The following is a 457,394-nucleotide window of genomic DNA, read 5'->3' as shown; positions in this document are numbered from 1 at the left end:
CAGCAGGCGGCGCGCGGGGTGCTGGCGCTCGGGGCGGTGGATCACGATCGCTTCGGCTTTCATCGTATGCCTCGGTCGGGGCTGACCCATACCGCGCGCGTGCCCTTGCGCTTGAGCAGCGCCTTCGGCAGGGCCGCCACAGTGGTGGCGGTGCTCAGCAGCCAGTAGGTCAGCGGATACCAGATCATCCAGTAGTAATTGCGGCCCACGCGTGTTTCGTAGCGGCGGTCGATCAGCGTGCTGATGCCGAACTGCAGCAGGCACACAATGCCCAGCACCACGCCATGCCATTGCGGCAGCAGGCTGGCGATATGCAGGGCCGGCGGCAGCGCGGCGAACTTGCCCAGCAGCCACAGCGTCACGATGGCCAGCATCACGTAGGCCCACACCAGGCTCAGCAGGTATTCCAGCGCCACCGGCCACATGCGGCGGCGGCGCCAGCGCAGCAGTTCCGGCAGGTAGCGCAGGGTCACTTCCACGCCGCCCTGCGCCCAGCGCAGGCGCTGCTTCCAAAGGCCGCGCAGGGTTTCCGGCATCAGGATCCAGCACAGCGCATTCGGCTCGTAGCGGATGTCCCAGTGGCGCATCTGCAGGCGCCAGCTGATGTCGATGTCCTCGGTCACCATGTCGGTGTTCCAGTAGCCGACGTCGTGCAGCGCGCTGCGGCGGAAACAGGCGATCACGCCGGACACGGTGAACACGCGGCCATACACGCGCTGCGCGCGCTTGATCAGCCCGATGATCGAAGAGAACTCGCCCACCTGCAGCTTGCCCAGCAAGGTGGAGCGGTTGCGGATGCGCGGATTGCCGGTGACCGCGCCCACCCGCGGGCTGCTCACCATATGGCTGACCAGCCAGTGCGTGGCGTAGTCGTCCAGCAGTGCATCGCCATCCACGCAGACCAGGAAATCGCCGCGTGCCGCCATCGCCGCCATGCGCAGGCCCATCGCCTTGCCCTGGTTGCTGGCGAAATGGATCACCCGCAGCCGCGGATACTGCTTCTGCAGTTCGTCGAGCTGGGCGCCGGTGTCGTCGGTGGAGCCGTCGTTGACCGCGATGATCTCGAAGTGCGGATAACGCTGCGCATCGAGGTGGGCGATGGTCTCGCGCACCTGTTCGCCTTCGTTATGGCAGGGCACGATCAGGGTGACGAAGGGTGCGTGCGGCAGCGCGGGCGGTTCCACGCGCAGCGGTTCGCCGCGTTCCCAGCGCAGGTAATAGATCAGCCCGCCGCTCATCCACACGAAGGACATCAGCAGCGGGTAGTAGAAGGCGTAGTCCAGCAGGACGTCCATGATCTCGCGCATGCGGCCTCACGGTTCCCGGTAGGGATGTTCGGCGGCGGAGATATACGGTCGGATCGCTTCCAGCGCGGGCCGGCCGGCGACGAAGTCGTCCGGGTAGTAGCCGAGGTGGCGCGCGCCCTGCGCCTGCAGCAGGCGCAGCCGCGCACCCAGCACGTCGGCAGGCACCGGCTTGCCGCCGGTGCGCCAGTCGGCGGTGGCCAGCTCGAATACGGTGCGGTCCATGCCGCGCGGCTGCGCGGCGACGGCGGCGGCCAGGCGCTTGAACCAGGCGTCGGTGGCCGGCTCCTGGTCGAGCTGCGGCATGGCCATCAGCGCGGTGTAGTCGTAGGCGGCGTTGAAGGCGGCCAGGCTTTGCGCGAACCAGGCTTCGGAGGTCGGTTGCAGCACGGGGCGCGCGTAGAGATTGCGCGCGGTCTTCAGCTGCGCGCGCCATTGCCGCGCGCGGTCGGCCAGTTCGCGGGTGAAGCCGATCAGGTATTGCGTGCGCTGCGCCGGCGTGTCCGATGCGAGCGGGCCGAGCGCATCGGTGTCGCGCAGGTAGGCGTCGTCGGAGAACAGCAGGCCGGTCATGCCGCCGTGCATGGCGAGGTCTTCGTAGACGTCGCCGATCAATGCGCGCACGCGCGGATCCCACGGCGCCAGGCGATAGTGATCGCCATCCTTGCCGCGGCCCAGCGCCGGCAAGTCTTTCGCCTGCGGAAAACGGAACGCCAGCACCGGCATCCATGCATACACCTCCACCTCGCAGCGCGTACGCAGCTGCCAGGCCACGCGGGCGAACAGGTCGGCGCGCATGGGCAGGTGGCGGTTGGGGAAGTACACGGCGTCGGCCACGCCATCGCCATCCGGATCGGCGTACGCCTGCAGCCACACCTGGGAAGGCTTGAGCCGGCGGATACGGTCGAGCAGGGCGGAGAGGTTCTTTTCCTGCTGCGCGGGATCGGCGTCGTAGACGTAGTCCAGGTCCACCTGCACCACGCGCTGCGCATCGATCGCACGCTGGCGGTAGATCAGCGCAGCCAGGCCCTGCACGCCAGTGTCGTCGGAGATCAGCAGGCGCGGGATATTGAGCCCTTCCGCCAGCTGCACCGGCTCATCGTCCAGGCTGAGCGAGACATCCATGCCCAGCGCGGCCGCTTCGCCCTGCGCGATGCGGTTGTATGCGCCATACGGCCACACGATGGCCCGCGGGCGCCGGCCGGTGTGCTGGGCGATCTCGTCGGCGCTGTGCGCCAGGTCGGCGCGGATGCGTGCGCGGTAAGCCTCGGGGCTTTCGTAGCCGCTCTTCGGGTCGTAGGCCAGGCTGATCGCCGCCGGCATCAGGTTGCCCTGCGGATTGGCGAGCACGCCCTGGTGCAGGTCGTCGGTATGCGAGGCGATTTCCACCAGGCCGGAGGCGCGCATTTCCCGCACCTGCGTCCAGCTGACGAAGCATTCGCGCCCGCAGCTCTCGCCGTTGTAGTCGAAGCGCTTGCCTTCCGGCAGATCCATCCAGGAGTTCTCCACGGCAAACAGCGCGGGGTAGCCATAGGCGCGCAGCAGCGGGAAAACGCGGGTGTAGAAGCTGATCAGGCCGTCGTCGAAGGTGAGCAGCACGGCCTTCGGCGGCAGCGCGCGTTCGCCGCGGCGCGCGGCGATCACGTCGTCCAGGCTCACCATGCGGAAACCGTTGGCGCGCAGCCATTCGAAGTGGGCGATCAAGTGGTCGGTGCTGATCGCGGTGCTGTCGCGGCGGCCGGCGTCGCGGATATCGTCGCGCACGTCGTGGTAGTTCAAGACGATGAGCGGCGGCAACGGCGCGCGCGCGGGCACGGGGCCGGACACCGCGGCAAGGCGGTCCACAGCGCCGGCCGCAGGTGCGGCCAGGGCGAGCAGCAGAAGCAGGGCGTGGCGCCAGCGCGGCATGGTCATTCGCCCCAATGCACGGTGAGGTCGAGCATCACGCGGTTGTCGCGCTTGCCGTCATAAGGCTGGCTGTTCCAGCCGATGCCCCAGCCGAAGGCGAGGCCGCCGCGCGGCGCCCAGCGCTGGCCGTAGTGCGCGCTCGCCATCCAGCCGCTGCCGTAGCGGCATTCGTCGTAGCTGCCGAAGGACAGCTCCAGCCGATGGCTCCAGCTGCGCTCGTAGCGCTGGTAAAGCAGGTTTTCCAGGCGTCCGGTGAACGCGGCCCAGCGCGCGCACGAGGGGCTGTAATAGGGCACGTCGCTGCGCGAGTTGCGCGTGGCGCCGGCCTGCAGTCCGCCGTCCACGGTGAACCACGCCGCGGTGTAGGCGCGCTGCGTCCACGCCGCTTCCCAGCCGTAGCGCCGGTTGCCGTCGCTGTAGCGGTCGGCGCTGGCGCTGAGCTTGATCGCGCTCAGCTCGCTGGCGCGCCATTGCGCCGACGCGTCGAGCGCATGCGCGGCGATGCCGTAGTAGTGCGCGCGCAGCGGCACGTCGGCGTCGCCGGTGTTGCTCCAGTCCAGCGCATAGGTCCAGTGATCGTCCGGCAGCCAGCGCAGGCCGGCTTCCACCGCGGTGCGGCGGGTGGCGCCGCCCACGGCGGGCAGCAGCTGCACATAGGCTTCCAGCCCGCGCGCATAGCCGCGCAGGCCGACACCGAGGCGTTCGCGCTGCGCGTGGCCTTCCGGCAGGTTGGCAAAGGCCAGGCGGGTGATGCCGTAGAGGCGCCAGCGGTCGTCGAGCAGCGGGCTTTGCAGGGTGGCCTGGGTCTCGTGGTCGGCATCGCCGAAGTTGGGCGAGCCGCCGCGGCCGCGATCGTGTTCCAGGTCGAACTGCCAGCCGCGCTGGCGATCCCAGGCCTTGCGGGCCACTTGCACCTGCGGCTCGCGCGGCACCACGGCTTCCAGTTCGCGCATGGCCGGTTCCACGTGCGGGAAGTCGTTCAAATCGCGCCAGCCTTCGATGGCGCCGAGGCGGATCGAGGTGTCGTCCGGGTCCAGGCCCGCCGCGCCCATCAGCGTGTTTTCCGCGCGGCGCGGCCAGCCGCGCGCGCGTTCCACGTCGGCCAGCTGGTTCCACACCGGCGCGTTGGCCGGGCCTTCCGCGCGCAGCGTGTGCAGGCGCTGCCAGGCTTCGCGATAGAGCCAGGTTTCCTGGCGCACCAGGGCGGCGGCCAGATCGGCCTCGGTCTTGTGCGGATTGGCGCGCGGTCGCAGGGAACCGGGCGAAGGCAGCCACGCCGGTTCCCTGGCGGCGACGCCGTCGATCCACTGCCGCGCCTGGCGATGGCGGCCGGCTTCGAGATAAGCATGGGCGAGGCCGATACGCGGATCGGCTTCATCTTCGGAATACGGGCCGGAGTGCGCCTGCGCCGCCGCTTCGTAGAGCGGAATGGCCTGCTCCGGCTGGCGCTGCAGCAGCAGGGCATCGGCGACCGGCGTGTCGGCATAGGCCGGCAGCGCGCTGCCGCGGCGGCTCAGCGTGCGATAGGCGTCGACGGCTTCGGCACTGCGCGAGGCGCGTGCCAGGGCGATCATGCGGTCGGCCGCGGCGATCGCATCGTCGGCGGACGACTCGCCGCGCACGCTCAGCGCGCGGTCGGCTTCCACATAGGGATGGCGCGTGTCGGCAGGCAGTGCCTGCGCCCAGCGCGCCTGGTGCGCGGCAGCGTCGGCTTGGAGCCGGGCCAGTTCGGCGGCGGGCAGCGGGGTGGACAACTGCTGCGCCAGTTCCAGCGCGCGGCCGGCGGCGCCGAGTTCGGCCAGCAGCGCGATGCGCAGGCGCTGCGCGTCCGCATCGGCGGGCCAGCGCAGCAGCAGGTCTTCGCAGGCGGCCAGCGCCTCGAGGCGATGGCCGGCTTCGTGCTGCGAGCGTGCGCGCGACAGCAGCTCGTCGCGCGCATTCGCCGGGCTTGCATGCAGGGAGGCGCCGCCGAGCGCGAAAGCCAGCGTAGCCAGCGCCGCGCACCCCGCGCCGCGGCCGGTCCTGGCTGGCGCGGAACGGTCGCGTTGTCGGGGCGGTACTGGATACATGGCTGCGCTGCTGCTGTGGCGCTCGTCGGACGGCGCCGGCCGGTGGCCTTGGGGACGCATTCGCGTCGTGCGCGGGTCGAGCGGCATCGAAAAGTTTCCAGACAGGCCGCGCCGGGGTAGAGCGCGGCCTGCCTCCGACACAGGGTCGACGCATGACGTCCGTGGCATGCGGGAAGGCATCTGGCGAGCCGTGTCGTCTGCCCTGGACCACCGTAGCGGTCGTGGGCCGGTCGCCGGTGAGGAAGAGTTTTCCCGGATCGGTACCCCGGCGGAATCAGAAAAGTCCTAGGCAACGAACATCGCAAAGAGCAGGCATTTCAGAGAAATCCCATGGATGCCGCGCTTGCGTGCGTGCTGCAATTTTCATGCAGCCGCGGATTGCGCCGCGCCTGGTCCGCATGGTCCTCAACAAGGTGCCCGTCATGAACTTTCCCAACACGTACCAAGCCCCTGCATTGACCCGCAAGAACCAGCGCAACCTGATCCGCGTCGCCCTGCTCGACGACCACGAATTCATCCTCAAGGGCCTGGTCTCGCACCTGCGCCAGGTCAGCGCGGTCACCGTGGTGGGCAGCCACCAGTGCAGCCGCACCTTGCGCACCATGCTGGCCGAGATTCCGGTGGACGTGGTGCTGCTGGACTACGCGCTGGGCCAGGACGACCTCGACGGCATGGCCCTGGTCAAGGCGCTGCGCTCGCGCTATCCGGAGCTGCGCATCCTGGTGGTGTCGGGGCACTGCCAGCGGGTCACCGTGAACATGCTGCTGCGCGAAGGCGCCAACGGCTTCTTCGCCAAGCACCAGCCGGCCGCGGAGATGGCCGACGCCATCGCCCGCGTGGTGGCCGGCGAAACCTATCTGCCGCCGTTCCTGGCCAAGGCGCTGCCGACGCGCCGGCAATCGCCGCTGTCGCCGCGCGAGTGGGAGGTGGTGCGCTGTTTCCTGGACGGCATGTCGGTGAGCCAGATCGCCATCAAGTTCAATCGCAGCCTGAAGACCATCAGCACGCAGAAGTCCACCGCCTACAAGAAGCTGGGCATTTTGAGCGATGCGGAGCTGTTCAAGATGCGCGAACACGTGCTGCAGGCGCGCAATGCGGCGTAGAGCGTCGTCCGCCGCCACCTACGCGATGGGGCGCTGCGATGCGCTGGCCGTGGCGCGCGCCTGCGTGCAGGCGCAGGCACGCCGGCTGCGCAAGATGGGTATCGATGCCGGCATCGAGCTGCCCTGCGGCGCCTTGCCCTGGCTGAGCCTCGACGAGCCCCGCCTGCGCCAGCTGCTGGATCTGGCGCTGGAAGGCGTCGCCCTGCGCGCGGGCGCGGGCAGCGTCCAGCTCGCGCTGTGGCGCGGGACGTCGCACGAGGGGGCGTTCCGGCTGCGCGTGGAGGCCTATGCGGACGATCCGGCGGCGGGTTCTTCATTCGAGCTCGATGTCGCCGGCAGCGAGGCGACCGAGGCGCCCGTACCGCCCGTGGGGCGGGAGCGCGCGCTGCTGGTCGAGGATCATCCCGCGCGCCGCCGCATCCTGGCCGCGCAGTTCGCCCGGCTGGGCGTGGCGTGCGATACGGCGGCGGACGCATCGGTCGCCGGCGCCTCCATCGCCGGGCACTACGGGCTGGTGTGGCTGGGCGGCGCGGCCGCGGTCGACCGCGTGGCGCTGGTCACCTCGCTGCGCCTGCTGGAGCGCAAGGACGGCCATGCGCCGGCGCGCATCGCCGGCTTGCGCAACGTCGCCGTATCGCCCGCACCGGCGCCGGCGGATATCGATGCCTGGGTCGAGTGGCCCTGGTCGCTGGACGAACTGCAGCGGTTCTGCACGGGCACGCCGCCGCAGGAGAACGAAGCTGTCGCCGTGTTCTTCCGCGAAGGCCTGCGCGATGCGGCGGCGATCCGCGCCGCGCTGGCGGCGGCGGACTGGCCGGCGGTGGTGCGCCATGCGCATCGCATCAAGGGCGGCACCGTGGTGCTGGGCGAGCACGACGTCTGCGCGCTGGCCGCGCGGATCGAGTCCGCCGCGCGCCGCACCGTGCCGGACCCCATACGGCTGCAGCGCCTGCTGTCGGTGCTGGAAGACGCGCTGCGCTGCGCGTCGATCTGACGGTTTCCCGGCCTAGCCGTTCCTGCCGGCGGCGACCATGGCCGGCAGGCGCCGGCGCGCCACCGCGCCGATGCCGGCGATCAGCAGGCGCGACAGCAGGGCCATGTCCGGCGGCAGCTGGCGGCGGCGCACGTCCAGCAGCAGGGCGATGCGCCACTGGTCGCTGTCGTTCCATACCTCGTGCGGGAAGGTGTCGTCCCACAGCATGGCGTCGCCCTCGCCGATGCGGTAATCGCGGTCGGCCAGCCGCAGCACCGCGGCCGGCTGGCCGTCTTCGCGCACCGGCACCGACAGGCCCAGCTGGTAGCGCAGCACGCCCTTGAATGGTCCGCGGTGCCGCGGGATGTGCTTGTGCGGGGCCAGGAACGAAAGCGTCGCCGAGAGCACGTCCGGCGAGGTGCGTACCAGTTCGCCCAGGAGGGGGCAGGCGGCCATGTGTTCGTCCACGTCGTTGCCGTAGACCTTGAGCAGGTACATGCGCCAGTCGTGGCCGTCGTTGTCGGAGATGGCGCGCTGCTCGGCCATCAGCTCGTGGAAGCGCGGCACCGCCTGCAGGTGCGTGGTGAGCGCCAGCGCCTCGTCGCGCAGCGCCGTCCAGGCGTCGGCGAAGCGCTGGCCGTCGGGAAAGCGTTCGGCCAGGTCGAGTACCGGCGGGGTGCCGACGCGGGCGTCGTAGAGTGCGCGCAGCGCTTGCGACGAGAGGTCGTACAGGCGGCTCATGGCGGCGATGGTTTCCGTGCCCTTGGAACGTGCAGCAATACTCGTCCAAAGGTGACTGCATCGTAACGCCGTGGCGCAGCAGGAAAGCAGCAGGAAAGTGCGGAGCGGCCGGCCTGGCCGCCCCGCACACCCGGGCTCAGCGACCCAGGTCGGACAGGAAACGCTTGGTGTACTGCAGCGGCGACGTGCTCGGCACCGAATTACAGGTGGGCGAGGCATAGCCGGCATTGGCGCAGGGCGTGTCGCGGTCCAGCGACCAGAAATGCAGGCCGGCCAGGCCGTTGCTCACCGCATAGCTCACCACCGTGTCGGTATTGGCCAGGGTGAAGGTCTCGGCGGTGTTGTCGTTCAAGCCGATCATCGGGGTCAGCTCGATCTTGCTCAGTGGAATGCCATAGGTGTGCTGCAGGTTCCTGGCAGCCTGGATCGCCGACTGCCCCATGTCGCACACGCCATTGCTCACCACGCAGATCGACGGGCCGGCGGCGCCGTAGTCCATCACCATCAGGTTGATGGTGTAGTTGGTCAACGACGGATTCGCCTTGACCGCGCGCACCACCATGTCGCCCAGGCTGTTGACGCCGCCATAGCTGCCGTCGGACGCGGCCAGGGTGGCCAGGGTGAAGGAGAAGCGCAGGCTCGGATGCAGCGACTGGCCATAGGCCGCCGCGGCTACCAGCGCATTGATCTGCGCCTGCGACTGTCCGCCTTCGATGTCGAAATCCACGCCCAGCATCTGCGGCGTGTAGTAGCGCGCCAGGAAGTTGGCCATGCCGGAGGTGCTGCCGCAGGTGAAGCTGCCCGCCGCGCCGCCGGTGGAAACCACGTACGGCAGGCCCGCATTGGAGAGCGCCGCGACGTTGACGCTGGCGAAGGTGGCGCCGGGAATGCCGCCCCAGCTTTCGCTGCCGCATTCGCCGGTGGCGAAGGCCAGGGTGATCGCGCTGAGGTTATGCACGTAGTTGGAATACAGGCTGCCGCTGCCGACCACGGGGATCGCCGTTCCGGTCGCCGCGGCGGTCTGCATGGTGTTGGTGTTCCAGTTGAGATTGATGGTGACGTCCTTGTACGGGCTGTACAGCAGGTTGGCGCCGGTGCCCGGGGGCGGGGGAGGCGTGCCGCCACCACCACCGCCGCCTCCACCGCCACCGCCACCGCCACCGCCACCACCCGAGCCGCCGCAGGCGCCCTGCGACGTCCACGGCTGGCCGCTGCCGGCGCCGCCGTTGTTGGTGGCCGGGTCGTTGCCCTGCGTCCACCAGTTGGCCTTGTAGTTCACGCCGTTCTCGCTGGCGACGTCGCCGCCGACGTAGACGGTACCGGCGCTCCACGCCGCCGCGCAGGCCGGCAGCGATTGCGCGATGGCATTCGATACCGGCGCGGCGCTGAGCAGGCAGGCATAGGCGAGGGCGCTGGCGGTGCTTCCGAGGACCGCCGACAACGTGCGCGATCCCACGTGTTGCTTGGCATGCATAAGACGTTCTCCTCTCTTTGATGGCGCGGCGTAGTGATTGGCCAGGGCGCCGCCGGGCCGGTGTCCCCGAGGGAAGGACGCCGGCCTTGTCCCGTCGCTTGCGGGCCGCTGCGCGTGCTTGGGCAGTCGGCATGCGCCCTGGTACTGACAACGTTGTCTTCTGTTGTCCCGGCAAACTGTGAACCTGGGCGGGAAATGCGCTTCTGCGGCGCAGCACGCGAAATCCTGCGCATGGCCGCGAACGCGGGCGGGACGCGCATGGCGTGACGATCAGGTGAAATTTGACAACGTTATCAGCCGGCGTGCCAGGCGGCCGCAAGAACCGGCGGAGGGATGTACTACCATCGCGGTCCTCCCCACGACGCGAGCGGACGACCATGAAGTTCCTGGTGATGATCTATTGCGACGACAGCATGCTGGCCGAGCTGCCGGACGGGCAGTTCGACACGATGATGCGCGGTTGCCTGGACAAGGCCGACGACTTGAAGCGCAAGGGCATCCTGCTCGACAGCCAGAAGCTGGAAGCGCCCAGGCAGTCGCGCACCATGCGCATCCGCCAGGGCAACACCACCATCGTGGATGGCCCGTTCGCGGAGACCAAGGAATACCTCGGCGGCTTCAACCTGATCGAAGCGAGGGACATGGACGAAGCGATCGAGATCGCCAAGTCTTTCCCCTGGGCCAGCATCGGCAGCATCGAAGTGCGCCCGGTGGCCAGCCTGGAAGCGGAGCGCGAGCGCGTCAGCGTCGCGGCTTGAGCGCGGATGCGAAAACGCCCACCCGCCGGTGCACGGCGGGTGGGCGTTTTGTTTTGGCGCGTCGGCTTATTTTTTCTTCGAGGCGATTTCCGACTCCACCACCATGTCCAGCACATAAGCGGTGGAAGGCGCATCGGCCGGTGGATTCTTGAGGGTGAAGCGCTTGACGCGCAGCACGTTGCGGATGCCCGGCTCGTGCGTATAGCCCTCGATGTCCTGGTACAGCGGCTGCCATTCGCCGGTGCTCTGCACCACGCCGTTCTGGCCGTACTTGCGCTCGCGCACCTGCAGGCACTGCTTGTTGGGAATCAGCGGATGGCTGCAGGGCTTGGCTTCGGCGGCCACTTCGAGGAACACCGTTTCGCCTGCGCTGCCGTAGCGTGTCTCCGCGGTGGGTTCGCCGGTGAAGACCAGGGTGTCGCCGTTGTCCGCGGCCAGGCTCAGCTTCGGCGCGTCGCCTTCGCTCTGCACGCTCACCCGCGGCTGCTGCTGCAGGCGCTGCGAGATGGCGCCGTCGAGAGCGGCCAGCGCCTTGTCCCTGCACGCCATCATGGTCTGCGCCATGGCGCCGAGCTTCAGCCGGCCGCTTTCCACTTCGAAATGGCCGCCCAGGCGGTTGCAGGCGTTGCTGACGCTGAGCCGGTCGCGCACGAAATCCAGCTGCAGCGGCCGGTCGGGGCGCGCGAACAGCGCGTCGATGCGCTTGCCGTCGGCCGCGCTGGCGGCGCTGAGGCGCCAGTGATAGCGGGCGAGGATGCCGGCATCGAAGGTCGATGCCGTGGTGGCGATGGCAGGTGCGGGTGTGGCAGCGGATGCCGACGCGGCGGGGTTGGCGTGATTGGACGGCGTCTGCGAGCAGGCGGCCAGGGCCAGCGGGAGCAGGGCGAGCAGCAGGGGACGGTGGTTCATGGCTTCTCCTTATCGACCGTCGTTCAACGCGGGCAGCGGCACCATGGGGTTGGCGCACGGCGGCGCACGCGTCCGCGTGTCCGGCGCATATGCCATAGCCGGCGTTGCGCTTTCGTCATGACGGAGGCTTCACGCCGCCTGCGCTCCCTTGGCGCGTCAGGCCGACCGGCCATCCCTCCGACCGCAGAGGAATTCGCATGAGCAAGAAACCGAGCATCGTGCTGGTGCATGGCGCCTGGGGCGACGGTTCGCACTGGAGCAAGCTGATTCCGGTGCTGCATGCGAAGGGTTATCGCGTGAGCGCGGTGCAGAACCCGCTCACCTCGCTGGCCGACGATATCGAGCGCACCCGCCGCCTGGTCCAGATGCAGGAAGGGCCGGTGCTGCTGGTCGGCCATTCCTACGGCGGCGCGGTGATTTCAGGCGCGGGCAGCGCGCCGCAGGTGGTGGGATTGGTATATGTGGCGGCCTTTGCGCCCGACGAAGGCGAAGCGGTCGGCGCCCTGCTCGGCCGCGACGAACAGCCCGCCGGCGCCAAGGCGATCCGTCCCGACCCGCACGGCTTCCTGTGGCTGGATCGCAAGCTGTTCAAGGAAAGCTTCTGCCAGGATCTCGGCGACGACGCGGCCCTGATCATGGCCGCCGCGCAGAAGCCCACCGCCGTGCGCTGCTTCGAGGAGACGGCCGGCGCACCCGCCTGGAAGCAGCTGCCCAGCTGGTACCAGGTGTCGCTGGAAGACCACATGATTCCGCCGCAGACGCAGCAATGGATGGCGCAGCGCATCGGCGCGAAGAAGACCGTGGAACTGGCCTCCAGCCATGCCTCGCTGGCGGCGTATCCGCACGAGCTGGCGGCGCTGATCGAAGAGGCGGTCGAACAGCTCTAGCGCGGATCAGGCGCCGCTGGAGCCCAGCGCCACCACGTTGCGCGGCACCGCGTGCGGTTCATGCGCGCCGCGCGCCTGCAGCCATTGCGCGCGCAGCTCGTCGTAGGAGGCGAGCTTGGCCTGCAGCCAGCGCTGCACCTTGGGGCCGAACAGGCTGTCCACCTTGCTTTGCGGCGCGTGCAGGCGGCCGTTGAGCGCGCGGCGCTTCCACGGTTCCTGATCGAGGTCGGCGATCACCTGGGTGCAGTTGTCGTCCAGCGACTGCGCGGGGTCGAGTTCGAGGAAGCGGCACAGCCGCTTCCATTCCTGCTGCGGCTGGGCGATCAGGTCTTCCAGGAACAGCAGGTAATGCCGCGGATGGCTCATATAGCTGCGGTGGATCTGCACCGCGCGATTCCAGCGCCGCGCCCAATGCACCGCGCCGCCGCCGAAGGCGTCGTCGCTGCCGTCGAACAGCAGGCTGGCGTCGATCAGCGAGGCGATCACTTCCGCGCCGGGGCGGATCACGTGCACGAAGCGCGCATCCGGCACCAGGCTTTCGATCTCCGGCAGATAGAGCAAGTGGTTCGGCGTCTTCTCCAGCCACATGCCGCGTTCCGCGGCGAGCGCGAGTTCGTCGAGCAGGCGGACAAAGCGGCGCTGCAAGGTATGCATGCGCAGCGACGGCCGCGGCAGCGCGTCGGGCGCCGCGGTGGTGATGCGCTGCAGGGAGAGAAACAGCTCGCGCTCGTGCTTGCGGGTGAAGCCCAGCCGCTGGCGCAGCCGCGGCGCGCGGTGCCTGGCATGTGCATCGCCCCAGCGCCAAGCCAGGTTGCCGTGCAGGTGCGCGAAGAAACCGGTCTCCGGCAGCGAGAACACGGCGGGGTGCCGGGCCAGCATGGCCTGGACGACGGTGGTGCCGGAGCGGGGGCAGCCGACCACAAAGGTTCGTTTCATCGCGAAGGCTTCCCCGGGGAACGCGTGGCCACGGACGTCATGGCCATGAGTAGCGACCAACGCAGGATTCCACGATGCGTTGACAGATGCCAGGTTCAAAAACCTGCGCCGCGCGGTTCGACAGCACGCACGATCCCCGCTACCGTGCCGGCGTTCTCCGGCCGGCCACGTTCATGTCCGTTTCTGCGCCCGGTGCGCGCGGCGCCATGCACCGCGTGGTGCTGGACACCAATGTCTGCCTCGACCTGTTCGTGTTCCGCGATCCCGCGGTGGCGCGCCTGGCGCGCGCGCTGGCGGAAGGTGCGGTGGAAGCGGTGACCGATGCCGCCTGCCGCGAGGAATGGCGCCGCGTGCTGGCCTATCCGCGGCTGGCGCTGGATGAGGCGGCTCAGCAGGCGGCGCTGGACGAGCACGACCGCTGGATTCGTCTGGCCGCTGAAGCATCGAACGCAGCGCCAGGCATCCGCCTGCCGCGCTGCGCCGATCCGGACGATCAGAAATTCCTGGAGCTCGCGCTCGCCGCCGGCGCGGCCTGGCTGCTGAGCAAGGACAAGGAGGTGCTGCGCCTGGGCCGGCGCACCTTGCGCGACGGCCTGTTTGCGATCGCGACGCCGGCGGACTGGCTGCGCGCGCAGCCGGGCGAGGCTTGAGCTAAGGTCGCCGCCATGGAACCGGTACTGATCTATTGCCCTTACTGCGGCGAAGCGATCGAGATCTATGTCGACGACTCGGTCGAGGGGCAGACCTATGTGGAGGACTGCCAGGTCTGCTGCCGCCCGATCGTGCTCAGCGTGGCGCTGGACGAAGACGGCGCGCCGAGCGTGCGCGCGGCGCGCGAGGACGACGCTTAAGCCGCGATCGGCAGCGTCTCGATCACGCCCACGCCCATGTGGTCGAACTTGGCGCGCGTGGCCAGGTCGCTCTCCGGCGTGACCGGGCGGGTGAGATCCCACAGCACGTGGGATGTGAAACCGAGCGCGGCCGCGTCCTGCGCCGTCCACAGCACGCACACGTCGCGCGCCAGGCCGCATACGTAGACCTCGTCCACGCCGCGCCCGCGCAGCCAGTCGGCCAGCTCGGTGCTGGGGCGGGTGCCGTTGGGGCCGTAGTTCTCGCGGAAGCCGCTGTAGGAATCGACCCGGGGGTCGCAGCCCTTGCGCACCACCAGATCCAGCCTGGACCAATCGATGGCCGGATGCAGCGCGGCGCCGGGCGTGTCCTGCACGCAGTGCTCGGGCCACAAGGTCTGCGCGTGGCCGTACAGCGGGATGCGTTCGAACGGTGCGCGGCCGGGATGGCTGCTGGCGAAGGACACGTGCCCGCGCGGATGCCAGTCCTGCGTGGCGACCACATGGCGGAAGGCGCGGCTGTCCAGCAGGCGGCGGATGCCCGGCACGATGGCGTCGCCTTCGTGGCAGGCCAGGCTGCCGCCGGGCATGAAGTCCGGCTGCACGTCCACAACGATAAGGGCGGCGCGTTGGCTGATGGGGTATCGCATGGAGGTGTCGCGGGCAGGGTGTCTCGGTGGCTGAGTCTAGCCCTACCACCGCGGCTTGAGGTGTGACGCGGTGGGCGTCGGGCCGACCGCTGAGGGCCGCCGACCGGCACTGCGTCACATCCGGAGGAAATCCCCGCCTTGCAGGCATAATGCGCAAACGGTTACGCGGGACAGCGGGATACAGATGCATTACGACCAATCGTGGATGGGCTACGGGATCGTCGGTGGCCTGGAGGCCGGCGCCATCTCGGCGGTGGTGGCTTTCCTGCTGTATGCGCTGTTCAACTGGATCGGCAACCGCAACGACTGGGCCCACGGCATGCGTACCGGCTGGTCCAGCATGCTGGCCCTGCTGCTGACCGCCAGCGGCGACCTGTGGGACATGGTGTATTTCAATTACGGCCGCGTGGAATCGATCCAGTTCCTCAAGGTGAAGCTGGCCGAAGTGCACGATTTCGACGGCGTCGGCACCCGCGTGTTCTTCGAATTCCTCGGCGTGGCGGCGGGCGTGTTCCTGTCGCGCCTGCTGTTCCGGCGCAGGCACGACGACAAGGACGCCTAAGCCCGCCGCTGGATCAGCCCCAGCACCTCGTTTTCCTGCGCCTGCATGGCGCCCTGCAGATGGTCGACGAACAGGCGGATGCGCGCCGGCAGGTAGTCGCGGCTGGGATAGATCGCATAGATATGCGCTTCCTGGATGGCGCAGTCGGTCAGCACCGGCACCAGCCGCCCGGCGCGCACGTCGGCGGCGATATCCCAGATCGATTTAAACGCCAGCCCATGGCCGGCGATGGCCAGCTCGCGCATCAGGTCGCCGCTGTCGGTGGTGAGCGCGGCGTCCAGCCGCAGCGGGCGCGGCCCCTCGGGCGTCTGCAGCATCCACGGCAGGATGCCGCGGCCGGGGCGGTGCAGCATCAGGCAGGCGTGGTGGGCCAGGTCGCCGGTGTCCGTGGGACGGCCGTGTTTCTCCAGGTAGGCCGGCGCCGCGCACACCACCCGGTAGTTGAGCGCGACGCGGCGCGAGATCAGCCGCGAATCGGCCATGGCGCCGCTGCGCACGGCCACGTCCACGCCGTGCTCGAACAGGTCGAGCATGGCGTCGGAGGCGCTGATGCGCATGCGCAGCTCAGGATGCAGCGCGGCGAACTGCGCCGCCAGCGGGCCGACGTATTGCCGGCCCAGGTCCAGCGCGGTGGACACGTGCAGCGCGCCGCGCACTTCCAGCTGGCCCAGCCGCACGGCGGCGTTGGCGTCGTCCAGGTCGGCCAGGATGCCGACGCAGCGCTCGTAGTAGCAGTTGCCCTCGCCGGTAAGGGCCAGCCGGCGCGAGCTGCGCTGGAGCAGCCGCACGCCCAGCGCCTGTTCCAGCCGGGACAGCCGCTTGCTGGCCACGGCCGGCGACAGGTTCAGCTCGCGCCCGGCGGCGGACAGGCTGCCGGAGCCGACCGCGCGCACGAACAGGCGCATGTCCTCGAGTTCGACCATCTTCAATTTTCCGGAAAAGATGATTGCGCAGTTTCGGCAATTCCCGTCCGATCCGGCAAGCAGCACAGTGCTGCTTCCCTTTTCCCCAAGGCAGGCAGATGACTTCGCACGACCATTCCAGGGCCGCCCTGCTGGCTCTGTCGGTGGCGGCCTTCGCCATCGGCACCACCGAGTTCGTGATCATGGGCCTGCTGCCGGAGGTGGCGGCGGACCTCAGGGTGAGCATTCCTTCCGCCGGCCTGCTGGTGTCCGGCTATGCGCTGGGCGTGGCGGCCGGCGCGCCGCTGCTGGCCGCGCTGACCGCCCGCATGGAGCGCCGCAATGCCTTGCTGGCGCTGCTGGGCCTGTTCATCGCCGGCAATGCGCTGTGCGCGGTCGCGCCCAACTATGCGGTGCTGATGCTGGCGCGGGTGGTGGCGGCGTTCTGCCATGGCTCGTTCTTCGGCATCGGCGCGGTGGTGGCCTCGCACGTGGTGCCGCGCGGGCAGGGCGCCCGCGCCATCGCGCTGATGTTCGCCGGGCTGACCCTGGCCAATGTGCTGGGCGTGCCGTTCGGCACCTTCCTGGGGCAGTGGGCGGGCTGGCGTTCCACTTTCGGCGCGGTGACGGTGCTGGGCGTGGTCGCGGCGCTCGGCGTGTGGCGCCTGGTGCCGGCGCTGCCGGACCTGCATGCGCCGGACATGCGCCGCGAGATGGCCGTGCTGCGCCAGCCGCAGGTGCTGCTGGCGCTGGCCATGACGGTGCTGGGCTTCGGCGGCGTGTTCACCGTGTTCACCTATATCGCGCCGATCCTGCAGAGCCAGTCGCATATCGGCGTGGGCGCCACCGGCTGGGTGCTGGTGCTGTTCGGCGCGGGCACCACGCTGGGCAACCTGCTCGGCGGACGCCTGGCCGACTGGCGCCTGATGCCGTCGCTGGTGGCGATCCTGATCGCGCTGACGCTGATCCTGGTCGCGTTCACCTGGACCATGCACAGCTCCATGGCCGCCATCGCCACCGTGTTCGTATGGGGCGTGGCCGCGTTCGCCACGGTGCCGCCGCTGCAGATGCGCGTGGTGCAGCAGGCGGTGGATGGGCCGCATCTGGCGTCCACCTTGAACATCGCGGCGTTCAACCTGGGCAATGCGATCGGTGCGTTTATCGGCGGCGCGGTGATCGACCGCGGCCCCGGTCTGCCGGCGCTTGGGTTTGCCGGCGCGGCCGTTACCGCGCTGGGCCTGCTGGTCACCGTGTGGAGCATGGCGCTGGAACGGCGCCGCGCCGCGTCGGCCGCCTGCGCGGTCCATGCCTGATTCTTTCGAAGGAACTCTCGTGAGCACACAGATCAAGACCGCCCTGGTGGTCGGGGCGCAAGGTGTCATCGGCCGCAATCTGATCGACCATCTGCGCACGCTGGACGACTGGCGCGTGATCGGCCTTTCGCGCCGCGGCGGCAGCTCGGACGAACGCGTGCGCCATATCGCGGTGGACCTGCTCGATGCCGCCGACACGCAGGCCAAGCTCGCGCCGCTGGGCGACGTGACCCACGTGTTCTACGCCGCCTACCAGGACCGCCCCAGCTGGGCCGAACTGGTGCCGCCGAATGTGGCCATGCTGCGCCACGTGCTCGACGCGATCGAGCCGGTGGCGAACGGCCTGCAGCACGTGAGCCTGATGCAGGGCTACAAGGTCTACGGCGGCCACCTCGGCCCGTTCAAGACGCCGGCGCGCGAAACCGACGCGCACTTCATGCCGCCGGAATTCATGCACGACCAGCAGCGTTTGCTGGAAGCGCGCCAGCAGGGCAAGGCCTGGAGCTGGACGGCGATCCGTCCGTCGGTGGTCGGCGGCTTTGCGCTGGGCAATCCGATGAATCTGGCGCTGGCCATCGCGGTGTATGCGTCGATGTCGAAGGAGCTGGGCATTCCGCTGCGTTTTCCGGGCAAGCCCGGCGCCTACGACCGCCTGCTGGAAATGACCGATGCCGGCCTGCTTGCGCGCGCCACCGTGTGGGCCGCCACCGATGCGCGCTGCGCCAACCAGGCCTTCAACATCAACAACGGCGACCTGTTCCGCTGGAACGAGATGTGGCCGTTCATCGCCAGGTATTTCGAACTGGAAACCGCACCGCCGCTGCCCCTGTCGCTGGACAGCGTGATGGCCGACAAGGAGCCGCTGTGGCGGCAGATGCAGGCGCGGCATGCACTGGAGCCGCATGCGTATGCCGACGTATCGTCGTGGCGTTTCGCCGACTTCGTGTTCTCCTGGGACTACGACATGTTCGGCGACGGCTCCAAGGCGCGCCGCTTCGGTTTCCACGAGTACGTGGATACGCGCGCCATGTTCGCCGCCTTGTTCGACGATTTCCGCCGGCGCAGGATCATCCCTTGAACCGGCCATCCCCTTACTTGATTCCGGAGTCGCCATGAAAGCCGTCGCCTACCGCCGTTCGCTGCCCATCACCGATGCCGAAAGCCTGCTCGACGTCACCCTGCCGGAACCCCGGCCCGGCGGCCGCGACCTGCTGGTGCGGGTGGAGGCGGTGTCGGTGAATCCGGTGGATACCAAGATCCGCCAGCGCGTCGATCCGCAGGGCGCCGACAAGGTGCTGGGCTGGGATGCGGCCGGCACGGTGGTGGCGGTGGGCGGCGAGGTCACGCTGTTCAAGCCCGGCGACCAGGTCTATTACGCCGGCGCCATCGACCGCCCCGGCAGCAATGCCGAGCTGCAGGTGGTGGACGAACGCATCGCCGGCCGCAAGCCCGGCACGCTGGACATGCTGCAGGCCGCGGCGCTGCCGCTCACCACCATCACCGCGTGGGAGCTGCTGTTCGACCGCTTCGCCATCGCGCGCGGCAACGCGGCGCATACCGGCGCGGTGCTGATCGTGGGCGCGGCTGGCGGCGTGGGTTCGATGGCGGTGCAGCTGGCGCGGCGTCTGACCAACCTCACGGTGATCGGCACCGCGTCGCGCCCGGAAACGCAGGAGTGGGTGCGCGAGCTCGGCGCGCATCACGTGGTCGACCATCGCGGCGACCTCAAGGCGCAGGTACTGGCGGTGGTGCCGCAGGGCGTCGACTACGTGCTGAGCCTGACGCATACCGAGCAGCACTATCCGGTGCTGGTGGAGCTGCTCAAGCCGCAGGGCAAGTTCGGCCTGATCGACGATCCTGACGGCGTGCTCGACATCGGCCTGCTCAAGCGCCGCAGCCTGTCGCTGGAGTTCATGTTCACCCGGCCGCTGTTCCAGACCGAGGACATGAAGGCGCAGCATCAGCTGCTCAATGAAGTGGCGGATCTGGTCGACGCGGGGGTGTTGCGCACGACTTTGCGCGAGCACGTCGGTTCGATCGATGCGGCGAATCTGCGGCGCGCGCACGAGCGGCTGGAGAGTGGCAGCGCGATCGGCAAATTGGTGTTGGGCGGTTGGGGTTCGTAAACCTCACGCTCGACCGTCATTCCGGCCTGCGCCGGAATGACGGGCTTTCTACTTGCCCAGCAACCGATCCGCCATCTGCCTTGCCTGCTGCCGGATCTCCGGCATCGCCGTCGATTCCCAGAACGTGCCGCGCAGCAGGCTGCCCATTGCATAAAGATGCGGCCAGGCCTCGCCGTCGTGGCACAGGCGGCCTTCCGTGGTGGCGGCGCAGCCCAGGCCCAGCGGGTCGGGCGTGATGTGGCCGTTGGTCGCCAGCTGGCTTACCAGCGGGTGGCCGGTGCGGCGCACGTCGGTGTTGAGGCCGATGGTCTGGATCACCAGGTCGGTATCCAGCGCCTGCGGCGTGCTGCTGCCGGTGGGCGTGATGCTCAGGTGCAGATGGTCGCCTTCCACGTCCGCCGCATGCAGGCGCGCGCGTTCGCGGCGGAAGCGGCCGGCCTGTTCCAGCGCCTGCATCTGCGCCATCACCTGCGGCGCCATGCGATGGCGCGCGCGTTCCCAGGCCCAGCGCGCGTGGCGCAGGAAGCGGGCGCGCTCCTCCTGCGGCAGGGCTTGCCACAGCGCAGGGGTGTGCGGACGCATGCTGTCGATCACCACGCGCCAGTCCTCGCTGTGCGCGATGGCGTCGCGCAGCAGGCGCATCCACGAGCGCAGATCCGGCGCGGCCTGCATCGCTTCGATCAGGTCGGCGCCGTCGTCGCTGGGCGCGCTGGCCGAGGCCAGGTGCGCTTCCGGCAGCAGGCCGTGGCGCGAGATCGCGGTGAAGCTCGCATTCGGCCACAGCGCGGCCAGCTCCAGCACCACGTCGACGGCGGTGAGGCCCAGGCCGACCAGCACCACCTTGCGCGGCGCCGGATCCGGCTGCGCCTGGGCGAGAAAGGACCACGGATTGACCACATAGCGCCCGCTGGCGATGGCCGCGTCGCTCACGCCGCTCAGCGGCTGCGGCGGCAGGCCGCCCAGCGCAAGCACCGCCGCGTCGACATGCGTGGTTTCCTCGCCCTGCAGGATGGTGACGCCGTCGTGTTCCGGCACCAGGCCGTCGACCTTGAACGGAATCACGCGCACGTCATGGCCGAGCGCCTTGGCGCGTTCCAGCGCGTGTTCGACTTCGGCTTCGAGATAATCGCCATAGAGCCGGCGCGGCAGGAAATCGGTGCCGGCGATGCTGTGGTCGCCGCGCTGGGCGAAATCCAGAAAGCCGCGCGGCTTGCTGGCGAACATGCTCATGGAAGCCGCGCGCACGTTGAGCAGATGCCGCTCCGAGCGCGTGCCGTAGGCCACGCCGCGTCCGGGCGCATCGCCGCCGGTGAACCAGTCCAGGTGCAGGGACTGCGCCGGCTGGCGGTCCAGCAGCTCGCTCAGCAGCGTCGCCGCCGCCGCGCCGCCGCCGATGATGGCGACCCGTCGATACATGCCACTCCTTTGTTGGTGGATACCGGCTGCGGAAAGGCCGAAGCGCTCAGGCGCTCAGCCGGCCGGTGATCGCGGCGCGTTGCGGCCGGGCGAGCCACTGGTCGCCCTCGGCGCTGCGCTCATACGCGAGGTACTTTGCCAGATCGCCGCCGTAGACGTGAAGCGTGAGCGCCGTGTCGTGCCGCGAAAGATTGCGGCAGCGGTGCGCATAGCCGGCATCGGCGTCGAACCAGGTGGCGTCGCCGGGGCCGAGCCAGTCCTGGCCCTTGAGGCTCAGCTCGCCGCTGGCCGCGTCGCGCGACCAGGCCTGTACTTCCAGTGCGCCGTGCACGGCCATTTCCAGGCCCCACAGGCCATCGTGGTCGTGCACGGGCGTGGCGTGATTGGCCGGCCACGCCATCACCAGGATGCTGACGCCCGGCTTGCCGCGCGTGGCCAGCAGCCAGCGCTCGAAACCGCGCTCGCGCGTGCGCAGTTCCTTCAATCCTTCGTTGAGTGCCGCACCGTCGCGATGGACCACGCGGCCCAGTTCGCGCGCCATGGCGGCGAGGTCGGGATGCTTGCCGACGCCGAGGTCGAAAGCGATATCACGCAACGCCTTGAGGGTGTGCATGGAATGCTTCATGCGATGGAGCTCGGTTGGAACCGGGCGGCAGTGGACCATGCGCACCGTTAAGGACCTGTAACACGCACGCCCCGGTTGCCCTGTGACTTCCGGGGCACATGACTTCCGTGCCATGCATCGCAGGAAGCCGCGGGCGCATGCTGTCTGCGTGGCCGGATGGATGAGCGCCACCAGGAGGAAACCTCATGTTCGTGCTAAGCGTGATCGTGATGGCGGTGCTGGCGCTGTGGCTGGTCGGCGCGCTGGTCGGCGTGGTGTTCAAGTTCACCTTCGCCATCGTGGGCGGCGTGTTCAGTGCGCTGGGCGCCTTGCTCGGGGTGGTGATCGCCGGCGTGGTGCTGGTGGCGATGGCGCCGATCGTCTTGCTGGCGCTGCTGCCGGCCTTGCTGCCGGCGCTGATGATCGCCGGGCTGGTGTGGCTGGTGGTGCGCGCGACGCGCCCCGCGCCTGCCGCTCCCGCCATCGACAAACCGGTGCAGCCATAAAGTTGCCGTGAGGGGCCGGCCGGTCGCCTTTGCGAACGGAACGGCCGGCCCCTTGTTTCACGCCGGGCTTTTGCCGCGACTCACAGCTCGCGCAGTTCGAAGCTCACCGGCACCCGCGCCCATGCGGGCACCGCATGCCCTTGCGCCGTGGCCGGCTGGAAGCGCCAGTTGGCCAGCACCTGTTCGCGCGCGCTCTTGTCGAGCAGGTCGGAGCCGCTGGATTTCTCGATCGTCACCTGCGTGGGCTTGCCTTCGGCGTCGACCAGCACGCGCAGCATCACGGTGCCGTGCAGCTTGCGGCGGATCGCCACCGACGGGAAGGTGAGCGGCGCGCTGCGGTAGGCGAGCGTCGCTTCGATCGGCGCGGGATCCGCGACCGGCGCGGTGTTGACGGCCGGCTCGATGGTCGGCACCACCGGCGGCGCGGCGATATTGCCGTCGACGGTGGGCGTGACGGCCGGTGGCTGCGGTGCCTTGGGCAAGGTGCGCGGCACGGCCGGCGGCGTCTTCGGCAATGCCTTCAGTTCGATCTGCGGCGGAGCGGGTGGCTCCGGTTGGGGCGTGATCCAGGTCACCACGATCTCGGGCGTCTTCTTGACCGCCTCGACGATCTGCGGCGCCATCGGCCGCATCACGGCCAGCAGGGCGGCGAGATTGAGCGCGATCGCCGCGCTGAGAGCGGCAATGCGGACCTTGTCGGGATGAGCGTGCGACGGACGATAAGCGACAGCCAGGCTTGCGGACGGCATGAGCGACCTCCTGACGAATGCGATGTGTTGGACGCGCCAGTCGCACGCTGCGTGGGGACGCAGAGGGATCGTGCCTGAACGCGCGTTCAGACTATGCCGGTCAGAAGCGGATGTGCAAGTAGTGTGTAGAGAGGCCGGACGGGAGTACGCTCCGGGCGATTCCTCCCGCTGAACCCCTTCCCGGATTTTTTCAGTGCGCCACCAGCATGGGCAGGTCGCCATGCATGAACAGGTGGCGGGTGGTGCCGCCCAGCACCATCTGGGCCAGGCGCGAGCGGCTCCAGGCGCCCATCACCAGTAGATCCGCCCGGTGCGCGTGGGCGGCGTCCAGGATCAGCGTGCCGGCGGCGTGGGTGGGGCCGGCGTCCAGGGTCTGGATGCGGGCGCGGATGCCATGGCGTTCCAGCCAGTCGGCCAGGCCCGGCGGGGGCAGCACCGCGATCGAATCGGCATACATCTCGCTGCCGTCCAGCAGCAGCACTTCGTCGGCCTTCTGCAGCAGCGGCGCCGCCGCGGCCAGGGCCAGGGCGGATTCGCGGCTGCCGTTCCAGGCCACCAGGGCGCGCGCGCCGAGGGTGTCGCCGATCTGGGCGATGTCCGGCACCACCAGCACCGGGCGGTCGCTGCCGAACACGCAGCGCGAGACGGTGCCGAAGCCCACCGGCGCGTCGCTGCGCTGCTGGCTGCGTTCCATCACCAGGAAGTCGTAGCCGGCGGCGGCCTGGCAGACGGTCTGCACCGTGTCGCCCTGGGCCACGCGCCACTGGCCGCTCAGGCCGCGGGAGGCGAGCAGCTGCTGCCACTGCGTGCCGTGTTCTTCCGCCTCGACGCAGCGGCGGCGGGTTTCCTCCAGCTGGACCGGCACGGCCTCCGGCAGGCTGAAGGCGGCGGCCGGCAGGTCGGCCACGTAGAGCCCGTCCAGCCGCGCGCCCAATCTGGCCGCCAGGGCCACGGCCGCGCGCGGGCCGGGAGTGTGCAGATCGGTTTCCTGGAGGTACAGCAGCAGATCGGTGCTAGGCATGAAGCCACTCCTTCGCCAGTCCGTCCCCAGCTTACCCCGCGGGTGCCGGCGCGGATGGACGCCGGACAAAAAAAGGCCCCGCACAGTGGGCGGGGCTCAATGAGCCGGGCATCGGGGGAGAGAGGGGGAGATGCCCGGACGACGAAGAGTGCGCCCGGGCGGCTTTGCATCCTGTTCAATAGGCGTGAATATGCCATTCACGGCCGTTCATGCACGGGGCCACACAATCGCGTGTCCCGGACAGGCGCCGGGTGGGGCAAATAAGAAAAAGCTTCGAGGAGAAGGTCATGGGGAAAACCTGGCTGGGCTGTGCCGTGCTGTCGGCCGCCCTCTTTGCGGCGCTGCCGGCGCCTGCCCATGCGGCCGACGTGTCCTGCCGGATGGACTTCCAGGTCTCCGGCTGGTCGGTCTTCTACCAGACGGCTTCCGGCAGCGGCACGGTCCATTGCGACAACGGCCAGAGCATGGCGGTGCGCATCCGGGTCAAGGGCGGCGGCCTTACCTTCGGCAAGACCAAGATCACCCACGGCGTGGGCAAGTTCACCGGCGTCGACGGCATCGGCCAGATCAAGGGGCATTACGCCAATGCCCAGGTCCATGCCGGCGCGGAAAAATCCGCCGCGGCCCAGGTGCTGACCAAGGGCAATGTCTCGCTGGCGCTCAGCGGCACCGGCGAGGGCTGGAACATCGGCGTCGCCTTCGGCGCCTTCATCATCGAATAGCGCCCGTTTCCCTTCGCCGCGCCCACCGTGCGCGGCAGTATGCAAGCCCCGGCCGCGCGGGTAAGGTGGGCGGGAGCGCCAGCCGGCGCATCCCCGCTTTCGAGGAAGTCCCCATGTCGGTTTCGTCCAGCGCCGCCCCGCGCTATGCCTTCGGCGACGAACTTGCCAGCAGCGTGCTGCATGGCATCGGCATCCTGCTCAGCATCGCCGGACTCGCCACCCTGGTCGCCTATGCCGCCATGCTGGGCGATGCCCGCGCGGTGGTGGCCAGCGCGGTGTTCGGCAGCACGCTGATCCTGTGCTACACGGCCTCCACGCTGTACCACGCCATTCCCGGCGAACTGCCCAAGCGCGTGCTGCGCACGCTCGACCATATCGCCATCTTCCTGCTGATCGCCGGCACCTATACGCCGTTCACCCTGATCGCCCTGCCGGGCGCGTGGGGCTGGAGCCTGTTCGGTGCGATCTGGGCGCTGGCCATCGCCGGCAGCGCGCTGGAGCTGGGCCTGCTCAAGCGCTCGCGCAAGCTCGCCGTGCTGCTGTACGTGGCCATGGGCTGGGTCGGCATGATCGCGTTCAAGCCGCTGAGCGCGCACCTGGAAAGCGGCGGCATGGCGCTGCTGATCGCCGGCGGCGTGGCGTATACCGCCGGCGTGCCGTTCTACCTGGCGCGGCGCATGCCGTATCACCACACGGTGTGGCATTTCTTCGTGCTTGCCGGCAGCGTGCTGCATTACCTGGCGGTGCTGCTGTACGTGATTCCCGACCAGGCCGCGTGAGCGCCGCCCGCCAGGAGCTGGAAGACGCCGCCACGCATCTGGGCCTGGCCCACGAACTGCGCTTCAAGCCGATGTTCGGCGGCCTGTTCGCCTACTTCGCCGAGCGGCCCTGCGCGTGGATCGACGCCGCGGGGCTGGCGCTGAAAGTCGCGCCGGAACAGCAGGCCGAACTGCTGAAGATCGAAGGCGTCACCCGCTTCGTCCACGCCGAAGGCGCCCAGCCGAGCCGGCACTACCTGCGGCTTCCGCCCGCGCTTACCCGCGACACGCCCGTGTTCGCCGCCTGGCTGGAACGCAGCCTGCGCGCGCCGCAAAAAAAGCCGGCGCGCAAGCGCCGGCCTTGAGGCGAAGCGTACCGCCCATGCGGGCGGCCGGCTTCAACGCTTCTTGTTGTACTGCGGAATGAACTGCGCACGCACCGCTTCGGCCAGCTGTTCCGGCGGCAGCAGGCCCTGGCCGATCACGAAGTCGTTGAAGGCCTTGCGGTCGAAGCGCGAACCCAGCGCCAGTTCGGTTTCCAGGCGCAGCTGCTGCAGGCGCATGTAGCCGTAGAAATACGCCGTGGCCTGGCCGGGGCTGTTGAAGGTGTAGCGGTCCAGCTCCTGCCGCGCCATGGCTTCCGACAGGCCCACCTCGTGGGTGAGCACGTCGTGCGCGCGCTCGCGCGTGATCAGTCCCAGGTTGAGCATCGGGTCCAGGTAGGCGCGCGCCGCACGCAGCATGCGCGCCTGCAGCGCGGCGAGCTGGCCGGCCGGCGGCTCGTACGGCAGCGTTTCGGCTTCCGCATACAGCGCCCAGCCTTCCACGTTCACGCTGTTGAAGGCGAACAGGCTGCGCGCCAGCGACACGCCGCGCTCCACCATCGCGGCGAACTGCAGCTCGTGTCCGGGACGGCCTTCGTGCGCGGTCAGCGTCCAGGCGGCGGCCTTGTAGGTGAAGTCGTCGTAGGAGTCGGAACTGCCCGACTTCGACGAAGGATTACCCATGGTCAGCACGAAGGTGCCCTGTTCGCCCTTGTTGTTGATGAAGGGCGGCGGATCCATATGCGGCGCCGGCACCGCCGCGGCTTCCGCCTCGGACGCCATGCGGATGGCCATCTTGCGGTCGGGCAGGGTGACGATGCGCTCGCGGCGGATGATCTCCTCGATCTTGCCGATCACCTCGTGGTACCAGGGCATCACCTGGTCCTTGGTCAGCTGCTGCTTCTTAAGCGCCTTCATCACGTCGCGGTAGTCGGTGGCCTGGATGTTCTCGGCCTTGGCCACCACCGGCGCCATCATCTGCATGGCCTGGCGCAGCTCGACGAATTCCAGCTCGGCCTGCTTGATCAGTTCCTGCGGCGGGATATCGATGCCGACCTGCTTGAGGTTGTAGGCGTACAGCGGTTCCGGCAGGCGGAAGTCGGCGCGCGTGCGCGGCAGCACGGTGCTGCGGATCCAGGCGTCGTAGTCCTTCAGCTGGCTGTCCAGCGCATCGAGCGCCGCCTTGCCATCGGGCGTATCCAGCTTGTACTTGGCGAACAGCTGGCGGATGCCGTCGGCGTAGCGCTGGGTATTGGCCAGCTTCTGTTCGATCTCGCCCTTGTACGGGCCGAGCAGCGACTTGTTGTCCAGCCGCTCGGTGGTGCGCGCCTTGGCCAGCGTGGCGATCGGCTCGCAGCCCGGCGCCTTGCCGACGTAGCACTGCAGGCGGTTGAGCGCGAGCGCGCGGCGCTTGGGATCGACGTCGTCCTTCAGCAGCACGAACTCGCCGTTGAAAATGAGCTGCGCCACGTCCTGCACCGGCAGCATGTACTGGCGGTTGAGGTCGATGCCCTCGATCTGCTCGTCCACCGACTTGAGCATGATCTGCAGGTCCTGCCGCACATTGGCGTCCTTCTCGGCCACCAGCAGCTTTTGCAGCTTGCCCTTCACCTCGACCATGGCCGCGCGCGTGCGCTCGTCGATGCCGGGCTTGAGGTCGGTGACTTTGTCGTCGTAGCCCGGGATGCCGATCTGCGAGGCGGACTCGGGCGAGAAGCGCGCGGTCGCGTCGAGCAGCACCTTGGCGTCGGCATTGCTGCGCTCGATCCATTCGGGCGACTTGGCTTGCGCGTGGGCGGCACCGGCCGCCGCCAGCGCGGCGGCGATCACGAAGGCGAGAGGTCTGGACATGGAAGGATTCCCTGTAAGGTCTGGCCAGCCTAGGCGGCCGGCGGGTTGCGCGCCTGTGCCGAACGGCGGGGCGCCAGGCCGATCAGCCGATCAGCATGGCGAAGCCGAACAGCCCGATCATCAACAGCGAAATCACCAGCTTCACCAGGGTGCCGAACAACAGACCCAGCCAGGTGCCCACGCCCACATGGGCCGAGCGCAGCACGCTGTTGCCCGAGGCCAGCTCCCCCGCCAGCGCGCCGAGGAACGGCCCCAGCAGCAGCCCGGGGATGCCGAAGAACATGCCGACCACCGTGCCCAGCGAAGCCCCCCACAGCGCCGTCTTGCTCGCCCCGACCCGCTTGGCTCCCAGCACGCCGGCCATGAAATCCACCAGTACGCCGAACGCGCCGAGCGCGCCGATCACCAGCAGCCAGCCGGTGCCCACGCGCTGGTATTCGTTCACCGCCGCAGCCAGCCAGATACCGCCGAAGATCATGGGGATGCCCGGCAGCGCCGGCAGGATGTTGCCGACGACGCCGCCGATCATGAGCAGGGCGGCCAGCACGTAGAGGGCGATATCCATACAGCTCCCGGCGCGTGACGGTGGAGGATCGGCCACAATAGGCCGCATTGCGCATGGCGGGCGAGTGTACCCCGCCGCCGCTCGCGGGAAGCCACGTGGACAGCACCGACGACACCCATCTGCTCAAGGCCGACGAACTGGGCCGCATCGAACTCACGCGCCGCGATGGCGTGCGGGTGATCCGCCGCGATATCGGCGCGGCCCGCTGGTGGGCGCGCGCGTTCGCGCGCCGTGCCGCGGCCCGCGAAGCGCGCGCGCTGGCCAAGCTCGCCGGCGTGGACGGCGTGCCGGCACTGCTGGGCTGGAACGGCAGGGAATTGCTGCGCGGCTATATCGCCGGCGCGCCGATGCAGCAGGCGCAACCGCGCGACCGCGCTTACTACCGCGATGCGCTGCGCCTGCTGGCGCTCCTGCACCGCCGCGGCATCGTGCACAACGACCTGGCCAAGGAACCGAACTGGCTGGTGCGCGAGGACGGCAGCCCGGCGCTGGTGGATTTCCAGATCGCCTGGACCCGCGGCCGCCGCGGCGCGCTGTTCCGCCTGCTGGCGCGCGAGGACCTGCGCCATCTGCTCAAGCACAAGCGCACCTACTGCGCTGACGCGCTGAGCGCGCGCCAGCGCGCCATCCTGGCCACGCCGGCGCCGCATGCTCGGCTGTGGCGCGCCACCTTCAAGCGGCTGTACAAGCTGGTGGCGCGGCGGATCTTCGGCTACTGGGACAACGAGGGGCAGGGGCGCATCCGCCAGTGACGGCGCACCCGCCGCATCACTTCTCGACGAAGGCGCGTTCCACCACGTAGTCGCCCGGCTCGCGCGTGCGCGGCGAGGCGTGGAAGCCGCGGCCGTCGAGCAGGGCGCAGGCGTCTTCCAGCATCGACGGGCTGCCGCACAGCATGACGCGGTCGGTGTCGGGGTTGAGCGGCGGCAGGCCGATGGTCTGGCTCATCAGGCCGTCGGCGATGGCGTCGGTGATGCGGCCGCGGTTGCGGAACGGTTCGCGCGTGACGCTGGGGTAATAGATCAGCTTCTCGCGCACCAGTTCGCCCAGGTATTCGTGCGCGGGCAGCTCGCGTTCGAGGTAGTCCGAATAGGCCAGGTCGTTGACGTGGCGCACGCCGTGGGCGAGCACGATCTTGTCGAAGCGCTCGTAGGTGTCCGGATCGCGGATGACGCTGAGGAACGGCGCCAGGCCCGTGCCGGTGCCCAGCAGATAAAGATGCCGGCCCGGCTTCAGGTCGTTCAGCACCAGGGTACCGGTGGGCTTGCGGCTCACCGTCACCGGGTCGCCGGGCTTCAGGTGCTGCAGGCGCGAGGTCAGCGGCCCGTTCGGCACCTTGATGCTGAAGAACTCCAGGTGTTCTTCCCAGTGCGCGCTGGCGATCGAATACGCGCGCATCAGCGGACGGCCCTCCGTTTCCAGGCCGATCATCACGAATTGTCCGCTGTCGAAGCGGAAGCCGGGATCGCGCGTCGTGCGGAAGCTGAAGAGGGTGTCGTTCCAGTGGTGCACGTCGATCACGTGCTCGGTTGCCAATGCGACCATGGGGTTACCGTTGATCTTAAGAAGATTCGTATAAGAACTGCGCGGCGGGCGCGCCACGCGCCGCCGGAGCATGAACTCGTCAGCGTGAACTCGTCAGCGTGGACTCGTTGGGGTGGCGAGGGCTGCCTGACGAGCACTGCCGGACGGCAGTCGATGCCGCTCATTATGCCATCTGGCGGCTGAAAGCGCCGAAGCCGCGTCCGGAGCGGAGATCCGGCGCCCCCCGCAAGCCCGGCCGCGACAGACCAGGAAAATTCTAAATCTCGGCGTAATCGGAGAAATCCGAGGCGGATTCGATACATTTTCGGACAAATGGGCCTCAGTCGCGGATGCCCATACACGTTCCGTTGGGGTTGAATGAAGACTTCGCATAGCCGCTCGCGGCAGTCCGCGAAAAGCAGGGGACGGCCACGCTCGTTCCACCCCGGCAGTACCGTCCGGCGCGATTCGTTTTCTCTTACGGAAAACACCGCGGGTATCGCGGTTCGAGGCCGCTCTGGACGCGCTCCCGGAGGCACCGACGCATGGCTTGGGGATCGGCGTACAGACGAGGACAGCGTGATGATTCGAGTCATCGTGGCGGACGACCACCCGGTGGTGGTGATCGGCGTCAAGACGGTGCTGGAGCGGCATGGCGACATCAAGGTGGTCGGCGAAGCCTGCAACGGCAGCGAATTGATCGACCGGCTCGACCGGCTGCCCTGCGATGTGATCATCACGGACTTCTCCATGCCCGGCGACGCCCCCGACGAACTCTCCGGCGAGGGCGGCAGCGAACCGCGCCATGCCGACGGCCTGCCGCTGATCACCTTGCTGGCCACGCGCTACCCGCAGATCCCGGTGATCGTGCTGACCATGCTCAACAACGTGGCCGTGCTGCGCGCGATCCGCGAGAAGGGCATGAAGGGCCTGGCCTACAAGAAATCGTTCGCCACCGACTTGCCGAATGCGGTGCGCGCGGTGAAGCGGGGCGATACCTATGTCAGTCCCAGCCTGCGCGAGCGCTTCCATCAGCGGGAACATTCTCCGGAAACCATCGCAAAGGAACTTTCTCCCTGCGAGATGGAAGTGCTGCGCCTGTACGGCCTGGCCCAGCTCACCGTGACGCAGATCGCCGAACGCCTGCATCGCAGCATCAAGACGGTGAGCGCGCAGAAGCGCAGCGGCATGAAGAAGCTGGGGATTCTTCACGACAGCGCGATCGGCGAGTACCTGGAGAAGCTCGGCTTTCGCTGATGCGTCATCGGGCTCGGATTTTTCCGTGCCGTTTTCAGAACACGCTGATTTATTCGCTGCGAAAGGCCTGATTACGGCAACCGTTCCGGCCGTGCATGCTGCCCGGCCCATCCGTGCGGAACGTTGCACGGTGGCGATTCGGCGGCAGATGCCGGGACAAGCGCCCCGCCATCGTTATTCATAGGAAGGTCTTTGCATGGCTTGGCTGCGCTGGTGGCTGTTCGCGATGATGCTGTGCGCCGTACGTTGCGCCGCGGCCGAAGGCGTGGTGCTGACGACGGAAGAGGAGCGCTGGCTCACCGAGCACCCGGTGATCGTGGTGGGCAGCTACCAGGAGGGCTTCGCGCCGTTCGAGAGCGTGGTCGAGGGCCGCGTGCAGGGCATGGCTCCGGACTACCTGGCCCGGCTGGCCGACATGCTCGGCGTGCGCGTCGCCTATCGCGTGTATCCGGACTGGCCGTCCCTGCTGAAAGCGGCGCAGGCCGGCTCGGTCGATCTGCTGATGAATATCTCGCCGACCGCCGAACGCGCCGCGCACCTGCAGTTCAGCCAGCCGTACTTCGAGGACTTTCCCGCCCTGGTCACGCGCATCGGCAACGAGCGCGTGAAGGACATGGCCGGCCTGCGCGACGCCACCCTGGTCAGCCTGGCCCAGGACGCCACCGCCGACACCGCGCGCGCCTATATCCCCGGGGTGAAGCTGGTGCACGCGGACAGCACGCGCGATGCGCTGCGCATGGTGGCGGACGGGCGCGCCGAGGGCTATATCGAGAACCCCTACGCCGAACGGCTGGCGATCGATGCGGCCGGCCTGCACCACCAGCTGCGCGTCGGCCCGCTGGTGGCGCTGCCGATCTCCGCGCTGTGCCTGGCCGCGCCGCACGACCGCGCGGCGCTGATCGGCGCGCTGGACAAGGCGCTGGCCCTGCTCACCAACGAGGACCACGCGCGCCTGCGCGCGCCGTGGCTCAACGGCGACATGCGCCACCCGCGCAGCGACGATGCCGCGGTGCCGCTCAGCGAGGACGAGCGCGCCTGGCTGCGCCAGCTGCCGCCGCTGCGCGTGACCATGGACCCGACCTCGCCGCCGTTCACCCTGCTGGACCGCAACGGCCAGCCCGCCGGCATCTCCAGCGACTACCTGCGCGAGATCGCGCGGGCGCTGGATCTGCGGCTCACCTACGTGCCGGCGCGCAACTGGGGCGAGGTGATCCGCGGCATGGCCGAGAGCAAGGTGGACCTGATCCCCGCGGTGTCGCCGGTCAGTCCGGAGCAGTCCCAGCTGATGGACTTCTCGGTGGGCTATCTGGACTACCCGGTGATGATCATCACCCGCACCGAGGCCAACCCCATCACCGGCCCCTACGACATGGCCGGCTGGACCGTCGCCGCCAACCTGTCGCGGCAGGACATCAAGGCCATGACCGGGCGGATGCGCGGGGTGAAGGTGATCGGCGTGGCCAGCACCGAGGAAGGCCTGGCCAAGGTGATCGACGGTTCCGCCAACGCCTTCGTGGGCGATATCGCCAATGCCGACTTCGTGATCCGCGAGCGCTTTCCCGGACGGCTGAAGATCAATGCGCCCACCGAGGACCACGTGGTGCTGGCGATGGGCGTGGCCAAGCGCTACGCGCCGCTGGTGCCGCTGATCAACCGCGTGCTGATGAATATCCCGGAGCGCAGGCAGCAGTCCATCCGCAATACCTGGCTGGCCGCGCATTACACCTTCGGCGGCAGCTGGAAGGAGATCGCGCACAAGACCCTGCCGGTGATCGCGATCGTGCTGCTGTTCCTGCTGACGGTGTCCTACGCCTATTTCCGGCTGCGCCGCGAGACCAGCAAGCGCCGGCGCACGGAGGAGCAGCTCACCGACGTCACCCGCCATCTGCCGGCGGTGGTCTACAAGTTCCGCTACACGCGCGAGGAAGGCGTGCGCTTCCTGTTCGTGGGCGGCAATCCGGAGCCGATGTTCGGCATCGGCGCGCAGGTGTTCATCGACGGCAAGCGCGGCGCGCTGTCGGCCATCGTCGAGGAGGACCGCGCGCCGCTGCTGGCCGAGGTGGAACGCGCCGCCAGCAGCATGATGCCGTTCCAGGCGGTGGTGCGCGTGCGGGCCTGGGGCGGCCTGCGCTGGGTATCCACCAGCGCGACGCCGCGGCTGGTCGAGGGCGTGGTGCATTTCAGCGGCTGCTGGGTCGACACCACCGAGCAGCACCTGCAGGCCGAGCAGCTGGCCCGCGCCAAGGAGCAGGCCGAGACCGCGACCCAGGCCAAGACCGAATTCCTCGCCACCATGAGCCATGAGATCCGCACGCCGATGAGCGGGGTGATCGGCATGCTGGAACTGCTCGGCCACACGCCGCTCAACGAGGAGCAGCGCCGCATGCTGGGCACGGTGGAGGCGTCGGCGGCGGCGCTGCTGCAGATCCTCGACGACGTGCTCGACTTCTCCAAGATGGAAGCCGGCCGCCTCAGCATCGAATACGTGCCGGTGGACGTGCGCGACCTGATCGACAGCACCGTGAGCGTGCTGTCGGCGCAGGCCCATCGCAAGGGGCTGGCGCTGGCGGTGGATATCGACGAGCGCCTGGCCGGCGAGGTCAGCGCGGAGAACGTGCGGCTGCGCCAGATCGTGCTCAACCTGGTCAGCAACGCCATCAAGTTCACCATGCTCGGCGCGGTGCGCGTCTACGTGAAGGTGCTGGAGGACAACGGCAGCAGCCAGCAGGTGCGCGTCAGCGTGGTCGATACCGGCATAGGCATGTCGCCCGACCAGGTGTACCGCCTGTTCCAGCCGTTCACGCAGGCGGAGTCGTCGACCACGCGCCGCTATGGCGGTACCGGCCTGGGTCTGTACATCTGCCGCCGGCTGGTGGAGCTGATGGGCGGCACCATCGCGGTGGAGAGCGAAGTGAACCTGGGCACCGGCATGCACGTGGAGCTGAACATGCCGATCCACCGGCGCGAACTCTCGCATCACGCGCTGCGCGGACGCACGGTGCGCATCGAGGTGGCGGATCCGGCCGTGTGGATCGCCCTGCGGCGCTATGTGCTGGCGCTGGGCATGACGGTCGAGCAGGACGGCGATGCGGCGCGCGGCCGGCACGGCCGCGACCACCCGGACCTGCTCTTCGTCGACGAACAGTTCGGCGCCAGCCGCCCCGCCGCGGCCGGCGCCTGCATCGCGGTCACCGCCATTCCCGATCCGCATGGCTATACCAGCAGCGCCGCGGGCGTCACCGTGACCAGCAATCCGCTGAAGTGGTCCACCTTCGCCATCGCCTGCCAGCGCGCGCTGGGCCTGAGCGTGGGCGAGAGCGAGCGCGAGGCGCTGCGCGGCGCCTCCGCCGGCACCGAGGGCCGCGTGCTGGTGGCCGAGGACAACCCCATCAACCAGGCGCTGATCGCCGCCCAGCTGGACAAGCTCGGCTACGCCTGCGACGTGGTGGCCAACGGCAAGCAGGCGCTCGACGCCCTGGAAGAGCGCAGCTACGACCTGCTCATTACCGACTGCCACATGCCGCTGATGGACGGCTACGAGCTGGCCCGCGCCGTGCGCCGCCGCGAGAACCACAGCGGCCGCCACCTGCTGGTGCTGGCGATGACCGCGAACGCCATGCCTGGCGAACTGGAACGCTGCACCAGCGCCGGCATGGACGACTTCCTGCCCAAGCCCGTACGCATGCCCGAACTGCGCGCGAAGCTGGAGCGCCTGTTCGGCGCGGACACGGCGGCGGTACGGCCGGTGTTCGAGGTGGACCTGGGCATGCTGCGCGAGAGCTTCGGCGACGACCACGTGATCCAGTCCCTGGTGACCGACTTCGTACGCACGACGCGCGTGGACCTGCTGACGCTGGATGTGCTGGTGGACCAGCGCCGGCCGCTGGATGTGGCGCATTGGGTGCACCGCTTGCTGGGTGGGTTGCAGTTGTTCGGGAGTAATCCGTTGACGGAGGAGGGGCAGGCCCTGGAGCAGGCGCTGAAGTCGCAGGACCGCTATGAGGTGATGGCGGATGCGTTGGCGTTTCGGAGGAGGGTGGAGGGGTACCTCGACAGGTTGGAGGTGGTTGCGCGGGCGCTGTGAGCCTTGCTCGTCATTCCGGCGTGGGCCGGGGTCCAGTTTCTGTATCGCTCGGTTGTCGCGTGGCCGCGATTTGGCCGCTTATGCAGCGGGCATTCCGGACGCCTGCCGGCGCCCGGGTCACTTTCTCTTTGCTGGCCCAAAGAGAAAGTAACCAAAGAGAAATGGCCTGAAGTCAAAGGCTCGCGACGCGACTAGAAGGAGCAGTGGGCGGCTGCGGTAAACGGATTAACCTGGGTCTACACGAAACCACAGTGCGTTTACGTAACGGCTTCTTCAACGTGCCGTTGCCGAGAGGATGTTCAGTGACTGAGGCCAGCTTTTAGGCTTAGCCCTGTTCGTCGCGTAAGCGCACGGCGTAGGTTGGGGTGAGCCATAGGCGAACCCCAACATGGCGAGGCGCGTGAAGGTGCGGGTGTTGGGGTTCGCCTGCGGCTCACCCCAACCTACGCCGGCGTCGCGGGGTGTAACGCCACGCTCCGCCCGAACCCTCATCCGCCTGCCGGCACCTTCTCCCGGAGGGAGAAGGATTCACCCAGAGAAGCTGAGGTAGAACGCACCTTTCAAGCGGGCCTCAGTCCTTGAACATCCTCTCGGCCACGGCACGTTGAAGCACGCGTTACGTAAACGCACTGATGTTTCGTGTAGACCCAGGTTAATCAGACTACCGCAGCCGCCCACCGCTCCTTCTAGTCGCGTCGCGAGCCTTGGCTCTCAGGCCATTCTCTCTTTGGTTACTTTCTCTTTGGGCCAGCAAAGAGAAAGTGACCCGGGCGCCGGCAGGCGTCCGGAATGCCCGCTGCATAAGCGGCCAGTCCGCGGTAACGCAAAAACCAGGCGACACAGAAACCGGACCCCGGCCTACACCGGGATGACGAGCAAAGAGCGGGCGTCGGCAGCGCCCTCCGCATAAGCGGCCCAATCGCGATACCGCGACAACTAATGAAAATCCCTGGAGCGGGCATCCAGCTCCCCGAGCAACGGACTCAAGTCCACCAGCCTCCTGGCGATCAAGTGGCAAACGCCATCCACCGTCTCCCAATGCCCCTCCACGCCAAGCAGCCGCGCCTCCAGATACGCCCGGTGCTGCCGCTCGGCAACCTGCCGCCACACCACCACATTCACCGGACCATGCTCATCCTCCAGCGTGATGAAAGTGACCCCGCTAGCCGTCTGCGGCTGCTGCCGCTGAGTAACCAGCCCGGCGATACGGGCTGGCATCTTGTGCTGCAGCCCGGTGAGCTGCTTCGAATCCAGAAAGCGCTGCGCGCGCAACCGCGTCCGCAGAAGGCGCAGCGGATGCGGGCCGAGGCTGAGCCCGGTGTGGGCGTAATCCGCCAGCAGGTTCTCCGCCGCCGTCGGTGGCGGCAAGGCAACCGCTTCCTCCGCGGGGCTGCTGCGCCCGAACAGCGGCAGCTGCGCTTCCACGCCGCTGACGGCCCACTTCGCGCGATGGCGATGGCCGGCCAGTCCGCGCAAGGCGCCGGCATCGGCGAACAGGTCCTGGTGGCGGCGGTCCAGGCCGGCGCGCGTGCACAGGTCGACGATGTCGGCGAACGGTGATTGCGTGCGCGATTGCTCGACGCGCCGCGCCATGGCTTCGGAACAGCCGCGCACCTGGCGCAGGCCCAGGCGCAGGGCGAAGCCGCCCTTGCTGCGCGGGTCGCGTTCCAGCGTGCAGTCCCAGTCGCTGTAGCGCACGTCCACCGGCAGCACGGCGACTTTGTGGTGTTTTACGTCCTGCACGATCTGGCTGGCGCTGTAGAAGCCCATCGGTTGTGCGTTGAGCAGGGCGCAGGCGAACGCGGCGGGGTAGTGGCATTTCAGCCAGGCGCTGGCGTAGGCCAGCTTGGCGAAGCCGGCGGCGTGGCTTTCGGGGAAGCCGTAGCTGCCGAAGCCTTTGATCTGTTCGAAGATCTGCGCGGCGAAGGCTTCGCTGTAGCCGCGCTCCTTCATGCCGCTGAACAACTGGTCGCGATGCTTCTCCATGCCGCCGTGGCGTTTCCATGCGGCCATGGCGCGGCGCAGTTCGTCCGCCTGGGGACCGCTATAGCCGGCGGCCACCATGGCGATGCGCATCACCTGTTCCTGGAACAGCGGCACGCCCAGCGTGCGCTCGAGCACTTCCTGCAGCGCGTCCGAAGGATAGGAGACCTTTTCTTCGCCACGCCGCCGGCGCAGATACGGATGCACCATGTCGCCCTGGATCGGGCCGGGCCGGACGATCGCTACCTGGATCACCAGGTCGTAGTAATTCGCCGGTTTCAGCCGCGGCAGCATCGACATCTGCGCGCGGCTCTCGATCTGGAACACGCCGATGGTGTCGGCCTTCTGCACCATGGCGTAGGTCGGCTCGTCATCGATCGGGATCGACGCCAGCGTGTGCGACACCCCCTCATGCTGCTTCATCAGATCGAAGCACTTGCGCACGCAGGTGAGCATGCCCAGCGCCAGGCAATCCACCTTGAGCAGGTTCATCCGGTCCAGGTCGTCCTTGTCCCACTGGATGATCGTGCGATCCTGCATCGCCGCGTTTTCCACCGGCACCAGCTCCGACAGCGGGGCATCGGAGATCACGAAGCCGCCCACGTGCTGCGACAGGTGCCGCGGAAAGCCGCGCAGTTCTTCGGTCAACAAGAGCACCCGTTGCAGCAGCGGACTATCCGGATCCAGCCCCGCTTCCCGCAGATGCTCGTCCAGCGAGCCGCCGTTGCGCCACGCAAACACATCGCTCAGCGATGCCACCTGGTCGGTCGACAAGCCCAGCGCCTTGCCCACGTCGCGCGCCGCGCTGCGGCCGCGATAGCTGATCACCGTGGCGGCCAGCGCGGTGCGTTCGCGGCCGTACTTGCGATAGATGTACTGGATCACCTCCTCGCGCCGCTCGTGCTCGAAATCGATATCGATATCGGGTGGCTCGGGGCGGTTGTATTTGTGGTCCTTGCGGCTGGCCGACATGAAGCGTTCGGTCAGCAGCTGCGCCTCGTCCGGGCTGACGCTGGTCACGCCCAGCGCGTAGCACACCACCGAATTGGCGGCCGAGCCGCGGCCCTGGCACAGGATGCCGATGCTGCGCGCGTAGCGGACGATATCTTCCACCGTAAGGAAGTAATGCTCGTAGTCCAGCTCGCGGATCAGCGCCAGTTCGATTTCGATCTGCTTGCGGTTCTTCTCGCTGACGCCATCGGGCCAGCGCCGCTGGATCCCTTCCTCGGTCAGCTTGCGCAGCCACGATGCCGCCGTATGCCCCTCCGGCACCAGCTCCGCCGGATAGCGGTACTGCAGCTGGTCCATGTTGAAGCTGCAGCGCTCCGCGATGCGCACCGTCTCGGCCAGCAGATGCGCCGGATAGATATCGGCCAGCGCATCGCGGGTGCGCAGATGCCGCTCTCCGTTCTTGAACAGCACCGCCCCGGCCTGCGCCACGGTAAGCCCGTGGCGGATCGCGGTAAGCGTGTCCTGCAGCGCCCGCCGCCCGCGCACATGCATATGCACGTCGCCCGCGGCGACCGCTGGAATGCCCAGTTCACCGGCCAGCGCTTCGAGCTGGCGCAAGCGCGCCGCGTCATCCGGGCCGCGATGCAGTTCCACTGCCAACCACAAGCGGCCGGCGAAGCGTTCGGCCAGCCAGCGGCCATCGGCGGCATCCGGTTCGGCGCCCGGCAGCCATAGCGCCAGCGTGCCGGGCAGGCCGTCGGCGAGATCGGCGCGGGTCAGGTGGTAGGTGCCCTTGGCCGAGGCACGGCGGCCGCGCGTGATCAGGCGGCACAGCGAGGTATAGCCTTCGCGCGTTTCGCACAGCAGCACGAAACGTAATTCATCATTCAATTTGAATTGAGAACCGACAATCAATGGCAGTTCGAATTCCAGCGATGCCTCGTACGCACGCACGATGCCGGCCAGCGAGCATTCGTCGGTGATCGCCAGGGCGCGGTAGCCGCAGGCTTTGGCGCGTTCGAATAATTCGCCGGCACTGGACGCGCCATGCTGGAACGTGAAGTTCGACAGGCAGTGCAGTTCCGCGTAGTCCGTCATGCGAACCACCCGTGCAGCATCCACGGCCCGTGTTCGCCGATCGGACAGAACACCCAGGCGCGCTGCCCTTGCGCGGTTTCCACCACGTAGTAATCGCGGCGCAGGCCGCCGCCGTCCCACCAGCCGGTCTCCAGCCGCTCGGGGCCGGCCAGGATGCGCGGCGGCGGGCCGCGCAGCGGGATCGGCGTGTCCAGCAGCCAGGTCGGGCGCGGCAGCGGCGTGGGCGTGCCGATGAACTCGGCCTGCATGTCGGCGGTCTGCGCGCGTTCCGGGCGCGGGTCGGTGCTGGCGCGCAGCTTGCCCACGGCCTGGTCGCCGAGCCGCGCGCGCAGGCGTTCGCGCAATTGCTCCGCCGGCAGCGCATGCAGCGGGCGGGTGTCGAACAGATCGCGCCCGGCCGGCACGAACGGCGGCAGCTCGTGCGCCACCAGCCGCATCGCCACCACCGGTTGCGGCAGGGTGATGCGGTCCAGGCGGCCGCGCGCGTGTTCGAACAGCATGGCCGGTTCGCGTTCGGGCGCGAGCAGGCCGATCGAGACGTCGGTGGAACTGCCGTCGCGATGGATCAGCCGCAGCATGAAGCGCTGCACGCCGCCGTCGCGTCCGGCCAGATACGCGCCGAGATCGCCGATCAGCCGGCGCAGCGGAAACACCAGCGCTTCCACGTGCTCGATCTCGTGCGTCCATTCCATGCCCAAGTCCAGCCGGTCCGGCGGGCGATAGAACGGCAGCACTTCCTGTGTGGCGCCGGTGAGGTAATCCAGGTGTGCGGTCAGCTCGTCGCCGAAGCGCCGGCGCAGGCCGTCGCGCGGCGCGCGCAGCAGCTGGCCCAGCGTGCGCAGGCCCATGCCGGCCAGACTGTCGGCCGCCTGCCCGGGCAGGCGCGCCTTGCCCACCGGCACGGACAGCAGCGCGCTGTGCAGCGCATCCGGCGTGGTCACCGCCAGGCCGTCGTGCATGCCGGCCAGCACGTGGGCGCCGCGCGCGGTGGGCGCGAGGGCGATGTGGTGGCGGAAGCCCAGCTCGGTCAGGTCGTTGCGCAGCTGGCGTTCGAACTTCGGCCAGGGCCCGAACAGGCCCAGGCTCTTGCTGACTTCCAGCACGATCGCGCGCGGCCACAGCGCCACCTCGGCGCTGTAGCGGTAGGCCCAGGCGGCGAGCAGGCGGTGCCAGCGTTCGGTGGCCGCGGGGTCGTATTCCACCGCGTCGAAATGCGCCAGCAGCGCCTGCGCCGTGGCGAGCTTCTGCCCGGGGCGCAAGCCCGCCGCGCGTGCCGATGCATTGGCAGCGTAGACGCTGCGTGCCTGCGCCGGGCCGGTGACCAGCACCAGCGGCTCGTCCGACGGCGGACGGCGGCGCAGCACGCCGTCCAGTGCAAGGTGCGGCAGCAGGATGCAGGCCCAGAGCATGGCGTCAGCGCCCGCTTTCGGCGGGGAAGGGAATCGCCATGGCCGGCGGTTGCCCGCCGCGGCATTTGCGGATGCGCAGCTGCCGTACCGGCGCGGTTTCCACTTCCAGCCGCAGTGCCGCGGGCGAAGCCTGCGGTGCGTGGCGGCGGTCGCGAAACAGGAAACCGAGCGCGCGGCCGTGATCGGCGGCGACCTGCAGGCGGCGCAGCGCGCGGTCGTCAGCCTGATGCGGCCAGGCCAGCACGGCGGCGCAGCTGCCGGAGCGCAGGCATTGCTCGGCGGCCCACAGCGCATCGCGCGGCGTATCGGTGCGCACGATGTCCACGCGCGACATCGCCACGCCGCGGTTTTCCCAGCCGGCGACGCAAGGCGTGTAAGGCGGAGCGATCACCGCGATCACGCCATCGGCCTGCGTCAGCCGCGCCAAGGTAGGCAACACCAGTTGCAGCTCGCCCACGCCATCGGCGGGCAGCAGGATTTCGCTCAGCGCGTGCTCCGGCCAGCCGCCGGCGGGCAGCGCGGCGTCCAGCTGCGCCCAGCCGGTGGGCTGGCTGCCGGGTTCCGCGGCGGGTGCGGCGCGGCCGTGCCAGACCTGGCGGCCGGCGAACAGCGCATCGAGGGCGACGACCTGGCCCATCGCCCGCTCAACGCAACTGGCGCAGGCAGCGGGTGACCACGCCCCACAGTTCCAGCGTTTCGCCTTCCTTGAACACGATGGGCTTGAAGTGCGCGTTTTCCGGCAGCAGGGCGATCTTGCCGTCGACCTGGCCCAGCCGCTTGATCGACAGCTCGCCGTTGACGATGGCCACCACGATGTCGCCCTGGCGCGGCTTGAGCGCGCGGTCCACCAGCACTTCGTCGCCGTCGAAGATGCCTGCGCCGATCATCGACCAGCCGGACACGCGCACGATGAAGGTGCTCGGTTCGTGTCCCGCGATGATCAGGTGCTGGTTGAGATCGACGACATCCGCGACGTCGTCGTCCGCCGCGCTGGGCAGTCCCGCCGGCACGCGGCTGCTGAAGGCGGTGAGCGCCACCGTGGAAGGCAGCAGCGACAGCGGCCGCGGCGTATCCAGCGAGTTGCCCTGGCGGTAGGCATCCAGGTAGGCCAGCACGGTCGGCACCTGGCTTTCGGGAACGCGCAGGCGCTGGGTCGGTTCGCTGGAGGGGCGGCCGGCGCCGGGGCGGGAGCCACCGTGGGAGGGAGGAGACATGGCTGCGGCAGCTTGAATAGCGGGTCGGTAATCAAGATAGCACCAGCATCATCTCAGCGCTTGAGATACCTCGGGTTCGGCGATAAGAAATTTCTTTAAGTAAAAAATATTTGACATCAAGTTATCTTTGGCGGACATTGCGGCCACACCAAGAGGGGACACGCCCATGCTGCCGAGAGAACGCTTTGCCTGGATCTGGACCGCCGCGCTCATCGTGGTCGGCGCCGCCTATTTCATCGCGGTGGGAGTGCAGCAGCAGGCGCACGCCGAACTGAGCTTCCTGACCCGCATCGCCACCCTGGCGGCCGCCCTGGGTTCGCTCGGCGTGATCGCCGGCGGCGAACGGCTGTACGCCCGCCTGGGCGGCGGCGGCCACCGCTACGAGGCGCCGGACGAGCGCGAGCGCTTCATGGATGCCCGCTCGTCCACCTTCGCCTACTACGTGCTGATGGCCGGGATGCTGGTGGTCGGTTTCGTCATGCCGTTCAAGCACAGCGGCTGGGACATCGTGCACGGCGCCCTGCTGGCCGTGATCGCCGCCGAGGTCGTCCACCACGGTTCGCTGGCCCTGGCCTACCGCCGAGGCTGGCGTGTCTGAGAAGCGCCTGACCAACAACATCCGCACGCTGCGCTTCATGGCTGGCGAGATGACCCAGGCGGATCTGGGGCAGCGCGTCGGTTTGACCCGGCAGACCATTGCCGCGGTGGAGGCGGGGAAGTATTCGCCGACGCTGGAGACGGCGTTTCGGATTGCCGAGGTGTTTGGCAAGCCGTTGGATGAGGTGTTCCGGTGGGAAAGCTGACGGGGCAGGGGTGACGAACGGGGCAGGCTGTCGTTCGACGGCTTCGTTACGCTCGCCGGAATGTCGTCAACGTTTGGGATGAATTCCTTCTCCCTCCGGCGACCCGAAGGTAGTCCCGTGGGAGAGAAGGTGGCGGCAGCCGGATGAGGGTACGGGCGAAGCGCAACGCACCGTTCCGCCCGTACCCCAACCCTCACCCCTCTCCCGGTGTAAGAGGGGCTCCACGTCAGCCTTCGATATGAGGGGCGCCTTCGGGTTTCGTCGTGGCCTGAAAGCGCTGCGGCTGGATGACTTCGATGGCGGCGACGGACCGGCGCAGCCGACGCCGCGCATGGCGGAAGCGGTTGCGCCGACACCTTAGATTCGATGAGGAGTCGTGTCATGTTCAAGCATCTGCCATGGTCGTTTGCGTTTGCCGGCATGCTGTCGATCGCCGGTGCCTTGGCCGCGGAGGCCGGCCCGCAACCGCCGCCCGAGATGGCGGCGCTTTATCCCCGCGTCGGCACCTGGAAAGTGCTCATGCGCACCGGGCCGAGCGAAAGCCTGCCCAAGGGCGGCGTCGACAACGGCGTGATGGTGATGAAGAAAGGGCCAGGCGGTTTCTCCATCGTGCAGGAGTTCACTTCGCATGGCACCAGCGGCGACGTCGTGGGCCAGAGCTATGCGTGGTGGGATGCCAAGGCCAAGGCCTACAAGAGCGTGTGGTGCGACAACATGCAGGGTTGCGTCGACTTCGTCACCGTCGTCAAAGGCAACTCGTGGACGGTGGAACTCGATGGCGAGTCCAACGGCAAGAAAGTGCACACCACCATCCGCGCCACCATGAGCGCGGACCGCAACCGCATCGAAGAGGAAGTGGCCAATGCCTATGACGGCGGCCCGATGCATGTGGAAACCGTCAGCTACTACACGCGAATCCCCGATTCCGGCGCGGCCGGGGAAACCCACGCGCAATAGGCTTGTGCTACGAAGTCGCGCAGTGGAATAAGGATGGCGGTTCGATGGGCTGGTCGGCTTGCGCATGAACAAGGCTGCGAAAATCTCGCCCCCCGGCACTGCCTGGGAGGTCGGCGCGATCTTTCTTCGCCTGGGGCTGACGTCGTTCGGCGGGCCGATCGCCCATCTGGGGTATTTCCGTCGCGAGTTCGTGCAGCGCCGCCGCTGGCTCGATGAGGAGCATTTCGCGCAGCTCTTGGCGCTGTGCCAGTTCCTGCCGGGGCCGGCGAGCAGCCAGCTTGGATTCTCCATCGGCCTGCTGCGCGCAGGCTGGGCGGGAGCGCTGGCGGCGTTCGTCGGGTTCACCTTGCCCTCGGCGCTGCTGCTGTTTGCGTTCGCTGAGTTCAGCGGGCAACTGGCGGGGCCGTGGGGACAGGCCGTGGTGCATGGCTTGAAGCTGGTGGCGGTGGCGGTCGTTGCGCAGGGCGTGCTCGGTATGGCGCGCAGCCTGTGTCCCGATCCGCCGCGCGCCTTGCTGGCGGTGCTTGCCGCGGCACTGATGCTCTTCAGCGCGCTGCCGGCGATGCAATGGCTGGTGGTGGCGGGCGGAGCAGCGCTTGGGCCGCTGATCTGCCGGCAGGTGGTTGCCCGGCAGGGCGAAACGTTTGCGTTGACGTACGGATCGCGCAGCGGCGCGGTGCTTCTGCTCGCGTACGGAGTGTTGCTGGTGGCGGCCTTGGTGTTGCCGCCCTTGCTGCCGCCGTTGGGACAGATGGCCGGCGCTTTCTATCGGACCGGTGCACTGGTGTTCGGCGGCGGCCACGTGGTGCTGCCGCTGCTCAAGCACGCCATCGTCGATCCCGGCTGGGTCAGCCCGGACACCTTCCTTACCGGCTATGGCGCCGCGCAGGCGGTGCCGGGGCCGATGTTCACGCTGTCGTCCTTCCTCGGTAAGCAGATGTATGGCGGGCAGGGTGGGGCGGCCGGCGCGCTGGTCGGCGTGCTGTCGATCTTCCTGCCGGGTTTGCTGGCGGTGTCCGGGACGCTGCCGTTCTGGCGGGCACTGGCCGCGCGCGACCGGGCGGCGCGCATGCTGGCCGGCGTCAATGCGGCGGTCGTCGGCCTGCTGGCGGCGGCGTTCTACGATCCCGTATGGGTCAGTGCGGTGGCTGATGCGGGAGATTTTGCGATCGCCGCCGTAGGTTTCGTGGGCCTGGTAGCGGTGCAGTGGCCCGCGTGGGCCGTGGTGATCTGGTGCGTGGGCGCTTCGCTCGCGCGCCATGCGCTTGCCTGAGATGCCGGATCGCAGGGAGTCCGTTCCCCTGCATCGCGATCAGTCAATTCAAATGACTTGATCGGTGATGCGCACGTGCGCATCCGTGATGTGGAATCCGTACCTGGCGATATCGTCCAGGCATTCGCCCGAATCGATGCCTGGCATCGCGCGCTCGCGCTCCAGTTCCGCGGATTTCAAGGCATTCCATGGGGCGAATTTCGCGGGCAGGTTGGCGCCCGTCGCATCCGCCGTTACGCCGAACACGCGGCCAGGGCCGCGGAAAACATGGACTAGCATGAGGCTTGCTCCTGGCCTTGGTCATTCAATTTGATTTGATTTATCGATGCGCAGGCGAATCGGGCATGGCTACCATGGGTGCCGATATCGCGCCGTTCCTGCGGTTGGTGATATTGAATATACACGTGTATATGTAATTTACAAGCGACCACCCATGACCACGCGTTCCTACTCCAGCCCCGTCCGTGCCGCCGCCGCCGCCGAAAAGCGCGAGCGCGTGCTGCAGGCCGCCATGCAATTTCTGCGTGAGTCGGACAGTGCCGCCAACTTTTCGCTGGAGATGGTGGCCAAGCTCGCGGGCGTGACGCGCCTGACCGTCTACAACCAGTTCGGCTCGCGCCGCGGGCTGATGGAAGCGGTCTTCGACGAAATCGCGCTGCGCGGGCAGATGGGCCGGCTGCGGCATGTGCGGGAACAGGCCGATCCGCGCGAAGGGCTCGACCAGCTGGTGCAGATCTGCTGCGAGTTCTGGAGCAGCGACCCCGCGCTGCGGCATATCTACGACGCCATGGCGCCGGACCAGGAATTCGCCCAGGCCTTGACCGCGCGCAACGAACGGCGCCGGCAGCTGATCGCAAGCCTGGTGGAAAAAGTGGCCGGCAAAGGCACGCGTGTGCAGCCGCGCCGCGATGCCGTCGATCTGATCTTCGCCCTTACCGGCTTTGCGATGTTCCGGCAGCTGGCGGAGGGCCGTTCGGCGAGCGAGGTCAGTGTTCTGATCCGAGTGGCCGCACATGCGGCGCTCGATCGGCTTGCCAAGTGATATCAGAAAACGGGATGGTGGAATTTCGCGTCGATCCGTTTCCGTCCGCCGATGAACTCGACGCGCTCTGGCTGCAAGCCTGGGGCAGCCACGCGTCCGGAGAATTTCCACGCATTCTCTCGCGCAGCCTCGCGCATATCGGGGCTTATGAAAGCGGGGAGCTGGTCGGCTTCGTCAATGTGGCATGGGATGGCGGCATTCATGCCTTCATCCTGGATACTTGCGTGCATCCGCGATTGCGCAGGCAAGGCGTCGCCACGCGGCTGGTAAACGAAGCCACCGTGCTTGCCAGGGATCGAGGCGCCCATTGGCTGCACGTCGATTTCGAACCGCATCTTTTTTCGTTCTACCGAAGCTGCGGATTCAGGCCGACCGAGGCGGGTTTGATCAAGCTCCGGTAATCGTGGGATCGTGTGATCGTGGGATCGTGGGATCGTTGGGCGGTTGGCTGGCGCTTGTGTCACAGGGGGAAGCATGCGGACTTGGTTTGTCGCTGCCATGTTGGCGGCTGCGGGAAGTGTTGGCGTTGCGGGTGAACTGCCAAGGGCTGGCGTTTCTGCGCCCTCTGCGGTGGCGTCCCCGTCGAACGCATCGGGCTTCGATGTCGCCGATATGGATCTTAAGGTCCGTCCGCAGGACGACTTCTACCGTTACGTCAACGGCGGCTGGCTCGATGCGGCGCAAATCCCGGCGGATGCGGAGCGCATTACGCCTTCTTCCGAACTCGATAAGGTCATCCGGCAGAGGCTGCGCCAGCTGGTCGAGGCCGTGCCGGCTGACGCGAAAGGCGATCGGCAGAAAATAGCCTGGCTTTATCGGAGTTTCCTGGACGAGGCCGCGCTGGAAAAGCTGGGCGTGCGCCCCTTGGCTCAGGATCTGGAGCGCATCCGGCACGCGCGCACCGTCGGCGATATCTGCGCACTGATGGGGCAGCTCGGAAGCATCGGCGTCGATAGTCCATTCAGCAATTCCGTACTCAACGACGCGGACGATCCCGGCCAATATGCCTTGACGCTTTACCAGAGCGGCTTGGGCATGCCGAACCGCGACTATTACCTGGACGATACCGATCATTTTCGCGAAGTGCGCGCGGCCTACCGCAAGCACGTCGCCACCCTGCTGCGTATGGCGGGCGACGTCGACGCCGAAGCGGAAGCCACGCAGGTCGTTGCCCTGGAAACGCAGCTTGCCAAAGCCCAATGGCCTGCTTCGGAGCTTGGCGATCCGAGCAAGACCCACAACAAGGTGCGGCTGAAGGATCTCCCGCGCACGGCCCCTGGCATTGACTGGCCGGCCTATCTCAAAGCATCGCAAGCCACCGGCGGCATCGATTCGCTCATTCTCGCGCAGCCGGATTTCTTCGCCGCATTAGGCCGGATGCTGCAAGACACTCCGGCGCCGGTATGGCAAGCCTATCTGCGCTACCGCCTGCTGAGCGCCTATGCGCCTTTCCTCAGCCGCGCCTGGGTCGATGAAGGCTTTGCTTTCGAAAGCACCATGCTGCGGGGTATTCCGCAGAACACGTCGCGCTGGGAACGGGGCCTGGACCTGGTTGAAACATCGATGGGCGAAGGCCTGGGCCGGCTCTACGTCGAACGGTACTTTCCGCCGTCGTCCAAGCAGAAGTTGCAGGACATGGTGAAACACCTGGTGGAAGCCTTTCGCCAGGAGATCGATACGCAGGATTGGATGGCGCCATCCACCAAGCTGAAGGCGAAGGAAAAGCTCGCCAGGCTGCATGTCAAAATAGGTTATCCCGACCGCTGGCGCGACTACGGCAAGCTCGCCATCGAGCCTGGCGACCTGGTCGGCAACGTACGCCGGGCCAGGGCCTTCGAATATGCGCGCAATATGCACAAGCTCGGCCATCCGGTAGACAAGGGCGAGTGGTTTATTACGCCGCAGACGGTAGATGCGTATGAATTTCCGCCGCAGAACGAAGTGGTGTTCCCGGCCGGCCTGATGCAGCCGCCGTTCTTCGATCCCGAAGCAGACGATGCCGCCAACTACGGCGCCATCGGCGGAACCCTCGGGCATGAAATCAGCCATGGCTTCGATGACGGCGGCAGCCAATACGATGCCGATGGCCGGCTGCTCGGCAAGCCGGGCTGGTTTACCGAGAAGGACCGCGAAGCATTCGACCGGCGTGCACAGGCATTCGTCGCGCAATACGACGGTGTCGAGGCTGTGCCGGGCCATCGGGTCAATGGCGCCCTTACGCTGAGCGAAAACGTTGCGGATAACACCGGCATCGCCATGGCCTACCAGGCTTATCGACTTTCACTGGATGGCAAGCCGGCTCCCGTGATCGATGGCCTGACCGGCGACCAGCGGTTCTTTATGGCATGGACCAGGAAATGGCGGGCCAAGGTGCGCGACAGCGAAACGCTGCGCCTGCTGAAAAGCAACGAGCATGCGCCGCGCACGGTGCGCGGCATCGTGCCGGTAAGGAACCAGGACGCATTCTACCGGGCCTTCGACATCAAGCCCGGGGACGCGATGTACCTGGCCCCGGCGGACCGGGTCAGGATCTGGTAATGGCGGGTGATTATCCCGCCGCTTAAGGCCGCCCCGGTGCAAGGCCGGGGTGGCCCGCCGCAGCGGACAGTGCGCTAAGGTACGCGAGTGGACACCAAGCCAAGGCGCCCTGGGGGCATTTGGACTGGACGTCGCGTTCAACATATCGATGCGCCTTTGGGGGGAGTTCGAATGATTCGCAGGTCTGCGGTGGCGATGCTGGTCGCCTTGTCTTGTGGCGTGCCGGGGATTCATGCGGAAAAGGCGCTTGCTCCGGTGGAGGCGCGGGTGCCGTTTGCGCCAGAAGGGTTTACCGGGACGGATGGCGCGGTCCATCTGGCTTACGAACTGCATATCACCAATTTCTATGGCGATACCGGTGCGCTGAAACCGAAAGGCTTGCAGGTCTTCGGCGATGACGCGAAGACGCCGTTGCTGGTGCTCGATAAAAACCAGTTGTCCCAGTTTGTCCGGCCTTCGCCCGCGGAGCATACGCCGGTATCGATTGCGCCCGGAAAGCGTGCCGTCGTCTTCGTATGGATCACGCTGCCCGCCGGCGCGGCTCTACCGCACACGCTGCGCCACCATATCGAATTCGATACCGAGAAAAAGACCGTCGCCACGCTCGATGGCGCGACGGTGAAGGTCGACAGCCAGAAGCCGATGACGCTGGGGCCGCCTCTGCGTGGCGGACGGTGGCTGGCGCACGAAGGGCCCGGCAATGCGCATTCGCATCACTGGGGCAGTCTGGTGGCGGTGAATGGCGACCTGACGATTCCGCAGCGCTATGCACTGGACCTGGTTGGCGTCGACGACGCGGGCCACGCGATGCGGCCGGGCGTCAAGGACATGCAGAAGACCACGTATGCGGATTGGATCGGTTATGGCGCGGAGGTGATCGCTGTGGCCGATGGCGTGGTGCGCGATACCCGCGACGGCGAGCAGGAACACAAACCGCTGAGCCCGCAGCCCGAGCCGTCGTCGCTGACCGCGGATGGCCTGTTCGGCAATTACGTGGTGCTGGAACTTCAGCCTGGCGTATTCGCCACTTATGCCCATTTGAAGAAGGGCAGCGTCAAGGTCAAGCCGGGCGACCGCGTCCATCGCGGACAGTCGCTCGGGCAGCTTGGCCAGTCCGGCAATTCGGCCGCGCCGCATCTGCATTTCCAGTTGTCGACGGCGGTGGCCTTCGAAGGATCGGAAGGGCTGCCTTACGTATTCGAGAGCTTCGATTATCTCGGGCCGGAATCGGAGGCGCAGTTGTTCGGGCAGGGCGAGGCGTGGAAGGAGTCGGCGGTGGGGCAGCGCAAGTTGCAGATGCCGTTGAATGATGTGGTGGTGCGGTTTGCGAATCCGTAGCCATTCGTTCGCCTTCAGTCCGGGCGGGCACAACCTGATCACAAGGAAGGGAGGTGGCTTATGCGCTGGGCAAAAATCATCGGCCTGCTGGTTGCAGGAGCGATTGTCGGCGGCCTGCTGACGGGCTTCGCGGTATTTGAATACATGAAGCAAATAGGCGTGGATTGGAATCAATGGGCAGCTTCGGAGCGTGACGAATCGAAAGTTGCCGATGCCATGATGACTTTGGGTTCGCTCAAAAGTCTTCGCGCCGAAGATGTGGACGGTGCTGAAAAAGGCCTGGAGTCGCGGCTGAACAGCCATATTTATGAGCTGGCCTTGATGAAGAGGACAGGCCACGATCCGAAGGGCGATACATCCAAGGCGCTATCAGCGATCGCGAAGTACCGGGAAACGTATCGCTGGACCAGCGGCAATCCGGAAGTGGACAAATTGACCACGAATGCTCTGAGCGAAGCGATCAGCGGCTCGCCGAAGGATCACTGACCTCAATGCCATCGGATATGTCTGTAAATTGCTCCTTGTGCGCACAACACGAGCGTGCGCCTACAGACAACCCAAAATCCATTTGATAGCGTGGCAGGCGTTGCTCGCGGTGTGTTTTAGGGCGCGTCGCGAGCAACCATGGCAGCAATGCTGTGAGAAGCGCGGGCCAAGGGTGCAGCAACACCCCTGACCCGCTGACCATCACCAACTAAACAGGAGTTGATCATGGCTGTGCCAGATCATACGTCACTTGTCCGCTCGCCGATCCCCAGGGCGACACATCCGCCGGCTAACCGGGCTGTCCGCCGTCTTTGCGGACACGGTTGAAGAACCGCGGTCTAAGAGTTTTCGCAGGTAATAATTCCTAGCCGTGAAACCCGGCGAGTTGCCTCGTGCAACGGCGAAAGCGACTGAAGCCGCAACCCACTTCATCAATCAAGCCGCCCGGCGCCTGTGTTCCAGGTGGTCGGTAAACCTCGAGTCCGTGTGGTCGCGGCACGTCGTGCTGTCTGGCGGCGTGCCGTTCTCGGGACGAGGGCGGCGTAGAGCAAGGAGTTGCTTATGGACGTTTATGGCGAGGCGTGGCTGAGCCGCCACGTGGACTATTTTTCGGATCCGGAGGCGGGGCCGGATGCGTTGTTGAACGATGCGACGGAGTGGCTGCATTTCGCGCATAACGCGATTCGATTGCTGGCGGAACTGGCTGACGAACACGGCAGCGTGAATGCGCAGCGCTTGCCGGTGATGCTGGAAAGCATCGCAACGTTTATCGAAATGGGCACGCGCTGCGCGACGCAGGCGCATTTGCGGATGCAGTGGCTGCAAGTGAAGGAGGTGGTGTCGGAGCGTCCAAGCCCGGCATCCTGATCAACCCCACCTACACCCTTACCGTCATCCCGGCGCAGGCCGGGATCCAGTAACGTCACGGTTCGATGGTCGCGAAGGACTCCAAGAGCAAAGTCTTTGGATGCATTCGCCCGACTGCGGCGCCTCGCTACTGGATCCCGGCCTGCGCCGGGATGACGAGCAGGGGGTGCATCGCTGTGCCCTGCCTCGCGTGCTCTGGGAGGGGCGATGAGTGCAGTCCCATTTGCTGGGTTCTCATGGTAGAAGGCTATCGGCTCAAGGGCTTTCGCTGACGGCGTAGCCCTTTCAAGGAAAGGCTCTGGCGATAGGGAATCTATGGAGTACCGTCATTCAAAATGGCTCTCCCGGGAAATTCTGGGTTTCGCCGCGCTGCCTGCCGGTTTCCTTATCGCAGCGTTCGAGCCGTCTCTATGTTCAAGCGCCAGTGCGCAAATCTCATTGGGTGTAGTTGGGGCGTCCCTGCTCGTACTGCTGATCTGCGGCTATCTATACGTCAGCCGCTATCGCATCAAACTCGCCCCGGACGGCATATCCATTACCGGCCTGTCCCGTACTCGATCCATACCATTCAGCACGATCGTTCATGTGGTCACCATAAAGGCTCCAAGAAGCGGAACGGATTCATGGCTGCTGGACAATGACGACACCATCATCGCGAAGATCGATGGAGGCCTGCTCGGATTCGACGAGCTGATGGCAAGTCTCGGTGAGCGACTGAGTCCATATCAGGTCATCCTGTATCGCCGCACATATGGGATGTGGGAGATGCAGGTGGCCGGTGACAAGAAGTGGGTGCCGAGCGAATGTCCGCGCTCGGTGGCCAAGGCAGTCGCTAGGCAATCCGTGATCTTGATCGTCGGACTGATTTTGCTGACCGCATCGGCGCTACTTGCGCATTGGGTGTCGGCACCGCACTAGTCAAACATCGGGACGGGCGTCCGCATTCGATCCGGCGCGGACGCCCGCCGCAGCTTCTTACTTCACCGGCTTGCCGTCGATAAAGTTATGAACCGCCGAAACCGTGGTCTGCGTAGCTTCTTCCATTAACCAATGCCCCGCACCGGGAACCACCAGCTCAGTGACATTAGTCGCGGCATTACGCATCACCACCGCCTCATTCGACCCAAACGACTTCTCGCCGCCCACCGCCAGCACCGGCATGGTGAGCTTGGTTGCCATCGCGGCCTTGTTGTCCTCGGCATCCTTGCGAATGGCGCGGAACTGCAGAAAGGCGTCGTGCATGGCGCCAGGTCTGGCATAGAGCTCCGCGTAATGCTGCCGCGTCGCCTCGTCGATCTTCGACGGCGTGCCGGCAAACTCATTCCAGAATCGGTCCAGGTAAATGCGTTCACGGCCGGCCACCAGGCGCTCCATATCCGGTCCGCCAAAATCGAAATGCCACAGGGCCGGCCAGCGCACGATCTGGTCCCACGGCGGGATGCCGGGAACGGGGGCATCCATCACCACCAGCCGGTCCGTCTTGTCCGGATAACGGGCGGCGTAGGCATACGCCACCATGGTGCCGATGTCATGGCCTACCACGGCGGCATGGTCGATACCCAGCTTGGCCAGCACGCCGCGGACGTCGGCGGCCTGCGATCGTTTGTCATAACCCTCTTCCGGGTGCGACGACAGACCCATGCCGCGCAGATCCGGCACAACGACGGTGTGGTTGCGCATCAGGTCCGTCGCCAGCGGCACCCACATATCGCCGGTGTCGCCAAAACCGTGCAGCAACACGACAGCAGGGCCTTTGCCGCCGACGCGCACATGGATGGTGGCGCCGTTGGTCTCGATATCCTGCACACAAAACGACGAGGGAAATGGTTGAACGCTGGCGGCGGCTGGAACACTCGATGCGGCCAGCAGGCACGCGATCAGGAAGCGGCGAATCATGGCTGGACTCCCAAGGCAGTGAATGACTGATGGATGGTTTCCCGGCACTGGACGCTGCGGCTTGCCTGCCTCGTCCAGCAGCTAGTTCAGGGTGGGCCGACACGTACATATGATCGCTGGCGCCACCGTCCCGCTCCCGGCCGCAGATCGCTATGTCGTGGCTTCGGTAGTGTGGCAGGTAGTGTCCGCGACTGCCCTTGGGAACAGCTTGCGCCGGGTCAGGTCCTGAGACGTGCTACGGGCACGGCGGACTCGTTCGATCAGGTCGAACGAGTCGCCCGGCCTTTAAAGGAGCAAGCCACGCCCGCTGGTGACTTCCAGCATGTGTGGAGCGGCCGGATCGAGCCTAGCCTACGAAGCTTGCCGTTCCGCGGATCCGCTATGAAGACATGGAGTCGGTGGTGCCTTTCGCTGGCCGGAATGCTTTGCGCCATGCCCCTGCTGGCGCAATCGGCGTCCTTCCAGTTTCTTGGAAAGCCGGGCGCATATCTGGTGGGATTGAAAGTGGTCGAGCAGTACGACCGCTCGCGCAGCTTTCCTGCGACCCTTTTGCTCAGCGACCAACTCGATGCTGGAGTGCCTTGGAATGAATGACCGTGGCGCACGGCTGTCGGCCGCGACCTCACCCGTGGGGTGGTACGTGGGATCGTATCTCCTGCGTTTTATCGAACTCGAAGCGGCAGGCAACGACGATCCCGATGCCGATTTTCTGGTCTGGGAAAATACGGTCATCGTTGAAGCCGGAGATCTCGATGAGGCTTTCCGAAAGATAGAGGCCATCGGGCTGCAACATACCGAACCCTATAAAGGTGGCCATGACGGCGTTCCCGTGCGATGGGTCTTCGAAGGCATTACCGAACTCCTGCCTGTTTACGAGCGGCTTCAGGACGGCGCGGAGATCATGTGGGCGGAGAGGGAGTCGGTCAAACTCAGCGCGCTTCGTGCTCAGTCGATGTCGCTGGAGGAAATTCGGGCGCGGTTCCGGCGCGGAGAAGCCCAGGAATAGCGGTGGGCCTGGGCCGCGGAAGCCCCATCGATAACCTGCTTTGCCACGCGAGGATGCCATGGCTTCTTGGGAACTGCTTCTGTGGGTCATCTTCGCCATCGTAATGGCGGGCGTCACTGTCTTTGGTGTAGGCGTCATCGCCTATATCCGTCGCGAAAACAGTTCCTACCTGGCCGAGCAGAAACTCTGGCTTTCGCTCGTCCATACGGGCCAGCCGGCGGATGGCGTGATCCGCAGCCTCCGCCTTCACTCCGATAACCTCAGTCGTGGCGGATCGCACGGGCAGTCCATGTGCGCCGTGGTTCTTGAGGTTGATTACACGGATGCCTCCGGTGCCCGGCGGACCGCGGCCATCCGCACCTATATCGAAGAAACCCTTCTGGCGGTATTCCAGGAGCCGCTCAAGGTCATTCACCTGCTTTATGACCCTGCCCATCCAGCTTCGGTCGTGATCGACCGCGGGCGCTCGCCGCTGGAGCTTGCCCGGGGCTCCTGAAAGCCGGCGCCGGTTGTCGGCGCTCAAGTTCCAGCGAGAAAGCGTTTGCTGGGAGATTTTCTAACCGAACCAGCAGGCTGGCATGTCTTCAAGACATCAAAACCGATCGGTGCTGGCCAGATAACGCCACTGTCCCGGTTGCAGCCGGGACATGGGTATACGGCCGATGCGGATGCGCTTCATCGCCAATACTTTCAAACCGACGGCCTGGCACATGCGCTCGATCCTGTCGGGCGCAATCCGCTTCAAGGCAAAGCGCAGATGGGTTTCGTTCTGCCAGCTCACCTTGATGGGCGGCAGCGCGTAATGGTCGAAGCTGAGTCCGTGGTTGAGCAGGGCAAGGCCGTTCGTCGCCAGCTTGCCTGACACTTCGACCACGATTTCCTGTTCGATGCGGTCGAAGTCTTCCTCCAGGCGACGCTTCACCCGCCAGTCCTGCGTGAATACCAGCAGGCCGCTGGCCTGGTCCGGCAAGGAGAGCGGGCATTCCAGGCGCGTGAAATGGCGCTTCAGCATGCGGACGCCGGAAGCGTCGTCGGGCGAGTGGCTTTCCTCGCGAATCAGCGCACGGGCTTCGTCTATCGTTGCACCAGCGGGTTTATGGAGAGCCACGGTAATGGGTTCGGCAGGTTCGAGCTGAGCGTTGGGATCGATCTCGATGTGCTGTTCCAGCACCTTGAACTGCGGCTCTTCCACCGTCACGCCATCCACGCGCACCCAGCCGCCCTCGATATACATTTCCGCCTCGCGCCGCGAGCATTGGGCCAGGGCGGCGACACGTTTGGCGAGGCGTACGGGTTCGGTCATCGGATTTGCCTGTGGGTAATGGGGGCCATTATAGGCAGGCCCCGGCCTTAGCCTCGGCGCGCTACGGGCGCATGTTGCGCCATGAGTTCAACCATCCAATCGATAAAGACGCGCAGCTTCGCGCTTACACGCTTATTGGGCGGGAAAGCCAGGTAGAGCGGCATGGCATCCATTCGCCAGGCTTCGAACAGCGGCACCAGCTGGCCTTGGGCTACGTGCTTCCTGGCCATGTACTCCGGCAGCCAGAGTGCGCCGAGGCCGGCGAGTCCGGCCTCCAGATAGGCATTGCCATCGTCCACCGAAAGCACATAGCGCCCCTGTATCCGCACGATTTCACTGCCGCTGCGCATGGCGTAGGGCATGGGCTTGCCAGTGCGCGACCATACGTAGCCGACGATACGGTGGTGCGGGCCTTCCAGTTCGCGCGGGTGCGAAGGCGTTCCGTTTCGCTCCAGATAGCCCGGTGCCGCATACACGCCAAGTCGAAGATCGCCGATATGCCGAGCCTTTAATGAAAGCGAAGTGAGCTCGCCACCGCGCACCACGCAATCGACATTTTCGCCAATGACGTCGACGATGCGATCGCTGACGCCCATATCCAGCTGGATATCCGGATAACGCGCGTGGAATGCGGGCAGGGCCGGTATCAGGATGATGCGGGCCAGCGGACTTGGCACATCCACCCGCAATTTGCCTTTGGGCGATGCGGTGGCGGCGGAGAGACCGTTCTCGGCATCGTCCAGATCGGCGAGCAGCCTGATGGCGCTCTCGTAATACGCCATTCCGTCCGCGGTCGCGTTGACTTTGCGCGTGGTGCGATGGAGCAGCAGGACGCGCAGTCTCGCTTCCAGCTGCTGTATGAGCTGGGTCACGGCGGTCTTGCTTATGCCGAGTGTTTCCGCGGCCTTGGTAAAGCTGCCGGTCTCCACGACCCGGACGAAGGCCTGCATCGCATCGAACCGGTCCATTGTTGCTTCCGTGGGAGCTGGGATTGTTTGGATTCTACAAACAGTGTGAGCCGGGAATGGCTGTTTATCGGCGCACTGCTGCTGCCTAGAGTGTGCCTCTCTCGTTCCTGATGCTGATGGAGGTGGATTTATGGCAACGCGCGATGTCGTTTTTCCCGCTGGCCGCCGCGCGCTTTACGAGCGCAATCGTTATTCGCCGGCCATCCGCTCGAATGGCTTCCTGTTCGTTTCCGGACAGGTCGGCAGCCGCGACGACGGCTCGCCCGAGCCGGATCTGGAGCGGCAGGTGTCGCTCGCGTTCGAACATTTGAACGAGGTATTGGCCGCGGCCGGATGTGCCTTTGAGGACGTGGTCGATGTGACTGTCTTCATGGTCGATCCCGAGTCCGTATTCGAGAAGGTCTGGAGCGTGGTGCCGAAGTATTGGGGCGAGGCTCCCCATCCGACGCTGACTGCCGTGGGCGTGACGTGGCTTTATGGGTTCCAGTTCGAGATCAAGGTGGTGGCCAAGCTGCCGGCGGAATAATTCGAAGCACCTTTGCCGTTGGAGCGCTCAGTCGTCGATTGACAGGTACCCGGAACGCATTCAAGGTTCGTCGCTGGCCATGAGTGCATGGCCGCATCCTGGTCCGCTCGACGGAGGGTTTATGACCAAGCTGGTGGTAAGAAGCCTCGCTGTATCCCTCGACGGCTATGCCGCCGGCCCCGACCAAAGCCTTGAGAATCCGCTGGGCGTGCGCGGCCCGGAACTGATGCAATGGTTTTTCCCGACGCGCACGTGGCGGGCAATGCAAGGTGGCGAGGGTGGCGAGACCGGTGTCGATGACGAGATCGCACAGCAAGGTTTTGCGGAAGTCGGCGCATGGATCCTCGGCCGAAACATGTTCGGCCCGGTGCGCGGCCCGTGGCCGGACGACAGCTGGAAAGGCTGGTGGGGCGACGAGCCGCCGTATCACGTGCCGGTGTTCGTGCTGACGCATTACGCACGGGAGCCTTTAGTGATGGAGGGCGGCACCGTATTTCATTTCGTCACCGACGGCATCGAGTCCGCCGTGAAGCAGGCCATTGCGGCGGCTGAAGGCAAGGATGTGCGTATAGGCGGCGGCGCATCGACCATCCGGCAGCTGCTGAGTGCGTCGCTGATCGATGAAATGCATCTCGCGGTGGGGCCGGTGCTGCTGGGCAGGGGAGAGCCTCTGTTTCATGGACTCGATATGCATGCACTTGGCTATCGCTGCGACAAAGTGGTCCCCGGTGAGCGCGCTACGCATATGTTTTTGCGTAAGGGTCCATAGCGAGATACGGACGAAATAGCGCTCCGCGATACGCACTGTTCTCTCATGCCGATCTTCCCAGCGCAGCAAGGATCACTTTGCGTGCATGGAGCAAGTCGGATTTGAGATCGCTCGGGGAGACTTCTACGAACCCGAGCCCCTTGAGCAAAAAAATGCCTTCAACTGCCAATAACGCGTGACGGATTTCCGCGTTTTTGCCACGCGGTCGAAGTGGATCGAGCAGTGCGTGATAAAAGCTCCGTATCGACTCGAGCATGTCGGGGGCGTGCACCAGTGCCGTGACGAGAAAAGCCGCCTTTTGCGTCGAGGTGTCGTCCTCGCTCAATGCTTCTTCGATATGGGCGAGGGCCAGTTCGGCGGGCCCGGTGGGGCCATTGCCGAGCCGCCGACGGACGGCGTCCTGGAAGCGAGCCAGTTCTCGCTCCAGTACCGCATGCATCAGGCCGTCCTTGGTTGCGAAGGTGTAGACCAGGCCGCCTTTGCTGATGCCTGCACGTTCGGCGACGGCATCGAGCGTGAAATTCCGCCCGCCGGATTCCACGATGACCGCCTCGGCGGCATCCAGAACGCTGTCTTTGTCGATTTCTTTTTTTCGAGCCACGCTGACCTCTTGCTTTTCCGACTGGCTGGTCGCATATTATTTCCGACTGAGCAGTCATATTAATGCGATGGGGCGGGCGCCACAAGGCAGCGCCGCGAACTCACCTGAAGGAAAACCTATGAAAGAATTTGAAGCGGAAAGTCCCTTGCCGGCCGCGGCGCTTGGGCACTTTGTCATGAAAGTCCGGAAAGTCGAGGTCAGCTACCCGTTCTATGCGGGCCTGGGTCTGCGTGAGGCCGGCACGTTCCCTGGAATGGCGATCATCGAGCTGCGGGGCGGCACGCATCTGCTGCTGTTTCAAAAGGGCGAGGAGCAGAGCGATGCGCTGCTGGACGGCCGTAATGGCCAGAGGCCCGAATTCCTTAGCGAAAGAATCGATCTGATGATTGCGGGCCACGCAAAAGAAGATCTGGAGCGCTATAGAGCCGATCTGGTTGGCAAAGGATATTCGCCCGCCGAGATCGCCGACGAAACGCTATACGGCCACCATTATTTTTCGATGCAAGACCCCGATGGCAACGGCATCACTTTCTATACCAGCCACTGCGGCGACAAGCCTGTGTGACGTGTGCGGCCCGTTAAGTGGCCGCTGATGGCGGTCCACTGGACGGCCAGCGATGAAATGGCCAGTGCAAGGGGCAGCTAGAATATTCCCCATGCAAACCCCCGCTCCCGCCGCTTTCCGCCTCTCGGTCGCCCCCATGATGGATCGGATGCATTGATCTTGTTATCTTAGTAAAATCAGTTGCTTGGAATCAATTCCGCGTCGCATGTTGCACCACTGTCACCCGCGGCTCTGACTGTGATGGGATCAGCGTGACGTCTGAGCGGACTTTTTTGGGGCATGCTTGTGCGACGGACCATCAAAGGAATGGATATGAGGGCGGTCGACATTTTCACACCCGGAAAAACACCGACGGTGACATTCGTTGATGAGCATCTGAAGAAAAACGAAAGTTTGCTCCGTGATGCACTGGAGCAAGGTGGGATGCTGATCTCATTGTCTGGTCCATCGAAATCAGGCAAGACGGTGTTCGTGAAGACCGTTTTAGGCGCCGACTGCGTGATCGCTGTGACCGGGGCCGGCGTCCAATCACCCGACGAACTCTGGGATCGTGTGTTTCACGCGATCGGTACGCCGATTCCAAAGACACTATCTCAGTCGCAGCAGGAGAGTTCCAAGGTTGGCGGCACGGGTAAGGTCGAAGGTAGCGTCATCGTCGCGAAGGGAGAGGTATCTGCCTCCGTTGAACGAAGCACCGCTACAGGGGCGGATGTATCCGCGGATCTCGCTACTAGCAGGCTTGGTCTTCTCATCAAAGAGCTTGCGAATACCGGAATGTTTCTCTTCATCGACGACTTCCATTACATGAACCGCGAGGTGCAAGAGGAGGTTGCGAGGCAGATCAAAGACGCCATCGCGAGTGGCGTCCAAATAATAAGTGCATCGGTACCGTATCGTTCCGAAGACGTGCTTAGAGCAAATCCCGATCTTCGCGGAAGAGTAGTTGGAATTGATTTTGATTACTGGGATGCAGACACATTGCAGAGAATTGGTGAGCTTGGCTGTCGGGCGTTGAACATCTCCGCCGATCCGCAGTTCTTGCGTAGCCTAGCCAGTGAGGCCGCGGGTTCGCCTCAACTCATGCAGGCCCTTTGTCTGAATACCTGCTTTGAAAGTGACCATCGTGAGCGTACCGATTTCACCGTGACGATTGAGAACTCGGATGCCCTGTTTAAATCGGTATGCAATCGCACAGCGCATTCGACTGACTACTCGGGAACGATGGAACGTCTTCGTGAAGGGCCGAAGACTCGTGGCACCGATCGAATTCAGTATCGCCTTTCAGACGGCTCGGTTGGGGACGTTTACACGATCCTGCTCAGGGCGCTGGCCATGGATCCGCCCAATTTGCATTTCAGGTATGCGGAGCTGGGAAGTCGCATCGAGCGAGTTTGTGAAACACAGACGCCAGTAGGATCCAGCGTCACAGGGTCGTGTGTTCACGTTGCACACATAGCCAACGACGGGCAAGAGCGTGACATCATGGAATGGGATGCAGAGGAAGACGTTCTGCACATTCGCGATCCTTACCTTCTGTTCTTTATGCGGTGGGGTGAGTGATCGTTACTAGTTGGCAAAAGTGCCGCAAAGGTTGGAAGCCGCCGCGTTAGTTTCAATCCATTAAACGGAGGATCACATGGAGGCAATCAAGGAGAGGAGCATCAGATGAGCAGGTGCTGGGCGAGTTCTCTAGGGGGGTGTGATGCGATCTCCGGGGAACATGTGTTCAGTAATGCAATCTTCACTCCAGGCTGCTCGTGCCCCAGGGTAATAGAGGGTGTCGCACGTATCCGAGGCGGCGCGCCTACGCACAACGCGGAGAAGGCAAACATTCTCTGCCGGCGACATAACTCGCTGCTAAGTCCGCTGGATTCTGTAGCTGGAAAGGTTGCTTCTTTCCAGGCGAGAGCTAACGACGAAGCCTTTGAAGGCAGGCTATATGTTGAAGGGGAGTTGCTTGAGCGTTGGCTACTAAAAACTGCGATAAACATCGCTGCCGCAGGTTGGGCTGGGCCGAGAAAATGGCTGCCATCGTCAGAAATAGTCGCCGCTATATTTGGTCGCGCGCCGATTCCCTCCGGGCTAGGCCTTTATAGTGTAGACGGAGTGGCCCCTAATCACCGCCCATCAGGTGGTGTTAGTTTTCTGCCAATTTTTGTTAGCCGACTTGCCAACCCCGAGCTAACTGGTGCGTACATAACAATGCATGGCATGCCTCTCTTCTTATCGCTTAGCGAAGGGTTGGTCCAGCGGCTTGAGGCCGGTGAATCTCCCTCTCTATTGAATCGCTTTTCAGAGAAGGGGTTGAGACACCTTTATCATCCGGGTGCGTTAGTTATGTCTCGTCAGCGGGGACGCCCAGTAGTGATAGGTTTGAGTTGGAATGGGCTTCTGCGTTTTGCAGACGGCACAACCGCTCCATTCCCAGCGGCGACTTAGGGCGCTTCTGTTCGCGGACGCATTGAGCGATAACGGCGGCTTCATTGACGCATTGCATCTGTTGTTTGCCTAGGGTGTAAGCAATCGAGTTGATCGCTATCAACCTTGATTGAACTTCTTGCGGAACGGTAAAAGGGGGCGGTAGTGGACGATGTATCCCGAAGTGATGGAGGGCTTGTGCGCATACGGACGGCGATTAAGGAGAGTTTTCGAAAGAATCCCCAGCTATCTATGACGATACTGGTATTCGTTCTGGGATTCTTCGCTGTGCTGATCAAGTTTCCAACCGCGGAGGGGAGCACGACGTTGGCGGGCGCGCTATTCGGTTCGGGTGCCGCCTTCATTGGTACTTGGGTTGCAGAAAGGAAGAAGGCCGACGAGGATGCCTCCTTAAAGAATCGTCGCGCCGACGAGGCTAAAGCTTTTCTTTCGCCTGAGTTGGCGACGATCGTAGCGCGTCAAACGCAAATACTTGACCGTATATCAGCCAATTTTGTCACGACGTCAGTCGGAAGCCCGCCGCTAGAAGAGCCGCTATGTACGTTTCGTCCCCGACGGCCAACACTTTTTCCTGCAACTGCTGATCGCCGCGATTTGAATAGCGAGGATGCTGAAATTCTTGTTGAGTTCTACAACGCAATTCAAGATATCGACGAGACAATTGCACTTTGGGAGCGTTCTGACACGCGTCTAGATTTCAATGCTTTCAATGTTCTTCTGCAGGAAGTTGCACACAGTCTCACATTGGCTAGGTTGGCTGTACTTCGGTTTTGTCCTGATCAGCGCTACAGCGCGGTCATGCTGGCGTCTGGGACACTTTTGAATGTGGTGGATCGGTCGATGGAGATGGCAGCTAGTGCGCTTAGCGCCCACATGAAGCGAGCGGATCCGAGGCAGCCCTGGTTGGCGAGCCGTCAAGGAAGAGACGCCAGCTAGCTTGATCTTCCAGCGAGTCATCGTCATTGCTAATGCATGCTAGCCATGGCCTTTGATCTTGCTCCATTCGACCCTGGCTTCGTCGCGAAATCTGTCCAGATGATCAGCCAATGTTTTTGCATCAACTAGCCAAGGTGATTTTTGGGTTCCGATTCGGAATGCCGGTATGGGTAGTGCGTGCCGTCCGGCGCGTTTTGCTGCTTCGTCAGGCTTGAGGCCGAAGAGATGGCAGCAACGGTCTAGTGGTATCTGTGCGGTCTCATACTGAGCTAGAAGCGAGAACAATGTGTTCATTCAGTGCTGGCCCCGCGCTGGAAGACCCAGCACTTGACGGTGCGGCCGCGGGCCTTGTCGGTCTGATCGTGCAGCCAGATGGCGCTGTTCACCGCCTTCTGGTCAATGAACTTGCGCGAGCGAGATGTGCGCAGATACTTCTTGAGGTCCGCAAGCGCAGGCACGTCGAGGCGGTGTTCGCGCGCGCGTTCCTCGAAGTGGTTAAGGTTGACGGCGATTTCGCGTGGATTGCGGCTGTGATTGAGGCTGGATGTTGCGCCGTTCCACTCATCCAGATAGTCGAATCGCTCCCAAAAGGTCTGTACCACCTTGTGGTCAGCACTGATCGAGGACTGCCGCTCGATGGCCATGGCCAGCACCTCGCTTGCCACTGCGGTCTTCTGTTCATCGGTGAAAGGAATCAGCGCGCTCAGCGCCGCAAACAGCGCCAGTAGCTGCCCATGATTCTTGGCGATACGCGTGGTTTTCACGGCTTCGTGGGCGAGTAGTTCCAGCTCATAGATGGGCGCCTTCTCTGCCACTGTCTTGAGCACCTGTTCTTCCTGGCGCGCGACCATCACGAAGAAATAGCTCACCGCATCCACCGGCATGCGTTCCAGTTCGAGCGCCGCAGCACGGGTCTCGGTCGTGTGCGCCGAGCGGTCCACGGTGATGTGGCAGATGCGCTGCATGATGGGCTCGCTGGCATCCACCTTGGCGTTCTGCGAAATGACGACGGTCGCGCGGAACGGCGGCTCGCGCGTTTCGTTGCCCGAGTTCTTGACGCCAAGTGCGCGCACGCTGCGACCGTTGTAAGCGGTCTTCAGTTCGTCCCAGTCAAACGATTTCTTCTTGGCATCCTCGCCGTTGTCGCGGTCGCTCTCGATCAGCACAACCGGCAGATTGGCCACCTGGGCAAAGTTACGGGCGCGCGCGGCGAGCGTGGCCTTGGAAGGATCGAAGCCTTCGTAATCGCGGCGGCCGACCAGCTTCCACAGAAATTCGATCAGCGTGGACTTGCCGGCGCCGGCTTCGCCCACCAACTCAAGGAACGGGTAGCTTTTCTGCTCGGCGCGAATTTGCTCGGCAAACAGACTGCCAAACCAGAAGGTGAGCGCCACCAGCCCTTTGGCGCCGAAACACTTCCATACCAGCTGCAGCCATTCCTCGCGGTAGGACTTGCGGTCGCGGCTGATCGTCAACGCTGGTGAGTGCGTCAACGTCTTGATGTTGAGGCGGCCGATCTCGAAGTAGTCCTCATCGTTGAGGTCAAAAACGGCGCCTTCGCGGATGGCCAGTTCGCCCATCACGTACGTGCCGTGCTCTTTGGTGTAGCCCACATAATCGATCGTTTCCACTGTTTTGATTCCGTAGAGTTGTTGCTTGATGATTCGATCCAGCTGCTGGCTCGTGCCGGTGAACACCGCGCCGGGCGCCATGCTCAGAAGGCGCTTCTTGAATTCGCTTGCGCTGGCGAGGCTGCTGCCGGCAAAGGTGTTTTTCACAGCGCGGCCGCCGTGCGGAAAGGTGACGCGGTAGTAGTACCAAGACTCGTCGGTGACTTCGTTCGCCTGGTAGTACAGGGGCAGCGGATTGCAGTTAGCGATTTCGACGTTGTCACAGGATTCGGCCAGCGCCAGTTCGCGGCGCTCGTCTTCCGCCACATCCGCGTCCTTTTCCAGAAGCTGTTGCATGGCCTTGTCGTAGGCCTTGATGTCGAGGTCGAACCAGTAGAGGCGGTCGTCGTGGTCGTAGAAGAACGTGGCCACACCGGTGCGCCCGTACATAAGGCGCGCCTTGTCCGCGGCGGAGCGGGCGATCAGCAGCGAACCCTGGTAGCGGTACTCGTCCATGTCCTTCGGGCTGAGCCGGTCGGCGAGGTGCAGATCGCTCCAATCGTCTTTCTTGCGCGAGGCCTGCGGGATCGTGGCGGCTTCGCAGGTCCACCCTTCTTTGCGCGCGCGCTGTACCCAGCGGCGCGTGTAGTCACGGCCCGCGGCATCGCCATCCAAGGCCCACACCAGCCGGGGACGAGTGTTGGGGCGCAGTTCGGCTAACCGGCGCAGGAAGGTCGCCGGGTAGTTGTTGCAGCTCATGGTGGACGCCGCGGCCAAGCCGTGGTGATCGAGTGCGCTGGAATCAAAGACGCCTTCGACGAACCACAGCTCGTCCAGGGTGAGCAGGCGTTCGTTCGTCAGGGTTGGGGGCAACCACACCTGGCCCGCGTAGCTCGCGCCAGGCGCAAAGCGCGCTTTCATCTTGCCGAAGCGGTGCGGTCGATCGATCAGGCGCTCCCAATAGCTGCCGCCGGGCAGGGGGAACCGGATGGTGGCCGAGGTCGCTTTCGTCTCGGGGTCGCGGTACCACTCTTGCGTGTAGCTGCCGCGCACGCGCGCCAGGTTGAAGCCGCGCGAGCTGGTCAGGTACGCATCGGCCGCCGCATTCGGATGGTCGTCAGACTTCTTGTAGCGCTCCGACCAGTTGTCGAACAGGTCAGGGTAGAGTTCTTTGACACGTGCCTCGAAGCCGCAGTTTTTCAGGCGGCCGCAACGCACCACCCAAGGCGCGTCGGCGTTGATGTACAGCTCTCGCTTGCTGCAGGTCGGGCACTTGCCCTCGCGCAGGTAGCCCTTCTTCGCCGGCTTGAAATCGTAGTCCCGGTTCAGCTGGTCGAGCACATCTCGCTGCAGGTCGAAGCTCATGTCAACGACGGCCATTGGCGGGGCTCCACAGGTGGCCGTGCGGACCGCACAGGGCGCCCATGCGGCGCATCACCTCGCAGGCTGTGCCGACATAGAGAGACAGGCATGCTTCGCTGTTGCGCCACCCCTCCGAGTCGAAGACATCGTTAGGTATGGGCGGGGCGCAATTCGGGGGTAGCGTGCATATGTGAATGTCGCCGCCGAGCAGCCGGTGGGACCGGCAGGCGGTGCAGTGCTTAAGGTCGGGGGTCATGCGTGGCCATTCATGGGGCAAGCCGCATCCGTCCCGGCAGCCCGTGGGCCGCCGGTGGTGGGTCAAGCAAGGGGGAGAAGCGGAAGTTTAGCGGTCGGCGCGGCGGCCGCAGCGCGACGTGGTGTACTCGGCGTCCTGGGCAGTGGCGCGGCGCTCGTCAGCTAAGGCGATCAGTTCGCTGGCGGTGAACGCGACCAGGCGACCGGTGCGAGGGCTGGTGACATACACCACGTGGCTGGTGGAGTGGTTGATGTCCACGTAGGCCGGTTCGTTGCGGGCTTGCGTGGCGGCCAGCGCGTGCAGTGCATCGTGATTGGCGGTGCGCTGACTTACGCCGAACCGCTCCATCACGGCCGCGGTGCAGCGCGTGATCAGCTGCGTTTCATCCAAATGCTGCGCGGCGTGCGCATCAAGGAACGCCACGGCCACCGAAAGGCGAGCTTCCGGCGTGTTCTTCTGGTCGCTTTCGAGAAGGAAAGACACGGTAGTCCCCTGTTAGTTGAGTGCGGGTGGTGCAGGTGGAAGCGGGGCCGGTGTCGGCGATGCTGGCGACGTGTAATCACGCGCCGGTGTGGCGTCGCTAGGAGTTCTGGCGACGATGATGTCGTTGGCTCGTCGCTCTACGATGGGCAGGGCCACGTCGTCGCGCGGCGTCATGCTGGGCACCAGTGTGCGGACGATGCCCAGGTGAGCGACGAAGCGGTGCCCGCATTCGATGCCCATGCACTGGAAATAGATTTCCCGTACCAGCGTGCTCAGCTCGCGCGATGTCATCGTGACCGCACGTTCGCGGCAGTGCGGGCAGCGAATCGTGCATCGATTTGAGTGCATCCGTTTAGTCCTTGTACACCGATTGTGGGCTTACGTATGCGCGGGGTCGGTGACGCCGACCGGGTGGGTAAGGCGCATTTCGAGACCTTCGAGGTACACCGTCAGCACGTAAGCGGCGTCGGTTTTCTGTTCGGCTCGCGCCAATCGCTGGCATTGCGCCAACTGGCAAGGATCAAGGCCGACGCCGATCCGCTTTCGTTTCGTGGCGGCACGGGGCGCATAGGCCCGGCACGGCTTAACCAGGGAGTTCTTCATGGCGATGGGTTACGATGCTGAAGTGCTACACAATCTGAAAGATACTCCACACAGTGGGTCTATGCAACACAATATGAACGGAAAAAAGCCGATTCGTGTAATTAGCCCGATCGAACTCAGTGCCGACGAAATCATCGTGCGGATGCGTCAGGTGGTAGGCGTGAAGACCGATGCCGGCTTGTCTACCGCGCTGGGGCTCGGTGGCGCGAGTACGCCGAGTAACTGGCGTAATCGCAATAGCCCCCCGTTCGCTTACTGCGCCAACATTGCCGCAGCGTTAGGCGTCTCCATGGATTGGTTGGTCCTGGGGCGCCATCGTCATGCGGAATCGGCGAGCACCGGGACGCCCGATAGAGGTGGGTCGGCATCGGTGCCGATGGCATCCACGCCCTCTGCTGAAAGGATTACACGATTCGTGAATGAGTGGGAGGCCACTCGGTCGCCTGAAGAGGTGATCTGGCTGGAACAGCACCTCAAGCGTACGGTGCCAGAATATTCAGAGTGGCTGGCTAATCAGCAGGCTGGGTGACTTCGACGGAGGCGGCCATGTCGTTGCATGAGCGGCTCAACTCGTTTTTGACTGACGCGACATGGGCGTCGCTCATCAGTTTGCTTGGTGGCGCAATGCTGGGAGCGTTCATCACGTGGTTGTTTGCCCGTGCGAGTAGCAAGGAGTTACGCAGTCAGATAGCGGAGCTAAAACAGCAGGCGCTACTCGCCCCTCGTATGCTGGAGCTGAAAGAACAGGGCGCGAAGGTGGGGCTCAACCGAGATCAGGCCGGCCAGGTCATCGGGCTTAAGATCACGGAAACCCTGAAAGAATCAATCACCGGGTCGGCTAGTCTTGTCAGCGGAACTTTGGAGACAGTCAAGCCATCGGATTCCATGCCACCGGCTCAATAGGTGCCGCTCGCACTGCGGTGGCTATCGAAGTGGCCGCCACAAGCAAAGAGATTTAGGCTTATTTGGTGCCAGAGCCGAGGCGCACCAACCGCTTGTACTGTACTGCTGACTCGCCCGAGTATGCGTCCGTACAATCCGTGGCTGAACCACCGAGCACGCGTTCGGCGATCCGGCGCGACGGCAGATTCTCTTTGGCAATGACGGCCTCCACGTAAATGGACGGAGCCAGGTTGCGAAATCCATTCTGCATTTCGTCAATACCTTTTTGAAGCAGCTCAGCGCCTAAACCACGCCCGCGAAATTCTTCGCGGACGGCATATCCGGTTTGCCAGCAGATGACGTTGTCAATCGGATCGGCCAATACAAACTCAACCAGTCCTGCGACCAAGGCCCCGTCAAACTGGGCATACGTCATGCGCGGCGCACCGCCGGATTGATCAGCATGGACGATAAGGTCACGGTGAACTCGGCCGGATTCTGTGCGTAGTTCGCGGTTGTCGTATGCCTCCTGAAAGCTGCGCAGCGCTTCCATAGGATTGATCATGCTAGGCATCATCGTCTCCCCGTCCTGCTCCATTTGGATGCCTACACTCTAGTATATAGACTTAGTTTTCGCATTGGGTGGCATGCCCTCACACCTTGTCGATGGTGTGGGTATCCTCGGTTACGCGATTGCCACTTCAAGGTCATCATCGCTGCTTTCGTCAGCCGCTGCGGTATCACTGGCGGTCGCCTTGCTTTCCAGTTCCACGTGGGTGGAATAACCGTCATTCGGTGTGAGGCTGTGCGTGGTCGTCACTACGATCCACTCGATAGCATCGATCTCGGGCTTCCAGCCGCGCGTGCGTGCCGGCATCTCGGGGTACAGGTCCGGGCGCCCGATGGCGATATCCAGCGCGAAGGTGGATGCGCCGCGGCGTACGCGGGCCAGCTCTGCCTCTGCAGCACGCTCCGCGTCTTCCTTGCTGGCGAAATCCCCCCGCAGGAACTTCACGTGTCCGTTTTTCCCGGCCAACACGGTGCGGCCACGCCCAGCGCCTACGTCATGCCAGCGGGCCCGAATACCTGTGTACGCGTCGTGGTCGGCTTCGTGGAAGCGGTGCCGGTCGCCGTCCGCACGCTGCAGGGTGAGCGTTTCGAGCGGTTTCCCACTTGCCGTCCTCGCACTGCCGATGGGCATGAACAGGAGGTTCCCTGCCTTCACCGTGGCCACGGCGTCCCACAACTTGCCTAGGCGACGTAGCAGCGCGATATCCGATTCGGTTTGCGCCAGGTGCCCGACGGGCAGGGCATCTAGCCCCACGCCTATGCGTGGCGTCAGCTGATGTTCGCCGGCGATCACGCGCACGATGTGACCCACCGTGGTGCTGTTCCAGCTGCGCTCCTTGCGGGCGCGCAGCTCACGTGTGAGCTTGGCGCTGCGGGCGATGATGCTCAGCGTATCGGGCGTGCCGCTGTGCTCGATTTCGTCCACGTGGTAGGTGCCCTGTAGTGACACGCCGAGCCCTTCAAAGCCGAGCATCACCTGCAGCTCCACGCCACGACGGGGCAGGGCGATCCGGCCGAGCGAATCGTCCATCGAGAGATTCACGGTATCGGCATGGTCCTGGCGGTTGGACTCCACGCTGAGCTGGATCAGGTGCGGCATGATCTGGCGGGTGTAGTCCTTGCCCCCAATGACGATCTGACAGGTGGGGCGTAGCAACGGATTCGTGGGCTGCACGATCATGCCGTAGCCCCGGCGCGCCGCTGCTCGGCCTGCGACGGGCCGCCGGCCAGGTGGTCGCCTGGCGCCTCGTCCGCCGGTTCGTCGTCACTGCGACACAGCGTCAGCGAGAACGCGACTTTGCGTGGCGTACCGTCCGCGTGGATCGCGCTCTGCGTGGTCTGCAGGCTGTCGATGAAATAGACGCCGTAGACATGGCCGGCACCGTCCACTAGCACATAAGCGCGCCCCTCCTTGCCCATGGTTTCCAGTTGCGTGATGGAAGCCAGCGTGCCGGATACCTCGGGCGCCACGGTGCCGGACAGCGTGAGCAGTTCCGAGCCCGGTCCCACAATCTGGAAGGCATCGCGCTTGCCCACGCGCGCCGAGGCTGCGTGCTTGAACTGCATCTGCCGTTGCAGTTCTTCGTAGGCGGCCGTGCGCATGCCAAACACGAACGGCCCGAACGCCATCAATACCGTGCCTTCCATCACGACTCTCCGTCACTGAATGCCGAGCGCGCGCGGATCTGCTTGTTGCGCTCGTGCCTGGCCAGGGCGTGGCCGACCTGGCGCTCAATCGCCGCCGGATCGTGGCCGCGCGCGTCCACGTGCATAGTCACCTGGTCGCCCTGCATGACCACGGTCCTTGGGGCACGCACGCCCACAGGTGCGGCGCTGTTGATAACGCTTGGCCCGGTGCCCGAGCCTTCGCCGCCGGCCAGCGGCGTGCGCCCGATGGCGTCGGCGATCGTGCGCGCCTTCTCCTGATCGTCGCCGGTGATCCAGTCGATCGGTGTCCCGCCAGGTTGCGCCGCCGGACCGCTCTGCCCGAGATGACGAATGCGGTCGATCAGGTCACGCACCGCGCCGAGCTTCGCGCTGATCCAGTCGAGCGTACTGCGCGCCGCGTTCTCCACGCTCTGCCACATGTCGGCGAACCAGGCCTTCACCGGCTCCCAATGCACGGCGACCCAGCCCGCCGCGGTGCCGATGGCTTCCCCCAGCGCGACGAACATGCGCACGCCGAAGGTGACGGCCTGAGCGATGCCGCGCAGCGCGGTGCCCACCAGTTCACCGAAGGACACGCCAGCCGCGCGCGCGCTGTCCATCTGCTCTTTCGTGGCCTGGAAGGGCTCCCATAGCTGCGACACCCAACGCCACACGCTGACCAAGCAGCCGACGATGAGGTCAAACGCTGGCTTGAGCGGCGCGAGGGCGCGGCCGATGTCGTCGAACACCGGGCCGAGCGTGCGGCCGATGCCCTCCCACACGCCCGAGAACCAGGCCGAGAGGGGTTGCCAGTAGCGGCGTATCGTCAGCGCCGCGACGATCACCAGCGCGATCAGGGCGGCCACCGGCAGGCTCACGCCGGTGACGGCGAGCATGGCGGCGCGGGCACCGGTAGCGACGGCCGGGAACAGTCGGCCCAGCAGCGGCAGGCGCGACAGCAGCCCGCCCTCGGCACCGCCGGCCATCGCACCGAAGCGAATGCCCCCGAGGCGCAGGGCGTAGCGCAACAGCGCGAATTGCCCGAGCAGTCCGCCTAGGCCGATCATCAAGCTGCCGACCGTGGCCAGTAGTACACCGGCACTGCCGGCGACCAGCAGCATGCCCTTGGCCAGTGCGGGGTGTCGCTGCGACCAGCCGCTGACGGCACGCAGGATGCTCACCAGCTTGCCCAGGCCGGCGACATAGACGGGTAGCAGCTGTTCGCCCAGCTCGCGGTACAGGTCCGACTTGCGCGCCAGTAGTTCGGCTTCCTGGCCGGTGGCGTTCTGCCGAGCTTCGTTGTAGAGCGCATCCACGCCGAAGGCCTTAGGCGCCGCGGCCAGGTGCTTGGCGATGTTCGCACGCTCCATGAACAGCGATGCGAATAGGTCGCCGCCCTTGCGGCCGGAGAACAGCGCGTTGATCTTGCTCACCACCTGCTGGTCGTTGAGCTTCCCGTCCGGGTTGAGCTTCGGGATGACGCGCGTCATCAGGTACTCGAACGGGTTGGCGCGGTACAGGTCCCCTTCCTTGAGCGCATCGGGAAGCAGCTTCTTGAGGTGGCCGGTCTTCTCGTGCACCTCAATGGCACCGGGCTTGAGCAGGCCGAGCTGGTACAGCTCGTCCGCGGACTGGCGCGTGGAGCGGCCGGCTGCCCAGTTCTGATAGGCGGTGGCCAGGCCGGTACCGGCACGGTGGCCGCCCATTTCCTGCACGGTGTGCAGCAGCCCGAAGAAGAACGATTGATCGTCCAATTGCTTGGCCGCGACGCCGCCGGTCTTGATCATGTTGAGCAGGTCTTCGGACCTCACCAGGCCGCCAGAGGCCACGTAAGCCTGCGTCGCGAAGTCCAACACGCGCTTCAAGCTTTCCGGGCTCTTGGCGGCGCCGCGTAGCTCCGCGACTTTCAGCAGGTCCATGAACATGGTCTCGGCCGTCGCGCCATGGCCCTCGCCGTGGCCGCCCTGGGCCATGACGGTTTCGATGCCGAACTTCATCCGCGCGAGGTAGGGTGTGACCGCCTCCGCTTCGTGCATGTCGCGCAGGACGCTGTAGGACTCTTTCAGCAGCTTGAGCGTGTCGGTGGCGCTCGTGCCCATGATGTCCTGCGCGCGGGCGAACTTCACCGCATCGGTCACCATGGCATCGCCGACGCCCATGGCGCGCAGCTGGGCCACCTGCATCGACCACGCCTTGGCCTCATCAATGGTGGGGCTGATCGCGCCTAGCACGTGCTTGCCGGTCTCGCGTGCGGCGTAGCCGCCCACCGTGAGGTGCGCCGCCGTGGCCGAGCTGCGCTCGAAGCTCTGGCGAGCCGCGGCCATCTTCTGCTGCTGCCGGGTGATGGCGCCGAGCCTGCGCTGCTGCGCATCCATCTGTGTGTTGGTCGCGGCGATATCGTCGCGCAGGCGTCGCTCATCACGCGCCAGGTGGCGGGTGTGGATGCCCGCGGCACCTAGGCTTTCGCGCATGGTTTGCAGGCGGCGTACGTTGGCCTGGTATTGCACACCCAGCGCCTCGGCTTGGCGCTTGGCTGCGGTGAACTCGCGCGTCTGCTGCCGCGTCGGGCTCGTGGCGCTGGCGATGGCTCGGCCCAGCTCGGTGGCGCGCTTCTGCGCGGTGGACAGCTGGCCGGCCAGCGCCTGCGTGCCGGCCTTGAGCTGCCGGAAGCCCTTCAAGTCATCCTGCGCCTTCTGCAGTTCCTTGAGGCGCTGGCGGGTGTCGCGCAGCGCCTTGGACGTGGCGGCGGAGCTGCCGGCGATGCCGCGCAGCGGCGCGGTCGCCTTGTCGATCATGTTCAGCAGCACGCTGAGTTTAAGGTCCACGCTAGTCCTCGCCGCCGTTTCGAAGCCGGGCGCGTTCGCGCCATTGCACCAATTCGCTCACGGCCATGGCGTCCATCGTCGACGGTGACCAGTGGAACACCACCGCGATGTCGGCCATGGCGTCGTCCACTGTTACGGGAAGGCCTCCCGCTTCTCCTTCGTCAACAAAAAACCGGACAGCTCCACGCCGAACTGCGTGATGTCCGCCGGGTCCAGGTTGCCCACATCGTGCTTGGTCAGCGTCGGGATGGTGATGCGCGGCAGGACGATTTCGAGGGCGGCGATGTCCATGTGCAGCACGTTGACCAGCTGCGTGCCGCGCAGTTCGCCGGCTTTCGGCTTGCGCAGGCGGACCTCGGTGATGGTCTGCTCGCCACGCTGGATGGGCTCTTCGAGCTTGATGACGGGCATGGTGGTGATATCGCTCATGAGGGATTCCTTAGGGGATGGCAGAGAGAGAGGGGTTACCAATGGCCGATAGCGGCGCGCTGGGCGGCGGTGAGATCCACGCCGTCCACCACCAGCTTGTTGGCGAGCATGTCGATTTCGATCACCGGCACGCCGTCGATGCTGAGGCGGTAGTACGCACAGGACACGGAGAACTTGTGTTCGGTGTCGCTCTGCGACTTCGCGTCGCCCGGATCGAATTCCTTGTAGCGACCGCGCACGGCCACCTCGACGGCGTTATAGGCGCCGTTGCTTTCGGACTGGTAGGCGCCGGCGAAACGCAGCTGCACCGCATCGACGGCCGTGGCGCCGTACTTGGCCAGTGCGCTGCGGATCAGGCCGCCGGCGGTGAAGGCCAGCTCGATCTTCTCCTGCCCGAGATCGATTTCCACCGGGCCGGCCATGCCGCCGGCCGCGTAGTCCTCCATTTTCCGGGTCAGCTTGGGCAGGGTGACGCTCGGCACCAGGCCCAGCCACGATTCACCGTTCTGGAACAGGTCGAAGTTTTTCAGTTTGCTCGGGAGCTTCATGGGGGGTGTTCCTTGCAGCAAAGGGAAAGCGCCGCCGACCGGGTCGGCGGCGGGGCATCAAGCGTTGGTGGCGGTGACGGCAGCCTTGAGCTTGCCGATATAGACGTCGGTGAACGTCTGGGTAAGCTGCAGGTCTTCGAGCGGCGGCACGGGCGAGTAGTCGTAGCTGATCGCCAGCTTGCCGGCCTTCAAGTCCGCGGTGTCGTTGAGCGAGGCGTCGAACCAGGCCTTGCCGCCCAGGATATAGCCGAAGCGCGCGAGACTCCCCAGCTTGGCATTGATCGTGTCGATGATGTCGATGATCAGGCTGGCGTGCATGGGCTTGTCCGAGTACTCGAACACGCCTTGGCCGATGGTGTCGGCGATCACCTGCGCCGTGCGGGTATAGACCTCGAAGAGGAAGTCGGTCTTGTCACAGGTGCGCGAACCCCAGAAGCGGAACCCGTTGTGCTTGACCAGCGTGGTGATGCCGGCTTCGTTGAGAATGTCCGCGTCGGTACCTTCGGTGAGGTAGTCGAAGTACACGTCGGCGGTGATGCCCATGGGGCCGTCGAACGGGATATTGGACAGCGAGCGGTGCCAGCCCACGTCCTGGTCGAGCTTCGCGCGCAGGCCCAGCGCCATGGCGACGGTGTTGGCCTGCACTTCGGCGTTGGCCACGGTGTCCCAGGTGGTGAAGTGCGGCCAGATAAGCATGAGTTCCCGCGCGCCGAAGCCATCGCGGTAGGTCTTGGCGTCGCTGAGCGTCTTGGCCTTGTCGCAGCTGGCATAGGCAAAGGCCTTGAGCTTCTTGGCGACGTTGGACAGCGCCGCGGCCACCGGCTGGGTATCCAGGCCCGGGGCGCCGAGGATGCGCGGCCGCACGCCCGTGCGGGCTTCCGCCGTCAGCAGCGCCTGCAGGCCGGTGTAACGGCCGTCCTCGGTGGTCGTGCCCACCGCGTTGGACGTGGTGGCATCGGCGTCCACACCTTCTTCGATGCGCACGACGATGGTGGGGCAGGTCACGCGGTCAGAGATCGCACGCAGGCAGCTGGCCAGCGTGCCGGTGATGCCGGCTTTACCGATGGCGGCCTTGGGGTTCGTCAGCAGGACCGGCGTGTTGAGCGGAAAGGTCTTCGCATCGGCGTCCTTGGCCGTCGCGATCAGGCCAATGGTTGCCGTGGATACGGTCTGCATGGTGTAGGTGGCGCCCGAGACTTCGTTGACGCGCGCGCCGTGGTGATAGGCGGTAGACATGGGTTAGCCCTCGGTGGTGATGGAGTCGGTGGTGGTCGGCGCGTCCGAGGGAGGCGCGGTGAGGTAGCCGGTCGGAGGCTGCTCGCCGAGCTGGGCGATGACATGCCGCATGCCATCGGCGGTCCAGTAGGTGAAGCCGCGGTAGTCGGCGACGAACACCCAGGTGGCGTGCTCGTCGTTCCACTGCACCGACTGGTGCAGGCCGGGCGTCGGCGGGCAGAGCGTGGTGAGTGTGTCGGGCAGCTCGCGGCCAGACGGCATGCGCGGAGCCAGCTCGCCGGTGGCCTTCCACCACACCGGGAAGCGGCTGTAGTCCGGCTCCTGCTGCCAGGCGCGCGCCGTGGGGTTCCAGACATTGCGCAGCGGCTGTGCATCGCTGAACACCGGCGGCGGTTCGGCGGTCACCCCGTCGGGCGGCGTCTCGCCGAGTTTCAGGGTGTTCGGGATCGGGCGGCCCGTCGCGATGTCCCACAGCATTACGCCGCGGTAGTTGGGCACGATGTCCCAGGCATCGCCGATGGCGTTGAGGCGCGCCGCCTGGTGCGGACCCATCTCCGTGGGCGGCTTCGCCTCCACCACGTTCGGAGGGAGGTGGTACGTGCCTTCCGTGGGCGAGAGATAGACCAGCACGGCGCATAGGTACTCGCGCGTGGTGGTGTCGAAGCTGTAGGCGTACGTCGACGCCGGCAGATGGTCGGACATGGGATGGCCTCAGTAGGCGATGAAATGGAACAGATGCCAGCCGGCCGCGAGGTTGGCGCCGTCGCCTGCTGCGGACACGGTGATGGTGTGGACGTGACCACCCGCACCACCGGCCGAGGCGCTGTGGTTGTGGTCGCCGACGGCGGCGATGTAGATCTCATGGGCGTGGCCGCCCGCGCCGTTCATGCCGATGTTGTGACCGTGGGTGCCGTTGCCGTCGATGCTGAGGCCGTGCTGGTGGTCGCCTGCGGCGGCGGTGTTGGCGCCCGCGCTTTGCAAGCGAGGGCTGCCGGCGCCCTGGTAACCCACGTCACCCCACGCATTGGTGATGATGGATGCGCCATTGGCCGCGGTGTGCGTGTGGCCCCCGGCTACATTCGTCGCGCCGGTATGGCCGTGCCAGCCCTGGCCATCAGTCCAGGCGCCGTGCGCGTGGTCACCCACGCCGCTGGAACTGGCACCGTGCGCGTGTCCGCCGGCGGCGACGATGGACACCGTGTGGCTGTGATCGCCGACGGCCGCTGCGGTGGCGCCGTGGGTATGGCTCAGCACGGAGCCTGCGCTATAGGTGCCGACCTTCTGCGGGTCCACCGTGGCCTTGATCACTGCACCTTCGCCGAAGGCGGGCACGTTGAAGGTGGTCTTGCCGTCGCCCGCGCCAAAGCGCGTGCCGATGGCCGCGAACAGGTCGGCATAGTCGCCGCGGGAGATCGCCGCGCCGTTGCACAGCAGCGTGCCGGCGGGCGCCGACAGCGCGGCCGAGACGATGATCTGACCCGGCACGTAACGCGAGCGTGCATCGAGCTTGGCGGACAGCGCCGTGATCAGGCCAATGATGTCGGCCATCGGGTGCTGATGCGGTGCAGCCTTGAATTCTGGCCCGATGGCGTCGCGGAACTGCGCCGCATTGGCGAGGGCCAGTAACGGCTTGACGAAGGGGGAGGGCGCCGAGGCGCCCAAGCGGTCGTCCAACGTGTCGCGCAACCCGCGTGCGGTGATGGCGCGCTGCGTGTCCCGGCCGTCCTTGGCTTCCGCCGAGGTGGCCAGCTCCACCACGCCGAGCAGGTCGGTGGTCGCTGCCGGGTTGTGGAAGGTGGTATCGCCGAACGTGATCTGCGTGGTGTCCAGTGCCTTGAACTGGATATCGACGGCCAGCTGCATCGTGGACGCTGCGGATTTTTCCACGATCACGTCAGCCTGGCCGTACGAGCCCAGCAGTGTGCCGTCATCCAGATAGAAGCCGTAGCCGCGCACGGAATACATGGCCCCGGGTGTCGCGTCGGTGACAGTGACGTGGATCGTGTCCGCCGCGGTGGCGCCCCCAGCGAGTGTGGAGACGCGCTTGATTTCGTTGGGTACGGGTTGGCCTGGGGCGAAGGCAGTCGCCGTGAGGCCGACGGTAGCGACGCGCACTGCGCGCGTACCGTCACCGTCCGGATTGCGCATCGCCGCAAGGCCTTCGGGGGTAAGCGTGAAGCCGAGAGCCATATCAGGCGACATCCTCAAATTTCATGTGGGCATAGGACTGCGCGCGCACCGCGCGTACGACACCGACGCCGCCGAGGACATGCAGGCCTTGGGTGACAACGAAATGGGAGCGCGCGGGCTTGGTGCGGGTGATTTCCGCGATGATGTCTTCCACGTACGCGGCGCTGGCTTCGGTGCCACCTTGGCCGGACACGGTGACGATCACGTCGAAGGTGTGGGGAATGCCCCGGGGCGTCTTCTGCCACCATTCGACGATAGTGACGAAGGCGCCGAAGGCAGCCGCCACATCACGGACGGCTTTCGCGGTGCCTTTGCGACGGGCGATGTCGATGGCCTGCGCGGTGCGCGCGCGCTTCACAGAGTCGGGCCAATAGGTCTTCCAGCTATCCAGGCCGACTGACCAGGCCAGCCACGGCAGCAGCTCGGCGCTGATCGCATAGGCATTCCACAGCGTGCGCAGTGGCACACGAACATCCGTCAGGCGCAGCGTGACCGCTTCGAGGGTGCGTTCCAGCGGCGTACTGTTGGGCGGCAACAGGCTACGCACCGATGCCACCGTAGGTCATGTCGATGTCGGCCGGGTCGCAGTACGCGGCCTGGGTGGCGGAGATGACGATGTCCTCCACGGGCTCCAGAAGGTCCACCTTCTGGATACCCGCCGCGTGCAGGGCGGCGTAGAGGCCCGAGACCGCAATCGAGCGACGCAGGCGGCGCGCATCGGCCAGGTAGATATCCAGCTGGCGACGTGCAGCGGCCATGGCAATCATGGGATCGGGGCCAGCGTAGGACCAGAGCTTGGCGCGCAGCTTGAAGCGCACGATGTCGGCCGACTTCACGGTGACGGCATCGGTCAGGGGGCGGACGCCGTCCGCGTTGACGCGCTCCAGCACGGCGGCCAGGAGTGCGCTATCCGCGTGCCCGTCCCCCTTGCGTGACAGCACCGACACGATCACCTCCCCCGGCCAAACGGCGGTGTCGAGCGTCTGCGTCATGGCGGCGATCAGCTCCGGCGTGGCGCTGTGAGCAGCCAGCACGGCGAACACCAAGGTGCGGATATCGTCGGGTTGGGGACTGACGGCGCTAGCGTCCAGCACGTCGCCGGATGCGCTGCGCGCATGGAAGACATAAGCCGCCTCCGGGCCGGCGACGGAAAACGAGGCCGGCGCCAGGGTGATGCGTTCGCGGTAATCGTCGTCCGACTCGTAGACCGCCTCGATGCCCAGCTCCGGCTTGGCTTCGCGGAGCACCAGGCGCTTTACGTTGTAGAACGCACCCAGGTTGTCGAGATCGGCCCCTTTGGCGCTGGCCAGGAAGTTGGCGCGGGCCGCATCGTTCACGCGCTGGCGTAGGCCTAGCGCCACATAGGCGACCAGCTGCAATTGCTTCACTACCGGCTCCGACTCGCGGTCGAGGTCGAGCGCGGGGAGGGTGGGGTCGGCCTTGCGTTGTTCGTCCCACAGGGCGCGGAACATCGCTTTGCCCTGCGATAACAGGGTCTCGAAGTTGAGCGGTTCCACCACATCCGGTGGCGGCAAGCGGTCGAGCTGGATGGCGCCGGTCATACGGCGCCCCCCAGGGTGAGGGGGACGCTTAGCGCGACGGCGTCGCCGGTCGCCAGCGAACCCGTGATATCGAGCGCGAAGCGGCCGCGCAGGCCGTCGATGGCGGTCAGCGCGACGCGCTGCACGGTGATGCGCTTCTCCCAGCGCATGAGGGCGGTGGCCGTGGCAGCGAACAGGCGTACGCGGGTGGTGGCGTTCACCGGCGCATCCAGGAGGTCAAAGAGACGGCTGCCGTAGGTGCGGCGCGCGAGGCGACTGCCCAGCGGCGTGCTGAGAATGTCTGCGACAGATTGGGCGATGTGCTCGATCTCGGGCAGCATGGCGCCGGTGGTGCGCGACATGCCCGTCATGGTTGCGGCTTGCCTGACATGCTGCCGCCGGGCTGCACCTTGTCATGGGGGTGGTTGCGCAGGCTGATGCCGCCGGCCTTCACGTCGGCATCGCTGGTGATGTCCTGCGCGGTGTGCAGGGTCGCGTCGAAGGTGACCGCCTGAGTGGCGTGGAGGGCGCCGTCGACATCCACATCGCCGACCAGGTGAAAGCCGCCGGGGGCGGTCAGCTCCATACGGCCGCCTGCCGGTAGCGCACCCTTGAGTACATGGGCGGCCTGGTCGTATAGCAGCACCGCGCCATCACCAAAGGCGATCACCACGTTGTCGGCGGTGGCGCCGTCAGGCTTGGCGAAGGCGTCGTAGAAGATGCCCGTCAGGGCGACGGCAGCACCGAGGTTGCCGCCGGGAGAAAGCACGAGCACCTGCTCGCCGGGGGAGGGCGGCGACCAGGTGCGCGTGGCGCCGGCACGCGGCGCAAGCCAGGGAATGGGCTTGGTAATGAGACCGCCCACCGACACCACGACACGCGCGTTCGCCACATCCACCGTGGCGACGGTGCCGTAGCGAATCAGATTGGTGAGTTGCATGGGGTCTTCGTGCATGCGGTGCATGCTGCGGAAGACCTAGGCGCGATGCACTTAGGGGCTGTTCTGCCGTGCGCGTTCTAGAACGGATGGCGGATGCCGAGCAGTCTAATGATTGCCTCCGCCAAGTGCTCATCGCTCCTAGCCCCTGGTCGCGAAGAGATGACTGCTGTGACCGCGTTTGACCCGTTACACTTTAAGGGAGGTAGTTATACCTAGGCATACGGTTGCAGATGCCATTTGTGGCGCGTATCGCACTCGAAATGGTTGATGTAAGTCGATCCTTAGCGAGGAAGAGGGGGGGTTCCGGATGAGCGATGCACCACTTGACCATTGGGATGGCGATGCTTTCAGTCGAAAGCCAGTTGCTGACTATTTGACTAAGTCCCTTACTTCCCAATCTCGAAAACGAAGTGATCAAGGAAGAGGCCTAACTGTCGCTCTGGACGCGCCGTGGGGAGCAGGTAAAACGTTCTTCGTCCAGAAATGGAGTTGCGATCTGGGGCTCCTAGGTCACCCTGTGGTGTATTTCGACGCCTGGGAAAATGATATTGGTGACGAAGCATCTGTTGCGCTTATGGCTGCCGTCGTCGATGTCATGCACGCTTGGCAGAAAGCCAACCTTCCGAAGAATGCGAAATTGCGCAAGCAGGCGTCAGAGTTGCTCGCAGATTCGAAGAGAAACCTGCGGCGGGCGTTAGTGCCGGCCAGCAAAGTGCTGCTGAGTGGTGTTCTTCAAAAGGCTATCGGTGTTGGCTTTGATGAGCTCGGTGACGCTATATCGAAGAGTGGCTCGACTGAAGACTCTTGGGGGCGTGCAACTAAGGCGGCAGACGAGGTTCTAGATAAGTTGTTCCAGGAAAATCTGGTTAGCCATCAGTCGCGAAAGGATGATCTTGCCGCATTTCGGACGGCTGTCCATGATCATCTTCTGCTGGTCAAGGAGCACTCATCGAAAGAGTCTACGCTTCCAATGTTTATCTTTATCGATGAGCTGGATCGTTGCCGTCCATCCTATGCAGTGAAACTTCTGGAGGAGGTTAAGCATATCTTTGGGGTGGTTGATGTGGTCTACGTTATATCGACAAATTTGCATCAGCTTCAGAATTCAGTTCGCTCGCTCTATGGGGCTGATTTTGACGGTGCGGGCTATCTTCGGCGTCTTTTTGACCGTGAGTATCTTCTGCCGGCAACCGATTACCAGCGGTTCGCCTCTACTTTGTTTGACCAGGAGGGACCTATCACCCTTGCATCGACATATTCTGGGCTTCCTAAGAATAGTGGGTATGACGGTGGTTACACACACAGTTGGGACATGATCGTCTCGGCGTTCGGTCTCGATCTTCGCTCTCAGCACCAGTTGGTTCCCCTTGTAGAGGAGGTGGCGATGGCGTTAGATGGTGGCGGCCAGATTCATGCGCTGTGGTTGTTTTTCTTGTGTGCTGCCTTTCAGAAGAGTCGGACTTTATTTGACGCTTGTGTTGGACGGGAGTTCGAGCAGCCCGAGTTCGTGGATAGATGCGGGAGGGCGTTCGTCGCGAATCCAAAGATTGGCGCTTTTGCGCGATTTAATCGAGGCTATGGATCGGGAGGTAGAAGTTTTTTCCTATCGGAGGTGCTGGGTCACTATTACGAGTTCTCGGCTTATAATGAGAAGGAGGCGTACGATCTTCTTGATGGAGTGAATCGTAACGAGTACCCGTATTCTATCCTTGCCTACATCATGCAGCCGCTTGGCCAGCAGTGGAATATTTCCCGGCCTCGACCTATGCCTATCATGAACTATGCATCACTCGTAAGGAGTGCTGGCTTCGTGCTTAGAGGTGAGGATGATTCAGAGTGATGCGAGCTGGTGAAGCTGTTGACCTAGGCCGGTACTAATCGGTTGCCGATAAGATCGAGTGATGTCAGCGCGATAGATGAATCCATAGTAGATCGCGGATGCGTTCGCGATCGATATCGCTGAATCCGAGCATCGCTCGGCGTGGGTAACGCACCTCGTGAGCATTCGGTACGGGACGGTCGCGTAGGCCTTCTTGATGGACTCGTGCAATGCGTGCGACTCGGCCAGCGAAGCCGACATGGGCCGCATCCGCGGTGCCAGATGCGCGTAGCCATCGCGCCGTGCGTAGCTTGGAGAACATTGCCGCGCGTCGACGAATGGCACCACTTCTTTCTCGTAGCCGCGGCTTGCGCGGTACGAAGGGCGCCCCCTCGGCGTCGCGCTGTGCCGCGATGCGCTGCTGCTGCGACCGGCGCAGTTCGCGGGCGATAGTGACTGCCAGCTTGCGACGCGCCGGCGGCTCCAGCTTGGCCAGGAGCACGCCGGCCCAGCTTTCCAACTGGCTCAGTGGATCTGCGCTCACCACAGGGCCGTTGGGTCGGAGGGCGGCGGTGCTGGCTGCTCGAAGGCGTCGCCGCGACCGATCACGGTCTCTGTTACATCCAGCTGGAACTGCACGTCCGCCAGTTCGTTGGTCATCAATTCCGCTTCGAACCGTACGGCATTGCGCATGGCCTCAGGGCTGAGCAGCAGGTCCGGCTGGGTCTCGGCGAGCCAGCGCACCACCGTCGCGGTGAGCGCATTCATATCGCCGGCATAGTCCTGCACGATCACGGTGAGCTGGTAGGCGTATTCCCAGCTGTTGCCCGCGGCGCCGGTGGTGATGACTCTCCCGCGCTCGGCAAAGATCAGCAGCTTCTGCGGATCGTTGGCGATGTCGGGAAGGTGCTGCAGTAAGGCAGTGCGCAGGCTCCCCGGCTTAATCATGGGCCGGCACTTCGCTGTAGGGCGGCGCCTGCAGGCGATCGATCAGCGCGTTGAGCTGGACGATGGCGTCGTGGCAGGTGCCGTAGTTGTCGGCGATGACGACGGCGGCGTCAGAGGCTTTAACGCCGGAGGCCTGCGCATCAGCAGGTCCGGGAGGGCCGGGCAGTAGGGCCGCGGCGGCGGCGTCGTGCAGGCGCAAAAAGCCGACAGGGAGAGGGTAAGCATCATCAGTGCTGGGCGTGACATAGCGGGGTGCCTCGCGTTGGATGTCGTGGATGACCTGGCGGACCTCACGTACGCGGTCCACATAGCGGGTGACGGTCTGGATGTCCGCCCTGGCGGCGCTGGCCTCGAAGCTGGCCACCACCATCTGCGTTTGCGCGTTGGCCAAGTCGTGGCCGAGCGTGGCCAGCCGGTCGTGCTGCCAGATGAGCGCGGCGGCGGCCAGGGCCAGCAGCGCGAGCAGGGCGGTGGCGGCGTATCTCATGGTCACATCCCCACGCGGTTGAGCACCCAGCCGAAGGCGAACCGCCGCTGCGTGCGATTCGCCTCGCTCAGTTCGAGGTACCGGGCGCCCTGGGAGCTGTTGATGCCTTTGAGCAGGGCGGTGGTGCCCATGGGGCCACGCCAGCGTAGGAAGGTGCGGAGTGCGTCGAGCGTCTTGTTGCCCACCTGGCCATCGACCACCAGTTCCGCGTAACGCGTGCCAGTGTCGTTGAAGGCGTTGAGCCAGCGCTGCAGGAATGCCGCCGCGGTCGCGGTCCCCATGTTGACGCCGGTGTCCACCAGCTTGGCGCCGATGTCCGGGGCGATGGCCACGATATCGCCGAAGCGCGGCGCGTCCACATACATCGCTCGATAGATCGCGCGCGCCGTCGCTTCGGAAAGCGTCGTCATGGGGCGGATGTAGCCATAGGCGCGCGCCGTCGCCGCGGTGATGCCCCAACGGGTTTCGCCTCCGCGGTCGGCTGCGTCGTTGACGTAGCCACCTTCGGCCTTGATCACGTCGGAAAGGATGCGTTCGATGCGCTGCTCGGCCAGCTCGATCATCGGCGCACCTTCCGGCGGAGGGCGCGCAGGGCGTCCCACGCGGTGCGCAGAGCATGCGCCAGGTCGCCTCGGTGCCAGATGAGCAGGGCGGCCAGGGCGGTGCTGGCGAGCGCTTCCAGCGGCCCCGGCGGCGGGCGGACGCCGCACAGCAGTTTGATCACCGTCATCAGGCAGGCAACCACCAGCAGCCAGGCCAGCCAGGCGATACCGCGGCGATGTGGGGACGGGCCGCGACGGTACATGGCCAGCTGCCAGGCGATGACCAGACAGGCGATCAGTTGCACCAGGGGCCAGACGTTGGACGGGGTGAGCAGGGGCATGGGTCAGGCTCCGCGCTTGGTAAAGAGGGATGCGACATCCAGCGCTTTGACGCGCTCGATGACTTGCATGGCGACGGTGACGGCCACGGCGCCACCGAGGAATCCGGCCAGGCCTTTGCTCTGCAGAGGCACCAGGTTCAGTACCTCGGGCGCGGCGAAGTAGCCGGCGGCGGTGCTGACCAGCAGGTACACCGCGCGCCGCAACGGCGGGAGGTCGCGTGCGCTGGTGACGTACAGCGTTCCGCCGGCGAGGGCGCCCACGAGGGCGTCCCCATCGATACCGGGAAGGAGGGCGGTGGTCGCGGCCGTAGCGGTGATCGCCGCGGACGTCAGGAAGGCGCTTGCGGGCTCGGTCATCGTCAGTCCCATAGCTGTTGGGTGGGGATTACGGGGGTAGCAGTGGTGGCCGAGCGCTCGGGCAGCTGCACCAGGGTGCCCGTGGGGAGGATCGGGCCGAGGTCCGCGAGGTCGCGATTGAGTTCGTACACGGCTTCCACCACGCCCGCGGTGGCGCCCAGCTCACGCCAGCACAGCGCGTCCAGCGTGTCGCCTTGGACGGAGCGCACGGCGGCCACTAGATCAGCTCCACGACGGTGCGCGAGCGGCCGAGGATGTCGGCCAGTGCCCATTGCGCATTACGCCGAAACTCATCTGCCGCGGCGACTTCGGACTCGGCGCGGTGATCGCCGGCACGCGTGTTGTCCCAATCGCGATAGTGCTCCGCGAGGTCGGCCTGCACGGTGCAGGCGACGGCGCGCAGATAGCGCTGGACCAGCACCGACTTGCCGTCGAGGGTGTCGTCCATGTCGGCCGCAGACTCCCAGCCCTCGGCTTTCTTCGAGGCGCGAAAGGCCATGAGCTGGGCGTTGATGAATAACGCAGCGGTGATCGTGGCCGCGCGCAGGCGCGCCGCCGTGACGTTGCCGGTGAGTCGTGTGGAGGCGCGCAGCGCGCCGAGGTCGATGTCCGGCCAGAAGCCATCGTTGGTGATCGGCGGGCCATCGTCGGTCAGAGGGGTGGCGGCTGCGCCGCCGTTGCCAGTCAAGGTGCCCATGGTGGTCTCGATAGATGCGGCGGTGGACGGGTGGGTCAGGTGTCGTCCTGAGGCGACCCTCGCCACCCGTGCCGCCGCGGCGCCGGGGGTGGCTCAGGTGCCGCCTTGCGGCGGCGGTTCGGGGGCGGCGTGATCGCCGGGGAGATGGCGCAGCCGGCGTTCCAGCTGCTCGATGTCTTTTTTGGCGCCCACCTTGTCGTGCAGCTCCACCGCACGGCGCAGGTACACCAGCGCTCCGCCGGGCTCGGTTTCCGCGAGCAGGCGTCCGAGTGCGAAGTGCAACTTGGCGCGCACCTGGTCGGGCATGTCGTAGGGTCCGGTGACGTCCATCACCTCGCGCAGGACCGCCACGTCGAAAGGCTTGCCAGCCGTGTAGGCCTTGAGCGCCTGTTCGGCCGGTTCCTCGGCCACCAGCGTGGCCGTGGTGCGCTGGAAGCGATCGGGCATCGACAGGTTGTGTGTCAGCACGTAGCGGGCGATCGGTAGCGCACCGGCGAAGTCGCCCACGTCGATACGCCAACACAGCACGTAGCCGAGCACGTCATCCTGCACGCCCTGGCCGCCGGCGATCACGCCGGACACATAGGCCTCGTAGTCGGGCAGCAGCTCGCGCTTGGCGTCGATCTTCCGCTCCACCGATTGCAGGAGCTTGAGGCGGCGGCGGTCGGTATCGAGCTTGGCGCGGATCAGGGCGTGCGCCTGCGAGGTGGAGCGATCCACCGCCGCACCAGGCGCCGCGTTCGCGGTCGCCTGGGCAGCCTGCACGCGCATCAGATGTTCCAAGGCGGGTGAGGGCATCGTGGCGATCCTCAGGGAGCCTTGGACCAGTCGCCGAGCACGATGTTTTCGAGCAACACCGCACCGCGCAGTCGCTCGATGACATACGCGTCGTTGCTCGACTGGTAGTCGGCGATGCGGTCGTACTCCGGCTCATCCCGGAGCATGCGGCGACGGCCGCCGGTCTGGTAATAGATCGACAGGTTGTCCGGGCGGGTGATCAGCAAGGACGTGCTCGGGAAGTAGGGCAGACCCAGCGCGGTCAGGCCGCCCATGAGCTTCTGGCTCACCAGCACCTGGGTCGCCAGCTCGTCGGTGGCGCGCTGGTCCTGGTTGATCTTGGGGAAATACTTGTCGTGCAGCAGCTTGCGGTTCACGTGCACGCGCAGGCCGGTGTCTTCCTGAAACCACGGCGCCAGAATCTGGATGGCGTCGTACACCAGCGCGTCCAGGTTGGCGTAGTGACCGCCGGGACCGACCCGGATTTCACCGGTGCCGGCCTTGCCTTCCTTCATCACCTGCGCCGGCGCCTGCTCGCGCAGCATCTGCAGCCAGCCCTTGTTGACGTCCTGCAGCAGCGGGTTGTTGGTGAGGTCGGTATCGGCGGCCACACTGGTGCCGTTCCAGCCGATCATGAGGCGATCCAGCGCCTGCTGCTGGACCAGCTCGCCGCTCACGCGCGGCTGAAAGTCGGGGAAGTGTGCCCAGGCGTCCAGCGTGGCGTACTTGATGGCCGTGTCGAAATTGGTCTGGAAGCACTCGTACGGCTTGGCGTCCAGGTCGTGCATTTCGCGCGGGTTGCGGCGCTTGCCGCCGCTGGTGTTCGTGCGGCTGGCCGACGGCCCCTTGATGCCCAGGCCCAGCTTCTCGCCGGTCTTCTCGGTCACCGGCTGGATGTTGACCAGGCGCAAGTACTCGCTCGATTCCTGGATGCGGTTCTCCATGGTCTGCTGCACGGAGGGCTGCACGTCGAACTTTTCGGTGGCGCTGGGTACGCCGTTGAGCGTCGCGATCTGCGCAGCCAGGGCGTTGAACGCGATGCGGGTCGGATTCTTCATGGGTGTCCTTGTGGGTCGGTAGAAGGGCGCGCGGCGCGATCAGAAGTCGGTCAGCACCTGGCCGGAGCCATTGGCCTGCGGGCGGTTGGCCGCCGGCGCGGGGGTGGTGTTGAACTTCAGTTCGACGGCTTCCAGGCGCTGAGCGAAGGCGTCCAGCTGCTGCCTGTGCTGCTGCACGGTGGCATCCACGGTCTGGAACTTCTGCGCGGTCTGCGTGCTCTGCACCTCCCCGTGCTCGGCCACCTCTTCGATGGCCGCGGCCAGGTCGGTGAAGCGGGCGTCGTCGGAGGCATCCTTGCGGCGGAACATCTCGCGCACCTTGGTCAGCACGCTGGGCTTGGTCGGTTCGTCGGTGGTGAACTCGATCACCGCTTCGGTGGCTTCGCCGAACACGTTGTCGGGATGCTGCTTGCGTGCGGTAAGCGGGCTCGCCTCCGGATGCTGGGCGGTGAACTTGAGCATTTCTGTGCCCAGGCTGGCCGGCGTATCGGTGACGGCCAGGCCGACCAGGTAGGCGCGGCCGGTATCGGCGAACTTCGGGGACACCTCGGCGCTGGTGAAGACCTTTTGCATGGAGCCCACCAGCTTCACCAGGTCATCGCTCGGCGTGATGGTGGCGAACAGTTCCAGCTTGCCGGTGCCGTTCTCGGTGGCTTCCAGCGCGTCCACAAAACCGTAGTTCTTGAACGGGCTATCGGGCAGGGCGCTACGGATGTGCTCGATGTTGATGCCGGCGCGGTACTTGGCCGGGTCGTAGGTGGCGGCCATATCCCTGATCCAACCGCGTTCGACCACGCGGCCGTCGACGGTGGCGCCTTCGGTGAAAATGCGGAACTTCTTCGATTTCTTGGCGGGTGCCGGCATGGATCGGCCTCGATGTGGGTGAGTGGTTGTAAGTAGGGAGCCAGCATCGGGACGAGGGCAGGACGCAGCAACGCGCGGCTGTTCTGCGCAGCCCGTGTCAGAACGAGCGCAGGGCGACGTGATCGCGGGTCGTGCCTACGTTGTCGCGCATGCCGATGCCGACCATGGATCCCCGACGACACGCACGCAGCCTGTTCTTCCAGGGCTGGGGCGTCACCGAGATTGCCCAGCACCTATCGCTCTCGCGCTCCACGGTGGAAGCGTGGAAGCAACGCGACGAGTGGGCCGCCGCGCGTTCGATCGATCGCGTCGAAATGCAGCTGGATGTGCGCCTGTGCCAGCTCATCATGAAAGAGCCCAAGAGCGGCGGCGACTACAAGGAAATCGATCTACTCACGCGGCAGATTGAGCGCCTGGCGCGCGTGCGCCGCTATGAAGCGCCAGGCGGGCACGAAGGCGACCTCAACCCCGCGGTGGCCAATCGCAACGCGAAGGCGCGGCGCAAGCCGGTGCGCAACGAGTACAGCCCGGAGCAGGGCGCGCGGCTACGTGAGGCCTTTCTCGATTCGCTATTTGCCTATCAGCGCACGTGGCACGAGCAAGGCCTGGCACGCCGTATCCGTAACATCCTCAAGTCGCGCCAGATTGGTGCCACCTGGTACTTCGCCCGCGAAGCGCTGGCCGATGCGATGGACACCGGTAGGAATCAGATTTTCCTGTCGGCCAGTCGTGCGCAGGCGGATGTGTTTCGGCAGTACCTGACGCAGTTCGCCAAGGATGCGGCCGATATCGAGTTGAAGGGCGATCCGCTGATCCTGCCCAACGATGCCACGCTGTACTTTCTGGGTACCAACTCGCGCACGGCCCAGAGCTACCACGGCAACCTGTACTTTGACGAGTATTTTTGGGTTCACAGTTTCCAGACGCTACGCAAGGTGGCGTCGGGCATGTCCAGCCACAAGAAGTGGCGGCAGACCTACTTCTCCACACCGTCATCGCTGAGCCACGACGCCTATCCCTTCTGGTCGGGTGCGCAGTTCAACAAGGGCCGCGCCAAAGCCGACCGCGTCGATATCGATACCTCGCACGCCGCGCTCGCGGCCGGGCTGTACTGCGCGGACGGGCAGTGGCGCCAAATCGTCTCGGTGATGGATGCGCTGGCCGGCGGCTGCGACCTGTTCGACATCGACCAGCTGCGGCTGGAGTACGGTGACGACGAGTTCCTGCAGCTCTTCATGTGCGCGTTCATTGACGACAGCGCGTCCGTGTTCCCGTTCAACCTTGTGAAGCGCTGCCTAGTGGATAGCTGGGACACGTGGGATGACTTCCGTGTCTACGCACCGAGGCCGGTGGGTGATGCCGAGGTGTCCATCGGCTTTGACCCGTCCAAGGGCGCGAGCGGTGGCGATCCGTCCGGCTGCACCGTCAACGCGTTGCCCACCCGGCAGCGCGACCTATTCCGCGTGCTGGAGAAATTCCAGTGGCCGGGGCAGGACTTCGACGCCCAGGCCGGCAACATCAAGGCACTGTGCGACCGCTACCGCGTGGCGGACATCGCTATCGACACAACGGGCATGGGTACGGGCGTGTACCAATTGGTGAAGCAGTTCTTCCCGATGGCGCGGGCGATCCAGTACTCGCCCGAGACCAAGGGCCAGATGGTCATGAAGACCCAGGACGTCATGAACAAGGGGCGCCTGGAGTTCGATGCCGGCTGGACCGATCTGGCTGCCGCCTTCATGGCCATCCGCAAGACGATGACGCCCAGCGGCCGCCACGTGACCTATGACGCCAGCCGCTCGGCGGACGTCGGCCATGCGGACCTCGCCTGGTCCGTCATGCATTCCCTCATCTACGAACCGCTGGAAGGCCGTGCGGCCCACAGCCAGAACGTCATGGAGATTTTCTAATGAGCAAGCGCAAGCGCCGGGCAGAGACGGCTGTGGTCCTGAAAGATACGTCGGCCGGTGGTCGCTTCGAGGCCTTCACCTTTGGCGATCCGGAGCCGATCGATCGGGCCAACCTGCTGGACTACGTGCAGGTGTGGCACAACAGCCGATGGTATGAGCCGCCGGTTAGCCTGACCGGCCTGGCCAACATGTTGCAGATTGCACCGCATCACTCGTCGGCCATCTATGTGAAGCGGAATCTGCTGGTTTCCTCGTTCCAGCCGTCGCGCTACCTGTCGGTGGCCGAGTTCGAAGCATTCGCGATGGACTATCTGACGTTCGGTCAGGCCTATTTGGAGTGTGAGGAGGCCATGTCCGGCAAGCTGCTGCGGACCAAGCACACGCCGTCGCTGTTCACCCGCCGCGGGGTCGAAGAGGGTAAGTTCTGGTTCGCGCCGCTGAATGCCCAGGCCTTCCAGTTCGAGCGCCCGGTGGTGCAGATGAAGGCGCCAGATGTGCGGCAAGAGGTGTATGGCATCCCCGAGTACTTGAGTGCGCTGCATGCGGCTCAGCTCAATCGTTCGGCCACCTTGTTCCGACGCAAGTATTACGACAACGGGTCGCACGCCGGCTTCATCCTCTACATGACGGACCCGGCGCAGAACCCCGATGACGTCGACAATTTGCGCAAGGCGCTCAAGGGTGCGAAGGGGCCGGGTAACTTCCGCAACCTCTTTATGTACGCGCCGAGCGGAAAGAAAGACGGCTTGCAGCTGATCCCAATCAGCGAGGTGGCGGCCAAGGATGACTTCGCGTCGATCAAGAATGCGAGCCGCGATGACATCCTTGCTGCGCATCGCGTGCCGCCGCAGTTGTTGGGGATGATTCCGACCAATGCCGGTGGCTTTGGCGATGTGGAGAAGGCGACGCAGGTGTTTCTGGCCAATGAGGTGGCACCAATCCAGGTCCGCATGCTCGGATTGAATGATGCGATGGGCGCCGAGGTCTTTCGATTCAGTTCGGGCCAGTCATCGACTTCGACTAAGGCTTAGTGGTGTGTCACTAGGGGGGGCACAGCCACATGGGTGCAAGAGGGCACGGCTTACTTTCGTTTCCGACGAAGGGAGCAGAGCATCAAGCATTCGAGCGCGTACTCGAATTCAAGGACTGAAGGACTGTCTCCGGGAAAGCTTTCGAGACGCATGCTATCGGGATCGGGGTTCTTGTCGGTGATTCGCAAGCCCGCGAAGTATGACTCAACGTCCTGGAAATAGATGGTGTTTACTTCGTCATCGCCCAAGTTCCTTCCTATGTAGACCAATGAGCTAACTGTTGGGATCATCATGTCTTGATCAACGTACGTGACATGGAAGTACGTCTCGCCAATGGCTAGTTCGTTGCTGCTAACGTACTGCGCGTACGGTGGAATCTCCCGCTGATCGAATGTGAACATGGCAATGTTTCCGGGTGCGTGGTGAGTTCGAAGGTGAGGGTCCTTATGAGCGAAGATGGCGGCCAAGGCCGCCTTCTTCGTCTTGCGGAACTGGTAGGGCAGTCAACGCACATACATCCCATGCGCCCTTTCAAGTTACGCGAGAAGGTTTCCTTCAGCTATGCGCTTAAGATGCGTGAGCATGGCGCGCTGGCCAACAGGGAAGCCTTTGATGCTAAGAAAGATTTGCCGCTGCCCTCCATCTAGTTTCATCTGCAGAACGCGTTCAATGGCGCTGAAGTGATTGCCGTATTTCTCAGTGAGTTCTATGGAAGGTAGGTTTTGTACAAATCGCCTTCCGTCCTCCGCGTAAATATAGTCGTCCCCTTTTGGTAGCTGTTGAAGGTGGAGATCAATTCCGGTCCGGAAGCTGACATCAAGCAATTTCGCGCTGGAGAAGTCATTGCCTCGGAACTCGTTGTACTCCCGCGATGGTGGCCTAGTGGGGCGATCTTGTAGGGGCGTTCCATTAAAGAAGCCCTTCTTGATGACGCCAGAAAAGAGGCAGTCGATAAATTCTGCGTCGATGCCTCTGAACACTTGAATCTTCGCATTGCGAAATGTGCACCGTTCGAACCGTGCATTCCCTGGGGCACTGGCGTAGATTTCCGCGCCATCAAAACAGCAGTCCACATAGCGAGACTGATCTATCCCGCCGCCAAAGCAAGCCTGTTCAAATCGCGTGTTGGAGAAGTCGCAGTGGTTGAAAGTAGAGCCGATGGCTACGAAGTCGGGCCATCTTTCGCCCCGAAAGCTTTCGCCGTCAAGGGTCTGTTGATCAACTACCTTTCTTTCTCGTAGTAGTCGCTCAAGCTGCTTAGGTGGAATCGTCTTTGGCATTTTCTCATTCAACTGTCGCGATGGATTGCTCATGTGCAAAGAAGGCGGCCGGAGGCCGCCTTCTTTGTTGTTGCTCAAATATATAAAGTCTCATGCGGCCCGGCGTGCCCATTCCTCGTAGACCTCACGGAGGCGAGTTGACGGCCGCTGCTTGCGAGCGAGGCCATGCGCAACGTTGATGGCGATTCTGATCGGATTGAGTTGTAAGGGACCAAATGGTGTTAGGAGAGGTTGTCCGAAATCCATGTCCTTCCTGCTCCTAAAATCCTGAGTCCACTTAAGATTTGGATGATGTGCGATTAGCGTCTGAGCCAAATATAGACCGACATCAAACCCAATAGAGTAGCTCTCTTCTGTTAGCACATCCTTAGGAGGATCGATCGAGTACTGAGACTTGCCCTTTAGGGCTCCCAACTCATCTTCTGTCCGTTCGCGGACAGATACGTGAGCGGACATCCATTCGCCAAGGATATCAATCGATGATTCGCTATTGTTGGGATCCCAGTCACTAAAGGCCGGATCGCTCCTAATGAAAGCGGTCAACTGATGAATGCGATCAGGGATAGACGCCATCACCCAAGCGAAGTATGCCTTCAGCTCTTCCTTAGTCATTTCCCAGAAGTCTAGGCTGAAAGGGGGGTGGATTGCCTGATAGTTCATATTGCCTCTTAATGGTAGACGACGCCGATGCCGGCATCTTTTAGCATGTCCAGCACGGACGGTGCTGCTCCGATACGGCCAGTCACCGGGCTGGTAAAGAAATGCCACTCAGCTGAAATAATTTCACCAGTTTGAAGGAGCTCAGCATCCTTGGCGATTTGGGCGCGCGTTGTGCCAGACATTGACAAGTAACCTACTTTCGACTCATAGGCGATGCCTTCGGCAAATTGATCTACATAACGCGCCCCAAGCGAAGTTCGGAAGAACTTCTGCGAGGTTCCTCCCAGGGAGTTTAGGAAGGTTTCACCCACCTTGCCGGTTGATCCAATGCCTGCGTAGGTCTCTTTGACGGCAACGTTAGCTACTACCTTCTCAGTGCACATGGCTCCGGCGCGCCATGCCTGCCATTCACCTGCAGTAAGGACAGTGAGTACCTGCTCCGCAACCGTTGTGCTGGCATAAAGCGCCGACATTCCGTAATGCTCATCGTGCCACGCATTGACCGACGCGTCCCAGGCCGCCTGTCCGGGAACAAGCATGAGCTGCCAATTGTCGCTTTTCTGCTGTGTGCCGAGGAGGTCGAACGCGATCAGTGGATTGCTGCTCACATAACCGTAGGTACTTAACCCGCCATCGAGACCGGTCGGGTCGCTCTGGATGTATCGACCGCAGGCTGGGCAGTAGTCTCGGAAACCGTTATGCACTAAGCCGGACTCGGCATCGAAATACTGCCCAGCGAAGCGCAGATTGAAAACGTAGCCGGTAGGAGCTATGGGCGATTGCTCGCCAAACGGATTGCCTTGCAAGCTCCATTGCCAGAGGGTAGCGCCAGTCGCGTCGGTGATAGCGCGGGGCGTGTTGAGCCCATCGGCGTGAACGTAACTCACGGTGCTGGCGGTACCAACGATATCCACCACGGCAACCGGCATATCGCCCAGCCAGAGGTAGTCCCTGTTCGTGGTTCCGTACTCGCCCACGAGCTGGCTGCTTTCGTCATAAGCAAAGCGTTCGTTGATGGCTTGCGGAAGCGAAGCCGTCTTTGCAATGCGCTGGCCTGCAGCGTTGTAAGTGTAGTTACCAACGGTCTGGCCATTCCGTTGCACTACGATGAGCCGATTCCGCCCGTTGTACCCATAACCAAATGTCTCGCCACCGGTAGCGTTGCCGGTGACGTTGCCGTTGGCGTCGTAGGTGAAGGCGCTGCTGCCGATACTGGTGAGCCAATGGCTATTGGTCTGGTAGCCGTAGGCGCCTGTCGCCAATCCAGCACTGGCCTTGCTGAGGCGGTCGCCGGTCTTGCTGTAGGTGTAGGCCTCGATGGCGATTCCGGACGGGCCGCTGACGCTCGTTAGCCGATATAGGGGGTCGTAGCTGTAGGTCTCGGTGGCGGGATTGGCACCGGGACTGTTACCTAGGGCGATGATGTTGTTCATGACATCGCGAGCAAAGTGCAGGTTCAGCACTGGGCTGACCACGTCAGTGACGGCGTAGTTGGCGTCATAGGTGCGGGTCACTGTCTGTCCGTTACCCAGGATGTAGCTGGTGACGGGGCCAAACGGTAGGTATGTGATACTGGTGACGACGTTTCCTGCACCCGCACCTGTCACGCCGGGCAGAAGAACGGTCATGCTACTGATTCGGCCGGCCGCATCGCGGACATGCTGAACGGATGTGCCGCTGGGGGTCAGTATGCTCGCCACGCGGCCAGCCAGCGTGTAGCTATAACCTATCGCGTCCGTCTGCGTGCCCTGCGTTTGACGCTTCTGCACCATGTTGCCGCGGGCGTCGTAGCAGTACGTAGTAGTAACCGTGTTCTCCACGATCCGGGTCAGCTTGCCAATCGGATACGAGGCAGTGCAGCCGGTCGTAGTATTGGACTCGTCGTAGAAGTACGCGATATTGAGCGAGCTGTCGGTGTATGTCCTGGCCGTCTGACGATTCAGGGCGTCATAGGTGCTTGTGCTCGTCACGCCCTTCGCATCGGTGCGTTGGATGGCATTGCCCGCGGCGTCGTAGACATAGGTGGTCGTGCCGGTATCCGGGCTCTGTACTGATTTGAGGTCATCGAGGCCGTTGTAGCTATAGATCGTATTCAGGCCATCGGGATCGCCCACACCTTCCAAGTGGTCGCTGGCATCGTAGGATGAGACGCTTTGCGTATCCTTCGTTGCCGCGTCAGTGCCGTTGTAGTTGCCAATGGTGCTGACAAGGCGATGCAGCGCATCGTAGCCAAGCTTCCGTTGAACGCCCACTCCGTCGGAACTGTGAGTTGGTTGGCCTGACGCGCTGTAACCATCGGAATAGTTATAGCTCAGGATGGTTCGATTGAGGGCATCGACCACCGTCAGCAATTGACTGAGCGTGTTGTACGTTCGCGAGACCGTTCGTTTTAACGTGTTGGAGCTGTCGAACGTCTCTTCCTTGAGGCGATTGCCGGAGGCGTCCAAGGTGTAGTGGATGCGGTTACCAATGGCGTCCGTAATGTCGGTGACGCGGCCGGCATCATCGTAGGTGTAGTTCGTGGTGACGCCGTCGGCATCTTTGGACTGCGTGACGTTACCGATGGCATCGTAGGTAAGCGTCGTGGTGGCCGGGGTGCCAGCGCTATCGAGCGTCACCGTGAGGGGCCAGCCCTCAGGGGTGTACGTCATGACCGATACGATGCCATTCGGATCGATCGAACGCCCCGGGTTGCCGTACATGTCGTAGGTGTCGTAGCTCGTGACGTGACCCAGCGGATCGGTCACCGTCGCGACACGTCCCTGCGCGTCATAGGTGAAACTGGTGACGTCGCTGACGTCCGTTCGGGGGCCATCCACGGTGGCTACCCAACCCTGGGTGTTATAGGTCTTGGCCGTCGTGCGATCCGGCGTTGTGGCGTGCGCCATGGCCATCAGAAGGCCAAGGCTGACCAGGCTCCATCGAAATCCCTTTTTCATGGTCGTCATTCCTTGGTGGCGTGCACGCTAGTGCTCAGCGGACGGCCCTGGGTGTCATAGGTATAGGTGATGACTCGATCCGCGGTGGTCATCGTCAGGGGAAGGAAGCGCGTAGCGTCCCAGGTGGTGGTGATCGTCCGTTCCTGTGGCGTGCCCTTGGCTTCGATCCGGGTGACTTCGCGCCCCAACGTGTCGTAGGTGTATGTTGTGATGGTGCCAATCGCATCCGTCTTGGTATCGACCTGGCCATTGGCGGTATAGGTGTAGCTGGAGTTGCTGGCCGGGCAGCCGATCGCGGGCTCACCCTGCACCGCCGTTACTCGCTTGACGCCTTGGATGATCTGGTAGTGGTAAATCGTACTGTTACCCAGAGCGTTGGTAACCGTGGTCGTGCCATCCGAGTTGTAGGCGATGGTGACTTTGTCGGCGCCAATAGCGCGCTGGTTGGAGATGGCTCGCCCTTGGGCGTCATAGGCCCAGGTCGCGGACCGGATGCCACGTTCATCCGTGATTCCGGTCAGCAGGCGCGGATTGTTGGGATCGTCATAGATGTAGGTGCGCGAGGTCGTATGGCCTGGCCAGGTCCGGGTGACGGCCTTCATGCGGAACGTCGAGTCGAGCGTATAGGTCATGGTCAATCCGCCGACGATGAGGCTCTGTAGGTAGCCCTGCTTCTTGGCGAACTGGAGGGTATGCCCGCGCGAGTCGGCAACGGTGGCGGTCACCGTCAGGCCGTCCGAAGACGTGACATACGTCAGCGACTGGCTGAGGCTGTCGGCAAACTTCCAACGCGTCAGTTTGCCTTGCGCATTGAAGGTGAACTGCTCATTGGTGGGCGAGGTGTACACCCACAGCCCGCTGACTTTCGTCATGGAACCAAGCTCAGTCGGCTCAGGTGTCGCGACGCCATTGGTCAGCTTGAAGAGCGCTTGACGACCGTCGCTGAAAGTGATGACCAGGCCTTTGGTATTGATGTAGAGCGATGTCTCATAAGTGGATATCCAGCGACCGGAGGCACTGTTGTAGCTACGCTGGAAGCGGAGTTCTCCATCAGCATCGGCGTAGTCCATTTCGGATTCATAGACATTGCCTGTGCCAACGTTGACAGGGTCGCCGCACGAAACGATGCCCGCCACGGCAACGCTGGTGGGATCACCCATTTCCTTACGTGCTTGATCTTGATCCGCCGACTCGCACTGCCCCGATTGGGGGTTGTAGGTCTGATCGGCTGTACAGCCATCGCCGCCGCGCGTGATGGTGTGTGCGAAAGTAGCTGTCGAATTGATGGTGGGGCTGTAGGCGACGGTCGGGCAGTCGTAATAGACGAACTTCGGCGGGTTCGAGTTTGGCGATAGTGTCGGCGCTTTGTACGGCTGCGGTTGCGTGTACGACAGTGCGGCCAGTTTAGGCACGTCCGCCGCATATGCCACCTGACAAGCCTGATCGGGCGTGGTGTAGTGCGTAGCAGAAGCATTAGCCGGATCATCATCCAGCACGAAGTAGAAGTCCTCCGCTAGCACTGTAGTGCTGGCAAAAGTCAGGAGGAGAAGTAAGACAATGCGCATGGTCGGTCCTTCCGTAGACTTGGCAAAAAGGAGCTTTTCTGGAGCATCGGGTGCGCGAAAGAAAGCAGCGTTCGAGACGCTGTCACGCTGCGTTGCGTTGCGTTGCGTTGCGTTAGGAATGAAGCGGCGCGATCCTGGCTGGATCGTTGCGCTGGGGAATTCGAAGAACGCCGGCCTTACGGTGTGAAGAGAGCAATTCGATCATCCTGATCTCCAGATACTTAGCCTTCCTGGTTGCCACGGTGGTCCATGCACCATGGGTAATCTCCCTATGGGCGCTACGCCGCTCATAGGGTGAGTGAAATCCGCGACAAGATGACGATAGGGAGCGTCAAAGAAACGTGAATTGTCTGCTCATTTGCAGCGGTTGGCCCCAAATGACAGGCCCCGCGATGGCGGGGCCTGTCTTGACTCAATCGGGTGCGCCTACGCTCGGCGCTGTCTGCTTGGTTCCGTCGGCGAAGACAATAGTATCCGGTTCAAATTCGAACTTGATCTTCTCGGTGGGAGTGCTTCGCAGTGTCTTATCCGATTGCTCGAACTGGTTGTAATGTTTGGACGCTTGCCAGAGATACTTTGCTCCGGGCTGTATGTCATGGGTGATTGCGACATTTGAGCGAGTGATGATGTCACCGAACATGTCCCGAAATACAGCAGTGCCTTTGACGCCGGCTATGGCTTTGTCAGTTTTGTTCTCTATCGCTATTTCCAACTGAATCGTGTCTTCGTAGGTCCCTTCGCGAAAATTCGATGCTTCATAAGCTTTGGATACCAGAGCTACGGCGACGCTGTTATTCATGCGAGAAATTGCATCGTCGTGTTCTTTTTGCATGGAGGCTTTCAGCGCAGCGGCTTCGGCTTCACGCTGTGCTCTGGCTGCTTCGAACTCCTTCTGCTCTTGAATGGCCTGACCGATAGTCACGCCAATGCCGCTGGGCTTGTCGCCACCAAACGTGTGGCGGAGCGCATACTTGGCGACGAGTTCGCGTTCCTCGTTGGGGAGTTTCTTGATCGCGTCACGCGTTCCTTCATCAATCTTGCTGATATCTGAAGGCAGTTCGTGGTCATGCGGGTTCTGACAGCCGGCTAATGCCAAGAGAGTAGCCAGTGCTATAAATTGCAGCGGTCTTTTCATATCCATATCCCCTGTTCCAGCGCGCCGCTAGGCCAGCGGGCGGGCCTATCTTGTATCAGCGAAACATGAGCGCCAAGGGTCCTTCCAGGCGACCTGGTGGAGCCGCTCGCCGCGCGCGCGGTCGTCCCCCCTCCTCGCCTGCGCACTTCCCCCGTCTCTTTTGATGCAGCGGACGCAGCGCCTCGAACTGAGGAGTGGTGCTGGCTCATCGACGGGGTATGGCGGCGGATCGGCGATGCGAATTGATGCGTCTGGGGGCGTGCTGACCTATTCAGGAGTCTGTGCGCGAGCAGGACACGCGATGAGAGTGACTAGTGGGTAGGGCGCGGGAAAAGGTGATGAAGGTAACCAGGAGCCTCAGTCACGCCCTAACCAATTGATGTTAAAAGATAATGCGAGTCACCTGAAAAGGTAATTTAAGGGTAATCGAAGTTGCCTGAGATCGTTAAGTAACTGAATCTAAAAGACTATGTGTGAGTGAAAAATTACCATCAGTAAAGGTAATCAAATTACTCAGAAATTACCTTTTGGTTACCCTGGCCCAAATCTCGCAACCGTCTGTTATATCGACAAAAACGGGGTTTGTGCGGAGCATGATTACCAAAATTACCCGTTTCCGACGAAGCCACCTATTGGGGACTATATAAGGTGGTGGTGCTCGCTATCGCTTCCCTGCTGCCTATTCGTTTGCCTCCTGCAGCAATGCTGCCAGCTCGACCAACTGCTCCCGTATGTGTGTGGCCATCACGGCCGTGAGCGTTTGCACATGGTCGGGAACTACCACGCCGGCGTGCATCCCCGCGGCCAGGCTCGCGCCCAGGGTCTCGATGGCGTCTACCTGTTCGATCGCGCGATCCAGCGCTGTGAGGATGGTTATGCTGTATTTCACGGCGGTACTCCTTGCCACTAAAAATCCCCCCGGCGTCTATATCGGCCGAGGGAGTGGCAGCCATACGCATCTACTGTGCTGGCGTGTGCGCTGTGTGGCGTGTTTGGCTCAACGGTCGACCAGGTGCTCCGGACGTAGGTGCGTATAGCGTTTGAGCGTTTGCCAGGATTCGTGCAGCGAGAACTGCGCTACTTCATGGATGGCGTAGCCTCGCTCGAAAAGACGTGACGTGGCCTCGTGGCGTAAGTCGTGGAACGTCAGATTTTCAATGTTGAGCACCTTGCATGCACGCGCGAAAGCGGCTCCGATTGACTTCGGGTTGTACGGAAATATGCGGTCTTCGCCATCAACCTCAGGTTGCCTATCGATGATGTTCCAGGCTTCGGGGAGCATGCGAAATTTTTTCCGGTTGCCCTCTTTCATCGTGGGGTGTTTCACGTCATCCAACCAGGCGCAGGGTCGCTCAAAGTTCGAGCGCCGGATCTCCGTTATCTCCTCCTGCCGGCGCGTTGTCAGCACGGCATAGGCGTAGATATCTAACATGGGTATCTGCGCGCGCTTATCGCGTCGCATGAAGTAGTCGCGCAGCGCAATGTCCTCGACGGCCGTAACGCGTCGATCTCGCCACCGAGATTTGCGGATCACCTTCCGTTGCCGCAATTCGTGCCGAGCGTCCGCCAGCAGATCGAGGCGAAGCGGGAGGTTGAGTCCAGCACGTGCCGAGCGGAGCACCTGGCCGATCCATACGAGGTCGTTACCCACTGTGGCGGCGCCTGCGCCGCTTTCGCGTCTGGCCATCACATGGGCGATGTAGTCGGCGGTGGCAAGTTCTGTGGCCACCTTGCTGGCGATATTGCAGCCTTCAATGCGAAGGAGGTCGAAAGCTTTGGTGCGCCCCCATTTGGCAGTGGGGCCAACAGTCTCGCGGTACCATTTAATTAAGCTGGCTAGGGTGGTCTTGGCGCCCTGCAGCGTGCCGCGGGCGCGGTGCTGGTCAAGTTCGGCCTCGCGTCGTCGCATCCATTCCTGGGCGAGCGCTTTGCGGCCGAAGGTCTCCGTCTCGCTATGGATTACCTTGCCGGATTTCTTAAGGCGAATGACCGCCGTGTAGCGCGATTGGCCGTCCTTGCGGCGGCGAGTAAGGATGGTTCCCACGGTGCAACATTTCTCCCTGTGTTGCACTAAATGTTACACCGACACCGGAAAAATGGGTTGAAATTACACAAAATGAGTAGAAGTGCGATGATTTCTTTGGCTCAAGAAAACCGGAATCAGCAAGGCTTGGGCGGCGATGATCACTCGTTTCGTGTATGTGTTGCGCCGATGATGGATTGGACCGACCGCCACTGCCGCTATTTCCACCGCCTGATCTCCCCCCACGCCCGCCTCTACACCGAGATGGTGACCAGCGCCGCCCTGGTGCGCGGCAAGCAGTTGCGCCTGCTCGAACATAGCCAGCAGGAGCACCCGGTGGCGTTGCAGCTTGGCGGCAGCGATCCGGCGGAGCTGGCGGAGGCGGCGCGGCATGGCGCTGCGGCGGGCTATGACGAAATCAATCTCAACGTCGGCTGCCCCTCCGATCGCGTGCAGTCCGGCAAATTCGGCGCCTGCCTGATGCGCGAGCCCGCGCTGGTGGGCGACTGCGTGAAAGCCATGCGCGATGCGGTCGATATCCCGGTTACTGTGAAATGCCGTATCGGCGTCGACGATCAGGACGAATACGCCGACCTGCAGCATTTCACCGAAACCATGATCGCGGCCGGCGTGGAAATCCTGGTGGTGCATGCGCGCAAGGCCTGGCTGCAGGGTCTTAGCCCGAAGGAGAATCGCGAGATCCCGCCGCTGGATTACGAGCGCGTCTATCGCCTCAAGCGCGAATTCCCGCAGCTGGTCATCGTCATCAATGGCGGCATCACCACGGCCGAGCAGGTGCAGGCGCATCTGGGGCAGGTGGATGGGGTGATGCTCGGCCGCGCGGCCTACCACGACCCCTACGTCCTGGCCCGGGTCGAAGCCGCCCTCTACGGCCAGCCGCTGCCGGACCGGGACGACATCCTGCGCCACATGCGCCCCTATATCGAAGCCGAGCTGGCACGGGGCACCGCCCTCAAGCACATCACCCGCCATCTGCTCGGGCTGTACCAGGGCGAGCCGGGTGCGCGCGGGTTCCGCCGGCTGCTCAGCGAGCAGGCCCATCTGCCCGATGCGGGCTGGGAGCTGCTGGAGCGGGCCATGCTGCCCAAGCGGGCTGTAGCGGCGTGACAGCGGGGGGCGATCGGGTCAGTATTCAGGCCCGGTTCCATAGTCTGAACGAGGATAGCCTCCGTTCCCCGGGCTTTTGTTGGCGATATGAAGACAATCCTGCGCATTTCGGCTCTTTTGTTGCTCCTGGTGACCGCTACGGCGGCCGCGCAGGCGCAGGAGCCGTCCATGACGCTCGAGCAGGCCGTGAACCAGGTGCAGCAGGAGACCGGCGGCAAGGTGCTGTCGGCCAGCACCGTGCGGCGCGGCCGCAATGCGTTCGAGCACCGGATCAAGGTGCTCACGCCCTCCGGCCACGTGCGCGTGGTCACCGTGAACACGGAAGCGGGCAAGGCCCCGGCTTCCCCGGAATCCACCAAGAACCCGGCCGGCGACGGCGAGGGCAATAAGGAGAAACACTGATGCGCATCCTTCTGGTAGAGGACGAGGCGCCGCTGCGCGAAACGCTCGCCGCACGCCTGAAGCGCGACGGTTTTGCCGTCGACGCGGCACAGGACGGCGAAGAGGGCCTCTATCTCGGCCGCGAAGTACCGTTCGACCTGGCCATCATCGACCTGGGCCTGCCGAAGATGTCGGGCATGGACCTGGTCAAGGCGCTGCGCGAAGTCGGCCAGCGCTATCCGATCCTGATCCTCACCGCCCGCGGCAGCTGGCAGGACAAGGTCGAGGGCCTCAAGCACGGCGCCGACGACTACCTGGTCAAGCCGTTCCACGTGGAAGAACTGCTGGCGCGCATCAACGCGCTGGTGCGCCGCGCCAGCGGCTGGTCCAAGCCGGTGCTGGCCTGCGGCCCGATCAAGCTGGACACCACCGCGCAGACGGTGTCGGTGGAAGGCAAGCTGGTGGACCTCACCAGCTATGAGTACAAGGTGCTGGAATACCTGATGCTGCACGCGGGCGAGCTGGTCTCCAAGGCCGACCTCACCGAGCACATCTACCAGCAGGACTTCGACCGCGACTCCAATGTGCTGGAGGTCTTCATCGGCCGTCTGCGCAGGAAGCTCGACCCGGAAGGCACCCTCAAGCCCATCGAGACGGTACGTGGACGCGGATACCGCTTTGCCATCCCCCGCAGCGAAAACGAAGGCGAATGATCCCGACCAGCCGCGCCGCCCGTTCTCACTGGCGGCGCGCGCTGCGTTGGCCACCGGCTTCGTGCTGGCGGCCTTTCTTGGCGTCGTCGGCCTTACCCTCTCGCGTTCCAGCGCCGAGACCTCGCTGAAGGAATTGCAGGACCGCCTGCAGAACTACGTGGTTGCCTACCTGGCCGGCACCGAAGTGGGCCGCTCCGGCAAGGTGCTGCTGCCCGATACGCCGCCCGATCCGCGTTTTTCCCAGCCGGGTTCCGGCTTGTATGCGCTGGCCTTGGGCGAGAACGGGGCCAAGCTGGAATCGCCCTCGGCGATCGGGCGCGACTTCGCGTTTCTGAAGCGGCTGGAGCCGGGGCAGAGCCAGTTCGTCGGCCCGATCGATACGCGCATGGGGCGGCTGTACTACTACGCCTACGGTGTGGCGCTGGACACCTCCGAGAAGAAGTCGGTGAAGCTGACCTTCATGGTGGCGCAGGCGGAGGACCAGCTTGAAGGGCAGAACGCTGTAATTCGGCGCAGTCTGATCTTCTGGCTCGCCACGCTGGGCGTGATGCTGATCCTGCTGCAGCTGTTGCTGCTGCGCTGGAGCCTCACGCCATTGCGCAAGGTGGCCAGCGACATGAGCCGGGTCGAACGCGGCGAGGCGGAGCAGCTCGACAGCCGCTATCCGCTGGAACTCACCGGCCTCACCGAACGCATCAACGCCTTTATCGATAGCGAGCGCGAACAGCGCACGCGCTACCGCAACACGCTGGCCGACCTGGCGCACAGCCTGAAGACGCCGCTGGCGGTGATCCGCTCGCGGCTCGAAGCCAGCGACGGCAACATGTCGCGAGTGCGCACCGACGTGGTCGACCAGGTGCGCCGCATGGACGAACTGGTCGCCTACCAGCTCGCCCGCGCCGCCACCACCGGCCGGCAGACCTTCGCTTCGGCCATCCCTATCGCGGGCCACGCGGAAGACCTGGTGCAGAGCCTGGAAAAGGTCTACGCCGCGAAGAACGTGCTGTGCGAATTCGACATCGACGAAGGCGCCGCCTTCTACGGCGAGCAGGGCGACCTGCTCGAACTGATGGGCAACCTGCTGGAAAACGCCTTCAAGTGGGCCGGCCACCGCGTACTGCTGGTGGTGAAAGTGGAGCCGGCCGCCGGCCGCCAGCGCCCGGGCCTGTGGCTGAGCGTGGAGGACGACGGCCCCGGCATCGACGACGACAAGATCGAGAAGGTGCTCCAGCGCGGGGTGCGCGGCGACGAGCGCGTGCAGGGCCACGGCATTGGCCTGTCGATCGTGCAGGACATCATCAAGGCCTACCGCGGCGAGCTGACCGTGGACCGCTCGCCGGAATTCGGCGGCGCGCGCTTCAGCGTGAGATTGCCGCCGAGCTGAGGCTCAATACGGTGCCGGCGACGGGCCGTAGTAAGCGTCGAGCAACGCAGCGACCATCGGGTCGGCGCGCTTGAGCACGCCCGGCTGCGACCAGTGCAGCTCGCTCACCACGGCGAAGAATTCGTCCGGGCCTTCGGCGGCATACGGGTCGATCAGCGTATCGCGGCCGCGCGCCACGTCGTTGGAGAGGTGGTCGTAGGCGCGCTGGAAGGCCACGATCCAGTCGCGCCGGCTGATCTCTTCCGGCAGCGGCGGCACGCCGTCCGGGGCGCCGTCGAGCATGTCGAACTTGTGCGCCATCTCGTGCACGACCACGTTGTAGCCGTCCCAGGGTTGCTCCAGGTCCAGCTGCACGTCGGCCAGGGAAAGAATCAGCGGGCCGCGTTCCCAGGCTTCGCCGATCAGCACGTCGTCCGCCTCGCTCACCACGCCGCTGTGCTCGTCGTGATGGCTGCGGCGCACCTTGAACTCGCCGGGGTAGACCAGGATCTCGCGCCAGCCGCGCAGGCCGGTGCTGCCCTGGCGCAGGGCCGGCAGGCAGGCCTGCAGGGCGATCAGCAGGCGCAGGCGGTCGTCCAGCTCGGCGCCGGCCAGCGGGTGGAAGCGCTTGCGGGCAAGAAAATGGGCGGCGATGCGGCGTAGTTCGTTCTGGCGGTCGTCATCGAGCCGGCGCGCGAGAGGGCACGCGGACAGCGTGCGGCGCCATAGAACGTCGGGAATGGCCGGCGGGTCGAAGCGCGACAGCCACTGTCGCCACCAGGCCCCCGCCACAGGAACGGCTTACTGGATGGAGCCCGGCAGCAGCGACTGCCAGCCCAGGCTGATGCGGCGGCTGCGCTGCGAGCCGGACGAGCCGCTGCCGCCAACGGGGCAGTTCTCGCTGGAAGAGCCGGAAGCCGGGGTGTTCTGCGTATTGCTGTCGCGCGGCACGCCGAGGGCGTCGCCGCCGTTGCCGCTGACTTCGTGGGGGACGGCGCTGTCCACGCCGGAACGCTGCAGGCCGCCCAATTCCTGGGTATCGGCGTCCATGGCCGAAGCGGCACCGATGCCGCTGGCGCCCAAAACACACGCGAACAGGAACTGTCTGATGCCCATGGCGGCTCAACCCCTTGATCCGCAAGCCAAGGAACGGATCGTCGCAGAATCGTCACTAGGATGCCAGTGCCGGGCCTGCGCCGTGCCGGGGCGCGCCAGTCCCACAAGTACTAGGCGCGGCGGATGGCCGGCGGCTACTCGGCGTCCGGCCCACGCTCTAAGATGCCGCCCCATGCACGCGATTGACCCTTCCCTGGCCGGGCCTGCCCCGCGCCGGGCTCACCACGACGGCGGGCGCCCCTGATGCAGGCGCGCGAACTGCTGGCGCTGCTCGCACCGGGCGAGGCCTTGTCGGGCGAGCGCCTGGCCGAGCAGGGCGGGGTGACCCGCGCCGCCATCTGGAAGCAGATCCAGGCCCTGCGCTCGCGCGGCGTGCCGATCGAGGCGCGCGGCGCCGCCGGCTACCGGCTGCCCTGGCCGCTGCAGATGCTGGACGCCGCACGCATCCGCGCGGCCGTGCCGGCGCCGTGGCGCAAGCGGCTGGGCGAGCTGGAGGTGCACTGGGAGCTGGATTCCACCTCCAGCGAACTGCAGCGCCGCGGCGCCGAGCTGCCGGACCTGAGCGTGATGATCGCCGAGACCCAGAGCGCCGGCCGCGGCCGGCGCGGGCGCGCCTGGCTGTCGCCGCCGGGATTGAATCTGTATCTGTCCTGCCTGAAGCGCTTCGACGGCGGCTTCGCCGCGCTGTCCGGCTTGTCGCTGGCAGTGGGGGTGATCCTGCTGCGCGCACTGGAATCGCTGGGCATCGCCGAGGCCGGCCTGAAGTGGCCGAACGACGCGCTGGCCCGCGGCGGCAAGCTGGCCGGCATCCTGGTCGAGCTCAGCGGGGAATATCAGGGGCCGTGCGCGGCGGTGATCGGCATCGGCCTCAACCTGCGCCTCACCGACGCGCTGCGCGAACAGGCCGGCCAGCCGGCCTGCGACCTGGCCACCCTGGCCGGCGGCGAGCCGCCGGAACGCAATGACGTGGCCGCCGCGCTGATCACCGCGCTGGCCGAAGGCCTGACCCGGTTCGAGCGCGAAGGCTTCGCCGGTTTCGTCGCCGACTACGCCGCACGCGACCTGCTGCGCGACGCCCCCCTGCGCGTACAAGGCGCGCAGGGCGTGCTCGAAGGCATCGGCGCGGGCGTGGACGAGCGCGGCGCGCTGCTGGTGAACGCGGCGGACGGCCTGCACCGCGTCGACAGCGCCGACGTGTCGGTGCGCCGCGCATGAAGCTGTTGCTGGATCTGGGCAATACCCGCCTGAAATGGGCCGTACGCGATGGCGCCGCATGGCATTCGCGTGGCGCGGTGAGCTGGGACAGCGACATCGCCGCCGTTTTGAGCGAAGCCTGGCGCGAGCTGCCCGCGCTGGACGACGTGGTGGGCGCCTCGGTGGTCGACGCCGCGCGCGAAGCCGCCGTGGCCGATGCCGTGCGCGCGGCCGGTTCGCTCGCTCCGTTCTGGCTGCGCACCCCGGCCGAAGCCTGCGGCGTGCGCAATGCCTACGACGAACCGCAGCGCCTGGGCGTGGACCGCTTCCTTGCCATGGTCGCCGCCTACGACGCCGGCCATGCGCCGTGCATCCTGGCCGGCGTCGGCACCGCGCTCACGCTGGATGCGCTGGCGGCGGACGGCCGCCATCTCGGCGGCCTGATCGCCCCCGGCCCGCAGCTGATGCAGCAGTCGCTGGTCGGTGCCACCGCGCGGGTGCGCCCGGAACGCCCCGGCGAGGTGCTGGACGCCGCCGCCAATACCGCCGACGCCGTGGCTTCCGGCTGCTGGCAGGCCGCGGCGGCGCTGATCGAACGCTTTGCGCGGCGCATGAGCCACTCCCTGGGTGGCAAGCCTTCGCTGCACCTGGGCGGCGGCGATGCCGCGGCCCTGCTGCCCCTGCTGGAATGTCCTGCCGCGCTGGCGGAGGACGGCGTGCTCCACGGTCTGGCCGTGTGGGCGAATGCGCATCCGGCTGCCTTGCGCGCTCTCTAGAATGGCGCGTTGCCGTTTCCTCACCTGGGTCGTTGCATGGTTCTGCGTCTGCTGTTCGTTCTGCTGATCGCGCTGAATATCGCCGTGGGCGCGTGGCTGTGGCTGGGCCAGGACGACACGCACGGCCGCAGCGCCGCCGACCCGGACGTGCCCACCCTGCACCTGCTGGCCGAGCGCCCCGCGCCGCCGGCCAGCGCGCCCGAGGCCGCCGCCACCGTGCAGGCGCCCGCCACTCCCGCCGCGCCGCCCGCCGCACCGGCCAGCAGCGCCGCCAAGGCACCGGCCCAGGCGCAGGCCGCGCTGGCGCCGACGTCGTCGCGCTCCAACACCTACACCTGCATCTCGATCGGCCCGTTCGCCACGCCGGTGGACCTGCACAACGCCCGCAACGCGCTCACCGCGCAGGCCGCGCGCATGCGCTCGCGCCAGGAGCAGACCACGCAGACGCGCGGCTGGTGGGTCTACCTGCCGGCCAGCGCCAGCCGCGACCAGGCGCTGGCGCAGGCGCGCCGGCTGAGCGCGGCGAATATCGGCGACTACTTCGTGGTCGGCTCCGGCGGCCAGCCCAACACCATCTCGCTGGGCCTGTTCAAGGACCCGGCCAACGCACGCAAGCGCCGCGACGAAGTGGCCGCCGCCGGCTTCCCCGCGCAGATGACCGAGCGCACCGAGACCGTGCCCGAATACTGGCTGGACCTGGCCGTCGCCGAAGCCGCGCACTTCGACTGGCGCAGCCACCTGCGCAACGCCGCGGGCGTCGGTTCGCACAGCACTGGATGTTTCTGAGCGCGTCCGCCGGGAGCGACCTGCTAGACTGCGCCTCCCTCGCCGGCATAGCTCAGTTGGTAGAGCAACCGCCTTGTAAGCGGTAGGTCGTCTGTTCGAGTCAGACTGTCGGCACCACTCCGCGTGATTTTCCCCTCGGATTCTGACTGTGAATCCTTCTCCCGCTGGCGACCCGAAGGTAGTCCCCGTGGGAGAGAAGGTGGCGGCAGCCGGATGAGGGTTCGGGCGCAGCGGCGCACCTCACGCTTGCGCTCCGGCCGTACCCTCACCCCAACCCCTCTCCCGACGGGAGAGGGGCTTTATGTCGCGGCATTTCGGAGTTTGACTCCCTGCCGCGATTCAAAGCGCAGTCCACATTTTTTTCAGCGCCCGCTCGCTATATAAACAACCGCACGGACCCGGCACGCCTCCCCTCAAGGAATTGCGATGCAGTTGCGGACAGACCCGAACCTGCGCTGGACGCGCTGGGCCGAAGCCTCGGCGCTGTTCGTCGCGGTGCTCGCGGCCACGGCGTACTCGCTGCTGCTGACGCGCCATACCGGCAGCAACGTCACCATGTGGATTGCGGACGGCGTCGTGGTCGGCGCACTGCTGCGCGTGTCCGACGAGCGCTGGCCGCGTTATCTGGGCGCCGCGTTCGCGGGTTACTTCACCGGCAAGATGCTGCTGGGCGACCCGCTGATCTCCAGCACCCTGCTGGGCCTGGTCAATGGCGTCGAAGTGATGATCGTGGCGCGCGGCGTGCGCCGCGGCTTCCCGCGCATCCAGGACGACACGCCATTCCTGCGCCTGGGCCAGACGGCGATGCTGTCGACCCTGGCTGCTTCGCTGGTGTCGGCGCTGCTCGCCGCGTTCGTGCTCTACGCCACCGCCGACACCGATTTCTGGACCACCTTCGACTGGTGGTTCCGTTCCCATCTGCTGGGCATGGTGATCGTGGCCACGCTCACCCTGGTGGTGCTCGTGCAGGGCTGGCGCATGCTCGGCCGGCGCGGGCATCGCCTGGTGCTGCTGCGCGACCTGCTGTTGCTGGGCGCGACGACGGTCTTCGTGTTCGCGCAGTCGCGCTATCCGCTGCTGTTCGTGGTGTTCGCGCCGCTGCTCTACGTGGTGATCCGCCACCGCTTTCCGGGGCTGGTGATCGGCGTGGCGGTGGTGACGCTTACCGCCAATATCGCCATCGCCATGGGCGGCGGCCCGCTTGGCCTGATTCCCAACGCCAGCGCAGTGGAGCGTTCGCTGCTGGGGCAGTTCTTTCTCGGCATGGTGTGCCTGGTGGCGGTGCCGATCGCGCTGGCCCAGGCCGATCGCCGCCGCCTGGCGCGGCGCGTGCGCGACAGCGAGGTGCGCTACCGCCTGCTGGCCGACTACGCCAGCGACCTGGTGATGCGCATCGCGCGCGACGGCTCGCGGCGCTACGTATCGCCTTCGATCAAGGACCTGCTCGGCTGGGAGGTCGGCGAGTTCATGCTGCCGCGCCCGGACCTGATCCACCCCGACGACCGCGAACGCGTGGACGAAGCGATGGAGCAGCTCTGGGCCACCGAGCGCATGTCGCTCACCCGTTACCGCTTGCGCCACAAGAAGGGTTATTACGTGTGGATCGAGGCGCTGGTGCGCGTGATGCCCAGCCCGGAACACGCCGGCGAGATGGAGCTGATCTATACCGGCCGCGACATCACCGAAAGCATTGTCGCCGAACAGGCGCTGGCCGACAGCGAGACCCGCCTGCGCCGCATCACCGACAAGGTGCCCGCGCTGATCACCCACATCGGCATCGACGAGCGCTACATCTTCGTCAGCGGCTATGCGCGCGAGATCACCGGGCTGGAGCCGGAGGCGATGGTCGGGCGCAGCGTGCGCGAAACGCGTGGCGCGGCGCTGTACAGCCTGATGAAGCCGCATATCGCGGCGGTGCTGCAGGGCCGCGAAACCACCTTCGAATACGAATTCGAGCGCGACGGCCGCTATTTCTACCTGCAGGCCACCTACCTGCCGGCCACCTCGGTCACCGGCGAGAACATCGGCTTCTATGCGCTGACCACCGACGTCACGCGCATCAAGCTGGCCGAGCAGAAGCTCTCCTTCCTCGCCCATTACGACACGCTGACCAACCTGGCCAACCGCCGCTACTTCACCGAGTGCGCGCATGCGGCGCTGGAACGCGCGGCGGTGACGCGCGCACCGATGCTGCTGATGCTGATCGACGTGGACTACTTCAAGCAGATCAACGACGGCCACGGCCACGCCTCCGGCGACGCGGTGCTGCGCGAGGTGGCGCGGCGCCTGAAGGCCTCCGTGCGCAAGTCGGACCTGGTGGCCCGGCTGGGTGGCGACGAGTTCGTCATCCTGTGCGACGACGTGGACGCCACTTACGCGGCGGAGAGCCTGGCCGGCAAGGTGATCGCCTCGATGGCCGCGCCGATATCGCTCGATGCCGCGCGGCTGAAGGTGACGCTCAGCGTGGGCGCGGCGCTGTGCCGCGACATTGCCTCGCTGGACGAACTGGTGCAGCGGGCCGACGAGGCGCTGTACGAGGCGAAGGAAGCGGGACGCGCGTGTTATCGCCTGGTGGTCGAGCGGCTGTAGCAGCGGCCTGTAAGCAAGACTTCACTTGACCCCGGCGCAAGTCGCCGGGAAGATCGCATGATGCAACGCAGCAATGCTCCCGCGCCATGCTCACGCTGAAACTCGCCCTGCAAGGCGGCGGCGCGCACGGTGCGTTCACCTGGGGCGCGCTGACCCGCCTGCTGGAACTGCCCGGCCTGGCGGTGCAAGCGATCAGCGGCACCAGCAGCGGCGCGATGAATGCCGCCGCCTTCGCCCAGGGCTGGGCGCGCCGCGGCGCCGCGGGTGCGCGCGCTTCGCTCGATGCTTTCTGGCTGGGCCTGGCCGGGCGCAACGCGGTGGCGGACTGGTGGCAGGCGCAGTCGCGCCTGTTCGGCGACGCCATGCCGTGGCCGCAGCCACCGGTGTCCGCGGCTGGCGGCGGCATCAATCCGCTGCGCTCGATGGTGGAGGAATTCTTCGACCAGGACGTGCTGCGCCACGGTCCGGTGGCGCTGTATATCGCCGCCACGCGCATGCGCGATGGCGCGCTCGAAGTGTTTTCCGGCGCGCGCCTCAGCCACGATGCGCTGCTCGCCTCGGCCAGCCTGCCGCCGTGGTTTCCGCCCACCGAGATCGACGGCGAGGCGTACTGGGACGGCGGTTTCGCCGGCAATCCCGCGCTGGAGCCGCTGCTCGGCATCGGCGGCGACGACCTGCTGTGCGTGCTGCTGCAGCCGCAGCTGCGCCAGGCCATGCCGCGCAATCCGCGCGAGGCGCTGATGCTGTCGGCGGAGCTTTCCTTCGGCGCCGCGTTCGCGCGCGAGCTGCGCGATCTGGCGGTGGCGCGCGCGCAGGCCGCGCGCCACCTGTGGCCGAATGCCGCGGAGCGCAAGCTGCGCGAGCTGCGCCTGCACGTGATCGCGCCGGACGAAGGCCTGGCCGCGCTCGGCCATTCCGCGGCCGACACGCGCACCGCCCAGCTGCGCGCCCTGCACGACCTGGGTCGCGACACCGCCGGGCGCTGGCTGGCGCGCCATGCGGCGGACCTGGGACGGCGCGGCAGTTTCAGCCTGGACCTCGGCGCCGGCGCCTGAAGCGGTTTTTGCCCCGGGGTGCCCGCACAGGCGTTCTTGTAGACTTGGGCGATGCCGCCGCCAGCGCGCGGGCGTGCATCCCTTAAGACTTTGAACGACCGAGGAAGCATGGGTAATCAGGCTGTATCGCTGATCGGTGCGCCCACCGATATCGGAGCGGGGCATCGCGGTGCCTCGATGGGCCCCGAGGCCCTGCGCGTGGCCAATCTGCAGGCGCGGCTGAGAGCGCGCGGCATCGACGTGGTCGACCGCGGCAATCTGCAGGGGCCGCTGAATCCGTGGGAACCGCCGCGCGATGGCTATCGCCATCTGTCCGCCGTGGTGGAGTGGAACCGCGCGGTGTACGAGTCGATCTATGCGGAACTGGGCCTGGGCCGCCTGCCCGTGATGCTCGGCGGCGACCACTGCCTGGCGATCGGTTCGATCACCGCCGTGGCCCGCCACTGCCGCGAGCAGAACAAGAAGCTGCGCGTGCTGTGGCTGGATGCGCATGCCGATTTCAATACCGCCCAGATCACGCCTTCCGGCAATATCCACGGCATGCCGGTGGCCTGCCTGTGCGGCATGGGTCCGGACGAGCTCACCGGCCTCGGCGGCAGCAAGCCGGCGACCACGCCGGACGTGTTCCGCCAGATCGGCATCCGCTCGGTCGACGAGGGCGAGAAGCGCCTGGTGCGCGAGGCGCACGTGAGCATCTTCGACATGCGCCAGATCGACGAATCCGGCATGAAGCGCGTGATGGAAGAAGCGCTGGAAGGCGTCGACGCCGACACCCATCTGCACGTGAGCTTCGACGTGGACTTCCTCGACCCGGCCATCGCGCCGGGCGTGGGCACCACCGTGCGCGGCGGCCCGAACTACCGCGAAGCGCAGCTGTGCATGGAGATGATCGCCGACACCGGCCGCCTCGCCTCGCTGGACATCGTGGAATTGAACCCGGCCTTCGACAAGCGCAACCAGACCGCCAAGCTGGCGGTGGACCTGGTCGAATCGCTGTTCGGCAAATCCACGCTGATCCGCTGAGCCCGATTCCGCCGAGCCCGATAACGACAAGAAGAAGATATACATGCGAACCCGTGTACTGACCGGCATCACCACCACCGGCACGCCGCACCTGGGCAACTACGTCGGCGCGATCCGCCCCGCCGTGGCCGCCAGCCTCCGTCCGGAAGTGGATGCGTTCTATTTCATGGCCGACTACCACGCGCTGATCAAGAGCGACGACCCGGCGCGCATCGAGCGCTCGCGCCTGGAGATCGCCGCCACGTGGCTGGCCGCAGGGCTCGATCCGGATCGCGTCACCTTCTACCGCCAGTCGGACATCCCGGAGATTCCGGAACTCACCTGGTTCCTCACCTGCGTCACCGCCAAGGGCCTGCTCAACCGCGCGCATGCGTACAAGGCGGCGGTGGACAAGAACACCGACGCGGGCGAGGACGCCGATGCGGGCGTCACCGCCGGCCTGTACATGTATCCGGTGCTGATGGCGGCGGACATCCTCGCCTTCAACGCGCACAAGGTGCCGGTGGGGCGCGACCAGATCCAGCACATCGAGATGGCGCGCGATATCGCGCAGCGCTTCAACCATATCTACGCCGGCGATTATTTCGTGCTGCCGGAAGTGGTGATCGAGGAACAGGTGGCCACGCTGCCCGGGCTCGACGGCCGCAAGATGTCCAAGAGCTACGACAACACCATTCCGCTGTTCGCCGGCGGCCGGAAGCATCTGCGCGACAGCATCATGCGCATCGTCACCGACTCGCGTCTGCCGGGCGAGCCGAAGGACCCGGACAGCTCCTCGCTGTTCACCATCTTCCGCGCCTTCGCCACCGAGGCCGAAGCCGGCGCCTTTCATCAGGCGCTGCTCGACGGCATCGGCTGGGGCGAGGCCAAGCAGGTGCTGTTCGAACGCATCGAGGCGGACGTGGCGCCGATGCGCGAGCGCTACGACGAGCTGATGTCGAAGCCCGAGCGCATCGAAGCGATTCTGCGCGAGGGTGCGCTGAAGGCACGCGCCATTGCGGGGCCGAAGATCGCGGAACTGCGCGATGCGATCGGCCTGCGTTCGGGCATCGCGGTGGCGGCGGCTCCCGCGCCGGCGGCCGGCAAGGCCGAAGGCCGGGCGGGCAAATTGCCGCGCTTCGCCAGTTTCCGCGAGGCCGATGGTAGCTTCCGTTTCCGCCTGTTCTCCGCCGAGGGCGAGGAGCTGCTGCTGTCGAAGTCGTTCGCCGATCCGAAGGCGGCGGGTGCCTGCCAGAAGAAGCTGAAGGGTCCTGGCGCTACCGCGGCCGTGCTGCAGGTGCAGCCGCGTGCGCTGCATCTGGAACTGGATGGCGAGTTTGTCGGCAGCACGCCGGAGTATGGCGATGAGGCGGCCCGCGATGGGGCGCTGGAGCGGTTGCGCGAGGCGCTGGATCAGCTGTCCGTGCAGGAGTGAGCGCGTGGTGGGTCACGCGGGGCGATGAAACGATTCCTGGGGTGATCTGACTGATGCGTTATCTCGCGATTTTGTTGCTGGCGCCTTGGTTGTTGATTTTGGGGTGGGCTTATTGGGCCTACCCGAAGAGTCTGCCGCGCACTAAGGCGCGGCGGGCGTTCGATCTTCTGGCGGTGATCGCTGCCGCGGTGGCGGCTGGGTGGTCGGCGGTTGCCGGGTTTGAGGCGGCGGTGGTGCCCTCGGTTGGGCAGTTTGGGCCGCCTAGCGGGGCGATTTGGCAGCAGGTGTTGCCGGCGTTGTATGGGTATGGTGCCTGTGTCGCTGTGCTGGTCGTGGCGCTGTTGTTGCGTGCGCTGATTTGGGGACGCGGGCGCGTCGACTGATTTTTGCTCGTCATCCCGGCGTAGGCCGGGATCCAGTAACGGTATCGTTTGATTTTCGCGTGGCGGCGAATGGGCCGCTTATGCAGCGGGCATTTCGGACGCCTGCCGGCGCCCGAGTCACTTTCTCTTTGCTGGCCCAAAGAGAAAGTAACCAAAGAGAGAATGGCCTAAGAGCCACGGCTCGCGACGCGACTAGAAGGAGCAGTGGGCGTCTGCGGTAACCTGATTAACCTGGGTCTACACGAAACCACAGTGCGTTTACGTGGCGGGTGCTTCAACGTGCCGTGGCCGAGAGGATGTTCAAGGAACGAGGCCAGCTTTTGCTCTTCGTTCCTGCCTGCCTCACGACTTCACCCCTCTCCCCTCCGGGGAGAGGGCAGGGTGAGGGGCCGGGCGGAGCGAGAAGTTGAAGCTGAGGACAGCGGTCCAGCTCACTCCCACTTGTTCAAATGCGGCCCGAATTGCTCCCGCTGCTTCTTCACCACGCAGAAGCGGTGGCCGCTCGGTGCCTGCATCACCCACCAGCGGCCGCGCACGCATTCCAGACGCTTGGCGCCGAGCTGTTCCAGGCGCGTGGCTTCGGCTTCGATGTCGTCCGTTTCGATATCCAGGTGCACGCGGCTCTCATGTTCCACGCGCTGCAGCAGGATGATCGGTTCGTCGGCCAGGGTGGCCAGTTCGGCGTATTGGCCGTCGCCTTCCGAATCGTAGGTGACGATGGGCTTGCCCAGGGCCTTGCTCCAGAAATCGGTGGCTTGCTTGAGGTCGACGGACTGGCAGTCGATGACGAGGGTGCTGAGGCGGCTGTGGTGCATGGCGTGGTCTCCGCATGAGGCTCGCCGCACTATAGGCGCGGCGATGTGGAGCTTCCCTCAAGCAAAAAGAAAGGCGCCTCGCGGCGCCTTTCTTTCCATCCATCGCAAAGCCTCAGTTCGGCAGCGACAGATCGTCCAGCAGCGCCTTGAGGAAGCGTGCGGCTTCGCCGCCGGTGGCGGCGCGGTGGTCGAAGGTGAGGCTGATCGGCATGCGGCGGTGCACTTCGATGCCGCCCATCACGGCCACCACGTCGTGGCACAGCTTGCCGGCGCCGATGATGGCGACGGTCGGCGGCACCACCACGGGGGTGGCATAGCGGCCGGCGAACATGCCGAAGTTGGACAGGCTGATGGTGTAGCCGCTCAGTTCCGAGGCGGGAATCGAGCGGTCTTCCACCTGCGAGCGCAGGCGCTTGATCGCCGCGCGCACGCCGGCGCCGTCCAGCACGTCGGCATTGCGCAGGGCCGGCACGAACAAGCCGTCGTCGGTGTCCACGGCGATGCCGATATCCACGTGCGGATGCAGGGTGCGGGTGAGGTTCTTGCCGTCGAACCAGGCATTGAGCGCCGGCACCGCCTTGCATGCGGCGACGATGGAGCGGATCAGGCGGGCGGTGATGTCCTGCTTGCCGATCCAGGCGTGCAGGTCGGCGTCGTCCACCAGGGTGGTCGGCACCACGTTGGCGTGGGCCTCGGCCATCACGCGCGCCATATTGCGGCGCACGCCCTTGAGCTGTTCCGGCTGGCCGCTGGCCTGCACGCTCGGCGGCGCGGTGCGCACCGGCTTGCCGGCGAGCGACACGGCCGTGCGCGACGGCGCGGGACCGGGCTCCGGCAGTTCCGGCGCCAGGTGGCGGCCGGCCGAAGCCGGCACGGCGCGCGCCGGCGCGGCGCCCAGCGGGGCGGAGCCATTGGCCGCGGCGGTCTTCACGTCCTGCAGGGTGACCACGCCGTCGGCGCCGGTGGCGCGCACGCGGGTGAGGTCGACCTTGAGCTTCTTGGCCAGTGCGCGCACCGCCGGCACGGCCTTCACGCCGCCGGCGCTGCTGACCTGCTCCACGTGCACGGTGTTGCCGCTGACCATGGCGCCGACCACGGTGCCTTCGTCCTCGCGCTCGCCCTTGGCTTCCACTTCGCCGCCTTCGTCGGAGGCGACCACCTTGGCAGCGTTGTCCGGCGCGGGGCTGCCCACGCTCTTCTTCGGGCCGTGGTGGTGGCCGGTGGCTTCGGCCTCGGCGCGCTGCTTGGCGTTCGGATCGGGTTCGAAGTCGGCCAGCGCGGCGCCGGTCTCGATGATGTCGCCCGGCGCGCCATACAGCTTCTTCACCGTGCCGGTGTAGGGCGAGGGCACGTCGACCACCGCCTTGGCGGTTTCCATCGAGCACAGCGGTGCGTCGAGCTTGATGTAGTCGCCTTCCTTCACGTGCCACTCGACGATGGTGGCGTCGGGCAGGCCTTCGCCGAGGTCGGGCAGGTGGAATGTCTTGATGTCGGCCATGAGTCGGTTCCGGTAATCAGGCTTGTTTTCTGCTCGTCATCCCGGCGCAGGCCGGGATCCAGTAGCGATGATGCGTGGTTGTCGCGAAAGGCTTTGCGTGCTTCGCACCACGTATTTCACTGGATTCCGGCCTTCGCCGGAATGACGTTCCGTAGGTGATTCTTCAGCTCGCGGCCAGCGAGCGCTTGGCCGCCTCGACCACGCGCTCGGTGCTGGGCATGTACTTCATTTCCAGGCGGAACAGCGGAATGTGCGTGTCGTAGCCGGTGACGCGCTCGACCGGCGCCAGCAGCTCGTACAGGCATTCCTCGGCCACGCGCGCGGCGATCTCGGCGCCGAAGCCGGCGGTCTTGGGGGCTTCGTGCACGATCACGCAGCGGCCGGTCTTCTGCACCGATTCGGCGATGGTGTCGAAATCCAGCGGGGTGAGCGTGGCCACGTCGATCACTTCGGCGCTGATGCCTTCGGCGGCCAGTTCGTCGGCGGCTTCGAGAGCCTCCTTCACCTGCGCGCCCCACGTGACGATGGTAACGTCGGTGCCGTCGCGCAGCACGAAGCACACGTCCAGCGGCAGCGCCTCGCCGTCGTCCGGCACTTCTTCCTTGTACTGGCGGTAGATGCGCTTGGGCTCGAAGAACATCACCGGATCCGGATCGCGGATCGCCGCCAGCAGCAGGCCGTAGGCGCGCGCCGGCGAGGAGGGCATCACCACGCGCAGGCCGGGGATATTGGTGAACAGGTGCTCGTTCGCCTCGGAGTGATGCTCCGGCGCGCGGATGCCGCCGCCCCACGGGGCGCGCCACACGGCCGGCACGGTGATGCGGCCGCGGGTGCGGTTGCGCAGGCGCGCGGCGTGGCAGGCGATCTGCTCCATCATCGGATAGATGAAGCCTTCGAACTGCGCCTCGGCCACCGGCTTCATGCCCTGCGCGGCCATGCCGACGGTGACGCCGGCGATGGTGGTTTCGTCCAGCGGGGTGTCCAGCACGCGCAGCTCGCCGAACTTCTCCTGCAGGCCCTGGGTGGCGCGGAACACGCCGCCGTTGACGCCGACGTCCTCGCCCAGCACTACGACGCTCGGGTCGTGGGCCATTTCGTAGGCGAGCGCCTGGGTGACGGCTTCGATAAGAGTGATCTGTGCCATGGCTTAGTGGGCCTTCTTGTCGAGCGAAAGGGCGAGGTCGCGCTGCTTGGCGAGGTCCGCCGGTACTTCGGCGAAGGTGTAGTCGAACATCGCGGTAACGGGCTGGGTCTTGGTCTCGAGGTAGGCGTTGACCTCGTTGTCCATCCACTCGTCGCACTCGGCCTTCCAGGCTTCTTCCTTGGCGTCGTCCCATACCTTCCTGGCCACCAGCCACGCGCGCAGGCGCTTCATCGGCTCCTTGGCCCAGGCGTCCTTCACTTCCTGCTCGCCGCGGTAGCGGCGGGCGTCGTCGGCGGTGGTGTGGTCCGACAGGCGGTAGGTGACCAGTTCCAGCACGCTGCCGCCCTCGCCGTTGCGGGCGCGGTCGAGCGCGTCTTCCATGGCCTTGCGCACGGCGATGATGTCGTTGCCGTCCACCTGGATCGAGAACAGGCCCGCGGCGATGCCCTTCTGCGCCAGCGTGGGCGCGCCGGACTGGATCTTGCGCGGCACCGAGATGGCCCACTGGTTGTTCACGATCACCGCCACCATCGGCAGGTTCTGCGCGCCGGCGATGTTGATGGCGCCGTAGAAGTCGCCCTTGGACGAGCCGCCGTCGCCGATGGTGCACACGGCCACGCGCTTCTCGTTGCGGATCTTGAAGGCCAGCGCGGAACCGGCCGCATGCAGGCACTGCGTGGCGATCGGCACCGACCAGGCGAAGTCGTGGCGCGCCGGTTCCTTCTGGTAGTCGTTGCCGCGCTCGTCGCCGCCCCAGTACATGTACACCTCGCGCGGCTGCACGCCGCGGTACAGCTGCGCGCCGTATTCGCGGTAGCTGGGGGCGAACACGTCCTCGGGCTTCATCGCGCTGCCGATGCCCACGTGCGCGGCCTCGTGGCCCAGGCAGCTGGCATAGGTGCCGAGCTTGCCGGTGCGCTGCAGCGCCACCGACTTGGCGTCGAACACGCGGGTGGACAGCATCAGCTTGTACAGCTCGACCATGTGGTCGAGGTCCTTGGCGAAGGCGGGCAGGTCGTCACGGACCTGGTTGCCCTCGGCATCGAGATACTGCAGGTATTCGATTTCGAACTTGGCGGCGATGGACACGACTCGCTCCGGGAGTGAGTAAAGACGAAAACGGGTGAGGGAGTTGCGAGCCGGCGGCGACCCATCCAGTGGGGTCAAGCGCGCCTGTAGGGCCCTGACAAGACGGCAATTGAAGCAGGCGGGCATGTTGCGCCGCAAGGCACGGTGCAGCATGTAGCGAGGGTTGGGGGGCTTGCGTTAAACCCAGGTAACATGCGTGCTTTACCTGTGATCGGAACGTCATGACCGACAATCGGCGCGACCTGGAAGCCGGGATCGAGACCGACCTGCAGGGCCGGCTCACCTACGGCGGCTACCTGCGGCTGGACGCGCTGCTGTCCGCCCAGCAGCCCCTGAGCCAGCCGCCGCATCACGACGAGATGCTCTTCATCGTGCAGCACCAGGTGGCGGAGCTGTGGATGAAGCTGATCATTCACGAGTTGAAGTCGGCCATCGATCATCTGCACAAGGACGACATCGATCCGTGCCTGAAGATCCTGGCGCGGGTCAAGCAGGTGCAGCGCCAGCTGTACGAACAGTGGGGCGTGCTGGAGACGCTCACCCCGTCGGAATACCTGGAATTCCGCGACATCCTGGGTTCTTCCTCGGGGTTCCAGTCGCTGCAGTACCGGCAGATCGAATTCCTGCTCGGCAACAAGAACGCGCAGATGCTGGCGGTGTTCGCCTACGACCCGGCCGCGCAGGCCGCGCTGCGCGAGGTGCTGGAAGCGCCCAGCCTGTACGACGAATTCCTGGCCTATCTCGCACGCCGCGGCCATGCCGTGCCGGCCGAGCTGCTGGCGCGCGACCTTACCCAGCCGCACCAGCGCAACGACGGCCTGCTGCCGGTGTTCAAGCGCATCTACGAAAACCGCGCGGAATTCTGGCCCGAGTACCACATGTGCGAGCAGCTGGTGGACGTGGAAGGGCAGTTCCAGCAGTGGCGCTTCCGCCATATGAAGACGGTGGAGCGGATCATCGGCCACCGGCGCGGCACCGGCGGTTCGTCGGGCGTGGCCTTCCTCAAGAAAGCGCTGGAACTGGAGTTTTTCCCCGAATTGCTGGACGTGCGGACGGTGCTGGGCACCTGAGCCGAGGCGGCGTGGTCTGAAAAAGCGGCAAAGCCGCTTTTTTTGCGATCCGCACTTTCGGATCATGGCTTGCCGGGCTTTCCGCAAGATGTTGCGCCGCATTTGACGGCGCGGCGCCGGGCCGGTTACATGTCGCGGGTTTTGAATTTCCGGTCTGTACGCGATGTGCGGATCAGTACATTTTTTCCAGCTCGACATGCCTGCACAACAGGGGATCGCATGACCGATACCACCACGGCTTCTCATACGTCGGCGGCGCCGACGGTGCCCGACTACCCCCAGACCATGGGTCACCCGCGTCCGCTGTGGATGCTGTTCATGACCGAGTTCTGGGAGCGCTTCGCCTTCTACGGCATGCGCTGGGCGCTCACGCTGTACATCGTGGCGGAGTTCTTCGGCGGCAGCCCCACCGGCCAGGCCTTCGCCAGCCGCACCTACGGCGCCTACCTGGCGCTGGTGTATGCGGCGGCGGTGTTCGGCGGCTACGTGGCGGACAAGGTCATCGGCTACCAGCGCTCGATCCTGGTCGGCGCGGTGGTGATGTCGGCCGGCCTGTTCATGATCATGCTGCCCAACCAGGACATCTTCCTGCTGGGCCTGTCCACGGTCATCGTCGGCAACGGCCTGTTCAAGCCGAACATCTCCTCGATGGTGGGCCAGCTCTACGGCGTGGGCGACCCGCGCCGCGACCGCGGCTTCACCCTGTTCTACATGGGCATCAACGCCGGCGCGCTGGCCTCGCCGCTGCTCACCGGCTGGCTGGCCAGCTACTTCACCGACACCCCGATGCAGCAGAACTACAAGCTGGTGTTCCTGGCCTCGGGCATCGGCATGCTGTTCAGCCTGTTCTGGTTCTGGTTCGGCCGCCGCCAGCTCAAGGGCGTGGGCCGCCCGCTGCCGGACCAGGCCAGCCGCATGCGCGTGGTCTACGTGCTGATCGGCTGCCTGGTGGCGGTGCCGCTGGTCTACCTGGTGATGGCCAAGGCCGGCGCCGTGGTGCTGCAGTGGCTGCTCAGCGCGCTGTTCGTGGGCCTGTGCGTGCTGCTGATGATCGACGGCGTGCGCGAGGGCAAGGTGCAGCGCGACCGCGTGATCGCGATGCTGGTGATCTTCGTGTTCAACGTGCTGTTCTGGATGTTCTACGAACAGGCCGGCAGCTCGTTCAACTTCCTGGCCGAGAACATCGTCGACCGCAAGATGTTCGGCGGCTGGGAGTTCCCGGTGGGCTGGTTCCAGTCCGTCGCGCCGCTGGCCCTGGTGCTGCTGGCGCCGCCGATGTCGATGCTGTGGGGCTGGCTGGACAAGCGCAAGCTGGAACCCTCCATCCCGCGCAAGTTCGGCTTCGGCCTGCTCGGCAATGCGGTGGCCTTCGTGGCGCTGATGTACGCGCTGTCCAGCCTGGTGGACGACAAGGGCCTGATCCCGTTCTGGCCGCTGGTGGTGGTCTACGTGCTGCAGACCGTGGGCGAGCTGTGCCTGTCGCCGATCGGCCTGTCGATGGTGACCAAGCTGGCGCCCAGCCGCCTGGTCGGCCTGGCCATGGGCGGCTGGTTCCTGTCCACCGGCATCGGCAACAACCTGTCGGGCATCTTCGCCGGCCATGTCAGCGGCACCACCGGCATGACGGTGGCCTCGGCGCTGAGCGGCTTCACCTTCAGCTTCTGGCTGCTGGGCATCGCGGCGGCGATCCTGCTGGCGGTGGCGCCGCTGATCAACCGGCTGATGCATGGGGTGAAGTAAGGCGGGGAACGGGGAACAAAAAAAGAGGCGGCGCATGCCGCCTCTTTCTTTTCCGAATTCCAGACCTTCAAGCTGGCGCTGCGCTTTCCCGTTCCCTGTTCCCCGTTCCCTGTTCCCCGCTTCGAGGCGGCACCGGCGGGCCCAGCAGCTTGTCCAGGATGCGCGACAGCCAGGCCTGCTCGTCCGCGTCCAGCTTGGCCAGCAGCTCGCGCTCGCGCGCCCGCGCCATCGGCGCCACCACGTCGTGCACCTCCCAGCCGGCTTCGCTCAGGGCGAGTACGGAGCGGCGCTTGTCGCCCTCGTGGGTGCCGCGGTTGACCCGGCCGGCCTCGACCAGCCGGGCCAGGGCGCGGCTGACCGCCACCTTGTCCATGGCCGTGCGCTCGGCCACCTCGCGGGCGGAAAGCCCTTCGAAGCGAGCCAGCACGGCCATCACCCGCCACTCGGTGACGCTGAGGTCGAAGCGCGCCTGGTAGTCGTCGGCGATGCCCTGGCTGACCGTGTTGGACAGGATCGACAGGCGGTAGGGCAGGAAGCGTTCGAGCTCCAGCGGGGCGTGGTCCGACGGGTGGACGTGTTGTTGATCGGCGGGCACTGCTGCACCACTCCTTGCAAATGGTTTCACATGTAACTATAACGCTCGGGTCATACCGGCGGTCGCATCCTTTTCAGGTGCCGCGACCGGCGGAGCGAACCACCTCGCCCCCAGGCATTCCGACCAGGAGATACCCCATGAGCGCGCAGCCCAATCTTGGCATGCAGGTGACCACTTTCGAGAACCCGATGGGCATCGACGGCTTCGAATTCGTCGAATTCGCCGCCCCGGCCGGCCGCGGCGCCGAGCTGCACGACCTGTTCACCCGCATGGGCTTCACCGCGGTGCTCAAGCACAAGCGCCGCCCGATCACGGTGTACCGCCAGGGCGGGGTGAACTTCCTGGTCAACGAAGACCCCGATTCCTTCGCCGCCGCCTTCGCCGCCCAGCACGGCCCCTGCGCCGCCGGCTTCGCCATCCGCTTCAAGCAGCCGGCCGCCGAGGTCTACGCCAAGGTGCTGGCCAATGGCGGCGAGGCGGTGGGCGAGAAGGAAGCGAGCAAGGCGGTGAACGCCCCGGTGGTGAAGGGCATCGGCGACTGCATGCTGTATCTGGTCGACCGCTACGGCGACAAGGGCGGCATCTACGACGGCGACTACGCGCCGATCCCGGGCGTGGAGCAGAACCCCGCCGGCTTCGGCCTCACCTTCATCGACCACCTCACGCACAACCTCTACTTCGGCAACATGCAGAAGTGGTCCGACTACTACGAGCGCCTGTTCAACTTCCGCGAGATCCGCTACTTCGACATCAAGGGCGCCAAGACCGGCCTGGTGTCCAAGGCGATGACCGCGCCGGACGGCATCGTGCGCATTCCGCTGAATGAGTCGAGCGATCCGAAGTCGCAGATCAACGAATACCTCGATGCGTACCATGGCGAAGGCATCCAGCACATCGCCTGCTTCACCGACAATATCTACGAGACCGTCGAAGCGATGCGCGCCAAGGGCGTGGCCTTCCTCGACACGCCGGACACCTACTTCGACGTGATCGACCTGCGCATTCCCAACCACGGCGAAGACGTGCCGCGCCTGGCCAGGAACAAGATCCTGATCGATGCCGACCCGGAGACCAAGCAGCGCAAGCTGCTGCAGATCTTCACCCAGAACAACATCGGCCCGATCTTCTTCGAGATCATCCAGCGCAAGGGCAACGAGGGCTTCGGCGAAGGCAACTTCCAGGCCCTGTTCGAATCGATCGAGCGCGATCAGATGCGCCGGGGCGTGCTGTAAAAAGTAGCCAATCCCTCCCCCGGCGGGGGAGGGGCATACTCGGACAAGCAACGGGTGCGATCGATGGAAACGAAGGGCTACCAATCCGGCTTCGGCAACGAGTTCGCCACCGAAGCCGTCGCCGGCGTGCTGCCGCATGGGCAGAACTCGCCGCAGCGCGTGGCGCATGGGCTGTATGCCGAGCAGCTGTCCGGCAGTGCGTTCACCGCGCCGCGGCACAGTAACCGGCGCAGCTGGCTGTACCGGATCCGGCCGGCGTCGATGCACCGGCCGTTCGAGCCGCTGGCGCACGAGCGTTTCCATAACCGTTTCGACGAAGCCCCGGCCACGCCCAACCAGCTGCGCTGGGACCCGTGGCCGATGCCGGCGCAGCCTGCCGACTTCGTCGACGGCCTGGTCACCCTGGCCGGCAACGGCGGCGCGGGCGAGCAGGCCGGTTGCGGCATACATATATATGCGGCGAACCGCTCCATGCAGGGGCGCTTCTTCTACGACGCCGACGGCGAGCTGCTGCTGGTGCCCCAGCAGGGGCGCCTGCGCCTGTGCACCGAGCTGGGCGTGCTCGAAGTGGCGCCGCTGGAGATCGCGGTGATCCCGCGCGGCGTGCGCTTCCGCGTGGAGCTGCCGGACGGCGAGGCGCGCGGCTACGTATGCGAGAACTTCGGCGCGCTGCTGCGCCTGCCGGACCTCGGCCCCATCGGCGCCAACTCGATGGCCCTGCCGCGCGACTTCCTCACGCCGCATGCTTCGTACGAGGACGTCGAAGGCGACTTCGAGCTGATCGCGAAATTCCAGGGTTCGCTGTGGTCCGCGAAGATCGACCACTCGCCGCTCGACGTGGTGGCCTGGCATGGCAACTACGCGCCCTACAAGTACGACCTCACCACCTACAACACGGTGGGCTCGATCAGCGTCGACCATCCGGACCCGTCGATCTTCACCGTGCTGACCGCGCCCAGCGACACGCCCGGCACGGCCAATGTCGACTTCGTGATCTTCCCGCCGCGCTGGCTGGTGGCCGAGCACACCTTCCGCCCGCCGTATTTCCACCGCAACGTGGCGAGCGAATTCATGGGCCTGATCCAGGGCGCCTACGACGCCAAGGCGGGCGGCTTCGTGCCGGGCGGCGCCAGCCTGCACAACTGCATGAGCGGCCATGGCCCGGATGCGGCGAGCTTCGAGAAGGCCTCGGCCGCGGACGTGAGCAAGCCCGATCACCTCACCGGCACCATGGCTTTCATGTTCGAGACGCGCAAGGTGATCCGGCCGACCCGGCAGGCGCTGGAAGCGCCGCAGCTGCAAGGCAACTACTACGAGTGCTGGCAGGGCATCCGCAAGCACTTCAAGCCCGGCTGATCCGCGTGCATTGACCCCACGCGCGCGCAGGCGCGCATGGGCAGCCATCCCCACATCGATTAATGTTGAACGCTGCCGCTGAAGGCGCGGCGATCGGAGTGAAGCTATGAAACTGGGCAGTCTCAAGGAAGGCGGGCGCGACGGCACCCTGGTCGTGGTGAGCCGCGACCTGTCGCGCGCGGTCAAGGCCAGCGGCATCGCCGCGACGCTGCAGGCGGCGCTGGACGACTGGTCGAACCTCGCGCCGCGCCTGAACGCGCTGTACGCCGAGCTGCAGGCCGGCACCGCGGCGGGCGCGTTCGCGCTCGACGTCGCCGCGCTGGCCGCGCCGCTGCCGCGGGCCTATGAATTCGTCGACGGCAGCGCCTACCTGCCGCACGTCGAGCGCGTGCGCCGCGCGCGCGGCGCCGAGGTGCCGGAGTCGTTCTACGTCGACCCGCTGATGTACCAGGCCACCAGCGCGGGCTTCCTGGCGCCGCGCGATCCGGTGCTGGTGCCCAGCGAGGACTACGGCATCGACCTCGAAGCCGAAGTCGTGGTGATCACCGACGACGTGCCGATGGCCGCAACGCCCGCGCAGGCCGCGCAGCACATCCAGCTGGTCGGCCTGGTCAACGACGTCTCGCTGCGCGGCCTGATTCCGAACGAACTGGCCAAGGGTTTCGGCTTCCTGCAGTCCAAGCCGCGCTCGGCGCTGTCGCCGGTGTTCGTCACGCCGGACGAACTCGGCGACGCATGGCATGGCGACAAGCTGCATCTGCCGATGCGCACCTGGATCAACGGCGCCTGGTTCGGCGAAGCCGAATGCGGCGTCGACATGCAGTTCGATTTCGCGCAGCTGGTGGCGCATGCGGCGAAGACGCGTCCGCTCACCGCGGGCACCATCGTCGGCTCCGGCACCATCGCCAACGAAGACACCGGCAAGGGCGCTTCGTGTCTGGCCGAGCAGCGCACGGTCGAAACCCTGCGCGACGGCAAGCCGAGCACACCGTTCCTGAAGTACGGCGACGTGATCCGCATCGACGTGACGGATCGCGACAACGTGTCGATCTTCGGTGCGATCGAGCAACTTATTGCGTCGCCATCGCACTGATACGGCGTCGCTCGTTCGACACGAGCTGGACACGGAACCTTCACAGAAGAGCCTGCATTGCAGGCTCTTTTCATGTGCGCTGCATGTTCAGGAAATGTAGAGACATATAACCCGTCCCCTAACGTGGGCTGTACGAGTGCGCACGATCGCGACGCGATTCTCGCCATCGCATCGGAACATTCCTCTACTATCGACCCGGTTTTCGTCCGGCAGAAGTGGTTTGACGAAACAGGGGGATGTCGGTTTCGGGTTCGCGTATTGCGCGGCCTCCACATCTTTTTGCAGAGTCAGGCAACGCTGTGTTCCAACGTATCCTGCTTGTGTGTGTGGGCAACATTTGCCGTAGCCCCACCGCCGAATACCTGTTGAGGGATCGCCTGTGCGATGCCTCGCTCGAGATATCGAGCGCCGGCCTGGGCGCGCTCGAAGACCATCCCATGGACGCCACGGCGGCTGCGCTTCTTGCGGAGCACGGCATCGATGCGAGCGCGCATCGCGGACGCCAGCTGCAGCCGTCGATGCTGCACGAGGTGGACCTCGTGCTGGTGATGGAGAAAAGCCATGCCGCCCGCATTGCGCGCCTCGCGCCCGAGGCCAGCGGGAAAGTGTTCCTGCTCGGCAAGTGGCTAGGTGAAAAGGAGATTCCAGACCCGTACGGGCAATCGCGCCCGGCCTTCGAGCATGTCTACGGACTGATCGACCAGGCCATCGCGCGCTGGCAGCCGTATCTGACCCCCTCCTTCTCCAGAGCGGCCTCCTCATGACCGATCCCCGCCCCGTTACCCAGCAGCGCAATGACGAAGAACTCGACCTCGGTGCGATTCTCGGCACGCTGGTCGACAACAAGTGGCTGATCTTCGCCATCACCGGCCTGTTCCTCGCCTGCAGCCTCGCCTACGCCTTGCTCGCCACGCCGATCTACCAGGCCGACGCGATGGTGCAGGTGGAACAGAAAGTGCCCGAACTGCCCGGCATCAGCGCGCTGAGCCAGACGCTGGGTGCGTCCAACTCGCAGGCCAACACCGAGATCGCGCTGATCACCTCGCGCGCGGTGATCGGCAAGGCGGTGGACGATCTGAAGCTCGACATCAATGTGTCGGCGCGCCATTTCCCGCTGATCGGCACCGGCATCGCGCGGCGCTTCGCTTCGGCCAACCCTGGCGAACTGGCCAGCCCGCTGCTCGGTTTCAACCGTTACGACTGGGGCGGCTCGAAGCTGGAGCTGCAGCGCATCGAAGTGCCGGACGACCTGCTCGGCAAGACCATGACGCTGATCGCCGGCGAGAACGGCGCGTACACGCTGTTCAGCCCCGACGGCGACGAGCTGCTGCAGGGCGCGCCCGGCCAGATCGCCACCGGCCATGGCGTGACCTTCCAGGTCGGCGTGCTCAAGGCCAATCCCGGCACGCGCTTCGACGTGCGGCGCGAACGGGCGCTCACCACCATCAACCAGCTGCAGACCGCCATCCAGGCCACCGAGAAGGGCAAGGACTCCGGCATCATCGGCCTCTCGTACCAGAACGCCAACGCCAGGCTCGCGGTGTCGCTGCTCGACCGCGTCAGCGAGTGGTACGTGCGCCAGAACGTGGAATGGAACGCGGCCGAAGCGGCCAACAGCCTGAAGTTCGTGCAGGAACAGCTGCCCAAGGTGCGGCAGGACCTGGACCGCGCGCAGGCCGCGCTCAATGCGTTCCAGATCCAGGCCAAGTCGGTCGACATCACCATGCAGACCAAGGCGCTGCTGGACCAGAGCGTGGCGGTCGAGGCCAATATCCAGCAGCTGCGCATGCAGCAGGCCGACATCCAGCGCCGCTTCACGCCGGCGCATCCGGCCTACAAGGCGCTGATGCAGCAGATCGGCCAGCTGGAGGCGCAGAAGAGCGACATGGACAAGCAGGTCGGCGTGTTGCCCGACACCCAGCAGGAACTGCTCAAGCTCACCCGCGACGTCGAAGTCAGCAACCAGACCTACACCGGCCTGCTCAACCAGGCGCAGCAGCTGGACATCGCGCGCGCCGGCAAGGTCGGCAACGTGCATATCGTCGACAACGCCCAGGTGGACGTCACCAGCCCGGTGAAGCCGAAGAAGGTGCTGGTGGTGTTCGGCGGCACGTTTGTCGGCGCCTTCCTCGCCTTCGGCCTGGTGTTCGTGCGCCAGATGCTGAACCGCGGCGTGGAAGAGCCCTCGGTGATCGAGCAGCTGGGCCTGCCGGTCTATGCCTCGGTGCCGGTCAGCCCGACCGAGCACGAGATCGGCCTGTCCGACCACGCGCGCGGCGACGGCAGGCATCATCTGCTGGCGATCAGTTCGCCGGCGGATCTGGCCACCGAGGCCCTGCGCAGCCTGCGCACCAGCCTGCATTTCGCCCGGATGGAGGCGAAGAACAATGTGCTGATGATCTCCGGCTCCAGTCCGGAGGCCGGCAAGACCTTCGTTTCCGCCAACCTCGCCGCGGTGATGGCGCAGGCCGGGCAGCGCGTGCTGGTGATCGACGGCGACATGCGCAAGGGCACGCTGCACAAGGTGATGGGCGGACGGCCGAACAATGGCCTGTCTGAACTGATTTCCGGCCAGATCGACGTGGATACGGCGATCCGCCCGCTGGCCTCGCTGGAAAACCTGCACTACATCGCGCGCGGCAAGGTGCCGCCGAACCCGTCGGAGCTGCTGATGAACCAGCGTTTCGCCGAGGTCATGGAGCAGCTGATGCCGCGCTACGACCTGGTGCTGATCGATACGCCGCCGATCCTGGCGGTGACGGATGCCTCGATCATCGGCCACATGGCCGGCACCTGCCTGCTGGTGGTGCGCTTCGGCCTCAATCAGGCGCGCGAAATCGCCCTGGCCCGCCAGCGCTTTGCGCAGAACGGCGTGGAGATCAAGGGCGCCATCTTCAACGCGGTCGAGCGCCGCAGCAGCGGCTACTACTCGTACGGCTACTACGAATACAAGAACGGCACGTAAGCAGCGGACGTGCGAACGGAGCCGTGATGGCTGCGCTCGCGCATGAATGGCGGTGTTGCGCGCGAGCGGATTTGCGATGCGCGTCGTGAATTTGGCCGTCACGCTTCATGAGCCTGTCAAGAGCGCAGGCGAACATCTGGACGTTTGGACGGCTAAACGTTGATGCGTTTCGCTGTATCTGAAATGCGTCGCGTACGCGTCGTCGTGCTTCAGGTGTGAGTAAAGAAGCGCTTGCCACAGTACGTGGCTCTCGTGTTCGCAGCCGAGCCGAGAGGCTCTCCCCTTCACGGTCCATCGACACAGGCTAAGACGCCGGACCGCCACTATCTGGAAGATCGGATGCAGCAAGTGATCAATGCCAAGATTGCCGTCATCGGCCTGGGCTACGTCGGCCTCCCCCTGGCCGTGGAATTCGGCAAGAAGTACGACACGGTCGGTTTCGATATCCGCACCGCGCGGGTGGAAGAACTGCGTGCCGGAAAAGATTCGACGCTGGAAGTGGAAGCCGAGGAACTGCAGTCCGCCACGCGGCTGCGCTACAGCGACGCGCTGGAAGACCTGCGCGACCGCAACGTCTATATCGTGACGGTGCCCACGCCGATCGACGCGGCCAAGCGGCCGGACCTGGGGCCGCTGGTCAAGGCCAGCCAGATGCTGGCGACGGTGCTCAAGCGCGGCGACGTGGTGGTGTACGAGTCCACGGTCTATCCAGGCTGCACCGAAGAGGTGTGCGTGCCGCTGCTGGAAGCCGGCTCGGGCCTGAAGTTCAACCAGGATTTCTTCGCCGGCTACAGCCCGGAGCGAATCAACCCGGGCGATAAGCAGCATCGCGTGACGACGATCCTCAAGGTCACCTCCGGCTCCACGCCGGAAGCGGCGAGCTACGTCGACGCGCTGTACTCCAGCATCATCACCGCCGGCACGCACAAGGCCAGCAGCATCAAGGTGGCCGAGGCGGCGAAGGTGATCGAGAACACCCAGCGCGACCTCAATATCGCGCTGGTGAACGACCTGGCGATGCTGTTCAACAAGCTCGGCATCGACACGCTCGAAGTGCTGGAAGCGGCGGGCACGAAGTGGAACTTCCTGCCATTCCGTCCGGGCCTGGTCGGCGGCCATTGCATCAGCGTCGATCCGTATTACCTGACGCACAAGGCGCAGGAAGTAGGGCACCACCCGGATGTGATCCTGGCGGGCCGGCGCACCAATGACGGCATGGGTCCCTACGTGGCCGGCGAAGTGGTGCGCCTGATGGTGCGCAAGGGCATCAACCCGGTGCGCGCGAAAGTGCTGGTGCTGGGCCTGGCCTTCAAGGAGAACTGCCCGGACCTGCGCAACACCCGTGTGATCGACATCGTGCAGGCCTTGCGCGACTACAACGCCGAGGTGGATGTCCACGATCCCTGGGTGGACGCGGACGAGTGCCGGCACGAATACGGCCTGGCGACGATCGGCGATCCCTCGCGCGGCTCGTACGACGCCGTGATCGTGGCCGTGGGCCATCGCGAGTTCGCCTCGCAGGGTGCCGCGGGCATCCGCAGCTACGGCAAGCCCGAGTCGGTGGTCTACGACGTGAAGTACGTACTGCCGCGCGAGGCGGTAGACGGGAGGTTGTGATGAAAATCCTGGTGACCGGCACGGCAGGCTTTATCGGTTCGCACGTCGCACGCAAGCTGCTGGCGCGCGGCGACGAAGTGATCGGTGTGGACAACCTCAACGACTACTACGACGTGGGCTTGAAGAAGGCGCGTCTGGCACGCGTGCAGGCTTTCCCAGGCTATACGCATGTCAAGGCCGATCTGGCCGACCGCAACGCCATGGAAAAGCTGTTCGCCGACCATCGCCCGCAGCGCGTGGTGAATCTCGCCGCTCAGGCCGGCGTGCGCTACGCCGCCACCAACCCCCATGTGTACGTGAGCAGCAACGTCACCGGCTTCCTGCACGTGCTGGAAGGCTGCCGCCACCACGGCGTGGAACATCTGGTATTCGCCTCGACCAGCTCGGTCTACGGCGCCAACCGCGACCTGCCGTTCTCCGAGCACCGCCCCGCCGAGCATCCGCTGACGCTCTACGCCGCCACCAAGAAAGCCAACGAGCAGATGGCGCACAGCTACGCCCATCTGTATGGGCTGCCGGCCACGGGCCTGCGCTTCTTTACCGTGTACGGTCCCTGGGGCCGGCCGGACATGGCGCTGTTCCTGTTCACCAAGGCCATCCTTGCGGGCGAACCGATCCGCGTGTTCAACGAAGGCCGGCACAAGCGCAGCTTCACGTATATCGACGACATCGTCGAAGGCGTGGTGCGCGCCCTCGACACCGTGCCCGGCAAGGACCAGGCATGGGACGCCATGCGCCCGGACCCCGCCACCAGCGGCGTCGCGCCCTACCGCCTCTACAACATCGGCAACGAGCAGCCGGTGGAACTGCTGCGCTACATCGAGGTGCTGGAGCAGTGCCTCGGGCGCAAGGCCACGATGGAGCTGCTGCCGCTGCAGGCTGGCGACGTGCCGGAGACCGAGGCGGACGTATCGAGCCTGGTCGAGGCCGTGGGCTACCGGCCGAAGGTGTCGGTGGAGCAGGGCATCGCGGCCTTCGTGGACTGGTATCGAACCTATTACCCCGCCGCGGCTCCCCGCGCGGCCGTCGCAGGAGTCGCTTCATGAAGAACTTTGCTTTGATCGGCGCCGCCGGCTATATCGCCCCGCGCCATATGCAGGCCATCCGCGACACCGGCAACAAGCTGGTGGCCGCCTATGACCCGAACGATTCGGTCGGCGTGATCGACAGCTACTTCCCCGAGGCCGACTTCTTCACCGAATTCGAGCGCTTCGACCGCCATATCGACAAGATGCGCCGCGCCAGCCATCCGCAGCGCGCCGACTATGTGGCGATCTGCTCGCCCAACTACCTGCACGACTCGCATATGCGCTTCGCCATGCGCTCCGGCGCCGACGCCATCTGCGAGAAGCCGCTGGTGCTCAATCCGTGGAATATCGACGGCCTGCGCGAGATCGAGCAGGACACCGGACGCAAGATCAACACCATCCTGCAGCTGCGCCTGCACCCGGCCATCGTGGCGCTGCGCGAGAAAGTGCGTTCCTCCAAGCGCGCCGCCAAGCACGAGGTGGATCTGGCCTATGTGACGTCGCGCGGCCACTGGTACCTGCAGTCGTGGAAGGGCGACGCCAAGAAGTCCGGCGGGATCGCCACCAATATCGGCGTGCATTTCTTCGACATGCTGCATTTCATCTTCGGCGAACTGCAGCAGAACGTGGTGCACCAGCTGTCCGACACCAAGGCCGGCGGCTATCTGGAATACGAGCATGGCCGCGTGCGCTGGTTCCTCTCGGTGGACGTGGAAGACGTGCCCGCCGCGCAGCGCCTGGCCGGCCAGCGCACCTACCGCTCCATCACGGTGGACGGCGAGGAGATCGAGTTCTCCGGCGGCTTCACCGACCTGCACACGCGCAGCTACCAGGAGATCCTGGCCGGTCGTGGCTTCGGGCTGGAGGAAAACCGCTGCGCCATCACCACGGTGTCGGATATCCGCCACGCGGCGCCGGTCGGCCTGCGCGGCGAATACCACCCCTTCCTCACACGCAATGCCGGCTGAGGCGCTTATGGCCTATTACCAACATCCCAGTGCGATCGTCGACGACGGCGCCCAGATCGGCGACGACTCGCGCGTATGGCATTTCGTCCACGTCTGCGGCGGCGCGCGCATCGGCAAGGGCGTGTCGCTGGGGCAGAACGTGTTCGTCGGCAACCGCGTGGTGATCGGCGACCGCTGCAAGGTGCAGAACAACGTGTCGGTGTACGACAACGTGACGCTGGAAGAGGGCGTGTTCTGCGGCCCCAGCATGGTGTTCACCAATGTCTACAACCCGCGCTCGCTGATCGAGCGCAAGGACGAATACCGCGACACCCTGGTCAGGCGCGGCGCCACCCTGGGCGCCAACTGCACCATCGTCTGCGGCGTCACCGTGGGCGAGTACGCCTTTGTCGGCGCCGGCGCGGTGGTGACCCAGGACGTGCCGGCCTATGCGCTGATGGTCGGCGTGCCGGCGCGCCAGATCGGCTGGATGAGCGAATACGGCGAGCAGCTCGACCTGCCGCTCAGCGGCTCCGGCGAAGCACTGTGCCCGCATACCGGCAAGCGCTACGTGCTGCGCGAGGGCCGGGTCGGGCGCGAGGAGGTCACCGCGTGATCGACTTCATCGACCTCAAGGCGCAGCAGGCGCGCATCAAGGCGCAGATCGACGAGGGCATCCAGCGCGTGCTCGCGCACGGGCAGTTCATCCTCGGGCCTGAGGTGGCGGAGCTGGAAGAAAAGCTCGCCGCCTACGTGGGCGCGAAGCACTGTATCAGCTGCGCCAACGGCACCGACGCGCTGCAGATCGCGCTGATGGCGCTGGGCGTGGGGCCGGGCGACGAAGTGATCATGCCGGGCTTCACCTTTATCGCCACCGCCGAAACGGCGGCGATCCTGCATGCGAAGCCGGTGTACGTGGATATCGATCCGCATACCTATCTGATGGATCCGGCCCTGCTGGAGGCGGCCATCACGCCGCGCACCCGCGCCATCATGCCGGTGTCCATCTACGGCCAGTGCATGGACGCCGACGCGATCAATGCGATCGCCGCGCGCCACGGCCTGCCGGTGATCGAGGACGCCGCGCAGAGCTTCGGCGCCACCTACAAGGGCCGGCGCTCCTGCAATCTCAGCACCATCGCCTGCACCAGCTTCTTCCCGAGCAAGCCGCTGGGCTGCTATGGCGATGGCGGCGCGATGTTCACCAACGACGACGCACTGGCCACCGCCATGCGCCAGATCGCGCGGCACGGCCAGGACCGCCGCTACCACCATGCGCGGGTCGGCATGAACAGCCGCCTGGATACGCTGCAGGCGGCGATCCTGCTGCCGAAGCTGGCGATCCTGGATGAGGAGATCCGCCAGCGCCAGCAGGTGGCGTCGGCGTATGCGCGGCATCTGGGCGAGGCCGGCGTGGCGCCGCCGTTCGTCGAGTCGCACAACCTCAGCGTGTATGCGCAGTACACCATCCGCGTGGAGGAGCGCGAAGCGCTGCAGGCGCGGCTGAAGGAAGCCGGCGTGCCCACCGTGGTGCATTACCCCGTGCCGCTGAACCGGCAGCCGGCAGTGGCCGACGCGGACGCGCAACTGCCGGTCGGCGACCAGGCCGCGCGCGAAGTGCTCAGCCTGCCGATGCATCCGTACCTGTCCGAGGCGCAGATCGCGACGATCGTCGAGGGTCTCGCCGCGGTGCCGGCGAGGTAGGCGCCGTGATCGACCTGCTCGCCCGCTGCATCAGCGGCTCCGTGAACTGGGCGGAGCGCCGCAGCCATGCGCGGCGCCTGCGCGGCTACCCGGGCGTGGCGGCCTCCGCCACGGTAGGGCTGGGCAGCAAGCTGATCGGGCCGAAGGAGAACTTCCGCATCGGCGAGCACAGCTATCTCAACCAGGCGCACCTGTCCTGCGGACCGGGTTCGCGCGTGGTGATCGGGCGCGGCTGCGCCATCGGCTACAACGTGTCGATCAAGGCGCTCACGCACGACCCGGCCAAGCCGACCACCAATGCCGAAGGTCCGCTGCGCCACGTCGAGCGCGACATCGTGATCGGCGACGACTGCTGGATCGGCGACAACGTGTTTATCCGCGAAGGCGTGGTGCTGGGCGACCGCATCATCGTCGGCGCCAATTCGGTGGTGACCCGGTCCTTCGCCGGCAACCAGATCATCGCCGGCATTCCCGCGCGGGTCATCCGGGAGCGCTGAGGCCATGCGCACGCCTGCCACCCGCGACGACATCCATGTGCTGGTCATACCGTCCTGGTATCCGGCCCGGCCCGGCGACATCAGCGGCAGCTTCTTCCGCGAACAGGCGCTGGCCCTGCACTGGCATGGCTGCAAAGTGGGCGTGATCTATCCGCAACTGCGCTCGCTGCGCCACTGGCGCGGCCCGGCCGGCGGCGAACGCGGACTGCGGCGCGAGTTCGACCAGGGCATGCCGGTGCTGCGCTCGCCGGGCGTCAATCCGTTCCCGCTGCTGCATGGCGCCGCCGCCGCATGGTGGGTGCGCCATGGGCTGAAGCTTTATCGGCGCTACGTGGCCGAGTTCGGGCGCCCGGACGTGGTGCACGCGCATGCCGCGCTGTACGGCGGCGCGCTGGCGCGGCAGATCTGGCTGCGCGAAGGCGTGCCGTACGTGCTCACCGAGCACAGCTCGATGTATCCGCGCGGCCGGGTCAGCCACACGCAGGCGCGCATCGCCCGCGAGGCGGCGCGCGAGGCGCGGCGGCGCTTTGCGGTGAGCGCATCCTTCGGTGGTTTCCTGGAAGGCTATTTCGGCGCCGACGCGGGATCGTGGGAAGTGATGCCGAACATCGTCGACGCCTCGTTCGGCGAGCGCCCGCTGGGCGAGCCGGCGGACGGCGGCGACTTCACTTTTCTTACCGTGGGTGGCCTCAACGAGAACAAAGGCATCCACCTGCTGTTCGAGGCCTTCGCGCGCGGCTTCGCCAGCGAGCCGGGCGTGCGCCTGCGCATTGGCGGGCATGGGCCGGAACGCGCGCGGCTGGAGAAACTCGCCGCGCAGCTGGGCATCGCCGACCGCGTCGCCTTCCTCGGCGCGCTGACGCGCCAGCAGGTGGCGGAGGAACTGGCGCGCGTGCAGGCCCTGGTGCATCCCAGCCGCTACGAAACCTTCGGCGTCGCCATCGTGGAAGCGCTGGCGATGGGCCGCCCGGTGGTGGCCACGCGCTGCGGCGGCCCGGAAGGCATCGTCACCGCGCGCGACGGCCTGCTGGTGCCGGTGGACGACATCGACGCACTGGCGCGGGCCATGCACGAATTGCGCGCGAATATCGGCCATTACGATGCGGCGGCGATCCGCCAGGCCTGCCTGGCGCGCTTCGGCGAAGCCGCCGTGGTGGCTCGCCTGCGCGAAATCTACGAAGCGGCGGCGGGACGGAAACTGCCCCCCGCGCACGATCGCGTGGTCGTGCCGCTGCGCAAGGCGGTCGGCCAGTGAACAAGAACAAGCTGCTCGGCTTCGCGCTCGGTCCGCTCGGTTCGGCGGCGGTCGGCTTTGTCACCCTGCCGATGCTGGCGTGGTTCTTCAGCGCCGAGGACATCGGCCGCATCTCCATGCTGCAGGTGGCGACCAACTTCGCGGTGATCCTGTTCACCTTCGGGCTGGATCAGAGCTATGCACGCGAGTACCACGAGTCCGCCGACAAGCCCGCGTTGCTGAAGGCGGCGGCGCTGCCGGGCCTGGTCGTGCTGGGCGTGCTGCTGGCGGCGCTGCTGGGCATGGCGCCGGGCTTGTTGTCGCAGGCCTTGTTCGCGGTGGACGACGGCGCGCTCAGCGCGATCGCCGCGGCTTCGATCTTTGCCACCTTCGTCTCGCGCTTCCTGTCGGTGATCCTGCGCATGGAAGAGAAGGGCTTCGCCTTCTCCATGAGCCAGGTGCTGCCGAAGCTGCTGTTCCTGGCCCTGGTGGTGGCGTACGCGCTGGCGGTGCCGGGGCGCACCTTCTTCATGCTGCTGGCCGCGTACACGCTGTCGATCGTCGCGGTGATGTTCGCCTATGCGTGGAACACGCGGCATGCCTGGGTGCCGGCGCTGGCGGCGCGGCTGGACCGGCGGCGGCTGCGCCCGCTGATGGCGTTCGGTTTTCCGCTGATCTTCGGCGGCGTCGCATCCTGGGCGCTGATGGCGATGGATAGGGTGTTCCTGCGCCAGTTGTCGACGCTGACCGAGCTTGGCGTGTTCTCGGTGGCGGCCAGCATCGCGGCCGCGGCCGGCATCGTGTCCAGCATCTTCTCCACCGTGTGGGCGCCGACCGTCTACCGCTGGGCCGCCGAAGGCGATGCGCAGGCAAAGATCGACGCGGTCACCGGCCATCTGCTGGCCGCGGTGGTGCTGATCTTCGTCGCCACCGGCCTGCTGTCCTGGGTGCTGGCCCTGGTGCTGCCTTCGACTTACGACCGCGTGCAGTACATCGTCGCCGCCAGCCTGGCGCCGCCGCTGCTGTATGCGCTGTCGGAATGCGCCGCGGTGGGCATCAGCCTTGCGCGGCGCAGCCTGTATTCGATGCTGGCTTCGTTCCTGGCGGCGGCGCTGAACGTGGCGGGCAACTATCTGCTGGTGCCGCGGCTGGGCGCGGGCGGCGCGGCGATTTCCACCGCGGTGTCGTTCCTGCTGTTCCTGATCGTGCGCACCGAATTCTCGTGCCGCGTGTGGCGCCCCGTGCCGCGCGCGCGGCTGTATCTGGCGACCTCGGCGGCGACCGGCCTGGCGGTGGCCTTCGTGCTGTCCGGCGAGCGCCACCGCGGGCTGTTCCTGTGGCTGTGGGCGGGCCTGGGCCTGCTGTCGCTGGCCTGGTTCCGTCCTTCGCTGGCGCTGGCGCTGCAGGCCGGCGCGAAGCTGATGCAGGGTGCGCGGCTGCGCGCGGCGAATGTGTCGCCGCAGCTGCGCAGGAATGGAGTGCAATGAGCAAGGTCAATCTTTTCCTGTTCGCGGCCCATCATGCGACCGGCAACGTGGCGGCGCAGCGTTTCAAGGGCCTGGTGAAATACCTGGACGCGGATCGCTACCGCGTCCACGTGCTGGCGCGCGCGCATGGCGCCGCGCCTGTCGTGGCCGGCTCGCCCGCGGTGGAAGTGATTCCGCTGCCGGGGCATTGCGTGGGCAGCGAGTCCTCGCTGGCGTCGTCGCTGCTGAGCATGGCCTCGGCCTTCGTGCCGGCCCTGCCGTTCTCGCCGCTGGCGCGCGGCGCCGCCGCGCGCCGCCCGTGGCTGGTCAATGCGCTGGCCGAGGCGGACCGCCGCTGCGGCGAACGCATCGCCGCCGGCGAACGCTGCGTGGCCGTGGGCACCTACTCGCCGATCGACGCATTGATCGCCGCATCCAGCCTGGCTTCGCGCCACGGCCTGCCATGCATCCAGGATTTCCGCGACGGCCTGGTGTTCGAGCCGCTGGGCCGCGCCGGCCGCGTCGCCGATGCCGCGCGCCGCATGATCGAGGCGCGCGTGATCGAAGCGGCCAGCCTGGTCACCTCGGTGAGCCCCGCGCTGGTGGAGGATTTCGCGCGCCGCTATCCGGGCAAGCGCGTCGGCCTGCTGCCGAACGGCTTCGATCCGGACGACTTCGCCGCGCATATGGACGAGGACGCGCAGGAAGCCGCCGCCCTGCTGGCGCGGCAGATTCCGCCAGGCGCCATGCTGATCGGCCATTTCGGCCGCGTCGGCGCCAGCGATGCATCGGCGTCGCAAAGCCTGGACCGCTTCGTGTCGCTGATGAACGCGATCGAGGACGGCCAGGCGCGCCGCCACGTGCTGTTCGTGGGCGAGCTGACCGCGCGCGAACAGCAATCGCTGCAGCGCGCGCGCTTCGGCGTCACCACCATCAAGCCGGTGCGGCGCGGGCTGGCCCTGCAGCTGATGAAGCGCTGCGACCGCCTGCTGCTGCTCACCGGCAACCGCGTGTGCTGCGCCACCGGCAAGGTGTTCGAGTACCTGGCCTCGGGCGTGCCGGTGGTGTGCGTGTCGGGCGTGGAGAACGCGGCCTCGTCGATCCTGGCCGAGACCGGCGCCGGACAGACCCTGGTGACGCAAGGCGGCGGCGAAAGCGCCGAAGCCCTGCGCCGGATCATTGCCGCGCCGGCGGAAGGACGCCGCGACATCGGTGCCTACAGCAAGGTGGCGCAAGCCGGCGTGCTGGATCGCTGGATCGCCGACATGGTGGCCCTATGAATCCGTCCCTCTCTCCTTCGATGCGCGGCATGCGCAGCCCGGTGCCGATGAGCGAGCGCAGCATCACGCGACGGCATCTGTTCCTGCTGGCGGCGATCGGCCTGCTGTTCCTGGCGGTGGTGATCCCCAACTCGCTGCCGGTGCCCACCGCGGCGATGCTGGGCCTGACCGCGGTGCTGGCGCTGCCCGGCTTCCGCTTCGGCCTGGGCTTCAAGAAGCTGCTGGCGCTGTACGTGTGCACGGCCATGGTGACCGTGATCTACACCGCGGTCGGCTATCTCAACGACGCGCCACCGGAAGCCGCGGCGCAGATGCTGGTGATCTACATCCTCTCGCCGCTGCTGTGGATGCTGGTGGCCGCGGGGCTGATGCGCGCGCCGGGGCCGGAGCGGCTGGTGGACTGGTTCGCGATCCTCACCGTGTTCGCCTGCGCCAGCGTGGCCTTGTACTTCTATCTGTACTTCCACTACGGCGCGGACGCCGTGTCGTTCTTCTTCAAGGGGCAGGCCAATATCAACCTGCAGGGCGGCTTCGCCGGCGCGATCATGCACGTGTACGGCTCGCTGATCTTCCTGGCGGGCGGTTTCTACAGCTCGCCCGAACTGATCCGCAGCCGCCTGCTGCGCATGGCGGTGCTGGCGATGATCTTCGTCTGCGCGGTGACCTCGGGCCGTTCGGCGCTGATCCTGGCCATTCCGGTGGGCTGGGTGCTGGGGCGCCTGCTGGCGCCGCGCACGCTCGGCTTCCATCGCAGCCTGACCTCGCCGCTGTCGCGCATGGTCAAGGTGGGCCTGCCGATGCTGGTGGGCATGGTCGCGGTGGTGGTGCTGCTGCAGACCTATACCAGCGTGCGCCTGGACGTGATCTACGACAGCTTCGCCGACAAGATCAGCTCCGGCGGCGGCACCTCGCGCGTGGGCATGGCCGGTTCGCTGTTCCAGGGCATTCTCGACAATGGCGGCATCGGGGCGGGCCACGGCAAGGGCGTGAGCTTCGTCAGCAGCGCCGAATACCCGTGGCGCTACGAGCTGGTGTGGCTGGCCACCATCTACCGCGTGGGCCTGCTGGGCGCTGCTGTGTATGCGTTCCCGTTCTTCGTCTACATCGTGCGCGTGCTGCGCCTGGCCAGGGCCAGGCAGCTGCCGCCGCACCACAAGTTCCTGTTCAGCGCCTTCGTGGCCGCGTTCATCGCCTCCAATACCAATCCCTATATCGAAGCGTTCGCGTTCCAGTGGATGTACACCATCCCGCTGGTGGCGCTGTTCGTGGAATACCCCGCCGGGGTGGAGCGCGTGCCTGCATGAAGCGTCTGAAGGTAATCCTGTTCGCCCGTTACTCCAGGCTGGGGCCCAGCACGCGCCTGCGCAGCCTGCAGTACCTGGAAGAGCTGGAACGTCGGGGCATCGACGTGGACGTGCACGAGCTGTTTCCGGATTCGTATCTGGAAGGCCTCTACGGCGGGCGCCCGCAGGCGACCAGGTACACCGCGTGGCGCTATTACGGCCGGCGCATCGCCGAGCTGATGCGCAACAGCGACCACGACCTGGCCTGGATCGAGGGTGAGCTGTTTCCGTACCTGCCCTACGGCCTGGAAGCGCTGCTGTCGCGCCATGCGCGGCCCTACGTGGTGGACTACGACGACGCGCTGTTCCACAAGTACGATCTCTCGCCCAGCCCCGTGGTGCGCCGCGTGCTCGGCCGCAAGATCGACCGCGTGATGGCGCGCTCCGCCTGCGTGATCGCCGGCAATCCGTACCTCGCCGCGCGCGCCGAGCAGGCCAAGGCGGGCCGGGTGGAGATCATCCCCACGGTGGTGGACGAATTGCGCTACGACACGGTGGAGCATGGCGGCCGCGCGCAGCCGGTGATCGGCTGGATCGGCTCGCCGGCCACCGAGCATTACGCCCTGGACCTGCGCGACGTGCTGATGGACGTGTGCGCCGGCGGCGCGGCACGCGTGCTGCTGGTCGGCGCGCGGCCCGAAGTGGCGGCGCAGTTCGAGGGCGTGGCGGTGGACGTGCTGCCCTGGTCCGAGGAAACCGAAGCCGAGCTGATCGCCCAGATGGACGTCGGCATCATGCCGCTGCGCGACGGGCCGTGGGAACGCGGCAAGTGCGGCTACAAGATCATCCAGTACATGGCCTGCGGATTGCCGGTGGTCGCCTCGCCCGTAGGCGTCAACGCGGACATCGTGCGGCACGGCGACAACGGCTTTCTCGCCTCCAACGATGAGGACTGGCGCCAGGGCCTGCGCCAGCTGATCGGCAGCCCCGAGCTGCGCGCGCGCCAGGGCCGCGCCGGCCGCCACCGGGTGGAAGACCATTACAGCCTCGCCTCGCAGGCCCCGCGCCTGGCCGACGTGCTGCGCAACGCGGAGGCACGCTGATGTGCGGCATCGCCGGATTGTGGATACCCGCCGGCGCGCCGCGCGAGCGGCTGGAGCGCCAGGCGCTGGCGATGACCGCGCGCCTGCTGCATCGCGGCCCGGACGACGGCGGCGTGTGGGCCGATGAGGCTTCCGGCATCGCATTGGCGCAGCGGCGCCTGGCGATCATCGATCTCTCGCCGGCCGGGCATCAGCCGATGCATTCGGCCTGCGGCCGCTACACGGCGGTGTTCAACGGCGAGATCTACAACCATCTCGACCTGCGCGCACGCCTGGCCGCCGAGGGCAACGCGCCGGCATGGCGTGGCCATTCGGACACCGAAACCCTGGTGGCCTGCATCGCCGCGTGGGGACTGGAAGCCGCGCTCAAGGCCTGCATCGGCATGTTCGCGCTGGCGCTGTGGGACCGCCGCGACCGCAGCCTCGCGCTGGCGCGCGACCGCCTGGGCGAGAAGCCGCTGTACTACGGCTGGCAGGGCGAGGCGCTGGTGTTCGGTTCCGAGCTGAAGGCGCTGAAGGCGTACGAGGGTTTCCGCCCCGACGTCGACCGCGACGCGCTCACCCTGCTGCTGCGCCACAACTGCGTGCCGGCGCCGTACAGCATCTACCGCGGCGTGGCCAAGCTGCGGCCGGGCCATGTGCTGCGGCTGCAGGCGGGCGGTCCGCGCGAAGCGGAGCCGCAGCCGTACTGGCGCTACAACGACGTGGTCGCCGAAGGCATGGCCGAGCCGTTCTTCGGCAGCGAGCAGGAGGCCGTCGACGCGCTGGAGTCGCAGATCGCGCAGAGCGTGCGCGCGCAGATGCTGGCGGACGTGCCGCTGGGCGCCTTCCTGAGCGGCGGCATCGACAGCAGCACCATCGTCGCGCTGATGCAGAAGCAGAGCAGCCGTCCGGTAAAGACCTTCACCATCGGTTTCGGCGAGGACGGCTACGACGAAGCCACGCATGCCAAGGCAGTGGCCGCGCACCTGGGCACCGAGCACACCGAGCTGTACGTGCGGCCCGACGATGCGCTGGCGGTGATCCCCAAGCTGCCCGGCATGTTCTGCGAGCCGTTCGCCGACAGTTCGCAGATTCCCACTTACCTGGTCAGCCAGCTGGCGCGCCGCCATGTCACCGTCGCGCTCAGCGGCGATGCCGGCGACGAGCTGTTCGGCGGCTACAACCGTTACCTCGCCGCGCGGCGGGTGTGGGAACGCATGCAACGCCTGCCGTCGTTCGTGCGCCACGCCGCCGCCGGCGCCCTGCGCGCGGTGCCGCCGGCCACCTGGGACCGGTGGTACGAACGCGCCCGCGTGCTTTTACCTAAGCGCATGCACGTGGCCACGCCGGGCGACAAGGCGCAGAAGCTGGCCGGCGTGCTCGCGCTTTCCAGCGGGCAGCAGTTCTTCCACCAGCTCACCAGCCAGTGGAGCGAGCCGGAACACCTCGTGCACGGCGCGGCGGAACCGGCGACCTTGCTGACCGATCCGCAGGCCTGGCCGCAGACCGACAGCTTCGAGCATTGGATGATGGCGATGGATGCGCAGGCCTATATGGCCGACGACATCCTGGTGAAGGTGGACCGCGCGGCGATGGCCAACAGCCTGGAGACGCGCGTGCCCCTGCTCGATCCGCGCGTGGTCTCGCTGGCCTGGCGCATGCCGCTGCATCTGAAGATCCGCGACGGCCAGGGCAAGTGGCTGCTGCGCCAGGTGCTGTACCGGCATGTGCCGAAGGAATTGATCGAACGCCCTAAGCAGGGCTTCGGCGTGCCGCTCGACAGCTGGCTGCGCGGACCTTTGCGCGACTGGGCGGAAAGCCTGCTCGACGAAGGACGCCTGCGCCGCGAAGGCTATCTGCGCCACGCGCCGATCCGGCGCGTCTGGCAGGAACATCTGAGCGGCAAGCGCAACTGGCAGCACCAGCTGTGGAACGTATTGATGTTCCAGGCCTGGCTGGGCGCCGAACAGGGGGAAACGGCATGAACGCGGCCACGGCAGGAAGGCGCATGCGCCGCCTGTGGCGCAGCCGCGCGAGCGACCCTTATCCCCGGAGCGGCAAGCCATCCCATGAAGATCGTCCTGTTCGCCAATACCGACTGGTATCTCTACAACTTCCGGCGCTCGCTGGCGCTGTCGCTGCATAAGGCCGGCCACGAGCTGCTGCTGCTGTCACCGCCGGGTCCCTATGGCGAGAAGCTGCGCGCGCTCGGCCTGCGCTGGGAGCCGGTGCCGATGGAGCGGCGCAGCCTCAATCCGCTGCGCGAGCTGGCCCTGCTGCGCTATCTGGCGAAGCTGCTCAAGCGCGAGCGGCCGTCGCTGGTGCATGGCTTCACCATCAAGTGCGCGGTGTATGGCTCATTGGCGGCGCGGCTGGCCGGCGTGCGTGCGCGCGTCAACGCGGTGGCCGGCATGGGTTATGTGTTCACCAGCAACGACCTGAAGGCGCGCGCGCTGCGGCCGGTGGTGCGCGCGCTGCTGCGGCTGGCGCTGGACGGCGAGGGCGCGCGGCTGATCCTGCAGAACAGCGACGACGTGGCGCTGTTCGAGCGCGCGGGGCTGGTCGATCCCTCGCGCATCCGCCTGGTGCGCGGCTCGGGCGTGGACTGCTGGCGCTTCGTCAAGCGCGGCGGCGAGCGTTCGGGCGGGCCGTTGCGTGTGCTCGTCGCGGCACGACTGCTGTGGGACAAGGGCCTGGAGGAATACGTCGCCGCGGCGCGCGAGCTGCTGGCCGAAGGGCGGCGTATCGAATTCATGCTCGCCGGCACGCCCGATCCCGGCAATCCCGCGGCGGTGCCGGAAGAGACCGTGCGCGGCTGGGTCAACGAGGGCGTGATCAATTGGCTGGGCCATGTGGAAGACATGCCCAACCTGCTCGGTGCGGTGGATGTGGTTGCGTTGCCCAGCTATCGCGAAGGTTTGCCGAAGACGCTGATCGAAGCCGCGGCTTGCGCGCAGCCTTTGATCACTACCGATGTGCCCGGTTGCCGCGAAGTGGTCAGCGACGGCGTCGATGGCCTGCTGGTGCCGGTGCGCGATGCGAAGGCGCTGGCGCATGCGATCCGCCGCTTGCACGACGATCCGGCGCTGGCGCGGCGTCTGGGCGAGGCGGCATGGGCGAAGGCGCATGCGGAATTCGATGAGCGGATTGTGATCCGGCGGACCGTGGATGTGTATCGAGAATTGTGCGGGCCGTTGGCGATGCCGGTGGAGGAACCCGTGGCGCAAAGGCGTGTTGCGTAGCCGGCTATCGAGCTCTTCTCCCCTCCGGGGAGAAGATGCCGGCAGGCAGATGAGGGGCGGGTGCTTGCGGTGACGCTTCTACGAAGAGAAGAAGAGCTTTTGAGCTTGTATCGACCTTCAGCTCTTCGCTCCGCCCGGCCCCTCACCCCAACCCTCTCCCCGGAGGGGAGAGGGAGATGAAAGGGCGTCGCTAGATGGTCGAAAAAAAACTTGCATCTTCCTGCGTCCGGATCGCAAGGAATAGATTCATGCGCGAGTAAACCCCGCGCCTGCGCGTATCCCTAAACTAAGCGTTCCGGGGGAAGCCGATGAATGCGCATGTCTCGACGTGCGGCCAGCAGCGATCAGCTTCGAGGAACATCGACATGCCCGACACGCCGGCGAACGTACTGGACTTCCTGCCCAAGGAAGAGCACGCGGCGATCCGCGCGGGGCGCAGCAGCTACGACTGCACTGCTGGCATCCAGAAGGCCATCGACGGTTCGCGCCGCGTGCTGATTCCCGCGGGCGTCTATCCGGTGAAGCAGATCAACCTGCGCTCGGGGCTGGAGCTGTACGGCGAGGGCGCCTCGAGCGAGCTGCGCTCCTTCGACGATACGCTGGCCTCGGAATTCATGCTGGCCACCTACATCAAGGACGGCGGTACGCCGCGCGTGGCCGACAATATGCGCGACATCCACCTGCACGACCTGAAGCTCAATGGCCGCGTGGGCGAGTTCGGCTACGCGCAGTACTACTACCTGCTGGCAGTGAACGCCACCTCGGACCTGACCGTGGAGCGGATGACCTTCTTCGGCTTCCGCGGCGACGGCATGTACGTGGGCTCGGGCACCAAGTCCAACACCGAGCGGCACAACGAGCGGGTCACCGTGCGGGACTGCATCTTCGATGGCGCGGTGAAGGACAACCGCAACGGCCTGTCGATCATCGACTGCGACGGCCTGCTGGTGGAGAACTGCACCTTCCGCAATATCGGCAATGCCAAGCTGTCGCGCTCGGTGGGCGGTATCGATTTCGAGCCGGATCACGACTTCAGCGTGTACCGCAACGTGACCATACGGCGCTGCAACTTCATCGACATCGACACGGTGAACACCGCTGGCATCACCTTCTTCAACGGCCACCAGAAGGGCAGCAACATCGGTAACTGGCAGGTGCTGGATTGCCAGTTCCGCAATTGCTACTGGGGCATCGACAGCTCGACCCGGCCCAAGACCGCGGCGGACACGCCGGACAACCTCACCGTGCGCAACTGCCATTTCCTCAATTCGGTGCGCACCGATCTGGCGATCAAGGGGCTGAGCGGCGCGCGCGTGATGGGCTGCATCTTCGAGCGCTCGCCCCCGGGCAACGGGCCGGGCGGCGACGCGATCCGGCTGGGCGACATGGCGTCGGCGCGCAGCCGCAATGCGGTGAATGCGGTGATCACCGGCAATACGTTTATCGGGATCCGTCCGCAGATGGGTGCGATCGGCGTACTTGGGGTGAGCGGACTGGTGGTGGCCGGCAACACCTTCAGCGATATCTATGGCACCTGCATCAATTTCTCCGAAGACGAATCGGCCGACAGCGCGCGGCATATCGGTTCGGTGGTGATCTCGGGCAATACGGTGCGGCGCACGCGCACGCTCGCCACGGGCAGGCCGGTGCCGATGGCCTTCCTGAGCACCGGCAAGAAGCTGCAGCTGAGCAAGGGCGACGTGCGGCTGGATGCGCAATCGTTCGAGTACGACAACACGGTGGATACCGGCGTGCCGCGGGTGGCGAATGGGGCGGCGGTGGAGTTCGGCGGTAAACCTTGACGTAGGTTGGGGTGAAAACCCCAATACCGCCCACTTCATGCGCCCCGCAACGTTGGGGTTGTCACCCCAACCTACGCCCAGCCGCGCAATCGATAGACCCATAAGCCGATGTACTCGTGCAAGGTATGCGAGGCATCCCACAGCACCGCACGCCGCGGCTCCCACTCGCTGCCTGGCTCGCGCATGGGAGGTAGCAGTGCGGGCGCGGGAATCACATGCAGCCCTTGCTTCTCGAAGCTCGCCGCGGCACGCGGCATATGCTCGGGCGAGGTGACCAGCAGCACGGTATGCGCACCGTCGCCGCGCAGGATCGCCGCGGAATTGCGCGCGTTCTCATAGGTGGTATGGCTTGAAGTCTCCAGGTGCACCGCGGAGGAGGGCACGCCCTGGCGCTCCAGCATCGCGGCCATGCGCTTGGCGTCGTTCTCGCCGGAAAGCACCACCAGCGGCGCGCGGCTGGCGCGGAACAGCAGATAGCCGAAGCCGACGCGGCTGTTGGCGATGGCGTCGCCGCTTTCATCGCGCCAGCTGTCCTTCTCGTCAGCCAGCGCTTCGCCGCCGAGCACCACGATGGCATCCGCCCTGGGGTAGTCCACCGCGGGCTGCGTGGCGTACTGGCCTTGCAGGCAGCGCTGCAGTCCGTGCGCGAACGCGGGCGTCGCGCACAGCAGCAGCCATAGCGGCGCGAGCGCGGCGATGCCCAGGCCCAGCCGGTAGCGCCGCAGCACGATGCACAGCAGAGCGATGGCGCCGAGCAGCCACGCCTGGGTGATGGGGTGGCTGATGCTCAGGTTGACCAGGTCGAACACGTACATGGCGCGGCGGAGGCGCTGGCCTGCGCCCCCGTCACTGCCCGCGCTGCTGCACCGCCTGGCTGGCGGCGATGGTGGAGCGGCGCGTGGTGCACACGATGTAGGTCAGCAGCAGGAAGCCGAACAGGCCCAGGCTGGCGAGCTGGCCGTAGTCGTGGATCAGGTGGCCGATAAAGGCCAGCAGGATCGAGGCGATCACCAGCACCAGCAAGGTCATGCGCGGACTCAGGCCGGTGCGTAGCAGAATGTGGTGGATATGGCCGCGGTCCGGCTTGAACGGCGACTGGTGGTTGCGCATGCGGCGGCACATCACCGCGAGCGTGTCGAGCGCGGGCAGGGCCACGCACCACAGCACGTCGGTGGGCAGCAGGTCAGAACCCGGGCTCTGGCTAAGGTCGATCAGCGCCCAGCCGAGCAGATAGCCCAGCACCGTGCTGCCGGCATCGCCCATGAAGATCTTCCGGCCGAACAGGCCGAGGTTGGCGGCGAGGTAGGGAATCATCGCCGCGCCGAGCATGGCGATCAGAACCGTGACGCCCAGCGTGACGCCACCGTGATGGAACGCAAAGATCGAACCGATGCCGACCAGGCCCATGCTGCCGGACAAGCCGTCGATGCCGTCCATCATGTTGAACGCGTTGAGCAGTCCGATCACCGCGATGAGGGTGACCGGGATGCCGAGCGGGCCCAGCTGAAGCTGAACGCCGTTGAGCGTACCCAGCGAACGGATATAGACGTCTGTACTGCCAATCATCACGAACACGGCCAGGGTCTGCACGATCAGGCGCGTGCGCACGCTGAGCTCGTGGCGGTCGTCCAGCGAGCCCATGATGGTGAGGCCCGCGGCCGTGGTCAGCAGCATGCGGCTCATCTGCGTGGCGTCGCCGTACCACCAGGCGCCGACGAAGACGCCGCAGAACATCGCCAGGCCACCTACCAGCGGCACGCTGCCCTGGTGCTGCTTACGGTCGCTGGGGCGGTCCAGCAGGCCGAGCGGCTCCGCCAGGCGGCGCAGAACGACAATCGCCACGGCAGAGGTGAACAAAGCCGCAGCGCAGGCGAGCATCGTTCTTGTGTCTTGCATATCGTGGCTTCCTCGGGGCAATCCAGTGGGGATGGCTCGCGTCGAATGGAGCGTCACGCGTCGCCTATCATCGCTCGCTTCTGCGAAGCGGTGATGACAAGAAGCTGATCGAGCGAGTCGCAACAGCGAAAAGCTTGCGCGACATCACGAACCCGCGACGGAGATGAGCCAGATGTATCGAAGCTCTTCGCGGCGAAGGGCAACTCTAAGCGATGTAAGTGAACGTCCAGTAGATTTTTCTCAATGTGGGTTGGTGTTGGTTCAGTCATTCACGCACGAACGAAGCTACAGTCCAGTCGCTTCACTCTCCGCATCTCCGCCATCACGCGACGCACCGAAGAGGATGCTCATGAAACTTCTTGCCGCTTCCATCGCAGCGACCTCCGCCCTGCTTCTGGCCAGCACCGCTTTCGCGCAGAACGCGCAGAACGCACAGCAGCAGCCGACCACCGTGAACCAGCTCATCGATCAGCAGCAGGCCAAGCCCGCGACGCCGGCGCAGCTGATCTCGCCCAAGAGCGCCAAGGGCGCCGCGCACGGCAGCATGAAGGCCAGCCATGCGGGTCCGGGTGCGGCAGCCGCAGCGGCCGTTGCAGGCACCGGCGGCACCGGTACGGGCGGCACGGGTACCGGCGGCACCGGCACCACGGGCACCACGGGTACGCATTGATTAGTTCTTAACGACGCGTTCGCATAAACGAACGCGTCGCTCGGCCTGCAGCCCGCGCGGCACGCAGGCCGGCACGTCTCACGTCATCGGTAGGGGGCCGAGGATCCAAGTTCGCCGCACCGCCGGCGTTCGCGATAATCGAAGGGCTCTACGGATGAACAAGCGACGGGCATTGTTGTTGGCATGTGCCGCCCTGACCCTGCACGGCTGTTTCTGGGCTCCAGGCCAGCACATGAGCGCGACCGACTTCTCGCGCCAAGGCTCGATCGACGCGGCTCGCTATCAGCTGGTGCCGATCACGCCGAAATTGCTGGCGATGGACAAAGCCTCCAATCCGCTGGCGACCCTTCCCGACGAGTTGCGCAACTACCAGCCGGAGGCTTACCGCATCGGCGTGGGCGACTCGCTCTACATCACGGTGTGGGACCACCCTGAGCTCACATCGCCCGCGGGCTCGCAGCAGCTGCCCAGCGCGAACGGCCGCGTGGTGCGCGCCGACGGCACGCTGTTCTATCCCTACGTCGGCGTGGTCAAGGCTTCCGGCAAGACGGTGGAAGAACTGCGCGTGGAGATCTCGCAGCGCCTGGCCAAGTACGTGCAGGACCCGCAGGTCGACATGAGCGTGATCAGCTACGGCGCGCAGCGCATCACCATGCGCGGCGCCTTCGTCAAGACCGATCCGCTGCCGGTGACGGTGACGCCGCTGAGCCTTGCGCAGGCGGTGGGCACGGCGCAGATCAATACCGACCAGGCCGATCTCTCCGGCCTGGTGCTGTCGCGCGACGGACGCGATTACCACCTGGATCTCGACGCGCTCGCGCGCAATCACCAGCTGGGCGATGTGTGGCTCAAGCCCGGCGACCAGATCTTCCTTCCCTATGCGGATCGCAAGGAGGTCTACGTGGTGGGCGAGGTGACGCGTCCGGCGGCTTTGCCGTTCAAGACCAGCGACATGAGCCTGTCGCAGGCGCTGGGCAAAGCCGGTGGATTGAACGAGACCACCTCCAAGGGCAATGCGGTCTACGTGATCCGCGGCGTGGAGGACATGGAGAAGTCGCCCGCCACGATCTACCAGCTCGACGCGAAATCGCCCGCGGCATTCGCGATGGCTTCGCAGTTCTCCGTGCATCCCGGCGACGTGGTGTTCGTGGGCCCCGCGGGCGTGACGCGCTGGAACCGTTTCCTCTCGCAGCTGCTGCCGCTGTCCGGCATCGTGACCAACGCGGCTTCGGCTAAGAACGACCTCACCAATTGAGGTATGCGCGCATGACGAGCTTCCCGTGGCGAGCTTCGCTCCGCCTCGCGGCCCTGGCGGCTGCGAGTTGGATCGTCGCCGGCTGCACTGACGTATCGCTGGGAAGCGTGGATACGATCCGCCAGGCCGTCGGCGGCGGCACCGACGTGCATCCCACCGCGGCGTCGGTGGCGGCCGAGCCGTATTACCAGCTGCAGGTGAATGCACCGGGCGGCGAGGCGATCCTGCTGCTGGCCAGCGTGCAGGGCGGCTTGGAAAGCTGGTACGGGCACGATGGGCAGGCGGTATTCCTGCGCAACGGCGTGCTGGTGCGGACGGTGGGACTGGAGGCGAATCTCGATCACGTCGCCTTCGACGGCGGCAATCCGTTCGCGTCGGGCCTGCAGCACGTGCAGGCGCCGATCGCGTACCGCCGCGTGCTGGACTGGTCGCCGGGTTATCGCTACGGCATCACCGCGGTTGCGCAGCTCGAACCGAAGGGTGTCGAGAGCGTGGACATCCTCGGCCAGGTGCGCCAGCTGCGCCGCTACGACGAGCACGTGCGCGCCGACGGCGCGGGCTTCGACGTGACGAACCGCTACTGGGTCGATCCCGCCGACGGTTTTATCTGGAAGAGCCGGCAGCATGTCGCGCCCGGCCAGGCGCTGGAGCTGATCCAGCTGCGCCCGTACCGCGAGGCGCGAACGTGAGGGTTGCCTGCCTGCCCGGATGGCTGCTGTGCCTGTTGATGGGCGTTGCCTGGCCGATCCATGCGATGGCGGTATCCGTCAGCGTTTCCGGACAGGTCGATCGGCCGGGCGTGCAGTCCTTGAACGGCAATGCGCGCCTGGGCGATGCGGCGACGGCGGCGCAGGTGCGGCCCGAGGCCTATGTGCTCGGCGCGAGCTGGACGCAGAAGTCCAGGCAGTTGGAGCAGATGCGTTTGCAGGCTGGCCTGCTGTACGAACTCGGCGCGGTGGCGGATCAGGCCAGGCGCGAAGGCAATGCGCCGCTCGCTGAATTGAGCGCGAAGCTGCGGCAATGGCTGCAGGCGATGCCGGTGACCGGACGCCGCGTGGTGCGCACGCTCGATCCCGGCGCGCTCTATGCGGACGATGCGGACGACCTGCCGCTGGAAGACGGCGACACGCTGAACTATCCGCAACGTCCTTCGACGGTACGCGTGGTCGGCGCGGTACGGAAATCCTGCGAGCTGCCGCACGTGGCGCTGCAGGATGCGCGGAAGTACGTCAAGGCCTGCGCCACGCAGATGGCCGATCGCGATTTGCTCTATGTGATCCAGCCGGACGGCAAGGTGTTCGAGCTGGGCATCGCGCTGTGGAACGAAAGCGCGCCGATGGTGCTGGCGCCCGGCGCCATCGTCTACGTGCCGCTCGACAGCCGCCTCACCGCCGGCGCGGCCGATGCCGTGTTCGGCCGCGAGATGGCGGACTTCATCGCCACCCAGCCGCTGGATGGCGGGGTGCTGCCATGACCGCTCGCCTCAGCTGGCGCAGCGGATGCGTGATGTTGCCGGCCAGCCTGCTGCTGTCGCAATGCATCGTCGGCGCCTCGCATGCGCAGTCGGCACCGGGCTATACGCGCAACGATTACGGCGAAGTCGGCCTGATCCAGACGCCGACGGCGCGCATGGCGGACGAAGGCGACCTGGCCTTCACCGCATCGCGCACGTATCCGTACACGCACTACAACCTCTCGCTGCAGCCGCTGCCGTGGATCGAAGGCACGTTCCGCTACTCGTCGGTGAGCAACCGCTTGTACGGCCCGGTGGGCCTGAGCGGACACCAGGGCTACAAAGACAAATCGATCGACCTGAAGCTGCGCCTGTGGGACGAGACGCGCTGGCGCCCCGCGGTGGCGGTGGGCGGACGCGATATCGGCGGTACCGGCCTGTTCGGCAGCGAATACGTGGTGGCGAGCAAGCGCTTCGGGCCGGTCGACGTCACCGCCGGCCTGGCCTGGGGCAACATGGGTGCGCGCGGCGATATCAAGAGCCCGCTCGGCTGGGCCTGGAGCGGTTTCGACAACCGCGCCGGCAATACCAATCAGCAGGGCGGCGAATTCAATACGCTGCGTTACTTCCGCGGACCGGCGGCATTTATCGGCGGCATCGAATACCAGACGCCGCTGGACAAGCTGCGCCTGAAGGTCGAGCTGGACGGCAACAACTACAAGCACGAAGGGCTGGGCAACAAGTTCAAGCAGCGCTCGCCGATCAATGTCGCGGCGATGTACCGGGTCAACGACAACGTCGATCTGTCGCTCGGTTTCGAGCGCGGCGACAAGGTCATGGCCACGCTTACGCTGCATACCAACCTGGCTAAACATTTCGAGCCGCGCAAGACCGACGATCCCGCGCCCGAGCCGGTGCGCGGACTGGCCACCACGCCCGATCCACCGCAGGGCGCCGCGGCCATGGAGCGCAAGGCGCCGGAGCAGCTGGACTGGGACGAGCTGGCCAAGGCGCTGGGCCAGAACGCGGGCATCGACGTCTCCAGCATCGGCCGGCGCGGTTCCGAACTGGTGGTGCATGGCGAGCCGCGTGCGTATTTCTATCCCAGCCGCACGCTGGGCCGCACCGCGCGCATCCTCGACAACCGCGTGGACCAGAGCATCGACTGGTTCACCGTGGGCGAAGAGAACTACGGCATGCCGCTGGCGGAGCAGAGCATCCATCGCCCGCGCTTTATCGACGCGCTGGATCACCGCATCGACATGCAGGAGCTGCGCCGCAGCGCGGAGCAGAATCCGCCGGGGCAGCAGGACGAGGTGACGCTCTACACCAAGCCGCCGAAGCGTTTCGACGGCGGCGTGTCGCTGGGCTACCAGCAGAGCCTGGGCGGGCCGAACGCGTTCGTGCTGTACCAGTTCACCGCCAACGGCAACGCGACGTATCGCTTCTCGCGCAATCTGTGGTGGGACGGCGTGGTGAGCGCGAACCTGCTCAACAACTACGACAAGTTCACCTACACCGCGCCCAGCCTGCTGCCGCGCGTGCGCACCAATATCCGCCAGTACCTCACCACCTCCGACGTGACCATGCCGAACTTCCAGCTCACCGGCACCAAGGTGCTGGGGCCGGATCTGTTCGGCATGGCGTATGGCGGCATGCTGGAATCCATGTACGCGGGCGTGGGCGGCGAAGTGCTGTACCGGCCGTATGGCGAGCGCTGGGCGTTCGGCGTCGATATGAACTGGGTGCGCCAGCGCGGCTTCCGCCAGGACTTCGCGCTGCGCGGCTACAAGACGGTGACGGGCAACGCCACGCTGTACTTCAATACCGGCTTCCACGACGTCACCATCGCCGCCAGCGTGGGCCGCTATCTGGCCAAGGACTATGGCGTCACCGTCGACGTGTCGCGCGAGTTCGACAACGGCGTGCGCATGGGCGCCTACGCCACCATCACCAACAAGTCCGGCACGCAGACGGGCGAGGGCAGTTTCGACAAGGGCATTTATTTCTCGATCCCGTTCGACCTGCTGCTGCCGCACTCCAGCCGCTCGCGCGCCAGCTTCATGTGGGAGCCGCTGCTGCGCGACGGCGGCGCGCGCTTGTACCGGCGCTATAACCTTTACGACATGACCAGCGACCGCGACCCGGATCTGTTCGAGAAGAACCTGGAGAAGTCGCTGGACTGACGGGCCGGACGGCCGGGCATGGATCGAAGGCGCCGCCGCGTGGTTTACTGGGCGGCCCTTTCATCCAGGAGATTCATATGTCCACGGTTACGCTCAAAGGCAATCCGGTCCAGGTCGATGGCCGCTTTCTTAAGACTGGCGACAAGGCGCCGGTATTTACGCTGGTCGCCAAGGATCTGTCGAACGTGGCGCTGTCCTCGTTCGCCGGCAAGCGCAAGGTACTGAATATTTTTCCCAGCATCGACACGCCGACTTGCGCCACCTCGGTGCGCCGCTTCAACGAGCAGGCCGCCACGCTGCAGGACGCGGTGGTGCTGTGCATCTCGGCCGACCTGCCGTTCGCGCAGGCGCGCTTCTGCGGTGCGGAAGGCCTGGATAACGTGGTGACGCTGTCCACCCTGCGCGGCGCGGAATTCCTGCGCGACTACGGCGTGGCGCTGGCTTCGGGCCCGCTGGCCGGCCTGGCCGCGCGCGCGGTGGTGGTGCTGGACCAGAACGACAAGGTGCTGCATGCCGAGCTGGTGAGCGAGATTGCGCACGAGCCGGATTATGAGGCGGCGTTGAAGGTGCTCTGACGTACGCAACCCGTAGGTTGGGGTGAGCCGCAGGCTCACCCCAACCTACGCCGATCGTTTATTGATTGACGATGGGAATGCCGAGCGGCTTGGCCCCTCGGCGTTCCTGCAGTCCCAGCCCCATGCGCAGGCTGCTGCCGATGCGTTCGGCATTGCCGATGATCCGCGCGGCGGGGACATCCTCGAACAGCTCGCGCACCGTCTCCCGCCACAGTTCCAGCCAGCGCTCGAAATGCTCGCCGCGGATGCCGGCTTGCTGGCGATGCACCGACATCGGCGAGCCGCGATAGGTCTGCGTGCCTAAGGTGACCGACGACCAGAACGACACCAGGATGCGCTTGTGATCGTCCCAGTCATGCACGGCGGCGTTGAAGACCGGGCCCAGCGCCGGGTCGGCGCGCACCTTGTCGTAGAAGCGGTCGATCAGGGTGGCGAGGCTGCGTTCGTCGATGGAGGCGTGGCGTTCCATGCCTGGCATGATAAATCGCCGCCTTGGCGGCAGCCGTGCGGCAAGTCGACGCAAAGAAAAAGCCGGGCAAGGCCCGGCTTTTTCCGTTCAACAGGGCACTGGCGCTTACTTCGCGGCCATCAGCGCCTTGGTCATGTCGAGCATGCGGTTGGAGAAACCCCACTCGTTGTCGTACCAGCTCAGCACCTTGACCAGGGTGCCTTCCATCACGCGGGTCTGGGTGGAGTCGTAGGTGGACGAGGCCGGGTTGTGGTTGAAGTCCACCGACACCAGCGGCTTGTTGTTCACCGCCAGGATGCCCTTGAGCTTGCCGTTGGCGGCTTCGTTGACGATGGCGTCGATCTCTTCGTGGCTGGTCGCGCGCTTGGCCACGAAGGTCAGGTCGACCACCGACACGTTGATGGTCGGCACGCGCATGGCGAAGCCGTCCAGCTTGCCGTTGAGTTCCGGCAGCACCAGGCCCACTGCGGCGGCGGCGCCGGTCTTGGTCGGGATCTGGCTCATGGTGGCCGAGCGGGCGCGGCGCAGGTCCTTGTGATAGACGTCGGTCAGGACCTGGTCGTTGGTGTAGGCGTGGATGGTGGTCATCAGGCCGTGCACGATGCCGATCTTCTCGTGCAGCACCTTGGCCAGCGGCGCCAGGCAGTTGGTGGTGCACGAGGCGTTGGAGATGACCTGGTGCGCGGCGGTGAGCGTGTCGTCGTTGACGCCGAACACGAAGGTGCCGTCCACGTCCTTCTCGCCCGGGGCGGAGATGATCACCTTCTTGGCGCCGGCGGCGATGTGCGCGCCAGCCTTGGCCTTGGAGGTGAACAGGCCGGTGCATTCCAGCACCACGTCGACATCCAGGTCGCCCCACGGCAGCTTGGACGGGTCGCGCTCGGCGCAGACCTTGATGCGGTCGCCGTTGACGATCAGGTCGCCGCCGTCCACCGACACGGTGCCCGGGAAACGGCCGTGCGCCGTGTCGTACTGGGTCAGGTGGGCGTTGGTCTCGGCGTCGCCGAGGTCGTTGATCGCGACGATCTGGAACTCCTCGGTGCGACCGGACTCGTACAGCGCGCGCAGTACATTGCGGCCGATGCGACCGTAACCGTTGATGGCGACCTTGATGGCCATGGGACAGCGTCCTCCGGAGATGATGGCGGGGCGGCGGCGGCCGGACCCGGCCGCCAAAGAACCCTAATGTTAGCTGGAAAGCGGGGCCATCTCATCCGGCACGGTTCATAGGGCGTGCATGTGGGGTAGGCTCGCGAGCCTTATCCAAGATGTCGAAGCACCCGGGGGCCAGGCCATGAGCGACGAACAGCAGACCATCGAGATCAGCCTGGAACAGATGTCCGGCTACGAATTCCGCGTGCGTTTCGACGACACCTCCGCACCGGACCTGCTCACCGACGAGCTGCCGCCGCTGGGCCAGGGCGCCGGCCCCAATCCCACCCGCATGCTGGCCGTGTCGGTGGCCAACTGCCTGGCCGCCAGCCTGCTGTTCGCCCTGCGCAAGTACAAGAACGAGCCGGGCCAGCTCGCCGCCAAGGCCCGCGCCACGCTGGCGCGCAACGAGCATGGGCGCTGGCGCGTGGCGCGCATCGCGGTGGACCTGGACCTGGGCCAGGCCGAGGCGGACCTGGCCCACGTCGACCGCGCGCTCGCGCAGTTCGAGGACTTCTGCACGGTGACCGAGAGCGTGCGGCAGGGCATCGCCGTCGACGTGAGCGTGCGCGATGCCGCGGGCACGCTGCTGCACAAGGCCGCCACGGGCTGAGGCTCGCTGCGCTGGCGAACACTTCCCTGGCCGGCGTTGCGGCGCCGGCCGTTTCGATGTCCTTCTTCAAATCAAGTTGAATTAAATGATCACTTCCCGACGTTTCCTCGCCGGCCTCCTGGCCGCGCTCGCGGTTGCACCCACCGTCCACGCCTGGGGCCGCCAGGGCCACGCCATCGTGGCCGAGCTGGCGCAGAGGCGCCTGAGTCCGGCCGCCGAGGCCGAAGTCGAGCGCCTGCTGGCGCCGGAAAACACCAGGTCGCTGGCCGATATCGCCAGCTGGGCCGACGAACTGCGCGGCGACGACGCGCGCGCCGACCTGGCCAAGGCCACCAGCAAGCTGCACTACATCAACTTCCACGCGGACGACTGCGTCTATGTGCCGCCGCGCGATTGCGCGAACGGGCAGTGCGTGGTCGGCGGCCTCGATCGCTACGTGGCGGTGCTGGCCGACCGCTCGCAGCCGGATGCGGCGCGCCTGGAAGCGCTGAAGTTCGTGGTGCATTTCGTCGGCGACGTGCACCAGCCGCTGCATGCCGGCAACCGCGACGACAAGGGCGGCAATGCCTACCAGGTGCAGTTCCAGGGCAAGGGCACCAACCTGCACAGCGTGTGGGACTCCGGCCTGCTCGGCACCCACGGCAAGGACTGGCAGGCGTATGCGCAGGAACTGGACGCGCGCCCGGCGGAGGCCATGCCGGCGGCGATCGCGCCGCAGGACAACGTCTATGCGCAGTGGGCCGAGCAATCCTGCGCGGCCAGCCGCGATATCTATCCCGACGGGCACAAGATCGACGACGCCTACGTGGCCGCCGAGCTGCCGCTGGCGGAGCGCCAGCTGCGTGTGGCCGGCGTGCGGCTGGCCGAGGTGTTGAACCGCGCGCTGGCGCGCTGACCGGTCTTTTTTGTTGCGATGCGGAATCGATTTCCGCATCGCGTTGCGGCGGTTTGAGGGCTTGCAAAGGGTGCCCGGATGGATCGTTCGGGCGTCCTCGCCAACAGGTTCGCGGTACGCTTCGGCGCATTCCACCCGGAGGCCATCTGGACGTCCATATGGCATACCAGTTGTATGGCTGAGGACTCATGTGGTCTCCGGCTCGTGATACCACTTTAGACAGTGGTAGACCACGCCAAGGGTGCTTCGTGCAGGGCGCCCTGCAGCCCTCCGAAACTGGCCCATCGACCCTCTGGCGCAACGAGGCAGTTCTGCTAGCCTCGAACGATGACCAACGAAACTCCGCTGCGCCGCACCAAGATCGTCGCCACCCTCGGCCCCGCCACCGATGTGCCCGGGATGCTCGAGAAAATCCTCGCGGAGGGCGTCAACGTCGTCCGCCTCAACCTGTCCCACGGACAGCCCGACGACCATCGCGCCCGCGCCAATGCGGTCCGCGTGGCGGCCGAGAAGCTGGGCCGCGAAGTCGGCGTGCTGGCCGACCTGCAGGGCCCGAAGATCCGCATCGAGAAATTCGCCAACGGCCCGATCGAGCTGAAGGTGGGCGACGAGTTCGTGCTCGATTGCAGCCCCGGCGCGCCGGCCGGCGACAACAGCCGCGTGGGCGTCAGCTACCACGACCTGCCCAGGGACGTGAGCGCCGGCGACGTGCTGCTGCTCGACGACGGCCTGGTGGCTTTGACGGTGGAAAGCGTGGTCGGCGCCGAAGTGCGCTGCCGCGTGCTGGTGGCCGGGCGCCTGTCCGACCGCAAGGGTCTGAATCGCCAGGGCGGCGGCCTGTCGGTGTCCGCGCTGTCGGACAAGGACAAGGCGGACATCAAGCTCGCTGCCGAAATCGGCGCGGACTTTCTCGCCGTGTCCTTCGTGCGTTCCGCCGCCGACATGGAACTGGCGCGCCGCCTGCTGGAAGAAGCCGGTGGCAAGGCCTCGCTGGTGGCCAAGATCGAGCGCGCGGATGCCATTCCCGTGCTGGGCGAAATCATCGACGCGTCCGACGTGGTGATGGTGGCGCGCGGCGACCTGGGCGTGGAGATCGGCGATGCCGAGCTGCCGGGCCTGCAGAAGAAGATCATCCGCGAATCCGTGCAGCGCAATCGCGCGGTGATCACCGCCACGCAGATGCTGCAGTCGATGGTGCGCTCGCCCATTCCGACCCGCGCCGAAGTGCTGGACGTGGCCAATGCGGTGATCGACGGCACCGACGCGGTGATGCTCTCGGAAGAATCTGCCGCCGGTGCGCATCCGGATAAAGCCGTGGCCGCGCTGCGCCGCATCTGCCTGGGCGCCGAGCGCCAGTTCGAGCCGAAGGAAGATCTCGCCACCGCCGGCCATCGCCTGGACCGCACCGACCAGGCCATCGCGCTGGCCGCGATGCTGCTGGCCAGCCAGGTCGGCGTGCGCGCGCTGGTGGCGCTGACCGAATCCGGCGCCACGGCGCAGTGGCTGTCGCGCTATCGCAGCGCGGTGCCGATCTATGCGCTGTCGCCGTTCGCCGACGCGCGCCGCCGCATGCTGATGCTGCGCGACGTGCAGCCGGTGGAATTCACCCACGCCAGCTCGCAGACCACCGCGGCCTCGGCGCGCGAAGCGGTGCGCCTGCTCTTCAGCCAGGGCAAGCTGTCCGAAGGCGACCGCGTGGTGATGACCCATGGCGACCATATCGGCCGTGGCGGCGGCACCAATACGCTGAAGCTGCTGTCGGTCGGCGCCGACGGCGTGGTGGAGAGCCTGCAGGATCTCTGACGCAGGGCGCGGCTGCACCGCCGCGCGGCGCCAGGGCTACACTGCCAGCTACACCCACGTCCCCAAGGAGTCGGCTCCATGAACACGATGCTTCGTTCCCTGTCGCTGGCTGCCGCGACGGCGCTGGCACTGGCCGCCGCCATGCCGGCGCTGGCCCAGTCGCAGGCGCGCAGGGTCGGCCCCGAGCAGCTTCCCACGTATTGGATCCTGCTGAATTTCGGTTCGGTGCAGGCCGACGTGCCCAACAGCGGGCAGAACCTGGACAAGCCCGGCTGCGTGGCCGTGACCTATGAGATCGGCACCGACGGCAAGCCGCAGGACGCGGCGATCAAGAAGGTGGAACCCAAGAGCGATCTCGGTTCGGCCGCGCTCAGCGTGGTCAAGCGTTTCGAATACGGCCCGTCGCTCAACAACGGCAGCAAGAAGGAACCTGTGTCGACCTACTACGTGGTGGGCTTCAACCTGCCCGAGGACAAGGCCGCGGCCAAGAAAGTCACCGACGCCTGCCGACTGCCCGGCTACGACCAGGCCTAAAAGCGGTTTTCGCCGCGCTGCGAAGCCCCCAAACGCCCCGTCTCCACCGGAGGCGGGGCGTTCCCGTGCGCCGATCCGGCTATACTCGCGCCCTTTAGGCTTGGCCGCCCGGCGACGGGATGGTCTCCATTACCAACGCGGCCAAGGGCCGTCCCCGCGTTCCACGGAGTCGTCATGAGCATCGAAGATCTTGAAAGCATCGCCCTGGCGATGGTCGCGCCCGGCAAGGGCATCATCGCCATCGACGAGTCGACCAACACCATCAAGAAGCGTTTCGAAGCGGTCGGCATCGAGAACAACGAAGAGAACCGCCGCGCCTACCGCGAGCTGCTGCTCACCACTCCGGGCCTGAGCGAGCACATCTCCGGCGCCATCCTCTATGACGAAACCCTGCGCCAGTCCACCAAGGACGGCGTGCCCTTCACCGAGGTGATGAAGAAGAACGGCATCATCCCCGGCATCAAGGTGGACAAGGGTCCGGTGCCGCTGGCCGGCTTCCCGGGCGACGTGGTGACCGAGGGCCTGGACGGCCTGCGCGAGCGCCTGCAGGAATACGCCAGGCTCGGCGCGCAGTTCTGCAAGTGGCGCGCGGTGATCAACATCACCGAGGACAACCCCAGCTCCACCGCGATCGAAGCCAACTGCCACGCGCTGGCGCGCTACGCCGCGCTGTGCCAGGAGGCGGGCCTGGTGCCGATGGTCGAGCCGGAAGTGATCATGGACGGCGACCACAGCATCGAAGTCAGCTACGAAGTGCACGAAGCCGTGCTGCGCAGCCTGTTCAACGCGCTGTACGAGCAGAACGTGCTGCTGGAAGGCACCATCCTGAAGGTCAGCATGGTCATTCCGGGCAAGGACGCGGAAGAGCAGGCCGAGGTCGAGGAAGTCGCCGACGCCACCGTGCGCGTGCTGAAGACCACCGTGCCGGCGACGCTGCCGGGCATCGTGTTCCTGTCCGGCGGCCAGACCGACGAGCAGTCCACCGCGCACCTCAACGCCATGAACCGCATGGGGCCGCATCCGTGGCCGCTGTCGTTCTCCTACGGCCGCGCCATGCAGCAGGCCGCGCTCAAGCTGTGGGCCAAGGACATGAAGGCCAACTACGGCGAAGCGCAGAAGACCGTGCTTGCCCGCGCCAGGGACAACGGCCTGGCCGCGCTGGGCCAGTGGAACGGCTGAGTTTCCGGTCCAATGCGATAAAGAAAAAAGGCGCCCGAGGGCGCCTTTTTTCATGGTTCCGACAAGCGAAGAGGGCGCCTTCCGGCGCCCTCCCGCTGTTACGCTCGCCAGTCCGAAGACGTGCGACTTGCCTTACTCAGAAGCGGTATTCCGCGCTCACCGACACCATGTCGGTGCTCAGGTCCACCTTGTTCTTCTTGGCGTCGAAGTAGTCGTAGTTCAGGCCGACGCTCATGTTGTTGCTGAAGTTGTAGCCAAAGCCCGCGCCGGCGTACCAGCTGGTGTCGTCCAGGCTCTTGCGGACCGGGTTCACGTCATTGCTCAGGCCGTGGCCCTTCCAGCTGTACACGCCGGCGCGCGCGCCGACATACCAGTTCTGGTCGATGTTGAAGCGGCCGTTCACACCGGCGGTCCAGCCATGCAGCTGGGTCTTGCCCTTGTCCACTACCGGGTTGCTGTTGAACAGGTTCTTCGGGTGGATGTTGCCCAGGTCGTTGTAGCCGACCTCGGCGCCCAGCGCGAAGTTAGGGGCCAGCGACCAGCGGTAGCCGCCGTTGAGGGCGTAGCCGGTGTCGTGGTCGTCGTACGGGCCCTTGTTGATCGAAGTGCGGCCCACATTGCCGTTGATGAACCAGCCGCCGTTGTCGGACGGCGCGTTCTGCGCGAAGGCGGGAACGGCCATCAGGCCGGCGGTGGCGAAAGCGAGGGCGAGCAGCGTCTTCTTCATGGAGAGTCTCCTGTTATGGAAGAACGGTGGCGGCCGTTGGGGGAAGGGCCGGGCACCGCGTGGCCGAGGGGTCTCGGCTTCACAAGGCTTAGATGGGAATCGCCCCAAAAAGATTCAATACCGATGAGTTCAGTATTAAGGCAAAGTTAAGATTTATGGCTGAGTTCGGGCACATTTAACTTATTGATGACAAAAGAAAACGGGCGCCAGAGGCGCCCGTTTTCAACCCGGCTTGCGGTGATCCCAGATATCAGAAGCGGTATTCGCCGCTCAGCGACACGATGCCGGTGGAGCGTTTCAGGCCCTGGGTGACCTCGCCGGTGGCCGTATTCTTGATCTTGCCGGCGTTAGCGTGGAAGTAGTCGTAGTTCACGCCCAGGCTGACCTGCTCGGTGATGTCCCAGCCGGTGCCGACGCCGCCGTACCAGCTGCCGCGGCCCGGACGGCCGCCGCTGGTCAGGCCCAGGTCCTGGCCGATGCTGTTGTTGTAGTTGTTGCCGTTGTCATTGGCGCGGAAATAGCCGCCGTGGGCGCTGATGTACCACTGCGGCAGCAGGTTGATGCGGCCGTTCACGCCCAGCAGCCAGCCGCGCAGGGCGTTGGTGGTGCTGCGCTGGTTGACGTCCTGCGAATTGAAGACGTTCTTCACCCGGTAGTTGCCGAGGTCCGCGTAGCCGGCCTCGAGGCCCAGGCCTAAGTCCTGGCCGGCCTTCCAGCGGTAGCCGCCGAGCACGCCGTAACCGGTGCGGCGGCCTTTTTCGCCCTTGAAGAAATTGAAGCCGCTGCCGTTGCCGCTGCCGAAGCCGCCGTTATCGCCGCCATTGGTGCGGCCGACGTTGGCGCCGATGAACCAGTTGCCGCTGCCGACCGGCTGGCTGGGCAGGTAGTTGCCGCCCGCCGGGGCGGCCGAGGTGGTGCTGGTGCTGTCCTGAGCCAGGACAGGGACGCCGATGATGCTGGCGCTGGTGAAAGCGAGGGCAAGTAGGGACTTTTTCATGGGAATACTCCTCTTCTTCCTTTCTTAGGGAGCGATCGCCGACAGGGGGAAGGGGGACGCCTGCGACCGCACATGGCCTTGCCAGCCATGCCCCGGATTAGAGCGGGCCGGGACTGAAGGGTTTCCGTATTGCGACCGCATAAATTAAGGCCGAGTTAAGACCGTTGGAACGGGGTGAAGCGGGCGACAGCCCTGCATGGATCGGCGACAATCACCGTTTTTCGCCGCCGCCTTCCCTCCGGAGACCCCCCGATGACCACCCGCCGCGAACTCGCCAACGCCGTCCGCGCCCTCGCCATGGACGCCGTGGAGGCCGCCAAGTCCGGCCACCCGGGCATGCCCATGGGCATGGCCGACCTGGCCGAGGTCTTGTGGAACGACTTCCTGCGCCATAACCCGGCCAACCCGAAGTGGTTCAACCGCGACCGCTTCGTGCTGTCCAACGGCCACGGTTCGATGCTGCAGTACGCCCTGCTGCACCTCACCGGCTACGACCTGCCGATGGCCGAGCTCAAGCGCTTCCGCCAGCTGCATTCGAAGACCGCCGGCCATCCGGAAGCCAGCGAAACCCCGGGCGTGGAAACCACCACCGGCCCGCTGGGCCAGGGCCTGGCCAATGCGGTGGGCTTCGCGCTGGCCGAGAAGGTGCTGGCTGCGCACTTCAACCGTCCGGGCCACGAGATCGTCGATCACCGCACCTTCGTCTTCCTCGGCGACGGCTGCCTGATGGAAGGCATCTCGCATGAAGTGGCCTCGCTCGCCGGCACCTGGGGCCTGGGCAAGCTGGTGGCGGTGTACGACGACAACGGCATTTCCATCGACGGCGAAGTGCACGGCTGGTTCACCGACGACACGCCCAAGCGCTTCGAGGCCTACGGCTGGAACGTGATCCGCCACATCGACGGCCACAACGCCGACGACATCAAGCGCGCGATCGAGCAGGCCGTGGCGCAGTCCGACAAGCCCACCCTGATCTGCGCCAAGACCATCATCGGCTTCGGCGCCCCGCACAAGCAGGGCAAGGAAGAAAGCCACGGCGCGCCGCTGGGCAAGGACGAAATCGCCGCCGCGCGCGAGCAGCTCGGCTGGCACTACGCGCCGTTCGAGATCCCCGCCGACATCTACGCCGGCTGGGACCACAAGGCCGCCGGCGCTGAGCGCGAGAAGGTGTGGAACGCCGCGTTCGACGCCTACGCCGCCGCGCATCCGGAACTGGCCGCCGAGTTCAAGCGCCGCCTCGCCGGCGAGCTGCCGGCCGACTGGGCGGAGAAGTCCGCCGCCTATGTCGCCAAGCTGCAGGCGGAAGGTCCGGAAGTGGCCAGCCGCAAGGCGTCGCAGATGGCGCTCGATGCGTTCGGCCCGCTGCTGCCGGAACTGATCGGCGGCTCCGCGGACCTGGCCGGCTCCAACCTCACCAAGTGGAAGGGCAGCCTGGATGCCGGCAACGGCAACAGCGCCGACGGCAAGGGCAACTACGTGTACTACGGCGTGCGCGAGTTCGGCATGACCGCCATCGCCAACGGCCTGGCCCTGCATGGCGGCTTCATTCCCTACGACGCCACCTTCCTGGTGTTCTCCGACTACGCGCGCAACGCCGTGCGCATGAGCGCGCTGATCCCGGCGCACGCCATCCACGTCTACACCCACGACTCGATCGGCCTGGGCGAAGACGGCCCGACCCACCAGCCGGTGGAGCACCTGGCCAGCCTGCGCTACATCCCGAACAACCAGCTGTGGCGTCCCTGCGACGCGGTGGAATCGGCGGTGTCGTGGAAGCTGGCGATCGAGCGCAAGGGCGCGCCGTCGTGCCTGGTGTTCTCGCGCCAGAACCTCAAGCACCAGCAGCGCAGCGCGCAGCAGGTGGCCGAGATCGCGCGCGGCGGCTACGTGCTGTCCGACCCGCAGGACACGAAGTTCAAGGCGATCCTGATCGCCACTGGCTCGGAAGTTGAGCTGGCGATGGAAGCGGCGCGCACGCTGGCGCAGCAGGACATCGCGGTGCGCGTGGTGTCGATGCCCTGCACCGAGCTGTTCGACGAGCAGCCGCTGGAATACCGCGAAGGCGTGCTGCCGGGCTGGTGCCGTGCGCGCGTGGCGGTGGAAGCGGCGACCGCCGACTTCTGGCGCAAGTACGTGGGCCTGGACGGCGAAGTGGTGGGCATGACCACCTTCGGCGCGTCCGCGCCGGCGGGCCAGCTGTTCGAGCACTTCGGGTTCACCGTGTCGCACGTGGTGGACGCGGTGAAGCGCACGATCCGCTGAGCCATCGATGCACCGGGAAGGCCGCGGCCTTCCCGGTGAGCGATAAAAAAAACGCCGCATGCCGCGGCGTTTTTTATGTCCGCCGCGGCAGCGTCACGCCGCCAGCAGGTCGCCCAGCTGCGACGGCTCGTTCACCAGTACGTGCGCGCCGGCCTGTTCCAGTTCTTCCTGGCTGCCGAAGCCCCACAGCACGCCGATGCCGCGTACGCGGTTGGCCACCGCGCCGTCGATATCGAAATGGCGGTCGCCGATCATCACGGTCTGCGCGGGGTCCGCACCGAAATCCGCCAGCGCCGCGGCAATCATCGAGGCCTTCTCGCTGTGCGCACTGTTCGGATCGGGTCCGTACAGGCGGACGAACGCGTCGGCAAACGGAAACGCCTGCACGATCGGCGCCGCATGCCGCTCCGGCTTGCTGGTGACGATGGCCAGCTCGTGGCCGGCATCGCGCAGCCGCTGGATCATCGCCTCGATGCCCGGATACACGGTGTGCTCGCGCCAGCCGATGGCATGGAAGCGCTGGTGGTAATGCTCCACCGCCGCTTCCACCAGGGCCGGGTCGTGGTCCAGCAGCGGCGCGAAGCTGTGCCGCAGCGGCGGGCCGATCCAGTGGCGCAGTTCCGCCGGCGCCGGCACGCCCAGCTGCTCGAAGGCGTGCCGCACGCAGCTGACGATGCCCAGTTCCGAATCGATCAGGGTGCCGTCCAGGTCGAACAGGCAAAGCATGCGCGGCGAACTCACTTGGCTGCGCGCGCCTTGAGCGCGGCCACGGCCGGCAGTTCCTTGCCTTCCAGGAACTCCAGGAACGCGCCGCCGCCGGTCGAGATGTACGAGACATCTTTTTCGATGTCGTACTTTTCGACCGCGGCCAGCGTGTCGCCGCCGCCGGCGATGGAGAACGCGTCGGACGCGGCAACTGCGCGCGCCAGCGTTTCGGTGCCCTTGCCGAAGGCGTCGAACTCGAACACGCCGACCGGGCCGTTCCACACCACCGTGCCGGCCTTGGCGATCAGCGCGGCGTAGTTCTTGGCGGTCTGCGGGCCGATGTCGAGGATCATCTCGCCGTCCTTCACCTGGTCCACCGGCTTGACGGTGGCCGGCGCATGCGCGGAGAACTCCGGCGCCACCACCACGTCCACCGGCATCGGCACCTCGGCGCCGCGGCGCTTGGCGTCGGCGATCACCTTCTTGGCGGCGTCGAGCAGGTCCGCTTCGTACAGCGAGTTGCCGACGCCGTAGCCGGCGGCGGCGATAAAGGTGTTGGCGATGCCGCCGCCGACGATCAGCTGGTCGACCTTGCCGATCAGGTTCTCCAGCAGGGTGAGCTTGGTGGAGACCTTGGAGCCGGCCACGATCGCCAGCAGCGGCTGCGCCGGGTGCTCCAGCGCCTTGCCCAGCGCGTCCAGCTCGGCCGACAGCAGCGGGCCGGCGGCGGCGACGGGGGCGTACTTGATCACGCCATGGGTGGAAGCCTGCGCGCGGTGCGCGGTGCCGAACGCGTCCATCACGAAGATGTCGCACAGCGCTGCGTACTTCTTCGACAGGGCTTCGTCGTCCTTGCCCTCGCCGACGTTCATGCGGCAGTTCTCCAGCACCACTACCTCGCCGTCGGCGACGTCGACGCCGCCGAGGTAGTCGGACACCAGGCGCACCGGCGTGCCCAGCTTGTCGCCCAGCCACTTGGCCACCGGCGCCAGCGAGGACTCGGCGTCGAACTGGCCTTCCTTCGGGCGGCCCAGGTGCGACATCACCATGACGCGGGCGCCAGCGTCGCGGGCGGCCTTGATGGTGGGCAGGGAGGCGTCCAGGCGCTGGGTGGAGGTGATCCGCCCGTCCTCGATCGGCACGTTCAGGTCTTCGCGGATCAGCACGCGCTTGCCGCGCAGATCAAGATCGCTCATGCGGAGGAAGGACGACACGGCGCAACTCCTGGTTGGAAGGTGGGAAAGAGGGCGCCCTGGCGAGCGCGAACCCCGTATTGTCCCGCCCGTCCGGTGACGATGCAAACCGCGGTGCGGTTATCCTGGCCCGCCTTGAGACAGCGGAAGGACGCCAATCCATGAGCTCGGACCGGGTGCTGTACGGCTATTGGCGCTCCAGCGCCGCCTACCGCGTGCGCATCGCGCTGAACCTGAAGGGGCTGGCCTACGACAACCGCCCCGTGCACCTGGTGCGCGACGGCGGCGAGCAGCACCAGCAGGCCTACCGCGCGCTCAACCCGCAGGAACTGGTGCCCTGCCTGGTGGACGGCGCGCAGGTGCTGACCCAATCCATGGCGATCATGGAATACCTCGACGAAACGCATCCCGCGCCGCCGCTGCTGCCCGCCGATGCCGCCGGCCGCGCCCGCGTGCGCTCGCTGGCGCAATTGCTGGCCTGCGACGTGCACCCGCTGGGCAATCTGCGCGTGCTGCAGTACCTGGGCAGCGAGATGCATGTGGAGGAATCGATGCGCGGCAGCTGGTCGCGGCATTGGATCGGCGAGGGTTTCCGCGCGCTGGAAGCGATGCTGGCGGACAGCCCGGCGACCGGGCGCTTCTGCCACGGCGACCAGCCCGGCCTGGCCGACGCCTGCCTGGTGCCGCAGCACTACAACGCGGTGCGCTGGAAGCTGCCGATGGAGGCGTTCCCGACCATCCGGCGCATCGTGGAGGCCTGCCAGGCGCTGGAGGCGTTCCAGCGTGCCGCGCCGGAAGCTCAGCCGGACGCGCCGGCGGTCGATTGATCCGAACCCTGAAACGCATCACCCCGGCGTGCGCCGGGGTGATGGCGGTGTTCCGCGGAAGGGCTTAGAAGCCGAGCCCGTAGGGGTCGTTGCCCACCAGCTCCGCGCTCTCGGAGCCGCCGCCTTCGGACAGGCGGATCTTCAGCGCCAGGCCGTCGCGCGAGTCGGCCTTGGCCAGCGCCTCGTCCAGCTCGATGCGGCCTTCCTTGTACAGGCGGTACAGCGACTGGTCGAAGGTCTGCATGCCTTCCTGCAGGCTGCGGTCCATCGCTTCCTTCACCTCGTGGATCTGGCCGCGGCGGATCATGTCGCGGATGAACGGGGTGTTGAGCAGCACTTCGGTGGCCGGCAGGCGGCGGCCGTCCTTGCCGATCACCAGGCGCTGGCTGATCACCGCGCGCAGGTTCAGGGCGAGGTTCATCAGCACGTTCTTGTGCGCCGATTCCGGGAAGAAGTTGAGGATGCGCTCCAGCGTCTGGTCGGCGTTGTTGGAGTGCAGGGTGGCCAGGCAGAGGTGGCCGGTTTCGGAGAACGAGATGGCCGCTTCCATGGTGTCGGTGTCGCGGATCTCGCCGATCATGATCACGTCCGGCGCCTCGCGCATCGCGTTCTTCAGCGCCTCGTGATAGCTGTGCGTGTCCAGGCCGACTTCGCGCTGGTTCACGATCGACTTCTTGTGGCGGTGCAGGTATTCGATCGGGTCCTCGATGGTGAGGATGTGCCCGGAGGTGTTCTGGTTGCGATGGTCGAGCATCGCCGCCAGGGTGGTGGACTTGCCCGAGCCGGTGGCGCCGACCACCAGGATCAGGCCGCGCGGCTCCAGGATCAGGTCGCGGAAAATACCCGGGAGCTGCAGCTGGTCGATGCTCGGGATCTCGCTCTTGATCGCGCGGATCACCATGCCCACTTCGCCGCGCTGCTTGAACACGTTGATGCGGAAACGGCCGGCTTCCTTCACCGCCAGCGCCATGTTGAGCTCGAGGTCGCGCTCGAACTGGGGCACCTGGCCCTCGTCCATGAGCGAATAGGCGATCTTCTTCACCATGCCGCCGGGGAGTCCGGTATTGCCCAGCGGGTACAGCTTGCCCTCCACCTTGATGTTCACGGGGGCGCCGGTCGTCAGGAACATGTCCGACGCGCCCTTGTCCACCATGAGCTTGAGGAAGTAACCAATGTCCACTCGTGTCCCCTGAAATGACGCTCACGCGTTGCAAACAACGATTATGCCCGCCCACAATACGCTGCGACACTCTTAGAGGAATGAGTGATGGTCCACATCTTTTCCGCGCCGGATAGCCGCCAGAATGGCGTCCGCACGGTGTTTTCCAGCCTGATCCTGGCCGTGGTGCTGGGCTCGCTCGGCGGCTGCGCCAGCGTGCCGCCGCCCGACGGCTCCATGAACCAGGCGCAGATGCAATTGCAGTACGCCCGCGACGCCGGTGCGGCCGATTACGCCCCGGTCGACCTGGATTTCGCGCAAAACAAGTTCCAGCAGGCCCAGGCCGCCATGGCCAGCCGCAAGTACGAGGACGCCGCGGCCCTGGCCGAAGAAGCCCAGGCCGACGCCGAACTCGCCCGCGCCAAGGCACGGCTGGGCGCCGCCCGCGCCCAGATCCAGCGCAAGACCCAGGGCAACCGCGAGCTGCGCGAGCAGATCGAGCAGAACCTGAACGCGCAGGAAGAAGCCGCCCAGCAGGCGGCCCAGCAGCAACAGCGCCAGTTCCAGGAACAGCAGCAGGGCCTGCCGGCGCAGGAACAGACGCAGGACATGCCGGCCCCGTCCTCGTCCGTGCTGCAGCCGCTGCCGCAGGACGGCGGCTTCCAGACCCTGCCGCAGCCGCAGCCGCAACCGCAGACCAACGACCAGGGAGGCCACCCATGAAGCCCCTGCGCATCACCTTGTCGGCGCTCGTCCTCGCCGCCGCGGCCGTGGGCTCGGCCCACGCCAAGGACGACATGGACGTGGCCCGCCTCAACGGCAGCCTCGACCAGCTCGCCCGCGACCCCGCCCTGAGCGGCTACGCCCAGGCCGAGCAGGCCCGTGCCCGCGACGCCATCGGCCGGCTGGCCCAGGCCCGCTCGCGCGACCGCGCCCATGCGCTGTACGTGGCCGAGCGCCGCGTCGACCTGGCCAAGGCCACCGCCCAGCTGCAGGAAGCCCAGATCAAGGTCAACCAGCTCGACCGCGAGCACGACCAGATCCAGCTCGACGGCACCCGCCGCGAGGTCGAGGCCGCCCGCCGCGAACTCGACCGCCAGCGCATGCAGTACCAGATGGCCCAGGAAGAAGCCGCCCGCCTGCAGCAGGAAGGCGCCGCCGCCCAGGCCCAGGCCGTGCAGGCCCAGGCCCAGGCCGACCAGGCCAAGAAGCTCGCCGCGGCCCAGGCCAAGGTGGCCAACGCCGCCAAGCGCCAGGCCGACCTGGCCACCCAGGCGGCGAAGGCGATGCGCTCGCAGATGCAGGGCGATTCGGGCAAGTAAATATCGCTGTTGTCATGCACGAACGAAGCGCCCGGCGGATCATTCCGCCGGGCGTTTTCGTTTCCATCGAAAGCATCGTTGAAAGCATCGTTTAACGCGAAAAAAAGCCTGCCGCGGCGGCCTTTCTCCGTGCGAATCGCACTGTGATGCGCTTCGCCGAAACGCGCTTGCATGCCCCCGGATGCGGGAGTAGGGTCGAATACCCATGGGGCACTCATGCACCATGGGTCACTGACCTGAATCATGCGCCTATCCCTCGATCACCCGATCACCTGCGTACCGGCAAGCCGGCGCGGGCCATCGGCATGCGCATGGTTTACCACCGTTAGCGGGCGCACCGATCCCGTGCCCGCGGTTCTTCGCGAGGAGGTCGGATCATGTTCGAAAACCAGCAGCGTGACGATGTCGAAGCCTTGATGAAAGCCGACGCCGAATTCCGTCGGCTGTACCAGCACCACAAGGAGCTCGACAGCAAGGTGCACGACGCCGAGATCGGCGTTCTTCCCATCGACGACATGACCCTTACGGGCATGAAGAAAGAAAAGCTCCACGCCAAGGAACGGTTGCAGCGCATGTGGGATGAACGAGCGCACAAGCACCGCATCGTCAACTAGCCTGCGGTTTCAAACTCAAGACACGCGGCCCCGGAGCCACCCTTGCGAGGGAACGGCTGCCGGGGCCGCTTCGTTTGCGCGCGCGGTCAGGGGAACGCAGGGCGGCTCGGTTATCATCGCCGGCCTGAGGCAGTCCGATCCGGGCCGCCCGCGAACCGAACGCAGGAGCTTCCATGACGGTCCACCAGAGTGTCCTCGAACTGATCGGCCGCACCCCGATGGTGCGCGCGCAGCGACTGGATGCCGGCCCCTGTGAGCTCTTCCTCAAGCTCGAAAGCGCCAATCCCGGCGGCTCCATCAAGGACCGCATCGGCCTGTCGATGATCGAAGGCGCCGAGCGCGCCGGCAAGATCAAGCCGGGCGCCACCCTGGTCGAAGGCACCGCCGGCAACACCGGCCTTGGCCTTGCGCTGGTGGCGCAGCAGAAGGGCTATCGCCTGGTGCTGGTGGTGCCCGACAAGATGAGCCGCGAGAAGATCTTCAACCTCAAGGCGATGGGCGCCGAAGTGGTGCTCACCCGTTCGGACGTGGCCAAGGGCCACCCCGAGTACTACCAGGACATGGCCGAGCGCATCGCGCGCGAAACGCCCGGCGCCTACTTCATCAACCAGTTCGGCAACCCCGACAACCCCGCCGCGCACATCGCCACCACCGGCCCGGAAATCTACGAGCAGATGGACGGCCGCGTGGACGCCATCGTGGTCGGCTGCGGTTCTTCCGGCACCATGAGCGGCCTGTCGCGCTATTTCGCCGAAGTGTCGCCGGATACGGAAATCGTGCTGGCCGATCCGGTCGGTTCCATCCTCGCGCAGTACATCAACGAAGGCATTCTCTCGACCAAGTCCGGCAGCTGGATGGTCGAAGGCATCGGCGAGGATTTCCTGCCCAGCATCAGCGACTTCAGCCGGGTGAAGAAGGCCTACGCGATCAGCGATAAGGAAAGCTTCCTCGCCGCGCGCGAACTGCTGGCGAAGGAAGGCGTGCTCGGCGGTTCGTCCACCGGCACGCTGCTGTCCGCGGCATTGAAATACTGCCGTGAGCAGACGACGCCGAAGCGCGTGGTGACACTGGTCTGCGACACCGGCAACAAGTACCTGTCCAAGATGTACAACGACTACTGGATGCTGGACAACGGCTTCATCGACCGCGAACAGCACGGCGACCTGCGCGACCTGCTGCTGCGCCCTTTCACCCAGCGCGACACCGTGGTGGTCGGCCCCGGCGAGCTGCTGATGACGGCCTACACGCGCATGAAGCTGTACGACGTGTCGCAGCTGCCGGTGATGGACGGCAACAAGCTGGTCGGCATCCTCGACGAATCGGACGTGCTGATGCACGTGCACGCCGACGAAAGCCGCTTCCGCGATCCGGTCTCCACCGCGATGATCAGCAACCTGCAGATCCTCGACATCCACGAGCCGATCACCGCGCTGCTGCCGGTGTTCGAGCGCGGCCACGTGGCCATCGTGCTGGATGGCGAGCAGTTCATGGGCCTGATCACCCGCATCGACCTGCTGAATTACCTACGCCGTAAGGTGCACTAGGCGCCAACACAGGCTTGGCGGATGCTGCTCGCCACAAAGCCGGCTGTTCGATGAACAGCCGGCCGCGCGAGTGCACGAAATGGCGCGTGCATGGTCGGATGCGCCGCGAAAGTTTGCTGAAATGGGTGGCCGACAAAGTCCCGGCCCTGCGGAAGTCCGCTTCCGGTCCCCCTTTCTCCTCAAGAGGACTCTGCCCATGTGTGGAATCGTTGCCGCCACTGCCCAGCGCGACGTCGCCCCCCTGCTGATCGCCGGCCTGAAGGCGCTGGAATACCGCGGCTACGACTCCGCCGGCCTGGCCGTGCTGCAGCAGGATGAAATCCGCCGCGTGCGCGAGAAGGGCAAGGTGCGCGAGATGGAAGCGCAGTACCTGGCCGACCCGTTCCCCGGCGGCACCGGCATCGCGCATACGCGCTGGGCCACCCACGGCGTGCCGAACAAGGTCAACGCGCATCCGCACGTCGCCGGCCACGTGGCGCTGGTGCATAACGGCATCATCGAGAACTACGCCACGCTGCGCAGCGAACTCGAGTCGCGCGGCCACGCGTTCACCTCCGAGACCGACACCGAAGTGATGGCCGCACTGATCAGCGAGCGCCTCGCGTCCGGCAAGTCGCTGCTCGACGCGGTGTCGTCGGTGGTGCACGAACTGGAAGGCGCCTACGCCATCGCCGTGATCAGCGACAAGGAACCCGGCCGCGTCATCGGCGCCCGCCGCGGCGCGCCGCTGCTGGTCGGCGTGGGCATCGGCGAGAACTTCCTCGGTTCCGACGCGCAGGCGCTGATCCAGGTCACCAACCGGATGATCTACCTGGAAGAGCACGACGTGGTGGAAATCACCCGCGACCAGGTGCGCATCTACGGCCAGCATGGCCAGCCGGTGGAACGCGCCGTGCACGAGAGCGAGCTGTCCACCGACGCCGTCGAGCGCGGCGAATACCGCCACTACATGCAGAAGGAAATCTTCGAGCAGCCGCGCGCCGTGGCCGACACGCTCGAAGCGCGCATCGGCCCGCACGGCGTGCTGCCCAACATCTTCGGCGTCAACGGCGACGAGCTGCTGAGCAAGGCCAAGGGCCTGCACATCATCGCCTGCGGCACCAGCTACCACGCCGGCCTCGTCGCCAAGTACTGGATCGAGGACTACGCGCGCCTGCCGGTTAACGTGGAAGTCGCCAGCGAATACCGCTACCGCGAAGCGGTGGTGCCGGAAGGCACGCTGTTCGTGGCCATTTCGCAGTCCGGCGAAACCGCCGACACCCTGGCCGCCATGCGCGAATCGCGCCGCCGCGGCTATCTCGGCACGCTGGCGATCTGCAACGTGCCGGAATCCTCGGTGGTGCGCGAAGCGGACCTCAAGCTGATGACGCGCGCCGGCCCGGAAATCGGCGTGGCTTCCACCAAGGCCTTCACCACGCAGCTCGCCGCACTCGGCCTGCTCACGCTGCAGCTCGCGCGCCAGCGCGGCCTGGACGACGGGCGCTATGCCGACCTCACCGCCCAGCTGCAGAGCCTGCCCAAGCGCATCGAAAAGGCGCTGGAGCTGGAACCGCAGATCGTGGACCTCGCCGAACACCTGATCCACCGCCAGCACGCCCTGTTCCTCGGCCGCGGCGCGCAGTATCCGGTGGCGATGGAAGGCGCCTTGAAGCTCAAGGAAATCTCATACATCCACGCCGAAGCCTACGCCGCCGGTGAACTCAAGCACGGCCCGCTGGCGCTGGTGGACGAAGACATGCCGGTGATCGCAGTGGCCCCGAACGGCCCGCTGCTGGACAAGCTCAAGTCCAACCTGCAGGAAGTGCGTGCGCGTGGCGGCGAGCTGCTGGTGTTCGCGGATGGCGCGGCGAGCATGGATGGCAATGCGGCGCGCGGCAGCATTCTGCGCATCGACGGCGGCGGCGACTTTATTGCGCCGGCGGTGTTTACGGTGCCGATGCAGTTGCTGGCGTATCACGTGGCGGTGTTGCGGGGTACGGATGTGGATCAGCCGCGGAATCTGGCGAAGTCGGTGACGGTGGAATAAGTGCGGCGCCATGGTGCGCTGCAGTTGTGGAAATGAAATAAAGATGGGATCTGTTCAGAAGGCGCTTGCTGTTTCTTGGCAAGCGCCTTTTTTTGTGAGGTCATGTCCGCGATGGCTGGCGCTTCGGTCCCTGGGGGTGGCCTGGATCACGAGAATCGCAGTGACTGTGAAATACTCATGGGTTGCGCGGCATAGAAAGTCTGAACTCTGCAATTTCCTGAGAAGGTGATTGACCATTGGATGTAAGACAGTTCCGCAAACAGTTCTGGACGGTGCCGGCATTGACACCCATTACCTTTGGGAATTGTCAGGTACAGAAAGGAGGCGATTGCTCTTTAATACACTCCGCCACCTTCGATCCTTTTTTGCCCGGTGACGATATTTGGATTTCAGACACCAAGGGCCGCGTGTTTCGTGCGCTTGTGCGCTCATGGTCGAAATCGACCGCCGAGTTACATATTGGCGTCGAATATCGAGATGAGGTAATTGGCAAGGTTGGCGTTGCCCTGCGGTTTTCTCCACATGCCAGCATGCAAGGAGCAAAGCGCCTCATCGAAGAATTCGGTGGCGTTCCTTCGTTGATCTACGAACCTTTGACAGCATTCTCTCGAACTCGAGAGGGTCTCTGCGTGCAAGTCGCTAACGTCGAGTATGACTTCGTCAACGTCGAACCCCTGTGGATCACCGGCGAACCTCTTGACGCGGCGAGCAACCCTCTACTCGGCATCGAGTTCGTGGTCATGGGAAATCGTCTCGGAGTTGAGATCACCAGCTTGGGAGATTTCGAAGCGTACCTGCTTTGCGATGTGGTTCGGGCTCGCATCCTGCACCCGTAGGCCATGGTCAATACGGTCGAATTCATCCAGACCAGAAGCCGGTCGGCGGACCTCGCTGGTAACGGCCCGATTTATATAACCATCAGTGGTGTTTTTCAGGGTTCGCCGACTAGGGCAACTTGCAATAAAACGCCGGGGCCCAATGGCCCCGGCGTCGTTATCGTCAATGCTGCGGCTGGCTGTTACACAGGTGGACGTCGGCGCCCAGCGATCAGCGAGATGATGAACAGCACGATGAAGACGATGAACAGGATTTTCGCGATGCTCGCGGCCAGGCCGGCGATGCCGAAGAAGCCCAGGAAGCCGGCGATCAGTGCGATGACTAGAAAGACGATGGCGTAGTACAGCATGGCGTACCCTCCTATGGATGATGGTACTTGCCGTGGGTGACGGCCGATCCCGATGCGCGGTGGCGCTGATTACCTCCCGCTCTCATCGAATTCCTTCAGCTGCTTCATCGCTTCGTCCTTGGCGATGCCATAACGCTCCTGCAGCTTGCCGGCGAGGTATTCCGAGCTGCCCTCGGCCACTTTCAGATCGTCGTCGGTCAATTTGCCCCAGCGCGCCTTGAGCTTCCCCTGGAGCTGTTTCCATTGGCCCTTGATCCGGTCTTCGTTCATATCCTGATACTCCACGATGGATGCCGCGTCCAAGCGGACTGCGGCGGTTGCGGTGGTTCCTAGGAATAGGAGCCGGCGGATGATTCGTGTGTGAATCGGCGGCGTTCCGATCGAGTGCCGTTCATGAGTATGAGCGGGGCGCGAAGGCGCTAATGTTTTCGTCACGCGTCGCTCATCTGAGGAGTGATGCGCGTCGTTTGCATAGTGGGTGCGATGCAAATTCGGATTTGCCCTAAAGACAACCCGAATGCGTGTCTGATAGCGTGATCGATGTTGCCCGCGCTGTGTTTTCGTCGCGTCGCGGGCAACCATGGCAGCAATGTCGTGAGAGCGCGGGCCAAGGGTGTGTCACCACCCCTGACCCGCTGACCATCACCAACTGAAGGAGAGTTGATCATGGCTGTGCCAGATCATACGTCACTCGTACGCCCGCCGATCCCCAGGACGGCACATCCGCCGGCCCATGGGGCTGTCCGCCGTCTTCGCGGACACGGTTGAAGAACCGCGGACTTAAGAGTTTTCGTAGGTAATGAATCCTAGCCGTGCAACCCGGCGCGTTGCCTTGTGCAGCGGCGAAAGCGACTGAAGCCGCAACCCACTTCATCAATCAAGCCGCCCGGCGCCTGTGTTCCAGGTGCTCGGTAAGCCTCGAGTCCGTATGGTCGCGGCACGCCGTGCTGTCCGGCGGCGTGCCGTTCTCGGGACGAGGGCGGCGCATGGCAAGGAGTTGCTTATGGATATCTTTGGCGAAGCGTGGATCACACGCCACGTGGAATATTTTTCGGATCCGGAGGCGGGGCCGGATGCGTTATTGAACGATGCGACGGAGTGGCTGCATTTCGCGCATAACGCGATTCGATTGCTGGCGGAACTGGCTGACGAACACGGCAGCGTGAATGCGCAGCGCTTGCCGGTGATGCTGGAAAGCATCGCAACGTTTATCGAAATGGGCACGCGCTGCGCGACACAGGCGCATTTGCGGATGCAGTGGTTGCAGGTAAAGCACGAAACGACGCAAACCCCAGTGCAGGCGTAGGTTGGGGTGAGCCGGAGGCGAACCCCAACACCGGCACATCGAAGCGCTACGCAGTGTTGGGGTTCGCCGATGGCTCACCCCCAACCTACGCCACTCCATGGCGCGCCCCGTTACTGGATTCCGGCCTGCGCCGGAATGACGGAGGGGGAAGGGTGCCGCTTATCCCCCACGTCGTAATGCGTGATCTCTTACTGCTGCACAGAACAGCTTTTGGACACACCCTTCAGCGGATCGGTAAACGCCGTATTCGAGCAATCGACAGACTGCCCGACCCCCACTTCCCGATAATGCCAAACCCCACGCGCACCATAAGCCACCAGGCCCGTCCCCTGCGTCACCTTGCAGCTCGCCCCTTCCTTCGCACACACCGCAAACCCGCTCGGCGCATTACCCGTCCCACGCGGCGCAAGCACGCGGATCGCATCCTCGGTAAACAACAAGGTGCCAAAGCCATTGTTATCCGCATACGGCGTCCGCCCTTCCGGACGAATATGCTCCGCCGCCTGCTGCGTATACGGCGCCGAAATATCCTTCCGGCGCGCGTAGTGGTTGTAGGCCATCTCGTACACCGGACGGAAATCCCCGCGGCTCTGGCTGGAAATGGTCTTGTGCGGATACTTGCCCGTGGTATCGACCATCGGATCGAACGGCACGTCATGGCCCAGGTTGTACTGCGCGACATATTCGAAACCGGCCAGCAGGCGATTGCCGTACGCCGAATAGAGATCGAAGCCCTGCGACCACGCCACTTCCGCCACCTCGGCAAGATTACCGATGCCCAGCTGCGTATGCGCCTGATCGCGCCCGCTCTCCTGCGTCTCGCCGAAGGTATTGATGACGTAATGCGTCAGCGCGCCATCCGAAGGCCCGTTGTAGTAGTAATCCAGCGCGCGATTGAACATGCCCCAGTCGTTGGTATACACGCCCATTGCGATCATCGCCTTCATGCAGCTGGAATCCCAGTTGCCGTTCGCATACGGGGCGAAATCCTTGATCACCGGATAGAACACGTTGCGGAACATCGCTTCGGATGCCGCGATGTCCTGCGCCGACCAGCCGGCCTTGCTGTAGCGGATCAGTTCCGCCGCGGCCACGAACTTGAAGCCGTTCAAGCCGGCGGCGAGCGGTGCGTCATGGCCTTCGATCGACTTCAGCGTGCCCGACCAGGCATTGAGAATCCCGATCGCATTCGCCGCATAGCGCGGGTCGTCGCTCAAGGTCCACATCAGCGCCTGCTGATACGCCGCATTGGCGTCGTCATTGAACTCGCCCATGCATTGGGCCGGCGTGCCGCGCACGACCTTGGCGCAATGGCCGCCGCGGATATGGTAGGTCGGCGACGAAAGGCCATCGTTCTTCAATTTGAGGTAACCACTCGCCCACGGTTCCTGCGTCAGATGCGCCTTGATGCGGGCGAGATCGTCGGCGGTGTGCATAACGCCGGGATGCACGAAGGTGGCGGTCGCCGCGGCGCTGGGCCGGATACCGGCGCAGGCGGCCAGCGCCAGCAGCAGCGGCGCAAAGGTTCGAACGGTCTGGCGTGCTTTCAGATGCATATCGATGACCCAGGGAACGGAGAGGCGCCACGTTGCGATGACCGGCCAAGGGCCGTCATGGTCATGCCGGGCCGGCCGCCGTCATTTCGGGCCAGGCGCCCGGGGTTGCGGCCTGGGTGTAAAGCGCGCGTTCTCCGGCGGGAAGCGGCCGCGCCGCCCCGGCGTGATTGGCGTCACCCTTCTGCCCAACCGCCACCGGCCTTGGCTATCATGCCGCCGGGGGATGTCGTTTTCCGGTAAGCCTCGAAGACGACTCAGGAAAGCCTGGCCGCCGCCGATCCGATGGTTACAGCCGTCGGACCGCGCCGTGCCGCCGGCTCAGGACAAGGGAGAAGTATCTTGATCGTCGGTATCGATTTAGGGACGACCAACAGTCTCGTCGCGGTATGGAAGGACGGCGCGCCCGTGCTGATCCCGAATGCGCTCGGGGCGATGCTGACGCCGTCATGCGTCGGCCTGTCGGAAACCGGGGAACTGCTGGTGGGCCAGGCGGCCAAGGACCGCCTGCAGACGCACCCGCAGCTTACCGTCGCCAACTTCAAGCGCTACATGGGCGCGGCGCGCGAGATCAGCCTGGGCAAGCGCAAGTTCCGGCCGGAGGAGATCTCCTCCTTCGTGCTGCGTTCGCTCAAGGCCGACGCGGAGGCCTTCCTGGGCCATCCGGTGGAAGAGGCCATCATCAGCGTGCCGGCGTATTTCAGCGACGCCCAGCGCAAGGCCACGCGCGCCGCCGGCCAGCTGGCCGGCCTGCGCGTGGAGCGGCTGGTTAACGAGCCCACCGCGGCCGCCCTGGCCTATGGCGTGCGCGACGCCGGCAGCGAGCGCAAGTTTCTGGTGTTCGACCTGGGCGGCGGCACCTTCGACGTGTCGATCCTGGAGATCTTCGACGGCGTGATGGAAGTCCGCGCCAGCGCGGGCGACAACTTCCTGGGCGGCGAGGATTTCCTGGAGGTGCTGGTCGAGGACATCATGGCCTCGATCGCAGCCCATACCTCGTTCAAGCCTGACGACTTCTCACCCGGCGACCGCCAGCGCTTGCGCGACGCCGCGGAAAAACTCAAGCGCACGCTGTCGACCGCCGACTCGGCGGCGCTGTCCTTCCGCCTGCGCGACACCGAGATCGCCTACCGCATCGACGAAGACCGCTTCATGGCGCTGTGCGAGCCGCTGCTGCAGCGGCTGCGCCTGCCGGTGGAGCGCGCGCTGCGCGACGCGCGCATCCGCGCCGCGGACCTGTACGAGATCGTGCTGGCCGGTGGCGCCACGCGCATGCCGGTGGTGCGCAAGCTGGTAACGCGCATGTTCGGCCGGTTCCCGGCCACCGCCTTGAATCCCGACGAAGTCGTGGCGCTGGGCGTGGCCGTCCAGGCCGGCCTGGAAATGGACGATGCCGCGCTGGACGAGATGGTGATGACCGACGTGTGCCCGTACACGCTGGGCATCAATATCGTGGAAGGCTCCGGCCATAACGGCATGGTCAGCGGCTTCTACCTGCCGATCATCGAGCGCAACACGGTGGTGCCGGCCAGCCGCAGCCGCGACGTGTTTACGGTAAGGGACGGCCAGACCAAGGTCGCCATCGAGGTGTTCCAGGGCGAGGCGCGGCTGGTCAAGGACAATATCCCGCTGGGCAAATTCGAGATCGCCGTGCAGCCCGGCATGCCCGCCGGCGCGGCCGGTGTGTCGGTGCGTTTCACCTACGACGTGAACGGCCTGCTCGAAGTGGAAGCGACCGCGCATGGCACCGAGGCGAAGAAGAGCATCGTGATCCAGGAGCACGCAGGCGTGCTGTCGGGCGAGGAGATCCAGCAGCGCCTCGCCGCGCTGTCCAGCCTGAAGCTGCATCCGCGCGAGGATGCGCGCAACGCGGCCATCATGGCGCGCGCCAACCGGCTGTTCGAAGAGACGCTGGGCGAGGCGCGCCTGGTGATCTCCAAGGCCATGGCGCAGTTCGAAGCGGTGCTGGAACGGCAGGACCCGCGCGAGATCGCCACCACGCGCGAGCAGTTCCAGGCCTGGCTCGACCGCTTCGAAAACCATCCTTTGCTGGATGCCTGATTTTCACCGTTTCATCCGGGAGCTCGCATGGAGTGGGTGTTCGAAACGCTGGGGATCGACCCGCAGGCTGACGCCAAGACGATCCGCAAGGCTTATGCGCGGGCGCTGAAGCAATGCGACCAGAAGACGGAGGCCGAACGCTTTCAGCGCATCCGCCAGGCTTATGAGTGGGCGCTGCGCCATGCCGAGCATGCGGAGCGGGTGGCGGTTGTGCCGCAGGCCTTGGGCGCGCCGGAAGAGGAGCCGCGGGAGTCGCCGCAAGCGGCGCGTCCGGTGCCGGTGCAGGTGCGCGTCGCGCTGGCGGATGACGCGCACGAGCTGGCCTCGCAGGTCTTCGCCGAGTTCGTGGAAGCCATCAGTGCGCCTGGCCCGGTAGCGATGGGTACGCTGCTGGCGAATTACTCCCAGGACGCGCGCCTGACCTCGCTCGACGCCAAGATGATGTTCGAGCAGGCCGTACTGTTGCGCGCCTTCGCCGCGCCGTCCGATATGGACATGCTGGACGAGGCTTCCGAGCTGTTTGCCTGGGAAACCTCGAACCGGCATCTCGCGGCGATGCGGCCCGACCTGGTGCATCGCCTGCAGCGCCAGCAGATGCTGCGGCGTTTCCTGGACAACGGCGACGGTGCCGATCGCAAGCAGTTCGTCGAGGCGGTGCAGCTCTACGCCCTGTGCCAGCGCGATCCCCGCGAGAAGGCCATGCCCTGGCAGGTGGCCGATGCCAATCGCTTGCTGGATCGCTATGCGGCGTTCCGGCACGAGCTCGCCGAGCGCTTCGGCGGGGCCGCGTTGCAGTGGTGGCAGGAACGGCTGCGCGAGAACGCGACCCTGCTGCGGGCCTATGAGGAGAAGCAGCAGGCGCCAGCCTCGCCCGCGCAGTACAAGCCGCGGCAGCGCAGTACCGGTAGCGGCTCGCCGTTCAACTGGCTGTTCCTGCTGCCGGTGTTTTTCGCGCTCATGCATATGTTCAGTGGCGGTTCTTCGTCGTCGCGCGATCAGCAGCAGCCTGCCTATACGACACCCCAGGTGCAGATACCGCAGGAGCCCTCGCAGCTTGCGCGCATCGAGTACGACGACGCCTTCATGCGCCAGATGGCCGAACAAGGCGACCCCGCGGTCCAGAACCGCCTTGGCGAAAAGATCAGGCTCAAGGCAACCGATGCGCAGGACTATCGCGAAGCCTTCGAGTGGTTCCAGAAGGCGGCGGAGCGCGGACATCCGCCGGCGCAGTACAACCTGGGCCTGATGTACGAGGAAGGGCAGGGCGTTGAGCAGAATCCGGTGAAGGCGCTGGAGCTGATCCGTCAGGCAGCGGTGAATGGCCATGCCGAGGCGCAGTTCCATCTGGGCGGCATGTACAAGGACGGTCGCATCGTAGAGGCCGATGCGCAGCAGGCGCGCCGATGGTGGGAGAAGGCGGCGGCGCAGCACCATCTGCCCGCGCAGTATCAGCTTGGCCTGCTGTACGCCAAGGGCGAAGGCGTGGAGCAGAGTTACGAGACCGCTGCGCGATGGTGGGCGACGACCGCGTTGTCGGGCAACGCGGATGCGCAGAACGCCCTGGGTTCGCTCTATGAGCAGGGCTTGGGTGTGGCGCGGGATGGCACCCTGGCGTTTCGCTGGTATCGCAATGCGGCGGGGCAGGGGCATGCTGCCGCGCTGGAGCGCCTTGCCTCGATGTTCGAGCGGGGTGTGACCGTGGCGAAGAACCCGGTGATTGCGGATGCCTTGATGAGGGTGGCGGCTTCGAGAAAGGGGCCGGTCCAGTTCAACACCACGCCGGCCATGGCCAGCCTGGAGCGTGGGCTGAGCGACGAGCAGCGGTATCACGCCAGGCTGCTGGCCGGTGACCTGGCTGGCTCGATAAGTGCCGGTTCGAGCTCGAATCGGGATTTCATCGCCGCGCTGGATAGGGCGGCTTCGGGGCATATCGTCCCCGGTCTTTGATCCAGGCAAGCGACTGCCTCACATCCCCCTCTCCCCTCCGGGGAGAGGGTTGGGGTGAGGGGCCGGGCGGAGCGGTGAGTGGAGGGTCGAGAAAGCCCAAAAGCTTTTCTTCGCTTCATAGAAGCTATATCGCGAGCACCCGCCCCTCATCTGCCTGCCGGCATCTTCTCCCCGGCGGGGAGAAGAGTTCGATAGGAGCCGCTATGCCACACCCGATCGCCTCGACATACCCCCTCTCCCCTCCGGGGAGAGGGTTGGGGTGAGGGGGCGGGCGGAGCGGTGAGTGCAGAGTTGAGAAAGCCCAAAAGCTCTTCTTCGCTTCATAGAAGCTATATCGCGAGCACCCACCCCTCATCTGCCTGCCGGCATCTTCCTCGCTCCTCAAAGCAGAGCACATCCATGTGCTCTCCCCGCGTGCTCCCCGGCGGGGAGAAGAGTTGCAGGACGCACGGTGACGTTTTGTCTCAGTGCACCTGCGCACCCTACCTGGGATGATCCCCCTCGGCCTCCATCATCACCCGGCACCCGACGTGACCCGACCGCGCCTCCACAAGCCCATCGCATGGCTGGCTTTCGCCGCCATGTGGCTGCTTGTCGCCGCGCCGCCGATCTCCCGGTTATGGGCGGCGGCGCCGGTCATGGCGATGGCCGATGGCGCCATGCACTGCGACGAGCACGCCGGCCACGGCGGGGATGCTTCGCCGCATCCGTCGTCGCTGGACAAATGCGGCTACTGCGACCTGCTGGGCCATAGCCCGGTCGTGAGCAGCGTCGCCTGGCTGCCGCCGGCCACGCCGCCATCGCCGTACCGCTTGTCGTGGTCCGTATCGGCGCCACGCACCTCGCGAACGCTGCTCCTCTCGGCCGCACCCCGCGGACCACCGGCAGACCTCAACGCCTGATTGCTTTCGATCGTGCCGGCACGCGGAGCGTGCCGGCTGCGTTGCCGTCTTCCAAGGAACCGCCATGCATTCCGTTCTTCCTCACGGACGCGCTCGCGTGCGTCCAGTCCTGCCTGCATCGAATCCGCGCAACTATCGCGTCCATGCCTGGATGGTTTTCGCCGCCTGCAGCGCGGCCCATGCCGCCGACACGCCGCAGACGCTGCCGCCGGTGGTGGTCACCGCGCCGATGCAAACCGGCCCGCTCACCGTCGTCACCGACCCCAAGGCGCCACGCCAACCCGTGCCCGCCAGCGACGGCGCGGATTTCCTCAAGAGCATCCCGGGCTTTTCCAGCATCCGCAAAGGCGGCAGCAACGGCGATCCGCTGCTGCGCGGCATGGCGGGGTCGCGCCTCAATATCCAGATCGACGGCGGTCAGATCGGCGGCGGTTGTCCGTCGCGGATGGATCCGCCCACGGCGTATATCTCGCCGCAGCTGTTCGACAAGGTCACGGTGATCAAGGGCCCGCAGACCGTGCTTTACGGGCCGGGCAATTCGGCCGGCACCGTGCTGTTCGAACGCGAATTCACCCGCTACGCCGCGCCGAAGGCCAGCTTCCAGGGCAGCCTGCTCGGCGGTTCCGCGGGCCGCAACGATCAGCTCGCCGACGCGCGCGCGGGCACGCCCGACGGCTACGTGGAGCTGCGCGCCAATCACACCCATGCGCAGGACTACCGCGATGGCGACGGCCGCCGCGTGCATTCGGCCTACGATCGCTGGAACGCGGACACGGCCATTGGCTGGACACCGGACGACGATACGCGCCTGGAATTGACCGCCGGCAAAGGCAACGGCCACGCCGCCTACGCTTTCAGCGGCATGGACGGCGCGCAATTCCTGCGCGAGAGCGCGGCGTTGAAACTGGAACGCCGCCACCTGAGCAACCGCTTCGACAAGCTCGAAGCCCAGGTCTATTACAACTACGCCGACCACGTGATGGACAACTACACGCTGCGCCGGCCCGACCCCGCCAGCATGATGCCGATGGCGATGGCCAGCGATGTGGATCGGCGCACGCTGGGCGGTCGCGTCGCCGGCACCTGGATCTGGCCGGATGCGTGGCAACTGACCGCGGGTGTCGACGGTTCCGTCAACACCCACAGCATGCGCAACGGCGGACCGCCGGGCAGTCCCATGGGCGACTACCGCGATCTGCCGCGCGAACGCGATGCGCGTCTGCGCGGCGTCGGCGCCTTCGCCGAGGCACGCTGGAGCGTGGCGAAAGACCGGCGCGTGATCGGCGGTGCGCGGGTGGATCGCGGGTCCGCGCATGGCTACGGCCTCGCGCTGGCGCACGAGGACATGGGCATGTCGATGGATATGGCTGGCGGCATGGATTCAGCCGCCACGGTAGATGCACGCCGCACTTCCACCTTGCCCTCCGGCTTCGTGCGCTACGAACAGGATCTTGCCGCCATGCCGGCCACGGTCTACGTGGGCGTCGGCCACGTGCAACGCTTTCCCGATTACTGGGAACTGTTCGGCCAGCATGCGGACAAGACGCTTGCTTCGTTCTCAGGCCTGCGCCCGGAGAAAACCACCCAGCTCGATGTGGGGCTGCAGTACCGCACCGCCCGCCTGCAAGCCTGGGTTTCCGCCTACGCCGGCGTGGTGAATGACTTCATCCTGTTCCGCTACGGCCAGGGCATGGCCGGCGGCAGTGCGATGAACGTGCAGGCGCGCATCGCCGGTGGGGAAGCCGGCATGGTGTATGCGCTGAGCAAGCAATGGAAAGCCGACGCCACGCTGGCCTACGCGTGGGGCGCCAACCGCACCGAGCACCGTCCGTTGCCGCAGATGCCCCCGCTGGAAGCGCGCCTGGGCCTGACCTACGACAACGGCAGCTGGTCCGCCGGCGCGCTCTGGCGGCTAGCCACCGCACAGCGGCGCATCGCCGTGGGCGAGGGCAACCTGGTCGGCCAGGATCTCGGCGCCAGCGGCGGCTTCGGCGTGTTCTCGCTCAACGCGGGTTACCGCCTGGGCCATGGACTCACCCTCAGCGCCGGCATCGACAACCTGTTCGGCAAGACCTACGCCGAGCACGTCAATGCGGCGAACGCCGGCCTGGCCGGCTACGTGAACACCGTGCGCGTGAACGAGCCGGGCCGCACCGGCTGGCTGAAGCTCGATTTCGACATCTGACCGTTCCGCGGCGGCGTTCGAGGCCGCCGCGGCCTATCATGTTTCCCTGCCTGCGAGGCACCTGTCCATGCCATCCATCCGCCGCTGCTCCTCCTTCACGCTCGCCGCCGCACTGGCCGCGCCCGGCCTGGCCGCCGCCTGTTCCACCTGCGGCTGCTCGCTCAACTCCGACTGGTCCAGCCAGGGTTATGCCACCAGCCTCGGCTGGCATCTGAGCTTGCGCGAGGATTACTTCAACCAATCCCAGCTGCGCAGCGGCGCGGACAGCGTGAGCCGGAGCTCGTTCGCCTATCCCGCCGACGAGGAAGTGCAGCGCAAGACGATCAACCGGAACACGCTGCTGGGCGCGGACTACAGCTTCTCGCGCTACTGGGGCCTGTCGCTGCAGCTGCCCTATATGGACCGCCACCACCAGACCATCGCCGAGGGCGACACCGGCGTCTCCAGCTCCGACGCGCGCGGCATCGGCGACCTGCGCGTGCTGGCGCGCTACCAGGGCTTCAGCGACGACGCCGGCATCGGCCTGCAGTTCGGCTTGAAGTTGCCGACGGGGCGCTTCAAGCAGGACTTCGTTTCCGGTCCTCAGGCCGGCGAACTGCTGGATCGTGGTCTGCAGCTGGGTACCGGAACCACCGACGCGCTGCTGGGCGTGTACAAGTTCGGCTACCTCACCGATTCGATCGGTTATTTCGGCCAGGCGATGGCGCAGATCGCGCTCGATGCGCGCGATCATTTTCGTCCCGGCAATTCGCTCAATCTCAATCTTGGCCTGCGCTATCTCGACGCCGGCCGCTTCACGCCGCAGATCCAGCTGAACCTGCATGGCGAGCAGCGTGAAAGCGGTGTGCAGGCGGATCGTCCGAACAGCGGTGCGGTGCTTGCTTATCTGAGTCCCGGCATCGGGGTCAGGATCACGCGGCGCCTGGATGCGTTCGCCTTTGTGCAATTGCCCGTGTACCAGCACGTCAATGGCCTGCAGCTGGAACCTCGCCGCTTGTGGTCGCTGGGCCTGCAATACCGGCTCTGAGCGCGGTGGTCGCGCGGTTCGTCGGCGTGGCGATGATTTCTTTACGGGTGATTTTTTTTAATTCAAATGGAATTGAAAAATCGTCCCGCATGATGCCGAGGCTTACGGCAAGCATTCGTTTTCGCATTGAAGCTTGCACTGGGCTGACATGCTCAGCGAATTGACGAAAAGCATTTCCAAAATCCAGCTTCCGTTCGTCCTGGTCTGAAATTTGGCTGAGATATTCCTGACTTAGTCGCTCCATGACTTAAGCAGAACATGTCCAGCCGTTGGACCTCGTCGGACAGAACTAATGAAACGCCGCGACTTTATGAAGCTGGCCGGTGCCTCGCTCGGCGCATCGGCCATGCTCGGCATGCCCTTGGTCATCCGCAAGGCGCTGGGCATCGAAGCCCATCGTGGCAACGGCACGATTGCCGACGTCGGACATGTGGTGATCCTGATGCAGGAGAACCGCTCCTTCGATCATTACTTCGGCACGCTGCGCGGCGTGCGCGGGTTCCGCGATCGGTTTCCGATTCCCGTGGCGGGCGGACACCGGGTGTGGAGCCAGCAGGGTCCGCAAGGCATCGTCGAACCGTTCCATATGGACGGCGATGCGATGAATGCCGCCTTGATTCCCTCGATGCCGCACGAATACATGGATGCGCAGGCGGCATGGGGGCAGGGCAGGCTCGATCGCTGGCCCTATTTCAAGACGCCGGCATCGATGGGTTACTACACGCGCGACGAAGCGCCGTTCCAGTTCGCGCTGGCCGATGCGTTCACGCTGTGCGATGCATATCACTGCTCGGTGATGGGCGGCACGGCGCCGAACCGCATCATGTTCTGGTCCGGCTCCAACAGCGATCCGGCACTGCGCGCGCAGAACGGCTTTGCCGACGACAGCAATACCGCGGTCACCAATCTGCGCAGCCGCGTGTCGGGCACGCTGCCTTCGCCGGGTTATATCTATCCGGGCAGCGCGCTGCCGTGGGTGACCTTGCCGGAACTGCTGGAGGCCGCCGGCATTTCCTGGAAGATCTATCAGAACCCGAACGACAACTGGGACGGCCTGATGCACGGCGGCCTGGCCTTCCAGGGGTTCCGCTCGGCACCGCCCGCCTCGCCGCTGTACGGCAAGGGCATGTCGCATCACTCGCTCGATACGCTGGCTGACGACGTCATGCGCGGTGCGCTGCCTTCGGTGAGCTGGATCCTGCCGTCGCGCATGGAGTCCGAACATCCCGGCGCACCGTCCAGCGCCATGCGCGGCGGCCACTTCGTCGAACGCGTTTTGCAGGCGCTGACGGCGAATGCGGCGAGCTGGAGCCGCACCGCGCTGTTCGTCACCTTCGACGAGAACGACGGCCTGTTCGACCATATGCCGCCGCCGGCGATTCCGTCGATCGATGCCGACGGCAAGATGGCCGGCGCTTCGACCGCTCCCGTCGACGGCATGTACTTCAAGGACGACATGGGCCGCTACCTGCACGCCGAGGATCGCCACCGCAGCGATCTGCGCGTGATCGGCCTCGGTCCGCGTGTGCCCACCTACGTGGTGTCGCCGTGGAGCCGCGGCGGCTGGGTCAATTCGCAGGTGTTCGATCACACCTCGGTGGCGATGTTCCTGGAGCGGCGCTTCGGCATCCGCGTGGACGCGATCAGCCCGTGGCACCGCGCGGTTTGTGGCGACCTGACCTCGGCCTTCGACTTCGCGCAGCCCGACGAATTCGAGCTCCCGCGCCTGCCGCCTACCGCGGCCTACGAGGACGTCGAACGCCGCGGCCGCACGCTGCCGGAAGTGGCGCCGCCCAGCCCCGCCGCGCAGCGCCGGCAGGAGCCCGGCACGCGTCCTTCCCGTGCGCTGCCATATCAACCCTCGGTGGCGTTCGCGCATGCGCCGGATGGAGCCGTCACGCTGAAGTTCGCCAACCACGGCAAGCAAGGCGTGGTGCTGCAGGTGTACGACAAGCTGCACCTGGACCGGCTGCCGCGCCGCTACACCATCGAAGCCGGCAAGGAGCTGGCCGACACCGCCTGGCATCCGCAGCGCGGCGACCAGGGCCGTTTCGACCTGGAAGTGTTCGGGCCGAACGGCTTCTTCCGCGCGTTCAAGGGCGCCGTGGCGGAGGCGGCTTCGCACGATATCGATCTTCAGGTGCGCTTCGATCAGGTGCGCGAAGAGGCGGTGATGGAGGCTCACAACGCATCGCGCACGCAGGCCCGGTTGACCGTGAAGTCGCTTGCCTATCGCGAGCTGTCGGCCGAAGACGCGCTGCTCCCGGGCGAGACGCTCCGGTATGCCTGGGGACTGGCGGACAGCGGCCCCTGGTACGACTTCCTGGTGGACCGGCCGGGCATGACGGTGCGCGTGGCAGGCCGGCTCGAAACCGGGCGCCATGCGACCAGCGATCCGGCTTGAACGCACACGCTCGATAGAACCCGGGAAGCGGATACGAAAAACGGCGGCCCGCCTGCGGACCGCCGTTCGACGTTCAAGCCTGCGCCGTGCGCTTACGAGCGGCCGTAGACGTCTTCGAAGCGCACGATGTCGTCTTCGCCGAGGTAGCTGCCGGACTGCACCTCGATCATCTCCAGCGGCACCTTGCCCGGATTGCGCAGGCGATGGACGCTGCCCAGCGGGATATAGGTGCTCTGGTTCTCGGCCAGCAGGAACACCTTGTCGTCGCAGGTCACCTCGGCGGTGCCGGACACCACGATCCAGTGTTCCGCGCGGTGGTGGTGCTTCTGCAGGCTGAGCGCCGCGCCGGGCTTCACCACGATGCGCTTCACCTGGAAGCGGTCGCCGGCTTCCAGCGAGTCGTAGTTGCCCCAGGGGCGGTGCACCACGCGGTGCAGCGAGTGCTCGCTGCGGCCCATGGCCTTGAGATGGTCGACCACTTTCTTGACGTCCTGCGCCGAGTTGCGGTGCGCGACGAGGGTGGCGTCGGGCGTGGTGACGACGACGAGGTCGTCGACGCCCACCGTCGCCACCAGGTGGCGGTCGTGCGAACGCAGCAGCGAATTGCGCGTGCCGATGGCCAGCGTGTCGCCTTCGAGCAGGTTGCCGTTGTCGTCCTTGGCGCCGGCCAGCCACAGCGCGGACCACGAGCCGATGTCGCTCCACTCGCAGCTCACCGGCACCACGGCGGCGTTCTTGCTCTTTTCCATCACGGCGTAGTCGATGGAGTCGTCCGGCACCTTGGCGAAGTCGTCCTTGTCCAGGCGCACGAAATCGAGGTCGGCCTTGGCCGATGCGAAGGCCTTGCGCGTGGCTTCCAGGATGGCCGGCGCGTGCACGCCCAGTTCTTCCAGGTAGCGCGCGGCCTTGAACAGGAACATGCCGGAGTTCCAGTCGTAGCCGCCTTCGGCCAGGTAGCCCTCGGCGGTGGCCTGGTTCGGCTTCTCGACGAACTTCTCCACCCGGTAGGTGCCGGCGCCGATCGACTCGGCGCGGCGGATATAGCCGAAGCCGGTCTCGGGGCGGTCCGGGCGGATGCCGAAGGTGACCAGCCAGCCCTCGCGGGCGGCCGGCAGGGCGGCCTGCACGGCCTCGACGAAGCTGGCGGTGTCGCCCACCAGGTGGTCGGCCGGCAGCACCAGCAGCAGGGCTTCCGGATCGGATTTCAGCGCCTGCATGGCGCCCAGGGCGATGGCCGGCGCGGTGTTGCGCGGCGCGGGCTCCAGCATGATGGTGGCGCCGCTTACTTCCATGTCCAGCAGCTGGTCGGCGGCCAGGAAGCGGTGGTCGTCGCTGGCCACCACGATGGGCGCGGTGGCATCGGGCAGGGCGATGGCGCGGGCCACGGTCTGCTGGAACAGGGTGCCTTCGCCGGTCAGCGAGAGGAACTGCTTGGGCAGGTTCTTGCGCGAGATCGGCCACAGGCGCGTGCCGCTGCCGCCGCTGAGAATGAGGGGGATCAACATCGCGTCAGGATCCTGGCGAAATAAGGGATTGCAGTACGTCTTCCAGGCCATGCTGCCACGGCGGCAGGGTGGTGCGGAACGTGGCCTGGAATTCGCGGTTGTCCAGCAGCGAATAGGACGGCCGGCGGGCCGGGGTCGGAAATTCGCTGGTGCCGATGGCGGTGACGCGCGGCGCCCGCGCGATCAGGCCCAGGGCATGGGCGCGCTCGACGATGGCGCTGGCAAAGCCATGCCAGCTGGTGCTGCCGCCAGCGACCAGATGGTGCACGCCTTCCAGGGCCGGGCGTTTCGCGGCCGGGGCGGCCAGCCAGCGCTCCAGCGCGGCCAGCGTGGCGTCCGCGATGAGGCCGGTGCTGGTCGGCGTGCCGACCTGGTCCGCCACCACGCGCAGTTCGTCGCGCTCGCCGGCCAGGCGCAGCATGGTGCGCAGGAAGTTCTTGCCGTGCGCGGCGTAGACCCAGGCCGTGCGGAAGATCAGTGCATGGCCGCCCGCGGCCAGCACGGCCTGCTCGCCGGCCAGCTTGCTGCGGCCATAGGCGCTCAAGGGGCCGGTCGGGGCGTCGACGGGGTAGGGCGTGGGGCTTTCGCCGTCGAACACGTAGTCGGTGGAATAGTGGATCAGCAGGGCGCCATGCGCGGCGGCCCACTGCGCCATGGCGCCGGGCGATGCGGCATTGACGCGACGGGCGAGCGCTTCTTCCTGCTCGGCGCGGTCGACCGCGGTGTAGGCGGCGGCGTTGATGATGACGTCCGGCTGCACGGCATCGAGCAGGGCGGTGACGCTGGCGGGTTCCGCCAGGTCCGCGGCGACGGTGGCCACGTTCGCCACCGGCGTGCCGTCGCGCGTGGTGGCGGTGAGCTCGCCGAGCGCGGCCAGGCGGCCGCTTTCCAGGAAGGTCTGCCCCAGCTGGCCGGCGCCGCCGAACAGCACGATCCTCAACGCACGAACTCCGGCAGGCGCTCGGCCGGGATGTCCTTGAGGAACGGAGTTTTCTCGTCCTTCTCCGACAGCAGCGGCGATGCGATCGGCCAGTCGATGCCGATGTCGGCGTCGTTCCAGCGCACGCCGGCGTCGGCGGGGCCGTCGTACAGCGCGGTGCACTGATAGCTGAAGGTGGCGAATTCGGAGACCACGCAGAAGCCGTGCGCGAAGCCTTCCGGGATCCAGAAGTGGCGCTTGTTCTCCGCGCTCAGCATCACGCCCACCCACTTGCCGAAGTCCGGCGAGCCGCGGCGGATGTCGACGGCGACGTCGTACACCTCGCCTTCCAGCACGCTGACCAGCTTGCCCTGCGGATGGGGCCACTGGTAATGCAGGCCGCGCAGAACGCCGCGCGCGGAGCGCGAGACATTGGTCTGCACGAATTCGCCGGTGATGCCGGCCTCCTGGAAGCGCGCCTTGTTGTAGCTCTCGTAGAAGAACCCGCGGGCATCGCCGAAGACGCGCGGTTCCAGCACGAGCGCGCCAGGCAGCGAGGTTTCCACTACTTTCATCGTACGGGTCCTTGTTCAACCATGCGCTGCAGGTACTGGCCATAGCCGGTCTTGGCCAGCGGAGCGGCCAGGCGCAGCACCTGCTCGGCGTCGATCCAGCCATTGATGAAGGCGATCTCCTCCGGGCAGCAGACCTTCAGGCCCTGCCGGTTCTCGATCGTCTGGATGTAGTTGCCGGCTTCGGCCAGCGAATCGTGCGTGCCGGTGTCCAGCCAGGCGAAGCCGCGGCCGAGCTGTTCCAGGTGCAGCGAGTCGTCTTCGAGATAACGGCGATTGAGGTCGGTGATTTCCAGCTCGCCGCGCGGCGAGGGCTTCAGCTCCGCCGCGTAGTCGCAGGCGCGGTGGTCGTAGAAGTACAGGCCGGTGACCGCGTAGTGCGACTTCGGCTTGGCGGGCTTTTCTTCCAGGCCGATGACGCGGCCGGTGTCGTCGAATTCCGCCACGCCGTAGCGTTCCGGATCGCGCACCCAGTAGCCGAATACCGTGGCGCCGTGCGCGCGCTGCGAGGCGCGGCGCAGCCGTTCGGTAAGGCCGTGGCCGTAGAAGATGTTGTCGCCCAGCACCAGGCAGCTCGGCTCGTTGCCGACGAAATCGCGGCCGATGATGTAGGCCTGGGCCAGACCGTCCGGCGAGGGCTGCGCGGCGTACTCGATGCTGATGCCCCACTGCGAGCCGTCGCCGAGCAGGGTGCGGAACAGATGCTGTTCGTGCGGCGTGTTGATCATCAGGATCTGCCGCACGCCGGCGAGCATCAGCGTCGCCAGCGGGTAGTACACCATCGGCTTGTCGTACACCGGCAGCAGCTGCTTGCTCACTGCCTGCGTGATCGGATACAGCCGCGTGCCGGAACCGCCGGCGAGGATGATGCCTTTCTGCGTAGTCATGTGCCCAGACGCTCCATTCGGTAGCTGCCGTCGAGTACTCGCTGTACCCACGGCTGATTGTCCAGGTACCAGCGCACCGTTGCCGCGATGCCGCTCTCGAAAGTCTCCTGCGGGCGCCAGCCGAGTTCGCGCTGCAGCTTGGAGGAGTCGATGGCGTAGCGGCGATCGTGGCCGGGACGATCCTTCACGAACGTGATGAGGGATTCACGCGGCTTGCCGCCGGGCAGCGCGCCGTGCTGGTCGAGCAGGCCGCAGATGGTGCGCACCACCGTGATGTTTTCGCGCTCGGCATTGCCGCCTACGTTGTACGTTTCACCCACGCGGCCGCGCGCCAGCACGGCGCGGATGGCGCGGCAATGGTCGCCCACGTGCAGCCAGTCGCGGATATTGCGGCCGTCGCCGTAGACCGGCAGCGCTTCGCCGGCCAGCGCCTTCTGTACGATCAGCGGGATCAGCTTCTCGGGAAACTGGAACGGGCCGTAGTTGTTCGAGCAGTTGGTGGTGAGCGTGGGCAGCCCATAGGTGTGGTGGAACGCGCGCACCAGGTGATCGGACGCGGCCTTCGATGCGGAGTACGGCGAGTTCGGCGCATACGGCGTGGTTTCGGTGAAGGCGCCTTCGGCGCCGAGCGAGCCGTACACCTCGTCGGTCGACACATGCAGGAAGCGGAACGCGTCACGCGCTTCGCCTTCCAGCGACAGCCAGTAATTGCGCGCGCTTTCGAGCAGGCCCAGCGTACCCACCACATTGGTTTCGACGAAGGCGGCGGGGCCGTCGATGGAACGGTCCACATGCGATTCGGCGGCGAAGTTCACCACCGCCTGGGGACGATGCCCGGCGAGCAGGCCGGCGATCAGTTCGCGGTCGCCGATATCGCCCTGGACGAACACGTGCTTCGGATTCGACTTGACCGGGGCCAATGTGTCGAGATTGCCGGCGTAGGTGAGCTTGTCGAGATTGATGACGGTGTGGCCATCGGCCAAGGCTTGCAGTACGAAGTTGGCACCGATGAAGCCGGCTCCGCCGGTGACCAGGATCGTGACGGGCATTTCCGAATGGCTGCTCATTTAATCCGTCCAAATTAGGGGAATGGGCAGCGTGGGGGCGCCGGCCAACCACGCATTCTACCCGACGCTAAAGTCCTTATTTCAACGGCTAATGAACCCGGGGCGCGATGGCGCCAAGGGCGGCCCTGGGGCTGCGGCGGGGCCTTGCGGTATTATGGTTCATTAACTACTCGATCTCGGAAACGGAGCAGTCCAGATGGGCAAGAGCGATAACGCGGCGCGCGAAGCAGGTCTTGGCACGCTGGCCATTCACGCTGGGCAGTCTCCCGATCCGTCGACGGGGGCGATCATGCCGCCGATCTATGCGACGTCCACCTACGTGCAGGAAAGCCCTGGCCATCACCAGGGCTACGAGTATTCGCGCACGCAGAACCCGACGCGCATGGCCTACGAGCGCTGCGTGGCGGGCCTGGAAGCCGGCGTCGCCGGTTTCGCCTTCGCCTCCGGCCTGGCCGCCGCGGCCACCGTGCTGGACCTGCTCGACGCGGGCAGCCACGTGATCGCCATGGACGATCTCTACGGCGGCAGCTACCGCCTGTTCGAACGCGTGCGCCGCCGTTCGGCCGGCCTGGATTTCACCTTTCTCGATCTGAACGACGAAGCCGCGCTGGCGCAGGCGGTGCACGCCGAAACGCGCATGATCTGGATCGAGACGCCGACCAATCCGCTGCTCAAGCTGGTGGATATCGCCAAGGTCGTGGCGTTCGCGCGCAAGCACAAGCTGCTGGTGGTGGTGGACAACACCTTCTGCTCGCCGATGCTGCAGCGTCCGCTGACCATGGGCGCGGACCTGGTGCTGCATTCGGCCACCAAGTATCTCAATGGCCACTCGGACATGGTCGGCGGCGTGGTCGTCGCGGCCAACGAGGAGCTCGCGCAGAAGATGGCCTTCGTGCAGAACTCCGTCGGCGCGGTGCAGGGTCCGTTCGACAGCTTCCTGGCGCTGCGCGGCCTGAAGACGCTGCACCTGCGCATGCGCGAACACAATGCCAACGCGCTGGCGCTGGCGCAGTGGCTGCAGCAGCGGCCGGAAGTGGAAAAAGTGATCTATCCGGGCCTGCCCAGCCATCCGCAGCACGAGCTGGCCAAGAAGCAGATGCAGGGCTTCGGCGGCATGATCAGTTTCTACATCAAGGGCGGCCTGGATGCGGCGCGCCGCTTCTGCGAGCGCACGCATTACTTCGCGCTGGCCGAGTCGCTGGGCGGCGTCGAGAGCCTGGTCAACCATCCGGCGATCATGACGCACGCCTCGGTGCCCGCCGACGTGCGCGCGCGCCTGGGCATCACCGACAACCTGGTGCGCCTGAGCGTGGGGGTGGAAGACCTGGCCGACCTGCAGGCCGATCTCGCCCAGGCCCTGGCCCATGACTGAAGCCGGCGAGGCCAGGCTGCGCCTGCTCGTCACCGGCGCCGGCGGCTTCGTCGGCGAGCATGTACGCCAGGCCGTCGAGGCGGGCGAGTTCGGGCCGTACGATTGGCACCCGGCGCCGGAAGGCTTCGACGTGCGCAGCCGCGACGCGGTGGATGCGCTGATCGCCGAGGTGAAGCCCGATGCGGTGCTGCACCTGGCCGCGCAGAGTTTCGTGCCGCAGTCGTTCAAGGACCCGGCCGGCACCTTCGAGGTGAACGTGCTCGGCACCTTGCACCTGCTGCAGTCGCTCACGCAGTCGGGTTTCCGCGGACGCTTTCTTTACGTCAGCTCGGGCGACGTCTACGGCCTGGTGCCGGACGCGCTGCTGCCGGTGGACGAGCGCCGCTGGCCGGAGCCGCGCAATCCGTATGCGTCCAGCAAGATCGCCGCCGAGACCCTGGTGCTGCAGTGGCATCGCGCGCAGGGACTGGATGCGATGGTGGTGCGGCCGTTCAATCACATCGGTCCGGGCCAGCGGAAGGACTTCGCCATCCCGGCCTTCGCGCACCAGATCGTCGACATCGCCGAAGGCCGGCAGGCGCCGGTGCTGGACGTGGGCGACATCGACACCACCCGCGATTTCCTCGACGTGCGCGACGTGGTGCGCGGCTATGCCGCCCTGTTCGCACGTGGCCAGGCCGGCGGCACCTACGTGCTGGGCAGTGGCGTGGAACGCCGCATCCGCGACATGATCGGCTTCATGTGCGAAGCCTGCGGCGTGAATCCGGAGATCCGGCAGGACCCGGCCCGGCTGCGCCCCAGCGAACAGCGGCGCATGGTGGCCGACGCGGCCTTGATCCGCACGCATACCGGCTGGTCGCCGCGCTACAGCATCGAACAAACCTTACATGACGTTATCGAAGACGCGAGAGGCATTGCATGACTAAGAACAAATCCGCGCTGATCACAGGGATCACCGGTCAGGACGGTGCCTATCTCGCGCAGCTCCTGTTGGGCAAGGGCTACCAGGTGCACGGCTTCCTGCCGCGCCGCAGTACCGACACCTCGTGGCGCCTGCGCGAGCTGGGCATCCTCGACGAGGTGCACATGATCGAGGGCGACCTCAGCGACCTTTCTTCGCTGATCCGCGCCGTCGAAGGTTCGCGCGCGGACGAGGTGTACAACCTCGGCGCGCAGAGCTTCGTGGGTACCTCCTGGCAGCAGCCGCTGCTGACCGCGGACGTCGACGGCGTCGGTGCGCTGCGCGTGCTGGAAGCGGTGCGCATCGTCAATCGCGAGGCGCGTTTCTACCAGGCCTCGACCAGCGAGATGTTCGGCCTGATCCAGGCCGAGCGCCAGGACGAGAGCACGCCGTTCTATCCGCGCAGCCCCTACGGCGTGGCCAAGCTGATGGGCCACTGGGCGACCGTGAACTATCGCGAGAGCTACGGCATGCACGCCTCCAGCGGCATCCTGTTCAATCACGAGTCCCCGCTGCGCGGCATCGAGTTCGTCACGCGCAAGGTGGCGCACGCGGTGGCCTCGATCAAGCTGGGCCTGCAGAAAGAACTGCGCCTGGGCAATATCGACGCCAAGCGCGACTGGGGCTTCGCCGGCGACTATGTGGAAGCGATGTGGCTGATGCTGCAGCAGGCCGGCGCGGACGACTACGTGGTGGCCACCGGCAAGACGGTGAGCGTGCGCGACATGTGCGAACTGGCCTTCGCCCACGTCGGCCTGAAGTACCAGGACTACGTGGTGCAGGACGAGAAGTTCATGCGCCCCGCCGAAGTGGACGTACTGCTGGGCAACCCGGCCAAGGCCAAGGCCAAGCTGGGCTGGGCGCCGCGCACCACGTTCGAGCAGCTGATCGCGATGATGGTGGATGCGGATCTGCGGCGGTTGTCGTCGCGCTGATCCTGATTCACGTGCACAAAAAAAGGGCTCCATCGGAGCCCTTTTTCTTTGGCCGCCGTGGCCCCGGTCAGGCGCCGGCGATTTCCGCCAGCCGCCGCCGATAGCTCATGCCCACCCGGCGATAGCCGACCTTCTCGCGCACCATCAGGCTGGCCTTGCGGCCCAGTTCGCGGCCCAGCGCATGGTCGTCCACCAGCTGGCGCATATAGTCCGCCGCCTGCTCGACGTTCGCGTCGGCCCACACCTGGCCTTCGTGCTTCGGATACTCGCCGTCCTTCACCGGAATCAGCGTGTAGTCCACCAGCATCGCCGACGTGGCATCCATGAAGTCCATGTTGCCGGAGTAGCCCGTGGCGATCAGCGGCTTGCCCAGGTACATCGCTTCGGCCAGGCCGCGGCCGAAACCTTCCGAGCGGTGCAGCGAGACGAAACTGTCGCAGCAGCGGATCAGGTTCTTCACTTCGTTGTCGGTAACGGTGCGGTCGATCAGCACCACGCGATCGCGCAGCGGCTTGATCTCTTCCTTCAGCTTCGCCAGCCCTGCCGGGTTCACTTCGCTGCCGTTGAGCTTGATCACCAGGCAGCAGTCGGCGTGCGGACGGCTGGCCACCAGCTGCTGGAACGCGCGCACCACGGCTTCCGGGTTCTTGCGCGTGGCGTAGGAGCGGAAGTCGAAGAAGAACACGAAGGCGTATGCGCTTTCCGGAATGCCGAAGTAGCGGCGGTCCAGGAAGCTGCTCAGGTCCACTTCGCAGCTCACCGGCAGGTGGCGCAACGGCTTGCTGAGGCGGCCTTCGAGGGAGTCGGCGATGAACTTCGACGGCGCCCACACTTCGTCGAAGCGTTCCAGCTCGGCGATCCATTCGTCCGGGAAGTTCGACAGCTCCCAATTCGGATAGATGATGTTGTACGCCGATTCGAACGCGCGCATGTCCAGCGTGGCGAGCGACTGTTCGACTTCGTTGGCGTTGAGGTGGAACACGTTCACCTGGCCGAGCCGGTCGGTGAGGGCCGGGCCGAATTCGACCGCGGCGGCCGGGTCCGGCACGTTCATGCGGTACACGTCGAGCAGGCCGGGGCGCACCGCCACCGAACGCAGCGCGCGGTACGAGCAGCGCAGGCTTTCGCCGCAGCCGATGGGTGCGTAGGGATGGCCGACGAGGACGAGTGGTTGGGTCATGGCGCTCATCCCAGCGAGTACTTGTTGTGGCGGGCCAGCTTGTCGGCATCCAGCGCGTTGGCGTGCGCCTGCAGGAAGCTGTGGCCGAAGCGGCGGTCCGGTTCGAGATAGGCGCCTTCGGCCCATTCGTTCCAGGCATTGATGAAGACGATGCGCTCGTCGCCGCTGAACTGCTGCTTGGTGCGCTCCACCGTGGTTTCCAGCCAGGCCTGGAACGCGCCCGGGGTGGCCGCGTCGAAGCAGTAGCTGTTGTGCTGGCGGCGCGCGGTGTTGTCCCAGCCGGGCATCACGCCCATGAAGCGCTTGTACGGCGGCAGCTCGCGCGTGGCGTACTTCACCGCGATGTCGCGGTAGTCGGCCACGGCGCCCTGGAAATCCGGATTGAGCTGCTGACCCGGCAGCGCGATCGGCTCGGCCATGCCCTGCGGCGGGAATTCCACCGAGGCATCGCAGCCGAACTGCTCGGGCGTGGCGCCGGAGGTAGCCAGCTCGAACGATTCGACCTGGGCGATGTAGATCTCGCCGATGCCTTCCTTGCGGCACACCTCGCGCCACAGCGAGGCGGTGCGCGCGAAATCCGGGAACAGCGTGGTGCGGTAGACCAGGATCAGCGGCTTGCCGTGGATGCGGATGTAGTTGGACTGGCGGAAGTAGCGCATCAGGTCGTGGATGACCGCCAGGTCGTCCTCGTCCGAATGCTTCTGCGCCATCAGCAGCTCGTGTTCTTGCCCATCCCAGCGGCGCGTCCAGTTCTCGTTGGCCCAGCACAGGCAGAACGGGAAGTCCGGCTTGGAAGTGGCCAGCATCTGCTCGATCGGGCGCTCCAGCAGGCGGTGGCCGGCGAACCAGTAGTAGTAGAAGCAGAAGCCGCCGATGCCGTAGCGGCGGGCGAGTTCCGCCTGCTTCTCCAGCACTTCGGGCAGGCGCAGGTCGTAGTAGCCCAGGTCCGCCGGCATGCGCGGCTGGTAGTGGCCGACGTAGTTGGGCTGGGCCTTGCTGACGTTGGTCCATTCGGTGAAGCCGCGGCCCCACCACAGGTCGTTCTCGGGAATCGGATGGAACTGCGGCAGGTAGAACGCGATGGTGCGCACGGTGTCGAGCGCGTCCAGCTGTTCGCGCCAGCGCGAGGTGAAGGTGTCGAGGTTTTGCGCGATGCAGTTGAGCTTGTACTCGCTGGGCAGCGCTTCCGAAGTGAGGCTCAGGTGATGCAGCACGGTGGCCTGGCCGCAGTAGACGATGCGCTTGCCGGCGGCGCGCAGGCGCATGCACAGGTCGGAGTCCTCGCAGTAGGCCGGCGCGTAGCGCTCGTCGAAGCCGCCCATGACCTGGAACTCGGCCTGGCGCACCAGCAGGCAGGCGCCGCTGCAGTAGTCCACGTCGCGGTTGTAGCAGTAGCGCGGCAGGTCGGGCTGGTCATTGAGGCCGACCAGTTCGGCGGTGCCGTCGCGGTGCCAGCGCGTGCCGGCTTCCTGCAGCCAGCCGCTGGGATACACGATGCGCGGACCGGCCGCGCCCACCGTGGCGTCGCCGTCGATGCAGTCGACCAGGGCCTTCAGCCAGCCCGGCGTGACCTGCACGTCGTTGTTGAGGAACAGCAGGTATTTGCCGCGGGCTTCCCTGGCGGCGGTGTTGCAGTTACGCAGGAAGCCGAGATTGGCCGGCTGGTTGACCACGCGCAGGTTGGCGATGGTGGCCAGCACCTGGGCGGTGTCGTCGGTGGAGGCGTCGTTGGCCACCAGCACTTCGAAATCCGGATCGCCCGGGCGCTGCGCGGCGGCGATCGACGCCAGGCATTCCAGCGTGGTGATCAGATGGTTGTAGGCCGGCACCAGGATGGTCACGGTCGGCTGCGCCGCGGCGAGCGGCAGTTTCACCTTGGCCGCGGCGGCGTCGGCGGAGAGGCGCGAGAAATCGAGCAGCGGGAACGAGGCCGGCTGGCGCCTGGCGCGCAGCGCCTGGGTGCTGTCGGCGATGCGCTGCTTCACCGCGCCGTAGTCGGCCCACTCGCGCACGCCGTCGGCCTGCCACAGCGTGCCGGAGCTCTGCATCGGGCTGGGCGCCTGGTACGCCGGCGGGGCGACGGTGAAGCTCGGGCTGGGCGCGTGCGTGCCCTGGTAGGCGCGCCAGCGGCGGTAAGCCGCGGTATGGCTGAGCAGCGGGCCGAAGGCGCGGAACAGCGCGTTCTTGATCGCCAGCTTGGTGCCCATGCCGATGGGCAGGCGGCGGTAGACGGTCTTGACGGTGGCGACGGTGCGCTGGCGCAGCCGGGTTTTCAGAGAGCTCATTTTCGTCCTGCCGCTCCGCAGAGGAGCGGTCAATTTCCAACTGTGCGACTGGCGCATGACCGCCAGTTCGTCCGTGAGTGCCTGGCGCTGCTGCTCGGCTTGTCCGAGTTCGCCGCGCAGGCGTTCCTGCTCGGCGCGGACGCGGTCGTGCTCCTGGCGGAAGCGGTCCAGTTCCGTGCGCAGGCGTTCGTGCTCGACGCGTGCTTCGTTCTTCGCTTCGTGCTTGGCGGCCTGCTTGACGGCTTCGATGTCGATCGCCGGGGGCGGAGCGGGCTGTACCGCGGCCGGCGGCGGGGCTTCGGCGGAAGCATCCAGCCGTTCGATCAGTTCGCTGATCGCGGTGCGCAGTTCCGCCGATTCGGCCAGCGTCGCCTGCGCCGACGAATGGCCGGCCAGCAGGCCGCCGACGTCGGGCGCCACGGACATCACGTGCGACTGGTAATCGGCCAGCTCCAGCACTCCGGTGTACTGGCCCTGCACTTCGGCGATCAGCGCGGCTTCCAGGTCCAGGTAGGTCTGGATATGCGTGGACGTCAGCACGTAGCCGTGCTTGCGGAAGGTTTCGCGGATCAGCGTGGCGGTATGCAGCATCTGGCGGTCGGCGGGAACCGCCACGCCCAGCAAGGTGCCGAAGGTGAGCTTGAGCGCGCGGAAGCCGAGATAGCCGACGGTGAGCGGCGCGTGGAAATGCCATTCCAGGTCGAAGAAGCGCGCCTCGCCGTCATGCCCGACGATGAGGTTGTCGGGCATGGCGTCGAACAGCTGCGCCGGTACCGGCGTATCGATCGCCAGTTCCTCCGCCTTGGGCGAACCGGGCATGGCCTTGGCCAGTGCGCGCAGCCACAGGCCGAACCAGTCCGATACATCCTGCAGGCTCCAGCCCGGGATCACCACGATCTGCTCGAAGCGCTCGCTCCAGTGCTGGCCGGCGAGATAGGTTTCTTCGGTGGCGTGGTTGAGCAGCAGGCGCGATTCGATCGCGGCCGAAGGAATCAGGCGTTCGCGCGACACGCGCACGCCGTCGCCGCTGCGCGTGAAGCGGCTGAGCTTCTTGTAGGCGGGGTGGCGCTGGGTGGAATACAGCTCCGCCAGCACGCCCGGCGCGAGCTGCTCGAACGTGGCCGAGGCCTGGCTCTTGCCGGCGATCACCAGGAACGAGTTGGCCATGTCGTCGAGCAGGCCGTTGCGCCCGAGCACGGCGAAGGCGCGGCTCATGGAGAACAGCGGCGAATAGCGGATCTGGCGGTCCTTGCGCGAGGCCTGGCCGGCCAGCGAGGCGGCGTCGAAGGCGTCGCCGGCCTGCAGCGCCGCCGGCAGGATCACATTGCCCGGCAGCTTGTAGTCGGGGAACGGCATGGCCACTTCGCTGCGCGCATAGCCGGCGGCGGCGATGCGCCGCTGCAGCTCCTGCTTGCCGAAGGTGACCACGCCGTCGCGGCGGTAGCCGTCCTCGATGCCGGCCATGGCGCGGCCGAGGTGGTCCTCGGGAATGCCGGCGAAATACTTCAGGCCCAGCTGGTTCTCGATCGCCACGATCAGCACGCCGTCGTCGCTGAGCAGCTGGTGCGCGCGGCGCAGCGTCTCGGCGATGGGATCCTCGCCGGCGGTGTACATGCGCGCGTATTCGAGCACGCCGATCAGGGTGACCACGTCGAACTTCGCGTCGGTCTCCAGCGCGTCGAAGCGGTCGTTCATCACCGTCACGCCGGGCAGGTCGCGGCAGCGCGAGGCGGCGATGGAGGCGCGGCGCGGGCTGCCTTCCAGCGCCAGCACCTGCGCACCGCATTCGCCCAGGTAGCGCGTGATGGCGCCGCAGCCGGCGCCGATCTCCAGCACGCGCGCGCCGGCGAACAGCTTGCCGATCGGGCGCAGCAGGTTCGCGCGGTCGGCGCTCAGGTGATAGACCGACGGCCAGTCGATCTGGTGGCGCTCAAGCTCGGTGGAAAACAGCGATACGTCGCTGCTCGAGGCGATCGCATGGCGGATGCGCTGCTCGACTTCGTCGCCGTCGGAATAGGCGAAGGGCTTGGCCGGACGGGTGGCATGCGACCACACGCGGTGCTCGGCGTCGAGCACGTAGCCGGCGCTGCGCAGCGCCTCGGCAAGAGATGCGGCGGCAACGTTCATCAGGGGCTCTCCTTGGCGTCCATCCGCACGTCGAGCATGGCCAGGCCGAAAAAGCCCTTGCCGTTGACGTTCAGATGGATGGAATCGTAGCGGCGGTCGTGCGGCACGACTTCGACGCCGTTATGGCTGGCAACCCCCACCGACAGGAAATAGTCGCCCGGTCCAAGGCGACAATCGAATTCGAAACTGACGTCCGCGGTGGTGCCGCGTCCGCCCAGGCGATCGACGTCGTATTCGATCAGCTCCGAGTTGGTGCCGAACACGGTGACGCCGTCCTTCGTCTTCACGGTCAGGCCGAAGATCGGCCGCGGGATGGCTTCTTCGAAGCGCACGCGCAGCATCAGCTTGAGGCGGTCCCCGGGTTCCACTGTCGACGGATCCCAGGCGTGCGAGGACTGCATGCGGAAATCCTCGATGCGCACCGTGCCGTCGCCCCAGCGGTATTCGTAGGGGTTGTAGTTCGGGCGCGTCTCGAAGCCGCCGCTGACCAGCACGCCGTCGGCATCGGCGTCGGCTTCGCCCGGTGCCGTGCCGGCCGCGGCTTCGTCGCGGGCGATGGCGCGCCGGGCCTTGCCGAACAGCAGGTCCAGATAGGTGTGGACCACGTCCTTGGGCTGGCCTTCCTGGTGCATCAGGCCTTCGTGCAGCAGGATGGCGCGGTCGCAGTGGCTGACGATCTGCTCAGTGGAATGCGACACGAACAGGATCGAGGTGCCGGCTTCCTTCAGCGTATCCAGGCGCGCGAAGCACTTGGACTGGAACTTGGCGTCGCCTACCGACAGCGCTTCGTCGACGATGAGCACGTCCGGATCGACCTGTGCCTGCACCGCGAAGGCCAGGCGCACCACCATGCCGCTGGAATAGGTCTTGACCGGGCGGTTGACGAAGTCGCCGATGTCGGCGAACGCGAGAATCGCGTCCATGCGCTGGTCGAGCTCCGCCGCCGACAGCCCGAGCACCGCCGCGTTGAGGCGGATGTTCTCGATGCCGGTGAAATCCGGATTGAAGCCCGAACCCAGTTCCAGCAGCGCGGCCACGCGGCCATGGACTTCGATGTCGCCCGCAGTCGGCGCCAGGGTGCCGGCGATCATCTGCAGCAGGGTGGACTTGCCGGAACCGTTCTTGCCGACCACGCCGATGGTCTCGCCGCGGCGCACCTGGAAGTCGATGCCGCGCAGGGCCCAGAATTCCTTGTAGTGGCGGCGCTCGCGCAGCTGGCCGGCGAGGCGCTGCGCGCCGACGCTGCCGATCACCCGCGCCGCGCGCGGATAGAACGACTGCACCAGCCGGTGCATCGGGCTTTCATAAATGTTGTAGCACTTGCTTACGCCGCTGACGCGGATGGCCAGATCAGAGGACATCGGCAAAACCCCGGCGCGTGCGCTGGAACCACCAGAAGCCGAAGCTGGCGATCAGCAGGCCGCCCAGCGTGAAGAGGCCGAGCATGCCCCAGTCGGGCAGCGTGCCCAGGATCAGCACCTTGCGCGATTCGCCCATCAGGAAGGTCATTGGATTCAAATAGAACAGCGAACGAAAGCTCTCCGGAATCGCCGTGACCGGATAGAACAGCGGCGACAGGAACATGGTCATCATCACCAGGTGGCCGACCAGCTGGCCGATGTCGCGCAGGTACACGCCCAGCGCCGACAGGAACCACACCACGCCCAGCACCAGCAGCACCAGCGGCACGAACACCAGCGGGATCAGTACGAAGGTCCACGGCGGCACGCCCTTCATCACCACGTGCGCCAGCAGCAGGATGCCCAGGCTGATGGCCGCCTGGAACAGGCCGGAGCCGGCGATGACCCAGGCCTGGGTTTCCAGCGGAAAGACGATCTTCTTGACCAGGTTGGGCGTGGCGGTGACCGCGCCCGGCGCGCGATTCACGCACTCGGCAAAGAAATTGAAGACCAGCATGCCGGCGAACAGCATCAGCGCGAATTCCGACGGATCGGTGGCGGTGCCGCCCCAGCGCATCTTGAACACCTGGCTGAACACGAAGGTGTAGATCAGCAGCATGATCAGCGGATTGAGAATGGCCCACGCCATGCCCAGCGCCGAACCGCGATAGCGCGAGGCGATGTCGCGGCGGATCAGGGAGGCGATCAGCGCCCGGTGGCTTAAGAAGCTCCCGGCAATCGCCCTGGGGCCGCTGCGGTACTGCTGGCGGGAACTGAGTATGGTCGATGGCGTCATAAGTGCCTGAATAGTCTGGACTGACTTCCGGTCAAGGCCGTCATCGCTAAACCGGTCATTATACCGGCTGCCCTGGGATGAGAGTAGGAAAATTGCCCGGCGTGGCTGACCGTGCGGTAAATTAGAAGATTCCGGCGGCGCAGGGGCGGGATGGCTGCTTCCGTAGGGGATTCATCGGCAATCGGCGGAATTCGGCACGGCCCGCGGCTCGTTTCCGCGGCGCGGGCATTGAAGGCCAAGAGGAAATGCATGGATACAAGAATTGACGGTGGTCCCGGCGAAAACGCCGGAAACGCACCGCGCCTGTTGTGGATGGCCATGCTCGTGGCGTTTTTCCTGATGGCGATCCGCGTGGCGTCGATCAATTCGCCGGTGATGGGCAGCGACGAGTACGCGTATTTCCATGCCGCGAAATACGAGGCCTCGGGCGAGCAGCTGTTTGCGCTCGATCCTTACCTGCAGCGCGTGGACAACAAGGTCTATCCCTGGCTTTACCGCGCCTGGGCCACCGGTTCGGTACAGCATGCCGACACCGTGGGCCGCCTGTTCAACAGCCTGCTGTACTGCCTTGGCGGCTGGCTGCTGTTCGGCATCTTCCGCCGCTGCATGGACCGGCGTTCGGCGGTGCTGGCCGCCTTGCTGTATCTGGCCATGCCGTTTTCGTTCTATGCGACGACGTTGCTGCCGGAAGTGGAATTCCAGATTTCGATCTATCTGCTCGTGCTGGTTTGGCTGGCCGAGCGCGGCGCCAGTTCCTGGCGGCAGGTGGTGCTGGCGGCGCTGGTCAGCGCGACCGGTTACCTGATCAAGCCGCATGCGGCGGCGGCCATCCTGGCCAGCGCGGCGTATCTGGCGTGGAGCCGCGTGGGACTCGCCGCGGGCGGATCGGCGTTGAAGCGCGCGGGGCTGGGCCTGCTGCAGGCGGTGGGGTATCTGGCCTGCACGGTGCTCCTGATCAAGCTGCTGAGGCACGTGCTGGATCCGGCCGGGTCCTCGGCCATCGTCGCCTCGTTTTACCAGGCCTACCTCGACCAGCTGCGCGATCCGCATTACCTGCTGAAGAGCCTGGGTTCGATCGCCGGCTATGTGGGCGGACACGTGTGGGTGTGGCTGGTGTTCTTCGCGCCGGGCGTGGTGGCGTTGCTGGCGGATCTGCGCCATTGGCTGCCGCGGCGCCGCGCGTCCGCGCCGGTGGCGGCCGCGGACGAGGGCATCGACGAAGCGCGCCGCAAGCTCACGCTGTTCCTGTTCCTGCTGGCGGCGGCGATGCTCAGCATGGTGGCGCTGTTCACCGATGCCGCGGCCGCCGGTTCGGAATTCGAGCGCGGCCGCCTGCACGGGCGCTATCTCGAGGCGCTGCTGCCGTTCCTGCTGGCCTATGGCCTGTGGTGGACGGGGCGTGGCGCTCCGCGCTGGGTCGCGCTGCTGGGCTTCGCGGCGATGGTGAGCTTCGTGCTGTGGGGCCGCTTCTGGTTCCATCTCTACCCCTGGGACTACCCGGATCTGTTCGGCCTGTTCGACCGCAAGATCCCTTACTGGGGTTTCGACCACGTCGCGCGCTGGCCGCTGCGGCTGTCGCTGGCGCTGGCCCTGGTGTGCTGGGCGGCATTCGCGTTCACCCGGCGCAGGCGGCTGGCTTATGTGGTGTTCGTTGCCGGCGCGATGCTGGCCGCGCACGGCCAGATGTCCGCCTGGCTGAAGGCCGAGAACGAGCTGACCCGCCAGGTGCTGGCCGATGGCGCGGCGATCCGTGCCTTTCTTGGCGAGGAAGCGCCCGGCACCGGCCTGGTGGCCACCTATGAGCGTTTCGGCCAGGCCTCGTATCTGCTGGCGGCGCTGGATACCCAGCAGCACGTGCTGGAACTGGCGCCCGGTACGGCGCTGGAGGCGCAGCACGTACCCAAGGGCGCACAGTGGATCGTGGCCCCGGCGAGCATGGACGTGCGGCTGCCGGAGGCATGGAAGATCGATCTCGGCACGCAGCGCCTGTATCTGCTGGAAGACGCGCGCGTACGCCCCGTCGCGCCGCAGAAGCCGGTGTGGGACGGCGTGCCGCTGTCGATCGACACCAGCAGCGCGGCCAATCCGTCGCGCTTCCGTGGCTTCCGTCCCGGCGAGGGCTGGGGGCGCTGGTCCACGGCGCAGCGCGCGAACATCGAATTGCCGGTGCTGGTATCGGGCCGGGTGCGCGTGGAGTTCTTCGGCTGGGCCGCGGACGCGGCGAAGATCCCGTCGATTACGGTCGGAGTGGGCACCGCGGCAGCCAAGGTGCCGATGAGCGCCGGCGGACAGGATCATCAGCTGGTGCTCGACGTGAGCACGCCCAGCGACAGCCTGTGGTTCGAAAGCACGCCGGTGAACGACGGCGGCGTGCCGCTCGGCGTGGCCGTGGCGCGCGTCCGCGTGACGGCGCTGCCGGCGCGCAGTAAGTGAGGGCGCCCCCGGGCGCCTTCAGTGCTGGCGTTCCCTGCTGCGCGTGCGCATCGGCGAACGCCGGTGGATGGCGCGGGACGGCAGGTGGGACACGTCGTAGTTCAGGAACGCCAGCAGCAACTGGAACCCGCACAGGATCGACAGCGCGGCGATGATGATCGTGCCTACCGGGGTGGCCACGTGCGCCGCGGCCGAGCGCATCCAGTGCACCAGCCCGAAAATCAGGCCGAACAGCAGGATCAGCGTGCCGAACACCAGTTCCAGCGATGCCACCGACATGTCGCGCAGGAAGTAGTTGTAGAAGATCCGCTTGATCGTATTGCGGATGTGCTTGGTCAGAAACTCGCTGAAAATGCGCGAAATCTTCAGGTTGCTGACTTCGTCGCCATACTTCGCGTCCATCGGCACGTCGACCACGGCGGCGCGGAAGGTGCCGAGGCGGAAGAGGATGTCCGTCTCGAAGAAATACCGCTCGCTGATGCGGTTGAACGGCAACCGGCGCGCGACGTCGGCATGGATGGCCGTATAGCCGTTGGTGGGATCGAACAGGTCCCAGTAACCGGTGGAAACCTTCGCCATCAGCGAAAGAACCGCATTGCCGAACACGCGAAGCCTGGGCATGTTGCCCAGGCTTTCCAGGTCGTAGAAGCGGTTGCCCTTGGTGTAGTCGGCTTCGCCGCGCAGGATGGGGTCCACGAAATCGTCGATCAGGGCCGGGTCCATCTGGCCATCGCCATCGATCTTGACGATGACGTCGGCACCGCCTTCGATGGCCGCCCGATAGCCGGTCATGACGGCGCCGCCGACGCCGCGGTTGACCTCGTGGAAGACCACGGTGACGCGCGGATCGGTGCAGTGTTCCTGCACATGCCTGCCCGAGCCGACCGGGCAGGCGTCGTCCACCACGTAGATCTGCTGGATGCGGGCGGGGACCGAGGCCACCACGTCGAGGACGAAGTCCTTGACCTTGTAGCTGGGAATGACCACCGCGATGACCGGCATGGCGATGGAAGGCGAGGCCGCTTCGTTCATTTGTAGATCCAATACTTCGAGGCGATGAAGCCGACGCCGGCCAGCGCGACGTCGGCGACGGGCTTGACCGCCCAGGCCATGTGCAGTCCATGGAGCCGGGTTGCCAGCATGACCGCGCCGGTGCTGAGCAGCGTGGTCAGCGTCCAGGTGACGAGGTACTTCATGGCGTGCTTGGTGCGCAGGGGGCGGGCCTCGTCACCGGCGAAGGTGAAGCGCCCATTCAGCCAGAAACCGAGCGAGGCGCCGACCACGCGGCCGGTGACGTTGGCCGGTCCCGTCACGACGCCGAGCTGGGTGAGGCCGATGAAGGTCAGCCAGTCGACGACGATCTGGATGATCCCGATGAAGCCGTAGCTGATCCCCTGTTTGACTATGCTCATACGCTCGCCGAAGACGGTGCCGGAACCTGCACAACGATCCAGTCTAGCGTGAAGCCCGGCATCCCGCAGGGGCGCAAGCGCCGCCGTTCAGCGCTTGCGGATGACGAAAACCTCGTTGAAGGCCGCGTCGATGCCCATGTCGCGGTTGCGGGTATGGAAGGTGTTCACGCTGATGCCGCCCACCCAGTCCGAGGCCAGCACTTCGAAATCGCTGCCGTAGTCCCAGGTGACCAGCGCCTTGCCGTCGCCCACCGGATTGCCGTGGTACTGCGCTTCGAGCAGGTGGTTCACCTGGCCCTGCGCGTCCAGCTCGGCGCGGCGCACCGACGTGGCCAGGCCGGCATGCTTGGGTGCGGTGAAGATGTGCGCGCCGCCGGGCTTCAGCACGCGATGGATGTCGCGCAGCGCCTGGGCCGGGTCGAATACGTGTTCCAGCACGTCCTGGGTGATGAAGATATCGAAGGTCCCGTCCGGGAAAGTGAGATGTTCGATGTCTTCGCAACGCACGCCGCGGAAGGTCTTGCCGTGCGGCTGGTCGGGGAAATATTGCGAATAGCTGTAGCCCTTGCAGGCCTTGGCGATCAGGTTGTTGGACGGCGAGGACTCATGAATGCTCAGCGAGCGCCACTCCGGATACAGCTCGCCCATGATCAGCATCAGATGCCGCTGGCGCGGAATGGAGCGGCAGTTGTCGCAAAGATATTCGTCGCGCAGCCACGGGCCATGCTCGACGAACCGCGTGTTCTTGCCGCAGCACGGGCAATAGCCGGGGTTCGAGGGAAGCTCGCGTTTTGCCTTGGCTTTAAAGAAATCCATTCCGGGCCTTTCTATGAAATGACGCGACGGCGACGCATCCACATGGTGTTGATGACTTGTCAAGGTCAGCAGGGCACCAATATCGCGCGATTCGCAAGGTATTTCGGGATAACACCACAAGGCCTGGTGGAGTTCAACCGGCGCCGCGGGAATACGCGGCTTTCTGATAAGGAAAATAAAAAGAGGTGGCCTTCGCCACCCCTCGAGGTCGAACGCGAGCTTGAAAAGATCGCTCAGAGCGCCTGTTCGATGTCCGGAATCAGCTTGAACAGATCGCCCACCAGGCCGATGTCGGCGATCTCGAAGATCGGCGCTTCGCCGTCCTTGTTGATCGCCACGATGGTGCCGGCGTCCTTGATGCCGGTCAGGTGCTGGATCGCGCCGGAAATGCCGAAGGCGAGGTACAGCTCCGGCGCGATGATCTTGCCGGTCTGGCCGACCTGCAGTTCGTTCGGCACGTAGCCTGCATCCACCGCGGCGCGCGAAGCGCCCACGGCGGCGCCGATCTTGTCGGCGAGCTTGAAGATGATCTCGAAGTTTTCCTTCGAGCCGACACCGCGGCCGCCGGAGACCACCTTGCTGGCGCTCTGCAGGTCGGGGCGGTCGCTCTTGCCCTGCTGGAGATTGACGAAGCGCGTATGCGTCGGCAGCGCGGCATCGACGCTGACGGCTTCCACCGGCGCGCTGTTCGCACCCGTGGCGGCAGCCGGCCAGGAGGCCGTGCGGATGGTGGCGACCACGGCGTGCGCCGGGTTCGCTTCCACCGTGACGATGGCGTTGCCCGCGTAGATCGGGCGCTTGAAGGTGTGCGCGCTTTCCACCGACATCACGTCGCTCACCTGCGCCACGCCGAGCAGGGCGGCGGCGCGCGGCGCCACGTCCTTGCCGAAGGTGGTGGAGGGAAAGAATACGTGGCTGTAGCCGGCGGCGGCCTTGGCCACCTGCGGCGCCAGCACGGCGGCCAGCGGATGCGCGTTCTCGGCGCGCGCGATGGTGAGCACCTTGCTCACGCCCTCGATGCGCGCGGCCTCGGCGGCGATGGCGTCGACGTTGTCGGCCAGCACCAGCACGTCGATCGCTTCGCCCTTGACGGCGGCGGCGGCGCTGACGGCGCGGGCGGTGGAGGGGTTCAGCTTGCCGTTGAGGTGTTCGGCGATAACCAGAATCTTGCTCATATAGATCTCCCGGCAACCTGCTTAGAGCAGGCCCTTCTGCTTGAGCGCGGCCACCAGTTCGGCGGCGTCCTTGACCATCACACCCTTGCTGCGCTTCGGCGGCGCGGCGTACTGCGTGGTCTTGAGCTGGTCGTGGGCTGCCACGCCGAGCGAGCCGAACTCGATGGTGTCGATCGGCTTGGACTTGGCCTTCATGATGTCCGGCAGCTTGATGAAGCGCGGCTCATTGAGGCGCAGGTCGGTGGTGATCACCGCCGGCAGCTGCGCTTCGATCGTCTCAAGGCCCGCGTCCACTTCGCGGGTAACCGTGGCCTTGCCGTCGGCGATCTCCACCTTGCTGGCGAAGGTGGCCTGCGGGCGGTCCCACAGCGCGGCCAGCATCTGGCCGGTCTGGTTGGCGTCGTCGTCGATCGCCTGCTTGCCCAGGATGACCAGCTCGGGCTGCTCCTTCTCGACCAGCTTGAGCAGGGTGCGCGCGGCGGTGAGCGGCTGCACTTCGTCGGCGGTGACCACGTGGATGGCACGGTTGGCGCCCATCGCCAGGCCATTGCGCAGGTGTGCGGTCAGGTCGGCCGGGCCGATGCCCACTACCACCACTTCGGTGGCGATGCCTTTCTCGCGCAGACGCAGGGCCTCTTCGAGGGCGATGTCGTCGAACGGGTTGGCCGACAGCTTGACGCCATCGGTCATCACGCCCGTGCCATCGGGCTTGACCTGGATGCGGACGTTGAAGTCCACCACACGCTTGTAGCCGACAAGAATCTTCATCTGCGGGTCCTTCATGGTGAGCCGCCCGCCAGGGCGGAAGCCTCCATTCTAACCATTTTCAAACACTTGTATGAAGGAGGCCGCGGCGCGGCCCGGCTGGGCGCGTTCAGTTCAATACGCGCTGCAAGGTGCGCGTGGCCGCTTCGACCGAGAAGTAATGGCGGATATTGTCCAGGCCCGCGGCGGAAAGCCGCGACCACAGCGCCGGGTCGTCGCGCAGCTGGCGATAGGCCGCGGCGAAGGCTTCGGCCTCGCCGGCCAGCAGCACGTTGTCGCGGTCGTGCAGGTGCATGCCCTCGACCGCGAGCGGCGTGGCGATCACCGGCAGCCCGTAGCTCATCGACATGTTGATCTTGCCCTTCACTCCGGCGCCGAAACGCAGCGGCGCCAGCGAGGCGAGGCAGGTTTCCATCCACGGATCGAGGTCGGCCACGCGGCCGTGCAACTGCAGGCCGTCCTGCGCCAGCTCGGCGCGCAGCGCATCCGAAATGTCGCCCAGGATGTGCACGACGACGTCCGGATCGACCTTGCGCAGCTCCGGCAGGATGGCGCCGGCGATCCAGCGCATCGCATCCACATTCGGCGGATGCCCGTGGCCGCCGACGAACAGCAGGCCGCGGCGCTCCGCATGCGGTTTGGTGCAGCCGTGGATCACGTGGATATTGGACACCAGCTCCACCCGCGCGGCCGGCGCCAGGCTGCGCAGCAGGGCCTGCTCGTCGGGACTGACCACGAAGGTCACGTCGCTGTCGGCGATCAGGGTCAGTTCGCTCTGCCGCGACAATTTGGCCTGGCGCAGCATCGAGGCCTGCCCGCTCAGTTCCGCCGCGCGCTGCTCGCGCACGAAATGCAGGTCGACCGTATCGAAGATCAGCTTCGCCTGCGGCGCATGCTGCCGCACGATATGCAGGTACTGCCCGGCCACGGTGTGGCGGCACAGCATCACCGCGCGCAGTTCCTTGCCGTGCTCGGCCAGCCAGCGCGGCAGGCCTTCGGCGGAGGACAACGCCAGGATCTCCACGCCGAAACGCCCCAGCCGGTGCATGTCCGCGCGCGAGGTGCGCGTGTCGTCCGGACAGAAGGTGACGCTCCAGCCGAGGCTGCGGAAGATCTCGAACATCTCCATCAGGCGCAGCGAACCCGAATCGCGCGAGGCATCGGGCGTGGTGCCGTCCACCACCAGCAGGCGGCCGCGCGCGCGCCAGTGCATGGCCTGGTCCAGCGCGGTCTGCCGCGACGGATGGCCGGCCAGCACGCCGCGCCACTTGGCCACGAACTTGTCCTGGTTGATGGTCTGGAAGCGCTTCATGCCGCTGCTCAGATCCGTGCCGGCGCTGATGCCCTCGCAATGGATCACCATGCTGGCGGGCTCGTAGTACACGCGCCAGCCGGCGGCGCGCACGGCGCAGGCCAGGTCGGTGTCGTCGTAATAGGCCGGCGAAAGCAGGGTGTCGAAGCAGCCGACGTATTCGAACAGCGTGCGGCGGATCATCAGCGCCGCGCCGGAGACGTAGTCCACCTCGCGCCGGAACTGCCAGGCCGGCGCATCGCGGCTCTCGAAGCGCCCCAGGTTCCAGCAACTGCCGTCGTCGAACACCAGCCCGCCCGCTTCCTGCAGCCGGCCGTCGGGATAGACCAGCTTGCTGCCGGCGATGCCGCAGTCGGAGCGTTCGGCGAAGCATTGCAGCAGCGCCTCCATCCAGCCGGAGGTGACCTGCGTGTCGTTATTGAGGAACAGCAGGAACTCGCCGCGCGCCGCCTGCGCACCGGCGTTGCAGCTGCCAATGAAGCCCAGGTTGCGTTCGTTGCGCAGCACGCGCAGGCCCGTTACGCCGGCCAGCACCGCCGCGCTGTCGTCGGGCGCGGCGTCGTCGACCACGATGATCTCGATCGGCGTGGCGCTGGCATGCAGCACGATCGAGCGCAGGCAGGCCAGCGTGTAGGGCAGCTTGCCGTAGGTGGGAATGACGATGGACACGCGCGGCGCCTCGGCGCGCGGTACCGCGAACGGCGCGAACGGCTCGTCCAGCGGCAGCAGCGACAGTGCTTCGTCTTCTTCGGGAATCCGGCGGAATTCCTGCAGCACGCGTTGCGCCGTCCCATGCCAGCCGCGCAGCGCCAGGCTGGCGCGCGCGCGCTGCAACAGGTAACCGAGGCGCTTGAACCGCCAGTAGAGCTTGGCTGCCAGCTGGATACCCTCGTTCCGCTCAGAGGTTCTGGTAGTTCGGGCCCGAACCGCCCTCGGGAGTGACCCAGTTGATGATCTGGTACGGGTCCTTGATGTCGCAGGTCTTGCAGTGCACGCAGTTGGCGGCGTTGATCTGCAGCCGCTTGCCGGCTTCGTCCTGCACGATCTCGTAGACGTTGGCGGGGCAGAAGCGCTGGCAGGGGTTGCCGTACTCCTCGGCGCACCTGGTCACGCAGATCGAGGTGTCGGCCACCTGCAGGTGCACGGGCTGGTCTTCGTCGTGCTCGGTGGCGGCGAAGTACACGCCGGCCAGGCGGTCGCGCGGCGGCAGTTCGCGCTGCACGTAGTCGCGCTTGGGTTCTTCCTGCTGGCCGAGCTTGTGCAGCGACGACCAGTCGGCCTTGTTCTTGAGCGTCCACGGCGAGGCGCCGCCGGTGACGGTTTCCCAGGCGGCGTTGAGCATGCCGAACCACAGGCCCTTCTTGAAGGCAGGCTTGATGTTGCGGACCTTCTTGAGTTCCGCCATCACGTCCGAGCCGCGCAGCTTCGCGTCGAAGCCGGCCGGGTTCAATGCGCTGGCCGCGAGATGTTCGGCGGCGAGCATGCCGCTGCGGATCGCCTGGTGCGTGCCCTTGATCTTCGGCACGTTGAGCAGGCCGGCGGTATCGCCGATCAGCAGGGCGCCGGGCATCTCCAGCTTCGGCAGCGACTGCCAGCCGCCGGTGACGATGGCGCGCGCGCCGGCCGACAGGATGCTGCCGCCTTCCAGCAGCGGCTTCATCGACGGGTGGTTCTTCCACTGCTGGAAGGCTTCCCACGGCTGGTAGTTCGGGTCGCTGTAGTCCAGGCCGCTGACGTAGCCCAGCGCCACGCGGTCCTTGTCCAGGTGATACAGGAAGCTGCCGCCGTAGGTGTGGCTGTCGGCCGGCCAGCCGAAGCTGTGCACGATCTTGCCGGGGGTGACGCGGCCGGGCGGCAGCTGCCACAGCTCCTTGATGCCGATGGAGTAGCCCTGCGGGTCGGCGTTTTTGTCCAGCTCGAAGCGCTTGATCAGCTGCTTGGTGAGGCTGCCGCGCGCGCCTTCGGCCAGCACGGTGACCTTGGCCTTGATGTCGATGCCCTGGGTGTAGCCAGGCTTGTGCGAGCCGTCCTTCGCCACGCCCATGTCGCCGATGCGCACGCCGGCGACGGCGCCATGTTCGTCGTAGATGTTGTCGGCGGCGGCAAAGCCTGGGAACACGTCCACGCCCAGCGCTTCGGCCTGTGGCGCCAGCCAGGCGCACATGGCGCCCAGCGAGACGATGAAGTTGCCCTTGTTGTGCATGCCTGGCGGGATCGGCAGGCTGCGGTGGCCGGTCTTGCTGAGCAGCCAGAACTCGTCTTCCACGGCCGGCACGCAGATCGGCGGCGGGTTGTCGCGCCAGCCGGGCAGCAGCGCATCCAGCGGCTGCGGTTCGATCACGGCGCCGGACAGGATCTGCGCGCCGATGGTCGAGGCCTTCTCGATCACGCACACGCTCACGTCGGGCTTGAGCTGCTTGAGCCGGATCGCGAACGACAGGCCGGCGGGGCCCGCGCCCACGACGACGACGTCGTATTCCATGATTTCGCGTTCGCTCATCGGTCGCTCCGGAAGGTTCTGGCTGGCTGGTGGTGTGCTGGCTATGGCGAGGTGGCTGGGGCCATCTCAGCGCGCCATTGTCCGGTTTCGTGCACTGTGCGGCAACGCATGGTGCAGCACCGCTTGCAAAGGCTTAACCCGCCACATCGATAATCGATCCCGCCACCAGGGAGAGTTCATGAATCAGTTGCCGCCGATCTCCGACCGTGACCAGCGTCGCGCCACGCTTTGCCAACTCCTGCACTGGCTGGCCGCCGGGCGGGTCCAGCCGGAGGGGCTGGCCGAGGTCTACCAGGAAGCGATCGAACGCTTGAACCCGCAGCTCAACGCCTTCGTGGGCTTGAGCCCCGGCCTGCTGCGCGAACAGGCGCGCGCCGCGCAGCATCGCCGCCGCGACGGTGTGCTGGGCAGGCTCGACGGCCTGCCGGTGGCGATCAAGGACAACTTCGACGTGGCCGGCTGGCCCACCCGCGCCGGCCTGCCGGGCCGCGCGCAGGCGGCGGAAGGCGACGCCCATGCGGTGGCGCGGCTGCGCGCTTCCGGCGCGGTGCTGCTGGGCAAGACCAATATGGACGAGGGCGCGCTGGGCGCGGCCACCGACAATCCGCACTACGGCCCCACCCACAACCCGCATCGCCATGGCTATACCGCCGGCGGCTCCTCCGGCGGCGCGGCCGCGGCGGTGGCTTCGGGCCTGGCGGTGGCGGCGATCGGTTCGGACAGCCTCGGCTCGATCCGCATCCCCGCCAGCTATTGCGGCGTATACGCGCTGAAGCCCACCCACGGCGAAATCTCCGCGCGCGGCCTGGTGCCCGCGGCGCGTCGCCTGGATGCGGTGGGCCTGCTGGCGCGCAGCGCCAACGACCTGACCGTGCTGCTACAGGTGCTGGCCGGCTACGACGCCGACGATGCGCGCTCGCGCCGCCGCCGCGTGGCCTTCGCGCCGCCGGACTGGGAGCCGGGCAACCTGCGCTGCGGCCTGCTGCCGGACCTCGCCGCGGTGGGCGTGGAGCCGGCGGTGATCGACGTGTTCGAAGACGCGCTGTCGCGCCTGCCGCGCGAACTGGGCGAACGCCGCGCGGTGGACTTCACCGACTGGGACTTCGCCCGCACCCGCCGCGCCGGCCTGTTCCTGATGGAAGCGGAGATGCTCAGCACCTTCGCCGCCGACCTGGAAGACCGCGCGCATCCGCCGTCGGAACGCTTCCGCCACATGCTTTCCTACGCCGCCACCAAGAGCGCGGCCGATTACGCCGTGGCCGACCGCGTGCTGGACGCGGCCACGCTGAAGATGCGCCGCCTGTTCGCCCAGGTCGACGTGCTGGTGCTGCCGACCACGCCGCAGGGCGCGTTCCCGCTGGGCGGCGCGGTGCCGGATTCGCAGGCCGACCTGACCAGCTTCGCCAGCCTCGCCGGCTGTCCGGCGGTGAGCATTCCGATGGGCACGCTGCCGGACGGCATGCCGGTGGGCATGCAGCTGGTCGGCGCGCGCGGCTCGGATCTGCGCCTGCTGGAGCTGGCCGAGGTGTGCGCGGCGACGCTCGATGCGGAACCGGTGTATCCGGCGGAGCCGCGTCCGCTCGCATGACCTTGTTTGCGCAGCCATGGCAGCCGATCCCGTTGCCGGGAGCGGAACTGCGCCTGCTGCCGCACTGGCTGGCGCAGGACGAAGCGGACAGCTTGCTGGAGGAACTGCGAGGTTCGATCGCCTGGGAGGTGCACCGCATCCGCATGTTCGGGCGCGAGGTGGATTCGCCGCGCCTGAGCTGCTGGGTCGGCGACCCTGACGCCACCTATGTTTATTCGCGCACCCGCTTCGAGCCTCACCCGTGGACCGAAGCACTGGCCTCGCTGCGCTGGCGCGTGCAGCAGGCCTGCGGCGCGCGCTTCAACAGCGTGCTGGCCAATCTCTACCGCGACGGGCGCGATGCGATGGGTTGGCATAGCGACGACGAGCCGGAGCTGGGGCCGCGGCCGGTGATCGCCTCGGTGAGCCTGGGCGCGGAGCGGCGCTTCTGCCTGCGCCCGCGCGCGAAAGATGCCAGCCCGCGCGACGTGCGCGGCCTGGAACTGCCACATGGCAGCCTGCTGTGCATGTCGGGCGAAACGCAGCGGAACTACCAGCACTCATTGCCGCGCACTTCGGCGGCAGTCGGCCCGCGCATCAACCTTACCTTCCGCTGGATCGACGCGCGCCGCTGAGCGGTCAGTCGCGCGCCGCCGCGCGCTGTTCCAGCGTCCAGCCCACCACCTGCGCCGCCAGCGCATCGCCGGCCTGGCCGAACGCCGCCACCACCTGCGGCACGCCGGTGCCGTTCACCGGCTGGGTGACCTCGAAGCGGCGCGCCGCGACGATCTTCAGCCCGCTGTTGCGCACCAGCCGCGCGTCGTAGCGCAGCACCACCACCGGCTGCTTGCCGCGGTACTCCGACTGGAACGCGGTGAGGTCGGCGCTGAGCACGTAGTCGGCCTGCAGGTTGGTGTCGTCGCTGCTCAGCGCGGCGATGCGGCCGTCGTTGCGGAAACCTTCGAGCAGGCGATTGCGCAGCAGCACGGGCACGCGGTCGCTCCAGCGCGCGCCCTTGTACACGCTGACCACGTCGCCTTCGGGCAGTACCGCGATGCGCGCGCTGTCGAGCATGCGCTCGGCCTGCGGCGTTTCCACCCGCAGCGACCAGTTCACCGCGCCGGCCTGGGCCGGCGGCAGCGGCGCGGCGGGCAGCCGGTAGACATCCGGCGATTCGGCTTTCGGCAGCACCGAGCAGGCGGCGATGGCGAGCAGGGCCGCCAGCAGCGGGGCGCGGCGGGCGGCGGTCGTCAGGGCACGCGTCATGGCACGAACTCCTTGCTGCGGTCGCGGCCGAGCAGGAAGCCGGCCGGGTTGTCGTCGAGCTTGCGGGTGATGCCGCGCAGAGAATTGGCGGCGTCGCGCAGTTCGCGCACCGCCGGGCCCAGTTCGCCCAGGCCTTGCATGCCGCCGTCGAGCGAGGCGCGGTTGTCGTTGAGCAGGCGATCGATCGCCGCGGTGGAACGCTCCAGCGAGGCCATCGCATTGCGCGCGCTTTCCAGCGTGGCGCGGCCCTGCTGGTCGACCAGGCCGTTGGCGCTGCGCGCCAGCTGCTCGGTCTGTTCCAGGGTGGCGGTGGCCTGCTTGCTGGCCAGGGCCAGCTGGCTGAGCAGGGCGCGGATATCGTCGCGCTGGTCGGCTACCGCGCCGGTGGCCTTGTCCAGGTGGTCGAGCGTGCGGCTGATGCGCGCCACGTTCTCGTCGGACATCAGCTGGCTGGCGCGCGAGACCACGTCGTTGATATTGGTCATCACGTCCTCGCCGTTGGACAGCAGTTTGCTGAGCGGCGAAGGGTCGGCCACGATCACCGGCAGGCCGCCGTCCGGCGCGGTGAGCGCGGGGCTGCCGGGCGAACCGCCGCTGAGCTGGATCACCGCCATGCCGGTGACGCCGGTGAGCGCGAGCTTGGCGCGGGTGTCCTGCTTGATCGGCGTGTCAGCGCCCAGGCGGATGCGCGCCAGCACGCGGCGCGGGTCCTTCGGGTCGAGCTTGAGCTGGTTGACGTCGCCGACCTTGATGCCGTTGTACTGCACGGCGCTGCCCTGCGAGAGGCCGCTGACCGCCTCGTTGAATACGATCTGGTATTCGGCGAACTGGCGGTCGGTGCTGGACTTGGCCAGCCACAGGCCGAACAGCAGGGCGGCCGCCACCACGATCACGGTGAACAGGCCGATCAATACGTGATGAGCGCGGGTTTCCATCTCACTTCACCTCTTGCGTCTTTTCCGCGGCATCGAGCGCGGCACGGCCGCGCGGGCCATGGAAATACGACTGGACCCAGGGGTCGGGGTTCTGCGCGACTGCTTCCAGCCGGTCGCACACCAGCACCTTCTTCTGCGACAGCACGGCCACGCGGTCGCAGATGGTGTAGAGCGTGTCCAGGTCGTGGGTGACCAGGAACACGGTGAGGCCGAGCGCATCGCGCAGGGTCAGGATCAGCTGGTCGAACGCGGCCGCGCTGATCGGGTCCAGGCCCGCCGTGGGTTCGTCCAGGAACAGGATCTCCGGATCCAGCGCCAGCGCACGCGCCAGCGCCGCGCGCTTGACCATGCCGCCGGAAAGCTCGGACGGATATTTATGTTCGGTGCCCTGCGGCAGCCCGGCCAGGGCCAGCTTCACCGCGCCCAGCGCCTCGGCATCCGGCCGCTTCAGGCCCGCGTGCTCGATCAGCGGCATGGCGATGTTCTCGACCACATTCTGCGACGAGAACAGCGCGCCGTTCTGGAACAGCACGCCGAAGCGCCGCTCGATGCGCGAGCGTTGTTCCGGCGGCAGGCGCAGCAGGTCCTGGCCGAACACCTGCACCTGGCCGGAGGTGGGCCGGCGCAGGCCGACGATGGTGCGCAGCAAGACCGACTTGCCGGTGCCCGAGCCGCCGACCACGCCGAGGATCTCGCCGCGGCGCACGTCCAGGTCCAGGTGCTCGTGCACGGCCTGCGCGCCGAAGCGGTTGACCAGGTCGCGCACCTGGATCACGTCTTCCTGCGCTGCGGCCTGCTGCGCGACGGCGTTCACCAGTTCATCTCCATGAAGAACAGCGCGGCCACGGCGTCCAGCAGGATCACCACGAAGATCGACTGCACCACGCTGGAGGTGGTGTGCTCGCCCACCGACTGCGCGCTGCCGCTGACCTTGAAGCCTTCCAGGCAGCCGATCACCGCGATCAGGAAGGCGAAGACCGGCGCCTTGGACAGGCCGACCAGGAAATGGCGCACGCCGATGTCAGCCTTGAACAGGGTCAGGAACATGGTCGGCGAGATATCCAGGGTGAGCGCGCATACCACCGCGCCGCCGGCCAGGCCCGACAGCATGGCCAGGAAGGTGAGCATCGGCAGCGATACCAGCAGGGCCAGCACGCGCGGCAGCACCAGCAGTTCCACCGGATCCAGCCCGAGCGCGCGGATCGCGTCGATCTCCTCGTTGGCCTTCATCGAGCCGATCTGCGCGGTAAAGGCGCTGGCGGTGCGGCCGGCCATCAGGATGGCGGTGAGCAGCACGCCGAATTCGCGCAGGAAGGAAAACGCGATCAGGTCCACCGTATAGATGGTGGCGCCGAAGTCGGCCAGCACGGTGGAACCGAGGAAGGCCACCACCGCGCCGACCATGAAGGTGAGCAGGGCCACGATCGGCACCGCGTCCAGCCCGGTCTGCTCCACGTGCGCCACCAGCGAGGTGACGCGCCAGCGGCGCGGATGCGGCAGGCCGCGCGCCAGCGATTCCAGGGTCATGCCGATGAAACCCAGCAGCTGCAGCTGCTGGCGCCACACGCTGTCCATGGCGCGGCCGATGCGGGCCAGCACTTCGGTGACGGCGGAGCGGTGGCGGCGCGGTTTCTGCGGCGTGCGGTAGGCGTCGAGCGCCTTGCCTACGGTGTCGAGCAGGGCGCGCCGCGCGGGCGGCAGTCCGTCGGCCTGCGCCAGTTCGGCGACGCGGTCGGTGCCGAGCAGGCGCACCAGCAGCGAGGCGCCGGCGGTATCCAGCGCCGAAAGGCCGGCGAGGTCGATCTGCGTGCCTTGCGGCAGCGGGGCGGCGAAGGCATCGACGCGGCGTTCGAGTGCGGCGTAGTGGGCCAGGGTCCAGTCGCCGGCGACGCGCAGCCGCGGCGGTTGCGCGCTGGCATCGAGTTCGGCGCTTCCTGTCGCGGTCGATGGACTCATGAAGAACGATCTTATAGGGCAGCGCCGTGTTTTGTATGCGCGGCGCCGTGAAGCAGCCGCCTACGCGAAAACGGCGACATCGTCCCGGACGTCCATGCGGCCGCGTACCTGCCGCCGCATCGCAGCATCGCCGCGGCTTGGAATGCGGTGCGGCGCCCGGCGATAATGCGGCTTTTCCCCAGGCGCATTCCGATGACCGAGAAGACCGTACTCAATGCCACCCACCGCGCGCTCGGCGCGCGCATGGTCGATTTCGGCGGCTGGGACATGCCCATCAACTACGGCTCGCAGATCGAGGAGCACCACGCGGTGCGCCAGGACGCCGGCATGTTCGACGTCTCGCACATGACCGTGGTCGACCTGCACGGCGCGCGCACCCGGGAGTTCCTGCGCCACCTGCTGGCCAACAACGTGGACAAGCTGAAGGTGCAGGGCAAGGCGCTGTACTCCTGCATGCTGGACGAGCAGGGCGGGGTGATCGACGACCTGATCGTGTATTTCTTCGACGACGCGCACTTCCGCCTGGTGGTGAACGCCGCCACCCGCGCCAAGGACCTGGCCTGGATCGAGCAGCAGGCCAAGGCTTTCGCCGTCGAGGTGAAGGAGCGGCCGGACTTCTCCATGATCGCCGTGCAGGGTCCGAACGCCCGCGACAAGACGATCGGCCTGCTGCACGAGGTGGACCGCGAGCGCATCCGCAAGCTCGGCAAGTTCGTCGCCGCCGCGGCGCAGGGGCCGCACGGCATGCCGCTGTTCATCGCCCGCACCGGCTACACCGGCGAGGACGGCTTCGAGATCCTGGTGCCGGAAGACCACGCCGTCGCGCTGTGGGAGGCACTGGCAGCGGCCGGCGTGAAGCCGGCGGGCCTCGGCGCGCGCGACACGCTGCGGCTGGAAGCCGGCATGAACCTCTACGGCCAGGACATGGACGAGACCGTCAGCCCGTGGGAAGCCAACCTCGGCTGGACCATCGCACTGGACGAAGGCCGCGACTTCATCGGCCGCAAGGCGCTGGAAGCGCAGAAGGCCGCCGGCGTGAAGCGCGTGATGGTCGGCCTGGTGCTGGACGAGAAGGGCGTGCTGCGCCACGGCCAGAAGGTGCTCACCGCCAACGGCGAGGGCGAGATCCTGTCCGGCAGCTTCGCGCCGACGCTCAACAAGGCGGTGGCGTTCGCGCGCATTCCGGCCGGCGATCCTGGCGAGGTGCGGGTGGACATCCGCGGCCGCGAGGTGCCGGTACGCGTGGTGAAGTACCCGTTCGTGCGCGACGGCAAGCCCTGCGAAGGCATCTGAAGCGGCGGCCGAGTGTTGCCCTTCCGGCGAAGCGGCTTAGAATGCCGCGCATCGTCTGACCCCCATACCACCCAACCTCCTTCAACCCAGGACTGGACCCGATCATGAGCGAGATTCCCGGCGATCTGAAATTCCTCAAGTCCCACGAGTGGGCTCGCGCCGAAGACAACGGCAACGTCCGCGTGGGCATCTCCGACCATGCCCAGGGCCAGCTCGGCGACGTGGTGTACGTGGAGCTGCCCGAAGTCGGCGCCAGCGTGCAGGTCGGCCACGGCGTGGCGACGGTGGAATCGGTCAAGGCCGCTTCCGACATCTACACGCCGGTGTCCGGCGAGATCGTCGAGGTCAACGAGGCGCTGGCCGACTCGCCCGAGACCATCAACGAAGACGCCTACGGCGAAGGCTGGCTGTTCGTGGTGAAGCCGAGCGATCGCGCCGAGCTCAACGAACTGCTCGACGCCGACGCGTATGCCGAGCAGCTGGAGAACGAAGACCACTGATCGCGAATGCGCGAAAGTGGATCGAACGACGGCCGCGCAAGCGGCCGTCGGTTTGTGTGAGGCGGCTCGCGCGAGGAGCTCGATCGAGGAGCTCGACGGAGCCGGTCGCGGGGGGATGGCGGCCCTCGGGTGGGTCGGAAGGGTCGCCGAGGGGCCTCCGGTCGAAATTCGTTCATCCACCCGAAAACACCCCCGCGAGGGGTCTAAGCCCTTGCTCGCCAAGGGGTTAGGCGTTCAGCTTGATTGGCTCACGCGATTATGAGCGAGTGGCCCGGAATAGCGCGTTTTATGCGGGATTTAGGCCGGTTTTTGATTTTTTCCGATTTTCTCGTATGGCCGTATGGACGTCCAAACGGATAATCTATTCCGGACCCGCGGAGCCTTGTGGGACGGGGCTTCCGGGGTGGATGCGGCAGGTCGGCCGGATTGAATTCCCGGTTGAAATCAATTGACAGCCGAAATAATCGGGAATAGTTTTCGCACCAGATAACGGGGAACAGGCGTTATGGCACCATCGAAGTTCATCAAGCCGTATGTGGAACACGGCGAGAAAGCCGGAGCGGTACGCAAGATCACCGTCTCCATTCCGGTCCACGTTTTGCGGCTGCTGTCGGACGAACGTACCCGTCGTCAAGTGAACAATTTAAGACACGCCACCAACAGCGATCTGCTGGTTGAGGCGTTCCTACATGCTTTTACTGGGCAACCACTGCCAACTGATGAGGAGCTGAGACGAACTATGGCCACTGCCAAGAAAGCTGCGAAGAAACCGGCCGCCAAGAAGGCTGCCAAGAAGACCACCGCGAAGAAGGCCGCTACCAAGCGTCCGGTCGCGAAGAAGCCGGCCGCCAAGAAGACTGCGAAGAAGGCTGCCGCGCGCAAGCGTCCGGCTGCTGCCAAGAAGGCGTCCGTCAAGAAGGTCGCCGTGAAGAAGGTTGCCAAGAAGGCCGCCAAGAAGGTTGCCAAGAAGCGCACCGTGAAGAAGGCTGCCGCTGCCAAGGTGGTCAAGGCCACCAAGACGGCCAAGCCCAAGGCTGCCAAGAAGTAAGCACGACTAAAAAAGCTTTACCTCGATTTTCTCTCCCTGCGGTGCCCAGCGCAGGGAGGGGCACTTCGAAAAAGTTTTCGTCCCGGCCTTCGTGCCGGGACGCTTCGTTTCAGGGGTATGGAAATGGCCGGCGCACGCGCCCACAGGGTCCGGACGTCCGTTTTCCGTCGCCATCCGGCCGGCCGCCGCTAGCGCATTCCCCCTTCCAGCACCGTGAAATTAAGCGCGATTTGCCGTAGTGCTGCATTGCGGTTACCTTTCGCGTATCCGCGCCGCGGCAGGCCGGGGGGTCCGCCGCTCCTGGGTACACAGGGGGAAAAAGCGCGGGTATCTGATGACACTCAGCGAGAGACCATGGATACCCGATACATACGTCATGCGCGCACGCACGCGCGCGGGGCTATCCAGCCCATTGTCATAGCCGTCCTGGTGGTCGTCGTCGTGTTGGCGGCAGCGGCCTGGTTCCTCATCATCAAACCGCATCAGGATCTGATGCAGGCGGACAACGGCGGCCATCCGTCCACGCCGGTCTCGGCCGGTACGGAAGCGGCGCCGCCGCCGGCGAACGTGGAGGCGATGAGCGTCAACCAGCTGCTCGCCGAAGCGCGCCGCGCCATGAACGAGCAGCGCCTGCTCGCGCCGGCCGGCAACAATGCGTTCGAGTTCTACCAAAAGGTGCTGCAGAAGCAGCCCGGCAACCAGGTGGCCACCGACGCGCTGCGCGAAACCTTCCCGTTCGCCGCCAACGCGGCCGAGCAGGCCATCAACCAGCGCGACTTCAACGATGCGCAGCGCCAGATCGACCTGCTGGCCAAGGCGGATCCGGCCAACTACACGCTGACCATCCTGCGCTCCAAGCTGGACGCCCAGCGCAAGCTGCTCGACCGCGAACAGCAGCTGGCCGCCGACAAGGAGAAGCAGGCGCAATTGGCCGCCCAGAAGGCCGCCGCAGACAAGGCCGAAGCCGACCGCCAGGCCGAGCTGAAGACCCAGCAGGCCGCCGCCGCCGAGCAGGCGCGCGTGGCGCAGGCGCGCCAGGCGCAGCAGCAGCAGGCCGAAGCCGCCCGCCAGCCGCAGGTCGCGGCACCGGCGGCCGCCGCACCCAGCGATGCGGCGACGCATGGCGCGGTGCTGGTGAAGAACACCGCGCCGCGCTATCCGACCGCGGCGATGCGTTCCAACCAGGAAGGCTGGGTGGAGCTGTCGTTCACCATCACGACCGGCGGCGACGTCAGCGACGTGAAGGTGGTCGACGCGCAGCCGCGCCACGTGTTCGACCGCGCGGCGATCGACGCGGTGAGCCGCTGGAAGTACCAGCCGGCGACCCAGGACGGCACGCCGGTGGCATCGACCAAGCGCCAGCGCATCGAGTTCAAGCTGTAAGGCCGGGCGACCGGCAGACGAAGGAGGCGCCGCATTGCGGCGCCTCTTTTTTTGCGCGCGGGTTGCGTGCGCGGCCGATAAAAAAGGCGCCACCAGGGCGCCTTCTGCGGATCCGCGGCTACCAGCTCAGCGCCGATGCCCGCGCTTGCTCGATGCGGCCTTGGTGCCGCCGCTCTTGCGCGCCTTGAGCTTGCCCTTGCCGGTCGACTTGGCCGCCGCGACCACCGGTGCATCGCTCTCGACGCCGGCCCAGTCCACGTGCTCCAGGCCCAGCATGCTGTCGAACACCATCGGCATCAGGCCGGACGGCATCGGGCTGGCGGAATTCCACATCGTCACCACGCCCGTGCGGTACTTCGGAAAGAAACCGATCATGGTGCGGTAACCCTCGACCGCGCCCGCATGGAAGATCAGCGTCTCGCCGCCGTACTGGAACACGCGCCAGCCGAGCGCGTACGAGGCCTCGGTCAGCCGCTCGCGGCGCCACGGGGTGGAGCGCAGCTCCACCGGCGTGCTCACTTCCGGCGCGTGCAGGGTTTCCAGCAGCCTGGGCGGAAGGACGTCCGGACGGCCGCCCATCTGCGCCACCAGCCACTGCTCCATGTCGCGCAGGCTGGCGTTGACGCCGGCGGCGGGGGCCACGCGGTAGTAGGCCTCCTTCGGCTCGAACGGACGCCAGGTGCCGGCGCCCGCGGGGCGGTGCGGGCGCGCCCAGCTTGCGCTGTTCTCCAGCGCCTCGCGGCCGTAGCTGGCGGTCTTCATGCCGAGCGGGAAGAAGATGCGCTTGTCGACCTGGCGGTAGAAGAAGTCGCCGGTCATGCCGTAGATCACGTCGCCGATCATGCTGAAGGCCACGTTCTGGTAGCCATAGCACTGGCCGACGCCGCAGGTCATCTTCACTTCGTCGAGCCGGCGCACCAGCTCCTCGTAGGGCACGTCGCCTTCGAGCATGTTGTCGTAGGTGTTGCGCGGCAGGCCCAGGCGCTGGCCGAGGATGTCGCGCACGGTGGCCTTCTCGGCGGCCGCGGCGTCCTTGAGCTTGAAGAACGGCAGCACGTCGGCCAGCCTGGTGTCCCAGCTGAAGCGACCGTCGTTCACCAGCACGCCGGCCACCGCGGTGGCGAAGGCCTTGGACAGCGAGGCGAGGCGGAACACCGTCTCCGGCGTGATCGGCTCCTGCGTGCTGGCGTTGGCGTAACCCAGCGTGTGCTCGTACACCACTTTGTTGTCCACCACGATCGCGGTGGCCAGGCCGGCGACGGCGTGGCGTTCGTCGAGCTTCTGCAGCCAGTCCTGGTAGGCGGCGACGGTGGCCTTGATCCGATCGTCCGGCAGGTGCTGCGGCGCGGGATTCGCGCTCTGCATGGACACCTGCGGCTGGGTCGGCGGCGGCGTCACCTGCGAAGGAATCGCGACCTGGGGCAAGGCACCGTGGGGCAAGGTGGCCTGGGGCGAGCTGGCTTGAGGTGGACTGGCCTGAGATAAGCCGGCCTGAGCCGGCGCGGACGCGGCTTCGGCGGGGAGTGGACCGCCGGCGAGGCCGAGCACACCGGCGATCAACAGAAAGAGATGGCGAAACTGCATGCTGCTCTGGCGTCGTATGGGCGCCGCTGGCGCCGTAAACGGGAGTACCTGGATTCCCTGAGGCTATCGGCGGGATCCTTCCCGGTTTTAGACATTCCAATTGTGGGGCACTTCGTGCCGCTCTACAACGGACCGCCGTCGGCCTGCCGTGGCCCCAGTCACGCGGCGGACGGCTGCGCAGCCGGCCTCGACGACAGGTCGGCTTCCAGCATCAGCGCCGCGGCACGCTCGGCCAGCATCAAGGTGGGTGCATTGGTGTTGCCGGTGATCAGCGTGGGCATTACCGAAGCATCCACCACGCGCAGGCCCGGCACGCCCCACACGCGCAGCTCGCTGTCCACCACGGCCTCGTGTTCGCGCCCCATGCGGCAGGTGCCCACGGGGTGGTAGATGGTCTCGGCGCGGCGGCGGATGAAGTCCTCGTATTCCGCGTCGGTGCGCAGTTCCGTGGCCGGTTGCACCGGTGCGCCGCGGAAGGCGTCGAACGGTGCCTGCGCGAAGATCTCGCGGGACAGGCGTGCGGCCTCGATCATCATCTTCAGATCGTGGCCTTCCGCATCGCCGAGGTAGTTGGCGTGGATGGCGATGGGCGCCGCCGGATTCGCCGAACGCAGGCGCAGCTGCCCGCGGCTGCGCGGATGCAGATAGCACGCGTGCACGGTGTAGCCCCGGCCGGGCAGGGCGCGTGCGCCGTGGTCGTCCAGCTGCGCGGGGATGAAATGGAACTGGATATCGCAACGCTCGTCCGGCGCGTGCCGGCTGCGCACGAAGCCGCCGGCTTCGGCGGCGTTGGAGGTACCGATGCCGTCGCGGTGCCGCGCATAGCGCCAGGCCACGGCCAGGTCGTTGAGATGGTCGAAGGTGGCGCGGCTGTGGGTGCCGGTGACGCTGCAGATGTCGAGGTGATCCTGCAGGTGGGCGCCGACGTGCGGCTGGTCCAGTGCCACCGCCACGCCGTGTTCGCGCAGATGATCGGCCGGGCCGATGCCGGACAGCATCAGCAACTGCGGCGTGTTGATCGCGCCGGCGGCGAGGATCACCTCGCCGGCCTCGACGCGCCGTCCATCGATCTGCACCCCCACCGCACGGCCTCGCTCGATCAGCACCCGCTGCGCCAGCACGCCGGTGCGCACTTCCAGATTGGCGCGCTGCAGGGCGGGCCGCAGATACGCCACCGCGGCCGAGCAGCGCGCGCCGTCGCGCTGGGTCACCTGGTACAGGCCGAAGCCGTCCTGCCGTTCGCCGTTGAAGTCGGGGTTGCGGTAATAACCCGCGGCGACACCGGCATCGATGAAGGCACCCGACAGCTCGCTGTGGAAGCGCAGGTCCGCCACGCCCAGCGGCCCGCCCGTGCCATGCCAGAGGCCGGCGCCGCGCGCGTTGTCCTCGCCGCGCAGGAACCACGGCAGCACGGCGTTCCAGCTCCAGCGTGCATCGCCGGTGGCCTGCGCCCAGGCGTCGTAGTCGGCCGCGGCGCCGCGGATGTAGCACATGGCATTGATCGAACTGGAACCGCCCAGCGTCTTGCCGCGCGGCCACCACAGGCGGCGGTGGCCGAGCTGCGCTTCGGGTTCGGTGCGGTAGCCCCAGTTGATGCGCTGGCTGCCGTAGATCCGCGCCAGGCCGCGATGGTCGCCGACCAGCTTGGCGATGCCGGCGGGCATGTGGATCAGCGGATTCAGGTCGCGCGGCCCGGCTTCCAGCAGCAACACGCGTTTGCCCGGGTGTGCGCTCAGCCGGTTGGCCAGCACGCAGCCGGCGGAGCCGCCGCCGACGATCACATAGTCGTAGTCCATGCGCTTGCCCATCCGTCTCCCCCGTGGCCGCCGCTGGCGCGTCATGCTCGCATGCTAGTCTGCGCGCGACCTACGCAGGATGTCCCCGGTGAACTCACCTCGTCCTACCGCGACCGGCCAGGCCCATGCCCCCGTGCTGTCCGCCGTGGCGTTCTTCTTCGTGATGGCGGGCTACTACATCATCCGGCCGGTGCGCGACCAGCTCGGCGGCGCGGTGGGCGCGCAGGCGCTGCCGCTGTTCTACGCCGCGGTGCTGCTGGTGATGCTGCTGCTCACGCCGCTGTTCGGCATCCTGGTGGCGCGCTTTCCGCGCAAGCAGCTGCTGAGCTGGAGCTACTGCTTCTTCGCGCTGTGCCTGCTGGCCTTCGTGCCCGCCTTCGTGGCGCAGGACCGCATCGGCGCACGCTCGCTGGGCATGGCGTTCTATGTGTTCGGCAGCGTGTTCAATCTGTTCGTGGTGTCGCTGTTCTGGAGCTTCATGGCGGACATCTTCGACAGCGCCGGGGCGCGCAAGGTGTTCTCGCTGATCGCCCTGGGCGGCATGGCGGGCGCGGTGGCCGGCCCTGTCATCACCAAGCTGCTGGTGACGGCGATCGGCGTGGCGCCGCTGCTGGTGGTGTCGGCGGCGAGCCTGCTGGTGGCGCTGGCCTTGCTGCTGTCGCTCTCCGGCAGCCAGCAGCGCGGAGCCGGCGCGGACCAGCCCTTGGGCGGCTCGATCTGGGCCGGCATCAAGGAGCTGTGGTCGCGGCCTTTCCTGCGCTACATGGCGATTTTGATGCTGCTGGGCGACGGCATCGGCACGCTCGCCTATGCGCTGATGGCCGACTACACCAAGGCGCACATCGCCGACAAAGTGGCGCGCACCGCCTTCTACAACGACATCGACCTCTACACCAATGTGATCGGCGCGGTGCTGCAGCTGACCGTCACGCGCTGGCTGATGATGCGCCACGGCGCGGGCTGGGGCCTGGTGGTGCCGGCACTGGTGAACCTGGTGCTGCTGCTGGGGCTGGCCCTGGTCGGCACCGGCCAGATCGCGCTGTTCGGCTATGCGGTGCCGATGCTGGCGGTGACCATGGTCGGCTCGCGCGCCTTCGCCTACGGCATGACCAAGCCGGCGCAGGACGCGCTGTACACCCGCCTGCCGCGCGAGACGCGCTACAAGGGCAAGAACTTCGTGGAGACCGCGGTGTGGCGCTTCGGCGACGTGCTGGTCACCAGCGGCGTCAACCTGTTCGGCATGCTGGGCGTGACGCTGTCGGGCATGGCCTCGGTCGGCGTCGGCATTTCGGCGCTGGCGGCGTGGATCGCGCGCCGCGCGGGCCGGGCGCCGGACCTTGCGCCGGACGCGCCCGCGAAGCCCTGACAACCTTTCGAGGGTGAATCCTTCTCCCCTCGGGAGAAGGTGGCGGCAGCCGGATGAGGGTACGGGCGGAGTGGGACGTTTCACTTCGCCCGTACCCTCACCCCAACCCCTCTCCCGGAGGGAGAGGGGCTTCAATCAAGGAATCAGCGCCCGGCGATATACTGCTCGAGGTGGTCGATCTGTTCGGCCTGTTCCTCGATCACCGCCTTGACCAGATCGCCGATCGAGATCACCCCGATCACGCGGCTGTCGTGCACCACCGGCAGGTGGCGGATGCGGCTGTCGGTGCACAGGCGCATGCAGTATTCGACTTCCGTGTCGGGGCCGACGGTGAGTGCGGGGCTGCTCATGATCTCGGCCACCGAAGTCTGCGCCGAAGAGCGGCCCTGCAGGATCACCTTGCGCGCGTAGTCGCGCTCGGAAACCATGCCGACAAGCTGCTCGCCGCGCATCACCAGCAACGCGCCGACCTGGCGTTCGGCCATGTGCTTGATGGCGTCCAGCACCGTCGCGTCTTCCGCGATGCTGAAGACCTGATGCCCCTTGCTGTCCAGCAGATGCTTGACCTGACGCATGCCTGGCCTCCGGAGTGAAGGTGGACGATCGCCGCATCAGTCTAGCGCCGCTGCCTGCTGGAGGTGTAGCGCGGACGTGAATCCGCCCGGCGCTCAGCCGCGTCCGCCGCGGCGCCGTTCCTCGATGAAGTACAGCGGCCGCTGCTTGCTCTCCGCGTAGCTGCGGCCCAGGTATTCGCCGATCACGCCCAGCGCCAGCAGCTGGATGCCGCCGAGGAACAGGATCACCAGCATCAAGGTGGGATAGCCGCGCACCGCGTCGCCCCAGATCAAGGCCTTGGCCAGCACCCATACGCCGTAGGCGAAAGCCAGCAGCGAGGCGCTGATGCCGATCCAGGTGGCCAGGCGCAGCGGCGCGGTGGAAAACGAAGTGATGCCTTCCACCGCCAGCTGGGTCAGGCGCCAGTAGTTCCATTTGGTCTGGCCGGCGTGGCGCGGGTCGCGTTCGTAGCGCACCGACGTCTGGCGGTAGCCGATCCAGGCGAACAGGCCTTTCATGAAGCGCTGCCTTTCGCGCAGCTGGCGCAGCGCGTCCAGGGCGCGGCGCGAGAGCAGGCGGAAGTCGCCGGTGTCGCGCGGCACGGCGGTGTCGGAGAGCTTTTCCATCGTGCGGTAGAACGCCGCCGAGGTGAACCGCTTCAAGCCGGTTTCGCCGGCGCGGGCGCTGCGGGTGGCGTAGACCACGTCGTAGCCGGCGCGCCACTGTTCGACCAGGGCGGGGATCAGTTCGGGCGGGTCCTGCAGGTCGGCGTCGATCACCACCACCGCGTCGGCGTCGGCTTCGTCCAGGCCGGCGGTCATTGCCGCCTCCTTGCCGAAGTTGCGCGAGAGCTTGAGGCCCGCGGCGCGCGGGTCGCGCTGGGTGAGCGCTTCGATGATGTCCCAGGTGCGGTCCGCGCTGCCGTCGTCCACGTACAGCACGCTGCAGTCGAGCGGCAGCTGGTCGAGCACGCCCGCCAGGCGCTGGTGGAAGGTGTCGAGCACCGCCGCTTCGTTATAGGCGGGCACGATGACGGTCAGCTGCGGCATGCGCGGGTCCATGCGGGAAACCCGCGCATGCTAGCGGACCGCCCGTGCGGCGGCGACGTTTTCAGCGCGTGCGGCGCACCTGCGCCGGCGTGTCGCCGCGCAGATAGCCCGGGCCGCCCAATTGGCCCATCTGCTGCTGGATCCAGGCGGCACGGCTCAGCACGTAGGGGCTGGGCTGGGCCACCTTGAAGCGGCGCGGGCTGGGCAGCACCGCGGCCAGGCGCGCCGCCTGGGTCGGCGCCAGCCGGGCGGGCGCCGTATGGAAATACGCATCGCTGGCCGCGCCCACGCCGTAGACGCCGTCGCCCAGCTCCGCGATGTTCATGTACACCTCGAGGATGCGCTGCTTGGGCCAGGTCGCCTCGATCAGCACGGTGAAATACGCCTCCAGCCCCTTGCGCACGAAGCTGCGGCCATTCCACAGGAACAGGTTCTTGGCGGTCTGCTGGCTGATCGTGCTGGCGCCGCGCAGGCGCTTGCCGTCTTCGGCGGCGTCCATGGCGTTCTGGATGGAGTCGAAGTCGAAGCCGTGGTGGAACGGGAATTTCTGGTCCTCGCCGGCCACCATCGCCATCGGCACGTAGGGCGACACTTCCGACCATGGCACCCAGCGGTAGCGCAGGTGGAAATCCGGCTCGCCGTGGATCAGAGCGCTCAGGCGCCGTTCCATCATCACCGCCGACGTCCACGGCGGCACGAAGCGCAGCACCAGTACCGCGAACCAGCTCAGGGCAAGCCAGGCAAGCGCCAGGATGGCGACCGGGCGCAGCAGGCGGACGATGAGGGAGCGGCTGGGCGGCATGGGAACGCGGTCATAAGGGACGCGGCAGTATAAGAGGCCGCCCGGCCGCGCCAAGCCGGCCCGCCGGCCCGGCTGGCATACACTGGGCTGCGCTGCCGCCTCCCGGCCTGCCGGCTTGCATGCCCGCGCGACGCCCCCATCTCTGCGCGCTTGTCCTTAGAGGTCCGAATCCGTGGAAACCGTTCTTGTCGAAGACGTGCTGCACCGCTTCCTGCTCGAGCGCGCCGGCGTGCGCGGCGTGCTGGTGCGGCTGGGCGCCGCCTGGCGCGAAGTGGCCGGGCGCGCGGACTATCCGCCGGCGCTGCGTTCCCTGCTGGGCGAATCGCTGGCGGCCAGCGCGCTGCTGACCGGCAACATCAAGCTGGAAGGCAATCTGTCGATCGAGCTCAAGAGCAGCGGCGCGCTGCGCCTGCTGTTCACCGAATGCACCGACCAGGGCCGCCTGCGCGGCCTGGCGCGCTGGGACGGCGTGCTGCCGGCGCCGCTCGCGCTGGAGGAGCTGCCGGAGGCGGTCATGGCCATCACCATCGGCCACGCCGAGCGCGGCCAGCGCTACCAGGGCCTGGTCGACCTGCGCCATCCGCAGCTCGGCGGCGCGCTGGAAGGCTATTTCACCCAGTCCGAGCAGCTGCCGGCGCGCATCCTGCTGGCTGCCGACGGCGAGCACGCCGTCGGCCTGATGCTGCAGCGCCTGCCCGGCGAAGGCGGCCGCGATGGCGTGCAGGACGACGACGCCTGGCCGCGCATCGGCCACCTGGTCGACACGCTGGGCAAGGAAGAAATGCTCGCCACCGCGCCGGAGGAGCTGCTGTACCGGCTGTTCCACGAGGAATCCGTGCGCCTGTTCGACCCGCGCCCGCTGGCCTTCGGCTGCAGCTGCACGCGCGAGCGCGTGGAATCGATGCTGCGCTCGCTGGGCCGCGAGGAAGTGGAAGCCGCGCTGGAAGCGCGCGAGGGCGAGATCGAGGTGACCTGCGAGTTCTGCGCGCAGCGCTATACCTTCGACCGCATTGACGCCGAACACCTGCTCAGCCATTCCGCGGTGAGCGCGCCGGGCACGGCGCAGTAAAGCCGGTGGTGCTTCAGGGCAGCGCGAAGTGATATTCGCGCTGCAGCCACACGTCCGCGGCATGCGGCGTGGCGAACAGGAAACCCTGGCCGTAGCGGCAGCCGACGCGCAGCAGCGCCTCGCGCTGGTCTTCCTGCTCGATGCCTTCGGCGATCACCTGCATCTGCAATGAGTCCGCCAGCACCTGGATGGCGCGCACCACGGCCAGGCTGTGGCCGCCTTCGCGCGGCAGTTCGGTGATGAAGGAGCGGTCCACCTTCAGCGTGCTGATCGGGTACTGGTGCAGGTAGCTCAGCGACGAGTAGCCGGTGCCGAAATCGTCCAGCGCGATGCCGACGTCGTGGGCGCGCAGGTTGTCCAGGATGCGCTTCACCTGTGAGGCGTTTTCCAGCAGGGCGCGCTCGGTGACTTCGATGCGCAGGCAGCGCGTGGGCACGCCATGCGCGGCCAGCAGGTCGAGCAGGCGGCGGTCCAGGTCCGGCGAGCGGAAGTGGCGGCCGGACACATTGATGCTGACGAAGCCGTCGCTGCCGGTAAGCGCCTCGGCCTGGGCGCAGACCTGTTCGAAGATCTGCCAGTCGATGCTTTCCGAGCAGCCGCTTTCCTCCGCCACGGCGAGGAAGTCGCTGGGCGTGAGCAGGCCGCGGTCCGGATGGCGCCAGCGCAGCAGCGCCTCGTAGCCCACGGTGCGGCCGTCTTCCAGCGAGACGATGGGCTGGTAGAACGGCACGAATTCGTTGCGGCTCAGCGCGCGGCGCAGGTCGCCTTCCATTTCCAGCAGGGACAGCGCCTCGCGGCGCAGGCGGTCGTCGAACACCGCGGCGCGGTGGCGGCCTTCGTCCTTGGCTCGGTACATGGCGGCGTCGGCATCGCGCAGCAGTTCTTCCGGGCGCTGGTAATGCGGGCCGGGCAGGGCGATGCCGATCGAGGCGGAGGTGAAGATCTCCTTGGCTCCCAGGCGGAACGGCGTCTGCAGCTCGGCGATGATGCGCTCGGCGATGACCAGCGCCATGCGGTAGTCGGTGATGCCTTCGGCCAGCACGGCGAATTCGTCGCCGCCCAGGCGCGCCACCACGTCGCGGGTCTTCAGGCAGGCGCGGATGCGTCCGCCCACCTGGAACAGCAGGTCGTCGCCGACCAGATGCCCGACCGAATCGTTGATGACCTTGAAGCGATCCAGGTCGATGAACAGCACCGCGAACATGTCCTGCGGACTGCCGTGATAGCGCTGCAGCGCCTGTTCCAGCCGCTGCAGCAGCAGGGTGCGGTTGGGCAGGCCGGTGAGCGAGTCGTGCAGGGTTTCGTACTTGAGGCGGCGCTCCACGCGCTCGCGCTCGGCGATCTGTTCGCGCAGGTCGCGGTTGGCCAGCGCCAGCGCGCGGGTGCGCTCGGTGACGCGGCGTTCCAGGCTGGCGTAGGCCTGCTTCAGCGATTCGGTGGTGTGCTTGCGCTGCAGCGCATTGGCCACGTGGTAGCTGACGAAGGTGAGCAGCTCCTGGTCGCGCACGTCGTAGGTGTGCTCGGGCGAATAGCTCTGCACCGCCAGCACGCCCATGGCGCGCTCGCCCCAGATCAGCGGCACGCCCAGCCAGCACACCGAGCGCGAGCCGTGCTGGCCGATCTCGCCCTGGCGGGCCAGGCGGTCGATGTCGTCCGGCGAGGCCAGCAGCGGCTTGCCATGGCGCAGCACGTATTCGGTGAGGCCGCGGCCGTGCGAGCGCGGCAGGCGCACGGTGTCGAATTCGTCGACCGAATACGGGAAGGTGAGCTGGTTCGGTTCTTCGTCCAGCAGCGCGATATAGAAGTTGCGCGCGTACAGCAGGCCGCCGATGACGCGGTGCACGGCGGCGTAGAAGTTGTCCAGGCTTTCCGAGGCGTTGGCCAGTTCCGCGATGCGGAACAGCGCCGCCTGCAGGCGTTCGCCGCGCTGGCGCTGCAGCACCTGCTGGCGCAGCACGCGGTTGGCTTCGCGCAGCGCGGCGGTGCGGCTGGCCACGCGGCGTTCCAGTTCGGCGTGGGCTTCGCGGCGTTCCAGTGCCGTCTGCACGTGCTTGGCCACGTAGCTGAGCAGTTCGCGGTCGTGCTCGGTGTAGTGGGTGTCCTCGCGGTAGCTCTGCACCACGATGCCGCCGACCACGCGGCCGTCGCGCTGCAGCGGCACGCCGAGCCAGTCCTCGCACACCGGGCCGAGCAGCACGAACTGGCCGGCGAACTGGCGCGAGAGTTCCTCCACCGAACCCATGATCGGCTGGCCGCCCTGCAGCAGGTTCCAGGTGAGGCTGTGGCGCATGTCCTGCAGCGGCACGCTCTGGTCGGGCAGGGGCGGGTCCTTGTCCATGGTGTCGACGTAGTACGGGAAGCGCACGCTGTCGGTGGCCGGGTCGTACAGGGCGACGTAGAAATTTTCCGCGTACATCAGGCTGCCGAGGATGCCGTGCAGCGCGTGCATCATCTCGGCCATGTTGTGTTCGGTGCTGGCCTGGTCGGCGATGGCGTAGAGCGCGCGCTGCAGGCGCTCGGCCATGGCCAGGCGGGAGATGGCCTCGTACAGGCGCGAGGTCTCGGCCAGCTGGCGCAGGCGGGCGGCGGCCATGCGGCCCAGCCAGGCGATTTCCTCGGTGTCCGCGGCCGGCACCGGCCCTTCCGCGGCCAGGACCAGCAGGCGCTGGCACTGGGGATCCTCGGCCAGGGCCAGCTGGCCCGGCAGGAGCGGGTCGGCCGGCGATTCCAGCGCACGCCAGAGCAGGGCGCCGCGTACCCCGAGCGCTCGCAGCACGGCCCCGCACACCTCGGTGACCCCGGCCGCGTCGCCGGCCCGGAACAGGCCTTCCACGGCCGCATGCAACGCCGCGGAGTGGGACTCCGCAGACGGAAACATCGGGGTGGAACTGGTGGGTACTGAACTCATCCGGCGCGGACCGGTCCATGCGTTGCTCACATGCGCCTTTATATCGTCTCTGTTCAGCGTTGTCGCTGACGGGACGGGCGGGGGCGGACGCTTTTCGCCCTGATCGGACTCCACGTTTTTTTGCGGTCCCGGTCACCCAATTACCAGGGCAAAAAGCTCGCTTGCAAAAGTTAAATTGTGGTAAGCTGCGCCCACCCGAGCCCTGGGGAGGGTGTGGGTTCCATCCACGTAGAGCCTTGATTCGGTCCAATTCCATGCGCCGCCTGTTGTTGTCCGTGCCATTCCTGCTGATGCCGCTCGCCGCGGCAGGGCAGTCGCTGGCCGGCGATACGCATGAACTGGCCAACCGGCTGCTCACCCAGAAGCCCGACCAGGTGGTTCAGCTCGGTCCGGATGCGGCCGTGCCCCTGTGGCGTGGCAGCGACGGCCGCTGGCTGGCGCTCAAGGCCGACAGCAGCAGCTTCGGCGCTGCTCAGCGCAACGACGGCCCCCTGCAGTTCACCGTGGTCGACGCCTCGCGCGCCGTTTCCACCGACCTTACTTATGGCCTGGGTTCCAACCTGCAGGCCCATGTGGGCGTCAGCGAGCACACCTGGATCAACAACCGCGTGCCGCGTGTCATCGGCAGCGAGATCGGCGCCACCTACAGCAGCGGCCGCTACAGCGTGGGGCTCAGCCTGGGCGCCAACAGCACGCCGAACAACTCGGTGCTGCCGCGCCTGCTGCCGGGCGCCCCGGCCGGGGTCAACGGCCTGAGCGCGTTCGACAGCAGCGCGCAGCTCAATGCCCGCGGCCGCGTCGCGCTGGACAGCAAGAGCGGCATCGACCTCGGCGCCAGCGTGGGCCGCGTCCGCCTGCTGCCGGGCAACCTGCTGGGCGTGAACACCCTGGACCAGAAGGCGCTGAGCTTCGGCGTCGACCGCGGCCCGCTCAGCGGCGGTGTGGTCGGCCGCGTGATGCAGCCGGCGCTGCCGGGCACGGGCTACAACAGCGACCGCCGCTGGAGCAGCATCGACCTCGGCGTCACCCTGCGCCTGCCCTGGCAGGGCGAGCTGAGCATCGGCGCGCAGAACGTGTGGTCGTCCGGCAATGCGGTGAATACGCCGGTGGGTCCGGAGCCGGACCAGTCGCGCACCCCGTACGTGCAGTACCACCAGGATCTCTAAGCTGCCGTCTTCCGCGGAAGCTTGAACGCCACAAAGCAAGAAGCCGTCGCCTCGCAGCGACGGCTTCTTCGTTTACGGCGGCGGCAACCGCCCGCCTTCAATCCTGCCTGCGGATCTTCAGGTCGCCGCTGAAGGTTTCCAGCTTGATATTGGCGCCGCCGCTGCCGGCGTTGGCATCCAGCTCCATGCCGGGGCCGTGTTCCACCTTGCGCGGCGAACCGAAGTCGCTGCGCAGGTCGCCGCTGAACGTGTTGGCGTGGATGCGTGCGGAAACATTGCCCGGCACCTGCACCTGCACGTCGCCGCTCATGCTGTCGACATTCATATCGCCGCCGGCCTGCATGCCGCCGCCCACCTGCACGTCGCCGGAGACGGTGCTGAGATTGAGCCGCTTCCACGGCCCGCCATTCACGCGGATGCGTCCGGACACCGTCTGCAGTTCGGCCTCGCGTCCCACCGACGGGGCGAGGATGTCGCCGCTCACCGTCTGCAGGTCCACCTTGTCCGCATGGCCGGCCAGTTCCAGGCTGCCGCTGACGCTCTCGGCTTCCACCGAGGGCGAGCGCGCATTGATGCGCACCTTGCCGCTCACCGAATTGATCTTGATGGTGCCGCCGTCGATGCCGTCGATGCTGGCCGGTGCGCTCACCACCTCCACTTCCAGCGAGGCGGCCTTGGGCACGCGCACGTCCAGCGTGGTGCTGCCCATCGAGGTGTCGTTGTTGAAGTTGAACCAGCGCGACTTGCCGGTGGATTCCACCTTCAGTTCCAGGTTGCCGTTGTCGCCTTCGAGCTCCAGCGGCCTGGCGCCGTCGCCGAGGCGGCCGGTGACCTGCACCTGGTTGCGGTCCCAGGCGGTGACGGTGACCGAGCCTTTGACGTTGCTGATCTGCAGCTGCACGTTGGGCTTGGCGTCGTGGCTGAGGTTGATCGGCGTGTCGGCATAGGCCTGGCCGATTGCCAGCGCCAGCAGGACAGGGAGATAGCGTGCGGTTTTCATGATTGTGCTCCGGTGGCTCAGCCTGCCTGTTGTTCCATCTGACGCAGTTGCGATTGACGTTTGGCCGTGCGGTCCAGCAGACGCTGCAGGGCCGGGGAATGCGGGGCCTGCTCGATGGCCTGCTGCAGTTCGACGCGTGCGGCGTCCAGTTCCACCGCCGCACCGGCCAGGCGCGGGTCGGTGGGTTTCCAGTTCGCTGGCACCTGCGCTTCGAGCGTCGCGGGCGTTTCCACCCGCCACTGGTGATTGAGGGCGACGGCCAGCAGCGACAGCCCCGCGAAGCTTGCCGCGAGCAGCCAGCGCTGGCCGCGCCGGGCGCGCGGCGCCGTGGTGACGGCGGCCGGCGTGCCGGCATCGAGCTTCGCTTCGATGTCGGCCCACAGGTCGCGCCGCGGGGACACCGGTTCGCGCAGGGCGCGCATCTGGCGATGCCATTCGAATTCGTTCATGACGCTTCTCCAAGTACCTTTCGCAGCAGTCCGCGTGCGCGGTGCAGCTGCGCTTTCGACGAGCCGACGGCCATGCCGAGCTCGGCGCTGATTTCCTCGTGCCGCCAGCCTTCCACATCGTGCAGGACCAGCACGGCGCGTGCGCGTGGCGGCAGTTTGCCGATCGCACGTTCCAGTTCGTCGCGTTCGGCGGCACAGAACGGGGTTTCGCCGCGGTCGGGCAGGCTGTCCTCGTCCATCATGCTGACCGGGTCGGCGCCGCGCGAGCGGATGTCCATCAGCGCCACGTTCACCGCCAGGCGGTACAGCCAGGTGCCGAACGCGCTTTCGTGGCGGAAGCCGGCCAGTTTCTGCCAGGCGCGCACGAAGGCGTCCTGGGTCAGATCCTCGGCGCGTGCGTGGTCATAGCCGGCCAGGCGGTAGACGGCGCCATAGACGCGGTCGGCATGCCGGCGATAGAGCCGCTGGAAGGCCGCGCGGTCGCCGTCCGCGGCCGCGCGCACGTCGGCGACGTCGTCGTCGGGCGCTGCGACGGGGGCAGGCGGCATGGAGGTTCCGGTGGCGGCGCAGGCGCTGATCATCTTGCCAGCTTGGATGCACCGTGGCGCTGCAGGGTTTAGAGAAAGGCGCTCATCCGCCATCAGTCATGGATGGCGGGAAGCGGCGGCCGGGCCTTGCGCCACGGCCGCCGCGGACGGTCACGAGGCGACCGCCGAAACCCGCGGCGCGCCGGCGAGCGCGGCGGCCACGCGTTCGAGTTCGTCGTGCAGGCGCTGCGGCATGCGCTGGCCGAATTCGCGCAGGTAGTCGCCGATGGCGGCGGCTTCGGCCTGCCAGCCGGCCTCGTCGACGTGCAGCAGCTCGTCCAGCGCGGCGCCATCCAGCGCCAGGCCTTCGGTGCGCAGTTCGCCGCGCGCCGGCAGGGTGCCGATCGGCGTGTCGACGCCGGCGGCCTTGCCTTCGACGCGGGCGATCATCCACTCCAGCACGCGCAGGTTGTCGCCGAAGCCCGGCCACAGGAACTTGCCGTCCCTGCCTTTGCGGAACCAGTTGACGTGGAAGATCTTCGGCAGCTGCGCGCCCGGCCGGTCGAACGACAGCCAGTGCCGGAAATAATCGCCGTAGTGGTAGCCGCAGAACGGCTTCATCGCCATCGAATCGCGGCGCAGCACGCCCACCGCGCCGGTGGCCGCGGCGGTGGTTTCCGAACCCATCGCGCCGCCGACCAGCACGCCGTGCGCCCAGTCGCGCGCCTCGAACACCAGCGGCACCAGCGAAGGACGGCGGCCGCCGAACACGATGGCGCTGATCGGCACGCCCTGCGCGTCCTCGGACTTGGGCGACCAGGTCGGGCACTGCTTCGCACTGACGGTGAAGCGCGCATTCGGATGCGCGGCCGGGCCATTGGCCGGGTCGTAGGCGCGGCCTTGCCAGTCCAATGCCGGCTCGCCCGGCAGGCCTTCCCACCAGGGCTGGTTGTCGGCGGTGACGGCGACGTTGGTGAAGATGGTGTCGCACGCGATGCTGGCCAGCGCGTTCGGATTGCTGCCCGCGCTGGTGCCCGGCGCCACGCCGAAGAAGCCGGCTTCCGGGTTGATCGCGTACAGGCGGCCGTCGGCGCCGGGGCGCATCCAGCAGATGTCGTCGCCCACGGTCCACACCTTCCAGCCGTCGCGGCGATAGCCTTCCGGCGGGATCAGCATGGCCAGGTTGGTCTTGCCGCAGGCCGACGGGAACGCGGCGGCGACGTAGTGCGTCTGCCCCTGCGGGTTCTCGATGCCCACGATCAGCATGTGCTCGGCCAGCCAGCCCTCGGACCTGGCCTGCCAGCTGGCGATGCGCAGCGCATGGCACTTCTTGCCCAGCAGCGCATTGCCGCCGTAGCCGGAACCGTAGGACTTGATGGTCAGGTCCTCGGGGAAATGCATGATGAAGCGGCGCTCCGGATCGAGCTCGCCGGTGGAGTGCAGCCCCTTCACGAACGTGCCTTCGCGCTCGATGCGCGCCTGCGCCGCGGCGCCCATGCGCGTCATGGTGCGCATGTTGGCCACCACGTAGGGGCTGTCGGTGATTTCCACGCCGCAGCGGGCCAGCGGCGAATCGATCGGGCCCATGCAGTACGGAATGACGTACATGGTGCGGCCTTCCATGCAGCCGGCGAACAGGCCGTCCATCTTGGCGTTCGCCTCGGCCGGGTCCATCCAGTGGTTGTTCGGGCCGGCATCTTCCTGCTCCTTCGTGCAGACGAAGGTGAGGTGCTCGACGCGGGCCACGTCGGAAGGACTCGACCGGTGCAGGTAGCAGCCTGGATGGGTCTGCTGGTTCAGTTCGACCAGGTCGCCGGTCTGCAGCATCTGCTGCACCAGGGCCTGGTATTCGGCGTCAGAGCCATCGCACCAATGGATGCGGGCGGGGCGGGTCAGCGCCGCCACCTCGTCCACCCAGCGCTGCAGCGCCGCCAGCTTGCTCGCCATGCGTTCCTCACTCTGGTCTTAGAACAAAAAAGAGCAGAAACGGTAGTTTGCGTGTACTGGCATTGCAAGGCGGGGTGCAGCAAAGCGGCCCTGGAATGCCGCCAAGCCGCTGATGCGGCTGGTCTTTCAGCCCGGCGTGAGCGTCTTGATCATGTGCTCGACGTAGGCATCGAAGTCTTCATGGCTGATGCGCGGTAGACCCAGCGTGAAGTTGAGCTGCAGGAAGCCTACGTAGGCCGCGTAGGTGAGGCGCGCGCGGTTCAGCGCCTCGGCCGGGGCCAGGCCGGCTTCGCGGTAGATGGTGGTGAGGAATTCCATGCGCCGCTGCGACACGCGGGCCATCACCGGCACCACCTGGGGGTGATCCAGCGCCTTGAGCAGGGCGGCGTAGACGCGGTGCGGGGCGATTTCGTGCGCGACCCGGCGGAACAGTTCCGGCAGGCGGGCGCGCGGGTCGGGCATGGCCTCGATCTGGCTGATCACCTCGCGCTCGCCGTACTGCTCCCAGCGTTCCAGCGCGGCCTGCAGCAGGGCTTCGCGGGTGCGGAAGTGCCAGTAGAAGCTGCCCTTGGTTACCCCGAGCTGGCGGGCCAGGGCCTCGACGGCGAGGGCGCCGACACCCTGGTCGGCAATCAGCTTGAGGGCGGCATCTTCCCAATCTTCGGCGGAAAGACGGGTACGTTCGGGTTTGGCGCTGGCATTCATTCGAGCATGGTAGCCCCAGTCCTAGGCTTTGCAATCCGAACGGCCGTGGTTGACGGCGGCTCGGACGGCAATCCATACTCGTCCGTATGGTTACCATCGCGCCAGCCGCCGTTTCGTCCCACTCCTATGCCGCCGCCGATGGCGTGCGCCTGGCGGTGGACGTACGCCAGCCCGACGGCCGGCCCGCCCTGCTGTTCGCCCACGGCTTCGGCCAGACCCGCCACGCCTGGACGGCCACCGCCGCCGCGCTGGCAGGCGAGGGCTTGCGCTGCGTCACTTTCGACAGCCGCGGCCATGGCGAAAGCGGCCGCGTGCCCGGCGGCGACTACCACATGGAACAGTTCGTGGCCGACCTGGTCGGGCTCGCTCGTTCTCAGCCGGAACCGCCGGTGCTGGTCGGCGCCTCGATGGGCGGCCTGCTCGGCCTGGTGGTGGCCGGCGAGATCGACCCCGGCCTGTTCCGCGCCCTGGTGCTGGTGGACATCACCCCGCGCTGGGAAACCGCCGGCGTCGAACGCATCCTCGCTTTCATGCAGGCGCATCCGGACGGCTTCGCCGATTACGCCGAAGCGGCCGAACAGATCGCCGCCTACCTGCCGCACCGCGCCGGCCGCAAGAGCGAAGACCAGTTGCGCCCCCTGCTGCGCGAAGGCGCCGACGGCCGCCTGCGCTGGCATTGGGACCCGGCCCTGCTCGGCGGCGACCTGGTGCGCGAGGCCGAGCGCTACCAGCCGCGCCTGATGAGCGCCGCGGCCAACGTGCGCGTGCCCTTGCTGCTGCTGTCGGGCGGACGCAGCGACGTGGTCTCGCGCGACACCGTCGACGAATTCCTGCGCCTCGCCCCGCATGCCGAACACGTGGAGCTGCCGCGTGCCACGCATATGGTGGCGGGCGACGCCAACGACGCTTTCACCCGTGAGATCGCACGATTCCTGCGCACTCTGGACGGTGGAGCAACGCATTGAATGCCCGCACGGACGCGGTTTTCCTGACTGAGTAATGCCCATGCCTGTCCATCGCCACAACGCCATTCGCGACGAGGTGCTTTCATGTCCGTGATCCTCACCCTGCTGGCGGCCCTCATCGCCACCGGCGCCTGTGCCTACCATCGCAGCAGCCTGCGGACCTGGGCGATCGTCACCGTCGGCGCCACCCTGGTCGTGGGCCTGATCGCCGGCGCGCCGGCCACCACGGTCGTGCTGCTGACCCTCGAGCTGGTGGTCGCCGTGCCGCTGCTGATGATCGACTTCCGCCGCAAGAAGATCAGCGCGCCGCTGCTGAAGCTGTTCGCCAAGGTCACGCCGAAGCTGTCGGAAACCGAGCAGACCGCGCTGGAAGCCGGCACCGTCGGTTTCGAAGGCCAGCTGTTCTCCGGCAAGCCGGACTGGCACGAGCTGATGAAGCAGCCCAAGCCGGAGCTGAGCACCGAGGAACAGGCCTATATGGACGGCCCGGTGGAACAGCTGTGCGGCATGCTCAACGACTGGCAGATCACCCACGAGCTGGCCGACCTGCCGCCGGACGTCTGGGCCTTCATCAAGAAGCACAAGTTCTTCGGCATGATCATCCCGAAGCAGTACGGCGGCCTGGGCTTCTCCGCGCTGGCGCATTCGGCGGTGCTGCAGAAGCTGGCGACCATGTCGGCCACCGTGGCCTCCACCGTCGCCGTGCCCAATTCGCTCGGCCCGGCCGAGCTGCTGCTGCACTACGGCAGCGACGAGCAGAAGAACTACTACCTGCCGCGCCTGGCGGTGGGCGAGGAGATTCCCTGCTTCGCGCTTACCGGCCCGTATGCCGGCTCCGACGCCACCTCGATCACCGACTTCGGCATCGTCTGCAAGCAGACGGTGGACGGCGTCGAGACGCTCGGCATCCGCCTCACCTTCGACAAGCGCTACATCACGCTGGCGCCGATCGCCACCGTGGTCGGCCTGGCCTTCCGCATGTACGACCCGGAGAAGCTGCTGGGCGACAAGGAAGACCTGGGCATCACCCTGGCGCTGATTCCGCGCTCCACCGCGGGCCTGGAAATCGGCCGCCGCCACTTCCCGCTCAACATCCCGTTCCAGAACGGCCCGGTGCACGGCAAGGACATCTTCGTGCCGATGTCGGTGCTGATCGGCGGGCCGAGCATGGCCGGCCACGGCTGGCGCATGCTGGTGGAATGCCTGTCGGTAGGCCGCGCCATTTCGCTGCCGTCCAATGCCACCGGCGGCGTGCGTTCCGCCGTGGCCGCCACCGGCGCCTATGCGCGCATGCGCAAGCAGTTCGGTCTCTCCATCGCGCGTTTCGAAGGCGTGGAAGAAGCGCTCGCGCGCATCGGCGGCCTGACCTATGCCACCGCGGCGCTGTCGCGCGCCACGGCTGCCGCGGTGGACCGCGGCGAGAAGCCGGCCGTGCCGTCGGCCATCGCCAAGTACCACGCCACCGAGTGGGGCCGCATCATCGCCGGCGACGCCATGGACGTGCATGGCGGCAAGGCCGTGCAGCTGGGCCCGAAGAACTACGCCGGCCGCGCCTGGCAGGGCGTGCCGATCGCCATCACGGTGGAAGGCGCGAACATCATGACGCGCAGCCTGATGATCTTCGGCCAGGGCGCGATCCGCTGCCATCCGTACGTGCTGAAGGAAATGCAGGCGCTGTCGATCGCCGACTACGGCGACCGCCTGAAGACCTTCGACCGCCTGCTGTTCAGCCATATCGGCTTCGGCATTTCCAATGCGGTGCGCGCCTTCACCCTGGGCTTCACCGGTTCGCGCATCGGCGAGGCCGCGGGCGACGCCTACACGCGCCGCTACTACCGCAAGCTCGACCGCTATTCGGCCGCGCTGGCGCTGTGCGCGGACACCTTCATGGGCGTGCTCGGCGGCAAGCTGAAGTTCAAAGAGAAACTGTCGGCGCGCCTGGGCGACGTGCTGAGCTATCTGTACATCGCCAGCGCCATGCTCAAGCGCTACGAGGACACCGGCCGTCCGGAAGCGGACCGTCCGCTGCTGGCCTGGGCCTTCCACGAGTGCATGTGGCGTACGCAGATGGCGCTGGACGGCGCGATCCGCAACTTCCCGGTGCGCCCGGTCTCCTGGCTGCTGCGCGTGCTGGTGTTCCCGTTCGGCCGCCGCGAAGTGCCGCCGTCGGACCGCCTGGGCCGCCGCGTCGCCGCCATCATCACGGCGCCGGGCGAAGCGCGCGACCGCCTGCTGGAGTGGGTGTATCTCACCCCGACGGCGAACAACACGGTCGGCCGCATGAACGAGCTGCTGCCGGACGTGATCGCCGCCGAGCCGGTGGAGCGCAAGTTCCTCAAGGCGCAGAAGGCCGGCCAGTTCAAGTCGCACGACTACTTCGGCCAGCTGGCCGAGGCCGAGAAGGCCGGCATCATCGACAGCGCCGAGGCGGCCCTGCTCAAGCGCGTGCGCGAGGGCGTGTTCGAGTTCATCTCGGTCGACGATTTCGACCCGTCGGAACTGGGCGCGGCGAAGACCAAGGAAGAGATCAAGAAGCTCGCCGACGCGGCCTGAGCGTAGGTTGGGGTGAGCGCAGCGAACCCCAACAGACCACCCCGGTTACCGCGCCGTCGAGCGTGGTAACCGGAAGATCGGACGTATCGATGGCGTGAGAGGCTTGTTGGGGTTCGCTGCGCTCACCCCAACCTGCGGCGCCGTTCTTCAGGGGGCCATGACGCAGCGGTTCTTGCCGTCTTCCTTGGCCTTGTACAGCGCGCGGTCGGCGGCCTGGATCAGGTCCTCGTCGCTGCGCGCGTCGCCGCTCCACAGCGCGATGCCCTGGCTGGCGCTCACCTGCGCCACGAACGGACCGCGGCTGCCGTCCAGCGGGTAGGGCGCGGCCAGTTCGCCGCCCAGTTCCTGGCAGCGGTGCAGCAGTGCCGCGGCATCGGAGACGTCTTCCAGGATCAGCGCGAATTCGTCGCCGCCCAGGCGCGCGACGGTGTCGTTCGCGCGCAGCGCCGCGTGCAGGCGCGCGGCGATCGCGCGCAACAGCGCATCGCCGGCCGGATGCCCGTGGTCGTCGTTGATGCCCTTGAAGCCGTCGATGTCCAGCAGCACCAGCGCGAACGCCATGCCGTGGCGCGGCGCGCGTTGCATGGCGGTGCGCAGGCGGTCGTGGAACAGCACGCGGTTGGGCAGGCCGGTGAGCATGTCGTGGGTGGCCTGGTGGCGGATCTGCGCTTCCACCCGCTCGCGCTCGGCCATCTCGATGCCGAGCTGGCGGTTGCGCTCCGAAAGCTCGTCCAGCGTGGCGCGCAGCTGCGCGCGCGCTTCGTACAGCTCCAGGAACACGCGCACCTTCGACTGCAGGATGGCGTCGTTCACCGGCTTGGCGATGTAGTCCACCGCGCCGAAGCGGTAGCCCTTGAGCCGATGGAGGTCGTCCGCATAGGCCGCGGTGACGAAAATGATCGGCGTCTCCTGCAGCTGGCCGGATTCGCCCAGCAGCGAGGCCACCTCGAAGCCGTCCATGTCCGGCATGTTCACGTCCAGCAGGATCAGCGCGAACTCATGGTCCAGGCACATCGCCAGCGCCTGGTTGCCGCTGCTGGCTTCCAGCAGCTCGGCGCCGCAATCGGCCAGCAGCACGCGCATCGCCACCAGGTTGGCATGGGTGTCGTCGACGACGAGGATCTTGGGGCGGGCGATATTCATGCGAGACAGAGCCGGTTGAGCAGCGGCGGGATCTGCGCCAGGGGCAGGCAATGATCGGCGCCGGCGCGCTCCAGCGCGGCCTGCGGCATGGTCGGTACTTCCGCGTCGCCGGGCTCCTGCACGATGGCGATGCCTCCCTGCGCGCGGATCGCCGCCAGTCCTTCGGCGCCGTCGCTGTTGGCGCCGGTGAGCACCACGCCGACCAGGCGTTCGCGGTACGCCTCGGCGGCGGAATCGAATAGTACGTCGATCGAGGGGCGCGCGTAGCTCACCCGCGGGTCCACGCTGAGCGCAAAGCGGCGGTCGTGCTCCAACAGCAGGTGATAGCCGCTGGGCGCCACGTGCACCGTGCCGGGCGCCGGCAGTTCGCGCTCGCGCGCCTCGGTCACCGCCAGGCGGGTGTGCCGCGCCAGCAGCTCGCACATCAGCTCGACCGTGGCCGAGCCGGTATGGCAGCACACCAGCAGGGTCTGCGGCAGGCGTGGATCCAGTTGCGCCAGCAGCCGCTCCAGCGCGGTGAGGCCGCCGGCCGAGCATCCGATCGCGATGGCTTCCGGCGCCGCCACGTCAGGCCGCCTGCGGCGCCTTGGCGCCGAGCCGGTAGATGCGCAGGCCCGCGTCGACGGCCGTGAAATCCGCGGCGGAAGGCGCGAAATCCAGGCTTTCGCGCGTGCCCAGGCAAAGGAAGCCGCCGCGCACCAGGCTGTCGCGGAACAGGCCCAGGGTGCGGTCCTGCAGCGGGTCGGAGAAATAGATCAGCACGTTGCGGCACAGCACCAGGTGCGCTTCGCAGAACACTTCGTCGGTGACCAGGTTGTGGTTGGCGAAGATCACGTTGCGGCGCAGGCGGCTGTCCAGCTTCAGCAGTTCGTAGCGCGCGCTGTAGTAGTCGGCGAGCGTATGGCTGCCGCCGGCCGCCAGGTAGTTGCGCGACCACAGCTGCGCCTCGCGCGCCGGATAGATGCCTTCCTGCGCATGGCGCAGCGCGGCTTCGTTGAAGTCGGTGGCGTAGATCTGGGTGCGCTCGTACAGCCCGGCTTCTTCCAGCAGGATGGCCAGCGAATAGACCTCCTGCCCGTGCGCGCAGCCGGCCTGCCAGATATTGATCTGCGGATACGACGCCAGCACCGGCAACACCTGCTGGCGCAGCGCGCTGAACACTTCCGGGTCGCGGAACATTTCCGACACCGGCACCGACAGGCCTTCCAGCACCTGCGCCAGGAACGCCGGTTCGTGCAGCAGGCGGCCGGTGAGCGCGCTGATGGTACCGGTGTGGTGGGCGATCACCAGCTGCTGCACGCGGCGCTTGAGCGAGGCCGGCGCGTACTGGCTGAAGTCGTAGCCGTGGCGCGCCTGCAGCGCGCGCACGAACAGCTCGACCTCGATGTCCTCGAGTTCGCCGTCCGTCCTGCCGGCGCCGCGCTCCTTCATCGGTGCAGCCACACGCGCAGCATCGACGACAGCTTGTCGATGTCGATCGGCTTGGAGAGGTAATCGTTGGCGCCGGCTTCCAGGCATTTCTCGCGGTCGCCGCGCATGGCCTTGGCGGTGAGCGCGATGATCGGCAGCTTGGCGAAGCGCGGCTGCGCGCGGATCTCGCGGATGGTGTCGTAGCCATCCATCACCGGCATCATGATGTCCATCAGCACCACTTCGACGCCGCTCTGCTCGTCCAGCGCCTTCAGCGCCTTCTGGCCGTCCTGCGCCATGTTCACCTGCATGCCCCAGCCGCGCAGCACCTTGGACAGCGCGAACAGGTTGCGCATGTCGTCGTCCACCAGCAGCACCTTGCGCCCGCCCAGCTCGCTGGGCATGCCGTTGACGGCCGGCGCGTGCGCCGGCGCGGGGGGCGGCGGCCGGCGCGGCCGCGCGCGCGTGGCCGCCGCGGATGCTGTGCAGGAACAGGCTGACCTCGTCCATCAGGCGCTCCGGCGAACGCGCGCCCTTGATCACGATGCTGTCGGTGTACTGGCGCAGCTTCAGGCTTTCCTCGCGGCTCAGGTCGCGGCCGGAGTAGATCACCACCGGTGGCGTGCTGCCGCCGGTGCCCAGGCGCTCGAGCAGCTCCATGCCGTCCATGCCGGGCAGGCCCAGGTCGAGCACGATGCAGTCGTAGCTGCCTTCGCCCAGGCGCTGCAGCGCTTCCTCCGCGCTGCCGGCCTCGTCGATGGTGACGTCGTCGCCGCGCAGCAGGGTGCGCATGGCCGAGCGCGAGTCGGCATCGTCGTCCACGATCAGCAGGCGCCGCGCCTGGCCCTCGGCGAAGTGCAGCAGTCGCTCGAACGCGCCGTCGATCGATTCGCGGCTGACCGGCTTGGTGAGGAAGCCCACCGCGCCCAGCTCGCGTCCGCGGCTGGCGTCGTCCACCGCGGAAATGAAATGCACGGGGATGTGCCGGGTAACCGCGTTCTCCTTCAGCCGCGCGATCACCGTCCAGCCGTCCATGCCCGGCAGCATCACGTCGAGCAGGATGCCGGTGGGGCGGAAGCGCTGCGCCAGCTGCAGGCCGGACTCGCCGTCGGCGGCGGCCAGCGCGCGGTAGCCCTTGCGGCGGACCATGTCGGCGAGGATGCGCGCGAACACCGGGTCGTCCTCCACGATGAGGATGGCGGTATCGCCCGCGGCCAGCGAGTCGCGGTCGTCCTCGATGGTTTCCGGCAGCAGCGCGCTGCTGACCGGCGCCGGCCTGGCTTCCATCGGCGCGCCCGGTGCCGGCACGGGCGTGGCGCTGCCGTCGACGCTTTCGGGCAGCAGCATGGTGAAGGTGCTGCCGCGGCCTTCCTCGCTGTCCAGCACCACGCTGCCGCCCAGCAGCTCCACCAGCCGGCGCGAGATGGCCAGGCCCAGGCCGGTGCCGCCGTACTGGCGGCTGGTGCTGGCGTCGACCTGCTCGAAGGCGTTGAACACGCGCTCGGCCTTGGCGCGCGGAATGCCGATGCCGGTGTCGTGCACGGCGATGGCGATCGCGGGCTTGCCTTGCAGCGCCTCCGGCAGGGCCAGTCCGGACGGCGGGCGCGCGATGCGCACGGTCACGCCGCCCTGGTGGGTGAACTTGAAGGCGTTGCCCACCAGGTTGTTGGCCACCTGTTCGAGCTTGGCGGCATCGGTGTGGATGCTGGCCGGTACGCCGGGCTCGATCTCCACGCGGAATTCCAGGCCTTTTTCCTGCGCCACGTGGGCGAAGGTGCGCTTGAGCGTGCGCTCCAGGTCGGCCAGCGGCAGGTCGGCCAGCACCAGTTCCATCTTGCCGGCTTCGACCTTGGACAGATCCAGGATGTCGTTGATCAGGCGCAGCAGGTTGCTGCCGGAGTCGTGGATGATGCGCGCCGACTCCACCTGCTCGCCGTCGAGATTGCCCTCGCGGTTCTCGGCCAGGCTGCGCGACAGGATCAGCAGGCTGTTCAGCGGCGTGCGCAGCTCGTGCGACATGTTGGCGAGGAACTCCGACTTGTACTGGCTGGCGCGGGCCAGCTCGTCGGCTTTTTCCTGGGTTTCGTGCTGCAGCACCTCGAGCAGGTGCTTCTGCTGGTTGAGCGTCTCGGTCTTCTGGCGCAGTTCCTCGTTGCTGGCCTGCAGCTCCTCGGTCTGTACGCGCAGCTCTTCCTCGGAGGCCAGCAGCCGCTGCGACTGCTCCTGCAGTTCGCGCGTCTTGAGGTTGAGCTCTTCGTTGCTGGCCTGCAGTTCGTGCTGCTGGTTGCGCAGCGTTTCCTCGGAGGCGCGCAGCTCGTCGGCCTGTTCGCGCGTGCGGTTGAGCAGGTCCTTGGTGCGCAGGGCGCGGCCGAGGTTTTCCAGCGACAGCGCGGCGATCGGCAGCAGTTCGTCGAGCAGGCTCTGCTGCGGGCCGCTGAGGTGCTGGAAGCTGGCCAGTTCCAGCACGCCCAGCAGCTTGTCGCGCGACAGCAGCGGCAGCACGGCGATGCTGCGCGGCGCCGCTTCGCCGGTACCGGAATGGATGCGCACGTAGTCGTCCGGCACGTCCTGCAGCACGATGGCCTGGCGCTCCAGCGCGCACTGGCCGACCAGGCCCTCGCCCGGCGCGTAGCTGGTGCTGAGGTGGCGCCGCTCGCGGTAGCCGTAGCTGCCCTGCAGCTCAAGCTGGTTGCGTTCCTCGTCGAAGGCGTAGAACACGCCCACGCCGGCCTGCAGCAGCGGCACCAGGGTGCCGGTGAGGCGGTTGCCGAACTCGCGCTGGTCGTCCACCTTCTGCAGCTCGCCGGCGATCTCCGACACGTTGCCCTTGACCCAGGTCTGCGCCGCCGTCTCGATCGCCATCTGCTTGAACACCTGCAGCGCGCGGGCGATCTCGCCGATCTCGTCGCGGCGTTCGGTCTGGCGGATCTCCACCGTGTGGTCGTGCTGGGCCAGCCGGCTCATCAGGTCGGTCATGCGGCGCAGCGGCCGCGTGATCAGGCGGAAGGTGAAGCGCACCACCACCAGGCCGAACAGCAGGGCCAGCAGCATGGCGCCCCAGGTCACCGCGCGCACGAACACCTCGTCGCGGCCCTGCGTGACTTCGCGCTCGCCGAGCAGGGTGGCTTCGGTGGTGTCCATCTGGTCGACCAGGTCGATCAGGTCGGCGCTTGTCACCGTGCGGTGGTCCATGTAGCTGGACTGGACACGCGCGCGCTCCAGCGCGAGCTGGGTGGCATCGGCGCCCTTGACCGCGTCGATCGCCTCGATGCCATGCTGCTGCGCTTCCTGCTGCCATTGCCGGGTCAGCGTCTGCACGCGGTCCAGCCGGGTCTGCTGCAAGGGGTTGTCGGCGGTGAGCCGGCGCACCGCGTCGATGCCGTCCTGCGAGTGGCGATTGCCCGCCTTGAAGCTATCCAGTTCCTTGCGGTTCTGCGTGAGCAGGTAGCCGCGCACCGCGGCCTGGCTGTTCTGCAGGCCTTCGATGATGTCGTTCAGCGCGGCGCGCACTTCGAAGGTGTGGCGCGACCATTGCCAGCTGTCGTCCTGCCGGTTCAGCGAGAGCAGGGTGACCGAGCCGCAGATCACGAACAGCGCGATCAGGCTGCCGATGGCCAGGAGGATCTTGCGCTGGATCGGCTGGTGCGCGAGCCAGGAATACTGGCGGGGGGCGGTGGTGGCCATGCGGGTTCCCTGTATCGATGGCCCGGCGCACAGCCTTCTGCCAGGCGTTCGGCGCAGGGTAGCGCAGCGGGCGTCAGCCCGGTGTGGTCGGTGTGGCCGATGCGGTCGGGGGAATGCGCCGCTGCCATGCCGGCGGCACGATCGAGCCGCGGCGCAGCGCCATCGCCAGCAGCACGCCGCTGAGCGAGGTGCACACCAGCAGGGCCACCACCGAGGCCTCGGCGCCGAAGTCGCCGCCGCTGAGCCAGCCCGGGCCGGTCATCTTCGCCACCAGGAAGCCATCCGGCGGCAGGCCGGATACGGCGATGCCGAACACGGTGCCTTGCAGCACGTTCCAGGCCAGGTGCATGCCCGCGCAGATCCACAGCGAGCGGGTGACGTGATAGAGCAGGCCCAGCAGGATGCCGGCCTCGATCGCGATCGAGAGCGAGCTCCACAGCGTGGCGCCGGGATTGTTCAGATGCACGGCGCCGAAGAACAGCGCCGAAATGGCCAGCGACCACCAGGTGCCCAGCCCTTCCTCGACGATGCGGAACAGCACGCCGCGGAACAGGATCTCCTCGCCCAGCCCCGCCCCGACGCCTACCACCAGCACGGCCGGCGCCCAGTCGGCGGCGGGGTTGGTGTGCAGCACGTGGTAGCTGCCCAGCAGCCACAGCACGGCCACGGTGAGGCTCATCAGGCCGATGCCGATGGCCAGGCCGAGGCCGCCCTGCGCGGGCAGGCGGCGCAGCGACAGCTCGGCGACGGGTCGGCTTTCCACGCCGCGCACCAGGATCAGGTAGGCGACCAGGGCCGGCAGCAGGCGCCCGATCATCTCGGCCACGGCGCGCAGCAGCGGATCGGCGTCCTTGGCATTCCAGCCCAGCACATGGAACACCGAGCCGACCACGAAGCCCGTGGCGATCATCGTCACCACGAAGTTGACGATGCGCCCCAGCGGCGAGAACACCAGCCGGCGTTGCCAGACGGTGGCGTGGGCGGGGGGGACGAAGGCCAGTTGGGAGTTAGCGTCCATGCGTTCCTTGAAGAACGTTCCTTGAAAAACGTTCTTTGAAATATCAGACGTCGACGGAGGCGGCGTGCTCGCGCGTGGCCGAGAAGCGTACCTGCGGCCAGCGCTCCTGCGCCAGCTGCAGGTTGACCCGCGACGGCGCCAGGTAGACCAGCTCGCCGGCCGCGTCCACCGCCAGGTTCATGGCGTTCTTCTCGCGGAATTCTTCCAGCTTCTTTTCATCGCCGCAGTGCACCCAGCGCGCCGTGGCCACGCCCACCGGCTCGAACGCGGCGTCGACGCCGTATTCGTCCTTCAGGCGGTACGCCACCACGTCGAACTGCAGCACGCCTACCGCGCCCAGCACCAGGTCGTTGCTCATCAGCGGACGGAAGAACTGCGTGGCGCCTTCTTCCGAGAGCTGCGCCAGGCCCTTCTGCAACGCCTTCATCTTGAGCGGATCGCGCAGGCGCGCGCGGCGGAACAATTCCGGCGCGAAGTTAGGGATGCCGGTGAACGACACCGGCTCGCCTTCGCTGAAGGTGTCGCCGATGCTGATGGTGCCGTGGTTGTGCAGGCCGATCACGTCGCCGGGGAAGGCGCTTTCGACGATCTCGCGGTCGCTGGCCATGAAGGTGAGCGCATTGGCGATGCGCACTTCCTTGCCGGTGCGGGTCTGGATCATCTTCATGCCGGCGGTATAGGTGCCCGAGCACACGCGCATGAAGGCCACGCGGTCGCGGTGCGCCGGGTCCATGTTGGCCTGGATCTTGAACACGAAGCCGGTGAGTTTTTCCTCGGTCGGCTCGATCTCGCGGCTGAGCGTGGCGCGCGGCTTGGGCGAGGGCGCGTGCTCGACGAAGAAGTCCAGCAGCAGCTGCACGCCGAAGTTGTTCACCGCCGAGCCGAAGAACACCGGCGTGAGCTTGCCGGCCAGGTACTGCTGCAGGTCGAACGGATGCGAGGCGCCCTGCACCAGTTCCAGTTCGTCGCGCAGTTCCTTCATCGCCTCGGCGCCGATGGCGGCTTCGAGGCCGGGCGCGTCGAGGCCCTTGAAGATGGTCGAATCCTGCCGCGTGAAGTTCTTGCCCGGCTCGAACACATGCACTTCGTCCAGCAGCATGTGATAGACGCCCTTAAGGCGCTTGCCCATGCCGATCGGCCAGGTCAGAGGCGCGCAGGCGATGCCGAGCACGGATTCCACTTCGTCCAGCAGCTCGATCGGCGAGCGGCCTTCGCGATCGAGCTTGTTGATGAAGGTCATGATCGGCGTGTCGCGCAGGCGGCACACCTCCATCAGCTTGATGGTGCGTTCCTCCACGCCCTTGGCGCAGTCGATCACCATCAGCGCGGAGTCCACCGCGGTGAGCACGCGGTAGGTGTCTTCCGAGAAGTCCGCGTGGCCGGGGGTATCGAGCAGATTGACGATCTTGCCTTCGTACGGGAACTGCATCACCGACGAGGTGACCGAGATGCCGCGCTCCTTTTCCAGCGCCATCCAGTCCGAGGTGGCATGGCGCGCAGCCTTGCGCCCCTTCACCGAGCCGGCCATCTGGATGGCGCCGCCGAACAGCAGCAGCTTTTCCGTGAGCGTGGTCTTGCCGGCGTCAGGGTGGCTGACGATGGCGAAGGTGCGGCGGCGGAGGGTTTCGTCGAGGTGGGTGTACATGCGGGGATCGGGGCGGTCGATGCGAACCCGACATTCTAGCGTGGCTGGGCGTCCCCTGGCCCTTCGAGGGCCACCCGCCGCCGCTCCAGGCTCTCCGCCGTCCACACCTCGCTGCGCCGGTAGAACTCCGGCACCGCCCGCGCGCCCTCCGGAATCACCACCCACGGCTGCTTGCTGGCGGTGAAGACGTGGATGTCCGGCGGCAGGCGGTCCGGGTCGTCCAGGGTGCCGACCCGCACGTAGGCGAAGGTGGCGCCGCCGCCGGCGTAGTGGCTCCACAGGGCGACCATGCAGTCCGGGCAGCGGGCGACCTGCTGGCCCTTGCCGCTGAAGCTGGGGATGGTTTCGACGAGCGGGCGGCCGCGCAGCAGGCGCAGGCGCCCGGTTTCGATCATGGCGTTGAGGGCGAAGGCGGCACCGCTTTCGCGCTGGCACCAGCGGCAGTGGCAGCAGTGCACGATCAGCGGGCCGCTGCCGAGGCGGTAGCGGACTTCGCCGCAGGTGCAGCCCCCGTCCAGGGGCAGGAACTCGACCGCCATCGCGCTGGCTCCCGAGATTCGGACGGCCCAGCCTACTCGACCAGCAGGTCCTCGTAGAAGGCGCCGTAGGGCTCGCTGGGGTGGGCGATCTGGATCTCCAGGATCCACAGGCCGCCGGACGGGGCCTGCTTCAGCGTGCCCAGGTCGCCGGCCTTGTGGATGGCGTGGGGGAAATCGCCCACGCGGTGGCCCTTGATGGCGTGGTTGAGGCGCCAGCCCATCGCTTCGGCCCGCTCGGCGGCGAAGGCGTACAGCGCCTCGCCGCTCAGGCCCCGGGTGCGCCAGGCCGCGGCCACGTCGTCGAACAGGGTGCGGGCGGCCTCGGCGCAGGCCTGCCTGGCCGGATCGGCGCCGGTGGTGAAGGTGTCGCCGACGTCGCCCTCGTGGCCGTCGAAGACCAGGCCCAGGTCGATGAAATAGATGTCGTCCGCGCCCAGCCGCAGCGCCGGGTCGGAGGCTTCGCGGAAGGTCTTGAGAGTGTTGGCGCCGATGCGGATCACCACCGGGTGCCACAGCCGCTCCAGCCCGTGGGCGCGGAACACCTCGGCGGCCTCGGTCCGGGCTTCTTCCTCGCTGATGCCCGGGCGCATGCGCTCGCGGATGCCCTGCAGCACGGCCCAGCTGCGCTCGCGGGCGCGCAGCATCAGGGCGGGGTCGTAGGGGGCGCCGACGGCTTCGCGCGGGGTCGCGGTCATGGCGCTCAGATCCACAGCAGGATCAGGCCCAGCGCCGCCGGCACGGCCTGGAACAGCAGGATGCGGCGCGAGGCGGTAAAGCCGCCGTAAAGCCCGGCCACCAGTACGCAGCCCAGGAAGAAGCGCGCCACGGCGAGGCCGTCCGTGCCCAGCCACAGCGACCACAGCAGGCCGGCGCTGAGAAAGCCGTTGTACAGGCCCTGGTTGGCGGCGAGCACCTTCGATTGCGCGGCGAATTCCGCGGTGGTGCCGAAGGCCCTACGGCCGGCCGGCTTGTCCCACAGGAACATTTCCAGCACCAGGAACCATACGTGCAGCACGGCGACCAGGGCGATGACGATTTGGGCGGCAATGGACACGGCGGCTCCTTGGTTGAACATCCATTGTAGGTTGGGGTGAGCCATCGGCGAACCCCAACCTACGCCTTGCGGAAGGTCACCACCAGCACGTCGCGGTGCGCGGCCCGGGTGGCATCGCGCGGCATCACCGGCGTCACCCCGTGGAACACCCGCGCATCGTCCACCAGCGCCGCATCCAGCGGGTGGGTGAGGGTGAAGCTGCCCAGCAGGCTGCCGTCGGCGGTGTGGATGGTAGTGGTGCCGCTTTCGATGTTCTCGCGGTCCACCAGCAGCACCAGCACGTAATCCACCCCGTCGCGGTGCACGCCTTCGGGCGTGGGCTCGCCGGCGAGTCCGGCGCGGGCCTCGATGCGGAACTGGTGCACCTCCACCTGCCACTGCGCCACCTGCGGCGCCAGCGCGCCGAAGAAATCGCGGGCGAAGGCCAGGATGCGCTGCAGGCTGGGGCCTTCGGCAATGGCCGGGAGTACCGGCTCGAACCAGCGTTCGATGCCGCCCTGCAGATTGTTGTAGTCCAGGCTCTGGTAGTGCGGCTGCCGCGGGCGCAGCTCGAACGGGCCCGCCGCGCCGGCCGCGAACACCGCATGGCGGCGGCGCCGGTGGCGGCCCTTGGCGGCCAGGTAATCGTCCGGGCCCAGCGCGTTCCAGCTGTCGGCGAATGCGGCCCAGTCCGCCATCGCCTGCCGGGAACCGTCTTCCAGCAGGCGCTCCATTGCCAGGTGGGTGGCGAAGGCGAAGCCGTCGCGCTGGAGCAGCTCGCGCAGGGCCGGGGCGGACGTGGCCTGGTGTTCGGGGGCGGTCATGGACATCCCGGGGAGTGGGAAAGCGGCCAAGCATAGCGCCGACGCAGGCGCGGCACATGGCCGGCAGCTGGCATGCCGCAGGGCTGCTGGCGCCTTGTCTGGCGCGGCCTGGCGGGTTTGTGCGAATAATCTTGAACCGATTGGGCGTGTAGACGTTTAGACGGCCAAACTATTGACACGGCCGAGCGGGCACCGATACAGTCCGCATCACTCATCGAGACCGGCTGAGGGACAGGCCCTTTGAAGCCGGGGCAACCTGCGGGATTTCCCGCCACGGTGCCAACTCCTGCGGAGGCGCAATCAGGCGCCGCCGAGAGATGGGCGAGCTTCGTGCCGGCACTCATGCCGGCGGCGTGGCGACCTCTCTCCGATCCGCAGGGCGATGCCCGAACCGGAGAGCGAGATGTCCAGCCAGCCCCAGCCCGTCACCAGCGCCACTGCCCCCTGTACCCAGGCGGGCGTTGTCCGCGCGGACCTCACGACGCAGCGCAGCTCCCGCCGCATCCGTCTCTCGCCCAAGTACGGCAGCCGCCCCTGCGAAGTCGACGTGCGCTACCTGTGGTGCGGCGCGCCGGACGCGCCCACCGTGATCGTGCAGGGCGGCATCTCCGCCAACCGCGACGTGGTGGTGCTGGACGACGAAGCCACCCCCGGCTGGTGGCAGGAAGCCGTCGGCGCCGGCCGCCCGATCGACCTCGACCGCTACCGCGTGCTGTGCATCGACTGGCTGACCCCGGCCGAACTCGACGGCGCCACCGCCGTCTCCAGCGAAGACCAGGCCGACGCCCTGGCCGCCCTGGTCGAGGCGCTGGGCATCGTGCGCGTGCATGCCTTCGTCGGTTCTTCCTACGGCGCCATGGCCGGCCTGGCTTTCGCTGCGCGCCACCCCTATGCGCTGGACCGCCTGGTGCTGCTGGCCGGCGCGCACCGCCCGCATCCGTTGGCCACCGCGCAGCGCGCCGTGCAGCGCGGCATCGTGCGGCTGGGCCTGGAGACCGGGCAGCCGGAGCAGGCGCTGTCGCTGGCGCGCCAGCTGGCCATGACCACCTACCGCGGCAGCGAGGAATTCTCGCGCCGTTTCACCGCCGCGCCGGAATTCCGCGAAGGGCGCTTCCATTTCCCGGTCGAGGACTACCTGGTGCACCAGGGCCGCCGCTTCGTCGAGCGTTTCGACGTGGAGCGCTTCCTCGCCCTGTCCGAATCGATCGACCTGCACGACGTGACGCCGGAGCGCATCGCCGCGCCCGCCACGCTGATCGGTTTTCCGTCCGATCGCCTGGTGCCGCTGTCGGACCTGTGCGAACTGCAGCGCCGCCTGCATGGCCCGGCCACGCTCGAGGTGCTCGAGTCGCCGTACGGCCACGACGCCTTCCTCAAGGAAACCCATCGCCTCGCGCCGCTGCTGCGCGAAGCGCTGGCCTGAACCCATTCGTCCCCACGCCCTTGCGCACCAGCAACAAGAAACGGAGATCACCATGAGCGACACCACCGCCCCCTGTAGCACCAGCACCTGCGCGGTGCGCGCCGGCATCGAGTCGGACACCCAGCACGGCGCGGTGGTGCCGCCGCTGCACCTGTCGACCAACTACGCCTTCGAAGGCCTGGGCGGCAAGCGCGCCTACGACTACTCGCGCAGCGGCAACCCCACGCGCGACCTGCTCGGCAATGCGCTGGCCGAACTGGAACAGGGCGCGGGCGCGGTGGTGACGGCCAGCGGCATGGCGGCGGTGGCGCTGGCGCTGGAACTGGTGCCGGCGGGCGGCCGCGTGCTGGCCGCGCACGACTGCTACGGCGGCACCTGGCGCCTGCTCGACGCCTGGGCCAAGAAGGGCCGCTTCACGCTCGACTTCGTCGACCTCACCGACAGCGTGGCGCTGGCCGCCGGCCTGGCCGGCAAGCCTTCGCTGGTGTGGGTGGAGACGCCGTCCAACCCGCTGCTGCGCATCACCGACATCCGCCACGTGGCACAGGCCGCGCATGCCGCCGGTGCGCTGGTGGTGGTGGACAACACCTTCCTCTCGCCCGCGCTGCAGCAGCCGCTGGTGCTGGGCGCGGACGTGGTGGTGCATTCCACCACCAAGTACATCAATGGCCACAGCGACGTGGTGGGCGGCGCGGTGATCGCGCGCGACCAGGCGGTGGCCGACCAGCTGAAGTGGTGGGGCAACTGCAATGGCCTGACCGGCGCGCCGTTCGACAGCTTCCTCACCCTGCGCGGCCTGCGCACGCTGAGCGTGCGCCTGCGCCAGCACCAGGAAAACGCGCAGCGCATCGCCGACCTGCTCGACGGCCATGCCGCCGTGCGCAAGGTCTACTACCCGGGCCTGGACAGCCACTCCGGCCACGCCCTGGCCGCGCGCCAGCAAGCCGGCTTCGGCGCCATGCTGAGCTTCGAGCTGGAAGGCGAGGTGGCGCAGATCGAAGCCTTCGTCAACGAGCTGCAGTATTTCTCGCTGGCCGAATCGCTGGGGGGCGTGGAAAGCCTGATCGCGCACCCGGCCTCCATGACCCATGCCTCGATGGCGCCGGAAGCGCGCCGCACCGCCGGCATCGCCGACAGCCTGCTGCGCATCTCGGTGGGCATCGAGGACGGCGACGACCTGGTGCGCGACATCGACGCCGCCCTGGGCCGTGCGTTCGCCTCGCTGGCCAACAAACGCCGGGTGACCGCATGAGCGCGGTGCTGGCGGAAGCGGACGTCCGGACGTCCAAGCCCGCCGCGGCCGCCAGCGGCACGGCCATCGTGCTGCTCGGCACCGGCGTGGTCGGCGGCGCGCTGCTCAAGCTGCTCAATACCCCGGCCGCCGCTTCGCTACGCCTGGTGGCCGCGGCGAACTCGCGCCGCCAGCAGACCGATTCCCAGCAACTGGCCGACCGCGCCCTGCGCGAGAAGCTCAAGAGCCATGGCGAGCCGCGCGACGACGCAGCCCTGCTGCGCGCGCTGGACGGCAGCGGCGCGGCGGTGAAAGTCATCATCGACGCCACCGCCAACGCCAGCCTTGCCGCACGCCACGCCGACTGGCTGGCGCGCGGCTATCACGTGGTCACCGCCAACAAGGCGCTGGCCGGCGGCGAGCTGCCCGGCTGGCGCGCGCTGCAGGCAGCGATAGCCGAAGGCGGCCGCTATGGCGACTCCGCCACGGTGGGCGCCGGCCTGCCGGTGCTGTCCACCCTGCGCCGCCTGCGCGGCTGCGGCGATGCGCTGCTCACGCTGGAAGGCGTGTTCTCCGGTTCGCTGTCCTACCTGTTCAACCAGTACGACGGCAGCCAGCCGTTCTCCGCGCTGCTGCGCGAGGCGCGCAAGCTGGGCTATACCGAACCCGATCCGCGTTCCGATCTTTCCGGCGAAGACGTGGCGCGCAAGCTGCTGATCATCGCGCGCAATGCGGGCTTTGCGCTGGGCACCGACGAAGTGGACGTCGAAAGCCTGGTGCCCGAGGCGTTGCGCAACGTCGACACCGACACCTTCCTCGCCCGCCTGGAAGAACTCGACGAACCGCTGGCGCGCCGCCATGCCGAGGCGAAGGCGCGCGGCGGCGTGCTGCGTTTCCTGGCGCGGCTCAACCAGCGCGGCAAGGCGCGCGTCGGCCTGGTCGAAGTACCGGCGACGCACCCAGCGGCGCGGCTGTACGGCACGGACAACCAGTTCGCCCTCACCACCACGCGCTACCACTCGCAGCCGCTGGTGATCCAGGGGCCGGGCGCGGGGCCGGAGGTGACGGCGCAGGCGTTGTTGGGTGATGTGCTGGCCCTCGCCTGACCTCGACGTAGGTTGGGGTGAGCCAACGGCGAACCCCAACGGGGCGATGCGCTTGAAGGTGGTGATGTTGGGGTTCGCCGTTGGCTCACCCCAACCTACGCCGGCTTGCGTCGCCGGGACCTGAGCATAAAAAAACGCGCGGCTTTCACCGCGCGTTTTTATCTGGACGTCCGCAAAGCTCAATGCTTCGCGATGCGCTCCGACTCGAACTCATCCGGCGGCACCACCGGCGCCCCCGGGTGCGCCTGCGCCTCGATCTCGGCCGCTTCCACCGACGGCGTGCGCCAGCCGGACTTCACGCCCCACAGGTAGAACACCAGGCCGACCACGGCGACCACCGCCAGGTCCATGCCGTAGCTGAGGTAGCCCTTGCCGCCGAACGTGGTGCTGCCGGCCCAGGACACCAGGGCCAGGGTGGGCAGGTAGAAGATCAGCCACCATGCGCCCTTGAGCTGGCGGCCGAAGTCGTGCCAGCCGGCCTTGAGCTGGTAGTAGAAGTACACCGGCAGGGCCACGACCATCAGCAGGATGATTTCGCCGGTCAGCGGCCACTTGGCCCAGTACAGCAGTTCCGTCGCCATGATGAAGGCGATGCCGGCGAGCACCGGCAGGCCGGCGATGCGCAGCGGGCGGTGCAGGTTGGGGGCGGTGCGGCGCAGGGTCATCGCGCTGACCGGGCCGGTGAGGTAGGAAATGATCGTCGCCACCGAGATCACGGCTGCCAGCGTGCCCCAGCCGCGGAACTTGAACAGGAACAGATAGGACACCGCCAGGTTGAACCACATCGCCGGACGCGGGATGCCCCACTTCGGATGGATGCGGCCCAGCAGCTTCGGCAGCGTGCCGTTGCGCTCCATGCCGTAGATCATGCGCGCCGTGGTGGCGGTGTAGGTGATGCCGGTGCCGCTGGGGCTGATGAAGGCGTCGACGTAGAGCAGCATCGCCAGCCAGTGCAGGTTGACGATGATCGCCAGCTCCGCGAACGGCGAGCGGAAATCGATGCCGTGCCAGCCGGACTTCGCCAGCATCTCCGGCGGCACCGCGCCGAGATAGGCCAGCTGCAGGATCACATACACGATAGTGGCCAGCACGATCGAGCCGATCACCGCGAACGGAATGCTCTTGCCCGGGTTGTGCGCTTCGCCGGCGAGGTTTACCGGGCTCTGGAAGCCGTTGAAGCTGAATACGATGCCCGCGGTGGCCACGGCGGTGAGCACTGCGGCGAAGTCGATCGCATGCGCGTCGCCGTGCACGCCCACCGAGAAGTTCTCGCTGTGGAAGCCGCTGGCGATCAGCGCCAGGCCGGTGGCGGCCGGCACGACCAGCTTGAACACGGTGATGGCCGTGTTGGAGCGGGCGAACAGCTTCACGCTCCAGAAGTTGAGCAGGAAGTACACGATCACCAGCACGGCGGAGATGGCGATGCCCGCGTTGCTGAGCTCGCCGGTGCCGTCGGGCATGTGCATGTACAGGTCTTGCGCCCATTTCCACGGCCACGAGGCCATGTACTGCACCGAGGCTTCGGCTTCGACCGGGATCACCGACACGATGGCGATCCAGTTGGCCCATGCGCCGATAAAGCCGACCAGCGAACCGTGCGAGTAGTGGCTGTAGCGCACCATGCCGCCGGACTCGGGGAACATCGCGCCCAGCTCCGCGTAGGTCAGCGCGATCGTCATGATGATGGCCGCGCCGAGCACCCATGCCCAGATGGCGCCGGGGCCCGCCAGGCCCGCCGCGCGCCACGCGCCGAACAGCCAGCCGGAGCCGATGATGGAGCCCAGGCCGGTAAGCATGAGCGCAAAAGGACCGACGTCGCGCCGGATGGAGCTGGAAGAGGACATGCAAACTCCCGCAGGATCTGGATCTCGAAGGCCGCCCCCGCGGACGGCACAAGGGCCGGATGATGACAGCCCCTAGCGCGGCTGTCAGCCCGGCGGGACGGAACTTCGGAAGATTCTGCGGGTGCGGCAAGTGCATGGCGCGGCGCAACATTTGCCGGGAGGGCAAGGGGTTTGCGGCACCTTCAGGGGCGTATGGAGGGCGCTTGGGAAGCAGGCGCGCCCATCCATGGGCGCGCTTCTCCAGGCGGTGCTGCCTTGTGCCTTACGCGGTGATGTGGAGCTCCAGCCAGTCGGAGGCAGCCTGCAGCGCGGTCGCGGTCCGCAGATTCTCCGCCGGATCGCCCATGGTGTCGCTCCGTTCCTGCTGCGCGGTGGCGCGCAGGTCATCGGCCAGGGTCGCCTTGTTGCGCGCACCGCCGATGTTGAACGCATTCGGATTGGAAAGTACTCGCATCACCTCGGCCGCGCCCACGCACGGTGCCTGCGCATCGGCGGCCTTGAGCATGTCGTAGACATCCTGGCCGCTGAGACCGGCGTCCTGCAGCCAGCCGATGGCGGGACCACCGGAATGGTTGCTCTGCAGGATGTTCGGAACGATCCGCGCCAGGTCCTGCAGTTCGTCGGGCGAGATGCCGGTGCCCAGCCATTGCTTGACCTGGCCGGGGTCGCTGCTGGCCAGCATGTCGATGTCGCCCGGTTTCAGGTTCACGCCGTCCGCGCTCAGGTATTTCTTGACGTCCGCGTGCACCTGATTGGCGTCCGTGATGTCGTCGATCAGGCCGCCGGCGAACTGGAAGGGTGCCGCGACCAGGGAGCCGATGCCATTGATAAAGGCGCCGGGCACTTCGACCCCGCCCACTTCCAGCGTGCTGCCGATCACCGAAAACAGATCGCCGACGACGGCGCCGGCGTAGACGGGGTTGCTTTGCATGCTGTCGAAATCCGACTTGCATGCGCTGCTTGCGGCGATCAGCGACAGGCCGGGCACCAGGCGTGCGCTGAACTCGGCCAGGCTCGCGGTCTTGGTGCCGGCTTTCTCGGCTTCCACCAGCGATTGCAGGGCGCCACTGGCAAGTCCCGCGGTGGTGCCGAGGGCGGTGACATAGGAGTTGATCACTCCGCTGGCATTGTCGCCGAGGGAGCCATTGATGGCGTTGACCATGATCGAAGCCATCGCCAACCCTTTGCCGCCCGGGCCAAGCTCCTTGAACTCCTCGCCAAGCGCCTTCGCGGTAAAGGCATCTTCCTTGCCTTCGGCCATGCGCGTGTAGTTGGTAGTGATCTGCGACCAGCCGTCATTGGCCTGGAACAGCGGCGCGGCCAGGGCAAGCAACTGCGTGGCCGCGCCCTTGGCGTCGCCATGGCCTTCCACCAGCAACTGGCCTTGTGCCGCGGCGATGGCTTTGTCGATGAAGTCGGTCTGGTAATCGGAGAAGCCGTTGAAGGCTTTCGTTGCCGCGGGATCCTTGTCGATGGCCACCACGAAGGCCAATGAGGTCTTGCCCTGGCCGGACTGATTCAGATCCTGCATGCACTGGTAAAGCTGCTTGGCATTGTCCGGACTGCGCCCGGCGGCGGCGATCAGGTCATCCTGATGCGCATTCATGTACGAGGCGAGGTCGCGCCCGGCATCAGTCTCGGCCTGGTACACCTTCGCGTTGTCGGGGTCGGCGCGATAAGCCTCGATAAACGCCAGCTTCTGCTGGTCGTTCAACGGCCCGGCGTGATTGAGCAGTTCCGCCAGGTGCTCGTCCTTTTCCAGCTTGGCGCCATGCGCATCGTTGTAGGCCTTGAGCGGACTGTCCTGGGCGTTCGCGAGATAGCTTTGCTGGCCGATCGTGGCGGCGGCGATGATGTCCTGCGCCTGCTCGGCCCTGCCGTCGTTCTGCAGCGCATTGGCCAGGGCCATGGCGAGCGTGGGGCGAACGCCGCCGTTCATTGCCACCGTGACGGAATTGAGCGTCTGCTGGCTCCAGTCTTCGGCCTGGTGCAGATAGGCGCCGGCGACCTGGTTGGCCAGATCCTGCGCATCCGGTCCTTCGCCCAGCGCACTGATCACACGCTGCATGCTGCCGAAGGTCTGCTGGCCGGGTCCGTTCATCGAAACCTGCCCCATCTTCTGGATCGCCGGCAGGCTCTGGCGCACTACCGCCGCGGCAAGCGGCGGCGGCAGGCCCTGGATGCTCGCGAGCAGGGCGTGGGCGGCATCGAGCGAACCCGAGCCGTTCCTGCCATTGGCATAGGCCTGATCGACCTGGACGGCCGCTTCCTTGGCCCAGGCCTGCACGCGCGGATCCGCCGCGACGGCAGCGACCACTTCCGGCGGCTGTCCATTGAGCATGATGCCCTTGAGCTTGTCGGCCGCGCTGGTGCCGTCGGAGTACTCCGGGATCAGTCCGTTTACCTGGTTCTGGAACTTGTACGTGCCCACGGCGCCCTGGATCGTCGCGGCGAGTGACGCATCGCCAGGATGCCGCGCCACGATCGCGTTGCCGGCGTTGTCGATCAGCTGATCGGTCGGCGTGCGGAATGCGATCGGTGTGCCCTGGTTGCGGAACGCCACCTCGCCGGCCACTTCATCGGCGATGGCCTGATTCATGGTCTTCTTCGCCGCATCGATCCGATCCTGCTCGGTGCTGTCCAGGTCGGCGCGCAGGCCGGCGTTGCGTGGCGCACTGCGCATATCGTCGTCGCGCTGCTTGAGCGCGGCCTGGTAAGCGGCAATCGCCGCATCCGTCTTCTGCGCCGGTGTCTGCGTTGCCGGCACCGCTTGCGTGGCATTCGTCGCCGCATGCGGCGGAAGCGTCAGCATCTGCCCGGGCGACAGCGCAGTGTCGACGCTGATGTTGTTGCCGCGCGCCAGCTCTTCCGGCGCAACACCGTACTGCTGCGCAACCTTTGCGACCGTCTCGTTGCCGGTGACGGTATGGATCGGTGGCGGGGGCAGTTGGGGCTGTGCGTAGTTGCCGGAATCGTTCGCAGCGATGACTGTCATGGCGGACTCCTTGCCGTGTTGCCGTGGGGACTGGCACTGGCATTTAGGCCCGCTGTCATCGAGCGGCAATACGTAGTTTCCCTAGACTCAGGTTCTTGCGCCGCGACGCGCCTTGCGCGTCGCGGCTTGCAGCAAATGCGCGGAAAAAAGATTCCGCTCAGTAAGGACGTCCCTGGCCGTCCGTGCCATAGGCGATATGCAGCAGTCGCGGATCCGTCTCGGCGATTTCCTGGATATTTTCCGGCGTAATGCCACGGGCACGCATCGCATTGAGCTGGTCGGGACCTGCGCCGATCAGCGCCTCGCGCTCGTCCTTGTTCTCGATGCCGGCGCCTTCCAGGAACTTGTCCTGTGCTTCCTTGTATTCCTGGTCCTTGTGGTGCTGCTCGATGAAATGCAGCGCCACCACGGCGATGGTCGCCACCGCGATGCCGATCGGCCCCGCAAAGCCACCGAGCATTTCCTCGCCGCCGAACGCCGCCAGCGCCGCGCCGGCCGCGCCCACGCCGGAGAAGATCGCGGTCGGATAGTCGTGGTCCGCCACGCCCTTCACCGCGCCGGCGGCGAAGTAGGCCACGTTGAGCACGCCGATGAATTTCTCGGTGAGCTCCGGCGCTGCATGGCCCCATTGTTCGAGCACGTTGTTCTTGTCCAGTGCCTGGATGGTGCCGGTCAAGGCGTTCTTGGCCGGCGCCAGATCCAGGCCGAAGGCCAGCGAGCCGATCACGTTCTGCACGCTGGGGTCTTCGATGGTCTTGCCGGTCTGGCTGATAAAGGCCGCGCCGGTGATGCCCAGCGCCATCGTGCGGAACAGCATGCCGGCCTTGGCGTCGCTGAAGGGCAGCTCCTTCAGCTCCTGCAACTCCTTCTGCACCGAGGCGAACTCGTTGACCGCCTTGCCTTGCTTGGCGTCTTCCAGCGTTTCGGTGCGCAGCGAGTTGACCACTTCCTCCAGCTTGTCGATGCCCTTGTCCACTTCGCCCTGCGGAATACCCAGCATCTGCGCGCCGAGGCCGCGGAACGATTCCAGCGCCTGCTTCACCTTGGCGATGCTGGCGTCGTCGGACGGGTTCATCTCGCCCAGCGAAGGCATCAGGTGGCTGACCACATAGGCCTTGCCGACCGCGGCAGTGAAGTCCTTGTCCTTGTGGCCCAGCTCGATCAGCAGCTTCGCGGCTTCGCCGCCTTCCTCGCCGTCGAACACGCTGGGATCCTGCGTGGCGGCGAATTCGATCGACTGCCTGGTGGTGTCGTCGTCCAGCAGCTTGGCGGCGCCTTCCTTGGTGAGGCCGTAGCTCTTCAGGTTGTCGGGCACGCTGGTGAGCGAGGTGATGTCCAGATCCAGCGCGCGGACGTCGGCGACGAGCTTGTCCTTGTTCGCCTTCAGCTGGTCCTGCCAGTCCTTGCCCTTGCCATCGATATATTTCTGGATGGCCTGCTGCTTCTGGTCGTCGGTGAGGCCGGGGCCGAGGTCCTTGATCAGGTTGTTGAGTTCCTCGGTCTGCTTGGCATACGCCTGCATGTCCTGCTTCAGCGTCACCTGCTGCAGGTTGCCCATACCCAGCTTCACCGAGCTCACCATCTGCCTGGCCAGCGTGTTCTTGCCGTCCGCCTGCAGGTTGCTGGCCACGGCCAGCGCCAGCGCGGGATCGCCGCCGTCGGAGATGGCCTTGGTCACGTCGTTGTTGTTGGCGAGCATGGAATTGCGTTCCAGATACTTCGCCACGTCGCCGGCAAAGTCGCTCTGCGCCGCCTGGCCGGCGTCGCTGCCGCCGAGGTTGCGGTACACCACGCTGAGGTCGCGATAGATATCCGGGTCGGACATCGCGCTCAGCACTTCGCTGTTGCTCGACATCCACGACTGCGTGTCCTGGGCGTTCCACCAATGCGTGGTGACTTCGCGGCCCAGCTCCGGCGATGCGCGGGTGAGCTCGGCCAGGTACTTGGCGCAATCGGCGGCGGACTTGCCGCTGGCATCGTGCGCGGCATCGGCCACCCATTGCTTGACGCGCGGATCGGCCAGCACCGCATCCACCACTTCCTTGGGCTGGCCTTGCAGGTTGATGCCCTTGAGCTTGTCCGCGGCGCTCCAGTTGCCGTAGTAGCCGGGGATCAGCGCGTCGGCCCTGGCCTGCACCTGGTAGGTGTGCACCGCGTCCTTGATCAGCGGCGTGGCGCTGGCATCGCCCTGGTGGCGCGCGAGGATGGCGTCGCCCGCATTCGCCACCAGCTGGTCGGTGGGCGTGCGGAACTGGCCCGGCACGCCCTGGTTGCGCTGGGCGACTTCGCCGGCGATCTCGTCGTGGATGGCCTGGTCCATCGCGGTCTTGGCCTTGTTCACCGCATCGTCCGCGCCCTGGCGGATCTCCTGCCGCAGCGCGCCGTTCTGCGGCATGTTGCTGGTGGCCTCGGTGCGGTCCTTCACCGCCTGCTGGTAGGCGGCGATGGCGGCGTCGGTCTTGGCGGCCGGCGTGGCGGGGGCGGCGGGCGCGGCATCGGTCTGCGCGGGCTGCACCGCATTGGGCGGCAACTGCAGCTGCTGGCCGGGCGTGAGCTGGGTGTCGACCGTGATGTGGTTGGTGCGCGCAAGTTCTTCCGGCGTCACCTGGTAAGTTTTTGCGACGGTCGCAACCGTCTCCTGCGGCTTGACGATGTGCGGCGGGGGCGGAGGCGGCGTGGCCGGGGGCGTGTAGCGGACGGAAGATCCTGCGTCGACGGGGAACATGGCGCGCGCTCCATAGCAAATGAAAAGACCGGCGCATTCAGCGCCGGCCCGTCATGGAGCCGCAATAAGGAGTTTCCCTAGGTGACAGCCGCGCTACGGCTGTGCCGTCAGCACTCGATCACGTTCACCGCGAGGCCGCCGCGCGAGGTTTCCTTGTACTTGTCCTTCATGTCGCGGCCGGTGTCGCGCATGGTGGCGATCACCTTGTCCAGCGACACGCGATGCTTGCCGTCGCTCTTCAGCGCCATGCGGCTGGCGTTGATCGCCTTCACCGAACCCATCGCATTGCGCTCGATGCAGGGAATCTGCACCAGTCCGCCGATCGGGTCGCAGGTCAGGCCCAGGTTGTGTTCCATGCCGATCTCGGCGGCGTTCTCCACCTGCAGCACATTGCCGCCCAGCGCGGCGGTGAGGCCGCCGGCGGCCATCGAGCAGGCCACGCCCACTTCGCCCTGGCAGCCGACTTCGGCGCCGGAGATCGAAGCGTTCTCCTTGTACAGAATGCCGACCGCGGCGGCGGTGAGCAGGAATTCGATCACGCCGTCGTCGTTCGATTTGGGGCAGAAGCGGTGGTAATAGTGCAGCACCGCCGGCACGATGCCGGCCGCGCCGTTGGTCGGCGCGGTGACCACGCGACCGCCCGCGGCGTTCTCTTCGTTCACCGCCAGCGCGTACAGGTTGACCCAGTCGAGGATGGTGAGCGGGTCCTTCAGTGCGGCTTCCGGCTGGTTGCGCAGTTCCTGCGCCATGGCCGGCGCGCGGCGCGTCACCTTCAGGCCGCCGGGCAGGGTGCCGGGCGAGCGCAGGCCGCGGGCGACGCAGTCCTGCATGGCCTTCCAGATGGTGAGCAGGCCGGCGCGGGTTGCTTCCTCGCTGCGCCACACCTTTTCGTTTTCCATCATCAGCTGGGCGATGCTCATGCCGTGCTGCTCGCACAGCGCCAGCAGCTGGTCGCCGGTGGAGAACGGATAGGGCAGGGCGGTGGTGTCGGCGACGATGCGGTCTTCGGCCGCCTCGTCCTGGTTGACGACGAAGCCGCCGCCCACCGAGTAGTAGTCGCGCGTGCCCAGCTCGTGGCCTTCGGCGTCGTAGGCGGTGAAGCGCATGCCGTTGGTGTGGAACGGCAGCTTCTGGCGCTTGTTGAAGACCAGGTCGCGCTTCTCGTCGAATTCGATCTCGTGCCGGCCCAGCACGCGCAGGCGCTTGCTGTGGCGGATGCGTTCCAGCGTTTCGGGAATGCGGTCCGGGTCGACGGTGTCCGGATGCGCGCCTTCGAAGCCCAGCAGCACCGCCTTGTCGGTGCCGTGGCCGCGGCCGGTCATGGCCAGCGAACCGAACAGCTCCGCGCGCAGGCGCGCCACCCGGCCCAGCACGCCTTTTTCGTCCAGCCAGCGCTCGGCGAAGCGCGCGGCGGCGCGCATGGGACCGACCGTATGCGAGGAGGACGGCCCGATGCCGATCTTGAAGAGGTCGAATACGCTGACGGCCATGGCTTTGTGCTGGGGCTGGACGGGGAACCGGCTATTCTACGCATCCCCCCGCTGCCCCGCAGTCCGTACGCAAGCGTCTGTTGCCGCCATGGCCGATCTGATCCTCTACCAGCGCGACTACTGCCATCTGTGCGACCAGGCCCTGGCCGTGATGGCCGAGGCGCGCGCGCCGGATTTCGACAGCGTGTGGGTGGACGACGCGCAGGCGCTGGAAGACCGCTACGGCACCCGCGTGCCGGTGCTGCGCGACGTGCGCGACGGGCGGGAGCTGGACTGGCCGTTCGATGCGGCGGCGGTGCGCGCCTTCCTGGCGGTGAAACTCAGCGCGACTTGAGCCGGCGCAGGATCTCTTCGCGCGCCTCGCGCAGGATCGAATCGCGATCCAGCCCCGCCACGATGTCGGCCACCGCCCGCTTTGCCCCCAGCTCGCCCCAGGACTTGCCCGCCACAAGATAGCGCTCCGCGGCGCGCCCGATCAGCACCGTGGCATACCAGGCCAGTGCGCCCTGCGCGGCCGCGGTCACCAGCACCGACAGCCCCGCGCTCACGCCCTTCAGCGCCGAAGCCACCAGCTGCATGCCCCATACCGCGCCCATCAGCGCGGCGAGCTGGGCGGAGATCACCGCCACCAGCTTGCCGGATTCGGCCCGCGTCAGCGGCAGGCCATACACGCGCGACAGCTGCAGCACCATCGCCGCATCCATGCCGGCCGCGGCGAGCAGGTCGGCGACGGGGATGGGATTGAGCGCCACCGCCACGCCCTTGGCCAGGCAATAGTTGCGGATCAATTTATCGGCCAGCCTGCGCCGGCTTTCGGCGATGCGTTCGCTTACCTGGTCGGTAAGCCGGCTCGCATACAGGCCGGCGTTGAGCGCGGACAGCGTCTTGCCTTCGCGCCGGGCGATGGCGAGCAGGCGTTCGCGCAGGGCGGCCACGTCGGGCGGCGCCGGCAGTTCGCGCAGATGTTCGCAGCCGTGTTCGTCGGTTTCCATGCGCCGCTGCGGCGTGGGGCGCGCGGCGGCGGAGACCACGTCGTCGTCGCGCACCAGGCCATGCGCGCGTTCGCGCAGTTGCGCGAGCAAGGCATCGCGTTCGGCGGGTGCGTAGCGGTCGGCCTTGTTGAGCGCCAGCAGCAGGGGGCGCTGGGTGGCGGCCAGGGTCTTCAGCGCGTCGAGTTCGTCGCGGGTGAGGTCGCCGTCGGCGACGAAGATCACCAGGTCGCTGACTTCGGCCACTTCGAAGGCCAGGCGCTCGCGCGCCTCGCCATCGAGTTCGTTGATGCCGGGCGTATCGATCAGCACCAGGCCCGCTTCGCGCGCTTCGTCGAGCGCGGCCTGCTCGGCCTGGGTGGTCGTGCCGTGCAGCACGCCGACGGTGAACGCCTCGCGGCCCAGCAGCGCATTGCCCAGCGCCGACTTGCCGGCGGAGACGCGGCCGAACACGGCTACATGCAGTTCGCCGCGCTGCAGCCGTTCGAGCATGTTTTCGATGCGGCCGAAATCGCTGGCCAGTTCCGCGCGGATGGCCGGCGGAATGCCCGGATCGTCCAGCAGGCGGCGCAGGCTGTCGGCCATGCGCGCCTGCGCGCGCTCCGCCACGGGCGCCGCGGCGGGTGCCGTGGCGGCGTCCTGCGCGTCCGGCTTTACCAGCCAGCCGCGCAGGCGCTGCCACAGCGTGTCGCCGCTCATTACTTGGCGGTGAGCACGAGGTGCGCGTTGACCTTGACGTCGGCGCCGATCACCGAGGTGTCGGCGTATTCGCCGCCGCCCACGCCGAAGTCCAGGCGCTTGACCGTGCCGCTCACGTCCAGCGTGGCGCCGGCGCCGGCCGGCTTGAACGTGACGTTGAGGCTGACCGGCTTGGTCACGCCGCGCAGGGTGAGGTTGCCGTCGGCGATCACCTGCGCGCCGTTCTGGCGGAAGCCGGTGGTGACGAAGTGCGCCTTGGGAAACTTGGCGACGTTGAAGAAGTCGGAGCCGGGCAGGGCGCCGTCGCGGTCCTTGTCGCCGGTCTTGACGCTGGCGAGGTCCACTTCCACGTCGAACTTCGAGGTGGCGAGCTTGGCGGCGTCATAGCTGATCGCCGCGGTGAACTTGCCGAAGCTGCCGTCGAACGAGGCGCCCTGGAAGCTGCTGGTGAAACCCAGCTTGCTGCCGGCGGGCTGCACGGCGTAGTCGGCGGCGCCGGCCAGGCCGGGCAGGGCCAGGGCAAGCAGCAGCGAGGCAAAGGCATGGCGTTTCATCAGCGGTCTCCTTGAGAGGTATCGCCGCGCAGGCGGCGGAAGGGAAGCATGCGCAGCAGGGTGTTGTCGCGGTTCACCAGATGATGCTTCAGCGCACCGGCGACATGCGCCGCCAGCACCAGCACCAGGAACCAGAACAGGTACTCGTGCACGTCGCCGGCAAAGCCGCTCATGTCCTGGTTGGCCTGCGCCAGCGCGGGCAGGTTGAACATCTTGAAATACTGCAGCGGCTTGCCGGCGATGGAGTTGAACCACCAGCCGCTGAGCGGCAGCGCCACGATCAGCACATAGAGCAGCGCATGCACCGTATGCGCCGCCAGCTGCTGCCAGCGCGGGGCGGGGTCTTCGCGCGGCCGCCGTTCGCTGATGCGCCACAGCACGCGCAGCACGAACAGCGCCAGCACCGTCAGCCCGATCGACTTGTGCAGGGCCAGCCAGTTGATCTTCTGCATCGGCCCGTGCGCCAGGTCCATGCACAGGCCGAAGATGCCGTTGCCGATGATCAGCAGGGCCACGGTCCAGTGGAAGAACTTGGCGACCGAGCCCCACTGGCGGTCGTTGCTGCGCAGGCTCATGGGGTTTCCTTCTGAGTGTTGTCGACCGAGTCGTCGAGAATGGCTTCAAGTTCCAGCCACACGGTGACGTTGCGGCCGATCGAATGGGGGCTGGCGGTGATGCCGAAGTCGTTGCGGTCCAGCGTGGTGCGCGCGGAGAAGCCGGCCACGGTATGCAGTCCGTAGATGGTCTTGCCCACGCGGTTGGCGCTGAACGGCAGTTCCACGTCGCGCGTTACGCCGCGCAGGGTGAGCTTGCCGCGCAGCACGCCGTTGTCGCCATCCTTGCGCTCCACCGAGGTGGAGACGAAGTGGGCATAGCGGGCGCCCGCGCTGTCGAGATACGACCCGCCGAGCACGGCTTTGTTCCAGTCCGCATCGCCCAGGTCCAGCGAGGCCAGGTCGATATCCAGCTCGGTGGCCGAGCGGCTCCAGTCGTCGGGATCGAAGCGCAGCCAGCCCTTGGCGATGTGCAGCCGTCCGAACGGGCGGGAGTAGCCGTTGTGGTCGATGCTGAAAACGATCTGGCTGTGGACGGTGTCGTAGCGGTAGTTCGCGGATGCGGCGTATGCGCCGCTGGCGCAGGCGGCCAGGATCAGGGCGAGGGCGGTGGCGCGGGCGAAGGGCATGGCGGGGAAGTCTGGCCGAAGGTGGAAGGGGGCGCCAGCGGGTGGGCGCCGAACGGATTGTTTCCCTGGCGTCGCCACCTCCTGGTAAGTGCGCCAGAAGCCGGCGTAGGTTGGGGTGAGCCGCAGGCGAACCCCAACGACATGCCCCGTCAACATGCAACCTGGGCAGGGGGCGATGTTGGGGTTCGCCTGCGGCTCACCCCAACCTACGGCTGCGTTTTTTCCTTCCAGGCATCGAGCGTCAACGTCGCCAGTTCCTTCATGCGTGCACCGCTGCCATCCGCCAGCAAAGCCTTGAGCTTGTCCGCCGCGTCTTCCTGGTCCAGCGATTCGCGTTCGGCCAGCGAGGCGGCGAGTGCGCGGCCCAGGCTGTCGAAGATCAGCGCATAGGCGAACGCATGCAGCACGCCGCCGCCCAAGGTGCCGAGCCCCGGAAAAGCCTTCAGCGCATTGCCGGCGATGGCCAGCACCAGCGAGCTGCCGGTGCGCAGGGTCAGGCGGGCCTGGCGCAGGAAGTCGTCGATCTGCACGTCGCTCACCGGCACGCCGTAGAGCTTCGCCAGCTCGCGGGTCAGCGCGGTGGCGAGCGCGCCCTGGATCACCAGGTCGCTGCCGGGCGCGATCGCGGCCATGGCGCCGATCACCGCCCGCTGCGCGTAGCGGCGCACGATGCGTTCCGCTTCCGCCGCGCGGGTCTGCGTTTCCAGCGTGCCGACGCGTTCGTGCAATCCGGCGAGCACCGCGCGTTCGCGCTGCGCTTCCAGTCCTTCGGCGCCGGGCGATGACAGCCGCGCCAATGCCTTCCACAACGCATCGATGGCGGGCTTGCGCTGGCGTTCCACCTGTTCGACGCCGCCATCGGGCAAGGCGCGCTGGAAACGCTCGCTGCCGCCGGCGCTCACCGCGACTACGCCGGCCGCATCGCCGGCGGTCTGGCGGCGCAGGCGTTCCAGCAGCTGTGCGAGTTCTTCCTCGCTCCACTGGTCGGCCTTGTTGAGCACCACCAGCAGCGGCTTGCCGAATTCGGCGAGCCAGTGCACTTCCTGCGCCTGCGTGCGGGTGAGGTCGCCGGCGCAGACATACACCACCACGTGCGCGCGCAAGGCTTCCTCGCGCGCCAGCGTTTCGCGCGCCTCGCCGCCGGCTTCGCGGCTGCCGGGCACGTCGGCCAGGGTGAACGGACGTCCATCCGGCAAGCCGCTGTCGACGTGCAGCACCTGGCGCGTGGTGCCGCCGCGCACGTCGCTGGCGGTGGCGGCCTGCGGCGCGAGCGCGCGGATCAGGGTGGACTTGCCGGTGGAGATCTCGCCGAACAAGGCCACGTAGACGCGCGCCTCGCCGCGGCGGCGGTCCAGTTCGCCCAGCTCCGCGGCGAGCGTGCCGGTGTCGGCGCCGCGCGTCTGCAGTTGATCGATGCGGCGCTCCAGCGTGCCGCGGTCCGGCGCAGCCACCGCGCGCCGCGCGCGGCGCGGGCGCAGGATCCACCACAGCACCGCCAGGCCGGCCAGCGCGAACAGGGCGAGCGCGCTGCCCAGGGTCCATTGCAGCCAGGCCGGTAATTGCAGGAAACGCTGGGCCAGGGCCAGCGCGCGTTCGGCCGCGGCGAACAGCAGCCAGGCCAGGGCGGCCAGGGCGAGCGCGGCGATCAGCAGGCGTGAGCGGCGGGGCATGACGGGCATTCTATGCGGGGCCTCGCAAGCGCCATGGCGCTCGGGTTGTGGGGTGAAGGCATCTTCACACTTCTGGTCTCGTACCCGCCTGTCCGATTTGGCATGATCCCCCTGCTTAGGGGGAAATTCATGTTGTCTTCACTGCTGCTGGGCCTAGCGCTGCTCGCACCGTCGGCGTCCGTCGCCGACAAGGCCGCGGAGGGGCATGCCCCCATGCCCGCGCCCGCGGCGTCCGCCGGCATGGCCGGCGTGCTGCCCACGCCGCAGTTCCGCCGCTACGGCACCTTCAACGGCCTGCCCAGCAGCAGCGTGTATGCGGTGGCGCAGGCGCCGGACGGCGCCATGTGGTTCGGCACCAAGGGCGGCGTGGCGCGCTACGACGGCGTGGCGTTCAAGGTGTATCGCCACGTGGCGGACGATCCGCGCTCGCTGCACGACAACGGCATCGCCACCTTGCTGTTCGACGGCAAGGGCCAGCTGTGGGCGGCGGGACTGGAAGCGGGCCTCAACCGTTTCGATCCGGCCACGCAGACCTTCCAGCACTGGGCGCACGACCCGGCCGTGCCCGAGAGCATCGCCAGCGACAAAGTGTGGGACGCCATCGTCGGCCCCGACGGCGCGCTGTGGATCGGCACGCAGCACGGCCTGGACCGCATGCGTCCGGACGGCAGCGGCTTCGACCACATCGCCGCGCCGCCGCCGAGCAACGACCCCAGCGGTTTCGGCGCGGTGGGCGCGCTGTATCTGGACCCGAAGGGCCGCATCTGGATCGGCACCGACGAAGGCGTCTACGTGCGCGAGCCGGACGGCCGCATCAGCCAGGTGCCGCAGGAAGACCCGAAGGAAACCATCTCGGTGTGGCGCATCGAAGGCGACGGCGACGAAGTGCGCATCGCCGCCGCGCACGGCCTGCTGGTGGTGGGCACCGACGGCATCGCGCGCAAGTTCTGCAAGGACATTGCCGACTTCAACGTGCTCAGCAGCGTGCGCGACCGCGCCGGGCGCCTGTGGATCGGCACGCAGCGCGGCCTGTATCTGCAGATGCGCCGCGGCGGTCCGGTGAAGAAAGTGCTGGACCAGCCACTGCTGTACGGCAACCTGCCCGGCACCTGGGTGTGGGCGATCAAGCAGGACCGCGAAGGCGGCCTGTGGGTGGCGCTGTTCGACGGCGGCGTGGGTTATCTCGCGCCGGGCTGGAGCGGCATCAGCCGCTTCACCCACATTCCGGAAGACGCCGACAGCCTGCGCGACGGCGTGGCCACCGCGATGGCGCGCGGCCACGACGGGCGCGTGTGGGTGGGCGAGCGCGGCGGCCGCGTCGACAAGCTCGATCCGGTCACCGGCAAGGCCGAGCACGTCATCACCGAGATGCGCGGCGACGTGATCGGCATGACCGAGGACGACCACGACCGCCTGTGGGTCGCCACCCAGGGCAGCCTGTATCGCTACGCGCGCGGCAAGCTCGACAAGGTGCCCACCGCCGGGCGCGGCATGGTGCATCCGCTGGAAGTGGAAGTCGGCCCCGACGGCAAGCTCTATGCGCGCACCTTCGCCGAAGGCCTGTTCCGCGTGGACCAGGACACGCTGGAGGTGACGCCGGTGAGTTTCCTTCCGGCCGAGGAAAAAACGCGCTGGGGCGCGCAGCTCACCCTGGTCGGCGGCGTGTTCTGGTATGCCAGCGATGGCGGCCTGTGGCGGCTGGACCACAGCTACGATCATTTCGAACCGGTGCCGGGCGTGCGCAACGACCGCAAGGTCGACGCTTTCATCTTCACGCCTGACGGCAAGCGCATGTGGATGGCGCGCCCGGACGGCCTGGAGCGCTATCGCCTGGAAGGCGAGCACTTCGTGCTGGAGCGCCGCGTCGATGCGCGCCAGGGCTGGCCCTCGGTAAACGTGGCGGACCTGGCGCTGGACAAGCGCGGCCGCGTCTGGATGCTCGGCCGCGACGGCATGCGCCGCTTCGATCCGGACACGGGCAGCTTCCGCACCTTCGGCCTGCAGGACGGCCTGAGCAACGGCGAATTCGTGCGCGGCTACGCCGCCATGGCGGACGGCTATATCTACGCGCCGACCATGGGCGGCGTGGTGGCGTTCAATCCCGACCAGGACGAAGCCGACGCGCCGAAGCCGCAGGTGGCGATCACCGGCGTGAGCGTGCGCGGCCGCAACGGCCTGCAGCCTACGGTGCTGGGCGGCGGTCCGTTGGAACTGGACTGGCATGCGCGCGGCCTGAATATCGAAGCGCGCGTGTTCTCGTATATCGACCCCGCGGTGAACCGCTACCGCTTCCATCTGGAAGGCCTGGACACCGAGTGGGTGGACACCGGCACGCGCGGCGAACGCGAATTCGCCAGCCTGCCGCCGGGCGACTACACGCTCACCGTGATGGGCGCGGGCGCAGACGGCGTATGGGGCCTGGTGTCCGCGCCGCTGCAGGTCCATGTGCAGGCGCCGCCATGGGAGCGCTGGTGGGCGTGGTGCATGTATGTGCTGGCGGTCGCCATGTTCGCCTGGATGGCGCTGCTGGTATGGCGCCGCCGCCTGGCGCAGCGCCACCAGATGCAGCTGGCCGAACAGCGCAGCCGCCTGGCCGAGCAGGCCAGCGCGGCGAAGACGCAGTTCCTGGCCACGCTCAGCCACGAGATCCGCACGCCGATGACCGGCGTGATGGGCATGGCCGAATTGCTGTTGAACAGTGGCCTGGGCGCGCAGCAGCAGGAGTACGCGGAAGCGATCCAGCGCTCCGGCAAGATGCTGCTGAAGCTGCTCAACGACGCGCTGGACCTGGCGCGCATCGAAGCCGGCAAGCTGTCGCTGGACCTGGCGCCATTCGATCCGCGCGCGCTGCTGCGCGACATCGCCTCGCTGGAACAGGGCCAGGCGCGCGCCAAGGGCCTGGCCTTCAAGCTGGAGATCGCCGACGACCTGCCGGCGCGGGTGATGGGCGACGCGCTGCGCGTGCAGCAGATCCTGCTCAACCTGGCCAATAACGCGCTGAAGTTCACCGAGCGCGGCAGCGTGATCCTGCGCGCGCGGCGCGAAGGCAGCGAGTTGCGCTTCAGCGTGATCGACACCGGCCCCGGCATTCCGGAAGCCAGCCAGGCGCGGCTGTTCCAGCGTTTCGAGCAGGCCAACGGGCCGCAGCGGCGCGCCGGCAGCGGCCTGGGGTTGGCCATTTGCCGCGAGCTGGTGGCGCTGATGGGCGGCCATATCGAACTGGAATCGAAGGTGGCGCACGGCAGCAGCTTCCACGTGCACCTGCCGCTGGAGGTGGTGCAGGAAGAAGCCGCACCCAGCACGGCTCCGGCGCGCGCCTCCGGTGCCGCCGGCTTGCGCGTGCTGCTTGTGGAAGACGACACCATCATCGCGGCGGTGGTGCGCGGCCTGCTCGAACGGCAGGGCCATCTGGTGCGCTACGTGGGCAACGGCCTGGCGGCGATGACCGAGCTGGCGCAGAACGACACCGACGTGATGCTGCTGGATCTGGACCTGCCGGGCGTGGATGGTTTCCAGATCGCGCGCCTGATCCGCCAGCGCGAAAACAGCGGCACGCATCTGCCGATCATCGCCATCACCGCGCGTTCCGGCGGCGATGAGGAAGAGCGTGCACGTGCCGCGGGAATGGACGGTTTCCTGCGCAAGCCGCTGACCGGCGAGCAGCTGGCGGAAGCGCTGGCGGCGACCGTGGTGGCCGAGCCCGCGACGTAGGTTGGGGTGAGCCGCAGGCGAACCCCAACATCGCCACTTCAGGATGTGCAACGCAGCGTTGGGGTTCGCCTGCGGCTCACCCCAACCTACATGTCGTGCTTGGCGACCTCGATGCCCAGCCGCTTGTATTCCCCCCAGCGCGTGCGCGAACCCTCGCGCTCCGCAGGCTCCGCCGCCACCACTTCCAGCACGCGCTCGAAGCGCCCCGCGGGGCAGGTTTCGCGCAGGTTGATCAGCATCGGGCGGTCGGGCGTTTCCACGCCCGGCGGCACGATCAGCACGGCGGTGCTGTCGTCCTCTTCGTCGCCGGCGATCTGGTGCGGGATCCAGGTGTCCTCGTCGAAATCCCACAGCAGCTGGTCGATCGCCTCGGCCTGCTCGAAGTCGCGCGCGAGGATCAGCGTCGGCTGCTGCGCCGCATAGGCGCGCTTGGACAGCTCGCACACCAGCAGCAGCGGCTGTTCGCGGAAGCGCGGCTTGTCGATGAGGTAGAAGTCGGCGCGGGGCATGGTGGGCTTTGCCTGGGAATAGGGAATGGAGAATAGGGAATAGGGAATAGGAAGAGCGGGGCGCGCAAGCCTTGGGGGCTTTTGCGATTCCCTATTCTCTATTCCCTATTCCCTATTCCTGCGCGTTTACGCGCCCGCGTCAGAGACGCGGTCGAGCAGCCACTGCGCCAGCAGCGGCACCGGACGGCCGGTGGCCATGCCCTTGCGGCCTTCGTCCCAGGCGGTGCCGGCGATGTCCAGGTGGGCCCAGCGCTGGCCTTCGGTGAAGCGCGCCAGGAAGCAGCCGGCGGTGATCGCGCCGGCGTTCTTGCCGCCGATATTGGCCACGTCGGCGAAGCCGGAATCCAGCTGCACCTGGTAGTCGTCCCACAGCGGCAGGCGCCAGGCGCGGTCCAGCGAGGCTTCGCCGGCGGCGAGCAGTTCGGCGGCCAGGTCGTCGTGCTTGCTCATCAGGCCGCTGGCGTGCTTGCCCAGCGCCACCACGCAGGCGCCGGTGAGCGTGGCCGCGTCGATCAGCACCTTGGGCTGGAAGGTCTGCGCCGTGTAGGTGAGCGCGTCGCACAGGATCAGGCGGCCCTCGGCGTCGGTGTTGAGCACTTCGATGGTCAGGCCCGACAGGCTGGTGAGCACGTCGCTGGGGCGGTAGGCGTCGCCGTCGGGCATGTTCTCCACCGCCGGCACCACGCAGGCCAGGTTCACCGGCAGGCCCATCTTCACCGTGGCGACGAAGGCGCCGAGCACGCCGGCCGCGCCGCCCATGTCGTATTTCATTTCTTCCATGCCGGCGCCGGGCTTGAGGCTGATGCCGCCGGTGTCGAAGGTGATGCCCTTGCCGACGAAGGCGTAGGGCTTGTCGCCATCGGCGCCGCCCTTGTACTCCAGCACCACCAGTTTGGGCTTGTTGGCCGAGCCGCGGCCCACCGCGAGCAGCGAGCCGAAGCCGAGGTTTTCCATCTCCACGTGGTCGAGCACGCGGCATGCCACCTTGTCCTGGCCTTCGGCGAAGGCCTGCGCCTGGGCGGCGATATAGGCGGGGTTGCAGATGTTCGGCGGCAGGTTGGCCAGCTCGCGGGCGAAGCGCACGCCCTCGGCGATGGCCGCGGCCTGCTCCAGGCCGGCCTTGCCCTCGTCGCCGCCGGCAAAGGCCAGAGCGCCCAGTTCCGGCTGCGCGCTCTTCTCGCGCGGCTTGAAGGTGGCGGTGTAGCGGTAGGCGGCGTGGTCGGCGGCCAGCGCGGCGATGCGCACGCGCCAGGCGGCGTCGCGGCCGGGGACGTCCACTTCGGTCAGGCAGGACACCGCCGCCTCGATCGGCAGCCGGCCCAGCGCGCGGGCCGCTTCGATGCACACCTTCTGGAAACGCGCGCCGTCGAACGACTTCTGGCCGCCCAGGCCCACCACCAGCACGCGCCTGGCCACCACGCCTTCCGGCGCGAACAGCAGGTTGGTGCTGCCGGCCTTGCCGCTGATGTCCCCGCTCTCCACCTGGCGCTTGAGCGCGCCCTGGACGGCGGTGTCCACGCGGGCGGCCGCGCTGCTGAACACGCCGTTCTCGTACACGCCCACTACCAGGCAGGGGGTGTCGACGGTTTCGGGAGCGACGGGGCCGAGGCTGAACTGGAGCGTCATCGATAAGATCCTGCGGAGGTCCTGCCGGAGCGGCGGACAGGCTAGACTTGGGGTTTGCCGGACCCGAGCGGGCGCGGCACGGAGCCTTTAACTTTACCTCATGCTGAGCATCCTCGACCGATACTTCCTGCGGGAACTGGCCCAGACGGTCGCCGCCGTGGCTATCGTGCTGCTGGTCATCATGGCCGGCTCGGCATTCGCGCGCGTGCTGCAGCAGGTGGCGAACGGCAGCTTTCCGGCCAGCGTGATGTTCCAGGTGCTGGGCCTGAACATGCTCGACGGCCTGTCCAATCTGTTGCCGCTGGCCGGCTTCCTCGGCGTGTTCTGGGCGCTGGGCCGCATGTACCGCGAAAGCGAGATGCACGTGCTGGCGTCCTCCGGCATGGGGCCGATGGGCCTGCTGCGTCCGGTGGGCATCCTGGCGCTGGGGCTGGCGCTGCTGTCGGGCATCGTGTCGATGTGGCTGGGGCCGTGGGCCGCGCGCACCTCGGATGCGCTGGTGGCCAACGCCAACCGCTCGGTGATCGCCGCCGGCCTCGACGCCGGCCGCTTCACCCAGTTGCCGGGCAAGGGCGGCATCATCTTCGTCGACAGCCTGAGCCGCGACGGCAGCGTGCTGGGCAACACCCTGATGGTCACCGAGCGCCCCGGCAAGGACAACGGCCCGGCGGTGCTGAAAGTGGTCACCGGCCGCAGCGGCCAGCTCTATCAGGACACCAGCGGCGACGGCCGCTATCTGTCGCTGCACGACGGCTGGCAGTACGAGATCCCGCTGGGCGCCGACAACTGGCGCAAGATGAGCTACGCGCGCAACGACGCCGCGCTGTCCAGCGTGCAGAACGACGACAGCGACGAAGACCCCGCGCATACGCTGGACACCATCGCGCTGTCGCGCGTCACCAGCGCCGACGGCCGCGCCGAGTTCGCCTGGCGCATCACGGTGCCGCTGATGGCGGTAGTGCTGATGATGATGTCGCTGCCGATGTCCAAGCAGAGCCCGCGCGAACCGCGCTACGGCCGCATGATGCTGGCGGTGGCCGCGTTCTTCCTCTACTTCAACCTGCTGGCCCTGTGCCGCGGCCAGATCATCAAGGGCCATTGGCACAACGCCGGGCCGCTGTGGCTGGTGAGCCTGCTGATCCTGGCCGGCGCCGCGTGGATGTTCCGCAGCCAGTACGTGGCGCGCGCACCGCGCAAGGCTAAAGCGTGATGGCCGTGTCGCTCCGGCTCAAGCGCGTGGACTGGCTGATCGGCACCACGGTGCTCGGCTCGCTGCTTACCGTGTGGCTGCTGCTCACCGGCCTGGACGCGGTGCTGCAGTTCCTGCGCCAGCTCGCCTCGGTGGGCAAGAACGGCTACACGCTGACCAATGCGGTGGTGTACATCCTGGTCACCTTCCCGCGCCGCATGTACGAGATGTTCGGCCACTCCGCGCTGATCGGCGGCCTGCTCGGCCTGGGCGGCCTGGCCGCCAGCGGCGAGCTGACCGCGCTGCGCGCGGCGGGCATGTCCAAGCTGCGCATCGGCGTATCGGCCGTGGGCGTGGTGGCGGCGATGATCCTGGGCGTGGTGATCCTGGGCGAGACCGCCGCGCCGTGGGGCGACCGCCAGGCGCAGGCGATGCAGCTGCGCATGAAGTCCAGCAATATCGGCATGGCCGGCAATATGGGCCTGTGGGCGCGCGACGGCGACCGCGTGATCAATGCCAAGGCCGCCATGGCCAAGCAGCACGAGGAGCGCAGCACGGTGCAGCTGGCCGACGTGCGCGTGTTCACGCTGAGCAAGGACGGGCAGCTCACCCGCTTCGATTGGGCCAAGACCGCCGAGCACGACGGCCGCCACTGGATCATGAGCGACGTGCGCAGTACTACGCTGGATGATGCGGGTACGCACAGCAAGGTGAGCCCTAGGGAGCAGTGGGATTCGAGTTTGAATCCGCAGGTGCTGGAGCAGTCGGTGATTCAGCCGCAGTATCTGCCTATGCGCGATTTGCGGCGGAATATTCGCTATCTGGAGGCTAACAACCAGAATCCTGGTGTGTATGCGGTGGCGTTCTGGACGCGGGCGTTGTATCCGCTGAATGTGCTGGTGCTGGTGTTGTGTGCGATGCCGTTTGCGTTTGGGACGCTGCGCTCGGGTGGCTTGGGTAAGCGGATGTTTATTGGCATTCTGCTGGCGATCGGGTGGTATTTCTTGCAGAAGGCTATGGTGAATTTTGGCACTGTGTATGGCGTGCCGCCGATGTTGGCTAATTTGTTGCCGGCGGTGATTTTGGCTGTCGCGGCGTGGTTGTACTTCCGTAAGCACGGGTAGTGCTCTTCATTGCGACGTGCTCGTCATTCCGGCGTAGGCCGGACGAGCGCGTAGCGCGAAGAACGCCCGTAGGGCGGCCCCGAAGGGGTGAGCGAAGCGAATCATCCAGTAACGGTATCGTTTGGTTTTCGCGGTGACGCGAACTGGCCGCTTATGCAGCGGGCATTCCGGACGCCTGCCGGCGCCCGGGTCACTTTCTCTTTGCTGGCCCAAAGAGAAAGTAACCAAAGAGAGAATGGCCTAAGAGCCACTGCTCGCGACGCGACTAGAAGGAGCGGTGGGCGGCTGCGGTAACCTGATTAACCTGGGTCTACACGAAACCACAGTGCGTTTACGTAGCGGGTGCTTCAACGTGCCGTGGCGAAGAGGATGTTCAAGGACTGGCGCCAGCCTTTGCTCTTCGTTCCTGCTTACCTCACGCCATCACCCCTCTCCCCTCCGGGGAGAGGGCAGGGTGAGGGGCCGGGGCTCGCGGTAACGCCGCATCGGGCGCTACTTCACCTCTTCCGCATCCGGCGCAAACTTTCCCTCCTCAGCCAGCCGCGCGAACAGGCCGCCGCGCCGAATTAATTCGTCGAAGCGGCCCTGTTCGATCAATCTTCCCTGATCCAATACCAGAATCAGATCCGCATTGCGCACTGTGGAAAGGCGGTGTGCGATGACGAAAGTCGTGCGGCCGCGCGTCAGGGCATCCAGCGCTTTCTGGATGCGCGCTTCGGTGGTGTTGTCCAGGGCGCTGGTTGCTTCGTCCAGCACAAGGATCGGTGCGTTCTTCAGCATCGCTCGTGCGATAGCAAGGCGCTGGCGTTCGCCGCCGGACAGTGAGCGGCCGCGTTCGGCCACCATTGTTTCGTAGCCTTCGGGTTTGCGTGCGATGAATGCGGCTGCTTCCGCGGCAACTACGGCGGCCTCGATTTCGGCGTGGTCGGCGTCGGGTTTGCCTACGCGCAGGTTGTCCAGGATGGAGCGGTAGAACATGCCGGGGTCCTGGAATACCACGCCTACGTTCCAGCGCAGGGATTCCAGGGTGATGTCGCGGATGTCGTGGCCGTCGATGGTGATGCGGCCGCCGCTGGGGTCGTAGGCGCGGTACAGCAGGCTGAGTGCGGTGGTCTTGCCGGCGCCGGTGGGGCCGACCAGGGCAATGGTGGTGCCGGGTTCGGCGCGGAAGCTCAGGTCGTGCAGCGCGGGCTGTACGGGGTCGTAGCCGAAGCTCACGTGTTCGAATGCTACTTCGCCGCGCACCGCGGGCAGGTCCTTCGCGCCAATGGCGTCGACCACGCCGGGGCGTTCGTCCAGCACGGCGAAGTAATCGCGCAGCGACTGGCTCTGGAAGAACAGGCCGGAAATGAAATTCGCCAGCTGCTCCAGGCGGCCGATCAGCATCATCGAGAAACCCACGAAGCTGACGATGCCGCCCACCGTCACCTCGCCGCGCGCATGCAGCGCGCTGCCCAGCGCGAAGATCGCCACGATGGTGAGCGTGCTCGCCGCGCGGTTGAGCACCGACAGGATGGCCCAGCCGCGCAGCACCGGATACTGCGCATCCAGCACGCGGCGCATCATGTCTTTCAATGCAGCCGATTCGGCGGCCAGGCGGGTGAAGCTCTGTACTACCGTCACGTTGCCGAACACGTCGCCGGCGCGGGTGGCGATCTCGTGGTGCAGTTCCTCCACTTCACCTTGCGCGCGGTGCGTGCGGCGCACCGCCACCGCGTTGAAGGTGGCGAAGCTCAGCATCAGCGCCACCATCAGCAGCGCCAGTTTCCAGTTCATCCACAGCGCCAGCGGGATCATCACCACGATCGCCAGCAAGGTGGCCAGCTGCTCGCGGAAAAAACCCAGCCACAGGCCGAACAGATTGCCCACGCCGTTGTTCATGATGCGCGCGAGGCGGCCGGTGTGGTGCTCGCTGTGGAAACCCAGCGAGAGCGCCGCCGCATGCTCGAAGAACAGCGCGATCGCCGCGAGGCGGCGGCGGTGCGCGAGGCGGTCCGCATGCAGCGACACCCACACGCCGGCCAGCACGCCGCCGAAGCCGACCGCAGCCCACCAGGCGATCAGGCGCGGCGCGCTTTTGGCTGAAGGCGCGGCCAGCGCATCGACCACCCGGCCGAACAGCACCGGCTCCAGGAAGAACACGCCGGCCAGCGCGAGATTGGCCAGCGCCAGCGATATGGCCAGCTTGCGCTCCGGCGCCAGCAGGCCGAGCACGCGCAGGTAGAGGCGCAGGAAGGACAAGGCGACGGCTTCCCGTAAGGCGCGGTATCGCGTGGCGCGTAGCATCGCATGGGGCGGCGCGCGGCCGGAATTCGGCCACATCGGCTAGGGCTGGTGGTTACCATAACTTTCAAGCTGAAGTCCTTCTCCCTCCGGCGACCCGAAGGTAGTCCCCGTGGGAGAGAAGGTGGCGGCAGCCGGATGAGGGTTCGGCCGGAGCGGAGCACATCACTCTTGCGCTCCGCCCGTACCCTCACCCCAACCCCTCTCCCAGAGGGAGAGGGGCTTTGCACCCCGCACTCTGTGACGCACACATCACCTCCGCGTCACAAACCCCCTCTAACCTTCGGCGCTTTCGCCACCCGTTTTGGGCGGCTTTCTGGGGGCGGCCCGTCCGCCGAACAAAGGGAAAAGGAACGACATGAACGTCAGTCCGCGCGCGCGGCTGTTGCCGCTGCTCATTGCCTCGCTGCTGGCCGCTCCGGCCTTCGCGCAGAACACCTCCTCCTCGCTCAGCGGCCGCGCGCTCGACGCGGCGGGCCAGCCCGTGGCCGGTGCGCGCGTGCAGATCGTGCACGTACCCTCCGGCACCACCCAGGTGGTGAGCACCGATGCCGACGGCCGCTACAAGGCGCAGGGCCTGCGCGTGGGCGGTCCGTTCGACATCACCGTGAGCAAGGACGGCCAGGCTTCCGCCGAGAAGGACGGCGTCTACCTGCAGCTGGCGCAGGAGACCACGCTGGACCTGAGCCTGGGCGCTGCCGCCGCCCATGCCACCAACCTGCAGGGCGTGCAGGTCAGCGCCGACAGCTCGGCGGTGGCGATGGCGCAGATCTTCCAGCCGGACGCCAAGGGCATCAGCACCCATGTCTCGCAGCGCGAGCTGAAGGTGCTGCCGATTCCCAACCGCTCGATCCAGGACATCGCGCGGATGGACCCGATGATCACGGTGACCAACAAGAGCAAGGGCGAGATCTCCGCGCTCGGCCAGAACAGCCGCTACAACAACATCAGCATCGACGCGGTGCCGACCAACGACTCGTTCGGCCTGGAAGACAACGGCCTGCCGGCGCTCAACCAGCCGGTGGCGCTGGATGCGATCGAGGAATACAACATCTCCACCGCCAACTACGACGTGGCCAACAAGCGCGCGGTGGGCGCGTCGATCAATATCGTCACCAAGAGCGGCACCAACGATTTCCACGGCTCGGCCTACTACGCCTACCGCAACGCGGACGGCTGGGTGGGCAAGGACCGCGCCGGCAACCCGTTCACCGGCTACAAGCGCCAGTGGACCGGCGGCGCCACCTTCGGCGGCCCGATCATCAAGGACAAGCTGTTCTTCTTCGCCAACGTCGAGGAATCCAAGACCATTGCCGCGGCGCCGAACTTCGGGCCGCAGGGCTCGGGCAAGGGCAATATCGTGCCGATCGCCCAGGCCGACATCGACCGCATCAGCCAGATCGCCAGCCAGCTCGGCATGAAGCCCGGCGTGGTCAATGCCGCCGGCGCCGACCAGGACGAGAAGCGCGCGCTGTTCAAGCTGGACTGGAACATCGCCGATGGCCACCGCGTGAGCTTCCGCTTCGACCGCGTGAAGAGCACCCAGCCCAACCTCAACGGCTACAGCACCTCGTCCACCACGCCGAGCCTGAGCCTTTCCAGCTACTGGTTCACCAAGCACCGCCAGAGCAAGCAGTACGTGCTCAATGCGTACGACGCCTGGACCGACAGCTTTTCCACCGAGGCGGCGGTGTCCTACACCACCTATGACGCCACGCCAGTGCCGTTCGCGCAGCAGCCGCAGGTGCGCGTGTTCACCAATGGCAACATCAGCGGCAGCACCATCACCGGCCCGAGCGTGTACCTGGGCGAGGAAGAGTTCCGCCACTACAACATCCTCAACATCAAGAGCCTCAACACCTTCTTCGCCGGCACCTGGGCGCTGGGCGACCACAGCGTGAAGGTGGGCTTCGACTTCCAGCGCGACAAGTTCTACAACCTGTTCGGCCGCACCGAGTTCGGCGCGTACACCTTCCCCAGCATCGACGCCTTCGCTGCCGGCAACTGGTTCCAGTACTCCGTGTTCCGGCCCACCGACGGCAACCTGCAGAGCATCGCCGCGCGCTGGACACTCAACCAGTGGGGCTTCTTCGCGCAGGACACCTGGCAGATCGGCAACCTGTCGCTGCAGTACGGCTTCCGCTACGACCTGCCCAAGGTGAGCAGCACGCCGCTGGCCAACCCGGTGTTCAATGCCGCTTATCCGGGCACGCCGAACAATGCCAGCTTCGACGGCAACGGCCTGTTCGAGCCGCGCATCTCCTTCAACTACAGCTTCGACGGCGAGCGCGCGATGCAGCTGCGCGGCGGCGTGGGCTTGTCCGAAGGCGCGCCTCCGGGCGTGTGGCTGTCCAACCCATACACCAATAACGGCGTGTCGCTCACCAGCTACTCGGCCTCCAATGGCGTGGGCTTCTCGGCCGATCCGAACAACCCGCTGATTCCGGCCGGCGCGCGCAAGGGCGGTTCGCCGGAAGTGGACGTGACCGATGCCCGCTTCCGCATGCCTTCGGTGTGGAAGGCCAGCCTGGGCTTCGATCGCCAGCTGCCGTGGTGGAACACGGTGTTCACCGCCGAGGTGGAGCATCTGTCCACGCGCGACGGCGTGTACTTCCAGGACCTCAACCTCGGCCGCGCCAACGGCGCCCTGCCGGACGGCCGCCTGAGCTACTGGAACACCACCGACCCGAACGCCTTCCTGGTCACCGGCAAGAGCCCCTCCGGCCAGTCGCTGTGCGCCACCGCCGACCGCAGCTGCGCGGTGGCGCGCGCCAACCGCGACCAGCGCTTCGGCAACGTCATCTATCTGAGCAATACGCGCAATGGCTCGGCCGACTACCTGACGCTGAAGCTCACCCGCCCGTTCACCGCCGACTCCGACTGGTCCGGCTCGCTGGGCGTGGTGTTCGGCCGCTCCACCGACGTCAGCTCCGGCAACGAGAAAGTGGCCGCCAGCACCTGGGCGAACGACGCGGTGTATCAGCCGAACGCGGACAAGGCCAGCCACAGCAACTTCGAGATCGCGCGCCGCGTGATCGCCTCGCTGACCTGGCAGCACCGTTTCTTCGGCGACTACACCACCAGCATCAGCGCGTTCTACGACGGCCATACCGGTCAGCCGTACAGCTGGGTGTTCGGCAACGACGTCAGCGGCATCAAGCCGGCCGGCCTCTCGGCGCCGCCGGGGCTGATGTATATCCCGCGTCCGGGCGAGGTGCAGTTCCAGAAGGGCACGCCGCAGCAGGCGATCGACCAGTTCTATGCGTTCATTCAGCGCGACGACTACCTGCGCGACCACCAGGGCAAGGTGGCGGGCCGCAACGGCGCGCACTCGCCATGGGTGAACGAGCTGGATCTGGCCTTCCGCCAGGAGATCCCCGGCCTGTTCAAGGGCAACAAGGGCGAGCTGCGGCTGGACCTGTTCAACGTGCTGAACATGGTGAACAAGCGCTGGGGCCAGGTGCGCGACGTGGGCTATCCGTACATGCGCAGCCTTGCCAACTTCGCGGGTGTCGATCCGGCGACCGGCAAGTACGTGTATGCGCTGCCCACCGACAAGAACGGCAACTTCAACAGCGGCGGCTATGTGCTGGAAGACGACCGCGCGCAGTCGCGGTGGTCGGTGCAGGCGACGCTGCGGTACACGTTCTGAGCCAAGCTGCAGGCTCGCCCCACGCAGGTTGGGGTGAGCCGAAGGCAAACTCCAACCATCCGATGCACCCGACCTTGGGGTTCGCCTGCGGCTCACCCCAACCTGCGCCGGCGCGCTATTTCAGCGAGGCCTGGGGTGCCGGCTGTCGCCATCTATTCGCAAGAAATTGCCCGCGGCGCGCGAGAGCGGTAAACCCGTTTTGAGCAGAAAGCGGCACGCAGCCGGTGCCGCTTCCCTCCATGCTCGGGCCGTGTTCGGAAAAGACCTGCGCCCGTCTACGGCCATTTTACCCCCGTGCCGTTAGTCCAATTGACCGAGACGTCATTTCGGTTCAATAATGAGAATGATCGTTCACTCTTGTTCTGCCGCCCCTCCCCATCGGCAGGGACCGAGGTCTCTCATGTCTTCAAATCGCATTTTCTTGCGCGGCCTGGCCCTGACGGCCCTGGCCGCTTCCGTCCTTACCCTGGCCGCCTGCAAGGGCCAGCAGGCGGCGCCGCAGCAGGGCGGTCCCGCCGAAGTCACGGTGGTGACGCTCAAGCCGCAGGCGGTCACCGTCACGCGCGAACTGCCGGGGCGCACCAGTGCGTTCCAGATCGCCGAAGTGCGGCCGCAGGTGAACGGCATCGTCAAGCAGCGCCTGTTCGAGGAAGGCGCGCTGGTGAAGGCGGGCCAGCCGCTGTACCAGCTGGATGACGCGGTGTATCGCGCGGAAAACAACAACGCCAAGGCCACGCTGGCGAAAGCGAAGGCCGCGCTGTATTCGGCGCAGCTCAACGCCAGGCGCACCAGCGAGCTGGCGCGCATCGACGCGGTGAGCAAGCAGGACGACGAAACCGCCACCGCGACCTGGCGCCAGGCCGAGGCCGACGTCGCAGCCGGCCAGGCGCAGGTGGAAAGCACCGGCGTGAACCTGGCCTTCGCGCGCATCGTGTCGCCGATCACCGGGCGCATCGGCAAGTCCGCGGTGACGCCGGGCGCGCTGGTCACCGCCAACCAGGCCGAGCCGATGGCGCGCGTGCAGCAGATGGACCCGATCTTTATCGACGTCACCCAGTCCAGCGGCGAGCTGCTCGATCTGCGCAAGCGCATCGCCGCCGGCTCGCTGAAGGAAGCCGGCGGCACGCCGGTGAAGATCCTGCTCGAAGACGGCAGCACCTACGCGCACGACGGCAAGCTGCAGTTCGCCGACGTCAGCGTCGACCCCACTACCGGCAGCTTCGCGCTGCGCGTGATCGTGCCCAATCCGGAAGGCGTGCTGCTGCCGGGCATGTACGTGCGCGCGGTGCTCGACAAGGGCAGCAATCCGCGCGGGCTGCTGGTGCCGCAGGCGGGTATTTCGCGCGATCCCAAGGGCGGCGCCACCGCCATGGTCGTCGGCAAGGACGGCAAGGCGGAACTGCGCGAAGTGCAGGTCGGCCGCACCGTCGGCGACCAGTGGCTGGTCGAAGGCGGCCTGGCCGCCGGCGACAAGGTGATCGTCGAAGGCCTGCAGACGATCCAGCCCGGCACGCCCGTGCACGCCAGCGAAGCCGGCGCAGCCGCTGCCGCCGCCGGCGGACACGCGGCCGCCGCGGCGCACTGAGGACTCATACCCATGGCACGCTTTTTTATCGATCGCCCCATCTTCGCCTGGGTGATCGCCATCATCGTGATGCTGGCCGGCACGCTGTCGCTGCTGCGCCTGCCGGTATCGCAATACCCGGTGATCGCGCCGCCGCAGGTCACCATCAACGCCAACTATCCCGGCGCGTCGGCGCAGGCGGCGGAAGACTCGGTGACGCAGATCATCGAGCAGAACATGAAGGGCCTGGACGGCCTGCTGTACATGTCCGCCACCAGCGATTCCGACGGCGCGGTGCAGGTCACGCTCACCTTCGAGAACGGCACCAACCCGGACATCGCCCAGGTGCAGGTGCAGAACAAGCTGCAGCTGGCCACGCCGCTGCTGCCGCAGATCGTGCAGCAGCAGGGCATCAACGTGGTGAAGTCCAGCTCCGGCTTCCTGATGGTGGTGGGCTTCGTATCCGAGGATGGCCGCCTGGACGGCGAAGACATCTCCGACTTCGTCAACGCCCATCTGGTCGACCCGCTCAGCCGCGTCGCCGGCGTGGGCAATATCGAAGTGTTCGGTTCCAAGTACGCCATGCGCATCTGGCTGGACCCGAACAAGCTCGACACCTACAAGCTGACGCCGCCCGAAGTGGCGGCCGCGCTGCGCGCGCAGAACCAGCAGGTGGCGGTGGGCCAGATCGGCGGCAACCCCGCGGTGAAGGGCCAGCAGATCAACGCCTCGGTGATCGCGCAGCAGCGCCTGCAGACGCCGGAGCAGTTCCGCCAGATCGTGATCCGCAGCAATACCGACGGGTCGGTGCTGACCCTGGGCGACGTCGCGCGCGTGGAGCTGGGCCTGCAGGACTACGGCTCGGCCAGCAAGTACAACGGCAAGTCCGCCACCGGCATCGCCGTCTCGCTCACCTCCGGCGCCAACGCGCTGGCCACGGCCGAGCGCGTGAAGGCCGCGCTCAAGCAGATGGAGCCCTCATTCCCGCGCGGCGTGAAGTCGGTGATCGCGTTCGACACCACGCCGTTCGTGCGCGTGTCGATCGAAGGCGTGATCAAGACCCTGCTCGAAGCGATCGTGCTGGTGTACCTGGTGATGTACCTGTTCCTGCAGAACTTCCGCGCCACGCTGATCCCGACCATCGCGGTGCCGGTGGTGCTGCTGGGCACCTTCGGCGTGCTCGCGGCGATGGGTTATTCGATCAACATGCTCACCATGTTCGCCATGGTGCTGGCGATCGGCCTGCTGGTGGACGACGCCATCGTGGTGGTGGAGAACGTCGAGCGCGTGATGAGCGAGGAGGGGCTGTCGCCGCTGGAAGCCACGCGCAAGTCGATGTCGCAGATCACCGGCGCGCTGGTGGGCATCGCCCTGGTGCTGTCGGCGGTGTTCGTGCCGATGGCTTTCCTGAGCGGTTCCACCGGCGTGATCTACCGGCAGTTCTCGGTGACCATCGTGTCGTCGATGGCCTTGTCGGTGCTGGTGGCGATCGTGCTGACGCCGGCGCTGTGCGCCACCTTGCTGAAGCCGATCGCCAAAGGCCATCACGCCTCCGATCGCGGCTTCTTCGGCTGGTTCAACCGCCGCTTCGACCAGGGCACGCGCAAGTACCAGGGCGTGGTGGGCGCGATCATCGCGCGCGGCCGGCGCTTCCTGCTGGTGTTCGTGGCGATGAGCGCGGCGATGGTGGTGGTGTTCCTGCGCCTGCCCACCTCGTTCCTGCCGATGGAAGACCAGGGCTTTCTGTTCACCATGGTGCAGGCGCCGGTAGGCGCCACCACCGAGCGCACGGCGCGCGTGATGGGCCGCATCGAGCAGCATTTCATGGCCGACCCGGCGGTGGACTCGGTGTTCTCCGTGCTCGGCTTCAGCTTCGCCGGCAACGGCCAGAACGCCGGCATGGCCTTCGTGCAGCTGAAGGACTGGAGCGAGCGCCATGGCGAAGCCGCCAGCCTCAATGCGGTGGCCGGCAATGCCATGGGTGCCTTCAGCCAATACAAGGACGCGCTGGCCTTCGCCTTCGCGCCGCCGGCGGTGCCGGAGCTGGGCAATTCGGCGGGCTTCGATTTCTATCTGAAGGACAACGCCGGCCTGGGCCACGAAGCGCTGGTGGCGGCGCGCAACCAGTTCCTGCAGGAAGCCGCGCAGAGCAAGCTGCTGGCCAATGTGCGCGCCAACGGCCAGGACGACACGCCGCAGTTCCGCATCGACGTGGACTACAAGAAGGCCGCGGCGCAGGGCCTGTCGATCGGCGATCTCAACGACACGCTGACCATGGCCTGGGGCGGCCAGTACATCGACGACTTCATGGACCGCGGCCGCGTCAAGCGCGTGTTCGTGCAGGCCGATGCGCCGTTCCGCATGGCGCCGGAGGATTTCGAGAAGTGGTCGGTGCGCAATGCCGCCGGCGCGATGGTGCCGTTCCGCGCCTTCGCCAGCACGCGCTGGGATTTCGGTTCGCCCCGCCTGGAACGCTACAACGGCGTGTCCGCGATGCAGATCAATGGCGAAGCCGCGCCGGGCGTGAGTTCGGGTGACGCCATGGCCGAAATCGAAAAACTGGTGGCCAGGCTGCCGGCTGGCGTCGGCCTGGAATGGACCGGGCAGTCGTACCAGGAGCGCGAGGCCGGTGCGCAGGCGCCGATGCTGTACACGCTGTCGGTGCTGGTGGTGTTCCTGTGCCTGGCCGCGCTGTACGAGAGCTGGTCGATTCCCACCTCGGTGCTGCTGGTGGCGCCGCTGGGCATTCTGGGCACGGTGCTGGCGGCGTACTTCCGCGGGCTGGATCGCGACGTGTACTTCCAGGTGGCGATGCTCACCACGGTGGGCCTGTCGAGCAAGAACGCGATCCTGATCGTGGAGTTCGCCAAGGAGAACGTGGAGAAGGGCATGGCCCTGCTCGACGCCACCTTGCTGGCGGTGCGCACGCGCCTGCGGCCGATCCTGATGACTTCGCTGGCCTTCGGCCTGGGCGTGCTGCCGCTGGCGCTGGCCAATGGGGCGGGTTCCGGCGCACAGCGCGCGATCGGCACCGGCGTGCTGGGCGGCATGGTCGCCGGTACGGCGCTGGGCCTGTTCTTCGTGCCGCTGTTCTTCGTGCTGGTGCAGCGGCTGTTCGGGCGGCGCAAGCGCGCCGTGGGCGGCGTGGCCGTCGCCGGAGATACCTCGTATGAATAAGTCTTTCATTTTGAGTTGTGCGGTCACGCTCGCCTTGGGCCTGAGCGGCTGCGTAAGCCTGGCGCCGAAGGTGCCGGCCGCGCAGCCGGATGTTCCGGCAAGCTGGCCGTTGCCCGAGAACAGCGTGGCGCCCGACGCTTCGGCTCCGGCCGGCAGCCAGGGCCGCACCGCGGATATCGGCTGGCGCCAGTTCTATGTCGATCCGCGCCTGTCCGCGCTGATCGAACAGGCGCTGCACAACAACCGCGATCTGCGCGTGGCCGTGCTCAACGTGGAGAAGGCGCGCGCGCAGTACCGCATCCAGCGCGCGGACCGCCTGCCGTCGATCGCCGCCACCGCGTCGCTGCAGCGCAGCCGCGACATCAACCAGCCGCAGCCGATCACCCAGCAATACCGCGCCGAACTGGGCACTACCCAGTTCGAGCTGGACCTGTTCGGCCGCGTCGCCTCGCTGAGCACCGGCGCGCTGGAGCGCTACCTGGCCGAAGGCGAGGCCAGCCGCAGCGCGCAGCTGAGCCTGATCGCCGAAGTGGCCAATGCCTGGCTGACGCTGGCGGCGGACCGCGAGTCGCTGAAGGTGGCGCAGGCCACGCGCGACACGCAGGAGGCTTCATTCAAATTGACTGAACAACGCCATGCGCTCGGCGCGGCCTCGAGCCTGGATGTCAGCCAGGCGCAGACCACGGTCGAAACCGCGCGCGCCGACATGGCGCGCTACACCGGCCAGGTGGCGCAGGACATTAATGCGCTGCGCCTGCTGGCGGGCGGCGCGCTGGACGAAGCGCTGCTGCCCACCGGCCTGGGCGACGACGCCACCATGCTCGGCGCGCTGCCGGCGGAGTTGCCCTCGGATGTACTGCTGCGCCGCCCGGACATCCTGCAGTCGGAACATCTGCTGCGCGCGGCCAATGCCGATATCGGCGCGGCGCGCGCGGCGTTCTTCCCGTCCATCCTGCTGACCGGCAGCGTGGGCACGGCCAGCGGGCAGCTCAACAATCTGTTCGACAGCGGCACCCGCGTGCGGAGCTTCGCGCCGCAGATCAGCCTGCCGATCTTCCAGGGCGGCCGCCTGCGCGCGCAGCTGGCCGGCGCCAAGGCCGATCAGCAGATCGCGCTGGCGCAATACGAGAAGGCCATCCAGGCCGGCTTCCGCGAAGTGGCCGACGCGCTGGCGCTTACTTCCACCCTGGCCGGGCAGCGCCAGGCGCAGGAGGCGCTGGTGGGCGCGGCGGCGCGGGCGGACGAGCTGTCGCGGGCGCGCTACAAGGCCGGCAAGGACAGCTACCTGGTGGCGCTGGATGCGCAGCGCGCGCTGTACGCCGCGCAGCAGCAGCTGATCGCGACGCGGCTGGCCGAGCAGACCAACCGGGTCACTTTGTATAAAGTGCTGGGCGGCGGCTGGAACGAGCGCAGCCCTATCCCCGGTACCCCATGAGCCGCGACGACAAGAACGACGAAACCACCTTGAGCCCGCGCGCGCGCGAACAGCGCGAGCGCATCCTGGCCGCGGCGCAGCACTGCTTCGTGAAATACGGCTTCCATGCCGCCAGCATGGCGAACATCGCCGAAGCGGCGGCGATGAGCGCCGGCCTGATCTACCGCTACTTCCCGAACAAGAGCTCGATCGTGCTGGCCATCATCGAGCGCCAGAGCGAGATGGAGCTGGAGGACATCCGCGCGCTCGGCGCCTCGACCGATCCGGTCGACGCGCTGATGGAATGCTTCGTGGAATGGAGCCGGCCGCGTCCGGACATGCGCATCATGAATGCCGCGCTGTTCCTGGAAACCAGCGCGGAAGCCACCCGCGACAAGCAGGTGGCGAACGCGATCCACCACGCGGACGAGCTGGCCTGCACCGAGTTTCGCCAATGGCTGGAGAAGCCCGCGGAGGAAGGCGGCATCGGCATGTCGCCGGCGATCAGCGAGCGGCGTTCGCTGGCATTGATGCTGCTGGTCGAGGGGCTGGCGGTGCGTGCGGCGAGGGATCCGAAGCTGGATACGGAGTTGTTGCGGGAGGCGTTGGCTGAGGTTGTGCACAAGTTGATGGAAGAGTAAGTACATGGAGCCCTTCGCCCCTCCGGGGAGAAGGTGGCGGCGGCCGGATGAGGGGCGGCCCTTGCGGGGCCATTGCTACGAAGCGAAGAAAAGCTTTTAGCCTTTCTCGACCCTCCGCTCACCGCTCCGCCCGGCCCCTCACCCCGGCCCTCTCCCCGGAGGGGAGAGGGGGAAAGGCGGCGTGCTTGTTCGCGGTCGACGGACGCGCCAAGCTTGGCCTTTCCCCATCGAGGACTGGCCGTGGACTGGGTCGACCTGCGCAGCGATACCGTGACCAAGCCCACCCGCGCCATGCGCGAGGCCATGTTGCTGGCCGAAGTGGGCGACGACGTCTACGGCGAAGATCCCACGGTCAACGCCTTGCAGGCGAAGCTGGCCGATGAACTCGGCTTCGAGGCGGCGCTGTTCGTGCCGACCGGCACGCAGTCGAACCTGCTGGCGCTGATGTCGCACTGCGAGCGCGGCGACGAATACCTGGTCGGCGCCGACGCGCACACTTACAAGTTCGAAGGCGGCGGCGCCGCGGTGCTGGGTTCGATCCAGCCGCAGCCGATTCCGCACGAGCCGGACGGCAGCCTGGCGCTGGACAAGCTGGCCGCGGCGATCAAGCCGGTCGACCCGCACTTCGCGCGCACAAAGCTGCTGGCCCTGGAAAACACCTGGCACGGCCGCGCGCTCCCGCTGGATTACCTGCACGCCGCGCAGAAATTCGCGCGCGAACGCGGGCTGGGCTTTCATCTCGACGGTGCGCGGCTGTTCAACGCCGCAGTGGCCAGCGGCGTGCATGCGCGCGAGATCGCGAGCCTGTTCGATACCGTCTCGGTCTGCCTGTCGAAGGGGCTGGGCGCGCCGGTGGGTTCGGTACTGCTCGGTCCCGGCGCACTCGTGGAGAAGGCGCGGCGCTGGCGCAAGGTGGCCGGCGGCGGCTGGCGCCAGGCCGGCATGCTCGCGGCGGCGGCCATCCATGCGCTGGATCATCACGTGGCGCGCCTGGCCGAGGATCACGCGCGCGCCGCCACGCTGGCGGCACGCATGGGCGAGATTCCCGGGGTGAAGCTATTGGGCCATCACACCAATATGGTGTTCGTGGACGTGCCGGCGGCGCATCTGCGCGAACTCGACGCGCATCTGCGCGAAGCCAGGGTGCGCATCAGCATCGGCTATCTGCCGACCTTGCGGCTGGTCACGCATCTGGATATCGACGACGACGGCGTAGAACGCACCGTCGATGCGTTCCGCGCGTTTTTCCGGCATTGAGGCCTCAGGCCGGCGGCTGGTCGAAGCGCTTGATGAAATCGCGCACCTGCGGATAGACCACTTCGCGCCAGCGGCGGCCGCTGAAGATGCCGTAATGGCCGGCGCCTTCGATCACCTTGTGCGCGCGCCGGTCGGTCGGGATCCCGCTGCACAGCGTATGCGCCGCCTGGGTCTGGCCAAGGCCGGAGATATCGTCCAGCTCGCCTTCCACGGTGAGCAGGGCGCTCTTGGTGATGGCGGCGGGCGTCACGCGTTCGCCGCGCACGTCCCATAGCCCGCGCGGCAGCAGGAACTGCTGGAACACGGTGTGGATGGTGTCGAGGTAATACTCGGCCGGCATGTCCAGCACGGCGTTGTATTCGTCGTAGAACTTGCGGTGCGCCTGGGCGTCGTCCAGGTCGCCGCGCAGCAGGTCGAGATAGAAATCCCAGTGCGAATTCAGATGGCGGCTGGGGTTCATCGCCACGAAGCCCGCATGCTGGAGGAAGCCCGGATACACCTCGCGGCCATGGCCGGGGTAGTTCGGCGGCACGGTGTGGATCAGGTTGCCCTTGAACCAGCTCAGCGGCTGCGTGGTGGCCAGGCTGTTGACGCCGGTGGGATTGCTGCGCGGCTCGATCGGGCCGCCCATCATGGTCAGGCTCAGCGGCGTGGTTTCGCCGCGCGCGGCCATCAGCGACACCGCGGCCAGCACCGGCACCGTCGGCTGGCACACCGAGATCACGTGCAGGCGATGCGCGCCGATATGGCGGATGAACTCCTGCACGTATTCGACGTAGTCATCCAGATGGAACGCGCCTTGCTCGGCCGGCACCATGCGCGCGTCGACCCAGTCGGTGATGTACACCTTGTGGTCGCGCAGCAGGGTACGCACGGTGTCGCGCAGCAGGGTGGCGTGGTGGCCGGACAGCGGTGCGACGACCAGCACCGACGGCTCGTTCTTCAGGCGCTCGATGGTGTCCTGGTCGTCGCTGTAGCGCTTGAAGCGCTTGAGCTCGCAGAACGGCTTGGCCAGCACGGTACGCTCGACGATGGCGATGTCCTGCCCGTGCGATTGCACCTGGTGGATATCGAACGCGGGCTTCTCGTATTCCTTGCCCAGCCGGTGCAGCAGTTCGTAACCGGCGGCCATGCGCTGCGCGCCGGGCACCTGGGCGAACGGGCCCGAAGGATCGGTCAGCATCTTCGCGCTGGCATCGGCGTAGTGGCTGAGCGGACCGAGGAAGGCGCGCTGCCATTCGTGAATCTGATAGAGCATGCGGGAAAGCCGGGCGGGCGGAAAAATCCGATTCTACCTGCTCCCGCGCTTCCGTGCTGCGATGCCGCAAGATTGTTATGCCAACGTAATCAGCGCCTTGCGTAGGTTGGGGTGAGCCGACAGGCGAACCCCAACATCGCGACCTCCGGGAGCTCCGCATCGTTGCGGTTCGCCTGCCGGCTCACCCCAACCTACGGTTTGCGGCAGACGAGCAGGATTTCGTCCACGCCCGTGGTGTCGCCCAGCCCCGCGCGCCACTGTAGCGGCTTCTGCATGCGCACCGCGATCGGCATGAACACGCGGTTGTACCACCACATCGCGCGCTCCCTTTTATGCGTGAGATACCACTGGCCGATCTCGAGCAGGCGCGAGGATTTCGGCTGCATGCCGTAGACCGCGCTCTGCTCGATGCGGAAGCCGTGTTGCGCCAGGCGCGCATGGATGTCGTCCGGCTCGTAGCGGCGGCAATGGCCGACGAATTCGTCGAACGGCGTCCACGCCGCGGTATGCAGCGGCACCGACAGCAGCAAGGTGGCGCCGGGCGCGGCGACGCGGGCGAGTTCTTTCAGTGCGCCGATGTCGTCCGCCACGTGCTCCAGGATGTCGAACGCGCAGACCAGGTCGAACTGTGCATCGGCATAGGGCAGGGCGCCGATGGTGCCGTGCACCGCGCTGGCGCCGTGGCGGCGCAGCTTGCGCAGCGCCTCGGCGCTGAGGTCGACGAAGCAGGTGTCCTGCAGCGGCAGGCGCGGGCGCAGCCCCGGTGCAATCTCCAGCCGGCGCGTGGATGCGGCGGCCAGTTCGCGTACCAGCGGCCAGGTATTGAAGCGCTCCGGGGGCACCAGCCGGGCTTGCGCCCACAGGGGTTCGTAGAAGCCGCGGTTGGCGGCGGCCAGGTCGGCGTCGCTGCGCGGCGCAGGCGCGAAGTGGGTGGGCATCGGGCTAGTGTGGCTCGGGCCCGGCTGACAAGCGAGTGAATGCGGGCGTGAGTTCTTGCGTCAGCCGATGCGCACCACTTCGGTGCCGGCGATCACGTCGTGCAGCGCGCGCCGGCGCGCATTGGTCAGCGCCCAGGCGAAGTAAATGACCCAGGCAATAAGCACTGCCCATAGCGCCACCGACGTGCTGGATACGCGGGCCAGTTCCAGCAGCAGCAGCGGCGCGGCACCCGCCAGCAGACGGATCAGCGCCTGCGCGAAACGCACCCGCCCGCCATCCACGCGCACCAGCCGCAGGCGCCACGGCCGCATGCCCAGCGTCTGTCCGCCGCGCAGCCACGAGGCGATGAAATACGCCGACAGCACCAGGCCCTGCAGCGGCTGGTACCACCACACCGTTTCCACGTGGCCGGCGGTGGCGATCAGCTGGCCGCCGGTGGCGCGCTGGCAGGCGTAGCCCACCATGGCAAGGATGGCGATTACCGCCCACAGGTCGTAGAACAGCGCCAGCAGCCGGCGCGGCAAGGTGGCGGGCATAAGCGAAGGATTCGGGATGCTCGGGTTCATTCGTCGGCTTGCGTCCGGCGCGCGCTATGCCCAGCATCTCGCGCATGTCAGAGAAAGCCGCAAGTATCGCCGAAGCCGACCAGCGCAGCATCGCCGCCTTCCTGGAGCGCGTGTGGTCGGAGGACGGCCTGTCCGACCGCACCCTCGATGCCTACCGCCGCGACCTCGAAGGCCTGGCCCGCTGGCTGGCCGGGCGGAACTTGAGCCTGAACCAGGCGCGGCGCCAGCATCTGTCCGAATACCACGGCGCGCAGCCGGTGGCGGTGCGCTCGATGGCGCGGCGGCAGTCCTCGTTCCGCCGCTACTACGGCTTCGTGGCGCGCAACGAGCCGGGCTTCGAAGATCCCACCCTGCTGATCGAACGCCCGCGCACGCCGCGCAGCCTGCCCAAGGCCCTGGCGGAGCGCGAGATCGAAGGCCTGCTGCAGGCGCCGGACCTGGACACCACCCTGGGCCTGCGCGACCGCGCGATGCTGGAGCTGATGTACGCCTCGGGCCTGCGCGTGTCCGAGCTGGTCGAGCTGCCGCTGGCCTCGCTCAATCTGCGTCAGGGCGTGCTGCGCGTCACCGGCAAGGGCGGCAAGGACCGCCTGGTGCCGGTGGGCGAGCTGGCGCTGGAGCGGATCGAGGCTTACCTCGCGGCGGCGCGCCCGGTGCTGGCCAAGGGGCGCCAGCCGGCGGCGCTGTTCCTGAGCAAGCGCGGCGAAGGCATGACGCGGCAGATGTTCTGGACCCTGGTCAAGCGCTATGCGCTGCGCGTGGGCATCGTGGCCAAGCGCATCTCGCCGCACGTGCTGCGGCATTCCTTCGCCACCCATCTGCTGAACCACGGCGCCGACCTGCGCGCGCTGCAGATGCTGCTGGGCCACAGCGCGCTCAGCACCACGCAGATCTACACGCTGGTGGCCAAGGAAGGACTCAAGCGGCTGCATGCGCAGCACCATCCGCGCGGTTGAGACGGGTCCGACGGAGCATTTAGGCGGCCTGTGCGAGAATCCGGCCATCCCCCGATCATTCCGTGCCGAACGGAAGCCAGTGAGGTTTGCGATGTTCAAGAATGGATGGCTGGCCCTGTGCGCCAGCGTGGTTTGCGCGGTGGCGTTCGCCCAGCCGGCGCGCGCCGCCGACGATGCGGCCAAGGCCGGTCCCGAGGACACCGTGCGCCAGGCGGTGCTGGGCCTCGCCAGCAAGGTGAAGATCGAATCGATCAGGCCGGCGCCGCTGCCGGGCTTCTACCAGGTGATCGCCTCCGGCCAACTGGTCTATGTGAGCGCCGATGGCAAGTACATGCTCACCGGCAACCTGATCGACCTGTCCAGCAAGAAGGACATGAGCGACCTGGTCTGGGCCGACTTCCGCAAGGCGCAGCTCGACAAGCTGCCCGTCAGCGACCGCATCGTGTTCGGCCCGGCCAAGCCGCGCTACAAGGTCACCGTGTTCACCGACGTCAACTGCGGCTACTGCCGCGCGCTGCACCAGCACGTGGACGACTTCACCAAGGCCGGTATCGCCCTGGAATACGTGGCCTGGCCGCGCGAAGGCGTGACCAGCACCGCGGGCAACCCCACCCCGACCTATACCGAAATGGTCTCGGTATGGTGCGCGGCGGACCGCAAGGCCGCCTTCAGCGCCGCCAAGGAGGGCAAGCAGCCCAAGTCGGCCACCTGCGCCAACCCCGTGAAGGACGAGTTCGACCTGGGCGTGCGCTTAGGCGTCACCGGCACCCCGACCATCGTGGCCGAGGACGGCACCGTGCTCGGCGGCTACATGACCCCCGATCAGCTGATCGAAGCCCTGCAGAAGCGTGGGATTAAGCCGGTCGGGGGCTGAGGTCTCCGCGGTGTAGAGCCCCTCTCCCACCGGGAGAGGGGTTGGGGTGGGGTACGGGCGGACCGTAACGCTGCGCTCCGCCCGTACCCTCATCCGGCTGCCGCCACCTTCTCCCGGAGGGAGAAGGGAGGCACTCCAGGAGGCTGAGGGGATGCCTGTCCACCCCTCCCCGATGTTGTCCTGCAGCATGGAGTAGAATGGACGGCTTCTCCGCATAGCTCCCGTTCCCCGCCATGATCGCTCTCGACGGGCAGGCCGCCCTTTCCCCGTTCCGCCTCGAACGCCTCAATGCCCGCCTGGATGCCCTGCATCGCGGCGCCCGCGTGCAGGCTTCCTGGTTCGTCTACTTCATCGACGCCGACGCCGCCCCGGAAGGCGAGGCGCGCCAGCGGCTGCTGGAAGTGCTGGAGGCGAAGGAAAGCGCCACCGAGAACGCCTCGCTGTGGGTGGTGCCCCGCCTGGGCACGATCTCGCCCTGGTCGAGCAAGGCCACTGACATCCTCCACGGCGCCGGTTTCGCGGTGCGCCGGGTGGAGCGCGGCGTGGCCTATCAGATCGCCGGCCTGCCCGAGCCGGGCGCGCCCGAATACGACGCGATGATGGCGGTGCTGTGCGACGCCATGACGCAGTCGGTGCTCCATCGCATCGACGAGGCCAAGGGCCTGTTCCTGGCCGGCAAGCCCGGCGACCTGGTGCACATCCCGCTGGGCGGCGACCCGCGCGCGGCCCTGGCCAAGGCCAATGCCGAGCTGGGCCTGGCGCTGGCCGAGGACGAGATCGACTACCTGGCCGAGCGCTACGCCGAGCTGGGCCGCGATCCCACCGACGCCGAACTCTTCATGTTCGCCCAGGCCAATTCCGAGCACTGCCGCCACAAGGTGTTCAACGCCAGCTGGACGCTGGACGGCCAGCCGCAGGACAAGAGCCTGTTCGGCATGATCAAGAACACCCACCAGCATTCGCCCGCCTACACGCTGTCCGCCTACAAGGACAACGCTGCGGTGATCGAGGGCAGCGACGGCAAGCGCTTCTTCAGCGGCGCCGACGGCGTGTGGCGCCGCAGCGGCGAGCGCATCGACTACGCGATCAAGGTGGAAACGCATAACCATCCCACCGCGATCGCACCCTGGCCGGGCGCGGCCACCGGCGCCGGCGGCGAGATCCGCGACGAAGGCGCCACCGGCCGCGGCGCCAAGCCGAAGGCGGGGCTCAGCGGCTTCTCGGTGTCCGACCTGCGCATTCCCGGCCATCCGCAGCCGTGGGAAGTGGAGCGTCCGCTGCCGCCGCGCATGGCCAGCGCGTTCGAGATCATGCGCGACGGCCCGCTCGGCGCCGCCGCGTTCAACAACGAATTCGGCCGCCCCTGCCTGGGCGGCTATTTCCGCACCTACGAGCACGAGACCGGCGAAGCCGGCGTGCGCCGCGGCTACGACAAGCCGATCATGATCGCCGGCGGCCTGGCCAATATCCGCTCCGGCCACGTGCAGAAGCTGGAGATCCAGCCCGGCCACAAGGTGATCGTGCTGGGCGGCCCGGCCATGCTGATCGGCCTGGGCGGCGGCGCCGCCTCGTCGGTCGCTTCCGGCACCTCCAGCGCGGAGCTGGATTTCGCCTCCGTGCAGCGCGACAACGCCGAGATGGAGCGCCGCTGCCAGCAGGTGATCGACAGCTGCTGGTCGCTGGGCGAGAACAACCCCATCGTGAGCATCCACGACGTCGGCGCGGGCGGTCTTTCCAACGCCATTCCCGAACTGCTCAACGATGCGGGCGTGGGCGGCGTGATCGATCTCTCGAAGGTGCCGTGCGACGACCCGTCGCTGTCGCCGATGCAGGTGTGGAGCAACGAATCGCAGGAGCGCTACGTGCTCGGCATCGCCGCCGAGCGCCTGGCCGAGTTCGAAGCGTTCTGCGTGCGCGAGCGCTGCCCCTACGCGGTGGTCGGCGACGCCACCGAAGAGCGCCGCCTGCTGGTCACCGACCCGCGCCGCGAGCTCACCGTCATCGACCTGCCGATGGACGTGCTGTTCGGCAAGGCGCCGCGCATGCACCGCGACGCCAGGCGCGTGAAGCCGCGCATCGACGTGGTGCCGGATCTGTCCGGCATCAGCATGGACGAGGCCCTGCGCCGCGTGCTGCGCCTGCCCACCGTGGGCAGCAAGAGCTTCCTGGTCACCATCGGCGACCGCACCGTGGGCGGCTTGAATCATCGCGATCCGATGGTCGGCCCCTGGCAGGTGCCGGTGGCCGATTGCGCCGTGACCATCGCCGATTTCGACGGCTACGCCGGTGAAGCCATGGCCATGGCCGAGCGCGCGCCGGTAGCCCTGCTGAGCAGCGCGGACGCCGCGCGCCTGGCGGTGGGCGAGGCCATCACCAACCTGGCCGCCGCGCCGATCCGTTCGCTGGGCGAAGTGCGCCTGTCGGCGAACTGGATGGCCGCGGTGAACCACCCCGGCGAAGACGCGGCCCTGTTCGATGCGGTCAAAGCCGTGGGCATGGAACTGTGCCCGGAGCTGGACATCTCCATCCCGGTGGGCAAGGACTCGCTGTCCATGCAGACCGTATGGACCGACGGCGACCAGCCGCAGCGCACGATCGCGCCGGTGTCGCTGGTGGTCACGGGTTTTGCGCGCGTGCACGACGTGCGCCGCACGCTCACCCCGCAGTTGCGCCTGGACCGCGGCGATTCCGACCTGTGGCTGCTGGACCTCGGCGGCGGCCGCGACCGCCTCGGCGGTTCCGCGCTGACCCAGGTGTTCAACCGCGGCGGCGGCGTGCCGCCGGACCTGGACGACGCCGGGCATCTGAAGGGCCTGTTCGACCTGGTGCAGGAAGCCAATGCGGCCGGCCTGCTGCTGGCTTATCACGACCGTTCCGACGGCGGCGCCATCGTCACCCTGCTGGAAATGGCCTTCGCCGGCCATTGCGGCCTGGAAATCCAGCTCGAAGGCTGGGCCGAGGCCGCGCTGCGCGCGCTGTTCAATGAGGAACTGGGCGCCGTGGTGCAGGTGGCGCAGGCCAACCGCGAGGCGTTCGAGGCGCTGCTGGTCAAGCACGGCCTGGCCGGCATGAGCTATCGCATCGGCCATCCGAAGGAAAAGCTCGGCATCAAGCTTTTCCACGGCGGCGAGAAGCAGTTCGCCTGGAAGTGGACCGAGCTGTTCGCCGCGTGGAACGAAACCAGCCACCACATGCAGCGCCTGCGCGACAACCCGCTCAGCGCCGACGCGGAACTGGAATGGCGCCTGGACGATGCCGACCCGGGTATCAGCCCCAAGCTCAGCTTCGACCCGTCCGAGGACGTGGCCGCGCCGCTGATCGCCAAGGGCGCGCGTCCGCGCGTGGCGATCCTGCGCGAGCAGGGCGTCAACGGCCAGGTGGAAATGGCCGCCGCGTTCGACCGCGCCGGCTTCGAGGCGGTGGACGTGCACATGTCCGACCTGGCCAGCGGCCGCATCAGGCTGGCGGATTTCCGCGGTTTCGCGGCCTGCGGCGGTTTCTCGTACGGCGACGTGCTGGGCGCCGGCCGCGGCTGGGCCACCTCGATCATGTACAACGAAATGCTGCGCGCGGAGTTCACCGCGTTCTTCGCCGACACCAGCAAGTTCGCGCTGGGCGTGTGCAACGGCTGCCAGATGCTGTCGCAGCTGAAGGAGATCATCCCGGGCGCGCAGCATTGGCCGAAGTTTTTGCGCAATGCGTCCGAGCAGTACGAAGGCCGCGTCGCCACGCTGGAAGTGCTCGATTCGCCCAGCATCTTCTTCAAGGGCATGGCCGGTTCGCGCATCCCGGTGGCGGTGGCGCACGGCGAAGGCCGCGTGAGCTTCCCGCAGGTGTGCAGCCCGTCGAAGTCCGGCGGCGCGGTGCGCTTCGTCGACAACCGCGGCCGTCCGACCGAGCACTACCCGCTCAATCCGAACGGCTCGCCGGGCGGCCTGGCCGGCTTCACCGCGGCCGACGGCCGCGTGACGATCATGATGCCGCACCCCGAGCGCGTGTTCCGCAGCGCGCAGATGAGCTGGCATCCGGATCACTGGGGCGAGGACTCGCCGTGGATGCGCATGTTCCGCAACGCCAGGGTGTGGTGCGGCTGACAGCCCGCCATAAGCTTGCGACCGGGCGCGCCGCATGAATGCGCCCGGCCAGCGTTTCGCGCGCTGGCTGCTGCTGGCCGGATGGGCGGTACTGCTGGCGCTGCTGCCGTGGTGGCTGGGATGGGCGTTGCTGGTCGTGCTTGCCGCGGGTGCGGTGATCTATGCGCGCCGCTCCCATCCTCGAGGTGAACTCTGCCGCAGCGGCCTGAAGTGGGGCCTGCCGGGCATGCTGTTCGCCGTGCAGCGTGCGCTCGGCGGCGATCTCATTGCCTGGGGCGCGGCCTTGCTCGGCGCCCTGGTCGGCTATTCGCTGGTGGCATTGCTGGAATCGCTGCTGCTGCATCGCGTGCGGCGCGCGTCGGCACCGACGCCGGAATGGAGCGAGCTGGCGATGGCGCCGGTGGGGCCGCCGGCGCGCATCATCGAGCTGGCGCCGGTGCAATGGCGCGATGCGGCCGACGTGCCCGAGCTGCACTACGAAGCCACCGGCCAGGACGAAGGCAACTATCGCCTCGCCGATGGGCACACACTGCGGCGCCTGGGTCCGCGCTGCAGCTTCAGTCCGCAGGGCCGCTGGTTCGCGGCGAACCCGGCCGGCGGCAGCGGCGAGCTGCTGTTCGAGTTCGCACGCGGCAGGCAGCACCGCCTGCGCGGCTGGGAACTGTGCGGCTGGGACCAGGACGATGCTCCGTGGCTGGCGCGCCATGCCGACGGCGTGCCGGTGCCGCTGCACGAAGCACTGGGCCAGGACGCGCCGCGCGATTGATGCTCCCTCCACCGGGATGTCGCGCCGCGGCTATGCCGTTCGCCGGCCGCTCCCCCATACTTGGCGATCATGAATTCAGCCTTCGAAACCACACCCCTCGTCAGCGTGATCGTGGTTGCCGCCGATAGCGGCCCCACGCTGCGCGAATGTGTAGGACGCGTGATGGCATGCGAGGTGCCGCTGGAATTGATCCTGGTGGACAACGGGTCGTCCGATGGCATTCCGCAGGCGATCGAGCGCGCGATGCAGCACGAGTGGCGGCTGCGTCCGCTCTACAACCACGCCAATCTCGGTTTCGGTCCCGCGGTGAATCGCGGCGCCGCGCAGGCGCGGGCCAAGTTGCTGCTGATCCTCAACCCGGACTGCATGCTCGACGACGCCAGCCTGCGGCGCCTGCTGGAACTGCAGCAGGCGCATCCGAAGGCGGGCGTGATCGGCGCGGTGGTGTGCGACGAGCAAGGCCGGCCGGATCGCGCTTCGTATCGCCGCGATCCTTATCTCGGCCGCGCGCTGCGCACCTTCATGGGGCAGGGCGAGGGCGTGAACATCGGCGGCGAGATGCCCGCGGAACCTGTGCAGGTGGAAGCGGTGTCGGGTGCGCTGATGCTGATGCCGCGCGTGGCGTTCGAGAACCTCCGCGGTTTCGACGAGGAATACTTCCTGCACTGCGAAGACCTGGACCTGTGCCGCCGCGCGCGCGATGCCGGCTATCAGGTGTGGCTGGCCGGCGACGTGCGCGTGCTGCACGGCAAGGGCGGCTCCAGCCGGCACCGGCCGGTATTCGTCAGCTGGCACAAGCATCGCGGCATGTGGCGCTGGTTCCGCAAGTTCGATCCGGCGGCACGCAACCCGCTCGTGTCCGCCGTGGTGTGGCTGGGCCTGTGGGCGCATTTCCTGCTGAAGATCCCCGGCCAGTGGCTGCGCCTGCTGCGCCGCCGTCCGGCGCCCGCGGCGAGCGACGCATGAGCGCTGCGCAGGCGCGCGTCGCCACGCTGGCGACGCTGGGGCTGGTCGCGGTCACCACCATCTGGGGTTCCACGTTCTTCCTGATCAAGGATCTGGTCGGGCGCATGGCGCCGGCGGATTTCCTGGCGGTGCGTTTCCTGATCGCGGCGGCAGCGATGCTGCTGCTGTTCCATCGCTCGCTGCTGAGGCTGGGCCGGCGCGAATGGCTGCAAGGTGTGGCGCTCGGCTTGGTGTACGGCGTGGCGCAGCTGCTGCAGACGACCGGGCTGGAACACACCTCGGCCAGCATCAGCGGTTTCGCCACCGGCATGTATGTGGTGTTCACGCCGCTGCTCGGCACCGTGCTGCTGCGGCAGCGTCTGCCGTCCATCACTTGGATTGCCGTGCTGCTCGCCGTCGGCGGCCTGGCCTTGCTGGCGCTGCGCGGTTTCAGCCTTGGCTATGGCGTGTGGATCACGCTGGCGTCGGCTTTGCTGTACGGCCTGCATATCGTGGGGCTGGGCGTGTGGTCGCGGCCGGGGCATGCGTTCGCGCTGTCGACTTTGCAGATGCTGGTGATCGCCGCCGTGTGCCTGCTGGCTACGCTGCCGCATGGCCCTTCCTTGCCGCCGGATGCGAAGGCATGGGTGGCAGTGGTGTATATGGCCTTGGCCGCCGGTGCCGGCGCGATGCTGGTGCAGACCTGGGCGCAGGCGCATATCAGCGCGACGCGGGCGGCGATCGTGATGACGACGGAACCGGTATTTGCCGCCGGGTTTGCCGTGGCGTTCGGCGGGGAAGGGCTGACGTGGCGGATGCTGGCCGGCGGGGCCTTGATCCTCGGAGCGATGTATCTGGTGGAGCTGGCGCCGAGGCGCTCGAATGCTTTGCCTGCCGAGGCCGCGCACCACGAAGTGTAGGTTGGGGTGAGCCGCAGGCGAACCCCAGCGTCGCGGTGCACATGAGCGTGACGATGTTGGGGTTACTGGCTGCATCAGCAGCCAGCCCTTCGGGCCATCCGCTACGCGGATGTTCGCTACGGCATCCTGCCTTCGCAGTCGCCTACCGCTCACCCCAACCTACGGCGCTTTCTTCGGCCGCGGCTGCATCGCAATCCGCACCAGATAAACCACGATCGCGATATTCCCCAGCAGCACCACCAGCTTCAGCCAGCTGAAGTGCGCAATCGTCTCGTAGAACTCCACCGGCACCAGCGACCCGGTGGCGATCACCGTGAACCACTCCGCCCAGTGCTTGCGCAGCCACAGCCCCGTGCCCTCGGTGGCGAAGATCGCCGCATACGCCAGCGCCACGATCCCCACCGCCACGAACTTGCTCGGCCCCTGCTCCATCAGCAGATTCACCAGCTGCCAGCGCAGATGGTTGCTGTCCGTGAGCGACAGGTGCTCCAGCCAGTGCACCAGATGATCGAAGCTCTCCTGCCGGTTGAGCCTGAAGGCGGCGATCGCGACCAGGATCAAGCCGACGGTCTTGAATGCCTTGTAGATGGCGATGATGCGCAGGCCGAGACTGTGCTGCGCCTCGATTTCCGAGCTGGGCCGGGTGAGATGGCGGTCTGAGTGGGTCATGGTGGCCGGGGACTTGGCGATGTCCCATTGTCGCCGGAGCCGCCCTGGGGCGGGAATAGCCCAGGAGATTATGGGGCGGCTTGGTGATCCGACCCGGCAATGTGCAAATTTTGCACGTTAGTCCACTCGCTGAATGCATGGCCCTGCCGATGGGTGATACGAGCCAGGAAGGTCTTCAGAACCGGCACTGGGCTATTGGAAAAATCCAGGCGCTCATTGGACCGCACGCCAGCAATATCCCGTGCTTCCCCAAAAGCGCTTCAGGGATCGCACAACGTGGCTACGCCCAGCAGTCATAGCATTGCGTCCATGCAGATGGATGCTGCTCGCCATTGCGTTCCTTTTTCGCCTCTGTCCCAAGCAGGCAACACCCCCGCGCAGCCTGCGCGGTCCGGGTAATTCCGCGCTCCATATGTCCTTGCTATGGCTGCCTTCAAGGCGGCCGCCAGGTTTCCGCGGTCCATGGATAGCTCGCGGCCCCAGGGGGTATTCAAAATGAGGCAATTCGCATGTCGAAATCCAATAACCATGTCCTGCGCCGCCGCGAGCTGTATGTGGCGGCCGCGCTGATCCTTCCGGCCAGCGCGTTTGCGGCGATCACGCCGGTGGCGGGCGGGGCGAGCGTGCTGCCGGGCAATACGCCGGTGGTGAATATCGTTGCGCCCAACGCGGCGGGTGTATCGCACAACCGCTTCGAAGCGTTCGGTGTCGATGCGTCGGGCGTGGTGCTCAATAACAGCGTCAAGGCGGTGAAGTCGCAGCTCGCCGGCCAGATCGACGGCAATGCGAACTTCACCGGCCGCGCGGCCCAGGTGATCATCACCGAGGTTACCGGGAAGACCGCCACCGCGCTGAACGGCGCCATGGAAATCGCCGGGCAGCGCGCCACCCTGGTGGTGGCCAATCCGAACGGCATCAGCGCCGACGGCGCCAGCTTCATCAACGCCTCGCGCGTCACGCTGACCACCGGCACGCCGCAGCTGGATCGCTATGGCCGGCTGAATGCGCTGGAGGTGAATCAGGGCGTGATCAGCGTGACGGGCAAGGGGGTCGATGCGACCGGCGCCCAGCGCGCCGACTTGCTTGCACGCAGCGTGGAACTCAATGCCAAGCTGCAGGCCAGGCAGCTGAGCGTGGTCACCGGCGCGAACAAGATCGGCTATGCCAGCGGGCGCATTTCCGCGGCTGACGCCGCCGGTACGGCGCCGACGGTGGCGCTGGACGTGGCCGAGCTGGGCAGCATGTATGCCGATGCGATCCAGATGGTCGGCACCGAGCAGGGCGTGGGCGTGAACATCGCCGGCAAGATCGAAGCGGCGACTGGTTCGCTGAGCCTGGCCAATGCCGGTTCGGTGGATATTGCCGAATCGGCGACGCTGAAGACGCAGCGCTATGCGGACCTCAGCGCCGGTTTGAACGGCTGGGGTTATCCGATCGCCGACGATGCCGGCGTGAACGTGGCGGGCAAGGTCGACGCCGGTTCGCTCACGGTGAACAGCTCCGGCGCGCTGAAGGTGGCCAAGTCCGCCACGCTGACCGCGAAGAACGACGTCTATCTGCGTGCCGGCGATCGCTACGGCTATGCGGCCGACAGCGGCATCGACATGGCGGGCAAGGTGCAGGCCACCTCCGGCTCGGTGTCGGCCAGCGCGTCCGGTGCGATGAAGATCGCCGATGGCGGCAGCGTGCAGGCGCAGCGGGATCTGTATCTGTCGGCATCGAATATGGACAACGCCGGCGCGATGACCACGGTCAAGGGCAATATCTACGCGCGCGGCCCGGGCTTCTGGTCCAGCCAGTCGAGCAAGTTCGCCAACACCGGCTCGATCTCCGCCGGCGGCCGGGCCTACGTCACGGGCTTCGACGACAAAACAGTGAACGGAACCATCCATACCGCCAAGGGCGACTTCCTTCTGGACGAATACGGCCATCAGCTGAAGTCGGGCAGCGAGGATCACACGGGCTCGGACTTCAAGGCGAAGTGGGGCAGCTGGATGTGGTGAGCTGACATCCCGTCAGCGGTTTGAAAAAAAGACGGCCGGGGCGCAACCCCGGCCGTTCTGTTTTTCACGGAAGGCCATTCAGCAGCAGCGCCCGCCCGTTCCTTTGTATCGCGCGACTTGCCGCTCGCGGAAAAACTCCGCATACGTAGGCACCGCACGCTCGGGATGATGTTCGCGCAGATGCCGCACATACACGTCGTAATCCGGAACACCGCAGCACAGGCGGGCGGTCTGCACCGCCCATTTCCGGAATGCCTGGAAGCTGGCTTTCATGGCATGGCCCTCAGCGGGTGGGAACGCCGTCCAGCGCCACGTACGGTTCCTCGTGCGCGGTGGGATGGTTGATGCGCCAGGCTTTCATGATGGCGTTGATGGCGAAGCCGGCCATGCTTACCACCAGCAGCATGAAGATGCCGGTAAGCGCGGCGTCCACGTAGTTGTTGGTGACGATGCGCTGCATTTCTTCAGTGGTCTTGGCCGGTGCCAGAAGCTTGCCGTCGGCGGCGGCCTGGGCGTATTTCTGCGCGGCGGCGGTGAAGCTGATCGAGCCGGACAGCTTGTAGTAGCCGGCCGTCAGCGTGCACACCACCAGCCAGATCGCCGGAATGCCCGGCACCCACACATAGCGTTCGCGCTTGAGCTTCACCGTCACCACCGTGGCCAGCATCAGCGCCACCGCCGCGAGCATCTGGTTGGCGATGCCGAACAGCGGCCACAAGGTGTTGATGCCGCCCAGCGGATCGACCGCGCCCTGGTACAGGAAATAACCCCACAGGCCGACGCAGATCGCGGTGGCGATGAGGTTGCCCAGCCACGATTCGGTGTGCTTCAGCGGCTCGTGCACGAGGCCGGCGATCTCCTGGATCATGAAGCGGCCCACGCGCGTGCCGGCGTCCACCGTGGTGAGGATGAACAGCGCTTCGAACAGAATCGCGTAGTGGTACCAGAACGCCATCATGCCTTCGCCCGGGATGATCCCGTGCAGCAGCTGGGCCATGCCTACCGCCAGCGTCGGCGCACCGCCGGCGCGGCTGAGGATGCTGCTCTCGCCGATGTTCTTGGCCGTGTTCAAGAGTTCATCCGGCGAGACCACGAAGCCCCACTGGCTGATGGTGGTGGCGGCCTGCTGCGCGGTGGTGCCGATCAGCGCGCCGGGCGAGTTCATCGCGAAGTACACGCCCGGATGCAGCGAGGCGGCGGCGATCAAGGCCATGATGGCGACGAAGGCCTCCATCAGCATGCCGCCGTAGCCGACCATGCGCGCCTCGCCTTCATTGCTGAGCAGCTTGGGCGTAGTGCCGGAGGCAATGATCGAGTGCCAGCCCGAGACGGCGCCGCAGGCGATGGTGATGAACAGGAACGGGAACAGGTTGCCCTGGAACACCGGGCCGCTGCCGTCGACGAACTTGGTCAGCGCAGGCATCTGCAAGGTCGGCGCGGCCAGGAAGATCGCCAGCGCAAGCAGCGCGATGGTGCCGATCTTGAGGAAGGTGCTGAGGTAATCGCGCGGCGCCAGCAGCAGCCACACCGGCAGCACCGAGGCGCAGAAGCCGTAGGCAATCAGCAGCCAGGCCAGCGCCTTGGCGTCGAAGTCGAACGCGGCGGCCCAGGCCGGCGAAGCGGCGATGAAAGCGCCGGACCAGATCGCCAGCAACAGCAGGATCAGGCCGATGATCGACACTTCGAGAATCCGGCCCGGCCGGATATAGCGCAGATACACGCCCATCAGCAGCGCGATCGGAATGGTGCAGGCCACCGTCCAGGTGCCCCAGGGGCTGTGCGTCAGCGCCTTGACCACCACCAGCGCCAGCACCGCCAGCACGATCATCATCAGCACCAGCACGCCGAACATGGCGACGATGCCGGCCACCGGCCCCAGTTCGTCGCGCAGCATGTTGCCGAGCGAGCGGCCGTCGCGGCGTACCGATAAACCGAGAATCATGAAGTCCTGTACCGCGCCGGCGAACACCACGCCGAACAGGATCCACAAGGTGCCGGGCAGATAACCCATCTGCGCCGCCAGCACGGGGCCGACCAGCGGGCCGGCGCCGGCGATCGCGGCGAAATGGTGGCCGAACACCACCCACTTGTCGGTGGGCACGTAGTCGAGCCCGTCGTTGCGCAGCACGGCCGGGGTGGCGCGGCTGGGGTCCATGCGCAGCACGTAGGCGTTGATGAACTTGCTGTAGAAGCGGTAGCCGATCACGAACACGGCGATCGACGCGGCGACCAGCCAGATCGCATTGATCGGTTCGCCGCGGCGCAGGGCCACGACGCCTAGACACCACGCGCCGACGATGGCGATGGCGGCCCAGAGGATCTTGCCCGCTGGGCTGGGTTTGCTGACGGCGGTATGCATGAACGGACTCCCACGGATGCTCATCCGCAAGGGTCCGCTCCGCGCCGACAGGGGTCAATGCCGGCGCGCGGCCGCCGGCATTAGCCATTGGTCGAATGGTTGCGCGCGCCGCTCCATGCGGCGCTGCCGCAAAGTTCAGCCTGCCGATTCGGCCGGCGTCCCGGCCAGCACCGCCGCCAGTGCCTGGGCCAGCTGCTCGCCGTGCAGCGGCTTGCGCAGGAAACCGTCCATGCCGGCGGCATAGGCGCGGCTTTCCTCGTCGCCGCCGGAGCGCGCGGTGATGGCGATCATCGGCAGGCGGCCGTCCTGTTCGCGCGAGCGCACCAGGCCGGCCCACTGGAAGCCGTCGAGGCCGGGCAGGTCCAGGTCGACCAGGGCGGCGTCGAAGCGCTGGCGCTCCAGCGCTTCCATCGCGTGCAAGGCGTTTGGCACGTGTTCCACCGCGTGGCCCTGCGCTTCCAGCAGGCCGGCGATCACCGCGGCCACGGTCGGGTCGTCCTCCAGCAACAGCAGCTGCCAGCGCGGGCCTTCGCCGCCGCGTACCGCGCTTTCCACCGGCGAGGCCGCGGCCGGCAGCGGCAGGTGCACGCGGAAGCTGCTGCCCTTGCCGGGCGCGGAATCCAGTTCGATGCGCCCGCCCATCAGGCCGGCCAGCTCGCGGCAGATCGCCAGGCCCAGGCCGCTGCCGGAACCGCGCTGCGGGCTGTCCAGCTGCTGGTAGTGCTGGAACAGCTTGGCCTGGTCGGCGGCGGCGATGCCGGGGCCGGTGTCGCTGACCACGAAGACGAGGCCGTCGCCGTCGGTGTTCAAGCTCAGCCGCACTTCGCCGCGCTCGGTGAACTTCAAGGCATTGCCGCTGAGGTTGAGCAGGATCTGCCGCACGCGCACCGCATCGCCGGATACATGCGGCGGCACGTCCGCGCCCACGTGCACGCGCAAGGCGAGCCCCTTGCTCACTGCCTTGCCGCGCTGCAGGTCCGCCACGTCGAGCAGCAAGGCGTAGGGATCGAACGGTGCGGGATGGAGCTGCAGCCGCCCGGCTTCGATGCGCGCCAGATCCAGCGCGTCGTTGACCAGGGTGAGCAGCACCTCGCCGGAGTTGCGGATGGTCTGCGCATAGTGCCGCTCCGTCGTGCCGAGCGGGCGGCTCAGCAGCAGTTCCGCCATGCCCAGCACGCCGGTCATCGGCGTGCGGATCTCGTGGCCCAGCTCGGCCAGGAACTGCGTCTTGGCGCGGCTGGCGGCCTGGGCCAGCTGGTGTTCCTGGGTGATCAGCTCCAGCCGGTGGCGCTGCGCCTGGCGCCGGCGCATGGCGGCGAGCAGGGCGGCGAACAGCAGGGCCAGCAGCAGCGCATAGGCCAGCCAGGCCCACCAGCGCAACCACGGTGGACTGTCGGCATGGATCGCCAGCGCCGGCGTTTCGCCCCAGGCGCCGTCGGGGCCAGCCGCCTGCACGTGCAGCACGTAGTCGCCGCCGGGCAGCTGGGTGAAGCTGCGGTCGCCGCGCGCGCCGGTCTCCACCCAGTCGCTGTCCAGGCCGTCCAGGCGGAAGCGGTAGCGCGTGCGTTCCGGTGCAAGGTAGGTGAGCGCGCGCGCGTTGACGGTGAGATCGCGGTCGCTCCAGTCCAGCTGCCACGGCTGCGCATCCGCGGCCAGGCGCATCGTCTTGCCGCCGCGGCGCACGGTGCCGTCCTCCAGCCGCACGCGCGGTTCGCGCGAGTGCTCGCCGATGGACTCCGGCACGAAGATCGCGATGCCGTCGCTGGTCGCCGCGGCCACGCGTCCGTCGGCCAGCAGCACCTGGTTGACGTTGGTGAACTGGGCATCCGGCAGGCCTTGCTCCAACCCCGGCTCGCGCACGTTGCCGCTGGCGGGGTCGTAGCGCCACAGGCCGCTGCGCGAGAAGAACCACAGCCGGCCCAGGCCATCGGCGTGGATGCCGAGCAGGTCGTTGAGCGGATGCTGGCGATAGATCGGGTAACTGCCGGCCGGCGCGGCGCGCAGGCCATCCAGCCGGTAGGCGCTGAGGTTCTGCTCGTCCACCAGCCACAGCTTGCCGTCGCGCAGCGCGAGGAAATTGAACGGCGTCGCCGGCACGCCTTCGATCGCACTGGCCTGCGTATCGCCCGGCGCCCAGCGGAGCACGCCGGCGCTGGTGGCGAACCACAGCACGCCGTCGTACAGGCGCATGTCGCTGAGCGTGAGGTCCTTGGCGTGCTGGCCGAAGCTGAGCGGCCGCGCCTTGAACGTGTCCGGGTCGTAGGCCTGGACGCCGTCGTCCATCTGCAGATACGCCGTGCCGTCGGCGCCGAACACGATGCGCTCGGCCATCGGTGCGTCGAGTTCGGTGGCCTTGTCGCCGTCGACCACGAAGCTGCCGCTGGCCGAGGCGATCCACAGCCGGCCGCGCGCGTCTTCGGCGATGCAGTTGGCGCTGCGTCCCTGCGGGATATGGAAGGCCAGATGGCGCACCTTGCCGGTGGCCAGGTCCAGGCGGTCGATCGCGCCCTTGGCGCCGGCCAGCCACAGATGGTCGCCGCCGTTGCCGGCGATGGCGTAGTAGGCGCCGGGCACGATGCTGTCCGGGTTTTCCGGCACGTGCGTGACGTACTGGAAGTCGGCCCAGCGCGGCGACAGATAGGCCAGCCCGTCGTAGCTGCCGATCCACAGGCCGCCTTCGTGGTCGCGCAGCAGCTGGGTGATGAAGCCATTCGGCAGGCCGTGGCGCTGCAGCGGGCGCGGTTCGAGATGGCGGTAGCTGCCGTCGGCTTCGCGCAGGTAGATGCCGTCGTGGGTGCCGATCCACAGCCGGTGCTGCGCGTCGGCGGCCAGCGCGTAGACCAGCGTCTGCGGCAGCACGTCCGGCGCCACCGGCACCGCGCTGGACGCAGCCGGCGCCAGCGCGTACAGGCCGCGGTTGCCGGCGATGTACAGCGTGCCGTCGATGCGGGCGAGCTGGTAGATCTTCAGCGGCTTGTCGCGCGACGCATCGTCGGGGCGTTCGAACGCGACGTGGCTGAGGCGGCCGTCCGGCGCGCGCCGGTCCAGGCCCTTGCCAGTGCCGATCCACAAGGTGCCGTCTGCGTCGGCCAGCAGCGAGTACACGGTGTCCGAAGCAAGAGTGGCGGGATCGTCAGGGTCGTGGCGGAAATGATCGAAGCCGCGCCCGTCGGCGCGCATGCGGTCCAGGCCGACGTCGAAATGGCCGACCCACAGCGGCCCCTGCGGCGGCTGCGCCAGCGCGGTGACGTCGTCGCTGCCGGCCGAGGCGGGGTCGGCCGGATCGTGCCGCCAGTGCTCGAAGTTCTCGTGCGCCGCGTCGTAGCGCACCAGGCCATCGCGGCTGCCGCCCCACAGCTGTCCCTGCGTGTCCACCATCAAGGTGGCCAGCGGCGCGGCGGACAGCGAGCGCGGATCGCGCGGGTCGTGCCGCCAGACGCGGAAGCGGTTGCCGTCGTAGCGCGCCAGCCCCGATTCGGTGGCTACCCACACATAGCCGCGGCCGTCCTGGGCCAGCGCGTCGATATTGCTGCTGGGCAGGCCTTCGGCCATGCCGTAGTTGCGGAAGCTCGGTGCGACCCAGGCCGGTGGCGGTGCGCCGGTTGCGGCGGCGGCCAGCAGCGTCTGCAGGATCAAAGCGGAAAACAACGGTCGGTCTCCTCGCCGGCCTGGCGGCGCTGCGCCGGAGCGGGTGGTGAATGGGCATTCGATGGCATGGCCCCGGATGCGCCCCGGCGCGTCCTGCGCCAGCTTGCCCGGCCGATGATGCCGCATCGGCTGCGGGCGTGCCGTTTTCGCGTTCACACCGCTTGCACGCCGCACTAAGCTGGCGGCTCCGCCGCGCCTTGCAAAGCGAGCGCGCGGCCCTCAGTCAAAAAGCATCGTCGACGCATCGAGGCCAGCATGATCCGCGAGATTCTGAAGATGGGCGACCCGCGCCTGCTGCGCGTGGCGCCACCGGTGCCGGACGCGATGATCGGCAGCGCCGAGCTGGATGCACTCATCCAGGACATGTTCGACACCATGCACGATGCCGGCGGCGTCGGCCTGGCCGCGCCGCAGATCGGCGTGGACCTGCAGCTGGTGATCTTCGGCTTCGACCGTTCCGAGCGTTATCCGGACGCACCCGCGGTGCCGCGCACCATCCTGCTCAATCCGGTGATCCTGCCGCTGTCGCAGGACATGGAAGAAGGCTGGGAAGGCTGCCTGTCGGTGCCCGGCCTGCGCGGCGCGGTCAACCGCTACACCATGATCCGCTACCAGGGCATCGACCCGAAGGGCGAGAAGATCGACCGCGACGCGCAGGGCTTCCATGCGCGCGTGGTGCAGCACGAATGCGATCACCTGATCGGCCGGCTGTATCCCTCGCGCATCACCGATTTCGGCAAGTTCGGCTTTACCGAAGTGCTGTTCCCGGGCATGGACCCGGGCGCGGACGACTGAAGCGCGTTCAGCCCGCGCGCTGCCACGCGCTCCACGGCCGCCCGCGTGGGGCGCGCCGTTCCGCCAGCGGCGCTTCCGGCAAGTCGAACCAGAACGTGCTGCCGCGCCCCGGCGCGGAGCGCAGGCCGATATGCGTGCCGAGCAGGCGCGCCAGGCGGTCGCCGATGGTCAGGCCCAGCCCGTAGCCGTCGCGGCGCGGGTTCTCCGTATCGGGCAGCTGCACGAATTCCTCGAAGATCTGCTGCTGGTGGTTCTCGGCAATGCCGGGGCCGTTGTCGCGCACCTCGATGCGCACGGCGTGGTTGCGCCGGCGCGCGGCGATCAGTACGCGGCCCATCGGCGCATTGGCGATGGCGTTGCTGGCCAGCTGCAGCAGCAGGCCGGCGGCCAGTTCCGCGTCGCCGTGGAGACGGTGGTGGCTGCCGTGCCAGGTCAGGGTGACGCCGCGGCGGGCGGCTTCCTCGGCCAGCCAGGTGCGGTCGTGCAGGAACAGTTCCGCCGCGCTGAATTCGGCCGGGCGCACCACCACCACGCCGGCATCCAGGCGCGAGATTTCCAGCAGTCCTTCCAGCAGGCGCGTCATCGAGGCCACGCTGGTGCGCATGTGCGTGAGCAGGGCCTGCTGGTCCTGGTCGGGGCCGGGGTTGAAGTTGGCGGCGAACAGCTGCAGCGCCTGCAGCGGCTGGCGCAGGTGATGGTTGACCAAGGCAATGAAGCGCGACTTGCCGCGCGCGGCGGCATGGCGCTGGCGCATCACGTCCTGGCGCGCCGAGCGCCAGGCGCGCGGCCAGCCGTCCGCCAGGGACAGTTCCAGCGCGCGTTCCAGTTCGCCGAATTCGCGGGTGGAGGCCGTCACCGCCAGCGGCGGCAGGCGGTCTTCCTCCAGCGCGCGGCGCAGTTCGGCCAGCGGCCGCAGCACGTGGCGGCGCAGCGACCAGCGCGCCAGCCAGGCCAGCAGCAGGATGCCGCAGGCGCACAGCGCGCCGAGCAGCCAGGTGACGGCCTGCGCGCGGCGCACGGGGCCGAGCTCGGCCTGCGCGGTCAGCAAGGGGCGGTTGCCGGCGGTGCCGGCCAGCTCGCGGCGGTAGTTGCCGGCGTCCTGTTCGGGCAGGGCGCTGCCGCTGTTCCATACCGGGCCGTCCGGATAGCTCAGGGCCACCTGGCGCAGCAGGCCGTCGCGGCGGGCCTCGTCCAGGATGCCCTGCGGCGCGGCCAGCGCCTGATCCACCGCCAGCGCGCCGGCCAGCTGTTCCACGCGCAGGGCGGCGCGGGCATCCGCCCGTTCGCCTTGCATGCCGGCTACCTGCGAGGTGAGCACGGCGACCAGCACCAGGGAGGCGAGGGTGGCGGGCAGTACCGCATCCAGGAGCAGCCGGCGCAGAAGGGATTCGCTGGCCATCGGCTCAGCCTCCGCCGGCGGGGCGCCGGCCGGGCTGGCCGCCAAGCAGGGCTGGAGCAGGGCACTGCGGCAGGGGCACGGCTGGAGTCGTGGACATGAACGGTCGCGGCAGCGGTTGATGGCGGGGCGCGGCGGGCGCCTTGGTGCCGGTCCATGGCATGCGGCCACTCTAGGCGAGCCCGTACGGCCATTCGATACGCTGTTCGAACTAGCTTCTCGGCGTATGGACCGAAGATGTGACGAAGCCGTGCATGACGCGGCCATGTTTTGCGGCTACCGTGCCCGGCCAGGGGCCCGCCGGGCCCGTCCTCGAGGCTCTGGAGATCGCCATGTCGACCCGTTTCCGTCCGCTGTTCGCGCTGTCCCTGCTGTGTCTGGCCGCTTCCGCGGCCGCCATCGAACTCCCGGCCAACCTGCCCAAGCGCAAGGCCGGCCTGTGGGAGATGCAGATGGGCACGGCCGGCGGCCAGTCGCAGACCATGAAGGTGTGCCTGGACGAAGCCACCGACAAGGCGATGTACCAGATGGGCGCCCAGATGAGCGGCTCGATGTGCAGCAAGTTCTCGCTTGCCGTGAAGGACGGCGCCGTGGTCGCCGACGGCGTGTGCAGCCTGCCCGGCCCGCAGGGCAATGTCACCATGACCAGCCACAGCGAAACCCGCTTCCAGGGCGACAGCTCCTACAGCACCACCGGCCACGTGAAGTACGACCCGGCCGTGATGGGCCACAGCGAGGCCGACGTCAGCAGCAGCGGCAAGTGGGTCGGCGCCTGCGCCGCGGGCCAGAAGCCGGGCGACATGATTCTGCCGAACGGGCAGAAGGTGAATATCAACGACATGGCGGCGGCCAAGTAGGTTGGGGTGAGCCGCAGGCGAACCCCAACAGGAGCTTGGGGTTCGCCTCACCGGACATCATCGCCATCACCTGCGTAGGTTGGGGTTCGCCTGCGGCTCACCCCAACCTACGGCGACGAAATCGCCAATCGCTTCACCAGCGCCCGGTGGTCGTCATCCAGCTTCTTCAGCCGCGCATCCAGCGCCGCGCTGTTCACCCACTGCGCACCCAGCGCGCGCCGGCGCTCCAGCGTGTAGGCGATGTCCGCGAACGGCACCAGGGTGTCGTTGCCGGCGGGGGCGAAGCCGCTGATGTCGTGGATCAGCTTCAGCCTGGCCAGCTCCGCCGCGCCGTTCTTGCCCTTGGCATAGCCGGTGAAGAACGCGGCGATGCGCTGGCGCAGCTCCGGCGGCAGGTCGGTGCGCATGATCACCACCGCGTGCGGGATCAGGCTGGACTTCCACAGGATGCGCAGCCGCGCGTACTGCTCGGGGAAGCGCTGGGCGAAGCGCTCCAGGTCGGCGGTGTTGTTGGTGGCGAGGTCCGCCTCGCGGTTGGCCACGGCCAGCGCGTTGTTCTGGTGGTTGTCCACCGCGACGCTGGCGAAGAAGGTGTCCGAATCCAGCCCGCGGCCGGCGAACAGCTGGGTCTCCGGCACCACGTAGCCGGACACCGACAGCGCCTCGCCGCGCGCGTAACGCCAGTGCCCGGGCTGGCGGAAGATGTCGTCCACGCCGCGGATCGGCGAGTTCTTCTCCACCAGCAGCACCGAGTAATAGCCGCGCGAACCGTCGCCGCGGGTGAGCTGGGCGAACACGCGCATGCGGTCGCGCGCCACCGCGTCCAGGGCCAGCTTGCCGGAGACGAAGGCCAGGTCGATGCGGTCCTCGGCCAAGGCTTGCGCCAGGCCTTCGTAGGTGCTGACCGACAGCGGCCGCACGTGGCGGTGCAGGCTGCGCTCCATGTCGTCCAGCATCGGCCGCCAGGCTTCCAGCGACTCGGACGGCCCGCCGATGGGCAGGATGCCGAAGATGAGCGGGCGTTCCTCCGGCGCCGGCGCGGCGGCGGCGAAGCCGCTCAGCAGGCCGGCGAGCAGCGCCAGTGCGCGCGCAAAAAAGCGCACCTTGGCCGGTAGCGACCGGCCATGCCGTAAGCCTGCGGACCGTCCCTCGCGCAACGCTTTTCTCCCCCGGCGGTCGGCGAAACGGGTCGCCGTGTCGGGGCGGCTCCTCCACCCCGGATGGGGCCGAAGCATACGCCATGGGCGGCGCGCCGGAAGCGGAGCGCCGCACGCCGGCCGCACGGAAGATTCAAAGCCCGCTGATGCGCCGCGAGGCCACCACCGCCTCGACGCGGTTGCGCACGTTGAGCGCGCGGAAGATCGCCGCCAGGTGGATCTTCACCGTGCCCTCGCTGATGCCCAGGTCGCGCGCGATCAGCTTGTTCGGCTTGCCCTGCGAGAGCAGGCGCAGCACGTCGATCTGGCGCTCGGTGAGCAGCTTGCGCAGCCGCTCCTCCAGCGAGTCGATACCGTTGGACGCGCCGGGCGGCGGCGGTACGGCGACGTGCCGTTCGTCCAGCATCATCGGCGGCACGTAGGTGCCGCCGGACAGCACCAGGCGCACGGCCGACAGCATCACCTCGGGCGAATACGCCTTCGGGATGAAGCCGCGCGCGCCGGCGGAAAGCAGTTCCTTCATCAGCGCAGGGTCTTCCGAGCCGGACAGCACGATCACCGGCAGCCCCGGCAAGGCGCGAATGGTCTCCAGCAGATGCGCCGTGCCGTGCGCGCCGGGCATGGCCAGGTCGATCAGGGCCAGGCGCAAGGTACGCGCGTCTTCGCTGCGGATCAGGTCGCGCAATTCGTCCACATCCTGCGCTACCGCGAAATCCGTCTCCGGCCCTAGCTCGGCGAGCTTGAGCTTGACTCCTTCGACGATCAGCCGATGGTCGTCCGCGATCAATATCCGCATGTCGCTCCCCATGGCGCCGGCATCCTCCCGTCCCTCGCGGCGCGCGCCAGCAACATAGTGCCAGTGCTTACCCGTCGCAACCGCGTTCTGATTCGCCATATGGCCTAGACGCTAGGTGATAGGGGCGTGAACCCCCCGGTGGAGATCGGCATGCCCCGGCCGGTCACGCGCAAGGTCACCATCGCCTCGCGCAGCTGCTCCGGCGAGACCGGCTTGTACAGCACCGGAATCCGCGCGGCCATGATGGCGCGCAGGCGGTCGCTGCGCGTCTCGCCGGTGATCAGCAGGCGCGGGAACGGTTCGAAGCCCAGCTCGGCATAGCGGCGATCCAGTTCGGCCAGCACGTCCAGGCCGCTTTCGTTGTCGCGCAGGCGCAGGTCGGACATCACCAGGTCCGGCGGCGTCACCCAGGTTTCCATTGCCTCTAGCGCCTGCACGCGGTCCTCGGCCACCGCCACGTCGCAACCCCAGCTGCGCAGCAGATAGCGGATGCCGGAAAGGATCGCCGGCTCGTCGTCGATCACCAGCACGCGCATGCCGGAAACGTCCAGCGCCGCCTCGTCCACCTCCATGCGGGTGGGGTGCTGCGGCGGCACTTCCGGCAGGTGGAAGCTGAAGACGCTGCCGCGCGCCGGCGTGGATTTCAGCAGCACGCGCGTGTCGAGCAGTTCGGCCAGGCGCTGCACGGTGGCCAGGCCCAGCCCCAGCCCGCGGCGCGGGCCCGAATCGTGTTCGCCGCTGCCGTGGTGGTCGACGCGGTAGAACTCGTCGAACACGCGCGCCTGGTGTTCCGGCTCGATGCCGCTGCCGGTGTCCCACACGTCGACGCGCACGGTGCCGTCCTGGCGGCGGCGCGCCACCACCAGCACGCCGCCTTCGTGCGTATAGCGCAGCGCATTGCTCACCAGGTTGTTGAGGATGCGCGCCAGCATGGTGCGGTCGCTGCGCACCCACAGGTGCGTGGTGCGCATCACCAGGCGCAGGCCGTGCTGCTCGGCGATCATGCGGAAGTTGCGGCTGACTTCCTCGAACACGTGGTCGAGCGGGAACTCGCTGATCTCGATCTGCATCGCGCCGGTTTCCAGGCGCGACAGGTCCAGCAGCTCGCTGAAGAGATGGTCCAGCGCTTCCACGCATTCCTGGATGTGCGCGATGCGGTCCAGGCGCACCGGGTCGCGTTCGTCCACCGACAGCGAAGACGAGAACAAGGTCAGCGCGTACAGCGGCTGGCGCAGGTCGTGCGAGGCGGCGGCGAGGAAGCGCGCCTTGGCCACGCTGGCGGCTTCCAGCGCGGCGTTCTTGCGCGCCAGTTCCACCGTGGCGTGTTCGATTTCCTGCTCCATGCCGCGCTGCACGTCGAACAGCGCGGCGGCGGCGCTGTTGAAGCCGCGCTGCAGTTCGCCGATCTCGTTTTCGTCGGTGACTTCCACTTCCACGCGGCGGTCGCCGCGCCCCAGCTTGTGCACCGCGCCGGCCAGGCGGCGCAGCGGGGCGCTGATCCAGCGCGCGGCCTGCCAGCCGATCACGCCGGCGATGAACAGCGCCAGCGCCAGCGCGATCAGCGCATTGCGCAGGCTGGCGCGCTGCGCGGCGATCGCCTCGCCCAGGCTCAGGTCGATCAGCACCGAGCCGAGCGCGGGCTGCAGCGGCTGGTCGCCGTCCTTGACGTCGCGCACCACGGTCAGCACGTCGCGCGAGCGCGGCGCGGCGTCGCCATGGCTGTCGGCCAGGATCTCGCCGTCGGCGGCGCGGATCTGCACGTGCACCACGTGCGGCAGGTTGCCGACCGATTCGGCGATGCGCTTGAGATCGCGCCGCTGCATGTTGCGGATCGCATCGGCGGATACCGAGGCGGCCTGCGTGGCGATGGCGTCGGCGGTGCTCTGCGCCATGCCGCGCAGCGTGTTGAGCTGGTAGCGCGTGAGCATCACCACCAGCAAGGCGGCGGTGACCAGGGTGGGGACCAGGGCGATGAAGGCCAGGCGCTGCATCAGCGACGTGCGCCGCCACAAGCGTACCGTCCAGTTCGCCCCCGCGACGACCATTTGGCCATTCCCCATGCGGCGCGCGGCGCCGGCGCGCTGAGCCTAGCGCGAAACGGGGGTAAGGGAGCTAGTCGGCTTGAGGAGGTAGCCCGGATGCCTGTCGCGAAGCTGTGCCGCGGCGGTGCAGCCGCCCGCGGAGCATCCGTTCGAGCAGCAGCGGCAGCAGCGCGAGCAAGGCGATGCAGCCCAGCGAAAGCAGGATCTTCGGCTGCAGCAGCACCGAGGTATCGAAGCGGCCATGCGTGCGCGCAAGCGCTTCGCCCAGGCCCGCGCCGATGGAGGTTTCGAAGATCAGCGACACCGTGCCGCCCAGCCAGCTCGCGCCGAGGAACAGCCACAGCGGACAGCGCAGCCAGGCCAGGCACACGGTGATCAGCCCGAACGGCGCCACCGGCACGAAGCGCAAGAACATGGTGTAGGCCACCGGATGGCGCTCGAAGCCATGGTGGATGCGCTCGATCAGCGCCGGCGGATGGCGGCTGCCGTTGCCGAAGGCGTAGCGGCTGGCCAGGAACAGGATCAAGGTGCCCAGGGTGAGCCCGACCGACGCATACGCGGTGCCTTCCAGCGTGCCGAACACGAAGCCGCCGGCCATGATGATCAGCACCGTGCCGGGTACGCCGGTGGACATCGCCAGCGTCAGCACGCCGATGAAGACGATGCGGCTCAGCCAGGGGCTGTCGGCGACCTGGGCGCGCAGCTGCTCCTGGTGCGCCACCAGGCGTTCCGGATGCAGCTGGTCGAAGGCGCCTGAAAAGAACAGCACGACGCCGGCCAGCACCAGCAGGAGCAGCGGCAGCGCGGCGCGCAGGCGGCTCATCCGGTGGCTCAGTAGCTCTGGCCGCGCGCGCCGTAGGCGGCCAATACGGCGCGCGCCTCGTCGCGCAGGATGTCGCGGCGCACGGCGATGCCGCGGCGTTCCAGCTCGCCCACCCAGTCGGCCGGCAGCGGGCCTTCGTCGAACGCGGTCAGCTCCATGACGTCTTCGGCGCGCGCGCCGATCAGCAGCTCGTCCACGCCGGCCCACACGGTGGCGCCGTAGCACTGGCAGCACGGCTGCGCGCTGGTGGCCAGGATGTAGCGGCCGCCGTCGCCGTTGAGGCGGAAGCTGGCCATGCGCTGCTGCGCGGCCATGTAGGCCATCATCTCGGCGTGCGCCACCGAGCAGGACTGCGGCACCACGCGGTTGACGCCGACCGAGATGACGCGGCCCTGGCCGTCGAACACCGCGGCGCCGAACGGGCCGCCGAGGCCGTGCTCGATGTTGTGGCTGGACAGCTGGATGGCCAGGTCCACGCGTTCTTCGTCGGTGAGGTAGCGCTTGCCGGTGTCGACCAGGTCGCCCAGCCACGGCGGCAGGGTCAGGTGGATCTGCAGCGGCAGCATGCTCATGCCTGCTTGGCCCAGGTGTCGCGCAGGGTGACGGTGCGGTTGAACACCGGCTGCTGCGCGCGGTGGTCGACACGGTCGGCCACGAAGTAGCCCAGGCGCTCGAACTGGAAACGCTGTTCCGGCGCGGCGGCGGCGGCGGACGGTTCCAGCCAGGCCTGCACGATGCGCTTGGCTTCCGGATTGATGTGCTCGATCCAGCTCTTGCCGTCGCTGTCGTCGTCCGGCGCGGCCACGTTGAACAGGCGGTCGTACACGCGCACTTCGGCAGCCACGGCATGGCGCGCGCTCACCCAGTGGATGGTGCCCTTCACCTTGCGGTCCGCGCCGGGCATGCCCTGGCGCGACTCGAGGTCGAGCGTGCAGCGCAGTTCGATGACGTTGCCGGCGGCGTCCTTGAGCAGTTCCTCGCACTTGACGATGCCGACGCCGCGCAGGCGCACTTCGCCCTCGGGCTTGAGTCGGTGGAAGCCCTTCGGCGGCACTTCGGCGAAGTCCTCGCGCTCGATCCACAGCTCGCGCGCGAACGGCACTTCGCGCGTGCCGAAGCTCTCGTCCTTGGGGTGGTTGGAGAAGGAGAGTTTTTCCTCGTGGCCTTCCGGCAGGTTGGTGATGGTCAGCTTGAGCGGGTCGAGCACGGCCATGCGGCGCGGCGCGCTGCCGTCGAGGTCTTCGCGCACGCAGTTCTCGAAGATGGCGTAGTCGATCACGCTGTTCTGCTTGCTCACGCCCAGGCGCTCGATCAGCAGGCGGATGCCGCCCGGCGTGAAGCCGCGGCGGCGCAGGCCGCGCAAGGTGTTCATGCGCGGGTCGTCCCAGCCGTCGACCAGGCCTTCGTTCACCAGCTGGGCGAGCTTGCGCTTGCTGGTGATGCAGTAGCTGAGGTTGAGGCGCGAGAACTCGATCTGGCGCGGCTTGGCCGGCTCGGTCTGGAAGCCGCCTTCGCGCAGGCGGGTCCACAGCTCCGGATGGTTGACCAGGTCGACCTTGTCGACGAACCAGTCGTACAGCGGGCGGTGGTCTTCGAATTCCAGCGTGCACAGCGAGTGGGTGATGCCTTCCAGCGCATCGGAAAGGCAATGCGCGTAGTCGTACATCGGGTAGATCGGCCAGGCCTCGCCGGTGTTCTGGTGCGGGATGCGGCGGATGCGGTAGATCGCCGGGTCGCGCATGTTGATGTTGCCCGAGGCCATGTCGATCTTCGCGCGCAGCGTCTTGGCGCCGTCGGCGAACTCGCCCTCGCGCATGCGGCGGAACAGGTCGAGGTTCTCGGCCACGCTGCGCTCGCGGTGCGGCGAGTTGCGGCCCGGCGCGGTGAGCGTGCCGCGGTACTCGCGCATCTCCTCGGCGTTGAGGTCGTCGACGTAGGCGTGGCCGTCCTCGATCAGCTTGACCGCGGCGAGGTAGAACACCTCGAAGTAGTCGGAGGCGTGGCGCAGGTCGTGCCACTCGTAGCCGAGCCAGCGCACGTCGTCCTTGATGCCTTCGACGAACTCGGGGTCTTCCTTGCCGGGGTTGGTGTCGTCCAGGCGCAGGTTGCACCAGCCGGCGAATTCGCGGGCGATGCCGAAATTCAGGCAGATCGCCTTGGCGTGGCCGATGTGCAGGTAGCCGTTGGGCTCGGGCGGAAAGCGCGTGCGGATGGCGTGGTGCTTGCCCGTGGCCAGGTCGTCGCGAATGATCTGGCGCACGAAGTCACGCTGGCCCTCGGCCGGGGCGGCGCTGGCGGACGTGGTTTCGGCGGCGGCGGTTTCGGTCGACATCGGGCGGGACTCGCGGGTGATTGGCTGAAACGGCCAAGTTTACCCTGGAGGGAATGGGGAATGGAGAATAGGGAACAGGAAGAACAGGCCACGGCGAGGTGAAGCGCTGTGAGCGAAGCGCGAGGTTTGCATCCCCTCGCGCCCGATTTCCTATTCTCGATTCTCTATTTCCTATTCCCTCGCGCTGCCAGGCGCGAGCCCTCAGACCGTGGCGTGCGCCACGTGGCCGCCACTGCCGCGGGCCGGTGCCACGCAGACGCGGTTGCGGCCCTGGGCCTTGGCCCGGTACAGGGCCAGGTCGGCCTGGCGCATCCAGGCGCCGACGTCGCGGGCGTCCTCGCCCACCGAGGCCACGCCCAGGCTGATCGTCCACGGGATGTGCTGGTCGCCGCGCTCGGGGCGGCTGTTCTCGGCCAGCAGGCGGATCCGCTCGGCCACCGCGCTGGCGCGCTCCAGGTCGGTCTCCGGCAGCACGATGCCGAACTCGTCGCCGCCCAGGCGGCCGGGGGTGTCCACGTCGCGCAGGCCGCGCTGCAGCAGGCGGGCCAGGTCGCCCAGCAGCTGGTCGCCGGCGGCATGGCCGTAGCGGTCGTTGATCTGCTTGAAGCCGTCCACGTCCAGCAGGATCAGCGCGGCCGGCCGCTGGTTGCGCTGGTAGCGCAGCCACTCCACGCCGGCGGCCTCCAGCCAGTGATTGCGATTGTTGAGGCCGGTGAGGGCATCGGTGCGGCTGAGCTGGTCGAGCTGGCGGTTCTGCTGGCGCACTCTTTGCGCCAGGGTGAAATTCACCATGCTCATCCACACCGGGTAGATCATCAGCATGGGGATGCTGGCGGCGACATTGAGCATGGTCGACGCCGGCTGCAGGCGGAACCCGTTCAGCCACCACACCGCCAGGCACACCGCCGCCTGCAGGGCCAGCGACTTCAGCACCAGGCGCAAGCCGCCGGCGCTGATCCGGTCCATCGCCATCATCGCCACCAGCAGGGCGCTCGGCAGCAGGTTGAACTGCATCAGCGCGACCCAGGCGCCGCCCATCGCGGCATCGATCACCAGGTTGCCGTGCTCGGTCTCGATCGGCCGCGCCGAGCGCGAGGCGCGCAAATGCGCCAGATGCGGCCAGACCAGCGCGTTCACGCCGAGCAGGCCCCACAGCCACCACGCAGCGTGCAGCTGATACAGCACGCTGGCGACGGGCAGCGCGCCCAGGGCGAGCCCGAGCAGGCGGAGGCGGTAGACCCGCGTCACGAACCTGAGGTGTCCTTCCACTGCCGCCTTCGACATGCCGCCTCTTCCCCAAAAGAGTCGTGATACGAGGGCGACCTTAAAGCAGCGTCCGCGGGGTTGCCACTAGGCCGCACGGCCGGCCGGCAAGCTCTTGCGGCACCGGCGGGCGGGGGGTAGCTTGCCGGCCATGCGCATCGCCTACCGAGCCGAGACCCTGATCGACGCCCACCTGGTGAAGGACGCGCTGGAAAGCGCGGAGATTCCCGCCTTCGTCGCCGGCGAATACCTCACCGGCGCGGTCGGCAACCTGCCGGCGCTCGACTACGTGGCCGTGCTGGTGCCCGAAGCGAGCCTGCCCGCGGCGATGGCGGTGGTGCGCGAGGTGGAGCGCGAGCTGATCGATGCGCGCCTTGCGCTGGACGAGCAGTACGGCGAAGAGCAGGCCGGCGACGACGCGCCCTCGTTCATGCCGGCCTGAAGCACGCCACGCGCTATGCTTGCGCGCTCCCTTCGTACAGGCAGCGCGCGTTCCCATGGCATCGAACATCCGACAGATCGAGGCGCTGATCCGCGCCGTGCCCGATTTTCCGCAGGCTGGCGTGGTATTCCGCGACATCACGCCGCTGCTGGCCGATGCCGGCGGCTTCGCCCGCTGCATCGATGCGCTGGCCGAGCCGTGGCAGGGCAGCGGGGTGCAGGCGGTGTGCGGGATCGAATCGCGCGGCTTCATCTTCGGCGCCGCGCTGGCGCAGAAGCTGCACGCCGGCTTCGTGCCGCTGCGCAAGCCGAACAAGCTGCCGCCGCCGGTGGTGTCGGTGGACTACGCGCTGGAATACGGCAAGGACCGGCTAGAGGCACGTAACGATGCGCTGCGTCCGGGCGAAAGAGTGTTGATCGTCGACGACGTGCTCGCCACCGGCGGCACCCTGGACGCGGCCTGCCGGCTGGTGGAAACGCTGGGCGCGGTGCGCGTGGGGGCCAGCGTGGTGATCGAACTGGAGGCCCTGCAAGGCCGCCACCGCCTGCCCGCAGACACGCCCCTGCACGCGCTGCTGCGCTACTGAGCAGCGCGGCGCGGAGTGTTGAGAAGCACGCCGGCCGACGCCATTTTGTCCACTCTCGAACGCAGGAGTATCACGATGCTCGGTATCGGTGCCTGGAAACAACGCATGCCCCGCCGCGAGGACGCGCTGCCTGGACGCACGCAGCCGATCGCGCCCCCCTCCGCCCATCACGTACACGGCCGGCCCCTGACGCCGGAGGCGTTCCCCGGCAGCGAAGTACTGCAGGTCGGCATGGGCTGCTTCTGGGGCGCGGAACGCAAGTTCTGGCAACTGCCCGGCGTGCTGACCACGGCGGTCGGCTATGCCGGCGGCTATACCCCCAATGCCAGCTACCGCGAAGTGTGCTCGGGCGAAACCGGGCATACGGAAGTGGTGCAGGTGGTGTACGACCCGGCGCAGGTCAGCCTGGATACGCTGCTGCGCACGTTCTGGGAGAACCACGACCCCACCCAGGGCATGCAGCAGGGCAATGACGTGGGGACGCAGTACCGTTCGGCCATCTATACGTCCACGCCGGCACAGCGCGAAGCGGCGGAAGCGTCGTTGCAGCGTTATCAGGCGGAACTGGACCGCGCCGGGCATGGGCGGATCACTACCGAGATTGCCGACGCCGGCCCGTTCTATTACGCGGAGGCGGAGCATCAGCAGTATTTGTCGAAGAATCCGGCGGGGTATTGCGGGCTGGGTGGGACGGGCGTGAGTTGCCCGATCGGCCTCACCGGCGCCTGAATGATTGCCCCCTCTCCCCTCCGGGGAGAGGGTTGGGGTGAGGGGCCGGGCGGAGCGTGGCGTTGATGATCGCCGCAAGCTCAAGAGCTTTTTTGCTTCGTAGGTGCGTCTTGGCGAGCCCCGACCCCTCATCTGCCTGCCGGCATCTTCTCCCCGGCGGGGAGAAGAGTTCGCTTATTTGACGCCGCGCGAACGCCAAGTCTTCCAATACCCCCACAACGTGGGGTGATACCACTGCTTCGACACCCCTTCGCCCATACGCGGCGCCAGCTTCCCTTCCGCCGCATCGTTCAACGCCGCCTTCATCAGCGGCAAGGCCGCCGCCAACTGCAATACCGGATACGTAGCGAAGCTGTCCTCTTCCTCCGGCTCGATGCGTGCCTGGTAAAGCACGCCCCCCGTATCCACCCCTTCATCCACCAGATGCACGGTGACCCCGCAACGCTCGCGGTCATCGTTCGCCAGCGCCCAGTAACCGCCATGAACTCCGCGATACGCCGGCGTGATTCCCATATGCGTATTGATGAACGGCGCATCCACCGCGGCGAGCAGCTTCTTCGACAGGATGCGCGTGCCGCTCACCACCACCGCCTGCGGCTCCAGCTTTTTCAGCAGCGCAGCCACGCGCCTGTGGTTGGCGCTTTCGACTTGAGTGACGGCGATGCCGGGTATCGGCGTATCCGACAAGCCATGGCGGTGCATCAGCATGGCGATGCGCATGTCCGCGGCGCGCGCCAGCAGCCGGCTGTACAGGATGAAGCAGAACTGCCCGAAGGTTTCCGTCCAGCCCAGCGTGCGTGCGCGGTAGCGCAGCATCTTCAGCGCCGAGGGCTTGCGCTCGACGATCACCGCGACGATCTCGAACTCCTCGCGCAAGCCGTTGTAGATGGCGCTGGTCGACCAGCCTTCGCCCGCGAGCAGGGCGATCCTAGGCCTGGCCGGCATGCATGTCCTCCAGCAAGGTGGCTACTTCGCCCATGTTGAGCGACTGCATGCCGTAGCGTTCGCGCAGGTAACCGTAGTAGCCGAGCACCTCGGTGAGGCAGGCCAGGTTGTGCTGGATGTCCGCGCCGAAGTTGTGCGGATGCCACCACAGGTGGAACAGCCGCTCGCCGGTAGCCGCGTCGAGCATGGCCCGCTTGATGCGGCGCAGGCGCAGGCTTTCCAGCAGCGCCAGCGGGCGCGAATACGGGCGCAGGAAACGGCTGGACGGAATATTGAACGGACGGCTGCGCGCGCAATCCTGCAGCGCGTAGGTGTGGTAGCCGCTGAGATTGACGTAGGCATCGAGCAGGCGCGAGGCGCGCACGATCAGGTTCTGCTCGCGCTGGTTGCGCGGTGCGTAGAACGCCGCGTTCTCGTTGCCGCGATAGCAGGCGATGCCGAGTTCGTCGAGCACGGCCAGGTATTCCGGATTGCTCTGGTTGCGCGGGAACACCAGGCTGGCGATAGGAATGCCGTGCGCCTGCGCCGCGGCCAGCGCGGCTTTCAGGTCGGCGCGGAAGGCCTCCAGCGTCTGCCCGTCTTCCAGGCAGTAGTAGTGCGAAAACGTATGCGTGCCGATTTCCTGGCCGTCGTAATCGCGGATCAGCTGGACCATCTCTGGCGCGAAGTGGAAATGATCGTCGTCGCTGCCCCAGGCGTGTTCCTGCAGGTAGCGGTAGGAGGAAAGCTGTTGGCGGCGGTAATCGGGAAGCACGTCCGGCAGGTGGTGCCGCAGTTCCTCGGCGTCCTTGTAGAACAGGAAGCCCAGGGTGGCCCAGGTGGCATGGATGTCGTGTTCTTCGAACAGCTCCAGCATGCCGCGGATGGCTTCGCGCTCGCCGCGCAGGTTGGACTCGTAGCTCTCGATGCTGCGCGCGTCGCGCACGCCCCAGTAGAGCTCGAGATCCAGCGAGACGGTGAAGATGCCCGGCATTGTCTGCACTCAAACCTCGTGATCTGGTTCGCCGCCCAGTCCTGCCGCGCTATCGGCTACCGCGCCGCTCGGCGCGGCGTGGGTCGATCCCGGCAGTCCATCTGCCCCCCTTTGTTCAGCCTCGAGGCGTGCGTCGAGCGAACAATCTCGCGGATTGTTCTGGCCGAAATATGAAGCTTCCATGAGGGGGCGGGCGCGAGCGAATCCGCCGTTTAGGTGGCCGTTTGTGTGCGGCCGCACATCCTGCGGCAACAGGCTCTTACGCGTGTTTATGCCGATGCGCGCGGGCGGCTGGCCGGTTTCGATTCGTTAAGTTCCGGGCGCAGCAGTTCGGGCGGCATGCTGCGGATGACTTCCGCAAAGCGCTTAAGAAAATTTCCTACCGACGAACTCTTGCGCCATACCAGCGCGATCCGCCGGCTGGGCGGATGGCCGGCGAATTCCACCAGGTGCACGTTGTCGGTGCGCGCCACCGGCGGCTTGATCGCCAGGGTCGGCAACAGGGTGATGCCGACATTGGCGGCGACCATCTGGCGCAGCGTTTCCAGGCTGGTGGCGCGGAAGCCCGAGCGTTCGCCCGCACCGGCCAGCTGGCAGACCTCCAGCGCCTGGTCGCGCATGCAATGGCCGTCTTCCAGCAGCAGCAGGCTTTCGTCCTCCAGATCGCCGAGCTTGAGACGATGCTTCTTATGCGCCAGCGGGTGGCTTTCCGGCACCGCCAGTACGAAAGGTTCCTCGAACAGGAACTCGGCATGCAGGCTGTCTTCGTGCAGCGGCAGGGCGAGCACGCCGACGTCCAGCGAGCCTTCGCGCAGCATGCGGATCACCTGCTCGGTCTTTTCCTCCACCAGCAGCAGTTCGAGCCGCGGGAAGCGCTGGCGCACCAGCGGCACCAGGTGAGGCAGCAGGTAGGGGCCGAGGGTAGGGAAGATGCCTAAGCGCAAGGTGCCCGATTCCGGGTCGCGCGTGCGCTGCGCGATGGCCTTGATCTCGTCGATCTCCGACAGCACGCCGCGCGCGCGGCGGGCGATCTCGCGGCCGGTTTCGGTGAGCAGCACCTTGCGCGGCGTGCGTTCGACCAGCGGCACGCCCAGTTCGTCTTCCAGCTTCTTGATCTGGGTCGACAGCGTGGGCTGGCTGACGAAGCTGGCCTCGGCCGCGCGGCCGAAGTGGCGGTGCTCGGCCAGGGCGACGAGGTACTGGAGATCGCGCAGATTCATGGGAATGGCCGTAGTCGGCGAAGACAATAGCCAAAATCTATCACGATCATGAGAACAATCAATTGGAGCAATCCGCACGGGACGCCTAAAGTTCACCTCACCCACCGGTTGCTCCACCCGCGCGCCATCCTTGCCCTCCCCCCGCAGGCGCGCGGTTCCCCACCGGCGGCGAAGCCCCCCCCTTCGCCGCCGGTTTTTTCATGGGCGGCTTTCGCTGCGTCGTGCTTGTCCATGCTGCGCAGCAACGGGACGGGCATGTCTTCTGGCACTGTGTCCGAAGTCATGCCAGCTCCTAGCTTGCAAGGCTCTTTGTGTCCCCTGGGGAAATTCTCATGCGTCGTTTCGTCCGCCCGCTCGTGCTGAGCGTCCTTGCCGCGTCCTGCGGCGCTGCTCTTGCCGCCGCTCCCGCCGCTTCCGACCAGCCGCAAGGCAAGCTGCCGCGCTGGGCGATGCCGGAGTCCTATCAGCTGGCCTTCAAGGTGGACCCGAAGCAGCAGGATTTCACCGGCACTACTTCCATCAAATTGAAGTTGGAACAGGCCTCGGACCACATCTGGATGCACGGCCGCGAACTGAAGGTGAGCAAGGTCACCATCACCGACGCCAAGGGCAAGACGCACGCCGGCAAGTACGTGGAGGCCGCGCCGAAGGAAGGCGTGGTGCGCATCGATCTCGGCGCCACCATGCAGCCGCAGGAACTGACCGTGGCGATCGAGTACACCGCGCCGCTCAACCAGCAGCTGCAGGGCCTGTACAAGGTCAGCCACGAAGGGCAGCCGTACGCGATGACGCAGATGGAGCCGATCAGCGCGCGCTTCGCCTTCCCCGGTTTCGACGAGCCCTCGTTCAAGACGCCGTTCGATCTGAAGCTGACCATCCCCACCGATGAAGTCGGCATCGCCAACACCAAGCAGGTGAAGGAAGAGAAAGCCGCCGCCGGCTGGAAGACCCTGACCTTCGCCACCACCCAGCCGCTGCCCACCTACCTGGTGGCGTTCGGCGTCGGTCCGTGGGACGTGGTCAACGGCCCGACCATCCCCGCTTCCGAATACCGCAAGCAGGCCACCGACCTGCGCGGCATCGCCGCCAAGGGCGAAGGCCATCGCATGCAGCACGTGCTGGGCGAGACGCCGAGCATCATCAAGGCGCTGGAGGACTACTACGGCTTCGGCTATCCGTTCGACAAGCTCGACCTGCTCGCCGCCCCGGACTTCTCCGCCGGCGCGATGGAGAACCCGGGCCTGGTCACCTTCCGCGACTGGCTGCTGCTGCTCGACAAGGATTCCGCCGCCCAGTACGTGCGCGGCTCCTTCAATGTCACCGCGCATGAGCTGGCGCACCAGTGGACCGGCGACACCGTGACCATGGGCTGGTGGGACGACCTGTGGCTCAACGAGGCGTTCGCCACCTGGATGCAGCAGAAGGTGACGCAGAAGGTGCATCCGGAATACCGCGCCGATCTCGACCGCGTGCGCGGCGCGCAGGGCGCGATGAACGGCGACAGCCTGGTCACCACGCGCAAGATCCGCCAGCCGATCACCGGCAACGGCGACATCGAAACCGCGTTCGACGGCATTACCTACCAGAAGGGTGCCGCGGTGCTGGGCATGTTCGAGGGTTACGTCAGCGAGCCGGTGTTCCAGAAGGGCATGCGCGGCTATATCCAGGAACACAAGTTCGGCAACGCCACCGCCGAGGACCTGATCGATTCGATCGCCAAGGCCGCCGACAAGGGCGAAGACTTCAAGAACGCCTTCAAGAGCTTCCTCAACCAGCCCGGCGTGCCCTACGTGCAGACCAAGCTGGCGCAGGAAGGCGGCAAGACCGTGCTGCACTTGACCCAGAGCCGCTACCTGCCGCTGGGCAGCACCGGCGATGCCAACCACGTGTGGGGCGTGCCGGTGTGCGTGCGCTACGCCACCGCCGACGGCAGCAAGGTGGCCTGCGAGCTGCTCGACAAGGCGCAGGGCACCATGGCGCTGCCGGGCGCCACCGCGCAGAGCTGGGTGATGCCCAATGCCAATGGCTCGGGCTATTACCGCTTCAGCATGGACAAGGCCGACCTGGCCAACCTCGGCAAGCAGATCGGCAAGCTGGCCGATGCCGAGCAGCTGGCCTACGGCGATGCGGTGAATGCGGCGTTCCGCCGCGGCGACATCGACGCCGGCTCCGCGCTGGCCGCGCTCAAGCCGCTCACCGGTTCGAAGGTGCGCGAGGTGTCCACCGCGCCGATGAACACCTTCGGCTGGATCTACGACCAGCTCGCCACCACCGATGCGCAGCGCGCCAAGCTGGTGGCCTGGGCCAAGTCCTCCTATCTGCCGGAACTGCAGAGCCTGGGCTACAAGCACAAGGACGGCGAGCCGGACGGCGACTCCCTGCAGCGCGCCACCCTGGCCAACTTCCTCGGCCTGGACGTGAAGCTGCCGGAAGTGCGCGCCGAACTGCTCAAGCAGGGCGACGCCGTGCTCAAGGGCAAGGCCGACGGCAGCCTGGACTTCGCCGCCGCCGACTCCAACCTGCTCGGCAGCGCGCTCGGCGTGTCGGTGCAGGAACACGGCAAGAGCGCGGTCGACACGCTGATCGCCCAGCTGCCGAAGACCAGCGACCCGGCGCAGCGCAACGCCATCCTGGCCGGCCTGGCCGAGGCCAGCGATGCGGCGCAGGCCGAGCGCGTGCGCGACCTGTCGCTGGACAAGTCGGTGAAGGTGGGCGAGATGGCCGCGCTGCTGCGCGGCAACCGCGACACCCAGGCCGGCCGCGACGCGGTGTGGAAGTGGTCGGTGGCGAACTACGACAAGATCGTGGCGCGCACCGGCAGCTTCGCCGGAGGCCGGCTGCCGGGCCTGATGGGCGGCGGCGGCTGCTCCAAGGCCGAGGCGGACCGCCTGCAGGAGTTCTTCAAGACCCGCGCCAAGGAAGTCACCGGCGCCGAACGCGGCCTGGCTCAGACCACCGAGTCCACGCTGCTGTGCTCCGCGCTGAAGGCCAAGCAGGATCCGGCGGCGATCTTGCGTTGATCCAGCGGCACTGATTGTCACGACAGCAGTGACGAACCGGGCGGCGCAAGCCGCCCGGTTTTTTTATGCCTGGCGCCAACCCCGCATCGCCAAACCCCGCGTTGCACCCTTCACGGCGTTGTCACCGATGGCGCCGTTCCACCACACTGCGTCGCGGCCACTGACGGCCCAAGGGAGACAGGTATGCGTCGATGGGGATGGCTGTTGGGTCTGTGGGCGCTCGCGGCGCCTGTGCTGGCGCAGGAGGTGCCGCCGCCGCTGCGCAATTGGCAGGACTGGGTGTTGCACGACGTGCCGCAGCATGCCTGTCCGTTTCTCGCCAACCAGGGGCCGGGCAATGTGCAATGCGCCTGGCCCGGCCGGCTGGGCGTGGATGCCGGCAAGGACGGCGGCCGCTTCTCCCTCGACGTGCATGTGGATGCGCCCAGCTGGGTGACCCTCCCCGGCGATGCGCGCAGCTGGCCGCAGCAGGTGGCCGCCGGCGCGAAGGCGCTGGCGGTACTCGAGCGCGGCGGTGAGCCGTCGGTGTGGCTGGAGCCGGGCGACTACAGCATTCATGGCGTGCTGCCGTGGACCTCGCGGCCCGCGCGTCTGCGCGTGCCGGCTTCGATCGGCCTGGTGGCCTTGAACGTGGATGGCGCCGCGGTCACCCGCGTCGAACGCAACGGCGACCAGCTCACGCTCGGCGAAGCCGCCGCGGCGCAGCGCGCGGCCGATGCCTTGTCCTTGCGCGTCTATCGCCGGCTGGAAGACGGCCTGCCGTCGACGCTGGAAACGCATCTGCAGATCAATGTCACCGGCAGCGCGCGCGAGCAACTGCTCGGTCCGGCGCTGCCGCAGGGCTTCGTCGCCACCGCCTTAAGCAGCAACCTGCCGGCGCGCCTGGAGAGCGACGGCCGGCTGCGCATCCAGTTGCGCCCGGGCCAGTGGACGCTGGACCTCACCTCGCGCGGTACCGATGTGCTCAAGCAGGTGGCGCTGAAGCTGCCGGCCGAGCCCTGGCCGCGCCAGGAAATCTGGAGCTACCAGGACAACACCGAACTGCGCAGCACGCGCGTGGAAGGCCAGCCCACCGACGCCGCGCAGGCCGGCGTGCCGGACGACTGGCGCGAGCTGCCGGCGTTTGCGCTGGACGGCAACCAGGGCCTCGCCATCGAGCAGGGCACGCGTGGCAGCGAAGGCGGGCAGGGCGACCAGGTGCAGGTGCAGCGGCAGATCTGGCTGGACTTCGACGGCCGCGGACTCAATGTCAGCGACCGCCTCACCGGCACGCTGCGCAAGAGCCAGCGCCTGGACGTGAGCGCGCCTTGGCAGTTGCAGCGCGCGGCGCAGGGCGAAACCCCGCTGCTGGTCACCGGCGGCGAGAACGGACGCAGCGGCGTGGAGCTGCGCGAATCGCAATTGAATCTGAGCGCGGGCCTGCGCCTGCCGCACGGCGGCTCGCTGCCGAGCGGCGGCTGGCAGTTGCCGCTGGAGAACATCGAGGCGACCTTGCATCTGCCGTATGGCTATCGCCTGCTCGGTGCATCCGGTGCGGATCGTTCGCCCGATTCGTGGATTGCGCAGTGGAGCCTGCTCGATCTGTTCGTGGTCGCGTTGATCGCCTTGCTGGCAGGGCGCCTGATGGGCTGGCCGTGGGCGTTGCTGGCGATCGCTTTCCTTGCCTTGTCGCAGCATGAATCCGGCGCGCCGCGCTGGACGCTCGGCGTCGCGCTCGCATTGGCTTTGCTTGCGCGTGCATTGCCGGAAGGCAAGCTGCGCCTGGGTTCGCGTATCGGCGCGGGTGCCGTGCTGGCGCTGGCGGTGCTGTGGTCCTTGCCGTTCGCGGCGACGCAGATGGATTACGTATTGCATCCGCAACTGGAACAGGGCGAGGCGATGCCGGTTGCCGTCGGCTGGACCGCGCCGAAGCCCGCACCGTCGCTGGACGCGATGGAGCAGATGGACAAGGCTCAGGCGCGCCGTCAGCCTGCGCCTGAGCCTGCTCCTGCCGTCGAAGAAGCATCCAGCGAAGCGGTTCCGGAAGCGCTGCCGGCACCTCCTGCGCCGCCCGCGCCGCCTTACGACGCGAACGTCTCCGAGGGCTATGCCGGCAAGGCGAAAGCCTTGAGCGGCATCGTCGTGTCCGCGTCGGCGCTCCCGCCCGGCAACCGCTTCTCGCAGCAGGCCGACACCCGCAACATCATCCAGGCCGGTCACGGCGAACCGGGCTGGAACGTTGGCAACAACTATCGCCTGGGCTGGTCCGGGCCCGTGACCGCGGAGCAGACCACGCGCCTGGTGATCGCACCGTCCTGGCTGGTACGGCTGCTGCGCTTCGCCATGCTGGTGCTGCTGGCCGCTCTGCTCGCGCGCATCGTGTTGCGTGTGTTCCGTCCGGGCGATGGCGGCATGCCGCGCTGGCCGTTCGCGCGTGCGGGCGCTGCGCTGCTGCTGATCGCGCTGGTGCCGCAGATCACCCATGCGCAGGATGCACTGCCGAACGAAGCGTTGTTGCAGCAGTTGCGCCAGCGCCTGACCGAAGCGCCGAAGTGCGTGCCGAACTGCGCGGCGGTGGCTGCCGCGCAGATCCAGGCGAACGGCGATCAGATCGATGTCGATCTGGAATTGCACGTGGGTGCGCCGGTGGCGGTGCCGCTGCCGCAGGCCGATGCCTCCCTGCAGTTGCAGAGCGTCGGCGTCGATGGCCACGCCGACGCGGCGCTGGCGCAGCGCGGAGCGCAGACCCTGGTGCGTATCGAGCGCGGCGTGCATCGCCTGTCGCTGCGCTATCGCGCGGTGGCGGCCGATACGGTGAGCCTGCGCTTCGCGCTGCATCCGCAGCGCGTGGCCTTCGCAGGGCAGGGCTGGGCGGTCGATGGCGTGGATGAAGGGCGCGCCCTGGGCGACAGCCTTTCGCTGCACCGCGTGCGCGCCGGCGCCGATGGCAAGGAAGTCACCGCCAACAGCCAGGCTTTCCCGCCTTACGTCACCGTGCAGCGCGTGCTGGTGCTGGGCGTGGACTGGACGGTTGAGACTACGGTGACGCGTGTTGCGCCGAGCGACGGCGGCTTCAGCCTCGACCTGCCGCTGCTGCCGGGCGAGCACCCGCTGGGCGACGACATCCGCGTGCACGACGGACTGATCGGCGTGACCTTCAACGGCAACCAGCAGGAGGTGAGCTGGACCAGCCGCCTCGATCATGCCGACAAGCTGGAACTGAAGGCACCGGCGCTCGGCGAGCGTGCGGAGTACTGGGAAGTGCAGGCCGCGCCGATGTGGCATGTGGACGGCGACGGTGTGCCGGCCAGCCAGAACGACGGCGCGCTGGCGTTCCGTCCTCTGCCGGGCGAGGCGCTGCATCTGGCGGTGACCCAGCCCAAGGCGGTGGCGGGCGACAGTCTCGCCTTCGACTCGGTGAGCTTGAACAGCACGGTGGGCGATCGCGCCACCGAGACCACCATGAAGCTGCAGGCACGCAGCACGCGCGGCGGCGAGCACGTCATCGTGCTGCCGGCCGGCGCGGAGCTGCTGGAAGCCAGGCGCGACGGTCAGCCGCTGAGCCTGGCCGTACGCGACGGCAAGCTGAGCCTGCCGCTGCTGCCGGGCGCGCACTGGTTCGAACTGCGCCTGCGCGAACCGCACGGCATTGCCGCGGCGACGCGCAGCGCGCAGCTGGGGCTGGGCGCATCCGCGGCCAACCTGTACCTGGGCGTGAAGCTGCCGGAGGACCGCTGGGTGCTGTGGACCTGGGGTCCGACCGCCGGCCCCGCCGTGCTGTACTGGTCGCAGCTGGTGGTGCTGTTGCTGGTGGCCTGGCTGCTGGCGCGCTACGCACCGACGCCGCTGCGCTTCCATCATTGGCTGCTGCTGGGCCTTGGCTTCTCCGCCTTCGCCTGGAGCGCGTATGCACTCGTGGTGGTGTGGCTGATCGCGTTGGGCCTGCGTGCGCGCAAGGCGCCGCCGGAGCGGCTTGGCGCGGTCGGCTTCAACCTGCTGCAGATCGCACTGGCGTTCTTTACGGTGATCGCGCTGGTGGTGCTGATCTCGGCGGTGCCGAAGGGGCTGCTCGGCCTGCCGGACATGCATGTCGCCGGCAACGGTTCCACGGCCTGGCAGTTGCGCTGGTTTGCCGACCAGACCACCGACGTGCTGCCGCGCGGCGGCGTGTTCAGCGTGTCGCTGTGGGCCTACAAGATCGCCATGCTGCTGTGGGCGCTGTGGCTGGCCAATGCGCTGATCGGCTGGCTGCGCTGGGGCTTCGAGGCGTGGACGCGCGAAGGCTACTGGCGCAAGGGCGAGCCGAAGCCGGCGCGTCCCGCCGCGATGCCGCCCGAACTGCCGCCGCAGCAGCCGGAACGCCATGATGGTTGATGTGCGCGGCGCGCTGGCTGCGGCGACGCAGCGCCTCGGCGAACGGATCGATGCCGAGGCGCTGCTGCTGCACGCGCTGGACAAGCCGCGCGCCTGGCTGATCGCGCACGACACCGACGTCCTGGATGACGCCACCCGCGCGGCCTTCGAAGCGATGGTCGCGCGGCGCGAGGCAGGCGAGCCGGTGGCTTACATCACCGGCCGCCGCGGCTTCTGGTCGCTGGAGCTGGATGTCACGCCGGCCACGCTGATTCCGCGGCCGGAAACCGAACTGCTGGTGGAGCTGGCGTTGGAACGCCTGCCGCCCGATGGCGTTTGCCGCGTGCTGGATCTGGGCACGGGCAGCGGTGCGATTGCGCTGGCCATTGCGAAGGAACGTCCGCGCGCGGAAGTGGCGGCGGTGGACCTGAGCGTGGACGCGCTCGCGGTGGCGCGCGGCAATGCACAGCGGCTGGGCCTGGGGCGCGTGCGCTTTCTGCATGGGACATGGATGACACCGTTGTCCGGCGAGCGCTTCGATCTGGTCGTTTCCAACCCGCCCTACATCGAATCCGCCGATCCGCATCTCGACCAGGGCGATCTGCGCTACGAACCCGCCACGGCCCTCGCTTCGGGCGCCGATGGACTGGACGCGATCCGCGAGATCGTCACCGGTGCGCCGGACCATCTCGTCCGGGGTGGCTGGTTGCTGCTGGAACACGGCTGGGATCAAGGTGCGCCGGTGCGCGCGCTGCTGGAGCAGGCCGGCTACGCCGACGTCTTCACCGCCACCGACCTGGAAGGCCGCGACCGCGTCTCCGGCGGCCGCCGCTAGCGCTCCGCTTACCTGGTTTTCACCGGGCCACCACGCCAGGGGAGTGGTGGCCGTGCGGGCGTATCGCAAAAACGTGCTCTTCCGCGCAGTCTTTCGCAGGACAGGATTGACAACGTTGTCAGACAGGAGTCCAGTGCAGCGGCTGGCGCCTGGGCGCCAGTGCTGATGGGGAGCCGGGGAGGGCGCCACATCGTCGGGAGGGAGGCGGGCATCCGGTGGGGCCGGGCATCCGTTCTTCGGGCGGCGCGCATGACGGCGCTGCGCCAGCGCATCCGGCGTTCCAGCGTCATCGCATCCGGCGTTCGAATCCTTTCGATCACGGAGTCGTGTCATGCGCAACCTGTTGAGGGTTCTCCTGCTGCTGGCCATGCTGCCGGCAGCACTGTGGAGTGGAGCGGTCGGCGCGCAGAGCGCAAGCTGCGCGGGCGTGGCGGCGTGGAACGCCACCACCATCTACAACGCGGGCGACAAGATGGTCTACAACAACCATCTGTATCAGGCGTCCACGCAGATCTGGAATACGCCGCCGGACTACTGTCCGAGCTGCGGCTGGTATCAGGACCTCGGTCAGTGCGGGTCCAGCAGCAACCAGCCGCCTTCGGTGGCTCTCACCTCGCCGGCCAATGGCGCCACGTTCACCGCTGGCGCAAACATCACGCTGAGCGCCAATGCCAGCGACAGCGACGGCACGGTCAGCAAGGTCGAGTTCTTCAACGGCTCCACCTCGCTGGGCGCGAAAACCACGACACCGTATTCGGTGACCTGGAGCAACGTGCCGGCCGGCAGTTACACGCTCAAAGCCGTGGCTACCGATAACGGCGGACTGTCCACCACCTCTTCCACCGTCAGCATCACGGTCAATCCCAACAGCGGCGGCGACACCACGCCGCCGAGCGTGCCGCAGGGCCTGGTTTCGCCGTCGCAGACGGCCAGCACCGTATCGCTGAGCTGGAGCGCTTCCACCGACAACAGCGGCGGCAGCGGCGTGGCCGGCTACGACGTGTACCGCAACGGCACGCAGGTCGGCTCCACATCCGCCACCAGCTATACCGACACCGGCCTGGCCGCGAGCACCACCTACAGCTACGCGGTGCGTGCGCGCGACAACGCTGGCAATGCCTCCGCGCAGAGCTCCGCGATCAATGCCAAGACCAGTGCGGGCGGCGGCGGTGGCGGCAAGCGGGTGATCGGCTACTTCACCCAGTGGGGCATCTACGGCCGCAACTACCAGGTGAAGAACATCGATACCAGCGGCTCGGCCGCGGTGCTCACCCACATCAACTACGCCTTCGGCAACGTGCGCAACAACAAGTGCGAAGTGGGCGTGACCCAGGCTTCCGATCCGGACACCGGCGTCGGCGGCGATGCCTATGCCGACTACACCAAGTCGTACGACGCCGGCAGCAGCGTCAGCGGCGTGGGCGACACCTGGAACCAGCCGCTGCGCGGCAACTGGAACCAGCTGAAGGAACTGAAGGCGAAGTATCCCAACCTGAAGGTGCTGATCTCGCTCGGCGGCTGGACCTGGTCGCGCGGTTTCGCCAGCGCGGCGCAGCCGGCCAATCGCCAGGCCTTCGTGGCCTCGTGCATCGACGCCTACATCAAGGGCAACCTGCCGGTGACCGACAGTGCCGGCGGTACGGGTGCGGCAGCCGGCGTGTTCGACGGCATCGATATCGACTGGGAGTATCCGGCCGCCTGCGGCCTGAGCTGCGGCGGCAGCGAGGACACCGCGAACTTCACCGCCCTGCTGGCCGAGTTCCGCCGCCAGCTCGATGCGGTGCGCCCGGGCCTGCTGCTGACCATCGCCGGCGGCGCGGGCGTGGACAAGATCCGCGTGACCCAGCCCAGCCAGTACGCTTCGTCGATCGATTTCGTCAACCTGATGACGTACGACTTCCACGGCGCCTGGGAAAGCCCGACCAACTTCCACTCCGCGCTGTACAAGCCGGCGGGGGATCCCTCCACCGGCGACGCGGCCAAGTACAACACCAACGACGCCATCCAGGCTTTGATCGCCGCGGGCATGCCGGCCGCCAAGATCAACCTGGGCATCGGCTTCTACGGCCGCGGCTGGAGCAACGTGCCCAACAGCAACAACGGCCTGTTCCAGCCCAGCACCACGGCGGCGCCTGGCACTTACGAGGCGGGCATCGAGGACTACAAGGTGCTCAAGAACCTGGGCTATCCCGGCTACGACGACACCGCGGCCGGCGCGCACTGGATCTTCAACGGCAGCACGTTCTGGAGCTTCGACGATCCGGCCAATATCCAGCGCAAGATGAACTACGTGAAGGCGCAGTCGCTGGGCGGCGCGTTCTCGTGGGAATTCAGCGGGGACGATGCGAACGGCACGTTGATCAAAGCTATTTCAAATGGATTGAAGTAAGCGGGTTGTGCGAAAACGAAAAGGCCGCCCCGAGCGATCGGGGCGGCCTTTTCGTTTGCTCGTCATTCCGGCGCAGGCCGGAATCCAGTAGCGATGCGGTTTGGTTTGGCGAAATAGCCACAGCGTTCGCTTTGAAAAGCAGCACACCGGCGTCCACGCGACAATCCAGCGATGTCGCTACTGGATGATTCGCTTCGCTCACCCCTTCGGGGCCGCCCTGCGGGCGTTCTTCGCGCTACGCGCTCGTCCGGCCTGCGCCGGAATGACGGCGGTGAGGCAGGTTTCTACGGATCAGGCCGAAGCGGCAGCAGCAAACTGGGGAAATCGCGCGCGGATCGCGTTGCGTATCCCCGGCAGGTCCAGCCCCGCCATGGTCAGCACTTCCTCGCGGCTGCCGTGTTCCAGATACACGTCGGGCAGGCCCAGGTGCAGGATCGGCAAGGTCACGCCGTGCGCGGCCAGGCACTCGGCCACGCCCGAACCGGCGCCGCCGGCGATGGCGTTGTCTTCCAGGGTGACGAAGGCTTCGTGCGTTTTGGCCAGCTCCAGGATCATCGCCTCGTCCAGCGGTTTGACGAAGCGCATGTTCACCAGGGTGGCGTCCAGCTCCGCGGCGATCTCCACCGCCGGCGCCAGCATCGCGCCGAAGCTGAGCAGGGCCAGGCGGCGGCCGCGGCGGCGCAGTTCCGCCTTGCCCAGCGGCAGCGTGTCCAGTTCCTTGCGCAGCGCCACGCCGGGGCCGGTGCCGCGCGGATAGCGCACCGCGGCCGGGCCGTCGTAGGCGAAGCCGGTGCTGAGCATCATGCGGCACTCGTTCTCGTCGGCCGGCGCCATGATCACCATGTTCGGCAGGCAGCGCAGGAACGAAAGATCGAAGCTGCCCGCATGGGTGGCGCCGTCCGGGCCGACCACGCCGGCGCGGTCGATGGCGAAGGTCACGTCCAGGTTCTGCAGCGCCACGTCGTGGATGGCCTGGTCGTAGGCGCGCTGCAGGAAGGTGGAGTAGATCGCCACCACCGGCTTGGCGCCTTCGCAGGCCATGCCCGCGGCCAGGGTCACCGCGTGCTGCTCGGCGATCGCCACGTCGAAATAGCGCTGCGGGTATTCCTTGGAGAAGCGCACCAGGCCCGAGCCTTCGCGCATCGCCGGGGTGATGCCCAGCAGGCGTTCGTCGGCGGCGGCCTGGTCGCACAGCCAGTCGCTGAAGACGTCGGTATAGGTCGGCTTGGCCGGGCCGGACTTTTTCACCAGGCCGGCCTGCGGATCGAACGGGCCGACCGCGTGGTATTCGATCTGCGCCTGTTCGGCCGGGGCATAGCCCTTGCCCTTGGTGGTGACCACGTGCAGCAGCTGCGGGCCGGGCAGGTCCTTCACCATGCGCAGCGCGTGCAGCAGCTGCGGGATGTTGTGGCCGTCGATCGGGCCGGTGTAGTGGAAGCCCAGTTCCTCGAACAGCGTGCTGGGCACGAACATGCCCTTGGCGTGCTCTTCCCAGCGCTTGAAGAAGCGGCCGAAGAACGACTGCTTCGGAATCGCCCGCTTGGCCCGCTCGCGCCAGGCATTGAGCGTGTGGCTGGCCATGGCGCGGGCCATCATCTTGGTCAGCGCGCCGACGTTCTCGCTGATCGACATGCCGTTGTCGTTGAACACGACCAGCATGTTCGGCTCGACGTCGCCACCATGGTTGAGCGCCTCGAAGGCCATGCCGGCGGTCATCGCGCCGTCGCCGATCACCGCCACGACCTTGCGGTTGTCGCCCTTGCGCTGCGCGGCGATGGCCATGCCCAGCGCGGCCGAGATCGAGGTGGACGAGTGGCCGACGCCGAAGGTGTCGTACTCGCTTTCCTCGCGGCGCGGGAACGGGGCCAGGCCGTCCTTCTTCTTGATCGTGGTAATGCGGTCGCGGCGGCCGGTGAGAATCTTGTGCGGATAGCACTGATGGCCGACGTCCCAGACCAGCCGGTCGCGCGGCGTGTCGAACACGCGATGCAGCGCCACGGTCAGCTCGACCACGCCCAGCCCCGCCCCGAAATGCCCGCCCGAGCTGGCCACGGACTCGATCAGGTACTGGCGCAGCTCGTCGGCGACGGCCGGCAGGTCCTCGTCGGAGACGCGGCGCAGGTCGGCCGGCGTCTCGATAGCCGCCAGGTGGGAAAACCGGGTAGGAATATTCATAGCTGCGTATTGTTGAACCAGCCGGGGGGCGGGGCAAGGGCAGGACCGTGAAAGAAAGCTGTCCGAGGGGTTTGGCCCGGGGCTGATCTCACGCCGTGCCGACGCCGCGGCGGCCAGTGTGGTTCCGTTCAAGCTGAAGGAGCCCGTGATGAGCCGACAGACGGCATTCCGCCGCTTCGCCGAGGCCACCGCCCACTACGCCGGCAAGCCGGCGGCCTTCCTGCTGGCGGTGCTGCTGATCGCCGGCTGGGCGGTTACCGGCCCGATCTTCCACTTCAACGACACCTGGCAGCTGGTGATCAATACCGGCACCACCATCATTACCTTCCTGATGGTGTTCCTGATCCAGAGCACTCAGAACCGCGACACCGCGGCCCTGCAGATCAAGCTGGACGAGCTGATCTGCAGCAGCAAGGCGCACAACGCCTTGCTGAACCTGGAAAACCTGGACGACCAGCAGCTGGAGCGCATCCGCCGCCATTACGCCCGCCTGGCTGAGAGCGCCCGCGACGACCTCAGCCAGTTCGAGGAAGTGGTGGAGGAGGCGCGGGAGCAAGCGAAGGGCCGCCGCCAGGGCCTCAGCCCATCAGGTGGCGGCGGTCGCGCGGCAGGTGGCTGACCAGGAATTCCATCTGGTCGGCCAGGATGTTGCGGTTGGACAGGATCAGGTGTTCCACCCAGCTCGGGCGGTACGGCACCGCCAGCAGCGGCATGTTGGCCTGCTGCGGGGTGCGGTTGCTCTTCTTGAGATTGCAGGCCAGGCAGGCGCTGACCACGTTCTCCCACTCGTCCTTGCCCTTCTTGGAGATCGGCAGCACGTGGTCGCGGGTCAGCTCGCCGCGGCTGAAGTGGTCGCCGCAGTACAGGCAGATATAGCGATCGCGGGCGAACAGGGCGGTATTGGTCAGGGTCGGCGCCGGGTCCACCGCGTGCTCGCGGCAGTGGCCGGAACTGGCCACGATCGGGTGCAGCTGCAGCGAGCTGCGCCGGCCCAGGTCACGGTTGTGGCCGCCGTAGACGGTCAGGCAGGGGTCGCCCAGGGTCCAGGCGACGGCGTCGCGGACGTACAGGCAGACGGCGTCCTGCCAGCTGATCCAGTCGAGAATGCGGCCCGCCGCGTCCAGGGAGAGGATGCGGGTCGAATGCAGATCGGCGACCTTTCCTGGTCCGTCGATCAGCCGCATGGGAACTTCCATCGGCATGTGTTCCGTCCTTCAAGGCGACTCGAGGAGCGTCCGGCGTTGCATAGGCGCTGGTTCGCCCGAGCATAAACCATGTTTCGTTGCAAAATGCGTGCAAATGCCTGTCGCCGCTGAAAAGTCGGCCTCCGGAGCGGCCTATTTACGCTTCGCCGCGGGCCTGCGATATAGTGCCCATTCATCTGTAGACCCGACGCCGGGTTTGGGAGGGGAAGCCTGGGTGGCGACCCCGGCACGGCGGGGCAGAGGTAAACGACGTGGCTGAAGTTCTTTTCTACGAGCGCCCGGTGCCGCTCAACCGTACCCAACACAAGGATCTGCGCCTGAAGGGCATCCCGAGCCTGCGTTTCGCGGCCGGCGTGCACTCGGTGCCGCTGACCGGCGTGGAATTCCCCGCCGCGGCGCGTGACCTGCCGATCCTGTTCGCCGGCAGCAGCATGGAAGAAGCCGGCCCGATGGCCCTGCTGGGCCTGCGCCAGAACGAGAACCTGTTCGTCGACGCCGACGGCCAGTGGGCAGCCAACACCTACGTGCCGGCCTTCGTGCGCCGCTATCCGTTCGTGCTGGCCGAAAAGCCGGCAGGCGAGGAAGGCGACGACTTCACCGTGTTCCTGGACGAGGCCTACGAAGGCTTCGGCAGCGACGAGGGCGAGCGCCTGTTCCAGGAAGACGGCACCGACAGCGAGATGCTGAAGAACGCCGTGAACTTCCTCGGCGAATTCCAGCAGCACGTGGGCCGCACGCAGTGGTTCATGGAGCAGATCCGCAAGCACGACCTGCTCGAGCCGCGCAACATCCGCCTGGAGAAGGACGGCAAGGCGATCAACCTCAACGGCCTGTACGTGGTCAGCGAGGAGAAGCTGCGCAAGCTCGACGCCAAGACCGCGCAGGAATTCCTGCAGGAAGGCGTGTTCGGCTGGATCTACGCCCACCTGCTGTCGCTGTCCAACATCGACCGCGTGGCGCAGCGCCTGGACCAGCTCGAGCAGGTCGAGAGCAAGTCCAGCAGGAACTGAGCGCGCTTGCGCGATCGAGAAAACGGCGCCCTCGCGGCGCCGTTTTTTTTGGCGGCGCATCTAAGCGGCCACTAAGGCCCTGCCGGGAAGATGCGCGGCATGCGACATGCTCTGTTACGCGCCCTCGGCGCCATCGTCCTGGCCGCGCTCGCCGGCTGCGCGCATTACCAGGCGCGGCCCATCGATCCCGCCGCCACTGCCGCGCAGTGGCAGGCCCGCCGCCTGGACGATCCGGCGCTGGCCGCGCGCCTCGCTCCCGCCGTGGCCTGGCCGCCCGCGCGCTACGGGCGCGGCGAACTGCTGCTCGCCGCGCTGGTGCTCAATCCCGACCTTGCCGAAGCGCGCGCGCATCTGGCCGAAGCGGATGCCGCGGTGCGCACCGCCAAAGCCTGGCCCAATCCTTCGGTGAACCTCGCGCTGGAGCGCTATGCGCAGGACCAGGCCGGCAGCAGTCCCTGGCTGTGGGGCGTCAGCACCAACTGGCTGATCGACACCGCCGTGCGCCGCCGCCTGCGCGCCGATCTGGCCGACGCCGGCGTGCGCGGCGCGCGGATCGATTACGCCGAGAAGGTGTGGGAAGTGCGCCGCACGCTGCGCACCGCGATGGCCGACCTGCTGCTGGGCGAACGCCAGCACGCACTGGCCGAAGATGCAGTGGTCAAGGCCGCCGCGCTGCAAGCCGCGCAGGAACGCCGCCGCGCCCTGGGCGAAGCGATGCCGGCGGACGTATTGCAGGTGGCGCTGGTGCTCGCGCAGGCGCGCGATGCCTCGGCTACGGCGGCGCAGCGCGTAGCCGATGCGCGTGCGCGCCTGGCCCGCGCCGTCGGCGTGCCGGTGCATGCCTTGGATGGCGTCGTACTGGCGTGGGATGGCCTCGAATCACCGCCAGCTCTTTCCGCCACGCAACTCGATCAACTGGCGACCCAGGCGCGCCTCTCGCGCCCCGACCTGGAACGCGCCCTTGTCGACTACGCCGCGCGCGAAACGGAACTGCGCCAGCAGGTGCGCATGCAATACCCGCAGATCAGCATCGGCCCCGGCTACACCTACGACCACGGCGTGCGCAAACTGCAGTTCAACCTCGGCGCCACGCTGCCGCTGTTCGACCAGAACCAGGGGCCGATCGCCGAAGCCGAAGCGCGGCGCGAAGCCGCCGGCCGCCACGTCGAAGCCGTGCAGGCCGGCATCGACAGCGAGATCGAAGGCGCCACCGCGAAACTGGCCGCCGCACGCCAGGCGCTGGATGCCGCCACGCACGGCCGCGGCGCCGCCGAACGCCTGCAGCAGCAGACCGCCGCCGGCTATGCGCACGGCGAGGACGACCGCCTCGCCGTGCTCAACGCGCAACTGGCCACCGCCACCGCTGCACAGGCGCAGCTCGCCGCCGCCGACCAGGCCCAGCAGGCGCTGGGCGCGCTGGAAGACGCCGTGCGCACACCGCTGGAAGGCAACGAGGCCGAGCTGCTGCGCGCAGCCGGCCATGCTGGAGATACCCCATGAACGCCGTTCGCTCCTTGCTGCTGGCAGCATCGCTTGCACTGGCCGCCGCCGATGCCGCGGCGACCGAAGTGGATGCCGCCACGCAGAACCGCCTCGGTCTCGCGCTGGTTGAACTGCGCGCCGCGCAGGCACCGGTCGAGCTGGCGGCTGCCGCGGAAGTGCTGGATCCATCCACGCTGGCAAAGGCCGCCGACGATATCGCCGCGCTGCAGGCCACGGCCGACGCCTCGAACGCGGAAGCGCGCCGCGTGCAGGCGCTGTTCGCGGCCGACGGCAATATGTCGCGCAAGGCGGTGGAAGCGGCGCGCGCGCAGGCCGCGGTCGACCAGGCGAAGCTGCAGCAGGCTCGCACCCAGTTGCGCATGGATTGGGGCAGCGCCATTGCCGCGCTCGATGCGCACGCGCTGCATGCGCGCGCGGAAAGCCTGCTCGATGGCCGCACGGCCTGGCTCAAGGCCGAGCCGCTCGCCGCGCCCGCGCCCGGATTCCAGGCCGCCGGCGCACAGCTGGGCGATGTCGCCGCGCACGTGCTCGGACCGCTGCCGCGCAGCACCTCGGGTCTTGCCGGTGGCTGGCTGCTCGAAGCGCCGGGTGCGGGCCTGATGCCTGGCATGGCGCTCACTGCGCGGCTGCGCGGCGCGGCTGCCGGCGCCGCGGGCGTGCTGCTGCCGCGCAGCGCGGTGGTGCGCTGGAACGGCGTGGCCTGGGCTTATATCGCCACCGATGCCACGCACTTCGAACGCCGTGCGGTGAGCGCGCTGGCGATTACGGCGGACGGCTGGATCGTCGGCGCACCGTTCAAGGCCGGCGAGAAAGCGGTGGCGCGCGGCGCGGAAACGCTGATCGCGCTCGATGCCGCGCCCGTTCCCGCGGCCGCCGACGCAGGCAAGCCGGGCGACGACTGAATCATGCTGACCTTTATCGTCCGCGGCGCCCTGCGCCATCCATGGTGGATCGCGCTGCTCGCCACGCTGCTGCTCGTGGTCGGCGTCGCCCATCTGCGCACCGCGCGCTACGACGTGTTTCCCGACTTCGTGCCGGCCGAACTCACCATCCAGGTCGAGTCGCCCGGCTTCACCGCGCTGCAGGTAGAGCAGCGCGTCACGCAGCCGATCGAGAACGCCGTCAACGGGGGCACCGACGTCGACGTGGTGCGCTCGCAGTCGATCCAGGGCCTGGCCGTCATCGCGGTGGTCTTCAAGGAAGGCAGCGATCCGTTCCGCGACCGCCAGTTGCTGGCCGAGCGCATCGCCGAAGCATCCGCGCGCCTGCCGCAGGGCGTGCAGGCGCCGACCATCAGCCCGATGGTGTCCTCCACCATGGACCTGCTGAAGTTCGGCCTGCTCAGCGACAAGCTCGATCCGCTCGCCTTGCGCTCGCTCGCCGACTGGACGGTGAAGCCGCGCCTGCTGGCGGTGGCCGGCGTGGCCGACGCCACCGTGTTCGGTGGCGGCGTGCGCGAGTGGCAGGTGCGCGTGCATCCGGATCGGCTGGCCGCCTTCGGATTGACGCTGGAAGACGTGCGAGCGGCTGCCGCGGCGGCAAGCGGCGTGCGTGGCGCAGGCTATGTGGACACGCCGGCGCAGCGCGTCGTGCTGGAAGCCGATGGCACGCTCGCCACGCCAACCCAGCTCGGCCAGGCGGTGATCACGCAGCACGCGGGGCGCAACGTCACGCTCGCCGATGTGGCGGATGTCGCCGAACAGGCGGCGCCTGCCTTCGGCGACTCGCGCATCATGGCCAAGCCCGGCGTGCTGGTCGCACTGAACAGCCAGTACGGCGCCAATACGCTGGAAGTCACCCACGCGGTGGAAGCCGCGCTGGACGAACTCAAGCCGATGCTCGCCGCGCAGGGCGTGACCCTGGTGCCCGCGCTGCATCGCCCGGCCACGTTCGTGGAAGTGGCGCTGGCCCGTATGCGCGGCGCGCTGCTGCTCGGCGCGGTGCTGGTGCTGGCCGTGCTGGTGCTGTTCCTGCGCGACTGGCGCACCGCGCTGATCTCCTTCCTCAGCATTCCGCTGTCGCTCGCCGTCGCCGTCATGGTGTTTCCGTGGTTCGGCTGGACCATCAACACCATGACCCTGGGCGGCCTGGCGGTGGCGCTGGGCGTGGTGGTGGACGACGCCATCATCGACGTGGAAAACGTGATGCGCCGCCTGCGCCGCGCCGGCTCCACCGCGGTGCGTGCGGAAGTAATCCTCGACGCTTCGCTGGAAGTGCGCCGGCCAGTGGTGCTGGCCACCGTGGTGGTCGGCCTGGTGTTCCTGCCCATCCTGCTGCTGCCCGGCCTGCAGGGCAGTTTCTTCGCGCCGCTGGCGGGCGCCTTCCTGCTGGCGACGTTCGCCTCGCTGCTGGTGGCGCTCACGGTGACGCCCGCGCTGTGCCTGTTGCTGCTGCGCGCCGACCGCCGCCATCGCGAGCCGCGCTGGCTCAAGCGCGCCAAGCTGGCGCAGCACCGGCTGCTGGAGCGCGCGCTGCCGCATGGCCGCGCGTGGCTGATCGGCGCCTTGCTGCTGGGCGCGGCGGCGGTGGCGGTGCTGCCGCTGTTCGGCGCGGCGCTGCTGCCGGAATTCCGCGAAGGGCATTTTGTGATCCAGCTGCAGGGGCCTGGCGGCACCTCGCTGGAGGAGATGGCGCGCATCGGCGAGCACATGGGCAAGGACGTGCTGGCGATTCCCGGCGTGGCCACCGTATCGCAGCAGGTCGGCCGCGCCGAAGCGGTGCAGGACACCTGGCCGCCGAATCAGAGCGAATTCCACGTCGAGCTGAAGCCGGGCCTGGGCGCGGCCGATCAGGTGCGCATCGAAACCGCGTTGAAGAACGTGGTAGATGGCTATCCGGGTTTCAGCGGCGAGGTGGTGACCTTCCTCGGCGATCGCATCGGCGAATCGCTGTCCGGCGAAACCGCGCCGGTGACGATCAGCATCTACGGCAACGACCTGGATACGCTCGACCGGCTCGCCGACAAGGTGAAGCAGTCGATGCAGTCTGTGCCCGGCAACGGCAGCGTGCGCTTATCCGATACGCCCACCGTGCCGACCCTGCGTATCGCACCGCAAGCGGAACGCCTCGCCGCCTACGGCCTGCGTATGACCGACGTGCTCGATGCGGTGGCCGCCGCACACCAGGGCGTGGTGGCGGGCGAAGTGTTCGACGGGGTGCAGCCGATCGCCGTGCGCCTGCGGCTCGATCCTTCGGCGCAGCGCGATCCGGAGACGGTGGGCCAGCTGCTGCTGCGCAGTCCCGCCGGACGCAACGTGCCGCTGTCCGCCGTGGCCGATACCGACCTGTTCGAAGGCCGCGCCAACGTGCTGCACGAAGGCGGCCGCCGCAGGCTGGTGCTGGCGGTGTATCCGGCCACCGCCGACGTGGTCGGCTTCGTCGACCAGGCGCGCGCCGCGCTTGCGAAGAGTGTGCCGCTGCCGGCCGGCTATTACCTCGAATTCGGCGGCACCGCCGAAGGCGCTGCGCAGGCGCGCCACGACCTGCTGCTGCATGGCGGGCTGGCCGGCGTGGGCATCGTCGCGCTGCTGCTCGCCGCGTTTCCGGACCGACGCAGCGTGGCCCTGGTGCTGGCCAACGTGCCGTTCGCGCTGGTGGGCGGCGTGATCGCCGCGGGCCTGGCCGGCGGCGTGCTGTCGATCGGTGCGCTGGTGGGTTTCGTCACGCTGTTCGGCATCTCCGCGCGCAACAGCATCATGCTGGTCTCGCACTACGAGCACCTGGTGAGCGTGGAGGGCGCGCATTGGAATCGCCACACCGTGCTGCGCGGCGCGCGCGAGCGGCTGACGCCGATCCTGATGACCGCCCTGGTGACCGCGCTGGGCCTGCTGCCGCTGGCGCTGGGCAATGGCGAACCGGGACGCGAGGTGGAGGGGCCGATGGCGATCGTGATCCTCGGCGGCCTGGCCAGCTCCACCGTGCTCAACCTGCTGGTGCTGCCGGCGCTGGCCGGGCGCTATCTGCGCCTGGCCAGGCCGTAGCGTTCAGCGCACCGGCTTGGCCAGGCGCAGCAGGTCGGCGCCGTAGCCGGCTTCCTCGTAGATCTTGCGCGCGCGCTCGTTGCCGGGGAACACGGCCAGGGTGATCAGGTGGCAGCGGTGTTCGCGCGCCCAGGTTTCGGCGTGGTCGAGCAGGGCGCGGCCGACGCCCTGGCCTTCGTGGGTCTGCGCGACGGCGAGGTCGGAGATGTGGCAGTTCACGCGCCCGGTGAAGTAGTCCTGGGTCTTCTGCAGGTGGACGAAGCCGACCGGGTGGCCGTCTTCGTCTTCGGCGACGAACAGGAAGCTGTTGGCGGGTTGTTCTTCCAGGTGGCGCGAGAGGTCCTTGCGGATGCCGTCGATGCATTCGTGGCGTTTGCGCCAGTTCGGCAGGTGGAAATCGACGAAGCGGGGGACCAGGCCGAGGATGAAGTCGTCGTCGTCTTCGGCTAGACGGATCAGGAACGAGGGGTCGCTCATGCGCTTGGGCGTGTTGGGGGCCGGGGGTCGGTTCTACACCCGGAGTGTGGGTGGGCGGAAGTACCGCCCGGGGCTCGTCATCCCGGCGTAGGCCGGGATCCAGTGACTGTATCGCTCGGTTGTTGCGCTGAGGCTTGGGTGGCTCGCCGTTGGCGAGTGTTTCGTGCCGCTGCCGCGGCCCGACTTACTTTCTCTTGCGTGCCCAAGAGAAAGTAAGCAAAGAGAAGGGCACCCTGCTCGGCGCCCTCAGCAGCTGCGCTGCTGAGGGTCCGTGAGGGCTGGCCGGGCTTTTTGACAGGGCATCCATGCCCTGATCAAAAAGGCGAGGACTCCTGTCCTCGCCCCCTGCGGGGCCTTTTCGTCCAGCCCTCACCGCCGGCGCCAAGGGGCCCGGTAGATCAAGAGCAACAGCGGAACGCCGCGGCTGCGCCGCGAGCTCTTCGCCGGATTTTCGCCCCGCCCGTCATCCCCCTCTCCCCTCCGGGGAGAGGGTGGGGGTGAGGGGCCGGCCGGAGCGGTGAGCTAAAGCCCACCGCAACCTGAGCAGCACGACAGCCTCAGCCAATCCCCGGCAGCGTGCCCACGCCCGCTTCAATCGCCGCCTTGTGCGTCAGGCAACGCGGCAGCATCCGTGCGAAGTAGAACGACGCCGTGTCGCGCTTGGCCTGCTTGAACGCTTCCGGCTGGCCGCTCGCATTCGCCGCGGCAACGCTGCGTGCCCACAGATAGGCCAGCGTGGCGTAGCCGGAGTAGTACAGGTAATCGATGGCGGCGGCGCCGAGTTCCTCCGGATTGCCCTGCACGCGCGCGGCCAGGGCCAGGGTCAGGTCGGCCCATTCCTTGGCGGTCTTGGCCAGGGGGGCGATCAGCGGGAGCAGGGCGGGGTCCTGGGCGTGCTGCTGGCAGAAGGCCTGGATTTCCTGCAGGAACAGCTTGAAGCCGGCGCCTTGCAGCTGGAGGATCTTGCGGCCCAGCAGGTCGGCGGCCTGGATGCCGGTGGTGCCTTCGTACAGGGTGATGATGCGGGCGTCGCGCACGAACTGCTCCACGCCGCTTTCCACGATATAGCCGTGGCCGCCGTAGACCTGCAGCGCTTCCTTGGTCGACTCCTGCGCCAGCTCGGTGACCAGGCCCTTGGCGATCGGGATCAGGAAGGCGACCAGGTCGCTGGCGTTCTTGCGCGTGGCTTCGTCGGTGGCGCGCGCTTCCACGTCGGTCTGCAGCGCGGTGTACAGCAGCAGGGCGCGCGAGCCTTCCACGATGGCGCGCTGGGTCAGCAGCATGCGGCGCACGTCCGGCTGCACCAGCAGGTTGTCGGCGGGCTTGTCGGGGAACTTCGGACCCGACAGCGCGCGGCCCTGCAGGCGCTCGCGCGCATAGTTCGAGCTGTTCTGCAGCGCGCGCTCGGCCAGCGCCAGGCCCTGCACGCCGACGCCCAGGCGCGCGGCATTCATCATGGTGAACATCGCGGCCAGGCCCTTGTGCGGCTGGCCGATCAGGTAACCCTCGGCGGCGTCGAAATTCATCACGCAGGTGGCCGAGCCGCGCAGGCCCATCTTGTGCTCGATATTGCTGGCCACCACGGTGTTGCGCGCGCCCAGCGAGCCATCCGCATTCACCTTGAACTTCGGCACGATGAACATCGAGATGCCGCGGCTGCCGGCCGGCGCGTCGGGCAGGCGGGCCAGCACCAGGTGGATGATGTTCTCGGCCAGGTCGTGCTCGCCGGCGCTGATGAAGATCTTGGTGCCAGTGATCTTGTAGGCGCCGTCCTTGTAGCTGCCGTTGTCGGCGGGTTCGGCGCGCGTCTTCAGCAGGCCGAGGTCCGAGCCGGCCTGCGGCTCGGTCAGGCACATGGTGCCGGTCCAGCGGCCTTCGACGATGGGCTTGAGGTAGGTGTTCTGCTGTTCTTCGGTGCCGTGCAGCTCCATCGCGTGGCAGGCGCCTTCGGACAGCAGCGGGTACAGGCTCCACGACAGGTTGCCGGCCTGGAAGATCTCGGTGGTGGCGGTGCCCACCGTATTGGGCAGCGCCTGGCCGCCGAAATGCTCGGCCTGGGTCAGGCCGGTCCAGCCGCCTTCGGCGAAGGCCTTGAAGGCTTCCTTGAAGCCCTTGGGCGTGGTCACCGTCTGCGTGGCCTTGTCGTACTTGCAGCCTTCCTCGTCGCCGCTGGCGTTGAACGGCGCGAGCAGCGCCTCGCTCAGGCGGCCGGCTTCTTCCAGCACCGCGTCGAGCAGGTCGCGCGTGTGGCCTTCGCCGCCCTGCAGCCTGGTCAGGGTCGCTTCCGCGCCCAGCACGTCGTAAAGGGCGAAGCGCAGATCGTCGAGGGGAGCCTTGTAGATGGTCATTGCGGGTTCCTGCTTGGAATGCGGTGATGAAATGGGTGAAAAGCGCGGCGCTTGCTCAGCGCCAGGTGTTGGCGATGCCCGGCACCGGCGAGAGCCAGTCGTTGCCGTGGAATTCGAAATCGCGGGCCTGGTCTTCCTGTTCCGGCTTGGCGCTGGCGCGGCCCACCACGCTGTACGGCACCGAGCCGCCGCTGCCCTTGGCCGCCGCCGCGGCGAGCGCCTGGCTCATTTCCGGCGTGGGCAGCACAGTGATTCGGGTGATGTCGCCGGCGAAGGCGGGGATGTCCAGGTCGAACCTGGCGTGCAGGCGCACCGGCACCAGCTCGGCCAGCTTCAGTTCGCCGTCGACCGAGCGGAAATTCATGCCGCCGTAGCTGTTGTTCTGGATGCGCACGGTGAGCTGCCACTGCCCGTCCGGCCGCACCGTCATCTCCTGGATGCTGATGGTGGGCGGGAACACGCTCTTGCGCGGCGGGCCGCAGGCGACCATCCCCAGCGAGAGCAGGCCAAGCAACAGCAGCAGCGGGATCAGGCGGTACAGCCGACGCGACATGGCCACTCCAAACGATCGTTTGAATGGCGATTCTGCCATGAGAAGGGGAAAGGGGAACAGGGAACGGGGAGCGGGGAGCTTGTAGACCGATGTGAGGTGGGGTTCGCGATTTCCTTCATGTTCCCCGTTCCCTGTTCCCCGTTCCCTGCTCCCCCCCGAACAAGGCATCATCCCCATTTCCCCGAGCCAGGTCCCTCCCCATGTCCCGTCGTTTCATCGCCCGCCGCTCCCCCATCCACGGCAATGGCGTATTCGCCACCGCGCCGATCAAGAAGGGCGAGGAGATCGTCGAGTACAAGGGCACGCTGATGACGCACCAGGACGCCGACGTGATGTACGGCGACGGCGGCGAAACCGGCCACACCTTCCTGTTCACCCTCAACGACGAATACCTGATCGACGCCAACCGCAAAGGCAATACGGCGCGCTGGATCAACCACAGCTGCGACCCCAACTGCCAGGCCCTGGTCCTGGAAGCCGAAGGCGACGACCGCCGCAAGGACCGGGTCTTCATCGAAGCCATCCGCAACATCAAGCCCGGCGAAGAACTCACCTACGACTACGGCATCATCCTGGACGTGCCCCACACCGCCCGCCTGAAAAAGGTCTGGAAGTGCCTGTGCGGCTCCCCCAAGTGCATCGGCACCATGCTGAAACCCAAGCGCGGCCGCTGAGCCCCGCAGGCCAAGAAAAAAAGCCGCGTGCGGAACACGCGGCTTTTTTCATGCCCGTACGCAAGCGATGAGCCCCTCTTGCAGCGCAGAAAGCAAAGGCCAAGCTCAGCCCTCGATCGACCTTCCGCCCCTCGCTCCGCCCGGCCCCTCACCCTGCCCTCTCCCCGGAGGGGAGAGGGGTGTAGTGGTGAGGTAGGCAGGAACGAAGAACCAAAGCCGGCCCCAGTCCCTGAAAATCCTCTCGGCCACGGCACGTTGAAGCACCCGCTACGCAAACGCACTGTGGTTTCGTGTAGACCCAGGTTAATCAAGTTACCGCAGCCGCCCACCGCTCCTTCTAGTCGCGTCGCGAGCCTTGGCTCTCAGGCCATTCTCTCTTTGGTTACTTTCTCTTTGGGCCAGCAAAGAGAAAGTGACCCGGGCGCCGGCAGGCGTCCGGAATGCCCGCTGCATAAGCGGCCCGTTCGCGATAACGCGAAAACCAGGCGATAACGCCACTGGATCCCGGCCTACGCCGGGATGACGAGTAGGGGAGCGACGTGGCCCCCAACCCCTCATGCACACGCGAGAAATCCTCCCTATACTCCCCCGAGTGCCTGCTATGGGGGCTGGCACTCACCCACAAGGACGGAACCATGGAAAAGGAACAGAACTACTACGCCGCGCCGCAATCCGCCGTGGCCGACGTCGGGGGCTACTCGCAACAGGATCTCGAATCGCGCAAGGCCACGCGAGGCCAGCGCCTCGGCGCAGCCCTGCTCGACGGCCTGATCGTCGGCGTAGGCGCCGTGCTGGTCGGCATCGGCGGCGCGGCAGCCAGCAAGGGCGAGGGCGGCATCGTCGCGGTGGCGGTCGGCTTGCTCATCATCCTGGGCATCTTCGTCGTCAACTGCGTGCTGCTGCACCAGAACGCCCAGACCATCGGCAAGAAAGTGCTCGGCATCAAGATCGTGCGCAGCAACGGCGACCGCATCGGCCTGGGCCGCATCATCGGCATGCGCATCATCCCGATCAGCCTGCTCGGTGCGATTCCCTACCTCGGCGGCTTCATCTCGCTGGCCGACTCGCTGGTGATCTTCGGCGCCGAACGCCGCTGCCTGCACGACATGATCGCGGACACCATCGTCATCACCGACTGATGCTGGATACGCTCCGGCAGATCGAAACGCCCGAAGGGGTGTTTCTACGCCTGCGCGCGGCCGGCGCACTGCCGCGCGCGCAGGCGTGGACGATCGATTTCGTGCTGCGCATGCTGGTGTTCTGGGCCGGCATGATTCCCTTGTCGCTGCTCGGCCGGGCCGGCGCGGGCGTGGGTGCATTGCTGATGTTCGTGCTGATGTGGGCCTATGCGGTGGTGTGCGAGGTGTGGTTCGGCGGACAGACGCTGGGCAAGCGCGCCATGGGCCTGCGCGTGGTCAGCGCCGACGGCGCGCCGGTGACCCTGGTGCCTTCGGTGCTGCGCAACCTGCTGCGCGTGGTGGACATCCTGCCGGGCGTATACGCGGTGGGGCTGGCCAGCACGCTGATCGATCCTTATGGGCGGCGTCTGGGCGACGTCATCGCCGGCACCCTGGTGATCCACGGCGGCGAACTGCCGGCCGGCAGCCAGGTGCCCAGCGTGGCGCCGGTGGCGCCGCCGCCGGGCCTGGCCGCGGACGAGCAGGCGGTGATCGTGGAATTCGCCGAACGCTGCGCGCAGCTCACGCCGCAGCGCCAGCAGGAACTGGCCGACCTGCTGCAGCCGCTGACCGGCTGCACCGGCGAAGCCGGCGTGCAGCGCCTGCTCGGCTATGCCAACTGGCTGCTGGGGCGCGCATGAAGCAGGAACGGTTCGTCGCCCTGCATCGCGAGGCATGGAACGAGCTGCAGCACTGGCTCGATCTGGTCGAGCGCAAGCAGCGCCAGGCTTTGCGCAGTCCGCGCGCCGGTGGTTTTCCGGCCGAATACCGCCGCCTGTGCCATCACCTGGCGCTGGCGCGTGCGCGCGGCTACAGCCGCGAAGTCACCGACCGCCTGCAGCGCATGGTGCAGCAAGGCCATCGCCTGCTGTACCGCCCGCCGGCGCCGCGCTGGCATCGGGCGCTCACTTTCCTCATCGCGGGTTTTCCGCGGCTGGTGCGCAGCGAATGGCGCTGCATGGCAGCCGCGGCGGTGCTGTTCTTCGGGCCGGCGCTGTTCTGCCTGATCGCGCTGCAGTTCCATCCGGAGTGGGCGCATTCGATCTTCGGCAGCGGACAGCTGGCCGAATTCGAGAAGATGTACGACCCGAGCAACGACAAGATCGGCCGCAGCAGCGGCACCGACATGGCGATGTTCGGCACCTACGTGATGAACAACGTCAGCATCGCGTTCCGCACCTTCGCTTCCGGCCTGGTGCTGGGCGTGGGCGCGGTCTACGTACTGGCCGCCAACGGCGTGATCATCGGCGGCGTCGCCGGCCACCTCACCCAGATGGGCTACGGCGGGCCGTTCTGGCGCTTCGTGGCCGCGCATGCCGCGTTCGAGCTCACCGCGCTGGTGATCGCCGGCGGCGCGGGCCTGCGGCTGGGCCTCACCTTGCTGGCGCCGGGGCGGCAGCGGCGCGGCCCGGCGATGGTGGCGGCGGGCTGGATCGGCGCGCAGCTGGCGCTGGGCGCGTTCGCCATGCTGCTGGTGGCCGCGGCGATCGAGGCGTTCTGGTCGTCGATCGCCTGGTTTCCGAATGTATTGAAGTTCGGCAGCGCCGCGCTGTTGTGGGTGCTGGTGATCGGCTGGCTGTGGCGCGGCGGCGCGGAGGGCGGCGATGGAGCTTGAACGCATCACCGTGGCCCTGCGTCCGCGCACGGCGCGCGAGGCGGTCGACCTCGGCGCGGCCATGCTGCGCGCGCATGCCAGAACGGTGTGGTCCGCGTGGTTCGCCTTCAGCCTGCCGGTGGCGGCGCTGTGCATCGCCCTGGGCTGGCTGCTGCACTGGCCCTGGCTGGCCACGCTGCTGATCTGGTGGCTGCTGCCGCTGTTCGACCGCGTGCCGCTGTACGTGCTGTCGCGCGCCGTGTTCGAGCGCGCACCGCGCTGGCGCGAGACGCTGCGCGGCCAGCGCCAGTGGCGCTGGGGCGGCACCATCGCCTCGATCACCTGGCGGCGCATCGACAGCCATCGCGCGCTGCGCCTGCCGATGGAATTGCTCGAAGGCCTTGCGGGCAAGCAGCGCGGCGAACGCTGGCGCGTGCTGCGGCGGCCGATCGGCACCGAGGCCTCGTCGCTGGCCTTCGGCTGCCTGGAACTGGCGCTGGTGATCTTCCTTGGCCTGTTCCTGTCGGTGGTGCTGTTCATTCCGGCCGAGCTGATGCCCGACTGGGTGCGCGGCTCGGTGGGCGGCGTCGCGCGGCGCACGCCCGAAGTCACCGGCGCGCTGATCGCCGGCGTGGCCTACCTGGCCTGGAGCGCGATCGAGCCGCTGCACGTGGCCGCCGGTTTCGCGCTCTATCTCAACCGCCGCACGCAGCTGGAAGCCTGGGACGTGGACCTGGCCTTCCGCCGCCTGCGCGACCGCTGGCTCGCCGCCGGCCGCGCCGCCGCCGTGCTGCTGCTGGCGCTGGTTTGCGCCTGTCCGCACGGGGCCTGGGCGCAGAAGGTCGCGGCGCCCAAGAAGGAAGAAGCGCCGGTCACCCGGATCGAAGATGCCTTCGCCGTGCCCGCCAGCAACAGCGACAAGCGCTTCGCCACCGCGGCAGCGGAAGCCTTCCGCGATCCGCGCTTCGGCGGCGCGCACAAGGACCACACCTGGGTGCCGCGCAATTGGTCGTGGAATCCCAAGCCGGTCCAGCTCGGGCGTTCGCCGTTCGAAGGCTTCGGCAATGTGCTGGCGATCGGCGTAAAGGGTTTGCTGACGTTGCTGCTGATCGGCCTGATCGTCGCCATCGCGGTGTATGTGATCCGGCGCGCGCGCATGCCGGTGATCGCGGCGCGCGCGCGCGGCGAGGCGAAGCTGGACACGCACCTGGAAACCATCGAGGTGCAGGAGGTGCTGCCGGACGACCTGGCCGGCGCCACGCACCGCCTGTGGAGCGGCGGACACCGCCGCGAGGCGCTGGCGCTGCTCTATCGCGGCTGCGTCGAACAGGTGGCGGCGGCGCTGCAGCTGCCGGTGGAACAGGACGCCACCGAGGCGGACTGCCTGCGCAGCGCGCGCCGGCTGGGCGACACGCAGCGGCGCCAGCGCGCCGAGGCGATCGTGCGCGCGTGGCAGTACGCGGCCTACGCGGACCGCTATCCGCGCGACGAGGATTTCGCCCGCCTGCTCGACGGCTGGCCCGCGCGGCACGGGAGCGCGGCATGAATCGCGCGCCGGTGCTGGTGATCGTGCTGGCTTCCGTGCTCGCGGTCGGCCTGATCGGTTTCTTCACCCTGTTCGAGCGGCAGGAAATCACCGTGCCGGCGGAGGCGAAGGGCGAGGCGAAGTACAACCGCTTCTTCGCGCTGGAACGTACGCTGGCGAAGCTCGACATTCCGGTGAGTTCGGTGGCCACGCTGTCGCCGAGCCGCGTGCCGCTGGGCGAGAACGACACGCTGGTGCTGGGCGACGGCCTGGAACGCATCGGCGTGGATGACGCGCAGCGCATCGCCGACTGGGTCAACGCCGGTGGCCACCTGGTGCTGGCGCCGGGCCCGGCGGACGATGCCGCGCATACGCCGCTGCTGGAGGCGCTGGGCGGGCTTTCGTCCAAGCGCATGGAAGAAGGCTGCGACCGGCTGAGCACGGATGTGCCGGACAAGAGCGAGGCCAGTTTCGTGCTGTGCGGCCCGCGCTTCCTGCTCGATGACGAAGCCGCCGAAAACGCGGACCTGCTGATCGGCGGCCACCAGCGCGGCTACTCCTTCGCGCGCTACTACGCCGGCGACGGCGAAGTGAGCCTGCTGTCCGACCTGGCGCCGCTCTCCAACCGCGAGCTGGGCCACGCGGCGCAGCAGCGCTTCGCCCTGCGCGTGCTGGCGCCGTCGGAGGAGCGGCACGTGTGGCTGCTCTACGCGCTGGACGGTCCCTCCTTCTGGCTCGCGCTGTTCACCCGCGGCTGGCCCGGCCTGCTCGCGCTCACCGTGCTGCTGCTGGCCTGGATGGCGATGCGCAGCGCGCGGCTGGGCCCGCTGATGCCGGCGCCGCCGCTGCAGCGCCGTGCGCTGCTGGAACACGTGCAGGCGGCCGGTGAATTCCTCTATCGGCGCGACGCGGGCCTCGGCCTGCACGCGCTGGCCTGCCGCGCCGCGCTGGCGCGCGCGCGGCGGCAGGATCCGTCCTGCGCCGAGCTCGAAGGCGAGGCGCTGTACGAACGCCTGGCCGACCGCCACGGCGTCGATCCCGCGCAGTTGGCGCGGGCCTTCCAGATCCCCGCGAACGCCAACGCGTTCCGCGAAAGCATCACCACCCTGGCGCGACTCAGGAGCCGCCCATGACCACCGAATCGCCTTCCCCCGCCCTGGCGCCGGAGCCGCCGGCCGCCGCCGTGTCCGCGCTGCCGTTCGACCAGCTGATGGCGCGCATCGCTTCGCTGCGCGAGCAGGTGGCGCGCGCCTTCATCGGCCAGGAGCAGGTGTTCGACGAAGTGCTGCTGGCCCTGCTGGCCGGCGGCCACGTGCTGATCGAAGGCGTGCCGGGCCTGGGCAAGACCCTGCTGGTGCGCGCGCTCGCCGCCGCGGTGAGCTGCAGCTTCGGCCGCGTGCAGTTCACGCCGGACCTGATGCCCACCGACGTCACCGGCCACGCCATCTACGACCCGAAGGCCGAGCGCTTCCAGATCCGCCGCGGCCCGGTGTTCGCCAACCTGCTGCTGGCCGACGAGATCAACCGCGCGCCGGCCAAGACCCAGGCCGCGCTGCTGGAATGCATGCAGGAAGGCCAGGTGACCATCGAAGGCCGCCGCTTCCCGCTGCCGGCGCCGTTCATGGTGGTGGCGACGCAGAATCCGATCGAGCAGGAAGGCACCTATCCGCTGCCGGAAGCGCAGCTGGACCGCTTCCTGATCAAGGTGCTGATCGACTACCCGACATTGGACGACGAAAAGCGCATGGTCGACGAAGTGCTGAGCGGCCGCGTCGCCGCCGACCTGGACGTCTCGCGCGTCAACCCCGTGCTGAGCCAGCCCGAGCTGCTGGCGCTGCAGCAGGGCGTGGCCGAGCTGCGCGTGGACGCGGCGGTGATCGACTACGCCGTGCGCATCGCGCGCGCCACCCGCGAATGGCCCGGCGTGCTCGGCGGCGCCGGTCCGCGCGGCGGCCTGGCGCTGGTGCGCCTGGCGCGCGCGCAGGCGGTGCTGGACGGCCGCGACTTCGTCACCCCGGACGACGTGCGCGCGGTGGCCTTGCCCGCGCTGCGCCATCGCCTGCTGCTGGCGCCGGAAGCGCTGATCGAGCGCCAGCGCCCGGACGACGTGCTGAAGGCGCTGCTGCACAAGGTGGCCGCGCCCCGCCAATGATGCGTCCGGCTTCCACCCTGCTGTGGCTGCTGCTCGGCTGGACCGCGCTGGGCGTGCTGGCCGCGATCGGCTGGCTGCCGCTGGCGGCGTGGCTGGCGTTTGCCGCGCTGCTGGCCGCCGCCGCCGCGCTCGACGCGCGCCAGCTGCGCGCCGAACCCAGCCCCGTGCTGGGCCGCGAACTGCCGCCGGTGGTGCCGCTGGGGCCCGAGCTGGTGGTGGGCCTGCGCCTGCGCCCGCAGGGCAAGCGCACGCTCGCGTTCGAACTGCACGACCTGCATCCGGGCGGCTGGCCGGTGCGCGGCATGCCGCGCCAGTTGAGCTTGCCGCCGGGGCGCGAGCTGGCGCTGGATTACGCGCTGACGCCCACCGGCCGCGGCCGCTTCGATTTCGCCGGCAGCCATCTGCGCCTGCGCTCGCCGTGGCGGCTGTGGACGCAGCGTCGCACCATCGGCGAACCGGCCAGCCTGCGCGTGTATCCGAACTTCGCGCCGCTGGCGCGCATGGCGGGCCTGAGCGTGGAAGTCGCCTCGCGCAGCGTCGGTGCGCGGCTGCAGCGCCGGCGCGGCGAAGGCACCGAATTCCACGAACTGCGCGATTACCGGATCGGCGACAGCCTGCGCAAGATCGACTGGAAGGCCACCGCGCGCGTGGCACGGCTGGTGTCGCGCGAATACCGCGACGAACGCAACCAGCAGGTGGTGCTGCTGCTCGACTGCGGCCGCCGCATGCTGGCGCAGGACGACCGCCTGGCGCATTTCGACCACGTGCTCAATGCCTCGCTGGCGCTGGCTTATATCGCGCTGCGCCAGGGCGATTCGGTCGGCATGCTCGCCTGCGCCGGCGAAGACCTGCGCTGGATGCCGCCGCAGCAGGGCAGCGGCGGCATGGACATGCTGCTGGGCGCGGGCTACGACCTGCAGCCCAAAGCGGTAGCGACCGACTACCTTGCCGCGGCGAGCGCGCTGCAGGCCAGGCAGCGGCGGCGCGCCTTCGTGGTGCTGGTGACCAATGTGCGCGACGAGGACGACGAAGAGCTGCGCATGGCGGTGCGGCTGCTGTCGCGGCGGCACCTGGTGCTGGTGGTGAGCCTGCGCGAGCTGGCGCTGGATCAGGCGGCGGCGACGGTCGATCACGAGCTGGATACGGCGATCCGCGCGGCCGCGGCCATGGATTACCTCGCGCAGCGCGATGCGATGCACGACGCGCTGCGGCGCGAGGGCGTGGCGATGCTGGATGTGAGCTGCAATGAGTTGTCGGGTGTGCTGGTCGAGCGCTATCTGGCGGTGAAAAGAGCAGGGCGCTTGTAGCCCTTCGATACCGTCGTAGGTTGGGGTGAGCCGCAGGCGAACCCCAACGTTGCGGCGTGTTCGCAGGTGCCGGCGTTGGACTGCTCAGGTATCGTCGCCGTAATCGATCGCCACGATCTCCACCTTCAGATCCCCCGCCGGCCGCAGCCACGTCACCTCCTCACCGACGCGCGCCCCGATCAACGCCCGCGCCAGCGGCGACACATAACTCACCAGGCCGTGCTCCACATCCGCCTCGTCCTCGCCGACGATGCGGTAGGCATGCTCGCCTTCCTGCGCCGAATCCACCGTCACCCCGGCGCCGAACGCCACGCGGTCGCGCGGCTGCTGCGCCAGGTCGATCTCGATCGCACCGGCCACGCGCGCCTTCAGCCAGCGCAGCTCGCGCTCCACCGCGGCCAGCTCGCTCTGCTGCGCCAAGGTCGGCTCGCCGGTCTTCAAGGCGTCGCGCCGCGATTGCGCGGCGTCGAGGCGTGCGCGCAGCTGTGCAAGTCCGCGCGGGGTGACGTAGTTGGGATGTTCGCTCAGCGGGATTTCCGGCAAGGCGTCGCCCGCGTCGTCGCTGTCCTTTACGAAGGCACGGCTCATGATTCCTCCCGCGCTCCGGTATCGCGGAGCGCACGCGTGGTTCTTCCATGTAGATGGCGCCATCGCGGTGTCCGCTCAAGCGCCTGGTGGCCGATTGATGTGAAGCCGCCGTCAGTCCTCCTCCACATGCGGCTTCCACGCCTCGCTGAGCTGCTTCTGCACCGGTGGCGGCACCGGTTCGTAGTGGCTCAGGTCCAGGCTGTAGCGGCCGCGTCCGCCGGTCACCGCCTTCAGCTCGGAGGGGTAGTCGATCAGCTCGGCCAGCGGCGCCTGCGCCTTGATCACCAGCTCGCCGCCGCGCTGCGTATCGGTGCCCAGGATGCGCGCGCGCTTGCCGGCCAGGCCGCCGGTGACGTCGCCGACATTCGCTTCGGGAATGGCCACTTCCACGTCCACGATGGGTTCCAGCACAATCGGCCGCGCCTTGCCCACCGCGTCGAGAAAGGCCTTTTTGCCCGCGGAGACGAAGGCCACTTCCTTGGAATCCACCGGGTGGTATTTGCCGTCGTACACGGTCACGCGCAGGTCCTGCATCGGATAGCCGGCCACCGCGCCGTTCTCCATGGCCTGGCGCACGCCTTTCTCGATCGCCGGCAGGAACTGGTTGGGAATCACGCCGCCTTTCACTTCGTCGACGAACTGGAAGCCCGCGCCGCGATCCAGCGGTTCCACGCGCAGGAACACTTCGCCGAACTGGCCCGCGCCGCCGGTCTGCTTCTTGTGGCGATGGTGGCCTTCGGCCCGGCTGGCGATGGTTTCGCGATAGGCCACGCGCGGCGGGTGGGTCACCACTTCCACGCCGTAGCGTTCCTTCATGCGTTCGAGCATTACCTTCAGGTGCAGGTCGGACAGGCCGCGCACCACGGTTTCGTTCAGTTCCTTGTGGTGCTCCACGCGGAAGCAGGGGTCTTCCTCCGACAGCCGCGTCAGTGCTTGTGAAAGCTTCTGTTCCTGGCCCTTGTGCTTGGGCTCCAGCGCCAGGCCGAACATCGGCTGCGGAAAACGCAGCGGCGCGAGGTGGATCAGGTCCTCGTCGTGCGAATCGTGCAGCACGGCATCGAAGTGGATTTCCTCCACTTTCGCCACCGCGGCGATATCGCCGGGAATGGCCTGCTCGATCTCCACATGCTGCTTGCCGTTGAGGCGGAACAGATGGCCGACCTTGAACGGCTTGCGCCCGTCGTCGATGAACAGCTGCGTATCGCGGCGGATCGTGCCCTGCCACACGCGGAATACGCCGAGCTTGCCGACGAAGGGATCGTTGACGATCTTGAACACGTCCGCGACCACGTGCCTGGCCGGATCGGCGCCGACTTCAATGGTTTCGTCTTTCAAATTGAGGAAAGGAGGCGGATTGCCTTCGGACGGATTCGGCAGCAATCGCTCGGCCAGCTCCAGGAACTCGGCCACGCCCGCACCGGTGCGCGCGCTGACGAAGCAGACCGGCACCAGATGCCCTTCGCGCAGGCATTGCTCGAACGCATCGTGCAATTGCTGCGGCGTGAGCGCTTCTTCGCCGGCATCGAGATAGGAGCCCATCACCGACTCGTTGATTTCCACCACCTGGTCCAGGATGCGCTGGTGCGCTTCGGCCAGCGAGGAGAAGTCGGTGGCGCCATCGCTGTGGAAGAAACAGTCCAGCACCTTCGCGCCGCCATCGGCGGGCAGGTTCACCGGCAGGCATTCGGAGCCGAACTCTTCGCGCAGCGCTTCGGTCAGCGCTTCCAGGCGCGCGACGTCGGTGTCGATCTTGTTGATCACCAGCACGCGGGCCAGGCCGCGCTCCTTCGCGCGCTCCATCATGCGGCGGGTGCCGTACTCGATACCGTTGGCGGCATTGACCACGATGGCGACGGTCTCCACCGCGGCGAAGGCGGACAGTGCGGCGCCGCGGAAATCCGCGTAGCCGGCGGTGTCGATCAGGTTGATATGGCAGCGGGGCAGGTCGATCGCGGCGAGGCAGCTGTCGATGGAGTGGCCGCGCGCCTTTTCCTGGCTGTCGGTGTCGGATTGGGTACTGCCGCGTTCCACCGAACCTTGCGTCTGGATGGCGCCGCCTGCGTGCAGCAGGGCTTCGAACAAGGTGGTCTTGCCGGAGCCGGCATGGCCGGCGAGTGCGATGTTGCGGATGGTTTCCGTGTTGTACGACACGATGCGACCCTCCTCTGCTGAAGCCGGAGGCGCGGGTCCTGCGGTCGTCGACAGTCGGCGCCGCACGAGGCCGCGACTGCGGCTGACGATGGCGGGGCGTCATGGCGAGTCCGGGCGTCGGGGACGCGGGGGCGGTCATGGCGGGACACGGCGCGGGGCGCCGTCCGCATAGCCTTGAGCGAGGGGGCGGCCGGGTCAAGCTGCAGCGCGGGGAACCACGACCGATGGGATTTGTCTTGGATGGGTTGCACGCGGACCATCCGCGCTTTCGCCCGCTTCAAGGTCACCGCCATCGAACACGCACCGCAGGTCGAACATCACCGCTGGAACGCGCCTGACGGGCGCGAGCGTGGCCTGGCCCCGCTGGACGGTCCGACCCGTGCCCTGCTGCACGAGCTGCGCTGGCGCCGCCAGCCGCGCGACCGGTGGCGCTTCTGGGCCGGCATGGCCCTGGCCCTGGTGCTGCACCTGTTGTTTATCGGCGTGACCTGGTGGGAAATGCGACCCCGGCCCGGCGAGCCGCTGCCGCCGCCTCGCGCCGGGGATGCCCTGCAGGTACGCTTTATCCCGCGCGGCATGCCGCGCTCCGCGCCGCCGCCGGTGGAGGCCGCGCCCCCGCCGCCGCCCGCGCCGCGCGTGGCGCCCGTGCGCGAGCCGCCGGCCAGGAACGCGATGACGGCCAGCCTGCCCACCCCGGCGCCGGCCCCGGCGGCAAGTGTCGCTGCCCCGGCGCCGCGCCTGTTCGGTGCGGATGGCCGGCCCCTGCTCCCCACCGCGCAGCCGGCGGCGGCATCCAGCGCCAGCTATGTCGAGCGCGGCGTGGTCGGCGACAGCAAGGTGATGCGCCACGACAACCCGGTGAAATACCAGGCCACGCGTTTCGACCAGGACTGGAACAAGGGCAACGCCCTGGACAGCGCCTTGAAGCGCGTGGTCGACGCGACCACGGTGAAGAAAACCGTCACCCTCGCTCCCGGCCTGCGCATCCACTGCGCGGTGGCGCTGGCCGCGCTCGCCGGCGGCTGTGGCGGCGATCCGCCCGCGCCGCCCTCGGCGAAGGACGGTGACGAGCGCCTCAGCATGGCGCCGGCGCGCTCGCTGGCGCCGCCGCCGAATCCGCCCGAGCCGCCGAGCGACGAGGAATGCATCCGGATCTACCGCGACGGCAAGCCGCTGCCGCACGGCTGTCCGGTGGATACGCCCAATCGCTCGGTGGATGCCGAACTGAAGATGCACGCGCCGAAACCGCCGCAACCGTAGCAGCCGTAGGTTGGGGTGAGCCAAAGGCGAACCCCAACCTACGCCTGCCGCAGGCACGCCCGCTACACTGCGCGCCATGTCGTCGCCTCCCCAGGATCCCTCCCGCGTCACGGTCGCGCTGCCTTCGCCGCGCGAGGCGGCCACGCGCGCGGCGGTCTACCGCAATCGGCGCAAGGATCGACCGCGCGACCGCCTGCTGCGCGTGCTGGGCCTGGTCGGCACGCTGCTGGTGCATCTGATCGTGCTGTTCGGCGCCATCCTGGGGCCGGCGTACGACCTGGTCGAACCGGCGGAAGAACACAGCGCCCCGCTGCAGGTGCGGCTGATCGAGAAGAAGAAGGACGAACCGCCGCCGCCGCCTCCGGTGCGCGGCACGCCGCCGAAGGAAGTCGGCCCCGTGCGCAAGGCCGGCGGTGCGCCGGCGGTGGCGCGCACGCGGCGCGAGAGCAGCAGCTCCACTCGCGTCGAAGCCGATCTCGCCCCGGTGCCGGTGCCCGCGGTGGAAACACCCGTCATCGTGGTGAAGGCCCGCCCCAGCGCACCCAAGCCCGAACCGGTCGCCGCGCCGCGCCCGGCCGTGACCTTGCCCAAGCCCGCCCCGGCGCCGGAACTGCAGCCCGTGCCGACCAGCGCGGAGCCGCCGCAGGTCACGCTCGACACGCCGCCCGCGCCGCAGCCGGTGCCGCCGAAATTCCAGCCCGAGCCGGTGCGCAAGGCGCAGGCCGAAGGCAGCGCGCCGATGCCGCCGCCGGCTTCGCTGGCCCTGCCGGACGTGCCCGCGCAGTCCGCGCCGCAGGTGAGCGCGCCGACCATCGCGATGGAGCATGCGGTGCCCAAGCCCACGCCGCCGAGCCCGCCGCAGGCGATCCGCGCCGAGACCGTCGCCGCGCCCACCGAGCCGGAACTGCAGGCCGTGCCGCTGCCCGCGCAGGCGGCGCCCACGGTGAACCTGCAGGCGCAGTCCGCCACCACCGCGGTGGTGCCGCGCGAGCAGCAGCGTATCCAGGCGCCTTCGATCCGCGTCGCCGAAGCCGAACTGGAAGCGGTGCCGCTGCCGGAGAACGCGCGCCCCAGCCTCGACAAGCCGCAGGCGCCGCCGGTGCAGACGGTGTCGCCGCAGTCGGTGGCGATCGACAACAAGCCCGCGCTGGAGCGTCCGCAGATCCAGCCGTCGCCGTCGTCCGCCGAAGCCTCGACGTCTTCCAGCGAGCAGGCCGCGCCCGCGCAGAGCCAGGCCGCCAGTTCCACCGCCGGCCCCAAGGCCAGCGCGCCCACCGGCGAAACCGCCAGTGCCGAGAGCGGCAAGAGCAGCGCGCCGAACGCCACGCCGCAAGGCAGCGAGAGCGGCGCGCCGGGCGCATCGCCCAACGGCGTGGCGTCTTCGCCCGGCGGCCCCGGCAAGAGCGGCCTGAATCTGTCGCTGCCGCCGGGGCAGGGCAATGGCCAGGGCAACGGGCAGCAGGGCAAGGGCGAGGGCCAGGACGGACTGGCCGGCAACTACATCCAGCTGCAGCCGCGCGGCAATACGGAAATCATGGAGCACCGCGCGCCGAACATCGGCTACAAGTCCACGCGCTTCGAAAAGGACTGGACGCCCGAAGGCGAAAGCTCGATCGACACCGCGCTGCGCCACGCGGTGGAGAAGACCACGGTGCGCCACACCTTCCACCTGCCGCGCGGCGTGCGCGTCGAATGCGTGGTGATGCCGCTGTTCCCGGTCGGCCTGTTCGGTTGCGGCAATGGCGATCCGCCGCCGAAGCCGGTGGACGACAAGGTGTACGAGCGCATGGTGCTGGCGCCGGCCAACCCGCTGGTGCCGCCGGCGCCGGCGGCGTCCGCGGCAACCGTGGCCGCGCCGATCAAGCTCGATAACAGCGCGCAGTGCGCGACGGCGAAGGTGAGTGGAGGGCCGTTGCCGCCGGGGTGCGTGGACGATCGGTTGCCGGCGGGGCGTGCGGCGCCGGCGAAGGCGACGAGCTCGTCGTGGGTGCCGGCGAGCGATCAGTTTCACTGACGATTTTCGCGAAGCACCACACTTCTCCCTCTCCCCTGCGGGGAGAGGGCGGGGTGAGGGGGCGGGGCTCGCGGGAGCGTTTCTAAGAGCGAAAAGAAGTTCGAGGCAAGGCGTCAGCGTTTCGCTCCGCCCGGCCCCTCACCCCAACCCTCTCCCCGAAGGGGAGAGGGGGTACGTCGAGGGTTACTTGAAGTTGATCGCCACGCGCGCAAACCACGACGCGCCGTTCAAGCCGAACTGCACGGCTTCGTACTTGAAGCCATTGTCCGTCTCGTTCGGATCCTGCTTGCTCGGAAACTTGTCGAAGATATTCGAGCCGCCCACCGTCAACTTGACCTGATCGTTGAAGTGGTAGGTCAGCGCGACGTCCGCCGAGGTCTTGTCTGCGTAATGCTGGTTCGGCACCGGCGGTCCGCTGAAGGTGCCCAGCGTCATCGGCCCGAAGTAAATGAACTTCCAGCTCGCTTCCCATTGGCCCAGCGCATAGTCGAAGCCCAGGATCGCCTTCGAACTCGGCGCGCCGTCCTCCAGGAACAGCCGCTCGCGGTCCGACAGCAGCACGTCCTCGCGGCCGGCCAGCGCGGGCGGGGCGTGGATCTTCTTGACGCGGGTGAACGAGCGGTTGAAACCGAAGTTGGTGCGCAGCGTGCCGCCGCCCAGGTCCATGCGGTGGCTGGCGGTGAAGTCCAGGCCCTTGGTGCTGGTGTCCACCGAGTTGACGAAGAACTGCGCCTGGCCCACGCCCAGCTGCTGCAGGATGCCGCCGATGTTCGGGTCGGTGGTGTCGAAGCGGCCGCTGAGCACGATGCGGTCGTCGATATCGATGCGGTAGCCGTCCAGGGTGAACTGCAGATCGTTGCCGGGTGACCAGGTGGCGCCCAGCGTATAGCTCTTGGACTTCTCTTCCTTCAGCGGCGGAATGCCCGCGGCATTGGCGATGGTGCCGCCGTTCGGCGCCAGCACCACGTCCACCGGCTGGCCGCTCACGAAGTCGGTGAAGGTGGACGAGAACCAGCGCTGCTGCAGCGACGGCGCGCGGAAACCGGTGGACACGGAGCCGCGCAGCAGCAGCTTGTCGGTGGCGTGGAAGGCGCCGGCCAGCTTGCCGGTGGTGGTGGAGCCGAAATCGCTGTAGTGCTCGTAGCGCACGGCCGCGTCGGTGAGGAAGCGTTCCGTCCAGTCGGTTTCCACGTCGGCATAGGCCGCATAGCTGTGGCGGCTCTGGTTGGTGGCGTCGCCGGGCTGGAAGCCGGGGAAGCCCTGGCTGCCGGCATTGCCGCCGCCGGGGCCGTCGGCGTCGACGTACGAGCCGCGTTCGCCGGGCGTGATGCGGTAGTTCTCGCGGCGGTATTCCGCGCCGAAGGCGATGTTGAGGCCGGCCAGGATGTCGCCGTAGTAGCGCGACAGATCCAGGTTGGTGGTTTCCTGCTCGAACGAGAAGCCGCCGGCATGGAAGCGGTTGGGGCTCAGGCCCGGGCCGCCGGCGAGCAGGTCGGCATTGGCGATGGAGGCGTTGAGCGTGTTGCTGATGATGTCCTGCAGCGCGTTGTAGCCGTAGGTCTGCGAGAGATCCGCGCGCCAGTCGCCGAAGTTGTCCCACACGCCGAGGATGGCGTAGCGGTCCTTGATGGCGCCGTTGATGTACGGCACGAAGCCGTCCGGATACATCGCCGCCGAGTTGCGCGAAGGAATGTCGTCCGAGCCGATGCCGCCGCGCGCGAACGCCGCCGACGAAGCCGAGCGGTTCTGCACGCCACCGGTGAAATACAGGTGCGCCGATTCCGCCACCGGCACTTCGCCGTTGACGTACAGGGTTTCGTTGTCGACCTTGGTGTCGCCGATGGTGCGCGGATCGCCCGGGTCGGAACGGTTGGAACGCCCGCGCTTCTGCCACTCGCCGGTGATGCCCACGCTGCCGCCGTTGTCGAAGCGGAAGCCGCAGTACGCCGAGGTGAGGTAGTTCTTGCCGTCGCCGCGGGTGTATTCGCCGAAGCCCGCCACGCTTTCGCAGCCGGGGCTTTTCTTCAGCACGATATTCATCACGCCGGCGATGGCGTCCGAGCCGTACTGCGCGGCGGCGCCGTCGCGCAGCACCTCCACGCGCTCGATCGCCAGCGCGGGAATCGCATTGAGGTCGGTGCCAGTATTGCCGCGGTTGCGCGCGCCGAACAGGTTCACCAGCGCCACGCTATGGCGGCGCTTGCCGTTCTCCAGCACCAGGGTCTGGTCCGAGCCCAGGCCGCGCAGCGCGGCCGAGTCGACCAGGTCGGCGTTGTCCGAGCCGGTCTGGCGCACCGAGGTGAACGAGGGCACGGTGTACTGCAGGTTCTGCGCGAGATCGAATTGCGGGCTCTGTTCGGCCAGCTTCTGCATCGGGATGACGTCGACCGGCACGGGCGTTTCGGTCTCCGAACCGCCGATGCGGCGCGAACCGAGCACCGTCACGCCTTCGAGATTGGTGGCTTTCTTCTGGTCCGCCGACGGTGCGGCCGGATTCTGTGCGGTGCTGCCATTGCTGGCGTCCTGTGCCGCCGCCGTGGCGGCGAAGCCGGCCATGGCCAGCACGATAGCGGTGCACAGCAAGGTCTTGCGCGAATAATGCATCCCACCCTCCCCGGTGTAGTGAATCCCCCCGGAGAGCGAGACTAAGCGACGCACGCCGCGCGTGAAAACCTGCGCAGCGCACATTTGTGCGATGTCAGCTATGCGCAAGCTTTGATGAAGGCCGGCGTAGGTTGGGGTGAGCGCAGCGAACCCCAACACCGCGCAACGTTGGGGTTCGCTGCGCTCACCCCAACCTACGCGCTACGCGCCGCCTCACAGCAGTCGCAGCAATTCCCTCATCAGCGGCAGCCTGCGCACGCGCACCGCGCTCACGCGGAACACCGCATTGGCCAGCGCGGGCGCGGCGGTGGGCATGGCCAGGAAGCTGGCGCCGGCGGGGTCGCGGTCGCCCGGCACGATGATCACGTCCATCGCATCGGGCAGCTGGGCCATGCTGGCCAGCGGATAGTCCTTGTAGCTGCGCTGCTGCGGCTGGCCGTCCTTGAAGGTGACGGCGAGATTGAGCGCGGCGGAGAGCGCATCCAGCGTGGCGCCGGCGATCTGTCCTTCCAGGCCCAGCGGATTGATCACGCGGCCCACGTCGACCGCGCACACCACGCGCTCGATATTGAGCTTCTGGCCCTGCAGCGAGGTCTCCACCGCATGCGCCACGTAGGCGCCGTCCATATGCCAGCAGGCGATGCCCAGGCCATTGACGGTGCGCAGCCAGTTCTTCCACTCGATGCGGTCGGCCACCAGCTTGAGCACATTGAGCAGGCGGCCCGTGTCGAAAGTGCCGCCGCCCTGCAGCGGCACCTGGCGCGCGTCGCCGAGCAGGCGCAGGCGCGTGGCCAGCGGGTCTTCCTTCAGCGCGTTGGCGATCTCGTCGACGAAGCTTTCCACCGCGAACGCATTGGCCACGTGCGGCATGCCGCGATGCGGGCCGCGCGGCAGCGCCGACTGCAGCGCGTACCAGTCGCTGCGGTAATTGGGCACCAGGCCGGCGGGCAGTTGGTTGACGTCCACTTCGGACGTCCACAGCCGCTGTTCCGGCGCGCCGCGGCGCGCGAGCGCGGAGGCGCTGGCCATGCGCTGGTCCCAGGTGACGATCTGGCGCTTGGCGTCCAGCGTGGCGCTGAGCCTGTGCACGCTGGCGGAGCGGTAGTAGTCGTGCGCGAGGTCTTCCTCGCGCGTCCACAGCAGGCGCACGGGGCGGTCGGCCAGCTTGGCCAGCATCACCGCCTCGGCGACGAAGTCGTGGTCCAGCCGGCGGCCGTAGCCGCCGCCGACGCGCGGCACGCGGATCTCGATCTGGTCCGGCTTGAAGCCGGTCAGCCGCTGCACCACCGACCATGCGCGCTGCGGCGCCTGGGTCGGCGCGACCAGTACGGCGCGGTCCTTGTCCACGCGCACCAGGCAGTTCATCGGCTCGGCGGTGGCGTGGGCCAGCCAGGGCTGCACGTAGGTGGCGTCGACGCGGCGCGCGGCTTTCTTCGCCATGCCGTCGACGTCGCCGTCGTTGCGCACGCGGGTGGTGGGCGCAATGGGCTGGCTGGCAGGGTTGGCGGCCAGCTCCTTGGCGGAAGGCGTCTTCGCGCTGACCAGTTCGGTGGCCTGCTGCTCCAGCGCGGCGCTGGATTCGCTGCCGCTGGGGCCGGGCTTCCATTCGAGCTTGAGCCTGGCGCGCGCCTGCAGCGCGGACCAGGTGTCCTCGGCCAGCACGGCCACGGACGGCGCCAGCGGCGTTTCGCCGGGTAGCAGGCCGGGTTCGGGCTTGAGCTCGACCACCTTGAACACGCCCTTGACCGCTTCCGCTTCGCGGAAGTCCTTGTTGACCAGGCTGCCGTCGATCCACGGGCAGTGCACCAGCACGGCGACCAGTGCATCGCCGAAATAGCTGTCGATGGCGAACTGGGTCTGGCCGGTGACGATGGCGCGCGCGTCGACGTCGCCGGCGGGCTGGCCGATGAGGGTGTAGCGGTCCGGCGTCTTCACCGCCACCGGCGCCGTGGGCGGGGCCACCTTGGAGGCGGCCTCGGCCAGCGAGCCGTAGTCGAAGCGGCGGCCGTCCGGCGAGATCACCGCGCCGCCCTGGGTGCGCAGGCGGTCGGCCGGCACGCCGAGGCGGCGCGCGGCGGCCTGCATCAGCAGCCAGCGGGCCAGCGCGCCGGCCTGGCGCAGATCGGTCCAGGCGGCGGAAATCGAACTGCCGGTGCCGCCGAGCTGGTGGCCGTAAGTCCAGCGCGGTTCGCCGTTGCCGTTCTCCACGCCCAGGCCCAGCGGCACCACGCTCACGCGCGACCAGTCCGCGTCGAGTTCGTCGGCGACGATGCGCGGCAGCGAGGTGGCCACGCCGGTGCCGGTGTCCGGATCGCGCGCGCCGATCAGCACGTTGCCGTCCGCGTCGATGCGCACATAGGCGCCCAGGCCGTACAGCGCGTCGCCGAGCATGGCCGGCGGCACCGGCGCATCGCCGGCCTCGGAGTAGCGCACGCCGACGATCAGCGCGCCGGCGGTGCCGGCCAGCACCTGCAGGAAGCGGCGGCGCTGGGGCAGGGCAGGCGTGTCGGTGCGGCGGCTCATGCGCGGCCTCCGGCCATCGCCGCGGCAGCGCGCTTGATGGCGCGGCGCACGCGGGTCTGGCAGCCGCAGCGGCACAGGTTGGGCAGCTGGTCGATCTGGTCGTCGGTGGGCTGGGGATGGCGGTTGAGCAGGTCCAGCGAGGCGATCAGCCAGCCCGGCGTGCAGTAGCCGCAGCCGATGGCGTCCTCGTCGACGAAGGCCTGCTGCAGCGGATGCAGCTTGCCGTCGGCGGCGGCGAGGCCTTCCACGGTGGTGATCTTCTTGTCGGCCAGCTCGTGCATGGGCACGCTCACCGCCGACACCGGCTTGTTGTTGACCAGCACCAGGTCGGCGCCGCCCAGGCCGTGGTCGCTGGCGTACTTGGTGCCGGTGAGGCGCAGCACGTCGCGCAGGTACCACAGCAGCGGCATGTCCGGATCGCCGGTATGGCGGAACGGGCGGCCGTTGATCTCCACCGCGATGCCTTCGCGCACCTTCTCGGGGGTGATGCTGCTGGTCGGTTTGCTTGCCAGGGCCTGCGCCTGCGCCATCGTGAAACTCTCCTTGCCAATCCGGTGCATTGTGGCATCGCGGGGGCAGCTTGGGCACTCGGCGGCGCATTCGCGCCGGGTCCGTGGTTCATGTGGCCGGCGTTGGCGAGCGCGGCGACAGGCGTCAGGGCGACTGCGAGGGCAGCGCGGACGCCGGGAACATCCGACGCCAGAAGTAGAACACCGGAACGCCCACGATCATGACGGCGAGCACGATGCATGCCTGTATCGGCTTGGCCAGCAGGGTTGCCACGACGATCCAGGCAATGACGCCGACGAAGATCAGCGGCAGTAACGGATAGCCCGGTACCCTGAAAGTCACGCTGGTCTTGTCCTTCCAGCGATACCAGAAAATGGTGACCACGCCCGCGGCGCAGGCGAGCCAGTCGCCGAACGTCGCATAGTCGAGCAGTTGGCCAAAATTGAACGTCATGGCGAGGAACACCGCCCAGCCGGACAGCAGCAGCAACGCTACATTCGGCGTGCGATGACGCGGATGCAGGCGTGCCACGCTGCGGAAGAACAGGCCGTCGTCGCCCATCACCTGCAGCACGCGGGCGCCGGCTACCAGCGTGATATTGCAAAAACCCAGTGTGGAAATGGCGATGCCGATGGCGATCACCTTGGCGCCAGCCGGACCGAACACCCGGTTCATCACGTCAGCCGCAGGAGTGTTGCTTAAGGCCAAGCCGTCATGGCCGAGCACGGCAAGGTAGGCGATGTTGACCAGCGCGTAGACCGCGATGACCGCGACCATGCCGAAGAACAACGACCGCGGCAGCGTCCGCTGCGGCTCGCGCACTTCGCCCGCCAGATTATTGAGATAGGTAAAACCCGAATACGCGAACAGCACCGGCAGCGCCGCGCCGATAAAGCCGACGTTGCCGCGCGCCGGATCGGTGGCGAGCACGCCCGCGCCATTGGCGCCGGCCAGGAACAAGCCGCACACCACCAGCACCGCCACGGCGAGCAGCTTCAGCAGCGTAAACAGGTTCTGCACCTGCGCGCCCAGCTTCAGGCCGAACAGATTGATGCCGGCCACGAACACCAGCGCGCCGGCGGCCAGCGGCTTGATCGTGCCCGGCGGCAGGCCGAACACGCCGGAGGCATAGCTGGCGAAGATCGTCGCCACCGCCGCGGCCGAGCCGGAATAGATCACCAGCAGCATGGTCCAGCCGAACAGGAAACCCGCCAGCGAACCGAACGCTTCGCGCAGGTAGACATAGCTGCCGCCGGCATGCGGGCGGCGTGCGCCGAGTTCGGCGTAGCACAGCGCGCCGATCAGGGTGAGCACGCCCGCGCCCACCCACACCAGCAGCAGGGCCAGGCCCGATTCCGTGCGCTGCGCGGCGATGCCGGGATTCAGGAAGATCCCTCCGCCGATGATCCCGCCCACCACGATCATGGCGGCGTCCCACGAAGTCAGTCGCCGCACGTAGCCGGATGCCGGGGTATCGCTCATGAAGGGGCCGCCCTGTGGATAAAAACTGGCGGCGAGCATGGCGGGTTATGCGGGAGCGGGCAAGGGTGGCAGCAGCGTGGCGGCGCTGCAAAAAAAAGACCGGCCCCTCGCGGGGCCGGTCCAGGTCCTGTATCGCTGAAGACGTCTCAGAACGCGCGCAGGAACAGATCGAAGTTCGCCACGTTCAACGTGCCGATGCCCGAGCCCGGCTCGTAGCCGCCGCTGCCCTGGTAGTACCAGTTGTCGCCCTGGCGGATGTCGTTGAAGCTGCTGAAGCTGCCGTAGCCGAAGATGTTCTGCAGCGCATACACCTGCGGATTCCAGAAGCCCACGCGGCGTTGCCCGCTCTGCGTCAGCAGCGCGCTGATGCCGTTGAGCTGCGGCGCCACGAAGCTGGTGCCGCCGTTGCCGGCGGTGGCGCCGCCGTCGACGGTGGACACCACGATATAGCCGGTCTCCGGATCCGCATTGAGCGAGATATCCGGCAGGTTGCGGCCATGGAAGTTGCCCGGCAGTTTCAGCAGCACCTGCGGACCGGTAGTGTCGTTGTAGGTCAGCGTCTGGTTCTTGGCGCTGGTGCGGATGCCCTGGGTGAACAGCTGGTAGAACGGCCGCTTCCAGTACACGCTCACGCCGCCGCCGGCGCCGACCGAGAACAGGTCGATCACGCCCTTGCCGACGTACTGGTCGAAGTAGTTCTGGATGTAATCCCAGCCCCACACCTGTTCCTTGGTGATCGACTGCACCGGGCCGGTGCGGAACTTGTAGCTGAAGGGCGTGGTGGTGCCGCCCGCCGCCGTCATCAGCGGATCGGAAGCCGGCGAGTCAACGGTCAGCGGCGCGTTGAAGGTGCCCGGGGTGGTGCCGACGCCCAGGCCGCGCACGGTGTCGTACGCGCCGGAGTCGCCGGTGGCGGCGAAGAACGACTGGCCCTGCACCGCGGCTTCCAGCAGGATCTGGTGCCAGATCTGCAGGTCGCCCACGTCGGTGGTGTCGGTGTTCTTGGCGCCGTCCACGTTCAGCGCGGCGAAGTTGAAGATTTCCGGCAGGCCCCAGCTGGTGGAGATGGTGTCGGCCACGTTGTCCGACACCGCCTGCAGCGCGGCATTGGTGAAGCTGCTGCCGGAGTTGGGTGCGTGGTAGACCAGGATGTCCGCCTCGGGCGCCAGGCCGCCGGCTTGTTCCACGTCCAGCGAGGTCTCGCCGCTGCCGCCGTCGAAGGCGGCGCCGCCGTCCACGGCCACCTTGACGATGCGGTTGGCCTTGGTGGTCAGGCCGATGCCGTCCCAGTAAGCCTGCGCGTCGGACGGATAGAAGTCCGACAGCGTGACGATGGCCACCGTGGTGCCCTTGCCGGTGATGCCGCGCGCGTACAGCGGATTGATGTTGTAGAAGTTGGCGACGTCGCCCACGGTGTACTCGCCCGGGGTGCCCGTGGCAGTGGGATTGCCGGCGGCGGGCTTAGCCGCGGCGGCGATGCTGGCCTGGGCCTTGGCGGTCGCCTGCAGGGTGACCTTGGCCGCATCCGGCGTGCTGATGCGGTGCGACAGCACCTTGTGCTCGCTGCTCAGGCTGGAGCCGAGCAGCACGTTGTCGGCGATCGAAGCCGGCAGGGTCGGCGCCTTGGACGGGCGATGGAAGACATTGCCGTTTTCCGCCGACCGATAGTTGTGGATCGGCGCCTGGAAGGCCGTGGCGAACTGGCTGAGCGTGCCGCTGGTGCGGATCGCCATGCGGTTCGGCAGCAAGGTGCCGCTGAGCCCGTTCTGGCGCAGGAAGTCCTGTACCCGCTTGATCTCCTGGTCCGTCGCGCCGTACTTGTCGGCGAACTGGGCCGTGGTCAGGAAGCGGCGGAAGTTCGGATGGCCGGGCGTCACGGTCTGCTGGACGTACTGCTCCAGCTGTTCCTGGTTGTGCAGCTTCAGCACCAGGGTGACGTTGACCTTCTGGTCGGCATTGGCGGCGCCCAGATCGGCGGCCGGCTTGGTGCCGGCGGCGAAGGTAGCGGTGGAGACGGTGGCGAGCAGGAGCGTCAGGGACGCGGCGAGGGTCTTGCGGTGAAGCTGGGCGAGCATGTGCGTTCCTCCGTGGATGGACCCGGAAGCGCGGATGCGAACGGACGGCGAGGCGGCACATGCCGACGCCGCGCTCCGCGGCCGGGCCGGCTAAGCGCTGCTTTGGTCAATGCGAAGAACTTCCCCGCCGATACGTGGCTCCCCTGAACGCCGAGGTATCGGTACCGGCAAAACTAGCGCGATGGCAGGCGCGCGCAAAGTAGGCGTAAGGCGAAATATTTTGCGAATCAGGCGGATGCAAAGCCTGGCCTTGGTTTGGATAAGTTACATCCATTTGATTTATAAGAATTTTATCGCGAAGGAAGCTGCGATATCGCGCGATATGACGATTCTTTCGATGCATATGCCTTGCGGCTATCGGACATCTGTCGGAGCCGCGCCCGCCAGGCCGACGGGCGCCTGGCTGGAAGCCGGCTGGTTAGTAGCTGTATTCGAGATACAGCGACGACAGCCCGACCGAATGGTGGTAGTCCGGCCCGAGCCACGGTTCGTTTGCAACGAAACGGGCTTTCACGCGGTAGCTGTCATAGGTCATGGAAAGGCTGAGCTGCGGCGTAATGCGGTAGCCGATGCCGAGGCCCGCGTACCAGCTCGTGTATGAGTCGGAGTGCGAGGTGGCGCTGGTGTAGAAGCCGGAAGGGTTCCCAAGCAGATACTGCCAATGGACATTCTCCCGCTCCTCGATATCCGCGTAGCCTCGCAACAATCCGCCACGGGCCGAAACCAGCCATTCCTGCTGGTTGCCGAAGACATAGCGGCCGGCCAGGCCCAGCGTCACGGCCCTGGTGTCGAGCCGCACTTTGTCGGTGATGAAGCGGACGATCGACAGGCCGGCGCCACGGGACGACTGCAGATTCAGGCGGCCCAGGTCGACGAATCCGCTTTCGACCGCCAAGTCTACGGGGCCGGACCAGCGATACCCGAAGCGCAGGCCGTAGCCCAGGTCCTGCCGGTCCATGCTCGGCCTAATGACGAACGCCTTGGTGTCGGTGGCGGCGGGATAGTTCGACTGCCCCGCGCTCGCACCGAGATAGAACTGGCCATCCGGCGCGGCCTGGGCAGCGCCGCAGGCGAGCAGGGCGACAGCGATCGTGCAGAGCAAGGCTTCCTTGCGCATGGGAGCTTCCTTGGGGTGGGGAGCGGCAAGTTCAGCATTGCCCGCAGCGTTTTGTCCACCGCCGCGCCGCCGCCGAAAGCGCTTTCCGGTCAGCGGTTTGGGCGCTCCCGCCCGCTTGCGGCACAATAGCCGGGTTGTGCGCCGCGAAAACCGCATCGCGGCAGTTTCCCCTCCCGCATCCCAAGCAGCCGCCATGACCACCATCAAGCAAGACGATCTGATCCAGTCCGTCGCCGACGCCCTGCAGTACATCAGCTACTACCACCCGGTCGACTACATCACCAACCTGGCCCAGGCCTACGAGCGCGAGGAATCGCCGGCGGCGCGCGATGCGATGGCGCAGATCCTGATCAATTCGCGCATGGCCGCCGAAGGCCATCGCCCGCTGTGCCAGGACACCGGCATCGTCACGGTCTTCCTGAAGGTGGGCATGAACGTGCGCTGGGACGCCAGCATGTCGCTGGAGGACATGGTCAACGAAGGCGTGCGCCGCGCCTACAACCATCCGGACAACAAGCTGCGCGCCAGCGTGCTGGCCGACCCGGCCGGCAAGCGCCTCAACACCAGGGACAACACGCCGGCGGTGATCAATGTCTCGATCGTGCCGGGCGACACCATCGAGGTGATCGTGGCGGCCAAGGGCGGCGGTTCGGAGGCGAAGTCGAAGTTCGCAATGCTCAATCCGTCCGACTCCATCGTCGACTGGGTGCTCAAGACCGTGCCGACCATGGGCGCCGGCTGGTGCCCGCCGGGCATGCTGGGCATCGGCATCGGCGGCACCGCCGAGAAGGCCATGCTGCTGGCGAAGGAATCGCTGATGGAGCACATCGACATCCAGGAGCTGATCGCGCGGGGCCCGCGGAACCGCATCGAGGATCTGCGCCTGGAGCTGTACGAGAAGGTCAACGCGCTGGGCATCGGCGCGCAGGGCCTGGGCGGCCTCACCACCGTGCTCGACATCAAGATCAAGGACTACCCGACCCACGCCGCCAACCTGCCGGTGGCGATGATCCCCAACTGCGCCGCCACGCGCCACGCGCACTTCACCCTGGACGGTTCCGGCCCGGTGATGCTCGAGGCCCCGTCGCTGGAGCACTGGCCCAAGCTCACCTATGACTCGTCGAAAGGCCGCCGCGTCAATCTCGACACGGTCACCCGCGAGGAAGTGGCCAGCTGGAAGCCCGGCGAAGTGCTGCTGCTCAATGGCAAGCTGCTCACCGGCCGCGATGCCGCGCACAAGCGCATGGTCGACATGCTCAACAAGGGCGAGCCGCTGCCGGTGGATTTCCACGGCCGCTTCATCTACTACGTCGGCCCGGTCGATCCGGTGCGCGACGAAGTGGTCGGCCCCGCCGGCCCCACCACCGCCACCCGCATGGACAAATTCACCGAGCAGGTGCTGGCGCAGACCGGCCTGCTGGGCATGGTCGGCAAGGCCGAGCGCGGCCCGGCGGCGATCGAGGCGATCAAGAAGCACCAGTCGGTGTACCTGATGGCAGTGGGCGGCGCGGCGTATCTGGTGTCGAAGGCGATCAAGTCCTCGCGCGTGGTGGGCTTCGCCGACCTCGGCATGGAAGCGATCTACGAGTTCGACGTAAAGGACATGCCGGTGACCGTGGCCGTCGACTCGGCCGGCACCTCGGTGCACCAGACCGGCCCGAAGGAATGGCAGGCGCGGATCGGCAAGATTCCCGTCGTCGTGGCCTGAGCGCTGCTCTTAACCCCCTCTCCCCTCCGGGGAGAGGGTTGGGGTGAGGGGTCGGTCGGAGCGTAGAAGCAGGAACAGAAAGCAAGCCTCGCGCTGTCGATCTTCTTGCGCGAGCACCCGCCCCTCATCCGGCTGCCGCCACCTTCTCCCCGGAGGGGAGAAGGACCGCACCTTGGGACGCCCTCGATTTTCAGTATTTAGCGCATTGCATTTCCACCTGGTGCAGCGCAACACTGGCCGAATACTTTTCCCCACCACGCCACCGAAGGTACCCGTGAACCCGCAAAGCCCCGCGTCGCTTCCTGCCGACGCATCCTGGATCGTGATGAAGTTCGGCGGCACCAGTGTCGCCACCCTGCCGCGCTGGCAGAACATCCGTGAGCTGGTTGCCAGCCGCCGCGCCGAAGGCGCCCGCGTGCTGGTGGTCGTGTCCGCGCTCACCGGCATCACCGACGCACTCAAACAGATGTGCGCCCAGGAACACCAAGGCAAACGGGTCGAGGCTGCACGGGCGATCGCACAGCGTCACTACGACCTGCTCGATCACATGCAGCTGGCGGTTCCGGCAACGCTCGCACAGCGCCTGTCCGACCTGGCGAAACTCGCCGAGGAAGGTCCGGGCGCCATGGGCGAGCTGGCCTGGGCCGCGCTGGTGCAGGCGCATGGCGAGCTGATGTCCAGCGCGCTGGGCGCCGCGTTCCTCACCCATTCGGGGCTGCCGACGCAGTGGCTAGATGCGCGCGACTGCCTCGCCGCCGTCGCGCTGCCGAATCAGAACGAACGCACCAAGCTGCTCTCGGCGATGGTCGAGGCGCGTCCGGATCCCGCGCTCAACGCGCGCCTGGCGGAACTGGGCGAGGTCTTCATTACGCAGGGCTTCATCGCCCGCGAGGCGCAGGGCCGCACCGTGCTGCTAGGCCGCGGCGGCTCGGATACCTCGGCCTCGTACTTCGGCGCGCTGCTGAAGGCGCAGCGCGTGGAGATCTGGACCGACGTGGCCGGCATGTTCACCGCCAACCCGCGCCAGGTGCCGGGTGCGCGCCTGCTGCAGCGGCTGGATTACGAAGAGGCCCAGGAAATCGCCTCCACCGGCGCCAAGGTGCTGCATCCGCGTTGTCTCTCGCCGCTGCGCGAGCCGCGCGTGCCGATGCTGATCAAGGACACCAACCGGCCCGAGCTGGAAGGCACCGTGATCGGCCCCGAGGTGCGCGAGCACGCGCCCAGCGTCAAGGCGATCAGCGCGCGCAAGGGCATCACCCTGGTGTCGATGGAATCGGTGGGCATGTGGCAGCAGGTCGGCTTCCTCGCCGACGTGTTCGCGCAGTTCAAGCAGCACGGCCTGTCGGTGGACCTGATCGGTTCGGCCGAGACCAACGTCACCGTGTCGCTGGACCCCACCGAGAACCTGCTCGACTCCGACGCCATCGCGGCCCTGGCCAGCGACCTGGCCAAGGTGTGCCGGGTGAAGGTGATCGCGCCCTGCGCCGCGATCACCCTGGTCGGCCGCGGCATGCGCTCGATGCTGCATACGCTGTCGGGCGTGCTGGCGGAGTTCGGCCAGATCCGCGTGCATCTGATCTCGCAGTCGTCCAACAATCTCAACCTCACCTTCGTGGTGGACGAGAACGTGGTGGACGACCTGCTGCCGCACCTGCACGAGCTGCTGATCGCCGCCGGTGCGCTGCGCACCGACGACAGCGCGCTGTTCGGCCCCAGCTGGCAGGCGCTGTACGGCAGCGGCGAAGTGCTGGCCCCGGCGGCCTCGTGGTGGCGCACGGCGGAGCGCGAGCGCCTGCTCAAGCTCGGCGCCGAACGCACGCCGCGCTACGTCTACCACCTGCCCACCGTGCGCCAGCAGGCGCGCGAGCTGAAATCGCTGGGCGCGGTCGACCGCCTGCACTACGCGGTGAAAGCCAACACCCATCCGGCCATCCTCAGGGCGCTGGCGGAGGAAGGCTTCGGCTTCGAATGCGTGTCGCCGGGCGAGATGAAGGCGGTGATGGCCGCGGTGCCCGAATCGGCGCCGCTGCTGTTCACGCCCAACTTCGCCCCGCGCGCCGACTACGAGTGGGCCTTGGGCACGCGCGCCACCATCTCGCTGGATGCGCTGTACCAGCTGGAGCACTGGGGCGAGCTTTTCCGCGGCCGCGAAATCGTGCTGCGCGTGGATCTGGGTCGCGGCCTGGGCCACCACGAAAAGGTGCGCACCGGCGGCAGCGGCAGCAAGTTCGGCCTGCCGGTGGAACTGGTCGACCAGTTCCTGCGCCTGGCCGACACCCACGGTGTGATCGTGCGTGGCCTGCATGCGCACCTGGGCTCGGGCATCCTCGACGAAGGCCACTGGGGCGAGGTCTACGGCCAGCTGGCCAGCCTGGCCGAGCGCATCGGCAGCGTGGCCTTCCTGGATATCGGCGGCGGCCTCGGCGTGCCTTCGCATCCCGGCGAGGCGCGGCTGGACATCGCCGCGCTGGACCGCGTGCTGCGCGGCGTAAAGGCCGCCTATCCGCACTACCAGCTGTGGATGGAGCCCGGCCGCTATCTGGTTGCGGACGCCGGCGTGCTGCTGGCCCGCGTCACCCAGCAGAAGGGCAAGGGCGCCTGGCGCTACCTGGGCGTGGACACCGGCATGAACAGCCTGATCCGCCCCGCGCTGTACGAAGCCTGGCACGAGATCGTCAACCTCAGCCGCCTGGACGAACCGGCCACCGGCCTGTTCCAGGTGGTCGGCCCGATCTGCGAAAGCGGCGACGTCCTGGGCACCGACCGCCGCCTGCCGGAAGCGCAGGAAGGCGACGTGGTGCTGGTGGCCCAGGCCGGCGCGTACGGGAAGGTGATGTCGTCGCCGTACAACATGCGGGATGAGGCCGAGGAAGTGATCCTCGACTAAGAGCGCCTCGCTCCCACACTTCTCCCTCTCCCCTCCGGGGAGAGGGCGGGGTGAGGGGTCGGGGCTCGCGAAAACGCAACAACGGAGCGCCCAGGGATGAAGCGCTTGAATGTCGACAGGGCGCGCAACCTTCGCCAGAAACAAACCGACGCCGAGCGGGCACTCTGGCGCCAATTGCGCGCCAGGCACCTGCAAGGATGGAAGTTCCGCCGCCAGCATCAGGTCGGCAGCTATATCGTCGATTTCGTTTGCATGGATGCGTGGCTGATCGTCGAGCTCGACGGCGGCCAGCATGCGGACCAGGTGATCTACGACGAGCGCCGTACCTTGGAACTGCAAGCCATGGGCTACCGGGTGCTGCGTTTCTGGAACAATGACGTCTTGGCGAATCCGGAAAGCGTCCTTGAGGTTCTATAGGAGGCTTTGGCCAGCCCCGGCCCCTCACCCCAACCCTCTCGGAGGGGAGAGGGGCAGGTCGCGGCAAGCCATAGGCGTCGCTGCACAACGAGAATTCAGCCACCTTGCCGTCAGGGCAATCAGGCAAGGTGACAAATCGGAGCCACTGATAGTGACCACCCCCATCCAACCCCGCCTCACCCAGGTCTTCCGCTTCGTCCGCTGCAGCTATGCCGACGGCGTGGCCGAGCTGGCCTATGCCTTCGACAACGGCGAGGAACTGGTCGAGCGCGTGCGCTTCCCCCATGCGCCCGCCGTGCCGCCTGCGCATGCCGCCGCCTTCGAGCGCGCGCTCAAGCTGCTGCACCTGGTCGCGGGCGTCAGCTACTACAAGGCCGGCGTGCCGCCGCGCATCGAAGTGGCCGGCGGTCCGCTGGACGACGCCACCGCCGATCTGCTCGATGCGCTGTACCTGCACGGGCTGGCCGAATTCGCCTACCGCAACGGGCTGGACCTGCGCGGCCGCATCGCTTTCCCGCGCGGCGGTGCCACGCAGGCGGCCGCTCCCGCCTTGAAGCTGCCCGCGCGCACCCTGGTGCCGATCGGCGGCGGCAAGGACTCGCTGGTGGCGGTGGAAGCGATCAAGTCCGCCGGCGGCGAAGCGACCGCGGTGTGGGTGGGCAATTCGGAACTGATCGCCGCCTGCGCGGCGCGCACCGGGCTGCCCACGCTCAATATCCAGCGCGAGCTGGCGCCGCAGTTGTTCGAACTCAATCGCCTGGGCGCGTGGAACGGGCATATCCCGGTGACCGCGGTGAACTCGGCGATCCTGGCGCTGGCGGCCATTCTCTACGGCTACGACAGCATCGCCTTCGCCAACGAGCGCTCGGCATCGGCCGCCACGCTGGAATACGAAGGCCAGCAGGTGAATCACCAGTGGAGCAAGGGCTATGTATTCGAGCAGCTGCTGGGCGACTGGCTGCACGCGCAGGTGGCGGCGGATCTCGATTACTTCTCGCTGCTGCGCCCGTACTCGGAGCTTGCGGTGACGCGCGCGTTCGCCAAGCTCACGCCGTATTTCGACGTGTTCTCCAGCTGCAACCGCAACTTCCGCATTCTCGGTCCCAAGCCGGCGGACCGCTGGTGCGGGCAGTGCCCGAAATGCCATTTCGTGTTCCTGGCGCTGGCGCCGTTCCTGCCCAAGCCGCGCCTGCTGCAGATCTTCGGCCGCAACCTGCTGGACGACGACAGCCAGGCCGCCGGTTTCGACGCGCTGCTGGAATACCAGGACCACAAGCCGTTCGAATGCGTGGGCGAAGGCGCCGAGGCGCGCGCCGCCATGTATGCGCTGAGCCAGCGGCCGGAGTGGCAGGAAGACGCGCTGGTCGCACGCTTCCGCGGCGAGATCCTGCCGCAGCTCGACGTCTCCGCGCTGGCGCTGGAACCGTGGCTGCAGGCGTCGCCGGAACAGCGCATTCCCGCCCGCCTGCGCGGCGCGCTCGACTTCTTCGCCTGAGCGCCGCGCATGCGCATCGCTGAACTGGCCGGCCGGCGCGTCGCCATCTGGGGCTTCGGCCGCGAGGGGCGCGCCGCCATCGCGGCGCTGCGCCAGCGCCTGCCGGCATTGCCGCTGACGCTGTTCTGCGGCGAGGCGGAAGTGGCCGGCGCGCAGGCGTTCGATGCGGCGCTCACGGTGCATGGCCGCGAGCCCGATGCGATCGATCTCGCCGCGTTCGACGTCGTGGTGAAGTCGCCCGGCGTCTCGGCCTACAAGCCCGCGCTGCTCGCCGCGCAGGAGGCCGGCCTGCGCCTCACCTCGGGTACCGCGCTGTGGTTCGGCGAGAATCCGCAGGCCAAGGTCGTCGCCGTCACCGGCACCAAGGGCAAGAGCACCACCACCGCGCTGCTCGCGCACCTGGCGCGTGCGCTGGGCGTGCGTACCGCGCTGGCCGGCAATATCGGCATGCCGCTGCTGGAGTTGCTTGGCCAGTCCGCCGAGCTGTGGGCGATCGAGCTGTCCAGCTTCCAGACCGGCGAAGCCGGTCCGCTGGCGCTGGGCGTGATCACCAGCCTGTACGAGGAACATCTCGACTGGCACGGCTCGCGCGAACGCTACGTCGCCGACAAGCTCAAGCTCGCCGACGTCTCGCAGCGCCTGCTGGTGAATGCGCTGCAAGCCTCGCTGCTGGAAAAGACCGCCGGCCATCGCGCACGCCTGCTGTTCGGCGAGGCGCAGGGCTGGCATGTGGCGAACGGCTTTATCCGCCGCGGCAACGCCGACATTTTCGAAGCGAAGCGCCTCGCCGCTCCTGGCGCGCACAACGCGCTCAACGCCTGCGCCGCGCTCGCCGCGCTGGAAGCGATGGGCTACGACGCCGTCGCCGCCGCGCCCGCCCTCGCCAGCTTCGTGCCGCTGCCGCACCGCCTGCAGCCGCTGGGCGAGCGCGACGGCGTGCTGTGGGTCAACGATTCGATCAGCACCACGCCGCTGGCCACGCTGGCCGCGCTGGAAAGCCTGCACGGCCGCGCGGTCACCGTGCTGGCCGGCGGCCACGACCGTGGCCTGGACTGGTCGGACTTCGTCGCCGAGGAACTGGCGCACCCGCCGCACGCCATCGTATGCAGCGGCGCGAACGGCCCGCGCATCGCCGCGGCGCTGCGCGAGGCGAAGGTGGCAACCACCCTGGTGGAAGCCGCCAACCTCGACGCCGCGGTGGCCGAGGCGCGCAAGCTCACGCCCACCGGCGGTTGCATCCTGCTGTCGCCCGGCGCGCCGAGCTTCGACCAGTTCCACGACTACGCCGAGCGCGGCCGCCGCTTCGCGGACCTGGCCGGCTTCGATGGCCGCGCCATCACCGGCATCGCGGGATTGGGCATCGCCTGATCGGTGCGAATGTCGTAGGTTGGGGTGAGCCGCAGGCGAACCCCAACATCGCAAAGTCCGGGCGCAGCGCATCGTTGGGGTTACTGGCTGCATCAGCAGCCAGCCCCTCGGGCCATCCGCTACGCGGATGTTCGCTACGGCATCCTGCCTTCGCAGTCGCCTGCTGCTCACCCCAACCTACGAGGAATTTGCATGAGCCGCGTTGCCTCCGCCTCCATCGTCTCCACCGGCACCGACTACCTGCACCACATCCAGGCCGGCCATTACGCGCTGGATACCGACGAACCGAAGGCCTTGGGCGGGCAGGGCGCGGCGCCCGCGCCGTTCGATCTGTATCTCTCGTCGCTGGCCGCCTGCACCGCGATCACGCTGCGCATGTACGCGCAGCGCAAGGGCTGGAACCTGGGTGAGTTCCGCGCGGAGCTGAGCCTGACGCGCGACGACGAAGGCAAGCTGCATATCCTGCGCGTGCTGCATTCGGATCAGCCGCTGAGCGACGAGCAGTGGAAGCGTTTGCTGGAAATCGTGGCGAATACGCCGGTGACGAAGGCGATGCGCGAGGGGGCGGAAATCAGCAGCGAGCGTGGAAGCTGAGCTTCGGGTAAGCCACGACATAACAAGGCCGTCATTCCGGCGCAGGCCGGAATCCAGTGGCGATATCGCCCGATGTTTGCGTGCGGATTAAAGAGCTGAATGCTCTTCCGCCAAAACCAGGCGTGGTCGCTACTGGATGATTCGCTTCGCTCACCCCTTCGGGGCCGCCCTGCGGGCGTTCTTCGCGCTGCGCGCTCGTCCGGCCTGCGCCGGAATGACGGCTTCGTTGGAGTCCGGCGTGGATTTGACGGCGCAACGATCTATGGCGCAGCAACTGCGCCCAATTGCTTCGCCAGTGCATACAGCACACGCAAGTCGTCCCCATCGAGCGTGTCGCCATCCATCCCCCGAAAGTGATGATGAAACGACCGCACCGCCGCCGCCCGGTTATCCAGCGCATAGCCGATCAGCCCCAGCGCCATCCACGGATCGAAGCCCGCCGGTGGATCCACCAGCGGCCCCTGCGGCCATAAGCCATAACCGGCATCGGCCAGCCGGTTCCACGGAAACAGCGGGCCGGGATCGTCCTTGCGCCCCGGCGCCAGGTCTTCGTGCCCGATCACCTGCGTGCGCGGAATGCGCAGGCGCGAGGTGAGATCCGCCAGCAGGCGCAGCAGGCTGTCGATCTGCGGCTGCGCGAACGGCGTGTGGCCGTCGTTGTCCAGCTCGATGCCGATCGAGGCGGAATTGAGGTCGGTGATGGCGCCCCAGCGCCCCGGCCCCGCATGCCAGGCGCGCTGCTCGTCCGCCACCAGCTGGTAGATATGGCCGTCCGCGCCGATCAGGTAATGCGCGCTCACCGGGCCGCCGCTGTTGGCGGTGCGCAGGGTGTCCAGGCTCTGCTGCACCGAGTGCTGGTCGGTGAAGTGCAGCACGATCACTACCGGCCGGCGGATATCGTGATTCGGCGAGGGCACCCAGGTGGCCATCGGATTGCGCGCCGGCAGCGGCGCGCAGGCGGCCAGCCAGGCCAGCGGCAGCAGGAGCAGGCCGCGGCGCGCGGTGCGGAGCAGGGAAGCGCTGGCGGAACGTGGCACGGCGGTCTCTCGCAGCGGGAAAACCCGCGGAAAACTGCCGCAGCGCCGCGGCAGCGTCAAGCCGGAGCCATGCCGGCGCTAAGATCGCAACGACCCTCACTGTTGCCGTGCCATGGACATCCGCCTCGACCGCGACCTCACCGACCACCGCATCATCAGCCTGCTGCAGGAACACCTGCGCGACATGGCGCGCCACTCGCCGCCGGAAAGCATCCACGCCCTGGACCTGGACGGCCTGCGCCGGCCGGAGCTGAGCTTCTGGACCGTGTGGGACGGCGAGGACCTGCTCGGCTGCGGCGCGCTCAAGCAACTGGACGCCGCCCACGGCGAGATCAAATCCATGCGCACTGCCAACGCGCACCGCCGCCGCGGCGTGGCGGCGGCCATGCTGCGCCATCTGCTGGACCAGGCCGCCGCGCGCTCGTACCGGCGGCTGAGCCTGGAAACCGGCTCGATGGCGGCGTTCGAGCCGGCACGCCGGCTGTACGCCAGCTTCGGCTTCGATTTCTGCGGACCGTTCGACAGTTACGTCGACGATCCCAACAGCGTGTTCATGACGCGCCTGCTGTAAGCCTGCACCCGCGCCGCCGCGCCCTGGGCAATAATGCGGGCGTCTGCACTTTTGGGGGCGCCGGTACGGCGCGGGGGTGTGCGATGCATCTGGATCTTTTCACGCTCGGCGTCATCGGACTCGCCGTCGGGGCGACCATTTCCCTGAGTTTCACCCTGCTGGGCCTGGTGCTGCGCGGGCTGCCGGCGCTGCGCATCTGGGCGGCGGCGTTCTGGATCATCACCCTGGCCGGCCTGGCGCAGGGCCTGGACGAGCGCGAGACCTTCCTGTCCGCCATCGTCGGCAACGTGCTGATCGCCATCGCCAACGCGGCGATGCTGATGGGCATCGCCGTGCACGTGCGCTATCCGCTGCGCTGGCGCTGGCCCCTGCTGCTGTCGGGCCTGTTCCTGGCCATGCAGATCGGGTTCCTGCTGGCGTCGCCGGGGCAGCGCGTGGAGGCGCTGGCATTCGGTGCCCGGAGCGTGGTGTGGGATGCGTGGATGATCTGGGTGCTGCTGCGCCGCTCGCCGCGCGACCTGCGCGTGAGCTGCGTGTTCACCGCGCTGGTGTTCGGTTCGGATGCGGTGTTCTACGCCATGCGCTCGATCGTGATGGTGGCGCCGGCCACCACCTCGCAGGTGCTGCTGGCCACGCAGCTGATCACCGCCAATTACCTGTTCGCCATCTTCTGCACTTTCCTGGTCAGCACCGGTTTCACCCTGATGCTGGCCGAACGCCTCACCCTGGACCTGCGCAGCATGGCGCGCACCGACGGCCTGACCGGCCTGCGCAACCGCAATGCGGTGATCGAGGATGCCCGCCAGGCGGTGGAGACTTGCCGCGCGCAGGGGTGTACGTCGTCCGTGCTGCTGCTGGACCTGGATCGCTTCAAGTCGGTCAACGACAGCTGGGGGCATGACGCCGGCGATGAAGTGCTGCGCCATTTCGTCAAGATCGTGCACGCCGTGCAGTTGCCGGATGGGGCGCTGCTGGGCCGCTACGGCGGCGAAGAATTCCTGCTGGTGCTGCCGGGCATCGATGCCGCGCAGGCCATTGTCGCGGCGGAGGAGGTGCGTTCGCGTGTGGCCGCCTTGCCGGCCCTGCACGGTGAGCTGCGTATTCCCGTCACTACGAGTGTCGGCGTGGCCGGCGGCAGCGGACTGGATTTCAACGGGTTGATCACCGCTGCCGATGCGGCGCTGTACCGGGCCAAGCACCGTGGACGCAACCGCGTGGAGTGGGCTGGCTTTCGGCCGGTGGAGACGGCGCTGGGCTGAGCGTGCGGTTCGTCGTCGCGGTGTAGGCCTCGCTAGCTCGTCATTCCGGCGTAGGCCGGACGAGCGCGTAGCGCGAAGAACGCCCGCAGGGCGGCCCCGAAGGGGTGAGCGAAGCGAATCATCCAGTCACTGTATGGCTCGGTTGTCGCGGTGACGTTTGTGGGTCTCGCCTTTGGCGAGTGTTTCGCCCCGCTGCCGCGGGGCGAGTTACTTTTTCTCTGCGTGCCCAGAGAAAAAGTAACCAAAAAGAGAGGGCACCCTGCTTGGCGCCCTCAGCAGCTGCGCTGCTGAGGGTCCGTGAGGGCTGGCCGGGCTTTTTGACAGGGCATCCATGCCCTGATCAAAAAGGCGGGGACATCGTGTCCCCGCCCCCCTGCGGGGGCCTTTTCGTCCAGCCCTCACCGCCGGCGCCAAGGGGACCCGGTGGATCAAGAGCAAGATCAAGAGCCAAAGCGCACAAGCGGAACGCCGCGGCTGCGCCGCAGGCTCTTCGTTCGATTATCGCCCCGCCCTACATCCCCCTCTCCCCTCCGGGGAGAGGGCCGGGGTGAGGGGCCGGGCGGAGCGATGGGCTGACGGTCGAGAAAGCCCAAAAGCTTTTCTTCTCTTCGTCGCAACGCCACCGCGAGCACCCGCCCCTCATCTGCCTGCCGGCATCTTCTCCCCGGAGGGGAGAAGAGTTTCACGATGCGGCTCTACTAGTGCGGCAACGCTTCCGTCCCTTCAATCACAAATTCACTACCAGCTTCACCAGCCGGCTGCCGCCCGCCCGCAAACAGCTGGTACCTGCCAGCCACCACCTTCCGCTCCCCCTGCGCATCCACCGTGCTCAACTGCCGCGCCTCGATCTCGAAATGCACGAGCTTCGACTCGCCGGCCTTCAACGCCACACGCTGGAAACCCACCAGGCTATGCCGCGCCGCCCCCGCGGCCTTCGAACTCAAATACACCTGCACCACCTCATCGCCATCCCGCTCGCCGGCATTGCGCACCTGCACGTCCACCCCAAGCTTGTTACCCGCCTTCAAGCTCCTGGCCGACAACTTCGGCGCCTCATACGCAAACCGCGTGTAGCTCAAGCCATCGCCGAACGCGAACAGCGGTGTGCCGCGGAAATAGCGGTACGTCCTTCCTTCCATGCGGTAATCGTCGAACTTCGGCAGATCGTCGGCCGACGCATAGAACGTCACCGGCAGACGTCCCGCCGGGTTGTAGCCGCCGGCCAGCACGTCGGCGATGGCGGTGCCGCCTTCCTCGCCGGGATACCAGGCGACCACGATGGCGTCCGCATGCTGCTTCGCCCAGTTCAGGGCCACCGCGCTGCCGCTGGTCAGCACCACCACCAAGGGCTTGCCGCTGGCGGCGGCGGTTTCCAGCAGGCGCTGCTGCGTGGCCGGCAGGGACAGGTCGGTGCGGTCGCCGCCGGCGAAGCCCGGCACGCTGACCTGCAATTCCTCGCCTTCGACATCCGGCGACAGGCCGACCACGGCCACCACTGCGTCTGCCTTGGCGATCGCTTCCTTCGCCTCGCGCAACTGCGCCTCGGCCGGCGCGCTCCATTGCAGGCGGATGCCCTGGTCCTCGCCGGTGTGGCGCAGTTCCAGTTTCAGCGGACGCGGGCGCGTGTCGGCGAAATGCAGGGGCAGGTTGAGGTCGTAGTCCTTGCCGTGGTCGTCCAGCACCAGCTTGCCGTCCACGTACAGGCGCACCGGATCGTGGCCTTTGCAGTCGAAGCAGCGGTCGATGTGCAGGTTGAGGTTGTAGTCGCCGGGGCCGGGCGGCAGCAGCTCGCCGGTCCAGCGCACGGCGTAGCGGGCGGGGTCGAGCTGCTTCGCCGGGGCCACTTCGTCCCAGTCGAAATCGATGCGGCGGTCGGTGCGGACCAGCGCGGGCTTGCCGCTGAAATCGGTGTTGGCGAAATACTCGCCGCGCAAGCCGGGCGCGGCCTCCTTGCCGCCCGTGCGCAGCGCGGTGGACGGCACCGGCACGGACACGCCCTGCGCCAGCGTCGCGCCCTGGGCGTAGCTCACCTGCGCTTCGCCGAAGCGCTTGCGCAGGCCGGCCAGCGGCGTCACCGGATCGACCGCGGTGCCGTGATAGTTCGCTTCGAGGATGTTCAAGGCATCGGCGTTCGGGCCGATCACCGCGATGCGCGCCGTGCTCTTCAGCGGCAAGGTGGCGCGCTCGTTCTTCAGCAGCACGATCGATTCGCGCGCGGCCTGCAGGGCCAGCGCACGGTGCGCCGGAGAGTTGATGTCCTGCGCGCCCAGCGCCGCGTAAGGGCCGCCGGCATCGTCGAGCATGCCCATGCGGTAGCGCGCCGCGAACAGGCGGCGCGCGGCCCGGTCGAGCGTGGCTTCGCTCACCTGGCCCTTGCGCACCGCCTCGCCCAGCGCGGCGTAAGCGATGCCGCAATCGAGATCGGTGCCGGCGGCAACGGCTGCCGCGGAGGAGCCGGCGTTATCCGGCTTGTAGCGATGGAACTGGGTCATGTCGTCCACCGCATCGCAGTCGGACACGACATAACCGGCAAAGCGCCAGTCGCGGCGCAGGCGTTCCTGCAGCAGCAGCGGCGAGGCGCAGGCGGGCGTGCCTTCCAGCGCGTTGTAGGCGCACATCACCGAGGCGGCCTGTCCTTGCGTCACCGCCATGCGGAACGCCGGCAGATAGGTGTCTTCCAGATCGTGCGGCGAGGTGCGCGAATCGAAACCGTGCCGGCCTTTCTCCGGCCCGCTGTGCACCGCGAAATGCTTGGGCGTGGCGGCGGCCTTCAATTGCGCCGGGTCGTCGCCCTGGATGCCGCGCACGAACTGCGTGGCCAGGGTGCCGGTGAGGAAGGGATCCTCGCCATAGGTTTCCTGGCCGCGGCCCCAGCGCGGGTCGCGGAAGATATTGATGTTCGGCGACCAGATGCTCAGCCCGTGATAGCGCGGATGATCGCCGCGCCCGGCCAGGTTGTACTTCGCGCGCGCTTCGGTGGACACCACGTCGCCCACCGCGTGCAGCAGCGGTGCGTTCCAGCTTGCCGCCAGCCCGATCGCCTGCGGAAACACCGTGGCATAGCCCGCGCGCGCCGTGCCGTGCAGGCCTTCGCTCCACCAGTCGTAAGCCGGCACGCCCAGGCGCGGAATGGCCGGCGCCGAGCTCTGCAGCTGCGCGATCTTCTCCTCCAGCGTCATGCGCGCGACCAGGGCCGCGGCACGCTGGTCGGCCTGGGCGGCATCCATGGCGGCGGCGTGGCCGGCCAGCATCAGGCTGAGCGCGAGGGCGGCGTGGCGCCAAGGGGAACGAAGGCGGGAACGGTACGACGGCTTCACGGACTCTCCTCGCTGGGCAGCGGAGGTCCGAGTCTGCCACGGCTATTTTTTTGGACGGGACAATCGCTGCTCGCGGTAGCTGGCTTCCATCAGGGCCGTGGCCAGCTCGCCGAGCTTCAGGTGATCGAAGCTGGTGTTGTTCATCACGATCACGCTGTGGCCGTCGTCCAGCGTGCGCCAGGCCAGCACGCGGAAGGCGCCGTTGGAGCCGTATTCCCAGGCCACGGGATGGTCGGCGCCATCAAAGGGCAGGGTCCGGGTGCGTCCGCCCAGGGCGTAGTTCTGCAGCGGGCGTTCCACGCTCATCAGCGTGCGCGTGCTTTCCGGCGACAGCAGCCGGCCGCCGAACAGGGCATCCATCAGCACGAACAGGTCGTTGGCGCTGGCGTAGAAGCCGCCAGCCAGCACCATGAAATCGGGCAGGGGTTTGTCCAGCGGCAACACCTGCGGCGCCAGTTGCCGGTAGCCCAGCGCCATGCCTCGCACAGCGGACGAGCTGCCGCGGTAGATGCCGCTGTGGCGCAGCGCGAGCGGTTGGACCAGATAGCCGTCCACCAGCGAAGCGTAGTCGCGGCCGGTGGCCTGCTCGATCACGGCTTTGACCAGCAGCCAGTTGGAGTGTGAGTAGTCCCAGTCGGTGCCGGGGGCGAAGCGCAGGTCGCCGCTGGCGAAACGGCGCACGGCTTCGGCATTGCTTAGCGACAGATCGCGCGTGGCCGGATCGCGCTTGATCGCTTCGTCGATCTCGTTCGGTACGCCGCTGGCGTGGCTGATCAGCTCGCGCAGGGTGAGCCGGTCGCCGTTGTCGCGGCGATAGTCCGGCAGGTAAGTGGAGATCGGCTCGTCCAGGGCCAGCTCGCCTTGCTGCACCAGCCGCATGACCACGATCGAGGCGATCCATTTGGAGATCGAGCCGGTCTCGAACGGCGTGTCGGCGGTGAGCGGCTGCCGCGTGGCGGCGTCGGCGACGCCGAAGCTCTCGGCGTAATCCACCTGCGAACCGTGGCCCACCAGGATCACGCCATTGAAGTGCTGGTCCACCGCGAAGCGCCGGGCCGTGGCGGCGCAGGCATCGCAATCGGCGAGGGCGGGAAAGGCGGCGAGCAGGGCGAGCATCGCCCACATCAGCCGCCATCCCGCGCGGCCATCCTTCTGCTTGTGCAACTTCGGCGAGCCATTCATCGGGGCACCTGGCGAGCGGGAGACTCCCGGTCGGATGCCCGGCGGCGCGAATGGGTTTAAGCGCGCCGTACTGCTTTCGAACGCGTACCGCTCAGCGGCTGGCGGCGACGGCGGTGGTCGCAACCGATTCGGGCGCCGACGCATGCGTGGTCAGCATGCCGCCCAGGACCAGGGCGCAGACCAGCAGACCGGCGGCGAAGAAACCATGCAGCATGATGTTTTCGAATTTCATGACGACTCTCCTCAGTGCGAATGAAGCGGCAACTGCTTAGCGGTGGGCGGCGGCCACGGCGGTGGCGGCGATCGCCTGCGGAGCGGCGGCGTGGGTGGTCAGCATGTTGCCCAGGACCAGGGCGCAAACCAGCAGGCCGGCGGCGAAGAAGCTCTTGAGCAGCAGGGTTTCGGCTTTCATGACATCTCTCCTTGAGGTGGGTGTTCGAGGCTTTCGAGGTATAGATGGCAAGGGTCGTGCCAACCGCGCAGATGGCGCGCAGGCCGCGCCGTTGAGCCATTTCTTGAAAACGTCGTGGCGGGCCAAGGTTGTCCGCGGACAGGCGGACGGCTGTGTCCGGACAACGAGCCGGACAGCGGACGCCATCTTGCATGCACGAATCGGGCGCCGCGCCGATCGCAAGAACAGATGGCCGCCGTGCGTTCGAACACGGCTTGGACGGATGGATGGCGCCAGGGGAGTTGAAGCGCGCCCAACCATGCCCATGTGGCAACCACCGATTGGCGGCGTGCTGCCGCCGGCCGGCTTCATCCCCTCACGATCAGGAACGAACGATGAGCATCAGTTCCACTTTCGCCCGCACCGCCCTGTCCGCCGCCATCGTGCTCGGCAGCACGCTCGCCCTGGCGCCCGCGCATGCCGCGGCGCCGATGGCCAGGACCAGCGCACCGGGCTACTACCGCATGATGCTGGGCGACTTCGAAGTGACCGCGCTGTCCGACGGCACCCACGCGATGGACGTCAACCAGCTGCTGGACCAGGCCAAGGCTTCGACCGTGCAGCAGTCGCTGAAGGCGGCCGACCAGACGCCGTCGTACGAATGGAGCTTCAACGGTTTTCTGGTCAACACCGGCAGCAAGCTGGTACTGATCGACACCGGCGCCGGCACCTCCATGGGCAGCGACCTGGGCAAGCTGGCCGCGCGCATCAAGGCCGCCGGCTACACGCCCGAGCAGATCGACGAGATCTACATCACCCATATGCACCCCGACCATATCGGCGGCCTGGTGGCCGACGGCAAGGCGGTGTTCCCCAATGCCACCGTGCGCGCCGGCAAGGCCGATGCGGATTTCTGGCTGAGCAAGGCGCAGGAAGAGAAAGCGCCGGCCGAAGCGCGCGAATTCTTCGACGGCGCGCAGAAGGCGCTGGATCCCTACGTCAAGGCCGGCCATTTCAAGCCGATCGCCGCCGACGGGGAGCTGGTGCCGGGCATCCGCTCGATCAGCCTCAACGGCCACACGCCGGGCCATACCGGCTATGCGGTGGAGAGCAAGGGCCAGAAGCTGCTGGTGTGGGGCGACACGCTGCACGTGCAGACGGTGCAGTTCGCGCATCCGGAGGTGTCGATCAAGTTCGACAGCGACGGCGCGAATGCGGAGAAGGTGCGCGAGCGCATCCTGGCCGATGCGGCGAAGAACGGCTACCTGGTGGCCGGCGCCCATATCTCGTTCCCGGGCATCGGGCATGTCGCGGCGGACGGCAAGGGTTATAAGTGGTTGCCGGTGAGTTACACCGAGATCCACTGAGTGACGTTCGAAGGGCCTGCGCGATGCGGGCCCTTTTTTTATGGGCGGATGCTCACCAGCTGGTCATCGCATCCCTACAGAAAAGCTTTCGTCCACCAGCAAGGGCAACAGCGGCGTGACGGAGGCTTCGTTGGACTTGCTCCAGCGCGTCCTGCCCGAGCCATCGCGAAAACCCTGCGCTGGCGTGGACAAGGCTGTACATGCTCGTGGTTCCGGATCAGCGGTGAGCGGCAACAGCGGCGGTGCCGGCGACCGATTCCGGGGCCGAAGCGCGCGTGGTCAGCATGCCGCCCAGAACCAGGACGCAAACCAGCAGACCGGCGGCGAAGAAACCCTTCAGCATCAGGCTTTCGACTTTCATGACATCTCTCCTTGCGTGGTTGGTCTTGCGTGCTTGGTTGGTCTTGCAAGGTAGATATGGCAAGGCGCGTGCCAACCGCTCCGATGGCTCGCAGGCCGCGCCGTTGAGCCATTTCTTCAAAGTGCCATGGCGCGGGGCGGTTGTCCGCGGACAGGTGGACAGGCTTGTCCGGACAGCCCGGCGGACAGCTGGCGCATGCTTTTTCGCCCGGTGGACCTTGCCGCCGGATAGTGGGGTCCCGGTCACGCGGCCCGCCGGCACGCCCCGGTAAAATTCCCCGACCGCAAGACGCGGCCACCGCTGAAAAGGAGTTTCACGGTATGCGCATCGAAACCGTCGATGAGCTGAAGGATCACCTCAGGATCCTGTTCGACGACCCATCCCTCAAGTTCGGCGACGACCTCGGCTACGGGGTCACGTTCGACGTGCCCGGCAAGGCCCGCGCCGTGATGCTGTCATTGCAGGAACGCACCGATGCCGCACGCTGGGGCGGCGACGCGGGCAACTGGTTCTACAAGTGCGATGACGAGAACTGGCTGCTCTATCTGCGTTCGATTCCGCATGCGGTGGTCTGCATTGCTTCGGTGAGGTCGTTGCATCGGAGGCATCTGGAGCAGTATCAAGGAAGCAATGCGCCGGTTTGAGGCGAGTGGGACTGCCTGGATGCGGAAAGCCGATTTTCTATCGCTCATGAAGTTTCCGCCCGAATGGGAAGAGTGGGGTCTCTATCCCGATGAGCTCTTTCTGGAGCAATGGGCGCTTTACCGGCCGGGTGACGAGGCTGGCAGCGAGCATGATCGGAATGGTGCGTTTCATTGGTGGCTGAAGCGGAAGCCGGATATGGATGTCCTGGAAAAGCTGTTGCTCCTTTCCCACTTGGACGGCGATCAGCTGATGGCAGCGGATGCCCGTCGTTACATCGATCAGGCGATCGGTAACCTGGATATCCGGGAAGGCTGCTGAATTTCCATGCCGCCCTGGTTGCCATCTGTAGCAACTGGATCGTCTGATTGAAGTCAGGCACGCTAGCGCGAGCAGCTCTCGTGAAAGCGGAGGTGATGCCTTGTGGAATACATCAGAGTCTTATCGAAGGGCGTGGGGCTCGGCTATCCCGTCGAGATCCTGATCGAGGTCGGGCCGGATGGTTGCGCGCGCCGCAAGCTGGAACGGTTTGCGGATGGGCGGGTGGCGCTGGCCAGTGCGCGGTTTGCGGAGGGCGATACGCGGGTGGATGACAAGCCGGTGCCGTCGCTGGATGAAATCGATGCCGATCCGGAGTTCGTGGCGCAGAAGATGACCAGGGTTGAGTTTGAGCGGGCGTGGAATGCGGGGTTTCTGACGCAACCTGCTTCGCCCTGGCACGGATAAGGCGTAAGTGAATCGAGCGATGGAAGAGCGGCATCTGCTGATCCTGGATCTGGACGAAACTCTGGTGTACGCCACGCCGCAGGCCTTGGACTATGCGCCGGTAAGGCAAGTCGGGCCGTATGCCGTCTATCTCCGTCCCGGCGTGCAGGATTTCCTTGAGCACGTGGCGAGGCATTTCCGGCTCGCCGTGTGGACGTCGTCTTCTTCGGCGTATGCGGCGCAGATCGTGCCGATGCTTTTCGAGGACGCGTCGACGCTGGAGTTCGTGTGGTCGCGCGAGCGCTGCACGCCGCGGCGGGACTTCGAGCGCGACGTGTGGGTGGATACGAAGTCGCTGCACAAGGTGAAGCGGCGCGGCTATGACTTGAGGAAAGTGCTGGCGGTGGACGACACGCCGCAGAAGTACGCGCGTAGTTACGGCAATCTCGTGCTGGTGAAGCCGTTCGAGGGCGACCTCGGAGATGATGAGTTGATTCTGCTGGCGCCTTATCTGCAGCGGCTGGCTAATGAGCCTGATGTCAGGCGAATCGAGAAGCGCGGTTGGCGCAGGTCGGGTGATGAAGCGCTTTGAATATCCTGTGGTCCGTTCTGATGGGAGCCATGTGTCGTTGCGGGATTTCCTCAGCCGGCTTCCTGGGCATGGCTACACCTGGCGCATCCTGTTTTTTCATGGCGTCGGGGTGGCGCCCAATGGGATGGACATGGCGGCGTTCGAAGCCGCATGTCTCGGATCGCCGCGGGGTGTTGTCTTCGCTTGGAATGAGCTGAAGGCTTTCGTCGACGATATCGATCAAGTTCATGACTGCTTGATCGTAGCTTCCAGCGAGCATGCTTCCATCGACGCGGAGGCGGTGCGCCAGGGTGACTATGCAGGCTGCGATTTCGTGCTCGAGCTGTTCGACAGTACAACGTGGGAAGCCGCTTATGGCGAAGCGCTGGAAGTGTCGTTTGGCGCCGCATGCGAAGCGGTTCGCCTTGCTCCTTCTCCTCTCCGGTCGATCGGAAGGTAGTCCTCGTGAGAGAGGGCTGGGGTGAGGGGCGGGTGGGGGAACTGAAAGTCGCGAAGACCTAAGAGCTTCTCTTCGCTGCGTAGAAATGGCATCGCTAGAGTGGCCCCTCATCCGCCTGCCGGCACCTTCTCCCCGGAGGGGAGAAGGGTTCTACATCTGGGCTCTTTATGCCTCCGGCGGCGTCACCCCGCACGCCTCCAGCATCTCCGTAATCCTCGCACTCACCCAATCGAAATCCTCCGGCCCGGCCGCGGCCAAGGGTGGATCGGTGAGCGTGGCGAAGGCGCTCCAGAATTCGTCGCGGTCACCGGTGTCGCGCAGCAGGTGCGGGACCTGCTGCGCGATGCCATCGAGCATGGCCTGAAGCTGTTCGCGGGGCGTAGTCATTCGGTCAGCGTACGCCGCCGGTTGCTATGGCGGCGTGTAGGTGTTCGCGCAGACCGGTGTCAGGCAATGCCCCACAGCTTCTTCGCTTCTTCCGCGATCACGTCGGGGAATTCCTCGGGAAAGAACAGGTTTGCGCCTTCGATCCTGCGCACACCCTTGGAGTTGCCCAATGTCTTGTCGAGGTAGTCCGGGTCGGAGCCTTTGAAGATGGTGTCGCCGGTGCCCCAGATGATGCGGGTGGGGATGGTGCTCTTCTTGAGCAGCGGTTCGACGCCGGCCAGCGGATTCGGATCCAGGCCCAGCGCGTAAGCATCGGCCAAGGCCTTGCGCTGCGGCGTGGCCACGATCGGGCCGAGGTACATGTCGAAGGTTTCGTCGGCCATGCGCGCCGGGTAGGTGAAGGTCGAGCCGCCCAGGCCCTTCGGCGAGCGGGCGAAGTTCTTGTCGAGCACGTTGGGCACCAGCCATTCGTCAGCGAACTTGCCGCGGCGCGCGGCTTCCAGCACGGGCAGCACGGCGGGCGGCGGGCTGTCCGGTTCCACGTCGCAGTTGGTCAGCAGCACGGTGCGCACGCGCTCCGGGTGCGTGGTCATGAACAGCTGGGCGACGGCGCCGCCGCTGTCGTTGGCGATCAGGTCGACGGTGCCGATATGCAGCTGGTCGAGCAGGTAGGCGAGCATCTGCACCTGGTCGGCCGGCGTCACGCTCTGGCCGGGCGCGGGGCGGGTGTAGCCCAGGCCCATGGAGTCCGGCGCCACGCAGCGGCGGTAGGGCGAGAGGCGGTCGATGGCGCCGCGCCACTGGTAGCTGTTGAGCGGGAAGCCGTGCAGGAACAGTGCGGCGGGGCCGTTGCCGCGGTCGACGTAGGCGATCTCGCCGAACGGCGTCTTGGCAAAGCGGCGGGCGGCGTTGAAGGCGGCGACGCTGTCGAGGCTGCCGCTGCCGGAACCGCCGGCGGCGATGGCCTTCTGCGCGGCGCGGGGAGCGCAGGCGGCGAGCGCGCCTGCGGCCAGGGAACCCGCGGCCAGGGTCAGGAACTGTCTGCGATGCATGTCGGTGCTCTCCGGAGGGTGCGTAGGGGACGGCTGATGGGTGCGGATGATTCGCTCGCGACGGCATGGCGGCAATGACCTGGCAGGTCATGGCGGCATGACCTGCCAGGTCATTGGTCTGGGTACGGACCGCGCCGTATGCTCGCGCCCCATGAACCGAGCCCACGCCCCCTTGCCGATGGCCGCACCCGCTTCCGCCGTAGGCGGACTGCTACGCGAATGGCGCGCCGCGCGCCGTCTCAGCCAGCTCGACCTGGCCCTGGAGGCGGGCATCTCCGCCCGCCACCTGAGCTGCGTGGAAACCGGCAAGTCCCAGGCCAGCCGCGAGATGCTGGCGCGCCTGGCGGACACCCTCGGCATGCCGCTGCGCGAGCGCAACGCGCTGCTGGTGGCGGCGGGCTTCGCGGCGAAATACCCGGAAACCGAACTGGCCATGCCGGCGATGGCGCAGATCCGCAAGGCGATCGACGCGATCCTGCAGCAGCAGGAGCCGTACCCGGCCTTCCTGCTCAACCGCCATTGGGACGTGCTCGGCGCCAACCGCGCGGCCGAGCGGGTGGGCGACTACGTGATGCACGGCCAGCCCAGCAAGCACACCAATATGCTGCGGCAGATGTTCGATCCGGAAGACTTCCGCCAGGCGGTGGTCAACTGGGAAGAGATCGCCGAAAGCATCGTGCGCCACCTGCACAACGAAGTGGCGGCGGCGCCGTCCGACACGAAAGCACGTGCGCTATTGGACGAAGTGCTCGCCTACCCGGGCGTGCCGGCGAGCTGGCGCACGCGCGACCTGTCCTCCGCGCCGTCGCCGCTGATGACCACCGTGCTGCAGGGCGATGGCGAGCAGCTGCATTTCTTCTCCACCATCACCACCTTCGGCACGCCGCGCGACGTGACGCTGGAAGAGCTGCACATCGAGTGCTGCTTCCCGATGGACGAAGCTACCGCGGCGCGCTGCCGGCAGCTGGCGGAACGGAATCCGTAAGCGCCCTCAGTGGCACACCAGCACCGGCACGTCGCAGCACAGAATCACCTTGTGCGTGACATTGCTCAGCATCAGGCGCTCGATACCGTTGTGCGTGTGTGCATCCATCACGATCAGATCGCAGTGGTGCTTGGTAGCCGCGCCGGCGATGGCGGCGTAGGGGCGGTTGTCGAACACGTATTCGCCATCGCAGGGGACGCCGGCGGCCTGGGCTTTCTCGCGCACTTCGTCGAGGTATTCCTGGGCATGCCCGATGGAGCGGCGCTTGCAGGCGTCGCCCTGGACGATGTCGGCGATAAAGCTCACGGCCGGCAGCGGCGGCAATACGTGCAGGGCGTGCACCCGCGCATGCAATTGAGCGGCGAGGCGTATGCCGGTGTCGATGGCGTGGACGGAGGCGTCGGTGCCGTCGGTGGGAATGAGGATGTGGGTGTACATGGCCGTCTCCCTAGGTGGCTCGCCAGCCGTGCGGTTGGGGCGCGGCGAGGGCGGGTGACGGTTTCTGATATCCGCTGATTGGGGTGGGGTTGCAACTGGGCTTTCGTTGGATGGAAGGGTTCGCTTCGGATGGCCCCTCATCTGCCTGCCGGCATCTTCTCCCCGGAGGGGAGAAGAGTTCGAGTTTTGGGGACTGCCTTCAACCCGCCGCAACCTACCCCCTCTCCCCTCCGGGGAGAGGGCTGGGGTGAGGGGCCGGCCGGAGCGCAACGCCAAAGGCTAGCCATACCCCCTTCCGCTTTACCCAAAAAAGAAAGCCGCACCCCTTCGGATGCGGCTCTCCAGATCGAACGAAAAAACCCTTACCAGATCTTCACCCGCTGCTTCGGATCCAGATAAAGCTTCTGCCCCGCCTGCACCTTGAACGCGTCATACCACGCGTCCAGGTTGCGCACCGTCTGCGCCCGGAACGACCCCGGCGAATGCCCGTCGCCGATCACCTGCGCCCGCAGCGCCGCATCGCGCGTCTTGGTGCGCCACGACTGCGCAAACGCCAGGAAGAAGCGCTGGTCGCCGCTCAGTCCGTCGATCACCGGCGCCGGCTTGCCGCCCAGCGACTTCACATACGCCGCATGCGCAATCGCCAGGCCGGACACGTCGGCGATGTTCTCGCCCAAGGTCTGCTGGCCGTTGATATGCAGGCCCGGCAGCGGCTCGTAGGCGTTGTACTGCTCCACCAGCTTCTGGCCGGCGGCCTTGAAGTGGGCCTGGTCGTCCGGTGTCCACCAGTTGGCGAGGCGGCCTTCGGCGTCGAATTCCGCGCCGGTGTTGTCGAAGCTGTGGCTGATCTCGTGGCCGATCACCGCGCCGATCGAACCGTAGTTGGCGGCATCGTCGGCCTTGGGGTCGAAGAACGGCGCTTCCAGAATGGCGGCGGGGAAGTTCAGCGCGTTCTGCAGCGGCAGGTTCACCGCATTCACCGTCTGCGGCGTCATCCACCACTCGCCCTTGTCCACCGGCTGGCCGAGCTTGGCCAGCTGGTGCTTGTACTCGAACTGCTCCGCGCGCAGCGAATTGCCGAGCGCGTCGTCGGCGCGGATCTCCAGCGACGAATAGTCGCGCCAGGTTTCCGGATAGCCCACGCCCACCTTCAAGGTGGCGATCTTGGCCTTGGCCTTCTGCTTGGTGGCGGGGCTCATCCAGTCCAGCGTGTCGACGTGCTCGTTGAAGGCGGCCTTGAGGTTGTCCACCATCTGCGTCACGCGAGCCTTGGAAGAGGCGGGAAAGTAACGCTGCACGTAGATCTGGCCCACCGCATCGCCCAGCGCATCGCCGGTGGAACCCACCGCGCGCTTCCAGCGGTCGCGCTGCTTGGGCGTGCCGTTCAGGGTGTGGCCGTAGAACTCGAAGCGGGCGTCGGCATAGGCCTTGGGCAGCAGGCCGGCGCTGTGGTTGATGGTGTGGAAGCTCAGCCAGTCCTTCCAGGTCTGCAGCGGTTCGCTGGCGGTGAGGGCGGAGAGCTTGCTGATCGCCTCCGGCTGCCATGCGATCACCGTCTTCTGGCCCGAGAGGCCGGCCGCGCTGAAGTAGGCGTTCCAGTCCAGGCCCGGCGCCTTCTTGGCGAAGTCGGCCATCGCCCACGGATTGTTGGCCTTATGCACGTCCTCGCTGTCGACGATGCTGGCCTGCGCCTTGGCGATCTTGATTTCAAGATCCAGCACGGCCTTCGCCTTGGCGTCGGCATCCGGCACGCCGGCCTGCTTGAGCTGCGCCGCGATATACGCCTGGTACTTCTCGCGATAGCCCTTCATCTGGGCGTCGTCGTTGAGGTAGTAGTCGCGGTTGGGCATGCCGAGGCCGCCCTGCAGCAGATAGGGCACGTTGTGCGAAGGGTCTTCCAGGCCTTGCGTGACGAACAGGCCGAACAGGTTCTCCGTCCACCAGTTGGTGGCATTGACCGGATCGACGTCGGCGCGCAGCGTGCCGCCAAGCACGCGGGCGAGGTCGGCCTTGGTCTTGATCGCGTCGACTTCGGCCAGCTGCGCCTTGATCGGCGCGAGGCCGGCCTTCTCGATCGCCGCTTCATTCATATAGGCGGCGTAGTAGTCGGCGATCTTGCGCTCGTTGCTGCCGGCCTTGGGGTTGCTCTTGCCGATGTCGCGGATCAGTTCCGCGTTGCGGTTCTCGGCCTTCTCGAACACCTTGAGGAAGATGCCGGTGCTGGAACGGTCGGCGGGAATCTGCGCGGTCTTCGCCCAGTTGCCGCTGGCGTAGCCGTTGAAGTCGTCGCCGGGTTTCACGGCGTGATCGATGCCGGCCAGGTCCACGCCCGAGGCGGAGGCGGCAGGGGCGGGCGCGGGCGCCGCGTGTGCAACGCCGCAGGCGGCCGCAATGGTGGCGGCGAGAATCCATCGGTTCGACTTCATGGTGGAGCTCCTGGGAAGAGGTGGCTCACGATAGACCCGGGCTTGCGGATGCGCAGGCATGACCAATGGGCTAGCCACCGGCGGATTGCTAGACGACCGGTCCAATGGCGATTAAAGTGCGCCGCCATGACCGCCAGCGCTCCAGTCACCGACGTCCGCCAGCACATCCTGGATGTAGCCAGGCCGCTGTTGCTGAGCAAGGGATTCACCGCCGTGGGGCTGGCCGAGGTGCTGGCCGCGGCGCGGGTGCCGAAGGGGTCGTTCTATCACTACTTCGGTTCGAAGGAGGCCTTCGGCGAAGCCGTGCTGGAGGACTACTTCGGCAACTACCTCGCGCATACCGACGCGCTGCTGGCCCAGCAGGGCACGGCGGCGCAGCGCCTGCTGGCCTACTTCAACGACTGGCTGGATACGCAGACCGGCGACGAAGCGCAGAGCCGCTGCCTGGCGGTAAAGCTGGGCGCGGAAGTGTGCGATCTGTCGGAGAGCATGCGCACGGCGCTGGAGCGCGGCACCGGCGGTGTGATCGAGCGGTTGGCGCGCTGCATCGAGCAAGGGCGCGCGGATGGCTCGGTGAAGCCGGTGCTGGAGCCGCGCGCCGTTGCGGCCATGCTTTATCAAAGTTGGCTGGGCGCGAGCCTGCTGGCGAAGATCGCGCGCGACCGCGCGCCGCTCGACACGGCGATGATCGGCACACGCCAACTGCTCGGACTGCACGACAAAGTTTGAGGCGGGAGATGCGCAAGCGCTCCCGCCTTTTTTTGCGGCCGATGACTAGACGATCGGTCTAATCCCCCACAGGAGTGATCCCCATGCCCCAGAACGACACCGTCAACCGCCGCCTGGTACTTGCCGCGCATCCGAAGGGCGCGCCGACGCCGCAGGACCTGCGCCTGGAAGAAGTGCCGGTGCCGCAGCCCGCCGAAGGCCAGGTGCTGCTGCGCACGCTGTATCTGTCGCTCGATCCGTATATGCGCAACCTGATGGACGTGGTCGGCCCGAGCTACGCGGAAGCGGTGAAGATCGGCGCGCCGATGGCGGGCGGCACGGTGAGCCGGGTGGCGGCGTCGAAGCATCCGCAATTCAAGGTGGGCGATCTGGTGTTGAGCAATGCCGGTTGGCAGGACTACGCGCTGTCGGATGGCAAGGACCTGTTACCGCTGGGCGATATGGCGCATCCGTCGCTGGCCTTGGGCGGGCTGGGCATGCCGGCGTTTACGGCGCACTACGGCTTGCTCGATATCGGCCAGCCGAAGCCGGGCGAGACGGTGGTGGTGGCTGCCGCCACTGGCGCGGTGGGCTCGGTGGTGGGGCAGATTGCCAAGTTGAAGGGGGCGCGTGTGGTTGGCATTGCCGGTGGCGCGGACAAGTGCCAGTACGCGGTGGACGAATTGGGTTTCGATGTGTGCCTGGACCGGCGCGATCCGGAGTTGGCGAAGAAGCTGGCGGAGGCTTGCCCGAAGGGGATCGACGTCTACTTCGAGAACGTCGGCGGCGAAGTGTTCGACGCGGTGTTGCCGCTGCTCAACAACCATGCGCGCGTGCCGGTGTGCGGGATCATCGCGCACTACAACGACAAGTCGCTGCCGGCGGGGCCGAATCGCTTGCCGCTGGCGATGTCCACCGTGCTGCAGAAGCGGGTGCGGATGGAGGGCTTCATCATTCTCGACCACTATGGCGAGCGGTTTGCGCAGTTCCGGCGTGAGATGGGGGAGTGGATCGCGCAGGGGAAGGTGAAGCTGCGCGAGGATGTGGTGGAGGGGTTGGAGCATGCGCCGCAGGCGTTTATCGGGCTGTTGGAGGGGAAGAATTTTGGGAAGCTGGTGGTGAAGGTCGCCGATTAACCCACACGGTGAAACTCTTCTCCCCTCCGGGGAGAAGATGCCGGCAGGCAGATGAGGGGCGGGTGCTCGCGGTGGCGTTGCTACGAAGAGAGGAAAAGCTTTTAGGCTTTCTCGACCGTCAGCGCATCGCTCCGCCCGGCCCCTCACCCCGACCCTCTCCCCGGAGGGGAGAGGGGGTTGAGAGGGTGTCGCTAGATTGTTCTAGGGAGCGTCGCTCTCGGCCTCGATCGTCGAATGCTCTTCGCTGCGTATCTGCAACCACTGCATCCGCAGATGAGCCTGCGTCGCGCAGCGCGTCCCCATCTCGATAAACACTGCGATGCTTTCCAGCATGGTCGGCAATCGCTGCGCATTCACGCTGCCGCGTTCTTCGACAAACTCCGCCAACAACCGAATCGCGTTATGCGCGTAATGCAACCACTCCGTCGCATCGTTCAACAACGCATCCGGCCCCGCCTCCGGATCGGAAAAATATTCCACGTGGCGTGTGAGCCACGCTTCGCCATAGATATCCATAAGCAACTCCTTGCCATGCGCCGCCCCGTCGCTTCGTAAAACGGCGCGCCGCCAGACAGCACGACGCGCCGCCGATCTTACGGACTCGGGGTTTACCGACGGCCCTTGGAAGGGGCGCCGGGCGGCTTGATTGATGAAGTGGGTTGCGGTTGTCGGTGCGCTTCGCCGTCGCACGAGGCGACGTGCCGGATGGATTGGCTCGGAGTATTCCTACGAAGACACCTGGACTAGCCAACAGGACACGCTGTCACCCGATCCCTCACCGTCACCCCAGCGAACGCTGGGGTCCAGCGCCTTAAGGCACTGGATTCCAGCTTTCGCTGGAATGACGAGTAGGAAGGGGTGGTGACGAATCTTGTTGACTGGTCTTAGGCCGCGGTTCTTCAACCGTGTCCGCGAGAGAAGCGGACGGCCCGATTAGTCGGTGGGTGTGTCGCCCTGGGGATCGGCGAGCGTACGAGTGACGTATGATCTGGGGTAGCCATGATCAATTCCTTAGATTGGTGATGGTTAGCGGGTCAAGGGTGTTCCTAGCACCCTTGGCTCGCGCTCTCACGACATTGCTGCCATGGTTGCCCGCGACGCGTCTTGACATCACAGCGCGGGCAACGCAATCACGCTAGCAGAGCAACTTGGGGTTGTCTGTAGTCGTAATCCGATAAATGCATCGTTGATGCAGATCGCAACCGTCAGGGCAGTCGTGGTTCGCGGCGAGCGGTGAGCATTCCATCAGAATGGAACTCAAGCGCTATCGGATGTCCCTTCGCATCGCGCGCAACGTGGATGTAATCGGTGCCATCGCCCGCGTAATACAACACGTCGCCCTTCGCCGCGGCCAACTCGCGCTCAGGGCCGCCATCGCGCCGGATCGTCAGCTTTGCATCGCGAATCCCGAGCGGCGTAGGTTGGGGTGAGCCATTGGCGAACCCCAACATGGCATGGCGTATCGGCGTGCCGCTGTTGGGGTTCGCCTTCGGCTCACCCCAACCTACGCTTGGTTTTCGTTCTGCTCGGTAACGTGTGGCGTAGGTTGGGGTGAGCCATTGGCGAACCCCAACGTGGCGTGGCGTATCGGCGTGCCGGTGTTGGGGTTCGCCTTCGGCTCACCCCAACCTACGCCGACGCCTTTACTCGTTGCCGAGGAACTCCAGCTCGGCGAGCGACACAGTGGCGCCGTTGCCGAAACTCAGCCGATACCATGCATAGCTCCCGGGCTTGGCAATGCCGAAAGCACGCGTCTGCCCCGGCCACGGGAAGCGCTCGCCATGGCGGCTGTCCAGCGCCGACCACTGCTTGCCGTCGTTCGAGCCTTCCAGCGTCCAATCGCCAGGTGCGTTGCCGAGCGGGGCCGACGTGAGCGTATACATCGCCACCTTCGCCGCTGCCGGCGCATGCCAGCGCACCACGGCATGCGCGGCAAGCGTGGTGTCGGTGCGCCCGTCGTTGTCGAACAGGGTCTCCGGCTTGGCGACGCCGGTTGCATCGCGCTCGCCCTTGCCGCCATCGGTGAAGTCGCGCAGCGGTTTCGGGCCGGCCGCACCGCTCAGCGAAGTGGGCAAGTCCGCTTCGTCGCTCGCCCAGTGCGAAGGTTGCGGTCCCATCTCGAAACTCAGGGTGGCGCCCTTCGCCAGCAGCTCATGCGGCAAGGTGAGGCGATGCCACGGCTGGCCGTTGACCTTCAGGCTCTGCACGTAGCGGTTGCGGTCGCTGACCTGCGGCGCGTCGATCACGATGTGCTTGCCGCTGTCCAGCTTGATGTCCATATGCGGGAAGAACGGCGCGCCGATCACATACTCCGGCGCACCCATGCGCAGCGGATAGAAGCCGGCGGCGCTGAACACGTACCAGGCCGACATCTCGCCGTTGTCCTCGTCGCCCGGATAACCCTGGCCGATATCGCTGCCCAGGTACACGCGCGACAGCAGGTCGCGCACCTTGTCCTGCGTCTTCCACGGCTGCCCGGCGTAGGCGTACATGTAGAGGATGTGGTGCGAGGGCTGGTTGCTGTGGCCGTACTGGCCCATGCGGATGTCGCGCGCTTCCAGCATCTCGTGGATCGGCTCGCCGTAGCCGCCGACGTGGAACTCGCCGGGCGTGGCGAAGAACTGGTCCAGCTTCGCCGCGAGTTTGTCGCGGCCGCCGTACAGCGCGGCCAGGCCGGCGCCGTCGTGCGGGGCGTGGAAGGCCATGTTCCAGGCATTGGTCTCGGTGTAGTCGTCGCCCCAGCGCAGCGGGTCGAACTGCGCCTTGGTGTAGCGCCACTGGCCCTTGGCGTCGCGGCCGACGAAGAAGCCGATCTCTGGATTGAACAGGTTGACGTAGTCCTGCGCGCGCGAGTGGAAGTACTCGGCGTCGGCGGCGTAGTTGGCGCGGTAGGGATCCTTGGCGTTCTGGTCGGCGGCCAGCGCGGCGGCGAGGTTGCCGATGGCGAAGTCGTTGATATAGCCGTCCATCGACCAGGACAGGCCTTCCTTGGTACCGGTGTCGACATAGCCGTTGAAGTTGGAGCGGTCCAGCCCCTTGCGGCCGGTGCCGGCGATGGGGCTGAGCACGGTCGCGTCTTTCAGGGCGGCCTGGTAGAAGCCGCGCACGTCGAAGTTGTGGATGCCCTTGAGCCAGGCGTCGGCGAAGGCCACGTCGGCGCTGGTGCCGACCATCAGGTCCGCATAGCCGGGCGAGGACCAGCGCGCGATCCAGCCGCCGTCGCGGTATTCCTGCACGAAGCCGTCGATCAGTTCGCCGGCTTGCCGCGGCGCCAGCAAGGTGTAGGCGGGCCAGGCGGTGCGGTAGGTGTCCCAGAAGCCGTTGTTGACGTAGACCTTGCCGTCGAGCACGCGCGCGCCGGTATGCGTGGGCGTGTTGTCGCCGGTGGCGGCGGAGAACGGGCTGGCGTAGCGGTAGACGGGCTTGGCCTGGTCGCCGGTGTTCTCGTAGGCGGAGTTGGGATAGAGGAACAGGCGGTACAGGTTGGAATACAGCGTGACCAGCTCGTCGTGGTTGGCACCCTTGACCGCAACGATGCCGAGCTGTTCGTCCCAGCGCTTGCGCGCGCGTTCGCGCACGGTGTCGAGGGTGTCGCTCTTTGCGATCTCCAATGCGAGATTGTGCTTGGCCTGGTCGACGCTGATCAGCGAGGTGGCGATGCGCAGGTTGACCGTCTTGTTCTTCGAGGTATCGAAGCCGAACCAGGCGGCGACATGGTCGCGGCCTTCGCCGGCGAGCTTGCCGCTTTCGCTGACGGGCTGGTCGGCTTCGGCATAGAAGAACAGACGCGTGGCGCCGGTGGAAAGGCGGCTCTTCACGTCGGAGTAGCCGCTGAAGCTGCGGCCGGAAGGATCGAGCGTAATGCCGCCCTGATCGGTGCGGTTGTCGAACACCAGCTGGCCGCGCGAGGCGGGGAAGGTGAAGCGGAAAATCGCGGCGTGGTCGGTGGGTGCGATCTCGCTGACGATGCCGTTGTCGAACGCCACCTTGTAGTAGTCGGCGCGTGCCACTTCGTGGTCATGGCCGAAGCTCAGCGCACGTGCCTTGCGGTTGGCGGTGGGCGCGCCGCTGGCGACGCTGGCCGGCATCAGCTGGAAGGTCTGGCGGTCGCCCATCCACGGGCTGGGTTCGTGCGACAGCACCAGGGCTTCCAGGCGCGGGCGGTTGTCGTCACCGTTGCGCTGCTGGTACTGGTACATCCAGTCGGAACCGGCATCGGTTACCGGCGCCCAGAAATTGAAGCCATGCGGCAAGGCGGTGGCGACGACGTTGTTGCCGCGCGAGAAGTCGGCATTGGAGTTGGTGCCGCGCAAGGTGCTGACGTAGTCGCTGGGGCGCGTGGCGGTATCCGCCGGCGCATCGCCGATGCGCACGTCGTCGAGGAAACCTTCCACCGTGCCGGCCGGGCCGTCCTGCGCGAGCACGATGCGCTTGATGGTGCGGCCTTGCGCTACCGCGCCCACGTCGATGACCAGGCGGTTCCACTGGTTGGGATAGAGCGTGCGGCCTTCGCCCTGCGCGCGTGCGGTGGCGGCGACGTGGCGCTGGTCGTAGGCGGCGTCGGTCGAGAGATGCGAGCCGTCGTCGAAGACCAGGTCCACCGCGGTGTAGGTGGACGGGTTGGCGAGGTTGTCGCCCACGGTGACCGGAAACAGCAGGTAGGAGAGTTGCGTATGCGCGCCCACCGGCAGGTTGACGTCGAACAGCGCGGCTTCCTGCGCCTTGCCACCCTGGCCGCGGTAATGCAGCGAGTGCAGGCCGGTGAAGCCGACGCCGGGCTTGGCGGTGAGTACCACGTTTTTATCCGGGCCGCCGGCGATGTCGACGGCGAGCGGGGACTTGGACGTCTGCAGCGCCGGGTCGCCCGGTTCGAAGGAGCTGAAGAAGGCGCCGTCCTGGCTGGCATGCGCCAGGGGCAGGGCGAGCAGCAGGGCGCAGGTCAGGAGGTTCACAGCGGAGATGCGGAGGCGGTGGCGCATGCGTAGGTCTTCCCCTCGTGGGCGCGCGGTGCGAGGGGACCGGGCGCGGGAGGCCCGATTTGAATCGTTCTAAATGGACTGTGTCAAACCGCGGCGCAGCATCCGAGCGGCCCCCTCTCCCCTCCGGGGAGAGGGTTGGGGTGAGGGGACGGGCGGAGCGAAGCGCTGAATCTCGCGAACAGCTCAAGAGCTTTTTGCTCCGCTGATATCGCGTGGCGAGCCCCGGCCCCTCATCTGCCTGCCGGCATCTTCTCCCCCGGAGGGGCGAAGAGTTCCTTCGATGGAGTTTGTCGATTCCGGCCATCCACATTCGTCATCCTCACAAACCCGGCGCAAGATGCCCCGGCCAACTCCCCCGCAAGCGAGCCAAACATGACGAACGACGTTTCCCCCGGAACGCACGCCGACCACCCCGAGCGCCGACGCTGGATCGCACTCCTGGTGCTCTGCATGGGTGTGCTGATGATCGTGCTCGACACGACCATCGTGAACGTGGCGCTGCCCTCGATCAAAACCGACCTGAAGTTCAGCGACATCGAGCTGGCCTGGGTGGTCAACGCCTACATGCTTACCTACGGCGGCTTCCTGCTGCTCGGCGGGCGATTGGGCGATCTGTATGGCCACGGGCGGTTCTTCCTGCTCGGCATCGCGCTGTTCACGCTGGCCTCGCTGGCTTGCGGGCTGTCGCAGACGCAGGGCTTCCTGATCGCCTCGCGGGCGATTCAGGGCCTGGGCGGTGCGGTGGTTACGGCGGTGGCGCTGTCGCTGATCATGGATCTGTTTACCGAGCCGGCCGATCGCGCCAAGGCGATGGGCATCTATGGCTTCGTCTGCGCGGGCGGCGGCAGCCTGGGCGCGATGCTCGGCGGCGTGCTGACCAGCACGCTGACCTGGCATTGGGTGTTCCTGGTGAACCTGCCGATCGGCATCGCGGTGATCGCGTTCGCGCCGAAGCTGCTGCCGTCGACCAGGGGCGTGTCGGATACGCGCCATCTCGACGTCAGCGGTGCGATCACCGTGACCAGTGCGCTGATGCTGGCGGTGTACGCCATCGTCAACGGCAATGAGCTGGGTTGGACTTCCGCGCGTACGCTGGGCGAGCTGGCGGTTGCGGTGCTGCTGTTGGCGGTTTTCTTCGTGATCGAGGCGCGCGTGCGCAAGCCGCTGATGCCGCTGCGCCTGTTCGTACGGCGCAATATCGCGGTGTCCAACACGGTGGGCGTGCTGTGGGCGGCGGCGATGTTCGCATGGTTCTTCCTGTCCGCGCTCTACATGCAGCTGGTGCTGGGCTACGGGCCGCTGGAAGTGGGCCTGGCGTTTCTGCCGGCCAACCTGATCATGGCGGTGTTCTCGCTGGGCATCTCGGCCAAGCTGGTGATGCGCTTCGGCATCCGCAAGCCGTTGGCAGCGGGGTTGGCATTTGCCGCGCTGGGCCTGCTGTTGTTCGCGCGTGCGCCGCAGGACGGGCATTACCTGATCGACATCATGCCGGGCATGGTGCTGCTGGGGCTGGGTGCGGGCATCGCGTTCAATCCCTTGCTGCTGGCGGCGATGGGCGATGTGGAGCCGTCCGAATCGGGACTCGCTTCCGGCCTGGTCAATACCGCCTTCATGATGGGCGGCGCGCTGGGCCTGGCGGTGCTGGCCAGTCTTGCCGCCTCGCAGACCGGCACCGCGCTGGCCGGTGGCGTCGAGCGCGGCGCGGCCTTGCTGACCGGTTATCGCACGGCCTTCCTGGCCGGCGCCTGCTTTGCCGCGGTGGGCGCGGTGCTGGGCGCGACGCTGCTGCGGCCGCGCGAAGCGGCGGCTGCCGAAGCGCCCGCGTCGGCGCATTGAAACCTTGCGAGGAGATGCCGTGATGGAACATCAGACCGTATCGCGCGACGCCTGGACAAAAGCGCGCGTGGCCTTGCTGGAGAAGGAAAAGGAATTCACGCGGCTGAAGGACGAGCTCAGCGCCGCGCGGCGTGAGCTGCCGTGGTTCGAGGTGACCGAGCCCTATGTGTTCGACGGGCCGCAGGGTCCGGTGACGCTGGCCGAGCTGTTCGGCGGGCGCAGCCAGCTGTTCGTGAAGCACTTCATGCTGCGGCCGGGGCAGGAGAATCCCTGCATCGGCTGCTCCTTCGAAGTGGATCATCTGGCCGGCATCCTGATGCATCTGGAAAACCACGACGTGGCGTATGTGGCGATAGCGCGTGCGCCGATCGCGGAGATCGAAGCGCTGCGGCAACGCATGGGTTGGCAGTTTCCGTTCGTGTCGTCGCATCGCAGCGACTTCAACTACGACTTCCAGGTGTCGTTCACGCCGGAGCAGATGGCCCAGGGCAAGGCGACCTACAACTATCGCGAAGAGAAGCCGGAGGGCACGGATTACTCGGGCGACAGCGTGTTCTACAAGGATGCGGATGGCAGGATCTTCCATACGTACTCGACTTTCGGGCGCGGTGGCGAGCAGTTTCTCGGGATCTATGGGTTTCTGGATGTGATGCCGAAGGGGCGGGCCGAGAACGGGCCGTATCGGTCGCTGGGGGATTGGGTGCGATTGCGCGACAGGTATGGATCTTCGACAGGATGCGGGTGCAAAGACTCTTCGTCCTGAAGCCATCGCGGCTCCGGATAAGCGGATATCGGGCTCTCGCGATTTCTGAGTACGTCTTTGATGCGCTTTGTATCCCCTCGCCATCGGCTGCTCTTGCCCGCAAACCAGGGGTGAGTCAAAGCTTGGTCCACAAGGCTGCGGCCCTGTTGAGCCGGCTTCGAGCCGGCGCGCGGCCGACCTTGGGAGCGCCGTCGCCACGGCGAGGTGGCGCGGCGTGCAGCGAAGCCAGGATGTCGGGGGATTTATGCGCAGGCATTACTTTATCGGCGCCATGCTGTTGTTGATCGGTGGAAGCATGGCCACCGCGATCGCCGCCGAAGAACAGGCGCCATCGGTCGGGCATTTTCTTGATCCGGGTATTCTTGCTTTTCCGGCCGCCTCGCCCAGGGGCGTGGTCGGTTCGAGTTTCGGCAAGGGGTCGCCGGTCCTGCACGACCTGACGGTTTCGCCCGATGGCTGGGTTGATCGATACGAGGACTACCGGGTCGCGAGCAGCGTTCTGACCGACGGGCGCGGCGAAGTGCAAGGTTCTCTGGTGGTGGTAAATCGCGATAACGGCGAGTTTCTCGCCATGCTCGAAGCGCCGCATCGAAGCGGCTTGATTGCCGGAGACCGCCACGGGTTGCAACGCATGCGCGATGCGGCCGACGACGATGGCGGCAACGGCTTCAAGGATCCGGACGGTATCGAAAATCCCCGGCCGCCCAAGCCGGCGGACCGTGCTGGAAAAGCGGACGTCGATTCCAAGGGCTTTATCGTGATCGATGTCTTCGCGGGATTTTCGGAGGCTGCCGTCAAGAAAGTCGGAGACGCGAAAGCCTATGCGCTCGCCCAGGTCGCTTCGGTCAACCGGGCCTTGCAGAACTCGAAGGTGCAGAAGGTTCGCCTGCGGCTGGTGGGAGTGCGGACCATCAAGCAGGACTTCATCATCAGCGCGGAGAACCTGGACAAGAGCTACGATCTGTTCGAGCAGGACATGTTCGATAAGGGAGCCGATCTGTTCGCCGGCTTTTTCGATACCACGGCCGAAGACGGGACCGAAGGCATGGCGTGGACGGGAGGCCGGGCGAGCATGCAGACCGTGAAGTTCAAGCATGTTTTCAAGCACGAAATAGGTCATATCGTCGGCGGCCATCACTGCGCGGAGGGCGATGCCAGTTATCGGCATGGTTATGACAATGGCAAATCCCTCACCATCCTCTGCAGTCATACGCAGGGATACCAGACGCAGAGCAAGCGGGTGAATTACTACTCGAACCCTGCGGTGAAGGACATGCACGGAGTGGCCCTGGGAAAGCCTGGCGTCGCGAATATGGCGCGTCTTTGGAGGGAGCGGGCTGAGGCGATGTCCGCCGAAGCCGAAGCGGTAGTGCCGCTGAATTGAAGCGCATCGCCGGTGCACGGGCGCCTGGCTGGGGCGCCCGTGCACGGACGTGGTATCTGATGCTATTTCTCCAGGCGGTAATTCAAACTCGCCCGATTGAAATCCGTCGCACTCTGCGCCTCGAAATTCCACCGATGGCTCAAGCGATAACGCAGCGTCACCACCTGCCCAGGCTCGAACAGCCCCACGCCATAGCTCAGATACAAACGCGGCGACAGGAATTTGCCGACGGTAAACGCCGACGTTCCACCCAGCGCCTCGTTGCTCGAAACCCCCACGTCGTCGATACCGAGCTTGCTGCCCACACTCTTGGCCAGCAGATCGCCCGCCGCCGAACCCAGCGCCTGCGCCGCCGCGCCGACCATGTCGCCTTCGCCGCCTTTCACCTGCGACAGTGGCTTGCCGGTGATCAGGTACGACAGCGCATCCGACTGCTCCATCACCGGATTGGAGAACACGGTAAGCACCGGGCGCTGCGCCGTTCCGGACACCATCAGGCCCACCTTCTGGCCTTCGTCGATGGTGGCATTCGGATTGAGCTTGCGCGCCGCGCGGATATCCAGGCCGGGGTTGTCGACCGGCGTGCTCGCGAACAGCAAACGGCCCTGCTCGATCTGCAGGCTCTGGCCGTAAGCCTTGTAGATACCGTCGACGGTGATCTGCCCCTGGCCCGTGGTGGCGCGGCCGGGACGCTCGCTGACGGTAAGCGTTCCGCTGAGGCGGCCGTCCAGGCCGAAGCCGACCAGATGCGTCTTGCGCCCCAGATCGACCTTCACCGACGCGGTGATCGGCAAGGCCTTGGCTTTCTCCGCCTGCTGCTCCTGGTCCACCACCACCACATCGGGCGAGGCCTGCGTGGCGCCCGCGCCGGGCAGGCGGGAGACGTCGATGTCGGCGGTGTCGAGCGTGACGTCGCCGCCGACGTTGATGCCCTTGGCGTCCTGGGTGATCTTCAGGTCGGGCGAGATGATTACCTTGGCCGAGGGAATATCCGCGGCGGTGAACTGGCTGCCCTTGACGTTGATCGCGGTGGTGGCGCCTTCGCCGACGCCCGCATGCCCGTCGATGCGCAGCGAACCCTTGCCCGACTGCACGCTGCCGCCGATCAGGAACTGCCTGGCGTCGGTGGTGCTGACGGTGAGCTGGCCCTGGCTGAGCTTCAAACCCGCTGACGGCACTTCGGCGGCGAAGCCGGTGACGGCCGCCTGGCCCGAAACCAGCGGCTGCGCCAAGGTACCGGCGAAGCGGAAGCTGCCGTTGGCCGCGCCTTTCACTTCCGCGACTTCATTGCTGAAGAGTTCGATGAACTTGAGATTGTTGAGGTGCAGTTCCAGTTGCCCGCCCAGCGCCTGCTGCGCACCGTTGATCGAGACCTGCCCGTCGACGCGGCCGCCGTCGTTGAGGCCCGCGTGCAAGGTGGCGTTCTGGCTGGAGGGGCTGAGCTGGGCCTGCAGTGCGAGTTCGTTGTAGGACAGCAGCGGCTGGTCGGCGCGGTCGACATAGGTGACGGTGCCGCGCGGCGAGGTGATCGAGGCGCTGCCGCTGAGCGCGCCGGCCGCGTTGCGGCGGATGCTGCCGCTGCCGCCGAGGGTGCCGTCGGCGCGCATCGGCATGCCGGGGCCGGCGAAGGTCATCAGCAGCGCAAGCGGCAAGTCGCGCAGGCGATAGTTGGCGTCGAGATTGCCGGCCTTGTCCTGCCTGGCGGCCACGCACAGCTGCGGTTCGCCGGCGGTGAGGCACAGCTCGGACAGGCTCATCGCACCGTTGTCGTAGCCCAGCTGCGAGGGCTGCTGCAGATGCCAGCGCGGAATGCCCTGCGGCTCCAGGTCCAGCGTGGACAGCGTGCCGTTCCACGCGCTGCCCTTCATGCCGCCGCTGAGCGCGACGCGCGTGGAAAGCTGCTGGCCGCTGGCCTGCAGGGTGAGGCTGTGGCGTGCGGAGCTGCCTTCGCCGTGCAGGTCGATGCGCTTGAAATCCAGGCCGCCGAGCCTGGCGGCGCCGGTTTCCAGGTCGAGCTGTCCGCCGGGGTTGCTGAGGTCGGGCAGGCTGGCGTTGAGGTGCAGGCTGTCGACGGTCTGGCCGGCGTAGGCGATGCCATTGCCTTGCAGCCTGGCGTCGAGCGAGAACTTCGGCGCCTTGCCGCGCAGGCGCAGGTCGCCCTGCACGCGGCCTTGCGCATCCGGCAGCCAGTCGCCCAGCGAGGCGATGGCCAGGTCGAGCTGCGCGTCGTTGCTGGCGCCGGGTTTGGCGTCGAGCTTGACCGTGCTGCCGCCGGAGGCGAGATCGAGCTTGCCGTCCACCACTTGTTGCGGCGTGAGATGCAGCTTGCCCTGCGCGCGGACGGGTCGGTCGCGCAGGGTGCCGGCGAGCTTGCGGATATCCAGCGTGGCGTCGGGCTGGTTCTGCGGCAGCGTGCCGTCGGTGGCGATGTCGAAATCGAGCGCGCCGTTCCAGCCGGCCAGCAGCTGGCCCGGGTCGAGCTTGTTCGCCGTGGCTTCGAGCTGCCAGGCCAGCGCGGGCTGCAGGGTGAGCGTGCCCTTGGCCTGCATGCCGCCCTGCGGCTGCTTGAGTTCCAGCGTGTGCAGGGTGACGAGTTTCGGCGTGCCGTCCAGATTGAGCGCGAGCTTGGCCAGCCTGCCGGGCGGGCCGACGTCCACATCGCCTTCGGCATGGAACGCATCCGCGCTGCCGCGTGCTTTCAGGCTGCCCTGGCTGGCCAGGTCCTGGCCGGCGAGCGACGCGGGCAGCAGCAGGTCTTTCCAGGCGATGGTCAGGTCGCCGCTCACCGGTTGCGCGCCGAGCTGCACGGTGCCGTTGGCTTCGAGCTGGCCCTTGATCTGCGGCGAGCCCAGGGTGAGCTTCTGCAGTTGCAGCGTCTTGAAGTCGTCGCTGAAGCGCGCGCTCAGCGGCTGCAGCAGCAGCTGGTAGTCGTTGAGATCGACCTTGCCCTGCAGCGTGCCGCCGTGGCGGTCGCCGCTGCCCTGCAGGGCCAGGCCCAGCGCGGTGAGCGAGCTGTCGCCGAGCAGGGGCTTGGGATCGAAGCGCGGCGCGTCCAGGCGCGCGTTCCAGTCGTAGTCGCCGCGCTGCGCGGCGTCCACGGTGAGTTGCAGCGCGGTGGGCTGGGTGAGTTTGAGTTCGGTCTTGATGCGCTTGCCGTCGCCGTGCGCTTCGATGCTGCCGGCGTATTCCACGCCGGCCACCTTCCAGGCGAAACCCGCGGCGCCATCGCCTTGTTCGCCGGCGGCGATTACGAGCTTGCCGTTGAGGTCGGCGTGGCCATCCGGCGCCAGCAGCTTGAGCTGGTGCAGCTCGATGCCGGCGGAGGTCCACTGGCCGGCCAGGTCCAGGCGGTTGGAGGCGAACAGCGGCTCGCCCGCCTGCGCGATGCGCACGGCGCCGACGTGGACGCGGTCCAGCACGATGTCCAGCGGCGGCTTGAGCGAAAAGCTGCTTTCGCCGGGTTTTTCTTCTTCCTTCGGCTTGGGCAGCGCGACCTCGATGCCGTCGGCATCCAGGTTCAGCACATGCGCGCGCTTGCGCAGCAGCGGCCACAGGCGCAGGTCGAGCGTGGCGCTGGCCACTTTCACTTCCATGCCCTGGCCGTCGGCGTAGCGCAGGCCCTTGAGCTGCAGCGGGCCGGCGAGATGGCCATCCGCCTGCTGCACGGTAAGCGCGCCATCGGTAAAGGCTTGCGCGCGCGCCAGGGCGAAACGCAGGCCGGACGCGCTGCCCAGCAGCCACCACAGCGCAACCGCCAGCAACAGCACCACGATGCCGAGGAAGATGCCGATGCGCTTGAGCCACTTGGCCATCGTCATTTTCCTCACAAGTCCGGCCCGATCACGAGATGCAACTGCACCCCGTGTTCGCGCTTGTCATTGACCGGCGTGCCGACGTCCACGCGGATCATGCCCACCGGCGACAGCCAGCGCACGCCCAGGCCGGCGCCGACGCGCGGCCGGTAATCGGTGCCGTCGAAGGCATTGCCGGCGTCGACGAAGGCGGCCATGCCCCAGTTGCGGGTGAAGTAGTGCTCCACTTCGGAGCTGGCCACCAGCAGGTTGCGCCCGCCGACCACGCGGTCGAAGTCGTTGCGCGGGCCGATGGTCTGGAAGCCGTAGCCGCGCACCGAGCGGTCGCCGCCGGCGAAGAAGCGCAGCTGCGGCGGCAGCGCGTTGAAGTCGTTGGTCCAGGTATAGCCGACGCTGCCGCGCAGGATCAGGCGGTCGCGTTTGGTGAAGGCGCGGATCCACTTCGCATCCGCGGCGAGCTGGCTGAAGCTGGCGTCGGACAGCAAGGTGCCGACCGTGCTGCGCGCGTAGATGTCGATCGCCCAGCCGTTGCGCACGAAGGTGGGGTTGTCGGCCTGTTTGCGCGACAGCGAGGCCTCCGGATAGAACAGCGTGCTGCGGCCGTGCTCGATGCCGGCGACGTTGTCGTTCTCGCCGGCCTGCTTGCCCACGGTGAAGGTGCCGGACAGCGCATGCAGGCCGACGGTGCGCGTCCAGCCGTGCCACAGGCGGGTTTCGTTGGCGACCAGTTCGAGCGTGCGCGATTTCGAGGTGTCGGTGTTGGCGTCGCGGAAGTTGGCGCCGAAGTTGAACGAGCGCTGGTTGTCGCCCGGCATGGGAATGGAATACAGCGTGGACAGCGTCTTCAATCGCTGCGCCAGCACCAGTTCGTTCTTCCACTTATGGCCGCTGCGGTTGATCCAGCGCCGCTCCATGCCGGCGCGCACGCCGGCGCCGGTGTCGGTGCCGACGAAGGGACCGCCGGTGTAGATGGTGCGCTTGGCCGGCGCCAGCTGCACGGTGACGTCGACCACGCCGTCCCTGGCCTCGTCCACGTCCGGCAGCACATTGACCACCGAGAAATAGTCGGCGCCGTTGAGCGCCTGCTGCAGCTGCAGCAGCTGGTCCTGCTGGAAATAGTCGCCGCTTTTGAACGGCACGTAGCGCTGCAGGAAGCCTTGCTTGAATTGCGAGCCTTCGAAGTGCACTTCGCCGTAGCGGTAGCGCTTGCCGGCTTCCCACGCCAGCGCGATGGTGGCGGTGCGCTCGCCGCGGTTGACCTCCACGCGGTGGGTGACCATGCGCGCGGACAGATAACCGTTGGCGGTGAGCGCGCCGGCAAGCGCGTCGCGGGTGCTGGTGTAGGTGCCGTGATTGAGCTGCTGGCCCTTGAGCCGTTCCACCGCGCGCTCGGCGCGGCGCACGGCGGGAATCTTCATGGCCTCGTCGTCGAGCTTGACCTCGACCGCGCTGACCAGCACCGGCTCGCCCGGTTTCACGTGCAGGGTGACGCGCCAGTCGGCGCCGTTCTGCTGGATGTCGCCTGCGGCGCTGGCTTCGTAATAGCCGTAGGGCTCCAGCGCGCTGCGCACCTGCTCCGGCGCGCGCTCGAACAGGCGGCGCACCTGGGCTTCGCTCACGTCGCGGTTGGCGTACTGGGAGAGTTCGACGCCGGCGATCACCGGAGCCTTGAGCGTGTCGTCCACCCCGTCCACCACCAGCTGCACGCCGGCCCGCGCGAACGGGCTCAGCAACAGCAGGGGCAGGGCGGCCAGGCCCAGGCGTCGTTGTCGGCGCATGCGGGGGTTCCATCCATTGGTGCGGCAGGCGAATGCATCGCCTGGTCCGAGCTTAGCGGGTGGAGGTGAGACCGCAACCTCGGGCTGCCGTTCGCGGGTTCGTGCGGTGGGGGGCGAATGCGAACTTCAACGCGCGTGGAGGGTACTGCGGTGTTGGGGTTCGCTGGCGCTCACCCCAACCTACGCTGGCGTGGCGGGGATCAACCGGCCTTGTCGCCGGCCTTGTGCGCGATCCACGCGCCGACCACGGCCGACACGTACGGAATCGCCTGCGCGCTGAGGATGAACATCCACAGCTTGCTCTCCACGTAGTGCGTGCCGTAGGCCATGCCCATGCCCACCACGCACAGCAGCAGGGCGATGGCCATCAGCATTTCCTCGCGCACCGGCGCGAAGGCGGCGAAGTTGCTGCCGCCCAGGCGGCGGCTCTTGGCGGTGACCACGAACGAGGTCTTCTCGCGCGTGAGGCCGTGCAGGATGCCGCGCGCGATGGCGTGCGACAGGCCCATGCTGGCCAGCGAGGCCATCAAGGTGTCGTACCAGCTGCAGGGCACGCGGGCGCGGTACAGCACGATGCCGAAGATGGCCTTGGCGAAGAAGAAGCCGATCACCGGGATCAGGAACAACTGCATCGGCAGGGTGAACAGCTTCGGCGCGGCCACCATGCCGGCGGTCCAGAAGATCGCCATCAGGGTGAAGATCAGATGCAGCGCGTCGGCGAACCAGCTGAACCAGCCGGTGAGGAAGTGGAAGCGCTGGCCCACCGAGAGCGGACCCTTGCGCGTCATCCAGTCCCAGCGGCCCTTGAGGATCTGCATCGCGCCGAAGGCCCAGCGGTAGCGCTGGCTCTTGTAGGCCTTGAAGTCCGCCGGGGTGAGGCCCTTGCCCATCAGCTCGTCGACGTAGACCAGCTCGTAGCCGGCATGCATCAGGCGCAGGCCCAGTTCCGCGTCTTCGCAGATGGTCCATTCGGACCAGCCGCCGGTGCCTTCCAGCGCCGAGCGGCGCACCATGGTCATGGTGCCGTGCTGGATGATCGCGTTGCGCTCGTTGCGGTGGTGCATGCCGATGCGGAAGAAGCCGTCGTATTCCCACGCGGTCATGCGGCGGAAGCGGTTGTGCTCGAAATCGCGGTGCGCCTGCGGGCACTGCACCACGGCCACCTTGGGGTCGTGGAAGTGGCCGGTGAGCGTGGCCAGCCAGTCCTGGCGCACCACGTAGTCGGCGTCGATCACCGCCACCACGTCGGCGCGCGGATCGGTTTCCTTCAGGCCGAAGTTCAGCGCGCCGGCCTTGAAGCCGGGCCACGGCTCCAGGTGGAAGAAGCGGAAGCGGTGGCCGAGCTTTTCGCAGTATTCCTGCACCGGCTGCCAGATCGCCGGGTCCTTGGTGTTGTTGTCGATCACCAGGACTTCGTAGTTCTCGTACTCGAGCTCGGCCAGCGAGTCGAGCGTGACGATCACCATTTCCGGCGGCTCGTTGTAGCAGGCCAGGTGGATCGACACGAATGGCTGCTTCGCCGGCGGATCCGGCCGCAGCATGCCGGCGTGGCGCACCCACGAGCGCCGCCACAGCACTTCGGTGAATTCGAAGCCGTTGATCAGCAGGATGGCCAGGATGGCGATCTGCGCCGGGAACAGCAGGACCAGCATGGTCCAGTCGATCCAGCTCAGGTAGAAATTGAAGGGCAGGGTGGCCGACCACACCACCAGGCCGCAGGCCAGCTGGATCAGCGCGGCGAAGAAGAAGCGGCCGGTGAGCTTGAAGCGCGCGAAGCGGCGCCCGAACCAGATCATCGGCACCAGTGCCAGCAGGCCGGCGGCCAGCGCCTTCCACGGCCAGCCGGTGTCCTCGGTCACCGGGCCGGTGAACGGGAACTTGGGCTGGCGGTCGGCATTGAACATGCCCCAATAGGCTTCGGTGCGGCCGGCCAGCTTTTCCTTCCAGGGCTGGTCGAAGGCTTCCATCACGTAGTAGTCGAGCTTTTCCTGCTTGGCCTTGTTGAACCACAGGCGCAGGAAGATCGCTTCGTCGGAGACCGAGGGCTGGGCGTACTTGAAGCGGTCGCCGTTGGACGGCCAGCCGATCTCGCCGATCACGATGTGCTTGTTCGGGAACAGCTGCTGCAGGGCCTCGTAGCTCTTCATCGCGTCCACGACGGCGTCGGCGCGGGGCACCCCGTTCCAGTACGGGAACAGGTGGACGGTGATGAAGTCCACGTGGTCGGCCAGTTCCGGGTACATGGCCCAGATATGCCAGGGCTCGGCGATCGACACCGGCTGCTTCAGCGCCGCGCGGGCGCGGTCGGCATAGGCCATCAGCTGCTCGGGGGTGAGGTCGCCGCGGAACAGCACCTCGTTGCCGACGATCACGCGGGTGATCGAATTGGGGTAGCGGCGGGCCTGGGCGATCAGCGCGTCCAGCTCCAGCTCGTTGTTGTCCAGGCGGCGGTCCATCCAGGCGCCGGCCATGACGTCCAGCCCGTCGCGCTCGGCCAGGCGGTAGACCTGGGGATTCTGCAGGGTGGAATAGGTGCGGATGCGCGAGGTGTAGCGGCTGAGCAGCTTCAGGTCGCCCTCGATCTCCTCCTCGCTGGGGAAATCGTTCTTCAGCGGGTTCTGGTAGCGCTGGAAGGCCGACAGGGCGAAGCCGCCGACCGGGCCGCTCCAGTCCTTGGGACCGTTCGGAAGGTTGCCCCACCACCACAGGCCGACATTCAGCGCCGCGACGACCAGCGCCAGCAGAATGGCTGAAAACAGCGTGGACCGGCTGGGATGGGTGGCTGCTGCAGCGGTAGCGCTCAAGAACGATCCCCGTGGTTGCCTCTCACACGAGGCGCCAAAGCTTGAGGAGCTTACCGAGGGTGGGCAGCAGGCTCAATAAAGGCGGTTCCCAGGTGGTCAGCGCGAGGTCAGCCCTTGGCTCCCTCTCCCCGCCGGGGAGAGGGCTGGGGTGAGGGGGCGGGCGGAGCGGTGAAGCGGGAGCGGAGAACGGGCGACGCTCCGTCGACCCTCTTTCGCGAGCACCCGCCCCTCATCTGCCTGCCGGCATCTTCTCCCCGGAGGGGAGAAGAGCTCCATGTTGGGGCTTACTTCAGCAGCGAACGCAGCATCCACGCCGTCTTCTCATGCTCCTTCAGCCGCCCGGTGACCATGTCCGCCGTGCCCTCGTCCCCGGCCGCATCGGCCACCTTGATGGTCTCGCGGGAGGTGTGGGCGGCGATTTCATGCCCCTCGACCAGCTGGCCGACCATGTCCTTCCAGTCCGGCACGCCGGCTTCTTCCTTGATGGTGGTGAGTTTGCCGAACTGGCTGTAGGAGCCGGGGGCGAACACGTCCAGGGTGCGGATGCGCTCGGCCACTTCGTCGGCGGCCAGCCACAGCTCGTTGTACTGGGTCTCGAACATGGCGTGCAGGCTGTTGAACTGCGGGCCGGTGACGTTCCAGTGGAAGCTGTGGGTCTTCAGGTACAGGGAGTAGGTGTCCGCCAGCAGCTTGGACAGGTGCTTGGCGACCTGCTCGCGATCTTTCTTGGCAATGCCGATATCGATGGCCATGGCCGTACTCCTTGGGTGATGAAAGTCTGTCGTCGAGCTTAGCGGGGCGTCCCGTTAGGAAGAAATGAATGCTTCCGATGCGCGCGATAGTTGTGGGCTATGACGGCCGCGCTGCCGGTACAATGTGCGGTCCGATGAGCGACACACCTGCCTCCCGCCCCGTTCCGCCCGATGCCCGCCTGCGCAGCCTGCGCAAGGCGCTGGACGGCGTTTCCAGCCGCGATTTCGGCCGCTTGCTGGGGCGCTGGCGCGGCCTGTCGCGCCGTGCCGACGACAAGAAGCTGGAGGCGCTGGCCGGCGACATCGAGCGTTCCGCGGCAAAGCGCCGCGTCCGCGCCGAAGCCAAGCCGGCGATCCGCCTGGACGAATCGCTGCCGATCGCCGCGCGCGCCGAGGAGATCGTCGAGCTGATCCGCCGCCACCAGGTGGTGGTGATCGCCGGCGAGACCGGCTCCGGCAAGACCACCCAGCTGCCCAAGCTGTGCCTGGCCGCCGGCCGCGGCGAGGCCGGCATGATCGGCTGCACCCAGCCGCGCCGCCTGGCCGCCCGCTCGGTGGCGCGCCGCGTGGCGGAAGAACTGGGCACCCAGCTCGGCGACCAGGTCGGTTTCCAGGTGCGCTTCAACGACCAGGTGTCCGAGCGCAGCCTGGTCAAGTTCATGACCGACGGCATCCTGCTGGCCGAGACGCAGGGCGATTCGTGGCTGTCGGCCTACGACACGATCATCATCGACGAGGCGCACGAGCGCAGCCTCAACATCGATTTCCTGCTGGGGTACTTGAAGCGCCTGGCGGTGAAGCGGCCGGACCTCAAGATCATCGTCACCTCGGCCACCATCGACACCGCGCGCTTCGCCGAGCATTTCGGCAACGCGCCGGTGGTGTCGGTGGAGGGCCGCGCCTATCCGGTGGACGTGCGCTGGCGCTCGCTGGACGAACTGGGCGAACGCCGCGGCCGCGACATGCAGCAGGGCGGCGCCGAGCACGTGGCCGCGGTGCTGGACGAACTCACCCGCGAGGACCCGCGCGGCGACGTGCTGGTGTTCCTGCCCGGCGAGCGCGAGATCCGCGACGCGCACCTGCTGCTGTCGCGCCGGCAATACCGCGAGACGGAAATCCTGCCGCTGTACGCGCGCCTGTCCGCCGCCGACCAGGACCGCGTGTTCAAGCCCGGCCCCAGGCGCCGCGTGGTGCTGACCACCAACGTGGCCGAGACCTCGCTGACCGTGCCGCGCATCCGCTACGTGATCGACTCGGGCCTGGCGCGCGTCAAGCGCTACAGCCAGCGCAGCCAGCTCGAACGCCTGCACGTGGAGCCGGTGTCGCGCGCCGCGGCCGACCAGCGCAAGGGCCGCTGCGGCCGCGTCGGGCCGGGCATCTGCTACCGCCTGTACGACGAGGCGGACTACCACGCGCGCGCCGCCTTCACCGACCCGGAACTGCTGCGCTCCTCGCTGGCCAACGTGATCCTGCGCATGCTGTCGCTGCAGCTGGGCGAGGTGGACGAGTTCCCGTTCCTGGAGGCGCCGGATCCGCGCGTGGTGGCCGACGGCTATCGGCGCCTGGCCGAGATTTCGGCGATCGACGAGCACAAGAAGCTGACGCCGGTGGGCCGCACCCTGGCCCGGCTGCCGATCGACGTACAGCTGGCGCGCATGCTGGTGGAAGCCAACCAGCTGGGCAGCCTGCGCGAACTGCTGGTGCTGGTGGCCTTCCTCAGCATCCAGGACCCGCGCGAGCGGCCGGCGGATGCGCGGCAGCAGGCGGACCAGGCGCATGCGCAGTTCAGCGATCCGAAGTCGGATTTCGCGGGTGTGCTGAATCTTTGGCGGGCTTATGACGAGTCGCACAAGGAGTTGACGCAGTCGAAGCTGCGCGATTGGTGTTCGCGCAATTTCCTGAGCTTCATGCGGATGCGGGAGTGGCGGGAGCTGCATCGGCAGCTTTTGCTCGTGTCTGACGAATTAGGGTGGCACAACACTTCTCCCTCTCCCCCGTTTACCAACTCTGTGCACGGGGGAGAGGGTCGGGGTGAGGGGACACGGGTGCGACAGACTCTGTCCGCGCCCCAGGCAAAAAAACACGCTCCGAACAAACCTTCCCGCGAGCCCCGCCCCCTCACCCCAGCCCTCTCCCCGGAGGGGAGAGGGGGCGAGGTTGAGGGTGACGATCAGCGTCTCTACGAAGCCGTGCACCGCAGCCTTCTGGCCGGCCTGCCCACCCAGGTCGGCCACAAGGACGAAAAAGGCCTCTACCGCGGCACCCGCGAACGCCGCTTCCAGGTGTTCCCCGGCTCGGCGCTGGCGAAAGTGCCGCCGAACTGGATCTTCGCCGCACAGATCCTCGATGTCGGCGGCAAGGTGTGGGGCATGATGTGCGCCCGCGTGGAGCCGCTGTGGATCGAGCAGCAGGCCGCGCATCTGCTCAAGGCCAGCTGCCGCGACGCGCACTGGTCGCGCAAGCGCGGCACCGTGGTGGCCTACGAGCAGGTGAGCCTGTTCGGCCTGACCCTGGTCGAGCGCCGGCCGGTCACCTTCCAGCAGCAGGACCCGCCGCTCGCGCACGAGATCTTCCTGCGCGAGGCGCTGGCGCGCGGCGATATCGAAGCACGTGCCGACTTCGTGCGCGCGAATCTGCGCGTGATGGAGGATGCGCGCGGCATCGAGGCGAAGCAGCGCCGCGAAGGTCTGATCCGGCATGAGGACGATCTCGCCGCCTTCTTCGAAGGCAAGCTGCCGCAGGACATTGCCAGCAGCCGTGGATTGGATGCGTGGTACAGCCGTGCGCGGCCCGCCGAACAGGCGGCGTTGCGCTGGTCGCTGGACGATGTGATGGCGGGTGGTGCGGGGCTGGATCCGAAAGCCTTCCCTGCTTCGCTCGATATTCCGCCGCAGCGTTATCGGCTCGAATACCGCTTCGTCCCTGGCGACGACGCCGACGGCGTCACGCTGCATCTCCCGCTGGCGATGCTCAACGCCTTGCCCGCCGCGCGCTGCGAATGGCTGGTGCCCGGCCTGCTCGGCGAAAAGGTCGCCGAACTGATTCGCGGGCTGCCCAAGCCGCTGCGCCGCAACTTCGTGCCGGCGCCGGATTTCGCGCGCGCCTTCGTCGAAGCGGAAGCGCCGCGCGACGAGCCATTGCCGAAGGCGCTGGCCGCCTTCCTCAAGCGCGCCACCGGCGTGGACATTGCCGCGAACGAGTTCGACGCGGCCGCGCTGCCCGCGCATTTCCGCACGCGTTTCCGCCTGCACGACGAGAACGGCCGCACCCTCGCCGCCGGCCGCGATCTGGCCGCGCTGCGCGGGCAGTGGGAAGGGCAGGCGCGCGAGGCGTTCTCGCGCAAGACCGATCTGGAACTGACCCGCGAGGACGTCACCCGCTGGGATTTCGAGGACATCCCGGCCCAGGTGCGTTCCGACGGCGGGTTGATGGCCTTCCCGGCGCTGGTCGACCTGGGCGACGCCGTGGCGCTGCGCGTGTTCGAGCGCAGCGACGAGGCGCGCGAGGCGCATCGCGGCGGCGTGGTGCGCCTGCTGCGCAACGCGCTGGCCAGCGAGATGAAGCAGGTGCGCCGCCGGCTGCCGGTGGGCAATCCGCTGGCGCTGAAATACGCGCCGCTGGGCAGCGTCGACAGCCTGCGCGAAGACCTCGCCGAAGGCGGCTTCGCCGATCTGCTGGAACGCCACGCGCTGGATGCGCGCACCGCCGGTGCGTTCGAAGCCCTGCACACCCAGGCCCACCGCGAGCTGTTCGGCGCGGCGGTGGAGCGGCTGAAGCTGGCCGAGCCGATCATCGAGGCGCAGGCCGAGCTGAAGCCCTGGCTGGAGCCGCCGCTGATCGGCTTCGCCCGCGCCAGCTACGACGACCTGCGCGAACAGCTGGCGCATCTGCTGGAGCCGGGCTTCCTGCGCGAGCTGCCGACCGCGCGGCTGGCGCACTTTCCGCGCTACCTCAAAGCCATGCGCCTGCGCGCCGAACGCCTGCGCCAGGACCCGGCCAAGGACCAGCAGCGCATGCTGCAGGTGCTGCCGTATTGGCGCGAATACCTCAAGCATCGCGCCGCCGGCGCCGAGCCGGCCGTGCTGGCGGAGCTGCGCTGGCTGATCGAGGAATGGCGGGTGTCGCTGTTCGCGCAGGAGCTGAAGACGGCCGAACCGGTCTCGGCCAAGCGGCTGGCGCGGGCGCTGGAAGCGCTGGGCTGAAACGCGGGCGCAGGCCCTAGAATGAGCGCATCCGCTTAAGGACGTCCCGCGTGGTCCAAGCCGCCCCCACCGCAGCACCCAGCCTGGCCCAGTGGCGCGACCGCGCCGCCGCGCCGGCGCCCGTGCTGGCGCAGGCGCTGCAGGCCTGCGCCGGGCATGCGCTGCGCGAAGCCGAATGCGTGGACGTGCTCGACCTGCTGGCCATGCTCGGCTGCGATGCGCAGACCCAGGCCGCGGCGCTGTGGTTCGAGCTGGCGCGGGTCAAGCCCGAAGCCTGGGCCGCCATCGAACCCACCCTGGCGCCGGAACTGCAGCGCCTGGTGCAGGGCCAGCTGGCGGCGGAGAAAGTCTGGGCGCTGCATGCGCAGCAGGCGCCGCAGAGCGGCTCGGAAGGCCTGCGCCGGCTGCTGCTGGCGATCATCCGCGACCTGCGCGTGGTGTTCGTGCTGCTGGCGCGGCAGCTGGCGCGCATGCGCGGCGCCGGCGCGCTGGCCGAAGCGGAGCGGGTGGAACTGGCGCGGCTGACCCGCGACATCCACGCGCCGCTGGCCAACCGCCTCGGCATCTGGCAGCTGAAGTGGGAGCTGGAAGACCTGGCCTTCCGCTATCTGCAGCCGGACACCTATCGCCGCATTGCCAGGCTGCTGGACGAGCGGCGCACCGACCGCGAGAGCTTTATCCGCGAATCGCTGCACCAGCTGCGGCGCTCGCTCGACGCCGCCGGCATCCACGCCGAGCTGGCCGGGCGGCCCAAGCACATCTATTCCATCTGGAAAAAGATGCAGCGCAAGTCGCTGGAGTTCTCCGACCTGTACGACATCCGCGCGGTCCGCGTGCTGGTCGACAGCGTGGCGGACTGCTATGGCGCGCTCGGCGTGGTGCATACGCTGTGGCCGCACCTGCCGGGCGAATTCGACGACTACATCGCGCGGCCCAAGGGCAACGACTACCGCTCGCTGCACACCGCGGTGATCGGCCCGCACGGCAAGACGCTGGAAGTGCAGATCCGCACGCACGAGATGCACCGCGTCAACGAGCTGGGCGTGGCCGCGCACTGGCGCTACAAGGAGGGCGGCAGCGCCGACAGCGAGTTCGAGGCGAAGATCGCCTGGATGCGCCGCCTGCTGGAACCGAAGTCCGAGAGCGAAGGCGACCTGGCCGCGGAACTGCATACGGAGCTGATGGAAGACCGCGTCTACGTGCTCACCCCGCGCGGCGAAGTGGTCGACCTGCCGCGCGGCGCCACCGTGCTGGATTTCGCCTATCACGTGCACACCGAAGTGGGCCATCGCTGCCGCGGCGCCAAGGTGAACGGGCGCATCGTGCCGCTCACCCACCAGCCGCACAGCGGCGACCGCATCGAGATTCTTACCGCCAAGCTGGGCGATCCGAGCCGCGACTGGCTGTCCGCGCATCACGGCTACCTCAACACCTCGCGCGCCCGCGAAAAGGTGCGCGCCTGGTTCCGCCGCAGCGCGCACGACGCCAACCTCGCCGCCGGGCGCGCGATGTTCGAGCGCGAACTGAAGCGCCTCGCGCTGGCCGCGCCGGATCTCAGCAAGCTGCCGGCGCATTTCCATCTCAAGCAGCTGGACGACGTGCTGGTGGCGCTGGCGCTGGGCGAGATCACGCCGGGCCAGATCGCCCGCGTGCTGCAGGAAGCCGAGACGCCGCCGGTGGAGATGACCCAGTCGCAGCTGCCGGTGGCTTCGCGCCACAGCACGCTCGATCACAGCGCGCTGAGCATCGAAGGCGTGGGCAACCTGCTCACCACCCTGGCGCGCTGCTGCCAGCCGCTGCCGGGCGACCCGGTGCGCGGCTTCGTCACGCGCGGGCGCGGGGTGTCGGTGCATCGCGCCGATTGCTCCAGCCTGGCGCGGCTGGCGCGGCGCGATCCGGACCGGGTGATCGAGGTGGAGTGGGGCAAGGCCGCGGCCCAGGCCTATGAAGTGGACGTGGAAATCCGCGGCTACGATCGCAAGGGTTTGCAGAAGGACGTGACCAGCGTGATCAGCAACGCCGGCACCCACATCATCGCCTCGTCCAGCCGGGTGTTCGTGCGCACCGGCGAGGTGGAAATGCGCTTCACCCTGCGCGTGCGCGATTTCGAGCAGCTCTCCACCCTGCTCGCCCGCGTGGCGGCCCTGCCGAACGTGGCGGACGCCAGGCGCGTGGGCGGCGGCTGAAGCCTGCCTTTTCGGCGCGGCGGCAGGCACGCGGCGGCGCCATGGCGCGGTGCTAAGCTCCCGCGGTCGAAACGATTGCGTGGACCATGAACGGACGCAGAGACCAGCACGAATCCGATCCGCAGGGGCGCACGGAACCCACCCTGGGCAACCTCGATCAGCTCGACGCCGCCGATGCGCGCGACACGCGCAAACCGGACGACGGCCTGCCCAAGGTGACCGTGGATGCCGGCCAGCGCCGCGCCCATGCGAACGAAGGCCGCGCCGCTCGCGAGTCGCGCGGATCCTCCGGCAAGCGCGGCTGGCTATGGCCGCTGCTGCTGCTGGTGGCGATCGGCGTCGGCGTCACTTTCTATCTGGAACAGGACCGCGTGCGCGGCCTGTTGCCCACCACGGAACTCAACGACGTGCTCGGCCGCGCCGAACAGGCGCTGCACGACGGCCGCCTGGACGGCAACGACGGCACCAGCGCGCGCGAACTGTTCGAAGCGGCGCGCGCACTGGAACCGGACAACGACCGCGCCCGCGACGGCCTGCGCAAGGTCGGCCTGGCCGAAGTGGCCAAGGCGGATGCCGCGCTGGCCGCCGGCAAGCCGGACGAAGCGGAGCAGGCCACCAATGCCGCGCGCGAACTGCTCGGCGGCGGCAGCGACGTGGACCGCCTGAGCCAGGCGATCGCCAAGGCGCGCGGCGCCAGCTTCGAAGCCGGCACCCTGGTCGACCAGGCGCAGCAGGCCATGAGCGACGGCCGCCCGGCCGATGCCGGCGCGCTGTACAAGCGCATCCTCGCCGCCGACCCCGGCAATGCGGTGGCTTCGCATGGGCTGGACAAGGTGGGCGACGCGCTGGCCGCGCAGGCGCACAAGGAAATCGACGCCGGCGACCGCGCCGCCGCCAGCGCCAGCGTCGACCGCCTCGCCGCGCTGCTGCCCAACTACGGCGAGCTGCCTTCGCTGCGCGCCGCGCTGGTGCAGGACCAGAAGGAAGACGACGGCCAGCTGTCCGAGGCGATCCGCCTGGGCCAGGCCGCGCTGCGCGCGGGCCGCATCAGCGGCAACGGCAGCGATACCGCGCTGGCGCATTTCAAGGACGCGCTGGCGCTGGATCCGGACAACGCCCAGGCCAAGGCCGGGCTGGGCCAGGTGGCGCAGGCGCTGGTGGTGCAGGCCAATGCCGCGCAGGACAGCGGCGATACGGCCCAGGCCAGCCGCCTGCTGGACCAGGCCGCCGAGCTGGCGCCGAAATCGGCCGAGCTGGCCGCGGCGCGCGCGCATCTGAACGACACCGCGCACCGCCCCGGCGAGGGCGTGGTGCCCGGCGCGCTGCCGCAGGCGGATGCGCAGGCCGAACTCACCCCGCAGCAGAACGCCGAGCTGGCGCGCCTGGTGCGCCAGGCCGAAGCGGCTGCGCGCAACGGCAACGTGATGCTGCCGCCCGGCGACAGCGCCTACGACCTGTATCGCCGCGCGCTGGCCATCGACGGCAATAACGAGGCCGCGCGCCGCGGCCTGCAGGAGCTGCCGGCGACGGTGGTGCAGCAGTTCAACCAGGCGCTGTCCAACGGCAACCTGCAGCAGGCCGGCGAGCGCCTCAACGATCTCGGCGACCTGGCGCCCGGCGAAGCTGGCCAGGCGGAACTGCGCCAGCGGCTGGCCAATGCGTGGATGGATCAGGCGGAAGAACGCCTTTCCGGCGGCGACCGCCCCGCCGCCGCGCAGGCGCTGGACCACGCGCGCAAGCTGGCGCCGGGCAATCCGCGGCTGAGCAGCATCACCGCGCGCCTGCAGGCCGGCGGCTGAGCCCTATCTGCATGCGTGTCCTCGTCTTCGGCGCCAGCAGCCAGATCGGGCATTTCCTGCTGCCGCGCCTGCGCGAGCGCGGCGCGGACGTAGTGGCGGTGAGCCGACGCGCGCGTGACGGCGCGGGCGTGACCTGGCTGCGGGGCGATCTGCCGCACGACGTGCCGGCGATCGGCGAGATCGCGGCCATTGTGAGCTTCGGCCCCCTGCAGGGGCTGGCCGACTGGCTGCTCGGCGCCACGTTCGAAGGCGCGCCGCGGGTGATCGCCACCAGTTCGATGAGCGCGGAAAGCAAGCGCGAATCCGCGGTGCCGGCCGAGCGCGCGCTGTCGCGCCAGCTGCGCGATGCGGAAGCGGCGCTGGCGGCGATCTGCGAGCGCCGCGGCTGCGCCTGGACGGTGTTCCGGCCCACCCTGGTGTACGGCGCCGGCCTGGACAAGAGCCTTACCCCGATCGCCCGCCGCGCCGTGCGCACGCGGGTGTTTCCGCTGCCGGCCGGGCGCGGCCAGCGCCAGCCGGTGCATGCGGACGATATCGCCCAGGCCGTGCTGGCCGCGCTGGATACGCCGCTGGCTGCCGGCAAGGTGATCCCGCTGGGCGGCGGCGAGCGGCTGCATGCCGGCGAGATGTTCGCCCGCGTGCGGCGCAGCCTGCCGGTGGCCACGCTGCCGGTACCTCTGCCGGCCTGGCTGCTGCGGCTGGGCCGCCATGCGGTGCCGCGCCTGCGCGGACCGCTGGCGCGGCTGGAGAGCGACCTGATCGCCGACAACAGCGCCGTGCAGCAGCTGCTGGGCATTTCGCCGCGGCCGTTCCGGCCGGATGCGGCGTGCTGGGGGATGGCAGACCGCCAGGCGTAGGTTGGGGTGAGCCGCAGGCGACTGCGAAGGCAGGATGCCGTAGCGGATGGCCCGAAGGGCGGGCTGCTGATGCAGCCAGTAACCCCAACATCGTCGCCTCCAGGCGCACCGCACCGTTGGGGTTCGCCTGCGGCTCACCCCAACCTACGCCCGGATCCGGCCGTTTGCGTTCATATGCGCGCCGGGAAGCACCCCCTATGATCGTCCCCTTACCGTTCAGGATTCCCCCCGTTGGCCTTTCTGACCCGACTCCGCTCGCTTGCAAGCGCTATCTGGCCCTGGGTGCGCATCCCCTTCTGGATCGGCCTGGGTCTGTTCTTCGGCTTCGTGCTGCCGTACACCCTGGTACTGAACAAGCGCGTGCAGGATCGCTTCAACGATCTGGTCTTCGCCGTGCCCACCCGCGTCTATGCCCGCCCGCTGGCGCTGGAAGCCGGTGCGCCGATGACGCCGGCCGCGCTGGAACTGGAGCTGACCTTCGCCGGCTACGGCAATGACGGCCACGGCCAGGTCGCCGGCACCTGGGCCAAGGACGGTTCCACTTATGTGATTTCCTCGCGCGGCTTCGCCGGTCCCGACGGCGGCGAGCTGCCGCACCGCATCCGCGTGGCGCTGAACAAGAGCGCGGTGGTGTCGGTGAAGGACGCCGCCAGCGGCAAGGCGATCGAGACGGCGCACCTGGATCCGGCGCGCATCGCCACGGTGTACGGCTCGCAGCAGGAAGAGCGCCGCATCGTGCGCCTGGCCGACGTGCCGCCGATGCTGATCGCCGGCCTGCAGGCGGTCGAGGACCGCGACTTCAAGCACCACATCGGCATCGATTTCAGCGCGATCCTGCGCGCCAGTTTCGCCAACCTGCGCGCCGGCCATACCGTGCAGGGCGGTTCCACGCTGACCCAGCAGCTGGTGCGCAATCTGTTCCTGGACCGCGATCAGAACTTCACGCGCAAATTCAACGAAGCGCTGATGTCGATCCTGATCGAAGCGCACTACGACAAGGGCCGCATCCTGGAGGCCTACGTCAACCAGGTGTTCCTGGGCCAGCAGGGCGCGCAGGCGGTGCACGGTTTCGCCGCGGCGTCGGAGTTCTATTTCGGCCGCCGCATGGAAGACCTGCGCCCGCAGGAAATGGCCTTGCTGATCGGCATGGTGAAGGGCCCGAGCTATTACGACCCGCGCCGCTATCCGGACCGCGCGCTGTCGCGCCGCAACCTGGTGCTGGAGCAGTTCGCCAGCACCGGCCTGCTGCCGCCGGAGCAGGCCAAGGCCGCCGAAGCGACGCCGCTGGGCATCGTCAGCAACGGCCAGCTGCCGCATAACCGCTTCCCGGCCTTCATGCAGCTGGTGCGCGCGCAGATCACCAACGATTTCGACGACGCCACGCTCAGCGCCGGCAATTTAAGCATCTTCACCACGCTGGACCCCGCCGCGCAGCTGTATGCGGAGCAGGGCATCACCACCGCGATGGCGGGCCTGGGCAAGCGCGGCGAAGCGGCGCAGGCGGCGGCGGTGGTCACCGACGCGCAGACCGGCAGCGTGCTGGCCATCGTCGGCAGCAAGGACCCGGGCGACCAGGGCTTCAACCGCGCCATCGATGCGCGCCGTTCCATCGGCTCGCTGATCAAGCCGCTGGTGTACCTGGTGGCGCTGGCGCAGCCGGAGCGCTGGAACCTCGGCTCGCCGGTGGAAGACACGCCGATCAGCATGCGCCAGCCCGACGGTACGCAATGGACGCCGAAGAACGACGAAGGCGACGTGCACGGCTCGGTGCCGATGCTCGACGCGCTGGTGCATTCGTGGAACCTGGCGACGATCCATCTGGGCCTGGAAGTGGGCCTGCCGCGCATCAAGTCGTTCCTGGAATCGTTCGGCCTGGAAGACGTCAATCCCAGCCCCTCGCTGCTGCTCGGCGCGCAGGGCATTCCGCCGCTGCAGGTGGCGCAGCTGTACCAGTACATCGCCGCCGACGGCCATGCGCTGCCGCTGGTGGCGGTGCGCGGCGTGGTCGACGCCGACGGCAAGACGGTCAAGCGCTACGAAGTGAAGACCGGCAACGGCGAATACCAGCTCGCCGTGCGCCAGGTGACCTGGGCCATGCAGCAGGTGGTGCGTTCCGGCACCGCGGCGGCGATCGGCAAGACCCTGCCCAACCTCAATGCGGCCGGCAAGACCGGCACCAGCAACGAGATGCGCGACAGCTGGTTCGCCGGCTTCACCGCCGATCATCTCGCCGTGTTCTGGATGGGCCGCGACGACAACAAGCCCAGCGGCCTGTACGGCGCCACCGGCAGCCTGCGCGCGTGGCAGGAACTGTTCCGCAAATTGCCGTCCAAACCGCTACCCGCGGCGCCGGGCGAAGGCCTGGAGATGGCCTGGGTGAACCCGGCCGATGGCAAGCGCACCGATCCCTCCTGCGAAGGCGCGCGGCAGATTCCGGTGGTTGCCGGTACCCTTGCGCAGGATTCCGAAGGCTGCTTCTGGCAGCGTGTCCAGAACTGGTTCGGCGGCGACGACAACAAGTCGCCGGCGCCGGCCTCTACCGCTCCCATCCGAGATTGATCATGCCGTATCGCCGTCTGCTGCTCGCTTCCACCGTCCTGGCCACGCTCGCGCTGGCCGCCTGCAACCAGCCTGCCGCACCGTCGCAGGCGACCCGCCCGACGCGTTCGGACGCCGACATCCTGGCGTCGATCCAGGCGGCGGGGGACAAGGAGAAGTCGGTGATCGACGTGCATCCGCTGCGCGATCCGGGCGTGGCGTCGCTGCAGGATGCCGCGCAGGCCGACGTGCGTGCGGGGCAGCTCGATGCGGCGGCCGCCAAGCTCGACTCGGCGATCAAGCTCAGCCCGAATTCGCCGGACCTGCTGCAGGACCGCGCGGAGCTGGCGATCCGCTTGAAGGACTACGCCACCGCCGAGCAGCTCGCGCGCAAGTCCTGGGAAATCGGTCCGCGCCTGGGACCGCTGTGCGCGCGCAACTGGCAGACCATCGAAGAGCTGCGCGATCGCGCGGGCGACCAGGGCGCCGCGGCTACGGCGGGGAAGTGGGTGAAGCAGTGCCACGTGGAAGGCGTGCCGCGCTATTGAGGCCTGCGCAGTTTCCTTCCGGGGAAATCGAGCCGCACAGGATGAACATCGCGCCATGGTGTGTCGCGGCGCACTGTTCTTTCTTTTTCCAGAAGACTTGAAGCAAGCCCGCTGATCCAATGCATCCTTGAGCGCTCAAGGCCGGTATCGAGAGAACCTCTTGGCCGGCCCGGGCGGATGAATTCATGGATGCATGCAGGAGGGCGAATGGAAAAGGACCGAGCTGCCGATGGACTGCGCGGCATGGCTGCGCTGGCCGTATTTTTCCAGCACTTTTTCCTGACCTTCTACCCGGGCGGGTTCCAGCATTTCTTTCCCTGGGTGGCCGCGCCAGGCGCGCCATCCGGATGGGCCGAAAAGATCCTGCAGCTTCCGTTCGTGTCCGCGCTGGTCAGCGGCGGACTTCCCGTCTGCATTTTTTTCGTGCTGAGCGGCTATGTGCTGACGAGGCAATACGCCAGGAGCAGAAGCCTCGATGCGCTGCGTTCGCTCGCCGGCCGCCGCTACCTCAGGCTTGGCATCCCGGTCTTTGCCAGCATCATGCTTTCCTATGGCTTGTTTTGCCTTGGGCCGTATCAGGTCGGCGCCGTCGCGCAGATCACCAGGTCGGCGTGGCTGACCTCGCAGAGCATCCAGGGGCAGCCAGGTTTTCTGGATGCGCTCAAGGACGGCGTCTACGGTGCGATCTTTTTAGGCCGCGTCGGACTCAATACGCCGCTGTGGACCATCCGCGTCGAGTTCATCGGCTCGATGCTTATTTTTGCGTACAGCGCGCTGGCCTGGCCGGGCAAGCGCGCTGCCATCAGTGCGGCGCTGTACCTGGCAATGATTTATTTCTACGCGCCGCAGGAATGGCCGTATTACCTGGCCTTTCTGATCGGCAGCTATCTCGGGAACGCGAATTTCAAGCTGGGCGGATGGGCGTCTGCCGGCAGTGTTCTGCTCGCGCTTTATCTGTCGAGCATGGACGGCTCGCCGATGTTTGCCTGGCTGCATCTGCTTCCGTTCGAGACCGGCATCGTGGTGGCGTTATGCCACGTGCTGGCCGGCAGCCTGATCGTGATGGTGGCGCGCCATGGCACGTTCGGCGGGATCTTTACGCTGCGGCCGGTTCAATTTCTTGGCCGCATCTCCTACCCGCTGTATCTGGTGCACATTCCCATCATCATGACCCTGGGCTGCGGGGTGTTCCTGAGTATCGAAGCGGGAAGCATTCGATCGCTGGCGGTGGCGGCAACGCTGGTGGCCACGCTGGCGATGGTGATCCTGGTGGCCTGGATGTTCGAGCGCTATGTGGACCAGCCGGCGATCAGGCTGTCCAGGCGGCTCGTGCGGCATGAGCGGCGGCACCCGCGCGTGGCGGCCGATCTCTCCTCCTGACCGGTACCAGCCTTCGCGCCAGCGCGGGCATGACGCATGCCGTTCCCGTCGGCGATACTTGCCGCCATGACCGACACCGACATATCCGCGCTGCTGGGCGCGGATGGCCCTTTCGCCCGCGAACTGCCCAACTTCGCTCCGCGCGCCGCCCAGCAGGCGATGGCGCGCGCGGTGGAGCATGCAATTGCCGAGCGCGAGACGCTGATTGCGGAAGCCGGCACGGGCACCGGTAAAACCTATGCCTACCTGGTGCCGGCCTTGCTGTCGGGGGAGCGGGTGATCGTTTCGACCGGCACCAAGGCGCTGCAGGACCAGCTGTATTTCCGCGACCTGCCGAAGGTGCGTTCGGTGCTCGGCGCGCGCCTGAAGACGGCGCTGCTCAAGGGGCGCGCGAATTACCTGTGCCTCTATCGCCTCGACCAGACCGTGCGCGAAGGCGCCACGTTCGACCGCGTGCAGGCTTCGCAGCTGGCGGCGATCCGTGCGTGGTCGGCGCGCACGCGGCAGGGCGACCGCATGGAGCTGGCCGAGGTGCCGGAGGAATCGCCGATGTGGCCGCGCGTCACCTCGACGCCGGAGAACTGCATCGGCGTGGAGTGTCCGTTCTTCGACGACTGCCACGTGGTGAAGGCGCGGCGCGAGGCGCAAGAGGCTGACCTGGTGGTGGTCAATCACCACCTGCTGTTCGCCGACCTGGCCCTGAAGCAGGAAGGCTTCGGCGAGATCCTGCCGGGCGCGCAGGCGTTCATCCTGGACGAGGCGCACCAGGTGCCGGAACTCGCCGGCCAGTTCTTTTCGCAGAGCATCAGCGCGCGGCAGCTCACCGAGCTGGCGCAGGATGCGCTGGGCGAATGCAATGGCATCACCGGCGCGATCGGGCTGGTGCTGGAGCCGGTGGAATCGCTGCGCGAGGCGGTGCGCAAGCTGCGCCTGGCGATGGATGCGCTGCCGGAACGCGGGCCGTTCCATCAGCTGGAACAATCGTCCGCGGTGTCGGAGTCGCTGCACGACGTGCGCGAGCTGCTGGCCGCGCTGACCGACGTGCTGGCCTCGCAGGTGGAACGCTCGCGCGGTTTCGCCAATGCGCATGAGCGCGCGGCGCTGTACAGCGAGCGGCTGGACCGCATCGTCGAGCAGGCGGACGAGCAGGACGTGCGCTGGTACGAGCTGTTTCCGCGCGGCTTTGCGCTGCATGCCACGCCGCTGGACCTGGCCGCGCCGATGCGCGCCTTGCGCGAGCGCGCGCAGGCGGCGTGGATCCATACCTCGGCCACCTTGTCGGTGGCGGGGCAGTTCGGGCATTTCGCGCGGCAGCTGGGGCTGAACGATCCGGTCACGCTGAGCCTGGAAAGCCCGTTCGATTACGCGCGCCAGGCGCTGTGCTATCTGCCGCCGGGCCTGCCCGACCCCGCCGCGCGCGACTACACCGAACGCGTGGTCGATGCGGTGCTGCCGGTGCTGCACGCATCGAACGGCCGCGCCTTCCTGCTGTTCACTTCGCATCGCGCGCTGCGCCGCGCGGCCGAGCTGCTGGAAGGGCGCGTGCCGTGGCCGCTGTTTGTGCAGGGCACGGCGCCGCGGCATCGGCTGCTGGAAGATTTCCGCGCCAGCGGCCATGGCGTGCTGCTCGGCGCGGCCAGTTTCTGGGAAGGCGTGGACGTGGCCGGCGAGGCGCTGAGCGTGGTGGTGATCGACAAGCTGCCGTTCGCCGCGCCGGACGACCCGGTGCTGCAGGCGCGGCTGGAGGCGCTGGAGCAGTCCGGCATCAATCCCTTCATGGGCTGGCAGGTGCCCAATGCGGTGATCGCGCTGAAGCAGGGCGTGGGCAGGCTGATCCGCGACGTGCGCGACCGCGGCGTGCTGGTGCTGTGCGATCCGCGCCTGAGCAGCAAGGGTTATGGGCGGCTGTTCATGGCCAGCCTGCCGCCGATGCCGCGGACCAAGGAGCTGGGCGAGGTGCAGGCATTCTTCGCGGAGAGCGCGACGACGTAGGTTGGGGTGATAACCCCAACATCGCGTAGCGCATATCGTGCCGATGTTGGGGTTGTCGCCCCAACCTACTCGCAGGTGCGGGCGCGCTCCATCAGCAGTTCTTTCTCGCGCACGTTGCGCGTGAGCGAAGCGGCGCGTTCGAATTCGCGCCTGGCTTCGTCCATGCGGCCGAGCTTGCGCAGCAGGTCGCCGCGCACGCTGGGCAGCAGGTGATAGTTCTTCAGCGAGGGCTCGTTGACCAGGCCTTCCACGATCACCAGCGCCGCCGCCGGACCCGCGGCCATCGACACCGCCACCGCGCGGTTCAATTCCACCACCGGCGAGGGCGCGATCTGCGCCAGCTCCGCGTACAGCGTGGCGATGCGCCGCCAGTCGGTGGCCTCGGCGGTGCGCGCACGCGCGTGGCAGGCGGCGATGGCGGCCTGGCTGGTGTAGATGCCGCGCTGTTCGGACAGGCGCTCGGCGCGTTCCAGCGAGGCCAGGCCGCGGCTGATCAGCAAGCGGTCCCACTGGGCGCGGTTCTGGTCCAGCAGCAGGATCGGCTCGCCGGTGGGGCCGGTGCGCGCCTTGGCGCGCGAGGCCTGGATTTCCATCAGCGCGGACAGGCCATGCGCCTCCGGCTCGCGCGGCACCAGCTCGGCCAGCACGCGGCCCAGGCGCAGCGCTTCCTCGCACAGCGCGGGGCGCATCCAGTCGTCGCCGGCGGTGGCGGAATAGCCTTCGTTGAAGATCAGATAGATGACGCCGAGCACCGAGGCCAGCCGCTCGTGCAGTTCCTCGCCGCGCGGTACTTCGAACGGCACCTTGGCCTCGGCCAGCGTGCGCTTGGCGCGCACGATGCGCTGCGCCACGGTGGGTTCGGGCACCAGGAAGGCGCGCGCGATCTCGTCGGTGGTGAGGCCGCCAAGCAGGCGCAAGGTGAGCGCGACGCGCGCTTCCATCGACAGCACCGGATGGCAGGCGGTGAACACCAGCCGCAGCATGTCGTCGCCGATATGGTCGTCGGCGGCGAGTTCCACCTCGGAGTAAGCCAGTTCCTGCTCCGCTTCCAGGTCGCGGCCGATTTCCTCGTGCTTGCGCTCCAACAGCTTGTGCCGGCGCAGGCGGTCGATGGCGCGGTGCTTGGCGGTGGTCATCAGCCAGGCGCCGGGGTTGTCCGGCACGCCGCTGTTGGGCCATTGCTCCAGCGCCGCGACGAGCGCGTCCTGGGCCAGTTCCTCGGCCAGGCCGACGTCGCGCACCATGCGCGCGAGTCCGGCGATGAGCTTGGCCGATTCGATGCGCCAGACGGCGTCGATGGTGCGATGGATGTCGGAGGCGGTCATGGGGGGCGATCAGAGCACCCCGCCGTCTCAGGACGCAAGACGGTTGATGAAGCCCCTCTTCCCTGGGAGAGGGGTTGGGGTGAGGGTGCGGGCGGAGTGGTGCGCTCGACTCCGCCCGTACCCTCATCCGGCTGCCGCCACCTTCTCCCGGAGGGAGAAGGGTTTACTAGGGGGCGTTGTTACTGCTGCTGCATGGTCAGGATCATCCAGTCCACGCCGAACTTGTCGGTGAGCATGCCGAAGCTGGAGGTGAAGAAGGTCTTGTCCAGCGGCATGGTGACGGTGCCGCCTTCGGCCAGTGCGTCGAAGCGCTTGCGCGCCTCGGCGTCGGTGGCGCAGGTGAGCGAGAGCGAGAAGCCGCTGAAGGCGGTCTTGCCGCTGTTGAAGCCGTCGGTGGCCATCACCGTGGTCTCGCCGATGCGGAAGGCCGAATGCATCACTTTGTCCTCGAAGCCCGGCGCCGGCGTGCAGCCTTCCTGCGGCGACACGGGGCTGTCCTTGTAGCGCATCAGCATGTCGACCTTGGCGTCGACGGCCTGCTTGTAGAACTCGATGGCTTCATCGCAACGGCCTTCGAAGTGGAGATAGGGCTGGACGATCATGGGTGCGGCTCCTGGGGTGAGTGAAAAGGATCAGTGGGCGGGACGGGCGGCGACTTGGGCGCGCAGGCGTTCTTCCTGCTCGCGCAGCTCGGGGGTGAATTCGGCGCCGAAGTCTTCGGCTTCGAACACGCGGCGGATCTCGATGTCGGATTCGCCTTCGAACGGATTCGGGCAGCGCTTCACCCACTCGATGGCTTCTTCCAGCGACTTCACCTGGATCAGCCAGAAGCCGGCGATCAGTTCCTTGGTCTCGGCGAACGGGCCGTCGATCACGGTGCGCTGGCTGCCGGCGAAACGCACGCGGGCGCCGCGCGAACTCGGATGCAGGCCTTCGCCGGCGAGCAGGACGCCGGCCTTGACCAGCTCCTCGTTGTACTTGCCCATGGCGGTGAGGATCGCTTCGCTCGGCATCGCGCCGGCTTCGGAATCCTGGGTGGCGCGGACCATCAGCATGAAACGCATGGGGGTATCTCCTCTTCGGGTTGGCCTGGAGCCCATGGATGGGTCTCTTGCTTAGGCGACGAACGGCCGGGAGGGAAATCGACACGGCCGCGAAGGATTCGGAAGCGGACCGGCGCCCGCCGCCGCGCTGCCCGGAATGGGCCCGGGAGCGCCCGCGGCGTGCCCGGTGCGGGCGCTGTGATGGCGACCTGGCATGACGCCAGCGGCTACCATGGTGCCCCTATGAATCTGCTCGCCATCGAAACCTCCACCGAAGCCTGTTCCGTCGCCCTGGTTCATGGCGACCGGGTGATCGCCCGCAGCGAAATCGCGCCCCGCCGCCACGCCGAACTGGTCCTGCCCATGGCCGACAGCCTGCTGGCCGAGGCCGGCCTGGGCCGCCATGCGCTGGATGCGATCGCGGTGGGCCGCGGGCCGGGTGCGTTCACCGGCGTGCGGCTGGCCATCTCGCTGGCGCAGGGCATGGCGCTGGCGCTGGACCGGCCGGTGGTGACGGTGTCGTCGCTGGCCGCGCTGGCGCTGGAGGCGCCGGAAAGCGAGGGCGCGATCCTGGCGGTGATCGACGCGCGCATGGGCGAGGTCTATGCAGCCGCTTACCGGCGCGACGCCTTCGGCGGCCTGGTGGCGCTGGACGAGGAGCGGGTCTGCCCGCCCGAAGCGCTGCGCCTGCCGCGGGCCGAGGGCTGGCATGTGGTGGGTTCGGGCTGGGCCACCTATGCGGGCGTGCTGCTGGAGCGGATCGCGGCGCCCGTGCTGTCCGAACGCGGCGACTGCTACCCGCAGGCCGAGCACATCGCGGAACTGGCAGTGCGCGAATTCCGCGCCGGCCACGCGCAGGCGCCGGAACTGGCCCTGCCGGTCTATCTGCGCGACAAGGTGGCGCTCACTTTGCGCGAGAGAATGGGGAATAGGGAATAGGAAGAGCGGGTTGCTTCAAGCTGGCGGTCCTCCGCTTTTACCCATTCTCTATTCCCGATTCTCTATTCCCGATCCTTTCACAACTGGCCAATCGCCAGCTGCACCAGCAGGCTGCTGACCGACACCGCCGCCCATACGCCCAGGCCCAGCAGGATCGGCCGTGCGCCGGTCGAGGCCATGCGGCGCAGGTTGGCCGACAGGCCGATCGCGGTCAGCGCCACGATGATCAGGAATTCGGCGGCCATATGGATGGCCGGCTGGATCGCGGCCGGAATCAGGCCGGCCGTGCGCAGGCCCGAGGCGACCAGGAACCACAGGATGAACCAGGGAAAGATCTTCTTCAGGCTGAAGTCGCTCTGGCCCTGCTTCTTCTCCCTCCAGGCCACCAGCAGGGCCAGCACCAGGCAGATCGGGATGATCAGCGTCGCGCGGGTGAGCTTGACGATGGTGGCGTAGTCGCCCGCCGCCTTGCTGAAGCTGTAGCCGGCCGCGACCACCGAGGAGGTGTCGTTGATCGCCGTGCCCGCCCACAGGCCGAAGCCCAGGTCGGACAAATGCAGCACGTGCCCCAGCAGCGGGAACAGCAGCACCGCGACCAGGTTGAACAGGAAGATGGTCGAGATGGCGAAGGCGGTGTCGTGCTCGTCCGGCTTGATGATCGGCGTGACCGCGGCGATGGCCGAGCCGCCGCAGATCGCGGTGCCCACGCCGATCAGGATCTTCAGCTTGTCCTGCACCTTCAGCGCGCGGCCCAGGCCCCAGGCGGCGAGGAAGGCCACCGTGATGGTGACCAGGGTGACCGACAGCGATTCCAGGCCGGTGCGGGCCACCTGGTCCAGGCTCAGCCCGAAGCCCAGGGCGATGATCGACCACTGCAGCACCTGCTTGCCGGCGAACTGGATGCCCGGGGTATAGGTGCCGCCCGGCGCGAACACGTTGCGCACCAGGATGCCCAGCACGATGCCGAACACCGGCCCGCCCACCAGCGGCGCGACCCGGCCCAGGCCCAGCGCCGCCAGGGCCACCAGCACCGCCAGCAGCAGGCCGGGGGCGCGCTGGCCGAAGGAGGGGGCGGGGGTGGTGGGGATGGTGGTGGCGGCCATGCGGGTGTCCTCGAAGTCGAGGCATTGTCCCGGGGCCTTTCGATCAGGAAAACTTTAAATATCTGATCGATGGAATAAGATCGGCTGATGATCAATATCAGCCCGCGCCAGCTGGAGGTCTTCGTGCAGATCGCCCGCCTGGGCAGCGTCCGCGCCGCCGCCGAGGCCCTGCACCTGACCCAGCCGGCCGCGAGCATGGCCCTGGCCGAGATGGAGCGGCAGCTGGACGCCCCGGTATTCGCCCGCGAGCGGGGCCGGCTGCGGCTGAACACCCGCGGCCGCGAGCTGCTGCCGCTGGCGCAGGAGCTGCTGGAGCGCTACGCCGAATTCGGCCGCCTGGGCCGCGGCGGCGCCGCCTCGCTGGCGGGCGAGCTGCGCATCGGCGCCAGCAATACGGTGGGCAATTATCTGGTCGGCGCGCTGCTGGGGGATTTCGTGCGGGCGCATCCGCAGGTGGCGATCCGTTTGCGCGTGGCCAATACCGATGCGATCGCCGCCGCCTTGCTCGCGCACGAACTGGACGTGGGCTGCGTGGAAGGGCCGGTGGTGCACCCGGCGCTGGAGATGGAGCCGTGGCGCGACGACCTGCTGGTGGTCTGCGCCTCGCCCGACCACCCGCTGGCCCGCCGCGGCCAGCTGCGTCCGCAGGACTTCGCCGGCGCGCGCTGGGTGCTGCGCGAACCCGGCTCGGCCACGCGCGCCAGCAACGAACGCGTGCTGGCCCAGCTGCCGCCGGGCGAGACCGTGCTGGAGCTGGATCAGATCGAAGCGATCAAGCAGGCGGTGGTGGCGGGGCTGGGCATCGCCTGTTTGCCGGCGGTGGCGGTGACCGACGCATTGGCGACCGGGCGCCTGGAAGCGCTGCATACGCCGTTCCTGGATCTGCGGCGCAAGCTGTTCCTGCTGACGCAGCGGGAGAAGTATCGCGGGGCCTTGCTGGATGCGTTTCTGGTCAACGCGCGAGCCTGACGTAGGTTGGGGTAAGCGCAGCGAACCCCAACGATGCGGCGGCGCACAGGTCTGTTGGGGTTCGCCTTTGGCTCACCCCAACCTACAGGTCTGGTCGAAGTGCTTCAGCAGGTGATCCGCGACAGCAGATCTTCCGCTTCCTCATGCGTCCGGCAACGCAGGATCGCCGGCGCCAGCCGCCGCAGACCCTTGTGGTTGAGCGCCGCGATGCGGTCGCGCACGTGCAGCAGCTGGCTGGAGTGCATGCTGAATTCGCACAGGCCCAGCGCCAGCAGCAGGGCGGTGAACTTGGTGTCGCCGCCGATCTCGCCGCACAGGCTCACCGGCTTGCCGGCGCGGCGGCCGCTGGTGATCACGTAGGAGATCAGCCGCAGCAGGGCCGGCTGCAGCGGGTTGTAGATATTGTCGAGCGCGTCGTTGCCGCGGTCCGAGGCCAGCACGTACTGCGCCAGGTCGTTGGTGCCGATGGCGAGGAAGTCCGCGTGCTCCAGCAGCGAGCGCACGTTGATGGCCGCCGCGGGCACTTCGATCATCGCGCCGAGCTGCAGTTTTTCCGGCAGGTCGATGTTCTCGCGCTTCAAGTCCTGGCGCGCCAGCTTGAACAGCGTGCGCACGGCGATCAGCTCGTCCGGCTGGGTGACCATCGGCACCAGCACGCGCACGGGGCCGTAGCAGGCGGCGCGCAGGATGGCGCGGATCTGCGTGGTGAACACCGCCGGATAGCGCAGCGACAGGCGCACGCCGCGCACGCCCAGCGCGGGGTTTTCTTCGCCGCGCAATGCCAGTCCAGCCGCGTCGGCCTTGTCCGCGCCCAGGTCCAGCGTGCGGATGGTCACCGGCAGGCCGCCCATGCCCAGCACCAGGTCGCGGTAGGCGATGAACTGCTCGTCCTCGGACGGCAGGCCCTTGTGGCGCAGGAACAGGAATTCGGTGCGGTACAGGCCCACGCCGTCGGCGCCGCGCGAACGCGCCATGGCGATGTCGGCGCTGGTCTCGGCATTGGCGAGCAGGCGGATGTCGGTGCCGTCGCGGGTGCGCGTGGGCGCATTCGCCAGCGAGGCCAGGCGGCGGCCTTCCTGCTGTGCCTCGCGCTGCCAGGCGCGGTAGCGGGCCAGGTCCTGCGCGGTGGGATGCACCACCGCTTCGCCGCGTTCGGCATCGAGCAGGATCAGGTCGTCGTCGTGGATGGTGGCGAGCGCGTCGCGCACGCCGACCAGCATGGGCAGGTCCAGGCTGCGCGCCAGGATGGCGCTGTGCGAATACGGGCTGCCGGAGCTGGCCACCACGCCGAGCAGGCCATTGCCGGCCAGTTGCGCCATGTCGGCCGGCGCGATGGTGTCGGCGATCAGGATCTCGCCCACGCGCGCGGCGAGCTTGCGCTCCTCGCGGCTGGTCTGGCGCTGCAGGGCGGAGATGACGCGGTTGATGACCTGGTCGACGTCTTCCTTGCGGCTGCGCAGGTAGGGGTCGTCCATCGCTTCGAACACCGCGGCGAGGCGGTCGCGCTGTTTCTTAAGCGCGGCGCCGGGGCGGTAGTGGCCGATGCGGACCAGGTCGTCCAGGCCGCGCAGCAGTTCCTGGTCGTCCAGCAGCAGGCTGTGCGCGTCGATGAATTCGTTGACTTCGCGCGCCAGCGCGCCGTGCAGCTTGCCGCGCAGTTCGCGCAGTTCCTGGCGGGCGGTGTCGAGCGCGCGGTGGAGTTTTTCCAGCTCGGCGTCGACTTCGTCCTCGGCCAGCGGACGCGTGTCGACCAGATAGCGGCTCGGCTGCACCAGCCGCGCGCGGCCCAGGGCCATGCCGCGGGAGGCGTTGGAGCCGGGCAGCACGTGCCTCATGCGGCGGCTCCATGGCGGCGGACCGGCAACGAAGCGTGCGGCGCGCCTTGCGGCGTGCGGCGGTTCAAGCTTCGTGTCCTCTGCGCCATGGGCAACTCCACATCAGGCTCCTTCGTCGAACTTCCGGTCGAACAGGTCCACCACCGCGTCCAGCGCCTGCTCTTCGTCCGCGCCTTCGGCGCGCACGGTGAGCGGGGTGCCGATGCCGGCGGCCAGCATCATCACGCCCATGATGCTTTGCGCATTGACCTCGCGGCCCTTGCTGATCAGCCACACGGTGGATTTGAAACCCTGCACGAGCTGCACCAGCTTGGCCGATGCGCGGGCGTGCAGCCCCAGTTTGTTGGATACGACAATCTCTTTTTCAAGCATGGTCGATGAAGATTCCTCCGCGGCCGCCGCTGGCAGCCACTTCCGCCAGTTCGTCCAGCGGCTTTTCGGCATAGTTGAGAACGCGCAGCAGCATCGGCAGGTTCAGGCCCGAGACGCAGCGCAGGTGGACGCCGAGCTTGCCCAGCGACAGGCCGATATTGCACGGCGTGGCGCCGTACAGGTCGGCCAGCACCAGCACGCCGTCGCCGGTGTCCAGCTCGCGCGCATGCCTGGCGGTGAGGGTGCGCATCACGTCCGGATCGGCCGAGGGCGGCACTTCCACGGCCTCCACCTGCAACGGCAGCTTGGGCAGCACGTGGTGGGCGGCGGAGATCAGCGCATGGCCGACCGCCTCGTGGGTCATCAGCAGCACGCCGACGCTCATGGCCGGACTCCTGCGCTAAGTAAGGATTGGGCCTTCATCACTCGAGCTCGCGATGGAAGGTGAGGGCGCCTTCGTGCCGCGCCCGGTAGTGGGCGGCAAGCCGCTCCACCAGGTAGACCGAACGATGCCGCCCGCCGGTGCAGCCGATCGCCACGGTGACGTAGCTGCGGTCGTCCGAGGCGAAGCGCGGCAGCCAGGCGTCGAGCCAGCGCACGGTGTCGTCGAAGTATTCCTCCACCAGCGGCTGCGCTTCCAGGTATTCGCGCACCGGCGCGTCCTTGCCGGACAGCGGCCGCAGGCGCGGTTCCCAGTGCGGATTGGGCAGGCAGCGCGCGTCGAACACGAAGTCGGCGTCCAGCGGCAGGCCGCGGCGGTAGGCGAAGGAGGTGAACATCAGGGTCAGGCCGTCGGTGGCCTGGGCGTAGTCGGTGGCGATCAGGCGGCGCAGCTGGTGCACGTTCAATTCGCTGGAATCGATCACCTTCTCGGCGATGGCGATCAGCGGACGCAGCAGCTTGCGTTCCTCCGCGATGGCGTCGGACAGCGACAGGCCCAGCACCGAGAGCGGATGGCGCCGGCGCGTTTCGGAATAGCGCTTGATCAGCACTTCGTCGCGGCAGTCGATGAAGACCAGGTGCACCTGTACGCCCGCCGCCGCCAGCTCGGACAGCACGGTGGGCATGCGCAGGAAATCCTCGCCGCGGTTGCGCACGTCCACACCCACCGCGATGTTCTGGCGGCGCCCGGCCACCGCGCCGTGGCTCACTGCGGCCACCAGCTCGGGCAGCAGGGCGGTGGGCAAGTTGTCGACGCAGTAGAACTCCAGGTCTTCCAGCGCGCGCAGTGCGACGGTCTTGCCGCCGCCGGACATGCCGGTGAGCACGATCAGGTGGATCGCGTCGGGCTGGTGGATGTCGGAAGTCAGGAAAGCATTGCTCATGCGTGTCACCACGGGGGCAGGCGGCGCATCTGGTGGGCCTGCCGGTCGATGAAGGTCTGGGCGGGATCGATGCCCTTGCTTTTCAGCATATGGTTGCGCACCGCCGCTTCCACCAGCACCGCGAGGTTGCGGCCGGGCGCGACGGGAATGGTGATCATCGGCACCGCCACCTCGAAGATGTCGCGGTGGCCGACGTCGCCGGTGAGGCGGGTGAGGCCGTCGGTGTCCTCGCCTTCGCGCATGGGCTTCAAGTGCACCACCAGGCGCAGGTACTTGGACGGCTTCACCGCGGTGTGGCCGAACATCTCGCGCACGTTGAGCACGCCCAGGCCGCGCACTTCCAGGAGATCCTGCAGCAGCTCGGGGCAGGTGCCGTCGATCACGTCCGGCGCGATCAGGGTGAATTCGGTGGCGTCGTCGGCGACCAGGCGGTGGCCGCGGCTGATCAGTTCCAGCGCCAGCTCGCTCTTGCCGGAGCCGGATTCGCCGGTGATCAGCACGCCGATGGAGAACACCTCCAGGAACACGCCGTGCAGGGTGACCTTCGGCGCCAGCATGCGCGCCAGGTGGTACTGCATCCAGGTGAGCAGCTCGTGGCCGCGCTTGGAGCTGATCCACAGCGGGGTGTTGGTTTCCTCGGCCACCTCGCGCAGGTCGGGGGGAATGGCCTGGTCCTTGGTGACGATCATCGCCACCGGCTGGTAGGCGGCGATCTTGTTGATCGCTTCCCAGCGCTGGCGCGAATCCAGGGCGTCGAGGAAATTCAGCTCCTCGGTGCCGATGATCTGGATCTTGTTCGGATAGATGACGTTGAGATAGCCGATCAGCGAAGGACGCCGCGACGCGGTCACGCCGCGCTCGAGCACCCGCGATTCGCCGCGCATGCCGGCCACCCAGCGCAGGGCCATGCGCTCGTGCACGCCATCGTAGAGTTGTCGGGCGGTAAGCCGGTCCAAACCGAATCCTTTGCACCGCGTGATGCCCGGCAGGGGCCGGTGGCGATGGCGCACATTGTGCCAGTTCGGACGGTTTGGTGCGCCGCAAGACGGCACGGGCTGGGGCCGGGCTTGGGAGCGGCCCGCCCCGGCGGGCGGGGCGGGCCGGCGAGGTTCAGCCGTACTGGCGTTCCTCGCGCACTTCGCGCTGGTGCTTGTCGCACACCTTGTCGCGGTGCTTGCGCAACTGCGCCACCAGCTTGTCGAACATGTTGTCGATGGAGACGTACATGTCCGATTCGGTGGCTTCCGCGTGGAGCGGTGCGGCGCCGGGGACTTTGAGCGTGCCTTCGCAGCGTTGCTGCAGCTTGTCGACGGAGAGGACGACGCTCAATTCGAGGAGTCTGCTTTCGAGGCGGGTAAGTCGCTCACAGTGGCCGTTCACGCGTTCGCGAAGGGCCTGGGTGATCTCGATCTTCTGGCCGCTGAGCTGGACTTGCATGGTGCGCCTCCTCTGGTACTGCCGCATGACGCGGCGTGGGTCGATGCGCCGGTGCCGGATGGTCGCCGACACATCACAGTCATCTCTTGGTATGGGGACGCTTTCCATCCCGCCAAGTTCCCGTCCAGGCGCACTTGCGCGCCGGTCAACCTGCCCGCTGGCGCTCGCTGGAGCTGGGAATTCGCATGGCCTCCCGATATTTGGCGACCGTACGGCGCGCCACCTGGATGCCCTTGCGGTGCAGTTCCTCGGCGATGGCCTGGTCGGACAGGGGTTTGCGCGGGTCTTCCGCGTCGATCAGCTTGCGCAGCATGGCCTGGATGGCGGTGGCGGACGCGCTGCCGCCGTCTTCCGTGGACACGCCGCTGGAAAAGAAGTGCTTCAGCTCGAAGGTGCCCCGCGGCGTATGGATGTACTTGCGGGTGGTGACGCGGGAAATGGTGGACTCGTGCATGCCCACTTCCTCGGCCACCTCGCGCAGCACCAGCGGATGCATGGCCTCGGGGCCGTAGTCGAGGAAGGCGCTCTGCCGGCGTACGATGGCCTCGGCCACCTTGAGCAGGGTCTCGGCGCGCGATTCCAGGCTCTTGATCAGCCAGCGGGCCTCCTGCAGCTGGCCGCGCATCCAGCTGGCGTCTTCGCCGCGGGCCTGCGCGATGAGGTTGCAGTAATGCTGGTTCAGGCCCAGCCGCGGCTGGCAGTCGGGATTGAGGCTGACGCGCCAGCGGCCGCTGTCCTTGCGCGCGTAGACGTCGGGCGCGACGTATTCCACCGGGGTGACGTCGAGCGCGGCGCCGGGGCGCGGGTCCAGGCTGCGGATCAGCATGGCCGCGGCGTGGGTTTCCTCGTCGCTGGCGCGCAGTCGGCGCGACAGGCGGGCGATGTCGTTGCGCGCCAACAGCTCAAGCTCGCTGTCGACGATGCGCAGCGCCAGCTCGCGCTGAGGCAGGTCCGGATCGAACTGCTCCAGCTGCACGCGCAGGCAGTCGCGCAGGTCCAGGCTGGCCACGCCGGTGGGATCGAAGCGCTGCACCTGGCGGCGCACGGCGTCGACTTCCTCGACGGTGGCCTTGAGGTCGGCCGGCACCGCGGCGGTGACCGATTCCAGCGTCTCGCCCAGATAACCGTCCGCATTGAGCGCATCGATGATGATCGCGGCGATGGTGCGCTCGCGCAGGCTCATGTGGGTGAGATTGAGCTGCCACAGCAGGTGTTCCTGCAGGGTCTCCGGCGCGGCGTTCTGCGGTTCGAAGTGGTCCTCGTCGCCGCCGCTGCTGCGGCTGCCGCCGGCGGAGGAGAAGTCGATGGGTTCTTCGGCGTTGCCGCCGGATTCGCTCCAGTCGGCCGGCTCGTCGCCGCTGTCGCCGTCGTTGGCGGAGGTGGCGGCCTCGGTGGGAGCGTCGAAGGTGGCGGCCTCGCCATCGCCTTCGCTGTCGCCCTCGTTGGCGGCGTCCTCGGAGAACTCCAGCAGCGGGTTGCTCTCGGCGATCTGGCGCAGCTCGGCCTCCAGCTCCAGCTGCGACAGCTGCAGAAGGCGGATCGCCTGCTGCAATTGCGGCGTCAGGGTGAGCTGTTGATTGAGGCGAAACTGCAGTCCGGGTTTCATGCCACTGTTTTGAATGAGCCCAAAGGCTTGGATGAGCTTCGGGTCATCCTAACCCCTAGGGGGAGGAGCGGCCATAGGTTCCCGCCGATCCTCGCGTAGGCCGAATGGCTGAATGTGACGGCGCGCGCACCGCGGCCATCAGGAAAGCCTTACAGCCTGAATTCGCGGCCCAGATAGACCTCGCGTACTTTCTCGTCGGCCAGGATGTGCGCCGGCGTGCCGCGCGACAGCACTTCGCCGTCGTTGAGGATGTAGGCGCGGTCGCAGATGCCCAGCGTCTCACGTACGTTGTGATCGGTGATCAGCACGCCGATGCCGCGCTCCTTCAAGTGCCGCACGATGCGCTGGATCTCGCCCACCGAAATCGGGTCGACGCCGGCGAAGGGTTCGTCCAGCAGCATGTAGCGCGGCTCGGCGGCCAGCGCGCGGGCGATCTCCACGCGGCGGCGCTCGCCGCCGGAGAGGCTGATGCCGCGCTGGTCGGCGATGTGCGCGATCTTCAGCTCGTCGAGCAGGCTTTCCAGCTCGGTGGCGCGCTGCTTGGCGCCGAGGTTCTCGCGCAGCTCCAGCACGGCCATGATGTTGTCGGCCACGGTGAGGCGGCGGAACACCGACGGTTCCTGCGGCAGGTAGCCGATGCCCAGCTTGGCGCGCGCATGCATCGGCAGGCCGGTGATGTCGTACTTGTCGAGCTTGATGGTGCCGGCGTCGGCCTCGATCAGGCCCACCACCATGTAGAAGCAGGTGGTCTTGCCGGCGCCGTTGGGACCGAGCAAGCCCACCACCTCGCCTTCGCGGATGGAAAAAGCGAAGTCGCGCACCACCTGGCGCGCGCGGAAGCGTTTCTGCAGGCCTTCGGCGGACAGCATCGATTACTTACCCGCGGCCGAAGCCGCCGTGGCCGGCTTGGGGGCCGAACTGGCCGGTGCCGGCGCGGCCGGCTTGGCGGCGGGCGCCGCGGCGGCCGGCTTGGGCTTGGGCAGGAAGGTGCCGTGGACCAGGCCGTCGCCGCCGGACTCGCCGGTGATCAGGCTGGTGTCGGTGTTGTAGGTGATCTTGTCGCCGTGGAATTCACCGCGGCCCTGCTGGGTCACCTTGGCGTTGCCGGTGAGCACGGCGATGCCGTTGATGTTGTCGTAGTCGAGCTGGGCGGCGTCCCCCTGCATCAGGTTGTTGTTCTCGTCCAGCTGCTGGATGTGCGCCTGGCTGCCGGTGACCACCACGCGCGAGATCTGGGTGTCCTTGTCCAGGTAGACCTTGGCCTCGGCGCCGGTGATCAGCAGGGTGCCCTGGGTCAGCTTCACGTTGCCGGTAAGCGTGGTGATGCTGTTGGGCGCGTTGTAGGCGTTGGTCGACTTGGCGGTGAAATTCATCGGCTGGCTGCGGTCGTCCTTCTTGGCCAGCGCAAGGGCCGGCAGCAGGGCGAGGGTGGCCAGCGCGAACAGGAGGCGGCTACGCATGAGGTCAGGACTTCCGTTTGCGCGGCGGGAACGAGCCGTGGCTGTCATCGAGCAGCTCCAGGTGATTGTCAGTGAGGTTGGCACGCATGCCGACGCCGCTCATTCTACTGTCGCCTTGCGTCAACTGTGCCGGCTCGGCCGTTTCCATGCGGTTCTCCTTGGGCCAGGCGGTGACCTCGGAGGTATGCAGCTCGGCCTGCGGCGTGTCGCCGTAGGCGGGACGGTGCATGTAGACCGGCCCCTGCAGCTTGAGCAGGGTGCCGCTCTTGTCCACCCAGCCGTAGCGGGATTCGCCCTTCCAGTCCGGCACGCCGGGCTGCTTGGCCGGGAGCTCGAACTTGGGCGAGTCGAGGTAGAGCGAGTCGTCGCCTTCGCGGCGGTCCAGGCGCGGGCCGGTGACGCGGAAGGTCGGGTGGCCGTCCTCGCCGTACACATAGCCCTTGAAGTCGGCCAGGGTGTAGCCGGAACGCGGCGGGCCGATGAAGTCGTTGGGCTTGGGCGCCGGCCCCAGCCACCACAGCAGCAGCTGGCTGAGCACGGCGGCGCCGCCGACCAGGACGATCGCGACCGTCAGCCGACGGTCGCGCAGGTAATCGCGAAGACTCACTGCCAGCGCCCCCGTTCCTGCTCGGCCTTGCCCTGGGCGAGCAGGATCAGGTCGCACACTTCGCGCGCGGCGCCCATGCCGCCGGTCTTGGCCGTACGCCAGTGCGCCTGCTCGGCCACCCAGGGGTGGGCATTGGCCACGGCCACGGCCAGGCCGGCCTGGCGCATCGGCGGCAGGTCGGGCAGGTCGTCGCCGACGAAGGCGGCCTGCTCGGCCTCCAGGCCCAGCGCGGCCAGCAGTTCGCGGAAGCAGGCGAGCTTGTCGCGCTGGCCCTGGTAGACGTGGGCGATGTTCAGTTCCTCGGCGCGCAGCGCGACCGGGTGGCTGATGCGCGCGGTGATCAGGGCCACCTGCACGCCGTACGCCTGCAGCAGCTTCAGGCCCAGGCCGTCATGCACGTGGAAGACCTTGGTCTCGCGCCCGTCCTCGCCGTACCACAGGCGGCCGTCGGTGAGGGTGCCATCCACGTCGAAGACCGCGAGCCGGATCCTGGCGGCGCGGGCGAGCAGTTCGGCGGGCAGATGGTCGAGGTAATGGGCCACGGGGAAGTCTGGTCAGGGGCTCGGGGGAGGGCCGGGTCAACGGCCCGGCCGGCAGAACGCATGGGGCGGCGAAGCGTTGTCCGGCGGCGCGGCTGCCCGCGCCAGCCAGGCATCACACCACGCGCGCGCGGAGCAGATCATGAATGTTCAGCGCGCCGACCACCCGCTGCGCCTCGTCCACCACCAGCAGGGCGTGAATCTGATGCTTTTCCATCATCTGCGCGGCTTCGATCGCCAGCTTGTCGGCGCCGATGGTCTTGGGGCCGCGGGTCATCAGCTCGGCCACGGTGGCGCCGCGCAGGTCGACGTCCTCGTCGTCCAGGGCGCGGCGCAGGTCGCCGTCGGTGAATACGCCGAGCAGGCGCTGTTCGGCGTCGACCACGGCGGTCATGCCCAGGTGCTTGCGGGTCATTTCCATCAGCGCGGCGGTGAGCGAGGCGTCCGGCGCCACCCTCGGAATGCCCTCGCCGGTGTGCATGACGTCGCCGATGTGCAGCAGCAGGCGGCGCCCCAGGCTGCCGGCCGGATGCGAGCGGGCGAAGTCCTCGGAGGTGAAGCCGCGCGCCTCCAGCAGGGCGATGGCCAGGGCGTCGCCCATCACCAGCGCCGCGGTGGTGCTGGCGGTCGGGGCCAGGCCCAGCGGGCAGGCTTCGGCCGAGATGCTCGCGTCCAGGTGCACGTCGGCCTGGTCGGCCAGGGAGGAGCGCTCGTTGCCGGTGATGGCGATCAGCGGAATGCCCTGGCGCTTGAGCACCGGCAGGATGAACAGCACCTCGTCGGTCTCGCCCGAATTGGACAGCGCCAGCACGATGTCCTGCGGCAGGATCATGCCCAGGTCGCCATGGCTGGCCTCGCCCGGATGCACGAAGAACGCCGGCGTGCCGGTGGAAGCGAGGGTGGCGGCGATCTTGCGGCCGACGTGGCCGGACTTGCCCATGCCGGTGACCACCACGCGCCCGGCGCAGCC

389 protein-coding genes, 1 tRNA gene, 1 pseudogene and 1 riboswitch (2 of these 392 cut by a window edge) are annotated in these 457,394 nt (G+C 67.2%); of the genes and pseudogenes, 190 read left to right on the top strand and 201 right to left on the bottom strand.

Annotated elements, in window-relative coordinates; translation table 11 throughout:
• The 4 genes in view from pgaD to pgaA are tightly spaced (at most 6 nt apart) and all read right to left on the bottom strand, a layout consistent with a single transcriptional unit that may run on beyond the window.
• Positions 1-63: the start of a poly-beta-1,6-N-acetyl-D-glucosamine biosynthesis protein PgaD gene (pgaD, locus tag ISN75_RS19380; protein ID WP_343817661.1), read on the bottom strand. It extends 411 nt beyond the left edge of the window; 63 of the gene's 474 nt are visible here — the first part of the coding sequence; the start codon lies at positions 61-63; its stop codon lies beyond the left edge, outside the window.
• Positions 60-1,307 carry a poly-beta-1,6-N-acetyl-D-glucosamine synthase gene (gene pgaC / locus ISN75_RS19375; RefSeq protein ID WP_343817659.1) on the bottom strand — a complete coding sequence of 416 codons (1,248 nt, stop codon included), beginning with the start codon at positions 1,305-1,307 and terminating at the stop codon, positions 60-62. Before pgaC ends, pgaD begins: the two co-directional genes overlap by 4 nt.
• 6 nt (positions 1,308-1,313) lie before the next feature.
• Positions 1,314-3,212, bottom strand: a complete 1,899-nt coding sequence (gene pgaB / locus ISN75_RS19370; protein ID WP_343817657.1) for a poly-beta-1,6-N-acetyl-D-glucosamine N-deacetylase PgaB — start codon at positions 3,210-3,212, stop codon at positions 1,314-1,316.
• Between the two features lie 2 nt (positions 3,213-3,214).
• Entirely contained in the window at positions 3,215-5,281 is a 2,067-nt protein-coding gene (gene pgaA, locus ISN75_RS19365) for a poly-beta-1,6 N-acetyl-D-glucosamine export porin PgaA (RefSeq protein WP_343817655.1), read from the bottom strand.
• A gap of 422 nt (positions 5,282-5,703) precedes the next feature.
• Here pgaA and ISN75_RS19360 point away from each other — a divergent pair, with 422 nt between their 5' ends.
• On the top strand, positions 5,704-6,384 hold the full coding sequence (locus tag ISN75_RS19360; protein ID WP_208399927.1) for a response regulator transcription factor: 681 nt from the start codon (positions 5,704-5,706) through the stop codon (positions 6,382-6,384).
• Complete coding sequence (locus ISN75_RS19355; RefSeq protein WP_167258621.1) at positions 6,374-7,378, top strand: Hpt domain-containing protein; 1,005 nt, start codon at positions 6,374-6,376, stop codon at positions 7,376-7,378. The genes ISN75_RS19360 and ISN75_RS19355 overlap by 11 nt, the downstream gene beginning before the upstream one ends.
• Before the next feature lie 12 nt (positions 7,379-7,390).
• Here the strand turns inward: ISN75_RS19355 and ISN75_RS19350 are convergent, their stop codons facing one another.
• Together ISN75_RS19350 and ISN75_RS19345 are read right to left on the bottom strand one after the other, a co-directional pair.
• The gene (locus ISN75_RS19350; protein ID WP_168648212.1) at positions 7,391-8,098 is read right to left on the bottom strand and encodes an aspartyl/asparaginyl beta-hydroxylase domain-containing protein; all 708 of its coding nucleotides are present in this window, start codon (positions 8,096-8,098) and stop codon (positions 7,391-7,393) included.
• A gap of 136 nt (positions 8,099-8,234) precedes the next feature.
• On the bottom strand, positions 8,235-9,572 hold the full coding sequence (locus ISN75_RS19345) for a carbohydrate-binding protein (RefSeq protein WP_168648211.1): 1,338 nt from the start codon (positions 9,570-9,572) through the stop codon (positions 8,235-8,237).
• 377 nt (positions 9,573-9,949) lie between these two features.
• Between ISN75_RS19345 and ISN75_RS19340 the strand changes: the two genes are divergently transcribed.
• Positions 9,950-10,330: a YciI family protein gene (locus ISN75_RS19340; protein WP_167258615.1), complete on the top strand. Its 381-nt coding sequence runs from the start codon at positions 9,950-9,952 to the stop codon at positions 10,328-10,330.
• Positions 10,331-10,396: 66 nt separating this feature from the next.
• Here the strand turns inward: ISN75_RS19340 and ISN75_RS19335 are convergent, their stop codons facing one another.
• Positions 10,397-11,239 (bottom strand): META and DUF4377 domain-containing protein, encoded by an 843-nt coding sequence (locus ISN75_RS19335; protein WP_343817651.1) that lies wholly within the window; start codon positions 11,237-11,239, stop codon positions 10,397-10,399.
• A 197-nt stretch (positions 11,240-11,436) separates the two neighbouring features.
• On the opposite strand from ISN75_RS19335, the gene ISN75_RS19330 reads away from it, so the two are divergent.
• Complete coding sequence (locus tag ISN75_RS19330) at positions 11,437-12,126, top strand: alpha/beta hydrolase (RefSeq protein ID WP_167258611.1); 690 nt, start codon at positions 11,437-11,439, stop codon at positions 12,124-12,126.
• Between the two features lie 6 nt (positions 12,127-12,132).
• On the opposite strand, the gene ISN75_RS19325 is transcribed toward ISN75_RS19330, so the two are convergent.
• On the bottom strand, positions 12,133-13,062 hold the full coding sequence (locus tag ISN75_RS19325; protein WP_168648209.1) for a sulfotransferase family protein: 930 nt from the start codon (positions 13,060-13,062) through the stop codon (positions 12,133-12,135).
• Between the two features lie 173 nt (positions 13,063-13,235).
• On the opposite strand from ISN75_RS19325, the gene ISN75_RS19320 reads away from it, so the two are divergent.
• Both ISN75_RS19320 and ISN75_RS19315 read left to right on the top strand, forming a co-directional pair.
• Positions 13,236-13,712 carry a putative toxin-antitoxin system toxin component, PIN family gene (locus ISN75_RS19320; RefSeq protein ID WP_343817649.1) on the top strand — a complete coding sequence of 159 codons (477 nt, stop codon included), beginning with the start codon at positions 13,236-13,238 and terminating at the stop codon, positions 13,710-13,712.
• A gap of 15 nt (positions 13,713-13,727) precedes the next feature.
• Positions 13,728-13,913 (top strand): CPXCG motif-containing cysteine-rich protein, encoded by a 186-nt coding sequence (locus ISN75_RS19315; protein ID WP_167258605.1) that lies wholly within the window; start codon positions 13,728-13,730, stop codon positions 13,911-13,913.
• Here the strand turns inward: ISN75_RS19315 and pncA are convergent.
• Entirely contained in the window at positions 13,910-14,560 is a 651-nt protein-coding gene (pncA, locus tag ISN75_RS19310; protein WP_167258603.1) for a bifunctional nicotinamidase/pyrazinamidase, read from the bottom strand. The genes ISN75_RS19315 and pncA overlap by 4 nt on opposite strands.
• Before the next feature lie 184 nt (positions 14,561-14,744).
• On the opposite strand from pncA, the gene ISN75_RS19305 reads away from it, so the two are divergent.
• Complete coding sequence (locus ISN75_RS19305; RefSeq protein WP_167258601.1) at positions 14,745-15,122, top strand: hypothetical protein; 378 nt, start codon at positions 14,745-14,747, stop codon at positions 15,120-15,122.
• Here ISN75_RS19305 and ISN75_RS19300 read toward each other — a convergent pair.
• Positions 15,119-16,045, bottom strand: a complete 927-nt coding sequence (locus ISN75_RS19300) for a LysR family transcriptional regulator (protein ID WP_168648207.1) — start codon at positions 16,043-16,045, stop codon at positions 15,119-15,121. The two genes, ISN75_RS19305 and ISN75_RS19300, sit on opposite strands and share 4 nt — an antisense overlap.
• Positions 16,046-16,143: 98 nt before the next feature.
• On the opposite strand from ISN75_RS19300, the gene ISN75_RS19295 reads away from it, so the two are divergent.
• From ISN75_RS19295 to ISN75_RS19285, 3 genes are read left to right on the top strand one after another with little or no spacing between them, the layout of a single operon-like run.
• Positions 16,144-17,337, top strand: a complete 1,194-nt coding sequence (locus ISN75_RS19295; protein ID WP_168648206.1) for an MFS transporter — start codon at positions 16,144-16,146, stop codon at positions 17,335-17,337.
• 19 nt (positions 17,338-17,356) lie between these two features.
• Positions 17,357-18,415, top strand: a complete 1,059-nt coding sequence (locus tag ISN75_RS19290; RefSeq protein ID WP_343203690.1) for an SDR family oxidoreductase — start codon at positions 17,357-17,359, stop codon at positions 18,413-18,415.
• Between the two features lie 34 nt (positions 18,416-18,449).
• On the top strand, positions 18,450-19,463 hold the full coding sequence (locus ISN75_RS19285; RefSeq protein ID WP_343817645.1) for a zinc-binding alcohol dehydrogenase family protein: 1,014 nt from the start codon (positions 18,450-18,452) through the stop codon (positions 19,461-19,463).
• Between the two features lie 48 nt (positions 19,464-19,511).
• On the opposite strand, the gene ISN75_RS19280 is transcribed toward ISN75_RS19285, so the two are convergent.
• Positions 19,512-20,879 (bottom strand): FAD/NAD(P)-binding protein, encoded by a 1,368-nt coding sequence (locus tag ISN75_RS19280; protein WP_167258591.1) that lies wholly within the window; start codon positions 20,877-20,879, stop codon positions 19,512-19,514.
• A 46-nt stretch (positions 20,880-20,925) separates the two neighbouring features.
• Positions 20,926-21,492, bottom strand: a complete 567-nt coding sequence (locus ISN75_RS19275) for a cysteine dioxygenase (protein ID WP_243868253.1) — start codon at positions 21,490-21,492, stop codon at positions 20,926-20,928.
• Between the two features lie 197 nt (positions 21,493-21,689).
• On the opposite strand from ISN75_RS19275, the gene ISN75_RS19270 reads away from it, so the two are divergent.
• Positions 21,690-21,989 (top strand): hypothetical protein, encoded by a 300-nt coding sequence (locus ISN75_RS19270; RefSeq protein WP_167258589.1) that lies wholly within the window; start codon positions 21,690-21,692, stop codon positions 21,987-21,989.
• 80 nt (positions 21,990-22,069) lie between these two features.
• Here the strand turns inward: ISN75_RS19270 and ISN75_RS19265 are convergent, their stop codons facing one another.
• Entirely contained in the window at positions 22,070-22,738 is a 669-nt protein-coding gene (locus ISN75_RS19265; RefSeq protein WP_167258587.1) for an energy transducer TonB, read from the bottom strand.
• Positions 22,739-22,928: 190 nt separating this feature from the next.
• Positions 22,929-23,759, bottom strand: a complete 831-nt coding sequence (locus ISN75_RS19260; protein ID WP_167258585.1) for a universal stress protein — start codon at positions 23,757-23,759, stop codon at positions 22,929-22,931.
• Positions 23,760-24,046: 287 nt separating this feature from the next.
• On the opposite strand from ISN75_RS19260, the gene ISN75_RS19255 reads away from it, so the two are divergent.
• The 3 genes from ISN75_RS19255 to ISN75_RS19245 all read left to right on the top strand — a co-directional run bounded on the left by ISN75_RS19255 (position 24,047) and on the right by ISN75_RS19245 (position 25,604).
• On the top strand, positions 24,047-24,481 hold the full coding sequence (locus ISN75_RS19255) for a hypothetical protein (protein ID WP_167258583.1): 435 nt from the start codon (positions 24,047-24,049) through the stop codon (positions 24,479-24,481).
• Positions 24,482-24,594: 113 nt separating this feature from the next.
• On the top strand, positions 24,595-25,260 hold the full coding sequence (gene trhA / locus ISN75_RS19250) for a PAQR family membrane homeostasis protein TrhA (RefSeq protein WP_167258581.1): 666 nt from the start codon (positions 24,595-24,597) through the stop codon (positions 25,258-25,260).
• On the top strand, positions 25,257-25,604 hold the full coding sequence (locus tag ISN75_RS19245; RefSeq protein ID WP_343203639.1) for a TfoX/Sxy family protein: 348 nt from the start codon (positions 25,257-25,259) through the stop codon (positions 25,602-25,604). The genes trhA and ISN75_RS19245 overlap by 4 nt, the downstream gene beginning before the upstream one ends.
• 33 nt (positions 25,605-25,637) lie before the next feature.
• On the opposite strand, the gene ISN75_RS19240 is transcribed toward ISN75_RS19245, so the two are convergent.
• Positions 25,638-27,413 carry a DUF885 domain-containing protein gene (locus ISN75_RS19240; RefSeq protein ID WP_343817639.1) on the bottom strand — a complete coding sequence of 592 codons (1,776 nt, stop codon included), beginning with the start codon at positions 27,411-27,413 and terminating at the stop codon, positions 25,638-25,640.
• 82 nt (positions 27,414-27,495) lie between these two features.
• Positions 27,496-27,978, bottom strand: a complete 483-nt coding sequence (locus ISN75_RS19235) for a DUF456 domain-containing protein (RefSeq protein WP_167258577.1) — start codon at positions 27,976-27,978, stop codon at positions 27,496-27,498.
• 95 nt (positions 27,979-28,073) lie between these two features.
• On the opposite strand from ISN75_RS19235, the gene ISN75_RS19230 reads away from it, so the two are divergent.
• Positions 28,074-28,730 (top strand): RIO1 family regulatory kinase/ATPase, encoded by a 657-nt coding sequence (locus ISN75_RS19230; protein ID WP_343203638.1) that lies wholly within the window; start codon positions 28,074-28,076, stop codon positions 28,728-28,730.
• A 16-nt stretch (positions 28,731-28,746) separates the two neighbouring features.
• On the opposite strand, the gene ISN75_RS19225 is transcribed toward ISN75_RS19230, so the two are convergent.
• On the bottom strand, positions 28,747-29,523 hold the full coding sequence (locus ISN75_RS19225) for a ferredoxin--NADP reductase (protein WP_167258573.1): 777 nt from the start codon (positions 29,521-29,523) through the stop codon (positions 28,747-28,749).
• Positions 29,524-30,084: 561 nt separating this feature from the next.
• Here ISN75_RS19225 and ISN75_RS19220 point away from each other — a divergent pair.
• Entirely contained in the window at positions 30,085-30,759 is a 675-nt protein-coding gene (locus tag ISN75_RS19220; RefSeq protein WP_167258571.1) for a response regulator, read from the top strand.
• A 196-nt stretch (positions 30,760-30,955) separates the two neighbouring features.
• A complete protein-coding gene (locus ISN75_RS19215) occupies positions 30,956-34,843 on the top strand; it encodes a transporter substrate-binding domain-containing protein (protein ID WP_343817635.1) in 3,888 nt (1,295 codons plus the stop codon).
• 936 nt (positions 34,844-35,779) lie between these two features.
• Here the strand turns inward: ISN75_RS19215 and ISN75_RS19210 are convergent.
• Genes ISN75_RS19210 through ISN75_RS19195 form a run of 4 tightly spaced genes read right to left on the bottom strand, consistent with a single transcriptional unit; the run spans position 35,780 to position 41,498 of the window.
• Positions 35,780-38,875, bottom strand: coding sequence for an error-prone DNA polymerase (locus ISN75_RS19210; protein ID WP_343817633.1), 3,096 nt, complete (start codon positions 38,873-38,875; stop codon positions 35,780-35,782).
• Complete coding sequence (locus ISN75_RS19205; protein ID WP_343817632.1) at positions 38,872-40,284, bottom strand: DNA polymerase Y family protein; 1,413 nt, start codon at positions 40,282-40,284, stop codon at positions 38,872-38,874. The genes ISN75_RS19210 and ISN75_RS19205 overlap by 4 nt, the downstream gene beginning before the upstream one ends.
• Positions 40,285-40,288: 4 nt before the next feature.
• Positions 40,289-40,921: a translesion DNA synthesis-associated protein ImuA gene (imuA, locus tag ISN75_RS19200; RefSeq protein ID WP_343817631.1), complete on the bottom strand. Its 633-nt coding sequence runs from the start codon at positions 40,919-40,921 to the stop codon at positions 40,289-40,291.
• Positions 40,922-40,928: 7 nt separating this feature from the next.
• Entirely contained in the window at positions 40,929-41,498 is a 570-nt protein-coding gene (locus tag ISN75_RS19195; RefSeq protein WP_167257204.1) for a LexA family protein, read from the bottom strand.
• A 166-nt stretch (positions 41,499-41,664) separates the two neighbouring features.
• On the opposite strand from ISN75_RS19195, the gene ISN75_RS19190 reads away from it, so the two are divergent.
• The 4 genes from ISN75_RS19190 to chrA all read left to right on the top strand — a co-directional run bounded on the left by ISN75_RS19190 (position 41,665) and on the right by chrA (position 44,531).
• Positions 41,665-42,096, top strand: a complete 432-nt coding sequence (locus tag ISN75_RS19190; protein ID WP_168647723.1) for a hypothetical protein — start codon at positions 41,665-41,667, stop codon at positions 42,094-42,096.
• Positions 42,089-42,301 carry a helix-turn-helix domain-containing protein gene (locus ISN75_RS19185; protein WP_167257202.1) on the top strand — a complete coding sequence of 71 codons (213 nt, stop codon included), beginning with the start codon at positions 42,089-42,091 and terminating at the stop codon, positions 42,299-42,301. The genes ISN75_RS19190 and ISN75_RS19185 overlap by 8 nt, the downstream gene beginning before the upstream one ends.
• A 381-nt stretch (positions 42,302-42,682) precedes the next feature.
• Positions 42,683-43,258: a hypothetical protein gene (locus ISN75_RS19180; RefSeq protein WP_343817628.1), complete on the top strand. Its 576-nt coding sequence runs from the start codon at positions 42,683-42,685 to the stop codon at positions 43,256-43,258.
• A 64-nt stretch (positions 43,259-43,322) separates the two neighbouring features.
• On the top strand, positions 43,323-44,531 hold the full coding sequence (gene chrA / locus ISN75_RS19175) for a chromate efflux transporter (protein ID WP_343817626.1): 1,209 nt from the start codon (positions 43,323-43,325) through the stop codon (positions 44,529-44,531).
• A 48-nt stretch (positions 44,532-44,579) separates the two neighbouring features.
• Here the strand turns inward: chrA and ISN75_RS19170 are convergent, their stop codons facing one another.
• The gene (locus tag ISN75_RS19170) at positions 44,580-44,810 is read right to left on the bottom strand and encodes a hypothetical protein (protein WP_167257199.1); all 231 of its coding nucleotides are present in this window, start codon (positions 44,808-44,810) and stop codon (positions 44,580-44,582) included.
• Positions 44,811-44,964: 154 nt separating this feature from the next.
• Here ISN75_RS19170 and ISN75_RS19165 point away from each other — a divergent pair, with 154 nt between their 5' ends.
• From ISN75_RS19165 to ISN75_RS19135, 7 genes are all read left to right on the top strand, one after another.
• Positions 44,965-45,573, top strand: coding sequence for a TetR family transcriptional regulator (locus ISN75_RS19165; protein ID WP_167257224.1), 609 nt, complete (start codon positions 44,965-44,967; stop codon positions 45,571-45,573).
• 14 nt (positions 45,574-45,587) lie between these two features.
• Positions 45,588-45,974: a GNAT family N-acetyltransferase gene (locus ISN75_RS19160; protein WP_343817624.1), complete on the top strand. Its 387-nt coding sequence runs from the start codon at positions 45,588-45,590 to the stop codon at positions 45,972-45,974.
• Between the two features lie 73 nt (positions 45,975-46,047).
• Positions 46,048-48,111 (top strand): M13 family metallopeptidase, encoded by a 2,064-nt coding sequence (locus tag ISN75_RS19155; protein WP_343817622.1) that lies wholly within the window; start codon positions 46,048-46,050, stop codon positions 48,109-48,111.
• Between the two features lie 171 nt (positions 48,112-48,282).
• Positions 48,283-49,449, top strand: coding sequence for a M23 family metallopeptidase (locus ISN75_RS19150; protein ID WP_343817620.1), 1,167 nt, complete (start codon positions 48,283-48,285; stop codon positions 49,447-49,449).
• A 60-nt stretch (positions 49,450-49,509) separates the two neighbouring features.
• Positions 49,510-49,935, top strand: a complete 426-nt coding sequence (locus ISN75_RS19145; RefSeq protein WP_168647729.1) for a hypothetical protein — start codon at positions 49,510-49,512, stop codon at positions 49,933-49,935.
• 561 nt (positions 49,936-50,496) lie between these two features.
• Positions 50,497-50,802: a hypothetical protein gene (locus ISN75_RS19140; protein WP_167257194.1), complete on the top strand. Its 306-nt coding sequence runs from the start codon at positions 50,497-50,499 to the stop codon at positions 50,800-50,802.
• A gap of 315 nt (positions 50,803-51,117) precedes the next feature.
• Positions 51,118-51,720: a hypothetical protein gene (locus tag ISN75_RS19135; RefSeq protein WP_343817618.1), complete on the top strand. Its 603-nt coding sequence runs from the start codon at positions 51,118-51,120 to the stop codon at positions 51,718-51,720.
• 57 nt (positions 51,721-51,777) lie between these two features.
• Here ISN75_RS19135 and ISN75_RS19130 read toward each other — a convergent pair whose 3' ends face one another.
• Positions 51,778-52,698 carry an alpha/beta hydrolase gene (locus ISN75_RS19130; protein WP_343817617.1) on the bottom strand — a complete coding sequence of 307 codons (921 nt, stop codon included), beginning with the start codon at positions 52,696-52,698 and terminating at the stop codon, positions 51,778-51,780.
• A gap of 432 nt (positions 52,699-53,130) precedes the next feature.
• On the opposite strand from ISN75_RS19130, the gene ISN75_RS19125 reads away from it, so the two are divergent.
• From ISN75_RS19125 to ISN75_RS19115, 3 genes are read left to right on the top strand one after another with little or no spacing between them, the layout of a single operon-like run.
• Positions 53,131-53,292: a hypothetical protein gene (locus ISN75_RS19125; protein ID WP_168647731.1), complete on the top strand. Its 162-nt coding sequence runs from the start codon at positions 53,131-53,133 to the stop codon at positions 53,290-53,292.
• Positions 53,285-53,704: a DUF4288 domain-containing protein gene (locus ISN75_RS19120; protein ID WP_168647732.1), complete on the top strand. Its 420-nt coding sequence runs from the start codon at positions 53,285-53,287 to the stop codon at positions 53,702-53,704. The genes ISN75_RS19125 and ISN75_RS19120 overlap by 8 nt, the downstream gene beginning before the upstream one ends.
• Positions 53,705-53,762: 58 nt before the next feature.
• Positions 53,763-54,200 (top strand): hypothetical protein, encoded by a 438-nt coding sequence (locus tag ISN75_RS19115; RefSeq protein ID WP_168647733.1) that lies wholly within the window; start codon positions 53,763-53,765, stop codon positions 54,198-54,200.
• Positions 54,201-54,296: 96 nt separating this feature from the next.
• Here ISN75_RS19115 and ISN75_RS19110 read toward each other — a convergent pair whose 3' ends face one another.
• Together ISN75_RS19110 and ISN75_RS19105 are read right to left on the bottom strand one after the other, a co-directional pair.
• Positions 54,297-55,007, bottom strand: coding sequence for an rRNA pseudouridine synthase (locus tag ISN75_RS19110; protein WP_343817613.1), 711 nt, complete (start codon positions 55,005-55,007; stop codon positions 54,297-54,299).
• A gap of 47 nt (positions 55,008-55,054) precedes the next feature.
• Positions 55,055-55,975, bottom strand: a complete 921-nt coding sequence (locus ISN75_RS19105; protein WP_343817611.1) for a LysR family transcriptional regulator — start codon at positions 55,973-55,975, stop codon at positions 55,055-55,057.
• Positions 55,976-56,105: 130 nt separating this feature from the next.
• On the opposite strand from ISN75_RS19105, the gene ISN75_RS19100 reads away from it, so the two are divergent.
• Both ISN75_RS19100 and ISN75_RS19095 read left to right on the top strand, forming a co-directional pair.
• Entirely contained in the window at positions 56,106-56,501 is a 396-nt protein-coding gene (locus tag ISN75_RS19100; protein ID WP_167257186.1) for a RidA family protein, read from the top strand.
• Positions 56,502-56,622: 121 nt separating this feature from the next.
• Entirely contained in the window at positions 56,623-57,270 is a 648-nt protein-coding gene (locus tag ISN75_RS19095; protein ID WP_168647737.1) for a dihydrofolate reductase family protein, read from the top strand.
• Positions 57,271-57,313: 43 nt separating this feature from the next.
• Here the strand turns inward: ISN75_RS19095 and ISN75_RS19090 are convergent, their stop codons facing one another.
• Positions 57,314-57,871 carry a TetR family transcriptional regulator gene (locus ISN75_RS19090; protein ID WP_167257184.1) on the bottom strand — a complete coding sequence of 186 codons (558 nt, stop codon included), beginning with the start codon at positions 57,869-57,871 and terminating at the stop codon, positions 57,314-57,316.
• 118 nt (positions 57,872-57,989) lie between these two features.
• On the opposite strand from ISN75_RS19090, the gene ISN75_RS19085 reads away from it, so the two are divergent.
• The 3 genes from ISN75_RS19085 to ISN75_RS19075 all read left to right on the top strand — a co-directional run bounded on the left by ISN75_RS19085 (position 57,990) and on the right by ISN75_RS19075 (position 61,811).
• Positions 57,990-58,436 carry a VOC family protein gene (locus ISN75_RS19085; protein WP_343817608.1) on the top strand — a complete coding sequence of 149 codons (447 nt, stop codon included), beginning with the start codon at positions 57,990-57,992 and terminating at the stop codon, positions 58,434-58,436.
• 312 nt (positions 58,437-58,748) lie between these two features.
• Positions 58,749-59,996, top strand: a complete 1,248-nt coding sequence (locus tag ISN75_RS19080; protein ID WP_343817607.1) for a hypothetical protein — start codon at positions 58,749-58,751, stop codon at positions 59,994-59,996.
• A gap of 1,110 nt (positions 59,997-61,106) precedes the next feature.
• Entirely contained in the window at positions 61,107-61,811 is a 705-nt protein-coding gene (locus ISN75_RS19075) for a hypothetical protein (protein ID WP_343817605.1), read from the top strand.
• A 39-nt stretch (positions 61,812-61,850) separates the two neighbouring features.
• On the opposite strand, the gene ISN75_RS19070 is transcribed toward ISN75_RS19075, so the two are convergent.
• The 5 genes from ISN75_RS19070 to ISN75_RS19050 form a co-directional block, all read right to left on the bottom strand.
• Positions 61,851-62,105: a pyocin activator PrtN family protein gene (locus ISN75_RS19070; protein WP_423385094.1), complete on the bottom strand. Its 255-nt coding sequence runs from the start codon at positions 62,103-62,105 to the stop codon at positions 61,851-61,853.
• Positions 62,102-64,801, bottom strand: a complete 2,700-nt coding sequence (locus tag ISN75_RS19065) for a toprim domain-containing protein (protein ID WP_343817603.1) — start codon at positions 64,799-64,801, stop codon at positions 62,102-62,104. The genes ISN75_RS19070 and ISN75_RS19065 overlap by 4 nt, the downstream gene beginning before the upstream one ends.
• Before the next feature lie 325 nt (positions 64,802-65,126).
• A complete protein-coding gene (locus ISN75_RS19060) occupies positions 65,127-65,522 on the bottom strand; it encodes a hypothetical protein (RefSeq protein ID WP_343817601.1) in 396 nt (131 codons plus the stop codon).
• Between the two features lie 12 nt (positions 65,523-65,534).
• Positions 65,535-65,870 (bottom strand): ogr/Delta-like zinc finger family protein, encoded by a 336-nt coding sequence (locus ISN75_RS19055; RefSeq protein WP_343817599.1) that lies wholly within the window; start codon positions 65,868-65,870, stop codon positions 65,535-65,537.
• A gap of 30 nt (positions 65,871-65,900) precedes the next feature.
• The gene (locus ISN75_RS19050) at positions 65,901-66,125 is read right to left on the bottom strand and encodes a hypothetical protein (RefSeq protein ID WP_343817597.1); all 225 of its coding nucleotides are present in this window, start codon (positions 66,123-66,125) and stop codon (positions 65,901-65,903) included.
• Between ISN75_RS19050 and ISN75_RS19045 the strand changes: the two genes are divergently transcribed.
• Positions 66,124-66,654: a helix-turn-helix domain-containing protein gene (locus ISN75_RS19045; protein ID WP_343817595.1), complete on the top strand. Its 531-nt coding sequence runs from the start codon at positions 66,124-66,126 to the stop codon at positions 66,652-66,654. The genes ISN75_RS19050 and ISN75_RS19045 overlap by 2 nt on opposite strands.
• Positions 66,655-66,671: 17 nt before the next feature.
• Positions 66,672-67,028, top strand: a complete 357-nt coding sequence (locus ISN75_RS19040) for a YtxH domain-containing protein (protein ID WP_343817593.1) — start codon at positions 66,672-66,674, stop codon at positions 67,026-67,028.
• A 58-nt stretch (positions 67,029-67,086) separates the two neighbouring features.
• On the opposite strand, the gene ISN75_RS19035 is transcribed toward ISN75_RS19040, so the two are convergent.
• The 14 genes from ISN75_RS19035 to ISN75_RS18970 form a co-directional block, all read right to left on the bottom strand.
• Entirely contained in the window at positions 67,087-67,572 is a 486-nt protein-coding gene (locus tag ISN75_RS19035) for a GNAT family N-acetyltransferase (RefSeq protein ID WP_343817591.1), read from the bottom strand.
• Between the two features lie 120 nt (positions 67,573-67,692).
• Positions 67,693-68,757 carry a contractile injection system protein, VgrG/Pvc8 family gene (locus tag ISN75_RS19030; protein WP_343817589.1) on the bottom strand — a complete coding sequence of 355 codons (1,065 nt, stop codon included), beginning with the start codon at positions 68,755-68,757 and terminating at the stop codon, positions 67,693-67,695.
• Entirely contained in the window at positions 68,754-69,224 is a 471-nt protein-coding gene (locus ISN75_RS19025; protein WP_343817587.1) for a phage tail protein, read from the bottom strand. The genes ISN75_RS19030 and ISN75_RS19025 overlap by 4 nt, the downstream gene beginning before the upstream one ends.
• A complete protein-coding gene (locus ISN75_RS19020) occupies positions 69,224-72,049 on the bottom strand; it encodes a hypothetical protein (RefSeq protein ID WP_343817585.1) in 2,826 nt (941 codons plus the stop codon). The genes ISN75_RS19025 and ISN75_RS19020 overlap by 1 nt, the downstream gene beginning before the upstream one ends.
• Position 72,050: 1 nt before the next feature.
• Positions 72,051-72,167, bottom strand: a complete 117-nt coding sequence (locus ISN75_RS19015; protein WP_343817583.1) for a GpE family phage tail protein — start codon at positions 72,165-72,167, stop codon at positions 72,051-72,053.
• Positions 72,168-72,181: 14 nt separating this feature from the next.
• Entirely contained in the window at positions 72,182-72,478 is a 297-nt protein-coding gene (locus ISN75_RS19010) for a phage tail assembly protein (RefSeq protein ID WP_343817581.1), read from the bottom strand.
• Positions 72,479-72,513: 35 nt separating this feature from the next.
• The gene (locus tag ISN75_RS19005; RefSeq protein WP_343817579.1) at positions 72,514-73,026 is read right to left on the bottom strand and encodes a phage major tail tube protein; all 513 of its coding nucleotides are present in this window, start codon (positions 73,024-73,026) and stop codon (positions 72,514-72,516) included.
• Positions 73,027-73,083: 57 nt separating this feature from the next.
• A complete protein-coding gene (locus ISN75_RS19000; RefSeq protein ID WP_343817577.1) occupies positions 73,084-74,262 on the bottom strand; it encodes a phage tail sheath subtilisin-like domain-containing protein in 1,179 nt (392 codons plus the stop codon).
• 3 nt (positions 74,263-74,265) lie between these two features.
• Entirely contained in the window at positions 74,266-74,964 is a 699-nt protein-coding gene (locus ISN75_RS18995) for a phage tail protein (RefSeq protein WP_343817575.1), read from the bottom strand.
• 9 nt (positions 74,965-74,973) lie between these two features.
• Positions 74,974-76,452 carry a phage tail protein gene (locus tag ISN75_RS18990; protein WP_343817573.1) on the bottom strand — a complete coding sequence of 493 codons (1,479 nt, stop codon included), beginning with the start codon at positions 76,450-76,452 and terminating at the stop codon, positions 74,974-74,976.
• A 1-nt stretch (position 76,453) separates the two neighbouring features.
• Positions 76,454-76,999 carry a phage tail protein I gene (locus ISN75_RS18985; RefSeq protein WP_343817571.1) on the bottom strand — a complete coding sequence of 182 codons (546 nt, stop codon included), beginning with the start codon at positions 76,997-76,999 and terminating at the stop codon, positions 76,454-76,456.
• Positions 76,992-78,014, bottom strand: a complete 1,023-nt coding sequence (locus ISN75_RS18980; protein WP_343817569.1) for a baseplate assembly protein — start codon at positions 78,012-78,014, stop codon at positions 76,992-76,994. The genes ISN75_RS18985 and ISN75_RS18980 overlap by 8 nt, the downstream gene beginning before the upstream one ends.
• Positions 78,011-78,355: a GPW/gp25 family protein gene (locus ISN75_RS18975; protein WP_343817568.1), complete on the bottom strand. Its 345-nt coding sequence runs from the start codon at positions 78,353-78,355 to the stop codon at positions 78,011-78,013. Before ISN75_RS18975 ends, ISN75_RS18980 begins: the two co-directional genes overlap by 4 nt.
• A 5-nt stretch (positions 78,356-78,360) precedes the next feature.
• A complete protein-coding gene (locus ISN75_RS18970; RefSeq protein ID WP_343817566.1) occupies positions 78,361-78,933 on the bottom strand; it encodes a phage baseplate assembly protein V in 573 nt (190 codons plus the stop codon).
• Between the two features lie 307 nt (positions 78,934-79,240).
• On the opposite strand from ISN75_RS18970, the gene ISN75_RS18965 reads away from it, so the two are divergent.
• Positions 79,241-80,773 (top strand): KAP family P-loop NTPase fold protein, encoded by a 1,533-nt coding sequence (locus ISN75_RS18965; protein ID WP_343817564.1) that lies wholly within the window; start codon positions 79,241-79,243, stop codon positions 80,771-80,773.
• A 64-nt stretch (positions 80,774-80,837) separates the two neighbouring features.
• Here the strand turns inward: ISN75_RS18965 and ISN75_RS18960 are convergent, their stop codons facing one another.
• The 11 genes from ISN75_RS18960 to ISN75_RS18910 all read right to left on the bottom strand — a co-directional run bounded on the left by ISN75_RS18960 (position 80,838) and on the right by ISN75_RS18910 (position 86,823).
• Positions 80,838-81,296, bottom strand: coding sequence for a phage virion morphogenesis protein (locus ISN75_RS18960; protein WP_343817562.1), 459 nt, complete (start codon positions 81,294-81,296; stop codon positions 80,838-80,840).
• Positions 81,293-81,700 carry a phage tail protein gene (locus ISN75_RS18955; protein ID WP_343817560.1) on the bottom strand — a complete coding sequence of 136 codons (408 nt, stop codon included), beginning with the start codon at positions 81,698-81,700 and terminating at the stop codon, positions 81,293-81,295. Before ISN75_RS18955 ends, ISN75_RS18960 begins: the two co-directional genes overlap by 4 nt.
• Positions 81,693-82,187, bottom strand: a complete 495-nt coding sequence (locus ISN75_RS18950; protein WP_343817558.1) for a hypothetical protein — start codon at positions 82,185-82,187, stop codon at positions 81,693-81,695. The genes ISN75_RS18955 and ISN75_RS18950 overlap by 8 nt, the downstream gene beginning before the upstream one ends.
• 2 nt (positions 82,188-82,189) lie before the next feature.
• The gene (locus ISN75_RS18945; protein ID WP_343817557.1) at positions 82,190-82,750 is read right to left on the bottom strand and encodes a glycoside hydrolase family 108 protein; all 561 of its coding nucleotides are present in this window, start codon (positions 82,748-82,750) and stop codon (positions 82,190-82,192) included.
• Positions 82,747-83,070, bottom strand: coding sequence for a phage holin family protein (locus ISN75_RS18940; protein WP_343817555.1), 324 nt, complete (start codon positions 83,068-83,070; stop codon positions 82,747-82,749). The genes ISN75_RS18945 and ISN75_RS18940 overlap by 4 nt, the downstream gene beginning before the upstream one ends.
• A 3-nt stretch (positions 83,071-83,073) precedes the next feature.
• Positions 83,074-83,427, bottom strand: coding sequence for a putative holin (locus ISN75_RS18935; protein WP_343817553.1), 354 nt, complete (start codon positions 83,425-83,427; stop codon positions 83,074-83,076).
• Between the two features lie 2 nt (positions 83,428-83,429).
• Positions 83,430-83,636, bottom strand: coding sequence for a tail protein X (locus tag ISN75_RS18930; RefSeq protein ID WP_343817551.1), 207 nt, complete (start codon positions 83,634-83,636; stop codon positions 83,430-83,432).
• An 8-nt stretch (positions 83,637-83,644) separates the two neighbouring features.
• Positions 83,645-84,124: a head completion/stabilization protein gene (locus ISN75_RS18925; protein WP_343817549.1), complete on the bottom strand. Its 480-nt coding sequence runs from the start codon at positions 84,122-84,124 to the stop codon at positions 83,645-83,647.
• 93 nt (positions 84,125-84,217) lie between these two features.
• Positions 84,218-84,922, bottom strand: coding sequence for a phage terminase small subunit (gene gpM, locus ISN75_RS18920; protein WP_343817547.1), 705 nt, complete (start codon positions 84,920-84,922; stop codon positions 84,218-84,220).
• Positions 84,923-84,933: 11 nt separating this feature from the next.
• Entirely contained in the window at positions 84,934-85,959 is a 1,026-nt protein-coding gene (locus ISN75_RS18915; protein ID WP_343817545.1) for a phage major capsid protein, P2 family, read from the bottom strand.
• Positions 85,960-85,998: 39 nt separating this feature from the next.
• The gene (locus ISN75_RS18910; protein ID WP_343817543.1) at positions 85,999-86,823 is read right to left on the bottom strand and encodes a GPO family capsid scaffolding protein; all 825 of its coding nucleotides are present in this window, start codon (positions 86,821-86,823) and stop codon (positions 85,999-86,001) included.
• Positions 86,824-86,972: 149 nt separating this feature from the next.
• On the opposite strand from ISN75_RS18910, the gene ISN75_RS18905 reads away from it, so the two are divergent.
• Together ISN75_RS18905 and ISN75_RS18900 are read left to right on the top strand one after the other, a co-directional pair.
• On the top strand, positions 86,973-88,733 hold the full coding sequence (locus ISN75_RS18905) for a terminase large subunit domain-containing protein (protein ID WP_343818252.1): 1,761 nt from the start codon (positions 86,973-86,975) through the stop codon (positions 88,731-88,733).
• A complete protein-coding gene (locus tag ISN75_RS18900) occupies positions 88,733-89,764 on the top strand; it encodes a phage portal protein (protein ID WP_343817541.1) in 1,032 nt (343 codons plus the stop codon). Before ISN75_RS18905 ends, ISN75_RS18900 begins: the two co-directional genes overlap by 1 nt.
• Before the next feature lie 536 nt (positions 89,765-90,300).
• On the opposite strand, the gene ISN75_RS18895 is transcribed toward ISN75_RS18900, so the two are convergent.
• The 7 genes from ISN75_RS18895 to ISN75_RS18865 form a co-directional block, all read right to left on the bottom strand.
• Positions 90,301-91,122 carry a hypothetical protein gene (locus ISN75_RS18895; RefSeq protein WP_343817539.1) on the bottom strand — a complete coding sequence of 274 codons (822 nt, stop codon included), beginning with the start codon at positions 91,120-91,122 and terminating at the stop codon, positions 90,301-90,303.
• A gap of 12 nt (positions 91,123-91,134) precedes the next feature.
• Positions 91,135-91,704 carry a hypothetical protein gene (locus tag ISN75_RS18890; RefSeq protein WP_343817537.1) on the bottom strand — a complete coding sequence of 190 codons (570 nt, stop codon included), beginning with the start codon at positions 91,702-91,704 and terminating at the stop codon, positions 91,135-91,137.
• Between the two features lie 8 nt (positions 91,705-91,712).
• On the bottom strand, positions 91,713-94,643 hold the full coding sequence (locus tag ISN75_RS18885) for an RHS repeat-associated core domain-containing protein (protein WP_343817535.1): 2,931 nt from the start codon (positions 94,641-94,643) through the stop codon (positions 91,713-91,715).
• 5 nt (positions 94,644-94,648) lie between these two features.
• Positions 94,649-96,208, bottom strand: a complete 1,560-nt coding sequence (locus ISN75_RS18880) for a DUF6531 domain-containing protein (protein WP_343817533.1) — start codon at positions 96,206-96,208, stop codon at positions 94,649-94,651.
• Between the two features lie 412 nt (positions 96,209-96,620).
• Positions 96,621-97,343, bottom strand: coding sequence for a hypothetical protein (locus ISN75_RS18875; RefSeq protein ID WP_343817531.1), 723 nt, complete (start codon positions 97,341-97,343; stop codon positions 96,621-96,623).
• Between the two features lie 679 nt (positions 97,344-98,022).
• On the bottom strand, positions 98,023-98,232 hold the full coding sequence (locus ISN75_RS18870; protein WP_343817529.1) for a hypothetical protein: 210 nt from the start codon (positions 98,230-98,232) through the stop codon (positions 98,023-98,025).
• 108 nt (positions 98,233-98,340) lie between these two features.
• The gene (locus ISN75_RS18865) at positions 98,341-99,387 is read right to left on the bottom strand and encodes a tyrosine-type recombinase/integrase (RefSeq protein WP_343817527.1); all 1,047 of its coding nucleotides are present in this window, start codon (positions 99,385-99,387) and stop codon (positions 98,341-98,343) included.
• An 87-nt stretch (positions 99,388-99,474) separates the two neighbouring features.
• On the opposite strand from ISN75_RS18865, the gene dusA reads away from it, so the two are divergent.
• From dusA to ISN75_RS18845, 4 genes are all read left to right on the top strand, one after another.
• Positions 99,475-100,494, top strand: coding sequence for a tRNA dihydrouridine(20/20a) synthase DusA (gene dusA / locus ISN75_RS18860; RefSeq protein WP_343818250.1), 1,020 nt, complete (start codon positions 99,475-99,477; stop codon positions 100,492-100,494).
• Between the two features lie 168 nt (positions 100,495-100,662).
• Positions 100,663-100,896: a PepSY domain-containing protein gene (locus ISN75_RS18855; protein ID WP_243868157.1), complete on the top strand. Its 234-nt coding sequence runs from the start codon at positions 100,663-100,665 to the stop codon at positions 100,894-100,896.
• Positions 100,896-101,588: a response regulator transcription factor gene (locus ISN75_RS18850; protein ID WP_026635803.1), complete on the top strand. Its 693-nt coding sequence runs from the start codon at positions 100,896-100,898 to the stop codon at positions 101,586-101,588. The genes ISN75_RS18855 and ISN75_RS18850 overlap by 1 nt, the downstream gene beginning before the upstream one ends.
• Positions 101,589-101,634: 46 nt before the next feature.
• Entirely contained in the window at positions 101,635-102,972 is a 1,338-nt protein-coding gene (locus ISN75_RS18845) for an ATP-binding protein (RefSeq protein WP_208399833.1), read from the top strand.
• Between the two features lie 3 nt (positions 102,973-102,975).
• On the opposite strand, the gene ISN75_RS18840 is transcribed toward ISN75_RS18845, so the two are convergent.
• Complete coding sequence (locus tag ISN75_RS18840) at positions 102,976-103,743, bottom strand: zinc-dependent peptidase (RefSeq protein ID WP_168647740.1); 768 nt, start codon at positions 103,741-103,743, stop codon at positions 102,976-102,978.
• 9 nt (positions 103,744-103,752) lie between these two features.
• A complete protein-coding gene (locus ISN75_RS18835; protein ID WP_243868156.1) occupies positions 103,753-104,067 on the bottom strand; it encodes a hypothetical protein in 315 nt (104 codons plus the stop codon).
• Positions 104,068-104,310: 243 nt separating this feature from the next.
• Here ISN75_RS18835 and ISN75_RS18830 point away from each other — a divergent pair, with 243 nt between their 5' ends.
• The 9 genes from ISN75_RS18830 (at position 104,311) to ISN75_RS18790 (ending at position 113,287) form a co-directional block, all read left to right on the top strand.
• A complete protein-coding gene (locus ISN75_RS18830) occupies positions 104,311-105,282 on the top strand; it encodes a biotin--[acetyl-CoA-carboxylase] ligase (protein ID WP_168647741.1) in 972 nt (323 codons plus the stop codon).
• On the top strand, positions 105,279-106,037 hold the full coding sequence (locus tag ISN75_RS18825) for a type III pantothenate kinase (protein WP_168647742.1): 759 nt from the start codon (positions 105,279-105,281) through the stop codon (positions 106,035-106,037). Before ISN75_RS18830 ends, ISN75_RS18825 begins: the two co-directional genes overlap by 4 nt.
• Positions 106,038-106,073: 36 nt before the next feature.
• On the top strand, positions 106,074-106,823 hold the full coding sequence (locus ISN75_RS18820; protein WP_168647743.1) for an SPOR domain-containing protein: 750 nt from the start codon (positions 106,074-106,076) through the stop codon (positions 106,821-106,823).
• Positions 106,824-106,864: 41 nt separating this feature from the next.
• Positions 106,865-106,940, top strand: a tRNA-Thr gene (locus ISN75_RS18815).
• 309 nt (positions 106,941-107,249) lie between these two features.
• A complete protein-coding gene (locus ISN75_RS18810; protein ID WP_168647744.1) occupies positions 107,250-109,412 on the top strand; it encodes a sensor domain-containing diguanylate cyclase in 2,163 nt (720 codons plus the stop codon).
• An 86-nt stretch (positions 109,413-109,498) separates the two neighbouring features.
• On the top strand, positions 109,499-110,467 hold the full coding sequence (locus ISN75_RS18805; protein ID WP_343817521.1) for a patatin-like phospholipase family protein: 969 nt from the start codon (positions 109,499-109,501) through the stop codon (positions 110,465-110,467).
• Between the two features lie 108 nt (positions 110,468-110,575).
• Positions 110,576-111,490: an arginase gene (rocF, locus tag ISN75_RS18800; RefSeq protein WP_167257132.1), complete on the top strand. Its 915-nt coding sequence runs from the start codon at positions 110,576-110,578 to the stop codon at positions 111,488-111,490.
• Positions 111,491-111,533: 43 nt separating this feature from the next.
• A complete protein-coding gene (locus ISN75_RS18795; RefSeq protein ID WP_343817519.1) occupies positions 111,534-112,904 on the top strand; it encodes a tryptophan--tRNA ligase in 1,371 nt (456 codons plus the stop codon).
• Between the two features lie 53 nt (positions 112,905-112,957).
• Positions 112,958-113,287 carry a hypothetical protein gene (locus tag ISN75_RS18790; protein ID WP_343817517.1) on the top strand — a complete coding sequence of 110 codons (330 nt, stop codon included), beginning with the start codon at positions 112,958-112,960 and terminating at the stop codon, positions 113,285-113,287.
• A gap of 431 nt (positions 113,288-113,718) precedes the next feature.
• Here ISN75_RS18790 and ISN75_RS18785 read toward each other — a convergent pair whose 3' ends face one another.
• The 4 genes from ISN75_RS18785 to pdhA form a co-directional block, all read right to left on the bottom strand.
• Positions 113,719-114,102, bottom strand: coding sequence for a VOC family protein (locus tag ISN75_RS18785; RefSeq protein ID WP_343817515.1), 384 nt, complete (start codon positions 114,100-114,102; stop codon positions 113,719-113,721).
• A gap of 112 nt (positions 114,103-114,214) precedes the next feature.
• The gene (locus ISN75_RS18780; RefSeq protein WP_167257128.1) at positions 114,215-115,600 is read right to left on the bottom strand and encodes a dihydrolipoamide acetyltransferase family protein; all 1,386 of its coding nucleotides are present in this window, start codon (positions 115,598-115,600) and stop codon (positions 114,215-114,217) included.
• Between the two features lie 163 nt (positions 115,601-115,763).
• A complete protein-coding gene (locus ISN75_RS18775; RefSeq protein WP_343817513.1) occupies positions 115,764-116,744 on the bottom strand; it encodes an alpha-ketoacid dehydrogenase subunit beta in 981 nt (326 codons plus the stop codon).
• Between the two features lie 3 nt (positions 116,745-116,747).
• Positions 116,748-117,833 (bottom strand): pyruvate dehydrogenase (acetyl-transferring) E1 component subunit alpha, encoded by a 1,086-nt coding sequence (gene pdhA / locus ISN75_RS18770; protein WP_167257126.1) that lies wholly within the window; start codon positions 117,831-117,833, stop codon positions 116,748-116,750.
• A 221-nt stretch (positions 117,834-118,054) separates the two neighbouring features.
• Between pdhA and ISN75_RS18765 the strand changes: the two genes are divergently transcribed.
• Both ISN75_RS18765 and ISN75_RS18760 read left to right on the top strand, forming a co-directional pair.
• The gene (locus tag ISN75_RS18765) at positions 118,055-118,903 is read left to right on the top strand and encodes a tryptophan 2,3-dioxygenase (protein ID WP_168647749.1); all 849 of its coding nucleotides are present in this window, start codon (positions 118,055-118,057) and stop codon (positions 118,901-118,903) included.
• Positions 118,904-119,122: 219 nt separating this feature from the next.
• Positions 119,123-120,643: a peptide MFS transporter gene (locus tag ISN75_RS18760; RefSeq protein ID WP_167257124.1), complete on the top strand. Its 1,521-nt coding sequence runs from the start codon at positions 119,123-119,125 to the stop codon at positions 120,641-120,643.
• 67 nt (positions 120,644-120,710) lie between these two features.
• Here the strand turns inward: ISN75_RS18760 and ISN75_RS18755 are convergent, their stop codons facing one another.
• On the bottom strand, positions 120,711-121,238 hold the full coding sequence (locus ISN75_RS18755) for a MarR family winged helix-turn-helix transcriptional regulator (protein ID WP_343817511.1): 528 nt from the start codon (positions 121,236-121,238) through the stop codon (positions 120,711-120,713).
• Between the two features lie 137 nt (positions 121,239-121,375).
• Here ISN75_RS18755 and hppD point away from each other — a divergent pair, with 137 nt between their 5' ends.
• The 19 genes from hppD (at position 121,376) to ISN75_RS18660 (ending at position 145,069) form a co-directional block, all read left to right on the top strand.
• A complete protein-coding gene (gene hppD, locus ISN75_RS18750; protein WP_167257122.1) occupies positions 121,376-122,470 on the top strand; it encodes a 4-hydroxyphenylpyruvate dioxygenase in 1,095 nt (364 codons plus the stop codon).
• Between the two features lie 63 nt (positions 122,471-122,533).
• Complete coding sequence (gene hmgA, locus ISN75_RS18745) at positions 122,534-123,826, top strand: homogentisate 1,2-dioxygenase (RefSeq protein WP_167257121.1); 1,293 nt, start codon at positions 122,534-122,536, stop codon at positions 123,824-123,826.
• 106 nt (positions 123,827-123,932) lie between these two features.
• Entirely contained in the window at positions 123,933-124,919 is a 987-nt protein-coding gene (locus tag ISN75_RS18740) for a fumarylacetoacetate hydrolase family protein (RefSeq protein ID WP_343817510.1), read from the top strand.
• Positions 124,920-125,218: 299 nt separating this feature from the next.
• The gene (locus tag ISN75_RS18735; RefSeq protein WP_343817509.1) at positions 125,219-125,683 is read left to right on the top strand and encodes a low molecular weight protein-tyrosine-phosphatase; all 465 of its coding nucleotides are present in this window, start codon (positions 125,219-125,221) and stop codon (positions 125,681-125,683) included.
• A complete protein-coding gene (locus tag ISN75_RS18730) occupies positions 125,680-127,884 on the top strand; it encodes a polysaccharide biosynthesis tyrosine autokinase (RefSeq protein ID WP_167257118.1) in 2,205 nt (734 codons plus the stop codon). Before ISN75_RS18735 ends, ISN75_RS18730 begins: the two co-directional genes overlap by 4 nt.
• 339 nt (positions 127,885-128,223) lie before the next feature.
• Positions 128,224-129,501: a Vi polysaccharide biosynthesis UDP-N-acetylglucosamine C-6 dehydrogenase TviB gene (gene tviB / locus ISN75_RS18725; RefSeq protein ID WP_167257117.1), complete on the top strand. Its 1,278-nt coding sequence runs from the start codon at positions 128,224-128,226 to the stop codon at positions 129,499-129,501.
• On the top strand, positions 129,501-130,547 hold the full coding sequence (locus tag ISN75_RS18720; protein WP_343817508.1) for an NAD-dependent epimerase: 1,047 nt from the start codon (positions 129,501-129,503) through the stop codon (positions 130,545-130,547). Before tviB ends, ISN75_RS18720 begins: the two co-directional genes overlap by 1 nt.
• Entirely contained in the window at positions 130,544-131,497 is a 954-nt protein-coding gene (locus ISN75_RS18715) for a Gfo/Idh/MocA family protein (RefSeq protein ID WP_168647753.1), read from the top strand. The genes ISN75_RS18720 and ISN75_RS18715 overlap by 4 nt, the downstream gene beginning before the upstream one ends.
• Before the next feature lie 7 nt (positions 131,498-131,504).
• Positions 131,505-132,092: a UDP-2-acetamido-3-amino-2,3-dideoxy-D-glucuronate N-acetyltransferase gene (gene wbpD / locus ISN75_RS18710; RefSeq protein WP_343817506.1), complete on the top strand. Its 588-nt coding sequence runs from the start codon at positions 131,505-131,507 to the stop codon at positions 132,090-132,092.
• Positions 132,089-133,180: a DegT/DnrJ/EryC1/StrS family aminotransferase gene (locus ISN75_RS18705; RefSeq protein WP_343817505.1), complete on the top strand. Its 1,092-nt coding sequence runs from the start codon at positions 132,089-132,091 to the stop codon at positions 133,178-133,180. The genes wbpD and ISN75_RS18705 overlap by 4 nt, the downstream gene beginning before the upstream one ends.
• A 5-nt stretch (positions 133,181-133,185) precedes the next feature.
• The gene (locus ISN75_RS18700; protein ID WP_167257112.1) at positions 133,186-133,677 is read left to right on the top strand and encodes a DapH/DapD/GlmU-related protein; all 492 of its coding nucleotides are present in this window, start codon (positions 133,186-133,188) and stop codon (positions 133,675-133,677) included.
• Positions 133,678-133,681: 4 nt separating this feature from the next.
• Positions 133,682-134,932 (top strand): glycosyltransferase, encoded by a 1,251-nt coding sequence (locus ISN75_RS18695; RefSeq protein ID WP_343817504.1) that lies wholly within the window; start codon positions 133,682-133,684, stop codon positions 134,930-134,932.
• Positions 134,929-136,398 carry a lipopolysaccharide biosynthesis protein gene (locus tag ISN75_RS18690; RefSeq protein WP_343817502.1) on the top strand — a complete coding sequence of 490 codons (1,470 nt, stop codon included), beginning with the start codon at positions 134,929-134,931 and terminating at the stop codon, positions 136,396-136,398. The genes ISN75_RS18695 and ISN75_RS18690 overlap by 4 nt, the downstream gene beginning before the upstream one ends.
• Positions 136,395-137,657 carry a glycosyltransferase gene (locus tag ISN75_RS18685; RefSeq protein WP_343817500.1) on the top strand — a complete coding sequence of 421 codons (1,263 nt, stop codon included), beginning with the start codon at positions 136,395-136,397 and terminating at the stop codon, positions 137,655-137,657. Before ISN75_RS18690 ends, ISN75_RS18685 begins: the two co-directional genes overlap by 4 nt.
• Complete coding sequence (locus ISN75_RS18680; RefSeq protein ID WP_343817499.1) at positions 137,654-138,961, top strand: hypothetical protein; 1,308 nt, start codon at positions 137,654-137,656, stop codon at positions 138,959-138,961. The genes ISN75_RS18685 and ISN75_RS18680 overlap by 4 nt, the downstream gene beginning before the upstream one ends.
• Positions 138,958-140,043: a glycosyltransferase family 4 protein gene (locus tag ISN75_RS18675; protein WP_210427723.1), complete on the top strand. Its 1,086-nt coding sequence runs from the start codon at positions 138,958-138,960 to the stop codon at positions 140,041-140,043. The genes ISN75_RS18680 and ISN75_RS18675 overlap by 4 nt, the downstream gene beginning before the upstream one ends.
• On the top strand, positions 140,043-142,010 hold the full coding sequence (gene asnB / locus ISN75_RS18670) for an asparagine synthase (glutamine-hydrolyzing) (protein ID WP_167257107.1): 1,968 nt from the start codon (positions 140,043-140,045) through the stop codon (positions 142,008-142,010). The genes ISN75_RS18675 and asnB overlap by 1 nt, the downstream gene beginning before the upstream one ends.
• A gap of 84 nt (positions 142,011-142,094) precedes the next feature.
• A complete protein-coding gene (locus ISN75_RS18665) occupies positions 142,095-143,267 on the top strand; it encodes a glycosyltransferase family 4 protein (RefSeq protein WP_343817495.1) in 1,173 nt (390 codons plus the stop codon).
• Between the two features lie 365 nt (positions 143,268-143,632).
• A complete protein-coding gene (locus tag ISN75_RS18660) occupies positions 143,633-145,069 on the top strand; it encodes a right-handed parallel beta-helix repeat-containing protein (RefSeq protein ID WP_343817493.1) in 1,437 nt (478 codons plus the stop codon).
• A 71-nt stretch (positions 145,070-145,140) separates the two neighbouring features.
• Here the strand turns inward: ISN75_RS18660 and ISN75_RS18655 are convergent, their stop codons facing one another.
• Positions 145,141-145,884: a YdcF family protein gene (locus ISN75_RS18655; RefSeq protein WP_343817491.1), complete on the bottom strand. Its 744-nt coding sequence runs from the start codon at positions 145,882-145,884 to the stop codon at positions 145,141-145,143.
• Positions 145,885-145,915: 31 nt separating this feature from the next.
• The gene (locus ISN75_RS18650; protein ID WP_243868155.1) at positions 145,916-146,965 is read right to left on the bottom strand and encodes an undecaprenyl/decaprenyl-phosphate alpha-N-acetylglucosaminyl 1-phosphate transferase; all 1,050 of its coding nucleotides are present in this window, start codon (positions 146,963-146,965) and stop codon (positions 145,916-145,918) included.
• Positions 146,966-147,314: 349 nt separating this feature from the next.
• Between ISN75_RS18650 and ISN75_RS18645 the strand changes: the two genes are divergently transcribed.
• The 6 genes from ISN75_RS18645 to tpx all read left to right on the top strand — a co-directional run bounded on the left by ISN75_RS18645 (position 147,315) and on the right by tpx (position 153,104).
• Positions 147,315-147,635 (top strand): hypothetical protein, encoded by a 321-nt coding sequence (locus ISN75_RS18645; RefSeq protein ID WP_167257005.1) that lies wholly within the window; start codon positions 147,315-147,317, stop codon positions 147,633-147,635.
• A gap of 232 nt (positions 147,636-147,867) precedes the next feature.
• Positions 147,868-148,890, top strand: coding sequence for a polysaccharide biosynthesis/export family protein (locus tag ISN75_RS18640; RefSeq protein ID WP_167257103.1), 1,023 nt, complete (start codon positions 147,868-147,870; stop codon positions 148,888-148,890).
• Between the two features lie 107 nt (positions 148,891-148,997).
• Positions 148,998-149,579, top strand: a complete 582-nt coding sequence (locus ISN75_RS18635) for a YjbF family lipoprotein (RefSeq protein ID WP_343817489.1) — start codon at positions 148,998-149,000, stop codon at positions 149,577-149,579.
• The gene (locus ISN75_RS18630) at positions 149,576-150,364 is read left to right on the top strand and encodes a capsule biosynthesis GfcC family protein (protein WP_343817487.1); all 789 of its coding nucleotides are present in this window, start codon (positions 149,576-149,578) and stop codon (positions 150,362-150,364) included. Before ISN75_RS18635 ends, ISN75_RS18630 begins: the two co-directional genes overlap by 4 nt.
• Positions 150,361-152,529, top strand: coding sequence for a YjbH domain-containing protein (locus ISN75_RS18625; protein WP_343817485.1), 2,169 nt, complete (start codon positions 150,361-150,363; stop codon positions 152,527-152,529). Before ISN75_RS18630 ends, ISN75_RS18625 begins: the two co-directional genes overlap by 4 nt.
• A 77-nt stretch (positions 152,530-152,606) precedes the next feature.
• Positions 152,607-153,104 (top strand): thiol peroxidase, encoded by a 498-nt coding sequence (gene tpx / locus ISN75_RS18620; protein ID WP_343817483.1) that lies wholly within the window; start codon positions 152,607-152,609, stop codon positions 153,102-153,104.
• A gap of 58 nt (positions 153,105-153,162) precedes the next feature.
• On the opposite strand, the gene ISN75_RS18615 is transcribed toward tpx, so the two are convergent.
• A complete protein-coding gene (locus ISN75_RS18615; protein WP_343817481.1) occupies positions 153,163-153,582 on the bottom strand; it encodes a group III truncated hemoglobin in 420 nt (139 codons plus the stop codon).
• Between the two features lie 96 nt (positions 153,583-153,678).
• The gene (gap, locus tag ISN75_RS18610) at positions 153,679-154,692 is read right to left on the bottom strand and encodes a type I glyceraldehyde-3-phosphate dehydrogenase (RefSeq protein WP_343817479.1); all 1,014 of its coding nucleotides are present in this window, start codon (positions 154,690-154,692) and stop codon (positions 153,679-153,681) included.
• A 175-nt stretch (positions 154,693-154,867) separates the two neighbouring features.
• Here gap and ISN75_RS18605 point away from each other — a divergent pair, with 175 nt between their 5' ends.
• The 5 genes from ISN75_RS18605 (at position 154,868) to ISN75_RS18585 (ending at position 159,749) form a co-directional block, all read left to right on the top strand.
• Positions 154,868-155,338, top strand: coding sequence for an OsmC family protein (locus ISN75_RS18605; RefSeq protein WP_168647765.1), 471 nt, complete (start codon positions 154,868-154,870; stop codon positions 155,336-155,338).
• 85 nt (positions 155,339-155,423) lie between these two features.
• Complete coding sequence (locus tag ISN75_RS18600) at positions 155,424-156,233, top strand: S1/P1 nuclease (RefSeq protein ID WP_343817477.1); 810 nt, start codon at positions 155,424-155,426, stop codon at positions 156,231-156,233.
• Between the two features lie 327 nt (positions 156,234-156,560).
• Positions 156,561-158,036 carry a pyruvate kinase gene (pyk, locus tag ISN75_RS18595; protein ID WP_343817475.1) on the top strand — a complete coding sequence of 492 codons (1,476 nt, stop codon included), beginning with the start codon at positions 156,561-156,563 and terminating at the stop codon, positions 158,034-158,036.
• A 78-nt stretch (positions 158,037-158,114) separates the two neighbouring features.
• Entirely contained in the window at positions 158,115-158,570 is a 456-nt protein-coding gene (locus ISN75_RS18590) for an energy transducer TonB (RefSeq protein WP_167257096.1), read from the top strand.
• Between the two features lie 174 nt (positions 158,571-158,744).
• On the top strand, positions 158,745-159,749 hold the full coding sequence (locus ISN75_RS18585; protein WP_167257095.1) for a class I fructose-bisphosphate aldolase: 1,005 nt from the start codon (positions 158,745-158,747) through the stop codon (positions 159,747-159,749).
• Positions 159,750-159,885: 136 nt separating this feature from the next.
• On the opposite strand, the gene ISN75_RS18580 is transcribed toward ISN75_RS18585, so the two are convergent.
• Both ISN75_RS18580 and ISN75_RS18575 read right to left on the bottom strand, forming a co-directional pair.
• A complete protein-coding gene (locus tag ISN75_RS18580) occupies positions 159,886-160,476 on the bottom strand; it encodes a porin family protein (protein ID WP_167257094.1) in 591 nt (196 codons plus the stop codon).
• 250 nt (positions 160,477-160,726) lie between these two features.
• Complete coding sequence (locus ISN75_RS18575; RefSeq protein WP_168647767.1) at positions 160,727-161,473, bottom strand: outer membrane protein; 747 nt, start codon at positions 161,471-161,473, stop codon at positions 160,727-160,729.
• 252 nt (positions 161,474-161,725) lie between these two features.
• On the opposite strand from ISN75_RS18575, the gene tkt reads away from it, so the two are divergent.
• Positions 161,726-163,735: a transketolase gene (gene tkt / locus ISN75_RS18570; RefSeq protein ID WP_167257092.1), complete on the top strand. Its 2,010-nt coding sequence runs from the start codon at positions 161,726-161,728 to the stop codon at positions 163,733-163,735.
• Between the two features lie 93 nt (positions 163,736-163,828).
• Here tkt and ISN75_RS18565 read toward each other — a convergent pair whose 3' ends face one another.
• Both ISN75_RS18565 and ISN75_RS18560 read right to left on the bottom strand, forming a co-directional pair.
• Positions 163,829-164,461, bottom strand: coding sequence for an HAD hydrolase-like protein (locus ISN75_RS18565; RefSeq protein ID WP_343818249.1), 633 nt, complete (start codon positions 164,459-164,461; stop codon positions 163,829-163,831).
• An 11-nt stretch (positions 164,462-164,472) separates the two neighbouring features.
• Positions 164,473-165,636 (bottom strand): phosphoglycerate kinase, encoded by a 1,164-nt coding sequence (locus tag ISN75_RS18560; RefSeq protein WP_167257216.1) that lies wholly within the window; start codon positions 165,634-165,636, stop codon positions 164,473-164,475.
• 158 nt (positions 165,637-165,794) lie between these two features.
• Here ISN75_RS18560 and maiA point away from each other — a divergent pair, with 158 nt between their 5' ends.
• A complete protein-coding gene (gene maiA / locus ISN75_RS18555; protein ID WP_168647770.1) occupies positions 165,795-166,460 on the top strand; it encodes a maleylacetoacetate isomerase in 666 nt (221 codons plus the stop codon).
• Positions 166,461-166,524: 64 nt separating this feature from the next.
• On the opposite strand, the gene ISN75_RS18550 is transcribed toward maiA, so the two are convergent.
• Positions 166,525-167,640 carry a PilT/PilU family type 4a pilus ATPase gene (locus tag ISN75_RS18550; RefSeq protein WP_167257090.1) on the bottom strand — a complete coding sequence of 372 codons (1,116 nt, stop codon included), beginning with the start codon at positions 167,638-167,640 and terminating at the stop codon, positions 166,525-166,527.
• 87 nt (positions 167,641-167,727) lie between these two features.
• Here ISN75_RS18550 and ISN75_RS18545 point away from each other — a divergent pair, with 87 nt between their 5' ends.
• The 6 genes from ISN75_RS18545 to ISN75_RS18520 all read left to right on the top strand — a co-directional run bounded on the left by ISN75_RS18545 (position 167,728) and on the right by ISN75_RS18520 (position 173,961).
• Positions 167,728-168,342 carry a DUF4398 domain-containing protein gene (locus ISN75_RS18545; RefSeq protein WP_167257089.1) on the top strand — a complete coding sequence of 205 codons (615 nt, stop codon included), beginning with the start codon at positions 167,728-167,730 and terminating at the stop codon, positions 168,340-168,342.
• Complete coding sequence (locus tag ISN75_RS18540) at positions 168,339-168,941, top strand: hypothetical protein (RefSeq protein WP_168647772.1); 603 nt, start codon at positions 168,339-168,341, stop codon at positions 168,939-168,941. Before ISN75_RS18545 ends, ISN75_RS18540 begins: the two co-directional genes overlap by 4 nt.
• 377 nt (positions 168,942-169,318) lie before the next feature.
• Positions 169,319-169,555, top strand: a complete 237-nt coding sequence (locus ISN75_RS18535; RefSeq protein WP_167257087.1) for a YdcH family protein — start codon at positions 169,319-169,321, stop codon at positions 169,553-169,555.
• A 173-nt stretch (positions 169,556-169,728) separates the two neighbouring features.
• On the top strand, positions 169,729-171,099 hold the full coding sequence (locus ISN75_RS18530) for a pyridoxal-phosphate dependent enzyme (protein WP_167257086.1): 1,371 nt from the start codon (positions 169,729-169,731) through the stop codon (positions 171,097-171,099).
• A gap of 196 nt (positions 171,100-171,295) precedes the next feature.
• Positions 171,296-173,125 (top strand): glutamine--fructose-6-phosphate transaminase (isomerizing), encoded by a 1,830-nt coding sequence (gene glmS / locus ISN75_RS18525; protein ID WP_167257085.1) that lies wholly within the window; start codon positions 171,296-171,298, stop codon positions 173,123-173,125.
• A gap of 236 nt (positions 173,126-173,361) precedes the next feature.
• On the top strand, positions 173,362-173,961 hold the full coding sequence (locus ISN75_RS18520; protein WP_343817468.1) for a hypothetical protein: 600 nt from the start codon (positions 173,362-173,364) through the stop codon (positions 173,959-173,961).
• A 182-nt stretch (positions 173,962-174,143) separates the two neighbouring features.
• Here ISN75_RS18520 and ISN75_RS18515 read toward each other — a convergent pair whose 3' ends face one another.
• Positions 174,144-174,311, bottom strand: a complete 168-nt coding sequence (locus tag ISN75_RS18515) for a DUF1328 domain-containing protein (RefSeq protein WP_167257083.1) — start codon at positions 174,309-174,311, stop codon at positions 174,144-174,146.
• A 69-nt stretch (positions 174,312-174,380) separates the two neighbouring features.
• Positions 174,381-174,581, bottom strand: a complete 201-nt coding sequence (locus ISN75_RS18510) for a CsbD family protein (RefSeq protein WP_343817466.1) — start codon at positions 174,579-174,581, stop codon at positions 174,381-174,383.
• Positions 174,582-175,314: 733 nt separating this feature from the next.
• Between ISN75_RS18510 and ISN75_RS18505 the strand changes: the two genes are divergently transcribed.
• A complete protein-coding gene (locus ISN75_RS18505; protein ID WP_423385093.1) occupies positions 175,315-175,617 on the top strand; it encodes a hypothetical protein in 303 nt (100 codons plus the stop codon).
• 188 nt (positions 175,618-175,805) lie between these two features.
• Here the strand turns inward: ISN75_RS18505 and ISN75_RS18500 are convergent, their stop codons facing one another.
• Positions 175,806-177,173, bottom strand: a complete 1,368-nt coding sequence (locus tag ISN75_RS18500; RefSeq protein WP_343820450.1) for an alginate lyase family protein — start codon at positions 177,171-177,173, stop codon at positions 175,806-175,808.
• A 339-nt stretch (positions 177,174-177,512) separates the two neighbouring features.
• Here ISN75_RS18500 and ISN75_RS18495 point away from each other — a divergent pair, with 339 nt between their 5' ends.
• The 5 genes from ISN75_RS18495 (at position 177,513) to ISN75_RS18475 (ending at position 185,292) form a co-directional block, all read left to right on the top strand.
• Complete coding sequence (locus ISN75_RS18495; RefSeq protein ID WP_210427724.1) at positions 177,513-179,231, top strand: Hsp70 family protein; 1,719 nt, start codon at positions 177,513-177,515, stop codon at positions 179,229-179,231.
• A gap of 27 nt (positions 179,232-179,258) precedes the next feature.
• Positions 179,259-181,178 (top strand): J domain-containing protein, encoded by a 1,920-nt coding sequence (locus tag ISN75_RS18490; RefSeq protein ID WP_343820451.1) that lies wholly within the window; start codon positions 179,259-179,261, stop codon positions 181,176-181,178.
• Positions 181,179-181,708: 530 nt separating this feature from the next.
• On the top strand, positions 181,709-182,080 hold the full coding sequence (locus ISN75_RS18485) for a DUF2946 domain-containing protein (RefSeq protein ID WP_343820452.1): 372 nt from the start codon (positions 181,709-181,711) through the stop codon (positions 182,078-182,080).
• A 97-nt stretch (positions 182,081-182,177) separates the two neighbouring features.
• A complete protein-coding gene (locus ISN75_RS18480) occupies positions 182,178-184,265 on the top strand; it encodes a TonB-dependent copper receptor (protein ID WP_343820453.1) in 2,088 nt (695 codons plus the stop codon).
• 67 nt (positions 184,266-184,332) lie between these two features.
• Positions 184,333-185,292: a hypothetical protein gene (locus ISN75_RS18475; RefSeq protein ID WP_343820455.1), complete on the top strand. Its 960-nt coding sequence runs from the start codon at positions 184,333-184,335 to the stop codon at positions 185,290-185,292.
• Here ISN75_RS18475 and ISN75_RS18470 read toward each other — a convergent pair.
• Complete coding sequence (locus ISN75_RS18470) at positions 185,231-185,536, bottom strand: hypothetical protein (protein ID WP_343820457.1); 306 nt, start codon at positions 185,534-185,536, stop codon at positions 185,231-185,233. The genes ISN75_RS18475 and ISN75_RS18470 overlap by 62 nt on opposite strands.
• A 48-nt stretch (positions 185,537-185,584) precedes the next feature.
• Between ISN75_RS18470 and ISN75_RS18465 the strand changes: the two genes are divergently transcribed.
• Positions 185,585-187,696: a phosphocholine-specific phospholipase C gene (locus ISN75_RS18465; protein WP_343820458.1), complete on the top strand. Its 2,112-nt coding sequence runs from the start codon at positions 185,585-185,587 to the stop codon at positions 187,694-187,696.
• Positions 187,697-187,788: 92 nt separating this feature from the next.
• Here the strand turns inward: ISN75_RS18465 and ISN75_RS18460 are convergent, their stop codons facing one another.
• From ISN75_RS18460 to rfbB, 5 genes are read right to left on the bottom strand one after another with little or no spacing between them, the layout of a single operon-like run.
• Positions 187,789-189,201, bottom strand: coding sequence for a mannose-1-phosphate guanylyltransferase/mannose-6-phosphate isomerase (locus ISN75_RS18460; protein ID WP_343820460.1), 1,413 nt, complete (start codon positions 189,199-189,201; stop codon positions 187,789-187,791).
• A 4-nt stretch (positions 189,202-189,205) separates the two neighbouring features.
• Positions 189,206-190,141, bottom strand: coding sequence for a dTDP-4-dehydrorhamnose reductase (rfbD, locus tag ISN75_RS18455; protein WP_343820462.1), 936 nt, complete (start codon positions 190,139-190,141; stop codon positions 189,206-189,208).
• Positions 190,138-190,695 carry a dTDP-4-dehydrorhamnose 3,5-epimerase gene (gene rfbC, locus ISN75_RS18450; protein ID WP_167257072.1) on the bottom strand — a complete coding sequence of 186 codons (558 nt, stop codon included), beginning with the start codon at positions 190,693-190,695 and terminating at the stop codon, positions 190,138-190,140. The genes rfbD and rfbC overlap by 4 nt, the downstream gene beginning before the upstream one ends.
• The gene (rfbA, locus tag ISN75_RS18445) at positions 190,692-191,579 is read right to left on the bottom strand and encodes a glucose-1-phosphate thymidylyltransferase RfbA (RefSeq protein WP_167257071.1); all 888 of its coding nucleotides are present in this window, start codon (positions 191,577-191,579) and stop codon (positions 190,692-190,694) included. The genes rfbC and rfbA overlap by 4 nt, the downstream gene beginning before the upstream one ends.
• Positions 191,576-192,646, bottom strand: a complete 1,071-nt coding sequence (gene rfbB, locus ISN75_RS18440) for a dTDP-glucose 4,6-dehydratase (protein ID WP_343820463.1) — start codon at positions 192,644-192,646, stop codon at positions 191,576-191,578. The genes rfbA and rfbB overlap by 4 nt, the downstream gene beginning before the upstream one ends.
• 196 nt (positions 192,647-192,842) lie before the next feature.
• On the opposite strand from rfbB, the gene ISN75_RS18435 reads away from it, so the two are divergent.
• From ISN75_RS18435 to ISN75_RS18425, 3 genes are read left to right on the top strand one after another with little or no spacing between them, the layout of a single operon-like run.
• The gene (locus tag ISN75_RS18435) at positions 192,843-194,018 is read left to right on the top strand and encodes a cystathionine gamma-synthase (RefSeq protein ID WP_168647783.1); all 1,176 of its coding nucleotides are present in this window, start codon (positions 192,843-192,845) and stop codon (positions 194,016-194,018) included.
• Positions 194,011-194,940, top strand: a complete 930-nt coding sequence (locus tag ISN75_RS18430) for a GDP-mannose 4,6-dehydratase (protein WP_210427725.1) — start codon at positions 194,011-194,013, stop codon at positions 194,938-194,940. The genes ISN75_RS18435 and ISN75_RS18430 overlap by 8 nt, the downstream gene beginning before the upstream one ends.
• The gene (locus ISN75_RS18425; protein WP_168647784.1) at positions 194,937-195,914 is read left to right on the top strand and encodes a GDP-mannose 4,6-dehydratase; all 978 of its coding nucleotides are present in this window, start codon (positions 194,937-194,939) and stop codon (positions 195,912-195,914) included. Before ISN75_RS18430 ends, ISN75_RS18425 begins: the two co-directional genes overlap by 4 nt.
• 67 nt (positions 195,915-195,981) lie before the next feature.
• Here ISN75_RS18425 and ISN75_RS18420 read toward each other — a convergent pair whose 3' ends face one another.
• Genes ISN75_RS18420 through ISN75_RS18405 form a run of 4 tightly spaced genes read right to left on the bottom strand, consistent with a single transcriptional unit; the run spans position 195,982 to position 203,702 of the window.
• The gene (locus ISN75_RS18420; protein WP_210427726.1) at positions 195,982-197,094 is read right to left on the bottom strand and encodes a glycosyltransferase family 4 protein; all 1,113 of its coding nucleotides are present in this window, start codon (positions 197,092-197,094) and stop codon (positions 195,982-195,984) included.
• A gap of 5 nt (positions 197,095-197,099) precedes the next feature.
• Positions 197,100-201,506, bottom strand: a complete 4,407-nt coding sequence (locus tag ISN75_RS18415) for a glycoside hydrolase family 99-like domain-containing protein (RefSeq protein ID WP_168647786.1) — start codon at positions 201,504-201,506, stop codon at positions 197,100-197,102.
• The gene (locus ISN75_RS18410; RefSeq protein ID WP_167257066.1) at positions 201,506-202,867 is read right to left on the bottom strand and encodes an ABC transporter ATP-binding protein; all 1,362 of its coding nucleotides are present in this window, start codon (positions 202,865-202,867) and stop codon (positions 201,506-201,508) included. The genes ISN75_RS18415 and ISN75_RS18410 overlap by 1 nt, the downstream gene beginning before the upstream one ends.
• On the bottom strand, positions 202,857-203,702 hold the full coding sequence (locus ISN75_RS18405; RefSeq protein WP_167257065.1) for an ABC transporter permease: 846 nt from the start codon (positions 203,700-203,702) through the stop codon (positions 202,857-202,859). Before ISN75_RS18405 ends, ISN75_RS18410 begins: the two co-directional genes overlap by 11 nt.
• A gap of 249 nt (positions 203,703-203,951) precedes the next feature.
• Here ISN75_RS18405 and ISN75_RS18400 point away from each other — a divergent pair, with 249 nt between their 5' ends.
• Positions 203,952-206,135, top strand: coding sequence for a glycosyltransferase family 39 protein (locus tag ISN75_RS18400; RefSeq protein WP_343820467.1), 2,184 nt, complete (start codon positions 203,952-203,954; stop codon positions 206,133-206,135).
• Between the two features lie 18 nt (positions 206,136-206,153).
• On the opposite strand, the gene ISN75_RS18395 is transcribed toward ISN75_RS18400, so the two are convergent.
• From ISN75_RS18395 to ISN75_RS18365, 7 genes are all read right to left on the bottom strand, one after another.
• Positions 206,154-207,167, bottom strand: a complete 1,014-nt coding sequence (locus ISN75_RS18395; protein ID WP_167257063.1) for a glycosyltransferase family 2 protein — start codon at positions 207,165-207,167, stop codon at positions 206,154-206,156.
• Positions 207,164-207,547 (bottom strand): GtrA family protein, encoded by a 384-nt coding sequence (locus tag ISN75_RS18390; RefSeq protein WP_167257062.1) that lies wholly within the window; start codon positions 207,545-207,547, stop codon positions 207,164-207,166. The genes ISN75_RS18395 and ISN75_RS18390 overlap by 4 nt, the downstream gene beginning before the upstream one ends.
• 87 nt (positions 207,548-207,634) lie before the next feature.
• On the bottom strand, positions 207,635-208,363 hold the full coding sequence (locus ISN75_RS18385) for a class I SAM-dependent methyltransferase (protein WP_167257061.1): 729 nt from the start codon (positions 208,361-208,363) through the stop codon (positions 207,635-207,637).
• A gap of 233 nt (positions 208,364-208,596) precedes the next feature.
• On the bottom strand, positions 208,597-209,538 hold the full coding sequence (locus tag ISN75_RS18380) for an electron transfer flavoprotein subunit alpha/FixB family protein (RefSeq protein WP_167257060.1): 942 nt from the start codon (positions 209,536-209,538) through the stop codon (positions 208,597-208,599).
• 21 nt (positions 209,539-209,559) lie between these two features.
• Positions 209,560-210,306: an electron transfer flavoprotein subunit beta/FixA family protein gene (locus ISN75_RS18375; RefSeq protein ID WP_214570690.1), complete on the bottom strand. Its 747-nt coding sequence runs from the start codon at positions 210,304-210,306 to the stop codon at positions 209,560-209,562.
• Between the two features lie 106 nt (positions 210,307-210,412).
• A complete protein-coding gene (locus ISN75_RS18370; protein WP_343820470.1) occupies positions 210,413-212,449 on the bottom strand; it encodes a glycosyltransferase in 2,037 nt (678 codons plus the stop codon).
• 64 nt (positions 212,450-212,513) lie between these two features.
• Positions 212,514-214,115 carry an electron transfer flavoprotein-ubiquinone oxidoreductase gene (locus tag ISN75_RS18365; protein WP_343820471.1) on the bottom strand — a complete coding sequence of 534 codons (1,602 nt, stop codon included), beginning with the start codon at positions 214,113-214,115 and terminating at the stop codon, positions 212,514-212,516.
• A gap of 178 nt (positions 214,116-214,293) precedes the next feature.
• On the opposite strand from ISN75_RS18365, the gene ISN75_RS18360 reads away from it, so the two are divergent.
• Together ISN75_RS18360 and ISN75_RS18355 are read left to right on the top strand one after the other, a co-directional pair.
• The gene (locus ISN75_RS18360) at positions 214,294-215,703 is read left to right on the top strand and encodes an amidase (protein ID WP_343820473.1); all 1,410 of its coding nucleotides are present in this window, start codon (positions 214,294-214,296) and stop codon (positions 215,701-215,703) included.
• Positions 215,700-216,317: an alpha-ketoglutarate-dependent dioxygenase AlkB gene (locus ISN75_RS18355; protein WP_343820475.1), complete on the top strand. Its 618-nt coding sequence runs from the start codon at positions 215,700-215,702 to the stop codon at positions 216,315-216,317. The genes ISN75_RS18360 and ISN75_RS18355 overlap by 4 nt, the downstream gene beginning before the upstream one ends.
• Before the next feature lie 4 nt (positions 216,318-216,321).
• Here ISN75_RS18355 and ISN75_RS18350 read toward each other — a convergent pair whose 3' ends face one another.
• Genes ISN75_RS18350 through ISN75_RS18335 form a run of 4 tightly spaced genes read right to left on the bottom strand, consistent with a single transcriptional unit; the run spans position 216,322 to position 219,839 of the window.
• Positions 216,322-216,948 (bottom strand): ABC-type transport auxiliary lipoprotein family protein, encoded by a 627-nt coding sequence (locus ISN75_RS18350; protein ID WP_343820477.1) that lies wholly within the window; start codon positions 216,946-216,948, stop codon positions 216,322-216,324.
• Positions 216,945-217,883 carry an MlaD family protein gene (locus tag ISN75_RS18345; protein ID WP_167257054.1) on the bottom strand — a complete coding sequence of 313 codons (939 nt, stop codon included), beginning with the start codon at positions 217,881-217,883 and terminating at the stop codon, positions 216,945-216,947. Before ISN75_RS18345 ends, ISN75_RS18350 begins: the two co-directional genes overlap by 4 nt.
• Position 217,884: 1 nt before the next feature.
• On the bottom strand, positions 217,885-218,700 hold the full coding sequence (locus ISN75_RS18340) for an ABC transporter ATP-binding protein (protein ID WP_423385178.1): 816 nt from the start codon (positions 218,698-218,700) through the stop codon (positions 217,885-217,887).
• Positions 218,694-219,839, bottom strand: a complete 1,146-nt coding sequence (locus ISN75_RS18335) for an ABC transporter permease (protein ID WP_343820481.1) — start codon at positions 219,837-219,839, stop codon at positions 218,694-218,696. Before ISN75_RS18335 ends, ISN75_RS18340 begins: the two co-directional genes overlap by 7 nt.
• 192 nt (positions 219,840-220,031) lie before the next feature.
• Here ISN75_RS18335 and gcvT point away from each other — a divergent pair, with 192 nt between their 5' ends.
• From gcvT to ISN75_RS18315, 4 genes are all read left to right on the top strand, one after another.
• On the top strand, positions 220,032-221,132 hold the full coding sequence (gene gcvT / locus ISN75_RS18330; protein WP_168647795.1) for a glycine cleavage system aminomethyltransferase GcvT: 1,101 nt from the start codon (positions 220,032-220,034) through the stop codon (positions 221,130-221,132).
• A 104-nt stretch (positions 221,133-221,236) separates the two neighbouring features.
• Positions 221,237-221,632 carry a glycine cleavage system protein GcvH gene (gene gcvH / locus ISN75_RS18325; protein WP_167257051.1) on the top strand — a complete coding sequence of 132 codons (396 nt, stop codon included), beginning with the start codon at positions 221,237-221,239 and terminating at the stop codon, positions 221,630-221,632.
• 505 nt (positions 221,633-222,137) lie between these two features.
• On the top strand, positions 222,138-222,680 hold the full coding sequence (metJ, locus tag ISN75_RS18320) for a met regulon transcriptional regulator MetJ (protein WP_343820483.1): 543 nt from the start codon (positions 222,138-222,140) through the stop codon (positions 222,678-222,680).
• 354 nt (positions 222,681-223,034) lie between these two features.
• On the top strand, positions 223,035-224,063 hold the full coding sequence (locus ISN75_RS18315) for an energy transducer TonB (RefSeq protein WP_167257049.1): 1,029 nt from the start codon (positions 223,035-223,037) through the stop codon (positions 224,061-224,063).
• Positions 224,064-224,189: 126 nt separating this feature from the next.
• Here the strand turns inward: ISN75_RS18315 and ISN75_RS18310 are convergent, their stop codons facing one another.
• Both ISN75_RS18310 and ISN75_RS18305 read right to left on the bottom strand, forming a co-directional pair.
• Positions 224,190-225,647 carry a serine hydrolase domain-containing protein gene (locus tag ISN75_RS18310; RefSeq protein ID WP_423385092.1) on the bottom strand — a complete coding sequence of 486 codons (1,458 nt, stop codon included), beginning with the start codon at positions 225,645-225,647 and terminating at the stop codon, positions 224,190-224,192.
• Between the two features lie 158 nt (positions 225,648-225,805).
• Entirely contained in the window at positions 225,806-227,443 is a 1,638-nt protein-coding gene (locus ISN75_RS18305; protein ID WP_168647977.1) for a GMC family oxidoreductase, read from the bottom strand.
• An 88-nt stretch (positions 227,444-227,531) separates the two neighbouring features.
• Here ISN75_RS18305 and ISN75_RS18300 point away from each other — a divergent pair, with 88 nt between their 5' ends.
• Complete coding sequence (locus tag ISN75_RS18300) at positions 227,532-228,809, top strand: NTP/NDP exchange transporter (RefSeq protein WP_343820484.1); 1,278 nt, start codon at positions 227,532-227,534, stop codon at positions 228,807-228,809.
• A 143-nt stretch (positions 228,810-228,952) separates the two neighbouring features.
• Here ISN75_RS18300 and ISN75_RS18295 read toward each other — a convergent pair whose 3' ends face one another.
• The 3 genes from ISN75_RS18295 to mtgA all read right to left on the bottom strand — a co-directional run bounded on the left by ISN75_RS18295 (position 228,953) and on the right by mtgA (position 231,215).
• Positions 228,953-229,384 (bottom strand): CBS domain-containing protein, encoded by a 432-nt coding sequence (locus ISN75_RS18295; RefSeq protein WP_026635581.1) that lies wholly within the window; start codon positions 229,382-229,384, stop codon positions 228,953-228,955.
• Between the two features lie 93 nt (positions 229,385-229,477).
• Positions 229,478-230,413: a glycosyltransferase family 2 protein gene (locus ISN75_RS18290; protein WP_168647796.1), complete on the bottom strand. Its 936-nt coding sequence runs from the start codon at positions 230,411-230,413 to the stop codon at positions 229,478-229,480.
• Positions 230,414-230,474: 61 nt separating this feature from the next.
• Positions 230,475-231,215, bottom strand: coding sequence for a monofunctional biosynthetic peptidoglycan transglycosylase (mtgA, locus tag ISN75_RS18285; RefSeq protein ID WP_168647797.1), 741 nt, complete (start codon positions 231,213-231,215; stop codon positions 230,475-230,477).
• Positions 231,216-231,387: 172 nt separating this feature from the next.
• Here mtgA and ISN75_RS18280 point away from each other — a divergent pair, with 172 nt between their 5' ends.
• Entirely contained in the window at positions 231,388-232,284 is an 897-nt protein-coding gene (locus ISN75_RS18280) for an Hsp33 family molecular chaperone HslO (protein ID WP_167257044.1), read from the top strand.
• A gap of 13 nt (positions 232,285-232,297) precedes the next feature.
• On the opposite strand, the gene ISN75_RS18275 is transcribed toward ISN75_RS18280, so the two are convergent.
• Positions 232,298-235,192, bottom strand: coding sequence for a bifunctional diguanylate cyclase/phosphodiesterase (locus tag ISN75_RS18275; RefSeq protein ID WP_168647798.1), 2,895 nt, complete (start codon positions 235,190-235,192; stop codon positions 232,298-232,300).
• Between the two features lie 254 nt (positions 235,193-235,446).
• Between ISN75_RS18275 and ISN75_RS18270 the strand changes: the two genes are divergently transcribed.
• The gene (locus ISN75_RS18270; protein ID WP_167257042.1) at positions 235,447-236,358 is read left to right on the top strand and encodes a hypothetical protein; all 912 of its coding nucleotides are present in this window, start codon (positions 235,447-235,449) and stop codon (positions 236,356-236,358) included.
• Positions 236,359-236,455: 97 nt separating this feature from the next.
• On the opposite strand, the gene ISN75_RS18265 is transcribed toward ISN75_RS18270, so the two are convergent.
• The 5 genes from ISN75_RS18265 to ISN75_RS18245 form a co-directional block, all read right to left on the bottom strand.
• Positions 236,456-237,358: a DUF4097 family beta strand repeat-containing protein gene (locus ISN75_RS18265; RefSeq protein ID WP_167257041.1), complete on the bottom strand. Its 903-nt coding sequence runs from the start codon at positions 237,356-237,358 to the stop codon at positions 236,456-236,458.
• Between the two features lie 17 nt (positions 237,359-237,375).
• A complete protein-coding gene (locus tag ISN75_RS18260; protein WP_168647799.1) occupies positions 237,376-237,807 on the bottom strand; it encodes a hypothetical protein in 432 nt (143 codons plus the stop codon).
• A complete protein-coding gene (locus ISN75_RS18255) occupies positions 237,804-238,355 on the bottom strand; it encodes an RNA polymerase sigma factor (RefSeq protein ID WP_167257039.1) in 552 nt (183 codons plus the stop codon). Before ISN75_RS18255 ends, ISN75_RS18260 begins: the two co-directional genes overlap by 4 nt.
• 150 nt (positions 238,356-238,505) lie before the next feature.
• Positions 238,506-240,281 carry a phosphoenolpyruvate carboxykinase (GTP) gene (locus ISN75_RS18250; protein WP_343820487.1) on the bottom strand — a complete coding sequence of 592 codons (1,776 nt, stop codon included), beginning with the start codon at positions 240,279-240,281 and terminating at the stop codon, positions 238,506-238,508.
• A gap of 126 nt (positions 240,282-240,407) precedes the next feature.
• Positions 240,408-240,986, bottom strand: a complete 579-nt coding sequence (locus tag ISN75_RS18245; protein ID WP_167257037.1) for a TetR/AcrR family transcriptional regulator — start codon at positions 240,984-240,986, stop codon at positions 240,408-240,410.
• 86 nt (positions 240,987-241,072) lie between these two features.
• Between ISN75_RS18245 and ISN75_RS18240 the strand changes: the two genes are divergently transcribed.
• Positions 241,073-241,951, top strand: coding sequence for an alpha/beta fold hydrolase (locus ISN75_RS18240; RefSeq protein ID WP_167257036.1), 879 nt, complete (start codon positions 241,073-241,075; stop codon positions 241,949-241,951).
• Between the two features lie 84 nt (positions 241,952-242,035).
• Complete coding sequence (locus ISN75_RS18235) at positions 242,036-244,504, top strand: acyl-CoA dehydrogenase (RefSeq protein ID WP_343820489.1); 2,469 nt, start codon at positions 242,036-242,038, stop codon at positions 244,502-244,504.
• A gap of 147 nt (positions 244,505-244,651) precedes the next feature.
• Here ISN75_RS18235 and ISN75_RS18230 read toward each other — a convergent pair whose 3' ends face one another.
• From ISN75_RS18230 to ISN75_RS18180, 11 genes and pseudogenes are all read right to left on the bottom strand, one after another.
• Positions 244,652-245,647, bottom strand: a complete 996-nt coding sequence (locus ISN75_RS18230) for a diguanylate cyclase domain-containing protein (protein ID WP_167257034.1) — start codon at positions 245,645-245,647, stop codon at positions 244,652-244,654.
• Positions 245,644-246,213 (bottom strand): chemotaxis protein CheB, encoded by a 570-nt coding sequence (locus ISN75_RS18225; RefSeq protein ID WP_167257033.1) that lies wholly within the window; start codon positions 246,211-246,213, stop codon positions 245,644-245,646. The genes ISN75_RS18230 and ISN75_RS18225 overlap by 4 nt, the downstream gene beginning before the upstream one ends.
• A gap of 1 nt (position 246,214) precedes the next feature.
• A complete protein-coding gene (locus tag ISN75_RS18220) occupies positions 246,215-247,078 on the bottom strand; it encodes a CheR family methyltransferase (protein WP_167257032.1) in 864 nt (287 codons plus the stop codon).
• Positions 247,075-247,413 (bottom strand): response regulator, encoded by a 339-nt coding sequence (locus tag ISN75_RS18215; RefSeq protein ID WP_423385177.1) that lies wholly within the window; start codon positions 247,411-247,413, stop codon positions 247,075-247,077. The genes ISN75_RS18220 and ISN75_RS18215 overlap by 4 nt, the downstream gene beginning before the upstream one ends.
• A 280-nt stretch (positions 247,414-247,693) precedes the next feature.
• Positions 247,694-250,741 (bottom strand): annotated as a pseudogene (locus tag ISN75_RS18210) (response regulator); the annotation flags it as partial.
• 73 nt (positions 250,742-250,814) lie between these two features.
• Positions 250,815-251,759, bottom strand: coding sequence for a CPBP family intramembrane glutamic endopeptidase (locus ISN75_RS18205; protein WP_343820493.1), 945 nt, complete (start codon positions 251,757-251,759; stop codon positions 250,815-250,817).
• Positions 251,760-251,802: 43 nt separating this feature from the next.
• Positions 251,803-253,404, bottom strand: coding sequence for a peptide chain release factor 3 (locus ISN75_RS18200; protein ID WP_167257029.1), 1,602 nt, complete (start codon positions 253,402-253,404; stop codon positions 251,803-251,805).
• 35 nt (positions 253,405-253,439) lie between these two features.
• Positions 253,440-253,943, bottom strand: coding sequence for a GFA family protein (locus ISN75_RS18195; RefSeq protein WP_343820494.1), 504 nt, complete (start codon positions 253,941-253,943; stop codon positions 253,440-253,442).
• A 32-nt stretch (positions 253,944-253,975) separates the two neighbouring features.
• Positions 253,976-254,638, bottom strand: a complete 663-nt coding sequence (locus ISN75_RS18190) for a M24 family metallopeptidase (RefSeq protein ID WP_343820496.1) — start codon at positions 254,636-254,638, stop codon at positions 253,976-253,978.
• 5 nt (positions 254,639-254,643) lie between these two features.
• Entirely contained in the window at positions 254,644-254,997 is a 354-nt protein-coding gene (locus ISN75_RS18185) for a DUF1304 domain-containing protein (RefSeq protein ID WP_343820498.1), read from the bottom strand.
• A 59-nt stretch (positions 254,998-255,056) separates the two neighbouring features.
• Positions 255,057-255,800 (bottom strand): 2OG-Fe dioxygenase family protein, encoded by a 744-nt coding sequence (locus tag ISN75_RS18180; protein WP_343820499.1) that lies wholly within the window; start codon positions 255,798-255,800, stop codon positions 255,057-255,059.
• A gap of 208 nt (positions 255,801-256,008) precedes the next feature.
• Positions 256,009-256,124, top strand: a riboswitch (SAM riboswitch).
• A gap of 79 nt (positions 256,125-256,203) precedes the next feature.
• On the opposite strand from ISN75_RS18180, the gene metX reads away from it, so the two are divergent.
• Genes metX through ISN75_RS18165 form a run of 3 tightly spaced genes read left to right on the top strand, consistent with a single transcriptional unit; the run spans position 256,204 to position 259,560 of the window.
• Positions 256,204-257,223, top strand: coding sequence for a homoserine O-succinyltransferase MetX (gene metX, locus ISN75_RS18175; RefSeq protein WP_343820501.1), 1,020 nt, complete (start codon positions 256,204-256,206; stop codon positions 257,221-257,223).
• A gap of 52 nt (positions 257,224-257,275) precedes the next feature.
• Positions 257,276-258,475, top strand: a complete 1,200-nt coding sequence (gene metB, locus ISN75_RS18170) for a cystathionine gamma-synthase (protein WP_210427729.1) — start codon at positions 257,276-257,278, stop codon at positions 258,473-258,475.
• Complete coding sequence (locus tag ISN75_RS18165) at positions 258,472-259,560, top strand: homoserine dehydrogenase (RefSeq protein ID WP_168647807.1); 1,089 nt, start codon at positions 258,472-258,474, stop codon at positions 259,558-259,560. The genes metB and ISN75_RS18165 overlap by 4 nt, the downstream gene beginning before the upstream one ends.
• A 179-nt stretch (positions 259,561-259,739) precedes the next feature.
• Here ISN75_RS18165 and ISN75_RS18160 read toward each other — a convergent pair whose 3' ends face one another.
• The 4 genes from ISN75_RS18160 to ISN75_RS18145 form a co-directional block, all read right to left on the bottom strand.
• Complete coding sequence (locus ISN75_RS18160) at positions 259,740-261,404, bottom strand: APC family permease (RefSeq protein WP_167257020.1); 1,665 nt, start codon at positions 261,402-261,404, stop codon at positions 259,740-259,742.
• A gap of 262 nt (positions 261,405-261,666) precedes the next feature.
• On the bottom strand, positions 261,667-264,468 hold the full coding sequence (locus tag ISN75_RS18155; protein WP_423385091.1) for a LysM peptidoglycan-binding domain-containing protein: 2,802 nt from the start codon (positions 264,466-264,468) through the stop codon (positions 261,667-261,669).
• A gap of 88 nt (positions 264,469-264,556) precedes the next feature.
• On the bottom strand, positions 264,557-267,124 hold the full coding sequence (locus ISN75_RS18150; RefSeq protein ID WP_343820504.1) for a LysM domain-containing protein: 2,568 nt from the start codon (positions 267,122-267,124) through the stop codon (positions 264,557-264,559).
• A gap of 107 nt (positions 267,125-267,231) precedes the next feature.
• Positions 267,232-268,614: an L-serine ammonia-lyase gene (locus ISN75_RS18145; protein ID WP_167257017.1), complete on the bottom strand. Its 1,383-nt coding sequence runs from the start codon at positions 268,612-268,614 to the stop codon at positions 267,232-267,234.
• Positions 268,615-268,702: 88 nt separating this feature from the next.
• Between ISN75_RS18145 and ISN75_RS18140 the strand changes: the two genes are divergently transcribed.
• Positions 268,703-268,948 (top strand): glutaredoxin family protein, encoded by a 246-nt coding sequence (locus ISN75_RS18140; protein ID WP_167257016.1) that lies wholly within the window; start codon positions 268,703-268,705, stop codon positions 268,946-268,948.
• Here the strand turns inward: ISN75_RS18140 and ISN75_RS18135 are convergent.
• The 5 genes from ISN75_RS18135 to ISN75_RS18115 all read right to left on the bottom strand — a co-directional run bounded on the left by ISN75_RS18135 (position 268,935) and on the right by ISN75_RS18115 (position 273,709).
• Positions 268,935-270,302: a DUF697 domain-containing protein gene (locus tag ISN75_RS18135; RefSeq protein WP_423385090.1), complete on the bottom strand. Its 1,368-nt coding sequence runs from the start codon at positions 270,300-270,302 to the stop codon at positions 268,935-268,937. The two genes, ISN75_RS18140 and ISN75_RS18135, sit on opposite strands and share 14 nt — an antisense overlap.
• A complete protein-coding gene (locus tag ISN75_RS18130) occupies positions 270,302-270,856 on the bottom strand; it encodes a YceI family protein (protein WP_167257014.1) in 555 nt (184 codons plus the stop codon). The genes ISN75_RS18135 and ISN75_RS18130 overlap by 1 nt, the downstream gene beginning before the upstream one ends.
• Positions 270,856-271,431, bottom strand: coding sequence for a cytochrome b (locus ISN75_RS18125; protein WP_168647812.1), 576 nt, complete (start codon positions 271,429-271,431; stop codon positions 270,856-270,858). The genes ISN75_RS18130 and ISN75_RS18125 overlap by 1 nt, the downstream gene beginning before the upstream one ends.
• On the bottom strand, positions 271,428-272,039 hold the full coding sequence (locus tag ISN75_RS18120) for a YceI family protein (RefSeq protein ID WP_167257012.1): 612 nt from the start codon (positions 272,037-272,039) through the stop codon (positions 271,428-271,430). Before ISN75_RS18120 ends, ISN75_RS18125 begins: the two co-directional genes overlap by 4 nt.
• Positions 272,040-272,245: 206 nt before the next feature.
• Positions 272,246-273,709: an Era-like GTP-binding protein gene (locus ISN75_RS18115; protein ID WP_343820508.1), complete on the bottom strand. Its 1,464-nt coding sequence runs from the start codon at positions 273,707-273,709 to the stop codon at positions 272,246-272,248.
• Between the two features lie 129 nt (positions 273,710-273,838).
• On the opposite strand from ISN75_RS18115, the gene ISN75_RS18110 reads away from it, so the two are divergent.
• Positions 273,839-277,420 carry a hybrid sensor histidine kinase/response regulator gene (locus tag ISN75_RS18110; RefSeq protein ID WP_343820509.1) on the top strand — a complete coding sequence of 1,194 codons (3,582 nt, stop codon included), beginning with the start codon at positions 273,839-273,841 and terminating at the stop codon, positions 277,418-277,420.
• Between the two features lie 86 nt (positions 277,421-277,506).
• On the opposite strand, the gene ISN75_RS18105 is transcribed toward ISN75_RS18110, so the two are convergent.
• A complete protein-coding gene (locus ISN75_RS18105; protein WP_167257009.1) occupies positions 277,507-277,929 on the bottom strand; it encodes a DNA polymerase III subunit chi in 423 nt (140 codons plus the stop codon).
• 126 nt (positions 277,930-278,055) lie between these two features.
• A complete protein-coding gene (locus tag ISN75_RS18100; protein ID WP_343820511.1) occupies positions 278,056-279,555 on the bottom strand; it encodes a leucyl aminopeptidase in 1,500 nt (499 codons plus the stop codon).
• A 100-nt stretch (positions 279,556-279,655) separates the two neighbouring features.
• Here ISN75_RS18100 and lptF point away from each other — a divergent pair, with 100 nt between their 5' ends.
• Positions 279,656-280,765 (top strand): LPS export ABC transporter permease LptF, encoded by a 1,110-nt coding sequence (gene lptF / locus ISN75_RS18095; RefSeq protein WP_167257007.1) that lies wholly within the window; start codon positions 279,656-279,658, stop codon positions 280,763-280,765.
• A complete protein-coding gene (gene lptG, locus ISN75_RS18090; RefSeq protein WP_167257006.1) occupies positions 280,765-281,868 on the top strand; it encodes an LPS export ABC transporter permease LptG in 1,104 nt (367 codons plus the stop codon). The genes lptF and lptG overlap by 1 nt, the downstream gene beginning before the upstream one ends.
• 492 nt (positions 281,869-282,360) lie before the next feature.
• Here lptG and ISN75_RS18085 read toward each other — a convergent pair whose 3' ends face one another.
• Entirely contained in the window at positions 282,361-284,109 is a 1,749-nt protein-coding gene (locus ISN75_RS18085; protein WP_343820512.1) for a glucan ABC transporter ATP-binding protein/ permease, read from the bottom strand.
• Positions 284,110-284,509: 400 nt separating this feature from the next.
• Between ISN75_RS18085 and ISN75_RS18080 the strand changes: the two genes are divergently transcribed.
• The 6 genes from ISN75_RS18080 to ltaE all read left to right on the top strand — a co-directional run bounded on the left by ISN75_RS18080 (position 284,510) and on the right by ltaE (position 295,856).
• Positions 284,510-287,803 (top strand): TonB-dependent receptor, encoded by a 3,294-nt coding sequence (locus tag ISN75_RS18080; RefSeq protein ID WP_343820514.1) that lies wholly within the window; start codon positions 284,510-284,512, stop codon positions 287,801-287,803.
• Between the two features lie 400 nt (positions 287,804-288,203).
• Positions 288,204-289,388, top strand: coding sequence for an efflux RND transporter periplasmic adaptor subunit (locus tag ISN75_RS18075; RefSeq protein ID WP_167258300.1), 1,185 nt, complete (start codon positions 288,204-288,206; stop codon positions 289,386-289,388).
• Positions 289,389-289,400: 12 nt separating this feature from the next.
• Positions 289,401-292,544, top strand: coding sequence for an efflux RND transporter permease subunit (locus ISN75_RS18070; RefSeq protein WP_343820517.1), 3,144 nt, complete (start codon positions 289,401-289,403; stop codon positions 292,542-292,544).
• Complete coding sequence (locus ISN75_RS18065) at positions 292,537-293,979, top strand: efflux transporter outer membrane subunit (RefSeq protein ID WP_343820519.1); 1,443 nt, start codon at positions 292,537-292,539, stop codon at positions 293,977-293,979. Before ISN75_RS18070 ends, ISN75_RS18065 begins: the two co-directional genes overlap by 8 nt.
• Positions 293,976-294,599: a helix-turn-helix domain-containing protein gene (locus ISN75_RS18060; protein ID WP_343820520.1), complete on the top strand. Its 624-nt coding sequence runs from the start codon at positions 293,976-293,978 to the stop codon at positions 294,597-294,599. The genes ISN75_RS18065 and ISN75_RS18060 overlap by 4 nt, the downstream gene beginning before the upstream one ends.
• Positions 294,600-294,839: 240 nt before the next feature.
• Positions 294,840-295,856: a low-specificity L-threonine aldolase gene (ltaE, locus tag ISN75_RS18055; protein WP_343820522.1), complete on the top strand. Its 1,017-nt coding sequence runs from the start codon at positions 294,840-294,842 to the stop codon at positions 295,854-295,856.
• 4 nt (positions 295,857-295,860) lie between these two features.
• Here ltaE and ISN75_RS18050 read toward each other — a convergent pair whose 3' ends face one another.
• The 3 genes from ISN75_RS18050 to ISN75_RS18040 form a co-directional block, all read right to left on the bottom strand.
• On the bottom strand, positions 295,861-297,114 hold the full coding sequence (locus ISN75_RS18050; protein ID WP_167258310.1) for a polyhydroxyalkanoate depolymerase: 1,254 nt from the start codon (positions 297,112-297,114) through the stop codon (positions 295,861-295,863).
• 191 nt (positions 297,115-297,305) lie between these two features.
• The gene (locus tag ISN75_RS18045) at positions 297,306-298,052 is read right to left on the bottom strand and encodes a class I SAM-dependent methyltransferase (protein WP_167258312.1); all 747 of its coding nucleotides are present in this window, start codon (positions 298,050-298,052) and stop codon (positions 297,306-297,308) included.
• Positions 298,053-298,112: 60 nt separating this feature from the next.
• Positions 298,113-298,619 (bottom strand): RDD family protein, encoded by a 507-nt coding sequence (locus ISN75_RS18040; protein ID WP_343820525.1) that lies wholly within the window; start codon positions 298,617-298,619, stop codon positions 298,113-298,115.
• Positions 298,620-298,663: 44 nt separating this feature from the next.
• Here ISN75_RS18040 and xerD point away from each other — a divergent pair, with 44 nt between their 5' ends.
• The 6 genes from xerD (at position 298,664) to ISN75_RS18010 (ending at position 307,174) form a co-directional block, all read left to right on the top strand.
• Positions 298,664-299,575: a site-specific tyrosine recombinase XerD gene (gene xerD, locus ISN75_RS18035; RefSeq protein WP_243868244.1), complete on the top strand. Its 912-nt coding sequence runs from the start codon at positions 298,664-298,666 to the stop codon at positions 299,573-299,575.
• A 91-nt stretch (positions 299,576-299,666) separates the two neighbouring features.
• Positions 299,667-300,449: a DsbC family protein gene (locus ISN75_RS18030; protein ID WP_343820527.1), complete on the top strand. Its 783-nt coding sequence runs from the start codon at positions 299,667-299,669 to the stop codon at positions 300,447-300,449.
• A gap of 233 nt (positions 300,450-300,682) precedes the next feature.
• Positions 300,683-304,543 (top strand): phosphoribosylformylglycinamidine synthase, encoded by a 3,861-nt coding sequence (purL, locus tag ISN75_RS18025; RefSeq protein WP_168647826.1) that lies wholly within the window; start codon positions 300,683-300,685, stop codon positions 304,541-304,543.
• A 34-nt stretch (positions 304,544-304,577) separates the two neighbouring features.
• Positions 304,578-305,309, top strand: a complete 732-nt coding sequence (locus ISN75_RS18020) for a hypothetical protein (protein ID WP_168647827.1) — start codon at positions 304,578-304,580, stop codon at positions 305,307-305,309.
• A gap of 69 nt (positions 305,310-305,378) precedes the next feature.
• Positions 305,379-306,275, top strand: coding sequence for a glycosyltransferase family 2 protein (locus ISN75_RS18015; protein ID WP_168647828.1), 897 nt, complete (start codon positions 305,379-305,381; stop codon positions 306,273-306,275).
• On the top strand, positions 306,272-307,174 hold the full coding sequence (locus ISN75_RS18010) for a DMT family transporter (protein ID WP_168647829.1): 903 nt from the start codon (positions 306,272-306,274) through the stop codon (positions 307,172-307,174). Before ISN75_RS18015 ends, ISN75_RS18010 begins: the two co-directional genes overlap by 4 nt.
• A gap of 159 nt (positions 307,175-307,333) precedes the next feature.
• On the opposite strand, the gene ISN75_RS18005 is transcribed toward ISN75_RS18010, so the two are convergent.
• Positions 307,334-307,843 (bottom strand): DUF2127 domain-containing protein, encoded by a 510-nt coding sequence (locus ISN75_RS18005; RefSeq protein WP_343820530.1) that lies wholly within the window; start codon positions 307,841-307,843, stop codon positions 307,334-307,336.
• Between the two features lie 509 nt (positions 307,844-308,352).
• Here ISN75_RS18005 and ISN75_RS18000 point away from each other — a divergent pair.
• Complete coding sequence (locus ISN75_RS18000; protein WP_168647831.1) at positions 308,353-309,846, top strand: filamentous hemagglutinin N-terminal domain-containing protein; 1,494 nt, start codon at positions 308,353-308,355, stop codon at positions 309,844-309,846.
• Between the two features lie 78 nt (positions 309,847-309,924).
• On the opposite strand, the gene ISN75_RS17995 is transcribed toward ISN75_RS18000, so the two are convergent.
• The 3 genes from ISN75_RS17995 to ISN75_RS17985 all read right to left on the bottom strand — a co-directional run bounded on the left by ISN75_RS17995 (position 309,925) and on the right by ISN75_RS17985 (position 315,853).
• Positions 309,925-310,119, bottom strand: coding sequence for a YbdD/YjiX family protein (locus ISN75_RS17995; RefSeq protein WP_167258330.1), 195 nt, complete (start codon positions 310,117-310,119; stop codon positions 309,925-309,927).
• A gap of 10 nt (positions 310,120-310,129) precedes the next feature.
• Positions 310,130-312,205, bottom strand: a complete 2,076-nt coding sequence (locus ISN75_RS17990; RefSeq protein ID WP_168647832.1) for a carbon starvation CstA family protein — start codon at positions 312,203-312,205, stop codon at positions 310,130-310,132.
• A gap of 135 nt (positions 312,206-312,340) precedes the next feature.
• On the bottom strand, positions 312,341-315,853 hold the full coding sequence (locus ISN75_RS17985; RefSeq protein ID WP_343820532.1) for a two-component regulator propeller domain-containing protein: 3,513 nt from the start codon (positions 315,851-315,853) through the stop codon (positions 312,341-312,343).
• A gap of 255 nt (positions 315,854-316,108) precedes the next feature.
• Here ISN75_RS17985 and def point away from each other — a divergent pair, with 255 nt between their 5' ends.
• Positions 316,109-316,648: a peptide deformylase gene (gene def, locus ISN75_RS17980; RefSeq protein ID WP_168647834.1), complete on the top strand. Its 540-nt coding sequence runs from the start codon at positions 316,109-316,111 to the stop codon at positions 316,646-316,648.
• Positions 316,649-316,655: 7 nt separating this feature from the next.
• Here def and ISN75_RS17975 read toward each other — a convergent pair whose 3' ends face one another.
• Complete coding sequence (locus ISN75_RS17975) at positions 316,656-318,047, bottom strand: HAMP domain-containing sensor histidine kinase (protein ID WP_343820534.1); 1,392 nt, start codon at positions 318,045-318,047, stop codon at positions 316,656-316,658.
• A 329-nt stretch (positions 318,048-318,376) separates the two neighbouring features.
• Here ISN75_RS17975 and ISN75_RS17970 point away from each other — a divergent pair, with 329 nt between their 5' ends.
• Positions 318,377-318,901 (top strand): DUF3617 domain-containing protein, encoded by a 525-nt coding sequence (locus ISN75_RS17970; protein ID WP_343820536.1) that lies wholly within the window; start codon positions 318,377-318,379, stop codon positions 318,899-318,901.
• 107 nt (positions 318,902-319,008) lie between these two features.
• Here ISN75_RS17970 and phnD read toward each other — a convergent pair whose 3' ends face one another.
• The 7 genes from phnD to ISN75_RS17935 all read right to left on the bottom strand — a co-directional run bounded on the left by phnD (position 319,009) and on the right by ISN75_RS17935 (position 327,299).
• Complete coding sequence (gene phnD, locus ISN75_RS17965; protein ID WP_343820537.1) at positions 319,009-320,004, bottom strand: phosphate/phosphite/phosphonate ABC transporter substrate-binding protein; 996 nt, start codon at positions 320,002-320,004, stop codon at positions 319,009-319,011.
• Positions 320,005-320,191: 187 nt separating this feature from the next.
• A complete protein-coding gene (locus tag ISN75_RS17960; RefSeq protein WP_167258344.1) occupies positions 320,192-320,854 on the bottom strand; it encodes a LuxR C-terminal-related transcriptional regulator in 663 nt (220 codons plus the stop codon).
• A 104-nt stretch (positions 320,855-320,958) separates the two neighbouring features.
• The gene (locus ISN75_RS17955; protein WP_167258346.1) at positions 320,959-322,899 is read right to left on the bottom strand and encodes an ATP-binding protein; all 1,941 of its coding nucleotides are present in this window, start codon (positions 322,897-322,899) and stop codon (positions 320,959-320,961) included.
• A 67-nt stretch (positions 322,900-322,966) separates the two neighbouring features.
• Complete coding sequence (locus ISN75_RS17950) at positions 322,967-323,719, bottom strand: VTT domain-containing protein (protein WP_343820540.1); 753 nt, start codon at positions 323,717-323,719, stop codon at positions 322,967-322,969.
• An 8-nt stretch (positions 323,720-323,727) separates the two neighbouring features.
• Positions 323,728-324,285 carry a nucleoside deaminase gene (locus ISN75_RS17945; protein WP_167258389.1) on the bottom strand — a complete coding sequence of 186 codons (558 nt, stop codon included), beginning with the start codon at positions 324,283-324,285 and terminating at the stop codon, positions 323,728-323,730.
• Positions 324,286-324,287: 2 nt separating this feature from the next.
• Positions 324,288-326,051 (bottom strand): glutamine--tRNA ligase/YqeY domain fusion protein, encoded by a 1,764-nt coding sequence (locus tag ISN75_RS17940; RefSeq protein ID WP_167258350.1) that lies wholly within the window; start codon positions 326,049-326,051, stop codon positions 324,288-324,290.
• A 201-nt stretch (positions 326,052-326,252) separates the two neighbouring features.
• Positions 326,253-327,299, bottom strand: a complete 1,047-nt coding sequence (locus ISN75_RS17935; protein ID WP_423385089.1) for a diguanylate cyclase — start codon at positions 327,297-327,299, stop codon at positions 326,253-326,255.
• A 166-nt stretch (positions 327,300-327,465) separates the two neighbouring features.
• Here ISN75_RS17935 and ISN75_RS17930 point away from each other — a divergent pair, with 166 nt between their 5' ends.
• The 3 genes from ISN75_RS17930 (at position 327,466) to msrA (ending at position 329,071) form a co-directional block, all read left to right on the top strand.
• Positions 327,466-327,756, top strand: a complete 291-nt coding sequence (locus ISN75_RS17930; RefSeq protein WP_167258354.1) for a DUF2007 domain-containing protein — start codon at positions 327,466-327,468, stop codon at positions 327,754-327,756.
• A 55-nt stretch (positions 327,757-327,811) separates the two neighbouring features.
• A complete protein-coding gene (locus ISN75_RS17925; RefSeq protein WP_208399919.1) occupies positions 327,812-328,342 on the top strand; it encodes an adenine phosphoribosyltransferase in 531 nt (176 codons plus the stop codon).
• Positions 328,343-328,417: 75 nt separating this feature from the next.
• Complete coding sequence (gene msrA / locus ISN75_RS17920) at positions 328,418-329,071, top strand: peptide-methionine (S)-S-oxide reductase MsrA (protein ID WP_167258356.1); 654 nt, start codon at positions 328,418-328,420, stop codon at positions 329,069-329,071.
• A 174-nt stretch (positions 329,072-329,245) separates the two neighbouring features.
• Here the strand turns inward: msrA and ISN75_RS17915 are convergent, their stop codons facing one another.
• The 3 genes from ISN75_RS17915 to oxyR all read right to left on the bottom strand — a co-directional run bounded on the left by ISN75_RS17915 (position 329,246) and on the right by oxyR (position 332,209).
• Entirely contained in the window at positions 329,246-330,016 is a 771-nt protein-coding gene (locus tag ISN75_RS17915) for a formyl transferase (RefSeq protein WP_343820545.1), read from the bottom strand.
• Complete coding sequence (locus ISN75_RS17910; protein ID WP_343820596.1) at positions 330,000-330,989, bottom strand: polysaccharide deacetylase family protein; 990 nt, start codon at positions 330,987-330,989, stop codon at positions 330,000-330,002. Before ISN75_RS17910 ends, ISN75_RS17915 begins: the two co-directional genes overlap by 17 nt.
• A gap of 269 nt (positions 330,990-331,258) precedes the next feature.
• Positions 331,259-332,209, bottom strand: coding sequence for a DNA-binding transcriptional regulator OxyR (gene oxyR, locus ISN75_RS17905; RefSeq protein WP_343820547.1), 951 nt, complete (start codon positions 332,207-332,209; stop codon positions 331,259-331,261).
• A gap of 332 nt (positions 332,210-332,541) precedes the next feature.
• Here oxyR and ISN75_RS17900 point away from each other — a divergent pair, with 332 nt between their 5' ends.
• The 4 genes from ISN75_RS17900 (at position 332,542) to ISN75_RS17885 (ending at position 342,785) form a co-directional block, all read left to right on the top strand.
• Entirely contained in the window at positions 332,542-335,229 is a 2,688-nt protein-coding gene (locus ISN75_RS17900; protein WP_167258362.1) for a M1 family metallopeptidase, read from the top strand.
• Between the two features lie 183 nt (positions 335,230-335,412).
• On the top strand, positions 335,413-339,582 hold the full coding sequence (locus tag ISN75_RS17895) for a hypothetical protein (RefSeq protein ID WP_343820549.1): 4,170 nt from the start codon (positions 335,413-335,415) through the stop codon (positions 339,580-339,582).
• Entirely contained in the window at positions 339,575-340,396 is an 822-nt protein-coding gene (gene prmC, locus ISN75_RS17890; protein ID WP_343820598.1) for a peptide chain release factor N(5)-glutamine methyltransferase, read from the top strand. Before ISN75_RS17895 ends, prmC begins: the two co-directional genes overlap by 8 nt.
• Positions 340,397-340,727: 331 nt before the next feature.
• Positions 340,728-342,785: a glycosyl hydrolase family 18 protein gene (locus tag ISN75_RS17885; protein WP_423385088.1), complete on the top strand. Its 2,058-nt coding sequence runs from the start codon at positions 340,728-340,730 to the stop codon at positions 342,783-342,785.
• Positions 342,786-343,076: 291 nt separating this feature from the next.
• On the opposite strand, the gene dxs is transcribed toward ISN75_RS17885, so the two are convergent.
• On the bottom strand, positions 343,077-344,960 hold the full coding sequence (gene dxs / locus ISN75_RS17880) for a 1-deoxy-D-xylulose-5-phosphate synthase (protein WP_167258366.1): 1,884 nt from the start codon (positions 344,958-344,960) through the stop codon (positions 343,077-343,079).
• Positions 344,961-345,108: 148 nt separating this feature from the next.
• On the opposite strand from dxs, the gene ISN75_RS17875 reads away from it, so the two are divergent.
• Positions 345,109-345,579 (top strand): low affinity iron permease family protein, encoded by a 471-nt coding sequence (locus ISN75_RS17875; protein WP_167258368.1) that lies wholly within the window; start codon positions 345,109-345,111, stop codon positions 345,577-345,579.
• Here ISN75_RS17875 and ISN75_RS17870 read toward each other — a convergent pair.
• Positions 345,539-346,162 carry an HNH endonuclease gene (locus ISN75_RS17870; protein ID WP_167258370.1) on the bottom strand — a complete coding sequence of 208 codons (624 nt, stop codon included), beginning with the start codon at positions 346,160-346,162 and terminating at the stop codon, positions 345,539-345,541. The two genes, ISN75_RS17875 and ISN75_RS17870, sit on opposite strands and share 41 nt — an antisense overlap.
• Before the next feature lie 254 nt (positions 346,163-346,416).
• Between ISN75_RS17870 and ISN75_RS17865 the strand changes: the two genes are divergently transcribed.
• The 4 genes from ISN75_RS17865 to ISN75_RS17850 all read left to right on the top strand — a co-directional run bounded on the left by ISN75_RS17865 (position 346,417) and on the right by ISN75_RS17850 (position 352,658).
• Positions 346,417-347,175, top strand: coding sequence for a SapC family protein (locus ISN75_RS17865; RefSeq protein ID WP_343820553.1), 759 nt, complete (start codon positions 346,417-346,419; stop codon positions 347,173-347,175).
• Between the two features lie 99 nt (positions 347,176-347,274).
• Positions 347,275-348,675 carry a TolC family protein gene (locus ISN75_RS17860; protein ID WP_343820555.1) on the top strand — a complete coding sequence of 467 codons (1,401 nt, stop codon included), beginning with the start codon at positions 347,275-347,277 and terminating at the stop codon, positions 348,673-348,675.
• On the top strand, positions 348,672-349,580 hold the full coding sequence (locus tag ISN75_RS17855; protein WP_343820557.1) for a hypothetical protein: 909 nt from the start codon (positions 348,672-348,674) through the stop codon (positions 349,578-349,580). Before ISN75_RS17860 ends, ISN75_RS17855 begins: the two co-directional genes overlap by 4 nt.
• A gap of 3 nt (positions 349,581-349,583) precedes the next feature.
• Positions 349,584-352,658, top strand: a complete 3,075-nt coding sequence (locus ISN75_RS17850; protein ID WP_343820559.1) for an efflux RND transporter permease subunit — start codon at positions 349,584-349,586, stop codon at positions 352,656-352,658.
• Between the two features lie 3 nt (positions 352,659-352,661).
• Here ISN75_RS17850 and ISN75_RS17845 read toward each other — a convergent pair whose 3' ends face one another.
• From ISN75_RS17845 to ISN75_RS17835, 3 genes are all read right to left on the bottom strand, one after another.
• On the bottom strand, positions 352,662-353,135 hold the full coding sequence (locus ISN75_RS17845; protein WP_167258380.1) for a GNAT family N-acetyltransferase: 474 nt from the start codon (positions 353,133-353,135) through the stop codon (positions 352,662-352,664).
• 557 nt (positions 353,136-353,692) lie between these two features.
• On the bottom strand, positions 353,693-355,483 hold the full coding sequence (locus ISN75_RS17840) for an acyl-CoA dehydrogenase C-terminal domain-containing protein (RefSeq protein WP_168647845.1): 1,791 nt from the start codon (positions 355,481-355,483) through the stop codon (positions 353,693-353,695).
• A gap of 55 nt (positions 355,484-355,538) precedes the next feature.
• Complete coding sequence (locus ISN75_RS17835) at positions 355,539-356,036, bottom strand: hypothetical protein (protein WP_167258384.1); 498 nt, start codon at positions 356,034-356,036, stop codon at positions 355,539-355,541.
• 200 nt (positions 356,037-356,236) lie between these two features.
• On the opposite strand from ISN75_RS17835, the gene ISN75_RS17830 reads away from it, so the two are divergent.
• From ISN75_RS17830 to ISN75_RS17795, 8 genes are all read left to right on the top strand, one after another.
• Positions 356,237-356,710, top strand: coding sequence for an SET domain-containing protein (locus ISN75_RS17830; RefSeq protein WP_343820563.1), 474 nt, complete (start codon positions 356,237-356,239; stop codon positions 356,708-356,710).
• A 635-nt stretch (positions 356,711-357,345) separates the two neighbouring features.
• Positions 357,346-357,849: an RDD family protein gene (locus tag ISN75_RS17825; RefSeq protein WP_167256380.1), complete on the top strand. Its 504-nt coding sequence runs from the start codon at positions 357,346-357,348 to the stop codon at positions 357,847-357,849.
• Positions 357,849-358,529 (top strand): RDD family protein, encoded by a 681-nt coding sequence (locus tag ISN75_RS17820; RefSeq protein WP_167256382.1) that lies wholly within the window; start codon positions 357,849-357,851, stop codon positions 358,527-358,529. Before ISN75_RS17825 ends, ISN75_RS17820 begins: the two co-directional genes overlap by 1 nt.
• Positions 358,526-359,503, top strand: coding sequence for a stage II sporulation protein M (locus ISN75_RS17815; protein ID WP_167256384.1), 978 nt, complete (start codon positions 358,526-358,528; stop codon positions 359,501-359,503). The genes ISN75_RS17820 and ISN75_RS17815 overlap by 4 nt, the downstream gene beginning before the upstream one ends.
• Complete coding sequence (locus ISN75_RS17810; protein WP_167256386.1) at positions 359,493-361,028, top strand: DUF4129 domain-containing protein; 1,536 nt, start codon at positions 359,493-359,495, stop codon at positions 361,026-361,028. Before ISN75_RS17815 ends, ISN75_RS17810 begins: the two co-directional genes overlap by 11 nt.
• Positions 361,025-362,140 carry a DUF4350 domain-containing protein gene (locus tag ISN75_RS17805; RefSeq protein WP_343820567.1) on the top strand — a complete coding sequence of 372 codons (1,116 nt, stop codon included), beginning with the start codon at positions 361,025-361,027 and terminating at the stop codon, positions 362,138-362,140. Before ISN75_RS17810 ends, ISN75_RS17805 begins: the two co-directional genes overlap by 4 nt.
• Positions 362,137-363,159, top strand: a complete 1,023-nt coding sequence (locus ISN75_RS17800) for an AAA family ATPase (protein WP_167256390.1) — start codon at positions 362,137-362,139, stop codon at positions 363,157-363,159. Before ISN75_RS17805 ends, ISN75_RS17800 begins: the two co-directional genes overlap by 4 nt.
• Positions 363,159-364,466 (top strand): DUF58 domain-containing protein, encoded by a 1,308-nt coding sequence (locus tag ISN75_RS17795; protein WP_167256773.1) that lies wholly within the window; start codon positions 363,159-363,161, stop codon positions 364,464-364,466. The genes ISN75_RS17800 and ISN75_RS17795 overlap by 1 nt, the downstream gene beginning before the upstream one ends.
• A gap of 84 nt (positions 364,467-364,550) precedes the next feature.
• Here ISN75_RS17795 and ISN75_RS17790 read toward each other — a convergent pair whose 3' ends face one another.
• Both ISN75_RS17790 and fusA read right to left on the bottom strand, forming a co-directional pair.
• Positions 364,551-365,054 carry a GreA/GreB family elongation factor gene (locus ISN75_RS17790; protein WP_343820569.1) on the bottom strand — a complete coding sequence of 168 codons (504 nt, stop codon included), beginning with the start codon at positions 365,052-365,054 and terminating at the stop codon, positions 364,551-364,553.
• A gap of 111 nt (positions 365,055-365,165) precedes the next feature.
• Positions 365,166-367,205 carry an elongation factor G gene (gene fusA, locus ISN75_RS17785; protein ID WP_343820571.1) on the bottom strand — a complete coding sequence of 680 codons (2,040 nt, stop codon included), beginning with the start codon at positions 367,203-367,205 and terminating at the stop codon, positions 365,166-365,168.
• A gap of 240 nt (positions 367,206-367,445) precedes the next feature.
• Here fusA and ISN75_RS17780 point away from each other — a divergent pair, with 240 nt between their 5' ends.
• Together ISN75_RS17780 and ISN75_RS17775 are read left to right on the top strand one after the other, a co-directional pair.
• Complete coding sequence (locus tag ISN75_RS17780; protein ID WP_423385087.1) at positions 367,446-368,465, top strand: hypothetical protein; 1,020 nt, start codon at positions 367,446-367,448, stop codon at positions 368,463-368,465.
• A 76-nt stretch (positions 368,466-368,541) separates the two neighbouring features.
• Positions 368,542-370,479: a hypothetical protein gene (locus ISN75_RS17775; RefSeq protein ID WP_343820575.1), complete on the top strand. Its 1,938-nt coding sequence runs from the start codon at positions 368,542-368,544 to the stop codon at positions 370,477-370,479.
• Between the two features lie 183 nt (positions 370,480-370,662).
• Here ISN75_RS17775 and ISN75_RS17770 read toward each other — a convergent pair whose 3' ends face one another.
• The 6 genes from ISN75_RS17770 to ISN75_RS17745 all read right to left on the bottom strand — a co-directional run bounded on the left by ISN75_RS17770 (position 370,663) and on the right by ISN75_RS17745 (position 380,790).
• Positions 370,663-373,083, bottom strand: a complete 2,421-nt coding sequence (locus ISN75_RS17770) for a TonB-dependent receptor plug domain-containing protein (protein ID WP_167256398.1) — start codon at positions 373,081-373,083, stop codon at positions 370,663-370,665.
• Between the two features lie 213 nt (positions 373,084-373,296).
• Positions 373,297-375,606 carry a xanthine dehydrogenase family protein molybdopterin-binding subunit gene (locus ISN75_RS17765; protein ID WP_343820578.1) on the bottom strand — a complete coding sequence of 770 codons (2,310 nt, stop codon included), beginning with the start codon at positions 375,604-375,606 and terminating at the stop codon, positions 373,297-373,299.
• Positions 375,603-376,136 carry a (2Fe-2S)-binding protein gene (locus tag ISN75_RS17760; RefSeq protein WP_167256402.1) on the bottom strand — a complete coding sequence of 178 codons (534 nt, stop codon included), beginning with the start codon at positions 376,134-376,136 and terminating at the stop codon, positions 375,603-375,605. The genes ISN75_RS17765 and ISN75_RS17760 overlap by 4 nt, the downstream gene beginning before the upstream one ends.
• Before the next feature lie 124 nt (positions 376,137-376,260).
• Positions 376,261-377,598, bottom strand: a complete 1,338-nt coding sequence (locus tag ISN75_RS17755; protein WP_343820580.1) for an APC family permease — start codon at positions 377,596-377,598, stop codon at positions 376,261-376,263.
• A 146-nt stretch (positions 377,599-377,744) separates the two neighbouring features.
• Entirely contained in the window at positions 377,745-379,673 is a 1,929-nt protein-coding gene (locus tag ISN75_RS17750; RefSeq protein ID WP_343820582.1) for a S53 family peptidase, read from the bottom strand.
• Positions 379,674-380,091: 418 nt separating this feature from the next.
• Complete coding sequence (locus ISN75_RS17745; RefSeq protein WP_343820583.1) at positions 380,092-380,790, bottom strand: outer membrane beta-barrel protein; 699 nt, start codon at positions 380,788-380,790, stop codon at positions 380,092-380,094.
• Positions 380,791-380,983: 193 nt separating this feature from the next.
• Here ISN75_RS17745 and ISN75_RS17740 point away from each other — a divergent pair, with 193 nt between their 5' ends.
• The 6 genes from ISN75_RS17740 to ISN75_RS17715 all read left to right on the top strand — a co-directional run bounded on the left by ISN75_RS17740 (position 380,984) and on the right by ISN75_RS17715 (position 389,259).
• On the top strand, positions 380,984-382,498 hold the full coding sequence (locus ISN75_RS17740; RefSeq protein WP_343820585.1) for a fumarate hydratase: 1,515 nt from the start codon (positions 380,984-380,986) through the stop codon (positions 382,496-382,498).
• Positions 382,499-382,772: 274 nt separating this feature from the next.
• Positions 382,773-385,385, top strand: a complete 2,613-nt coding sequence (locus tag ISN75_RS17735; protein ID WP_343820586.1) for a bifunctional aspartate kinase/diaminopimelate decarboxylase — start codon at positions 382,773-382,775, stop codon at positions 385,383-385,385.
• 96 nt (positions 385,386-385,481) lie between these two features.
• On the top strand, positions 385,482-385,802 hold the full coding sequence (locus ISN75_RS17730) for an endonuclease domain-containing protein (RefSeq protein ID WP_343820588.1): 321 nt from the start codon (positions 385,482-385,484) through the stop codon (positions 385,800-385,802).
• 151 nt (positions 385,803-385,953) lie between these two features.
• Positions 385,954-387,297 (top strand): UDP-N-acetyl-alpha-D-muramoyl-L-alanyl-L-glutamate epimerase, encoded by a 1,344-nt coding sequence (gene murL, locus ISN75_RS17725; protein WP_343820590.1) that lies wholly within the window; start codon positions 385,954-385,956, stop codon positions 387,295-387,297.
• A 9-nt stretch (positions 387,298-387,306) separates the two neighbouring features.
• Complete coding sequence (gene murD, locus ISN75_RS17720; protein ID WP_343820591.1) at positions 387,307-388,665, top strand: UDP-N-acetylmuramoyl-L-alanine--D-glutamate ligase; 1,359 nt, start codon at positions 387,307-387,309, stop codon at positions 388,663-388,665.
• 192 nt (positions 388,666-388,857) lie between these two features.
• Positions 388,858-389,259 carry an OsmC family protein gene (locus ISN75_RS17715; RefSeq protein ID WP_168647860.1) on the top strand — a complete coding sequence of 134 codons (402 nt, stop codon included), beginning with the start codon at positions 388,858-388,860 and terminating at the stop codon, positions 389,257-389,259.
• Between the two features lie 260 nt (positions 389,260-389,519).
• Here the strand turns inward: ISN75_RS17715 and ISN75_RS17710 are convergent, their stop codons facing one another.
• Positions 389,520-390,272 carry an N-acetylmuramoyl-L-alanine amidase gene (locus ISN75_RS17710; RefSeq protein ID WP_343820601.1) on the bottom strand — a complete coding sequence of 251 codons (753 nt, stop codon included), beginning with the start codon at positions 390,270-390,272 and terminating at the stop codon, positions 389,520-389,522.
• 136 nt (positions 390,273-390,408) lie between these two features.
• Here ISN75_RS17710 and ISN75_RS17705 point away from each other — a divergent pair, with 136 nt between their 5' ends.
• Together ISN75_RS17705 and ISN75_RS17700 are read left to right on the top strand one after the other, a co-directional pair.
• Entirely contained in the window at positions 390,409-390,867 is a 459-nt protein-coding gene (locus ISN75_RS17705) for a GNAT family N-acetyltransferase (RefSeq protein WP_343820593.1), read from the top strand.
• An 83-nt stretch (positions 390,868-390,950) separates the two neighbouring features.
• Positions 390,951-392,126, top strand: coding sequence for a GGDEF domain-containing protein (locus ISN75_RS17700; protein ID WP_343820594.1), 1,176 nt, complete (start codon positions 390,951-390,953; stop codon positions 392,124-392,126).
• 698 nt (positions 392,127-392,824) lie between these two features.
• On the opposite strand, the gene ISN75_RS17695 is transcribed toward ISN75_RS17700, so the two are convergent.
• The 4 genes from ISN75_RS17695 to ISN75_RS17680 form a co-directional block, all read right to left on the bottom strand.
• Positions 392,825-395,377, bottom strand: coding sequence for a glycoside hydrolase family 3 C-terminal domain-containing protein (locus tag ISN75_RS17695; protein WP_343821077.1), 2,553 nt, complete (start codon positions 395,375-395,377; stop codon positions 392,825-392,827).
• A gap of 108 nt (positions 395,378-395,485) precedes the next feature.
• A complete protein-coding gene (locus ISN75_RS17690) occupies positions 395,486-396,625 on the bottom strand; it encodes a serine hydrolase domain-containing protein (protein ID WP_343820897.1) in 1,140 nt (379 codons plus the stop codon).
• Between the two features lie 91 nt (positions 396,626-396,716).
• Positions 396,717-396,857: a hypothetical protein gene (locus ISN75_RS17685; RefSeq protein ID WP_167256424.1), complete on the bottom strand. Its 141-nt coding sequence runs from the start codon at positions 396,855-396,857 to the stop codon at positions 396,717-396,719.
• A gap of 36 nt (positions 396,858-396,893) precedes the next feature.
• Positions 396,894-397,037 (bottom strand): hypothetical protein, encoded by a 144-nt coding sequence (locus ISN75_RS17680; protein WP_167256425.1) that lies wholly within the window; start codon positions 397,035-397,037, stop codon positions 396,894-396,896.
• A gap of 374 nt (positions 397,038-397,411) precedes the next feature.
• On the opposite strand from ISN75_RS17680, the gene ISN75_RS17675 reads away from it, so the two are divergent.
• Positions 397,412-398,383 (top strand): MBL fold metallo-hydrolase, encoded by a 972-nt coding sequence (locus tag ISN75_RS17675; protein ID WP_343820899.1) that lies wholly within the window; start codon positions 397,412-397,414, stop codon positions 398,381-398,383.
• A gap of 217 nt (positions 398,384-398,600) precedes the next feature.
• Here ISN75_RS17675 and ISN75_RS17670 read toward each other — a convergent pair whose 3' ends face one another.
• Positions 398,601-398,744, bottom strand: coding sequence for a hypothetical protein (locus ISN75_RS17670; protein ID WP_343820900.1), 144 nt, complete (start codon positions 398,742-398,744; stop codon positions 398,601-398,603).
• 320 nt (positions 398,745-399,064) lie between these two features.
• Between ISN75_RS17670 and ISN75_RS17665 the strand changes: the two genes are divergently transcribed.
• The 5 genes from ISN75_RS17665 to ISN75_RS17645 all read left to right on the top strand — a co-directional run bounded on the left by ISN75_RS17665 (position 399,065) and on the right by ISN75_RS17645 (position 401,122).
• On the top strand, positions 399,065-399,388 hold the full coding sequence (locus tag ISN75_RS17665) for a hypothetical protein (protein ID WP_168647866.1): 324 nt from the start codon (positions 399,065-399,067) through the stop codon (positions 399,386-399,388).
• Positions 399,389-399,407: 19 nt separating this feature from the next.
• A complete protein-coding gene (locus ISN75_RS17660; protein WP_168647867.1) occupies positions 399,408-399,707 on the top strand; it encodes a hypothetical protein in 300 nt (99 codons plus the stop codon).
• Positions 399,708-399,809: 102 nt separating this feature from the next.
• Positions 399,810-400,112, top strand: coding sequence for a DUF6881 domain-containing protein (locus ISN75_RS17655; RefSeq protein ID WP_168647868.1), 303 nt, complete (start codon positions 399,810-399,812; stop codon positions 400,110-400,112).
• A 7-nt stretch (positions 400,113-400,119) separates the two neighbouring features.
• The gene (locus ISN75_RS17650; RefSeq protein ID WP_210427731.1) at positions 400,120-400,683 is read left to right on the top strand and encodes an NIF family HAD-type phosphatase; all 564 of its coding nucleotides are present in this window, start codon (positions 400,120-400,122) and stop codon (positions 400,681-400,683) included.
• A complete protein-coding gene (locus tag ISN75_RS17645; protein WP_168647869.1) occupies positions 400,670-401,122 on the top strand; it encodes a hypothetical protein in 453 nt (150 codons plus the stop codon). Before ISN75_RS17650 ends, ISN75_RS17645 begins: the two co-directional genes overlap by 14 nt.
• 165 nt (positions 401,123-401,287) lie before the next feature.
• On the opposite strand, the gene ISN75_RS17640 is transcribed toward ISN75_RS17645, so the two are convergent.
• A complete protein-coding gene (locus ISN75_RS17640) occupies positions 401,288-401,479 on the bottom strand; it encodes a hypothetical protein (RefSeq protein WP_167256436.1) in 192 nt (63 codons plus the stop codon).
• Positions 401,480-401,568: 89 nt separating this feature from the next.
• Positions 401,569-402,561, bottom strand: a complete 993-nt coding sequence (locus ISN75_RS17635) for an alpha/beta hydrolase (protein ID WP_343820903.1) — start codon at positions 402,559-402,561, stop codon at positions 401,569-401,571.
• Positions 402,562-402,712: 151 nt separating this feature from the next.
• Between ISN75_RS17635 and ISN75_RS17630 the strand changes: the two genes are divergently transcribed.
• Positions 402,713-403,546: a helix-turn-helix transcriptional regulator gene (locus ISN75_RS17630; protein WP_343820904.1), complete on the top strand. Its 834-nt coding sequence runs from the start codon at positions 402,713-402,715 to the stop codon at positions 403,544-403,546.
• A gap of 6 nt (positions 403,547-403,552) precedes the next feature.
• Here the strand turns inward: ISN75_RS17630 and ISN75_RS17625 are convergent, their stop codons facing one another.
• Both ISN75_RS17625 and ISN75_RS17620 read right to left on the bottom strand, forming a co-directional pair.
• A complete protein-coding gene (locus ISN75_RS17625) occupies positions 403,553-403,984 on the bottom strand; it encodes a universal stress protein (RefSeq protein WP_167256443.1) in 432 nt (143 codons plus the stop codon).
• 362 nt (positions 403,985-404,346) lie between these two features.
• The gene (locus tag ISN75_RS17620) at positions 404,347-406,410 is read right to left on the bottom strand and encodes a M13 family metallopeptidase (RefSeq protein ID WP_343820906.1); all 2,064 of its coding nucleotides are present in this window, start codon (positions 406,408-406,410) and stop codon (positions 404,347-404,349) included.
• A 126-nt stretch (positions 406,411-406,536) separates the two neighbouring features.
• Between ISN75_RS17620 and ISN75_RS17615 the strand changes: the two genes are divergently transcribed.
• Together ISN75_RS17615 and ISN75_RS17610 are read left to right on the top strand one after the other, a co-directional pair.
• Positions 406,537-407,139, top strand: a complete 603-nt coding sequence (locus ISN75_RS17615) for a TetR/AcrR family transcriptional regulator (protein ID WP_168647873.1) — start codon at positions 406,537-406,539, stop codon at positions 407,137-407,139.
• A gap of 83 nt (positions 407,140-407,222) precedes the next feature.
• Entirely contained in the window at positions 407,223-408,254 is a 1,032-nt protein-coding gene (locus ISN75_RS17610) for an NADP-dependent oxidoreductase (protein ID WP_168647874.1), read from the top strand.
• A gap of 201 nt (positions 408,255-408,455) precedes the next feature.
• Here ISN75_RS17610 and ISN75_RS17605 read toward each other — a convergent pair whose 3' ends face one another.
• The 3 genes from ISN75_RS17605 to ISN75_RS17595 form a co-directional block, all read right to left on the bottom strand.
• A complete protein-coding gene (locus ISN75_RS17605) occupies positions 408,456-408,770 on the bottom strand; it encodes a hypothetical protein (RefSeq protein ID WP_343820907.1) in 315 nt (104 codons plus the stop codon).
• Positions 408,771-409,459: 689 nt separating this feature from the next.
• Entirely contained in the window at positions 409,460-409,705 is a 246-nt protein-coding gene (locus ISN75_RS17600; RefSeq protein ID WP_343820909.1) for a hypothetical protein, read from the bottom strand.
• A gap of 192 nt (positions 409,706-409,897) precedes the next feature.
• Positions 409,898-413,233, bottom strand: coding sequence for a GH92 family glycosyl hydrolase (locus ISN75_RS17595; RefSeq protein ID WP_343820911.1), 3,336 nt, complete (start codon positions 413,231-413,233; stop codon positions 409,898-409,900).
• A gap of 372 nt (positions 413,234-413,605) precedes the next feature.
• Between ISN75_RS17595 and ISN75_RS17590 the strand changes: the two genes are divergently transcribed.
• The 3 genes from ISN75_RS17590 (at position 413,606) to ISN75_RS17580 (ending at position 417,216) form a co-directional block, all read left to right on the top strand.
• Entirely contained in the window at positions 413,606-415,069 is a 1,464-nt protein-coding gene (locus ISN75_RS17590) for an MFS transporter (protein WP_343820913.1), read from the top strand.
• 22 nt (positions 415,070-415,091) lie between these two features.
• The gene (locus ISN75_RS17585) at positions 415,092-415,832 is read left to right on the top strand and encodes a thioredoxin family protein (RefSeq protein ID WP_343820915.1); all 741 of its coding nucleotides are present in this window, start codon (positions 415,092-415,094) and stop codon (positions 415,830-415,832) included.
• A gap of 214 nt (positions 415,833-416,046) precedes the next feature.
• On the top strand, positions 416,047-417,216 hold the full coding sequence (locus tag ISN75_RS17580; RefSeq protein ID WP_423385086.1) for a hypothetical protein: 1,170 nt from the start codon (positions 416,047-416,049) through the stop codon (positions 417,214-417,216).
• A 62-nt stretch (positions 417,217-417,278) separates the two neighbouring features.
• Here the strand turns inward: ISN75_RS17580 and ISN75_RS17575 are convergent, their stop codons facing one another.
• The 4 genes from ISN75_RS17575 to ISN75_RS17560 all read right to left on the bottom strand — a co-directional run bounded on the left by ISN75_RS17575 (position 417,279) and on the right by ISN75_RS17560 (position 426,362).
• The gene (locus ISN75_RS17575; RefSeq protein WP_343820918.1) at positions 417,279-421,028 is read right to left on the bottom strand and encodes a translocation/assembly module TamB domain-containing protein; all 3,750 of its coding nucleotides are present in this window, start codon (positions 421,026-421,028) and stop codon (positions 417,279-417,281) included.
• Between the two features lie 11 nt (positions 421,029-421,039).
• The gene (locus ISN75_RS17570) at positions 421,040-422,806 is read right to left on the bottom strand and encodes an autotransporter assembly complex protein TamA (RefSeq protein ID WP_168647880.1); all 1,767 of its coding nucleotides are present in this window, start codon (positions 422,804-422,806) and stop codon (positions 421,040-421,042) included.
• A gap of 200 nt (positions 422,807-423,006) precedes the next feature.
• Complete coding sequence (locus ISN75_RS17565; RefSeq protein ID WP_167256581.1) at positions 423,007-425,610, bottom strand: glycosyltransferase family 2 protein; 2,604 nt, start codon at positions 425,608-425,610, stop codon at positions 423,007-423,009.
• 284 nt (positions 425,611-425,894) lie between these two features.
• A complete protein-coding gene (locus ISN75_RS17560; RefSeq protein WP_167256583.1) occupies positions 425,895-426,362 on the bottom strand; it encodes a Dps family protein in 468 nt (155 codons plus the stop codon).
• A gap of 134 nt (positions 426,363-426,496) precedes the next feature.
• On the opposite strand from ISN75_RS17560, the gene hrpA reads away from it, so the two are divergent.
• The 8 genes from hrpA (at position 426,497) to ISN75_RS17520 (ending at position 441,864) form a co-directional block, all read left to right on the top strand.
• On the top strand, positions 426,497-430,564 hold the full coding sequence (gene hrpA, locus ISN75_RS17555) for an ATP-dependent RNA helicase HrpA (protein ID WP_343820920.1): 4,068 nt from the start codon (positions 426,497-426,499) through the stop codon (positions 430,562-430,564).
• Between the two features lie 50 nt (positions 430,565-430,614).
• Positions 430,615-432,750 (top strand): bifunctional (p)ppGpp synthetase/guanosine-3',5'-bis(diphosphate) 3'-pyrophosphohydrolase, encoded by a 2,136-nt coding sequence (locus ISN75_RS17550; protein WP_343820922.1) that lies wholly within the window; start codon positions 430,615-430,617, stop codon positions 432,748-432,750.
• Positions 432,751-432,836: 86 nt separating this feature from the next.
• Positions 432,837-434,549 carry a hypothetical protein gene (locus tag ISN75_RS17545; protein WP_343820924.1) on the top strand — a complete coding sequence of 571 codons (1,713 nt, stop codon included), beginning with the start codon at positions 432,837-432,839 and terminating at the stop codon, positions 434,547-434,549.
• A gap of 11 nt (positions 434,550-434,560) precedes the next feature.
• Positions 434,561-435,406, top strand: a complete 846-nt coding sequence (locus ISN75_RS17540) for an NAD-dependent epimerase/dehydratase family protein (protein ID WP_167256591.1) — start codon at positions 434,561-434,563, stop codon at positions 435,404-435,406.
• Positions 435,407-435,637: 231 nt separating this feature from the next.
• On the top strand, positions 435,638-437,965 hold the full coding sequence (gene mrcB / locus ISN75_RS17535) for a penicillin-binding protein 1B (protein WP_343820926.1): 2,328 nt from the start codon (positions 435,638-435,640) through the stop codon (positions 437,963-437,965).
• A 2-nt stretch (positions 437,966-437,967) separates the two neighbouring features.
• Entirely contained in the window at positions 437,968-438,492 is a 525-nt protein-coding gene (locus ISN75_RS17530) for a tetratricopeptide repeat protein (RefSeq protein WP_343820928.1), read from the top strand.
• A gap of 207 nt (positions 438,493-438,699) precedes the next feature.
• A complete protein-coding gene (locus tag ISN75_RS17525) occupies positions 438,700-439,872 on the top strand; it encodes an acyltransferase (protein WP_343820929.1) in 1,173 nt (390 codons plus the stop codon).
• Positions 439,873-439,908: 36 nt separating this feature from the next.
• Entirely contained in the window at positions 439,909-441,864 is a 1,956-nt protein-coding gene (locus ISN75_RS17520) for an ATP-dependent DNA helicase (RefSeq protein ID WP_343820930.1), read from the top strand.
• Positions 441,865-441,929: 65 nt separating this feature from the next.
• Here the strand turns inward: ISN75_RS17520 and ISN75_RS17515 are convergent, their stop codons facing one another.
• The 3 genes from ISN75_RS17515 to ISN75_RS17505 form a co-directional block, all read right to left on the bottom strand.
• A complete protein-coding gene (locus ISN75_RS17515; RefSeq protein WP_343820932.1) occupies positions 441,930-443,189 on the bottom strand; it encodes an RNA polymerase sigma factor in 1,260 nt (419 codons plus the stop codon).
• 179 nt (positions 443,190-443,368) lie between these two features.
• Positions 443,369-443,791 (bottom strand): VOC family protein, encoded by a 423-nt coding sequence (locus tag ISN75_RS17510; protein ID WP_167256601.1) that lies wholly within the window; start codon positions 443,789-443,791, stop codon positions 443,369-443,371.
• 30 nt (positions 443,792-443,821) lie between these two features.
• Positions 443,822-444,253 (bottom strand): YciI family protein, encoded by a 432-nt coding sequence (locus tag ISN75_RS17505; RefSeq protein WP_167256603.1) that lies wholly within the window; start codon positions 444,251-444,253, stop codon positions 443,822-443,824.
• Positions 444,254-444,475: 222 nt separating this feature from the next.
• Here ISN75_RS17505 and tsaB point away from each other — a divergent pair, with 222 nt between their 5' ends.
• Complete coding sequence (gene tsaB, locus ISN75_RS17500) at positions 444,476-445,171, top strand: tRNA (adenosine(37)-N6)-threonylcarbamoyltransferase complex dimerization subunit type 1 TsaB (protein ID WP_343820935.1); 696 nt, start codon at positions 444,476-444,478, stop codon at positions 445,169-445,171.
• 77 nt (positions 445,172-445,248) lie between these two features.
• Here the strand turns inward: tsaB and ISN75_RS17495 are convergent, their stop codons facing one another.
• Positions 445,249-446,274, bottom strand: coding sequence for a YeiH family protein (locus tag ISN75_RS17495; protein WP_343820937.1), 1,026 nt, complete (start codon positions 446,272-446,274; stop codon positions 445,249-445,251).
• 87 nt (positions 446,275-446,361) lie between these two features.
• Here ISN75_RS17495 and ISN75_RS17490 point away from each other — a divergent pair, with 87 nt between their 5' ends.
• The gene (locus ISN75_RS17490) at positions 446,362-447,243 is read left to right on the top strand and encodes a LysR family transcriptional regulator (RefSeq protein WP_343820939.1); all 882 of its coding nucleotides are present in this window, start codon (positions 446,362-446,364) and stop codon (positions 447,241-447,243) included.
• Between the two features lie 104 nt (positions 447,244-447,347).
• Here ISN75_RS17490 and ptsP read toward each other — a convergent pair whose 3' ends face one another.
• From ptsP to ISN75_RS17430, 12 genes are all read right to left on the bottom strand, one after another.
• A complete protein-coding gene (gene ptsP, locus ISN75_RS17485) occupies positions 447,348-449,078 on the bottom strand; it encodes a phosphoenolpyruvate--protein phosphotransferase (RefSeq protein ID WP_167256611.1) in 1,731 nt (576 codons plus the stop codon).
• Between the two features lie 102 nt (positions 449,079-449,180).
• Positions 449,181-449,450, bottom strand: a complete 270-nt coding sequence (locus tag ISN75_RS17480) for an HPr family phosphocarrier protein (protein WP_167256613.1) — start codon at positions 449,448-449,450, stop codon at positions 449,181-449,183.
• Positions 449,443-449,835 carry a PTS sugar transporter subunit IIA gene (locus ISN75_RS17475; RefSeq protein ID WP_167256615.1) on the bottom strand — a complete coding sequence of 131 codons (393 nt, stop codon included), beginning with the start codon at positions 449,833-449,835 and terminating at the stop codon, positions 449,443-449,445. Before ISN75_RS17475 ends, ISN75_RS17480 begins: the two co-directional genes overlap by 8 nt.
• 37 nt (positions 449,836-449,872) lie before the next feature.
• Positions 449,873-450,775 carry an RNase adapter RapZ gene (gene rapZ, locus ISN75_RS17470; protein ID WP_167256616.1) on the bottom strand — a complete coding sequence of 301 codons (903 nt, stop codon included), beginning with the start codon at positions 450,773-450,775 and terminating at the stop codon, positions 449,873-449,875.
• Positions 450,776-450,780: 5 nt separating this feature from the next.
• A complete protein-coding gene (hprK, locus tag ISN75_RS17465) occupies positions 450,781-451,731 on the bottom strand; it encodes an HPr(Ser) kinase/phosphatase (protein WP_167256618.1) in 951 nt (316 codons plus the stop codon).
• A gap of 154 nt (positions 451,732-451,885) precedes the next feature.
• Positions 451,886-452,212, bottom strand: coding sequence for a ribosome hibernation-promoting factor, HPF/YfiA family (gene hpf / locus ISN75_RS17460; RefSeq protein ID WP_167256620.1), 327 nt, complete (start codon positions 452,210-452,212; stop codon positions 451,886-451,888).
• 145 nt (positions 452,213-452,357) lie between these two features.
• Positions 452,358-453,818 (bottom strand): RNA polymerase factor sigma-54, encoded by a 1,461-nt coding sequence (locus tag ISN75_RS17455; protein WP_167256622.1) that lies wholly within the window; start codon positions 453,816-453,818, stop codon positions 452,358-452,360.
• Between the two features lie 149 nt (positions 453,819-453,967).
• Entirely contained in the window at positions 453,968-454,687 is a 720-nt protein-coding gene (gene lptB / locus ISN75_RS17450; RefSeq protein WP_167256624.1) for an LPS export ABC transporter ATP-binding protein, read from the bottom strand.
• Positions 454,688-454,690: 3 nt separating this feature from the next.
• Positions 454,691-455,278, bottom strand: coding sequence for a lipopolysaccharide transport periplasmic protein LptA (lptA, locus tag ISN75_RS17445; protein ID WP_243868121.1), 588 nt, complete (start codon positions 455,276-455,278; stop codon positions 454,691-454,693).
• A gap of 4 nt (positions 455,279-455,282) precedes the next feature.
• The gene (lptC, locus tag ISN75_RS17440) at positions 455,283-455,885 is read right to left on the bottom strand and encodes an LPS export ABC transporter periplasmic protein LptC (protein WP_167256628.1); all 603 of its coding nucleotides are present in this window, start codon (positions 455,883-455,885) and stop codon (positions 455,283-455,285) included.
• Entirely contained in the window at positions 455,882-456,427 is a 546-nt protein-coding gene (locus ISN75_RS17435) for an HAD family hydrolase (RefSeq protein ID WP_343820942.1), read from the bottom strand. Before ISN75_RS17435 ends, lptC begins: the two co-directional genes overlap by 4 nt.
• A gap of 112 nt (positions 456,428-456,539) precedes the next feature.
• Positions 456,540-457,394: the 3' portion of a KpsF/GutQ family sugar-phosphate isomerase gene (locus ISN75_RS17430; protein WP_343820944.1), read on the bottom strand. It continues 159 nt past the right edge of the window; 855 of the gene's 1,014 nt are visible here — the last part of the coding sequence; its start codon lies beyond the right edge, outside the window; its stop codon occupies positions 456,540-456,542.

The organism is Dyella marensis, assembly GCF_049532885.1.
Classification (GTDB): domain Bacteria; phylum Pseudomonadota; class Gammaproteobacteria; order Xanthomonadales; family Rhodanobacteraceae; genus Dyella_D; species Dyella_D marensis.
The sequence above is the reverse complement of the archived record's forward strand: the minus strand, read 5'-3'. Positions and strand labels throughout refer to the sequence as shown.

Coding starts and splice junctions, on each gene's coding strand:
- ISN75_RS18265 (WP_167257041.1), bottom strand. CDS start 237,358: ATGAAAACCGCACGCTATCTCCCTGTCCTGCTGGCGCTGGCAATCGGC.
- ISN75_RS17895 (WP_343820549.1), top strand. CDS start 335,413: ATGCGTCGATGGGGATGGCTGTTGGGTCTGTGGGCGCTCGCGGCGCCT.
- ISN75_RS17885 (WP_423385088.1), top strand. CDS start 340,728: ATGCGCAACCTGTTGAGGGTTCTCCTGCTGCTGGCCATGCTGCCGGCA.
- ISN75_RS19050 (WP_343817597.1), bottom strand. CDS start 66,125: ATGAAGAACTCCCTGGTTAAGCCGTGCCGGGCCTATGCGCCCCGTGCC.
- ISN75_RS19265 (WP_167258587.1), bottom strand. CDS start 22,738: ATGCCGTCCGCAAGCCTGGCTGTCGCTTATCGTCCGTCGCACGCTCAT.
- ISN75_RS17665 (WP_168647866.1), top strand. CDS start 399,065: ATGCGCATCGAAACCGTCGATGAGCTGAAGGATCACCTCAGGATCCTG.
- metX (WP_343820501.1), top strand. CDS start 256,204: ATGTCCAGCCAGCCCCAGCCCGTCACCAGCGCCACTGCCCCCTGTACC.
- ISN75_RS19195 (WP_167257204.1), bottom strand. CDS start 41,498: ATGTCTCCTCCCTCCCACGGTGGCTCCCGCCCCGGCGCCGGCCGCCCC.
- ISN75_RS17740 (WP_343820585.1), top strand. CDS start 380,984: ATGACCACCATCAAGCAAGACGATCTGATCCAGTCCGTCGCCGACGCC.
- ISN75_RS18270 (WP_167257042.1), top strand. CDS start 235,447: ATGCGCCGCCTGTTGTTGTCCGTGCCATTCCTGCTGATGCCGCTCGCC.
- lptG (WP_167257006.1), top strand. CDS start 280,765: ATGGCCGTGTCGCTCCGGCTCAAGCGCGTGGACTGGCTGATCGGCACC.
- ISN75_RS18615 (WP_343817481.1), bottom strand. CDS start 153,582: ATGCCAGGCATGGAACGCCACGCCTCCATCGACGAACGCAGCCTCGCC.
- ISN75_RS18925 (WP_343817549.1), bottom strand. CDS start 84,124: ATGGGCACCTTGACTGGCAACGGCGGCGCAGCCGCCACCCCTCTGACC.
- ISN75_RS17700 (WP_343820594.1), top strand. CDS start 390,951: ATGCATCTGGATCTTTTCACGCTCGGCGTCATCGGACTCGCCGTCGGG.
- ISN75_RS17695 (WP_343821077.1), bottom strand. CDS start 395,377: ATGCTGGCCGGCCACGCCGCCGCCATGGATGCCGCCCAGGCCGACCAG.
- ISN75_RS17590 (WP_343820913.1), top strand. CDS start 413,606: ATGACGAACGACGTTTCCCCCGGAACGCACGCCGACCACCCCGAGCGC.
- ISN75_RS18100 (WP_343820511.1), bottom strand. CDS start 279,555: ATGACGCTCCAGTTCAGCCTCGGCCCCGTCGCTCCCGAAACCGTCGAC.
- ISN75_RS18120 (WP_167257012.1), bottom strand. CDS start 272,039: ATGCCCTTCGCCCGCGCCACCGCCCTCGCCCTGATCCTGGCCGCCTGC.
- ISN75_RS18855 (WP_243868157.1), top strand. CDS start 100,663: ATGACGCTCGAGCAGGCCGTGAACCAGGTGCAGCAGGAGACCGGCGGC.
- ISN75_RS17730 (WP_343820588.1), top strand. CDS start 385,482: ATGAAGCGCTTGAATGTCGACAGGGCGCGCAACCTTCGCCAGAAACAA.
- ISN75_RS18545 (WP_167257089.1), top strand. CDS start 167,728: ATGGTCCACATCTTTTCCGCGCCGGATAGCCGCCAGAATGGCGTCCGC.
- ISN75_RS17600 (WP_343820909.1), bottom strand. CDS start 409,705: ATGTTGGGGTTCGCCAATGGCTCACCCCAACCTACGCCGCTCGGGATT.
- ISN75_RS19040 (WP_343817593.1), top strand. CDS start 66,672: ATGTCGTTGCATGAGCGGCTCAACTCGTTTTTGACTGACGCGACATGG.
- ISN75_RS19260 (WP_167258585.1), bottom strand. CDS start 23,759: ATGCCTAGCACCGATCTGCTGCTGTACCTCCAGGAAACCGATCTGCAC.
- ISN75_RS18105 (WP_167257009.1), bottom strand. CDS start 277,929: ATGCCCCGCGCCGACTTCTACCTCATCGACAAGCCGCGCTTCCGCGAA.
- ISN75_RS19010 (WP_343817581.1), bottom strand. CDS start 72,478: ATGAGCGATATCACCACCATGCCCGTCATCAAGCTCGAAGAGCCCATC.
- ISN75_RS18625 (WP_343817485.1), top strand. CDS start 150,361: ATGACCGCTCGCCTCAGCTGGCGCAGCGGATGCGTGATGTTGCCGGCC.
- ISN75_RS17670 (WP_343820900.1), bottom strand. CDS start 398,744: ATGAAAGTCGAAAGCCTGATGCTGAAGGGTTTCTTCGCCGCCGGTCTG.
- ISN75_RS18890 (WP_343817537.1), bottom strand. CDS start 91,704: ATGAACTATCAGGCAATCCACCCCCCTTTCAGCCTAGACTTCTGGGAA.
- ISN75_RS18465 (WP_343820458.1), top strand. CDS start 185,585: ATGAAACGCCGCGACTTTATGAAGCTGGCCGGTGCCTCGCTCGGCGCA.
- ISN75_RS19080 (WP_343817607.1), top strand. CDS start 58,749: ATGAGGGCGGTCGACATTTTCACACCCGGAAAAACACCGACGGTGACA.
- ISN75_RS18215 (WP_423385177.1), bottom strand. CDS start 247,413: ATGCGCAACCTGTTCGCGCTGTCCAAGGTGCTGCGCGGCTGGGGCATG.
- ISN75_RS19285 (WP_343817645.1), top strand. CDS start 18,450: ATGAAAGCCGTCGCCTACCGCCGTTCGCTGCCCATCACCGATGCCGAA.
- ISN75_RS17635 (WP_343820903.1), bottom strand. CDS start 402,561: ATGCATCGCAGACAGTTCCTGACCCTGGCCGCGGGTTCCCTGGCCGCA.
- ISN75_RS18540 (WP_168647772.1), top strand. CDS start 168,339: ATGAAGCCCCTGCGCATCACCTTGTCGGCGCTCGTCCTCGCCGCCGCG.
- ISN75_RS17790 (WP_343820569.1), bottom strand. CDS start 365,054: ATGAGCCGTGCCTTCGTAAAGGACAGCGACGACGCGGGCGACGCCTTG.
- ISN75_RS18565 (WP_343818249.1), bottom strand. CDS start 164,461: ATGCTTTGCCTGTTCGACCTGGACGGCACCCTGATCGATTCGGAACTG.
- ISN75_RS19345 (WP_168648211.1), bottom strand. CDS start 9,572: ATGCATGCCAAGCAACACGTGGGATCGCGCACGTTGTCGGCGGTCCTC.
- msrA (WP_167258356.1), top strand. CDS start 328,418: ATGCTCGGTATCGGTGCCTGGAAACAACGCATGCCCCGCCGCGAGGAC.
- ISN75_RS19295 (WP_168648206.1), top strand. CDS start 16,144: ATGACTTCGCACGACCATTCCAGGGCCGCCCTGCTGGCTCTGTCGGTG.
- ISN75_RS18190 (WP_343820496.1), bottom strand. CDS start 254,638: ATGACCGCGACCCCGCGCGAAGCCGTCGGCGCCCCCTACGACCCCGCC.
- hrpA (WP_343820920.1), top strand. CDS start 426,497: ATGAGCGACACACCTGCCTCCCGCCCCGTTCCGCCCGATGCCCGCCTG.
- ISN75_RS18135 (WP_423385090.1), bottom strand. CDS start 270,302: ATGAGCGGCGACACGCTGTGGCAGCGCCTGCGCGGCTGGCTGGTAAAG.
- ISN75_RS18600 (WP_343817477.1), top strand. CDS start 155,424: ATGATCACTTCCCGACGTTTCCTCGCCGGCCTCCTGGCCGCGCTCGCG.
- ISN75_RS17660 (WP_168647867.1), top strand. CDS start 399,408: ATGCGGAAAGCCGATTTTCTATCGCTCATGAAGTTTCCGCCCGAATGG.
- ISN75_RS17620 (WP_343820906.1), bottom strand. CDS start 406,410: ATGAAGTCGAACCGATGGATTCTCGCCGCCACCATTGCGGCCGCCTGC.
- hppD (WP_167257122.1), top strand. CDS start 121,376: ATGAGCGCGCAGCCCAATCTTGGCATGCAGGTGACCACTTTCGAGAAC.
- ISN75_RS18910 (WP_343817543.1), bottom strand. CDS start 86,823: ATGCCGGCACCCGCCAAGAAATCGAAGAAGTTCCGCATTTTCACCGAA.
- ISN75_RS19055 (WP_343817599.1), bottom strand. CDS start 65,870: ATGCACTCAAATCGATGCACGATTCGCTGCCCGCACTGCCGCGAACGT.
- trhA (WP_167258581.1), top strand. CDS start 24,595: ATGTCGGTTTCGTCCAGCGCCGCCCCGCGCTATGCCTTCGGCGACGAA.
- ISN75_RS17570 (WP_168647880.1), bottom strand. CDS start 422,806: ATGCGCCGACAACGACGCCTGGGCCTGGCCGCCCTGCCCCTGCTGTTG.
- rapZ (WP_167256616.1), bottom strand. CDS start 450,775: ATGAGCAATGCTTTCCTGACTTCCGACATCCACCAGCCCGACGCGATC.
- ISN75_RS17820 (WP_167256382.1), top strand. CDS start 357,849: ATGCTGGATACGCTCCGGCAGATCGAAACGCCCGAAGGGGTGTTTCTA.
- ISN75_RS19170 (WP_167257199.1), bottom strand. CDS start 44,810: ATGCTAGTCCATGTTTTCCGCGGCCCTGGCCGCGTGTTCGGCGTAACG.
- ISN75_RS18220 (WP_167257032.1), bottom strand. CDS start 247,078: ATGAAGGAGCGCGGCGCCGGCAGGACGGACGGCGAACTCGAGGACATC.
- ISN75_RS18740 (WP_343817510.1), top strand. CDS start 123,933: ATGAAACTGGGCAGTCTCAAGGAAGGCGGGCGCGACGGCACCCTGGTC.
- ISN75_RS18040 (WP_343820525.1), bottom strand. CDS start 298,619: ATGAACCCGAGCATCCCGAATCCTTCGCTTATGCCCGCCACCTTGCCG.
- ISN75_RS17970 (WP_343820536.1), top strand. CDS start 318,377: ATGTCGACCCGTTTCCGTCCGCTGTTCGCGCTGTCCCTGCTGTGTCTG.
- ISN75_RS18945 (WP_343817557.1), bottom strand. CDS start 82,750: ATGATCGAGCTGGCCGAGCAGCGCATCGAACGCATCCTTTCCGACGTG.
- ISN75_RS18080 (WP_343820514.1), top strand. CDS start 284,510: ATGAACGTCAGTCCGCGCGCGCGGCTGTTGCCGCTGCTCATTGCCTCG.
- ISN75_RS18065 (WP_343820519.1), top strand. CDS start 292,537: ATGAATAAGTCTTTCATTTTGAGTTGTGCGGTCACGCTCGCCTTGGGC.
- ISN75_RS17690 (WP_343820897.1), bottom strand. CDS start 396,625: ATGAATGGCTCGCCGAAGTTGCACAAGCAGAAGGATGGCCGCGCGGGA.
- ISN75_RS18885 (WP_343817535.1), bottom strand. CDS start 94,643: ATGAAAAAGGGATTTCGATGGAGCCTGGTCAGCCTTGGCCTTCTGATG.
- ISN75_RS18905 (WP_343818252.1), top strand. CDS start 86,973: ATGCCGATGCCGACCATGGATCCCCGACGACACGCACGCAGCCTGTTC.
- ISN75_RS18205 (WP_343820493.1), bottom strand. CDS start 251,759: ATGGACGCTAACTCCCAACTGGCCTTCGTCCCCCCCGCCCACGCCACC.
- ISN75_RS18415 (WP_168647786.1), bottom strand. CDS start 201,506: ATGAACGTTGCCGCCGCATCTCTTGCCGAGGCGCTGCGCAGCGCCGGC.
- ISN75_RS18350 (WP_343820477.1), bottom strand. CDS start 216,948: ATGACGCGTGCCCTGACGACCGCCGCCCGCCGCGCCCCGCTGCTGGCG.
- ISN75_RS17840 (WP_168647845.1), bottom strand. CDS start 355,483: ATGACCATCTACAAGGCTCCCCTCGACGATCTGCGCTTCGCCCTTTAC.
- ISN75_RS18150 (WP_343820504.1), bottom strand. CDS start 267,124: ATGTTCCCCGTCGACGCAGGATCTTCCGTCCGCTACACGCCCCCGGCC.
- ISN75_RS19100 (WP_167257186.1), top strand. CDS start 56,106: ATGGCAACGCGCGATGTCGTTTTTCCCGCTGGCCGCCGCGCGCTTTAC.
- ISN75_RS17815 (WP_167256384.1), top strand. CDS start 358,526: ATGAAGCAGGAACGGTTCGTCGCCCTGCATCGCGAGGCATGGAACGAG.
- ISN75_RS18290 (WP_168647796.1), bottom strand. CDS start 230,413: ATGCCGCAGCTGACCGTCATCGTGCCCGCCTATAACGAAGCGGCGGTG.
- ISN75_RS18880 (WP_343817533.1), bottom strand. CDS start 96,208: ATGCGCATTGTCTTACTTCTCCTCCTGACTTTTGCCAGCACTACAGTG.
- asnB (WP_167257107.1), top strand. CDS start 140,043: ATGTGCGGCATCGCCGGATTGTGGATACCCGCCGGCGCGCCGCGCGAG.
- ISN75_RS18825 (WP_168647742.1), top strand. CDS start 105,279: ATGAAGCTGTTGCTGGATCTGGGCAATACCCGCCTGAAATGGGCCGTA.
- dxs (WP_167258366.1), bottom strand. CDS start 344,960: ATGAATATTCCTACCCGGTTTTCCCACCTGGCGGCTATCGAGACGCCG.
- ISN75_RS18830 (WP_168647741.1), top strand. CDS start 104,311: ATGCAGGCGCGCGAACTGCTGGCGCTGCTCGCACCGGGCGAGGCCTTG.
- ISN75_RS18355 (WP_343820475.1), top strand. CDS start 215,700: ATGACCTTGTTTGCGCAGCCATGGCAGCCGATCCCGTTGCCGGGAGCG.
- ISN75_RS17995 (WP_167258330.1), bottom strand. CDS start 310,119: ATGAAAGCCAGCTTCCAGGCATTCCGGAAATGGGCGGTGCAGACCGCC.
- ISN75_RS18530 (WP_167257086.1), top strand. CDS start 169,729: ATGACGGTCCACCAGAGTGTCCTCGAACTGATCGGCCGCACCCCGATG.
- ISN75_RS17625 (WP_167256443.1), bottom strand. CDS start 403,984: ATGTACACCCACATCCTCATTCCCACCGACGGCACCGACGCCTCCGTC.
- ISN75_RS18380 (WP_167257060.1), bottom strand. CDS start 209,538: ATGAGCAAGATTCTGGTTATCGCCGAACACCTCAACGGCAAGCTGAAC.
- ISN75_RS18010 (WP_168647829.1), top strand. CDS start 306,272: ATGAGCGCTGCGCAGGCGCGCGTCGCCACGCTGGCGACGCTGGGGCTG.
- ISN75_RS19110 (WP_343817613.1), bottom strand. CDS start 55,007: ATGACCGAACCCGTACGCCTCGCCAAACGTGTCGCCGCCCTGGCCCAA.
- ISN75_RS19305 (WP_167258601.1), top strand. CDS start 14,745: ATGCATTACGACCAATCGTGGATGGGCTACGGGATCGTCGGTGGCCTG.
- pgaB (WP_343817657.1), bottom strand. CDS start 3,212: ATGCCGCGCTGGCGCCACGCCCTGCTTCTGCTGCTCGCCCTGGCCGCA.
- ISN75_RS19225 (WP_167258573.1), bottom strand. CDS start 29,523: ATGGTCGCATTGGCAACCGAGCACGTGATCGACGTGCACCACTGGAAC.
- ISN75_RS18720 (WP_343817508.1), top strand. CDS start 129,501: ATGAAAATCCTGGTGACCGGCACGGCAGGCTTTATCGGTTCGCACGTC.
- ISN75_RS19140 (WP_167257194.1), top strand. CDS start 50,497: ATGGACGTTTATGGCGAGGCGTGGCTGAGCCGCCACGTGGACTATTTT.
- ISN75_RS17805 (WP_343820567.1), top strand. CDS start 361,025: ATGAATCGCGCGCCGGTGCTGGTGATCGTGCTGGCTTCCGTGCTCGCG.
- ISN75_RS18990 (WP_343817573.1), bottom strand. CDS start 76,452: ATGGCTCTCGGCTTCACGCTTACCCCCGAAGGCCTTGCGGCGATGCGC.
- glmS (WP_167257085.1), top strand. CDS start 171,296: ATGTGTGGAATCGTTGCCGCCACTGCCCAGCGCGACGTCGCCCCCCTG.
- ISN75_RS18535 (WP_167257087.1), top strand. CDS start 169,319: ATGTTCGAAAACCAGCAGCGTGACGATGTCGAAGCCTTGATGAAAGCC.
- pyk (WP_343817475.1), top strand. CDS start 156,561: ATGACCAACGAAACTCCGCTGCGCCGCACCAAGATCGTCGCCACCCTC.
- ptsP (WP_167256611.1), bottom strand. CDS start 449,078: ATGAGGCACGTGCTGCCCGGCTCCAACGCCTCCCGCGGCATGGCCCTG.
- ISN75_RS18250 (WP_343820487.1), bottom strand. CDS start 240,281: ATGGCGAGCAAGCTGGCGGCGCTGCAGCGCTGGGTGGACGAGGTGGCG.
- ISN75_RS18675 (WP_210427723.1), top strand. CDS start 138,958: ATGAAGCGTCTGAAGGTAATCCTGTTCGCCCGTTACTCCAGGCTGGGG.
- ISN75_RS17765 (WP_343820578.1), bottom strand. CDS start 375,606: ATGAGCCGCCGCACCGACACGCCTGCCCTGCCCCAGCGCCGCCGCTTC.
- rocF (WP_167257132.1), top strand. CDS start 110,576: ATGGGTAATCAGGCTGTATCGCTGATCGGTGCGCCCACCGATATCGGA.
- ISN75_RS19155 (WP_343817622.1), top strand. CDS start 46,048: ATGCGGACTTGGTTTGTCGCTGCCATGTTGGCGGCTGCGGGAAGTGTT.
- ISN75_RS19085 (WP_343817608.1), top strand. CDS start 57,990: ATGAAAGAATTTGAAGCGGAAAGTCCCTTGCCGGCCGCGGCGCTTGGG.
- ISN75_RS17605 (WP_343820907.1), bottom strand. CDS start 408,770: ATGGATATCTATGGCGAAGCGTGGCTCACACGCCACGTGGAATATTTT.
- tpx (WP_343817483.1), top strand. CDS start 152,607: ATGTCCACGGTTACGCTCAAAGGCAATCCGGTCCAGGTCGATGGCCGC.
- ISN75_RS18335 (WP_343820481.1), bottom strand. CDS start 219,839: ATGAGTCCATCGACCGCGACAGGAAGCGCCGAACTCGATGCCAGCGCG.
- ISN75_RS18015 (WP_168647828.1), top strand. CDS start 305,379: ATGAATTCAGCCTTCGAAACCACACCCCTCGTCAGCGTGATCGTGGTT.
- ISN75_RS17520 (WP_343820930.1), top strand. CDS start 439,909: ATGCCGTTCCCGTCGGCGATACTTGCCGCCATGACCGACACCGACATA.
- metJ (WP_343820483.1), top strand. CDS start 222,138: ATGGCACCATCGAAGTTCATCAAGCCGTATGTGGAACACGGCGAGAAA.
- ISN75_RS18375 (WP_214570690.1), bottom strand. CDS start 210,306: ATGAAGATTCTTGTCGGCTACAAGCGTGTGGTGGACTTCAACGTCCGC.
- ISN75_RS18915 (WP_343817545.1), bottom strand. CDS start 85,959: ATGAAGAATCCGACCCGCATCGCGTTCAACGCCCTGGCTGCGCAGATC.
- ISN75_RS18575 (WP_168647767.1), bottom strand. CDS start 161,473: ATGAAAAAGTCCCTACTTGCCCTCGCTTTCACCAGCGCCAGCATCATC.
- ISN75_RS19065 (WP_343817603.1), bottom strand. CDS start 64,801: ATGGCCGTCGTTGACATGAGCTTCGACCTGCAGCGAGATGTGCTCGAC.
- ISN75_RS18695 (WP_343817504.1), top strand. CDS start 133,682: ATGCGCACGCCTGCCACCCGCGACGACATCCATGTGCTGGTCATACCG.
- ISN75_RS17770 (WP_167256398.1), bottom strand. CDS start 373,083: ATGCATTATTCGCGCAAGACCTTGCTGTGCACCGCTATCGTGCTGGCC.
- ISN75_RS19280 (WP_167258591.1), bottom strand. CDS start 20,879: ATGTATCGACGGGTCGCCATCATCGGCGGCGGCGCGGCGGCGGCGACG.
- ISN75_RS18955 (WP_343817560.1), bottom strand. CDS start 81,700: ATGATTAAGCCGGGGAGCCTGCGCACTGCCTTACTGCAGCACCTTCCC.
- ISN75_RS18940 (WP_343817555.1), bottom strand. CDS start 83,070: ATGCCCCTGCTCACCCCGTCCAACGTCTGGCCCCTGGTGCAACTGATC.
- ISN75_RS19160 (WP_343817624.1), top strand. CDS start 45,588: ATGGTGGAATTTCGCGTCGATCCGTTTCCGTCCGCCGATGAACTCGAC.
- ISN75_RS18275 (WP_168647798.1), bottom strand. CDS start 235,192: ATGAGTTCAGTACCCACCAGTTCCACCCCGATGTTTCCGTCTGCGGAG.
- ISN75_RS18240 (WP_167257036.1), top strand. CDS start 241,073: ATGGTTACCATCGCGCCAGCCGCCGTTTCGTCCCACTCCTATGCCGCC.
- imuA (WP_343817631.1), bottom strand. CDS start 40,921: ATGGGCCAGGTCGTCGCCCTCGATGCGCTGTTCGCCGGCCGCCAGGTC.
- ISN75_RS17955 (WP_167258346.1), bottom strand. CDS start 322,899: ATGGTCGTCGCGGGGGCGAACTGGACGGTACGCTTGTGGCGGCGCACG.
- ISN75_RS19215 (WP_343817635.1), top strand. CDS start 30,956: ATGGCTTGGCTGCGCTGGTGGCTGTTCGCGATGATGCTGTGCGCCGTA.
- ISN75_RS18410 (WP_167257066.1), bottom strand. CDS start 202,867: ATGTCCTCTGATCTGGCCATCCGCGTCAGCGGCGTAAGCAAGTGCTAC.
- ISN75_RS18060 (WP_343820520.1), top strand. CDS start 293,976: ATGAGCCGCGACGACAAGAACGACGAAACCACCTTGAGCCCGCGCGCG.
- ISN75_RS18715 (WP_168647753.1), top strand. CDS start 130,544: ATGAAGAACTTTGCTTTGATCGGCGCCGCCGGCTATATCGCCCCGCGC.
- metB (WP_210427729.1), top strand. CDS start 257,276: ATGAGCGACACCACCGCCCCCTGTAGCACCAGCACCTGCGCGGTGCGC.
- ISN75_RS17760 (WP_167256402.1), bottom strand. CDS start 376,136: ATGGCGCAGGCGCAGGCCCTGGCAAGCAAACCGACCAGCAGCATCACC.
- ISN75_RS18420 (WP_210427726.1), bottom strand. CDS start 197,094: ATGACCCAACCACTCGTCCTCGTCGGCCATCCCTACGCACCCATCGGC.
- ISN75_RS19095 (WP_168647737.1), top strand. CDS start 56,623: ATGACCAAGCTGGTGGTAAGAAGCCTCGCTGTATCCCTCGACGGCTAT.
- ISN75_RS18935 (WP_343817553.1), bottom strand. CDS start 83,427: ATGACCGAGCCCGCAAGCGCCTTCCTGACGTCCGCGGCGATCACCGCT.
- ISN75_RS18490 (WP_343820451.1), top strand. CDS start 179,259: ATGGAGTGGGTGTTCGAAACGCTGGGGATCGACCCGCAGGCTGACGCC.
- lptB (WP_167256624.1), bottom strand. CDS start 454,687: ATGCTGTCCGCCGAAGGCCTGCAGAAACGCTTCCGCGCGCGCCAGGTG.
- ISN75_RS18510 (WP_343817466.1), bottom strand. CDS start 174,581: ATGAACGAAGACCGGATCAAGGGCCAATGGAAACAGCTCCAGGGGAAG.
- ISN75_RS17745 (WP_343820583.1), bottom strand. CDS start 380,790: ATGCGCAAGGAAGCCTTGCTCTGCACGATCGCTGTCGCCCTGCTCGCC.
- ISN75_RS18045 (WP_167258312.1), bottom strand. CDS start 298,052: ATGCCCACCCACTTCGCGCCTGCGCCGCGCAGCGACGCCGACCTGGCC.
- ISN75_RS19165 (WP_167257224.1), top strand. CDS start 44,965: ATGACCACGCGTTCCTACTCCAGCCCCGTCCGTGCCGCCGCCGCCGCC.
- ISN75_RS18645 (WP_167257005.1), top strand. CDS start 147,315: ATGAAACTTCTTGCCGCTTCCATCGCAGCGACCTCCGCCCTGCTTCTG.
- ISN75_RS17990 (WP_168647832.1), bottom strand. CDS start 312,205: ATGCATACCGCCGTCAGCAAACCCAGCCCAGCGGGCAAGATCCTCTGG.
- ISN75_RS18140 (WP_167257016.1), top strand. CDS start 268,703: ATGGCCGATCTGATCCTCTACCAGCGCGACTACTGCCATCTGTGCGAC.
- ISN75_RS17910 (WP_343820596.1), bottom strand. CDS start 330,989: ATGCCGGGCATCTTCACCGTCTCGCTGGATCTCGAGCTCTACTGGGGC.
- ISN75_RS17510 (WP_167256601.1), bottom strand. CDS start 443,791: ATGATCGTCCAGCCCTATCTCCACTTCGAAGGCCGTTGCGATGAAGCC.
- ISN75_RS19030 (WP_343817589.1), bottom strand. CDS start 68,757: ATGATCGTGCAGCCCACGAATCCGTTGCTACGCCCCACCTGTCAGATC.
- ISN75_RS18970 (WP_343817566.1), bottom strand. CDS start 78,933: ATGCAACTCACCAATCTGATTCGCTACGGCACCGTCGCCACGGTGGAT.
- chrA (WP_343817626.1), top strand. CDS start 43,323: ATGAACAAGGCTGCGAAAATCTCGCCCCCCGGCACTGCCTGGGAGGTC.
- ISN75_RS18820 (WP_168647743.1), top strand. CDS start 106,074: ATGGTTCTGCGTCTGCTGTTCGTTCTGCTGATCGCGCTGAATATCGCC.
- ISN75_RS18995 (WP_343817575.1), bottom strand. CDS start 74,964: ATGTCCGACCATCTGCCGGCGTCGACGTACGCCTACAGCTTCGACACC.
- ISN75_RS18130 (WP_167257014.1), bottom strand. CDS start 270,856: ATGAAACGCCATGCCTTTGCCTCGCTGCTGCTTGCCCTGGCCCTGCCC.
- ISN75_RS18430 (WP_210427725.1), top strand. CDS start 194,011: ATGACTGAAGCCGGCGAGGCCAGGCTGCGCCTGCTCGTCACCGGCGCC.
- wbpD (WP_343817506.1), top strand. CDS start 131,505: ATGGCCTATTACCAACATCCCAGTGCGATCGTCGACGACGGCGCCCAG.
- ISN75_RS17505 (WP_167256603.1), bottom strand. CDS start 444,253: ATGCGTTTCATGCTGATGGTCCGCGCCACCCAGGATTCCGAAGCCGGC.
- ISN75_RS17750 (WP_343820582.1), bottom strand. CDS start 379,673: ATGCTCGCCCAGCTTCACCGCAAGACCCTCGCCGCGTCCCTGACGCTC.
- ISN75_RS17475 (WP_167256615.1), bottom strand. CDS start 449,835: ATGAGCGTCGGCGTGCTGCTGATGACCCACGAGGCGGTCGGCCATGCG.
- ISN75_RS19315 (WP_167258605.1), top strand. CDS start 13,728: ATGGAACCGGTACTGATCTATTGCCCTTACTGCGGCGAAGCGATCGAG.
- ISN75_RS17525 (WP_343820929.1), top strand. CDS start 438,700: ATGGAAAAGGACCGAGCTGCCGATGGACTGCGCGGCATGGCTGCGCTG.
- ISN75_RS18780 (WP_167257128.1), bottom strand. CDS start 115,600: ATGGCCGACATCAAGACATTCCACCTGCCCGACCTCGGCGAAGGCCTG.
- ISN75_RS18070 (WP_343820517.1), top strand. CDS start 289,401: ATGGCACGCTTTTTTATCGATCGCCCCATCTTCGCCTGGGTGATCGCC.
- ISN75_RS17455 (WP_167256622.1), bottom strand. CDS start 453,818: ATGAAACCCGGACTGCAGTTTCGCCTCAATCAACAGCTCACCCTGACG.
- tsaB (WP_343820935.1), top strand. CDS start 444,476: ATGAATCTGCTCGCCATCGAAACCTCCACCGAAGCCTGTTCCGTCGCC.
- def (WP_168647834.1), top strand. CDS start 316,109: ATGATCCGCGAGATTCTGAAGATGGGCGACCCGCGCCTGCTGCGCGTG.
- ISN75_RS18110 (WP_343820509.1), top strand. CDS start 273,839: ATGTTGTCTTCACTGCTGCTGGGCCTAGCGCTGCTCGCACCGTCGGCG.
- ISN75_RS17845 (WP_167258380.1), bottom strand. CDS start 353,135: ATGAGCGACCCCTCGTTCCTGATCCGTCTAGCCGAAGACGACGACGAC.
- gap (WP_343817479.1), bottom strand. CDS start 154,692: ATGGCCATCAAGGTCGCCATCAACGGTTACGGTCGCATCGGCCGCAAT.
- ISN75_RS17715 (WP_168647860.1), top strand. CDS start 388,858: ATGAGCCGCGTTGCCTCCGCCTCCATCGTCTCCACCGGCACCGACTAC.
- ISN75_RS19150 (WP_343817620.1), top strand. CDS start 48,283: ATGATTCGCAGGTCTGCGGTGGCGATGCTGGTCGCCTTGTCTTGTGGC.
- ISN75_RS18005 (WP_343820530.1), bottom strand. CDS start 307,843: ATGACCCACTCAGACCGCCATCTCACCCGGCCCAGCTCGGAAATCGAG.
- ISN75_RS17540 (WP_167256591.1), top strand. CDS start 434,561: ATGCGTGTCCTCGTCTTCGGCGCCAGCAGCCAGATCGGGCATTTCCTG.
- ISN75_RS17480 (WP_167256613.1), bottom strand. CDS start 449,450: ATGCTTGAAAAAGAGATTGTCGTATCCAACAAACTGGGGCTGCACGCC.
- ISN75_RS18245 (WP_167257037.1), bottom strand. CDS start 240,986: ATGAATGCCAGCGCCAAACCCGAACGTACCCGTCTTTCCGCCGAAGAT.
- ISN75_RS18000 (WP_168647831.1), top strand. CDS start 308,353: ATGTCGAAATCCAATAACCATGTCCTGCGCCGCCGCGAGCTGTATGTG.
- ISN75_RS17875 (WP_167258368.1), top strand. CDS start 345,109: ATGAGCCGACAGACGGCATTCCGCCGCTTCGCCGAGGCCACCGCCCAC.
- ISN75_RS19235 (WP_167258577.1), bottom strand. CDS start 27,978: ATGGATATCGCCCTCTACGTGCTGGCCGCCCTGCTCATGATCGGCGGC.
- ISN75_RS17645 (WP_168647869.1), top strand. CDS start 400,670: ATGAAGCGCTTTGAATATCCTGTGGTCCGTTCTGATGGGAGCCATGTG.
- ISN75_RS17675 (WP_343820899.1), top strand. CDS start 397,412: ATGAGCATCAGTTCCACTTTCGCCCGCACCGCCCTGTCCGCCGCCATC.
- mtgA (WP_168647797.1), bottom strand. CDS start 231,215: ATGCCGCCCAGCCGCTCCCTCATCGTCCGCCTGCTGCGCCCGGTCGCC.
- ISN75_RS18660 (WP_343817493.1), top strand. CDS start 143,633: ATGCCCGACACGCCGGCGAACGTACTGGACTTCCTGCCCAAGGAAGAG.
- ISN75_RS19125 (WP_168647731.1), top strand. CDS start 53,131: ATGCCCCTGCTGGCGCAATCGGCGTCCTTCCAGTTTCTTGGAAAGCCG.
- ISN75_RS18460 (WP_343820460.1), bottom strand. CDS start 189,201: ATGTTGATCCCCCTCATTCTCAGCGGCGGCAGCGGCACGCGCCTGTGG.
- tkt (WP_167257092.1), top strand. CDS start 161,726: ATGACCACCCGCCGCGAACTCGCCAACGCCGTCCGCGCCCTCGCCATG.
- ISN75_RS18640 (WP_167257103.1), top strand. CDS start 147,868: ATGAGCGCGACCGACTTCTCGCGCCAAGGCTCGATCGACGCGGCTCGC.
- gcvT (WP_168647795.1), top strand. CDS start 220,032: ATGACCGAGAAGACCGTACTCAATGCCACCCACCGCGCGCTCGGCGCG.
- ISN75_RS17615 (WP_168647873.1), top strand. CDS start 406,537: ATGACCGCCAGCGCTCCAGTCACCGACGTCCGCCAGCACATCCTGGAT.
- pgaA (WP_343817655.1), bottom strand. CDS start 5,281: ATGTATCCAGTACCGCCCCGACAACGCGACCGTTCCGCGCCAGCCAGG.
- ISN75_RS18160 (WP_167257020.1), bottom strand. CDS start 261,404: ATGTCCTCTTCCAGCTCCATCCGGCGCGACGTCGGTCCTTTTGCGCTC.
- ISN75_RS18470 (WP_343820457.1), bottom strand. CDS start 185,536: ATGGAGCGACTAAGTCAGGAATATCTCAGCCAAATTTCAGACCAGGAC.
- ISN75_RS18435 (WP_168647783.1), top strand. CDS start 192,843: ATGGGCAAGAGCGATAACGCGGCGCGCGAAGCAGGTCTTGGCACGCTG.
- ISN75_RS18775 (WP_343817513.1), bottom strand. CDS start 116,744: ATGGCACAGATCACTCTTATCGAAGCCGTCACCCAGGCGCTCGCCTAC.
- ISN75_RS18500 (WP_343820450.1), bottom strand. CDS start 177,173: ATGCATCTGAAAGCACGCCAGACCGTTCGAACCTTTGCGCCGCTGCTG.
- ISN75_RS19255 (WP_167258583.1), top strand. CDS start 24,047: ATGGGGAAAACCTGGCTGGGCTGTGCCGTGCTGTCGGCCGCCCTCTTT.
- ISN75_RS17810 (WP_167256386.1), top strand. CDS start 359,493: ATGGAGCTTGAACGCATCACCGTGGCCCTGCGTCCGCGCACGGCGCGC.
- ISN75_RS17850 (WP_343820559.1), top strand. CDS start 349,584: ATGCTGACCTTTATCGTCCGCGGCGCCCTGCGCCATCCATGGTGGATC.
- ISN75_RS18075 (WP_167258300.1), top strand. CDS start 288,204: ATGTCTTCAAATCGCATTTTCTTGCGCGGCCTGGCCCTGACGGCCCTG.
- ISN75_RS17925 (WP_208399919.1), top strand. CDS start 327,812: ATGGCATCGAACATCCGACAGATCGAGGCGCTGATCCGCGCCGTGCCC.
- murD (WP_343820591.1), top strand. CDS start 387,307: ATGCGCATCGCTGAACTGGCCGGCCGGCGCGTCGCCATCTGGGGCTTC.
- ISN75_RS19350 (WP_168648212.1), bottom strand. CDS start 8,098: ATGAGCCGCCTGTACGACCTCTCGTCGCAAGCGCTGCGCGCACTCTAC.
- ISN75_RS18030 (WP_343820527.1), top strand. CDS start 299,667: ATGTTCAAGAATGGATGGCTGGCCCTGTGCGCCAGCGTGGTTTGCGCG.
- ISN75_RS19120 (WP_168647732.1), top strand. CDS start 53,285: ATGAATGACCGTGGCGCACGGCTGTCGGCCGCGACCTCACCCGTGGGG.
- ISN75_RS17825 (WP_167256380.1), top strand. CDS start 357,346: ATGGAAAAGGAACAGAACTACTACGCCGCGCCGCAATCCGCCGTGGCC.
- ISN75_RS18115 (WP_343820508.1), bottom strand. CDS start 273,709: ATGCCCCGCCGCTCACGCCTGCTGATCGCCGCGCTCGCCCTGGCCGCC.
- ISN75_RS19275 (WP_243868253.1), bottom strand. CDS start 21,492: ATGCACACCCTCAAGGCGTTGCGTGATATCGCTTTCGACCTCGGCGTC.
- ISN75_RS18580 (WP_167257094.1), bottom strand. CDS start 160,476: ATGAAGAAGACGCTGCTCGCCCTCGCTTTCGCCACCGCCGGCCTGATG.
- ISN75_RS18765 (WP_168647749.1), top strand. CDS start 118,055: ATGACCGACAATCGGCGCGACCTGGAAGCCGGGATCGAGACCGACCTG.
- ISN75_RS17755 (WP_343820580.1), bottom strand. CDS start 377,598: ATGAGCGATACCCCGGCATCCGGCTACGTGCGGCGACTGACTTCGTGG.
- ISN75_RS17945 (WP_167258389.1), bottom strand. CDS start 324,285: ATGCTGCCGCTGCAGATCCACCTGACCCTGCCGCCGTGGCTGGGCGAC.
- ISN75_RS18785 (WP_343817515.1), bottom strand. CDS start 114,102: ATGCACCACAGCCGCCTCAGCACCCTCGTCATCGACTGCCAGTCCGTC.
- ISN75_RS17595 (WP_343820911.1), bottom strand. CDS start 413,233: ATGCGCCACCGCCTCCGCATCTCCGCTGTGAACCTCCTGACCTGCGCC.
- ISN75_RS17610 (WP_168647874.1), top strand. CDS start 407,223: ATGCCCCAGAACGACACCGTCAACCGCCGCCTGGTACTTGCCGCGCAT.
- ISN75_RS18020 (WP_168647827.1), top strand. CDS start 304,578: ATGAATGCGCCCGGCCAGCGTTTCGCGCGCTGGCTGCTGCTGGCCGGA.
- ISN75_RS19270 (WP_167258589.1), top strand. CDS start 21,690: ATGTTCGTGCTAAGCGTGATCGTGATGGCGGTGCTGGCGCTGTGGCTG.
- ISN75_RS18805 (WP_343817521.1), top strand. CDS start 109,499: ATGCTCACGCTGAAACTCGCCCTGCAAGGCGGCGGCGCGCACGGTGCG.
- ISN75_RS19340 (WP_167258615.1), top strand. CDS start 9,950: ATGAAGTTCCTGGTGATGATCTATTGCGACGACAGCATGCTGGCCGAG.
- ISN75_RS18655 (WP_343817491.1), bottom strand. CDS start 145,884: ATGTACGTGTTCGACCTGGTCAACCTGAGCATCAGCCACCCCATCACC.
- ISN75_RS19130 (WP_343817617.1), bottom strand. CDS start 52,698: ATGATTCGCCGCTTCCTGATCGCGTGCCTGCTGGCCGCATCGAGTGTT.
- ISN75_RS17560 (WP_167256583.1), bottom strand. CDS start 426,362: ATGGCCATCGATATCGGCATTGCCAAGAAAGATCGCGAGCAGGTCGCC.
- ISN75_RS19360 (WP_208399927.1), top strand. CDS start 5,704: ATGAACTTTCCCAACACGTACCAAGCCCCTGCATTGACCCGCAAGAAC.
- ISN75_RS18125 (WP_168647812.1), bottom strand. CDS start 271,431: ATGAGCCTGCGCAGCAACGACCGCCAGTGGGGCTCGGTCGCCAAGTTC.
- ISN75_RS17545 (WP_343820924.1), top strand. CDS start 432,837: ATGAACGGACGCAGAGACCAGCACGAATCCGATCCGCAGGGGCGCACG.
- ISN75_RS18390 (WP_167257062.1), bottom strand. CDS start 207,547: ATGAGCATAGTCAAACAGGGGATCAGCTACGGCTTCATCGGGATCATC.
- ISN75_RS17950 (WP_343820540.1), bottom strand. CDS start 323,719: ATGAGCCGCCTGCGCGCCGCGCTGCCGCTGCTCCTGCTGGTGCTGGCC.
- hmgA (WP_167257121.1), top strand. CDS start 122,534: ATGGAAACGAAGGGCTACCAATCCGGCTTCGGCAACGAGTTCGCCACC.
- purL (WP_168647826.1), top strand. CDS start 300,683: ATGATCGCTCTCGACGGGCAGGCCGCCCTTTCCCCGTTCCGCCTCGAA.
- ISN75_RS18230 (WP_167257034.1), bottom strand. CDS start 245,647: ATGAATATCGCCCGCCCCAAGATCCTCGTCGTCGACGACACCCATGCC.
- ISN75_RS19335 (WP_343817651.1), bottom strand. CDS start 11,239: ATGAACCACCGTCCCCTGCTGCTCGCCCTGCTCCCGCTGGCCCTGGCC.
- ISN75_RS18405 (WP_167257065.1), bottom strand. CDS start 203,702: ATGACGCCATCGACCATACTCAGTTCCCGCCAGCAGTACCGCAGCGGC.
- ISN75_RS18385 (WP_167257061.1), bottom strand. CDS start 208,363: ATGGATTTCTTTAAAGCCAAGGCAAAACGCGAGCTTCCCTCGAACCCC.
- ISN75_RS17835 (WP_167258384.1), bottom strand. CDS start 356,036: ATGTCGCGTCGGCTGTACCGCCTGATCCCGCTGCTGCTGTTGCTTGGC.
- ISN75_RS18400 (WP_343820467.1), top strand. CDS start 203,952: ATGGATACAAGAATTGACGGTGGTCCCGGCGAAAACGCCGGAAACGCA.
- ISN75_RS19005 (WP_343817579.1), bottom strand. CDS start 73,026: ATGAAGCTCCCGAGCAAACTGAAAAACTTCGACCTGTTCCAGAACGGT.
- rfbB (WP_343820463.1), bottom strand. CDS start 192,646: ATGAGCAGCCATTCGGAAATGCCCGTCACGATCCTGGTCACCGGCGGA.
- ISN75_RS18795 (WP_343817519.1), top strand. CDS start 111,534: ATGCGAACCCGTGTACTGACCGGCATCACCACCACCGGCACGCCGCAC.
- ISN75_RS17940 (WP_167258350.1), bottom strand. CDS start 326,051: ATGTCGACCGAAACCGCCGCCGCCGAAACCACGTCCGCCAGCGCCGCC.
- ISN75_RS19240 (WP_343817639.1), bottom strand. CDS start 27,413: ATGTCCAGACCTCTCGCCTTCGTGATCGCCGCCGCGCTGGCGGCGGCC.
- ISN75_RS17775 (WP_343820575.1), top strand. CDS start 368,542: ATGTCGTCGCCTCCCCAGGATCCCTCCCGCGTCACGGTCGCGCTGCCT.
- ISN75_RS17870 (WP_167258370.1), bottom strand. CDS start 346,162: ATGCCGATGGAAGTTCCCATGCGGCTGATCGACGGACCAGGAAAGGTC.
- ISN75_RS18875 (WP_343817531.1), bottom strand. CDS start 97,343: ATGAAAAGACCGCTGCAATTTATAGCACTGGCTACTCTCTTGGCATTA.
- pncA (WP_167258603.1), bottom strand. CDS start 14,560: ATGCGATACCCCATCAGCCAACGCGCCGCCCTTATCGTTGTGGACGTG.
- lptF (WP_167257007.1), top strand. CDS start 279,656: ATGCTGAGCATCCTCGACCGATACTTCCTGCGGGAACTGGCCCAGACG.
- ISN75_RS18200 (WP_167257029.1), bottom strand. CDS start 253,404: ATGTACACCCACCTCGACGAAACCCTCCGCCGCCGCACCTTCGCCATC.
- ISN75_RS19145 (WP_168647729.1), top strand. CDS start 49,510: ATGCGCTGGGCAAAAATCATCGGCCTGCTGGTTGCAGGAGCGATTGTC.
- ISN75_RS18195 (WP_343820494.1), bottom strand. CDS start 253,943: ATGGCGGTCGAGTTCCTGCCCCTGGACGGGGGCTGCACCTGCGGCGAA.
- ISN75_RS17780 (WP_423385087.1), top strand. CDS start 367,446: ATGGGTTGCACGCGGACCATCCGCGCTTTCGCCCGCTTCAAGGTCACC.
- ISN75_RS17975 (WP_343820534.1), bottom strand. CDS start 318,047: ATGGCCAGCGAATCCCTTCTGCGCCGGCTGCTCCTGGATGCGGTACTG.
- pgaC (WP_343817659.1), bottom strand. CDS start 1,307: ATGCGCGAGATCATGGACGTCCTGCTGGACTACGCCTTCTACTACCCG.
- ISN75_RS18050 (WP_167258310.1), bottom strand. CDS start 297,114: ATGCTCTATCAGATTCACGAATGGCAGCGCGCCTTCCTCGGTCCGCTC.
- ISN75_RS18345 (WP_167257054.1), bottom strand. CDS start 217,883: ATGGAAACCCGCGCTCATCACGTATTGATCGGCCTGTTCACCGTGATC.
- ISN75_RS18315 (WP_167257049.1), top strand. CDS start 223,035: ATGGATACCCGATACATACGTCATGCGCGCACGCACGCGCGCGGGGCT.
- ISN75_RS18145 (WP_167257017.1), bottom strand. CDS start 268,614: ATGGCCGTCAGCGTATTCGACCTCTTCAAGATCGGCATCGGGCCGTCC.
- ISN75_RS18180 (WP_343820499.1), bottom strand. CDS start 255,800: ATGACCGCCCCCGAACACCAGGCCACGTCCGCCCCGGCCCTGCGCGAG.
- ISN75_RS19070 (WP_423385094.1), bottom strand. CDS start 62,105: ATGAACACATTGTTCTCGCTTCTAGCTCAGTATGAGACCGCACAGATA.
- ISN75_RS17705 (WP_343820593.1), top strand. CDS start 390,409: ATGGACATCCGCCTCGACCGCGACCTCACCGACCACCGCATCATCAGC.
- ISN75_RS17930 (WP_167258354.1), top strand. CDS start 327,466: ATGCGCATCGCCTACCGAGCCGAGACCCTGATCGACGCCCACCTGGTG.
- ISN75_RS18835 (WP_243868156.1), bottom strand. CDS start 104,067: ATGGGCATCAGACAGTTCCTGTTCGCGTGTGTTTTGGGCGCCAGCGGC.
- ISN75_RS18505 (WP_423385093.1), top strand. CDS start 175,315: ATGGATATCTTTGGCGAAGCGTGGATCACACGCCACGTGGAATATTTT.
- ISN75_RS18295 (WP_026635581.1), bottom strand. CDS start 229,384: ATGCGTCAGGTCAAGCATCTGCTGGACAGCAAGGGGCATCAGGTCTTC.
- ISN75_RS18810 (WP_168647744.1), top strand. CDS start 107,250: ATGCAGTTGCGGACAGACCCGAACCTGCGCTGGACGCGCTGGGCCGAA.
- ISN75_RS18975 (WP_343817568.1), bottom strand. CDS start 78,355: ATGTCGCGCACCACCGGCGCCATGCTGCCCGAGATCGAGCACATCGCC.
- ISN75_RS19035 (WP_343817591.1), bottom strand. CDS start 67,572: ATGATCAATCCTATGGAAGCGCTGCGCAGCTTTCAGGAGGCATACGAC.
- ISN75_RS17685 (WP_167256424.1), bottom strand. CDS start 396,857: ATGAAATTCGAAAACATCATGCTGCATGGTTTCTTCGCCGCCGGTCTG.
- gcvH (WP_167257051.1), top strand. CDS start 221,237: ATGAGCGAGATTCCCGGCGATCTGAAATTCCTCAAGTCCCACGAGTGG.
- ISN75_RS19025 (WP_343817587.1), bottom strand. CDS start 69,224: ATGGAAGGCACGGTATTGATGGCGTTCGGGCCGTTCGTGTTTGGCATG.
- ISN75_RS19190 (WP_168647723.1), top strand. CDS start 41,665: ATGCTGCCGAGAGAACGCTTTGCCTGGATCTGGACCGCCGCGCTCATC.
- ISN75_RS18395 (WP_167257063.1), bottom strand. CDS start 207,167: ATGAACGAAGCGGCCTCGCCTTCCATCGCCATGCCGGTCATCGCGGTG.
- ISN75_RS17900 (WP_167258362.1), top strand. CDS start 332,542: ATGCGTCGTTTCGTCCGCCCGCTCGTGCTGAGCGTCCTTGCCGCGTCC.
- ISN75_RS18665 (WP_343817495.1), top strand. CDS start 142,095: ATGAAGATCGTCCTGTTCGCCAATACCGACTGGTATCTCTACAACTTC.
- ISN75_RS18560 (WP_167257216.1), bottom strand. CDS start 165,636: ATGAGCGATCTTGATCTGCGCGGCAAGCGCGTGCTGATCCGCGAAGAC.
- ISN75_RS18650 (WP_243868155.1), bottom strand. CDS start 146,965: ATGCAAGACACAAGAACGATGCTCGCCTGCGCTGCGGCTTTGTTCACC.
- ISN75_RS17795 (WP_167256773.1), top strand. CDS start 363,159: ATGCGTCCGGCTTCCACCCTGCTGTGGCTGCTGCTCGGCTGGACCGCG.
- ISN75_RS17860 (WP_343820555.1), top strand. CDS start 347,275: ATGCGACATGCTCTGTTACGCGCCCTCGGCGCCATCGTCCTGGCCGCG.
- tviB (WP_167257117.1), top strand. CDS start 128,224: ATGCAGCAAGTGATCAATGCCAAGATTGCCGTCATCGGCCTGGGCTAC.
- ISN75_RS17495 (WP_343820937.1), bottom strand. CDS start 446,274: ATGGCCGCCACCACCATCCCCACCACCCCCGCCCCCTCCTTCGGCCAG.
- ISN75_RS19115 (WP_168647733.1), top strand. CDS start 53,763: ATGGCTTCTTGGGAACTGCTTCTGTGGGTCATCTTCGCCATCGTAATG.
- ISN75_RS17515 (WP_343820932.1), bottom strand. CDS start 443,189: ATGACCGCCTCCGACATCCATCGCACCATCGACGCCGTCTGGCGCATC.
- ISN75_RS18685 (WP_343817500.1), top strand. CDS start 136,395: ATGAGCAAGGTCAATCTTTTCCTGTTCGCGGCCCATCATGCGACCGGC.
- ISN75_RS18365 (WP_343820471.1), bottom strand. CDS start 214,115: ATGAGCGAACGCGAAATCATGGAATACGACGTCGTCGTCGTGGGCGCG.
- ISN75_RS19015 (WP_343817583.1), bottom strand. CDS start 72,167: ATGGCCGACATCGCGGTGGTGTTCCACTGGTCACCGTCGACGATGGAC.
- ISN75_RS18305 (WP_168647977.1), bottom strand. CDS start 227,443: ATGGACTACGACTATGTGATCGTCGGCGGCGGCTCCGCCGGCTGCGTG.
- ISN75_RS18950 (WP_343817558.1), bottom strand. CDS start 82,187: ATGAGATACGCCGCCACCGCCCTGCTCGCGCTGCTGGCCCTGGCCGCC.
- ISN75_RS19105 (WP_343817611.1), bottom strand. CDS start 55,975: ATGGACCGGTTCGATGCGATGCAGGCCTTCGTCCGGGTCGTGGAGACC.
- ISN75_RS19135 (WP_343817618.1), top strand. CDS start 51,118: ATGGAGTACCGTCATTCAAAATGGCTCTCCCGGGAAATTCTGGGTTTC.
- ISN75_RS18425 (WP_168647784.1), top strand. CDS start 194,937: ATGACTAAGAACAAATCCGCGCTGATCACAGGGATCACCGGTCAGGAC.
- rfbC (WP_167257072.1), bottom strand. CDS start 190,695: ATGAAAGTAGTGGAAACCTCGCTGCCTGGCGCGCTCGTGCTGGAACCG.
- ISN75_RS17640 (WP_167256436.1), bottom strand. CDS start 401,479: ATGCTCGATGGCATCGCGCAGCAGGTCCCGCACCTGCTGCGCGACACC.
- ISN75_RS19205 (WP_343817632.1), bottom strand. CDS start 40,284: ATGCTCTGGGCCTGCATCCTGCTGCCGCACCTTGCACTGGACGGCGTG.
- hpf (WP_167256620.1), bottom strand. CDS start 452,212: ATGCAAGTCCAGCTCAGCGGCCAGAAGATCGAGATCACCCAGGCCCTT.
- ISN75_RS18850 (WP_026635803.1), top strand. CDS start 100,896: ATGCGCATCCTTCTGGTAGAGGACGAGGCGCCGCTGCGCGAAACGCTC.
- ISN75_RS17800 (WP_167256390.1), top strand. CDS start 362,137: ATGACCACCGAATCGCCTTCCCCCGCCCTGGCGCCGGAGCCGCCGGCC.
- ISN75_RS17530 (WP_343820928.1), top strand. CDS start 437,968: ATGCCGTATCGCCGTCTGCTGCTCGCTTCCACCGTCCTGGCCACGCTC.
- oxyR (WP_343820547.1), bottom strand. CDS start 332,209: ATGAATCTGCGCGATCTCCAGTACCTCGTCGCCCTGGCCGAGCACCGC.
- prmC (WP_343820598.1), top strand. CDS start 339,575: ATGGTTGATGTGCGCGGCGCGCTGGCTGCGGCGACGCAGCGCCTCGGC.
- ISN75_RS19320 (WP_343817649.1), top strand. CDS start 13,236: ATGTCCGTTTCTGCGCCCGGTGCGCGCGGCGCCATGCACCGCGTGGTG.
- ISN75_RS17680 (WP_167256425.1), bottom strand. CDS start 397,037: ATGAAAGCCGAAACCCTGCTGCTCAAGAGCTTCTTCGCCGCCGGCCTG.
- ISN75_RS19355 (WP_167258621.1), top strand. CDS start 6,374: ATGCGGCGTAGAGCGTCGTCCGCCGCCACCTACGCGATGGGGCGCTGC.
- ISN75_RS18515 (WP_167257083.1), bottom strand. CDS start 174,311: ATGCTGTACTACGCCATCGTCTTTCTAGTCATCGCACTGATCGCCGGC.
- ISN75_RS18360 (WP_343820473.1), top strand. CDS start 214,294: ATGAATCAGTTGCCGCCGATCTCCGACCGTGACCAGCGTCGCGCCACG.
- ISN75_RS17960 (WP_167258344.1), bottom strand. CDS start 320,854: ATGCGGATATTGATCGCGGACGACCATCGGCTGATCGTCGAAGGAGTC.
- ISN75_RS17915 (WP_343820545.1), bottom strand. CDS start 330,016: ATGCCGGCCAGGCCTAGGATCGCCCTGCTCGCGGGCGAAGGCTGGTCG.
- gpM (WP_343817547.1), bottom strand. CDS start 84,922: ATGCCCTCACCCGCCTTGGAACATCTGATGCGCGTGCAGGCTGCCCAG.
- ISN75_RS18605 (WP_168647765.1), top strand. CDS start 154,868: ATGAGCGACGAACAGCAGACCATCGAGATCAGCCTGGAACAGATGTCC.
- ISN75_RS18980 (WP_343817569.1), bottom strand. CDS start 78,014: ATGACCGGCGCCATCCAGCTCGACCGCTTGCCGCCACCGGATGTGGTG.
- ISN75_RS18730 (WP_167257118.1), top strand. CDS start 125,680: ATGACCGATCCCCGCCCCGTTACCCAGCAGCGCAATGACGAAGAACTC.
- rfbA (WP_167257071.1), bottom strand. CDS start 191,579: ATGACTACGCAGAAAGGCATCATCCTCGCCGGCGGTTCCGGCACGCGG.
- ISN75_RS17630 (WP_343820904.1), top strand. CDS start 402,713: ATGAACCGAGCCCACGCCCCCTTGCCGATGGCCGCACCCGCTTCCGCC.
- ISN75_RS18590 (WP_167257096.1), top strand. CDS start 158,115: ATGAACACGATGCTTCGTTCCCTGTCGCTGGCTGCCGCGACGGCGCTG.
- ISN75_RS17855 (WP_343820557.1), top strand. CDS start 348,672: ATGAACGCCGTTCGCTCCTTGCTGCTGGCAGCATCGCTTGCACTGGCC.
- ISN75_RS17490 (WP_343820939.1), top strand. CDS start 446,362: ATGATCAATATCAGCCCGCGCCAGCTGGAGGTCTTCGTGCAGATCGCC.
- ISN75_RS19210 (WP_343817633.1), bottom strand. CDS start 38,875: ATGACGGACTACGCGGAACTGCACTGCCTGTCGAACTTCACGTTCCAG.
- dusA (WP_343818250.1), top strand. CDS start 99,475: ATGATTTCTTTGGCTCAAGAAAACCGGAATCAGCAAGGCTTGGGCGGC.
- ISN75_RS19045 (WP_343817595.1), top strand. CDS start 66,124: ATGGCGATGGGTTACGATGCTGAAGTGCTACACAATCTGAAAGATACT.
- ISN75_RS19300 (WP_168648207.1), bottom strand. CDS start 16,045: ATGGTCGAACTCGAGGACATGCGCCTGTTCGTGCGCGCGGTCGGCTCC.
- ISN75_RS18165 (WP_168647807.1), top strand. CDS start 258,472: ATGAGCGCGGTGCTGGCGGAAGCGGACGTCCGGACGTCCAAGCCCGCC.
- maiA (WP_168647770.1), top strand. CDS start 165,795: ATGAGCTCGGACCGGGTGCTGTACGGCTATTGGCGCTCCAGCGCCGCC.
- ISN75_RS19220 (WP_167258571.1), top strand. CDS start 30,085: ATGATTCGAGTCATCGTGGCGGACGACCACCCGGTGGTGGTGATCGGC.
- ISN75_RS18585 (WP_167257095.1), top strand. CDS start 158,745: ATGAGCATCGAAGATCTTGAAAGCATCGCCCTGGCGATGGTCGCGCCC.
- ISN75_RS19075 (WP_343817605.1), top strand. CDS start 61,107: ATGACGATACTGGTATTCGTTCTGGGATTCTTCGCTGTGCTGATCAAG.
- lptA (WP_243868121.1), bottom strand. CDS start 455,278: ATGCGTAGCCGCCTCCTGTTCGCGCTGGCCACCCTCGCCCTGCTGCCG.
- ISN75_RS18255 (WP_167257039.1), bottom strand. CDS start 238,355: ATGCCGCCTGCCCCCGTCGCAGCGCCCGACGACGACGTCGCCGACGTG.
- ISN75_RS19325 (WP_168648209.1), bottom strand. CDS start 13,062: ATGAAACGAACCTTTGTGGTCGGCTGCCCCCGCTCCGGCACCACCGTC.
- ISN75_RS17585 (WP_343820915.1), top strand. CDS start 415,092: ATGGAACATCAGACCGTATCGCGCGACGCCTGGACAAAAGCGCGCGTG.
- ISN75_RS19330 (WP_167258611.1), top strand. CDS start 11,437: ATGAGCAAGAAACCGAGCATCGTGCTGGTGCATGGCGCCTGGGGCGAC.
- ISN75_RS17575 (WP_343820918.1), bottom strand. CDS start 421,028: ATGGCCAAGTGGCTCAAGCGCATCGGCATCTTCCTCGGCATCGTGGTG.
- ISN75_RS18680 (WP_343817499.1), top strand. CDS start 137,654: ATGAATCCGTCCCTCTCTCCTTCGATGCGCGGCATGCGCAGCCCGGTG.
- ISN75_RS18790 (WP_343817517.1), top strand. CDS start 112,958: ATGCGTTATCTCGCGATTTTGTTGCTGGCGCCTTGGTTGTTGATTTTG.
- ISN75_RS18965 (WP_343817564.1), top strand. CDS start 79,241: ATGAGCGATGCACCACTTGACCATTGGGATGGCGATGCTTTCAGTCGA.
- ISN75_RS18235 (WP_343820489.1), top strand. CDS start 242,036: ATGTCCGTGATCCTCACCCTGCTGGCGGCCCTCATCGCCACCGGCGCC.
- ISN75_RS18260 (WP_168647799.1), bottom strand. CDS start 237,807: ATGAACGAATTCGAATGGCATCGCCAGATGCGCGCCCTGCGCGAACCG.
- ISN75_RS18475 (WP_343820455.1), top strand. CDS start 184,333: ATGCCATCCATCCGCCGCTGCTCCTCCTTCACGCTCGCCGCCGCACTG.
- ISN75_RS19180 (WP_343817628.1), top strand. CDS start 42,683: ATGTTCAAGCATCTGCCATGGTCGTTTGCGTTTGCCGGCATGCTGTCG.
- ISN75_RS18760 (WP_167257124.1), top strand. CDS start 119,123: ATGACCGATACCACCACGGCTTCTCATACGTCGGCGGCGCCGACGGTG.
- ISN75_RS19000 (WP_343817577.1), bottom strand. CDS start 74,262: ATGTCTACCGCCTATCACCACGGCGCGCGCGTCAACGAAGTCTCGGGC.
- ISN75_RS18900 (WP_343817541.1), top strand. CDS start 88,733: ATGAGCAAGCGCAAGCGCCGGGCAGAGACGGCTGTGGTCCTGAAAGAT.
- ISN75_RS18310 (WP_423385092.1), bottom strand. CDS start 225,647: ATGCAGTTTCGCCATCTCTTTCTGTTGATCGCCGGTGTGCTCGGCCTC.
- xerD (WP_243868244.1), top strand. CDS start 298,664: ATGTCAGAGAAAGCCGCAAGTATCGCCGAAGCCGACCAGCGCAGCATC.
- ISN75_RS17830 (WP_343820563.1), top strand. CDS start 356,237: ATGTCCCGTCGTTTCATCGCCCGCCGCTCCCCCATCCACGGCAATGGC.